We start from the raw sequence: 455,999 nt of genomic DNA, 5'->3' as shown, positions 1-455,999 counted from the left end.
CCGAGGCCACCGAAGCGGGGGACGCGGGCACCTTGGACGCTGCGGCTGCGGGGGCTGGTGGCAAGGGCAGCGACAACAAGGTGGGCATGGGCGCGGTGCTGCACGCCCCCAGGCCCAGAGCCCACAAGATCAAACCCTGGGAGACGACAAGGCGGCGCAAAGTGGTCATGGTGATTTCTTCCCGAACAAAATGGTGTTGGGCTGGCGTTCCAGCTGGTCGGCAAATGAGCGCAGGCTGCGCGCTGCCAGCGACAAGTCCCGCACGGCCAGTTCGGCATCCGACCGCAAGGGCGAGCCCACGGCGCTCAGCTCCGCAAAATTGCCCATGGCCTGCTGTGCGGCCTGGGCCGCATCACGCGCGGCTTGCAAGGTTTGCTGGATTTCAGGCTGGGTTTGCAGCACCACATTGCGGGATGACTCGGACAGCTGCTCAACCGACACCAAGGTGGCCTTGGCCTGCACTTGCACATCCTGCAAAGCCTTGGCCCCCACCACCAGCGTCTGCTTGGCTTGCGTCGCGGCCGCACTGATTTCCTTGCCCGACAAGGCCACTGCTTGCTGGGTCACCTTCAAGGTCTGGTCCAACTGGTTGATGGTCCTGCGCACGTCCTGCACCAGGTCGGCCAGAGGCAGTTCGGAAACCTGGTCCAGCAAGGCATCGAGCTTGTCGCGCATGGCGGGGATCTCGGGCGCGCCGGCCGATCCATCGCCCAGCAGTACCACCGGGGTGTCGGGCTTGAAGTCCAGGTCGATGCCGGTCTGGCCTGTCACCACGCTCTGGATGATGAGCTTGGCGCGCAGGCCACGTTGAACCAGCTCAGGCAGGTTGCGAAAGCTGCCGGTTTTCTCGTCGCCCATCTTCAAGGTGTCGCTGCCCAAGGTCAGCCCCACCGGGATGCGCGTCACCAGGGATTTGGGATCCACCTCAATGCCGATGTTCAGCACCTCGCCAATCTTCACGCCTCGAAAGCTCACCGGCGCGCCGACGTACAGGCCCCGCACACTGCCTTGAAAGTAGACGATGGCCTTTTGCCGCTTGGAAAACAGGTCAGCGCCGCCCAGGGTCACGAGCCCGGCGACCATCAGGATCAAAGCCGCGACGACGAAACTGCCGACGAGCAAGGCATTGCGTTTCATAACTTCTCCCGGTGCAGGAACGCGTGCACGGTTGGATGGGTGGCCGTGTCCAGCAATTCGCTGGGCTTGCCATGGGCGATGGGTTTCTTGCTGTCGGCATCCAGGAAGATGCTGTCATCAGCGATGGCGAAGAGGCTGGGCAACTCGTGCGAGACCACCAGCACGGCCGCACCAGTGCGGTCCCGGATCTCCAGGATGAGGTCGTCCAGGCGCTTGGAGCTGATCGGGTCCAGGCCGGCGGAAGGCTCGTCCAGGAACAGCAGCCGAGGTTGCGCCGCGATGGCCCGCGCCAGGCCCGCGCGCTTTTTCATGCCGCCGCTGAGGTCGGCCGGGCTGTAATCGGCGAAGTCGGCCATCTCGACCCAGGACAGGGCCTCGCGGGCCCGCTCGATGCGTTCATCCTCGGCCAGGTCGGTGTGTTGTTCCAGGGGCATCAGCACGTTCTCCAGCACCGTCATGGACGACCACAAGGCCGCGCTTTGGAAAAGCACGCCAAAGCCGGAGCGCAGGGTGGTGCGTTCATCGTCCTGGCTTTTCCAATAGTCCTTGCCGTCGTACAGCACCTGCCCGTGGGCTGGTTCCAGCAAGCCGATCAGGTGCTTGAGCAAGGTGCTTTTGCCGCAGCCGCTGCCACCCATGATGGCGAAGATGGTACCGGGCTCGACCTCGAAAGACACCTCCTCCTGGATCAGCTTGTCGCCAAAGCGCATGGTCAGGTCTTGAACGCTGAGCAGGGCCATGTCAGATCCCCAAGGCGTTGGCGCAGACCGAGAACACGGCATCCAGCGCGATCACGCCCACGATGCCCGCCACCACCGCGCGGGTCGTGGCCTGGCCCACGCCGGCCGCATTGCGCTCGGCATGCAGGCCGTGGTAGCAACCCGCGATTGCCACCAGGATGCCAAAGGCAATGGCTTTGGAGAAACCCAGGCCCAGGTGCTGAAAACTCAGGGCGTCCAGGCTGCGGTCCAGGTAAGCGGCCGGGGCCAGGCTCAGCATGCTGGCCCCCACGCTGAAGCCCCCCACCAGGCCGGCCACGCAACCAAACACATACAGCAAGGGCATCACCAGCAGCAAGGCCAGGACACGCGGCACCACCAGGTGCTCCGTGGCATTCAGACCCAATACCTCCAGCGCGTCGATCTCTTCATTGGCCTGCATGGTGGCCAGCTCGGCCGCGAAGGCAGCGCCGGTGCGCCCCGCCATCACCACGGCTGTGATCACGGCGGCCATTTCGCGTGACACGGCAATGGCCACCAGGTCGGCCACGAAGATGCCCGCGCCAAACTTCACCAGTTGGACTGCGCCGACGAAAGCCAGGATGGCACCCACCAGCACATTGACCACCAGCACGATCAGCAAGGCACGGGCGCTGCAATCGGCCAGCACACGCGCCATGTCCTGGGACCGGAAACGCCAATGGTTGGGCATCCCCCGGGAGATCGCCAGGATCACCGATCCCAAAAAAGTGATGCCGCGAAAGATGCCTTGCAGCGGTGCGGTCCGAGGCCAACGAATCGTCATGTCTGCCGTTCTAACACGAGGCTGAGGCCCAACAGGGCAAGAACAGTGCCTGTCGGCTTTGCCCGACGCCAAGTCGCGCCAATGTCTGACAAGCCAAGGAGACAGTGCCTACGGCCCACGCCAGACCTCCTCTCCTAAAGTTTCATCCACCAACCAACCCTTCACACATCAGGAGAACCTCCATGCGCCATCGTTTGCTGAACTCCCGCCAATTGCGCACCGCTTCAACGTGGGCCGCAGTCGTCTTGGCCACCGCCAGTGCGCCTGCCATGGCGCTCGAGAACAGCATGCCCGTGATCGACCGGGTCGGGGTGTGGGTGGGCGGCTACAACGTGGACGCCGAAGGTGACCTGAGCCTGTCCTCTCTGGATGGCACCCAGACCACCGGCCAACAGCGCGTGATCGATGGCTCGGACGTGGTCAAGCGGGCCCGCGTGGACTGGCTGTTGTTTGACCGCCAGGGCTTCTCGGTGGACCTGTACCACTACAGCCAGAACAAGTCCCTGGGGGTGAGCGAGCCCTTCACCTACAACGGCCAGAGCTACTCCGCCTCGGCCCAGCTCAACACCAAGACCTCGTTCGACATCGGCAATTTCTCTTACCGCTGGTGGTTTGGTGGCGAGGACACCGTGGCCGGCGTGGGTGTGGGCGCGGCCTACTACAAGGTCAAATTGAACTACACCGCGTCAGCCACCGTGGGCGGACTGTCGCAGACCATCTCGGACGGCGAGAAGAAAGACGCCTGGGCCCCCTTGTTGACCCTGGGCCTGCGCCACCGGATCAGCGATCAGTTCAGGCTTTACGCCGACGTGTCGGGCTCCAAGAAGAACGGAGGCGAAACCTATGGTGACATCGTCAACGCTGGCGTGGGTCTGGAGTGGTTTCCCTGGCGCAATATCGGTCTGGGCGCTGAATACAATCACACCCGCATTCGCGTGAACTACAAGAATGACGATGCTTTGGCCAAACTTGATCTGAAGCTGAATGGCCCCGCCTTGTATCTGCGGATGCGTTTCTAACCATCAACAGGAGCTGAGCATGAACTTCCATTCCTTGACCATCAAGCGCTCGCTGCTGGCCGGCTTGTTCGCCGCCAGCCTGGCCCTGGTCCCGTCCATGTCCAACGCGGCCACCTTTACATCCAAGCTGTCCGGCGAGGCTGAGACGCCGCCTGTGACCACCATGGGCACCGGGACCCTGGAGGCCACGTACACGCCCGCCACCAAGGTCCTGAAATGGAAGGTCGTGTACTCCGGCTTGAGCGGCGCCGTGACGGCTGCACACTTCCATGGTCCGGCCATCCCTGGCCAGAGCGCGGGCGTGGCCCTGGGATTCAAGGGCAAGCTGGACAGCCCCATTGAAGGTGAAGCCACCCTCACCGAAGTACAGGCCGCCCAAGTGACGGCCGGCGAGTGGTACGTGAACCTGCACACCGCCGCCAACCCCAAGGGTGAGATCCGCGGCCAGTTGTTGGTCAAACCATGATGGGGTGGCTGGCATCAGCGATCGGACGGGCCGCCCTGCGGCCGTTCGCCCAGGCCCTGCCACCTTTGGGTGACACCGAACGCGCCGCTTTGGAAGCGGGCACGGTGGGCTTTGAAGGCCAGCTGTTCGCCGGCCGGCCTGACTTCAGCGCCTTGCTGGAAGTCAGGCCCCAACCCTTCACCAACGCCGAAAAGCGCTTCCTCGACCACGAGGTGCGCGAGTTGTGCGGCATGCTGGACGACCACGCCATCGACCAGGCCGGCGACATGCCGCCCGAGGTGTGGCGCTTCCTGCGCGAGAAGCGCTTTTTCGGCATGGTCATCCCGCCCGAATATGGCGGCCTGGGCTTTGGCCACCAGGCCCATGCCACCGTGGTCGCGCGAATTGCCACCGTCAACGTCGCCGCCGCAGTGACCGTGATGGTGCCCAACTCCCTGGGCCCGGGCGAATTGCTGTTGCGCTACGGCACGCTGGCCCAAAAGCAGCACTACCTGCCCCGGCTTGCAGATGGCCGCGACCTGCCCTGCTTTGGCTTGACCGCGCCTTCGGCTGGCTCTGATGCGGCCTCGATCCCTGACCGCGGCACGCTGGTCGAGCGCGAGATCAATGGACAGCGCGTGCGCGGCTTCCTGGTCAACTTCGACAAGCGCTACATCACCCTGGCACCCGTGGCCACTGTGGTCGGCCTGGCCTTCCATGCCTTTGACGACAAGCGGCCTGAAGGCCAGCGTGACCTGGGCATCACCTGCGCCTTGCTACCCGTGCCCACCGAAGGCATGGAGATCGGCCGGCGCCACCTGCCCATGGGCAGTGCCTTCATGAACGGCCCCATCCATGGCCACGAGGTGTTCGTGCCCATGGACAACATCATCGGGGGCGAGAAGCAGGTGGGCCAAGGCTGGCGCATGCTGATGGAGTGCCTGGCGGCCGGGCGCGCGATTTCGCTGCCGGCCCTGGGCAGCGCGATGCAGCAAGGTGCCCTGTTCGTGGCCAATGGCTATGGCCAGATCCGTGAGCAGTTCGGCCTGCCCATCGCGCGGTTTCATGCCGTTGCCGGCGTCATCGCCGAGATGTCGGCCGAACTGTATGCCACCGATGCCGCGCGCCACTACACCGCCGCCGCGCTCGACGAAGGCCAGCAACCCAGCGTGGCCAGCGCCATCCTCAAGGTCCATCTGACCGAAGCCGGCCGGCGTGCCGTCAACCATGGCATGGACATCCTGGGCGGCAAAGGCATCATCGCCGGGCCCTCCAACCTGCTGGGCATCGGCTACCGCCACGCACCCATCGCCATCACCGTGGAAGGCGCCAACCTCTTGACGCGGGCCCTGATCATCTTTGGCCAGGGCGCGGTGCGCTGCCACCCCCATGTGCTGGATGAGATGAAAGCCATCGAATCCCGTGACGAGCAGGCTTTGGGCCAAGCCCTGTGGGCGCACGTGCGCCACGTGGTCCGCAACCTGCGGCGCAGCTTGTTCGGCGCCTCGCTCACCGGCAAGCCGCCGGCCGACCTGAACACCGAAGCACAGATGATCACCCGACTCAGCGTGCAATACAGCTTCACGGCCGACTTGGCCATGGGGCTGCTGGGCGGTCAACTCAAGCGCATGGAGCTGCTGTCGGCGCGGCTGGGCGATGTGCTGGCCCACCTGTACATCGCCAGCGCCTGCTTGTGGCGCTACCAGGTGGATGGCCAGCCCGATTTGCTGCCCTTCGCCCAGGCCGGCATCCGCCAGCAGTTGAACCGCGCCGCCACCATCCTGCAAGACCTGCATGCCAACCTGCCATCGGCACCGGCCCGTTGGCTGGCCGGCTTGAGCTTGCGGGCCACCGGCCGGCTGCACCCCCTGCGCGATGAGCAACTGCTGGCCTTGGCCGAACTGCTGCGTACCCGCCGCGATCTCGTCAGCCGGTTGTGTCCGGACCTGAGCCTGCCCAAACAGGGTGGGCAGTTCGACCTGGTCGAGGCCCTGTCCTTGAGCGCCCAACTGGGTGAAGACACCGGCGCCTTGAACAAGGTGCTGCGCCGCACCCAATCGATGGAAACAGCCTCGCAAAGCGCCCGCAATCCCTCCTTGGCATTGCGTTACCTGCAAGCCGCCGACCGTGTGATCAGGGTCGACGATGTCGCGCACGACCACGAAACGGCCTGAACCCAGGGCATACCCGAAGCCCCCAAATGGGTGAACCTTGCTGAAGTCACGCCCAAGCCATCAAATGGCGGGCGGCCATGGTGCAAGATCGGCCCATGACCGCCCCCGCCTCCGCCTTGCCATCACCGCCCCACCGCCATGGCGCTGATCTGGCCACCACCCGCCGGATCGCCAGCCGCTTGCGCCTGATGATTCGTGGCAATCCGGAGCCCACGCCAACGCAATGGGCCCGGCTGGGGGCGGCACTGTGGCGCGGTGACCCGCTGGCCGACGACGTGGCCCACTGGCTGCAACAAGTGGGCATGGCCGTCGGCCGCCCCATGCTGGAACGCGCGATCGAGCATGGCCTGGACGCCGCGCCCGATGCCCCCCCGGCGCTGTGCCGCTTCATCCAGGCCGTCGAGCAAACCCCCGACTGGGTCGACCCCGCCCAATTGGCCCGCGGCGCGCGCTTCATCCAAAGCACCGGCCAACACGGCATGCTGGTCCTGCGCGACGCAGGCCTGATGGCTGGCTACCAGGCCTCGGCCATCAACAAGACCTTGGTGATGACCGGCTCGCTCCAGCGCGGCGCGCAACGCCGCCTGGCCGAGACCTCGTCGTGGTGGATGGACTGCACCACCGATGGCGGCATGGGCCGCCACAGCGCCGGCTTCAAGACCACCTTGCGGGTGCGCGCCATGCACGCCCTGGTGCGCCAGAACCTGCTGCGCCGGCCTGACTGGGATTCGGCCGCGCACGGCCTGCCCATCAACCAGGTCGACATGCAGGCCACTTACCTGGGCTTCAGCGCCGTCCACCTGATCGCCTTGCGGATCACCGGCGTGGTCGTCAGCCGGGCCGATGGCCTGGCCATGATGCACCTGTGGCGCTACATCGGCTGGCTGATGGGCGTCGAAGAAGACCTGTTGTCCGAGACCGAGATGCAGGGCCGCATTTCGCTGTACCAGAACGTCATCAGCCAGGCCCCCCCGGACGAAAGCAGCGCTGCCCTGGGCCGCGCCCTGATGGACGAGCCCTTGAACCGCCACTACCCCTGGGGTGGTGCCTTGCGCGGCCGGTTCAACCGCGCCCGGCACCTCAGCATGCTGCGCCTGTTCGTGGGGCGAGAAGGCATGCAGCACCTGGGCCTGCCCCCCGCCCTGCCCTGGCACCCGGTGCTGACCACTTTGCCGCGCTTGCTCTGGACGGGTCTGCACCACCTGGTGCCCGGCGGCCAGGCTCGCCTGGTGCGCGAGGGCCGTGCCAACCAGGTGCGCTACATGCCCATCGTGTTCGGCAAACACCCCCCCGTGGTGGCCCAACACGTGGCACCGTAGAAGCGGGCACAATTGCGCCCTCTGACCCTTTTGATCTCGATCGCCCCAGTTTCCATGTCCTCGACGCCCACCTCTCCTTCGCCGACCCCAGATGCCATGACGCCGGCCGCCTGCGCCACGCAACTTCGGCAGCTGTTCCCGGCCCTGTTTGACGGCGCGCCCAAGCCTTTGAAACTGCGCATCCAGGCCGACATCCAGGAGCGCGCCCCCGGCGTGTTCACCAAGCAGGTGCTGTCGGCCTTCCTGCGCCGCCACACCGGCAACCACGCCTACCTGGTCGCCCTCAGCAAAGCCACCCACCGCTTCGACCTGGACGGCCAACCCGGCGACGAGATCAGCGAAGAGCACCGCAAGGCCGCGCTCGAAGAACTGGGCCGCCGGCGCGCCAACCACGAAGCCAAGATCGAGCTCGAACACCAGCAGCGCCGCAACCGCGCCACGCTGCTGCGCGACTTCCAGACCACCACCCTGACGCCGGCCAATTTCTGCGCCTTGAAAGGCGTGCCGGTTGAAGAGCTTGACCACCTGCTGGAGCTGGCCCGCAAGGAAGCCCAGGAAGCGCCACCCCAAGACCGCCGCCCTCGCCCGCCGCAACGCCGCCGCTGAGACATCTTGCCCACTGCCATTTCGATTGAAACCGCAGTAGATTCAGGGATGCGTTCCCACTTGCTTGTTGGACTAATCATGGCGGCTGGCCTGGCCAGCTCGCTGCACGCCGCTCCCAAGGTTGAGGACAGCATCGCACAGCGGGTGCAAGCATGCACCGTGTGTCATGGCCCCCAAGGCCGCGCGGCCAGCGATGGCTATTACCCGCGCATTGCGGGCAAGCCCGCCGGCTACCTGTACAACCAGCTGCGCAACTTCCGCGAAGGCCGGCGCCAATACGCGCTGATGACCCATCTGCTGGACCCGCTGTCCGACGAGTACCTGCACGAGATTGCGAACTACTTTGCCACGCTCGACTTGCCCTATCCCGCGCAGCGGCCCGCCGCGCCCAACGCGGGTGCGCAACTGCAGCGCGGCCAAGAGCTGGTGATGCGGGGCGATGCCCAGCGCAAGATCCCCGCCTGCATTCAATGCCATGGCGCCGCCCTGACCGGCGTTCAACCCGCCATCCCCGGCTTGCTGGGCGTGCCACGCGACTACATCAATGCCCAATTGGGCTCCTGGCAAAACGGCAACCGCCAGGCCAAGTCACCCGATTGCATGGCCACCATCGCGCAACGCCTGCAGCCAGAAGACATCGCCGCCGTGGCCCAATGGATCTCGGCGCAACCCGTGCCTGAACATGCCAAGCCCGTGGCCACCTTGCCCGGTCGTTTGCCCCTGCCCTGCGGCGGCGTGACGCCATGAAGCGCGCCCTCGCCGCCTTGCTGTGCCTTGGCTTGGCCCTGGCCGCCGCCATCTACGCCTTGAACGTGCGTGGCGAAGACCCGATCTCGGCCGGCCCGCCAGGCCCCGCCAGCGCGCAACTCATCGCCAGTGGCGCCTACCTGGCCCGCACCGGCAACTGCATGGCCTGCCACACCGCACGCGGTGGCGCCCCCTACGCTGGCGGCCTGGGCATCCAGACGCCGTTCGGCACCGTCTTCACCTCCAACCTCACGCCCGATGCGCAAACCGGCATCGGCGCGTGGTCGTCGTCGGAGTTCTGGCGTGCCATGCACAACGGCCGCTCGCGCGATGGCCGTCTGCTGTACCCCGCTTTTCCCTACCCCAACTACACCCACGTCACCCGGGCTGATTCGGACGCGATCTTTGCCTATTTGCAAAGCCTGCCCGCCGTGGCCCAGGCCAACCGGCCCCACGAGCTGCGCTTTCCCTACAACTCCACGCTGGCCCTGGCCGCGTGGCGCGCCTTGTTCTTCAAGCCCGGCCAGTTCGAACCCGACACCCGGCAGTCGGCCGACTGGAACCGCGGCGCCTACCTGGTTCAGGGCCTGGGCCATTGCAACGCCTGCCATGCCAGCCGCAATGCGCTGGGGGCCACGAGCGGCACCCTGGACCTGAGCGGCGGCCTGATCCCGGTGCAGAACTGGTACGCCCCTTCGTTGACCTCGCGGCACGAAGCAGGGGTGGCCGAATGGCGTCTGGCCGACATCATCGAACTGCTCAAGAGCGGCGTGTCGGCGCAAGGCACCGTGGTGGGGCCCATGGCCGAGGTGGTGCTCAACAGCACGCAACACTGGACCGACGCCGACCTGCTCGCCATGGCCACCTACCTGAAGGCCCTGCCCCCCAGCCAGGATGTGCGCGAGCCCCCCAACATCCCGCCGCCGCTGCCCGACAGCCGAGGCGCCAAGCTCTACAAGGTGCATTGCGCGCAGTGCCACGGTGAGCAAGGCGAGGGTGTGCCCAAGGCCTACCCGGCACTGGCCGGCAACCGAACGGTGACCATGGCCTCTTCTGCCAACCTGGTGCGCATGGTGCTGGCTGGCGGCTTCGCCCCGTCAACCGCGGGCAACCCGCGCCCTTACGGCATGCCACCCTTCGCCACCGTGTTCAGCAACGACGACACGGCGGCCGTGGTGTCCTACATCCGCAGCGCCTGGGGCAACCAAGCCCAGGCGGTCTCCACCCTGGACGTGATCCAGTTGCGCAACGGCCTGCAGTACTGAGTCAACTTGAACGGCCTCACCGAGGCGGCGCGGCCGACAGCACCACGTCGATGACGGTGTCCAGGGCCCGCCGCAATTGCTTTTTCCTGATGATGAGCGGCGGTGCCAGCCGGATGACCACCTCGTGGGTGTCCTTGGTCAGCACACCCCGCTCTTTCAAGGCGTCAACCAGGCCACGCGCGCCCACCTCGGGCGCCACTTCGATGCCCATCATCAGGCCTTGCCCCCGGATGTCTCGCACGATGGGGCTCTGACCCAAGGCATCCTTCAGGTGGGCCAAGGCCCAATCACCCAGCCGGGCCACCCGGTCGATGAACTCGGGCTCGCTCAACAGCGTCAAGGCCGTCCTGCTGACGGCCGCCGCGATGGCATTGCCGCCGAAAGTCGAACCATGGTCACCGGGGCGCAGCACCCCCAGCACCTCGGCGCTGCCCACCACGGCCGACACCGGGTACACACCACCCCCCAGGGCCTTGCCCAGGATCAGCAGGTCCGGGTCCAGGTCATTGTGCTGAAAACAGAACAGGCGCCCGGTGCGCGACAGGCCGCACTGGATCTCATCCACGACGAACAGCACGCGGTGCTGCCGGCACAACTCGCGGGCACGCTTGAGGTAGCCCGGCGGTGGCAGCCGGATGCCCGCCTCGCCCTGGATGGGTTCGACAATGAAAGCCGCCGTGCGCGGTGTGATGGCCTGGGCCAGGGCGTCGATGTCGCCAAAGGCCACCGTTTTGAAGCCAGGCAGGTAGGGGCCGAAGTTCTCGCGGTATTGCGCCTCTGTGGACAAGCTCACCAGCGCCAGCGTGCGCCCGTGGAAGTTGCCCTCGCACCCAATGATCTCCACGCGATCACGCGGGATGCCCTTGACCGTCTCACCCCATTTGCGCGCCAGTTTCAAGGCCGTTTCCACAGCCTCGGCGCCGGTGTTCATGGGCAGGGCCTTGTCCATGCCGGCCAGGGCGGTGAGCTGGTCCAGCCACGGGGGCAACTGGTCGTTGTAGAAGGCCCGGCTGGTCACGTCCAGCTGCCTGGCCTGGCGGGCCAGGGCCTTGAGCACTTTGGGGTGGCTGTGCCCCAGCGAGGCGGTTGAATAGGCGCTCATCATGTCGGTGTAGCGGCGCCCCGCCACATCCCACAGGTGGATGCCTTTGGCGCGGTGCAGCACCACATCGATGGGGCGGTAGTTGTGCGCCCCGCGCGCCAGGTCCAGGTCAATCAGTTGCTGGCTTTTCGTGCTCACGGTTCGACTCCTGTCGTTGCAGGTTTTGTGCCCAGTGTGGCCCCTTTGGCCCGGAAATAGGCTCGGATCAGCACCCGAATGCGCCCTTTGTGTGCACTCTTGATCCGTAAACTGAATCGATGAGCTTCCTGCGCCGCCTTGCCTTGCCTGCTGTCATCGCCTTGCTGGTGACAGTGCCCGCCTCCCTGGCCCTGGCGGCCGACGATGGCGCCCGCGTGATTGTGAAATTCAAGGCCGGCTCCACGCTCATGCGCGCGCAGGCCCAGTCCGCCACGCCGCAGCGGGCGGAGCATGCCGCCTCCTTGGGCCAGCGCATTGGCCGCAGCCTGCGCGATGGCCCTGGTTTGAGCAGCCGAACCCAGGTCGTGCTCGCCGATGGCCTCAGTTCGGCGCAATTGGCTGCCCGGCTCGCGCAAGAGTCCGATGTTGAATATGCCGTGGTTGACCACAAGCGATTTCGGCTGACCGCGCCCAATGACCCCCTGTATGGCGACAGCTTGTCGGGCTTCACGCCCACGGCCGGCCAGTGGTACCTGCGCGCACCCACTGGCACCCTGCAGTCACCGATCAACGTGGAGCCTGCCTGGGCCATCACGCCTGGCAACAGCAGCGTGGTGGTGGCCGTGCTGGACACCGGCATCCGCTACGACCACCCCGACCTGACTGCCAACCTGCTGCCGGGCTACGACATGGTCACCAACGTGGGCATGGCCAACGACGGCAATGGCCGCGATGCCGATGCCTCTGACCCGGGCGACTGGATCACCTATGCAGAAACAACGGGCAGTGGCCAATTTGCCGGCTGCGGCCGCGATGGCAGCAACAACCTGGCGGCCGAGAACAGCACCTGGCACGGCACGCAGACAGCCGGCCTCATCGGGGCGCTCACCAACAATGCCACCGGCATGGCCAGCGTGGGCCGCAATGTGCGCGTCTTGCCCGTGCGGGTGCTGGGCAAGTGCGGTGGTTACGACTCCGACATCATGGCCGGCATGCTCTGGGCCGCCGGCATCGGTGTGTCGGGCGCGCCCGCCAACCCCAACCCGGCCAAGGTCATCAACCTGAGCTTGGGCGGTGGCGGTGCCTGTACCCAGGCTTACCTCGACACGCTCGGCCAATTGGCCAACCTGGGCGTGACGGTGGTGGCCTCGGCGGGCAACAGCGGCCTGGGCGTCACGGTGCCGGCCAACTGCCCTGGTGTCATCGGTGTGGCCGGACTGCGGCACGCGGGAACCAAAGTCGGCTACTCCGACCTGGGGCCCGAGATCACCATCAGCGCACCGGCCGGCAACTGCGTCAACACCTTGTCGAACCAGCCCTGCCTGTACCCGATCCTGACGACCAGCAACGCAGGCACGACCACCCCGATCACGGCCAGCGCCATCTACACCAACAGTTACTACACCTCACTGGGCACCAGTTTCTCCGCGCCCTTGGTGTCGGGCACGATTGGCCTGATGCTGTCGGCCAACCCCGCGCTCACGCCAACGGCCATCCGCGCCATCCTGATGGGTTCGGCCCGCGCGTTTCCCACCACGGGCGGTGACAACGGTGATGGCGGCAGCAGCACGGTGCCGCGTTGCGCCGCACCCTCGTCTACCGAGCAGGCCCAGTGCTATTGCACCACCGCCACCTGTGGCGCGGGCATGCTGGACGCGGGCGCCGCCTTGGCCGCGATCAACGCCGGCCTGCAAGCTCAGATCGATTTTTCCAAAACAGGTGCGGCGCCCGCCCAGCCCTTGACGCTCAGCGCCACCAACTCCTGGGTGGCCAGCGGCCGCAGCATCGCGTCCTACCAATGGACCTTGGTGGATGGCGGCGGCATCGTCACGCCACTCACGTCGTCCACGGGCAGCAGCATCTCGGTCACACCCAGCGCACTGGGCCGCTTCACGGTGAGCCTCACCATCACCGACGACCTGAACGCCACATCCACCACATCGCAGACCATCGACGTGGTCACGCCCACGGCCACCGCCGCCTTGTCCACCGGCAGCGGGGGTGGGGGTGGTGGCGGCGCCCTGGATGACGACACCTTGCTCGGTCTGTTGGCGGCACTCATCGCCGCATTGGCTCTGACCACACGAGCCGGCCCTCGGGCCCCGCGGCAAGACTAAGCCGGCCAAGTCCGGCGGGCCACGCCCTCGTAGCAAACATCGGCGCACGAAGTCGGGAACAAGGTGCCAGGCGGTTTTTCAACCGCCTCGACATAGCAAGGCTGCATGCCCGCCAGGAACACTGGAAAGTACAGCAGGTTGTAGTCCCGGGGCGAAAAGCCAAAGTCCGCGCCAAAGGCCGACACCAGCGCGCCAAAATTCATGCTCAGCGGCTTGCCCGCCGAGGCCAGGTAGCGCTCCACCTCAAAGGCCAAAGTGACATGCGGTCCATCGCCCACGCCCAGCTTGCGGGCCAGGGCCATGGTCGGCTCGATGCGCTCATCACGCGAGGCCAGGGGGCGGCCATAACCGGCCAGTTTGCCCTGGTGCTGCAAGTGCCGGTCGATGCACTCACCCAAGGTCGAACCCGCCTGCATTTCATCGTGCGTGCGCTTGAAAAAAGCCAAGGCCTTGAACTCATTGCGCCGCCCGTAGATGGTGGCCTCGGACACCGCTTGCGCGGCGCTCATGGCCAGGACCGGCGTGGTGCGGGTCGTGCCGCCCAGCCCGGCCACGCGGTTGTTCCAGATCCGCGCGTCGGGGTAGCTGGTCCAGACCCAGATGGCCTCCAGCACCTGCAACTGCTCGGGCCGCAGGCGCCGCCCATTGATGCCGAAAGCGCACAGGTCAAACCAACCCATGTTCTCTTCAAAGCCGGTGTGCAGGTCGTGGCCACGGAACACCGCTCGCTGGCCGGGGAAGGCCGCGCCCACCTTGGTGGTCAACTTGCCCGCGGCTTGTCGCAAACGTTCAGGCCCGTTCATGCGGCCTCCTGGCTGGTGGGGTGCGCCGGGTCGTCCTGCAGCTCCACGGGGTAAAAGGGAAACCGCTTGAAACCATAACGCCATTGCTCCAGGGCATGCACCGCCGAACCCGGCAGGCGCAACAGCAGGTGGAGCATCTCGCCCTCTTCGGGGCCAAAGCCCAGGTCCACCAAAGCGGCCGCGGCCACACCGGTCATGCTCAAAGGCAAGCCAGCCGCCGCCTCCAGCTCGGCCAGGTGCTGGCTCAACCAGGGCAGGCAAGCGCCCGTGCTCAAAGAGGCCAGCGCCGCCAAGGTCTGCATCACCACCGTGGGTGTGCGCAAGCCATTGGGGTCGAAGCCCGCAGGATGCTCTTGCACCGGCCACACGTCATCAGGCAGCACAGGCGGCTGGGCGATGCGCCGCTGCCAGGCGCTCAAGGCGGTGCCGCAATCGGCCCAGTCGCGCATGGCCAGGAACACCTCGCGCGCGCCCCCGCTCTGTCCCGCACCCACGGCCAGGGCCGCGATCAGGCTGGCCGCGGCAGTCGATCCACCCACACCGCCACACATGGCCGCGTGCACCGCCGGATCACGCGGCCCCGGATTGGCCAGAGCCACCGCCAGCGCATCGAACAACTGGGCTTGCCGGGCCGATGGTGCCTCGCCACGGAACAGCAGGTAGACCATGTCGGCCCAGCGCGCCCGGCCCAGCATCTGGCCATACACGTCGTAGCCGTGGCAATGGGCCGCGCGGGTCGCGAAGGGGTTGTCGGCCTCGGGCTCTTCCAGCCAAATCCGAGTGTGGATGGGCGAGACGCTCATGGGGCGGTGTCCAGTGTCTGCATGCGCAAGCCCATGGGTGGCACCTCTTCGGGATCGATGCGCACGTCCAGCAAGGTGGGGCCCTTGCGGTTCAGGATCTGCCCCATGTCCAGGTCATTGAAGTCTTGGGGCGATCGGATCACATGGCCCACGATGCCCATGGATTGCGCCATCAAGCTGAAATCGACCTGTGGCAATTCAAAGGCGATCTGCTCGGCGCCCGCCAGGCGCTGCCCGTGCTTGACCATGCCCAGCGCCGCATCGTTGAGCACCACGAAGATCACGGTCAGCTGCTCCTGCGCCGCCACCGTGATCTCCTGGCCGTTCATCAGGTAGCTGCCATCGCCGGTGATGCACACCACCGGGTAATCGGGGTTGCCCCGCGCGATGCCCACGGCCGCCCCAATGGCCCAGCCCATCGGGGCAAAGTCCATCAACACACGCAACCAGCCAGCGTGGTCCATCCGGCGCTCACCACGGCGCGAGGGCGAGTGCATGGTGGGCGAGTTGGCCGCGGGCATCGTCATGCCGGGGACGAGGCCCATGCGGCGGTTGCGCAGCTCCAGGTAGTGGATGGACCAGGCCGTGCTGTTGCCCGCATCGGCGATGAATCGGGTGGTGGGTGGAAAGCGATTCGACAGCTCGGTCATCAAACGCTGCGGCTTGATGGGCGAGCTCATGTCTTCGCGCTTGTCAGGCGCCCGCACCACAACCTCGGCCAGGTCGGTGTGGGCGCGCGAGGGCTTCCAGGGCAGGCCCAATGCGGCCTGCTCGATGTGCATCACGTCCAGCAAGCGCTCGAACACCGAGCGAATTCGGCCACGCACATGCTGCTGCGCCATCGGCGAGCGCATCAAGTGCTCATCGTTCGAGTCGATGTGAACCAGGTGGTGGTTCAACACGCTGGTGCTCCAGGCGCCGCTGGTCCACTCACCCAGGCTGGTGCCCACGGCCAAGGTCAGGCTGACCCCGTCGCTCAAAGCCTGGTGCGCCGACTGGTGCCCGGCAAAACCGAACACGCCCCGGTACAGGTAATGGTGCGGGTTGATCAAGCCCTTGGCATCGGGCGTGGTCACGAAGCATGAATCGGTCAACTCGGCGAAATGCATGATCGCGTCGATGGCCTCGCCGCAACCGCCGCCCACGATCAGCACCGTCTTGCGGCTGCGTTGAACCGCCTCGAACAAGGTGTGGATCGCGTCCTCATCGATCAAGGACGGCTTGACCAACAAACGCTTGAGGTGCTCGGGCGACAGGCGCTGCTCGACCTGGCTGCGCAGCAAGTCCACAGGGATCGACAAATGCACCGGCCCATGCGGGGGCTGAGAGGCGCGGATCAAGGCGCTCACCAGCTTGTTCTCCAACTGGTCCACGTGCGAAATCAAGGTGTTGTAGCGGGTGCAGTGCTGAAGCATGCCCACGGTGTTGACCCCAGTGCAAGACGACTCCTGCAGCGCGCGCTTGCCAAACAAGGGCAGCGACGGTTGGCCCGTGATCGCCAGCAAAGGCACACTGTTGTCAAAAGCACACGCGATGCCGGTCAACAGGTTGGTCGCGCCGGGACCCGATGTCGCGCAACACACCCCCAGGCGCCCGGTTTCGCGGGCGTAGCCATCGGCCATGAACGCCGCACCGGCTTCATGCCGGGCCAGCACCGGCCTGGGCCCACCGCGCCGGCTACTGACGGCCAGCGCGTTGTACAAAGGTTCGATGGCGCCACCTGGGACGCCAAATACATACTCTACGCCCAGGGCCTCCAGGTAAGAGACGATGAGGCTGGCCGCCTCGACAGACGTGGACGGATCCGCACTGGATACAACTGCTGATAAGGTCACGGTGTTAGTCCAAACCACGCCAACCCGGAGTCCAAACACTGAAAGCGGCGGCGTGTAACAAAATGATACTTAGCCTGTTGTGTGGCGTCATCCCCCTCGTCACGGGTCACTCCCCGAGATAAGTGGCCGCGAAATCCCGATAACACTGACACGGACCACGCCGACCGTGAAACACTGGGTAAGCTATCGCATTCGGTCCAAGCCCCGGATGGAGGACATCAGTTTTGTTTGCATGCCGTGCATTTTGGGTGGCCGTGCGTTGGATGACTGTGGCAGTCATGTTGTGGCAGTGGCCCTTGGCGCACGCCGCATCGGATGACGCCGCGCGTGCCATCGCCGTGATCTACCCAGACATCGGCGAGCCTTACCGCAGCGTGTTCTCCACCATCATCGGTGGCATCGAAGACCAGACCAAAAGCCGCGTGGCCAGCTTTCCGGTGGGGGCCAGCCCCAACACCCAGGACCTGTCCAACGAGCTGAAACGCCGAGACATCCGCGCCGTGATCGCCCTGGGCCGCAACGGCCTCAAAGTGGCCACGGGCCTGGACCGCACGCTGGGGATCGTCGCTGGCGGCGTGCTGTCGGTGCCCGAATCCGAAGCGCAAAACTTGTCGGTGCACAGCCTGGCCCCCGACCCTGCCTTGCTGTTCGCCAAGTTGAAAACACTGATGCCCTCGGCCCGGCGCGTCATCGTGGTCTACGATCCGCGCCAGAACTCCTGGCTGATCAAGCTGGCACGCGAGGCCGCCAAGGCGCAAGGCCTGGAGCTGCAGGCCTTTGAAGCCGATGACCTCAAGACCGCGACCCGCCAGTACCAGGACAGTCTGAGCTCGGCCGACCCCAAGCGCGATGTGTTCTGGTTGCCACAAGATTCCACCACGGTGGACGAGACCGCCGTGCTGCCCCTGGTCCTGCAAGAGGCCTGGAACCGCAATCTGGCCGTCTTTTCCAGCAGCGCCGCCCACGTCAAGCGCGGCGCCCTGTTTTCGCTTTACCCCAACAACGTCGAACTCGGCAAAGCACTGGCCGGCTGGGCGATGGGGTATGTCTCTTCCGGCACCGCCATTCGCGGTGTGCGGCCCTTGAAGGAAGTGCTGGTGGCGGTGAACACACGAACCGCCAATCACCTGGGCATCAACCTGAATGCCCTGCAACAGCGCTTTGACATGGTCTTCCCGGAGCCCTGACATGAACAGTCACACTCAACCGTTGTTCATTGAGCGCAGACTTTCAGGCTTTCTGCGCCAGATGACTTTCCAGCGCCAGCTCAGCATTGCCGTCATCATCGGTGTGATCTGCATGGCCCTGTTCTCGTCCATGGCCAGCGCCTGGCAAGGCGGCCGCCAGATTCGCGACACGCTGATGCGGCAAAGCATGAGCATCGCCACCAGCCTGGCCACGCAAAGCACATTGGCGCTGCTCTACGCCTCGGCCGACAACGCCCACGACGCAGTGAACGCCACCTTGGCCTACCCCGATGTGCTGCGCGTCGAGATCCGCACCAGCGATGGCGGCGTGCTGCTCTCCAAGGGCAAGGCAGGCACCGAATCGCCCACCAAGGCGCTGCCATCGCCGCCCCCCCGCGAGGCCTACCTTGAGGCCGAAACCGAAGACACCTGGCAATTCGTCGCACCCGTGTGGACCAAACCGGCCGCATCACCCTTTGACGTCGAGCCGCCCGCCACCGAATTCCTGGGGCAGGTGCGCCTGGTGCACAGCAAGGCCACGCTGACGCGCATGATGGCCAACATCTTCTTCGTGAACCTGGCCAGCTCCTTCTTCTTCGCGGCCCTGTTCCTGATCGGGATCCGTTTCCTGGCCACCCGCATCACGCGGCCTTTGAACAGCCTGTCCAAGGCCATGGCACGCACCGAACGGGGTGAAGCCGATGTGCGTGCCGAGGTTGACGGCCCGCAAGACATCCAGGCCATGGCCCAGGCCTTCAACCGCATGAGTTCGGTGCTGCAAGAGCGCGGCGAAGAAGTGCAACGCCACCGAGAGCACCTGGAGGATCTGGTGCGCGACCGCACCACCGAGCTGCGCATGGCCAAGGAGCGCGCCGAAATCGCCAACGACGCCAAGAGCGCCTTCCTGGCCCGCATGAGCCACGAACTGCGCACGCCGCTCAACGCCATCATGGGCTACGCCCAGATCCTCAAGATGGACAAGTCGCTCACCGAGCGCCAGGTCATGGGTCTGAACACCATCCACAACAGTGGCGAGCACTTGCTGCTGCTCATCATCGACATCCTGGACCTGTCGCGCATCGAGGCCGGCAAGACCGAGCTGTATCCCGCCGCGGTACACCCCCAATCCTTCCTCAGCGGTCTGGTGGACATCATCCGCATCAAGGCCGAGGAAAAGACGCTGCGCTTTGATTTCGAATGCGCGCCAGACCTGCCTGCCGCCGTCGAAGTCGACGAGAAGCGTTTGCGGCAAGTCCTGCTCAATCTTTTGAGCAACGCCGTCAAGTTCACCGAAAAGGGCCAGGTGCGCCTGGGTGTCACCGTGGTCAACCGAGACGCCCGGGCCCGAGAGATCGACCTGCGATTTGAAGTCCAGGACACGGGTACCGGCATCCGCGGCAGTGAGCTGCAACGCATTTTTGAGCCGTTCGAGCAAGCCGGTGATGCCCGCAGCCGGTCCGGCGGCACGGGCCTGGGCCTGGCCATCAGCCGCCAGCTGGTGCGCCTGATGGGTGGCGAAGTGCATGTCGACAGCCAGGATGGCATCGGCAGCCTGTTCTGGTTCGAGCTGAAGCTGCCTTGGGTGAACCCCGCCCCCAGCAATGGCTCGGCCGCGGCCGCCCAGCCGGCTGTCACGGGCTACCTCGGCCCACGGCGCAAGGTGCTGATTGCCGACGACGTGCCCGCCAACCGCACCATGCTGATCGACCTGCTCAGGCCGCTGGGTTTTGACACGGTGGAGGCCAACAATGGCCAGGCCGCCCTGGACCAGGTGCAGGCCGCCGCCCCGGATGTGATCCTGATGGACCTGTCCATGCCGGTGATGGATGGATTGGAGGCGATCCGGCAATTGCGGAAGTCGCCCGCCACCCAATCATTGCCGATCATCGCGCTGTCAGCCAACGCGTCCAACGCGGACCGCACTGAAGCCATGCAGGCCGGGGCCAATGGCTTCATGACCAAGCCCTTTGAACGGGCCATCCTGCTGGCCCAGTTGAGCGCCCACCTGAACCTGAGCTGGACCACCGACGCACCCGCCAGCGACCAGCACTGAGCAGCGCTAGAACTGGTAGCTGGCCTGCAGGTAGATCGAGCGACCCGGCAAGGGAAAATCGTAGGGCAGGGAAATGAAGGGCTGGCCCCGGTCGTAGGGCGTCGGTTCGCGCGCGTCCACGTCAAACAGATTGCGCACCGACATGGCCACGTCCCAGCCACGTCCGGACCGGTCGGTGCGCAGGGTCAGGTCCACCGTGGCATAGCCCTTCAGGTCGGCGCGGGAATCGCCAGACTCGCGCGGGCGATCGCTCACCCAATTGACTTGCGGGTCCACCGACCAGCCGGGTGTGAAGCGCCAGTTGGTCCGCAGGTAGACATGGTGCCGTGGCGCATTGGCCGCAGGCTGCCCGGTGTCCTCGTCCACCGACCGTTGGTAACTGTAGTTGCCCGTCAGGCGCAGGTCTTTCATCGCGTCCCAGGTGGCCTCGAACTCCAGGCCATTGCCTGTTTGCTGGCCATTGTTCTGGTACACCGAACTGATCAAGCGGATGATGTCCTTCATCTCGTAGTGGAAGAAGTTCATGCCCAGTTGCAGCTTGGTCAGGGGCTGCCATGACACGGCCGCCTCCACCGTCCGGATTTTTTCAGGCCGCAGGTTCGGGTTGCCCGTGACCACCGGGTTGTTGATGGCATACAACTCCGACATCGAAGGGGCCCGGAACGCCGTGCCGTACAGCAGCTTGGTGGTGACGTTGTAGGCCGCGTCCCAGACCAGGGCCAGGCGCGGATTGGTGGTGCTGCCAAAGTCCGAGTAGTGGTCGTTGCGCACGCCGGCGGTCAAGGTCCAGTCCTTGCCCAGGTTCCATTCGTCCTGCGCATACAAATAGCGTTTGGTGCGCCCTTGGGGCCGCATGAAAGGCTCCGTGGCCGACACATCAATGACGTCGGCCCGCGACCCGGTGCCAATGATCGAGAAATTGGCATGGAAATTCTTGGTCTCGCGCGTTTTGTAGACCTCTTCCCGCTCGGCGCCCAGCCCCAAGCGAATGCGGTGCATTTTGAAGCCCGTGTAGGTGGCCGAGCCGCCCACGCGACCATGCCGCTCCCATTTGGCCGGGTTGCCGATCACGCCATCGACAAAGACGTCCGTACCGGCGAATGTGGTACCGGCCGGGTACAAAGTCAGGTCGGTCAGCTCCGTGTAGTGCATCGCACTGATCTGCATGTTCGCCGCCCAGTCCTCGGCGATGTTGCGGTTCTCATAGGTCAGGTCAGAGGTGATCGTCTGGCTGTAGATTTGCCCCTCTGGGTCCAGGGCCGAGGCCACGCCCGTGCCGGTGCCAATGTCGTCGCGTTCTTTGTAAGACACGCGAAAACGCCATTTGTCCAAACTCAGGTCCAGCGCCCCGTCGACCGAATCACGGCCATTGTTGATGGCCCCTGGCGCACGAGACGCCTGCGTGCCCGAAAGCGCATCCAGCCCAGTTTGCGCATCGGCCTGAACAATCCGCCGGTCTCCATCCGTGCGGCCCACGCGCAGGTAGCCCGACACGTCCACCGCGCCCCACTTGCCGCCATGCAGCATCCAGGCATCGCCCGTCTTGAACGAACCGCCGCGCAGGCCCAGCTCCGTGCCGTTGATGTCGGCCGAAGTCTTGGTGATCACGTTGATGACGCCCGCGAAAGCATCGGCGCCGTACAAGGCTGAACCCGGACCGCGGATCACTTCCACCCGGGCGATGTTCTCGACCGGCATGCCGCCCCAGCCTCCACCCCGGTTGCCGGTGTACACCGTGGTCATGGGGATACCGTTGATCAGCATCAGCACTTGCGGGTTGAAGCCCAGGTTGATACCGCGGATCACGTAGACCGGCGCGAAGCCCTGTGTCTCGCGCGCCACATGCAAGCCGGGCACGGTCTCCAGCACCTCGTCCAGGTCGGTGGCGCCCATGGAGGCGATGTCTTGGGCCGTGATCACGGTGGCCACCGCGGGGGCGCGGCTGACTGGCACGCGAGAACCCGTGGCAATGCTGACAAACGACTTGTCGCCATAGGCCAGGGCCAGCTCGTCTTCCTCGCTCACGGCCTGAGCCAAGGCCTGGCCGCTCAATCCGATGACAGCGCAGGCCGTGGCCACGCAGCGCACGGCCAGGACCACCGCCGAGGGGCTGAAGCGAAGATCCGCGAAGTGCCGATGTAGGGTCATGATGTGCTGGCTTTCATGATGATGGCCGAGTTCAATTCCACAAACCTTGGCGCGTTGCACTGACACATTCCGCGTTCCCCTCGCATCGATCAAATGGCCAGCACGATGACCATGGGGAAACGGGACACCGCAATATATACCAGTGGCAGGAACCGCCATCGATGATGCAATGCCGTCGCCTAAAATGACTGCGGGACTACCCAGGCTTGCAATGTTGGCGCAGCCATGACACGAGAAAACGCGATGATTCGGGGACCTGAAGACGACGACGATCGAACCATCATCTCCACCTCCTTTGGTGACAGTGATCTGCCCCATTTCGTCTCCAGCTCGTCTTTGTTCAACCACACCTTGCCCGATGGCACGCGGCTGGGCGAATTCGAGATCAAGGGCCTGATTGGCGAAGGCGGCTTTGGCATCGTCTACCTGGCTTACGACGAATCCCTGCAACGGCAGGTGGCGCTCAAGGAGTACATGCCCTCCTCGCTGGCCGCTCGCTCCAACACCACCGCCACGGTCTCGGTCAAATCCGACCGCCACCGCGAGACCTTCCAGGCCGGCCTGAAAAGCTTCGTCAACGAGGCCCGCCTGCTGGCCCAGTTCGACCACCCCTCCCTGGTCAAGGTCTACCGCTTCTGGGAAGGCCATGGCACCGCCTACATGGTGATGCCTTATTACGAAGGCCCGACCCTCAAACGCGCCTTGGCCGACTTGGGCCGCCCGCCCACCGAGGCCGAACTGAAAGCCTGGTTGCGGCCCTTGATGGACGCCCTTGAAGTGATGCACGCCGCGCACTGCTTTCACCGCGACATTGCGCCCGACAACATCCTTTTGACCGCCACCGGCCCGCTATTGCTGGACTTTGGCGCGGCCCGGCGCGTGATTGGCGACATGACCCATGCCTTGACCGTGGTGCTCAAGCCAGGCTATGCACCCATCGAGCAATATGGCGAGGAGTCGTCATCGATGCCGCAGGGCGCCTGGACCGATCTGTACGCCCTGGCCTGCGTGGTCTATTACGCGGTCACGGGCAAGGCGCCCATGTCCTCGGTCGACCGTCTGATGGCCGACAAGTTGAAGCCCCTGAGCGAGGTGGCCGCGGGCCGGTACAGCGAGCACTTCCTGAAGGCCATCGATGCGTGCCTGGCAGTCAGGCCCCACGAGCGGCCGCAAAGCGTGCCGCAACTGCGCAGCCTGATCGACACGGTGCCTGAGCCGGCCCCCGCCGCTCCTGCCGCGCCCATGGCCCCATCGATCGCCCCTTTGGACAGCCCTCTCCCGATGACGCCAGGGGCTGTCGCTGCGCCACCACCGGCCGTGGGCCGCCCTTCCGCCCAACGCAGCTCCAAAGCCCCCGGGCGGCTGCTGCTGGTCGCCCTTGTGCTGACCACCATGGTTGGTCTGGCCTGGTGGATGGCCACGAGAAACTCGGCGCCGGCTCCACGTGTCGATCCCGCACCGTCGCCAGCGGCCTCGGTGCCTGTGCCCACGGCGGCGGCGCCCATCGCGACGCCATCGGCCCCCGAGCCCAAGCCTGTGGCCAGCTCGTCCACTCCGGCGCCCGCAGCCCCTGCGCCCAAGCGCGTGGTCGAGCCCACGGCCACCAAGGCTAAAGCGCCCAAAGCCCCGCCAGAAATCCCCCAAAAGATGCAGCCCCCGCCTCGGCAAGACCCGGCTTTGCGGGCGCGCTGCGGTGATATTCTTCAAAAAGCCTCCCTGGAAACCCTCAACCCGGAGGAAACCGCTTTTCTGAAGAAGGAGTGCCGATGAAGTCCCCCGCCCACGTTCTGCCCAGAGGCTTGCTGGCCTGCCTGGCCGCCCTGGTCACCCTTTGCCTGGTGGCGTGCGCCACGCCACAAGCCACTTCCGTCAGCAACGAATTGCCCTTCGAGCAGGCCGTGGCCAAGGCCACCGACGGCCTCGTCTCGCAAACCCAGACCCTGCCCGCCTTCCTGGCCAAGGTGGAGTCCAAATTGGCCAAGCGCGGCGTGGTGGTGGATCCTTTCCTGGACAGCAGCACCGGCCAGCAAACCGGCGCCACCAAGCTGTTCGAAAAGCGTGTCACCGATCGGCTCACCTCCAGCTACGATGCCTTCGACCTGCTGCCATTCCAGTCGGCCAACCTCAGCAAGGCCCAGTACCTGCTGACCGGCACCATGACCCGCGCCACGGGCGAGCATGCCCGCAACACCTTCAAGCTGAACCTGGCCCTGACCGAGTTGCGCAGCGGCAAGGTGGTAGCCCAGGCCTCGGCTCAAGCGCAAGGCGCCGGGCTGGACAACAACCCCTTGCCCTATTACCGCGACAGCCCCGTGCTGGTGAAAGACCAGGTGCTGGAGGGCTACATCCGGTCCACCGCCACAGCCCCTGGCCAAAAGGCTGATGCCTTCTACCTGGACCGCATCGCCGCCGCCACCTTGATCAACGAGGCCACCACCCTGTACAACTCCGAGCGCTACCAGGAGGCCTTGGGCCAGTACCGCAGTGCCCTGGCCACGCCGGCCGGCGAACAACTGCGCGTGCTCAACGGCATCTACCTGGCCAACGTCAAGCTGGGGCGCACCGCCGAAGCAGAGACCGCCTTCGGCAAGGTCGTGGCCATGGGCATCGCCTACAACGAACTGGGCGTGAAATTCCTGTTCAACCCTGGCAGCACCGAGTTCTGGTCCGACACCCGCATCAGCGGCGCCTATGGCATGTGGTTGCGCCAGATCGCCCGCGAAAGCACAGCCGCCAAGGTGTGCATGAACATCATCGGCCACACCAGCCGCACGGGCTCAGAGCAATCCAACGATTCGCTGTCCTTGCAGCGGGCGGCTTACGTCAAGCAACGCCTGACGGCCGAAGCCCCCAACCTGGGGCCACGCACCAAGGCCACGGGCATGGGCTTCAGGCAGAACATCGTGGGCAGCGGCTCCGACAACGCCGTCGATGCCCTCGACCGGCGCGTTGAGTTCAAGATCGTCGGCTGCAACTGAGCCGGCACGGCCCAACACGCTTTACTTCGCCGGCTTGGGCATCGGGGGCGCGTTCAAGGTCTTGGTGTTCACTGGTTTGAGATCGCCGCAGTTCGCACCCAGCCAGGTCGATGTGTTCGTCATGTTCATGGTCTTGGTTTCGCCATTCATGGCCATGATCGTGGCCACCTTCATGGTGTAGCTCTCGGGGCTGTTGAACACGGCCTCGCCATCGGTCTCTGACTTGGGGTCGATGCAGCTTGAATGCCAGGTCCAGCGACTGCTGCTGCGCGACTTGATCTCGGTCTTGCAGTTCTTCTCGCTGTTCTTCTGGGCCAGCCACTGGTTCTGGTCCAGCGACTCTTTGCTCAGGCAGAGCTTGATGTCGCCAGTGCCACCGCTCATGTCCACGCCCTTTTGCTTCATCATGGCCTCCATCTTTTGGCGCACTTCGGGGGGCAGGTTGTTCATCTGGGCGGCCATGGGCGGGGCTTTGATGCCATCCACCGCGCGCTCGCTGCGAACTTGCCAAAGGCCCGGTTTGATGGGTGGGGCATCAGCGGCGTGAGACGCCACACAAAGGGTTGTTGCGGCGCAAAGCAAGGCCAGGTTGCGGGGGGGAATCGAGCGCATGTTGTTCTCCGATGGGTGTGGTGCCAAGGACAGGTTTCACGACCTGAACATGATGGCATGGCTGGCGCACGCCGAGCCAAGGCGGCGTCAACCCGCCATCAAGGCCCGCGTGATGTCCGCGGCAGAGGCTTCCCGGCACGCACTGGCGTTCTGGCCTGACCACAGGGGCGAGAACTCGCCACTGCCCAGGCTCTCGGCCTTGGCGCGCAAGGGCGCGATGGCCGCCGTGGCCAAAGGAAACTCGGGGGCCTGAGAACTCAAAGGCCCGACGGTGCTGACCAGGCGGTTGACGATACCCCTGGCTGGCCGGCCCGTGAACACATTGGTCAAGGCCGTGTGGCAAGCGGCATGGCTTTGAAGGGCCGCTCGGTGCACCTTCGACGTGGTGGCCTCCGGGGCCAGCAGGTAAGCCGTGCCCACTTGCACGCCCACCGCGCCCAAGGCCAGAGCGGCCGCCACGCCCTTCGCATCGGCAATGCCGCCCGCGGCGACCACAGGCACTTTGAGCGCTTTGACCAACTGTGGCACCAAGGCAAAGGTGCCCATCTGCAGCGTCAGATCGTGAGACAGGAAATGACCCCGGTGGCCACCGGCCTCGAGGCCTTGGGCAATGACGATGTCCACGCCATGGGCTTGCAGCCAAAGTCCCTCGTCAACCGTGGTGGCCGACGACAACACCGTGGCACCCCAGCGCTTGACGCGCGCCAGCAAGTCTGCCGAAGGCAAACCAAAATGAAAGCTGATCACCGGTGGCTTGAACTCTTCGAGCACATCGGCGGCCTCGGCGGTGAAAGGCGCGCGGCCAGGACCTGCGCCAATGGCGCCCTGGTCCAAGGCCAACTCCTGGTAATAAGGCACCAAGGCCAGCCGCCAGGCGGCATCGCGCTGCGCATCAAATGCGGGCGCATCGTGGCAAAAAAAATTGACGTTGTAGGGCCGGTCGGTGGCCGAGCTGATGCGTGACAACTCGGCGCGCAGATCGCTCAAGCTCAACATGGCGGCTGGCAAGGAGCCCAGGCCGCCAGCATTGCACACCGCAATGGCCATGTCGCTGCCCTGCACTCCGGCCATGGGAGCCTGGATCACGGGCAAATCAATGCCCAGAAGGGTGGAAAGCTGCAACGCCAATCAGTGCGAAGCGACTGGCTGCTGCCACTGCGCGATGGCGAACTTCAGGGCATCGTCGCGAGACATGAACAACTTGGTGAACATGCACTTGGCCGGGCGATCGCCACGGGCTTGCCCTTCACTGATGGCCAAGCCGGCCTTCCATTGCCCATCGCCCAGAGACTCGGCAATGGGAATGGCGAGGTACTCGCCCACCGAAAATGCAGGTGCTGTGTGCATGGTCGACTCCTTAGACGTGCGAATGGCTGGAGGGCGCGCTGAAACGCGATTGCCCCGCCAAGGCCAGTTCAGTTTCCACAATCTCATCAGCGATGCGGTCGATCTTGCTGCTATCCCATACGTTGGCCGCATAAGCTTCTTCAAGATCGTCCCGCAGTTGCTGATACTTGCTGTTCAGGTCTGCGTATCCCATCGGAAAACTCCTGTGTTGAGTTCTGCTGTGGTCATGTTCTCAAAATACCAAGGGTTTCTGTGTAGGACAACACCCCAAATGAGGGTCGGACCGCACAAAACGAGCTGGCGTTCACTTGCCCGCGATGCTGAGCAACTCGACCTCGAACAGCAAGGTGGCATTGGGCGGAACCGCATCACCGGCACCGCGTTCACCGTAGGCGATGGCGGGGGGGCAGGTCAGCTTGGCCTTGCCGCCGACCTTCATGCGCTGCACGCCTTCGGTCCAGCAGGGGATCACGCGGTTAAGGGGAAACTCGGCCGGCGCGTTGCGCTTGTAGGAACTGTCGAACTCCTTGCCGTCGGTCAGGGTGCCGCGGTAGTGCACCTTGACGGTGTCGGTGGACGAGGGGCTGGGGCCCGTGCCTTCCTTCAATGACAGGTAGACCAGGCCACTGGGCGTGGTCACGGCGCCTTTTTCCTTGGCGGCCTTGGCGATGGCGGCGTCGGGTGCCGCGATGGCGGATGACACGGACGACAGGGCCAGCACGGCCGTCAGCAGAGAAGATGTCAGGGCAGCGATTCGCACAGCGGGTCTCCGGTGTTGATGAGGTGAGACGGCATCATCGCTCATCCTGGTGTAGTGTTCCGTGCCTTGACAATTGGTTTCACATCGCGAGGAGACGCACGTGTTCAACGCCCTGGTGCTCGACAAGAACCCCGATTTCAGCGTCGCCGTGAAGGCGGTCGATGACCATTTTTTACCTGCCGTGCCTGAAGGACTTGGGGTGACGGTGGCCATCGACTACTCCACGTTGAACTACAAGGACGCGCTGGCCATCACCAACACGTCGCCCGTGGTGCGAAGCTGGCCCATGGTGGCCGGCGTGGACGGGGCGGGCACGGTCATCGACAGCGAGCACCCGCATTGGAAGCCGGGCGACAAGGTGGTGCTGAACGGCTTTGGCGTGGGCGAAACGCACAAGGGCTGCCTGGCCGAGAAAGCCCGCCTGAACGGCGACTGGCTGGTGCCCCTGCCCGACGCCTTCAGCACCCGGCAGGCGATGGCCATTGGCACGGCGGGCTACACCGCCATGCTGTGCGTGATGGCGCTGGAGCGGCACGGCGCCTTGCATGGTGGCGGTGAGGTGCTGGTGACCGGCGCCACGGGTGGCGTGGGCTCGATCGCGGTGGCCTTGTTGGCCAGGCTGGGCCATGTGGTGGTGGCCGCCACCGGCAAGGTCGGTGAAACCGACTACCTGCTCGGCCTGGGGGCCAACCGCGTGATTGACCGCGCAGAGCTGTCATCGCCCGGCAAGCCTTTGCAGAAAGAACGCTGGGTGGCGGTGGTGGATTCCGTGGGCAGCCACACGCTCGTCAACGCCTGCGCCCAGACCAGCTACGGCGGCGCGGTGGCGGCCTGCGGGCTGGCGCAGGGCTTTGACTTGCCCGGCACGGTCATGCCCTTCATCTTGCGGGGCGTGGCCTTGCTGGGCGTGGACAGCGTGATGGCTTCGCTGGCGCTGCGCCAACAAGCATGGCAGCGGCTGGCGCAAGACCTGGACCTGGCCTTGCTGGACCAGATCACCACCGAGGTGTCGCTGGCCGAATCCATCGATGCCGCTGCGCGCCTGAGGGCCGGCCAGGTCAGAGGCCGCCTGGTGGTGCGCACCCGGCCTTGATCGGGCACGGCTTCAATCAATACAGGCCGGTCAGCAGATACACCCCGATCACCACGAAGACCGCCAGCGTCTTGAGGCAGGTCACCGCGAAGATGTCGCGGTAGGACTCGCGGTGCGTCAGGCCCGTGACGGCCAGCAAGGTGATGACCGCGCCGTTGTGCGGCAAGGTGTCCATGCCGCCGCTGGCCATCGACGCGACACGGTGCAGCACCTCCATCGGGATGCCCGCCGCCTGCGCGTTCTGGATGAAGGTGTCGGCCATGGCCGCCAAGGCGATGCTCATGCCGCCCGAGGCCGAGCCCGTGATGCCCGCCAAGGTGGTCACGGTGATGGCCTCGTTGACCAGGGGATTGGGGATGGCCTTCAACGCCGCCGTGACCGAGATGAAGCCCGGCAAGGCCGCGATGACGGCCCCGAAGCCATACTCCGAGGCCGTGTTCATGGCCGCCAACAGCGAGCCCGACACCGCCGCTTTACTGCCCTCGGCAAAGCGGCTGACGACAGGCTTGAAAGCGAACAACAAGACGGTGGCGATGCCCACCAGCAAGGCCGCCTCGACCGCCCAGATGGCCACCACCGCCGACACCTCGCCCGTCACCGGGTGCTTCAGGCCAGGCAGGTCGACCATGTAGGTCTTGCCATACACCGAAGGGATCACCGTGGTGAAGACCTTGTTCAGCGCCGCCACCAGCACCAACGGCAACATGGCGATCCAGGGACTGGGCAGCGGGCCAGCCACCATCTTCTCGGGCTCGTTGAGCGTGTGCTGGCCATAGCCTTCGCCTTGCGCCAAGGCACTGCGTCGGCGCGACTCCAGGTACAGCATGCCTGTCACCAGGATGAAGACCGAGCCGATGACGCCCAGCCAGGGCGCCGCCCAGGTGTTGGTGTGGAAGAAGGTGGTGGGGATGATGTTCTGGATCTGCGGTGTGCCAGGCAACGAGTCCATGGTGAAGCTGAAGGCGCCCAGCGCGATGGTGCCGGGGATGAGCCGCTTGGGGATTTGCAGTTGCCGGAACAACTCGGCCGCGAAAGGGTAGACCGCGAACACCACCACGAAGAGCGAGACGCCGCCATACGTGAGGATGGCGCACACCAGCACGATCGACAACATGGCCCGGCTGCCCCCCACCAGCTTGATGACCGAGGACACGATGGAGGTGGAGAAACCGGACAGCTCGATCACTTTGCCAAACACCGCCCCCAGCATGAAGACCGGGAAATACTGCCTGATGAACTGCACCATCTTGTCCATGAACAGGCCGATGTAGACAGGCGCCACCAGCGTGGGCTCGGTGAGCAGCACGGCCAGCAAGGCCGCCACGGGTGCGAAGAGGATGACGCTGTGCCCCTTGTAGGCCACGTAGATCAGCAAGCCCAAGGCGAGAAGGATGATCAGCAAGTCCATGGCGCCCTCTCCATCTTTTTGAATCGGGCCAGTAGACACCGGTTGAGACAGGCACGCCCCGCCTGGCCGGAATGACCGGACGCTGCGCAGGGATGGCCTTGCTGATAGGCTTGAACAAGCTCATGCCAACTGGATCGCCCATGATGTTGAACAAGCCTGTCAGCAGTGTTGCCACCCCGCCATCGGACAACGGCCTGCCCTACGATGTGGTCGCCTTGGTGCTGCAAGGGGGTGGGGCCTTGGGCTCTTACCAGGCGGGCGTGGTCGAGGGCCTGCACGAGGCGGGCATCCATCCCAATTGGGTGGCGGGCATCTCGATTGGCGCGCTGAACTGCGCCATCATCGCGGGCAACCCGCCCGAGCTGCGCATCCCGCGGCTGAAGGAATTCTGGGACACCATCTGCCAACCTGCCTACTTCCAGCCCACAGCCGAGGCGCTGCAAACCTGGGTGGAGCAATTGGGTGGCAGTGCGCGCAAGGCCTTCAATGGCTTCTCGGCCTGGCGCGCCATGGTGGAAGGGCAGAAAGGCTTCTTCGTGCCACGCGCGGCGCCCACCTGGCAGTCCTTGAGCACCACGCCCGATCTGGCCAGCTTCTACGACACCTCGCAACTGAAGTCGACACTGGAGCGCCTGACCGATTTCGACCGCATCAACGCAGGTGAGATCCGCGTGTCGGTGGGCGCGGTCAATGTGCGCACGGGCAACTTCGAGTTCTTCGAGAACACGAGCGGGCCGACCCAAGGTCGGATGCGGGCGGAGCACTTCATGGCCTCGGGCGCGCTGCCGCCCAGCTTTCCGGCGGTCGAGATCGAGGGCGAGTTCTATTGGGATGGCGGCCTGGTGTCCAACACCCCATTGGCGCAGATCTTGTCGGCCACACCGCGGCGCAACACCATCGCGTTTCAAGTGGACCTGTGGAGTTCGATCGGTGTCTTGCCCACCAACATCTTTGATGTGCAGGAGCGCATCAAGGACATCCAGTATTCAAGCCGCACGCGGGCGATCACCGACATGATGGAACGCGAACAGAAGTACCGGCGCTTGCTGCGCGACCTGCTGGAGAAGGTGCCGCACGATGCCATCCAGGCCGATGCGCAACATTGCCAGACGGCCCAGGAGCTGGCCTGCAGCCACCAGTACAACGTGATCCACCTGATCTACCGCGACAAGGAGTGGGATGGCTTGTCGAAGGATTACGAGTTCGGCCCCATCACCATGCGCGACCACTGGACCACCGGTCTGGACGACATCCGCCACACCCTGACGCACAAGGATTGGCTGGAACTCCCGCCCGAAGACAAGGAGTTCGTCACGCACGACTTCAGGCGTTCAGAACGGCCTGCAGCGGCTGGCCGCTGACGGTTTCCTGGTCGAGCAACAAGTCGGTCAGGGCTTCCAGCCGAGGGCGGTGCTGGGTGAGCACGGCCTGGCATTCGACCTGGGCTTGTTCCAGCAACAGGCGGGCCTCGTCCAGCAGGTTCTTCTGGATGTCGGGGCCGATGAGCTCCTTGGGCACACCCGCCATGCTGAGCAGGCCGAAGGTCTTGCCAAAACCGAAGCTGCCGATCATGGACGTGGCCAGCTCGGAGGCGCGCTTGAGGTCGTCTGCCGCGCCCGACGAGGTGTTGCCGAACACCATCATCTCGGCCTCGCGACCGGCCAGCAGCATGGCCAACCGAGACTTGAGTTCGCGCTCGCCATACAAGGGTTCTTCGGTGTGGCGGGCCACGTAGGTCACGCCCAGGGCGCCGCCCCTGGGTTCAATGCTGACGCGCTCGACGCTGCCAGCGTCCAGCACGTGGGCCACCAGGCCATGGCCGCCTTCGTGCACCGCCAAGCGGCGCAAAGTCTCGGGGCACAAAGTGCCCTTGGCGGACGACACCTCACCACCCAGCTGGAAGGTTTCGATCGAGCGGTACAGCAACTCGGCGGTGACCTCGGGCTGGCCGCCTTCGGCCGCATAGGAGGCCGCGCGGTTCACGCAGTTGGCGATGTCGGCGGGCGACATGCCCGTGGCGGTGCGGGCCAGCGAGGTCAGATCGATTTTTTCAGCGGCCTTGACCTTTTCCAGGTAGAGGCCGAACAGGGCTTCGCGCTCGGCGGCCGTGGGCAACTCGGTGCGCACGATCATGTCGAAGCGGCCGGGTCGGCGCATGGCCTTGTCGATGTTGTCGACGTGGTTGGTGGCACCGACCACGACCACGTTCTCCAGCGGCGAAAAGCCATCGAGTTCGACGAGGATGCGGTTGATGATGCGGTTCTGCTCCTGGTCGCCGGCACCGCTGGTATCGCCGCCGCTTGAGCGCCTGCCCACGCCGTCCAGCTCGTCGATGAAGATGATGCAGGGCGCGTTCTTGCGTGCACGCTCGAACAGCTCCTTGACCTTGCCGATGCCAGCGCCAAAGAACATGGAGCTGAAGTGCGAGCCATCCACGCTGATGAAGTTGGCGCCGCATTCCTTGGCCAAGGCGCGGGCCAGCAAGGTCTTACCGGTGCCGGGCGGGCCGTCAATCAGCACGCCACGCGGCGCATGCGCGCCCACACGAACATATTCAGCCGGGTCGGTCATGAAGGCGACCACGCGGCGCAAGGCTTTCTTGGCCTCGTCGGCGCCAATCACGTCCTTGAACTCGGTGTCGGGCCGCTCGGCCAGCTTGGTGCCGCCAAAGGGCAAGGAGCCGCCACGCATCTGGTAGAACATCAGGCCGGCGATCAGGAAGACCGGCAGCAGGGCCAGGCTGAGGCGCCCCAGGCCCTCCAGGGTTTCGTTGAACTTCTGGCTGGGTGTGCGGGGGTCGATGTCGGTGCGGGTCAGCACAAAGCCTTTTTGCAGGCTCAACTCGCCCAGGCGACCCAGCAGGTTGGTGCTGCAACCCGGGCCGCAATCGACCAGGCGGGTGCTGTGGTGCTTGCCAGCCTTGTCGGTGTAAAGCACCAGCGAGCCACTCGTGGCCACCGACACCACCTGCCCGCTGGACACCGCCTTTTCAAAAGCCGAGGCTTCCGTCGGGCTGTTCAACCAGGCATCCGGGTTCTTCTCGAAAGCCAGCGCGGTCACGTCCTTGCGGGCCTGGGCCTCGCGCACAGCCGTGTCTTGCAGCACCGAGACGCCAGTCCAGGCCAGTGCCAGCAACAACACCAATCCCACACCCGCGAGCTTGCGGCGCTGGGACGACGAGAGAACGATCTTGAACTTGGGCATGGCAGAACTTGCAAAGACGGACAAAGGGGGGCAACGCTCAGTGTCGGCCAAGTGCCGAAAAGCGAAGGCCCGAGTTGCGCCCACAAATCCCCTTTGATGCGCCTGAAAATCATGCGCACACCGTTTGCTACCCTTCAGCTGAGCACTATTACCGCCTGCAACACCAAACCCTAAACCGGATGGCCGATTCCAACAATGATCTGGTGGTGGCCCGACCCCAAGGCCTGTATTGCCCACCGGGGGATTTCTACATCGACCCGTGGAAGCCGGTGTCCCATGCCCTGATCACCCACGCCCACGGCGACCACGCCCGCGTGGGGCATGGGCACTACCTGGCGCCCGAGGAAGGGCGCTTGGTGCTGCAGGCGCGTTTGGGCGCGGACATCCCCTTGCAGACCCTGCCCTACGGCCAGACCATCACGCACCGCGGTGTGCGTGTGTCGTTTCACCCCGCCGGCCATGTTTTGGGCTCGGCCCAGGTCCGCCTGGAACACGAAGGCCGCGTGTGGGTGGCTTCGGGCGATTACAAGACCGGGCCGGACGCCACTTGCGCGCCGTTCGAGCCCGTTCGCTGCGATGTCTTCATCACCGAATCCACCTTTGGCCTGCCAGTGTTCCGCTGGCAAGCGCAGCAGCAGGTGTTCGACGACATCAACGCCTGGTGGCGGGGCAATGCGCAGGCGGGCCGGCCTTCGGTGCTGTATGCGTATTCATTTGGCAAGGCGCAGCGCGTGCTGGCGGGCATCGACCCGTCGATCGGGCCCATCGTGGCCCACGGCGCGATGACGCTGATGAACGACGCCTACCGCGCCAGCGGCGTGCCCTTGCCCGCCACGCAGTCGGTGCTGGACACCACGCCGGCCGACCTGAAGACATCGCTGGTCCTGGCCCCACCCTCCGCGCAAGGCAGCGGCTGGACCAAACGCTTTGGCGAGCACAGCGACGCCTTCGCTTCCGGCTGGATGCAGTTGCGCGGCACGCGCCGGCGCCGGGGCCTGGACCGGGGCTTCGTGCTGTCCGACCACGCCGATTGGCCAGGCCTGCTGGAGGCCGTGCAGGCCACCCAGGCTCCCCGCGTGATCGTGACGCATGGCTATGTGGAGCCGTTGGTGCGTTACTTTGGCGAGCAAGGCTTGCAGGCCGGGGCCTTCAAGACCGAGTACGGCGACGAAGCGGAAGAAAATGCAGAAGCCGCACCCGTGGCGGAGACGCCGCCATGAAGCGCTTCGCCCAGTTGTTCGAAGCACTGGACAGCAGCACCTCCACCACGGCCAAGACCCAGGCTTTGGTGGCGTATTTTCAAAGCGCTCCCGCGGCCGATGCCGCCTGGGCCTTGTACTTCCTGGCCGGCGGCAAGCCTCGGCAAACCGTGCCCACCGGCGTGATCCGCGCTGCGGCGCGCGAGCACGCCCGCATTCCCGAATGGCTGTTCGACGAAAGCTACGACGTGGTCGGCGACTTGGCCGAGACCATCGCCCACATCCTGCCGCCCGCCGAGCAAGTGACCGACGTGGCCCTGCACCGCTGGATGGAGGAGCGCCTGCTGTCTCTGCGCGGCCGAGAGCCCGCATCGACCATGGCCGCCCTGCAAGGCTATTGGGACGAGCTGGACACGCCAGGCCGCTTCCTGCTCACCAAGCTCATCGGCGGGGGCTTTCGCGTGGGCGTGGCGCGCAACCTGGTGCTGCGCGCGCTGGCCCAGGTGACGGGACTGGACGCCAAACACCTGGCGCAGCGCCTGATGGGCTACACCGACAAGCAGCACGTGCCCACGGCCGCGCGCTATGAAGCTTTGTCCGACCCCGAATCGCCATCGCAGGCCTCGGGCCAGCCTTACCCCTTCTTCCTGGCGCACCCGCTCCAAGCCCCGGTCGACAGCCTGGGCCCGATCGAGGACTGGCTGGTCGAATGGAAATGGGACGGCATCCGCGCGCAGTTCATCAAGCGGGGCGCCGAATCGTGGTTGTGGTCGCGCGGCGAGGACCTGCTCAATGGCCGCTTCCCGGAGCTGGACGCGATGGCTTTGGTCTTGCCCGACAACACCGTGGTCGATGGCGAAATCGTGGTCTGGAAAGAGGGCCATGTGCAACCGTTCGCGGCCCTGCAAAAACGCATCGGCCGCAAAACCCTGGGCAAAGCCATCCTGGCCGAATGCCCCGTGGCCTTCCTGGCCTACGACCTGCTGGAGCACCAGGGCGAAGACTGCCGGGCCTGGCCGCAGTGGCGGCGACGCGAGCAATTGGATGCCCTGATCACCGCGCCCACCCTGCCGCAAACCGACCTGCCGCTGGAGGCCCCCATCGAGCCGCACATCCTGCCCGCGCCGTTGGCGCCGTTGCAACTCTCGCCCCTGGTCACGGCCCCCGATTGGGCCACCCTGGCCGAGTGGCGCGAAGAGTCGCGCAGCCGTGGTGTGGAAGGCTTCATGCTCAAGCGCCGCGACAGCTTGTATGGCACCGGCCGCACCAAGGACGTCGGCCTGTGGTGGAAATGGAAGGTCGACCCCTTCACCATCGATGCCGTGCTGATCTACGCGCAAAGCGGCCACGGCCGGCGCGCCAACCTCTACACCGACTACACCTTCGCCGTGTGGGACGACGACCGCCTGGTGCCTTTCGCCAAGGCCTACTCGGGCCTGACCGACGAAGAGATGCGGCAGGTGGACCAGCGCATCCGCCAAACCACCATCGAGAAGTTCGGCCCGGTGCGCAGCGTCACACCCACGCTGGTGGTGGAGCTTGGCTTTGAAGGCATCCAGGCCTCCAGCCGCCACAAATGCGGCCTGGCCGTGCGCTTTCCGCGCATGCTGCGGCTGCGCTGGGACAAGCCCGTGAAAGAGGCCGACACCTTGGCCAACTTGCGCGCCCTGATCCCCACCCCGGACGCCAAGGCCGCATGAGCGAGCGACTTGCCGGGTCATGGCTGGCAGGCAAAGGCTGGGCGCCGTTCGCATTCCAGACCGAAGTTTGGCAAGCCATGGCCCAAGGCGACAGCGGTTTGCTGCACGCCACCACGGGCGCGGGCAAGACCTACGCGGTGTGGTTGGGCGCCCTTCAAGCCTTGGCACCGGCCACCGCGAACACCCGAGGCGCGCCGCCCCTCACCGCCCTGTGGATCACCCCGATGCGCGCCCTGGCCTCGGACACTTTGGCGGCCTTGCAGGCACCGCTGCCCGAGCTGGCGCCCCGATGGACACTGGAGATGCGCACCGGCGACACCTCCAGCGCGGCCCGGGCGCGGCAAGCCAAGCGCCTGCCCACCGCCCTGGTCACCACGCCCGAAAGCCTGAGCCTGCTGCTCACCCAGACCGAGGCCGCCCAGCAATTGGGCAGCGTGCAACTGGTCGTGGTCGACGAGTGGCACGAACTCATCGCCAACAAGCGCGGCGTGCAGGTGCAACTGGCCCTGGCCCGCTTGCGACAATGGAATCCCCAACTGATGGTGTGGGGCCTGTCGGCCACCTTGGGCAACCTGCCTGAGGCCCGCGACACCTTGACGGGCCCCACAGGCCGCATCGTGCAAGGGCAACTGCCCAAGGCCCTGACGATCGACACGCTCTTGCCCGACGAAGTGCAGCGCTTTCCCTGGGCCGGCCACCTGGGCCTGCGCATGGTGCCCGCCGTGGCCCGTGAGATCGAGGCCAGTCGCAACAGCCTGGTCTTCACCAACACGCGATCACAGGCGGAGCTTTGGTACCAGGCCCTGCTGGAGGCGCGGCCCGACTGGTCTGGCCTGATCGCCCTGCACCATGGATCATTGGACAGGGGCGTGCGCGAATGGGTCGAGGCGGGGCTCAAGGCTGGCACCTTGAAGGCCGTGGTGGCAACTTCCAGCCTGGACCTGGGCGTGGACTTCTCGCCTGTGGAGCGCGTGCTGCAGATTGGATCGGCCAAGGGCGTGGCCCGCTTGCTGCAACGCGCCGGCCGATCAGGCCACGCGCCGGGGCAGCCTTCGCGCATCACGCTGGTCCCCACGCACAGCATCGAACTGCTGGAAGCCGCCGCCGCGCGCCGCGCTGTTCAGCAAGGCCACATCGAGGCACGCACCAGCCCCGACAAGCCCTTTGACGTGCTGGTCCAGCACGTGGTCACCGTGGCCCTGGGCGGCGGATTCGACAGCCAGGCGCTGTTTGACGAAGTGCTCACCACGCACGCTTACCAACACCTCACCCCAGAGGAGTGGGCCTGGGTGCTGGACTTTGCCGGGCGCGGTGGCGACTCGCTGCAGGCCTACCCGGATTACCGGCGCATCGAGGCCGACGAGCACGGCCGCTACCACCTCGTCAACGCACAACTGGCGCGCCGCCACCGCATGTCGGTGGGCACCATCGTGAGCGATGCCAACCTCAAGGTGTCCTACCTGCGCGGCCCCGTGCTGGGCACCGTGGAAGAAAGCTTCATCGCGCGTCTGCGCCCACGCGACTGCTTTCTCTTCGCGGGCCGTTTGCTGGAGCTGGTCAAGGTGCACGACATGACGGCCTACGTGCGACTGGCCAAGGGGCAGCGGCCCGCCGTGCCGCGCTGGAACGGCGGCAAGATGCCGATGTCGTCCGAGCTGGCACACGCGATGCTGGAAGCGTTGGCCGACTTCGCGTCCCAACCCGAAGACGGCCCCTACCCGCCCGAGATCCAGGCCCTGCGGCCCTTGCTGGCCGTGCAGCAACGCTGGTCCTCCCTGCCCACGCCCGACACCGTGCTGGTTGAAAGCCTGAAGTCGCGCGAAGGCCACCACCTGTACATCTACCCCTTCGCTGGCCGGCAGGTGAACCTGGCGCTGGCCACGCTGTGGGCCTACCGCTTTGGCCAGATCGCACCGCGCAGCTTCTCGATCTCCTTCAACGACTACGGCATCGAGCTGCTGAGCACCGAACCGGTGGATGCGGACCTGTTGCCGTCCCTGCTCAGCACCGAGAACCTGCTGCACGATGTGCTGGGCAGCCTGAACGCGGCCGAATTGTCGCAGCGGCGCTTTCGCGAGATCGCCCGGGTCTCGGGCCTCGTCTTTCCCGGCTTTCCAGGCGCGCCCAAAAGCAACAAGCAGATCCAGGCCTCCAGCAGCCTGTTCTTTGAAGTGTTTCGCAAGTACGACCCCAGCAACCTGTTGTTGACCCAGGCCGAGCGCGAGGTGCTCAAGCAGGAGTACGAGCTGGACCGGCTGGAAGACGTGCTGCAATCCTTGCAAGCCAAACGCTGGGAGGTGAAGGCCTTGAAACGGTGGACACCGTTCTCCTTTCCGCTGCTGGTGGAGCGCTTGCGCGAACGCCTGAGCACGCACAAGCTGCAGGACCGCATCCAGCAACTGCTGGCCGAATTGAATAACCAGGCCGGCCAGACTTGAGCCCATGCACGCGCACCTCGACCACACGTTGAACTGGCCACCAGGCTTGCCCCCACGGCTCAGCCTGCGGTTGATGCCCGAGCGCGCGGCCTTTGACCCCGCGACCCGCACCCTCTTCATCGCCGACGTGCACCTGGGCAAGGCCGCCGTGTTCCGCGCGCGCGGCTTACCGGTGCCACAGGGCACCACCACAGGCACCCTGGCCCGACTGTCACAGGCGCTGGACCGCAGCCAGGCCACCCACCTGGTCGTGCTGGGCGATTTTTTGCACGCGCGTGAAAGCCAGGCCAGCGGCACCTTGGGGGCTTTGAGCGCGTGGCGGCAGCGCCATTCGCATGTGCAGTGCCTGGTGATCGAAGGGAACCACGATTGGCACGCCGGGCGAGTCCAGTCCTCGTTCGACATCCTGTCAAGCACCGAGCCCTATGTTCACGGCTGCCTGCATGGCGTGCACCACCCGCCCGATCAAGGCCTGCCGGGCGTGCTGACCCTGGCCGGCCACGTGCACCCGGTGCTGCATTTGCGAAGCCGCTTCGACAAGCTGCGCCTGCCCGCCTTCTGGCTGAACCACGGTGTGCTGACCTTGCCCGCCTTTGGCGAGTTCACGGGCGGTTTCGCGTTGAACCCTGCGGCCCATCCCGGCAGCGAGGTTTTCTTGGTGGGAGAGCAAGTGCTGCCCTTGACCCCCAAACCGGAACACTAGGGATTGCCCGATTCGCGTTATATGACTTTAAGGAAATTCCCCCTCCTTACTTGAGGGGGTTGGGGTGATCCTGGGCCCACAACCCCGCGCTTCCCGCCCTTACGTGCGCCTTGGCAGCTGCCTAAAGTCAAAGCACCTCATGGCTGCTTTGCCGTACAAGCTCTAGGATTTTCCATGCCCACCTTCCTTCGCCGCACGCTGCGCAAGACCTTTCTGTTCGCGGCCCTGTCGACCGCGCTGCTGTGGTCTGGCGCCCAGGCCGCATCGCCCTCCTTCCTGGCCTTTGAGAGCGGCCACGTGCGCCCTTTGGCCCAGTCTCCCGATGGCACACGCCTGTTCGCCGTCAACACGCCCAACAACACGCTCGATGTCTTCAACATCACCAGCACCGGTCTTCAATTGTTCGCGCGCGTTCCCGTCGGGCTGGAGCCGGTGGCCGTGGCCGCGCGCAGCAACAACGAAGTGTGGGTGGTCAACCACCTGTCGGACAGCGTCAGCATCGTCAAGCTGGACGGCGCACCGCGCGTCTCGCAAACCCTGCTGGTGGGCGACGAACCGCGTGACATCGTCTTCGCCGGCTCGCCCGCCAAAGCCTTCATCACCACGGCGCACCGAGGCCAGCAGCGCTTGGACCCTTCACTGAGCAACGTGCCTGGCGCGGGCGACCCCAAGCTGACCACCGCCGGCATCGGCCGCGCCGATGTGTGGGTGTTCAACCCGGCCAGCGTGGGCAGCTACGCGGTGGGGGGCGTGCCCCTGCGCATCATGAGTTTCTTCGCCGACACGCCGCGTGCCCTGGCCGTCAGCCCTGACCGCAACACGGTCTACGTGGCCGCCTTCAAGTCCGGCAACGAGACGTCGTCGCTCAACGAAGAGGTGATCTGCAACAGCTTCGATTTGAAGATGCCCTGCTTTGTCAAAGGCAAGCTCATGCCCGGCGGCCGACTGGGCCCGCAAACCAATGCCGAAGGCAAGCCCGCCCCCAAGACCGGGATGCTGGTCAAGTACAACAACGCCACCAAGCGCTGGGAAGACGAGGTGGGCCGCAACTGGAACAACGCCGTCGAGTTCACCCTGCCCGACAAGGACGTGTTCGCCGTTGATGCCAATGCGCTGACCGAGAAGGTGGCCTTTCCCCACGTGGGCACGGTGCTGTTCAACATGGTGGCCAACCCCGTCACGGGCGCGCTCTATGTCAGCAACACCGACTCCAACAACATGACCCGGTTCGAGGGCTCGGGCAAGTTTGGCGGCAGCACCGTGCAGGGCAAGCTGGCCTTGGCACGCGTGACGGTGATCTCGGGATCGACCGTGTTGCCCCGCCACCTGAACAAGCACATCGACTACAGCAAGCTCGTCACCAACCCTGGCTTTGATCCGACCACCAAGAACCACAGCCTGGCCACCCCGCTGGAAATGGCCGTGACCAAGGATGGCCGCACCTTGTACGTCGCCGCCTATGGCTCCAGCCGCATCGGCGTGTTCGACACGGCCGAGCTGGAAGCCAACACCTTCAATCCGCGCACGGCCAGCGCCAACTACATCAACGTGAGTGGTGGTGGCCCCAGCGGCGTGGAGCTCGACGAAGCACGCGGCCGCATGTACGTGATGACCCGTTTCGACAACGCCGTGAAGGTGGTGAACCTGGCCACACGCACCGAGGTGGCCCAAGCCCCCCTGGTCAATCCCGAACCCGCGAACATCATCGCCGGGCGCCCCTTTTTGTACGACGCCCAACGCTCGTCGGCCAATGGCGAAGCATCGTGCGCCAGCTGCCACACCTTTGGCGACACCGACGACCTGGCCTGGGACCTGGGCGACCCGGATGGCGTGGTCACGAAGAGCCCGATCCCTGGCAGGTTCACCTCGGACCTCGCCTTCCCGATCGCCAAGATCATCTTCGGTGTGAAGAACAAGATCAACGGCAGCGACGACCCCAAGGATTTCCACCCCATCAAGGGCCCCATGACCACGCAAACCCTGCGCGGCATGGTCAACGCAGGCGCCATGCACTGGCGTGGCGACCGCGCCACGGGTGCCTTCGGCACCTCGGCCACGGACACGAACCTGTCGTTCAAGAACTTCTCGGTAGCGTTTGAGGGCCTGCTGGGCAACCCGGCCCCGATGAGCGAGGCCGAGATGCAGACCTTCGCGGACTTCCAGCTCGCGGTGCAACTGCCGCCCAACCCGATCCGCAACCTGGACAACTCACTGACCCCGGCCCAGAAGCGCGGCTTTGACTTCTACTTCGGTGACCGCCCTTCGGACGGCTTCAAGATCCTGCGGGCCGATGGCACCTCCATCACGCCCAGCAACAACTGCAATGGCTGCCACACCGTGGATCCGGCCAAGGGCCTGTATGGCACGGGTGGCGACCAGAGCTTCGAGGGCAACTCGCAGATCTTCAAGATCCCGCACCTGCGCAACATGTACACCAAGGTGGGCCGTTTCGGCACACCTGCGGTGCCCTTCTCCAGCGCGCCGGGTTCGGGCTTCATGGGCCCGCAAGTGCGAGGCTACGGCTTCATCAACGATGGCACGGTGGATTTGCTGGCGCACTTCTTCACGGTGCGCGTGTTCCAACCCACCTTGAACTCGGGCTTTCCCCTGATCAACCCGGATGCCACGCGCCGCGATGTGTCGGAGTACATGCACGCGTTCGACAGTGACCTGGCCCCCATCGTGGGCCAGCAAGTCACGCTGGCTTCGTACAACAACGTGGCGGTGAACCCGCGCATCGACCTGCTCATCCAGCGCGCCCGGACACCCTTCGTGTCCAAGGAGTTGGGCGGCAACGTGACCGAGTGCGACCTGGTGGCCCAGGTGATCGAGTCTGGCGCCAAACGCGGCTACCTGTACGACGTGGCAGGCTCGGCCTTCGTGGCGGCCGACGGCGGGCGCCGCAGCGATGCGGCCTTGCGTTCGCTGGCCTCGGTCCCGGGCCAGGAAGTGACCTACACCTGCACGCCGCCTGGGTCGGGCAAACGCATCGCGTTCAGCAGCTGAAATGCACAAGAAATGCACAAGCCACGCGTTCAGCCTAACGCTCATTTGACGCATGATGCGGGGACGCAATACGAGAACGGTCCAATAGATGAAGAGCTTCAAGGGCAAGGTCGCCGCCATCACAGGTGCGGCGTCCGGCATGGGGCGTACCCTGGCTTTGGAACTGGCCCGACGTGGCTGCCACCTGGCGCTGAGCGATGTGAACGAAACCGGCTTGCTGGAGACGGCCAACATGGCGCGCCCTCTTGGCGCGAAGGTCACCACCACCCGGCTGGACGTGACCAGCCGAGAAGCGGTGTTCAGCTGGGCTGATCAGGTCGTGGCTGACCATGGCAAAGTCAACTTCATCTTCAACAACGCGGGCGTGGCCATTGGCGCATTTGTTGAAACGATTTCGCCTGAAGACTTCCACTGGATCATGGACATCAACTTCTGGGGCGTCGTGTGGGGGACGCAGGCTTTCCTGCCACACCTCAAAAGGACAGGCGACGGGCATGTGATCAATCTGTCCAGCCTGGCGGGGCTGATGGCTGCGCCGAGCCAGGCGCCCTACAACGCCAGCAAGTTCGCGGTGCGAGGTTTCACCGAGGCCTTGCGGCAAGAGCTGGACCTGGAAGCTTGCGGCGTGAGCGCCACCTGCGTGCACCCGGGCGGCATTCGCACGAACATTGCGCACACGGCCCGCATTGACGAGAGCGTGACGTCTCGCTGCGGAGGTGATGTCGAGGAGGCGCGCGCGCGCTTCAACAAGGCATTGACAGGAACTTCCGCCGAAAGCGCTGCTTTGCAGATCTTGCGCGCGGTCGAGCGCGACGAGCGCCGGGCACTGATCGGCGCCGATGCGAAGTTCATGGATTTGATGGTGCGCATCGCAGGCTCGTGGTACCAGCCAGTGACGGTTTTCCTGGCGCGCAGGATGTTGGCCAATTGATGGGTTTTGGCCAACCAGGGCTCAGCCAAGCCGCCACCAGGAGGGCAGCAGGCCGCGCACCTCGGGCCGGCCAAAGCGGTCGTCCATGAGGTGCACCACGCCCCGGTCGGTCTGGGTGCGGATCACGCGGCCCGCCGCCTGCACCACCTTTTGCAGCCCGGGGTACAGGTAGGTGTAGGCATAACCATCGCCAAACAGATCGGCCATCCGCATGCGGATCTGTTCGTTCACCACATTGACCTGGGGCAAGCCCAGTGTGGCGATGAAGGCGCCGATGAGGCGCTGCCCCGCCAGGTCGATCCCCTCGGCGAACGAGCCGCCCAGCACCGCGAAGCCCATGCCCTGCCCGTCTTCGGTGAAGCGGGCCAGGAACTGCGCCTGATCACCTTCGCTCATGCGGCGCGACTGCTTCCAGGTGGTGACCTGCGGCATGCGCGCGGCCCACAGCCTGGCCACCTCGTCCAGGTAATCAAAGCTGCTGAAGAAGGCCAGGTAGTTGCCGGGCTGTTGCTCGTATTGGCGGGCCATCACCTCCACCACCCGGGGCAGCGAAGCTTGCCGGTGCTGGTAGCGGGTAGAGATGTGCCTGGACACCTGCACGCTCAGTTGCTCGTGGCTGAAGGGCGAGTCCACATCGATCCAGGCGGTGTTGTCGGGCAAGCCCAGCAAATCGCCGTAGAACTGCTGCGGGCGCAAGGTGGCCGAGAACAAGGTGACCGAGTGCGCATTGGCAAAACGTGGCTTCAGGAAGCTGGCCGGCACCACATTGCGCAGGCACAAGGTGGACTGCTTGCCCGCCTTGGTGATGTCGAACAGCGAATGCTCGCCGAAGGATTCGCTCAGGCGGGTGAAGTGAAGGGCCTCGAAGTAAAAGCCCTGCAAAGCCTCGTCGACCAGGGTGGGGTGCTCTGTGAGGTGCTCGGTGATGGCGTGCGTGGCCTGCTGCAGGCTGAACATGAAGGCCTCGGGCACCTCCGCATGCACCTGGTAATCCTCGGACTGCGCCTTGTGGGTGGCGTTCCAGCTTTTGTGCAGGCGGTCGAGGGCCTTCTTGAGCGGCGGCGGTGCCGACCGGCGGGCCGCGCCCAGGCTGGCCTGGTCAAGCTCGGCCGTGTACATCTTGCGGGCCCGCTCGACCAGGTTGTGCGCCTCGTCCACCAGCACGCTCACGCGCCAGGGCTGGCCCACCGCCAGGCCATGCAGCATGGCGTTCAGGTCGAAGTAGTGGTTGTAGTCGCCCACCACCGCGTCGCTCCACTTCACCATCTCCTGGCCCAGGTAATAGGGGCAGACCTGGTGGGCCAGGGCCACGGTGCGCAAGGTAGCTTTGTCCAGGGTGCCTGCAGCGGCCGCCGCCGTGCGGGCCTGGGGCAGCCGATCGTAAAAGCCCTGCGCCAAAGGGCATGAGGCGCCATGGCAGGCCTTGTCGGGGTGTTCGCAGGCCTTCTCCTTGGCCACCAGTTCAATGACTCGCAGAGGCAAGGCGGGCGCGCTGTGCTTGACCAGGTCCAGTGCCTTCATGGCCACACCACGGCCCGAGGTCTTGGCCGTCAGGAAAAACACCTTGTCCAGCTTTTGCGCCGGGCAGGCCTTGAGCAGCGGAAAGACCGTGCCGATGGTTTTGCCGATGCCGGTGGGCGCCTGCACCATCAGGCACCGGCCCGTGCTGTTGGCCTTGTAGACGGCCTCGGCCAAAGCGCGCTGGCCCGTGCGGAACGCGGCATGGGGGAAGGGCAAGGCGGTGAGCGCCCAGTCGCGCGCGGCCCGGTGCGCCAGCTCCTGATCGGCCCAATCCAGGAAGCGCTCGCACTGTGTTTCAAAGTGCTGCTGCAATGCCGTGGCGCTGCAATGCTGGCGCAGCACGGTCTCGTCCTGCGAGCCGATGTCGAAGTACACCAAGGCCAGTTCCACTTCGCTCAGGCCACGCGCCTGGCACAGCAGCCAGCCGTAGACCATGAGCTGCGCCCAATGCAGATGACGGTGGTTGTCGGGCTGGCGCTCCAGGCGGCCGCGGAACGTTTTGACTTCTTCCAGGCGGTTCAGTTGGGGATCGTAACCATCGGCCCGACCTCGGACCAGCAGGTGCTGGTGCTCGCCACTCAAGCTGATCTCGGACTCGTAGCCCTCGCCCCGCCGCGAGGCCACCAACTGGTGGCCAGCGATGCCCTCTTGCGCGGTGGGCGACGGAGTGAAACGCAAGTCCAGATCGCCCTGCTTGGCGGTGAACTCGCACAAGGCCCGGACAGCGACCGTGTACTTCAATCGCCAACCTCGCCCAGGCTGGCTTGCGCTGGCTCATCGCCCTCCTGCCGCAGCGGCGTGGCCTTGGCCAGCGCCAGCCACACCGCGAATGGCAAATCGCACGCCACATGCCGTGCCGGCCGGGCAAGCTCGAACCGCCCGCCATCGGTGTCACCGTGCCACAACCACACGCCAAACTCGCCGGGAATTTCCGCAGGCTCGGCGATGCCAGCCGGGAACACGTAATAGCACTCGCAGCACAGCCACTGGTAAGACTGGCGCTTGGCCTCGTGGCGCAGGTCGGACAGCAGGTCGGCGCGGCTGGCCTTGACCTCGTGAACCACCGGTTGCAAGTAGGCCTGCACCGAGGTGTTTCGCACCGAGAACACATCCGGGCGCGCCATGCGCCACGAGGCCTTGCGTTCGATGGCGGCTTCGTCTTCAGGCCAAAGCGCCACTGGCGCCAGTTCCTGGGCGCAAGGTGCTTGGGTCAGATTGGCATCGCCATCAACGCGGGCGCGCAGGGACAGCTCGCGCCACACCACCCGCCCGGCGTCCATCAACTGCCAGGCCACTTTCTCGGCCAGGCGATCGTGGGCACTCAAGGCTCGGCGGTTTTGCTGGCGGGCCAGTGCCAGCCATTGGATGCCGGCCTCGGTCAGGTGCAGGGTTTCACGGCCCTCGGGCGTGGCCCGCAAGGAGGCCAGACCCGCGGCCAGCAGGTCGATCTCGATGGCGTCGCGGCAGGGCCAACCGGCCGAGCGCCAGATCTGCATCAAGCGGGTTCGGTGGACGCGGCCCAGGGGCGCAGGGGTGGATTCCGGCAACATACCGCAACTGTATACGCATACAGCCAATCACAAAAACAGGGCCTAATTTTGGTCGTCAAAAATCATGCCTGCTGCCACGCCGCCCACGTCCATTCTGGGCACAATGTTCCCGCCATTTCCAAATTCACGAGGTTGTATGAAAGTGCTGGCCACCCCCACCCTGCCTGAATTTTCCGCGGAACAGGAACTCGCCACGCTGCTGACAGCACTGACGGCCTTGAGGCGGGGCGATGCCTCGGTCAGGCTGCCCAGGCACTGGGAAGGCCTGGCGGGCAAGGTGGCCGATGTCTTCAACGACGTGGTCGAGCAGAACGAGGCCATGGCCCTGGAGCTGGCCCGCCTGCGCCAGGTGGTGGGCAAGGAAGGCAAGCTCAAGCAGCGCGCCTCGATGCGCGATGCCAAAGGCTTCTGGGCTGAGTCGGTCGATTGCATCAACTCCCTGATCGACGACCTGGTGCACCCCACCTCCGAAGTGGCCCGCGTGATCGGCGCCGTGGCCCAGGGTGACCTGTCCAAGAGCATGGCGCTGGAAGTGGACAGCCGGCCGCTGGAAGGCGAGTTTTTGCGAACCGCCAAGACCATCAACAAGATGGTGGACCAATTGGGCAACTTCTCGGCCGAAGTGACGCGGGTGGCGCGCGAAGTGGGCACCGAAGGCAAGCTGGGCGGCCAGGCCCGCGTGAAGGGCGTGGCCGGCACCTGGAAGGATCTGACCGACTCGGTGAACTCCATGGCCGGCAACCTCACCGACCAGGTGCGCAACATCGCCGACGTGACCACCGCCGTGGCCAAGGGCGACCTGTCCAAGAAGATCGAAGTGGACGTGAAGGGCGAGTTCCTGACCCTGAAGAACACCATCAACACCATGGTGGACCAGTTGCGAAGCTTCGCCTCCGAAGTGACCCGCGTGGCGCGTGAAGTGGGCACCGAAGGGATCCTGGGCGGCCAGGCCCGTGTGGAAGGCGTGTCTGGCACCTGGAAGGATTTGACCGACTCGGTGAACTCGATGGCCGGCAACTTGACCAGCCAAGTGCGCAACATCGCCGACGTGACCAAGGCCGTGGCCGCCGGTGACTTGTCCAAGAAAATCACCGTGGACGGCAAGGGCGAGATCCTGGAGCTGAAAAGCACCGTCAACACCCTGGTGGACCAGTTGCGAAGCTTTGCGGCCGAAGTGACCCGCGTGGCCCGTGAAGTGGGCACCGAAGGGATCCTCGGCGGACAGGCCGATGTGCAGGGCGTGGCCGGCACCTGGAAGGACTTGACCGAGTCGGTGAACTTCATGGCCGGCAACCTCACATCGCAGGTGCGCAACATCGCCGAAGTGACCACTGCCGTGGCCGCGGGTGACCTGTCCAAGAAGATCACCGTGGACGTGAAGGGCGAGATCCTGGAGTTGAAGGACACCATCAACACCATGGTGGACCAGTTGCGATCGTTCGCGGCCGAAGTGACCCGCGTGGCCCGCGAGGTGGGCACCGAAGGCAAGCTGGGCGGCCAGGCCGATGTGCAGGGCGTGGCCGGCACCTGGAAGGACCTGACAGACTCGGTGAACTCCATGGCCTCCAACTTGACATCTCAGGTGCGCAACATCGCCGACGTGACCAAGGCCGTGGCCGCGGGCGATCTGTCCAAGAAGATCACCGTGGACGTGAAGGGCGAAATCCTGGAGTTGAAGAACACCGTGAACACCATGGTGGACCAGTTGTCATCGTTTGCCGCCGAAGTGACCCGCGTGGCACGTGAGGTGGGCACCGAAGGCCGCCTGGGCGGCCAGGCCGAAGTGCGTGACGTGTCGGGCACCTGGAAGGACTTGACCGAGTCGGTGAACTTCATGGCCGGCAACCTGACCAGTCAGGTGCGCAACATCGCCGACGTGACCAAGGCCGTGGCCGCCGGTGACTTGTCCAAGAAGATCACCGTGGACGTGAAAGGCGAGATCCTGGAACTCAAGGCCACCATCAACACCATGGTGGACCAGCTGCGATCATTCGCTGCCGAAGTGACCCGCGTGGCCCGTGAAGTGGGCACCGAAGGCAAGCTGGGCGGCCAGGCCGATGTGCAAGGCGTGGCCGGCACCTGGAAGGACCTGACCGAGTCGGTCAACTTCATGGCCGGCAACCTGACCAGTCAGGTGCGCAACATCGCCGACGTGACCAAGGCCGTGGCCGCCGGTGACTTGTCCAAGAAGATCACCGTGGACGTGAAGGGCGAGATCCTGGAGCTGAAGAACACCGTGAACACCATGGTGGACCAACTGCGAAGTTTTGCCGCCGAGGTGACCCGCGTGGCGCGCGAAGTGGGCACCGAAGGCAAGCTGGGCGGTCAAGCCGATGTGCAGGGCGTGGCCGGCACCTGGAAGGATTTGACCGACTCGGTGAACTCCATGGGCTCGAACCTGACCAGCCAGGTGCGCAACATCGCCGACGTGACCAAGGCCGTGGCCGCCGGTGACTTGTCCAAGAAAATCACCGTGGACGTGAAGGGCGAAATCCTGGAGCTGAAGGCCACCATCAACACCATGGTGGACCAGTTGTCATCGTTCGCGGCCGAAGTGACTCGGGTGGCGCGTGAAGTGGGCACTGAAGGCCGGCTGGGCGGCCAAGCCCAGGTGCAGGGTGTCTCGGGCACCTGGAAGGACCTGACCGACAACGTGAACTTCATGGCCGGCAACTTGACCAGCCAGGTGCGCGGCATCGCCAAGGTGGTGACCGCCGTGGCCAACGGCGACCTGAAGCAAAAGCTGACCGTGGAAGCCAAGGGCGAGATCGCGGCGCTGGCCGACACCATCAACTCCATGACCGACACCCTGGCCATCTTCGCCGACCAGGTCACCACCGTGGCGCGTGAGGTGGGCGTGGAAGGCAAGCTGGGCGGCCAGGCCAAGGTGCCGGGCGCCTCGGGCACCTGGAAGGGCCTGACCGAGAACGTGAATGAGCTGGCGGCCAACCTGACCACGCAGGTGCGCGCAATTGCCGAGGTGGCCACCGCCGTGACGCAAGGCGACTTGACCCGCTCCATCACCGTGGAGACGCAAGGCGAAGTCGCGGCCCTGAAGGACACCATCAACGAGATGATCCGCAACCTCAAGGACACCACGCAGAAGAACACCGAGCAGGACTGGCTCAAGACCAACCTGGCCAAGTTCAGCCGCATGCTGCAAGGCCAGAAGGACTTGGTCACCGTGGGCCAGCTGATCCTGTCCGAACTGGCACCCGTGGTGGGCGCGCAGCAGGCCGAGTTCTACGTGCTCAACAGCTCGCCCGATGGCGCCTCGCTCAAGCTGTTCGCCAGCTACGCGTCGGGCGGCCAGTACACGCACGGCAAAGAGGTCGGCCTGGGCGAAGGCCTGGTCGGCCAATGCGCCATTGACAAGCAGAAGATCCTGCTGACCAATGTGCCCACCGCCGCTTTCCGCATCGCTTCGGGCCTGAGCGAAAACGCCGCGATGGACGTGCTGGTGCTGCCCGTGGTCTTCGAAGGCGAGGTGCGCGGCGTGCTGGAACTCGCCTCGCTGGACCGATTCAACCCGGCCCACCAGGCCTTCCTTGATCAATTGACCGAATCCATCGGCATCGTGATCAACACGCTGGAGGCCAATACCCGCACCGAGACCCTGCTGACCCAATCACAATCGCTGGCGCAGGAACTGCAAAGCCGCCAGCAAGAGCTTCAGCAAACCAACCAGGAGCTGCAAGAGAAAGCCCGCCTGCTGGCCCACCAGAACCAGGAGGTCGAGCGCAAGAACCAGGAAGTGGAGCAAGCCCGCCAGGCCCTGGAAGAAAAGGCCGAGCAGCTGGCCCTCACCTCCAAGTACAAGTCCGAGTTCCTGGCCAACATGTCGCACGAGTTGCGCACGCCGCTCAACAGTCTGCTGATCCTGTCTGACCAGTTGTGCAAGAACCCCGAGGGCAACCTCACCGGCAAGCAGGTCGAGTTCTCCAAGACCATCCACTCCTCAGGCAACGACCTGCTCATGCTGATCAACGACATCCTGGACTTGTCCAAGATCGAGTCGGGCACGGTGGTGGTCGATGTCAGCGAGCTGCGCCTGGACGACCTGCAGCGCTCGGTGGAGCGCAGCTTCCGCCACTTCGCCGAATCCAAGCACGTCGATTTCGTGGTCAACCTCAGCCCGCCCCTGCCCAAGAGCCTGGTCACCGATGTCAAGCGCCTGCAGCAGATCATCAAGAACCTGCTGTCCAACGCCTTCAAGTTCACCCACCAAGGGCAGGTGGTGTTCTCCATCGCCACGGCGGACAGCGGCTGGTCGACCGAGAACGAAGAGCTCAAGCGCGCCAGTCAGGTCATCGCTTTCTCGGTGTCGGACACCGGCATCGGCATCTCGGCCGACAAGCAGCAGATCATCTTCGAGGCCTTCCAGCAGGCCGACGGCTCGACCTCGCGCAAGTACGGTGGCACGGGCCTGGGTCTGGCCATCAGCCGCGAGTTGTCACGTCTGCTGGGCGGAGAAATCCGGCTGGTGAGCGCACCGGGCAAGGGCAGCACCTTCACGCTGTACTTGCCTCAGAACTACAGCCCGGCCCGCGTGGCCCGGCATGCGCGCCCGCAGGGTGCCGACACCCTGGCCGCGCAAGACGAGGGCCATGGCAGCAACAAGCCCGTGCTGGCCCTGGAAGCCCGTCACCCCGCCCCACGCTTCGTGCCCTCCGTGGTCAAAGTCGACGAGGCCGTGTCCGAGAGCGTGGCCTTCGCCAATGTGGCCAACGACGACCGCGATGCCATCTCGCCCGGCGACCGCGTGCTGCTGATCGTCGAGAACGACGTGGCTTTCGCCAAGGTGCTGCTGGAAGCCGCACGCCAGAATGGCTACAAGGGCCTGGTCAGCACCACCGGCGCGGGCGCCCTGTCGATGACCCGCGACTTCCACCCCTCGCTGATCACCCTGGACATCCACCTGCCCGACATGCAAGGCTGGCGCATCCTGGACCGGCTCAAGACCGACCAGGAAACCTCGCACATCCCCATCTGCGTGGTCTCCACCGACGACTCGCGTGAACGCGCCTTGCAGGCCGGTGCCGTGGGTTTCCTGACCAAGCCGCTGCAATCCAAGGACGTGGTCGATGAGGCCTTGGCGCAGCTCTACCAGTTCGGCGAGCGCCGCGTGAAGACCTTGCTGGTGGTGATGCAGCCCTCGCCTTTGCGCACGGATTTCGTCAATGCCCTGGACCAGGAGGTCGATGTGATCGTGGCGGACCAGGCTGATCGGGCGCGCCAAGCCTTGAAGAACGCCGACTGCGTGGTCATCGACCCAAGCCTGGGCGCCTTGCACCCTGAAGACGTGCTGGACACCATGGAACAGCGCCCCGGTGCCACGCAACTGCCCGTCGTGCTGCATGCCAGCGACGCCGACGACACGGTGTGGCGCCGCCAGCATGGCGGCTTCGGCCTGCGCGAGGCCCGCTCACTCGATGCCTTGCTGGCCCACGCGGCCTTCTTCCTGCACCGCAGCCCCGCCTCGCTGTCGGATGCCGAGCGCCAGGCCATCAGCACGATGAATGGCGGCAAGGGCGTGCTGGCGGGCAAGAAAGCCCTGATCGTGGATGACGACATGCGCAACATCTTCGCGCTGGCCACCGTGCTGGACAACGAAGGCATGCACATCGTCTCCGCCGACAACGGCCGCGAGGCGATCCGGCTGGTGCAGAGCGACCCCAGCATCGACATCGTGCTGATGGACATCATGATGCCGGAGATGGACGGCATCGCCACCATGCAGGAGATCCGCAAGCTGCCACATGGCAAGGACCTGCCCATGGTCGCCGTCACGGCCAAGGCCATGAAGGGTGATCGCCAGAAATGCATCGAAGCCGGGGCCTGGGATTACCTGTCCAAGCCGGTGGACCCGATGCACCTGCTGGCCGTCCTGAGGGGCTGGTTATGTTTGTGAACGACCCGGCCAACATCCTCATCGTTGACGACCTGCCCGAGAAGCTGCTGGTCTTTCGGACCGTGCTGGAGGACCTGGGCCAGAACCTGGTCTTCGTTCGATCAGGCAGCGAGGCGCTGAAGGAAGTCTTGAAGACCGAGTTCGCCGTCATCCTGCTGGACGTCAACATGCCTGACATCGACGGGCTGGAGACCGCGCAGTTGATCCGCAAGTACAAGCGCTCGGCCCACACGCCCATCATCTTCATCACGGCCTACGCCGACGAGATGCAGACCTCGCGCGGCTACTCGCTGGGCGCGGTCGACTACATCCTGTCACCGGTGATCCCCGAGGTGCTGCGCAGCAAGGTCAAGGTCTTCGTCGAACTGCACAACATGCAGCGCCGGGCCCGCCGCCAGGCCGAAGAGCGCGTGGCCCTGGCCGCCGCCGAGGCCGCCCGCAAGGTGGCCGAGGACAACACGCAACGCTCCAACTTCCTGTCGCAGGCCAGCCGCGTGCTGAGCGAATCGCTGGACGTGGGCGTGGGCATGCACCAATTGCTCGAACTGCTGGTGCCCAGCTTGACCACGGCCGCCTCGCTCACGGTGCTGGACCAGGCCATGAGCTGCACCTTTGACCTGGTGACGCAAGGCCGCACTTTCCAGAACCATGCCCAGGGCGAACTGCCCGAGGCCATTCAACAAGCGGTGGACCAGGCCACATCGCAGCTCAGGCGCGTGGCCATCACCGCGCCCTGGCCCGGCATGGCCGTGCCGCTGGTCATTGGTTCACGTGTGCTTGGCGTGCTGATGGTGGCCACCGACCATGATCAGGAGGGGGCCATGTTGCAGGAGTTGTCCAGCCGCGCGGCCATGGCTTTCGAGAACGCGCGCTTGTACAAGACGCTGGAGGCCGAGATCGTCGAGCGACGCCAGGCCGAAACCCTGCTGCAGCAATCCAGCCAACGCAAGGACGAGTTCCTGGCCATGCTGTCGCACGAATTGCGCAACCCGCTGGCCCCGATCCGCAATGCCATCGAAGTGATCCGCCGCGTGGCGCCGCCCGATGCCACCTTGCAATGGGCCAATGACGTGATGGACCGGCAGATCAACCACCTGACCCGTTTGGTGGAAGAGCTGCTGGACGTGGCGCGCATCAACCAGGGCAGCATCGTGCTGCAGTCTGAACCCGTGGATCTGCGCGTTGTCATCGCGCAGAGCGTGGAGACCATCCGCCCGCTCATCACCGCCAAGGGCCATGCGCTGAGCCTGGACATCTCCGCCACCCCGGTGTGGATGCGCGGCGACTTCGCCCGCCTGCTGCAGATCGTGTCCAACCTGCTGAACAACGCCGCCAAGTACACCGAGGACGGCGGCACCATCCATGTGTCGCTGACGGCGCAGCACGGCCAAGCCATCATTTCGGTGAAGGACAACGGCATTGGCATCGAGGCTGATCTGTTGCCCAATGTGTTTGACCTGTTCAAGCAAGGCAAGCGCTCGCTGGCGCGCAGCCAGGGCGGCCTGGGCGTGGGCCTGACCTTGGTACAAAGGCTGGTGCAGCTGCACCATGGGCAGATCCAGGCCCTGAGCCGCGGCCCGGGCCTGGGCGCCGAGTTCCGCGTCACCATGGCCTGCCTGGTGGACATCACCGCCCAGTCTTCAATGAGCTCACCACCCGCTGAAGCCAGCAAGGCGGCGTCAGGTTGCCGCGTGCTGGTGGTGGACGACAACGTGGATGCCGCCGAGTCGATCGCCATGTTCCTGGCCCTGGTCGGCCACGATGTGAAAACCGCCGGCGACGGCCCGCAAGCCCTCAGCTGCGCTCCGGCCTTTCAACCGGATGTGGTCGTGCTGGACATTGGCTTGCCCGGTCTGGACGGCTATGAAGTGGCCCGCCGGCTACGGCAGCTGCCGCAGACCCAGCAGGCCCTGATCATTGCCTTGACTGGCTACGGCCAGCAAAGCGACCAGGCCCAGGCCAGGGAGGCAGGCTTTGACGAGCACCTGGTCAAGCCCGCCGACCCGGAGGCGTTGATCAAGGTGATTGCCAAGCGGCAGCAGGCCCTGGCGCTGCGCCAGTCCAACACGGCCTGAAGCCGCCGGGCCTGCCGGAAGGTTTTTCGGAAAAACTTACGCGCCCTCAGGCCACATCTCGGTCGCGTCCCAGGCGAGCGCGGGAATGGCAGTTGCCCCCATCAAAGGCAGCAGTCCCCCGTCAACCTGAGGAAACCAACATGACCATCAACCTGGAACAATCCATCGAAGTGGCCGCCCCCGTAGAAGATGTCTACAACGTGTGGTCGCAGTTCTCCAACTTTCCTGATTTCATGGGCAACAGCCATGACACCGAGATCACCGATCAGGAAGAAAACAAGTTCATCTCCTGGCAAACGGTGAAAGGCGTGCGAAGCAACGCCACGGCGCGTTTTACACCGATTGACGATGGCCACACCACGGTCACCGTCAGCGTGCACTACCCCAACGGCGTGGGCACCGAGACCACCGTGCAAGAGGTGACGCAGGAAATCGAGGCCGACCTGAAGCGCTTTGTCAACTTGCTGCAAGGCCAGCCCGAAGCCGGTTTGGACAGCAGCGGTGACCAACGCCAGGGCGCCAAGGCCAATGTCGGCGCCGACTTGCTGGGCCCGGCCTACGCCATGAGCAAGCCCGACGCGGAATCCCCCTTGGCCATCAACCGCGAATTCGCCCAGGCACTGGAGAAAAACCTGGACCGCGCGGCCAGCGTCTGGATCAACTCCATGCTGCGGGCATTCGTGACGCCCCTGAAGGAGATGCGCCGACTGACCGAGCAGTTCGATGCCGGCTTTGGCAGTTTCATGTGGGGCGGGCTGGAAAGGCGGCGCATGCTGGTCCCCCAGCCACATGGTGATTGGAGCCCGGACATCGACGTCTCTCGCGAGGGACAGTCTGTGCAGGTCACGGCCATGCTGCCCGGTGCCACCGAGAACGACATTCAGGTCGAGATCCGCGATGGCCAGTTGCTGATCTCAGGTGAATGCAACTTCTCGGAAGACGGCCAGTCCTCCAGCCACTTCCACGAGTCGATCGATTTGCTCAACAAGGTCGATTCGCGCAGCGTCGAGGCTCGCATCGATGAGCACGGCCTGCTGGTCATCACGCTGAAACTGCACGAGGAAGAAGCCGACGCCCTGGCCTGACGCCGGCGGCTACTGGCAGGAAAACCGGCCCCGCCCTTCACAGGGCGGGGCCGGTTCATTTCCCAGTCCTGGTTGTTAGATCGCGCCCACGCTGCCCGTGATGGGCAAGACGATGCCGGTGATGTAGCCCGAGCACACGGGCGAAGCCAGGAACACATAAGCGGGCGAGATTTCCTCGGGCTGCGCCGCCCGCTTCATCTGCGTTTTCTTGCCAAAGTCCTCGACCTGGTCCGCCGGCAAATCGGCGGGGTTCAGCGGCGTCCACACCGGGCCGGGCGCCACCGCGTTCACGCGGATGCCCTTCTCCAGCAGGTTCTGCGCCAGTGATTTGGTGAAGGCGTGGATGGCCCCCTTGGTGGTGGAATAGTCCAGCAGATCGGCGCTGCCATTGAGTCCTGTCACCGAGCCGGTGTTGATGATCGAGGACCCTTCTTGCAGGTAGGGCACGGCGGCCTTGGCCATGTGGAAGTAGCCGTACACATTGGTGCGCAAGGTCTCGTCAAAGCGCTCCTCGCTCAGCAGCTCGATCGAATGCGTGTGCTGCTGAAAAGCGGCGTTGTTGACCAGCACGTCCAGCTTGCCGAAGGTGTCCACCGTGTCTTCCACGGCCCGCACGCAAAAGTCGGGGTCTTTCACGTCGCCAGCGATCAGCAGGCTGGGCTGCCCTTCGCGCTCGATCAGGCGTGCGGTTTCCTTGGCATCCTCGTGCTCGTTCAGGTAGATGATGGCCACGCTGGCACCTTCGCGCGCGAACAGCACCGCCACCGCGCGCCCGATGCCCGAGTCGCCCCCGGTGATCAGGGCCGTCTTGCCGGCCAATTTGTTGCTGCCCTCATAGCCTGGGGCCAGGAATTGCGGCTTCAACTGCAATTGGGCTTCCAGGCCAGGCTGGTCTTCCAGGTGCTGCGCAGGCATGGTCTCGGGTTGCAGGCGATCGCCCGCCTGAACAGCGTCGTCGTCCTTCAGGGCTTCGGAAGTATCGGTGGGCATGGTGTTGCTCCTTGTTGCCAATGGTGGCGCCCAGTCGGACGCGGTCTCCATGAGCGGCAATCCGCATTCCTTGCGTCGGCAAACAAAGATTTCCGGGCAAAAACGGTGCAGGCACGTCAATTGCTGATCAGGGCCATCTGAACACTCCATGCCCTGGGAGGCCAGCATGCACCACGACCTGATACCCGTCCTGACCGAGGACATCGCCGTCTTGAAAGACCTGGTGGCCAAGGTACAAACTACGCCGGATTTCCGCAAGAAGCAACAGTTGACCAACGACCTTTACTTGTCCGTGAATGGACACATGGCCATCGTTGAAAAAACCGTGCTGCCCATGCTGCGCACCTTCACGGGCGGGACATTGCCAGACACTTTTGCCGCCCACTACGAGCAGATCCGGGCCTTGCTGTCCGACCTCATGGCGCACCGGATGGACGCAGCGGGCCTGGATGTCGCCCTGGCGGTGCTGTGCGCCACCCTGCACCTGCAAAACGAGCGCGAACGGCTGTTTTTGCTGCCCGCCATCGAACGCGCCCTCGACACCGACGAGCGCGCCTACCTGGCCCTGACCTCGTGCCATCAGTTGACACGGGAGATGCGCAATGGCATGGGCAACCTGCCTGCGGCCGTGATGCCGACCATGGCTTGAAAGAGCAGCACGTGACCAAGAAAGAAACACAAGAAGCTGGCCTCCTCAAGGCACCTTCGGGCATTCAAGGCCTGGATGAAATCACCCATGGCGGCCTGCCCCGCGGGCGGCCCACCCTGGTCTGCGGCGGGGCCGGATGCGGCAAGACGATGCTGGCGGCCGAGTTCCTGGTGCGCGGTGCGACGCAATACAACGAACCCGGCGTGTTCATGATGTTCGAAGAGAACGCCGATGAACTCACCACCAACATGCGGTCCCTGGGTTTTGACCTGGACAAGCTGCGGCGCCAGAAGAAAATCGCGCTCGATTTCGTGCACATCGAACGCAGCGAAATCGAAGAGACCGGCGAATACGACCTGGAAGGCCTGTTCATCCGCCTGGCCCACGCCGTCGAGACCGTGGGCGCCAAGCGCGTCGTGCTCGACACCATCGAGGCACTGTTCGCAGGCTTGCCCAACCACGCCATCCTGCGTGCCGAACTGCGCCGTCTGTTCCGCTGGTTGAAAGACCGGGGCATGACCGCCATCATCACCGGCGAACGGGGCGAAAACTCGCTGACCCGGTATGGCCTGGAAGAATATGTGGCCGACTGCGTGATCTTGCTCGACCACCGCATCATCGACCAGGTCTCGACCCGGCGCCTGCGCGTGGTGAAGTACCGCGGTTCGGCACACGGCACCAACGAATACCCCTTCCTGATCGGGGAGACCGGCTTGACGGTGTTGCCCATCACCTCCATGCGACTGGACCACCGCGCCAGCGCGGAGCGTGTGCCCACGGGCATCCGCAAGCTCGATGTCATGCTCGGTGGCCAGGGTGTTTACCGCGGCAGCAGCGTGCTGGTGTCCGGCTCGCCCGGCACGGGCAAGAGCAGCATTGGCGCCAGCTTTGTGAATGCGGCCTGCGCCCGGGGCGAGCGTGCCTTGCTCTTCGCTTACGAAGAATCGCCCAGCCAGTTGATGCGCAACATGCGGTCCATCGGCATTGACCTGGCCCCCTGGGTTAAAAAAGGCCTGCTGGAAGTCCACGCCTCCCGGCCCACGCTGCAAGGCCTGGAACAGCACCTGGCGCTGATGCACGCTGTCGTGCGGCGCGCCAAGCCCGATGTGGTCGTGGTCGACCCCATCAGCAACCTCACCATGAACACCGAGGACGTGTCGCTCAAACCCACGCTCATGCGCCTGATCGACCTCCTGAAACAGCAGGGCGTCACCGCCGTCTTCACCACACTGACGGGCGACGGTTCCTCGGCACGGGCCGAAACTCAGATCGGCGTTTCATCCCTGATGGACACTTGGTTGATGCTGTCCAACCTGGAGTTCAATGGCGAGCGCACGCGCACCATCCAGGTTCTCAAGTCCCGGGGCATGGCGCACTCCAACCAGGTGCGCGAATTCATCCTCAGCGAGCAAGGTGTTGACCTGGTGGACGTCTACTTGCAAGCCGACCGCGTGCTGACCGGTTCAGCCCGCCTGGTTCACGAGCAGCAAGAGCAAGCCAGCTCTGAGCTGCGCAAACGCGACCACCAAAGGCGGCTCGGTGAGCTGGCCAGCCGGCGCAAGGCCATTGATGCCCAAATCGCGGCGCTGCAGGCCGAGGCGCAAGAGCGCGCCGGCGAAGTCCATTCCGCCATCGAACGCGAAAACCTCGAGGCCGAAAGCAACCTGCAGCGTTCGCGGGCCATTGCCCAGCGACGCGAGGGCACGCCCCCGGCCAGGAAGGCCACCGCCAGGAAACCAAAGGTCTCGACATGAACGCCGCCACCAACCCAAAAGCCGAATGGCAGCTGCGTCTGTACGTGGCCGGCCAGACCGCCAAGTCCGCCACCGCGCTTGAAAACCTCAAGCGCCTGTGCGAGACCCACCTGGCTGGCCGCTACCAGATCGAGGTGATTGACTTGCTGGTCAACCCCAAGCTGGCTGCAGGCGACCAGATCCTGGCGGTGCCCACGCTGGTGCGCAAGTTCCCGGAACCCATCCGCAAGATCATTGGCGATCTGTCCAATGAAGAACGTGTGCTGGTGGGCCTGGACGTGCAGCCCCTGCGCCAAGGCTGACGATGCAACACGATGAGCCACCTGCCCCCCTGCCCCCCTATGTGCTCAGCCTGTACATCTCGGGAACCACCCCCCATTCAGCAAAAGCCTTGGTGAGCATCCGCGATATCTGCGAAGCCCACCTGCCAGGACGGTACCAATTGGAAATCATCGACATCCTTTTGCACCCTGACAAGGTGGCCCAAGACCAGATCATCGCCACGCCGACCTTGGTCAAGCGGTCTCCTTTGCCGGTCAGGCGCTTCATCGGTGACATGTCTCAGAAAGAACGCATCTTGAGAGGATTGGGCCTGTCCACCGCAAACACCGGCGGTGAGCAGTGAAGAGGACTTGTTGTGACCGACTCGACACAAAAACTGCTCGCTGAAAACGCCGAACTCCGGCTGCGCCTGGAAGAGGCCGAGGAAACGCTGGACGCCATCCGCAGCGGCAGCGTCGATGCACTGGTGGTGGGTGAGGACATCTACACCCTGGACCGCGCGCACGCCTCTTCCAACAAACTGCGCAGCGACGTGCTGGCCCAGATGGAAGACGCGGTGGTGGGCCTGGACCGCGACGAGCGCATCATCTACCTGAACCCCGCCGCCGAGCGCCAGTACGGCCTGACAGCATCGCAAGCGCTGGGCAACGAGCGCGGCCTGCTGTACCAGGAGATCTGGCTGAGCCAGGCCGACCAGGTGCAGGCGATGGACAGCCTGCAGCAGGCAGGTGCCTACCGGGCACGCACCATCCAGCTCAAGCACAACGGCCAGGAGGTGCACGTGGAATCGGCGGTGAGCGTGCTGCGCGACAACGAAGGGCAGATCACGGGCCGCCTGGAAGTCATCCGCGACGTGAGCGACCGGCACCGTGCCGAAGCCGAAATCCGCAGCGCCCAACTCAAGCTCGCCCAGCGCGAGCGGCAGTTCTCTACCCTGGTGGAAAACTCGCCCGACATCTTCGCCCGCCTGGACCGCCAGTTCCGTCACCTGTATGTCAGCCCGGTGATCGAGCGGTATGCGGGCGTGCCGGCCTCGCATTACCTGGGCAAAACCCACCTTGAACTGGGCCTGCCGCTCGAGCTGAGCGCCAGCTTGAACGCCGCGTTGGAAGCGGTCTTCACCACCGGGCAGGGCAGCAGTTTCAGCTTCAAGTTCACCACCCCTGCCAACGATGTTCGCTTCCTCGAATCACGGTTGATCCCCGAGTTCGCCGAGGATGGCAGCGTTGAATCGGTGCTGTCCATCGCCACCGACCGGACCGAACGGGAACGCATGGACTCGGCCTTGCGCGAAAGCCAGGCCCGCCTGCAGTTGACCATCGAGGCGGCCAAGATTGGCGACTGGGACCTGGACCTCAAAACCGGCGAGGCCCGCCACTCGGCCCGCCACGACCAGTGCTTTGGCTATCCGCAGCCGCGCGCAGACTGGAGCTACGACGTCTTCATGTCCCACGTGCACCCGGATGACCGGGAGCTCGTGGAGCGCCTGTTCAAGGAAGCCGTGGCCACCAACGGCGAATGGCACTTCGAATGCCGCGTGATCTGGCCCGATGGCAGCCTGCACTGGATCGAAGCGCACGGCAGCACCTACAAGGAAGGCGGCTTGGCCACCCGCATGCTCGGCATCGTCGCCGACGCCACAGACCGCAAGCTGGCCGAGCGCGCCCTGCTCGACGCCGATCAGCGCAAGGACGAGTTCCTGGCCACCCTGGCCCACGAACTGCGCAACCCCCTGGCCCCGATCCGCAACGCGCTGGAGATCATGCGCCTGTCCAAGGAGGCGCAGGCGCAGGAGAAGGCGCGCAACATGATCGAGCGCCAGCTCTGGCAGATGGTGCATCTGGTGGACGACCTGATGGACGTCAGCCGCATCACGCAAGGCAAGCTGGAGTTGCGCCGTGAACGGCTGGACATTGCCATGGCGGTTCAAAATGCCATCGACACCAGCCGGCCCCTGATCGAGGCTCGCCGCCATGCGCTGGACGTGCGGCTGCCGCCATCGCAAACCGTCTTTGTCTATGCCGACGTGACGCGGTTGATCCAGATCGTGGCCAACCTGCTCAACAACGCGGCCAAGTACACCCCCGAAGGGGGCCGCATCACCCTGACCGCCATCGAGCAAGACCGCCAGGCGGTGATCACCATCCAGGACACGGGCACCGGTATCCCCGGTGAGATGCTGCCGCGCGTGTTCGACATGTTCACCCAGGTGGACCGGGCGCTGGAGCGCTCGCAAGGCGGCCTGGGCATTGGCCTGGCGCTGGTCAAGAAGCTGGTCGAGATGCATGGCGGCTCGGTGCTGGCAAGCAGCCCGGGGCTGGGCGGTGGTTCGAGCTTTGAAGTGCGCCTGCCCGCCCTGGCCTCCTCGCCGCTGCCCGATGCGCGGCTGGCCACGGAAGTGAGCCCTGCACCCCCACCCAGAACCGGACCCCACGTGCTGGTCGTCGATGACAACCTTGACAGCGCCGAAAGCCTGGCCACCATGCTGGGCTTGATGGGCTGCCAGACTCACACCGCGCACGACGGCATCGAGGCCGTGAAGGCCGCGCAAGCCCTCCAGCCTGATGTCGTGTTGCTGGACATCGGTCTGCCTTTGCTGACGGGCCATGAGGTGGCCCGCCGCATTCGGGCCCAACCGTGGGGCCAGATGATGACCCTGATCGCCCTGACTGGCTGGGGCCAGGAAGAAGACCGCCGCAAATCGCGCGACGCCGGCTTCAACCACCACATGGTCAAACCGGTGGACCTGAACACGCTGGAAGAGTTGCTGGCCGCTCGTAAGCTACATTGAGCCGTCATGGAAGAATCCTTGCCCTCCGCCGTGGTTCAAAGCGTGCCGCCAAAGCCGCGCGGCCACTGGTTTTCGGCCTTCATCGGCCCGGGCCTGATCACGGGGGCCTCGGACGACGACCCCAGTGGCATCGGCACCTACTCGCAAGTGGGGGCGCAGTTTGGCTTCAGCGCCTTGTGGCTGATGTGGGTGTCCTACCCCTTGATGGTGGCGGCGCAACTGATCAGCGCACAGATCGGCCGGGTCACGGGCCAAGGACTGGGCGCCAACATACGCCAGCACTACCCCGCCTGGTTCTACCTGCCCATCGTGGGCCTGCTCGCGGTGGCCAATGCCATCAACATCGGCGCCGACCTGGGTGCCATGGGCGAGGCCACGCAATTGTTGTTCGGCGGCCCCGTCATGCTTTACACCGCGGGCCTGGGCCTGGTGTCGCTGTTGCTGCAGATCTTCGTGCCTTATGCGCGTTACGTGTCCATCTTGAAATGGCTGACCATCGCGGTGTTCGCCTACGTGGGCACGGCGATGGTGGCGCAGGTGAACTGGCCCCAGGTGCTGCACAGCCTGGTGGTGCCACACATCCAATGGAGCCACGAGTACGTCACCGCCATCGTGGCCGTGCTGGGCACCACCATCAGCCCCTACCTGTTCTTCTGGCAGGCCTCGGAAGAGGTCGAGGAGCAAAGCAGCACGCCTGGTGAGCGGCCCCTGAAAGACGCGCCCGAACAGGCCGCCGCGCAAATGGGCGCCGTGCGTTCGGCCACCTGGTTTGGCATGGCGGTGTCCAACGTCATCGCCTTCTTCATCATGGTCACGGCGGCAGCCATCTTGCACGCGCACGGCGTGACCGACATCGACAGCGCGGCCCAGGCGGCAAAGGCCTTGGAGCCCATCGCTGGCCGCTTCGCCGAGGTTTTGTTCGCCGCGGGCATGGTCGGCACCGGCCTGTTGGCGGTGCCAGTGTTGGCCGGCAGCTCCGCCTACGCGGTGGGCGAGATCATGAAGTGGAACGTCGGGCTGGGCAACCGGCCCTTGCAGGCCAAAGGCTTCTACGCGGTCATCGCGGTCTCGACCTGGCTGGGCATTGGCATGAACCTGCTGCACCTCAACGCCATGAAAGCGCTGTACTGGACCGCCGTGATCAATGGCGTGATCGCCGCGCCCATCCTGGTGGCCGTGATGCTGGTGGCGGCACGCCGAAGCGTCATGGGCGGCCTGCCCATCTCCCGCAGCCTGAAGTTCTGGGGCTGGCTGACCACGGCGGTGATGACGGCCTGCGCGGTGGCCGTGCTGGCGTTTTGAGCGCCATGAGGGACGATGGCAGAATCCACCGCACAAGCGGCGCATCAAGCCGCACCGGAGACGCCATGCGCCATTGCCGAGCAAGCCAGTTGCTCGCCTGCCTGTGGGCTGGGGTGGCCACGGCCGCCTGGCCCGCCGATCCCAACCCATCCCACGAGCACCGCGCAGCCTGCGTCGCGGCGCTGACGACGCAGGCCGAGCCCCTGGCAGCCCGGCTCAAAGGAGGCGATCACAGCGTGGAGCCAGAGTTGCTGAAGCTCACGCAAAGTGGCTTCGCCATCATTGGCACGGCCTACCAGGATGGCCTGCGCAAGCCCGAAGCCGATCAGTTGCTGGACGCGGCCAAACAGGCCCAGAAGTCCATGCCCGCCTCGGAGTTGCTGCAATTGCAGGCCCGCTGTCGGACCGAGGGTGCGCAAGTGCTGGCCGATGCCAACGCCCTGGAACGCTTCCTGGTGACCGGTGCGGCCGAACGCCGGGTCAAGCGCATCGCCGAGGGCGGCAAGAGGCGCTGACACTGGCCGCTCAGGCCATGGCGGCCAACTGGCGCGACCCCAGGAACGCCAATTGCCGACGAATGGTCATTTTTGACGTTGCTCCAGGAGGAGAAAATCATGCTCAGAACCATCGCTTGCCTGACCACCGCCTTTCTGTTGACCGCCGTCGTGTCCACGGGTGCTGCCCGCGCCCAGCAGACCTCATCCGCCTCGTCGGCGTCCGCCGTGCTGACCAGCCAGCCCAGCGCAAAACTGGCCCGAGCCGACAGTGCCTTCCTCAAGCAAGCCGCCCAGGATGGCCACGCTGAAGTCGAAGGCAGCAAGCTGGCGCTCAGCAAGGCGGTCAGCCCCGAAGTCAAGGCCTTCGCCCAGAAGATGGTGGACGAGCACACCAAAGCTGGCGAGGAACTCAGCGTCCTGGCCGCCGCCAAGGGCGTCCAGTTGCCCGATGGCCCTTCGATCATGCAAAAGGCCAAGTTGAAGCTGCTGTCAGCGCGTGAGGGCGCCAGCTTTGACAAGCACTACGCCGATTCGATCGGGTTGAAGGCGCACCAGGACACCGTCAAGCTGTTCCAGAAGGCGGCCGACGAGGCCAAGGACCCGCAGGTGAAGGCCTTCGCCACCCAGACCTTGCCCACCTTGCAGCACCACCTCGACATGTCACGCGACTTGTACGCCTTGGTGCACAAGGACGAGCCGAAAAAGCCTTGACGTTCTTCAGTAGTGCGGAGGCAGTTCGTCGCGCAGGCTGCGAAAGCCCCCTGCCCCGCTGTCGGGCTCCTGGCGCCGCAGGTGGCTGACCTCCGCCATCAACAGGTCGATTTGCTGCTGCTGCCGAACCACGATCTGGTTCAGGCTGTCCAGCAAGTCTTCTGTGAAACTGGCCTTGATTTCCAGGTCGGTCAGGCGCTGCTCGGTGTTGTTCGGGTGTTCCATGCCCGCATTGGACACGAAGTCGGTGGATGATCTCGGGTCATCGCAACACAGGGACCCAAAATGACCGAACACAACCACTATGCGCCGCCCCGCACCGAAGTGCGCGACATCCCGGTGGGCACGCCGCTGGACGGCGAGCCGTTCAACCCCGAAGGCCGCACTTGCCCGGCCGCCGCTGGCTGGAACTGGTATGGCGTGGCCTGGCGCCTTTTCAAGGCCCAGCCCTTGGCCTGGTGGGGCGCTTTGCTGCTGACCTTCGTGCTGCTGGTGGTCGTGTCCATGGTTCCCTTGCTGAACCTGCTGACCTCGGTGGTATTCCCGATCGCCATGGCGGGCCTGGGTTCCTGCGCCCACAGCCTCATGCGCGACGGTCGCTTCGAGGTCAGCCAGGTGTTCGATGGCTTCAAGCGCCGCCCTGGGGCCCTGCTGCTGGCCGGCTTGCTGTACCTGCTCATCATGATGTTGAGCATGGGCGTGGTCTTCCTGTTCAGTTCCGCCAGCGTGATGGCGATGTTCCTGGGCAGCATGACCGAGCGGCAAATGGCCATGCACCAGGTGTTCTCTGCAGGCGGCCTGATGGTGCTGGGTTATTTCGCGGCCATGGCCTTGGCCATGAGCACCATCATCTTCTCGCCTTACCTGATCCACGAGCAGAACGTGCCCGTGCCGCAAGCCTTGATGATGAGCCTCAAGGCCAGCTTCAAGAACGTGCCGGCCTCCTTCGTGTGGTTCCTGAGCTACCTGCTCTGGGCCGTGGTGGCCACCATCCCCCTGGGGTTGGGTTGGCTGGTGCTGTTGCCCGTCATCGTCATCACTGGCTATGTGGGCTACCGCGACATCTTCCACGGCACTGCGCCAAGCAAGGGCATTTGAAAAAGATCACAATCGCGCCATGACTTGCAAAGCCCTCAACTTCAACTGCCTGCGTGATCTCACGATCATCGCGGCACCCGCTTAGCCTTTCGAATCCTCATTCATTCGGAAGGCGCCTGCCTTCCGGCTTCAACCCCGGTCGGCCAACGCCTCCGGGGTTTTTTCATGCGCACCTACGACAAGCTGATCGCCACGATTCACACCGCCAAGGCATGCGGCTGCTTGCGCTCGTGCCTTGGTGACGCTGTTTCCCGGCAAGTCCAGGGCTAGCCTGTCGCGCGGATCTTTCGTTTCCGCTTGAAGGCTGGCACCAGTCTTCACGCACCGAATGAATGAAAGATCCACATGAACAAGCTCAACAGCACCCTGCGCAACATCGGCATCATCGCGCACGTCGACGCAGGCAAGACCACCACCACCGAACGCATCCTGTTCTACACGGGCGAAAACCACCGCGTGGGTGAAGTGCACAACGGCACCACCACCATGGACTTCGACCCACAAGAGCGCCAACGCGGCATCACCATCAACAGCGCGGCCACCACCGTGTTCTGGAAGGGTGCGCAGATCAACCTCATCGACACACCCGGGCACATCGACTTCAACATCGAGGTCAACCGTTCCCTGCGTGTGCTCGATGGTGCCGTGGTCGTTTTCGACGGCGTGGCTGGCGTGGAACCGCAGACCGAGACCAACTGGCGGCTGGCCGACCGCTACCAGGTGCCTCGGCTGGCCTTCGTCAACAAGCTCGACCGCATCGGGGCCGACTTCGACCGCGTCGTGGGCATGATCGAAGAACGCCTGGGCGTCAAGACCGCCGTTCTGCACCTGCCCATCGGCACCGAGCACGAGTTCAAAGGCGTGGTCGACGTGCTCAACATGCGCGCGCTGCTCTGGCTGGGCGAGCACGCGGGTGATCCGGTGCAGATCACCGGGGTCCCCCAGGACCTGCTGGTGCCTGCACTGGCGGCCCGCGCTCGCCTGATCGAAACCGTGGTGGAGCAAGACGACCAGGCCTTGGCCGCGTATGTACGGGGCGAAGACATCCCTGTGGAAGTACTGCAGGCTTGCCTGCGCCGGGGCACGCTGAGCGGCGCCTTCGTGCCCGTGCTCGCTGGCTCGGCCTTCAAGAACAAGGGCATCGAGCCTTTGCTGGACGCGGTCGTGGGCTGCCTGCCCTCGCCTTCTGAGCGGCAGGGCGACAGCGCGGGCGAGCACCTGTCGGCCCTGGCCTTCAAGCTGGTGGAAGGCGAACATGGCGCGATGGTGTTCGTGCGCGTGTACGCAGGGCGTCTGCGCGCAGGCGACACGGTGTTCAACGCCAACACGGGTAAGAAGGAAAGGGTGGCCCGGTTGTACGAAGTGCATGCCGACAAGCGCATCGAGCGACAAGAGATTGGCGCGGGCGACATCGCCGCGATCGTGGGCCTGAAGGACACGCTCACCGGCCACACGCTGTGTGATCCAGCCCACCCCCTGGTGCTGGAGAACATCGCCGTGCCCGAGCCTGTCATCGACATCGCGGTCGAGCCCCGCTCGCAGGCCGACCAGCAAAGCCTGAGCAAGGCGCTGCAGTCGCTGACGCGCGAAGACCCGAGCCTGCGGGTGCGGCAAGACGCCGAGTCGGGCCAGGTCATCCTGTCCGGCATGGGTGAGTTGCAGTTGGAAGTCACGCTGGAGAACCTGCGCAGCCGCCACGGCGTGAACGTCATCACAGGGCGCCCGCAAGTGGCTTACCGCGAGACCATCACGAAGGAGTTTGAAGTGAGCCATGTGCACAAGAAGCAAAGCGGCGGCCCCGGCCAGTTCGCCGAGGTCAAGCTGAGGCTGGCGCCCTTGCCTCGCGGCGAAGGCATCCAGTTCGAAAACCTGGTGACGGGCGGTGCCATTCCGCGCGAGTTCATCCCGGCGGTGGAAGCCGGGGTGCGGCGTGCCGCGCTCTCGGGCGTGGTGGCTGGCCACGCCTGCGTGGACTTCAAAGCCACGTTGCTGGACGGCAGCTTCCACGAGAAGGACTCGTCATCGCTGGCCTTCGAGCTGGCGGCGGCGGCCGCCTTCCGTGAAGCGGCGGCCAAGGCCGGCCCCATCGTCCTGGAGCCCGTGATGTCGGTCGAGGTGCTGACCCCGGCCGACCACCTGGGCGATGTGATCGGCGATCTGTCGCGCCGGCGAGGCCACGTTCGTTCGCAAGACGCGCGCGGCAATGCCTCGGTGATCGAAGCGGATGTGCCGCTGAGCGAGATGTTCGGCTACATCGGGCAACTGCGCGCCTTGTCATCGGGCCGGGCGCAGTACTCGATGCACTTCGATCACTACGAGGCGGCGCCCACGCTTGCCCCTTTCGGGAAAGGTTAAGATCCGCTCCATGTTTTTGGTGGGTCGAGGTGACGAAGATGGGTAGGCGCGTGCTGGTTGTGGATGATCATTCGGACACCGTCGATGCGCTCGTCGACTTGCTGGAACTGGAAGGCCACGAGGTGCGTTCCGCCGTCACGGCGGAACATGCCCTGGCACTGGCCGAGCAGTTCGAGCCCCATGTGGTGGTGCTCGACATCGGCCTGCCCAACATGGATGGCTATGAACTGGCCGCCCACCTGCGCTTCAAGGTTGAACCCAGCTGTGTGTTCATTGCGGCCACCGGCAGCGGGGCGCACGCTGACATCCTGCGCAGCAAGAAGGCGGGCTTCGCCGCGCACCTCACCAAGCCCATCAACATCCCCGAGCTGTTGGCCCTGCTGGCCCCCGATGACCTGGTGATCGGCCAGTAGCCGATAGCGATAACACGGTCACTCAGGCCTCGGGCGTGGGCAAGTGACCCAGGCCCACGTTGGAACGCAGCTTGGCAAAATGCCGCCCGATGGCGGTCTCCAGAGCGCGCGCCATCTTGCCGGAAGCCCCATGGGTGGCCTGGGCCACGCTGGCCGCATGGCCTGTCACGGCAATGGGCTGCTGGCCGACCAGGCGAGCCTCGATCGTGCAGCGGATGTCGTCTTCGCCGCCCTTGCTGCCGTTCTCGTCGTCCAGGTGCACTTCGATGGTGGTCACATGGTCGGAAAAACGGTTCAAGGTGTGCTCAACCATGTCGGCCACCTCGGCCTTCAAGGATTCCTGGCTGGTGATCTGGTGGGTGGTGTTGACTTCGATGTGCATGGTGTCTCCTGCTGAACATGGGTAAGTCCCCAAACTCGGCAATCACCATGCCTATGCGGCATCGTGCAGCATCTGGTTACCAGAGCCACAGGCCCACCCGGTCAGGCGTCGAGCACCAATTGGCGTGAGGCGGGGTAGGCTGTGCACAGGTACACCGCCTTGCCCAGCGAATTGCCACTGACCTGCCCTTCATGCACCGTCAATTTGCAGGTGCCGCACATGCCTTGGCAGCAGCCTGATTCGAGCAGCACGCCGTGGTCCAGCCCCAGTTGCAGCAGCGTCTTGCCCTGGTCCTCTTCGGTCAGGGTGATGCGGGTGTTCAGGTGCTGGAAGAAAACTTCGGCACCGGCAATTTCAAACTCGGCTCCCGGAGAGGCCGAAGGCGGCTCGGCCACCACGAAACGCTCGGTGTGCACGCGGCCCAGGTCCACGTTCAAGGCACGCAGGTGCTCGATCATCTGCGTCATGAAACCGATGGGGCCGCACAGGTAAATGTCGCGGTCCAGCAGATCGGGGCAATGCTTTTGCAGTTGCACGGCGTCCAGCCTTGGCGCCAGGCCGGGCAGGCAGACCTGCTCGGCGCTCAGGCCGCTCAGCGCCGTGGTTACGTTCAGGCCGTCTTGCGCCCATTGCTGCAGGGTCTCCCAGAAGATCACCTCTGAAGCCTGGCGGAACTGGGCCATCACCTGGATGTCAGGGCGCTCGGCCTCAGGTTGTGCCAGCAAGGCGCTCACCATCGAGTGGCAGGGCGTGATGCCTGAGCCCGCGCACAAGAACAACACCTTGGCCTGGCCCTGGTGGCAAAAGCGGCCTTGGGGGTGGCCGATTTTCAGCGGCATGCCGGCACGCAGGTGCTGGTGCATCCACCGGGAAGCCTGGCCACCTTCCGTTTGCTTGACGGTGATGCTGAAGCGATCATTCGGCAGGCCCGACAGGCTGTAGTAGCGGCGAACCGTGTCACCGCCGATGGGCAGGAAGACCTCGACGTGCTGGCCGGGCTGGAAGCCGCGCCAGTGCTGGTTGGGACGCAGCACAAAGGTCTTCACGCCAGGAGCTTCGTCGATCACCTGCTCCACCAAGGCCTTGAGCTCGTAGGTCCACAGGAAACCGTTGAACCAGCGGTTGAAGTCGGTCATCGTGTTGCTGACGACGTAGTCCACCCACTCAGGGGCCACGGCGTCCAGCGCCCAGCCATTGACCCGGGCCAAGGCGCGGTCAAGCATGGCGCGCGCCTTCCACCGGCTCGCCGTTCACATCGGCCTTGGGCGGGAAGGAGAACTTCCACATCACGGCCATGTAGTTGCGGATGGCGTGGAACCACGTCGGGTTGCACTTGTAGGGCAGGCCGTGGCGCTTGCACACCTCCTGCACTTCCAGGGCGATGTCCGGGTAATGGCGCGAGGGGATGTCGGGGAAGAGATGGTGCTCGATCTGGTAGTTCAGGTGGCCCCACAGGATGCTCATGGTGCGGCTGCCCTTGAAGTTCACGCTCGAATCGAGTTGCGTGAGGTACCAGTGGCCCTTGTGCTTCAGCGCATCTTCGGGCTGCAGGGGCTCGGTCAGGTGCGTGGCCTGGATGGTCAGGCTGATCCAGTAGTTGTTGATGCCATCGACCAGCATGTTACCCAGCATCACCTTCCAGAAGGAATAGCCGGTGGCCAGCGCCAGCAACGGGAACAGCAGGTATTCCTTGAACATCACGCGGCTGATCGACAGCCAATGGCGGCGCTTGAGTTGCGCATCGGTCACGCCCGGGTGGTGCACGGGCGCGTAGCCTTCGTTGCCCAGCGGGAATTTTTCTTCGCGATAGGCCTGACGAAAGCCCAGGTTCTGCGCGTTGAAGCCGTACAGCACGATCGGGTAGGCAATGAACAGGTACATCGGCACCTGCCAGCGGTGCATGCTGTTCCACGGCTGCTTGTCGTTCATGCGCAGGATGCCGTGGTTCAGGTCCGGGTCCATCTCGTACACATTGGTGTGCACGTGGTGCAGGCCATTGTGTTCACGGCGCCAGCCTTCTTCGTCAACCGGGGCCTTCCACTTGAAGTTGTGCGAGTGGAACTGCGGGATCTCGGCAAAGCTGTCGTATTGCCCGTGCAGCACGTTGTGCCCGATCTCGATCGATTCGAGGTTGCGGTGCAGCAGGGTGAAGGCCACGCCCAGGCTGAAGGTGACGGGTTCGGGGCTGATCCAGATCAGGCCACGGCCCACCAATTCCGCCAGGCGGGATTTCAGGCGCAGGCCTTTGATGTACTTCACATCGGCAGGGCCCAACTTGGCGCGGTAACGCTGCTTGATGGCTTCAAATTCGGCTTCGATCTGGTCGTATAACGCGGTGCGTTCGGCGCAAGAGGGGTTCATGAATGACAGGTAATGCTGAGCTTGCGGGATGGTAACGATTTGCGTTCATCGATCGATGGGCACTTTCCCCACAAAAAAGGCTGTAAAGCCCCTCATGGGCACACAAATTGCCAACAATTTCTGATTTGACCCCTGTTGGCCAACCAATCCCAGGGAGCCGCGATTTTGAGCCTCAATCCGCCGCCCTCGCCGAAGAGCGCCGCGATTTCTTTCTCTTTCTGGGCGAAGGCGAGCTGGCCCGCTTGATGCGGAGGCGGTCAGCTCGAGTGCGAGTGGCCGGAGCTTTCCTGCTCCTGCAGGTATTCGGCGATGTCGTGGGCATGGTCTCCCACTTCGTCAATGGCATTTTTCAGCAGTTCGCGCGAGATGCCGAACTTGCGCGTCCAGTGGCTGACCTCGTAGTCCTCGTTGAAGTTGATGCGCAAGCGGTCGCTGCCGCTGCGGCTGTGGGTGTTGTCGATCATGGTGGTTCTCCGTTGGATCACCTTTTCCGGCAAACACCGTTCCCGCATCACATGGACCGCAAGTGCCGGGCGGCCACCAAGGCCAGGACGATCAAGGCGCCCGCGAATGCCACCACCGCGGGCCAGCCGCCTTCGGCCCAGAACCAGCCCCCCACCGAGCCCATCACGCTGGAGCCCAGGTAGTAGGCCCACAGGTACAGCGAGGCCGCGTGGCCTTTGTGGCCCTGCGCCAGGCGCCCCACCCAGCCGCTGGCCACCGCATGGGCGATGAAAAAACCAATCGTGAGGGCCACGATCCCGGCGATCACGCCCCACAGCGAGTGCGACAAGGTGAGCGCCAGGCCCAAGGCCGAGATCGCGATGCCCGCGCTCATGACCAGGCTGCGCCCCAAGCGGTCGGCCAACGCGCCGCCCGCAGACGAGGCCGCGATGCCAAACAAGTAGGCCATGAAGACCAGGCTGATGGCCGTCTGGCCCAAACCAAACGGGGCTGCCATCAACCGAAATCCCACGTAGTTGTAGACCGTGACGAAGGCACCCATCATGAGGAAGCCCACGCTGAACAGCAGCGGCAGGCCAGGATGGCCCAGGTGCTTGGCCCAGGCCCTGATGTGGTAGCCCGGGTCAAAACCAGGACGACGCACGAAGTGGCTGGAGGGCGGCAGCAGCGCGATGAAGCCCATCGCTGCCAGCAGACCGACCACGCCCACGGTGCCCATGGCCATGCGCCACGAGGTCCACTCGGTGAGCACGCCGATGCCCACGCGGCCGATCATGCCGCCAAAGGCGGTGCCGCTGACGTACAAGCCCATCGCCAGACCCAGGCCCCTGGGGTGCATCTCTTCGGCCAGGTAGGCCATGGCCACCGCAGGCACGCCACCCAGCAGCAACCCTTCCAAGGCGCGGGCCACCAACAAGGCGTGCCAATCGGGCACCAGCGCGGCCGCGATGTTCAGGCAGGCGGCCGCGCAGATGGAAGCGAACATGAGCCCGCGTCGACCCAGCACTTCCGACACCGCGCCAGCGAACAAAATGGCCACCGCCAGAAAACCCGTGGACAGCGACAGGGCCAATGAGCTCTCAGCCGGGCTGACGCTGAAGTCGTGGGCAAAGGCCGGCAGCAAAGGCTGCACGCAATAAAGCAGCGAGAAGCTGGCAAAACCGGCCAGGAAAAGCGCCAGGCTGATCTTGCGGTAGGCGGGCGACCCGCGCTGGGCGCGCGTGTCCACGTCCAGCAGCATGGTGGGTTCAGAGTGAATCGGCACGTGGGCATCATGCCCTGAGCCGCTCACCCCTGCCGGGGCAAGGCCAGGCGGGCCTGCAAGCCACCCCGGGGCCGGTTGTGCAAACTCAACGTGGCACCCAATGCGCCGCTCAGCCGGTGCGCGATGGCCAGGCCCAGGCCGCTGCCCCCGGTGTCGCGGTTGCGCGAGGCCTCCACGCGGTAAAAGGGCTGCAAAACGGCCAGCAACTGGTTGTCCGGCATGCCGGGGCCCTGGTCCAGGACATCGATGAACAAAGCCGAATCGGACTGGCTCACCACCACCTGCGCCTCCCCTGCGAACTTCAGGGCGTTGTCCACCAGGTTCATGACGATGCGCTTGAGAGCTTGGGGCCGCGTGCTCAGGGTGATGTTGCTGGGGCCGAGCAGCTCAACCTGGCGGGCCGCATCGCGGTAGTCGCACACCAGGCCATCCAGCAAAGCCTGCAGATCGACGGATTGCATCTGTTCCAGGGCAGCGTGTGCGGTGCGGGCGTAGGCCAAGCCCTCCTCGACCAGGTGCTGCATGTCGAGCAGGTCGGCTTGCAGCTTGTCGCGCAGGGCTTCGTCGGGCATCAGGTCGGTGCGCACGCGCATGCGGGTGATGGGCGTTTGCAGATCGTGCGAGACGGCGGCGAGGATCTGCAGGCGCTCGGCCAAGTGCGCGGCAATGCGCCGTTGCATGGTGTTGAACGCGGCAATGGCCCGGCGCACTTCGGCGGGCCCCTGCTCGGGCAACTCGGCCGCCTGCGGGTCGTCGCCCAGGCGGGTGGCGGCGCTGGCCAGATCACTCAGGGGCCGCGTGGCCAAGCGCACGCCCCACCACACACAGCCGCCCACCATGGCCAGTTGCAGCGCCAGCAGCAGGGCCGTGGTGGTGCTGACCATCTTGCGGGGCGTCATCAGATGCAGGGTCAAGGGTGTGCCATCGGCCAGGCGCAGGCTGAACACGGTGCGCGAGGGGTCTTCCACGCCCACGCCCAGCACGCGGCCGGGGCCCAGTTCAGCGTTCAAATTGGCGGCCAGCGTTTGCGCGATACCGACGGCATCGGCCCGCTGGCGCGAGGGTGTCTCATCCAGCGTGAAGCGGTAATTGGGCCGTTGGAGCTTGCGCAACCACGCCACCCGCTCAGCCGCAGGCAAGCGGTCCAGCATGGCCACCGACGAGACGACATCGCGGCCCACGTAGGCCAGCATCATCGACTCGGCCAGGTCGGCACGTTCGCGCATCACGGACCAGAACGACAAGGCATAAGCCGCCGTCAAACCGGCCAGCAGGATGGCGGCCACCCGGCCGAACAAGGAGCGTGGCCACAGGCTCATGGGCTGCCTTTCACATGCTCTCGCACTTCGGCGCAGAACACATAGCCTTCGCTGCGCACGGTCTTGATGTAGCGGGGCTCGCGCGAACCATCGCGCAGCCGTTGCCGCAAGCGGCTGATGAGCAGGTCGATGGAGCGGTCAAACGGATCGGCGTCGCGGCCTTGGGTCAGGTTCAGCAGTTGGTCGCGGCTGAGCACGCACTGGGCATGCTCCATCAGCACGCGCAACAGGCGGTACTCGCCCCCGGTGAGCAAGACCAGCGTGCCTTGGCCATCCACCAGGTGGCGGGCGGTGGTGTCCAGCAGCCAATCACCGAACGCCAGCCACCGGGCCTGCTGCACGGGCCGCAAATTGGGCGGCAACATGCGCGTGCGGCGCAACACCGAGCGGATGCGCGCCAGCAACTCGCGCGTGGCAAAGGGCTTGGTGAGGTAGTCGTCCGCGCCCATCTCCAGGCCGAGCACGCGGTCGGCCTCTTCGCTGCGCGCAGTCAACATCAACACGGGGATCTGCACGGCGTCGCGGGCCCGCAGGTCGCGGCACAGGGCCAGGCCATCCTCGCCGGGCAGCATCACGTCCAGCACGATCAGGTCGACGCGGGCGGTGGCCAGCACCTGGCGCATCTCGCGCGCATCGCACGCGGTGCTGACGCGGTAGCCGCTGGCCTGCAGGTACTCGCTCAGCAGCATCAGCAACTGGCGGTCGTCGTCCACCAGCAGCAAGTGATCTTGTTCTTCCATGGGCAACACCATAAGGTCAATTCAGGCCGCTTTGCCCGCGCTCCCGCCCAGAGTTTTGTATCGCAGTTTGTCTGCGGGGGCTGGGGACAACTCGGCTTGCAAATCAAGCGGGCCCAGACATGCCCTGGCACGCCAGCCCACCTGTAATGGCGATGTCGTTCACACCATCACAGGAGCTCATCCCATGCATACATTCACCTTGATCGCCGCCGCCATGCTGTGCCTGAGCAGCGGGTCCGTCCACGCCGCCACGGCTGAGCCGCAGGGCCGCTGGATCACGGCCAGCGGTAACCTGGAGGTGGAGGTGGCGCCCTGCGGCCAGGCCCTGTGCGGCATCGCCACCCGTGTGCTGGCCAACCGGTCAATGAGTCCTGGGGGTGAGACCATGGACCCGGTCGACCGGCGGCCCGCGCTGGGCATGACGATCCTGAGCGACTTCCGGCCCGATGACGATGAGCCCTCGCAATGGCAAGGCCAGATCTACAACCGCGAAAACGGCAAGACCTACCGGTGCCAGATGTCCATGGGGCCACAAGGCGAGTTGGTGCTGCGGCCGTACATCGGCTTGCCGCTGTTCGGCAAGACGCAGGTCTGGCACCGGGTGCAACCATGATGGCCGCCTCGTCTTGGCCGCTGGCCTTCGCAGGACTGGCTGGCGTGGCCACCGTCGCCAGCCCGTGCGTGCTGCCCGTGCTGCCCGTGTTGCTGGGTGTGTCCGCCAGCGGGGCAGACCGCGCTCGCCCGATCTTCATCATCATCGGCTTCGTGCTGAGCTTTGCCGCGGTGGCCTTGCTCTTTGGCGCCTCCACCCGGGTGCTGGGCCTCACGCCCGAATCGGTGCGGGTGGTCGCCGCGTGCGGCATGCTGCTGGCCGGCGTGCTGATGGTCTGGCCAGCGCTGGGCGAGCGTGTCATGGCACCGCTGGGCCGTGTGGCCAACGTGGCGCAAGGCTGGGGCGGGCAGTCCACGCACCCCCCCCTGGGTGGCCTGTTGCTGGGCGCCACACTGGGGGTATTGTGGACGCCGTGCGCGGGCCCGGTGCTGGCGTCGGTCCTGGCGTTGGTGGCCAGCCAGGCCTCCACTCAGCAGACGGCGCCCTTGCTGCTGTCGTATGCCGCCGGGGCCGGCCTGCCGATGCTGGCCATTGCCTATGGCGGGCAGGCGATGACGCACAAGGTGCGCTTCTTCAGCCGCCACGCGGCCCGATTCAGGCAAGGCTGCGGCGTGCTCGTGGTGTTCTCGGCCCTCGCCATGGCCGGGCAACTGGATGCACAGGCCAGCGCCTGGTTGAGCCAGGCCTGGTCAAGCCAGGTTGAGCCCACACCAGCCACCCATCAAGCCGCCAGCAATGCGCCCGAATTCACCGGCATCCACCAGTGGCTCAACAGCCCACCGCTCAGCATGAAGGGGCTGCGCGGCAAAGTGGTGATGGTTGATTTCTGGACCCACGCCTGCGTCAACTGCGTGCGCACGCTGCCGCATGTTCAGCGCTGGCATGAGCGCTATGCCGCACAAGGCTTGGTGGTGGTGGGGGTTCACACGCCCGAGTTCGCGTTCGAGCGGTCAACCGACAGCGTGCAGCAGGCCATCCGGCGCCATGGGCTGACCTACCCCGTGGCCCAGGACAACCGCTACCAGACCTGGAACGCCTATGGCAACCGGTACTGGCCCGCCATCTACCTGGTCGACCGGCAAGGCCGCATCGTGTTCACCCATTTTGGCGAAGGCGATGAAGCAGCGATTGAACAACGCATCCAGAAGCTGCTGGCCGCCCCCTAAGCCCGCCTAAGGCGTGGTGGACTGGCGGTGGTGGATGCCCACGGTGTCGTTGGCAATGACCTGCTCTTCATCGGTGGGCACCACCAGCACTGTCACGCTGCTGCCGGGTGCGCTGATCACCGCATCGTGCTGGTCGTTGGCCTGCGGATCAAGCCGCAACCCCAGCCAGGCCAGGTGCTCGGCCACCGCCGACCTCACCTGGGGCTGGTGCTCGCCAATGCCGGCCGTGAACACCAGCGCATCCAGTCCATTCAAGGAGGTGGCCAGGCGGGCCACTTCGCCGGCGATGCGCAAGGCGAACAGGGCCAGCGCCTCACGCGCTTCGGGCTGCTCACTGGCCTGCAACTGGCGGGCATCGGCACTGAAGCCCGACACACCCAGCAGGCCCGACCGGTGGTAGAGCAGGTCTTCCACCTCGTCCAGGCTCAGGCCGCCCGGCCCCATCAGGTGCAGCAGTACACCGGGGTCGAGCGCCCCGCAACGGGTGGCCATGGGCACGCCATCGAGCGTGGAGAACCCCATGCTGGTGTCCTGGCTGATCCCATCATGCAGGGCGCACAAGCTGGCCCCGCTGCCCAGGTGCGCCACCACGACCTTGCCCCGCTTCAAGGCCGGAAAGCGGCGGGCCAATTCGCCTGCGACGTATTGGTACGACAGGCCATGGAAACCATAACGCTTGACCCCTTGATCAAAGAAAACGCGGGGGATGGCGAAGCGGCGCACCAGGTCGGTTTGCGATCGGTGGAACGCGGTGTCGAACGAGGCCGCCTGCAGCAAGCCGGGCCGCAGGTGCCGGATGGCCTGGATCAAGCGCACCCCCTGGGGTTGATGCAGGGGCGCCAAAGGCACCAGCTCGGCCATGGCCGCCAGCGTGGCATCGTCGATGGCCACGGGCCCGTCGAAGCGATCCCCCCCGTGCACGATGCGGTGGCCCACCGACACCAGGTCATCCAGCTTGAAATGCGATGCGAACCAGCCCAGGGTTTCATCGAGCACCTCGTGCAGGTCTTCGGTGGGCCGGGCGTTCAGCACGATGTCTTGTGATTGGCCGGTTCCGGACACCTGCAGCCGCAAAGGCTGCGCGCGCAAATCGATCACGCCCTTGCCGACCTGGGTGGCTTGCCCATCGAGCACGCTGAACAAACCCATCTTGATGGACGACGAGCCGGCGTTGAAGGTGAGCACCAAGGGTTGGCGGCCCATGTTCAAACCACCTTGACCTGTTTGCGCTCGGACACCAGCTTGGCCAGCGCGGCCGAGGCCAGGCGCACACGCAAGCTGTCCGAGCGGCTGGTCAGGATGATGGGCAGCCGGGCGCCCAGCACCAGACCCGCCGCGTCGGCCCCGGCAAAGTACATCAACTGTTTGGCCAGCATGTTGCCCGCCTCCAGATCGGGCACCAGCAGGATGTCGGCCTGGCCCGCCACCGGCGAGCTGATGCCCTTGGTGCGGGCCGCCGCCAGGCTGATGGCGTTGTCGAAGGCCAGCGGCCCATCCACCAAGGCGCCCGTGATCTGCCCACGCGAAGCCATCACGGTCAGGGCCGCGGCGTCCAGTGTGGTGGGCATCTTGGGGTTCACGGTTTCCACGGCCGCCAGCACGGCCACACGGGGTTGCTCGATGCCCAGCAGGTGCAAGAGGTCGATGGCGTTCTGGCAGATGTCGCGCTTTTGCTCCAGGGTGGGCGCGATGTTGATGGCCGCGTCCGTCACGATCAGGGGTTTGTCATAGGCGGGCACGTCCATGGCGTAGACGTGGCTGATGCGCCGGTCGGTGCGCAGGTTCGAATTGGCCCCCACCACGGCGCCCAGCAACTCGTCGGTGTGCAGGCTGCCTTTCATCAGGGCCGCCACCTTGCCGGCCGCGCCCCACTCCGCCGCCAGGGCCGCGGCGGCATGGCTGTGCTCCACCGACTGGATCTCGATGCCCGCCAGGCTGACCTGGGCCGCCTCGGCCGCCGCGCGGATCTTGGCCTCGGGGCCGAACAGCACTGGGTCCAGCAGGCCCTCATCGCGAGCCTCGATCGCCGCCTTGATCGCATCGGGCGAACACGGGTGCACGATGGCCGTGCGCAGGGCCGGGAACTCCTGGGCCTGCTTGATGAAAGCCTCGTAGCGGTCATGTCTCCGCACCGAGACCTCGGGCGGGGTCTGGGCCGGCCAGATGACGGGCGCGGCCGGTGCGATCACAGTCGCGGTGCCCTGCAAGACGACCTCACCGTTCTGGTTGAGGCAACGGGTGTCCAGCAGCACGACACGCTTGTCCGGGTGCTTCTCCTTGACAGTGACCGAGGCCGTGATGGTGTCGCCCGGGATGACCGGGTGCCGGAACTGCAGCTCCTGTCCCAGGTAAATGGTGCCGGGCCCCGGCAGGCGGGTGCCCAGCAAGGCCGAGATCAGTGAGCCGGTCCACATGCCATGGACGACCACGTGGCCGAACAGGTCGCTGGAGGCAAATACCGTGTCCATGTGCGCGGGGTTGACATCGCCCGACATCGCCGCGAACAGGTCGATGTCATGCTGACCGGCGATGCGCACCAGCGACGCGGTCTCGCCGATGGCGATTTCTTCAAAGGTCCGGTTGCGCAATACAACGCCATCGTTCATGGGTCCGCCTCGTGCTTGAAACAAGGTTCAGTGTAAGCAAAGGCGCACAAGCCGGCATGGCCTTTGCACGTGGTCTCACCCTGTGACCCGATCTGGGGCGCAATCATCAAGGGGTGCAACCGTGATCAGCAAACAGGTGATGACCAGCGAAGACGCGCTCAAGGCCTTGCAAGCGGCGCAAGAAGAAGCCCGCGCGCACCAGTGGGCCGTGTCGATCGCGGTGTGCGACGACGGGGGACACTTGCTCGGTTTCGTGCGCATGCCCGGGGCGAACATCGCTTCGGCCACCATCTCGCAGTCCAAAGCCGCCACCGCGGCCCACATGAAGCGCGAAACCAAGGGCATCGAGGAAATGATCAACGCTGGTCGTTTCGCGTTCCTGTCTGCCCCAAAGCTGGAAGGTTTGCTGGAAGGCGGGATCCCGGTCATGATGAACGGGCAATGCGTGGGCGCCGTGGGCGTGAGCGGCGTCAAGCCCGGCGAGGACGCCCAGATTGCGAAGGCCGCGGTGGAGGCGGTCGTCACCAGCTAGCTGGCTTGAAGAGGCAGGCACGCCGATTGCCCTTCATGGTGAGTTCACCAGGATTTCAGGAGCATCGCGATGACCAAACCTCTTCACACCAGCTGGGCTGCCGGACTGACAGCATGGGTCTTGCTGCTCTCGACCGCCCAGGCCTGCGGAGGGCAACTCGACGCCTTGCCAGCCGAGAAAACCAGCATGGGCGTCACTTACGTGAGTGGCGGGATTGGTCTGGACGAGTCAGGGGCCTTGAAGGTGGCGAGAAAAGATTACTCGCTCGACATTGAAACTTTTCAATTGGCCAATGGCAAAAACGAGTACATCGCCGCCGTGCCCGTGACCATCACGCGCCCCAACGGCCAGTTGGTGTTCCAGGCGCCCACCGACGGGCCGTTCACCCTGTTGCGCTTGCCACCCGGCACCTACCTGGTCAAGGCCAGCCACCAAGGCCAGACCCAGCAACGCCAGGTCCAGGTGGGCACGGGGTTGGGCGCCAAGGCCTCGTTCGTCTTCAAACCCAGTTAAGCCGGATCAATGACCGCCTTCACGAAGGATTCAATGAAATTCCACTTGATGCCCCTGGCCCTGTCACTGGCCATTGCCCTGGGTGCCGCCTCGACATCGGCCACCGAGCTGGCGCCGCTTCAATCGGTGGAGTCGGTCAATCTGAACCGCTACCTCGGTCGCTGGTATCAAATTGCCCACTACCCCAACAAGTTCCAGGCCCAGTGCGTGAGCGACACCACCGCCGACTATCGCCTTCTGCCAACGGGGCGCATTGAAGTGGTCAATCAGTGCAAAACCGCCACGGGCATGACCGACAAGGCCGTGGGCGAGGCACGCCTGGCCCAGCCCCGCATCCTGGGCATCCCCGTGGGCAAGGTGGTGAGCACCTCCAAGCTGCAGGTGCGTTTCGCGCCCGCTGTGCTGGGTTGGGTGCCTGGCGTCTGGGCACCTTATTGGGTGGTTCAGCTGGCACCCGACTACCGCTACGCGGTGGTGAGCGAGCCGGACCGCGACTACTTGTGGATCCTCTCCCGCACGCCCACCCTGGCCGCACAGGACAGGGCGGCCATTGACGCCCAGTTGCAGCAACAAGGCTTCGACCTGGCACGCCTTCAGGAAGACCCACACACCGCCCAACCCTGAGCGGGATCGGCTCAGGGCCTGAGCAACTTGCTCGTCATGGGCCCCAGGTTGCCGGGGTAATGCTCGCCGTCGTAGTGCAAGGTGGTCACCGTCCTTTTGCGGATGGGGGCTTGGCCTTTGTCCCGCGGACCGGGCCCATGCGACTGAATGCGGGCCGTCACGTTCAGATCGCGCCAACCGCGACTGGTGCCGGTCCCCAGCGTCAGGATCAGGTCGGCCTCGTTGATGGTGTCGACAGAGCAGGCATCGATGTTGTCGGCCAGGTTCCACTTGGCCACGCTCCACACGCGCAAAGGCTGTCTGTTCAACACCGGACGCAGGCCCTTGCCGTCTGGCACCAGCAGTGTGAGGAAACGGCTGCTGCCCCCATCGGCACATTTGGGGCTGTGGCCAATGTCCATGCGCACCCCGAACGCACGCACCTCGGGGGCCAGCTCGTACCGCCCCGTGTCGATCGACAAGCTCGTGTCGGTGAGGCGGATGCCGGGGTTCAACTCCACCTTTTCCTGGTGCAGGTGCTTGACGTTGGCCCGACGGGCATCCACCACGGCCACCGCGAAGCCTTTTTGGTCGGATACCGGCTGGCCCGCGTCGTCATGCAGGTCATGGAACAACGCGACGATGGTCCAGGCGCTGTTCTCTGGGTGCGCCTTGCACACCAGGTCGATCACATCACCGCTTTGGCCGCCCTGAGGAAAGGCGATGCCCAGGGGCTTTTGCAATGCACGGGCCACCGCAGGCACATCGCAGCTCTGCGGTTCGCGGGCCATGGCGGGCGAGGTGGTCCACCACCCCAAAGCCAGCATGAGGACGGTCAAATGAGTTCTCATCGCGCAGATCGTAGCGCCAACCACGCACATGGCGCCCAGGCACCCGATTTTGTTCAGACTGCCGGCAGGTTCACGCGCTTGCTCAAGGCCTCGGCCGACTCCCGCCGCTCGCTGTACCGGTCAAGCAGGTGGCCGGAAACATCGCGCGTCAGCAAAGTGAACTTGACCAGCTCCTCCATCACGTCCACCACCCGCTCGTAGTAGGCCGATGGCTTCATGCGCCCCACCTCGTCGAACTCCAGGAAAGCCTTGGCCACCGACGATTGATTCGGGATGGTGATCATGCGCATCCAGCGCCCCAGAATGCGCATCTGGTTGACGGCGTTGAACGACTGCGATCCCCCCGACACCTCCATCACCGCCAAGGTCTTGCCCTGCGTCGGTCTGATGGACCCCACACTCAAGGGAATCCAGTCGATCTGCGATTTCAGGATCCCGGTCATGGCGCCATGCCGTTCAGGCGAACACCACACCATGCCCTCCGACCACTGCGCCAACTCGCGCAGCTCCTGCACCTTGGGATGGCTGTCCGGCGCCGAGTCGGGCAAAGGCAGGCCCGTGGGATCGAACACCCGCACGTCGCCGCCCATGGCCTCCAGCAGACGTGCCGCCTCCAGCGTCAACAGCTTGCTGTAGGAACGCTCGCGCAAGGAACCGTACAGCAGCAGAAAGCGCGGCGCGTGCGTTGACCTGGCCGCGTCCTGCAGGGTCTGCTGGCCCGGCACCTTGAACAGCGCAGGATCGATGTTGGGCAGATCAGGATGGGCGGTGGACACGGCGACCCTCCGCATCGATCACCACTTCGCCATCTTCCTTGGTGAACGCGCCCTGTTGAGGCGCGGGCAGGATGTCCAGTACCAGCTCGGACGGGCGGCACAGCTTGGCCCCCAGGGGCGTCACCACCACGGGCCGGTTCAACAAGATCGGATGCGCCACCACGAAGTCCAGCAATTGCTCGTCGGTCCAGTGGGGGGCATCCAGTCCCAGCTCGTCGTAGGGTGTGCCTTTGCGGCGCAGCAGCTCGCGCACCGGGATGGCCAAGGCGGCCAGCAGCGCTTGCAACTCTTCGCGGCTGGGGGGCGTCTTCAGGTACTCGATCACCTCGGGCTCGGCCCCGCTGTTGCGAATCAAAGCCAAAGTATTGCGGGAGGTGCCGCAGGCCGGGTTGTGGTAAATCTTGATCATCGTGCTCATGCGCCTCGCGCTCCTTGTTCATACCAGCCCTTGCTCCGGTTGACCACGTGGACCACCAGCAACATCACGGGCACCTCGATCAGCACGCCCACCACGGTGGCCAGGGCCGCACCCGAGTCGAACCCAAACAGGCTGATGGCCGCGGCCACCGCCAGCTCAAAGAAATTGCTCGCGCCGATCAGGGCGGAGGGGCAGGCCACGTCATGCGATTCACCCACCCGGCGGTTGAGCCAGTAAGCCAGGGCCGAATTGAAGATCACCTGGATCAGGATGGGGACCGCCAACAGCGCAATGACCACCGGCTTTTGAAGGATGGCCTGGCCCTGGAAGGCGAACAGCAGCACCAGGGTGGCCAGCAAGGCGGCGATCGACCAAGGGCCGATCCTGGCCAAGGCGGCCTCCAGCGCAGCAGGGCCGCGCGCCAGCAAGGCGTGGCGCAACAGCTGCGCCACGATCACCGGGATCACGATGTACAGCACCACCGAGGTGATCAAGGTGTCCCAAGGCACGATGATCGCCGACATGCCCAGCAACAGGGCCACGATGGGCGCGAATGCGAACACCATGATCGCGTCGTTCAGTGCCACTTGCGACAAGGTGAACAAGGGGTGGCCTCCTGTGAGCCGGCTCCACACGAACACCATGGCCGTGCAAGGCGCCGCGGCCAGCAGGATCAGGCCGGCGATGTAGCTGTCCAGTTGGTCGGCCGGCAGGTAAGGCGCGAACAGGTGCCGAACGAACACCCAGCCCAGCAAGGCCATCGAGAACGGTTTGACCGCCCAGTTCACGAACAGGGTGATCCCCATGCCTTTCCAGTGCTGGCGCACTTGCGACAGGCTGGCGAAATCCACCCTCAGCAGCATCGGGATGACCATCACCCAGATCAGCAAACCCACCGGCAGGTTGACCTGGGCGACTTCCAGGTGGCCAATGGCCTGGAACACCTCGGGCATGGCCTGCCCCAACGCGATGCCGACCAGGATGCACAGGAACACCCACACAGAGAGGTAGCGCTCGAACCGGCTCATGACTTGGCCTTGCGTTGCACGACACAAGGTTGCCCCTGACAACAGTTGTCGTTCAGGTAGGACAGCAAACCGTTCATGTGCTCGAAGGCGGCGCGGTAGATCAGATGGCGGCCGTCGCGCTCCTGGCTGACCAGTTCGGCATGCAGCAGTTCCTTGAGGTGGAAGGACAAGGCCGAGCCCGGCACTCCCAGCGATTCGCTCAAGTCGGAGGGTGTCAAACCCGCCGGCCCCGCCACCACCAGGGCGCGGAACACCCGCAGCCGAACCACTTGGGCCAAGGCGGCCAGGGATTTCACAACGTCTTGTTCTTTCATTATTCAATTATTAATGAATAATCATTAAATTACAAGCCTATGTGCCCTCATCGGGTACGAGCACGGTGAGCTTCAGATCGGGGTGCTGCGCCACGCGCAAGGTGAACTGCTCATACTCGCGCCGGCCTGAACGGGCATGTTCGAAAGCGCGCAATCCACCTTCGCGGCTCAGCACTTTTTGAGATTGCCAGGCCGCGTCAAAGGTGCGGCTGGCAGAGCGCAGCTCATCAACCAGAGCCTGGCGCACCGGGTCATCGCGCCAGGCCGCCGTGTCCGAGCGGTACTCGGCCACCAGCCGCTGCGCCCGCTCAGGCCAGTTGACGATGAAGCTGGGCGCCCGTGGGTTGAGAAACACGTAGCGCAGCAGATTGCGCGCCCCGGTCCCCTTGAGCCAATCGTCGAACAACAAAGCGGCCGGCCTGTTCCAGGCGATGGCATCCCAATGCCGGTCCAGGATGTAGGCTGGCGTGCGGATCACCTTGACCAGGTCAGCCAGTTGGTGCGGGGCCGAACCCGCCACGGCCGGGTGCTCGGGGTCGGCGCGCGCGGCCAGCTCGAACAGGTAGGCGCGCTCAGCATGCGACAAGTGCAGTCCGGTGGCGATGGCGCCCAAGGTCTCGGTGGACACGGCCTGCGTGCGACCTTGCTCGATCCAGGTGTACCAGGTGGGGCTGATGTGGCACAGCGTGGCCACCTCTTCGCGGCGCAGCCCTGGCGCGCGCCGCCTGAAGCCCGGCGGCAAGCCCACGTCTTGCGGGCGCAATTGATCGCGTTTGGCGCGCAAGAACTCGCCCAGTTGGTTCTGAGGCGCGGCGGCAATGACCGGTGCCGAAGGTGGACGCTTTCGCATGAGGTGGGCCTCAGCCTGTTGATTCTTGTAATAGGATAAACGCTGATCTTGTACCAGGATCATGGCACGACTAAGGTCTGGGCTTCAACCACCGAAAACGGAGTCCACGATGCGAACCCACCTTCAGACCAACCTTGAGCAATACGGCACCCAGGCCCAGGCCTACCTGGACAGCCCCGTCCATGCGCAAGGCCCGGACCTGGCCAAGGCGCAGGCCCTGGTTGCGCAGTCCGTCGCAGCAGGCGGCCAGGCGCTGGACGTGGGCTGTGGCGCCGGCCACCTCAGTTTCGCGCTGGCACCGCACGTGGCCCGCATCGTGGCGCTCGATCCATCGGGCCCCATGCTGGACACCGTCCGGCAGGCGGCCACCGCCAAAGGCTTTCACCACATCGAAACCGCGCAGTCCACCGCTGAAAACCTGCCTTTCGCGGATGCCAGCTTCGACCTGGTGTGCTCGCGCTACAGCGCCCACCACTGGACGAGGTTGGCAGCGGCCTTGAAGGCCATGCGGCGGGTGCTCAAACCCGGGGGACACCTTCTCCTCATCGATGTGCAAGGCGAGGAAGACGCGCTGGTCGACAGCCATCTGCAAGCCATCGAATTGCTCCGAGACCGCTCGCATGTGCGCAACCGCGCGGTGTCGCAATGGCACGCCTTGCTGGCTGACGCAGGCTTTGCCGACGCGGCCCATGAGAGCTGGCCGGTGCGTATTGATTTCTCGTCATGGGTGACCCGGATGCGAACGCCCAGCACGCGTGTGGCCATGATCCGCGAAGTGCAGATTGAGGCGCCGAAGGAGGTGCAAGAAGCGCTGGCCATCGAGACCGACGGTTCGTTCACGTTCACGACCGGTCTGTTCTGGGCGCAGGCAGGCGTTTGAGGCAACTCGCAGCCGGCTTGTCACAACTCGCCCGGCTGCCACGTCTTGTCTCACCACTGCACTATCCTTGCCTGAAGCACCATGAGTACCGACACGCCCGCCTCCGACCCCTTCACCGCCTTGCGGCCAAGGCTGTTCGCCATCGCATACCGCATGCTGGGCACACGGGCCGATGCCGAGGACGTGCTGCAAGATGCCTGGCTCCGTTGGCATCAGGTCGAGCAAGCGACGCTGCAGTCCGCGGAGGCCTGGCTGGTGACCGTGGTGACCCGCCTGGCCATTGACCGGCTGCGCTTGGCCAAAACCGAGCGCGAGGCTTATGTGGGCTGGTGGCTGCCCGAGCCGCTGGTGCAGTTGGCGGACCACCGCACCCCCGAGGCCGCGGCCGAGTTGGCGGGCGAGTTGTCCGTCGCCTTGATGTGGGTGCTCGAGCGCCTGTCGCCTGAAGAACGCGCAGCCTTCCTTTTGCGCCAGGTGTTCGACCACGATTACGCAGAAGTGGCCACACTGCTGGGCAAAAGCGAGGCCGCCTGCCGCCAGATCGTGCACCGCGCTTCTCAGCGCGTGCAAGAGGATCGGCCACGTTTCGAGGTGCCCAAGGATGCCCACCGCCGCGTGCTCGAAAAGTTCATGCTGGCGGCACGCAGCGGCGAACGCGAGGCCATGAAAGCCATGCTGGCCAGTGATGTCCAACTGATCAGCGATGGGGGCGGCAAGGTGCCCTCGTTTGGCCAGGTCCTTCGCGGCGGCGACCGCGTCACCAACCTGTACTGGGCCTTGTCCAAGCGCCTGTTGCCCGAGCAGATCGACTACCGCCCGGCCATGTTGAATGGCGAGCCCGGACTGCTGCGCTACATCGACGGGCAGTTGGAGTCGGCACAGGCCTTCGTCACCGATGGCGAGCAGATCGTGGCGATCTATGCCGTGCGCAATCCAGACAAGCTGGCGGGCATCTCAAGAAATATTTGAGCGCGGCTGTCACAAGCGCCCAGGCTGGGGCGTCTTGATGGGCATGGAAGGCCGCAAAGGGCGGCTTTCCGCATCCCAACCACAAGGATCCCGCCATGAGCACCCACACCGTGCGCCTGCCCTACATGAAGCTGGCCCCCAAGGCCTTCAAGGCCTTGTACGAACTCTCTACCGCCGTGCAGAAGGGCTCACTGGGCACCCGCCTGGTTGACCTGGTCTTCCTGCGTGTGTCGCAGATCAATGGCTGCGCTTATTGCATGGACATGCACTGGGCAGACCTGGTCAAGCAGGACGTGGACCCTCGCCACCTCAACTCAGTGGCGGGCTGGCGTGAAGCGCCGTTTTTCAATGAACGCGAGCGCGCCGCCCTGCGCTGGGCAGAGCTCATCACTGCCACGCCGCACAGCGATGCCAATGACGACGAATTTGCCCTGCTGAAGGCCCAGTTCTCGGATGGGGAGATTGCCGAACTGGGCTTTGCCATTGCCGCGATCAACGCCTGGAATCTGCTCAATGTCAGCTTTCGCAATCCTGTGCCAGACATGGCGTGAGCAACGATGCCCAACGCAGGGCTACACTGGGCCAAACAAGCTGAGGAAAGAAGGCACCCATGCAAGTCCTGCTGAACACCGATACCCACGTTGATGGCCGCCACGGCATGGCCGAGTTCCTCGAATCCGAGGTGAAAGAGGCCCTGAGCCGCTTCGGCGACCACGTGACCCGCGTTGAGGCCCATGTGGCCGACGCGGTCAGCCACGCCAAGGCCCACCCGGACGACATCCACTGCACCCTGGAAGCGCGCCTGATCGGGCTGGAGCCCGTGATCGTGAAGGACCATGCGGCCTCAGCCCACCAGGCCATTCAAGGCGCGGTGGGCAAGCTCAAGCGCGCCGTGGGCACGGCCGTTGAAAAGCACGCGCCACGGCGTGGCCCCGGCTTGTCAGACATCGCCACGTCCGACACGGCGGGCACCGACCCGGACTGAAGCCACGCGTCAAACGGCCAGGCGCCCCGCCTTGAAGTCTTCCACCGCCTGGAAGATTTCTTCGTTGCGGTTCATCACGAAGGGCCCGTACTGCGCGATAGGCTCCCTGAGCGGCTGGCCCGCGATCAGCAGGGCACGTGTGGCGGTCTTCGCCGTCACCACCACGCCATCGCGATCGGCCTCGTTTTTCAGGATGGCCATGCGTTGCGTCGGCACAGGCGTGTCGCCCACCTGCAACTCACCCCGGTACACGTAGATGAAGGCGTTGTGCGTGGCCGGCAAAGGCTGCGCGAAGCTGGCGCCTTCGGGCAGGTGCAGATCCAGGTACAGCGGCTGCGTGGCTTCGCGCTGCACGGCCCCGGCCACGCCATGGCTGGCACCCGCGATCACGCGCACTGTCACGCCTTCACCCGTGGTGAGTTGCGGGATGTCCTCGCTTTGAATGTCGCGGTACCAGGGCGCGCTCATCTTGTCCTTGGCGGGCAGGTTCAGCCACAGCTGGAAGCCTTCCATGCGGCCTTCGTCCTGCTCGGGCAACTCGGAGTGGATCACGCCGCGGCCAGCCGTCATCCACTGCACGCCACCGTTTTGCAGCAACCCTTCATGGCCCGCGCTGTCACGGTGGCGCATGCGGCCCGCAATCATGTAGGTGACCGTTTCAAAGCCGCGGTGCGGGTGATCTGGGAAGCCACCGATGTAGTCGTCGGGGTTGTCGGTGCCAAAGGCATCGAGCATCAAAAAGGGATCAAGCCGCCGCTGCAAGGGCTGCGTGAGCACGCGTGTCAGCTTGACGCCATCGCCATCGGACGTGGCCTGGCCGGCGATCAGGCGCTCCACATCGCGCGGATGTGAAACAGTGGACACGGTGTGGGTCAAAGTGGTGCTCATGCGATGCTCCTTGCTGGCGGTTGAACCATCTGTTGAATCATCCCTCAAGCAGGGATGACTTCCTCGATCTGGGCCTGGGCCGAGGCCAAAGCCTCTTGCTCGGCCTGCGGGCCCATGGCGATGCCTTCGGCGTACACGAACTGCACATCGGTCATGCCCAGGAAGGCCAACACGGTCTTCAGGTAAGGCACTTGGGTGTCAGCCGGCGTGTTGCGGTACAGGCCGCCACGGGTCAAGGCCACATAGACCTTCTTGCCGGTCAGCAGACCGACAGGGCCCTTCTCGGTGTAGGTGAAAGTGACCTTGGCCCGGGCGATGGCGTCGATCCAGTTCTTGAGCTGGGCGGGCACGCCAAAGTTGTACATGGGCACGCCCAGCACCAGCACGTCGGCGGCCTGGATCTCGGCGATCACGGCATCGTCGATGGCCACGCGGGCGGCTTGCTCAGGCGAGCGTTGCTCGGCGGGGGTGAACAGGGCCTGCAGGGCGGACTCGTCCAACTCGCCAAGGGGTGTGCGGCCCAGGTCCCGCACGGTGACCGAGGCGTCAAGCTGGCTGGCGCGGATGCGCTCGACGATGGTGGCAGCCAAGCGGCTGGAGTGCGAAGCGTCAGGGCGCGAACTGGAATTGATTTGCAGGATGTTCATGGTGAGTCCTTTGGGAAAAAGTTCGTTGAAGCGATGGACTCACTGTAATTATCCCCACAGCATTGCGGAAGATCTCGAATTGGATAACATTGTTCCACTAGTAGAACAATGGTGGCGCCGATGAACGTGGAACCGAACGACCTTTTGCTCTTCGCCCGGGTGGTGGACGAGCACAGCTTCAGCCGTGCGGCCGAGCGCCTGGGCCTGCCCAAATCCACCGTGTCGCGCCGCGTGTCAGCACTGGAAGCGCAGTTGGGCGAGCGCCTGCTGCTGCGCACCACCCGCCAACTCACGCTCACCGACTTTGGCCACAGCGTGCTGGAGCACGCCCACCAGATCGCCTCGGAGGCGGACGCCGCCGCCCTGTTGGCCCAGCACCGCCAGGTCCAGCCCAGCGGGCGGCTGCGCGTGTCGATGCCGGCGGATTTCGCCAGCAATGTGCTGGCCCCGATGCTGGCCACCTTTGTGCAGAAGTACCCCGCCATCTCGCTGGAGTTGGACCTCACGCCGCGCCGGGTCGACCTGATCGGCGAGAACTTCGACGTGGCCATCCGCATGGGCGACCTCACTGACGACAGCACACTCGCGGCCCGGCGCCTGGCCACCTTCACGGCGGGGCTGTATGCCTCGCCCAGCTACCTGGCGCGGCGCGGCCAGCCCTCGGAGCCGGAAGCCTTGATGGAGCACGATGGCCTGCGCCTGCTGGGCCGCAGCGGTGATGCGGTGCCCTGGGTGCTGCTGCGCGATCCAGCGCGCTGGGAGGGCATCCCGCCCGGCCGCGCCACCGCCAACTCGCCCGATGTGCTGATGCGCATGGCCCTGGCGGGCGCGGGCATCACGCTGGTCAGCGATTACTTCGCCGAGCCCCATGTGCGTGCCGGCACCTTGCTGCCAGTGCTGCCCGATTGGCGCCCACCATCGACCGACGCGTGGGCCGTTTTCCCTGGTCGGCGCCTGATGCCGGCCCGCACGCGCGTGCTCCTGGATGAAGTGCAATCCGTCTTGTCTGGACCTCAGTGCCAGGCTGAAGAACACCGGATCGAAGAAACCCTGCGTCTTGCGAAGCAGGGTGTGAGTCCTCCCTGAACCCCCCGGTGCCTCACTGCACCGGGTAGTTGGCCCTCACGAAAGGAATGACCTGGTTGGCGATGGTCTGGGCTGCCTTGGTCGTGGGGTGCAACAAGTCCCAGAACAGGTAGGTGTCGGCATTGGTGCAGCCTGGGCGAATGCCTTGCGTCTGCGCGTAGTTCATCGAGTTGTCGTCATTGATGTCCAGACACGACTGCGTGGTGTTGGTCACGCCATAAGCCGCCGGGTTGTTGAGCATGTCATCGACCAAGATGCGAATGTCGAACAAGCGGATGTTCACCGTCGGGTTCTGCGCCTTCAGCGTGGCCACCAAAGCGGCCACATCGGTGTTGAGCTGGTTCACGTTGGAGAACAACGCATCGCGCTCAGCCTGCGTCTTGAAGCCCATGGCGGCCGACATCTTGGGTGATTTGGACAGGTCCGGCACGTTCAGCACCAGGATGTGCTTGGCGCCAGAACTGATCAGGCTTTGCAAGGCCGATTGCTCATTCGCCACGATCGACTCGACCGTGCGGCCGTAGTTGATCAGGTCATTGGCGCCAATCAGCATGGTGAACAGCGTGTTCGCTGGCATGTAATTACGCGCCTCCACCATGTAATCGCGGTAAGACTGAACTTGTGAGACCACACCGGGGATCACGTAGTAGTCATCAGCGGCTGCGCCACCCACGGCCCAGTTGTAGTTGGGCACGCCCAGGTTGTCGGTGAGGTACTCGTTCCAGACCTTGCCATTGGTGAAGCGGCCAGACACATAGCTGTGCGGGCTGGGCACTTCCCAGTGGGTGGCGTTGTAGACGTTCTGGTTGTCCGAGACGCTGTCGCCAAACACCACCACCTTGCTGATCTTGGCCGGCTGCGTGACTGGGTCATGTGTCCAGATGGTGTAGTTCAGGCCCAAGGGTGTGTCGGCCGCGGCAATCATCAGCAAGGGCTGGCTCACGCCCATCAGCGTGAAGGTGTTCTGGCACACCGACTTCAGCGTGGCTTGCGAGGTGCTTGTGTAGAACATGTTCTTGATGCTCGTCACCCCATCCTTGAACCAGTTGCCGCTGATCTTGTAGACCGACAGGATCGACCCATTGCGGGCCCACACGTAGTTGGACTCGGGATCGGTGGTGGTGGGATTGGCCTTGTAGAAGCACTTCATCTGGGTCGTGGTGTTCACGCCCAGGGCCATGGCCTGGCCGGCGGCCAGCAGGGCCAGTGCGCCCAGCACTGGGCGCAGCGTTGATGTGTTCATGGGGTCGTCCTTGGTTGAATGGGGTTGGTGACGGCATTGTTCTGGGCCGCCCCCAAATCAACCACCCCGCGTTCAAGGCTGCCCGCTCGGGTTAGGCGCACTAACCCGAGCGGGTAGTGGCCAGGTGCAGCGCCTGCAGCAATTGCGCCTGGTCCAGTGGCTTGTGCAGCGCGCGGATGCCCTGTTCGGCGGCTCGGGCCTGGATCTGCGGATCGAGGTCGCCGGTCACCAGGATGGCGGGCAACTCGTCGCCCAGTTCATGGCGCAACTCGGCGATGGCATCGAAACCGTTGTACGAATGGCTCAGGCGGTAGTCGCAGATGACGGCACAGGGCCAAAGCTCCTGCTCGGCGGCTTGTCGCACCAGCGCCATCGCGCTCTCGCCACCGAGGGTGCGGTAGCCGCTGTGCTGGAGCACCGTCACCACGGCATCCAGCACAGTGGCCTGGTCTTCGATGACGAGCACGCAGTCATGCGCACCCAACGTCATGGCGACATCGCGGGGCAAGGCGGCGCCCAGGGGCAAGGATGGCTGGGTTTGCCCTGGCTCGAACGCGATGTCAAAGCAGGAGCCTTGGCCCAGCCTGGAGTGCAGCGCGACGCGGGTGCCTGTCAAGGTCACGAGCCTGCGCACCACGCCCAGACCCAGGCCCAGGCCATCCTGGGCACGCCGCGCGGTGTTCTGCACCTGGAAGTAATCGTTGAACACCTTGGACTGATCGGCCCGCGAGATGCCCATGCCTGTGTCCCACACCTGGCAATGGACCAGGCCCCCGCGGCGGCGGGCCCGCAAGCGCACCTCGCCATGCTGGGTGTAGCGCACCGCGTTCTCCAGCAGATTGCGCAACATGCGTTGGGCCAGCACAGCGTCGGTCCAGAGCCAGTCGTCGGTGGGGCGCACTGACCAGCGCAAGCCCTTTTCGCTGCAGGCCAGGGCGAACTCCTGGTCCAGCGAGTTGAACAGGTCGCGCACCGACACGTGCTGCGGCTGGCAGGCAACTTTCTGCGCTTCGATGCGGGCCACGTCGAACATGCGCTCGAACAAGTTCCGCATGGAAGTCAACGCACCACCGAGCTTGTCGGCCACCTCGATCTGGTAGATCGAGGTGAGCTGCTTGCGCAGATGATCGCTCAGCAATTGCAGGCTGTACAAAGGTTGGCGCAGGTCGTGGCTGGCGGCGGCAAAGAACTCGCTCTTTTCGCGGTTGGCCTGGTCGGCCTGGGCCTTGGCGCGTGTCACCTCGTCCACTTCTCTGGCCAAATCCTCGACCAACACGGCGTTGCGCTGGCGCGTTCGCGCGGCCTCGAACAAACGGCGCGAAATGGCACGGCCCGCCAACCAGCCGTTGATGCAAGCGGCCACCAGCAGGACCGCGATGTAGTGATCGGCCGCGCTGCCGTGCCACATCAAGGCCACCAGCAAACAAAGCACGACAGGCGCGGTGCCCACCATGGCCAAGCCGAAGTCTTCAATCGCATAGAACGTCAGACCATACGTGAACACCACCACGGTGATCAGCAAGGGCAGTTGCCACTCGGGCGTCAAGCCGCCGTACAGCAGTGCGCACAGCACGCCGCCGGACACCCCATGCACTGCGCGCCAGCCCAGCAGCAAGCTGCGCCAGCGTTGATAGTTGTCGGCATGCAGTTGAACCCGCCTGAAACGAAAGGCCAGCAGAGTCACCGCCGCGCACACCAGGATCATGCAAGCCCATGGCAAGAGCCACTGCGCTGTGAGCAGGTTCGACTTGCTGATCAACAGGCCCATCAGCAGCAGGCCCACGATCTGCATGGGCAGGGCCTTGGGGTGGTTGCGCCAGCCGTTGCCCACGATGTCGATCCAGATCGCGGCCTCTTGCTCGGGCAAGCCCCGCAGCGACAGGCACAGCAGCCTGCCGTCCTGGCGCAAAGGCTTAAGCGGCATGAGGACTTGGGTTCGCGCAGGCCAGGATCAAATGCACCCGGCTTCTGACCTTGTGGGCCCGCAACAAGGCGCTGACATGCAGCTTGACCGTCTCCGAGCTGATGCCCAGTTCGTGGGAAATGACCTGGTTGGAAAAGCCCTTGAGCAACAGGCGCAGCACTTCGCTTTGGCGCGGCGTCAAGCGCACCGAGGTGGCCGTGGCCACGGCCGGCTGGTCAACCACCGACAAGCGGCCCGTGACCTGCCAAAGCAACTCACGCGGGAAATAGATGCCTCCACTGGCCATGGCCGAGATGCCCTGCACGAACTGGTCGAGGTCACCGTGTTTGGGCACGAAAGCGGCGGCGCCGTGCTGCAGGCATTGCATGGCCAGGTTGTCGTCATCAGTGCCGGAGACCACGCCCACCACCACATTGGGCGCCACGGCTTTGACCCTTTGCAGCGTCTCCAGGCCACGGCTGTCGGGCAGGTGCAGATCCAGCAGCACTGTGTCGATGGAAGGCCCATGCTCGCCTTGCAAGGCCTGGATCGCCTGCTGCAGATTGCAGGCCTCGAACAGGCGGGCTTTGGGGCGCGTGTCATTGAACACCCGCACGATGCCCTCGCGGATCAGGGCGTGGTCATCGACGATGAGGTAGGCGTCGCCTCGGACGGTGGGGGTCTGCGTGCTCATGATGTCCCAATTTCCATGGGGCGAGTGTACGGTTCGCTGGCATGATGCGCGGCGAATCCATTGCTCATCCGCACCCCTCATTCGAGTAGACCCAGCCCAGGGAGGCCCCATGAATCATCGCTTCGGCACGCTCGCCATCGTCTCAGCCATCGCCTTGTTGAGCGGCTGCACCCGCATCGAAACCGGCGAGGTCGGCTTGCGCATCAACTTCGACAAGACCACCGACCCGGTCGAACGCCTGCCGGGCTCGTTCAACCAGACCTTGATCGGCAGCATCCTCACCTTCAAGATCCAGGACGTGGCCGTGGGCGTGGACAATCTGACGCCGCTGGCGTCCGACAACTCCACCGTCAAGGACTTCGACATGACCGTGGTCTACAACGTCAACCCCTCGGCGGTTTCCGAGCTGTGGACCACCAAGAACCGCACCTTCCACGGCCTGTCGGAACATGGCGACGACATCCTGCTGATGCAGAACTATGTCGCACTGACCGCCCGCAACGCGGCCTACAAGGTGGCGCGCGGCTACGAGTCGCTGAAGATGTCGGACAACCGGCCGCTGATCGAGCAGCAGATCCGCGAGAACATCATCAAGACATTGGCCGAAGAGAAGCTGGCCGACAAGATCACGGTCTCGCAAGTGCAGGTGCGCGCCATCCTGCCGGCCGATGTCATCGTCAACAGCGCCAATGAATTGGTCCGCGCGCAGAACGAGCTCAAGACCAAGGAAGTGGAAGTGCAGACGGCCAAGAAAGAAGCCGAGCGCATTGCGGCCCTGAACGCCAACGCTGGCGCGATCGGCTACATGAACGCGATGGCCAACCTGAAAATCGCCGAAGGCGTGGCCTCCGGCAAGGTTCAGACCATTGTGGTGCCCTACGACTTCAAGGGCATCGTCAACGCGAAGTGACCTGACGCGTCAATAACCCAGCGAGGCCAGAATGGGGTTGAAGCGGCCACGCCCTCGCTGTTGATCGAGCCACGGTGCACATAGGCCAGGGGCTTGCTTGGGTCAGCATCGGAATACACGGCCGTGGCATTGCCGGTGTGGACATCGCCCGTGCAGTAAGGCACGAACACGATGTTCCAGCCATGCGTGCGGTAAGGGGTGCCATTGCCGCACGAAGCGCCCGAGGCCACTGGCAGCTCGACGGTCTGCCAGGAAAAATAGCTGACCGCGGGTTTTTGCGGAAGGCAAGCCCGCTAAGCGGCCATGGGGAAAAGCGCCGACCCACTTTTGGCGTCAGAATGTCCCATGCGCCTATCAGAATTCATCACCAGCAACTTGGATCTGATCCTGGTGGACTGGGTGGCCTTTGCCCGCAATCAGGTGCCTGCAGCGGCTGACATGGATGAAACTGCCCTGCTGGATCATGGAAAACTGATCCTTCAAAAAATTGTCACGGACATGCGTCGGCCGGAAGGTGAAGATGAACGCCAAGCGAAATCCGAGGGCAACAGTCCCAACGCGTCCACTTCCAGCAGTGTTCCCTCACGCAGCCATGCTCGCCAGCGTGAGCGCCAGGGTTTCGATGTTGAGGAACTGGTCTCCGAGTACCGGGCGCTCCGCGCGACCGTCCTGCGTCTTTGGGGCGCAGCGTCCAACGATGTGCAAATCGATGACCTGGCCGATGTGATCCGTTTCAATGAGGCGGTGGATCAAGCTGTGGCCGAGTCCTTGACGGCTTTCGTGGCAGAAGTGACCAAAACGCGGGACCTCTTTTTGGGCGTGCTCGGGCACGATCTGCGCGGGCCTCTCAGCACCATAGGAAACTGCGCGAAAGTGGTGCAACGCACCCATCCGGACGATGCACGCTCAGCAGCGATGATTCTGCGCAGCGTCGCGCAGATGAAGGCCTTGTTGGATGACCTTGGGGAGTACGCACGGCACCGCCTGGGCGGCGAGCTTCCCATCGAGCGTGCGCCGCTCCGCCTTGATCAGTTTATCCAGGACACCTTGGACGAAATCAACGCGATCAACAAAGCCAGTGCGCTGGAGCTGGAGACACGGGGCAACATGCAGGGCGCATGGGACGCGCGCCGCCTGCACCAGGCCTTGTCAAACCTGGTCTTCAACGCGCTCAAGTATGGGCGTCCAGGAGCGCCGATCCAGATCGCCCTGAATGGTGAGCATCCCGATGAAGTGGTGCTCACCGTTAAAAACTCTGGCAGGCCCATTTCCCCTGATTTGCTGGCCAATATTTTTAACCCACTGGTGCGTGCTTCGAGCGACGGCGGCAATGAGCTGTCTCAGGTGGCCGGTGCCAACCTCGGGCTGGGCCTGTATGTGGTGCGGCAGATTGCCGTTGCGCACGGTGGCGCCATTGCGGTCACGTCCGACGACACAGCCACCTGTTTCGAACTTCGTTTGCCACGGACCGGGCACCCTTGATGAGATGCCCGCTTCTAACGGCGCTTGCGCTTTGAAGGCTTGGCAAGCGGCTTGGTTGGCAACCCCATGGCCGCGCGGGCCAAGGCATCAGCTTCCAAATTGCGGTGCCGGGGTACCCACAGCAGTTGGGCTTGCTCGAACGACGACAACAGCGCACGGGCCTCGTCAAACAGTGCAGCCAGCCGCGTGATGGGCTTGCTGCGGGCATCGGTGAGTTGCACCACCAGCACACTGTTGTCGCTGTAGGCGCAGAGCTTGTTCACCCCGCGCAGCTTCAACGCCTCCAGCGCCGCCATCAAGGCCCGCAGTTCCGCCTCGTTGTTGCAACCAATGGCGTGGGTCGCTTGCGAAAGGGTGTGATGCTGGCCACCAGGGTCTGTCATCACCACGCCCAGGCCCATGCGGCCGGGATTGGGCACCGCGCTACCATCGAAGTACACGGTCCAGTGATCAGGCGCGGGCAAAGCAAGGTCGGTCATGCCGGCACGCTATCAGAAAAGGGGATGACCGCTAGGATGTCGTCATGAATCCCGCTGCCGCTTCGCGCCTGATCCGTTTCAACAAGCCCTATGGCGTCCTCAGCCAGTTCACCGACGAGGGGCGCTGGCGCGGCCTGAAAGACTTCATCGATGTGCCCGGCGTGTACGTGGCTGGGCGGCTGGACGCCGACAGCGAAGGACTGCTCTTGCTCACCAATGACGGTCAGTTGCAGTCGCGCATCGCCGACCCTCGCTTCAAGATGGAGAAGACCTACTGGGTGCAGGTTGAAGGCGTGCCCGACGAGGCGGCCCTGGCGGCCCTTCGGCGAGGCGTGACCTTGAACGACGGCATCACCTTGCCCGCACGGGCCCGCCTGCTCGAAGAGCCGCTGGCCATCTGGGAGCGAGACCCGCCCATCCGCGTGCGGCAGGCCATCCCCACAACCTGGTTGGAACTGGTGATCCGAGAGGGCCGCAACCGCCAGGTGCGGCGCATGACGGCCGCCGTGGGCTTCCCCACGCTGCGCTTGATTCGCGCGGCCATCGGCCCTTACACACTGGAGGGGTTGCTGCCCGGAACCTGGCTGGACACCAACCCCATCAACTGATCAAACAGAAATCAAGGAGAGTTCCCCATGCCCAAGCTTGCTGCTGCCCTGGAAAACCTGGCCGACATGAACCTCGCCGAAGTTGCCCGCATCCACCATCGCTGGCAACCCGCAGCCCGACTCGTCGAACAAGGCGGCTTGCTGTGCCACCAGGGCACGGTGCCCATCCCCGCGCCTTTTCAGAACTGCATGATGCGCACGGACAAAGCCTTGCCCGCCGGCGAAGCGATGGACCGCGCCGACGCTTTCTTTGGTGGCTCCAGCAACCCCTATGCCGTGCACACCTTTGGCCGCCGCGATGCGGACCTGGAACAGGTCTTGTCCGAGCGAGGCTTCATCCGCCAGACCGACCTGCCCGCCATGCTGGTCGACCAGCCGGTGTCCATGCCCACCATTGATGCGTCCTGGCGCCTGACGCTGGCCCGATCAGAAGACGACATCACCGCCTTCATCCATGTCAGTGCGCAAGCCTATGAATCGCTGGGGCTGCCCAGCTTTCTCACGCCGTCTTACTTCGTCAAACGAGACGGACTGATGGATCCACAGGTGTCCATCGTGATCGCGCGTGGTCAGGATGGCACGCCCACCGCCGCCGCCATGGCCCTGCACACGGGCGAGATGGGTGGGCTGTACTGGGTGGGCACGCTGCCCCAAGGACGCGGCGCCGGCCTGGCCGCCGCTTGCACGGCCATGGCCACCAACCTGGCCTTTGATCGCGGCGCGCGTGCCGTGACCTTGCAGGCCTCGCACATGGGCGAAGCCATCTACCGGCGCTTGGGCTACCGCGAATACGGGCGCACCGCCCGGTGGAGCCGCTGATGGCGTCCACCCGCTCGGACGCCGCCGAAGACCCACGCGCCGGGCCGCTCCGGCGCATGCAGGCCCTGGCGCTGGGTTTGCTGTTGCTGGCCATCGCCGGCCTGGCGCTCAGCCAATGGATGGGCGGGCAGGGTCCGTGGGCCTGGAGCAAGGCCTTCTGCGAGGCCGCAGCCGTGGGTGCCCTGGCCGACTGGTTCGCGGTGGTCGCCCTGTTCAGGCGGCCCCTGGGCTTGCCCATCCCCCACACGGCCATCATTCCTACCAGCAAGGGCCGCATCGCCGACAGCCTGGCCGCGTTCGTGCGCGACCATTTCCTGGACCCGGCAACGCTGCTCTCCAAGCTGTCGGTGCTCGACCCCGCCGCTCGCCTGGGACAGTGGATCAGCCAGCCAGACAATGCCCGCCAGCTCAGCGGATCGGCCCGCGCCATCGCGCTGGAGGCACTCGACCTGCTGGACGAAAGTGCGGTGCGACACGCGATCCACCAGTTTGTGGTGGCCAAGGTGCGCAGCTGGAATGCGGCCTCTTTGGGCGGGGATGTGCTGGGCCTGCTCACCAAGGATGGCCGCCACCACGAACTGCTGGACGCCGCCCTGCTGAACCTGGGCAACTACCTGGACAACCCGGAAACGCGGCAAAAGCTCTCGGGGCTGATGGTCAAGCATGCCCGCAGCGAATGGCCCAAGATCATCAAGGCCGTCAACATCATCAAGTCGGTCGATGACCTGGGTGACAACCTGGCCGACCGGCTCGCCGTGGCCATCATCAGCGAGATGCGCGAAGTGATGTCCGATGCCCGACACCCGGTTCGCCTTCAGTACGAAGACTGGCTGCAAGGCTTCATCGAACGCCTGCGAAGCGACCCGGCGCTGGTCGACCGCGTCAACGACATCAAGATGAAAATCATCGACCACCCAGCGGTGCAAGACTACGTCAACGGCCTGTGGGCCGAGATCCACGCGGCGCTCAAGCGGGACCTGTCCCAAGAGACCTCGGCCATCGCACGCCACCTTGAACGAGGCCTGCTGCGCATCGGCCAGAAATTGGCCGAGGACCGCGATTTGCGCGAAGCCATCAACACCCACGTGCTCTCGGCCGCCGATAAACTGGCCGGCACCTTGCGCACCACCCTGACCGCCCACATCGCCACCACCGTCAAGGGCTGGGACGAGCGCCAGCTGGTCGAGCAGGTCGAGCTGAGCGTGGGCCACGACCTGCAGTTCATCCGCATCAATGGCACCGTGGTCGGCGGCCTGGTGGGGCTGGCCCTGCACGCGCTGATGACGCTCTTGCTGCCCATCACATGAGGAACTGACCTATGCTGGACCAACTCTCAACCCACGCCCACCAGGCCGCGCCAGCGGGTATCGACCACTGGGCCGTGCGGGGCGTGAGCGAACGCAGCCAGCGCCTGCTGGTCAGGCAGGACATCGCCCAGTCGCCCGCCGTGGCGCGCGACGAAGGCGCCATGGTGACCGTGATCGCAGGCCGTGGGCTCGGCTACGCGGGCACCAGCGACACCTCGGTGGCCGGACTGAAAGCGGCCTTTGCCCGCGCGCGCGACCTGGCCCAGGCCACCACGGGCCACACGGTGTTCGACCCGAGCCAGTTGCGCATGCCCCGGCCGCAAGGCCGCTACGACAGCGTGGTGGCGCAAGACAGCGGGCAGATGAGCCTGGCCGACAAGATCGACCTGCTGCGCGCCGCCAGCGCCGCCACCCGCGTGGACGAGCGCATCGTCGACTGGCAAGCCAGCTTGTGGACGGTGCAGGTGGACCAGTTGCACCTCACCAGCGATGGCGCCCACGCCGAACAGCATTGGCAGATGCTGACCCCATCCATCCAGGCCACGGCGCAGTTCCAGGGCGTGACGCAAACGCGGTCCTCGGCGGGGCAATACAACGGCTTTTGCCAGCAAGGCGGCCTGGAAGTGATCGACCGGTCGGGCTTTCGCACCGACGGCCCGCGCGTGGCGCAACAGGCCATCGAACTGACACTGGCCCCCACCTGCCCCAGCGGCCCCATGGACCTGGTCCTCATGCCCGATCAGATGATGTTGCAGATCCACGAGTCCATCGGCCACCCGCTGGAGCTGGACCGCATCCTGGGTGACGAGCGCAACTTCGCGGGCACCAGCTTCGTCACGCTCGACATGTTCGGTCACTACCGCTATGGCAGCGACTTGCTCAATGTGTCGCACGACCCGCACCAGGCGCACGAGTTCGCTGGCTTCGCCTTTGACGATGATGGCACCGGCGCGCAACGCCAGCGCATCATCGAGCGCGGCATCCTCAAGCAACCCCTGGGCGGCACCATCTCGCAATCGCGGGCACGAGCGCTGGGTTTTGAGCTGGGCGGCCTGGCCACCACCCGCGCTTCCTCGTGGAACCGCGCGCCCATTGACCGCATGAGCAACCTCAACGTCGAGCCCGGTGACGCCAGCCTGGCCCAGATCATCGCCTCGGTAGACCAGGGCGTGCTGATGCACACCAACTGCTCCTGGAGCATCGACGACTCGCGCAACAAGTTCCAGTTCGGCTGCGAGTACGGCCAAATGATCCGCCATGGTCAACTGGCCGAAGTGGTGCGCAACCCCAACTACCGCGGCGTGTCGGCCACGTTCTGGCGCTCGCTGGCCATGGTGGGCGATGCCAGCACCTTCCAGGTCATGGGCACGCCGTTCTGCGGCAAGGGCGAGCCCTCCCAGATCATCCGCGTGGGCCACGCTGCCCCCGTGTGCAAGTTCACCAACGTCGCGGTTTTCGGCGGCGCCTGATGAGAACATTCCCATGAACCTGACCGATCGCCACTACATCAACGCGCTGGCCGATGCCGTGCTCGCCGCCACGCCCGCAGGCCTTGAAAGCACCCTGCACGTGGCCGCCGAGGACAGCACCTTCCTCCGCTTCAACCATGCCAAGGTGCGGCAAGCCACCCAGGTCAGCCAAGCCTATGCCACCTTGACCCTGAGCCACAACGCGCGCTGCGCCGAGAGCACCGTGAGCCTGACGGGTGACGTGAAAGGTGACACGGCCCGCTTGCTGGCCACCCAGACCGAGTTGCAGCAAGACCTGCCCTCTCTGCCGCAAGACCCTCACCTGCTGCGGCCCGACAAGGTGGTCGACACCTGCCGTGATGAACCCGGCACGCTGCCCAGCGCCAGTGAGGTGATCGAGGCCGTGACCACGAGCGCGCAGGGCCTGGACCTGGTGGGCCTTCTGGCCAGCGGCCCGTTGGTGCGCGCTTATGCCGACAGCCGTGGGCAACGCAATTGGCACCGCGTGGACACCTTCAGCTTCGACTGGTGCCTCTACCATTCCACCGACAAGGCCGTCAAAGCGGTGCACGCGGGCCAGCACTGGTCTCGTGATGCCTGGGCAAGCCAACTTGCGCAAGGCGCGGCGCAAGTGCCGCTGCTGGGCCTGCCGGCCAAGACTTTGCCACCGGGCCGCTACCGCGCCTACTTCGCCCCCTCGGCCGTGTCGGACCTGCTGGGCACCTTGGCCTGGGGCGGCTTCAGCCAAAAGGAACAAGCCGTGGGCACCTCACCGCTCATGCGCCTGCTGCGTGGCGAGGCCGCCTTGCAGGTCAGCGTGCAGCTGGCAGAAGACACCGGCCGCAGCATCGCGCCCGCCTTCACGCCCGAGGGCTTCACCGGGCCCGCGGCCGTGCCACTGATCGTGAACGGCCACCATGCCCACAGCCTGTGTTCACCTCGCTCGGCCCGCGAGTTTGGCCTGCCCACCAACGGCGCGCTGGCCAGCGAGAACCCGCAGGCCCTGAGCCTGGCCGCCGGCACCCTGCCCGAAGCCGAAGTGCTCAAGGCCCTGGGCACCGGCCTGTACATCAGCAACCTGCATTACCTGAACTACAGCGACCGCCCACACTGCCGTGTCACCGGCATGACCCGTTTCGCCTGCTTCTGGGTGGAGCAGGGTGAGCTCGTGGCCCCGCTGCAGGTGATGCGCTTTGACGACGACCTGCTGGACCTGCTCGGCCCAAGGCTGATCGCGCTGACCGAGCGGGCCGAACTGCACCAGGACACCAGCACCTATGGCCAGCGGCAGTTGGGATCGATCACCACGCCGGGCATCCTGGTCGATGGTTTTGAATTGACCTTGTGAAGAACAAGGCGGCTAAGACGAGGCCCCGAGCGGAAGCTTCACCTGATCGCTGTTGGTGGAAGCGCGGCTGCCTTTCAAATACAACTCGACATCTTCGGGGTGGTCACCCACAGCGGCCACGGCGTCGCGGATTTGTTGCGACGTGACATTCAATTTTTCTGCCCAGGTTGTCAATGCCTGGTCACTGTTCACATCGATGCGTTCAAGGGTTTGGTTGGACATGGGTTGCTCCCGCCGGTTGAGGTCAGTCCGACCGGCAAATGGCATGCCCGCGTCTCGCTCACCAGCAACTGCAAGCTGCTCTTCATCGCACGCTCGTACAACTCATCGGCCGCGCGTGGAGACGGCCGAGGCTCCACCGTCTGAGCGCCAAAGCGCTCACCGAATCGTTGGCGCAAGGTGCTCACCGGGAGCATCTGGTCGGCGCCTTGGCCCATGGCCAGTCCCACCAAACGCCCGCCCTGGTCATACACCGGCCCGCCGCGCGGACCCGCGCCGGGCAGCTCGACCCCAAGGCGCCGCAGACCCTCCACCGCGCCAGACACCGGCGTCCCCAGAAAACCCGCCCGCATCACGGGCCAGGCAGGCAAACCGCTTGGATTGGTGGGGTAGTCGAGAGCAAAGGCGGGCGAACCCGGGAAGGCGTCTCGCGGCGGTACCTGCTCACCGCCTGCCACTGGCAATGCTTGCGACAAACTCAGCAACACCAGCCCCAAGGACTCATCCTGCTGGTCCACCACCGCCGCCACCGTGCGGCCCAAACCATTGCGCACCCAGATCGACCCCACTGGCGGCAACGCAGCGCGCGGTGCCAACGCATGCCGCCCATCCGCCAGCAGCAAGGCGGTGCCAGCGGCGCGCGCACCGGGGCTCACGGCCACACCCGTGGTGAAAGGGGCCAGGCGGGCGGGTAGCGACAGCAAGGCGCCGTCCGCCACCAGCGCACCGGTCCGAAAACGCTGCCGCACGGCCTTCACCATGGGGTGGTCAAGCGCGCTGGCCTCGGCCTGCTGGAGCGTCTGCTCGGCCACGGCGACCTGGCCCCCCAGGTTCAGCAGCCAAGCGTAAAACACCCGGCCCTCCACCTCGTCCGCATGCACGCCCGCTGTGTGCGCCGCGAAGGCCAGCGCGGGCCGGTATTCTCCGGCTTGCAGGTGCGTGCGCAAGAGGCCCAACTCGATGTGCGCGTCGTGAACCTGCAGCGCGGCTTGCTCAAAACCCTGCCGCGCGGCCTCCACGTCACCCGCTTGGAGGCCGCGCTCGGCCTCGGCCAGCAGTTGCTGCCGTTCGGCCAGCGACTGGGGGGTGCTGCCCGCCTCATGGTGATCATGGGCCGCAGGACCTGCCAACGCCGCACAGGCCGCCACACTCAAGGCCAACCCCCACGCCAGGGGACAGCACCGGGGCGTGGTCACTGCCGGGTGATCCGGGGCTTGGCCAGCACGGCGCTCAAGGGGTTGTAAGCCGGGCCCGGGCTCTTGAAGGCGGTCAGGTAAGCCGTCAAGGCATCAATGTCCTGGGCGCCGCCCAACTGCGCCGTGCCGCCCTGGAACACGCTGTAGCCATCACCCCCGGTGGCCATGAAGTTGTTCACGGTCACGCGGTAAGTCTTGGTGGGGCTGTGCACCACACCGCCCTGCACCAAGACCTCGGTGGGCCCGGTGACCACGGGCGGGGCCACGGTCACATCGGTGGGCGTGAGCGTGACCTCGGTGATGCGGGTGCCGCAGGTGCCGGCCGAGTTCCAGGTGTACTTCAGGCCGTTGGAGACCTGCATGATGCGAGTGGCCGTCTGCCCGTTGCAACCGCTGAACTGCTGTTCCAGCACATCCTTGATCTGCTGCGCCGTCAGCGTCAACGTCACCAGGCTGTTGCCAAAAGGTTGGGCGGTGAAGGCATCGCCGTAGGTGAGGTTGTAGGGATAGGTCCCGGCCACATTGATGAAGCCAGGGTTGCGAACGCCACCCGCGTTCATGAAGGCCATCACCGCGCCGCCCAGGCTGGCGGGCTGCGTTGCGGCGAGTTGGGCATCGGCGATCAGGTCACCGGCTTCCATCTCACCGGCAGCATTCGCGCCGTTGGTCATGGGGGCGGTGATGGTCGCGATGACGGCATTGGCCAGGGGTGACGCGGCGGCCTTGTAGGCATTCACCACGTCCTTGACCTCAGGCTTGGCCGCGATGGCATTGACAATCGCGGCATCGGTGCGGTCCACCAGCACATTGCGGGGGCTCACGGCAACGATGTCGCGCGTGGCCGGGTTGAGGGTCACGTCCACTTCGGTCAAGACCCGGCCAAAGGCGCTGGAGCTGGTCACGGGCACCAGGCGGCCCACCTTGTTCGGCAAGCCGGCCGTGCGGGCGGTGGTGACGGCATTGCTCAGCGAAGTGCCGCGCACATCCACCGTGTTGGCGGAGCAGTTGTAGGCCGCGTGCGTGTGGCCGCTGATCACCAGGTCCACCGCGTTGTCCAGGCGCTTGACGATGGCGCGCAGATCGGAGTCGCTGCCATCGCTGTTCTTCAGATCGCCGGTGCAACCGTTGATGTCGCTGGTGATGGCTTGGTTGGGCACACCGGTGATCTGGTTCTGGAAGCCGCCCTGGTGCAACAGCACCACGATGGCTTCGATGCCCTGGGCGCGCAAGCGAGGGACCAGGGCGTTGACGGTGTCGGCCTCGTCCTGAAAGCTCAAGCCGGCCACGCCGGTGGGCGTGACGATGCCGGGCGTGCCCTTGAGCGTCATGCCGATGAAGGCGACTTTCACGCCGTTGAACGTCTTCACACCATAGGCAGGCAGCAGGGGCTTGCCCGTAGTGGTGTCCACCACGTTGGCCGACAGCCACTTGAACTTGGCGCCATCGAAGCTGCCGGGGGCGGCCGAACCGAAGCCCTTGCAGCTGTTGGCCTCTTGCACCGTGCCATTGAACTTGCAGCCCCCGTTTTGCAGCCGCTTGAGTTCATCCTTGCCCTTGTCGAACTCGTGGTTACCCACCGCGTTGAACTCCACGCCGATCTTGTTGAGCGTTTCCACGGCAGGCTCGTCAAAGAACAAGGCCGAGATCAGAGGCGTGGCGCCAATGTAGTCACCCGCGCCCACGACGACGTTCAAGGGGTTGGCGGCTTTCATGCGCGCCACGTAGGCCGCCAGGAACTCGGCCCCACCAACGGCCGGACGGCTGGCCGCGGGCACCAAGGTGTTGGCGCCAAAGGTGCCAGGCGTTTCCAGGTTGCCATGGTAATCATTGAAGCCAATGATCTTGACGGCGAAGGGCGACTTGGGGGCGGTGGTCTGGGCGATGCCACAGGCCGAGAATGCCAGCGCCAGGCTGGCGCACAAGGTGCGAACGAACATGTGAACTCCCGATTGGATGTGGATCAGCGCGAACGGATCAGCGCAAGAAGCCGCGGCGCGACAAGACCAGCCAGGCCAGGCCCAGCACGGCGAGCACCAGGGTCGAGGGCTCGGGAACGGCGCTCACGCTCAGCTTGAGGGCGCCCGAGGTGGCATTGATCGGGCTCAAGCCACCTTCGCCATCGTCGATCATCAGGGACTGCGCCAGCGCACCGCTGATGCTGTAATGGCCTGCCCCCAGGGTGAACACGCCCCGGCTGAAAGCGCTGTTCAGCAAGGCGGCATCATGGTCATCGCCGAGGTCGGGCGCGCTGCCGTAAAGCTGAATCGGCACGCTGCTGGTGGCACCCAGCAGGCTGCCATGGTTGAACACATGGAAGACATCGCCCGCCAGCGCGGCATCGATCACCGTCAACTGCCCAACGAAGCCCGCGTCGATGGTGAAGGTGAAGTCCAGCGCCGTGCCGTAGCCCGGTGTGTTGGTGTCAGCGTTGTCGATCCATTCGTTGCCACCAGACAGGGCTGAGAAGCTGTCGACACCGAATGCCTGCCATTGGCCATCGGCGGCCAAGGGCATCGAGGTGGCATGCGCGGCCATGGTCAAGGTGGCCAGCGCAGCCAGCAAGGCTGATTTGAGGAATGACATGACAGGCTCCTGGTTGAAAGGCTTGACCCGCATCAGAACAAGCCGGCATGACGTGTTGATGGATCGAGCATGGTCCGATCGACCTCGCCACACTTGCGCTTGCGGTAGCCACAGCCCACCACCGCCAAGCCCGCCAGGCACAACAAGGTGGTCCCGGGCTCTGGCACGGCCGAACGCGCAGCCACGCCCGTCGCCGTGTAATCGGTGAACACGCCGTCAACGCCCAGCTTCAGGTAGGCAGCGATCTCCTGGGCAGGGTCCGTGAAACCGTACTTGCCGGCGTCATCCCGGAAGGTGTAGGCATGCACCAGCAAGCCCGCCTCGTGGGCCGCTTCGATCACGCCGGTGCTGCCATCGACACGCCGGTCAGCTGCGGTGATCACGCCATCGCCATCGCGGTCCACGCCATCGTCAACCGTCTTCAGCAAATAGGGCTTCCAAGGGCCAATGCCGTCCGCGTAGGTGGCGATCTCGGCCAACCCCGCCTTCGTGAGCAGGTCAGCGAAGGTACGGGGGTCACCGTCCAGCACGAAGTCGTAGGGCTGCGCGTAAGGCGGCACCAGGCTCAGTGAGCCATCCGGCTTGACGTCATCGGCATCGATCAGCTGCACCAGGCGGATGTCGGTGCGGCCATTGAGGTACTTCAGGTTGCTGACCTCGAACGACTGGATGAACACAGGTGCCGCGGCACTGTTGCCATAGGCCGCATGCAGGGCGCTGACCAGCTTGTCTTCAATCACCTTGGCACCAAAGATGGAGGCATGGAAGGCGGAATGCTTGATTTCGGGGTAGATGCCGATGGAACGCCCCGTCTGCACGGACTGGGCCTTGGCCAGGTTCACCACTTCCTGCAGGGTGGGAATCTCGTACAGGCCATTGAAGCTCTGATCGCGCGAAGCACGGGGCTGGATGGTGCGCAGCGTTTTGATCTCGGCCAGGGTGAAGTCGCTGGCGAAGTAGGCCTTGGTCGACACGCCATCCAGCACGCGGGTGGATTGGCGGTCCGCGCCAAACTTGCTGGCCACGTCCGTGGTGCCATCCAGGATGGGCTCGTGGCGGGCGATCATGACGCCGTCCTTGGTCAGCACCACATCCGGCTCGATGTAATCGGCGCCTTGCTCGATGGCCTTGGTGTAGGCGGCCAAGGTGTGCTCGGGCAGCAGGCCACTGGCACCCCGGTGCGCGATGATGATGGGGGCTGCACCGGTCAAGGTGCTCCAGGTGGTTTGCGCCTGAGCAGGGCCGATGCCTGCCGCCATGGCCAGTGCGGCCACCAGTGTTGGCTTGAAGAAAATATTCATCCTGCTGACTCCATCAAAGCAAGCGCCGGGTGGCGGATTGGGCTTTTATAGAGAGGCCAGATGTCAAACCTTTGACAGTGGCCGCAGCAGGGTCAAGCGTTGCCTCAACGCAGTCAGTACTTCTCGGGCACTTCCCGCAAACGCATCAATCCTTCTTGCGCCACTGTGGCGACCAGTGCGCCAGCCTGGGTGAAGATGCGCCCGAAGTTCATGCCCCGCGAGGCCGACGCGTTGGGCGCGTCCATGTCGTAGAGCAGCCACTCGTCCACCCGGAAATCACGGTGGAACCACATCGCGTGATCCAGGCTGGCCGACTGCATGTTCGATTGAACATACGACACGCCGTGGGGCAGCATGGCGGTGCTCATCAACACGAAATCCGAAGCAAAGGCCAGGATGCACATGTGCAGCAAAGGGTCGTCGGGCAGCTTGCTCTGCGCCTTCATCCAGTGGCGGCGTTGCGGCTCTTTCTTGACGGGCGCGAAAGGGTTGACCGGATCGATGGGGCGGATCTCGATGGGCCGCTCGCGCTCGAACACGGCGCGGATCTTCTCGGGGATCATGGGCGCGATCATCTTGCGCAACTCGTGCTCGCTGGGGATGCCCTCCGGCCCCTCGACCTGGGGCATGGGCATCTGGTGCTCCAGCCCATCCTCGTGCACCGCGAACGATGCGGACATGAGGAAGATGTTCTCGCCGTGCTGGATGCCCTTCACGTTGCGCGTGCAAAAGCTCTTGCCATCGCGGATGTTCTCCACTTGGTAGACGATGGGCGCCGTGACATCGCCCGCGCGCAGAAAGTAGCCGTGCATGGAATGGGGCAGCCTGCCTTCCACGGTGCGCCCGGCGGCCATCAGGGCTTGCCCCAGCACCTGGCCACCAAACACATTCTTGCCAAAGAAGTTGCGGCTGGTGCCGCGGTAAATGCCCTGCTCGATGGTTTCCAGATCCAGCAGGTCCAGCACTTCTTGCATCACGTTGCTCATGTCGCGTCCTCTTGTGAAGTCGGCCTGATTATCGTATCGGCCAAGGGAAACCCCCAAGCACCCTGCAGACCGGGGACAGGGTTTCCCTGATCGATCAAGCCAACACTTGGCCGCGCCGGCTATTGAGCCCTCGGCCGCCTTGACCAAGAATCGGCCAACACATGGACCTTTAGGATTGAGATGAACAGATTGAATCGGCGGAAATTCCTGGGCGGCGCGGCGGCCGCGGTGGCTGGCGCTTCACTGCCGGCCTCGGCCAATGCCAGCATCCCGGTGACGACGTCGCAAGAACGCGTGGTGGTGATCGGCTCCGGTTTCGGCGGTGGCGTTTCGGCGCTGCGCCTGGCCCAGGCGGGCATCAAGGTGCTGGTGCTGGAGCGTGGCCGTTGGTGGAAAACGGGCCCCAATGCAGAAACCTTTCCCCATGCCACCACGCTGGACAAGCGCGACCTTTTCTACACCGCCTGGCCGGAAGTGAATGGCAAGCGCATCGGCTGGAATCCTTATGCAGGCTTGCTGGAGCCCTTCGTGGGCCAGGGCATCATCGCGGTCACCCCGGCGGGCGTTGGCGGCGGCTCGCTGATGTACCAGGGCATGACGCTGCAACCCTCGGAAAGCCTGTTCAAGGCCTGCTTTCCATCGATCGACTACGCGGAGATGGCGTCCGTCTTCTACCCACGCGTGGCCCAGATGCTGCAACTGCAGACCGCGCCCGATGCGCTGATCAACAGCCCTAACTACCAGGCTGCACGCCTGTTCGCCGCCAAGACCCAGGCCGCAGGTTATGACCTGCAGAAGATCCCGATGCCGATCGACTGGAACTACGCGCTGGCCGAGTTGCGCGGTGAGATGAAGCCCTCGTACAGCAATGGGGACGGCGCACTTGGCGTCAACAACGGCGGCAAGCATTCGGTGGACGTGACCTACATCGAGCAGGCCATCGCCACCGGCAACGTCACCGTCTCGGCATTGCACAACGTCACCAGCATTGCCCGCGCGCGCAATGGCGCCTGGACCATTTATGCCGACCGCACCGACGAGTCGGGCACAGTGCTGGAGCGCAAGGTCATTACCGCCAAGAGCCTGATCCTGTCCGCCGGCACCATCAACACCTCGAAACTGCTGGTGCGTGCCAAGGCCCGCGGTGACATCACCGGCTTGCCAGACGGCGTTGGGCAAGGCTACGGCACCAACGCCGATCAGATCTACGTCTGGTCGAACGACAACGAAGACTTCGGCACCGTGCAGGGTGGCCCGGTCGTTTACGGCAGCAAGGAGTGGAATGACACCAGCCAGCCCGCCAACACGGTGATCCAGGCATCTTTGCCCCCGCCCAGCCAGAGCAGCACGTCCAGTTCGATGCCGCTCGCGATGCTGCCTTCGGCCAACGCGGTGTCAAGCGCCACCTCGGAAACAACGCACTCGACCATGCTCGTGGGTTACGGCATGAGCAACGGGCGTGGCAAGTTCGTCTACAACTGGCTGACCGACAAGGTGGAATTGAAATGGCCTTCGGGCGGTGACGCCGCGACCAACAAGCGCATCAAGGAACGGATCACCGCCATCGCTGGCCCGGGCGCCAAGTTGATCAACACCAATGATTTGATCAACACCACCTGGCACTCGCTGGGCGGCGCGTGCATCGGTGTGGTCTGCGACCAGGAAGGGCGGGTCAAGGGCCAGCGCGGACTGTATGTGCTGGACGGCGCCCTGATGCCGGGAGCCACCTGCGCCTGCAACCCCTCGATGACGATCGCGGCCGTGGTGGAGCGGGCGCTTGACCGGATCGTGCGCAACGACATCGGCACGATCATCTGACAGGGTTCAGCCTGGCGGGATGAAAAAAGGGGCCCGAGGGCCCCTTTCTCATCACTTCGTTTGGCAACGCTGCTTGAAGTCCGCGTCCCGCAACAGCTTGCCGGCCAGCTCGGGATAGAGCGCCGTGTATTGGTTGAAGGCGGCCGGCACGGCCACTGCGGCCATGAAGGACGACTCCCACTGAGCCGTGGCCGTCAGCTCCTTGTCCAAACAAACAGCCCCGGTTTTGGTCACCACGAAACGGGCACCCAAGGTGGCGGTTCCGGTGGACATCCCCGCATCCAAGTCGCTCTTCGTGAGTTCACCGGTGATGCTGATGGCCGAGGCCTCGTCCAGCTTGTTGCCGGCGCGCAGTTCCGTGATCAGCACGTCGCGCAGATAACCAGAGAAGCTTTGACCACTGGGCGCGCTCAGGGTGTTGGAACCACGGACAGAGATGCCCTGGTCAACGCTGGGGCTCAGGCCTGCCGCGAGCTTGAAGCTGCCCACCTTGACGGACTCAGGCAGTTGCTTGGCGGTATTCACATTGGCCACGGTGGGCTGCGGAGCAGGCACAGTGATGTTGGCGCAACCAACTGCCGACAAGGCGGCCGCGGTGATGAAGGTGATCTTGATGAATTTCATGGGGTGGCTTGGAATTGTGGGTTATTGGAAAGCTTCACGAGGAGCGTCTTGATGCCTTGGCGAACCATGGTCGTGACGGCTTCGTTGATGCCTGACATCTTGGTCGCAGCCGCTTCGGGCCCATTGCTGGCACCAATCGACGTGTAGATGGCGTGATTCGCTTTGGCTTGGATCTTGGGGCTGTTGTCCGAGCGTGTGTATTGCAGGTCGCAAACGTAGCCGTCGCCAACCGTGCTGCCTGCCAGGCCCAGCGTCAGGCCGGTCATGATGCCCTTGCTGACCGCGTCGTCACTCAAGGGAACGTTGTTGATCGTGAGTTGCAGGACACCGGCATCGGGGGCGGCCGTCTCCCTGATTTCACTGAAAAGCCCGCTTTGCTTGACCAGGTCGGTCACCTGGCCTTTCAGCTGCTGCGTGGCTTGCGCATTGGCAGTTCCCTTGGTCTGGAAGCTGAAAAACAATTGCACGGGTTTGGGTGACGCAGGCTGGGTGATTTGGGCGGTGTCTGCCGCCCTCAAGCCATTGTCGACGTAGAAGTTGGCGCAGCCTGCAAACAGGGTACTGGCTGCGGCCAGCACGGACAAGGCCGCCCATCGCAGCGGCCGATGATTGATTCGAATCACGAAATCCTCCCAAACTACTCGAAGTGCGCGCATGCATTGATCATGCGCACGCGGATGCGCCGGCCAAGCCAGCGCAGGCAGGATTATCACTCAGGCCTTGGCACATGGCGCGCCCAAGAACGCCTCACCAGGGCAGCGTTTTTCCCAGGTGCGTGAACGTGCCGCTAGGCCCGTCATCGTTCAGCAGCGCCATCTGCACACTGCTCTTGGCGCCGTCGCTGGCCGGCAACTCGCCCGCCCCGCCGTTCATGTCGGTCTGCACATAGCCAGGGTGGATCGCGTTGACTTTGACGGGCGTTCCGCCAAGCTCGTGGGCCAGGTGGACGGTCCATGAGTTGACGACGCTTTTCGAGGCATCGTAGGCCGGGATCTTGAAGCCGTAGATGGGCGATTGGGGATCGGTGTGCAAACCGAAAGAACCCAGCTGGCTGGACACGTTGACGATGCGGGCAGCCGGCGCGGCGCGGAGCAAGGGCAACAGCGCCTGCGTGACTTCGACCACCGCGAACACATTCGTGTCGAATGTCTCCCGCCAGCAGGCCAGCGTTTGCTGCGATGGCTTGAGCGCCACATCGTCCAGCAACACGCCAGCGTTGTTGACCAGGATGTCCAGGCGTCCAAAGCGGCTTTGGATGTCGGCGGCCAATTGGGCGATGTGGGCAGCATTGGTGACGTCCAGCGTCACCGGCTCCACCGACAGGCCTTGCGATTTGAGCTGCTCGGCCGCCTTTGTGGCACTGGCCAGGCTGCGCCCTGCCAGCAACACCAGTACCCCGGCCTGGGCAAGCTGGCGGCAGGTTTCAAAACCGATGCCGCGGGTGGCACCGGTCACCAAAGCGATTTTTTGCGGTGTGTTCATGGCGCCATTGAACGCCGTTTCCATAGCCCTGGGGTTTTCTGTGGGCATCCACAACATGTATGATTCATATACGTTTCATACAAAGGCTATCCATGGGCATCGTCAAGATTTCAGACCTCATGCACGAGAACCTGCGCGTGGCAGGCAACGCCCTCAGCCGGTCGATCAATGCCCAGGCCGAGCACTGGATGCGGGTCGGCATGCTGACCGAGATGCACCCCGAGCTGGACCACCGCGACATCTGCCAGTTGCTGATACGGGCTGAACTCAACGGGGGCCTGGACATCACCGCGGCGGCCACGGCACCGGCCAACAAGCGCCACGCCACCGCATCCTCCACCCGGAAGCAGTGATGGCCCGCGGCGTTCCCATCAGGTCCCCGCAAGAGATCGACATGGCGCGCCAGGCCGGCCGGCTGGCCGCCGAGGTGCTGGACATGATCGCGCACCATGTGGTGCCCGGCGTGAGCACGGAAGCGCTTGACCAGATCTGCCATGACCACATCGTGAAGGTCCAGGGCACCATCCCGGCCAATGTGGGTTACCTGGGCTACCCCAAGACCATCCTCACCTCGGTCAACGAGGTGGTGTGCCATGGCATCCCCTCACCCGGCAAGATCTTGAAGAAGGGTGACATCGTCAACATCGATGTCGCCGTCATCAAGGATGGCTGGTTTGGCGACACCAGCCGCATGTACTTCGTCGGCGCCCCCAGTGCGCTGGCCCGGCGCCTGGTCGAGACCACCCGCGAGGCCTTGCTGGCCGGCATGGCGCAGGTCAAGCCGGGCGCCACTTTGGGTGATGTGGGCCATGCCATCCAGTCGGTGGCCCAACGCGAGCATTTCAGCGTGGTGCGCGAGTACTGCGGGCATGGCATCGGGCAGGTGTACCACGATGAGCCGCAAGTGCTGCACTATGGGCGGCGCGGCGAAGGGCTCAAGCTCGAGGTAGGCATGGTGTTCACGATCGAGCCGATGCTCAACGCCGGCCGACGCGAGACCCGGCAATTGGCCGATGGGTGGACCGTGGTCACAAAAGACCGGTCGCTCTCTGCCCAATGGGAGCACATGGTGGCCGTCACGCCCCAGGGCCACGAGGTGCTGACCGCCTGGCCCGTGGCCAACTGGACCAATTGAGGCTCAGCCGCGCAAGGCAGCTTCAATCTTGGCGATGTCGATCTTGCCCATCTCCATCATGGCGTTGAACGCGCGCTGCGCGGCCGCCTGGTCGGGGTTGGTGACCGCGTCCAACAACACACGGGGCGTGATCTGCCATGACAAGCCCCATTTGTCCTTGCACCAACCACAGGCGCTTTCCTGACCGCCATTGCCCACGATGGCGTTCCACAGCCGGTCGGTTTCGGCCTGGTCCTCGGTCGTGACCTGGAACGAAAAAGCCTCATCGTGCTTGAACTGCGGCCCGCCGTTCAGCCCCACGCAGGGGATGCCCATCACCGTGAATTCAACCGTCAGGACATTGCCCCTCTTGCCATCGGGATAGTCACCCGGCGCGTGGTGCACGGCGGTCACGGCGGTGTCGGGAAAGGTCTCGGCATAAAAGGTCGCGGCGTCCAGAGCGGTGCCGTCGTACCAGAGGCAAACTGTGTTCTTGCTGGCCATGGTCTTCTCCTGGTTTGGATAGGGTTTGGCAAGCATATGAGAATCTGCAGCCGCGGTCATCTCTCGGTCATCTCTGACTCAACCTGTAGCTGCTGGGCACCTCGCCCGTCCATGCCTTGAAAGCCCGGGCAAAGTTGGCTGCGTGCCGATAACCCAATCGTTCGGCAATGTGCTGCACCTCCAGGTGGGGCTGCATCAGCAGCGCCTTGGCATCCCTGGCGCGGGCCAGGTTCAACAGTTCAAGATAGCTGACCCTCTCATCACTCAGGCGCCGCCGCAAGGTGCGCGAGGACAGGCCCAACGCCTGCGCCACGCTGTCCAGGCTGGGGTAACCGCCATCGCCCAGGGCCAGCAGTTGCTGCACCAAGTTGGCCATCCCCGCGCTGGCCTGCAACTGCCGCGCCATCTCCTCCTCGCATTGCGCGATGGCCTGGCGCAAGCTCACCGGGTTGGCCATGGGCAAGGGCTGGTCCAGCCGTGAGGCATCGATGCGCAGTTGCGTGGCCGGCATGCCATAGCGCACATCGCCCAGCCGGCGCCGGGCCTGCTGCGCATAAGGCGGAGGCGCAAAATCAAACCACACTTCGCAGGGCAGGGCCGTCACGCCAATCAATGCCATGGTGCTTCGGTACAGGCTGGTGACCACCGTCTCCAGCACCATGGGCCGAACCGCAGCCGGCACCAGCACAGGCAAGGTGTTGAACTCCAGCACGCGCAGGCCGGGCTCCACGCGCACCGCGAAGGTGATGCCAATGCCGTAGATGGGCCAGTACTTCTCGGCCAGTGCCAGCGCATCACGCACGGTGGCCGATGACAGGATGGCCGTGCCCAGCGCGCCAAAGGCCGTGGGCGGTAATCGCCAACCCATCTCGATGCCGATCCCGATGTCGCCCACGGTGTCCCGCACGGCCAGCAACAAACGTTCGTACTGCGCCGTGCTGATGCCACCCGCCGCGTTCACCTCGCGCGACGTGAGCCCGGCTTTGCGCAGCACATCGAGAACCGAGAAGCCCAGCTCGGACACCAGCTCCAGGTAGGTTTGCGGAAGCACGCGGGGCAACGATGGTGGGAGATGGTCCATGCAGGAAGCATAGCCGGGCCTTGGCCAAAGATGATTGGTGACTTGCCCGGGAAGGATGCGTGGCCACGACGCAGCCGCCCCACAATCACCGCACCCTTTAGCCGGAGACGCCCCCTTGAACTCCCCTGCCCTGTGCGATCTCAGCGCCAGCCAAGCCCTGGCGCAGCTGCGCGCCCAAGAGATCAGCTCGCGCGAACTGCTGGAAGCCTGCATGGCCCGTGTTGATGCCCTCAACCCCCAGCTGAACGCGGTGATCGCCCACCACCGCGAGGCCGCCCGCGCCCTTGCCGATCAGGCTGACCAGGCCATGCGCCGGGGGGAAAACTGGGGCCCGCTGCATGGCCTGCCCATGACCTTGAAAGACGCCTGGGAAGTGCCCGGCATGCCCTGCGTTGGCGGCGCACCGGAATACCGGGATCACCGGCCGCAGCAAGCCGGGCCCACCATCCAACGCGTGCTGGATGCCGGCGCCATCGCCTTCGGCAAAACCAATGTGCCCTACAAGTCGCTGGATGTGCAGACCTACAACCCGGTCTTCGGCACCACCCACAACCCGTGGGATGTGCGCAAGACCTGCGGCGGCTCATCGGGCGGCGCTGCCGTGGCCTTGGCCACTGGCATGACGCCATTGGAGATCGGCAGTGACATCGGCGGCTCCATCCGCATCCCAGCGCACTTCTGCGGCGTGTATGGCCACAAGTCCACCCACGGCACCCTGTCAATGCGCGGCCACATCCCCGGCGATCCAGGCAGCCTGAGCGAGCCTCCCTTGGGGGTGGCTGGCCCCATGGCCCGCACGGCCGAAGACTTGCAATTGCTGTTCGACCTGCTCGTGGGCTCGACGCCCACGATGCCCTCCGGCTGGACCGCCCACCTGCCGCAGCCCCGCCACGAGCGCATCGATCAATACCGCGTGCTGATGTGGGTGGACGACCCGGATTGCCCGATTGATGCGGGCATGGCTGACCTGTACCGGCAGCTGGGCCAATCCCTGAAGGCCGCTGGCGTGCACGTGGACGTGGGCAGCCCACTGGGCCTGGGCCTCAAGGACATCTACCCTTTGTACTTCCAACAAATGGGCAGCGTGATGGGTGCATGGCTGAGGCCGGACGAACGCCGCGCCAAGGGCATGGTGGCGCCTCTGGGTGCGGCCACGGCGCCCTTCATGCGGGCCTTGGGCAAGCTGGTGAGCCTGCCCCACAGCGTGGGTGAGTTCGTCAAGGGCATGACCGGGGGACTGGGCGACTGGTTCAACGTGGTGGAAGAAAGCAACCGCCTGCGCGAAACCTTCATCACCGTGTTCAATCGCTACGACGTGCTCCTGATGCCCCCCACCTACACGCCGGCCTTCACACACGACCATGGCTTCATGGCCACCCGGCAGATCAAGGTGAACGGCGCACGCCGTCACTACTCCGATCTGTTCATGTGGATCGCGCCGGCCACTTTGATGGGCTTGCCCGCCACCAGCGCCCCCTTGGGACAGACAGCGGCGGGCTTGCCAGTGAACGTGCAGATCATGGGGGCACCCTACGAAGATCGCGTGACGTTGCACTTTGCCAAGTTGCTGGCCAAGGTGATGGGCGGGTTTGTGAAGCCTGAGGCCTAGGCAAGCCCATCGCGGCTCCTCGTCAAAACGCGCTCTTGATCAGCCCCCCATCCACGCGAAGGGCCGCGCCGGTGGTCGCCGAGGCAAGCGGGCTGGCCACATAGGCCACGAGCGAGGCCACTTCCTGCGGCGACGCGAAGCGCTTGATCAGCGAGGTGGGGCGCACGTGCTCGAAGAACTCGGCCTCGACCTGCTCGAAGCTCTTGTCGCTGGCCCGTGCCATGTCTTTGACAAAGTCGCCCACGCCACGCGACTTGGTGGGGCCCGGCAATACGCTGTTGACGGTGATGCCTGTGCCGGCGACCGATTCCGCCAGGCCGCGTGACACGGCGAGCTGCGCGGTCTTAGTCATGCCGTAATGAATCATCTCGGTCGGGATCTGCACCGCGCTTTCGCTGGAGATGAAGATGATCCGCCCCCAGTCCGCGCGCTTCATGTCGGGCAGCACCAGGCGCGCCAGGCGCACGCCGCTGAGGACATTGACGTCAAAAAAACGTTGCCAATCTTCGTCGGGGATGTCCTCGAAAGCCTTGGGTTCGAAGATGCCCAGGTTGTTGACGAGGATGTTGATGCCTGGAAAGCGCCGCACGGTTTCCTCCGCGGCTTCAGCCTTGCTCAGGTCGGCCGCATGGCCGTGCACGGTGCCCTGCGTTTCGGCGCGAATGCGCTCCACCGCCTCGTCAACAGCCGCCTGTGTGCGACCGTTGACGATGACGGCGGCGCCCTCCTGGGCCAAGGTCCGCGCAATCGCGTAGCCGATGCCGGCTGTGCTGCCGCTGACCAAAGCCAGCTTGCCATTGAGTTGAAGGTCCATGTCGATGCTCCTCGTGTTCAGGCTGCAAAGCCGCCGTCGATCAGCAAATCAGCGCCCGTGACGAACGCCGCCTCCGGGCCAGCCAGATAAGCCACCATACCAGCGATCTCATCGGCCTTGCCGTGGCGTGGGATGGCCATCAGGCCGTGCATCGTGGCGGCAAAGTCGCCAGTTTCAGGGTTCATGTCGGTGTCGACCGGGCCAGGCGCCACGTTGTTGACGGTGATGCCACGCGGCCCGAGGTCACGGGCCAGGCCCTTGACCAGACCCACGAGGGCGGACTTGCTCATCGCATAGGGGGCGCCGCCGGCAAATGGCATGCGCTGCGCATTGGTGCTGCCGATGTTGATGATGCGGCCGCCTTCCTTCATGTGCCTGGCAGCGGCTTGCGAGGCCACGAACACGGACCGGATGTTGACGGCCACGGTGCGGTCGAAGTCTTCCAAGGTGAACTGATCCAGCGGGGCCAGGGCCAGCACGCCGGCGCTGTTGACGAGAATGTCCAGGCGGCCGAAGCGGGCAGCGACGCCATCAATGGCGCTGGTCAGCGCGGCAGCATCGAAGGCATCGGCCTTGACGGCGATGGCGTTGCCGCCATTGGCCTTGATTTCTTCGACGAGCGCTTCGGCCGCGATGGCCGAGGTGGCATAGCCAATGGCGACACTGGCGCCGTCGCGGGCCAGGCGGCGCGCAGAGGCGGCGCCGATGCCGCGCGAGCCGCCATGGATGAAGGCGACCTTGCCGGCGAGGGGCTTGGCGGCAGTGGCGGAGGTGGTGTTGATGGTGGTGGTGCTCATGGCGTTTCCTTTTGAAGTGGGGGAGTTGATGAGCAGCAGTTTGGCTTTTGTCACCTGCTTCCGGTAGCCATTGAATTGATCATTCAGTTTCAACCATTGGTATAAGATAAAACCCATGATCACCGAGCTGCGCAGCTACCTGGACGCCTTCATCGCCTCGGCCGATGAGGGCAGTTTTTCCGCCGCCGCGCGCCTCCTGGGCGTCACACCGGCGGCAGTCAGCAAAAGCGTGGCGCAGTTGGAAGCGCGCTTGGGCGTGCGGCTTTTCCAGCGCAGCACCCGCAGCCTCGCGCTCACCACCGATGGCGATCGGCTCTACAGCCAGGTGCGATTACCCTGGAGCGAGATCAGCGATGCGCTGACCGACCTGCGCCAGGGCGCGGGCAAGCCAGCGGGCACCTTGAAAGTGGCACTTGCACACACGGTGGGGCGCGAGTATGTGTTGCCGCTGCTGGGCGAGTTCGTTCGCCGCTACCCCGACGTGGTGCCCGACCTGCATTTCGACAACCGCCAGGTCGATCTCGTGGCGCAGGGCTTCGACGTGGCCATTGGTGGCGGCATCGAGCTGACCGATGCGCTGATCGCGCGCGAACTCTCGCGGGTGCGCATCGTGCTGGTGGCCTCACCCGCCTACCTGAAGGCCCACCGCACGCCCAAGCACCCTCAGGATCTGGCGCGCCACAGCGGACTGCTGCGCCGCTCGCTGGCCACCGGGCGCCTGGTGCCCTGGACCTTGAAGAACAACGAGGGCGCGGAACTCGTCGCCCACGTGCGCCCGGTGATGGTGCTGGACGACCCCGAAGCCATGGCACGCGCGGCGGCCACCGGCATGGGCATCGCCATGCTGCCCATGCCGCATGCGCTGCCGCTGCTGGAGAGCGGTGCGCTGGTGCGCGTGCTGCGCGATTGGCACGCCGAGACGCGGCCGCTGTCCATCTACTACACCAGCCGCAAGCTCGTGCCGGCCAAGGTCCGCGTGTTCGTGGACTACATCCTGCAGGAATTCCCGGCCAGCGGGCAGGCGGCGCGGTTCGGGCAGAAGTAGCGACCCGTCGCACCCAAGATCACGTTTGAACAACGAAGGTCGGAGGGCGGACGCATGCGATCCAAGGCCTGCGCGACCTGCGCATCCGAGAGCTCGGACCAAGTGCCCTTCAAGTCATGTCATCGGTCTTTTCGTGGAGACAGGCGGTTCAGTTGAAAACGTTTGCTGAGGATGCTGTCGAGCAGCGCGGTTGGCAGCATCTGCTTGAGCAAGGGCATCAGGGTGCTTTTCTTGCCAAGCCTGATGACGGCTGGCGGACGGGGTTGCTTCAACTGATGCACAAGCGCATCGGCAAAGGCAGCTGCGGGCATCGCCTGTTCCTGGCTTTCATTGGCCCGCGACAGCACACCCTGCCGCACCGCCTGGTAAGGCGAATCCCGGGCCAGATTGACCTGGTCAGCCGCACGATCACCGAATGATGACTGAATGCCGCCGGGTTGGACCGTGACGACATCAATCCCCAGCGGCCGCAATTCCATGCGCAAGGCGTCCGAGGCTGCATTCAGTGCCGCCTTGCTGGCGCAATAGGCGCCCGCAAAAGGCGTGGGCATGACGCCAGACACACTGCTGATGTTCACGACGGTGCCACGACCGCGATCGATCATGCCCGGCAGCACCGCACGTGTCAGGGCCATGGGCGCAAACACATTGACATCGAACTGCCGCTGCCATTCTTTGGAGGGCACATTCAGCAGCGGCCCCATGGCGCCATAGCCGGCGTTGTTGACCAAGGCGCCGACCTGTTGTCCTGCCAACTTCAAGGTGCTCAGCACGCGCTTAATGTCCTCATCCTGAGTGACATCCAGGGCCAAGGTTTGAATGCCATCTCGCTCCAGGTCACTCATGGCGTCCACTCGCCGGGCTGTGGCGCAAACGGTGAACCCCTGCCCGTGAAAGGCCCGCGCCAGCGCTTTGCCGATGCCCGACCCGCAGCCAGTGATCAACACCACTTCGTTGGCTTGAATTTTCATGGTTTCACTCGCTGTCAGTTGGTTGCTGCAGGGCTTGCAGCAACGCGATTTGTTGCTGGTCCCGAATGGACGCCAGCTCGGCGATGGACATGGCGCCGTAGCTCTGCGTTACCTGGTCAATCAAAGCTTGCTGCGCGCGCCCCGTCAGCAAGACCGGGCGCAGGCGCATGTGGAGCCACAGCAACTGCAAGCCCGTGGCGAACTGCTTGAAAAACGCCTGAATGCCGCCCGTGCCGCCCCCCAGGTGGGCAGACTTGAAAGGTCCGCCTGCAGCCCACCTCAAGCCCAGTGAGGCCTGAACGGCGATGTCCAGGTCCTCGACCGACACCACCCCCTGTCTGACGAGCGACACGCTTTCGCGGATCACCGCCGCCTGGATGCGATTGGCCACAAAGCCAGGAATTTCCTTGCGCAGCACCACCGGCCGCTTGCCCAGTCCGGCATAGAAGTCACGGGCGCGCCGAACGGCGTCTTCACTGGTGCGCTTTCCAGGCACCACCTCGACCAGCGGGACCAGGTGCGGGGGATTGAAGGGATGCCCCACCAGCATCCGCTGCGGAGAGCTCATCTTGCGGGCCTGCATGCTTGCGGTGATCCCAGAGCTGGAGGACAGCAACAATGCATCAGGCCTGCAGTGCGCTTCAACCTTGACCCACAGCGCTTGCTTGAAATTCAGCCGCTCTGGGCCGCACTCCTGCACCACATCGGCTTGACGCACGGCTTGGGCCAGATCGGCCTCGAACGACAAGTCGGGCCCATCCGGATCCAGGGGGTGCCCCAACTGCGCCAGGAAGGGCTGAATGCGCATGAGTTCCATGCGCACGCTCGAAGCCACGTCTGGCGCCACGTCATGGATGCACACGCGGTGGCCATGCGCCAGAAAAAGCGCAGCCCAGGACGCGCCGATGAGCCCGCCGCCAATCACGGTCACGTTCATGTTATTTCTCGCTGGTTAGCTCGTGCCGGCGGCATGAGCCAGGCCACGATGCCACAAGCCACAGGCTTTCATGAATGCCTGACTCACGGCCGGTGCCACGCTGTACATGCGCATGGCCCATCGCAACTGCCACGGAAATACCACCTCGCGCTTGTTCTGCAGGATGGCGGCCACCACTTCCTTGGCCACACGTTCGGGCGTCAGCACCGGAAACACCGTCGAGATCGGCGGGTACCAACGCATGTCCGCGTCATTGTTCAAGAAATAGCCAGTGTCTACTTGCGAAGGGCACACCAGCGAAACATGGACACCGGTGCCGTCCAACTCACCTGCCAGCCCTCGGCTCAAAGCGACCATGGCGTGGCGGGCAGCCGTGTAAGGCGCCATGTAGGGCATGGGCATCAATCCCGCCGGGCTGGTGAGATTGACGATGTGGCCCCGCCTCTTGGCGAGCATGCCTGGCAAGACAGCCTGACTGGCGACCACCGCAGGCACGAGGGGCAGCGCCAGTGCCATGTCGCATTCAAGCTCGGAGGTCAGGTGCAGGGGCTTGAAAGTGCCCGCTCCCACGTTGTTGACCAGCACATCAATCGGGCCATGCCTGGCCACGGCCTCCATCATGGCCAAGCGAACCGCTTGCGGGGCGCACAAATCCGCGACCACGTAGCTGGCCTTGCCCCCTTCCCGGGTGATCTCGTCCACCACCGAAGCAAGCTTCGCCTCCGAGCGCGCCATCACCACAACCTGGGCACCTTGGCGAGCGATCTCCAGGCCGATGGCTTTGCCGATGCCTTCCGAGGCGCCTGTCACAACGGCCACCGTGCCAGCGAACTGAGTCAAAACTTCACCTGTCAAACACATTTAAGATTACAATAATGTAACCATAAATACCAGATGACCAAGGCAGATTGCCCCATGAGCAACACATCAAGCCTGTCGACCCGTTCCATCGGGCAACTCAAGCAGGCCTTCAGCGCAAGCCGATCGGTGGGCGTCAATGAGTTGTCAGGCTTTTACCGTGGCGAGCCCGCGGGGCCTTGGTGGTTTCGACTCAACAGTGGCCCCACGCTGGCCGTGACTGGATTTGGAGGATGGCTGGGCAAGCAGTTTCTTGGCGAGGGCCGTGCGGTCAACCTGTTCGAACGTGAAGGGGCCACGCAGCAACACTTCCCCATGACATTGGCGCGAAGGCCTTCGCTGATCGATGGCAAAGACACGCTGGCGCTTCTGTATCCGGCCACAGCCCGGGCACCATGGTGCTGGGTCACCGACGAATTGCGGTGGGCCAGCGATGGCAGGATTTTGGGCATGACGTTTGTCGATCGGCCGCTGATGAAGCAGCTGGTTTTCCCGTTCATGCTGAGGCCTGGCCAGGGCTGATCTGCGGGCCCCAAAGCCAGCCTGATCATGGCCCGCCTGGTTCGCTGCCACAACTCATCGGACGAAGCCCATGATTCATGCACTGAACCGACTTGACGTCCAATTTCCATCGGGGGCGCGCAGTGCAGCACCGTCGGGATCGATTGTCTGCACCGCACCGTTCCGCCCTCACCCTGAGCGGGCTTGAGGGCACCGCTGCCCACGGTAAGTCGTCTTGGCATCAGCCCAGGCGTCAATGCTCACCTCAGCCGATGATGTGCTGGCTTGAACGATGTCGCCATCCGCCAGTAAGTGAAGCTGAAGCCAGGAAACATGGCAATGACATGGCCACTCTTGCTCTGGTACCAACTGTGGCAGCCACCTGACTTCCAAACGGTCTTCTCCATTTCAGCGTGGATCATGGTGGTGTAGTTGTTTTCTGCCTCTGGCAGTACCTCAATGCTTTGTTTGCCTTGCTTCAACACGCGCTGGATGCAGCGTGCGACATATTCCATTTGCGACTCGATGACAAAGATGGCTGAGGTGTGGCCGATGCCCGTGTTGGGTCCGGTCATGACAAACAGATTGGGGAAGCCAGGCAGCGTGGTGCCCAGGTAGGCACGAGGAAATTCCCGCCAGAGGTCACCCACCGTGCGTCCGCCCTTGCCGATGATGGGGTAGGACACGACCCCGTCAGTGGCGTCATAGCCCGTGCCGTAGACGATGAGGTCCAGATCGACCTGCTTGCCCCGCTTGGTGCGGATGCCCGTCGGGGTGATCTCGGCGATGCCATCGGCCTGAGGATGCAGCGTGCTGTGGGCGCGCGTCAGCGCCGGGTAAAAGGTGTCGGACAGGATGATGCGTTTGCAGCCGATGTCGAAATCCGGCGTGAGCTGCTGGCGCATGGCCGGGTCTGGCACCTGCTTATGCAAGTGCGCCAAGGCCTTGCGGCGGGCCACCAGGTTCAGCAGTACCTTGGAGTACTTGAAGCCGATCACGCGCGTCTCCAACTTCCAGTACACCGCGGCGCGCACCACTTTGTAGATCCAAGGGAAGCCCATCAGCCAACGCTCAAACGACGAATAGGTCTTGTCATGGCGAGGCATGACCCAATGCGGCGTGCGCTGGAAGACATGCAATTGTTTGACCTGGTCGACGATGGCTGGAATCACCTGCGCGGCGCTGGCGCCACTGCCAATCACGGCCACACGTTTATTGCGAAGGTCGTAGCTGTGGTCCCATCCGTTGGTGTGGAAGGCCTTGCCCTTGAAGGTGTCCCGACCGGGAAAGTCGGGGATCTTGGCGTGGCTCAAGGGGCCCGATGCGTTGATCAGGAAGCTCGCACGGAAGCTTCCGCATTCTTCGGTGTCCACCTGCCAGCATTGATCTTGCTCCTGCCACTGCACCTTGGACACCGTCGCTCCCAGTTGGGTCTTGGCGTGCAGGTGGTGCTTGGTCATCACCTGTTCCGTGTAGACGTGCAATTCCGATTGGTCGGCCAGTTTCTGTTTCCAGGGGAAGTGCTCCGTGGACAAGGAGTACAAGGTGGAGGGCACGTCGACAGCCGCGCCTGGGTAGGTGTTCTGGCACCAGGTGCCCCCAGCGAAGGGGCGTCGCTCCAGGATCAGGAAGTCATCGATGCCCAGCCGTTTAAGCTTGAGGGCGGCGGTCATGCCGCCAAAGCCGCTGCCGATGATGATGGCCGTGTAGGTCTGCACTGTTTTGAGTCCTTTTGGTGTGCCCGGATTTGCAATCCAAATTCGTGGTACAAAAATGTACCGATCACAACACCACATGGCTTTGACATGGCTCAAGTTCAACCGAGCGCCTGTTCTGGCCCCAAGCAGTTCCATGAAGATTCAAGCAACGCGCATTTCCGTCCCTGTGGACGACGCCACGCTGTGCCTGCACCGGTTCAGGCGAGCTGATGGGCGCGGCCCGGCGGTGTTGATGCTGCACGGCATGATGTCCAACGGACGGGTTTTCTACAGCCGTTCGGGCAAGGGCCTGGCGCCATGGCTAGCCGAGCGTGGCTACGATGTGTTCGTGGCGGACCTGCGCGGCAAGGGCAACAGCCTGCCGCGCATCGACCGGCATGCGCGGCATGGCCAGAGCGAGATGATTGGCGTCGACCTGCCGGCCCTGCACGCCGCCGTCCTGCACCACGCGCAGGCCAGCCAGGTGCACTGGGTGTCTCACTCCTGGGGCGGTGTGGTGATGAACAGTTGCCTGCTGCGCTATCCCGACCTCATTGCCCAGGTGGCCAGCGTGGTGCACTTCGCCGCCAAACGCAGTGTGAAGGTTCGCAACATGCAGCGCCGGATAGAAATCGACCTGATGTGGAACGGGGTGCTGAAGCGCGTGACGCGGTGGGTGGGTTATTTGCCCGCCAGGCAATTGCGCATCGGCTCAGACAACGAGACCCGCAAGACGCGTCGCCAGATCCAGGCATGGGTCCAGGCGGACCGCTGGGTGGACGATGAGGACGGCTTTGACTATGGCCGCGCTGCGCAGCACCTCAAGCTGCCGCCCACCCTTTATCTGGCGGCCATCGACGATCCTTGTCGAGGCAACCCGGAGGACGTGAAGCGCTTTCGTGCGGAATCCGGCCCACACTTCTCCCGGGTCCACGTGCTGTCCAAGCGGAGTGGCGCGATGCATGACTATGACCACGTCAGCATCGTGACCCACCCAGACGCTGGCCGTGACCAATTCAAGCTGGCGGAAGCCTGGATGCAAGGCCGGCACGACGCCGTGTCAGAGAAGGGCTGACATCACCGGGGTAGCCCACCTGCGGCCACCTTGAGCATGCCGAACGCCGGCGCCACCAAACTGTGGACATACAAGGTGCCCTTCACTTCGGTGATGCCCGTCACTTCAGGGTAGCGACCACTGGGGTCTTGCAGGTCTGCAAGGACCTGGCCCTGCTCGTTGAACGCCAGCGCATGGCCATAGGGCTTGGGCACCGGCAACAAGACATGGGGCAAGCGGAATGACGCCGCGCGCAGGAAGGGCCAGGGTGCCAGGGCATCGGCCAGCACGCTGCGGGCTTTGGGCAAGCCCACCCAATAGCGGCCCGATTCGCCCTTGGTCAGGTTGTCGGGAAAGGCTGGCAGGTTGTCCAGGACCACGCTTGCCGTGCTGCCCGGCAAGCGGACATCCAGCTGCCGGGCCGACATGGGGATGCGCCAGATGCGGTAGCGTCCGGTTTCCGCCACCAGGAGCGATTGGCCATCATCGGCCAGCACGATGCCGTTGGCAAACACCAGCCCCGTGGCGATGACCTCGGTGGTGTGCGTGGCGGGGTCATGCACCAGCACCCGGCCATTGCCCCGCTGCTCCAGGATCTCGGCCAGGCTCACCGCCATCGGGTCACCCCAGGGGCCAGGTTGAAAGCGGTGGCTGGCCTCGGTGAAATAAATGCGGCCATCCGGTGCGACAGCCACGGCGTCGGCGAAGACGATGGCATCGGTGTCCGACACCCGGTCGGTGATCAGGCTGACCTGGCCCGTGGGCGTCACGCGAAGCAGGCCCTTGTAGGCATCGGCGGCGATGAGGTTGCCATCGCGGTCGAAGTCGAATCCCAGCACGCGACCGCCGGTGTCGGCCACTTGCTCCAGGTGCTTGCCATCGCGCTGCAGGCGCACGATGTGGCCATTGCTCAGGGCGGTGTACATCAAACCATCGGGGCCCTGGGCCACATGTTCGGGGCCGACGCCTGAGGCCAGGGGCAACAGGCGCAAGTCGGCCAGGCGCGCATTGCGGGCGTAGGGGCCGCTGTAGCCCGGTGAAGGTTGAGGCTGCCAGGCCACCGGCTGGACGCCCGTGGGCCAGAAAAGCAGGTAGCCGACGATGGCGGCCACGGCCAGTGCGGCCGCTGTCAGGAAGGGCTTGTTGATCATGGGCTCTCAGAGATGAGATCGGAGAATCAGGTGGTTGCAACGCGTCGAACAATGCGCGTGACCAAACTGGGGGCCAAGCGTTGGAGGCGCACCAGCCAGCCCTCCTTGCCCGCGATCAACAGTCTGGGCTGGCGTTGGGCGAGGCCGTCAACAATCGCCTGGGCCACGCGCTGCGGCGGCATCGCCTTGGACTGTCCGGGGTCCTGCTTGCCATGGGTGCCGCCTTGTGCCGTGAGGGCATGCACCGAGATGTCCGTGTTCACAAAGCCAGGGTAGGCCAGCATCACGTGCAGGCCTTGGTCCATCGTTTCGGTGCGCAGGGCTTCGAAAAAGCCGTGCATGGCATGCTTGGCGGCGATGTAGGCCGACCGGTGCGGCGTGGCGATCAGGCCCAGCACACTGGCCACCGCCACGATGCTGCCGCGCCCACGGCGGATCATGTCCGGCGCGACGAGCTTGGTCATCTGCAGCGGCCCAAAGTAGTTCACCGCCATGATCTTGCGATCGACATCAATACTCGTTTCAAGGGCCATGGAGCGGTGCGTGATGCCTGCGTTATGCACCAGGATGTCCACGTCCCATCCGCTTGACTTGATGCGGTCATAGGCCTGCTCAACCTCATCGCTGGAAGTGAGGTCGAAGGTCTCGATGTGGTATCGGCCGTTGACGTTCCGGCTTTGGCACAGGGCCAGCGTCTTGTCCAGACCGAGGCGCTCGGACTCAGGGGCAGACAGGATGAGTTGAGCGCCTTGCGCCGCAAAGGCTTTGGCCAACTCGGCCCCGATGCCGCGAGAGGCCCCGGTGATCCAGACGATCTGATTCTCAAAAGGGGTGTGGGACATGTCAATCCTCATTGCGCTTGGCGGTCAAGGCGTGGCCCATGCTGCTGGCGCCAAAAGAGCGGCCCATTGCCACGACTTCGGCCTCGATCTTGGGCACGGCCACGCGGGCCTTGCGTTTGACGAAGAACTCCCACAGAGGGCTCATGAACAACTGGCGTATCGCACCAATGGGGGCCAACGCCGCGGGCACATAGGTCTTGCGTTGCCTGCGGTTCACGGCGTTGACCATGGACTTCGAGCAATCCTCCACCGAGGTGACCACATTGAATGGCCAGGGCAGTTGCTGGAGGGCATCGTTGAACGAGGCCAGCTCGCGTCGCTGGTCACGCACCAGGTCGGTGTCGATCCACGCGGGGTAGACGACCCCGACATCCACCCCCTTGTGGGCCACTTCCAGGCGCAAGGCGTTGGCGAAGTGGTCCACCCCGCTCTTGGAGGCGGCATAGGCCGAGGTGCCCGGCATGGACTTGAGTGCCGCGGCCGACGAGACCAGCAAGACATAGCCTTGGCTGCTGGTGATGGCGGGCAAGGTGGCGCTCACCGTTCGGATGACGCCAATGAGATTGACCTCCACTGTTTTGACGAGGGCTTCGACAGGGCTGACAGCCACCGTGCCATTGCTGGCAATGCCGGCGTTGGCGATCACCACGTCGAGTCCGCCCAGATGCGCCAGGGCCGATGTCACGGCGCGCTGCACCGAGGCCTGATCGGTCACATCGCATTCAGCCCAGCAATGGCGGGGGCCGAGTTCTTTCGCGAGGGCGGCGAGCCGATCGGCCTCCAGGCCCACCAGGGCCAAGGTGGCCCCCTGCGCGGCGAGTTGGCGCGCGGTCTCCGCGCCAATGCCCCGGGCGGCGCCCGTGATCAGCACGCGCTGTCCTTGTGGCTTCATGGTCAATTCCTTGGTGATGTCAATGCCAGAGCGCGCCATTCGCGGGCGATTTGCGCCACCGCTGCGCGCGATTCCCGGTGAACGCTGGCCAGGTTGATGAAGGCATGGCCCAGGCGGGGAAAGTGCAGGCGCTGAACGGGGATGTGCGCACGCATGAGGTGCTGCGCATAGGCCTGCCCCTCGTCCGTCAGCATGTCGTGGCCGCCGGTGACGATCAGCGCGGGCGCCATGCCCCGCGGCACATTGGAGAGCATGGGGGACACCCGCCAGTCCGTGGCATGCGCCCGGACATCTCCCAGGTAGGCGCCGTAAAACGTGTCTCTTTCGGTGCGGTCCAGGAAGTAGCCATCGCCGTATTGGGCGTGCGATGGCCATGATCGCGACAGATCGGTTCCGGGGTAAAGCAGCAGCTGTGCGACGACAGGCTGCCCCTCCTGGGCGAGGCGCGCCGCCGTCACGGCGGCCAGGTTGGCACCTGCGCTGTCTCCACCCAATGCCAGGCCCGTCACGCCGAGGGCATCGCGCTGCTTGAGCGCCCAATGTGCGCTGGCCAGCGCGTCATCCACCGCAGCGGGAAATGGCGCCTCTGGTGCCAGCCGGTAGGCCACCGCGAGCACAGGCATGCCGCTGCCCTCGCACAACAGACGACACGCATCGTCGTGGGTGTCCAGGTCGCCCATGACGAACCCCCCGCCATGGAAGAACACGGTCAGCGGCGCCTGGCGGGTGGGCGAGCGGGGGCGATAAAGCCGGGCCGCCAGCGTGCCGTGATCGGTGGGGATGGACAGGTCTTGCGAGTCTCCGATCTCAAAGCCCACTCGAAAGTCAGCCATGTCGGCATGAAAGCGCTGGCGTATGGCCACGGCAGAGGGGCTCTTGGGCCCCAAGCGCCGAAGCCTGCGCAGCACTTGGAGCAAGGGCGAGAGTTGATCGACGGCGTGGGCATCTGGCGTGGCCGGGTGGGCACCGGTGTGCAGCAATCGATCCAACGCGCGCAGGAACCCGCCCCTGATTCTGGACGCCCTCATGTGGACGCCTTGGCGCTGCTGTAGGCAGGCGTTGTGGACGCAAGGCGCCGCCATGCATAGTCTTTCTCTGCGACCTTGTTCGCGGCCTGCGCATAGCTGAAGGTGAAGCCGGGCCAGATGCTGGAATTGCGACCTGTCTCGTCCAGATACCAACTTTCGCAGCCGCCCGCCACCCACACGGTGCCACGCATCATTTTCTCGATCCGGGCCAGGAAGCGCTGCTGTGCTGAGGCCGTGGGCTCCACCGCGTCGCAGCCTTTGGCCTGGGCCAATTTGATGACTCCCACGATGTGCCTGGCCTGCGCTTCCAGCATGTACACCACGGAGGTGTGGCCCAGCCCGATGTTGGGACCGTGCAGCAAGTACAGGTTGGGAAAGCCGTGAACCGTGGTGCCCATGTAGGCTTGAGGACTGCCCTGCCAGGACGATGCCAGCGTGCGGCCCTTTCCATCGTGGATCAGGTGGGCGAAAGGCAGATCCTTGGTCTGGAAACCGGTGCCGTAGATGATCGTGTCCACCGGCCTGAAGACACCGTCCTGCCCCACGACACCCTCCGGCAAGACCTGCTCGACGCCATCGGTGATGACCTCGACATTGGCTTGCGCCAGCGCTGGGTAGTAGGTGTTCGAGATCAAGATCCGCTTGCACCCCAAGGTGTAGTCAGGCGTCAGCTTTTTGCGTAAGGTGGCATCTTTCACCGCCGCATGAATGTGCCTGAGCGCCTTGCCTTGTGTGCGCGCCATGAGCCAGGGGTGCAGGAAGCCCAGGGCCAAGGCTTCGCGATGTACATACACTTGCGCGCGCGCCAGCTTCTGGAGCCAGGGCAGCTTGCGAAACATTGACCGAGCGAACGGCGAAATCGGCCCATCGTGGCGAGGCAAGACCCACGGTGGCGTGCGTTGGAAAACGTGCATCTGCGCCACGTCCGGCTGGATGGCCGGGATGAACTGCAAGGCAGACGCGCCCGTGCCCATCACAGCGACGCGTCTGCCCTTGGGGTTGAAGCTTTTTGGCCAGTGGGCCGAATGGAAGACCTCGCCCTTGAACGCCTCCAGGCCAGGAAGCTTCGGCATCAGTGGGTCGCTCAGTGAGCCGAAAGCGCCCACGAGGTGCTGGGCGCGCACCTCCCCCTGGCTGGTCTGAATGCACCAGGTGGCGCTGGTCTCGTCCCACGTGGCTTGATGAACGTCGTGGTTCAGTCGCACGTGGGGAATCAGCCCCAGCTCCTGCACACAGCGCTTCAGGTAGCTCAGGATTTCGCCTTGAGGTGAAAACGACCGACTCCAGTCCGGGTTGGGGGCGAAGGAAAACGAATACAGATGGGACTGCACATCGCAGGCGCACCCTGGATAGCTGTTGTCGCGCCACACGCCACCAACGTCGCTTGCACGCTCAAGGATGAGGAAGTCTTCGATCCCCGCCTGCTTCAAGTAATGGGCCGAGGCCAATCCGCCGAAGCCTGAACCGACGATGGCGACCTGGGTGGAAACGCGAGCATTTGAAGGGGGAAAACCGTTTTGCAAAGCCATGGAGTAACGACTCGGGAAAGGTGGTACAAAAGTGTACCGCAATAATCCAGAGACCGCTCCAGCGCTTCCCCAACCCATTCATGGCCTTGACGAAAGATGGCATTTCACCGCGCAGTCGCCTGATCGCTGGCATGGCCAAGGTGTTGGAGCAACACGCGCTGTCCGAGCTCTACGCCGACGATGTGGTGAAAGAGGCGGGGGTGTCCAAACGGACCTTCTACCAACACTTTGCCAACAAGGAAGACTGCTTCCTGGCGCTCTATCGTGAGAACAGTGCTCGGGTGCTGGGCGTCCTCAAGGAAGCGTCCGGTACCCCCGGCCTCTCAGCGCTGGAGCGCATTCAGCTGGGGGCCAAGGCTTACCTGTCGTTCATGCAGGGGCAGTCTGCGCTGATGAAGCGGCTGTACATCGACATCTTGTACCTGGGTACGGAGGGCATGAAGGCCAAGCGCGAAGTCCTGCAGCAGTTTGCAGATGTCCTGCTGGCTTCCTACGAAGCGGAACGCACGCTGGCGCCATCGCTACCGCCCCTGGACCCCGAACTGGTGCTGGCGATCGTGGCCGGCATCAACGAAATGATCCTGTTCAAGATTGAAGACGGGCATGCGGACCGCTTGAGCGATCTGGAGAACGTCAGCCAACGGCTGATCTTGGGCCAGCTTCTCTTGAGCCAAACCGGCTGAAACCTATGGAGGCTAATGCGGATCCAGTCAATCTCGCTAGACCAGTACACGAAGCTGATATTCGGCTAAAGCTCATACCGAAGGTTTGATGCGCAGCCACTTGCCGTCACCGGAAGCGGCTGCGCTCGAACAAGGTGCAGCTTGGTCGTTCTGGCCCTTTTTACGACTTTATTCGCAGCAAAGAACAATAGTCACGCAAGTCATTCCACCGTCACCGATTTCGCCAAATTCCGGGGCTTGTCCACATCCGTCCCCTTCGCACAAGCCGTGTGATACGCCAGCAACTGCAACGGCACCGTGTGCAAGATGGGCGACAAGGCGCCGTAATGCTCCGGCAAGCGAATCACATGCAACCCAGGCTCCGCCTGAATGTGCGTGTCCGCATCCGCGCACACATACAGCTCACCGCCACGCGCCCTCACCTCCTGCATATTGCTCTTCAGCTTCTCCAGCAAGGTGTCGTGCGGCGCCACCACCACCACGGGCATCTCTGAAGTCACCAGCGCCAAAGGCCCGTGCTTCAACTCGCCCGCCGGGTAAGCCTCGGCGTGGATGTAGCTGATCTCTTTCAGCTTCAAGGCGCCTTCCAGCGCGATCGGGTAATGCAGCCCACGCCCCAGGAACAAGGCGTTGTCCTTGCGCGCAAACAGCTCGGCCCACGCGATGATCTGCGGCTCCAGCGCCAGCACCGATTGCAAGGCCACGGGCAGGTGGCGCATGTCGGTCAGGTGCTCGGCTTCTTGCTCGGGGCTCAAATGGCCGCGCAGCTTGGCCAGCGTCAAGGTCAGCAAGAACAAGCCGGCCAGTTGCGTGGTGAAGGCCTTGGTCGAGGCCACGCCAATCTCCACACCGGCGCGCGTCACGTAGGCCAGTTCGCATTCGCGCACCATGGCGCTGGTGGCCACGTTGCAGATGGTCAGCGTGTGCTTCATGCCCAGGCTTTGCGCGTGCTTCAGCGCGGCCAGGGTGTCGGCCGTTTCGCCCGACTGGGTGATGGTGACGACCAGGGTGCGCGCATCGGGCACGCTGTCGCGGTAGCGGTATTCGCTGGCCACTTCCACCTGCGTGGGGATCTTGGCGATCGACTCCAGCCAGTACTTGGCGGCCGAGCCCGAGTAATAGCTGGTGCCGCAGGCCAAAATCAACACGCGGTCGATCTGGCCGAACACCTCCAGCGCCTTGTCGCCAAACAAATCGGGCGTGATGGCGAGCACGCCCTCCAGCGTGTCGGCGATGGCGCGCGGCTGCTCGAAGATTTCCTTCTGCATGTAGTGGCGGTAGGGGCCCAGCTCGACGGCACCGCTGTGCACGGTCACCGTGCGCACGGGGCGATCGGCGGCGTCCACGCGCTGGTGTTCGGTGGCACCTTGTGCGCGGTTCTCGATCCAGTGACGGCCGGGCTGCAGGTCGACCACGTCACCCTCTTCCAGGTACACGATCTGGTCGGTCACGCCGGCCAGGGCCATGGCGTCACTCGCCAAGAACCGTTCGCTGGCATCGACGCCACCCACGCCCAAAATCAGGGGCGAGCCTTGGCGGGCGCCGACCACGCGCTGGGGCTCGTCGCTGCAGAACACGGCGATGGCGTAGGCGCCGGTCAGGCGCAGCGTGGCGGCCTTGACGGCAGCAAACAGGTCGCCGTCATAAAGATGGTCCACCAGGTGGCTGATGACTTCGGTGTCGGTCTGGCTGAGGAACTCGTAGCCCTTGGCTTGCAGCTCGGCGCGCAGGGCTTCGTGGTTCTCGATGATGCCGTTGTGCACCAGGGCGATGTGGCCGGGCTTGGCTTTGGCGGCATCTTTGCCGGTGCCGTGCGAGAAGTGCGGGTGGGCGTTGTGCACGGCGGGGGCGCCGTGCGTGGCCCAGCGGGTGTGGGCAATGCCCAGGGTGCTGTTGATGCCGTCGGCCTTGGTCAGGGCATCGAGTTCTGACACGCGCTCTGTGCTGCGCGAGCGGCGCAGTTGGGCGTCTTGCAGCACGGCCACGCCGCACGAGTCATAGCCCCGGTATTCAAGCCGCTTCAGGCCCTCGACCAAAACGGGGGTGATGTTGCGTGACCCCACAGCGCCGACGATTCCACACATGCTGATGCTCCCTGAGGCCACACACCGGGCCAATCCAACAGAAGGATCGATGCTAGAAGCTATGCAATGAAATGTTGTTTTGTTTTAAATGACTTTTTGATCTTTTATTCCAAACAATGCCAACCAAAAAATCATTGAACAAATACAGCCAATGATTTGCAATAATCTTTCATGACCAAGCCTCTGACGCCCTCGCCGATTGACGCCACCGACCTGCAATTGCTCGCCTTGTTGCAGAAAGACGCCACCCTGTCCAACCAGGCCCTGGCCGATTTGGTGAAAGTGTCGCCCGCCACCTGCCACCGGCGGGTCAAGCGCCTGTGGGATGCCGGCCTGATAGAAAAGCAGGTGGCCTTGCTGTCGCCCGAGCGCCTGGCCGAGGCACTGGGCTGGGGCCTGTCGGTGTTGGTCGAGGTCACGCTTGACCAGCAAACGCAGCAAGCGCTGGACGCTTTCGAGGCCAAGGCCGTGGCCGATGACCGGGTGCAGCAGTGCTGGCGTGTATCCCCGGGCCCCGACTTTGTGCTGGTGATCCAGGTGGCCGACATGCCCAGTTACCAGGATCTGGCCCGGCAACTGTTCACCGAAGACAGCCAGGTGCGCAATGTGCGGGCGTTTTTCGCGGTCAAACGGGCCAAGTTCGGCACTGCCTTGCCTTTGCCGCCCAGCGCCTGAAGCGCCCGCCATCACCCGTCAATGCTTGTGAAGGGAATCCATCGCCAAGGGGTCGACCAGTTGGCGCTCTTGCCGCAGGTTCAGCGGCTTGCCATCGAGCGGGTGGTGTTGCGATGAGCTGGCCACCTGGCGCGAGAACGAGCCCTTGGCGGGCTGCAACTCGCCCAGGCTGGGCAAGATGGCCATCAATTGCTCGTCGGACAACTTGGACAGCTCGGTCACGGTGGGCTGGCGGTCAAAGCTGGGCGGTGGCCGCGGCGCACTGCTGGCGAGCGCATCTTGCTCGGCGGCTTGCAGGTCGTCAGGCGTCTCTGCCCCTTTGGAGGCACCGGCCGATTCCGGGCGTGCGGGCGCCAAAGTGGGCGCGGTGGTGGCATTGGCCCCCAGGCCCAGTGGATCCTCATTGGCACCGCGCTCTGGCGGCAAGGCGGCGTATTGGTCAGACAGGGCCTTGTCCATCTGGTGCTGCACCACCACGCTCCACGCCACCCAGATGAAGGACAGCAGCAGCACCGCCCCCAGGATCATGGCCGCGTATTTGCGGTTGGCCGTCAAGGGCCACAGCGGTGCGGGGCCTGCGGTTTTGGGCGTGGCCCAATCAATGTCGACCCGGGTTTCTGAAAAACCCGTGTTGTTGCCCTCGGCCACATCGGTGTTGAAGCGCAGGTTGGTGTCCACCGGGCGGGCTTGGGCCGCCAGCATGGCGTCGTATTCAGCGCGCAACTCGGGGCTGACCAGCACTTCGTAGGCCGCATTGATGGCCACCATCTGGTCGTGCATCTCGTCATCGCGGCCCATGGTGCCGCCCTGGCGATCAGGATGGCGCTTGCCTGCGAGTGCCCGATAGGCTGCCCGGATGACCTCGGTGGGTGCATCCGAGGTGACTTTCAAGCAGTCGTAATGGTTCACGGCCGGGCAGTCCTGCAAAGGAGAGATGTAATGCCGTCATGTTAACGACAGCACTGCGCCCTTGTCTGGCGTGAAGGGGCGAGTTTGCGATTTTTTTCAGCGTTTGATCTTTTCCGGGCGCTGCCAACCGGCCAATGAGACCTGTTTGGCGCGCGCCACGGTGAGCTGGCCCGCTGGCGCGTCCTTGCCCAAGGTGCTGCCGCCGCCAATGGTGGCGCCATCGCCCACCGTGATGGGCGCCACCAGCACGCAGTTGGAGCCGACCTGCACATCGTTGCCGATCACGGTGCGGTGCTTGTTGGCACCGTCGTAGTTGGCGGTGATGCTGCCCGCACCGTAGTTGACACGTTCACCCACGGTGGCGTCGCCCAGGTAGGCCAGGTGGTTGGCCTTGGCACCGCGGCCCAGCGTTGAATTCTTGACCTCGACAAAGTTGCCGATGTGGACCTCGGGGCCCAGTTGCGCACCAGGGCGCAAGCGCGCGAAGGGGCCGATGATCGAGCCCTCGCCCACCGTGGCACCCAGGGTGTCACCATCGATGTGCGTGAAAGGCTGGATGACCACGCCCGCGCCAATGGTGGCGTTGCGGATCACGCAATTGGCACCAATCTGAACGCGGTCGCCCACGGTCACGGTGCCTTCAAACACGCAGTTGACGTCGATGTCCACATCCTGGCCGCATTGCAGCGTGCCACGCACGTCAAAGCGGGCCGGGTCGGCCAGGCGCACGCCTTGTTCCATCAGGCGCGCGGCCTGTGCGCGCTGGTGGCGGCGCTCCAGCTCGGCCAGTTGCAGCGGGCTGTTCACGCCCAGCACCTCGACCTCGTCGCGCGGCTGGGCGGCCACCACGGCCACGCCATCGGCCTGGGCCAGCGAGACGACATCGGTGAGGTAGTACTCGCCCTGCGCGTTCTGGTTGGTCAGCTTGGACAGCCAGTGCTTGAGCTGCGCCGTGGGCGCGGCCATCACGCCGGTGTAGACCTCGGTGATGGCGCGCTGGGCTTCGGTGGCGTCCTTGTGCTCGACGATGGCCAGCACCTTCTGGCCCGAGGCATCGCGCACGATGCGGCCGTAGCCGGTGGGGTCGGGCAGGTGGATGGTCAGCAAAGCCAGCTTGTCGCCGCCGCTGGCCTCCACCAAGGCGCGCGCGGTGGCGGCTTCGATCAAAGGGGTGTCGCCGTTCAGGATCAGGGTGGTGCCTTCATTCGGCAGCACGGGCACGGCCTGTTGCACGGCGTGGCCGGTGCCCAGTTGGGGCTCCTGCCGCACGAAGCTCAAGGGCAGGCTGCTGAAGGCCTGGCGCATCGTGGTCTCGACCTGTTCGGCCCCGTGCCCGGTGATCACGATCTGCTGCTGGGCCGACAAGCCCGCCGTGGTGCTGATGACGTGAGACAACATGGGGCGACCGGCGATTTTGTGCAGCACCTTGGGGTGGGCCGACTTCATGCGGGTGCCCTTGCCGGCAGCCATGATGACAATGGAAAGCGACATGGGATCCTACTGGTGACTGAGAATAATTATGGTTGATTATCCAGTGGGACGGACACGATGCGCGGGCTGATGGCCGGAAGCGGGAAATCCTTGAGCGCGGCGGCAAACATGGGCGCCATCATGCGCTCGTCCCAACCGCCGTTTTGCTGGCGCACGGCGTGGGTTTCGTACAAGACCTTGGTGGTTTTCTTGTCACGGATCAGCAGGTCGACCTGCATCTCGCTCAAAGGCGGCTCGAGCGACATGCCCAGGCCAAAGCCAAAGCGGCTGCCCCCGCCGTACCAACTGCCAAAGCCCACGCGGCCATACGGCCCATAAGGGCCCCAACGGTCGCGCCAAGGGCGCTGGTACAGGCGAGATTGCATGGCCACTTGCACCATCACATCGGCCGCCTCGGGTTTGGCGGCGGGCTTGAAGCCGGCGGCGGCCAGGGCCGGGGCCGCGGCGGCCTCCACGTTGGCCTGCAAGGGCGCGTCCACCTGTTGCGACGGCAGGCGCTCGAAGGCATAGGTGGTGGCCGAAGGCTGGCGGTCCGCCGGCCAATTGCCAAAGCTGGAGACCTCGCTGGTCACTGAATGCAAAGCCGCGCAACCGCTGAGGGCGGCGGCACCCACCACCAACAGCGCGGCGGCGGCTCTTCTCATCCAGCGGTGCGAAGTGTGGTCAGGCATCTTGGGATCGGATGTTCACGATGGAGATTTTGGACTCGCCCACTGGGCCGCAGTTCTCTTCTTCGTCAAAGGCGATGTCGCCGCCCGCCACGGGCTGGCCAGAGGCCTTGATGGTGGTGAAGGGGTAGAGGCTACGGTCCATCAGGTGCGAGGGCACGATGTTGGACAAGGCCGTGAACATGTTGTCCACCCGCCCCGGGAATTTGCGATCCCACTCGTTGATCATTTCGCGCATTTGCTGGCGTTGCAGGCCGTCCTGGCTGCCACACAGGTTGCAGGGAATGATGGGGAACTGACGGTGTTCAGCATAGGTGGCCAAGTCCTTCTCGGCACAGTAGGCCATGGGACGAATGACCACGTGGTCACCGTTGTCAGTGACCAGCTTGGGCGGCATGCCCTTGAGCTTGGAGCCGAAGAACATGTTCATGAACAGCGTTTGCAGCATATCGTCGCGGTGGTGGCCCAGCGCGATCTTGGTGCAGCCCAACTCGGAGGCCACGCGGTACAGGATGCCCCGGCGCAGGCGTGAGCACAGGCTGCACGTGGTTTTGCCTTCGGGGATGACGCGCTTGACCACGCTGTAGGTGTCTTGCTCTTCGATGCGGAAGGGCACGCCCACCTTGGTCAGGTATTCGGGCAGCACGTGCTCCGGAAAACCTGGCTGCTTCTGGTCCAGGTTGACGGCCACCAGCTCAAAAGCCACAGGCGCGCGCTTTTGCAGGTTCATCAGCACATCGAGCATGGCGTAGCTGTCCTTGCCGCCAGACATGCAGACCATGACCTTGTCGCCACCTTCGATCATGTTGAAGTCGGTGATGGCCTGGCCGACCTGGCGGTGCAAGCGCTTGGAGAGTTTTTGCGCCTCGAAAGCCTGCTTCTTGGCTTTGGCGTCTTCGGCCTTGGCTTCGTCAGTGCGGGAGATGAAATCGGGCGGGTTTGGGGAGAGTACGGCGGCGTTCATCCCCGGATTTTCGCCGATCTGGCGCGATCTGGCCAATCCGGACGAAAAGTCGATGGGGAATACCTTGTCAATGTCATTTAACGCACAGGGTTACATTGCACCCACGAGCACACACCACAGGGAAGTTTTCAATGTCCTTTCACTGCCCCACCGCCATGGCCACCTTGCTGGCCGCCGCCCTGACCGCAGGCTTCAGCACCGCCGCCCTGGCCCAGTCGGCTTACACCATGACCGTGCTGGGCAAACCCACGGGCGCCTACTCCTTCGTGCCAATCACGCTGGACGACCAAGGTGTGGTGCGTGGCGCCATGTATTACAGATCAGGGGTGAAACTCGTCCGTTTCACGTTCCTCCCGGCTTATTTGTACCAGGCCGTGTCCTGGAACGGCACCACGGCCACGGCGCCAGCCACCCTGGGCGGCAAGTACCTCTTCCCCAAGCTCGCCAACAACAGCGGCTGGCAGGTCGGCCCCTTCAACAAAACATCGGAGCTGGGCAGCTCGGTGTCGCCTGAGGTTTTCCCCAGCGCGACCACCATCTATGGCAGCTCTTTCCGAGGCGCCAATGTTTTTGCACCCGGCTCAGTGGGTTCAACCACCATGTTGCGCAAGGGCACCGTTGACACTGACCTGTCGGCGCTGCTGGCCAAGAGCCTGGGCAACTCCAACACCAGCAGCTTCAAAAGCATGTTTTCCGCGAAGGGCATGAACAATGCCGGAGCGATCGTCGGCGTCTTCAACCGCCCCGTGAGCGCAAGCGGCGAGGTCAATTTCGTGAGCACACCACTGGTGTTCAGCAACGGCACCTACACCACACTGGAGATCGGCCCCTACCAGAGCCTGTCTCCAATCGACATCAACGATGCGGGCACGGTGGTGGGGACCGTCCTTCGCAACGACCCCAGCGCGGGCTACCAAAGCTTGCCTGCGCTGTGGGTCAACCAACGCCTGACCACCGTGGGTGATGTCAGCCTGTCGCGCCACAAGCCTTTGAGCATCAACAACGCTGGGCAGGTCTTGCTGGTCGGCGACAACGGCATGTCTTTGACCGTCAGCCCTTTGGATTTTGAGCGGCAACTGCGATCCAGCAGCATGGTCTGGGCGAACAACAGCGTGACCCCCTTGGTCAGCCCCAACAATGATGGGGTTCAAGCGACTGCCATGAATGACCAAGGCACCGTGGTGGGCTGCATCTTGAGCGCCTCTGGCCCCCAAACGGTGGACGCCCGGCCATTCATCTGGAAAAACGGCGCGCTGCTGGATTTGACCCAGGAGTGGGCCAGCAAAGGCGTGAGCCTGCCCGCAGGCACCCGATGGGGCTGCCCCCTGGCCATCAACAACAGCGGCTCGGTCCTCATTTACCACTACACAAGCACTTTGCCCACGACCTTCACGTGGGCGCGCGTCAACGCCAAACCTTGACAAGGCGGGGCACCGGTCAGATCACCACTGCCCGGTTTCCATGCTGATGGCCACTTCACAGTCGTCAAAGATCTCCAGCTTGGCGATCTTGACGCGCACACCCAGCACGCCGGGCAGGTCCATCAGGCGCAGGCACAGCTTGCCGATCATGGATTCGAGCAGGTTGACGTGCGTGGCGGTGCACTCTTCGATGATGATGCTGCGCACGCGGCGATAGTCCAGCACGTGGGTGATGTCGTCGTCACGCGGCATCAAAGGCTGGCTGCCCATGTTCAGCTCGGCATCGACCAGGATGGGCTGCGTGTCGGTCAGCTCGTGGGCCAGCAGGCCCAGCTTGGCGTCAAAGCGCAAGCCGCGCAGGTTCAGGATCTGGTTGCCTCGGGTCAGCGACATGGCGCGTCCTCACATTTTTGAAAAATCGCGGTCGAACCGCTGAAGGTGTTGGCCGCCATCGACCAGCAGAGTGGTCCCGGTGATGGAGCGGTTGGACAGCGCGAAGGCCACGGTGGCCGCCACGTCTTGCGCGGTGGATGAGCGACCCAGGGGCGACAGCTTGTGCAATTGCTCAAATCTCTCGCCCTGCAGGGATTCGCTGGTCAAGGTCAGGCCGGGGGCCACGCCCACCACGCGCACACGCGGCGCCAGGCTCAGGGCCAGCAAGGTGGTGGCGGACTCGAGTGCGGCTTTCGACAAGGTGTAGCTCAGGAAATCCGGGTTGGGGTTCCACAGCTTCTGGTCCAGCATGTTGACCACGGCGGCATTGGTACCAGGCCGAGTGGCCATGTGGTCGGCCAGGGCCTGCGCCAGCACGATGGCGGGCGCGGTGTTGGCACGCAGGTGGCGCTCGAGCATGGCGTAGGTGAAGGTGGCGCTGTCGTCAAAATCAAAGGTGGAGGCACTGTTGACCACGGCATCAAGCGAGCCCAGGGCTTGCACGGCCTGCGGCACCAGCAGACGGCAGGCGGCCTCGATCGACAGGTCGGCCTGCAGCACCACGGCGCGCCGGCCCAGGGCCTGGATGTCCGATGCGGTGGCCTGGGCATCGGCCACCGAACTGCGGCAATGCACGGCCACATCCCAGCCTTGCAAGGCCAGGGTCAAGGCGATGTCACGGCCCAGGCGCTTGCCAGCCCCGGTGACCAGGGCGGCGCGCGGCGTTGACGGTGAGGGGAATGCGGTGGAATCGGGCATGGACTTTCTACAATGGCGCATGAACCGCCAAGATCCGACTGAGCACAGTGTAGTGTCCGCCCCCTTGAACGCCCACCCGGTGGCCCGATTGATCCGTGACGAGATCCGCCAGCGCGGCGGCTGGATGCGCTTTGAGCGCTTCATGGAACTGGCGCTGTACACCCCCGGCCTGGGCTATTACAGCAGCGGCCGGCGCGTGCTGGGCCACATGCCGCAAGATGGCAGCGACTTCGTGACCGCCCCCGAGTTGACGCCCCTCTTTGGCCGGACCCTGGCCACCCAGGTGACCGAAGCGCTGGAAGCCACCGGCACCGATGAGGTCTGGGAATTTGGCGCGGGCAGTGGCGCCTTGGCCATCCAGTTGCTGGGCGACCTGGGTGACCGCATCCAGCGTTACACCATCGTCGACCTGTCGGGCACCTTGCGTGACCGGCAGCACCACACCCTGGTCAAAGCGCTGCCCGAGATGGCCCACAAGGTGGTCTGGGCCGACAGCCTGCCCGAGCAATTGCAAGGCGTGGTCGTGGGCAACGAGGTGCTGGACGCCATGCCCGTGCACCTGTTGACCTGGACGGGCGAGCAATGGCTGGAGCGTGGCGTGGGCCTGGCTGGCCCAGAGGATGAGGCCGCTTTTGTGTGGGCCGATCAGCCCGCGCCCGCAGGTGCCCGTGCACCCACCGAACGCCCCGACAGCGAGTTCATGCCTGGCACCGTGGTCGAAACCCATGGCCAGGCCGAGGCCTTCATCGCCACCCTGGCGCAACGCATGACGCGGGGGGCCGCCTTCTTCATCGACTACGGCTTTCCCGAGAGCGAGTACTACCACCCGCAGCGCACCGGGGGCACGCTGATGTGCCACCAGGGCCACCGCAGCGACCCCGACCCCTTGACTGATGTGGGCGACAAGGACATCACCACGCACGTGAACTTCACCGGCATTGCCTTGTCAGGCCAGGAAAACGGCTGGGAGGTGCTGGGCTACACCACGCAAGGGCGCTTCTTGAGCAACTGCGGCCTGCTCGCCCAATTGGGCGACGGCGGTGGCACCTCGGCGGCCGACTTCAAGACCCGTGCCGCCGCGCAAATGCTGATCGCCGAGCACGAGATGGGCGAGCTGTTCAAGGTGATCGGCTTTGTCAAAGGCCCGTGGTTTGACGCCGTGGGCTTCAGCCAGGGCGACCGCACCCACACACTGTGAGTGGGCGCAGAGCCGCTTGGGCTTCGTCCGAGACGCTTCTTTTGAGTTCGCGTTTGGCCAAGGTGCGGCCGCGGTGGTTGGCCTTGATCAGGCCAATGGGCTTTTCAGCCAGGGGCAGGCCCAGCAGGTAATGCCCACCTTCGGCGCGCACGCCATGGAACTTCTTCCAGAAATCGGCATAGCTGTCGCTGGTGTTCAAGGCCAACAGGCTTTGGTAGGACAGGCTGTTTTCAACGCCCACGCCGGCCACCATGCTGATCCCCAAAGCACTGGCAAGGCCCGCCATGCCGGCCATCAGCAAATCGGCGGGCGCCACATCGCGGCAAGTGCGCGTGGCTTGTCGGATCTGCTCAAAGCGATCGGGGTAGCCCTGCACCTGACCCACGTACAGAACATGGCTGGAGGTTCTGGCATTCAACGCCAAAAGAGGCGCCTTGACCACCGAGAAGGCCATGCGGTAAAGCGGGCAGCCGTCCATCTTGAAAACCAGCGTCAGGTCACCCTCGCGGTGCGGGCAGGGGCCGCCGACCGAAATGGAGAACACGCTGCCATCGATCTCGCACTTCCACAGCGTCATGGCATCGCTGAGCACGCGCTGGAAAAAACTGGCGTGCAGCGCCTGGTTGAGGAAGTCGTAATGCCCCACCAGCATTTGCTGGCGCACCTGCCGGTCAAACTTCATCGACAGGTAGGGCAAGGTGTAGCGGTACACCGCGCGGGAATAGGTTTTCAACAGATCACGGGTGTGCACGCCGGAAATGGCCTTCACCACCTCGCGGTGCTGCCGCACTTTCAACGCCACCTCCAGCAACCTCAGGACCGTGCCGATCACGCCCACGCCCAGGGCTCCACGGGGTGAGTTGGATGTGTTGGGAAGAGTGAGGATGGTGGGCATAGCACCCATATTTACATTTGTTAACAAAAGGTGCCATTCGGAAAGACGCTTGGTTCACGTGCCACCGCAGGGCGAATATCCCGATCGAGCGTGCTTTTCGCACTGCGCCGATAATCACGCCCATGCTGCAACAACGCACCCTCAAATCCCTGACACGCGCCGTGGGCGTGGGGCTGCACAGCGGCCAGCGGGTCGAATTGACACTGCGGCCGGCCCCCGTGGACACCGGCATCGTGTTCCGAAGGGTGGACCTGGCCCACCCGGTGGACATCCCCGTCAACGCGATGGCGGTGTGCGACACGCGCATGGCTTCCACCATCTCACCCGGGGGCGATCCGGGCCTGGCCAAGGTCAACACGATCGAACACCTGATGTCGGCCTGCGCCGGACTGGGCTTGGACAACCTGATCGTGGACATCACGGCCGAAGAAGTCCCCATCCTGGATGGCTCCTCGGCCGCTTTTGTGTACCTGCTGCAAAGCGCGGGCATCGAACTGCAAAAAGCGCCCAAGCGCTTCATCAAGGTGAACAAGCCGGTGGAAGTGCGCGAAGGCGAAGGCCGCACCCTGAAATGGGCCCGCCTGGACCCGTACCACGGCTACAAGCTGGCTTTCGAGATCGACTTTGACCACCCTGCCGTTGACCAGACCGGGCAACGGGTCGAGTTCGATTTTGGCAGCGGCCAGTACAAGCGCGACATTGCGCGCGCCCGCACCTTTGGTTTCGCCAAGGACTTCGAGGTGATGCGCTCGCGCGGGCTGGGCCTGGGCGGCAGCATGGACAACGCCATCGTGATCGATGACCACCGCGTGCTCAACAGCGACGGCTTGCGCTACGACGACGAGTTCGTCAAGCACAAGATCCTGGATGCGATTGGCGACTTGTACGTGGTGGGCCGCCCGCTGTTGGCCGCCTACAGCGCCTACAAGTCAGGCCACGCCATGAACAATGTGTTGTTGCGCGCCTTGTTGGCCGACCCATCGGCCTACGAGATCGTCACCTTTGACGACGAGGCCGAAGCCCCCAAGGGCATGGCCGAACTGGCCCCTGCCTGGTGACTCACCGATGATCTTGTTCCGCTGGATGGTTTTGCTGATGGCCTTGGCCATGGTGCTGTGCCTGGCCGCCTACACGGTGACGGGCCAGGTCATCTGGCGCCAGCGGGCTGTGCTGATGCTCAAATGGATGGTGGTGCTGGGCCTGGGCTTTTTTGGCCTGTTGATCCTGCGCCGCGCCGCCGTGTTCATCTGAGCACCTGACGCCTCAGGCACGTGCGTGCCGGGCCCTGGCCAGGCCAATGCCCACCAGGCCCAAGGCGGTCAAGGCCAGGGTGGCGCCTTCAGGCACGGGGGACACCGACGCCGAGATGGTCATCTGATCCAGGTTCATGACGATGAGGCCAGTGACTGCGGGATCGCCATTGAGGGGTTGCCCATTGATGGCCAAACCGCTCCAGGCCAACGCCGGGAAGTTGCCCTGCGCCAGATCTGCGGCGCTGCTGGTGAAGGTGATATCGAAAGGATGGTCGCCCGGCGTATCCACCCTCGAGTCAGGATACTGGCCCATGCCGGACAGCGTGACATTCGCTGCGCCGGCGAGGGTGAACACGCCCTGGAAACGCACCGAGACGCTGTTGAGCACATACCCAGGCGCGGCCACTGCGGTCAGGTTGGAGACAGTGTGCATGCCATAGACGCTTTCAGTACGCCCGCTGTAGCCCGTGCTGGAGTAATAGGCCGGATCAAAGGTGATGGCTTGCCCATCGGCCGTTTGAACCACATCGGCCAGCGGCAGGTTCAAACTGCCATGGCCATACTCCCCGTCAAACACCGCCGCGTTGGGCGAAGAACTGACGCCTTGCGCATTGAACACGACGTTGCCCAGGCTCAGACTGCAGTCGGCATACCCGGAGACGGTGGGGCTGCAAACCGTTTGGCTGTTGGCGGCACTGGCACTGCCAGCCGCGACCAATAAAACAGCGTGGATCGCCCAAGCGGTGGCGTGGCGAATGGTGTGCTTGCTCATGTTGTTCACGTGCGCTCCCTGATTTGTATGAATGAGGGTCTACCTTAACGCGCCGATTTTGAAGGCACTGAGCGGGCAAACCCTGAATCGCGGGGGTGCCCGCCGAGCCCGCCTCGGGCTTGCGCAGCGATAATCAAAGCCCATGTCGCAGAGCATCGGACATGTTCAGGGAGAAAACACATGCAATTTTTGAAAACCGCCATGGTGGTGGCATCGGTGGTGAGCTTGTGCAGCCTGGCTGCTTGCGGTGGTGGCAATGACCCCGATTCGTCAACACCCAATCGTTTCGGTCAAGGTGTGGCCGCGCCCGCCAACACGGTGGAGGTCGTCACCAGCACCAGCGCGGCACCAGCCACAGGCAGTTATCCCCTCGATACCGGCTACACCAATGCCTCGGGCCTGGTGAACATCACTGGACATGTGATCGAGTGGGTCTCTCCCGAGAGCACCCCCTTCGACAGCGTCATCTTCTTTTCCCAGAACGATCCACGCAAATTTGCCGTCGGCTTGTTCAACTCGTTCCCCGAGAGAGCCTATCGGTGTGTCAGTGCCGTGTGGAGCAGCGACGAGTTGCTGGAGCTCGCTGAAGTGTTCGGCATCGCCAACATTGCCAGCGTTCAGAAATGCCCCAGCAACATCACCATCGACGCGGCCGGGCACCACGTCAGCTTCAGCAATTGGACATTGTTGAGCGACGACCTGGCCGAATCGATGAAGGTCAGCCTCAATGTCAGCTGGTCGCTCCAGAACGGCACCTTGAACCCGCCGGGTGGCAGCGGCAGTGGCTCCACAAGCTCGGGCTCCGTGATCAGCACGGGCGGCTCAATCAGCCTCCCGCCAGGCTCGCTTGGCATCTCGATTCGCGAGCAGACCGACCTGTCGTCACTCGAACGCAACCTGGAACTCAGCAACTCACGCTGATGCTCCACGCCACCGCGGCGGCCCTCACACCGCCGTCTGGTGGATCACATCCCGCACGCGCGGGTAGATTTCGTTCTGCCAGCGCCGGCCGCTGAACACGCCGTAGTGGCCCACGCCAGTCTGCACGTGCTGCGTGCGCCAATAGGGGCGCACCGAGGTGCACAGGTCTTGCGCGGCCACGGTCTGGCCCACGGCGCAGATGTCGTCACGTTCGCCTTCCACGGTGAACAGGGCCGTGCGGCGGATGGCTTGGGGCTCGACCTTGACGCCGCGGTACATCAGCTCGCCACGCGGCAAGTCGTAGTCCTGGAAGACGACGCGCACGGTCTCGAGGTAGAACTCGGCGGGCAAGTCACTGACCGCGAAATACTCTTCGTAGAAGGCCTTGGTGTGGGCGGCCTTTTCGTGCTCACCCAGAGCGATGAACTGGTACATGTCCTGGAAGGCCTTGATGTGGCGCTCCATGTTCATGCTCAGGAAAGCCGACAGCTGCACGAAGCCCGGGTACACCTTGCGGAAGGCGCCCTTCTGCCCCAGCGGCACGGTGTGGATCATCTTGGATTCGAACCAGCTCATGGGCTTGCTGATGGCCAGCTCATTCACCGCCGTCGGGTTGACGCGGCAATCGATGGGGCCGGCCATCAGCGTCAGGCTGCGCGGCTGGGCGGGGTGGGCGTCTTGCGCCATCAGTGATGCGGCGGCCAGCGAGGCCACGCAGGGCTGGCAGATGGCCATCAAGTGCGATCCGGGGCCCATGCGGTCCAGGAACTTGATCAGATGCTCGGTGTATTCGTCCAGGCCGAAACGGCCATGGCGGATCGGCACGTCGCGGGCGTTGTGCCAATCGGTGATGTAGACGTCGTGGTCTTGCAGCAAGGTCTTGACCGTGTCGCGCAGCAAGGTGGCGAAATGGCCTGACATGGGGGCCACCAGCAGCACACGGGGTTGATCCAGGTCCCGGTCTTTCTTGAAATGCAGCAGTGTGGCAAAAGGCGTGACCATGGCGGCCTCTTCGGTGATGCCGCACTCCAGGCCTTGGGACACCACGGTGGGCAGATCAAAAGAAGGCCGGGCATGGGTCAGGCGCAAGCGCGCCACCACTTCGCTGGCCGCGGCCAGGCTGCGGGTCAGCAAGCCCCCGGCGGCCAGCTCCGACACCGAGCTTTGGCTGGCACCCTCGGGCAGCACATGGTGCATCCAGTCGGACATGCCCTGGGCCATCACGCGCCATGGCTCAAGCACGTTGTGCTGAGTCTGATAAGTGGTGTACAGCATGAGCGGATCCTGGGTTGGCAACGTTGCCCAGTGACCTGCAAGTTGCGCGCCACATGCAACATGGCACGTCCCTTGCAGGTTGTGTGCCCCATCGGCTTCGCCACTCGTTTCAACCCACACACCATGGCCACCACCGCCTCTGCCCCCGCGCGCACCCGCGCTGCCCCCAAGGTCGCCACCAAGTCGGCGGCCAAGGTGCCAACCACCACCACGACGCTGACCATCACGAGCAAGAACTACTCGTCATGGTCATTGCGGGGTTGGTTGGTCACGCGCTTTTCGGGCCTGGATTTCGTGGAGAACGTGCTGCCGCCGGATGATCCGTCCACGCGGGCCGAGATTCTTCTGCTGTCATCCTCCATCCTGGTGCCTTGCCTCACGCACGACGGCATCAAGGTGTGGGACACGCTGGCCATCGCCGAATACCTCAACGAGGTGTGCCCCAAGGCCGGCCTGCTGCCAGCCGATGCCAAGGCGCGGGCGCACTGCCGCGCCATCTGCGGCGAGATGCATTCGGGCTTCAGCGCGCTGCGCTCATCCTTGCCCATGAACCTGCGCGGGCACTTTCCCAAGTTCAAGATCTGGTCGCGCGCGCAAGCCGACATCGACCACATTTGCAACATCTGGCGCGATTGCCTGGACACCTACGGCGGCCCCTACCTGTTCGGCAAGAAGCGCACCGTGGCCGACGCGATGTACGCGCCCGTCTGTACACGCTTCGCCACGTACGACGTGAAGCTCGACGCTGCCTGCGCCGACTACTGCAATCTGATGCTGCAGGAGCCGGAGATGAAGGAGTGGTTCAGCGCCGCCAAGGCCGAGAAGATCGACAACATCGACGAACTCGACGTGGAGTTCTGAGTCGCATTCACTTCCAGGGCGTGGGGGCCGGTATGTCGCACACCGGCTCCACGTCGATGGATTTGAAATCCGCCGGGCTGACGATTTCCAGGTATTCCATGTCGGGTGAGTAATCGAACAGGTAGTGGCGAACGCCCGGGCGCTGGTGCACGCAATCACCGGCCTTGACCAGCGTTTCCTGGTCCTCATACATGAAGCGGGCCCAGCCCTTGGTCATGATCACGATCTGGAACTCGGCCTCGTGGCGGTGCCATCCGGTGCCCGTTTCGGGCGCGTGGTTGGCCTTCACCAGGTGCGCGATCACCTTGCCGTTGGTGGCATCGGCGATCCCCAAGTCCTTGTAAAGGAAGAAATCCCTCAATCCGTCAGACCGCCAATCCGTGTCTTCAGGGTGGACGTGGGAAAATTTGGTCGACGTGGTGTCAAGCATGGTGCATCCTTTCTGAGCCGTGACAGCGACTCCACAGACAACGCATAAAGCATTCCCGGCACAATCCCCTCTTTGGACACCCGTCCGCCCGACCTTTCGCCCCCACCATGACCACGCCTTCCACCCAACCCACCAACAAGCCCAATTCGGCCCCTCCCTTGAGCGATGCCGACATCAACGAGCTGGACGACCTGCTCGCCGCCGTGCCCGCGCCGCTCGAGGCGGTCGATGCCGTGATGCTGGACGGCTACCTGTGCGGCATCTTGGTGCAACCGGTGCTGTTGACGCCCGAACAATGGCTGCCGCCCATCTTTGGTGAGAGCGGCCAGGTACCGGCCCCCGCCGAAGGCTGGACCGCAGCACAAAACACGCGCCTGCTGGCGCTGATCGAGCGCCGCCGCGAAGAGATCCTGCGCGGCATCCTGGAAAACAGCTGGTTCGACCCCATCGTGCCGCAACTGGAAGACGACGATGGCAATTTGCTGACCGGCAAGGACGCCATGGAAGGCCTGGGCTACTGGGTGGCCGGCTTCGAATGGGCGCTGGCCAACTTCCCGCAGCTGGAAGACTTGGGCAAGCCCGGTGTGCCCGACCTGCTCGATTCACTGTGGCGCCACTTGCCCGAGCAGGACGAAACCCAGGCCGAGATGACCAAGGCCCTGGACCAGGAACACCCCTTGCGCAACCTGGACGAAGGCATCCAGCAACTGGTGTTCGACGTGGTGGACCTGGCCGAAGTGGGCGTGGCCGAGCGCATCAAGGTGACCACCGTGAAGCATGAGACCCCCAAGCTGGGTCGCAACGACCCCTGCCATTGCGGCAGTGGCAAGAAGTTCAAGCAGTGCCACGGCGCGACCTGAGCTGACTGACCCGCCACGCGCACAGCTCTTGCTTGTCCGAATGACCGGAACATTCAGGAGCGTGTCGTGGCTGATTTCAAGGTTTTCCTGCGCTCAGGACACTGGCCCACCCTGCTGGCCGCCTTCCTGTACTTCGACTTCACGTTCGCGATCTGGGTCTTGAATGGGGCGATGGCCCCCTTCATCAGCGAGACTTTCGACCTGGACGCCGCCCAGAAGGGCTTCATGGTGTCCGTGCCCATCATTGCCGGGGCGCTCATGCGCTTTCCGCTGGGCGTGCTCTCGCAGTACATCGGCCGCAAGAACGCGGCGATGGTCGAGATGAGCCTGATCGTTGTGGCCCTTTTGTATGGCTACCTCTTCGTCAACACGCACGGTGAGGTCCTGGCCATGGGCGTGCTGCTGGGCATCGCCGGGGGCAGTTTTGGGGTGGCGCTGTCATTGGGATCGGGCTGGTTCCCCCCCAAATACAAGGGTCTGGCCATGGGCATTGCCGGCGCGGGCAACTCGGGCACGGTACTGGCCGTGCTGTTCGCACCACCGCTGGCCGTTGCGTATGGCTGGACCACGGTCTATGGCCTGGCCGCTGGCACCATGCTGATGCCCATGATCGTGATGTGGTTCTGCGCCAAGGAGCCGCCCGATGTCGAAGAACACCAGACCTTGCGCGAGCACACTGCCTGCCTGTTCGAGAAAGACGGCTGGTCCTTCAGCCTGATCTACGTCATCACCTTTGGCGGCTTCATCGGCCTGGCCAGCTTCCTGCCCACCTACTTCTACGACCAGTTCAAGGTCACCAAGGTTGAAGCGGGACAACTCACCATGCTGGCCACCTTGATGGGCTCGGCGGTGCGGGTGGTGGGCGGCTATGTGTCCGACCGCATTGGCGGCATCAACACCCTGAGCGGCGTGCTGGTGCTGGTGTGCATCACGTTGGTGTTGTGCGGCATGGCGGGCTCATCCGTCACCGCGACCACCTTGCTCTTCATGCTGTGCTTCGCGGCCCTGGGAGCGGGCAACGGGGCCTTGTTCCAGCTGGTGCCTTTGCGCTGGCCTTTGACCACCGCGGTGGCCGGCTCGATGATCGGCGAGATCGGCGCCCTGGGGGGTGGCTTCATCCCCAATGCCATGGGGCAGTCCAAACAGCTCACCGGCAATTATCTGTGGGGCTTCATCGCCTTCGCCGTGCTGGCCGCCTTGATGCTGCTGATGCTGCGCACGGTGCAGGTCCGGTGGACGCGCACCTGGGCCGAGAAGGGCGGCCGGGCGCGGCCCACGGCGGCCCTTGGCAACAGGGGGAAAAGCAGCCTCGTATAGACTGCGGCGCGATGCGCCTACAGTTGATGTCCGACCTCCACCTGGAGCGATACCCCGATTTCCAGCCCAAGGCCGCGCCCGGTGCGGACGTGCTCGTGCTGGCCGGCGACATCGGCTCCTACCAGAGCGGCTCGCGTTTGGCAGACGACGATTTCGGCTTGGCCCGCTTTTCAACGCTGGCGCCCAACGCCCCCTGGAAGCACGTGCTCTTCGTGCCTGGCAACCACGAGTTTGATGGCCTGGAGTTCGACGAGACTTATGCGCGCCTGCAGGCCACCTGCCAACGCCACGGCATCACCTGGCTGGATCGCGAGGTGGTCAAGCTGGGCTCGGTGCGCTTCGTGGGCACCACGCTGTGGAGCGACTTCGACGCGCTGGTGGACCCGCAAGCCCCGCTGACCAAGCAGCTGCAGGTGCGCGACAAGGCCTTCAGGGCCGCGAATTTCTACCTGCGCAAGAACACCACGCTCAAGCAAGGCGAGCCTGTGCTGGCCGAAGCCATCCGCGAGATGTCACTGCAATGCCAGGCCTGGTTGCGCCAGGCGCTGTCGGTGCCTTTCGAGGGCAGCACCGTGGTGGTCACGCATTTCGCGCCCACCTTGCAAAGCGCCGATCCCCGCTATGGCCTGATGCCCGGAACGGCCGGCTTTTGCAATTCGCACGACGACCTGCTGCCACTGGCCCAGGTGTGGGCCCACGGCCACCTGCATTGCGCCCACGACTACCAGCACCGGGGATGCCGTGTGGTGGCCAACCCCCGGGGCTATGCCAGCAAGGGCGAGCAGGCTGCCTTCCGCGACGACTTGGTCATCCAGCTGGCCTGAAACTATCATGCTGGTGATGAGCACCGACACCCACTCTTTCCCGCGCGCCCGGCTCCTGCCCTGGCTGCTGACCGCCACCCTGCTCGCCAGCTGTGCCACCGTCACCAACCCCGTGACGGGCCTGTCCGAGCGCACGGTGATGGACGAGAAAAGCGAGATCGCCGAAGGCGAAAAAGGCCACCAGCAGGTCTTGAAGGAATACGGCGTTTACGACAACCCCAAGGTCCAGGCCTACGTCAACGCTTTGGGCCAGCGCCTGGCCCAACAGTCGCACCGCAACACCATCACCTGGCACTTCACCGTGCTGGACAGCCCCGAGATCAACGCCTTCGCCCTGCCCGGCGGCTACGTGTACGTCACGCGCGGCATCATGGCCTACATGGACAGCGAGGCCCACCTGGCCGGCGTGATCGGCCATGAGATCGGCCACGTCACCGCCCGCCATGGCGCGCAGCGCGCCACCCGGCAGCAAACCGCCGGCTTTGGCGTGCTGGCCGCCAGCCTGCTGGGCGCCGTGCTCGAAAGCCAGGGCATGGGCGGGGCCGGACAACTGGCCAGCCAGTTGTCACAGAACGTGGCCGCGGGCTACATCGCCTCGTACAGCCGCGACCAGGAAACCCAGGCCGACCAGCTGGGCGCCGAGTACCTGGCGCGCAACCACTACAACCCGCAGAACATGGTCGATGTGATCAAGGTGCTGAAGGACCAGGAGCGCTTTGCCGACGACACAGCCCGGGCCGAGGGCCGCACCCCGGGCGCCCACGGCAACTGGCTGTCATCGCACCCCAGCAATGACAAGCGCCTGCAGGACATCACCCAGATCGCGGCCAACTACCCCAGCAGCAACTACAGCGACGATGGCCGCAGCCGTTACCTGGACACCATCAAGGGCATGACCTTTGGCGAAAGCCGCGAGCAGGGGCTGACACGAGGCCGAAATTTCTACCACGAGCCCCTGGGCATCGCAGTGACCGCCCCTGAAGGCTGGAAGATCCAGAACACCTCGCAATCCATCGCCTTGCTCAATGCCGCCGCCGATGCCGGGCTGGTCATCAAATCCATCCCGGCCGAGGCGGGCAGCACGCATGAAGACATCATCCGCAACGTGCTCAAGCCCGAGCAAGGCCGCACGGAGCCCCGAACCTTGAGTGGTGGTCTGCCGGCCACCCACTTTGTCGGGGCGCGGCGCAACCAGCAAGGGCAGGCGCAAAGGCTGGAGGCCACGGTGGTGACCGGTCCGGCCAACCACCACTACCTGCTGGGCTATGCCGCCAAAGATGCGGCTGCCCTGCAGCGCGCGGCCGCACCATTGCGCGAAGCCGAAAACTCCTTCCGGGCCCTGACCGCCGCCGACCGCGCCGCAGCGCGCCCCTGGGCGATCAAGCTGGTGGCCTACCCCAAGGGCGGCTTCCAGCAACTGGCCAAACAATCACCCGGCCTGGCCATGGCCGAGCAGCAACTGCGCCTGATCAACGGCGTGTATGCCGAGGGTGAGCCCAAGGCGGGGCAAACGGTCAAGGTCATCGACTGATCAAGCTTTGCAAAGCTGCTGGCTGGCAGCCCCTTGAGGGACCACATTGGGCAACTCGACTTTTTTCTTCCACAAGGCCGACACCAGCACGCCACCCACCACCAGGGCGGCCCCCAGCCATTGCGCGCCCCCGACATGCTGGCCGCGCAGCACACCGATCAGCGTAGCGAACAAGGGCACGAAGTTCATGAAGATGGCGGCCTGTGTCGGGCCGACCACCTTGATGCCGTCGTTCCACCACAGGTAAGCCAGCACCGAACCGAAGATGCCCATGAAGCCGATGGCCGCCAACATGGGCCACGACGGCCATTGCACCAGGTCGGTCGTGGCCACGGAAGCAAAGGCCACCATCAGCACCGCGCCGCCCGTGACCGTGCTGGCCGCGACCTGCACCGACGACAAGCCCTTGACGAAACGCTGCGGCAAGACCGTGTAGATGGCCCAGCACAGCGCGCCCAGCAAGACCAGCGCATCGCCCGAGGCCACGTGCAGTGAGGCCAGCATGGCCCACGAGCCATGGCTGACGACCACCACCACCCCGATCAAGCCCAGCACCAGCCCCACCACCTGCGCGGCGCTGGGCAAGCGCCGGTTGATGAAGGCGGCCAGCACCGCCGTGAGGGCCGGGTTCACGCCCACGATCAAGGCGCCGTTCACGGCCGAGGTGGCCTGCAGCCCATAAAACAAGCCCATGTTGAAGCCGAACACGCCGACCACCGCCATCACGGTGAGCACCAGGGCGTTGCGCCGCAGGCCATCGAAGGACCAGCCCTCGCGCCAGGCCACCAGCGGCAGGAAGATCAGCGCGGCCAGGCCAAAGCGCCAGGCGGCGGCCGACAGGGGCGACATGTGGGCCACCGCGTATTGGCCAACGTGGAACATGCCCGCCCACATCAGGGCGGTCAGGACAAGGCGCAGGTAAACGAAGTTCATGGTGGACGACTATCATCCCTGGCCAGCCTTCATGCAAGCCAGTCCATGCAAAAGCGTTTTCCACAAATGCAAAGCCTTAGCACCCCCGACGCCGACAGCGCGTCCGGCTTTGACTGGAACGACCTGAAGTACTTCCTGGCCGTGGCCCGGCATGGCGGTCTCTCTCGTGCGGCGCTGCAGTTGGGCACCAGTGCCTCCACGGTGTCGCGCCACATCGGCGCCCTCGAGAAGCGCCTGAACATGCGCCTGTTCGTGCGCCTGTCCACCGGCTATCTGCTGACCGACGCGGGCAGCGAACTGTTCGACCGCGTGGCCGAAGTCGAGCGCAGCACCCAGGCGGTCGAGCGCCGCAGCAGCGTGGCCGGCGAGGCCGACAAAGTCACGGGCCTGGTGCGCCTGGCCGCTTCCGACAGCATGGGCGTGCACCTGCTCACCGCCAAGCTGCCTCAACTGCAAACGCGCCACCCCGGCCTGCGGGTTGAGCTGGTGCTGGGCCACACACAGGCTGACCTGACCCGCCGCGAGGCCGACCTGGCCCTGCGCATGATGGACCCCGCGATGCCCGGCGGCCAAGGCGACCACGTCATGCACCGGGTGGCCAGCGTGCCCTTCAGCCTTTACGCCGCGCCCAGCCTGCTTCAAGGCCTGGACACCGCCACGCTGGACTGGACGCAACTGCCCCACGTCAGCTGGGACAGCACCTGGCGCCACCTGCCCATCGCCCAATGGATGGCGCGCGCTTATGCCGACCAGCGCCCACCCGTCTTCACCAGCAACAGCGCCATGGCGCAGATGGTGGCCGTGGTGCAGGGCATGGGCGTGGGCGCGTTGCCCGACTACCTGGCGCGCAGCCATGCCGCGCTGGTCAAATTGCCGGTGGACACCAGTGCGCTGGCGCGCGATCTCTGGTTGATCTACCACCGCGACCTGCGCAGCAGCCGCCGCGTTCAGGCCATGCGGCAATTCATCGAAGAAGTGCTGCCCGCGGCGCTGGCACCGGCTTGAGCCGGGCCCGGTCCACGAAGGGCCGCGACTGCAGGATCACGACCTGGCCCTGGCCATTGATGGCCCATTCAATGTCTTGATCGGCTCCGCCCAGCGTGCGCTTGACCAGCTCGCCCGCCTGGGCCAGCCGCGCCACCAGTTCGTCGCTCAGCACTGCGCGGGCCTGGGGCTCGATGGGCACCTCCTTGACGCCGCCTTGCGCATCCAGCCGCAAAGCCGTGTCCTCGGCCGACCGCGTGAGCACCTGCACGGCCTTGTCGCGCCGGTTGTAGAGCACCTGCTCGGCCACCAGCTTGCCTTCCACCACCCGGCCACCCAGGCCACGCTTGGCCGTGATCATCGTGGTGTCGCGGTGGGTGGCGTCGAAAGGGTCGCGGGTGAGCATCACACCAGCGCTGTGGGCATCGACCGCGCGCTGCACCAGCACGGCCATCACGACGCGGTCGTGTGGGATGCGGGCATGGCGCCGGGCCTCGTAGGCCTCGGGGCTGAACACCGAGGCCCACACCGACTGCACGGCCCGCGTCAGGCCATCGGCATCCTTCACATTGGGCACGGTGGCGTAAAGGCCAGCGCCACTGAAGCGAGGCAGGTCTTCAGAGTTGGACGAGCTGCGCACGAACACGCCCGCTTGGCCCAGGGCGCCTTGCCAATGGGCCTGCCACTGCGCTTTCCAGGCCGCGGCGTGCGGCGTGTCGAAAGGCAGTTGCGCCAGGTCATGGCGCAGTGCCTCCAGCACGGGCCGGCGCACTGACACGTCGGTGTCGAAGCCCGGCGTCTGCTCGGCCTGTGCAATGCGCTGGGCAACGGCGTGGGACCGGATGAACTCCGCGTAGTGCGCAAAGGGGATGCAAAAGCCATCGGGCACGGGCGCGATGCCCTTGGGCTGGCGGGCATCGAAGGCCGCGGCCAATTCACCCAGCCTGGCCGCCTTCGCGCCGCAATGCACCTTGTCCCTCACCCGCAGTTGCCGCAGCGGCGTCAAGCCCAGCCGTGTCAGCGTGGGCACGGGCACGAACGGCGCCTCCACCCTTGGTGCCTGCGTCGGCCTGTCGACCACGCGCACCGCGTAGTCCGATCGCGTGACGCGCAACTCCACCCATTGGCCGTTCAGCGTGGCCAGTTGTCCAAAGGCATCGCGCACAAAAGCATTGGGAATGCCCCAGCCCTTGGCCAGCAGGTTGACGTGGGACAGCACGGTCGAGGCGCGCACGGTGAGCACACCCGCCACGGGCGGCAAACTCAGGGGCACCTCGCGCAGCACCACGATGTCGTCGGGCTCGATGTCGGGTGTGGCGTCCACCGAGTCGATCAGGCGCAAGCGGCCACGCGCCACGCCCACGTTCAAGGGCAAGAAGGGCTGATCCTGGAGGATCTGCTCTTGGGTCACGGCCTTGATGCCGGCTTCCTGCGCCGCGGCCAGGTGCTGGTTGGCATTGGTCTTGAACACCAGGGGCGCGAAGAAGGTGGCCTGCAAACGCGACTGCGCGGTGCTCAGCAAGCCGGCCGTCAGTTGGTCGCCCTCCCAGAACTCGAAGGTCCAGCGGTCCAGGCGGGGCTGCCAGCTCAAGGTGCCGAACAGGAAACGCCGATCGGGCTGGCGGTAATTGGCGGCCAGCGCCGCCCGCGAGGTGTCGTTGGTCAGCCGCAGCCCATTGATGAACTGCTCATGCAAGTCATACCGGCGCGTGTTGACGTAGTAAACCTGGTCATGGTGGTGCCGGTCGATGACGAAGATCAGGTGTGGCAGCTCGAAGGCCGAGCCCGCGTCATGGACCCGCGCCATGCGGTCGAACGCGGCCCGGCTGTCGATGCGGGCCAGGAAGGGCGTCGGGTCCGCCGGCTTTTGCCCTTGGCTGGAGGCCAGTGGTGACTGTTGGCGGGCCCGGTAAAACGAGGGCTTTTGCGCCGTCTGGGCCTGGGCCATGCCCATCAGCAAGGCCGCGCCCACCCAGCCCAGCGCCAGGGCATGTCGCAGTTGACTCATCTTGCCTTTCAAATCAATCAGCCATGTGGCGGCAAGGCGGTGATGATGCTGCGGCGCAGCCGGTCAAACACCAGCCGCAGCGGCTGGCCCTGGTAGACCAGTTGCCAGTGGTCCACGCGCCGGTTCTGGTGCGCGATCAGCGTGCCCTGCCCATGGGCGATCGCCTTGGCCATCTGGAAGATGTCGTCGCTGCTGACATGCAGGCCATAGCGCTCGGCCAGGCGGCGCTTGGTGTGCGAACGTTCGGCATGCGTCATGCCGCAGGCACCAACGCTGCCGAATAAGTCTGCGTGAACTCGGCGGGCATGCGCCTGACGCGCCCCTGCGCGATGTCCACGCACACGTAATGCGTGCGCGCCCGGAACACGGTTTGGCCATCACCCACGCGAACGAACTGGAACTGTCGGTAAAGCGACAGTTTGTCGATCTGCGTGATCCAGGTGCCCAGCAAGAGCTCATCGCCCAGGCGCGTGGCGGCCAGGTAGTTCAACTCGTGCTGGCGCACCACCAAGCCATGTCCGCAGGCCTGGTAATGCGATGGCGTGAGCCCCAGTTTTTCGGAATGATCCCAGGCCACGTTCTCCAACCACTGCAGGTAGTTGACGTTGTTGGTGTGCTGCATCAGGTCGATGTGCTGCTCCTGCACGCGCACCCGAAGAATGTGCGGGCCGGCGTGGTCCCAGGCATCTGTCGTGTTCATGCCCCTATTTTGCAGGCCGGGCGTTACTTTTGGTCTCAAGTGAGCGATGCTGCAGCCGAAATGCAATGGATCGGGCTTTGTCGACAGGCCCGCCTGGGACACCATCAATGAACATCAGAGACATTCGAATCGGACAAAGACTCACGCTGGGCTTCGGCCTGGTGATTGCGTTGCTGATCATGTTGGCCGCACTGGCGTTGGTGCGGATTTCTGGCCTGAGCCATGAAATTGGCGACCTGGTGGGCGAGAACTACCCGCGCACCGTGACCGCCAACAAGATGAAAAGCGATCTGAATGAAATCTCGCGCAGCATGCTGAGTACGCTGGTGATGAGCGACGACGGCCAGATCAAGGCTGAACTGGCCAACATCGACAAGGTGATGAGACGCACCGACGAGAACATCGCGCGCCTGCAAAAAAGCATCAAGGACGAAGAGGGCGTCAAGCTGCTGGCCACCATCGTCACGTTGCGCGAGAAGTCCATCAAGGCCCAGACCGCTTTCGTCGGCATGGTGAACGAGAACCTGAAAGACGACGCGATGGTGAAGTACCTGTTCTCGGTGCGCCCGGTGCAGACCAAGTACTTCGCCGCGCTCGACAAGCTGATCGAACAGCAGAACCAGGAAATGGAAGCGGCGGGAGCCAGCTCCACGCAACTGGCCAAGCAGACGGGCCTGTTCATCCTGGTGCTGGCCTCGGCTGCCAGCGTGATCAGCATCCTGGTGGGCTGGCTGGCCACCCGCAGCATCACCGTGCCCCTGAACCGCGCCGTGGCCATTGCCAAGCGCGTGGCGCAAGGCGATCTGACCAGTACCATCATCACCAAGAGCCAGGACGAGACCGGCCAGTTGATGCAGGCGCTTCAGCACATGAACACCAGCTTGCAGCGCATCGTCGGCGATGTGCGCCAGGGCACGGAAGCGATTGCTTCGGCCTCCACGCAGATCGCCAGTGGCAACCTGGACCTGTCCAACCGCACCGAGCAACAGGCCGCTTCCCTGCAGCAAACTTCGGGCTCGATGGCCGAACTCACGCAGATCGTCAAACAGAACGCCGACAACGCTCGCCAAGCCAACCAGCTGGCGGCCTCGGCCTCCGATGTGGCGGTTGAAGGCGGTGCGGTGGTGTCCAAAGTGGTGGCCACCATGGGTTCGATCGACGCCTCCTCGCGCAAGATCGTGGACATCATCGGTGTGATCGACGGCATCGCCTTCCAGACCAACATCCTGGCGCTGAACGCCGCGGTGGAAGCCGCCCGTGCTGGCGAACAAGGGCGCGGCTTTGCCGTGGTGGCGGGCGAAGTGCGCAGCCTGGCGCAGCGCTCGGCCACGGCCGCCAAAGAGATCAAGAGCCTGATCGGCGAGTCCGTCGAGCAGGTGGCCCTGGGCAGCAAACTGGTGAGCCAGGCGGGCACCACCATGGATGGCGTGGTCGCCAGCGTCAAGCGCGTGACCGACATCATGGGCGAGATCACCGCCGCCAGCCAATCGCAAAGCCATGGCATTGAATCGGTCAATCAATCCATCCACCAGATGGACGGTGTGACCCAGCAGAATGCGGCCTTGGTCGAACAAGCTGCGGCCGCCGCGGAATCCATGCAAAACCAGGCCAGCCATCTGGCCAAGGTGGTCAGTGTTTTCAAGCTTGAAGACGTGGCCGCTTAACCTCAACGGAGACGACACCCATGAAACGATTCACTTCATCCCTCATCGCAGCCGCCATCCTGGGCCTGGCTGCCATGGCACCTGTTCATGCCGAGGAAATTGCCGGTGTGAAACTGGAAGACACCGCCAAGGTGGGCGGCAAGGACCTGGTCCTCAGCAACGCTGGCGTGCGCATCAAGGTGCTGTTCAAGGTCTACGTTCTGGGCATTTACCTGAATGAAAAGAAGAGCACCGTGGCCGAGATCCTGGACGCGCCTGGCCCGCGTCGCTTCAAGCTGGTGATGATGCGCGACGTGAGCGGTGAGGAGTTCGGCTCCAGCTTCATGGGCTCGATCAACAAGAACCTGGAAAAGGACGAGAAGACCAAGTTCGTCAACCAACTGCTGAAGTTTGGCGAGATGTTCGAGACCGTCGGCAACCTGAAAAAGGGCGACGTGATCACGGGTGACTGGGTGCCCGGCACTGGCACGGTCCTGCACCTGAACGGCAAGGCCCTGGTCGAGCCCCTGGCCGACAGCCAGTTCTACAACGCGCTGCTGAAAATCTGGCTGGGCGACAAGCCGGTGGACAGCTCGCTGAAGCCTGAACTGCTGACGGGCAAGCACAGCTGAGCAGCACGCCAGCGGCTTCCCAAAGAAATCGGGCGCCTTGAAGGCGCCCGTTTTTCATGCGTGACCAAGGGAATCAACCGCCCTTTTTTGCACGCTTGCCGGGGTTCTTCTTGCTGCGGGTGGCAGTGCCACGTTCCAGGCTGCGCTTTTGGCCCTTGCCCGTGGTGGGGGTCACGCCAGGGATGGCGGCGGGACGGGGGGTGGCCTTGCGGTCGGCTTCGGTGACGATTTTGTTGCCCATGGATGGCTCCGGTGATGACTGATTAACCCTCTATTAGGCCACAAAGCTCGGCACCCATAATCACACCATGTGGAACATGCGCACGTTTTGGGTCACCCTGTTGGCCACTTTCCTGACTTTGCCCTGCTGGGCGGCCCTTTCGTCTCAAAACGATTGGAAGCTGCACAAAGACACCGAAGGCATCCAGCTTTACACCCTGGAGGTGCCCGGCCAGATGCTCAAAAGCTTTCGGGGCGTGATGCAAATCAAGGCCCCCTTGCGGCAGGTGGCCGCCATGCTGGCCGACGTGCCGGCCATGCCCCAATGGTTCTTCCTGATGGAAGAGGCGCGCTTCATCAAGGGCGAGCACGTGGAAGACTCCTACGTGTACCTGGCCATGAAAGGCATCTGGCCCGTCCACCCGCGCGATGCCGTGGCCCATATCCTGGTCAGGCAAGACCCGATCACCCTGAGCATCCACGTGAACGTGGTCAACGAGGAAGGCATCATGCCCAGGAGGGATGGCTATGTGCGTGTCCCCACCTTCCAGGCCTCGTGGCGCCTGACCCCCGTGACCCCCACCCACACCGAGGTCGAGATCATGGGCAGTGCCGATCCGGGCGGCATGATACCCATCGCCCTGGCCAATTTTTTGGTCACCACCTTGCCCGAGCGAACGCTCAAGAAAATGCGCGAGCACATCGCCAAACCTGAGTATCAAGACCTCAACACCATTTACAACAAGAACCCCAAGCTGCGAGAATTGGCGGACAAAATGCAGTTCCCCCAATAGCTTGTCAAAGCTGCTGGCCGCATGTCCGTTTATATTGGCCAACAGCCCTCAGGAAGACCAGTGAAATTTTTGACGGCGTTGATGTCCGTGATCGCCACGCCTCTGTCCGCCTTCAATCGGGAGTCGTTATTCCTCGACCACGTGAGGCGGGCCTCGGATACTGCACGTCAAATAACTCGGATGCCGTTCATCTCCATAGATTTGATGGTGTCCGATACTGTTGGCAACCATCCTTTCTACCGGCATGTAACTCGTCGGTTTCACCAAGATGCCACCCGCCGCCATGGCAAGTTTCCACTGATCCGCCAGCTTGAATATGGGGTCGCTGTGTCGCACCTCAGGAGCGTTCCGCAGGCTTATTCAGAAAGGGTAGGTTCCACTGCCCGCAGAAACCTGAAAAAGGCGGCACGCCTGGGTTACCGCTTCGAGCGCATTGACTACAACCAGCACCTGGACGACATCACGGCCATCCACCGGTCCAGCAAGGTCAGGCAAGGCCGGGCCATGCCCTCGCATTTTTTCACTGAGCGTGCACCGGCCATCAGCGATCCGCCATCGACCAAACCCACGCACGACTACCCTTATTTCGGCATCTTCGAGGGCGGCACCCTGGTGGCTTATGCCTCGTGCCTGATTGCAGGCGAGTTGTGCGCCATAGAGACCATTTACGGGCACGACGATCACCAGGCAGACGGCGTGATCCCCCTGTTGCTGGTGTCCATCGCCGACCACCTGATCGCCCACCATCCGCACGTTCTTTATTACGTGTACGACACCTACTTTGGCGCGTCCGACACGATGCGGCGCTTCAAGCGCAAGTTCCTGTTCCACCCCCATCGGGTGACGTGGCGTTGTGTCGACTGACCGCAGCTACATCTCGTAACGATTAAGGCCTCAATCTTGAGGCGGGGCGGCCGAACTAATGGCGAAGACCATCGTCAGGAGATCCGCCATGAACACCCCCGCCCGCGTCGCCAGCTTTTCGACCGCCAATCCACACGCCCTGGCCACCATCCTGGAAGCCAGTGAGACGAAAAGCATCATCGCCTCCCACGACATCTTCGACATGACGGGGATCAAGCTGTGGGCGCGCAACCAGCCGGTGTCGCAAGAACTGCAGCGCAAATTGCTGGACCGCCAGCTGCGCCAGCCCCTGGAAAGCTGCCTGATGGTGGAAGACGGCGTGACACCGCACTCGCTGGTGCAGTCTCTCAAGAGCCTGATGCTGCACGACACCCCGTTGACCACCCTGCTGCTGCGCCACTCTGAAAAGCTGGTGCGCGAAGCGGCCCACATCCCCCTGCACTCGGTGGCCCAATTGTTGTTGACGGCAGCGCAAGAATCGCGCCCCGCCACTTATGAACACGCGGTGCAGGCCATGGCCCTGAATGGCGCCCTGATGATCGAGCACGGCGGCAGTGTCCACGACCTGCGCCTGGCCATGCTGTGCGGCCTGCTGCACGACCTGGGCGAGATGTACATCGCCCCGCAGTTCAACGAAGCCGATGCCGACCGCACGCTGGATTTCCAGAGCTACCTGCAACTGGTGGTGCACCCGCACATTGGCTACCTGCTGATCACGCAGTTGACCAACTACCCGCCCATCGTGGCCCGCGCCGTGGCCGAGCACCACGAGCATTTGGATGGCTCGGGCTACCCGCACGCCTTGCAACGCGGCCAGATCTCGCCACAAGGCATGTTGCTGGCCGTGACCGAGCATGCGCTGAACGTGTTGCGCGGCCAGCAACCGCACCTGGCCCGCGCCAGCGTAGCGCTGCGCGTGGTGCCTGGCGAGTTCGACCTGCAATGGGTGGGCCTGATCTCCAAGGCGGCGCAAACCCAGCAGGCCCTGCCCAGCCAGCTCAGCGATGAACAGATTCGCCTGAACCTGGCCAAGCTGGACCAGGCCATGCTGACCGCGCAAGACCATGCCAGTGCCTTGCTGACCATCGCCGAATCACCTGCCCTGAAAGATGCCCTGGGCCTGGCGCAGCATCTGATGAGCCGCCTGCGCCTGGGCTGGAACGCCAGCGGCCTGTGGAGCAAGGAAGCCGTGGACCACCAGGACGCCGGTGAGCTGGAAGCGATCGAACACGAGCTGCAGTTCCGCTTGCGCTCCATCCAGCGCGCCATCATGCTGCGCGCCGGCAACCTGCCCGACAGCGACATGCACCGCCTGCGCCTGCTGTGCGAGAACCTGATCGACTGAGCCGGCCGGCTTTTCCGCCGGTGAAATCACAGGGACATTGATCCGTCCCTAGAATGCTTGCGCCACTGCCTCGGCAGCCCTCCTTAGCGCAAGGTTCTCTCCATGTCGTCATTGATCCGCATCCGCGGTGCCCGCCAGCACAACCTCAAGAACCTGGACCTGGACATCCGCACGGGTGAGCTGACGGTCGTCACGGGCCCCAGCGGCTCGGGCAAATCCTCCCTGGTGTTCGACACGCTGTACGCCGAGGGCCAGCGCCGCTACGTCGAGACTTTCAGCGCCTACGCGCGCCAGTTTCTGGACCGCATGGACCGACCGGCCGTGGACCGCGTGGACGGCGTGCCGCCCGCCATCGCCATCGACCAGAGCAACCCGGTGCGCACCTCGCGCTCCACCGTGGGCACAATGACGGAGTTGAACGACCACCTGAAATTGTTGTTCGCCCGCGCTGCGCAACTGTTTGATCAGGACACGGGCCAACTCGTGTCCGAGGATTCGCCGCAGTCGGTTTTTGAAGCCCTTTTGGCGCGCTGCGCCTTGACGCCCGGTGGCCGCCGTGTGGTCATCACCTTCGCGGCCGAGCTGCCCGCCAACACCAGCACCGAGCAAATGCAGGAGTGGCTGTCTTCCAGTGGCTTCACGCGCATCCAGGCGCAGCGCGTGGTGAAGACCGCCGCGGCTTCGCCCAGCGCCAGCGACACCAAACCCTCCAAAAAAACCAAGACCGCCAAGGCCGCCGCTTTGGAAGCGCAGACCAGCGAGCGCCTGGTGCTCGACGTGGTCGCCGACCGCTTCCGCATCGGTGCCGACCCCAGCGGTGCCGACCTGGACCTGCCCCGGGTCATGGAGTCGCTTGAAGTGGCGTTCAAACGCGGTGGCGGCCATGTCACCGTTTACGCTTTGCCTGAAGCTTCCGAGGACAGTGCCGAGCCAGAGCTGTGGCGTTTTTCCAGCGGCCTGCATTGCCCTGACAGCAACCGCCGCTACAGCACGCCCACGCCCGGCACCTTCTCCTTCAACTCGGCGGCGGGCGCCTGCCCCACCTGCCGTGGCTTTGGCCGCGTCATCGGCGTGGACTGGGGCCTGGTCATCCCCGACAAGCACAAGACCCTGCGCTCGGGCGCCATCAAGGTCATCCAGACCCCCGCCTGGCAAGAGAACCAGGACGACCTGCTGAAATACGCCGGTGAGCTTGGCATTCCGCGCGACACACCCTGGTCACAGCTCAGCCATGATCACCAGCAATGGGTGATCAACGGCGACCCGGCCTGGTCTGGCCGCTGGACCAAGCAGTGGTACGGCATGAAGCGCTTCTTCGAGTACCTGGAGAGCAAGGCCTACAAGATGCACATCCGCGTGCTCTTGTCCAAGTACCGCAGCTACACCACTTGTCCCACCTGCGATGGCGCGCGCCTGCAGCTGGAATCGATGCTGTGGCGCCTGGGCAGCGCGGAAGATGCCAACGCCGTGTTGCCACCGGCCAAGCGCTTTTCGCCCGCTGGTGCTGCCCTGCCCCGCGCCACGTTGGAAGCCCTGCCCGGCCTGAACCTGCAAGACGTGATGTTGCTGCCCATCCAGCAACTGCAGCGCTTCTTCTCCTTCGTGACCCTGCCCACGCGCGGCCATGGCGAGGCCTTGCAACTGCTGCTCGACGAAGTGCGCAACCGCCTGAAGTACCTGGTCGATGTCGGCCTGGGTTACCTCACGCTGGACCGGCAAAGCCGCACCCTGTCGGGCGGCGAAGTGCAGCGCATCAACCTCACCACGGCCCTGGGCACCTCGCTGGTCAACACCTTGTTCGTGCTGGACGAGCCCAGCATCGGCCTGCACCCGCGCGACATGAACCGCATCAACGAGGCCATGCAGCGCCTGGTCGATGCGGGCAACACGCTGGTGGTCGTTGAGCACGACCCCGCCGTGATGCTGGCTGCCGACCGCGTCATCGACATGGGCCCGGGCCCTGGCCACCAAGGTGGCCGCATCGTCTTCGACGGCACGCCCGATCAATTGAAAGATGCCGACACCTTGACCGGCGCCTACCTGGGCGGACGGCGAGGCATCAGCCTGGGCGTGCGGCGCCCTGTGGCCGCCAACACGCCCAAGCTGATCCTGCAAGGTGCGCGCGAGCACAACCTGAAGAACCTGACGGTGGAGTTCCCGCTGCAACGCCTGGTGGGCGTGACGGGCGTGTCAGGCTCGGGCAAGTCCACCTTGATCCAGGACATCCTGCACCCCGCCTTGCTGCGCCACTTTGGCCAAGCCACCGAGAGCCCCGGTGAGCACGACGAACTGCTGGGCGCTGATTGGCTCAGCGCCGTCAGCTTTGTCGACCAATCGCCCATCGGCAAAACGGCCCGATCCAACCCCGCCAGCTATGTGGGTGCCTTCGACGCGGTGCGCACCATCTTCGCCGTGACCGAACTGGCGCGCGAACGCAAGTACACCGCTGGCACCTTCAGCTTCAACGCGGGCACGGGGCGCTGCCCCACCTGTGGCGGCTCGGGCTTCGAGCACGTCGAGATGCAGTTTTTGTCTGACGTTTACCTGCGTTGCCCCGATTGCGATGGCACGCGCTTTCGCGCCGAGGTGCGCGAAGTCAAGATCGAGCGTTTGGGCAAAGCCCTCAGCATCTCCGATGTGCTGGAGCTGACCGTGCTGGAAGCCGCCCGCCTGTTCGCGCAAGACGTGGACGTGGTGCGTTCGCTGCAACCCCTGGTCGATGTGGGCCTGGACTACGTGAAGCTGGGCCAGCCCGTGCCGACCTTGTCGGGCGGCGAGGCCCAGCGCCTGAAGCTGGCCGGCCACCTGGTCGAGGCCGCCAAGCAGGCGTCCAGCAGCGGCCAGCGCATGGCGCGCAAAGGCACGCTGTTCATGTTCGACGAGCCCACCACGGGCCTGCACTTCGACGACATCGCCAAGCTGATGCGGGCCTTTGCCAAGCTGCTGGACGCGGGCAATTCCATCATCCTGATCGAGCACAACCTGGACGTGATCCGGGCCTGCGATTGGTTGATCGAACTGGGCCCGGAAGGTGGCGAGGCCGGTGGTCAACTGGTGGTCACCGGTGCGCCCGATGATTTGAAGCAGCACCCCACTTCGCACACCGCCCTGGCCTTGCGTGAATATGAAGACGCGATGGGCATGAGCGGCGCCGCCCTGATCGCGGCCGAACGCCTCGCGGGCTACCACGTGGACCTGCCTGCCAACGCCTCATCAGACACCGAAGGCGCCTCGCTGCAATCGCTCATCAAGGCCCGGCGTGACAAGCGCCGCGAAGACCGCCGTGAGCGCGCCTTGCATGCGCCGGGTGCCACCAGCATCGAAGTCGTCAACGCGCACGAGAACAACCTCAAAGGCCTGAGCGTGCACATCCCGCGCGGCCAGTTCAACGTGGTCACGGGCGTGTCGGGTTCGGGCAAATCCACGCTGGCATTCGACATCCTCTTCAACGAAGGCCAACGGCGCTATCTGGAATCGCTGAACGCCTACGCGCGATCGCTGGTGCAGCCCGCTGGCCGGCCCGAGGTCGACGCGGTCTACGGCATCCCGCCCACCGTGGCCATCGAGCAGCGCTTGTCGCGCGGTGGCCGCAAGAGCACCGTGGGCACCACCACCGAAGTCCACCACTTCCTGCGCCTGTTGTACGTGAAGCTGGGCGTGCAGCACTGCACCAACCCCCATTGCGTGGACGACCACGGGCACGCCATCCCCGTGCTGCCGCAAACGCCCGAGGCCATTGCCGCGCAATGGCTGCGCGACTACAAAGGCCAGCACATCGGCCTGCTGGCGCCGCTGGTGGTCAACCGCAAAGGCATCTACACCGAGCTGGCCAAGTGGGCGACCGCGCGTGGCTTCACGCACTTGCGCGTTGATGGCGAATTCGTGCCCACCGCAGGCTGGGGTCGCACCGAGGCTTCCAAGCTGGATCGTTACCGCGAACACACCATCGAGCTGCCCGTGGGCGACATCGTGGTGTCACCGGCCAATGAAGCGCAGTTGCGCGAGTTGCTGGCCAGGGCGCTGGAGCATGGCAAGGGCGTGGTCCATTTGCTGACCCCTTTGACAGGATTGTCGGAAGCCTTGACCGGTGGCCACTCCACGGTGCACATCGGCCGCGTCAAGGTGTTCTCGACCGAGCGCGCCTGCCCATCGTGCGGCACCAGCTACCCCGAGCTGGACCCGCGCCTGTTCTCGTACAACAGCAAGCACGGCTGGTGCCCTGACTGCGTGGGCACCGGCCTGGAGCTGACCCGCGAGCAACGCACCGTGCTTGACGACTCGCCGCAAGACGAGAACAAAGGCCGCGAGCAAACCTTTGCCGAGCCCGACATCGAAGACGTGGAAGACGCCGCCTGCAGCACCTGCCACGGCGCGCGCCTGAACCCCATCGCACGGGCCGTGCAGCTTCGTGGTCAATCCATCGCCGAGCTGTCGGCCCTGTCGGTGAAAGATGCGCGTGGCTGGGGCGAAAAGCTCAAGCTTGATGGCCGCGAAGCCACCATCGCCCGCGACATCGTCAGCGAGATCAAATCGCGCCTGAGCTTCATGGAACAGGTGGGCCTGGGCTACTTGAGCCTGGACCGCGCCGCGCCCACCTTGTCAGGCGGCGAGGCCCAGCGCATCCGCCTGGCCGCACAACTGGGCTCCAACCTGCAAGGCGTCTGCTATGTGCTGGACGAGCCCACCATCGGCCTGCACCCGCGCGACAACCAGTTGCTGCTGGATGCCCTGCACACCTTGGGCCAGGAGGGCAACACCCTGGTCGTGGTCGAGCACGACGAAGACACCATCCGCCGCGCCGACCACATCATCGACATCGGCCCTGGCGCTGGCCAACGTGGCGGCACCGTGGTCGCGCAAGGCACAGTGCAAAACATCATGGACGCGCCGGATTCGGTCACCGGCCGCTGCCTGCGCGCGCCCATGCAACACCCCTTGGGCAAGCGCCGCCCTGTGGACAAAGACACGCCCTTGTTGACCGTCAAGCGCGCCCGTCTGCACAACCTGCAGGACCTGACTGCCTCGGTGCCCTTGACGCGCCTGGTCGCCATCACCGGCGTCAGCGGCTCGGGCAAATCGACCTTCGCGCGCGATGTGCTGCTGGCCAATGTGCAGGCCGCCGTCGCCATCAACCCACGCGACCGCGCCACCGTGGCCCCCTTGTGGACAGGCTGCTCCGGCGTGGATGGCTGGGGCGCGGTTGACCGCGTGCTGGAAGTGGACCAAACCCCCATCGGCAAAACCCCGCGCTCTTGCCCCGCCACCTACATCGGCTTCTGGGACACTATCCGCAAACTTTTCGCCGACACGCTGGAAGCGCGCGCCCGTGGCTGGCCCGCCGCCCGCTTCAGCTTCAACACCGGCGATGGCCGCTGCCCCGAGTGCGAAGGCCAGGGCGTGCGCACCATTGAGATGGCCTTTCTGCCCGACGTGAAGGTACACTGCGACGCCTGCAACGGCATGCGCTTCAACGCCGAAACGCTCACCGCCACCTGGCGCGGCAAGCACATCGGCGACATCCTCAAGATGGAGGTCGACGAGGCCGTCGAGTTCTTCGGCACCATGCCCTCCATCTCCCACCCGCTCAAGCTGTTGCAAGACGTCGGCCTGGGTTACCTGACGCTGGGTCAGCCCTCACCCACCTTGTCGGGCGGCGAAGCGCAACGCCTCAAGCTGGTGACCGAACTCACCAAGGTGCGCGACGACATCACCCGCCGTGGCCAGAAGGCCCCCCACACCCTCTATGTGCTGGACGAGCCCACCGTGGGCCTGCACCTGGCCGACGTGGCCAAGCTGATCCACGTGCTGCACCGCCTGGTGGAGGGCGGCCACAGCGTCATCGTGATCGAACACGACCTGGACGTGATCGCCGAAGCCGACTGGGTGCTGGACCTGGGGCCGGAAGGCGGCACGGGTGGCGGACACGTGGTAGCCGAAGGGCCGCCAGAAGCACTCGTGAAAGCGGGCACGCACACCGGCGTGGCCTTGAAAGGGGTTCTGACACGGCCCAAGGCCAAGGCGGCCTAAAGTTTGGCCAGGAAAGGGCCGATATCCGAGGACGATGTCGATCCCTTCTGTCACCACGCCTGTCAAGCCCGGATCCCGCGACACATCGCGCTCCTTTTGGAAGCTGATGTACCAAGTCAGCCTGGTGTCCGGCCTCACACACCTGGTGTTCGCTGGCATGTTCTATTGGCTCGGCGCCCACACCATGGCGTGGGTCAACCTGGGCAGCGTGACATTGTTCACTGTCAGCTATGGCTGCCTGAAGTTGCGCCGCAACATCATGGCGGCGATCCTCATCGTGTCCGAGGTCCTGATCCACGCCGCACTGGCCGTGTGGTCCATTGGCTGGGACAGCGGCTTCCACTACTACCTGCTGGTGATGGTGCCGGTCGTGGTCATCAGCAGCATGCGGCGGCGCTCATTCAAGTACCTGTTGTCAGGTTTGGTCTTCGTGCTGTACGTGGCCCTGGACTTCACGATGCACCAGGTGCGGCCACTGCACGAACTCAGCGCCGAGGTGTTGTCTACCTTGCGCGCCTTCAACCTCGCGGCCACCTTCGCGCTGTTGTTCTACCTGTCCAACCTGTACATGAGGCTGGTCAGCAAGGCCGAAAAGCAATTGCGCATCCTGGCCACCACCGACCCGCTCACGCAATTGCTCAACCGCCGCAGCTTCCTGGAAGTGGCCGACTACGAGCTGATCCAACGCAAACGCCATCTGGCCCCGCTGGCCTTCGTGCTGGCCGACATCGACCACTTCAAATCCATCAACGACCAGCATGGCCACGCCGTGGGCGACGCAGTGCTCAAGGCCGTCAGCCAGGTGCTGAGCCAGGCCGTGCGCGAGCAAGACAGCGTGGCCCGCTGGGGTGGCGAGGAGTTTTTGATCCTGATGCCCAATGCCACGCTGGAGGCGGCGAGCATGGTGGCCGAGCGCCTGCGCGAAAAGGTGTCAGCCGTTGAAGTCACCGTGGGCTCGCAGACCATCAAGGTCAGCATGACCTTTGGGGTGAGCAGCCATCGGCTGGAAGAACCGGTGGACGGGCCGGTGAACCGGGCTGACAACGCGCTGTACCAGGGCAAGGCGCGGGGGCGCAATCAGGTGGTGGCTGAGGCCCACTGAGCCAGCTTTGCGGTGTCGGCTTCAAAGCTGAGCGCGGCGGTGCTCAGTGGCCTGCACCGTGATCGCCTCGCGCGTGGGTTGGTCCAGCCGCGCCAAATTGGCCATGTAGGCGGGTCGAATGCTCAGGCTCGCACACCCATATGTGGAACGCGAAGCGCTTGACAAAGTTTTAGCTCTCACCAAACCGGAGCGCATTTGTTCCTTCCAGTATTCTACCAGACCTCGGGATGTTCACATTAAAAATACGAGCACATGCTTGAATTACATACATCCAAATTTAAGCAGCGAATCTGAGAATGATTTCTTGACGCCATTGATTTTTAGAGAATCTATTGCAAACCTAGTCAACTGCTCGTCATTTTGACAAGCCTTCATATCCAATTCGCCTAACTTATACAAATGAAACGCAATCGTCAATTCGCCGCGAGGATCTTCGACCCCATACTCATAAACGGCATATGTCCCATCTTGCTCAAAATAGATCGGCTCTCTCAGAACACCGCAACTGGGCAAGGTGCCACCTGGCTCTGGTGAAACCATATCGATGTACTTGCCAGTATGCAGCAAACCACAGGACGGAACGAAGTCACCTTCTTTTACATAACGCACAACAATGGGAGACAACAATACTTTATTGATTTTCCGCGAAGGGATCACCTCAATAATTCTTTTGGCATTCAGTGTCTCATCAATACTCTTTTGCACCGCACCGGCATTGGCAGAAGACCCAGTCGCCATCAAAATCAATAGAATCGTGAGGAGCGTAACTCTCTTACACTCTCTTCGGCATGAAATCATGGAGTTAAATACATGCATATTCACACATTCTAAAGCGGCAGCGTGGCAAACTTGCCTGAGCCCAGGCTAAGGCAAAAATTTCTTTTTTAGGCCCTGCTCACCCGAAATGTCGTCGTAATCACCCACTAGCTCGCCGTTCTCAACAGAAATGGCATCCAACATATGTGCGGCATCAAGTGCAATGCTCACAGAATCAAGGCAACTTTCAAGCACATATCTTGAAAGTTTTTTAACCCTTGACTTCGAAGCCTTGAAAAAAACTAAATCAACCTCTCTCCCCGCTCCACACTGACCAGTTGAATCAACCTTACTTTTTCTCGCCAACGTTAAAGCAATTATTCCATTTTTGAGGTACGGCTGCTTTTCAAGCGGGAGTAATCTAACCCACATGGCAGAATCAACCAGAAGAGGGCTCTTATTGATGGGCACATCATCTACTAGCTGATGCCCACCTTTGAAAAACAAGGTTGTTTGCGCATTTTTTTTATTAAATCTTAAAATATAAAGATTTCCATCAAAATTAATTTTTGATTCCTGATAATTTCGCCGCTCAATGGGTGCGGACAAGTCTTGGTTTTCTGCACAAGTATACGCAAACCCGTTCATGTGCCCGAAAAGCAATATTGTAAATAATTTACTTAGATGCATTTTGCACATGTTCCGCATAGCAGCGCCCAGTGTAAACAGCAGCGGACCCTTTATGCCCCTGAAGATCTGCAAGGGAAAGTCCTTTGTTCTTTTTATCAACGACATTCCAACCTTTGTTGGATTGCGTGGGATCGCAAACAACATTAACGTTCACTACCCAACTCTTGGAAGACTCTGACCACACGTAATAATGATGGTTCGCTCCATTATAGAAAACCAAAGTTTCTGCATCAATCTGATCTTCAGTTCCGCCCGGGTGTGACGAAAAATATCGATCTGATTTCTTTCGAAGATCTTTTACAAACGATGTAACCACATGCTTGACGTGCGCCTTCCAATTCCAAACTTGTTCATATGACGGTTCAGGTTGGTAATTTGACCCAAACCGATCCATTGTCAAATGACACCAAGGGCATGTCATCACTGTAAAACTGCCGAAAATGGCTTTCTTGTCGAAGATTTTTTTGAAATTGCAACTTCTTTCTTGAAGTTTTGAAGATAACTATCCATTTCTAACCGAACTTGCTCTTCCCCAGGATTTTTCCCAAGATAAGCACTCTTCGCAAAAACGTCACGTCCCCGACCTTCACTTTGACGTCAGCACCCCGCCAATCACTTCACCCAAATTGGCCTCCCACCTTTTCTCGCTTGAGGTAAACGCACCTTCCTTTTTCTATAGTTTGCTATTTTTCGCTTTAAATCTTTTTTTGAATGGCTTCCAACCTGCCTCCAAAATGGCCGCGATAATCTTATAGGTCTGCAATCTGGCTTCATCATGAGCTATCAACTCAGGCTCGGTGATCCCCGTGTTGATGGAGAACTCGTACAAGCCTTCTGGCGCGAGTTGACCCAGTTCCTGAGCGGCCTGCAAGCTAAAATCAGTGGTCAACCATGACCCGACAAACTCAATCAATCAATCCTCTACCTTACGCATGAACACCTTCATGCGACCAGAACTGACATCGATCTGAACATTCTTTCTAGCCGAACCTGCGTCGCTTGAAATCGATTGCTCCAAAGTCAACCGCCCGTTCTGCTCCTCAATACCAATAGCGGCCAACAGTTCGTCAAACTGGTCAATGTCCATGCTGATTGAATTCAAGCAACTCTGCGCGAGAAATTGACCAACCACCTTGCCGGTAGATTTAGCTACCTCCACTAGCAGGAGGCGATCTTCATAGCCCGCTCCGCAAAAGCTGGCGCTGCCTCTGGCTTTAGAGGGCTCTCTGACCAGCAACCACCGCCACGACTTAGCCGGACTACCGTTAAATTCCAACGGTAGAAAAGCGGCGGCTTCGGCACGACGCAGCATCAACGTCAAAGAACGATCAATGCGAAGCTGTCTACCGTCAACTGCGATAGCGGCAACTTTCCCTGCCGAAACCTGCCACTCATGCCCGGCGTTTGCGCCTGCAGCATGGCAAATAATGAGTGATAAGACGAAGCCTCCCAGAGCCCGAATTAGCTTATTCATTGGCAATGTGGTCCGCATAGCAAACGCCCGTGTAGGTCCAAGGATGCTCTTTGGATTGACCAGCCTTACCTTGTCCATAAGTAGCAATATCTCTCTTGCGCAGCTCATCAGCAGACTTTCCAGAATTCTCACTTGAGGTCAAATCCCAACCGATATTGCCTGTGGCGTCATCGCACAATAGGCTAGGATTCCGAATCCAAGCCTTATTCTTTGCATCCCACTTATGATAAATGCCCCCGTTATAGCGACTAAAGGTCTCTAGTTGCAACTGATCATCAGTGAAGCTATTCTTGCCATGGCTGCTGAGATAACTCCTCGCTTCATTTCGTTTGGTGTGATAAAGCTTCAATCCACCCTTAACATTCTCTTTCCAGTTCCATGCCTGGACGTACGTAGGTGCAGGTGTAGTCAGTTGCGCAAGGCCATAACCTTTGTCGAATGCGACAACAGGTTCCCCGTCAGCATTGATGAATTGCTTACCTTTGGCTTCGTGATGAAGGATCTTCTCGTAACCCGTCGCCTCATCCAACGTTGCTACAAACCCGTCCAGCTTTGCTCGCGATGGGTTCGTTCCTTTGATGTAGACGGCACGAAGAAAATGCTCATCTCCTGCAATCATTTCTACAGTGAGCGTCCCCCCAAGCACTAGGCCGTTAAAAGCACATTGCCATTTAGGGTCAGATGTTTCGAATGATCCATTCGCAGCAAAAGACCCAACCTTGGCTCCTCTGCGCCCCGACTCGGATAAGCCACTTACTTTGGCATCCCAAGTGACCTTCCATTTCCATTTAAAAGGCCCCTTGAAATCAGTCTCAGCCTGAAAAATAATTGATGGCATTTTCGCGTCTTCATCGATTCGATGTGTGGATTGCTTTTCTGGACTGATCCATTTGCCCTTGTCATCGGGGACAACCACTTTGATGAGTGACTTCTTGGTGGCGTTCGATTTCGCACCTTGAGCCTTGGCCTTGACTTTTCCACCACTCATTCCACAACCCTCCGCTCGTTTTGGCTCAATACCTCAATGGTGAAGTCAACGCCTTCTGACGCTTCAAATCGCGGTGTCAGCCCGTCTACATCAGTCAATCCAACCCACACCTGACCATTACTGCCCGTAACGCGATATGGCGTATGGGCCATGGGATCACCGTGCACATCGACCAGATGAAACTGCTCATCAAAGACCTTCTGTTCTGATAACAACTCGTCTGGCAGTTCTGGCAAATCCGCCGACCCACTTCCCCCACCACTCCACTCATGCCCCGCCCCCTTCACCGTGAACTTCCCCGGCATCGTGAAGGTGATGTCCCCACCCTTGATCACGATCTGGCTTTGTCCCGCCGTCAAGGTGATGCTGTCCTTGGCCTGAATGCGCACTTCATCGTTCGTGCTTTGCACGGTGATGTCCTGATCCGCCCACACCTGCTGGCCGTCGGTGTGCGCCCGCAAGCTCACCGCACCATTGGCCGCGATGGCCTTGATGCCGCCACTGTGCGTGTACAAGCTGCTGGTCTGCCCGCTCACGCTGCTCACCGTGTGGGCGCTGGTGATCTGCAGATCGCCTTGCAATGACACGCTGGTGTCCTCCCCGCTGAACAGGCTGATGCTGGCCGGCGTCACGAAGCTGGCTGTCACCGGCGTGTCCAGGTGAATGATGGGCGTGCTGAACCGCTCCACCGCCTCACCCAAGACGCGCCCATTGGCCTTTTGCGCCGCTTGGCCGCCCACAGCCTGCGTGTACTTGCCCTGGGCTTGCGGGTCCATGGTGTCCGCGTGGCCTTGCACGGCCTGGCCCGCATCGTGGCTGCTCAAACCCTGGGCGCCCTGCTGGCGGGCGCTCTGGCTCAAGGTCTCGCCCAGCTGACGTGCCGCTTTCAGCTGGCCCACGGCCTCGGCCGCGTCCATCTGCGTGCTGTTGACGCTGGCGCCGCGTTGAGCCCGGGCTGTCGTGCTCATCAACAGGCCACCGCCCGCACGCACCACGCCCCAACCGTCGGTGTGGCCGTAAAAACCTTCACCCAGCCAATTGCCACGCTGCGCATGGCCCGAGCCGCCCTGCCCGCTTTGGCGGATGATCCGGCCCAAGGTCAACTCGCTCCAGCCGGTGGCGCCGCTGTGGCTGGCCAGGCGCATGCGCAGCTGGCCGGTGGCATCGTCCACCAACCACTGGTTGGCGCCTTGTTGGTCCAGGTGCTGGTGGTGCCAGCCAGAGACCGTGCCGGGGTGGTTGCTGCCCGCGTCCACGCCCGCCGGCCAGGGCAGGTCGTGTTGCCCGTTGTGCAACTGCCCCACCACGATGGGCCGGTCGATGTCGCCATCGATGAAATCAACCAGCACTTCGGTGCCCACGCGTGGCGTGAACACCGCCCCCCAATTGGCCCCAGCGGCGCTTTTGGCCACACGCACCCAGGTGCCGCTGCCATCATGGCCGGGCGCATGGCCGGTCTTGGAGCCCTGCGCCGTGGATGGCCCAGACAAGCCGCCCGTCAAGGGCGACTCTCCGCGCTGCCAGCCAAACTGCACCTTCACGCGCCCGTCCCGGTCGGTGGTCAAAGGCTCATTTGGTGCCGCCATGACGATGGCTGTTTGTAAGCCCGGCGCCGTGGGTTTGTGCCAGGGCAACGGTACCAGGCGCGCGGCCTCAGGCGCCGCGGTGAAGCGGTTGCGGTAACTGCCTTGCTCAAGGTCTGTGGACTGGAGGATCTGTGCGGCCTCGGCGCCCAGGTTGTTGGCGGCCTCGTGAACAATGCTCAGCGCGCAGAAGTGGTTGTCAGCGCCACCAATGCCACCATACAAGCTGTGCTCGGTGATCTGAAAATTGGCGCCCGGCTGCAGGGCCCGCACCGCGCTGTGCCCCTCCATGGCATGGTGACCCAACTCGTGCGCGGCCATCAAGGCGGCGGCACGGGCATCCGCAACTGCGCTGCTGGCGGGCTGGGCCGTGCTCACTTGGCCGTCGGCATGCCGGCGCTCCCCATGGCCCCGGTACACCTCCAACGAGGGCACGGCCGCAGGCCGTCCAGGGGCCATGGCTTGCGCCGAGACGCCGGCCAGTTGGCGTTCGTCCCAGGCGGCCAAGGTCACTGCATTGACCCCGACACGTTGCCCCACGCTCCAGGCGGTGATGGTGTCTTCCACCAGCCCGGCACCGAAGCCCATGAAACCATTGCCGCGGATGTCAGGTCGGCTGAAGCTCACGGTGCCCAATTGGGGTCGCGAGGCCTGCTGGTCAAACACCACCAGGGTGTGGTGATCGGCCGCATGTTCAAGGCGCCAGCTCCAACCTTCCTCCGCCATCAAGCGGCATGCAAAGGCCCAATCAGTCTCGCGGTACTGCGTGGTCAAGGCCCGCATCGGGCCGGGCGTGGCCAGCTCGAACCGCACCTTGGCTGCAGGATAGGCCTTGAAGACCTCATCGGTGATGTCTTGCGCGGTTTGGTCCTGGAAGATGCGCGTGTCGCGCCGTTGACTCAACCAATGCGTCCAGGCGGCCAGGGTGAGGCGGTAGCGGGCCAGGCCGCCGTCGGCGCCCAGTTGCGCAGCCCGCACTGCGTGCGCGTGCCAGGTGCGCCACGTGCCGTCGGCCTGTTGCAGACGCAGGGTCACGGCCTCGCCCGTCAAGGCTTTGAGCTCCAGGTAGGCCGAGGTGCTCAGGCAATCGACTTCGGCCCACAGGGGTTCATGGGCATGCACAGCCTCGGTGATCCGCATGCGCTCGACCACCAAGGTGGTGGCGGGCAAAGCAGTGTCGATCTGGACCAGGCGCGTGTGCTGGCCGAGGATCAAGGCCGCCCGCAGCCGAGAGACGAGTTCGCCGCCCAATGCTGACAGCGACGACGTCAAAGCTCCGCCGCTGATCGGAGGCAAGATCATGGTTTCCCCTGGATTTTTTAATGGAATGACAACAGCCCGCCATCATCCAATAAAAGCCAGTCTTGATCTGACCCGCTCTTGGGGGGAATTAGAAATGAATTGTTTCAAATGCCCTGTGGAGGACGCTGGCCCACAGGGTCAGGCTCAGCAAAGCGCAAGCGGTGGTCCACAGGATGATCCGGGCCACCAGGGCAGTGTTCGCGCCCTCTCGCTCGGCGAGCATCGAGACATTGCTGGCCGATGGCAAAGCGGCCGCCAGGATGACGGTCAACCAGCCTGAAGGGGGCAAAGCCACGCCAGCCTGCACCAGCGCCCAACCCGCGCCGCACACCAGCAGGGGGTGGATCACCAGCTTGAGCAGCAGCGGCACACTGATCGGCACAGCGGCCGCAGCAACAAGGGCAGGCTGCATCTGCGCACGCGCCAGGATCGCACCCAAAGTGAACAGGGCCGTGGGGGTGGCGGCCAGGCCCAGGAGCCGGATGGTTTCGTCCACCGCATGCGGCAAGGTCCAGCCCAACCAGGACACCAGCATGCCCAAGGCCATGGACCACAACAGCGGATTGCGCAAAGCCCCTTTGAGCGAGGCTTGCGCCGCATGCCAGGCCTCGGCCGGATCGTCGCCTGGGGCTTCACGCGCGGCGCGCGAATGAGCCCAGGCCAGGCACAGTGAGCTCAACAACAGCACGTCGATCAGCAAGGTGGCCGCGATGGGGCCCGCCGCTTGTGGCCCCAGCAGGCCTGTGAGCAAGGGCAAGCCCAGAAAACCCGTGTTGGGGAACGCCGTGGCCAATGCCACCAGGCCGCTGTCGCGCCGGATCAAGCCTTGGCGGATGCCCCACACCAAGGCCAGCACCGTGACCACGCCCCCCGCCACGCCATAAACCAGCAACAGGCCCAGCAGACCGCTCTGGTGCAAAGCGCCACTGGCCCCCAGCCGGAACAGCATGGCCGTCAGGCCGAAGAACAACACAAAGCTGTTCATGGCGGGGATGCCTTCCAGCGGCAGCAAGCGCCCACGGGCCGCGCCCCAACCCAGCAGGACCAGGGCAAAAAACGGCACGAACAACAACAGCAGATCGGTCATCGAACCCGCAGCATCCCCATCACGCCGCCCTGGCGCACCACGCGCCAGCCCAACAGCACGGCCAGGATGGCGGCATACACCCACACCTCGTTGAGGTCGTTCTTGGCGGATTTTTTCCAATAAAAATGGAGCAAGCCCAGCAAGGCCACCGCGTAGACCAGCTTGTGCAGCGCCTGCCAGCGCTTGGCGCCCATGGCCTTGATGGCACGGTTGAACGAGGTCAGGGCCAGCGGCGTCATCAGCACCAAAGCCACCATGCCCACCAGGATGAAGTTGCGCTTGATGACGTCACGCACGATGTCATCCACCACAAAGCCCTTGTCCAGCCAAGCGTAGCTCAGGAAATGCAGCAAGGCGTAGACGAAAGTGGTCACGCCCAGCGCACGGCGGTAGCGCAGCAGGCCGGCCAGTGAGGTCACCTCGCGCAACGGCGTGATCGCCAAGGTCAGCCATAGCCAACGCAAGGTCCATTCACCCGTCTCGCGGATGAGCTTTTCAGCGGGATTGGCGCCCAGGTTGTCGGTCGCCGCGGCCACCAGCAAGGCCACGGCCGGCACGGCACAAACCACCCATACCAGGGGCTTGATCCAGGGCTTCAGCAGCCACTGGTTGATCAGCAAACGGTTCATCTCAATAATTCTTTTTCAAATCCATGCCGGCGTACAGCTGGCCCACTTGCGCTTCATAGCCGTTGAACATCAGGGTGGGCTTGCGTGGGGTGAACAGGCCACCGTCGCCAATGCGGCGCTCGGACGCTTGGCTCCAGCGAGGGTGGTCGACCTTGGGGTTCACGTTGGAGTAAAAGCCGTATTCAGACGCGTTGGCCTTTTCCCAGGATGACTTGGGCTGCTTTTCCACCAGGCGGATCTTGACGATGGATTTGGCGCTCTTGAAGCCGTATTTCCAGGGCACCACCAGGCGCAGCGGCGCGCCGTTCTGGTTGGGCAAGACCTCGCCGTACAGGCCAAAGGCCATCAGGGTCAAAGGGTGCATGGCTTCGTCGATGCGCAGGCCTTCGACATAAGGCCAGTCCAGCACGCTGGAGCGCACGCCGGGCATCTGCTTGGGGTCGGCCAGCGAAACAAACTCAACGTATTTGGCACGGCTGTTGGGCTCGGCGCGCTTGATGATGCTGGAGAGCGAATAGCCCACCCAGGGGATCACCATGGACCAGCCTTCAACACAGCGCAGGCGGTAGATGCGCTCTTCCATGGGCGCCAGCTTGAGCAGATCTTCCAGCCCCAGCTTTTGCGGCTTGCCCACCTCGCCCTCGATGACGAGCGACCAGGGGCTGGGCTTGAGCGTGTGCGCGGCCTGGGAAGGGTCGGACTTGTCGGTGCCGAACTCGTAGAAATTGTTGTAGCTGCTCACGTCCTCGTAAGGGGTGAGCTTGTCGGCCACCTGGGCGCCAGACACCGTGCTGCGGGTGCCCGCCAAAGCGGCCAACTTGCCGGGGCGTTTGACCACATTGGCGCTTTGGGCCAACGCCTCCTGGCCCGTCCAGGCCGTCAGGCCCAGGCCTGCGGCACCCGCCGCCATCTGTCGCAGCACATCGCGGCGTTGCTGATAAACCTGCTGCGGCGTGATTTCGCTGGTCGCGGGTTGTGAAGGCTGGGGAATTCGGATCAGGGGCATGGCGAAACTCCGGTGAAGATGGTGCGACAACACCTCAGTCGCCGAACCAGCCCCGAACCTTACACCCGCCCCAGTCCAAACGCTGGCCGGGAGTCAGGCCGCCTTCTTGGCCGCGGCCTTTTTGGCAGCCGGCACGCGGGGTGCACGGGGCTCGAACTCGAAGCTCACCTTGCCCGCCTTGGCATCCCAGCTCAAAAACGCCTTGAACTTGCGCCGGGTTTTGTTCGACACGAAGTTTTCCAACAGATCGGTCTTGCCAGTGGCCAGCAGTTTGGTCATCTGCTCGGGTGGCACGGGCTGCTGCAGGATGATCTTGCCGCTCTTGAAATCGCAGGTGGCCACGCCCACGGCGTTCTCGCAGATGTAGTTGCTGCCATGGTCGTAGACGTTGCCCTTGCATTTGGGGCAGGTGCCCAGCGATTGATGCCCGCTGAAATCAACGGCCTCGCCGGCCTCTTCTTCCTTCCTGGCGGCATCGCCAAAGTCGAACTCCATCTTCCAGTTGTTCAGCTCTTCATCGCGCACCAGCTTGAGCTCGGCCGTGAAAGGCCAGCCCGCCTTGGAGCGGAAGCCTTCCAGCGGCCCCACCTTGTGGTCTTGCAGCAAACGCTCGATCTCGGGCAGCTCGAAGCTGCGCCCGGCCGGGCTCTTGCTGATCGAGAAACCGCAGCCCGTGCCTTCCGTGCCATCGGCCGACACGCCACCCTTGCCGATGCAGGTGAAGCGCCGGTAGTTCTCTTTCACCGTGCCACCGCAATTGGGGCAAGGCGTGGCCATGGTGGCGTAATCACCGGGGATGGTGTCGCGGTCGTACTCCTTGGCCTTTTGCACGATGCGCTGGGTCATCTGCGCGATCTCGGCCATGAAGGCTTCGCGGCTGAGCTGGCCCTTTTCCATCTCGGACAGCTTGAACTCCCAGTTGCCAGTGAGTTCGGGCTTGGTCAGGTCTTCCACACCCAGGCCGCGTAGCAGCGTGGTCAGCTGGAAAGCCTTGGCCGTGGGGATCAGCTCACGGCCCTCGCGGATCATGTACTTTTCCATGATCAAACCTTCGATGATGGACGAGCGCGTGGCTGGCGTGCCCAGGCCCTTTTCCTGCATCGCGGCCTTGAACTCTTCGTCGTCGATCAGCTTGCCGGCACCTTCCATGGCGCTCAGCAGCGTGGCTTCCGAGTAGCGTGCGGGCGGCTTGGTCTTGAGCGCGTTGACGACCACGTCTTCATTCAGCACCGACTCGCCAGGCTGCACGGCCACCAGCGTGGCGTCGTCGTCCTGGGCTTCCTTGCCATAGACGGCCAGCCAACCTGGCTTGACCAGCACCTTGCCGTTGGTCTGGAAGTGGTGCTCTTTGCCCGCCGCCGGGATCTTGGTGATGCGCGTGGTGACCATGAACTCGGCCGACGGGTAGAACACCGCCAGGAAGCGCTTGACGACCATGTCGTACAGCTTGGCCTCGATCTCGGTCAGGCTCTTGGGCGCCTGCAGCGTGGGGATGATGGCAAAGTGATCCGACACCTTGGCGTTGTCGAACACGCGCTTGACAGGCTTCACATAGCCTTCCTTCAAGGCTTTGCTGGCATGCTGGGCCAGCTCGCGCAAAGGGCCGGGCATGTCTTCGCTGGCAATCATCTGCATGGTCTGCTTGACCACGTCCACGTAATCCTCGGGCAGCGCGCGCGAGTCGGTCCGTGGGTAAGTCAGCACCTTGTGCTTTTCGTACAAGGCCTGGGCCAGCGACAGCGTGGTCTTGGCGCTGAAGCCGAAGCGCGAGTTGGCCTCGCGTTGCAAGGTGGTCAGGTCGTACAGCAGCGGGCTGGCCTGGGTCGAAGGCTTGGCCTCTTCGGTGACCGAGCCAGCCTTGCCACGGACCGCATCGGCGATGGCCTGGGCCTCGTTGGCGCTCCAGACGCGGTCGGCCTTCAGTTCGGCCTCGGCCGAGCCATCTGCTGCGGCCTTGTCCTTCTTGAAGGTGGGATCAAACCACTTGCCGTCGTAGCTGCCTGCGGATGCACCAAAGCTGCCGCGGATTTCCCAGTAGTCGCGGAACACGTGCTTGCGGATCTTTTCTTCGCGCTCGACCACGATCGACAGGGTCGGCGTCTGCACGCGGCCCACGGTGGTCAAAAAGAAACCACCATCGCGCGAATTGAAGGCCGTCATCGCCCGCGTGCCGTTGATGCCCACCAGCCAGTCGGCCTCGGAGCGGCAACGCGCGGCATCGGCCAGCGGCATCATCTGGTCATCGGTGCGCAGCTTCTCGAAACCATCGCGGATGGCCTGCGGCGTCATGCTCTGCAGCCACAAACGGCGCACGCCCTTGCCCAGGCCCTTGGCCTTGGTGGTGGCGGTGCTGTCCTGCGCGTATTGCATGATCAAGCGGAAGATCAGCTCGCCCTCGCGCCCGGCGTCACAGGCGTTGATCAGGTCGGTGACGTCCTTGCGCTTGATCAGCTTGACCAGGGCATTGAGACGTCCCTTGCTCTTGTCGATCGGGTTCAGGTCGAAATAGGGCGGGATGACCGGCAGGTTGGCGAAGCTCCACTTGCCGCGTTTGACGTCGAACTCCTCCGGGGCCTTGATCTCGACCAGGTGACCGACGGCCGAGCTGACCACGTAGTGCTCACTCTCGAAGTAATCGTCGTGCTTGTCGAACTTGCCATCGACGGGCGTCAAAGCCCGCACGATGTCCTGTGCGACAGAAGGTTTCTCAGCGATGACCAGGGCTTTGCTCATGGTTTGAATTTTTTATCCAACTAAAATCTGCTCTTACGCGTGCGCACGCACACGCGCGCCCACTCATTTCAATGTACCCAAAGTTGTCGATGACGCAAGCACTTCCCAAAATATCCGCGTCAGGCCGGCGCATTCAGGTCCGCCGCTCCGGCATCCACGGCCGTGGGGTTTTCGCCACCCAGCCCATCGAGGCCGGCAGCACCGTCATCGAGTACAAGGGCGAGATCATCACCTGGGAAGAGGCCCTTGACCGCCATCCCCACGATCCCGAGCAGCCCAACCACACCTTCTACTTCCACCTGGACGACGGCCACGTCATCGACGGGAAGTATCAGGGCAACTCGGCCCGCTGGATCAACCATTCCTGCAATCCCAACGTGGAAGCCGAGCAAGATGGCAACCGCGTTTTCCTCAAAGCGCTGCGCGACATCGCCCCTGGCGAAGAGTTGTTCTTCGACTACGGCCTGGTGATCGACGCCCGGCTGACCGCCGCCCTGAAGCGCGAATACGCCTGCTGGTGCGGTGCCAAGCAGTGCCGGGGCACCATGCTGGCCACAAAAAGCCGCAAACGCTGATCAGCCCATGATCGACCTGAACACCGCCGCCGAGCAGATCTGGCTGGAGACCCAGGCCGATTGCCCGAACATCAGCATCGAAGTCCTGCCCGAAACCGACTCCACCAACACCCAGCTGCTGGCGCGTGGCCGTGCCGGCGACACCGCCCCCATGCTGCTGGCGGCCCACCGGCAAACCGCCGGGCGTGGTCGACACGGGCGGCATTGGGTGGCCCAGGCTGGCGACAGCCTCACCTTTTCCTTGGGGCTGGCACTTGACCTGGACCTTGTGCCCGGCGGTGGCAGCGCCCTCTCGCTGGCCGTGGGCCTGGCCATCGCCGAAGCGCTGGATGACGGTCTGGCGGGCTTGCAAGGCCCCACCCCGGCCCCCACCATCACGCTCAAATGGCCCAATGACCTGTGGTGGCAACAGCGCAAGCTGGGCGGCATCCTGATCGAGGCCACACCCGCGCCTGGCGTGTTGCCGGGTCAGCGGTGGGTGGTGATCGGGGTGGGCATCAACCTTCGCCCCCAGGGAGATCAGGCCACCGGCCTGGCACACGCCTGCCTGCAAGACCTGAGCGCCACCCCCTTGACCGCAGGGCAAGTGTGGGCCTGGACAGCGCCCAAGCTGCTGCGCGCCGTGCACCGCTTTGCGCTTGCAGGCTTCGCCCCTTTGCAAGCCGCCTATGCCCGGCGAGACGCCTTGGCCGGTCAGGATGTGGCCCTTTGGCAAGGCGCTGGCGGCCAAGGCAACGCACTGTTGCGTGGCGCCCCCACCGACACCGGCCGGGCCGATGGCGTGGACCAGCAAGGCGCCCTGCTCGTGCATACTGGCACCGGCTTGCAACGCTGGACCACTGGCGACGTGAGCGTGCGCCTGGCCGCTTCTTCCGCGCCATCCCCGACACTCCCCCCCGCCTGACTATCCATGCTGCGTTCCCTGGTCCTTGTGCTGTTGTTGGCCAACGCTGGTTTTTACGCCTGGAGCCATGGGTGGTTGAACAACGTCATCGGCATCCAGCCTGACGCGCAACGCGAACCACAGCGCCTGAAGCAGCAAGTGAACGCCGCCCAGTTGACCGTGGTGCCGGCCTCGTCCGCCGCACCGGCCAGCCAGGCCAGCAGTGCAGCGTCGACGCCCAGCACCGAAGCCTCCGCGGGCCGCACGATCTGCGTGGAGGCCGGGCCCTTCACCGCGGCCGAGCAACCGCAAGTTGAAGCCACCCTCAAGCCCATGCTGGAGCCCAACAGCTGGACCACCGACAACGTGGTCGTGCCTGGCGTGTGGCTGACCTACATGGGGCCCTACACCGATGCCGACATGCTCGCGCGCAAGCTCACCGAGCTGCGCCGCATCCGTGGGCTGAACTTCGAAGAAATCAAGGCGCCAGCCAATCTGGCCCCTGGCCTGTCACTGGGCCGCTACAACCGCCTGGAAGACGCCAATGCCGCGCTCAACACCTTGAAGCTGCGGGGCATCCGCACCGCCCGCGTCGTCGCCTTGCGCCCCGCCATGGAGGTGCAGGTGGTCCGCGTGGCCCAGGCCGACATCAACACCCAAGTGGCCTTGTCGGCGCTGAAGCTGCCTCAGGGCAAAAGCTTCGCGGCTTGCCGGCCTTGAGCGGGCGGGCGGCGCATGAAGACCGCCGCCAAGGCGGTCAAGCTGGCCAAGCCAAAGAGCTCGCTCCAATCCAGTGAACCGCCACCACCGCCTCCACCCGAAGACTGGGTGGCCGAAACGCGGCTGGGCGTGAAGTAGGAAACCGAGGCAATTGGCGCAGCCGCGGCCACCAAAGGCGCGTTGGCCGCCCAGACGACGGCATCATAGGCATTCAAGATGCCGTTGCCGCAGGTCGCCGTGGTGCAATTGCAATTGCCCTGCGCGTTGTTGCCAGCCACACACGCGGCCAGCCCTGTGGATGGGAAGGGGCGCGCATTTAATTTGATGCCCGCGATCAATTGCTGGACCGTCAAATTGGGGTTCACCGCCAGCATCATGGCCGCCACGCCAACCGCTTGGGGTGCCGCGAAGCTGGTGCCCGCCTTTGCAGCCATGATGTAGCCAGACGAAGTGAGATCAGGCGACGTCAAGCCACTGTTCGACAAGGTGTAGATGCCAGCGTCACCATCATTGAGGTAAGTCGCGTCATCGACATCACCCGATGCCACGGCCACGCCATCGCTGATCATGTTGGCATAGTTGGCCTTGTAGCCCTTTTGATTCAAACCCGTCACCGCCAGCACATCGGCGCAATTGGCAGGCATCGAGGGCACCGCCTCACCCCGGTTATTCAGGCCATTGCCTGCCGCGGCCACCACCAGCACCCCATTGTTCTTCAGGGTCGCGATCGTGGGGATGTAGATGGACGCTGCACCGCCCGCACCGGCTGTGCAAGCCTGGTCACTCGCGCCGAAACTCAGGTTGATCACTTTGGCGGGATGCGCTGGCAGCGGCGGCGCACCTTGGTATGACACGCCAGCCGCCCACAGCATCCCCTCGATGATGCTGCTGACCTCCGCCCCGCACTTGCCCCCGACCCGCACCGGCAAGAGCATCTCGGGCCCACCATTGGGGCCGCTGAGTTGAGCCAGCATGCCGGCCCCGTAGATGCCATTGTTGGTCTTGGCCACGAGCATCCCCGAAATGGCCAGGCCATGCCAGGTGCTGTCCTCCAGGGCGCAAGGCGATGCCGGTATGTCGAAAACCTCAGGGTGCTGGGTTTTATCGGTCTGGTTCACCCAATCACCGGTGTCCGTGGGGTCGCCGTCCACCCCGCCGCCATCGGTCGATGTCAGCACGCGATCAACAAAGTCGTAGCCCGGCAGAAGGCGGCTGCTGCCAGAGCTGATCAGGTCGGGGTGCGGCAAGATGCCCGTGTCCAACACCGCCACCACCACCGGCGCCAAGGTGCGGCCTTGCAAGTAAGTCCAAGCGGCGGGAAAGTCAGCCACCCCTTGCGTGGACGAGGTCGGTGATTTCAGCCAGACCTGCCCCGGCCCGCTGACCGGGGCGGCCTGGTTGCCCATCAAATAGGCCAGGCTGGTGTTGCCCGTGGCGTCTCCAGCCACATACCCAGGATCAGTGACGGTCAGCGAGTGCTTCCTGACAATCTCATTGACCACCACCCATTCGACGTCGGGGTCCGCGCGCAAGCGCTGCGCCTGCGCATTGGCATCATCCCAAGAAGTGGCATGCCCGGCGTGGATGACGTTCGCGGCAAAAGCCGTGGGGCGCTGAACCAGGTAGGACACTCGCTTGCGCCGCGCCGCATCGGCGATGCGTTGGCGCTGACGGGGTGCGCCGTCACTGGGCACAGCCGAGGCCTTCAAGCGGACCACCGATTGGGGCTTGGTGTCCTTGAGCTTGACGATCAAGCCCAGGGCCATGCGCGGCGGCGGCACCGGTGACACCTCTGCGGCCACCGCCATGTCACTGCCGCCCAGAACCAGCATCGCCATCAAGGCCCAGGAAGAAAGATGCCCGCGGGCGTGGCCTTGCCAATTCACTACGCACTACTCCAAGAAAGCAAAGAGCGCTGATTATGAAATAGCGGGCCTCCACGATGTGCAAGCAATACCCGCCCCGACACATTTGGGCACACAAAGAAATGGCGCGACCATGAAAAAAGCCCCCGAAGGGGCTTTGCAGACAGATCGAGGACCAAGCTTACTTGGCGATGACGCGGGCCATCTCGATGACCTTGTTCGAATAGCCCCATTCATTGTCATACCAAGACACGACCTTCACGAAGGTCTTGTCCAGGGCGATGCCGGCTTCAGCGTCGAACACCGAGGTGCAAGGCTCGCCACGGAAGTCGGTGGCCACCACCTTGTCTTCGGTGTAGCCCAACACGCCCTTCAGAGCGCCTTGCGACTGGGCCTTCATTTCGGCGCAGATCTCTTCGTACGTGGCGTCCTTGTTCAGCTCGACGGTCAGGTCGACCACCGACACGTCGGACGTGGGCACGCGGAAGGCCATGCCGGTCAGCTTCTTGTTCAGCTCGGGGATCACCACGCCCACGGCCTTGGCGGCGCCAGTGCTGGAGGGAATGATGTTTTCCAGGATGCCGCGGCCGCCGCGCCAGTCCTTGTTCGAGGGGCCGTCCACGGTCTTTTGCGTGGCGGTGGCGGCGTGCACGGTGGTCATCAGGCCACGCTTGATGCCCCACTTGTCGTTCAGCACCTTGGCGATCGGGGCCAGGCAGTTGGTGGTGCACGAGGCGTTCGAGATGATGGCTTCGCCCTTGTAGCTCAGGTGGTTCACACCGTAGACGAACATCGGGGTGTCGTCCTTCGATGGGGCCGACAGGATGACCTTCTTGGCGCCGGCCTTCAGGTGGGCTTCGGCGGTTTCCTTGGTCAGGAACAGGCCGGTGGATTCGACGACGATGTCGGCGCCGACTTCGTCCCACTTCAGTTCGGCCGGGTTCTTCACCGCAGTCAGGCGGATGGGCTTGCCGTTGACGACCAAGGTGTTGCCATCGACCGAGACTTCGCCCTTGAAGCGGCCATGCACCGAGTCGTACTTGAGCATGTAAGCCAGGTAGTCGGGCTCCAGCAGGTCATTGATGCCGACGATTTCAACGTCGTTGAAGTTCTGAACGGCGGCACGGAACACCATGCGTCCGATGCGGCCGAAGCCGTTGATGCCAATCTTGATAGCCATGATGGTGAGTCCTCAGAGAGATTTAAACAAAGACTGAAAATCGATCAATAAGTTCAGTTCAACGACGGCGGCCCAAGGCCACCTTCACGGTGTCGACCACGTTTTGCGTGGTGAAACCAAAATGCTTGAACAGCACGCCTGCAGGAGCCGATTCACCGAAGGTGTCCAAGCCCACCACGGCCGCGCAGCCGTATTTCCACCAGCCATCGGTCACACCAGCTTCGACCGCGATGCGCGGCAGGTGGGCGGGCAGCACGCTCTGCTTGTAAGCCAGGCTTTGACGGTCAAACACCGTGGTCGAGGGCATGGACACGACGCGCACCGCGATGCCTTCGATGGCCAGCTGCGTTTGCGCGTGCAGGGCAAGTTGCACTTCCGAACCGGTGGCGATGATCACGGCTTGCGGCTTTTTCTTCAACCCCACTTCTGAGGGTTCTGCCAAAACATAGCCGCCTTGCGTGATGACATCCGCATCCGTCTTGGGGGCATATGGCAGGTTTTGGCGCGACAGCAGCAGCGCCGAGGGGCGGTGTTTGTTGGCCAGGGCCATGGTCCAGGCCACGGCCGTTTCAGTCGTGTCGGCCGGGCGCCAAACGTCCAGGCCGGGGATCAAACGCAGGCTGGCAGCGTGCTCCACCGATTGGTGGGTCGGGCCGTCTTCGCCCAGGCCGATCGAATCGTGCGTGAACACGTGCACCACGCGCAGCTTCATCAGCGCGGCCATGCGGATGGCGTTGCGGCTGTAGTCGCTGAAGGTCAGGAAGGTGCCACCGTAGGGAATGTAGCCGCCGTGCAGGGCCACGCCATTCATGATGGCGGCCATGCCGAACTCTCGCACACCGTAGTTGATGTGGCGGCCGATCTGGCCGGTTTCGGTGGTGACCACCTTGCCATCGGCATCGACGCGGAAGGCGGGCGTGCTCTTGGTGTTGGTCAGGTTCGAGCCGGTCAGGTCGGCGCTGCCGCCCAGCATTTCAGGCAAGGCCGCGGTGAAGAACTCCAGCGCGATCTGGCTGGCCTTGCGGCTGGCCACGGTCTCGGCCTTGTCGTGCGCGGCGGCCACGGACTCGACCGCGATTTCGGCGAAGTTCTCGGGCAGGTCGCCGGCCATGCGGCGGGTGAACTCGGCGGCCAACTCGGGGAAAGCGGACTGGTAGGCGGCGAAGCGCTCGTCCCACTCGGCGACCAGCTTCTCGCCTTCGGCTTTGGCATCCCAATCGGCGTAGGCGGTGGTGGGCACCACGAAAGGCTCGTGCAGCCAGCCGATGGTGTCGCGGGTGAGCTTGATCTCGTCGGCGCCTAAGGGTTCGCCATGGGCCTTGGACGTGTTCGCGCGGTTGGGCGAGCCCTTGCCGATGTGCGTCTTGCACACGACCAGGGTGGGCTTGTCCTGGCTCAGCTTGGCTTTGACAATGGCTTCGTCGACCGCGTCCACGTCGTGGCCATCCACCGGGCCGATCACATTCCAGCCACAGGCCTCGAAACGCTTGGGCGTGTTGTCGATGAACCAGGGCGCCACCTGGCCGTCGATCGAGATGCCGTTGTCGTCGTACAGGGCGATCAGCTTGTTCAGCTTCCATGCGCCGGCCAGGGCCACGGCCTCGTGGCTGATGCCTTCCATCAGGCAACCGTCGCCCAGGAAGGCATAGGTGTGGTGGTCCACGATGGTGTGGCCGCCTTGGTTGAACTCGGTGGCCAGCAGCTTCTCGGCCAGGGCCATGCCCACGGCGTTGGTGATGCCCTGGCCCAGGGGGCCGGTGGTGGTTTCAATGCCAGGCGTGACGCCGACTTCCGGGTGCCCCGGGGTCTTGCTGTGCATCTGGCGGAAGTTTTTCAGCTCGTCCAGCGGCAGGTCGTAGCCGGTGAGGTGCAACAGCGCGTAAATCAGCATCGACGCGTGGCCGTTGGACAACACGAAGCGGTCGCGGTCGGCCCATTGGGGTTGCGTGGGGTTGTGGCGCAGGTGACGGCCCCACAAGGCCACCGCCATGTCGGCCATGCCCATCGGGGCGCCAGGGTGGCCGGAGTTGGCTTGCTGGACGGCGTCCATCGCAAGGGCACGGATGGCGTTGGCCATGGCGGTGGGGGACTTGGGGGTGATGGACATGGGTGGGCAAGGTTGGTGGGGATGGGTACGGAGAGTGAGATTTTAGCTGGGTCGCACGAGTTGGCCACTCAGCTCACTGCCGCATAGAGTTCGATGTATTCCGCAACGCAGCGGTCCCATGACCACTGCAGGGACAAGTTCTTCGCAGAGGATCGCCCTTGGACAAGCCTCTGCGGATTGCCTACCAACGCCTCAACTGCAAAGCGAAGCGCCACCTCCGGGCAGGTTTGGTGGCGAAGCTCCACCTGGAATACACATGTCGGATCAGTGGTGGGGAAAGCCGCCGCCACCTCGGCGCTGACCAGGACTGGCGTGCCGCAAGCCATGGCCTCCTGGATGACCAACGGAAACCCTTCTCCGGTGCTAGGCAATACTAATAAATCGGCTTGCTGAAAGTATGGCACCAACAAATCAGATCGGAGATTTTCGAGTACCGTAACATGCGCCGGAAGGCCTCCTGGCCAAGCAAGAGGTGATAAAGGCCCCCACCCGATGAAAATCCACTCAGTGCGGGGCACTGTAATGCAATATTTTATTAAATCGATACCTTTTTTCTCAACAAATCGGCCCACATATAAGATCTTGATCTTCCGATCGACCAAAATCGGCTCACGCTCAATATTGAAATAAATATGGTGGTTCACGCCGTTCGACACAAGACATGGCGGACGTCGAAATTTAACAAAAGTTTTAAAATACTCCAACACAGGCCTCCCCACAAAGACCACCTGATCAGCATAGATTAAAGCCATTTTTCCAATTGTTTTATTGAGACCACCAATCAAGAAACTGGCCAAGGGGGACTTGAAATTTATTGCCCCAATGTGCTGCGTCAACACCAACGGCTTCCCCTGCATAGCGGCAAATACCATCGCCATCAAAGAAGGCATATAGAGAAAATCATGCACATGCACCAAGTCCGCACGACGCATGCGTTTCCATAGGCGCCAGACGCTGCCCGCGCTCCAGATGGGCAGTGGCATGCCCAATCGCTTTTCCAAGAAATCGATAGAGGCAGCTTGGTCGACCTCGACCCCTTCCGCAAAATCACCAGGAAATTCGGCGGGGTAACCTCCTGCCATCCATTGGATAGTCAGGCCTGATTGACTCAAGCCATCCACAAGCTTTCCAGCCACTACCTCTATGCCTCCCCCATGTGCCGGGAAAAAGGCGCTGACCATCAAGACGGAGCGCACAGGCCTTCGGGCCGTCGTCGAATGAGTGAATGTCAAATTGGCGTGGCCTGAGAAATTCATGACTGCAAGAACGGCGGAAACAGCCAAACTCGCCCACAAATAGTTCAGCTTGAAAATATCAACCAAAATCCACATGGACGTCAAATTAATCAGCAGACTAAACGCCATGACGAAATAATATCTAAACAACTCCCGACCTTGGAAGTCTGCCTCCAGCCTGAATGCAAACACCTTATTTATTCTATAGCTGAAAAAATTTAACAAGACAAAAGCGATCACACAAGACTGGAGGTATGGAATACTCCAATAATCCACCAAAATCTTCAAAGTCACCAAATTCAACGCCACAAAGACAATGCCCACACAAGCAAAACGCCAGAACCGGGCATCGGTCAAACGGGCCAACAAAGCTTTCATGCTTGAGCGGGAGAATCGCGGCCCGGATCAATGGCCTCAATGATCGCTAATTGCATTTTTAAAACTGCCAATGCGTCCTCTCCGGATACATCTTTAGCTTCATGCCCGTTGTCAATGGCGGCTGCGAACCGTTGAAAAATGGTTTGGTTACCGTACAGCAAGCGGCCAGCGAAGTGCAACGGCCCGTTTATAAAATGTTGAAACCAGTGCATGGCTGTGGCACGCCAGGATGTGCGCAAAACTGTGGATGCCAAATGCAAACCGTCATTGGGCAATTTCAGATAAATATCGCGAAACACATCAACCATACCCACCGCTTTGTCGCCCAGCACAGCCACATGCCATTCACTCAATGGGGCCTCAAACCGGCAACTCACGGTCACCGGGATTTCTTTTCCATTGACTTCGGTTCGGAAGGATGCGTCAACGCTCGCGGGTGTATTTTTCCCGGATGTACTGGGACAGCTGTCAACATTGACCAAGCGCAAGGGACCGGGAGCTAGGCGTCTAACGAGGTAGAGTAAATGGGGGCTTTCATCAAAAAACAAACCTCCGGGCAAATCCTCGTACCACACAGGCAATCGCCTGAGTGGATTGCCCCACTGGAAAGCCACTACCGAACGCACGGTGCCGATTTCATCATTTTCCAAATCACGAATCAAACGCTGGGTAGAAGATGCAAATTGAAAATTATGCACGATGGCCAAGCGCTTGCCAGCCAATTTAGCCAACTCAACCAATTCCTCCCCCTCCAGAGCCGTCATGGTAAAGGGCTTCTCGGTGATCACATGTTTGCCCGCAAGCAAGGCATCCTTGATCAATGCATAATGCGCCATGGGAGCGGTGACCACGTCAATGGCATCTGCTTTCGAAAGCCAATCAATCTCTGCAATGGACGAAGCGCCACAATGCTGGCGAATGCCCAATTTGCGCGCCCAACGAGCCGCCAATGCGGCATCTCGATCTGCCAGACCTATGATTTCGAAACGTGGATTTCGAAGCAAAGCAGGTATGTGGCGATGGGTACTGACCCACCCAAGACCTACCAGACCGATTCTGATTTTTTGCATTTTAATAACTTGTAATTCATTGCGCCCCGGCAGCACAAAAGGCTTCGACCCGATGATCACCGACAGCAAGCGACATTGAATACCGCCCAATGAATCGATTATAACGCCATACCCACAGCGCCTGATCCTGACGCCGCCAAATTACCACCATGTCGCTGTTGATGTAAGATTTCCTATACCCTATAGAAACCACCTCAAGAACCGAGCGCTCTCCCAATAAATTACGTCTGCACATACGCTCTATATTTTCATACTCAAGGCCTACCTGCTTTTGTTCGCGCACCTCAATCGCCTCAGGCTGCTCAAGGTAACTCACGGCACAGGTCAGCAAACCTTGATCATGTAATTCAGTGTGATCGCTGTCCAGCAGCTCTGCGACCCCTTTTTCCAATACCTCGCCAACACCGCTTGAAGCATCCTTAATCGACAGCACCTGACAGTCTTCCCCGGTAACGGTCAAACCATAGCTTGACAATAGCCTAGCCTGCTTAAGCACCGCTTGCCCCATGGATGCCGGACCTAGGCCCGAAGAATGCAGCACCAAAGGGGAAAGCGTTCGGACCTGAGGCATGCGTCTTTTCACCATGACATCAACTTTCGAACGAGTTGGGCCCTCATGAGGTATTGTTTTTTGCCCCACCAAGTTGATGAACCCACTGCCCTTCGGAAAATAATCGATCAAGGAAGCGAATGTCTGATTGCTCAATGACAAATACAAGGCAGGCTCTTTGGGCCATTGGCTGCCAGGTTGCGGCTGCACGTCGATCCACTTCGCGCGCCAAGGACCAGGGTTCCAGCGCAAATCAGCGCTAACGACGTCCATGGTGATTTGCACCCCAAAAATTAAGAGCAGGGCATAGGCTTTCCATCTACGATGGCTGCTGATGTTTACAACTAACACGACGACAGCGACACCAATCAGCAAAAGCATTGGCACGGCGTATCGTCCATTGGCGCTGGAGCGCAGCCATAACCCGTAAGAGCCCAGCACCACCAGACACAGGAAGCCCTCCAAAGACCCCAGTAAGCCCCGCAACGCAGCGCAAGGAAAGGCCAGCGTCACGCGAATTTTTTTTCCGATTAAAATCAGCCCCAGCAAGAAAAAAGCCATTATTCTGACATCAGGCTCCCGCACTTCGGCATAAGCCATGATATCACCGCGAACAATACTAAACGGAAATACCAGATATTCAATAAATCCTTCCGGCTTGAATCTGAAGTTCATTAAAATTTGAAATGAGAACCATGGTGAGTGGAAAATATTGTTAAATAACGGAAAATAAGGATTACCAAAATTTCGCCATAAAGCAAGGCCCCACCAACCATAAGTCAAGATGAAGCCGCCGAATAAGCACCCGCCAAATATCAGGCCGGCCAGCGCACCTTGGCGAACTCCTTTCAAGGTCCAAAAGGCAAGGACCAAGCCGAGGCCCACAGGGGCAGCCATGTAAAGGGCGGTTAATTTAAGCCCAATGCCCGCACCCAATGCAGCACCTGCGACAGCCGCTGACTTCAGTCTCTTGTGCTCAATCGACGCCAGTCCCGCAAGAACGCCGATGAGGCACGGAATGGATACCACCACATCCACAAAACTGGTGCCAACCTCTGATAAAAATATGGGGGCCAGTGCAGCCAATAAGACGGCAAGTTCTCTCAAAGCTCCTCTTTCTCGCCCAGTATTGCGCAAAAGCTTCTCAGCTATTTTTTGCAGAACCGAAAGGTTCAAGGCATTCATCCCTGTGAGTGCTGCGTTAATCGCGATGCTGTGCCATCCAGAATGCACCATGAGATAGAAGGGTACATGCAGCAGAGGATTCAAATGACTTTGAACGCTGGCTGCCAGAAAATCCTGATCGAATCGGTCGTCAAAAAAAGATCGCCCCACGTAGAGGTGATAATTCAACAAATCCCAGCTCAGGTCCTTTCCCAAGGACAGAGAAATCAGAAATAACCCGATCCAATAAATCAAAAACCATTGAATCGATTTTGGCCAATTCAAACGACCATACAACTCACTAGCGTGGCCCGCATGCATCTCCGATTATTTCTTCTTGGTTGAGATGATAAAAGCAACGGCCATGGAGAACATCATGGTCTGAAGCCCCCCCAAACCCACCATGACGGCTGGAACGGCCATGCGCATTGCGACGGATGGATTAATTGCAGCGTAGTGGCTGGCATGCCAATATGAAAGCGACTTGCTCGCCAGCAGCAATGCCACAATAACGCCCCCTGCACCGACCATCAGGCCCCACTCCAAGCGGAATTTTGCTTCAATGAATGATGTTAATTTTCCAGGGGGCCACAGATCAAATTTCACCCCCGCCAACTGCATGAGTAGACCGACAAAGATCAATTGGATGCCAGCCACAGCAGCAGCAGCCGAGAAAAGCAATGAATGAATATCAAAAACGACCGACCCAAAGGCTTGGGGCCCAGTTGACAGCGTGATTGAAGCAAGCAAACTTACACCAAATAACATTGAGCCTGGCATCACAAAGAGGATCTGAGGTGAATGCAGAAGCATGTATATGAGGTGTCGCCAACCATCCGTCCAGGTTTTTAAATGAGGTGGGCGATCACGCCCATCCCGTCGGAGCACCGTGGGCACCTCGGTTACTTTCAAATTTGATAAAACCGCGCGGATGATGATTTCGCTGGCGAACTCCATTCCGGTTGTTTTTAAATTCAAATCCAAGATGCTTTTCTTGTCAAAACCGCGCAACCCACAATGAAAATCACCAATGGACGCATTGAACAAACGCCGACCAATGAACGACAAAACGGGATTGCCCAAATACCGGTGCAAAAAAGGCATGGCACCTTTTTCTATGCCTCCCTTGAATCGGTTACCGACCACCAGCGAAGCCCCCGACCTGAGTTCTGCTAGGAAAGTCTCCAAGCGAGAAAAATCATAACTCTCGTCGGAGTCACCAAAGATCACATACTTGCCCCGAGCAGAAGCAATGCCAGATTTGAGCGCAGCGCCATAACCCCTCTCAGAAACGTGCACGACCCTGGCACCCAGATCCTCTGCCATCTGGACGGAGCCGTCGGTCGAGCCATTGTCAGCAATGAGAACCTCACCTGCCAAAGCATGCGTTTCTAAAAAAATCTGAGCTTCGCTGATGCAACGGGGCAATGTGCGCGCTTCGTTCAAGCACGGCATCAATATGGTCAACTCCATGGCTTCTCCTTAAGCAAAAGGGGCCTCACGGCCCCTTTTGCTGCATCCATGAATGGATTAATAGCCAGTCTTGGCCTTAGTGCAGTTTGTGCCTGACGTCACATAATTCCAATTGATATTGGTGGACGTCACAGTGCCGGTTGCGGTCACCGTGCACGAGCCAAGCTTGGCACTGCCGACAACCGTGAAGACTGCAGTACCGCCCACACCGCCTGTGCCAGCCGTGAATGTGCCGCGACCCAGCGTGATTTCGCCAGCCGCGGCAGACGTTGGCATCGTGAAGGCGCTGCCCAATTCCGCATTGCTGTCGCACTGAGTTGGATCACCGCTGGAGTTCTGAATGCACAAGGCAGTTTCGGTCTTGGTCGATTCCAGTGAGGTCACGCCATCCTGGTATTTTGCGCGGGTAATGTAGTCTTGGTATTGGGGAATGGCAATGGCTGCCAAAATACCAATAATTGCCACCACAATCATCAATTCAATCAGGGTGAAACCCTTTTGAACATTCATTTGCACTCGTTGAATCGTCTTCATGGTCAATCTCCTTGGGCTCAGCCCGCTGCGAAAATTTAGTCACTGCTGGCCCAGCTTGCCTGGGCGTGAGTTCTATTACGCAGTTGCCATGCCAATCGAGATCCATGGAAATGCTGTGACTTTTACCGCGTTTACCCCTAATCACAGTCTTTGCAGCAACTTATTTAGTCACATTACCGCCAGTAGCAAAGCCCTGTTTGGTCACCTAGCCAGAACCAGTGACAAAAATGGTCACCCTTCGACTGGGGCATTGAAACGCTGCCCTTCACGCAAAGGCTCAATCCGATGCCTGCTCTCCAACGCCCTGATCTGGGCCAGCACCGCCGGCACCTCACCCGGTTTGGGATGAGTGATATACACACTCACCTCGCCATCCAGCTGAGTCAACTCATGCGCCAAGCTCTGCGGCGACAAATGCCCACTGATGCTCGCCAAATGCGCTTCCTCGTTGCCAAAGGCGGTCTCAATCACCAATTGGGCGATGCGACGTCCCTCCAACGCTTTCCAAAGTGCCGGATTAGGCCCCGTGTCGCCACTGAAAACCCACCAGCCTTGAGGCGTCTCCAATCCAAATCCCACCCCGGGTACCGTGTGCGCAGCAGGCAGCACGTGAACACGTCGATCAGCCCCCAGGCCGCCTTTGGCAGGAAATGTCAGCTGCTCACCCACCGCAAAGGGATGAAACACCAGGATGGGATAGGCCGCGCTGGGCAGACGGGTGAAATCAGGCCAGATCACACCATTGAAAATGTGCGTCCGAAGGGCTTCCAAAGTCTCCGGCAAAGCGTGAACATGGATAGGCCGAAGCTCACTCAATCCACCCGGCCCCTGCCGCAAGCGAATCACACTGTCCGCCAGCAATGGGATGCTCAGCACATGATCCAGATGACTGTGGCTGATCAGAATGTGGTCAATGCGGGCCAACTCATCCAGCCGCATTTCACCCACACCACTGCCGGCATCGATCAGGATGTCGTCATCCAGCAAGAAAGCCGTGGTGTGGCAGCGCGCCGCGATGGACCCTGAACAACCCAGGACGCGGATCATCGGGGCGCCCCGGCCTCAGCCTTGCACGAATTGCATCTGGGTGCCCGCCAACTCGATCACGTCGCCGCTCTTGAGGTGAACCGGCTCGCCACCCACGGGTGCGCCATTGACGGTCGGACGGGCCGAGCCTTCGACGTGGGCGAACACATAACCGCCAGGCCGCTTGGTGAGCGAGGCCACCTGCACGCCGGGCTTGCCCACGGTCGTCACCACTTTGCTCAGGGCCACTTCACGGCCCGCGGCTGCGCCATTGAGCACCTTGATCAAGGCGGGCGCTTGAGGGGGCAAACCACCGAAACTGGTGTTGGAAAGCGGAGAAGTGCCAGAAGAGGTGAACAAGCCGCCGGGCGCCGTCAATGGCCCCTGCGCTGCACGCTCGGCTACGGTCGTGGGCGACAGGGTCGATGCCGCGGGCGCCGAGTTGCCCATGTTGCTGAACCCGCCACTACCGGGTCGCATGATCATGGTCTTTTCGTAGTCGTTGCCCTCTTCGGCCAGGAACTTGATCTTGTACTTGCCGATTTCAACGGTGTCGTTGTGCTGCAGCAGTTGCTTCTTGACCGCCTTGCCGTTGATGTAGGTGCCGTTGGTGCTGTTGAGGTCTTCGATGAACACATCGGTGCCCACCAGTTGCATCACCGCATGCTCGCCGCTCACCGCCAGGTTGTCGATGACGATGTCGTTGTACGGGCGGCGGCCCAGGGAGGTCTTGTCCTTGGTGATCTGGACCTCCTTGATGACCACGCCGTCTAGCGAGACGACCAGTTTTCCCATGCGGAACCTCTCGGATTGGATCTACTAATTAGTGTTCAAGATGCGCCCCCCAGGCGCTTGAAGGGCCACCAGGACTTGGGCTGAGGTTCGGCCACACCTTGTGCCCGAACCAGGACAACAGCGATATTATCCCGGCCACCCACATCGTTGGCGGCAGAAATAAGGGCCGAACCCATGTCTGGCAAATTAGTTTGACTGTTCATGACCTGTGCAATGTGCGCATCGGTCAGCATGTCAGACAAACCGTCCGAACACATCAGGAAAATATCCCCGGATTGGACTTCGTGCAGGTGGGTTTCCATCAAAACGAGGTCTTCCACGCCCAAAGCGCGCGTGACCAGGTTCTTGTTGGAAGAAAAAGCCGCTTGCTCGGGCGTGATGATGCCGGCATCAATCTGCTCTTGCAGCAGGGAATGGTCTTTGGTGATTTGCTGCAGCACGCCGTTGCGCAAGCGGTAGGCACGCGAATCCCCGATGTGCCCGACCAAAGCGCGTCCTGACCGGAAAACCGAGACAACCAAAGTGGTGCCCATGCCGGCATAAGTCGGGTTGGAGTTGGCGGCGTTGAAGATGGCGCGGTTGGCGTTGTCGACGCAAATGTCCATGGCGCGCTTGACGTCGCCGTCGCTCGCACCGGGCGCGGCTTCGGTCAGCCAGCGCCCCAGTTCGGCCTTGATGAAATCGCAGGCCATGCCGCTGGCGACTTCGCCCGCGTTGTAGCCGCCCATGCCGTCGGCCAGCACGGCCACGGTGCAGGACTCGTCGATGGCGATCGAATCTTCATTGTTCGTTCGCACACGGCCGGTGTCGGTCTGACTGAAAAACTCAAACTCCATGGTGCAATTGTCGCTTGATTTGTTACTCAGCCCAGTTCGATGTCAACGTTGGATGTGGACCACACGGCTTGCGCCACGGCCCTCAGATCCTCGGCCATTTGTTGGCCATTGGCATAGCGGGTGTTTGGATGCTTTTGTAGCGCCAACGCGACGATGTCGCCCAAGGGACGGGGCAAATCATCACGCAGATCACAGACATTGGGCACTTCTTCCTGGGCAATCGCTCGCATCAACTGGGCCATGGAGTCGTTGCGGTAAGGCAGGTAGCCGGTTAACAGCTGGAAGAGGCTGACACCCAGTGAGTACAGGTCGGTGCGGCCATCCAGCGTTTGGCCAGACAACTGCTCGGGCGACATGAACGTGGGCGTGCCCAGCACAACGCCCGTGCGTGTCCGCGCTGCGTCGGCCACGCGTGCCACGCCGAAGTCCATCACTTTGACACTGCCCGAGGCCAGGTCCACCATGATGTTGGCGGGCTTGATGTCGCGGTGGGTGACGCCGCGCGTGTGGGCGTAGGCCAGGGCGTCGGCCACGCGGGCCATGATGGGCAGCAGTTGTGCCAACGGCAGCAATTTGGTGGGATGTGCGTATTGGCTCAGGTCCACGCCTTCAACCAGTTCCATGGCGATGAAGGCCAAGCCATCGGTTTCACCCGCGCCAATGATGCTGACGATGTCGGGATGGTCCAGGCGGCCGGCCATTTCAGCTTCGCGCAGGAACCGAGCGCGGGCATCGGCCAGCTCGTCGCCCTGGAATTCACGCGCCAGGGCCATGGTTTTCAGGGCGACTTTGTGGTCCTTGACCGGGTCGTAGCCCAGGTAGACCGCGCCCATGGCGCCCCGACCGATCTCTTTTTCGACCACGTATTTGCCGAGTTGGCGCTTGCTTTCCTCGGGCATGGGCCGCGACGGCACGGTGCCCCAGGTGTTGCTGGCCGCCGCCTGGGCCAGGCCCCGGGCTCGCATCAAACGCAATTTGACCTGACGCCACTCAGGGTCGATGTCGGCCATGTGCTCGTAGACGTCCCGGGCACTGTGGTAACGCTGGTCGCGCTCAAAAGCCAGCGCGATGCCTTCCAGGGTTTCAAGACAGGCCTCGCGCTGCCCAGGTTCCGGGCGAAACGCCTTGAGCGAGTTCCAGGCCTGGTCGGCCGGGCCTTCTTTCAAGGCATTGAGCGCGTGCGCGACGCGCTGCATGCCTTCGGCGGGCTCCGGCGCGTTTGCCGCATTCTGGCGAACCGCAGGCGGTGGCTTGGCCAGCGTGTCCGCCGCACTGCGCTGCCAGGTCTGCGGGCGGGTGGTTTGTGAAAAATCCGGCGTACCCATCTGAGACGGCAAGGCGGAATCAAAGTCAGAGGGCGGCAGACTGTCTTCGGCCGAATGGAGGTAAGACAGCACTGTTTCTGGGCCCGCGTCCGCCCCAGCCTTCAAGCGGATGCGGGCAATGGCCTTTTCGCGCTCGGCTTCGGTGAGCATGGACGAGCGGCGGCGCGGCCGTGTGTTCGCGCCCGATCGGCTGTGCCTTCCACCTTGCTGGGTGCTGGGCCCGAAGGTGGAGCGAGCAGAGGAGTTACGGCGGTTCTGGCGCAACAGCCAAACCACCAGTGCCGCAGCCACCACCAGCAAAATCAGGATCAACAAAGGCGCGATCAGGTTGATGTCAGGTGTCATGCTGGGCTTGGACCTCGGGCTGGGTCAGCTTTTTTTTCTGGACAACAAGGTGCCCAACCCCAGCACCAGCAGGGCACCCGCCACGCCCGCGGCATAGCGGTTCATGTCGGTGTCGAGCGCGTAGGCCTTGAGGGCGGGATCGCCAATGGCCAGGGTGCCGGCAATCCAGCCCAACAGCATGCCGCCCACGGTGATGATGAGGGGAAACCGGTCCATGAGTTTGAGCACCAAGGTACTGCCCCACACAATGATGGGAATGCTGACCAGCAAGCCAAAAATCACCAGCGGCATCTGATGCCCTTCGTGGCCCGCGCCCTGGGCTGCACCCGCGATGCCGATGACGTTGTCGACGCTCATGACAAAGTCTGCCACGATGATCGTTTTGATGGCCCCCAACAATTTGTCACTGGCCTGAATGTTGTCATGACCGTCATCATCGGGCATGAGTAGTTTCACGCCAATCCACAGCAACAGGGCCGCCCCGACCAGTTTGAGGTAGGGCAAGGCCAGCAGGGACATTGCGAAAAAGATCAGGATCACGCGCAGGACGATGGCACCAGCGGTGCCCCACAAGATGCCTTTGCGGCGCAATTCCGTGGGAAGGTTGCGGCAAGCCAGGGCAATGACCACGGCGTTGTCCCCCCCCAGCAAAATGTCGATCATCACGATCTGGCCCACGGCAAGCCAGAATTCGGGCGTCAGGAATGCTTCCATGTCTTTCTACCAATGAAATCAGCCCCGAGTGTAGGGGCTGATGCTGGGTGAGAAAGCACGAACAACCGGCGCTGGATCACAACAGGTTCTTGAGCAGCTTGGCCATTTCAGATGGGTTGCGGGTGACGGTGAAGCCGCACTCTTCCATGATGGCCAGCTTGGCATCGGCCGTGTCCGCGCCACCACTGATGAGCGCGCCCGCATGCCCCATGCGCTTGCCAGCCGGCGCGGTCACGCCAGCAATGAAGCCCACAATGGGCTTTTTCATGTTGGCTTTGCACCAGCGCGCGGCCTCGGCCTCGTCAGGCCCCCCGATTTCGCCAATCATGATGACGGCGTCGGTGTCCGGGTCGTCGTTGAACAGGCGCATGACGTCGATGTGCTTGAGACCGTTGATGGGGTCGCCCCCAATGCCCACCGCGCTGGATTGGCCGAGGCCCAGCTCGGTCAACTGTGCAACCGCTTCATAGGTGAGCGTGCCAGAGCGGCTGACCACGCCGATGCGGCCTTTGCGGTGGATGTGGCCGGGCATGATGCCGATCTTGATTTCTTCAGGCGTGATCAAACCGGGGCAGTTGGGGCCCAGCAGCAATGTCTTCTTGCCACCGGCGGCTTCCTTGGCCTTCATCTTGTTCCGCACTTCCAGCATGTCCCGCACAGGGATGCCTTCGGTGATGCAGATGGCCAGGTCCAGGTCGGCTTCGACCGCTTCCCAGATGGCAGCGGCGGCGCCAGGTGGCGGCACGTAGATGACCGAGACGGTGGCGCCGGTGGCGGCCTTGGCGTCTTTCACCGTGGCGTGGATGGGGATGCCTTCGAAATCTTCGCCGGCCTTCTTGGGGTTGACGCCCGCCACGAAGCAATTCTTGCCATTGGCGTAGTCACGGCAACCACGGGTGTGGAACTGGCCGGTCTTGCCGGTGATGCCTTGCGTGATGACTTTGGTGTCTTTGTTGATCAAGATGCTCATGTCGGGATCCTTGTCGTCATCAATGGCGTGTCATTTGGCAACGGCGGCCACGGCAGCCTGGGCGGCATCGGCCATGGTATCGACACTGATGATGGGCAAACCGGAGTCGGCCAGCATCTTCTTGCCCAGGTCTTCGTTGGTGCCCTTCATGCGGACGACCAACGGCACTTTCAGGTTCACGGCCTTGCAGGCGGCGATCACACCATCGGCGATGGTGTCGCACTTCATGATGCCGCCGAAGATGTTGACCAGGATGCCCTTGACCTCGGGGTTCTTGAGCATGATCTTGAAGGCCTCGGTGACCTTCTCTGCGGTGGCGCCACCGCCGACGTCGAGGAAGTTGGCCGGCTCGCCGCCGAACAGCTTGATCGTGTCCATGGTGGCCATGGCCAGACCGGCGCCGTTGACCAGGCAGCCGATGTTGCCATCGAGCTGAATGTAGGCCAGATCGAACTTGGAGGCTTCGATTTCGGCGGGGTCTTCTTCATCCAGGTCGCGGTAGGCCACGATTTCAGGGTGGCGAAAGAGCGCGTTGCTGTCGAAGTTGAACTTGGCATCAAGGGCAATGATGTTGCCCTTGCTGTCCCGGTTCAGCGGGTTGATCTCGACCAAGGAGGCGTCGGTCTCCATGTAGCACCGGTACAGCTTCTTGAACACATCGACAGCCTGGGCGGTGGAATCGGCTGGCAAGCCGATGCGGTCGGCAATGGCCTTGGCCTGCTCATCGCCCAAGCCCGTGAGCGGGTCGATGAGCTCGGTGATGATCTTGTCGGGGGTGTCGTGGGCCACTTGCTCGATGTCCATGCCACCTTCGCTGGAGGCGATGAAGGCGACCTTCTGGCTGCCGCGGTCGGTCACCAGCGAGACGTAGTATTCCTTTTGGATGTCAGCGCCATCTTCGATGTAGAGGCGGTTGACCTTCTGGCCATTGGGACCGGTTTGGTGCGTCTTGAGCTGCATGCCCAGGATGTCGCCAGCCAGACGCCGGACATCGTCGATGGACTTGGCCACCTTCACGCCGCCGCCCTTGCCACGGCCGCCCGCGTGGATCTGGGCCTTGACGACCCAGACGGGGCCGCCCAGCTTTTCAGCGGCGGCCACCGCTTCGTCCACCGAGAAAGCCGGAATGCCTTTGGGCACCGGCACGCCAAAGCGGCTCAGGATCTCTTTGCCTTGGTACTCATGAATCTTCATGGACTGACTCGCAGGATGGTTGCGTGGGGCGCAGCAGACCTACAAACAAAGCGTACTGCGGCGCAGCATTCAGAATAGCACCACCTTTTGCCCGACGCTCAAGCTTCGTTCGCGTCTTCCGTGTCAGAAGACCCACGCACGACCCGGCGGATGACATCCCCCGAGAAGCCTCGCCCCGCCAAAAAACGCATTTGCTTGGCACGCTCTTGTGGCGTCTCGGCCACCTGACCGTAGCGGCGCTGCCACAACGCCTGCGCCCGCTGCAATTCCGTGTCTTTCAAAGCGGACAGGGCCGAACGCACGGCATCGTCGGGCAATTGATGCCCGACCAATTCACCCCGGATACGGGCGGTGCCATAGCGTGCAGCCTTGCGGTGAACCACCGATTCGACGAAACGCTCAGCTGACAGCCAACCTCGAGCCTCCAGGTCGTCCAGCACACGGTTGATCTCGGTGGGATCTTCGGCATGGGGTGCCAATTTGCGCACCAGTTCGACGCGCGAATGCTCACGCGCCGACAGGTATTTCAGTGCCCTGCCCTTGAGGGACAGGGTGGATCCGCGCGTGGCCACCGTGGACCTTGGCCAGCAAGCCTGGCTTATTCAGCGGCTGCGGCCGGTGCCTGCAAGGCCACACCCAGCGATTCACGGATCTTGTTTTCGATCTCGTGCGCCAAGGCGGGGTTCTCGCGCAGGAATTCGCGGGAGTTGTCCTTGCCTTGGCCAATCTTCTCGCCTTGGTAGGCGTACCAGGCGCCGGATTTGTCGACGATCTTGGCGACCACGCCCAAATCAATGACCTCGCCTTCGCGGCTGATGCCTTCGCCATACAGGATGTCGAATTCAGCGGTTTTGAACGGGGGCGCTACCTTGTTCTTCACGACCTTGACCCGGGTTTCGCTGCCGATGATCTCTTCGCCCTTCTTGATGGAACCGATGCGGCGGATGTCGAGGCGCACCGAGGCGTAGAACTTCAGGGCATTGCCGCCCGTGGTGGTTTCAGGGCTGCCGAACATCACGCCGATCTTCATGCGGATCTGGTTGATGAAGATAACCATGCAGTTGGTCTTCTTGATGGTGGCGGTGAGCTTGCGCAGGGCCTGGCTCATCAAGCGGGCCTGCAGGCCGGGCAGGGAATCGCCCATTTCGCCCTCCAACTCGGCCTTGGGTGTGAGCGCGGCCACCGAGTCGACGATGATCAGGTCAACCGAGCCGGACCTCACCAAGGCGTCGACGATTTCAAGGGCCTGCTCGCCGGTGTCGGGCTGCGAGATCAACAAATCTTGCAGATTGACGCCCAGCTTTTGCGCGTATTGGGCATCCAGGGCGTGTTCAGCGTCGATGAAGGCGCAGACGCCGCCCTGCTTTTGCATTTCAGCGGCAACCTGCAGGGTCAGCGTGGTCTTGCCCGAGGATTCCGGGCCATAGATCTCGACCACGCGGCCACGGGGCAGGCCGCCGACGCCCAGGGCGATGTCCAGGCCCAGCGAACCGGTGGAGACGACCTGGATGTCGTCGATCACTTCGCCTTCGCCCAGGCGCATGATCGAGCCTTTGCCGAACTGCTTTTCAATTTGAGCGAGCGCCACTTGCAGGGCTTTGGCTTTTTCGGTGCTCAGGGCGGACTTCGCGGTGGCTTCCATTCAGGTGTCTCCGATGGCTGGAATTGATGAATTGCCGCCATTATGACAAAAGCTGGATGGATGTACAGTATTTCAACCAGGTATTTGTCACCCACTGAAGAGGGAGCTTCAAAATCAATGCTGCACTGCAGCATTACAAGCTAGACTGGGTCATGACCATTCCCAGCAAAAAACGCAAAGCCCTTTCCTCCGCCGCCCTGAATCCGTCGCCCAGGCCGCGCGTGGACCTGGCGCTGCAAGGCGGCGGCTCGCATGGCGCCTTCACCTGGGGGGTGCTCGACCGGCTGCTGGACGAGGATGGTCTGGACTTTTCAGGCATATCCGGCACCAGCGCGGGGGCGCTCAATGGCGCGGTGATGCTCACAGGGTATGTAGAAGGCCACGCCAAAGGCGGCGTGGCTGCGGCCCGCCCCCAGGCGCAAAAGGCCTTGGCCGCTTTCTGGGCCGATGTGAGCCAGCATGGGCCCATCTTTTCGCCCATGACGCTGCAGTCCAACGGCTCACTCAAACCCGCCTTCAACCTGGACCAGATCCCCGGCTACCAGTGGATGAACATGTTCATGCAGACCTTCAGTCCGTATGAGATCAACCCCCTGAACCTGAACCCTCTGCGCGACGTGGTGCAACGCCACGTGACCATCGAATCGGTGCACGAAGGCTGCCAGCATGGCACCCAGTTGTTCGTGACCGCCACCTCGGTGCGCACCGGCCAGGCGCGCGTCTTCACCGAAGAAGAATTGACGCTGGACGCCTTGATGGCTTCGGCCTGCCTGCCGGTGGTGTTCCAGGCAGTCGAGATCGATGGCGAGCCCTATTGGGATGGCGGCTATACCGGCAACCCTGCGCTCTACCCGCTGATCTACAACACTGACACCTCGGACATTTTGCTGATCAAAATCAATCCGCTGGAACGCCTGGATAAGCCCACGCGCAGCATGGACATCCTCGATAGGCTGAGTGAGATCACCTTCAACGCCAGCCTGATCGGTGAGATGCGGGCCATTGCCTTCGTGAAAAAGCTGCTCAGGGAAGACAAGATCGACCCAGGGCGCTACAAGGACCTGCACATGCACATGGTGGCCGACGACGAGAACCTGGCACCGTTCAACGCGTCCAGCAAGTCCAACACCGACCGCGTTTTCCTGCAGACGCTGCATGACATGGGCCATGCTGCCGCTGACCGCTGGCTGGCCGCCCACCGCGATGACATCGGGCACAGAAGCTCGCTGGACATCGAAAAAACCTTCCTGGGCCTGGGTTGATTTACCGCAAGACGCCTGAAGCAGGCACCCTCGAAAATCATTTGCCCAGCAGCGCTGCTGAGTTCAACCAAGAAGGAGCACGAATGATTCAAGAACACCATCCGCTGGTCAAGGATTTCCCGGAGTGCCGGGACAAGATCCACGCGCTGAAGACGTCCAGCGCCCACTTTGCGCGGCTGGAGCGTGAATACGAGGACCTGGACAAGGCCATCGTCCGGCTGGAAACCGGCATCGAGCATGGCTCGTCTGCCGAACTGGAACAAAAGAAAGTGCTGCGCGTGACCCTCAAGGATGAGTTGTACGCCTTGTTGAAAGCGTGACATCTGCGCCGCCTCGTAAAATGGCGGCCATGACTCAGCCTGCATTCCCCACCCACTCATCGCCTGCGGGCGCCCTGCCGCCCTCCGCTCCCGTGGCGCCGATGCGCCTGTCAGGGCTGGAACCCGTGCTGATCGGGCCAGGCTCGCTGTTCGTCAACGTGGGCGAACGCACGAACGTGACCGGTTCCAAGGCTTTTGCCCGGATGATCCTGAACGGCCAGTTTGAAGAAGCCCTGGCGGTCGCGCGCCAGCAGGTGGAAAACGGCGCCCAGGTCATCGACATCAACATGGACGAGGCCATGCTGGACAGCAAGACGGCCATGGTCCGCTTCCTGAACCTGATCGCCTCCGAGCCCGAGATCTCGCGCGTGCCCATCATGGTCGACTCGTCCAAGTGGGATGTGATCGAGGCCGGCTTGAAGTGCATCCAGGGCAAGGGCATCGTCAACTCGATCTCGATGAAGGAAGGGGAGGCCGAGTTCCGCCGCCAGGCCGGGTTGGTCAAGCGCTATGGCGCGGCCGCCGTGGTGATGGCGTTCGATGAGAAAGGCCAGGCCGACACCTTCGCGCGCAAGATCGAGATCTGCGAACGCGCTTACCGCATCCTGGTGGACGAGGTGGGCTTCCCGCCGGAAGACATCGTCTTCGACCCGAACATCTTCGCGATCGCCACCGGCATTGAAGAGCACGACAACTACGCGGTCGATTTCATCAACGCCACGCGTTGGATCAAAGAGAACCTGCCGGGCGCCAAGATCAGCGGCGGCGTGTCGAATGTGAGCTTCAGCTTCCGCGGCAACGACCCGATGCGCGAGGCGATCCACACCGTGTTCCTGTACCACGCGATCCAGGCGGGCATGGACATGGGCATCGTCAACGCCGGCATGGTGGGCGTGTACGACGCGCTCGACCCCGTGCTGCGCGAGCGCGTGGAAGACGTGGTGCTGAACCGCCAGCCGGTCTACAAGGACGGCGAGCCGCACCTGACGCCCAGCGAGCGCTTGATCGAGATCGCCGACAGCGCCAAGGGCGCCGCCAAGGACGACAGCGCCAAGCTGGCCTGGCGCGGCACGCCCGAGCAGCCGGTGTCCGTTGAAACGCGCCTGAGCCACGCTTTGGTCAACGGCATCACCGACTTCATCACGCAAGACACCGAAGAGTGCTGGCAGAAGATCCGCGCCACCGGCGGGCGCCCGCTGCACGTGATCGAAGGCCCGCTGATGGCCGGCATGAACACGGTCGGTGACCTGTTCGGCGCGGGCAAGATGTTCCTGCCGCAGGTGGTGAAATCCGCCCGCGTGATGAAGCAGGCCGTGGCCCACTTGCTGCCCTACATCGAAGAAGAGAAAAAGCTGCTGATCGAAGGCGGCGGTGATGCCAAGGCCAAAGGCAAGATCGTGATCGCCACCGTGAAGGGCGACGTGCACGACATCGGCAAGAACATCGTGACCGTGGTCTTGCAGTGCAACAACTTCGAAGTGGTCAACATGGGCGTGATGGTGCCTTGCGTTGATATTTTGAAGATGGCCAAGGAGACCGGCGCCGACATCATCGGCCTGTCAGGCCTGATCACGCCCAGCCTGGAAGAGATGCAATACGTGGCCGGCGAGATGGAGCGTGACGAGTATTTCCGCTCGCGCCAGACGCCGCTGCTGATCGGCGGCGCCACCTGCTCGCGCGTGCACACCGCCGTGAAGATCGCGCCTAATTTCAGTGGGCCGGTGGTGTACGTGCCCGATGCTTCGCGCGCCGTGGGCGTGTGCTCTGAACTGCTGAGCGACGAGCGCCAGGCCGATTACATCGCCGAGCTGAACGCCGACTATGAGCGTGTTCGCGTGCAGCACGCCAACAAGAAGACCACGCCGATGGTGACGCTGGCTCAAGCCCGCGCCAACAAGACGCCGATGGACTGGACCACGTACACGCCCGCCGTGCCCAAGATCACGGGCCGCCGCTTGTTCAAGAACCAGGACCTGGCCGAGCTGGTGCCGTACATCGACTGGGGCCCCTTCTTCCAGACCTGGGATCTGGCCGGCCCCTATCCCGCCATCCTGGATGACGCGGTCGTGGGCGTAGAAGCCCGCAAGGTGCTCGCTGACGCGCAAGCCCTGCTCAAGAAGATCGTGGAAGGCCGTTGGCTGACCGCCCATGGCGTGATCGCCCTGTACCCCGCCAACACGGTAGACGACGACACCATCGAAATCTACCGCGACGAGTCGCGCACCGAGGTGTTGATGACCTGGTCGCCGCTGCGCATGCAGTCCGAGCGCCCGGTGGTCGATGGCGTGAAGCGCGCTAATCGCAGCCTGGCCGACTTCGTGGCACCCAAAGGCACCAAGCCCGATTACATCGGCCTGTTCGCCGTGACGGCCGGCCTGGGCATCGAGAAGAAAGACGCCGAGTTCCTGGCCAAGCACGACGACTACTCGTCGATCATGCTGAAGGCTTTGGCCGACCGCCTGGCCGAAGCCTTCGCCGAGCGGATGCACGAACGTGTGCGCAAGGAGTTCTGGGGCTACGCGGCCGACGAACAACTCAGCAACGCCGATCTGATCGGCGAGAAGTACAAGGGCATCCGCCCCGCGCCCGGTTACCCCGCTTGCCCTGACCACACCGTCAAGGGCGAGATGTTCCGCGTGCTGCAGGCCGACGAGGTCAACATGGCCTTGACCGAAAGCCTGGCCATGACCCCAGCGGCCAGCGTGAGCGGTTTCTATTTGGCGCATCCCGAGTCCACTTACTTCAACGTGGGCAAGATTGGCCACGACCAACTGGAGAAATGGGCCGAGAAAACCGGCCTTTCCCAACGCGACGCCGAGCGGGCTTTGTCACCCAACTTGTGAGCTATTGACGCTTTCGGGCTTTGAACAAGCCTGGCGTATCGCCCCCTTACAACTGAGGCATCTTGCATCCCCTGCGGTGAAGGCTGCATGGCACCTTGCGAACTCGTTTCAGAGATTGTCGATCGCCCTACACGCCTCAAGCTGGCGTTTCAGATGCCGACATCCCTGAGTCAAGGTTCTCAGTGCGAGTGCGTTCATGTGGTGGTCTAAGTCCGAAGGTGTCCTGTGCAAATCAGGATGGGTGATGCTGGTCAGCGCGGCCCTGCTGGGGGGCTGCGGCGGCGGTGGTGAAAGCGCCTCCAGCACTCCAGGTGGTGCGGGCTCCAGCAATCTGCAATCAGTGAGCGCCACGCCGGGCAATGACGCGGAAGCGAACCGTTTCCTGACACAAGCCACGTTCGGACCCACTGCGGCGGAGGTCGCCCGCGTGAAGGCCATTGGCTACGAACGCTGGATCGACGAACAACTGGCAGCGCCGCTGCAGAACAGCCACCTGGCCACCGTTGAGGCGTCATCAGCCTCGCTGGGCACGGACCAGCCCCGGATCGATGACGTGGTCTACAGCTGGTGGACGCACGCAGTCGCCGACCCGGCCCAGTTGCGCCAACGCGTGGCCTTCGCCTTGTCCGAGATCTACGTGGTGTCGGCCACCAATGCCGAGCTGGAAATCGATGGCCGCATGGTGGCCAGCTACATGGACATGTTGACCCAGAAGATCGACGGCAACTACCGCGATCTTCTGGAAGGCGTGGCTTTGCATCCGGCCATGGGTGCGTTCTTGTCGCACCGAAGCAGCCGCCGGGAAGACCCCGGCACTGGCCGCATCGCCGACGAAAATTTCGCACGCGAGGTGATGCAGCTTTTCTCGATCGGCTTGTACGAGCTGAACGACGATGGCACGCAAAAGCTGCTCAACGGACTCCCCCAGGAGACTTACAACGGTGATGACGTCAAGGGCTTGGCCAAGGTGTTCACAGGCTGGGGCTGGTACCTCCCACCTGCCAAGGCCTCGGTGATCTGGTGGCACTGCTTCTACCGCTATGAGCTCTGCCAGGACAGCAGCCAGAGCATCACCGCCATGTCGCCCTACACCCAGGAGCACTCGTACAGTGAGAAGCGCTTTCTGGGCGTGACGGTGCCCTTCCAGTCCACGCCCAACCCTCAAGCCAGCCTGAAGGCCGCGCTGGACCGCCTGGCCAGCCACCCCAACACCGCGCCCTTCTTTGCCAAGCAACTGATCCAACGGATGGTGACCAGCAACCCCAGCCCCAGCTATGTGCAGCGCGTGAGCGCGGCCTTCCGCGCCTCCAACGGCAACATCCGGGCCACCGTGAAAGCAGTCTTGCTGGACACCGAAGCCCGCGACATGGCGCTGCGCGAGAGCGCAGGCTTTGGGAAACTGCGTGAGCCGCTGGTGCGCATCACACACCTGCTCCGAGCCCTGCCGCACACCTCTGACACCTACAGCGCCGCACGGACAGGCAACCGGGTGCCTTTCTACCTGGCCAGCAGCACCGACGACACCGTGTTGGGCCTGGGCCAGACGCCCATGCGCGCGCCCTCGGTGTTCAACTTCTTCCGGCCTGGCTACAAGCCGCCCCAGACCGACCTGGCCGACCAGGGGCTCGTGGCTCCGGAAATGCAGATCACAAGCGAGACCTCGGTGCTGGGCTACGCCAACTATGTGGCCCAGATGCTGGAGGACGGTTTGGGCCAATACAACTACAACACCCAGCGCAGCGACATCCGATTTGACTTGAGCAGCTTTGACGCGCTGGTCGACAAGCCCACCGCCGACGCGCCTCAGCAACTGATCACCGCTGTAGCGCAAAAGATCCTGGGCGGGCCACCGGCCAGCGAACTCAATGCCTTGATGTTGACTGGCGTGGGCAAGATGCCCAACACCACCCTGGCGGACAAGCGGCGCCGCATCAAAGCCGCGATCCTGATGGTGGCGGTGTCGCCGCAGTTCATCGTTCAACAGTGAAGAAATGACGATCCCCATGAGCTCCACCAGCCGCCGCAGCTTCTTGCGCCACGCCGCCGCTTTCTCGACCCTGGGGGCGGCAGGCCCCTTGGGGTTGACCTTGGCCACCATGGGCCAGGCCTCTGCCCAATCCACGGGTGGCGGCTACCAAGCCCTGGTCTGCGTCTTCCTCAATGGCGGCAACGACTCGTACAACACGGTGCTCGCCACCGACACGGACTCGTGGGGACACTATCTGGCCCACCGCGACCCCTCTTCGCGGGACCCCAGCGACGGCAGCACCTCGATCGCCTTGATGCGCCCGGGAACGCCCGCCAATGCCACGGCGGCCGCGGGCACACCAGCCAGGTTAGGGGGCGTCTTGCCCATCGCCCATTCAGGCCGCGCAGTCCATGCCGGGCGGCAGTTCGCCCTGCACCCCGCCCTCGTGCGCACGCAGCAACTGTACGGGGCCAACCGCCTGGCGGTGATGGCCAATGTGGGGCCCTTGGTTCGGCCGACCACCAAGAACGCGTATTACCAGGACGGCTTCCCCAAGCCGGAAAAGCTGTTCTCTCACAATGACCAGCAGTCCACCTGGATGTCGTTCTCGCCCGAAGGCGCCAGCGAAGGCTGGGGGGGGCGCATCGGCGATCTGTTGATGAGCCGCAATGGCAGCGGCTCGAATGCCGACGTCGTCAAGCGGTCTTTCACGTGCATCACACCGGGCAACACCAGCACCTGGCTGAGCGGGCGGGCGGTTCGGCAGTACCCCGTGGGCCTGGCCAGCATTCCTGGCCTGGGCGCGAACCAGCGCATGCTGGGCAGCACCGATCTGCATGCCGCCGTGAAGTCCGTGATGAGTTCGTCCACCAGCAACAACCTGTTCACCCAGGCCCACCAACAGGTGGTGGCTCGGGGCATTCAGGCCACCGATTTGATGTCGGGCGCCCTGCCCTCCAACGCCCAAGCACCATGGGGAACCCCAGGCCAATCGGTGTGGACCGATCCTTTGCTGAGCTACACCAACATGGCGGGCGCGCTCGTGACCAATCGCCTGGCCTTGCAGTTCCAGATGGTCGCTCGCATCATCAACGCGAACCGTCAAGGCAACTTCGGCATCCAGAGGCAGGTGTTCATGGTGAACCTGGGCGGCTTTGACCACCACGGCGGGCAGAACCAGGAGCACAACGACCGCCTGCGCCAGCTGGACCACGGCCTGGCCTACTTTGACCAGGTGCTGCGCAGCATGCCCGGCGGCGACATGAGCTCGCAAGTCACCACCTTCACCGCTTCTGACTTTGGCCGCAGCTTCACCAGCAACGGCGATGGCACCGACCACGGTTGGGGCGCCCACCACCTGATCATGGGTGGCGCGGTTCAAGGTGGCGAGGTCTATGGCACCTTCCCGCAGTACAGCACTGCCAACGGCAACGGCGTGTTCTCCAGCCCGGACCAGATCCACAACGGCATCTTGCTGCCCACCACCTCGGTGGACCAATACGCCTACACCCTGGGCAAATGGATGGGCGTGAGCAACACCGACCTGGCCAGCATCTTGCCCAACCTGCACAACTTCGACAGCTCGGCCCACGACGTGGGATTCATGGGCTGACTTCGTCCAACAGTGCCTTGAGGTAGTGGCCCGTGTGGCTGCCGGCATGCGCGGCGACCGTCTCGGGCGTGCCGGCCACCACCAGCGTGCCGCCGCCCGAGCCGCCTTCGGGACCCATGTCAATCAGCCAATCGGCCGTCTTGATGACGTCCAGGTTGTGCTCGATCACGACGATGGTGTTGCCCGCGTCGCGCAACTGGTGCAGCACTTTGAGCAGCAAGGCGATGTCGTGGAAGTGCAGGCCGGTGGTCGGCTCATCCAGGATGTAGAGCGTGCGGCCGGTGTCGCGCTTGGACAGCTCCAGCGCCAGCTTCACGCGTTGCGCTTCGCCACCTGACAGCGTCGTGGCGCTTTGCCCCAGGCGGATGTAGCCCAGGCCCACATCCATCAGCGTTTGCAGCTTGCGGGCCAGTGTGGGCACGGCGCTGAAGAACTCCAGCGCAGCCTCGACCGTCAGGTCCAGCACCTGGTGGATGTTCTTGCCTTTGTACAAAATCTCGAGCGTTTCGCGGTTGTAGCGCTTGCCCTGGCACACGTCGCAGGGCACATAGACATCGGGCAAAAAGTGCATCTCGACCTTGAGCACGCCGTCGCCCTGGCAGGCCTCGCAGCGGCCACCAGCCACGTTGAAGGAGAAACGGCCCGCGCCATAACCCCGCTCGCGCGCTGAAGGCACATCGGCCATCAACTCGCGGATGGGCGTGAACAAGCCGGTGTAGGTGGCCGGGTTGCTGCGCGGCGTGCGGCCAATTGGCGACTGGTCCACATTGATGACCTTGTCGAACAGCTCCAGGCCTTCGATCTCGTCGTGCGCGGCGGGCTCCAGGTGGCTGTGGTACAGCTTGCGGGCCACGGAGGCATAAAGCGTCTCATTGACCAAGGTGCTCTTGCCCGAACCGGACACACCGGTCACACAGGTGAACAAGCCCACAGGGATCTCGGCCGTCACCCCTTTGAGGTTGTGGCCACGCGCGTTGACCACGCGCAGGCGCGGCGTGTCATCGGTGAAGGGCAGACGCTTGGGCGGCACGGCGATGCGCAACACGCGGCCCAGGTATTGACCAGTGAGGCTGTCGGGGTGGTCGGTGACTTCCTTGGCCGTGCCCTGCGCGATGACGTGGCCGCCATGCACACCCGCGCCCGGGCCCATGTCGATGACGTAATCGGCGGCACGGATCATGTCCTCGTCGTGCTCGACCACGATCACGCTGTTGCCCAGGTTGCGCAAGTGCTGCAGGGTGCCGATCAGGCGGTCGTTGTCGCGCTGGTGCAGGCCAATGCTGGGCTCGTCCAGCACGTACATCACGCCGGTCAGGCCCGAGCCAATTTGCGATGCCAGGCGGATGCGCTGAGCCTCACCGCCACTGAGTGTGTCGGCGCTGCGGTCCAGGCTCAGGTAGGTCAAGCCCACGTCGTTCAGGAAGCGCAGGCGCGAGCGGATCTCGCTGACGACCTTGTCGGCGATCTCGGCCTTGGAGCCGATCAGGTTCAGGCCTTCGAAATAGCGTTGGGCTTCGGCCAGTGTGGCGTGGGCGACTTGGTAGATGGCGCGCTTGTCGCCGCTCTTGGCATCGTGCAGGAAAACGTGGCGGGCTTCGCGGCGCAAGCGCGTGCCCTGACAATCGGGGCAGGCCTTGGGCTGCTGGTAGCGCGACAACTCTTCGCGCACGGCCGATGAATCGGTCTCTTTGAAGCGCCGCTCGAAATTGCGCAAGATGCCTTCGAAGGGATGGCTGCGCTTGACGCGGCGCTTCTTGCCCGCGGTGCCATCGGCTTCGTAGACGAACTCGATCTCTTCATCGCCCGAGCCGTAGAGCAGCACCTGCTGCACGTTGGCGGGCAACTCTTCAAAGGGCTGGTCGATGTCGACCTTGTAGTGCTTGCCCAGCGCCTCGATCATCGAGTAGGTATAGGGGTTGCGACGATCCCAGCCCTTGATGGCACCACTGCCCAGGCTCAGGCTGGGGAAGGCGACCACGCGCACGGGATCGAAGGCAATGACGTGACCCAGGCCATCGCAGGTGGGGCAGGCGCCCACCGGCGAGTTGAACGAGAACAGGCGCGGCTCCAGTTCAGCCAGCGAATAGCTGCACACCGGGCAGGCGAACTTGGACGAGTAGACGTGCTCGGTGCCCGTGTCCATTTCATGCGCGATGGCGCGGCCATCGGCCAGGCGCATCGCGGCTTCGAAGCTTTCGGCCAGGCGTTGCGTCATGTCCGAACGCACCTTCAGGCGGTCGACCACCACGTCCACATCGTGCTTCTCGTTCTTCTTCAACTCGGGCAGGTCGGCGGCTTCGATCACTTTGCCATCGATGCGAAAGCGCACAAAGCCTTCAGCCTGCATCTGCGCGAACAGGTCGGTGTGCTCGCCCTTGCGGTCGCGCATGACCGGGGCCAGGATCATCAGCTTGGTGTCTTCGGGCATGGCCAGCACGGCATCCACCATCTGGCTGACGCTTTGCGCGCGCAGTGGCAGGTCGTGGTCCGGGCAGAAAGGCGTGCCGGCGCGCGCGTAAAGCAGGCGCAGGTAATCGTGGATCTCGGTCACCGTACCCACGGTGGAGCGCGGATTGTGGCTGGTGGCTTTTTGCTCGATGCTGATGGCGGGCGACAGGCCCTCGATCACGTCCACATCGGGCTTGTCCATCAGTTGCAAAAACTGCCGGGCGTAGGCGCTCAGGCTTTCCACATAGCGGCGCTGGCCTTCGGCGTACAGGGTGTCAAACGCCAGGCTGGATTTGCCCGAGCCCGACAGCCCGGTGATCACCACCAACTGGTGCCGGGGAATGTCCAGGTCGATGTTCTTGAGGTTGTGGGTGCGCGCCCCCCGCACCTGGATCAGCGGAACATTGGGGCGGACGGGCAAATCAGAACGGGAGGACATCGGACGCGGTGCAAGGCTGGGCAACCGAACATCATACGGCGCCTCGGCCCGCGGGTGTTACTTGCCCAGGTTCTTCAAGAAGAACGCCGTCTGCCGGCTGACCACCTGCTCGAACAGGGGCGGGGTGTAAGGCGAAAAGTGGTCCGCGCCTTTCAGCTCCAGGTATTCACCATGCGGCAATTCCTTGACCATGTCGCGCACGCCCTTGACGGGGATCAGGCCGTCGTTCTCGGCCGCTACCACCAGAACCGGCGCAGAAATGTGCGCGGCGCTGGACGCGGGCTTGTAAAAGGGCAGGGTCATCAAAATGCGCGCAGCCACTTTGTTCTCGCTGGCCATCTGGTCCGCGGGCACCAGCGACTGGTAGCCCTTGACGCACTCGGGGCAAACCAGTGCCGCAAAGCCATCCTGGGCCACGATGGGGATGTAGATGGGCTCCGACTTGTCGCCACGCAACAAGTCGCGCAAGCCATCCCACGCAGCCCGAGGCTGGTATTTCATCGGGTAGGTCAAAGCACTTTGCAAGCCATTGACGAAAGGCACTTGGGAGCTGACTGCCTTGACCACGCCACGGCTTTGCGACGCCGCCACCAACACGTGCCCGCCACTGAAGGAAGAGCCCCACAGGCCCAGCCGGCTGCCATCGACATCGCCCCGCACGCGCACCGACTCGATCGCGGACAACCAGTCCTTGACGTGCTCCGGGCCATCGACCACCCGGCGCGGCTGGCCGCCGCTCTTGCCAAAGCCGCGGTAATCGAAACGCACCACCGCGAAGCCGGCCTTCACGAAACGCTCGGCATAGGGCTGCAAGCCCCAATCCTTCAACCCGCCAAAGCCATGGGCCATCACGATGACGGGCGGTTTGTTCATGCCCTTGGGCAGCCACAGTTCCGCATCGCAAGTGGCCGTCTGGCAGGCGAAGCTGGCGTTGACCACGGTGTAAGGCGCGGGCGCAGCGGCCTGGGCGGGGTGCCCGAACGCCAGGACGGCGGCGGCGACCAGCAAAGGTTGGTGCCAACGCTTGAAGATGGACTGCATGGTGGGGTCTCCTCGGTACAAACCGATTGAATCATCGTTATGAAAACTGTTTTCAAGAATTGGTACTAGCTGGTACCAATCAGCCGCGAACCTTAACAAACGCTCAGCGGTACTGTCAAGTACCATTGACGACAATGCACCCCTCATCCTCGCCCGAACCGGTTGACCACCGTGCGCGTCTCATCGACGCCCTGGCCGCCACACTGGCCCACCAGTCCTATGCCGACACGACGATCGCGGACGTGGTGGCGCGGGCGCATGTCTCCAAGCGGACCTTCTACGAGCAGTTCAGCAGCAAGGACGCGTGCCTGGTCGCGCTGTGCGAAACCTTGAGCCAGCGCACCTTGGGCCTCATCGCCGAGGGCTTCGATCCAAGCGCCGATTGGGTCGAGCAACTGGGCCACGTCACCCGAGCCTACCTGGCCAGCCTGCAGGCACAGCCCGCGCTGATCCGCACGCTGTTCATCGAACTGCTGGGCATCGGGCCCGCCGGCTTGGCCACGCGACGCCAGATCCAGCAGCGCTTTGCCGCCTTCCTGCAGATGCAGGTGGAACTTTCGCGGGCGAAGGAGCCAGGCAAGCGCGCCTTGTCGCCCGAGCTGGCCATGGCCGTGGTCGGCGGCATCAACGAATTGATCCTGAATGCGATCGAGCAGGATCAGGTGCACCAGCTCACCGAGCTGGCGCCCACCGTCATTGCTTTTGTGCAAGCGGTGCTCACGTCCCTCAACCCCCAGCCAGACTGAGCCAAGCACCTCACATCGGATCAGCGGTGCACAAGGCCTCGATGGCGCCCAACTGGTCGATCTCGATGCGGACGTGGTCGCCTGGGCGCAAAAAAGTGGGCGGCGTCATGCCCGCGCCCACGCCGCTGCACGTGCCGGTGTAGATCACATCGCCGGGCTCCAGCGTCATGGCCTGGCTCAGCACCGAGATCTGGTCCCAGATCTTGAAGATCATCAGGCTGGTGTTGCTGCGCTGGCGCTCTTCGCCATTGACCAAGCCACGCAGGCCCAAGGTGTGCGGATCAGGCACCTCGTCCGCCGTGGTGATCCAGGGGCCAAAGGGCGCGTGCGTGTCAAAGCCCTTGCCCAAGGTCCACTGCGACGTGCGCTTTTGCCAGTCGCGCACCGACACATCGTTGCCCACGCAGTAGCCGAACACAAAGGCCGGAGCCTCCTCCGGCGTGACACGCTTGCAGCGCCGCCCGATGACCACGACCAACTCGGCCTCGTAATCGGTCATGGTGGACACCGACTCGGGCGGCAGCACGATGGGGTCAAAGGGCCCGTTGACGGCCGTGGTGGCCTTGCTGAACCACACTTGGTGCTCGGGCGCCGTGCGCACCTCGCCAATGATCTTCTCGTTGATGTGGTCCAGGTAGTTCAGGCCGATGCCCAGCACCTTGCCGGGTCGCGGCACTGGCGCCAGCAGGCGCACATGCTCGCGGCGCAGTTTCTCGGTGCCAGCAGGGTTGTTCAGCAAACCTTGCAAGGCCGGCTTGACGCTGTCCCAGCGCGCGATGAGGTCCAGCATCGGGTCGTGCGGGCGCAACAGATCGGGCAGCGCGCGCTGCACCGGCAGGATCCATTCTTCGTGGACCAGGCCCACCTCCGCCTCACTGTCGGTCTTGAACGTACAAACTTGCATCTTGATTTCCTTTTGAACCCGCGCAGGCCGTCGTCAAGCCTCGCGCAAGCAATCCACGATCTTCAGCCGCGCCGCCCGCCATGCCGGGATGAACCCGCCCAACAAGCCCATGGCCAAGGCGAACAACAAGCTGTGCACAGCGATCATCGGCGTCAGTCTGAACTGAAACGCCAGCTCTGAAAAGGTCTTGAAGTTGACGGTCGAGATGCTCACCGCCTGCATGAGCGAAGCCGCGCCCAGTCCCATCACGCCGCCCACCAGCGACAGCAGCAAGGACTCCGCCAGGAAACTCAGCAGCACCGCGTTGCGCCTGAAACCCAAGGCCCGCAAGGTGCCGATCTCGCCCACGCGCGAGGCCACGGTGGCGAACATGGTGATCATCGCGCCCACAATCGCCCCGATCGAAAAGATGATCGACAAGGACAGCCCCAGCAAGCGGATGAACGTGGACAGCATCTCCGATTGCTCGGCGTAGAACTGAACCTCCGGCTTGGCCTCCAGGGTCAGGCGCGGGTCGTCTTCCAGGGTGGCACGAGCCTTCTCGAAGGTGCCCGGGTCATTGAGCCTGAAGATCACGCTGGAAAAGTTGGATCGGCGAAACGCCTGCATCATCTGCTCGGTGTCGCCCCAGATCTCGGAATCAAAACCGCTTCGGTTGGCGTCAAAAATGCCGACCACCAACCACTCGCGCCCGGCGAACTTCAAGGTCTCGCCCAAGCCCGCGCCCACGAAGCCTTTGGCCACCGATTGCCCGGCCACGATCTCGCTGGTGCCAGGCCGGAACATGCGCCCCTTGATGAAACGCACCTGCGGGCGCAGGGCCAGCCCCGTGGCCGACGTGCCACGCACCGTGATGTTGCTGGGCTTGCCCGTGCCGCGCTTGGGCAAGGTGTTCAGCACCACCGGCTCTTTGGACACCAGCTTGCCGCCCTGCCCATGGGTGGCCACGCCCGCCAGCGATTCGATGATGGCGGCCTGCCCGCGCGAAATGCTGGAATTGATCTCGGCCCCGGCGCCCTTGCGCAACACCATGACGTTGTCCGGCTGCCCCGTGGCCACCAAGGTGGCCCGGATGCCCTCGCCCATCATCAGCACCGTCGCGAACACATAGACCACGAGGGCCATGCCGCCGGCGGTCAGCATCGTCGTCACCCGCCGCACCCACAGGTTGCGCGCGATGTAGGACAGCGGCAGCAACTCAGGCCACATGGTTCAGACCCTGCACGATGTCGATGTGGGACATCTTCCAGGCGGGCCAGGCGGCGGCCACGCCCCCCACCACCCCACACGATAAAAGCTGCAAAACGATGGTCGTGCCGGACACGTGGAACACCGGGAAGAAACTGCCCACCGCGCCACCAAAGGCCTTGGCCAGCGGAAAGGTCAACGCCATGCCGATGCCACCACCGATCAGGGCGATCAGCAGGCTTTCGCCCAGCAGCAGCTTGCTGATGAAGCCCGGCGTGAAGCCCAGCGCCTTCAAGGTGGCGTACTCGGCCAGGCGTTCGCGCGCGGTCATGGTCATGGTGTTGGCCATCACCGCCATGATGATCACGATGATGATGAAGCTGACGGCCTGCACCGCCACCAGGATGGCTTCGCTCATCGACACGAAGCTGAGCTGGAAGGCTTTCTCGGTCTCGCTCAGGGTCTCGGCCAAAGAATTCTTGAACAGCGCGTCGATGTTCTGCGCCACCACTGGCGCCTGGTCTGCCTCGCTCAGGCCCACGATGTACACGCCCACGAAGTCGGCGTTGCGGCCTGCCCGCGCCCGGATGCTTTCGGCCAGGCGCTTCCAGTGGAAAAGCATCTGGTTTTCATCCGTCGTGGCATCGATCCCGTCGTAGATGCCTCGGATGGTGAAGCGCCAGTTGCCCGGATAAATGGTACCGCGCAGGGCGATAGTGTCACCCAGCTTCCAGCCATATTTGCGCGCCAGCTTGCGGCCCACGATGCAGCCTTGGCGGTCACGGAAAAACGCCTGTCGGTCGTCCTCGCTCAGCACGAACTCGGGGTACAGCGCCAGGTAGGTGGGCGGGTCCACCGCGAACTGCGGAAAGAAATTGCGTTCTGCGATGTACACGCCGCCAAACCAGTTGGCCCACGACACCCCCTTCACACCGTCCACCGCCTTGATGCGGTCGGCGTAGTTCAAGGGCAGCGGAAAGGTCAGCGAGATTGAACTGCGCGTGACCAGGCGCGCGCTGGAAGATGCATCCACACCCGCGTACCAGGCATCGACGATGGTGCGCAGCAGGCCGAAGGCGCCAATGGCCACCACCAGGCCCACCATCGTCAGGGCTGTGCGCAAGCGGTGCCTGAAGGCATTCTTGAGCAGCAGCCTGAAGATGAACATCAGCGTGCGGCGTTCAGCGCTTGCCTGGTGTCTTGTGCGACCCGCCGCGCCGCGCTGGCGAAGTCGTCCCCCGCGCTGGCATACAGCACCGCCCTTGAACTGTTGACGATGATGGCCCCCGTCACCGTGCCATCGGCCGCCATGCGCCGCCCAGCCTTCACCGTGGCCGCAGCATCACCGCCTTGCGCGCCCACGCCGGGGATCAGCAAGGGCAAGGTCGGTGCCAATTCGCGCACGCGGGCAATCTCTTCAGGAAAGGTCGCGCCCACCACCAAGCCAACCTGGCCATTGGTGTTCCAGGGCCCTTGCGCCAAGGCGGCCAGATGCTCGTACAAACGAGGCTGCCCCGGCACATCGGCCAGGCGCTGGTTCTGCAGGTCGGAGCCGCCGGGGTTTGAGGTGCGGCACAGCAGGATCACGCCCTTGCCCGGATAACGCAGGTAAGGCTCGACCGAATCGAAGCCCATGAAAGGTGACAACGTGACTGCATCGGCCTGGTAGCGCTCGAAGGCTTCGCGGGCGTACTGCTCGGCCGTGCTGCCGATGTCGCCCCGCTTGGCATCCAGGATGATGGGCACATGCGGTGCCACGCGCTTGATGTGCGCCATCAGGCGCTCAAGCTGGCTTTCAGCGCCATGGCCCGCGAAATACGCGATCTGGGGCTTGAAGGCGCAGACCAGGTCTTTGGTCGCATCAACCATGGCCGCACAGAAATCGAAGATGCGGTCAGGCTGGCCTTTCCAGGCCCCCGGAAACCGCGAGGGCTCCGGGTCCAGCCCCACGCAGAGCATGGAGTCATTGCGGCGCTGGGCCTGCTGGAGTTGGTCGGTGAAGTTCATGACGAGCCGATCAAACCCGCTTGGCCAACTCGATCGCCTTGCCGATGTAGTTGCCCGGCGTCATGTCCAGCAAACGCTGCTTGTCGGCCTCGGGGATCTCCAAAGTCTGCACGAACTGCTGGATAGCTTCGCGCGTGATGGTCTTGCCGCGCGTCAGCTCCTTCAGGCGCTCATACGGGTTGGGCAAGGCATAGCGGCGCATCACGGTCTGGATGGGCTCGGCCAGCACTTCCCAGGCGCTGTCCAGGTCATCGGCCAGCGCTTGCGGGTTCACTTCCAGCTTGCCCAGGCCACGCGCCAGGCTGTCATAGGCCAGCACGGCGTAGCCCAGGGCCACGCCCATGTTGCGCAGCACGGTGCTGTCGGTCAGGTCGCGCTGCCAGCGGCTGATGGGCAGCTTCTGGCTCAGGTGCGTCAGCACCGCATTGGCCAGGCCCAGGTTGCCTTCGGCGTTCTCAAAATCAATCGGGTTGACCTTGTGCGGCATGGTCGACGAGCCGATCTCGCCTTCCTTGGTCTTTTGCTTGAAGTAACCCAGGCTGATGTAGCCCCACACATCGCGCGACCAGTCGATCAGGATCGTGTTGGTGCGCGTGACCGCGTCGAACAGCTCGGCCATGTAGTCGTGCGGCTCGATCTGGATCGTGTAGGGGTTGAAGCTCAGGCCCAGTTGGTCTTCGATGACCTTGCGGCTGAAGCCTTCCCAATCGATCTCGGGGTAGGCCGACAGGTGGGCGTTGTAGTTGCCCACGGCACCGTTCATCTTGGCCAGCAGTTTGACGCTGGCGATGCGCTCACGGGCGTTCACCAGTCGGGCCACCACATTGGCCACTTCCTTGCCGACGGTGGTGGGCGACGCGGTCTGGCCGTGCGTGCGGCTCAGCATGGGCGTGGCGGCCAGGCTCACCGACAGCTTGCGCAGTGTGTCGATCAAGCCATCGATGGTGGGCAGCAGCACTTGCTCACGCGCGGCCTTCAGCATCAGGCCGTGGCTGGTGTTGTTGATGTCTTCGCTGGTGCAAGCAAAGTGCACGAACTCGCTGGCGCGTTCCAGTTCGGGGTGGCCGGCAAAGCGCGACTTGATCCAGTACTCCACCGCTTTCACATCGTGGTTGGTGGTTTTTTCAATGTCCTTGATGGCCTGGGCATCGGACTCGGAAAAACGCACCGCCAGGCCACGCAGGTAGCCACGCGCCGCTTCGGTCATGGGCTTGAGTTCGGGCAGGCCGGCATCCGACAGGGCGATGAACCATTCGATCTCGACCTGCACGCGGCGGTGCATCAAACCAAATTCGGACAGCAGGGGGCGCAAGGCGACCACTTTGGGGGCATAGCGGCCGTCCAGGGGCGACAGGGCTGTGAGGGCGGAAAGGTTCATGGATTTCTTTGCAATTAGGCACCGGCAGAACCCGTGATTTTAGGCGCTCGCACGGCGTTTGGGCGCTGTGCCGACCCGGGCTTCGGCAAACGGCACCCAATGCGCCTTCAGCACCTCGGTGTCCACGCGGGCCCACACGGTCAAGGCCTCGGTGCGCATGCGCCTGGACGCCACCACGGCCCAGGGCCAATATAAGCCCAAGGTCAGCACCAGCAGCAAGGCATGCCGCACCTGCAGCAGCACGTAGCCCTGCACCGACAAACGGCTGCGAAAGCGCAATGACCGGTTGCCCGTCTTGCTCCAGACCAGGTTCTGCAAACGGGCTTGCACATAGGGTGTCACGGCCGCCAGCACCGCCGCCAACGACAAGGCCATGATGCCCAGCCACCAGGCCCCATGCGCTGGCCCTTGCCACCACAACAGCGCGGCCAGCAAAACCGCAGACAAGCCCAGCACCAGGCCACAGACCAGCACCGACCAGGCTGCCGTGCGAGCCCACAGCACGACCATGGCCACCGGCGAGGCCTGCCACCACAAGCGCAAGGGCCCCATCTCCAGTCGCCCTTGCCGGTAATGAAAGTAGGCCCACAAGAACAGCGGCACCCCCAGCAGCCACAAGGCGGCCACAAAGCCCAAGGCCACCCACCACAGAGGGTGGTGAAAAGTGGCCCCCGCCAACGTCAGCCAAGCCGCGACCAACACACCCATCAAAGGCATCAACAGCGCACTGTAGACCGCGGTGAACTGTCCCTTGAAGCTCAAGCGCCGCCCGGCCCAACTGGTGTGGGCCATGCGTTGGGTGAGGCTGGTGTGCACGGCCAAAGGGGCCACCGCCAAGGCCATGGAGAACGCGAGCAGCCCCGCCAACGGCGATCCCAGGCAGGCGCCCACCACACCGGCCGCCAAGGCGAGTACCAGGCCGTAGCGGGGCAAATGGCTGGCGGGTGGCGCGTGGTAATCCAGCCCATGGCCCGCCACCACGGTGCGCCTTAAAAAGTAGCGTTGGGACCTGACCCGGGCCCACGGCAGATACAGCCCCAGGGTCAGCAAAGTCAGCACCAGATTGACGATCCAGATCCGGGCGTAGTCCGCAGCGCGGGCGTTCAACACCACGGGCAACTTGACCACCTTGCCGCGCGGCAAGCGGGGCACCTCAACGGGGGGCACGGCGGCAGCCTTGGGCGTCGAGGCCATGGCCCCCACATAAGCGGCGCGCATCTCGGACATGAGGTCCTCGGCCGCGTCGGACCCGATGGGAGGTGGCCAAGCTTGGCTGGCCGGTGCACCGCTGGACGGAGACGGCGCTGCCTGTGACGCAGGCGCCACATGCAAGGGCTCAAGGTCGGCCAAGCGGACCATGCGCACAGATGAACGTACAGCGGAGTTGTTCATTTCCGCCGCAAATGTAACAGTCTTATACAAAATTACCCCCGGGAGTTCCCTCTGATGGGGTGATGCCCTCAAACGAGAAGCACTGAAAGCGCCTGCCGCTCAAGGCTTCGCTAAAATCATCACGCATCCACACATCACGACACAGAATGAAACTGATCGGTTCACTGACTAGCCCGTTTGTCCGCAAGGTGCGCATCGTGCTGGCCGAGAAAAAACTCGACTACAAATTCGACGTGGAGGATGTCTGGGCAGAAGACACCAGCATTTCTGAGTCCAACCCCTTGGGCAAGGTGCCCTGCCTGGTCATGGAAGGTGGCGAGGCGGTGTTCGACTCGCGCGTCATCGTCGAGTACGTGGACACCCTGTCGCCCGTGGGCAAGCTGATTCCGCTGAGTGGGCGTGAGCGCGTGGAAGTGCGCACCTGGGAAGCCCTGGCCGATGGCGTGATGGACGCCGCCATCCTGGCTCGGCTTGAAGCCACTTGGCCCGGCCGCACCGAAGCCCAACGCTCACAAGCCTGGATCGACCGCCAGATGGCCAAGGTGCACGCTGGCCTCAAGGCCATGAGCCAAGGCCTGGGTGACCGCCCCTGGTGCAACGGCAACCACCACAGCCTGGCCGACATCTCGGCGGGCTGCGCCCTGGGCTATGTGGATTTCCGCTTTCCGCAGATCGACTGGCGCGACGGCTATCCCAACCTGGGCAAGCTGTTCGACAAGCTCTCGCAGCGCCAGAGCTTCATCGACACTGCGCCGCCCAAAGCCTGATCAGGCCCCAGCAGCCTTGTTGAACGAATCGGCCCGGGCCTGGCGCCAGTAGTCTTCAAACACAGGCTGCGGCCAGGGCGCTTCGCCGCGCTCTGCGGCCAACAGTTCGCCAGGTTTGGCAAAGGCCAGCAGGTTCGACAGGCGGCGCACTTCCGAGCTCGACACCCGGCGCACGATGTGGTCGGCGGTGATGTCGTTGGGGTGCTGCAAGCCAGCAGCCTGCACCAGCTCTTTCAGCGCGTACAAGGTGTTCATGTGCAGGTAATACACCCGCTCTGCCTTGTCGGCCACCACCAGCGCGCGCTGGCGCAAGGGGTCTTGCGTGGTCACGCCCGTGGGGCACTCGCCGGTGTGGCAGCTTTGCGCTTGAATGCAACCCAGCGCGAACATGAAGCCTCGCGCCGAATTGCACCAGTCGGCCCCCAACGCCATCATGCGGGCGATGTCGAACGCGCTGATGACCTTGCCCGCGCAACCAATCTTGACGCGGTGCCGCTCACCCATGCCCACCAGGGTGTTGTGGACCAGCAGCAGGCCCTCCTGCAAAGGCGCACCCACGTGGTCGGTGAACTCCAGAGGCGCGGCCCCGGTGCCCCCTTCCGCACCATCCACCACGATGAAATCAGGCCAAAGGCCGGTTTCGCGCATGGCCTTGGCCAGGGCAAACCACTCCCAGGGATGCCCGATGCAGAATTTGAAACCCACCGGCTTGCCGCCCGACAACTGCCGCAGCCGCTCGATGAAATGCATCATCTCGATAGGGGTGGAAAACTCGCTGTGGCTGGCCGGTGAAACGCAGTCCACCCCGATCGTTACCCCCCGTGCCGCCGCGATCTCACGCGTGACTTTGGGACCAGGCAAAACGCCGCCGTGCCCAGGTTTCGCGCCCTGGCTCAGCTTCAATTCGATCAACTTGACCTGGGGATCGCGTGCGTTGGCAGCGAACTTGTCGGCGTCAAAGCGGCCTTCGTCGTTGCGGCACCCAAAATAGCCCGACCCGATCTCCCAGATCAGGTCGCCGCCTGCCTGGCGGTGGTACTCGCTGATCGAGCCCTCGCCCGTGTCGTGCGCAAAATTGCCTTTGCGCGCGCCCGCATTGAGGGCCAGGATGGCGTTGGCGCTGAGGGCACCAAAGCTCATCGCCGAAATGTTGAAGACACTGGCGCTGTAAGGCTGCTTGCACGAAGAGCCTCCTTGCCCGATCGAGATCCGGAAATCCTGCGAGGCAATGTGGCTGGGGGCGAGCGAGTGGCTCAACCACTCATAGCCCGCCGCGCCAACATCCTTTTGCGTGCCGAAGGGCCGCTTGTCCGGCTCACCCTTGGCGCGCTGGTACACCAGCGACCGCTGCTGCCGCGAAAACGGCGCGGCCTCGCTGTCGCTCTCGATGAAGTATTGCCGGATCTCCGGGCGGATGAACTCCAGCAGGTAGCGCATGTGGCCCATGACCGGGTAGTTGCGCAACACCGAGCGCTTGTTCTGACGCACATCCCTGAAGCCGAGCAGCACCAACGCCATCCCCAGCACCACCATCCAGGCCCCCTGTCGGCTCTCCAACCACCACAGGCCGCCAGCCAAGGCCAGCAAGGCCGACATCACCCAAACGCCGTAGCGGATGGGCACATGCTTGTTCAAACGGATCAACCACACGGGCATTGCAAGCTCCTTGTCCAGGCGGACTTTTCACCATGGTAAAGACAGAGCCGTCCGCCAGTTGCATCATCAACACCATGATCAGCCGGCTGATCAGCCCATTTGCAGGCCCTTCCACCCTGGCCGTTTGGCGCTACACTGTGCGTCAAAGCGCCGATTTGTCCGGCTTGCGGGCGCTCAAGAAATACCGCTAAAGAGGGCGCTGGAACCCGGCCCCTGCTTCAATGCGCGGCCGGTTTTTTATTGAACGATTCACGTAGCGCCATGTCTTCCATCGGGGTTGTGACCCCTGTCTCCATGCACTTTGAAGCCCCCCTGCCCTTGCGCAGCGGTGCCACCTTGCGCGACTACACGCTCATGGTCGAGACCTACGGCCAGCTCAACGCCGACCGCAGCAACGCCGTTCTGGTGTGCCACGCGCTCAACGCCTCGCACCACGTGGCCGGCTTGCAGGCCGATGAGCACGGCAAGCCCATCCCCAAAAGCCAGGGCTGGTGGGACAACATGATCGGGCCCGGCAAACCGCTGGACACCCACAAGTTCTTCGTCATCTGCGTCAACAACCCCGGCTCGTGTTTCGGCTCGACCGGCCCAACGCACATCAACCCCGACACTGGCCGCGTCTACGGCGCCGACTTCCCGGTGGTGACGGTGGAAGACTGGGTCGACGCGCAAGCCCGCGTGCTTGACCGCCTTGGCATTGAGCAATTGGCCGCCGTGCTGGGCGGCAGCCTGGGCGGCATGCAGGCCATCAGCTGGACGCTGCAATACCCGCAACGCGTGCGCCACTGCATCGCCGTGGCCACCGCGCCCAACCTGTCGGCGCAAAACATCGCCTTCAACGAGGTGGCCCGCCGCGCCATCATCACCGACCCTGATTTCCATGGTGGCCACTTCTACGAGCATGGTGTCGTGCCCCGGCGCGGCCTGCGCGTGGCCCGCATGATCGGCCACATCACCTATTTGTCCGACGACGTGATGGACGAAAAGTTTGGCCGCAGCCTGGTGGGCCGCGAGCTTGGCGAAGAACCCCGCTACAGCACGCAAGAGATCGAGTTCCAGGTCGAGAGCTACCTGCGCTACCAAGGCGACAAGTTCAGCGACTACTTTGACGCCAACACCTACTTGCTGATCACCCGCGCCCTGGATTACTTTGACCCGGCCCGCGCCTTTGGCGGCGACCTGGCCGCCGCCCTGTCCCAGGCCGTGGCCAAGTTTTTGGTCATCAGCTTCACCACCGACTGGCGCTTCGCCCCGGCCCGCTCGCGCGAGATCGTCAAGGCCCTGGTCGACAACCGCCACGACGTGAGCTACGCCGAGATTGACGCCCCCCATGGCCACGACGCCTTCCTGCTGGACGACGCCCGGTACCACAACGTGGTCTGGGCCTACTTCGACCGCATCCACCGCGAGATCAGCAGCCCAACAGCTGCCATCACGACGGCCGCTGGCCAACCCTTGAAAATCGCGGTGTGAGGCCGGCCATGAGCGATCGAAGCATCCACGACGTTGTTGCGCAATTGGTGCCCCCCGGCTCCCGTGTGCTAGACCTGGGCTGCGGCAATGGCGCCCTGCTGGCGCACCTGCGCGACAGCCGCCAATGCACCGGCTACGGCATTGAACTGGATGACACCAAGGTGCACGAATGCGTGCAGCGTGGCGTCAACGTCATCCAGCGCAACCTGGAAGAAGGCCTGAGCCTGTTCGACGACAACAGCTTTGACGTGGTCCTGCAACTCGACACACTGCAAAACCTGCGCAACACCGAAGCCATGCTGAGCGAGACCGCGCGCGTCGGGCGGCAAGGCATCGTCGCCTTCCCCAACTTCGCGCACTGGCCGCACCGCCTGAGCGTGCTGCGCGGGCGCATGCCGGTGACCAAGTCCCTGCCCTACCAGTGGTACGACACCCCGAACATCCGGGTGGCCACCTTTGCCGACTTCGAAGTGCTGGCCCGCAAGAGTGGCCTGCGCATCATCGAGTCCTTCGGGCTGACCGACGGCAAGGTGGTCAAGAGCTGGCCCAACCTGCGGGCCAGCACGGCGGTCTTCAAGTTCGACCGCGCTTGACGTTGGGCTGAACCTGCTCAGAAGCGGTGGCGGATGCCCACGGCAAAGGTGTTGCCCTTCTTCCAGCCAGCCTGGTCTTCGTCGTCCAGCATGTAGGCGGCATAAACGTCGGTGCGCTTTGAGAGGAAGTGGTCGTATGCCAGCGTGAAGATGCTGTGGTCCACATCGGGCGTGGTGCCCCCCTCCACCGCCGACTCCTTGCTTTGGCCGTAAGACACCAATACCTTGCCCGCGCTGGTGACGGGCACCGAGGCGCCCACCTGGTACAGCTTGGTGTCGATCTTGTCGGCATTGAGCGTGAAGCCCTTGTTCTTGAACTGGCCGTATTGGCCGAACAGTTTGACCACGCCGAAGTCATAGCTGGCGCCCAACAAGGCCAAAGTCTGCTTTTGGTCCGACGCCAGATTGCCTTTGGGCAATTCAGCCGATTTGACCACTTGGTAGCCTGCGCCGATGGAAAACCCACCCAGTACATAGGTTCCACTCAAACCAGCGCTGTTGCTTTCGCCGGTCGTGGCGGAGGTTTCGCCCGCCTGCCATTGCACGGCGCCAGTGAAACCACCCATGGTTGGGGTGGTGTAAGACACCGCATTGCTCCAACCCGAATCACCCTTGTCGTTACCCCAGGGAGCGCCATAGGTGAGCCTGATCGTCGGCGAGAAGCCGAAAGCCCCCCCAAGTGGGTTAAACGTCAGGGCCTGGAGGAACAACAGGTTGTCCATCCGGCCCAGCGCCACTTTGCCAAAGCCACCAGCCAGTGCAACGTTGGCATTGCGCGCCCAGAACACGTCCGAGCCAGTGCGGCCAGAAGCGCCAATGTCGCCGCGAAAAAAGCTTTCCAGCGTAAACAGCGCCTTCAGGCCATCGCCCAAGTCTTCAGTTCCCTTGAAACCGAAGTAGCTGGTCGTCATGGGATTGGACGCCACTTGCGTCGTGCGCGGATTGGCGGTGCTGCCGTTGTACGAATTCTGGAAAGAGCCGAACGAGATGTCGAACAAGCCGTACATCGTCACGCTGCTTTGCGCTTGTGCGCCAACACAGGCCCCCAGGGACATGAAGATCGCGGGGATGATTTTTTGTGCAAAGGCCATGAATACTCCGAAAGAATGGACCTGAATAAGTGCCGCGTCGAACGCGCGGCACCATTGATTGCGCAGGTTCCATGCCCGAAATAACCAGTCTATCTATTGCAAAAATCGCCAGAAAACCATTTTTAGCATCAGATGAGTGCAATTGAGCACCAAAACGGCCCAATAAAAAAGCGCTCCGAGGAGCGCTTTAGCTTCAAACCGAATGAACGATCAGAAAGCGTGCTTGATGCCAACTGCGAAAGTTTGGCCAGACTTCAAATCAGTGTGCTGGTTATTGGAGAACACCGCATACACGTCCGTGCGCTTGGACAGGAAGTAGTCGTAGCCAACCGACACCACGGTATCGCTTTCCTTGGCGCCGCCAGCCTCGAGCTTGTTCATTTCCTTGCCGTAAGAAGCCAGGATCGAACCCTTTTCCGTCACTGGAACTGACACACCCACTTGATAGATGCGATCTTTGTTAGCAACGTTGGGAGTCACAGTGTCAGCCGTTTGCTTGATTTGAGTGTATTGAGCAAATGCCTTCAACACGCCAAAGTCGTAGCTGGTGCCCAGACCGATGACCTTTTCATCGCCGTCATAAGCCACCGCAATGCCGGAATCAACGTAGGTCAACGATGCAGCGAAAGGACCGGCGGCATAAGTCGCCGACACAGCGTAGCTGTTGCCACGACCAGCAAGAGCGGAAGTTGTTTCCTTAGGCGAGAACTGAGCCGTGGCGCTGAAGCCACCGAGGTTAGGCGTTTCATACGTGATCGAATTCACGAAACCCGTGTCAAAGCTGGTGCCGCCCGTGGCTTGACCAATGTTGCCTTGGTTGTAGTAAAAGTGACGCATCGTGGGCGAGAAGGCCATCGAGCTGCCAAAGGGGTTATACGTGTAGCCCGAAGTGAACAGGGGGTTGTCGTATTGGCCCAGCGCGATCTTACCGAAGCCACCTGTCAAAGCCACGAAGGAACCACGGCTCCAGAAACCGCCAGCCTTATTGGCCACTGTTGCGGTCGAACCGGTGTCAGTAGCGAGGGGGCGAATTCAGCCTTCAAGCCGCCGCCCAGATCTTCAGAACCAGAAAAACCGATGAAGCTGGTCATCATGTTGCCGCTCGACACTTCGGTCGTGCGCTCAGAGGCACCTGCAGCATGAGCCGCCTCAAACGAACCAAACGACGCTTCAACCGAGCCATAAACCTTCACGTCAGCTTGAGCAGCGCCGACCAAAGCCATCAGGGCAGCAGCGGCCACCAAGTTCTTCTTTGCAAACATCAATTTCTCCTAGCAATGTGTGAAAAAGGGACCATTTGGGAACCCATCTGGCGGGTAAACCCATGCGTTGCATTGTGGGACTGAAAGTCATCCGCCGACACTGCAAGCAAGAACCGTGACAGGTTCAGTCATGTCAAAAGAGGGATTTTCGTTGCTACACGACAACAAATTCCCACTTTAAACCAACTTAATCGGACACTTGAGGCGCAAAAAAGCGCCCCGAAGGGCGCTTGAAACTCTGGTGTAACTTTGTCGCGGATTAGAACGCGTGACGGACGCCAACAGCGAAGTTGTTGATGGTGCCCTTGGCTTCTGGAACAACAAATGCGTTCTTTTGACGCTCATTGATCACAGCTGCGTACACGTTGGTGCGCTTGGACAGGTTATGGGTGTAACCAACGCTGATGTCACGAGTCTTGAACGAGCCACTGGTCGTGGGATCGGTTGTCTTGCTGTCGCCATAAGAAGCCAGCACGGCACCGTCAGCGGACACGGGCACGGAAACGCCCACTTGGAAGCCCTTGGTCTTGCCGGTGTCATCACCAGTGAGCTTTTCCTTGAACTTTGCTTGCCCGTACTGACCGAACAGCTTCACAGCGCCGAAGTCATAGCTGGCGCCCAACAGCCAAGGACGCGACTTTTCAGTAGGGCCGGTAGCAGCAGCGGCAGATGCGGGGTCAGCCGAACGGAAGTCAGCGATGACTGCAGACAGCGCCAGAGGGCCAGCCACGTAGTTGGCCGACACAGCCACGGCGCCACCGGAGTAGTTTGCTGCAGTGGACTTGGCTGCTTCCTTGGCGCTGTATTGAGCCGACAGGGTCAGGCCGCCGAGGTTGGGAGACACGTAGCTGATGCCGTTTGCCCAGCTGGCGTCAGACACGCCCATAGCGTTGAACGTTGGCGAGAAGGTGTCCGAAGAACCGAAAGGATTGAAAGCAGCGCCTTCGAGCTTGAACAGGTTTTCGAAGCGACCCAGATTGACGGTACCGAAGTCACCAGCCAAACCAACTGTGGCATTGCGGTTCCAGAAGGTGTCGCCAGCAGCAGCACCCGTGTCAACGGCCAAGCTGCTTTCCAGCTTGAAGATGGCCTTCAAACCACCGCCCAGGTCTTCTTGGCCCTTGAAGCCAATGAAGCTGTCGTACATATCGCTGGAGTCAACAGCGCCCGTGCCCGATTTGATGGCCTTGCCGTTTGTGTCGAAACCAGTGATGGTTTCCTTGCGACCAACGGACACGTCCAAGTTGCCATACACGGTCACTTGAGCTTGGGCAGCAACAGCCACCAGGGTCAGGGCAGCAGCGGCCACGACATTTTTCTTAGCAAACATGAAATCTCCTAACATTGATGGAATCTTGCCTCAATGCACCATAAGTGTGCAATGAGTTCGCGACTTTGAGCGTCGTCAACACTGATTCTTACGTGTCGTTTCGCGTATTCCCGTATGAACGCACCAATTTCACCCATCGGGGGGATGAAAACGGCCAAATTCGTTTCCAAAACGCAACGAAATGGTGCGGACGCGCGTTCAATGCGCGTCGAATAGGACAGTCCAATCCCAACGATATGAGGTCAAACCCATGCAAGCTTCTCTTTTCAGAGCCCTGGTGATCCTCATCGCCACCGTGTTCACCCTGGCATTTGCCTTGGTGGTGGTGCCGCCACTGATTGAGAGCCGTGATGTGCTGGGCGCCTTGCTGGCAGGCTTCGTGAACCCCTACGCGGCTGGCTATGCCATGGACACCATTTCCTGCTGGTGCGTGCTCACCGTGTGGGTAGTTCACGAGGCCCGCGCCAAAGGCGTGCGCCATGGCTGGATCGCCGTGCTGCTGGGGCTGGTGCCCGGCGTGGCCACCGGTTTCGCGGTCTACCTGCTGCTGCGCACGAATCAGGAAGCTCAGGCCGCCAAAACGGACAGGATCTCGGCGCCGTAGGCTTCCAGCTTTTTGGCACCCACACCGCTGATGCCGCTCAACTCGCCCAGGGTTTGCGGCGCGATGCAGGCCATTTCGGCCAAGGTGGCGTCGTTGAAGACGATGTAGGCGGGCAGGTTGTGTTCGCGCGCTACCTCGCTGCGCCAGGCCTTGAGCGACTGGAAGCGGACCAAGGCCTCGCCCACCAGGTCTTTGGGGGCCCCGGCAGCCGCCTTGCCACTGGATGAGGTGCGCGCGGTTTTGGCACGCTTTGGCGCATCAGCGGCTTCCCGCAGGATAAGTTGCACCTCGCCCTTCAACACCGCGCGGGCGCTGTCGGCCAGGACCAGGGTGTTGAACTCGCCCTCGGCCACAACATGGCCCAGGGCCACCAACTGGCGCAGCACGGCCCGCCATTGGTTTTCGCTCAGGTCGGCGCCAATGCCAAAGGTGGTCAGGGTGTGGTGACCATGTTGTTCGACCTTGTCGGTGCGCTTGCCGCGCAACACGTCGATCAGGTGGCCTGCACCAAAGCGCTGCTGGCCGTGCTGCCAGAAGCGGTAGATGCCGCTGAGCATCTTGCGGCAGGCCTCGGTGGCGTCCCAGGTGATGGGCGGCTTGAGGCAGTTGTCGCAGTTGCCGCAGGGTTGGCTGTCTTCGCCAAAGTAGGACAGCAGGCGCACGCGGCGGCAGTCGTGGGCTTCGGCCAGGGCCAGCAGGGCATCGAGCTTGCCACGCTGGATGCGCTTGAAATCGTCGCCGGCCGGGCTTTCATCGATCATGCGGCGCTGGTTGACGACATCGGCCAGGCCGTAGGTCAGCCAGGCGTCGGCCTCCAGGCCATCGCGGCCCGCACGGCCGGTCTCCTGGTAATAGCCTTCGATGTTCTTGGGCAGGTCCAGGTGGGCCACGAAGCGCACATCGGGCTTGTCGATGCCCATGCCGAAAGCGATGGTGGCCACCATGACGATGCCGTCTTCGCGCAAAAAACGGTCCTGGTTCTTGCGGCGCAGGCCGGAATCAAGACCCGCGTGGTAAGGCAAAGCGTTGATGCCCTGCCCTGCCAGCCAATCGGCGGTCTCTTCGACTTTCTTGCGCGACTGGCAATAGACCACGCCCGCGTCGCCATCGTGCTCATCGCGGATGAAGCGCAGCAACTGGTCGCGCGGGTTGGTCTTCTCGACCAGGGTGTAGCGGATGTTGGGCCGGTCGAAGCTGCTGATGAAGACGCGGGCGTCCTGCAACTTCAGGCGCTCGATCATGTCGGCGCGGGTGTGGTCGTCGGCGGTGGCGGTCAGGGCCAGGCGTGGCACATCCGGGAAGCGCTCGTGCAGCATGCTGAGCTGCAGGTAGTCTTCGCGGAAATCGTGGCCCCACTGGCTCACGCAATGCGCTTCGTCAATGGCGAACAAGCTGAGCAGTCCGCGTTCGTGCAGGCTGGCCAGTTGCGCTTGAAAGCGCAGGTTGGTGATGCGCTCGGGCGCAGCGTAGAGCATGACCAGGCGGCCAGACATCATCTCGCGCTCGATGCGCTGGGCGTCTTCCTGGCTGTGGCTGCTGTTCAGGAACGCCGCGTGCACGCCGGCTTCTTCCAGTGCGCCGACCTGGTCGTGCATCAAGGCAATGAGGGGCGAGACGACGATGGTGACGCCCTTGCCTTCACGGTGCCGCGCAATGGCCGGCACCTGGTAGCACAGGCTTTTGCCGCCGCCCGTGGGCATGAGCACCAAGGCATCGCCGCCGCCCAGGGTGTGGTCCACGATGGCTTTTTGCTGGCCACGGAAAGCGCCGTAGCCGAACACTTCTTGCAGGATGGCCTCGGCCGAGGTGGCGGGGGTCTGTGGATTCAGGGCGGTGGCAGACACGGACGGGGCGAACAGAAGGGCAAAAAATGGGATCGACCCGCATTGTGGGCCATCATTGAGACATCGACACCAATTCGGAGAACCTCGTGCCTTCTCATGACAGCAGCGCGGCCAGGGTGGGCCATTTCATCCATGGGCAGATCGTGCCGGTGCTGGATGGCACCCGCCTGAGCCCGGTGTTCAACCCGGCCACCGGTGCCGTGGCCGCCCAGGTGGCGCTGGCCGACAGCGCTGACGTGGCCCTGGCGGTGGCGGCTGCGCAAGCCGCTTTCCCGGCATGGGCCGACACGCCGCCGATTCAGCGCGCACGGATCCTCTTCAAGTTCTGGGGCTTGCTGAACCAGCACAAGGACGAGCTGGCCCGGCTGATCACGCAAGAGCACGGCAAGGTCTTCAGCGATGCGCAGGGCGAGGTCACACGCGGCATCGACATCGTCGAGTTCGCCTGCGGCATCCCGCAATTGCTGAAAGGCGATTACAGCGAGCAGGCCTCTACGGGCATCGACAACTGGACCATGCGCCAGCCCCTGGGCGTGGTAGCCGGCATCACGCCGTTCAACTTCCCGGTGATGGTGCCGTGCTGGATGTTCCCAGTGGCGATCGCCTGCGGCAACACCTTCGTGCTCAAGCCCAGCCCGACCGACCCCTCGCCTTCACTGCTGATGGCCGAACTGCTCAAGCAAGCCGGCTTGCCCGATGGTGTCTTCAATGTGGTGCAGGGCGACAAGGTGGCGGTGGATGCGCTGATCGAGCACCCCGACGTGAAGGCCCTGAGCTTTGTGGGGTCCACACCCGTGGCGCAATCCATCCACGAGCGAGGCAGCCATTTCGGCAAGCGTGTGCAGGCCTTGGGTGGGGCCAAGAACCACATGGTGATCATGCCGGACGCCGACCTGGACAAGGCGGTGGATGCCTTGGTGGGCGCGGCCTACGGCTCGGCCGGCGAGCGCTGCATGGCGATCTCGGTGGCGGTGCTGGTGGGAGATGTGGGCGACAAAATCATGCCCAAGCTGATCGAGCGCACGCGCACCTTGAAGGTGAACAACGGCTCGCTGGACGAGGCCGAGATGGGCCCCATCGTGACGCGCGCGGCGCTGGAGCGCATCAGCGGTTGCATCGCGGATGGCGTCCGGCAAGGCGCGCAGTTGCTGGTGGATGGGCGGGGCTTGTCCGTGCCCGGTTTGGAGGGCGGATTCTGGCTGGGCGGGACCTTGTTCGACCACGTCAGCCCCGAGTCGCGCCTGTACAAGGAAGAGGTCTTTGGGCCGGTGCTGGCCTGCGTGCGCGTGCCCGACCTGGCCCAGGCCATCGCGCTGGTCAACGGCCATGAATTTGGCAATGGTGTGGCGTGCTTCACCAGCGATGGCCACACGGCGCGCGAGTTCACGAGGCGTGTGCTGGTGGGCATGGTGGGCATCAATGTGCCGATCCCGGTGCCCATGGCCTGGCATGGCTTTGGCGGCTGGAAGCGTAGCCTGTTTGGCGACATGCACGCCTATGGCGAAGAGGGTGTGCGCTTCTACACCCGGCAAAAATCCATCATGCAGCGCTGGCCCGAGAGCATCGCCAAGGGCAACGACTTCATCATGCCGACGGCCCGCTGACCTGGCCGGCCACGAAGGCCTTGAGCTCGCCGGGCTGAAAGCGCGTCCAGATTTCATCGGACGTGAGCGGCTCGGTGGCGATGACGGCCACGCGGTCGTCCTGGTCGGTCAGATCCTCGAAGTTCAGGCTCATGTCCTGGTCTTGCAGGTGAGCCGTGCCGAACGGGGCCTGGCGCACCAGGTAATGCAGGTTGGTGGAGCAATGCGCCCACAAGGCATCACCCTGGCTGAGCATGAAATTGAAGGTGCCGTGCTGGGCGATGGCGGGCACCAGTTCGCGCAGGGTTTCGGTCAGGGCCTCGATGGTGGGCAGGCGGGCGTGGTGCTTGGCCAGCTCTTGCAGCAGCCAGCAAAAGGCTTGTTCGCTGTCGGTGTCGCCCACGGGCTTGAAGGCGGCGTGCAGCTTGGGCGCAAAGCCTTTCAGGTCGCCGTTGTGGGCGAACACCCAGTAGCGGCCCCAAAGCTCGCGCACAAAGGGGTGGCAGTTCTCCAGCGCGACCCGGCCTTGCGTGGCCTTGCGGATGTGCGCGATCACGTTCTGGCTTTTGATCGGGTACTGCTTGACCAGCTCGGCCACCGGCGAATCGCTGGCGGCGGCGTGGTCCACGAACAGGCGCACACCCCGGCCCTCGAAAAATGCGATGCCGAAACCATCGCAGTGTTCGTGCGCGCGGGTGGCAAATCCGGTAAAACTGAAAACAATGTCAGTGGGGGTGTTGCAGTTCATGCCCAGCAGTTGGCACATATCGTCTCCTTGTGGGCGAATGCTACGCCACACCCTCTTACTGGCGAACCCAAAATGGGGACTGGGCGTGCGCAGGCCCCTTGGGCATAATCGCTGAAGTTATTTTCGAATTGAATTCACCGAGTCAGGAATCAGGCCATGGCCTCCATCAACAAAGTCATCATCATCGGCAACCTGGGTCGCGACCCGGAAGTACGCTACGCCCCGAGTGGCGCGGCCATGTGCAATGTGTCGGTTGCCACCACGCGCAACTGGAAAGACAAGACCAGCGGCGACAAGGTTGAAGAAACCGAATGGCACCGCGTGGTGTTCTACGACCGTCTGGCCGAAATCGCGGGTGAATACCTGAAAAAAGGCAGTCCCGTGTACGTGGAAGGCCGCCTGAAGACCCGCAAGTGGCAAGACAAAGACGGCAAGGACACCTACACGACCGAAATCGTGGCCGACCAGATGCAATTGCTGGGTGGGCGCGACGGTGGTGGTGGCCGCAGTGGCGGCGGTTATGGCGGTGGCCAAGCCGGTGGCGGCCAGCAAGGTGGGGGCGATGACTTCAGCCAGGATGCGCCTTCGGCCGCGCCTAGCCGTCCTGCGGCACGTCCGGCGCCTGCTTCGCGCCCTGCGCCACAAAAGTCGTCGACTGGGTTTGATGACATGGATGACGATATTCCGTTCTAGGATTTACCTTTGCCTGAACGGTAAACAAGTAGCCCTAAGTGATTGTCACTTGGGGCTTTTTTCTTGTTGACGTTGTTCTTTGAGGTTGGCGTGTTCTCCGGGCTACAAGCTACTTTTCAAGACTTGTAAACAAGCCTCACTGTGCAGCACCAATTCGACAACCACCTACTGGGATCAATCAGCCTGCAGGCATGAATGGATATCCGCTTCAGGCTGGTTGCTGTCGCATGAGATTTGACACCCGAACATCGGCGCTAACCTAAAGCCGGAAAGCGAACGCTCAACGACCTATGTGCGGAAAGCAACGTCGGCGTAGCTAAAGCCTGAGAATAGCGCGGTGCGTTTGTCGTAGGTGAAGCTTGCAGTCACGTACACGCGGCCAGAAGATTTCAGCGTCACAACTTGGTTGTCGACATCTGTCTCCCAGAATTTCGATACCTCTTCAAGGGTTTGACGGTTAGCTTCGAAGAACGCACGCGAGATCATGAACGTCACAATCACGATTCTTAGATCGTAGCGGCATGCCAAATACACAATGTCGTCGTCAAGGGCCTCGATTGCGTCGAACTCCAGATCTTCCACGCCCTCCATAATTTCAGTTCCACAGCCTCGAAGGTCGTCGGGCCACCGCACGCCAGGTGCAAGGTTCCGCCAGAGCAATTTCTGCGGCTCGCCTCCCAGAAGCATCTCGCTGGTTTGGTCCTCGAGAAAGCTTTCAATCTGTGGTCGCAACATCACGCGGTCGATACCGTGGAGGTCTTTGTCCACGTGCCGGTCCACAAAAGCGGCCAACGACTTGAAGGGCGCAACGTTCGCTCCCGCCATATCTTCGCGCAGGTCCGGGTGAAATTCAGCGTCTTCAGATTGAGAGAAGAAGTCGTTCTTGTTCGTTGTGATGAACGCCACCTCTTCAGGGCGGGTCTGCTTCCTCAGGAACGCAAGGAGCGACATCCAGATCAGCGTGTCGCGATAGCCCTTTTCCCCCTCTCGGAAAGGACGCTGCGCCTTCAGCGCACGCCGAAAGATCTCGTCGTGCGGCAGAGTGTTGTACTCCAAGACTACGACGCTCTCAATCGACTCCTTCAACAGCGAAAGCAGCTCGTATTCCTTGGCTGCTGGAAGGGTGCTTGCTGCCTTTGTGTCGTCGCCATTTAGTCGGTGAAGAGCCGCAATTGCTTTCCCCGCAACTGCTGCCTCCTCCGAGAATTTTCGAGCCCGTACGTTCGCGACTTCGTCGAGAACCACACGTGGAACAAGCAACGTGTGGCCCTCGTTGTTCAGGAAGTGGCAGAGGTAGCGGAACGGTGCGCCCCTCAAAAACCAGTCGCCGCAATAGATATTGGAGTCGAGGAGAACAAACACTTGATATTTGGCGAGTTTGTTTGAATCCTACCGCAGCGTTGCTCGGCTGCCCGCCCCTTTTTCCATGCCACTGACTCGGAGGCAGGCCGGAATCCGCTGTAGTCGCTAACCGGTGCAACGAATCAGCCTCTCGTAGACTTCCGCTTCTGGCCGAAACCCGACACGCGCTGAAAGGCACCAATGCTAGAGTCCCTCGCTTCTCCAGCAATTGAGATCACATCGACAGTGAGATATCGGCCGGGTAGTCGCGTCTTGCGATTAATAGGAGGGCATGACGATGGTGCAATCACAAGGTCCGAAGCGGAATGCTGCTGTCTTTCAGCATTTCCGAGTGGAATTCGAGAAAAAAAAAGAGCTCGATAAAAGGCGTCAAGAAGAGTGGGTCGCTGACGGCGAGCAAGGGGAGAGCTATGCCGAGGCTTGGTTAGTTTCTCGTGAGATTGAGCATCTACGTGTTGACCAGTCCGCGCGGCAATTCAACGAGGAACTACAAACGCGCGGAGGCAAGCGGCCGGACTTCATTGCCAAATGGATTCACGGAGGACAAGAGATCGTTCTACTGTTTGATGCAAAGCACCGTGATATCTCGGATGATCGTGCCTTCTGCATAACCGACGCAGAGATAAAGAAGTATTGCGTTACAGAAAAGTGGATGACGGAAAATAACGCTGACGCAACTCGCGTTCTGGTCATTTTCATTGTGATCCCGAAGTCGAGTCAGGGTCGGGACATCTACATCGTCGGCCTGGACGAGGTCTTGAAAGAAGGCGCTCCTTGCTCTATCGCTGGCAAATCAGGCAAGAAGATCCATCTGCATGGACGACAGGCTGAGTGGTAGCGAAGCGGTGCCTCGAAATGACGAGCACCCCAGTTAGTCAAGGCGCCTTCGGCCCCGCCTCTTGAGAGTGATCGGAGCCGACCCGGACGGACTTCGCGAGCAACCGGTCATCTTGTTAGACACATGCGGCTTTGTCTCAGTCAATTTCCGCTTGCACCACTCATTTGCGCTACCGCGACGGACTTCGGCGGATGGCCGCAAAAGGACCGGTACCGTGCATACCCGGCCTATCCCCCCATGGGCAGCAACCGCTGCACACCTGCCGGTCTCCAATGCGTCTCGGCTCCGGGCTGATGTGAGCCATTCGAATCGGAGGCCGCCGGATGGTTGCAATCCACAAGACTCGGCATTTAAGGATGTCTGCAGCCCTTGTCGGCGACCACCCCGATCCGGGCCCTTTACGACGATTCGCCGACCTCCAGGCAAAATACAGATGATAGGGGCGAGCTTGGCGTCAGGCCTGCCGGGAAGCCCACCTTGAAGAATGGAGCAGCATCAATGGCACTGACGAAGAAAGGGGAGTTCTGGTACGGGACGACGTCTGGCGACACCCAAGCCGAGCTGCGCAGCTACAGCGCTGCGAATCGCCATGAAGCCGTCCGGTTTGCCGCGTCCAAATGCGATTGCGGGTGCCGGACCTTCGCGCTGCAAACCGATGAAGAAGCCGGCGTGGCAATCCGCACCTGCACCGACTGCGGGCAGGAACACCTGATGGGCGACAGCGCTGACTACGTCGAAGAAGCCGTTCCCGAGGCGCACGAGTGCGTGTGCGAGAACGAGGTGTTCGAGCTGATGTCCGGCGTCTCCGTGTACGAGGGCACACATGACGTGCGCTGGTACTACATCGCTTGCCACTGCGTGGAATGCAATCTCGTCGGGGTCTTCGCAGACTGGAAGTGTGAAGCGGGTGATGCGGCGGCCTTCCTCGCCAAGGTATGAGCGGCGGAACCCCGGCGGACTTCACCATCAGGCTGGTTGCGGTCACTCAAGGTTCCTTCGTCGAGGGACCAGCCTAGTCGATAGCGGACTATCGAGCCGCCTGGACTGCATGTTGACGCGCAGGCCCCAGGTATGGAGCTTCACGACGGGCGACGAAATCCTCCCTCGGCGCGCAAAGCCGTTCAGGCCGACGGCGTGAATGGTGGGAATGCCAAATGCGGGTAGGAACAGCTCGACTTGGAGATGGCAGTGTCGGAGGGCACTAGCCCGCGAGCTCTTGCCTGAACGCTAAGATATCGGGCATCTCTCCGGTCCGCTCGTGTTGCGCCGCAGCACACTATAGGTAGCGCCTGGGCTTGACCGGCACCACAGATATAGTGTGTAGCCACGCTAGAATGCGTGCAGCCGCGAACTCACTTCACACTCATGCACCCACTTCTAGGTCTCGGACTCTTCGCGGCGGCCTTGGCCTGGCTCTTTGACAACAGGGACAAGAAGATGCCTGCAGTGCAAAAGCAGTTCGAGGACTTTCACAAGGCCATCTGCTTCGATGACGACGACGAGAAGGCCACGCTTCGCGAGAAGCGCGAAACCATCATCAAGGCGCTGAGGGCCAATCTCGGCGACGACGTACCGGCCTTCACCAACTTCAACCAGGGCAGTTACTCGATGCACACGGGCGTGGTGCCCCTGGACGGCAACTTCGACATCGACGTCGGCCTCATCTTCGACTGCAACCAAGACAAGTACCCCGACCCGGTCGTGCTCAAGAAGAAGGTACGCGATGCGGTAGACACGAACTTCCGCACGGTCGAGATTCGCCGGCCGTGCGTGACTGTCAACTACATCAGCGGTGGCAAGACGGCTTATCACGTCGACCTGGCCATCTACAGCCAGGACGCCAGCGGGACTCTCTACCTCGCCAAGGGTAAGGAGAACTCCGCCCCGGAGCACCGCATCTGGGAAGCGTCCGAACCGAAGGGTCTGACCAAGCTGGTGTGCAGCGCGTTCGACGACTCGGAAGAACTCGCGCAGTACCGCCGTTGCATTCGCTACCTGAAGCGCTGGCGCCATTGGCAGTTCTCGGGCTCAGGCGCGCCGCTCAGCATCGCGCTGACGGTGGCGGCGTTGAAGTGGTTCAAGCCGAACTTCAGCACGTCCGGCAAACCCGTCGACCTGCTGGCGATGCTCGACTGGGTCCAGGCGATGCTCGACAACTTCACCAGCGAGTACCGCGACGAGGGTGGGTGGCACGAGCGTCTGCAGGTGCCGCTGCCGGTCCAGCCGTACACCGACTTGATGGCGAAGCGCACCGCTGCGCAGATGAAGGACTTCAAGGAGCGGCTCGAGTCACTGCGCGACGCCCTGCAGGAGGCCTACGACGAAGACCTGCCTGAGGACGCGTGCAAAGTGCTGAAGAAGCAGTTCGGCGACGACTTCAAGGTGCCTGAGAAGGCTGAGATGGCCAAGATGGTCGCGCCCGCCGTCATCAGCACCGGCAACTCCGCTTGACGGACAAGGTCGCCGCCGAGGTTGGCGGGCCCGTGAAGGTCGATGCCGCGTTCGACGCGGTGAAGTCCGCCTGCTCCCTGCGCGGCATTGAAGTCGTGCGGATGGAGGAACCGAGGCCAACCATCCTGACCGTTGAGCTCACGGGCGCGACGCGCAAGTGGCCCCTCTACATCGACTGCGAGGAGGCGCGCCTGCGCCTCCCGTGGGTCGCGACGCAGTCTCCGACCTCACCGCTCGCGCACGTCAGCTATTCAGGGACCGTGTGTATCGACGATGGCCAAGGGCTGTCGCTGGACCCGAGCCGCCCTGCGGAAATCGTGGCTCACGCCGCTCTGAAGGCCTACGACTTGCTCGAAAAGTCTGCTGCCGATGCAGCCACCGGTTATGCGGAGTTCTTCAATGAACTCGAGGGATACTGGCTGCACCTGCCCGGTTCGCTACGCTCGCGCGCCTACCTCGAGGTTGACGGGAAGTCGCGGATGGTCAAGGGGTTCGTCAATTCCAGGCTGAAGCCGCCGAACTGGTACTTCGTCGAACCCGAAGCCGACCAGCCCTGGGATGTACGACAGGAGAAGCTTGCCGCACAACGGGCGCTGTACGTGCACCTGGATGCGCTGGAGTTGCCCCCTGCGAAGCCCGACAAGCTGACTCCGGCCTTCATCGAGGCGGTTCACCATCGGCTAACGCCTGAGCAGTTGGAGCTCTGGGATCAGCTCCTCGGTCCGTCGAAGAATTCGCCCAAGCAGCTGGCACTCCTGGTCTCGGTGCCGCGCCAACCCGGCGGCCTTTCGCTTGTCGCCGCAGTGTTTGGCGCCCGCGCCGGCGGCATTGACAAGAGTGCGCCAGTCACACCGCTGACCATGCGCCGGCATGCGCCCCATTACATGCGCGAGCGCGGCGGCGCCTCGCTGGAGCTGTTCGGTAAGCACGTGGCCGTGCTCGGAGCAGGGGCCGTCGGCAGCGTTGTCGTCGATACGTTAGCCGCGGCAGGCGTTGGACAGCTCACGGTGGTCGACTACGACGAGTACTCGGCGGACAACGTCTTCCGCCACCTGCTCGAGCCGCTCTACATCGATACCCCGAAGCCCTTCGGACTCCAGTTCGCGCTGGAACGTCGATACCCCGGCCTGAGCATTACCCCGGTCAATTCGACCGCGCAGGAGTGGTGGAAGACTGCCGACCTTCGCCGCTACGACGGAGTCGTATTCGCGTTCGGCGCCCCCTCGGTAGAGCGTTCGTTCTCGCGAGTGCTCAAGGGCCGGCGGCACAACATCCCGGTGGTCTTCACGTGGCTGGAGACCATGGACCTCGGAGGTCACTCTGTGCTGATGTGGACCAAGGGTGAGGGCTGCCTCGACTGCGCCTATCGGGATGACGAGGGCCTTCCCTCGCAAGCATCTCGCACTTCGTTTCTCGAGCCGAACCAGCCGGTTACTCGCAATCTAACGGGGTGCGCCGGGGCGTTCGTGCCGTTCGGGCCCATCCAAGCGCGAAAGACTGGCCTCTTGGCTGCCGAGCATCTGCTTTCAGCGTTGACCTCGGTGCCCGCTGGAGACGAGGTGCATAGTCCCTCTTACCGATTCTGGGTCGGTGAGGGAGCGGCTGCCGCCAAGCAGGGCTTGCGGACGACGCCGTGGTTCCAGGCGGCACGGACGACGCCGTTCGAGGAAGCCACTCACATGGTGTTCGGCCGCCGGTGCCGCCACTGTCGCACACCGGAGGAGCCGTCGCCGTGAACCTGGTCTATCGCGTGACGCCCAAGCAGCGCCTCATCATCGTAGAGCACGCCCTCAAGCAGATGCAGGCGTTCGCGCAGCACCGGTGGTGGGATAGGGAGGCTGGCGGCGTGATGATGGGACGGCACCTGCTCGACTCGCACGACGTCGTCGTCGACGAGGTCTCAACGCCCCAAGACACTGACCGCCGCAGCCGGTTCAATTTCTTCCGGTCGCGCATGCACGAGCAGGTGGCTCGCCAGCGGTGGCTGAAGGAGCACAGCACCTCCGCCTACCTTGGCCTTTGGCATACGCATCCCGAGCATGACCCCACGCCGTCTTGTGTTGACCGGAACGACTGGCAGCATGCCGTCGCAGGCGACACCTACGAGGGGGACCGCCTGTTCTTCCCAATCGTCGGTACGCACTGCATTCGTGTCTGGACGCTGAGTCGTCGTGGCGCGCTGCGAGAGTTGAAGCTGGAGAAAAAAAATGCCCGCAAGGAAAGCACCTAGCAGTGGCGGCGCTAAGTCGAAGGCCCCGGCCAGGACAGTTGAGCGCGCCTACATCCCGACGTCGATTCGCCGTGACCTGTGGATTGCTGCGGCCGGTCGATGCGAGTTCAGGGGCTGCTGCAAGCCGGTGGACCGGGATTTCCTGACCAAGGCCAAATGCACGGTGGGCGAGTACGCCCACATCATTGCCGACAGCCCCGCAGGTGCTCGCGGCGTCCCTGGCGAGTCTGAGAGGCTCGCCGCTGACCCGAGCAACCTGATGCTCGCGTGCTTTGACTGCCATGCCCGCATCGACCGCGATGGCCGGAGCAACGAGTTCACGGCCGAACAGCTGCGTGCAATGAAGCGCGAGCATGAAGTGCGCATCGAACACATCTACTCCGCCACCGGTGTAGTCGAAAGCACGCCGCTCATCATGTCGTTTCCCGTTGGCGCCCACGTGCCCGTAGTCGAGGTTCGGGACATCCACTACGCGATGCTTACGAACAGCAACTTCAAGCTGTTTCCGACATCGACCGCTGTCCACATCGACCAGAGCAACTTCCACCTCCAGGACAACGACCCGGACTTCTGGAGGAACGCCCAGCGTGCGCTCACGCAGCAGTACGAGCAGCGAGTGCTTCCCGCGCTAACCACCCGCGGCGGCGCCGGGCATCTGACCATCGCCGGATTCGCCCCTATTCCAATGCTGATGAAGCTCGGCGCGCTCGTCGGCGACAAGACGCTGGCAGCCGTCCTGGACCTGCCGGGCGAAAGGTGGCTTTGGGATGCTCGTGACGACTGCCCGGAGCCTTCGTACATCTTCGACGTTCCGAAGACGCTTCCAAGGGAAGTTTCCGCAGTGGTGAGCCTCTCAGGCAGAGCACAGCACCCCGTTGGACGCGCTGTGGTCGAGTTCGCGGCAGTAACCCCTGGACGCGGCATCATCCGTAAAGAGGCGCACCTGCAGCAGTTCCGCACGAGCTTCAACGCATTCCTGCAGCATCTCTTCGCTGCCGGCGCCCGTGTCGTGCACATTCATCCGGCCACACCGCTGTCGGCGAGCATCGAGATTGGCCGTCTGCTTCTCCCGAAGACGTTTGAGGAGGTGCACGTGTGGGAGTGGCAGGCGCCGGAGTGGAGGCCGGCGTTGCGGCTGAAGTAGCCGAGCCGACCAAACCCTTGGTTCTTCGGCGCCCGCCCGGACGAAATAGGTCTGAGCCGCTGCTCTGCCAGCTTCGCTCAACGCCTTGCCAATCTGGCCGTGATCGCTGTATGGGCAGAGTAGTCCTGTGGCGTCACGATATGGTGGTGCCCCGGGGCGGACTGTCTGATCGTCCCTCGTGCAACTGATCTCAGGGCGTCCCGAGGTCGCGAAGCCTAACGACCGCTTGGTGACACTGAGCGTAAGCTAGGCGCAATGGCGCGACTGACCGCAACCGCTGCCAAGTTGCCACTCACTGCGTTTCTCATAAGTTAAACCAAAGAAGTTTGACGTGTCAAACGCACCCTCCTGACCGCGACATGGCTCCTGCCGACGTTAGCTCCAGAGATTGCCCGCGACAAGATTCACTGCCAGTAGGCAAGCACCACAGCATTAAGCAAAAGGCCAACTGAATCGCTCCGGGCTCTCAACTTCACGTCCTTGACGGTCGCCGTCCGCTGCCCACGACCCGCAACTCGCTTTTTGTCTGGCCCCTATCCACTCTCGGCAGCGGCCTCTTAAGGTCGGCTAGGCTGACAGCCTTGATCTGCGCGTTGTACAGCCAGACAACGAATTGCTCCATCAGCCGCTGGTTCTCCGCCTTCAGCCGCTCAACCTCTGCATCTCGTCTGGCAAGGCGCTCCATCAGGACGCGCATCTCCGGCGACACGTGCTTTTCTCCCGGCTTGCGAGGCGCGCGGGCCAGACGTTCCTTGCAAAGCTTGAACGCGTCTTGAATGCGCTGATGGGCATGCAGGGCTTGGCGGGTGTAGCGAAAGAACAGCCGCCGTTCCACATTGTCGATCAGCCATTTCCAGGTCAGGGCTCCACCCCATCCGTCAAGCAGGCTCACGATCAACTCGACATCTTCAGGAGTCAAGTTCCTGCTGCGCTGCCTGATCATGCTCGCCTCCTACGATTCGCCTTTGCAGAGCCAGTTGTGGGCGTAAGCTCAATCAGTTTCTGCCGCTCCTGAACGGCTTGTGCCAGGCGTGACGGCATCACCGGCGTACTGATACTGATCACCGCACCAGCAGGCACTGCAGGGTCATCCATGATCCTCTGAAGCTCCTCGGCTCTTGCCAAGGTTTGCTTCTGATGATCAACCCACCGAGGCACACCAGCCAGCTGGAGGCTTTGGTCCTCTTCTGCCTTGGCCAGAAGGTGCTTGGTCTCTCCTATGAGAAGCTTGAGCCTCTCCTCTTTTTCAGGCTCGCCTTTCACGCAAATGTGCTCATCGCAGTTCAAGCAATCTTGATGCGCCTGACAAGGCAGCATCGAATAATCATGGATGCAGTACCCCAAATCTGTAGTGTGTGCAGTTGGGACCTTAAGCCGGGCGAACTCACTCCGCTTTAATATCTTGATCCCGTGAAGCCGTGCCAGTGGTCCTTTGGTCTGGTTCGGTTCACCCACAGCAGCTCTGAGCATCGCCAGTACGTCACGGTTGGAGACGTGGTCGTAGACGTTGTTCTCTGACACCCTGGCTCTACCCGACCAAAGCGCGATATCCAGCTGGCTTAGCCCCCCTCGCTGAGCCAGGGTGTTCAGGTAATGGCGAATCTGGTGAGTGGTCGCACGGATGGATGTGCCATCTGGCTCCCTGAAGCCATATTTCTCGAAGATGGACTGGGACTTATGGGAAGCAGCAGACAGACGATTGTTGATGTCGTCTGTGCAAGGTCGCATGAACATGCATCGATAGGTGGCCCTGGATTTGTGTAGCTCATTCCGGCGAACGAGGAAGAGCAACTGCGAGTACTGCAAACCATGATCAACGTCTGAAATTGGAAATCCAGTTGGCAGAAAGCCCAGAACCACGCGCTCGATCTCCTCAAAGCGAACACGACGGCTCTGCCCCTTGCCCGTGCCATGAACCTTGTTGTCATGGCACCAAAGATCAACAACTCTGCGCTCAACACTGCCGGCGAACAAAACCTCCGCCAGTTCCCCCATCGTCAACCACTGATGGCTCCGCAGATGCTCCAGATCCGCGGACAAAAAGATCTTTGTGGGATTCGCTTGATACCAAGCAGCGAGCTCCCTGGCTGACGCACCGATTTTGAACATTTTGCGAAACGCAAGTTTTGCGACATCCGTCATGGACTTCACTGTCCACTTGATTTGCGGCTTCGCGCCCTTTGATGGATACCATCTGAGACCGTAGATCGCTTCCCCTGTAGTGGGATCTTGATGCGTCACCTCTGAATCGACAGTCAACCGCAGCACCTCATTAATTCTTTCTGGGGCGGAACAAAGAATCGCCATCACGGAAGTGACCATGACGTCTGACGGCTCGGTCGCAGTAGTGAAAATCGAGGCGAGCGCCGACAGGGCTGCAGCGCTGGGTAAGCGCTCCAACCGGCGTCTATCAAATTCGGGACCAACTTTGCCTAGTCGTTCAACACGCTTGACAGAGGATCTCCAGCTCATCGGAGCAGCTAGAAGCCCAGAGTCCACCATCATTTTATTGATGACTTCGAGTTGTCCGCAGTACTGGTACGCGCTCGTCTCAGCCACGCGCTCTTTGATGAGATCCACGGCTCGATTGAAGTGAAACGGTATCAGCCGAGTCGGATCTGCCACGCAACCGTCCTCCATCAGAGCTTGATGAAGTGCCCGGAGTCCTACCAACCGGGTAGCCAAGCTCCTTGAAGGCCGGAGTCCTTGAAGATATCGAATCGCTGATTTGGCAAAGGACTTGAATGGCTCCTGCATCGGAGCGGATTTGCGGCGACCAATGGGTGGCAACTCCGTGAACAAGAGCGACACTGGCCCTCGATGGCTTTTCCGATTGACATGACTGGTGATATCCCAACGGTCCTTTTCAAAGTCCAAACCCGCACCGAACACTGAAAGTTCTGAACGACAAACTTGGAGGAACTGGCGTAGATTCTCCTGAGCGGACCAGCCATGCACTGGAGAAAAGTAGAGCACATCACCCATGGCTGATCTCCCCTCGCGCTGAAGCGCAGATTTGGATGACCTCGGCCACAGCCACCAAGGTCCGGTCATTGACTGAAGCCATCCGCAAACCATTGCGACTCAACTGCTGATCGCGCCGGGCGATCAGGTCGTCAAGTACTGACTGGTGCGGACCATCCAGCCAAGGCCTAAAGCTTCTGCATGTGTAGCAGCTGACTGGGGCCAGAAAAGTACATGAACCAGTACCTTTGCACTGCCCCATCGACTGACCGCTTTGATCAACACGTAGATCCAGAATGAGACTCGATGAGTCGTGCTTCTCCGAGTCATAGCGTTTGGGGGACATACCTTGAAACGCACGGGCCAAGGGCGCCATGCTGTGCGCCATCGCGGCATCAATACGGGCGACTATCGAAGGCACGGCTTGAACGTAGTACCTGGCACTGGCCACGTTGGTGTGATCGAGGATCTCTGCGACAACCAGTTCGCCATGCCCCTCCTCGGCTGCACGTGTGCCCACTGTCCGCCGAAGCCGAGAGGGCGTAACGTGCAAGGGGCGTCCCGTTCGTTCTGAATGGGCTTTGATCTTTCGGCTTGCAGCCTTGATAAGGATGCCCATTTGTCTGGCGGTCATATGTCCCGAAAACGGGCCGTCTGTCAGCGCATCGTTGCGGTCTGGAAACATGGGGGCTTGAGAGGCGTCGCCAAGTCGCCCTTCCAAGATCCGCTGAACCCGCCGTGCGTAGGCATGCAGTGGGGCACCCAGCTGCTGAATCAAGGGGCGAACCTTCAAACTACTTCGCGGATGGATCGCATCCCTCTGCTTGGCTCGGGGAACCTTCAGGAGGTATTCGTGGCTTCCGTCAGGGCGAGCTTCAACGACCAGATCACAGACCTTCAAAGCCGCCGTCTGGCATGGTCGCTGACCTAAGGCCCTCGTGATCCAACAAGCAAAGAACGCCACCTCACTCAACTCGCCTCGTGCGAATGCCGTGTTCAGCCCGTCCTGAAACGCCTCATCCTCCAACTGCGTGAGAGGCCCCTGCTTCGGACACATCGTCAACACTGGCACACCAACGTCAGGCTTCTTCATACGTAGGCCTTTCAAGAAGCCGACGGCATCATCGCTGACCCCACGTAAGCCCAAGCTGTGCCACTTCTTCAACAACACCGCCAGCATCAGCAGGCGGTTGCCTTGTTGTTTGGTCAGCATCGATCGGTAGCTGATCAAGTCAAACTGAGTAATCTCCCTGATCGGCTGATCTTTGGTTCGGCCGGTCGAAACAAGAAAGTGCTTGAAGCACGAGTAAGCATTGAGCGCCGTTGCTACGGCCCTGTTCTGTAGCAACCACGTCAATGCAGCTTTAAGGCCCTGCATTGGCGCCGGCATCACCCTGTCTCTCAATACAAGGAAGTCAAAATGCCCGGGGGTGACTGCATCTTGGAAGGACCAGACCTCATCAGCCGGGCAGAACTTGACGCCGCTCCTGGTGAAGGCAACGGAAGGCAGATCATGAAGTGCAAGCGCGTTCACGGGTTACCTCCGTCTATGTGCAGCCGACCTTGCATGAGCTTCATCGCTCCGCTGGCCCGCTCGCGAACGTATCGCCTGGTGTAGGTTGCGGCGGTCTCCGAGGTTGGCGACCACCCCATCAGCACAGAGCGCATCTTCTGTTCGTGCTCGGGGCTCACACCTGCTCGCTTCATTTCCTTGCTGAATCGGTCGTTCCAACTATGGCGCAGGATGTGCGCCGTCAGGTCATCCGGCAGATTGAGGCCTGCCTCCCGCAGCGCGATAAACAGCTTGTTTGCTCCAGCCAGAGACAAAGGCTTGCCTGTCCCGCCAGAAACAAACAGGTACTCATGGCGCCGAGACAAGCCCTGATTTGCACGACACCACATCACGTAGTTGTGAGTCAGGTCGGCAAGCTCATCGCTCAGCGGGAGCACTCGCTCATGCGTCTTTGCGAGCGGCTGCTTTGCGCGAGGATCTTCCTTTGCATCGGCTTGGCGAGCAATAAATACTTCAAGCCTTTGAAAATTGATGTCGCATAGACGGACCCCCAGCAACTCCCCTCGTCGAATTCCCAGCTCAAGAAGCCACCTCAGCATCAGTTGGTTCCGAGCTTGCGCATGCTCGTTTTTCCAAACCTGTTGGACACCGTCCACCACCGTTTGCAAAACTGCAAGAGATTTATCGCTCAGCCCTTGTCTCTGGTCGCTCTGGCTACGGATGCTGAGACATGGCGAGCGCGCCTTCAAGGCATTGCAGGCTTTCTCAACGCGGTCGCGCAGGGCCAGATAGCCATTTTCATGGGCATCCAACTGCATCAGATATCCAAAGGCCTGCCAGCGCAGGTACTGAAGGATGTAGTGAAGCCGATTGGCGGCAGATGCTCGACTGAGCTGCTTTGCCGGCTCACGTTCAAACGCTCGAATCGGTTGGTTCGCAGTACGTGCGATTAGGTCAACCTCATGGATTTGCAGATACTTGCCACCACGCATCCGCGCATCCAGGTCGATCTGCTGTTGATCCAGCGCCATCTGCAGGACCATGATGGCCTCGAGCGAATGGCGAATGGTTGCACTCGAACGCCCTTGGGCACGAAGCTCTGTGAGGACGTACACCATGGGTCCAATCAGTGGTTGCCCATCAGATGTGCAGAGCACGGGCAACCGCTCACCGCTGCTCATCACGAGCAGGCGAACTTGATATTTCATTGTTTCTTTCCGACCGCGCACAAAACCGCGCGTAAGTAGATGGACGAGCGGCCCCATCACGCCCGCCAAATAATTGGCGACGCGATGCCAAGTCGGATGACTTGCCACAATGGGAAAGGCTGCGCCCCGGTTGACGGGTCGCTCGATCAGAAAGACAATAGAAGCGTCAACAGTCTCTGTCTTTGACCGAGCGGATGCGGCGGGCCTCAACAGCCCGCCGTTTTCTTTTATGTCATGTGAGGTCCTCCGCGCGTTGATTGTTCGAGGTCAGGCTATTCACCAAGCGTGCGCTCTGGCCAACCTGGCGGCAATAGTCGATCAGTCCAGCCTGCTGATCACCGTGGAGCCCGTGTAGAGCTGACAGGATGACCGAGATGCCAAGCAACTCAATGTCAGTGAAGCCATGACGCCGCAGCGCCCCAATGGCACGGTCATGATGAGCAGCCCAGTTCAGGTCTTTCGCCTCATCTGGCGCGAGCTTCAAGAGCGCTGCAAGTTTCCCCAAGATCTGAGCATCAAGTGGGCCTCGCGCACCTTTCTCTGCCGAACACAGCATGGTGGGGTCGACGTTCAGTCTTTGGGCGACGGTCTTTTGCATCAACCCGCGCTTGCTTCTGGCCTGCCTCAAAGCGGCGGGAAATTGCAACAGATCGGCCATGACGTTCAGTGGTTCGCTTGGGATTTTTGAATCAACTAATCTTGATCGCCCATGCTAATAACCGCCCGCTCATACGTCCACGCGGTCGACAACGGAAATCTGTCCACATTTGTCTTGCCCCCTGGCGAATAAATCTGACCCAACGCCCCTATGGACCTTGCAGTTGCTGACGAACCAATGGCCTGGCGCACCTTTCGCGTGACGCTTCCAGCAGACTTTCGCAAGCTGCGGATGTGCGTCTTTTTTGATGAATTGCTGTTCCTCTCAGGAGAGGCGACCCTAAAGGGACTGATCGTAGAGATGAGCATGGCGACACGAGGAGACATCCAGCTTGGTGCTTGGCAGGCACGCTTGCGAGGCGAATACCTTCCTCGACAAAATCTGATCGATTTACTTCGGAAGAAGTTTCCAGGGATGAGCTTCGGCCTGCATCATCCAGCGTGGGACTTGCTCGCTCACCCCCGCATGAGCCCTCGGAACCTTCGGAGACTGCTGGAGCAGATGCCGGACCAATGGCATCGGACGAGGTCCCATTTACGCGATCTCCCGACTGCGGAGGTTGGTGTGCGTCCGTCGCTGCCAGATGCACTTCAGCTTCACAAGCTGGACTTTCTCGATGCACTGCTGCTGTTCTGGTGCGAACGCGAGGTGGCAATTGCAGAGAAGCTCAAGGAGCGCCGTGCAGCCTTGGATCAGATCCTTTGGCTGCTACCTGTCCTGCACCCCCTCGACCCACTGTGGGCACGAGCTCAGCTCTACCAAGAGCGCCACAGGTACATGCTCCACGCCATTGACTGTGGCCTCGGCCTGACTGGCGAGATGAACCCCGGCAAGCACTGGGATTGGTGCGCTAGAGAAGTGATGATCTTCGATCAACAGTGGCACCTTCAAGAACGCATGAGGCAGTGCCCCCAGGGACTGCGAACAGTCAGAGATCGCATGCAGTACCTGGCCAGGGTTTGGTGCTGGCGACCCCAAAAGCAGCCGAGCGAACAACTGCCCACCTAATCACTGCACCCACTCATCACCAATCGTTTCGGCCTGCTCCAGTACCAACTCCACCGCAGCATCAGCCAAATCGGGCGGGTACTTGTACTTGCGCAAAATCCGCTTGACCATCAGCCTCAGCTTGGCCCGCACGCTCTCTCGCTGCGCCCAGTCCACGCTGATGTTTTGCCGCAGGCTTTCGGTCAGTTCGTGAGCGATCTTCTTCAGCGTCTCGTCGCTCAGCTCTCGCACCGCTGATTCGTTGATGATCAGCGCATCGTAGAACTTCACCTCGTCGTCGCTCAAGCCTAGGCTCTCGCCGCGTGAGGCGGCCTCGCGGAACTTCTTGGCCATCTCCACCAGCTCTTCCATCACTTGCGCGGTTTCGATGGACCGGTTCTGGTAGCGTTTGATGACGTTGCCCAGCAGCTCAGAGAACTTGCGCTCCTGCACCACGTTGGTAGCAAAGCGGCTCTTGATCTCGCCTTCCAGCAGACGCTCCAGCAGCTCCACGGCCAGGTTGCGCTCGGGCAGGTTCTTCACCTGCGCCAGGAACTCGTCGTCCAGCAGGCCGATGTTGGGCTTGTCCAGGCCCACGGCATCGAAAATGTCCACCACGCTATCAGACACCACAGCCGAGCTGATGATCTGGCGGATGGCCAGCTCGCGTTGCTCGTCGGTCTTCTTCTGCTGGGTGATGTCCTTCTTGGTCAGGATCACCTTCACGGCCTGCATGAAGGCCACTTCTTCGCGCACGGCCTTGGCTTCGTCCAGCGTGCAGCACAGCGTGAAGGCCTTGCTCATGGCTAAGGCCGTGTCGGCAAAGCGCTTCTTGCCGTCGCGCTGGCCTTCGCTTTTCAAACCAAGAACATGGTTGGCCGCCCCGGCCAGCACCTTGTGTCCGCCCGTGAGGAAGCCGCTGTAGTCAAAGCCGTGCAGCATGGCGTGCAGCACATCGAGCTTTTCTTCCAGCACGGCGTAGGCCTCGTGGGCGTCCACCGTGGGCTTGCCACGGCCTTTGCTGGCCGTGTACTCCTTCATCGCGGCCTTCAGCTCGTTGCCGATGCCGATGTAATCGACCACCAGGCCACCCTGCTTGTCCTTGAACACGCGGTTCACGCGGGCGATGGCCTGCATAAGGTTGTGGCCCTTCATGGGCTTGTCCACGTACAGGGTGTGAACGCAAGGTGCGTCGAAGCCGGTCAGCCACATGTCGCGCACGATGACCAGTCGCAGCGGGTCGGTTGGGTCTTTGAAGCGCTTCTCCAGCCTCTTCTTGATCTGGCCGCTGTAGATGTGCGGACGCAGCAGGGCCTTGTCACTGGCCGAGCCCGTCATCACGATCTTGACGGCACCCTTCTCTGGGTCAGCGTCATGCCAATCGGGGCGCAGCTTGATGATTTCGTCGTACAGATGCACGCAGATGTCGCGGCTCATGGCCACGACCATGGCCTTGCCGTTTTGCGCTTTGTTGCGCTCTTCGAAGTGCTTGACCAGATCAAACGCCACGGCGGCCACGCGAGGCTCGGCGCCCACCACCTTTTCAAGTGCGGCCCAGCGGCTCTTGAGCTTGGCTTGGGTGCTTTCCTCTTCGTCTTCGGCCAGCTCGTCCACCTCTTCGTCGAGGTGGGGCAGCTCTTCTTCTTTCAGGCTGAGCTTGGCCAGGCGGCTCTCGTAGTAGATGGCCACGGTGGCGCCATCTTCCTTGGCCTGCTGCATGTCATAGACATGGATGTAGTCACCGAACACGGCACGCGTGTCGCGGTCTTCGCTGGATACGGGCGTGCCGGTGAAGGCCACGAAGGTGGCGTTGGGCAAGGCGTCACGCAAGTGCTGGGCGTAGCCGGCCTGGTACTTGTGTTCCACCTCATATGCAGACGGGACGAAGTTGGCAGGCACTGCTGAGCTAGCCTCATCACCCGTCGTCAACACAGACGCTGCCCCATCGGCCTTGCCAGCCTTGCGCTTGATCGTCTTGAGCTTGGCTTCGAAGCCATATTGCGTGCGGTGCGCTTCGTCGGCAATCACCACGATGTTGCTGCGGTCTGAGAGCACCGGGAAGGTGTCTTCGTCTTCCCCCGGCATGAACTTCTGGATGGTGGCGAACACAATGCCGCCCGAGGGGCGGTTGGCCAGCTTGGCGCGCAGGTCTTGCCGCGTCTCGACCTGCACGGGCTGCTCACGCAACAGATCTTGCGCCAGGCTGAACACGCCGAAGAGTTGGCCATCCAAGTCGTTGCGGTCGGTGATGACCACGATGGTGGGGTTCTGCATGGCGGGCTCTTGCATCACCCGTGCGGCAAAGCAGGTCATGGTGATGCTCTTGCCGCTGCCCTGGGTGTGCCACACCACCCCGCCCTTGTGGGAGCCGCCAGGGCGGGATGCAGCCACCACATGCTCGATGGCCGCGCGCACCGCGTGGAACTGGTGGTAGCCAGCGACCTTCTTGATCAGGCCGCCGTCGTCCTCGAACAGCACGAAGTAGCGCAAGTAGTCCAGCAGGTAAGCCGGGGCCAGCGCGCCACGCACCAGGGTTTCCAGCTCGTTGAACTGGCCCAGCGGCTCGAGCGTGACGCCATCGATGGTGCGCCAGGCCATGAAGCGCTCAGCGTTGCTCGACAACGAACCCATCAGGGCCTCAGAGCCGTCCGACACCACCAGCACCTCGTTGTACTGGAACACGTCAGGGATCTGCGCCTTGTAGGTCTGGATTTGGTCGTACGCCTTCCAGATGTTGGCGTTTTCATCGGCCGGGTTCTTCAGCTCCAGCAACACCACAGGCAGGCCGTTGAGGAACAGGATGATGTCAGGGCGGCGGGTGTGATGCGGGCCCTTGAGCGAAAACTGGTTGATGGCCAGCCATTCGTTGGCAGCGGCGTTGCCCCAATCCACCAGGCGCACGAAGTCACCACGGGTTTCACCATCCTTTTGATACTGCACCGGCACACCGCCCACCAGCCGCCGGTGGAAGTGCCGATTGGCTGAAAGTAGCACCGGGGTGCCCAGGTCTTGCACCTGCTTGAAGGCGTCTTCGCGGGCCGCCAGAGGAATGTGCGGGTTCAAGCGGGCGATGGCGTCGCGCAGGCGTTGGGGCAGCAGCACCTGGCGAAAGTTGTCTCGCTCGGGAACAGGGCCATCGGGGGCGATGTCGTAGCCACTCAGGTGGGTATAGCCGACCTCAATGAGCCAACTCAGTGATTCCTGTTCGAGTTGATCCTCTGTCATGGACATCCGAGCTGCTCCCATTTTTTGATGCGCGACTTCCCGTATTTGACCAAAGTTTTAACTCGCTGCATTTGCCGTGACCGCAGCTGGTTCGGGGGTGAGAATGTAGGCGTCAGTTCAGGGAGGATACGACACCGCGATCATCGCGCCCTGGCCAGAGGACGGCGCACATGAAACGCAAAAAGCATCAGAAAAGCAGCAAGCGGACAGAGGGAGATCGACGCGGTCCGTTTTTGACCCCGCACCCGCTGAGTGGGTTGCCCATTTCTGACCGAAAAGCCTATGCTGTGGAGCTAGGGAAGAAGTCCAGAGAGCGCAAAGCCACCATCCTTGAAGAAGTCCGCGAACTTTGTGCGCGCATCGAACCCTTCATCACATTAGCTGTCCTACAAACATATGCTTTGATGAACGGTGTGCAGTCTTCAAAGGCACCGCGTGAAACAAGGCTCCAGCAAGGCCACATCGAATTTGTACAGGCATTGCTGCTTGCCTCCCCGCCACGCCAAGGTATAGCCCCACCACAACCCGACGAAATACAGCGCCTCTTCGACTTACTTCCTGAGCTGTTTGAGGCGCACCAAACAGCCAGACTGCCAACGGCATTCGAGGCCCCATCAGCAGCGAATGAAAAGCAGTCAGCAATGACCGCGCTTCAGGAGTACCTCCGCGCTCATACCGCCGTGGTACGAAACTGGGGCTTCTACGGGACAGTCAAGCGTGTGAGCCACGACCAGTTCCGCGCAGTCGATGGCGACTTCCAGGAGAGATTCGGGCTCGGGCTCACTGATGTCGCGCGGTTGTTTGATCACTTGATCAGACGCATGGAGGACCAAGTCAATGAGCACCGCTCACAACTCCGATCCGTGTTTGCGGCCAGGACCGTGGATGAACTGGTCGAATCGTTCCTCGTTGCCTTTCCTTTCAAGGGTGAACTGCAGGCGTGGTCCGAGTCTTTCAAACGGGAGGCACCCCATCTGGAAGGGGCGAAGAATGGTCTGCTTCCACTTGCAGATCGCTTCTTGACGATGCGCTTCTTTGTCAACTCTGCCGTCGTGGCTGAAGCCCTTCAAATCGACGCAGAAGCGACAGACTCCTTGATGACCAAGCTCAGCCAGTCGCTGGGCGCTACACAAGATTGCGATGTCGAAAGCTTCTTCTGGAACAACCCTGTTTGGACGAAGCCTCTGATCAAGCTCAGCGGCCACGAGTACTTCTGTGCGCTTCCGCAAACCGGCATGAGCTTCATCTACCAAATTGCCGATGCGTTACTGCAAGAGGCTCCAAAGCTGACGGAAAAGTTCAGCAAGGTCAGGTCTGAGTATCTCGAACGTGAAGTTCACCGCTTGCTTGCAGCCGCATTTCCAAATGCACAGTTCGCTACGGCCTACAAGTGGCGACACGAGGGCCAACAGTTTGAGACGGACCTGATCCTTCGGTACGACACAACATTGCTGTTGGTCGAAGCCAAGTCAGGGAAAGTCACATGGCCCGCACTGCGCGGGGCCACCGACCGGGTCGTGGAGCACGTCAAGCGTCTCATCGTGGAACCATCCGAGCAATCAGGGAGGTTGTCGAAGGTCATCCAACAAGAGATCGAAGTACGGAAGAGCGAAGCCAACCAAACTTTGGACTTCCCGATCAGCCTGGACGGCATCACCAGCGTCTTGAGGTTGTCTGTGACCCTGCACGACTTCGCAACGGTGCAGAGCGTTCCCACGCTCTTGCAAGATGCGGGGCTGCTGAGCAATCAGTACCCGCTCTCTCCGTGCATCTCGCTTGCTGATCTCGAAGTCATGCTTGACCTGCTAGAGCATCCTCACGAGCGGTTGCACTACATACGGCAAAGAGCCCAGTCGCTCTTGACTCATCATCTCGTAGGAGACGAGCTTGACATCATGGGGTTCTACCTGGATACAGGCCTGAACCTCAATGGCTTTGAACCAGGCAAACACAGACTGATCACAGCCGGATACTCTGCTGCGATCGACAAGTACTACTCAATGAGGGATGAAGGACGGCAAATGCCCAAGCCTTCCAGAGCCCTCAGTCCTTGGTTCAAATCGCTGCTCTCACAGGTAGCGAACAGACCCACACAAGGATGGTCGGAGTTGACCTCAGCGCTTCTGTCGGTCACGCGAGATGATCAAGATGAACTGGAGCGAAGAGTCCGCGCGATCGCAGCTTGCATCAACGCCGGGCGCACGCCACCACACGAACAGGACGCCATCATCCTTTCTGGTCCGGCTTGGACGAACAGCGCATTGGTGATCCACGTTAAGCCACGACTAATTGGCTACCGAGCGAATGACAAGGCAGAGAACCTTGCGTCAGTGACTTTCGAGCAGGAACACATCGAAAGATGCCACCTGGTCGTCGTCGATGCGCTGGACCCCGGACTGCCCTACACAGGTGGATCGGTTTGGTACCGGACAGACCGCCCCGTACCCGCAACCATCTTCATGTGAATTGATTGGCCTTCCCGACGAGCATTCAAGGAGCGCTAAAGAAAGCCTTGTTGACCACAGGCCATGTTAACCAGCGCCGGAGCACGAAGCGCGCAGTGCACCAACGCTGGCCATGTAAATGGAGCTATGGCCGGTGTTGGCGTGCGCTTTGAAACCGCTGCTAGACAGCATTGGGTTCGGCCTTGAGAGGAGAGTAGCCGTGTTTCTCATCGAACTCGAGTCCGTTTGAAACTTCAAAGCTCCCGTGAAGATAGTGATTTTGATCCTCACCGAGCACCAACCAGCATCCCAAGCGCTCAACCAGCGGGCTGATCCCGCCGTGCTCTTCAAGCCACTCGTGATAGCCTGCGATAGATGGGCCTGCGACATTGACGACGAACTCAATTCCATAGAAAAGAAAGCCAAAGAGCGTTTCCTGTCGCTTGTTCATAAAGAGCCCGCAACCAAATCCAGCTTGCACCCATTCATTTGTGCTTGGATGACGCATTAACGTGTCGTGTGGAAAAACACGTCGATGCGAAAAAGGCCACTCCTGAAAATTGCTGCCATACCGAGCGTACTCACGCACGTTGTCGAAGAAAGGCTCGCTGCCCAAATGATATGGGCCTTGCGGGCTTGAGCAAAACAACTCGGCGACGGCTTCATAAGCCATCTTGCAGAGAAATCTGGACATCTCTCGATGGGGCAGGTCGTCTTCAATCGTGAAGATCAATGGCTGCTCGAAACCGTTGGCGATGACGGCGTCAAGGCCGGCCTTATCGTTGCCTTTCTCTGGGCTGAGTTGCAGCTTTCCGTTTTGCGTGCGCCGCATGTTTACTGCGACATCAGTGCCCGCGATATGCCCAACCAATGACGGATATGTTCCCTTCTTGTTGGGGATCTGCTGCCATGCTCGAACGTTTCTCATCCACGAGTGCGAAAGGATTGGTTGTTCGACTTTGCGAGCGAAGTAGTTGTTGCACTTGTCGCAGACAACGCCTGCCGGAAGCACACGTCTCTTGCTTCCAATTGATTCCGGCATGATGTGCTCGACACTACGTGATTGACTGGAATCACTTTTACAGAAGATGCATCGCATGGACCGTGATCAATTGATGGGTTTATGAATCGACCGGATCCTATGGGTGAATCCAGCAACCAGGACTTTCCGCGTCGAAGAACAACACCTCTCCCACTCCTGCGGCTTTCAGGGCATCTTCCATCTTTTGGGCGCTCGCTTGATCGCCACCATAAACCGATGCGGCCACTCTCCGCAGTCGAGTGCCCGACCTGCGCAACTGAGCCAAGACATGCTCGTCTTGATCAGACGCGGCCCAACCGTAAACGACCAATGATTCGCCGGAACTTGGCAAGACTTCCCGAAAAACACGGCTCAGGTAGCTAGAGCTGGCGATGGACTTCCTTTTGTGCTCTGTGGTGCCCTCGCTTACAAACAACGGCACGGCATTGCCGACTTCCCACAACGCCAGAATCCGCTCCAACAGGTTTTCGTAGCCCCCACCGCGCAGACTGAGCTTGCCCTCCGTGTAATCATCACGGCGAGCCGTGATGAGACTCCCATGCGGGTAGAAGACAAGCGTGGATCCATCTGCACGAAATGGCTCGCGGAGCGTTTCCCAGTCTTCACGAAACAATCCCCCCGCCTGGAAGCAGTCCTTGAACCAGACCCCCAACTGAGGCTGGCTGGCCATCATCGCCCAGTAAACGAGCAGGTCATAGTTCAGGCACAAGACCGTGTCGAAGTCCTTCATGAACTGGAACATTGGCTCGAAATGCTGGCTTGCATCCTCGTAGCTGATGTGCACCTGTCGCACCGTCGCGATCAAGGCCTGCCTCACCTGTTGGTAGGCCTCCTCAACTCTGCCAGGCTCTACACCGAGAGCCTTGTTGACCAGCGTGGCCTCCCAAAGACGCCTGAGCACCAACTCAAAGTCGCTCGTGGCAAACGACTCAAAGATCGATGCGATCTCAGGGTTTAGATGACCAAGTTCTTCTGCCGCAAGTCGTAGTGACGCATAGCCGAACTCTTTATGAACGGCCATACTTGCGCCGTTCCCAAGGAGAAGTGCGCCGCCAACGAACGGCTCTTTAATGTCCGACCACTTCTGAATCTCAGGCAACTTTGGCCTCCATCATTTCAGGCAGGCGGAGTTGGCCGGAGATGAGGCGGGGGAGCAAGGTATCTCGGAGTGCAATGAGGACTCGGAGTTGCTCCTCATTTTCGACAATCCGTTGATCAATGGGGTGCGAAATGTCTTCGAAAGACTCAAGCACCTTGGCCCCGGGATCAACGACAGGCAACGTCTGAAAATCCTTCTTGTTAATTGATCCGAAGACTGTCCCCTCTGAATCAAAGGTTTTGAATCGACCACCGAGGCCTCGAAGGGCATAAAAGGTAAAGCCACGGTGACCATCAGGGTGTCTTACCGAGGCAACTCCTCTGCCTATGCAGCATTTTTCAATAGCCATATTTACGTCACCGACTGGTGCTCGAACACTAACCAACGTGTCGCCAATTTCTGCAATGCGGGTCGGCGCGTTGCAGAAAACTCGCTGTGTCGGAAAACGGAAGCCGAAGTCTGTTCGCCCTTGATAAAAGGGGAGTCCATCATTTGTGCCGTTATAAGTGTCGCCAGGAGGTGACTGCCCCATGGTCAACACGAACGATTCGCCTACGTTCGATAGGCGCCACCCCTTCGGAACCACCCCCAACTCCGTCTCCTCCAACGCATCAGGGAACAGCGCGGCCGTGGCCTCGTCTATGCCTTCGGGGGCGCGGCCTGCCATCTTGGCGCGCACGGGGTCGAAATCGACGAACCACGATTTGAACAGCGCCTGGGCGATGGCTTCGAGGGTGGCGTTGGTTTCGCGCAGGAGGGTGATGCGGTCGTCGAGGGCACCAATAAACGCTGAAATCACTTGCCGCTCGAGGGCCGGAGGCAGCGGGATAGGTAGAGCCCGAAGATCCTTAAGATTGATCGTCGTTTGTACGGTCGTGTTGGCCCTGCTGCCAAGCAAGTGCTGCGACAGCGGAGAACGCAAACAAAGCGCAATCCAATCCGGGCTGACGTGAGGCAACGGGTCAATCACGGCCACTGCTCGCGCAACATTGAACCCAGCAATGTTTGCTGGCGCAACAGCCACTTGTCCGACTGAGCCCACGATGGTCAGCAAGACTTCGCCACCCTTCAGCCTGGTACGCCCATACTTCGCCTCAATCGCCGGCGCCACACGCATAACGTCGCGAAGGTCTAAGCGCATGTCACCAAAGTTGTTGACGCGAACAATTGGCACACCTTCGCTGACCGGGCTACCCGGTTGCACGATGCCGTAAGTTATTGACCCGTTCTGACAGCAAGTGTCCAACGCAGCATATTTCCAACCAGCTGGCAGGCTGGGTAAGTCAAAACTCATACCCCAGCCCCCCCAACTTCTGCCGAATCAGCGCATCTAGCTCGGCGCCCTTGGCCATCTGCTCGCCCAGCTTCTCGGTGAGCTTTTGCATCTTCTCGGCAAAGGCCTCGTCGTCGTCTTCCACCTCTTCGGCGCCCACATAGCGGCCCGGGGTCAGCACATGGCCGTGCTGCGCAATCTCGGCCAGCGGCACGCTGCGGCAAAAGCCTGGCACGTCTTCATAGCTGGTGATGCTGGCGCCAGCCTCCACCTCGCCACGCCACGCAGCCACGGTCTCAGCAATGCGAGCAATGGCGGCGTCGTCCAGCTCGGCCTGCACGCGTGAAATCATCCTGCCCAGCTTGCGGGCGTCGATGAACAGCACCTCGCCCCTGCGTTGCTTCTGCTTGGCCAAGAACCACAAGCAGGCCGGGATCTGGGTGTTGAAGAACAACTGCCCCGGCAGGGCCACCATCACCTCCACCACGTCGGCGTCCACCATCGCTGCGCGGATCACGCCTTCGTTGTTCTGGCTGGAGCTCATGGAGCCATTGGCCAGCACGATGCCGGCACGGCCCGTGGGCTTGAGGTGGTGCAGCATGTGCTGCAACCAAGCGTAGTTGGCGTTGCCTTGCGGTGGATCGCCGTAGTGCCAGCGGGCATCGCCTTCCAAGCTGCCGTGCCACCAGTCGCTGATGTTGAACGGCGGGTTGGCCAGGATGAAGTCAGCCCGCAAGTCGGCGTGCTGGTTGCGGGTGAAGGCGTCGCCAGGCTCGCGACCCAGGTTGAAGTCGATGCCGCGAATGGCCAGGTTCATGGCGGCCAGGCGCCAGGTGGTAGGGTTGGCCTCTTGCCCGTAGATGGACACGTCGCCAATCTTGCCGCCGTGGGCTTCGATGAACTTCTCGCTCTGCACGAACATGCCGCCCGAGCCGCAGCACGGGTCGTACACCTTGCCTTGGTGCGGGGCCAGCACGGCCACCAAGGTCTTGACGATGCTGGCCGGCGTGTAAAACTGCCCACCCCTCTTGCCTTCGGCGCTGGCGAACATGCCCAGGAAGTATTCGTACACCTGGCCGAGCACGTCGCGGGCCACGGCGGGGTCTGTGCCAAAACCGATGGTAGAAACCAAGTCAACCAGTTCACCGAGCTTGCCATCAGGCAATTGTGCTCGGGCGTAGCGCTTGTCGAGGATGCCCTTGAGCTTGGGGTTCTCGACTTCGATCAGGCCCAGGGCATCGTCGATGTGCTTGCCGATGGTGGTTTGCTTGGCCGCTGCGCGGATGGCTTCCCAGCGGGCTGATTCTGGCACCCAGAACACATTGACCTCTTTGTAGTAATCGCGGTCTTCGAGTTCAGCGTCGATGTCTTCCGGCGCGGCATCGCCGTAAAAGTATTCGTCATTGGGGTCGGTCAGGCGCTGGCGCAGCTCGGCCTGGCGGGCGGCAAAGGTGTCGGAGATGTACTTGACGAAGATGAGGCCGAGCACCAAATGCTTGTATTCGGCGGCGTCCATGTTGGCGCGCAGCTTGTCGGCGGTTGCCCATAGGGTCTTCTTGATATCGTCGAGCATGTGTCCCGGGCGCTGAATTGTTGTTGACTGCAAGGTGGCGAAGGTTTTTGCCAGACCCGTGGATCTTAATTTGCAGCTCAGGGCGGAAACGGTCTCGGGAGGGAATTTGCTCCAGTTAAACGAGGGGCGAGTCAGCCGCCGTTAGCAGGTGGCTGTTGGCCATCTGCAGCCAGATCTGCAAGCGTGAATCGCACCAGATTTCGGACACCAAGCAGCGCAAGATCAGGTTTGGGCGCCAGCCATGACAGCGAGGGAAACGCGGTGCATGTGGCCACGAACTCTTGGTCCTCGGCTGACCAGCGGACCGCGTATGTATAGAGATCTTCGGCCTGAGGCTGGGGCAAACAGCCATCTGCTTCATGCTCGGCCTCGTCAGTAAGCCGCTTGGGCTGCAAGATGCCCACCAGAAGCGAAGGCACATAGAGGTCGGCGTCCAAGGCAGGGAAATGGAGGCCCACCCCTGACGGAGAAACCTCAATCTGCTGAAGGTCGCTTAGTTGCGAGTGCTCCAAGCCCGCAGCAAGGCCGGGTTTGAAGGAAATCTGCATTCCCGTGCTCAAACGGGTCACGACGTCACCGCTGGCTGCGTCGTACCGTGCTGATATGGCCCGCACTTTTTGGAGGGCCTTCAGCAGGTCTCTATTCGTCCTGGAGGGTTCAGTCATCTTCATGCTTTGGTTTCGGTAGCCATCCAATCCCCGTTTCGCAGCAACCGCGCTGATCAGATCTAGGGCCTGGCCATACTTTCTGCGAGGGAGCCCCCGAGGTAGTTTCGCGGGCGAAAAACCTGCGGTTCATTGGTGTTGCAGCCCGGCAGAGAGCGCAGCTAAGCGAGCCTGAGTCACCAACTCGTCGTCTTTGTGAATCCCAACCAACTCGTAGGCGCCTGACTCCGTTTGGTAGCCCACGCCCAAATTCAGGGATACCTCACGGGCAACCACATAAGCCGCGGTTGCGGCGACCTCGCATCCGTATTCGTGCCCTCTGAACACCTTGGCCAGCATGCCCAAGGCGCGAATATCGTCATCGGTCTGCTCGCGCAAGAACTGAATGAACAGTTGCTGCTGGTCGGCCACATCTGCCGGCAGCCCACCCGGGCGCGCATCAGGGGCTTCGATGCCGAATACGTAGGCAGTGTCGTTTGACTCCATGAACAGAACGTTCGCGAACACCTTGCTGAACTGTCCCTGACGGACCGCCTTGACTTGCGCTGACCAGAGGTAGCCCCGCCCTTGCGGCAAAGTTGCAACACGTTGAGGGGCCTTGACCCCAAACGCAATGGGCGCCAGCCCAGGTGGGCTTTCAAGTCGATCCAGCATGGCAATCCCTCTCGGGGCGACTGCTACTGGGCCCTCCCGGCAGCGCGTCAGTGAAACGCCCCAAGGACATGATTCTAGGCCAAGTGCTACGTATAGTCTGTAGACCTATAGTCATCAAAATTGGATTCTCGCGGGCAATGTCAATAGCCCGCAAGTCCGCCGAAACAGCGCGCATGCGCTTCGCCAGGCTGCTCAAAACAGAGCGGCTGGCCAGAGGTATCAGCCAGGAAGCCTTGGCTGAGCTGGCAGGACTGCATCGGACCTACGTGGGGTCCGTCGAGCGCGGGGAGCGCAACATCGCCGTTGACAACATGGAGGCGTTGGCGAATGCGATGGGGTTGGATGTAAGTGAACTGATCACGCCACTTCCTTGCCGCCCGACGCGCCAAACCTGACCATCACGCTCACGGCTCACTTCAGTTCATGAAAGCCACCTTGATGCGTTTCGTGAACTAAGATAGAAGTACCGTGAACTGATTAAAATCGGGCTATGTCATTGATTTTTAAGTGTTTTCTGACATTGTCCATCTTCCAGTTGCAGCACCTAATTCTAGATAGAGTCGGCGACAGCCAATAAATTTCGGTCTCATCGGCTTTAGCGCTGTGGAAAGGATCGAAGCGATGGACAAGGAAATGGTGCAGTTCTGTTTGAATTGGGTGAGCACGAATGCCCATGCACTCGTGCAGTTGCTTAGCGCGCTTGCTCCGGTAGTGGCTCTGGCGGTCGTGGGATACGCGCTTCATGTCACTGACAAGAATCGGGGATCGAAATGATCAGGAAAACAAAATGGCATCGGCTCCCAACCGAGTTGCTCTTGGAAGCTTTGCCCGCGCTTAGCTGGAGCAAGAGCGAGGGGCAGAAGCCAGCAGCAGAGACCGCCGCACTTATGCTGTACGTTGCCCTCAACTTCATGGTCACCACCTCAGTGGACGAGTCTGGTCAATTCCATGCTGTGGCGGATGGAACGTATGTCGCGCTTGGTGAAGCTACGGGCCTGTCGAGAGCTTTGATCGCAGATGGGTTGCAGCGGCTTCAAGGACTCGGCCTGATCCACCCCGAAGGCTCAAATCAGAAGAGGCGATACCGGATCGCTTGGCCACAGGAGCACCGCTTCTTCAAGCTGCCATGTCAGGCGATCGTCAAAGATGGTTCTATTACTGCCTTCAAGGCATTTAACTTGCGCTCGAAGCACGAGTTGCATGCCTTGAAGCTGTTCATTTACCTGGCGGCCATCAGGAACAACAACCTGACCTACTCGATGGCTTCATACGAAAAGATCTTTGAGCGCACCCGCATCCCAGAACGAGACATCCGAAGGGCTATCGGTTTACTGATCGGGACAGGCTTGCTCGAAGGCGTCGATCGAGAGCACTCACACACAAGAAACGTGAACGAGCCCAACAAGTACTACCTGAAGGGCTGCACTGCCCTAGTCAACACGGCTCCGACCTCAACCTCGGCCGCCGCGAGTAATCCAGCAGCGAGCAGGCAAGTGTCAACCAGCGCTGACCTCTTCTGACAAGCAATCAGTCCAAATTTTCGCCTCGTGCCTCCCAAATTTGTTGACACAGGCGAGGGTTTGCAGGGTCAAAATCACGATCGCAGCTGCCTCCACGGCCTGTTTACACTTAGAAGGTCAACACAAGCCTGCTAAGGAACAACTTGCCGCATTGGCAAGGCCAAAGCCCGTCGCTTCCGAGTGACGGGCTTTTTTCATGACGGCTGTTCTGGCCCTTCACCCCTAGGATGAAGTGCGCACAACGCAGACTAGGGATGGCCGCAAAAATTGGCCCGGGCAGGATGAAGTCCTCACTCATCAACTGTCATTGGAGACCCCATGAACAAGTACTTCCGCTCCATCAAGCTTCAAGCCGTGGTCCTCATCACCGGCGCCTTGCTGTCCACCAGCGCCTTCTCCATGGGGCGTCATGACGCGCCTTGCGATGGCTTCATGGACTGCATCTACACCGCCTACTGGTACGCCTTCCTGCGCTGAGTCAAGCGGCTGGCTCCAGTTCCGGGAGCGTTGAATGATGGAGGGTCCAGCGCAGGCCCTCCGCACCGTCGAGCACCCCGAAAGAGACTTCGAAGTCCAACAGGCTTGAAGCCTGCGAGGGGTGTCTGGCCAACACCTCGCTCAAGGTATCGCCTGGCACGGTGCCGGCCGGCCAGGCCATCGTGCGGGGCCGAACTTTCATGATGTAGCGGCCTGCGGTCAGGAGCCTGGTGACCCGCGCAGGGTCTTGCCCGTCGGCCCGCTCGCGGAACGTGCAGAGGCCGGTGGATCCGGGCAAGCGCTCCCAGACCTCGCGGTACACGCCATGCACGCCAGTTTCGATGACACGGTCATCGGATTCGAAGACCATCCAGCCAGCATCGGGCGACACGCCTGGCGGCTGGTAGTCCAGGTGGCGGTGCCAAGTGCAAATATCGTCCGCTTGCAGTGAGCGCCGTTCAACTTGCGTGATGCCGCAAAAGCCGCTTTGCAAAGCCAGGGCTTGACGTTGCGCCGCGCTCAAAGCGGCCAACGGCGCCTTGCTGCGGCCAACACGCGCGGCCTGCGGGATGCGCAGATCGGCATGCCACAACTCGGTCTGCATCCACAGCACCAGGCTGGTGTTGTCATGGTGCGTGGGTGTCTCCAGCAAGGTGCGTGACCAGACGCCACGGTATCGCTCGGGCACGGGTTGGTGGCTCATTCGCAGGCCCCGGGAAAGGCGGGCAAGGTGCGGTAGAAGGGCAGGTCGTGGTTGGGCCAGATCCAGGCACCGGTGTCGCGGGCTACGGCCTTGAGCTTGCGGATGCTGTCGATGGCCTGCTGCTCGCGCCCCAGCCACAAGGTGCCAGGGGCCACTTCATCGTCCAGGTTTTCTTGCAGATCGGCCGCGTCACCGGCCAGCAAGATGGGTGGGCCTTTCGGCAACTCGATCAACATCGACATGTGGCCTACGGTGTGGCCCGGCGTGGCCACGGCGCGCACGCCGGGCACCAGGGTGTACTCACCTTGCCGGGTGGTGAAAGGGATAGGGGTGCCCGCAGCGTCCAGCAGGTCGTCGGCAAAGACCACGCCATCGGCCCCGCTGCGCGCCACCTCCAGCTCATCGTGTTGCACATGGATCTCGGCGCCGCACCCGCAGCGGCGCAGGTCTTTAAGTCCACCGGCGTGGTCGAAGTGAAGGTGGCCAATGAAGATCAGGTCGACATCGGCGGGGCCCAGGCCCAACCGAGCCAGGTGGTGCGGGATGCGCTGTTCGTCGCGCATGTCCGGCGCGCCGAACTCGAAGACCTCGGGGTTGTAGTAACGCGCCCGTGCCACCGGGTCGTGGATCTTGGCGTGGTCACAGCCCACGTCGTAGAGGATGCGTCCATTGCTCGTTTCAATCAGGTAGGCCAAGATCGGCGCGTCGATCATCTGCCCCATCCCGCGGTTGAAGGTCGAGATGGATTTGTCGTAGCGGTGCGTGGCCGTGAGCAAGGGCCACAGCTTTCTGACGTGGCTCATGCGGCGGATTCCTTCGGTGCCGGCGTCAAGGCCACGACCACGGCGTCAGTGTCCAACACCTGGCCAAAGAGGCCGCCTTCCACATTGATCATGGCCAGGGCGGGGGCTTGCAGCGCAGGGTCGCTGGCGGCACAGGCGTCACCCACGGTGGTGCAGGCCAGGCCGCGGTCCACGGCCTCGCGCAAGGTGGAGTGCACGCAGACTTCGGTGGTGACGCCGCAGACGATGAGGTGCGTGGTGCCCCGGTTGGCCAACACCTGGGCCAGGTCGGTCTGGTGGAAGGCGCCATAGCCGGGCTTGTCGATCACGACCTCGCCGGGCCAGGGTGCCAGCTCGTCGATGAAGTCGTGGCCACGCTCGCCCCGGATCAACAGGCGGCCCATGGGACCTTCGGAGCCAATCGCAGCGCCTGCGCGGATGCTGCGCTGCAGCTTCTCGGGCGGGCAGTCGGACAAGTCAGGGCGGTGGCCTTCGCGGGTATGGATCACCAGCAGCCTGGCGGCGCGGGCTGCCTTCAACAAGGCCTGGATGTGCGCGATGGGCTGGGCCAGGCGCGCGGTGTCCAGCCCGGCTTGCGCGGCGTAGCCGCCGGGTGCGCAGAAGTCGCGCTGCATGTCGATGACGATCAGCGCGGTCGCCTCAAGTGGGTAGCACGGCATCATGGCTCTCCTTGAAGCCGGTGGCCATGGCCTGGGCGATGCGCTGGGCCACTTCTTGCGCCATGAGCTTGCCCTTGTCGGCATCGGCACCCTTGGCCGATGACAACACGCCCGACGCCGGCACCCAGTCGGTGCGCGTGGGGTAGAGGTCGTAAGGCGGGAAGTCCACCGGGGGCTCGTCGGGGATCAGATCAAGCCGGACCAAGGCGGGGTGGTAGTGCAGCATCATCGAGGTCTCGATGACGGCCGCGTGCTCCAGCGCAAAGCCCGGAAAGCCCTCTGGGAAAACATGGGCCAGGGTCTGCGGCGTCATGAAATCCCAGTACTCCAGGCGCATCACTTCCAACTGGGCTTGGGGCCCCAGGTCACGCAGGCCCAGGTCAATGCCTTCGATCAAGAACCACTGGTTTTCGTAATGGCCATTGAGGATAACCAGGCGTTTGACGCCATGGCGTGCGAACTCTCGCACGGCGTCGCGTACCGAGCCGATCAGGGTGGCGGCGTCCACGCTGGTCGTGCCGCAGAAGTGCTGCCCACCGCCGCATTTGGGCTGCGACTTGTAGCCATAGGACAAGGTGGGTGCCACCAGCGCATTGCTCAGGCGGGCGGCATCGGCCGCGACGGCGCTGGACAGCAGGCCATCTGTGCCCAAAGGCAGGTGCGGACCATGCTGCTCCAGCGCCCCCACTGGCAGCAGAATGGCGGGTTGCTTGGTCTGGACCAAAGCCTGGTAGTCCAGCCATGACAGCTCGTTCATGAAGACGGTACGCATCAAGAAACTCCTGTTCAAGGCATCACCGAACCGCCGTTGGGACCCAGCACTTGGCCACAATAAAAGCGCGACAAGTCAGAGGCCAGGAACAGCGCCGTGTCGGCGATCTCTTCCGGCTGCGCAAAGCGGTGCTGGGGGATGTCCAGTTCCTTGGCCAGCCATTCAGGGCTCATGTGGGCCGAAGACAGCATGGCCGTTTCCACCGGCCCCGGGGCAATCGCGTTGACGCGGATGTGAGGCGCGAACTCGCGGGCCAATGAGCGCGTCAGGCCGATCACACCAGCCTTGGCAGCGCAGTAAGGGGCGAAGCTGTCGCGGCCCAGCAGGCCCAGGTCGGACGCGATGTTGATGACCACGCCGCTGCCCTGCGCCACCATGCCGGGCAACACCGCCCGGCAGACCAGGAAGACCGAGCTCAGGTCGGTCGCGATCATGCGGTCCCAATCGGCCAGGGTGGTGTCCAGGAAGGGCTTTTGCTGGATGATGCCCGCGCAGTTGACCAGGATGTCGATGGGGCCGAGCGAGGACACCACCGACCGGATCATGGAGTCGACCGGGTAGGGCCGGGTCACGTCTGCCTCGATCACCATGGCGGAGGCGCCCAGGGCGCCGGCCTCGTCGCGCACGGCAGTGGCCTCGGCATCGCGGCCCCAATGGTTGATGGCCACCGCCGCACCAGCCTTGGCGAAGCCCAACGCGATGGCCCGGCCAATGCCGCTGGCCGCCCCGGTGACCAGGGCGGTGCGGCCTTGCAAGGACAAGGTGATGGGCTCCATGTCAGACCGCCGTCAAAAAGGAAACGCCCACGGCGCCCAGAAAGCCATCGGCACGGCCCGCATGCTCGGGGCCCAGCACTTGGCCGTAGTCCACCGCCAAAACGCGCTTGACGCGGTTGATGTGGAAGCTGCGCAGCAGCTGGCGCACCGTCACCACCTGGGCATGCGTGTCGCCATAGAGCTCGCGGTGCAACTGGGGCAGGCGGTGCCAGGGCTGGGTGGGCTTCTCGTGGTGCGCGTTGTGAAAACCGAAGTTCAGCCAAAGCATGTTCAGCACCGGTTTGTCCACCCCGACCACATTGCTGTAGGTGTTGGCCTGCTCGTAGACGCGATCACGCACCTTGTCGGCCGGGATGGGCTGGTCATCCATGATCGGGTAGGCATCGTAGGTGTGCTGGAAGCAATCGGCAAACCGCAGCACGGTGACGAAGAGCAGGTAGGCCAGGAAGTACAGCAACAGTGCCTTCAGTGAAACCCAGGCCAGCAATGCAAAGGCCACTGTGCGCACCAGGGCGATGCCGATGATGCGGCCCCGCAAGGCTTTCTTGCGCTCATCGCGGAATGGCAGCAACACGACGAAGCCACGCATCAAAAACTCCACCGCCGGGAAGTAGGCCCACTCCAGGGCCAACACGGTGTTTCTCACCCAGGCGGGCGATTTGAGCAAGAAGCCGCGCGCATCGAAGGTGATCACATCGGCACGCTCCACGTGGTGGCGCATGTGCTTGCGGCGCATGTCGGCAAAGGCCGCGTAGCAGCTGCCATTGAGCCAGCTCATCAAAGTGCCCCAGCGCTCGTTGGCCTCGGGCGTCTTGAAGATGGCCTGGTGAGCGAACTCGTGGATGTAGTAGGCCGACCAGACCAGGGTCAAGGTCACCAAGGTCACACCCAGCACGTTGACGGCCCAGTGGGGCGCCGCCAGCATGGCCACGCCGAGCGGGTAGCCCAGCAAGGTGAACGCGAGGGCCGCCACATTGGGGCCCACGCCATCGGCATAGCGAAAGCTCTTGAACATGGTGGCCCCGCGGTGTTACTTCTTGGTCAGCGCATTGACGAACTGCGCGTCGAAGGTGGACTCGGTGGGCGGGACCGTGGTGATCTGGCCCTTGGCCTTCAGCAGCGTGCCGATGATGTCGCCGCTGGCGAAGTAGGACGTGGTTTCCTTGCCTTTGGCAAAGGCCTTGGGCATCTCGCTGAGCGCGATGTTGTGCACGCCGCCGAGTTGCTCTTTCACCTCCTTGGCCGACACGCCCATGGCTTTGCCGATGATGGCGGCGGCTTCAGCGGGCTTGGCTTTCATGTAGGCCATGCCGTCCAGGTAGCCCTTGATGACGCCCGAGATCTCGGTGGGCATGGATGCGATCTTTTTCTCGTCGAAGACCAGCACGTCGGCGATCAGGCCGGGCGCGTCTTTCGACGAGAACACCACGTGGAATTTCTTGCCGCCGCCCTGGCTCAGGATCTGCGACAGGCTGGGCTCGTAGGTCACGCCGATGGGCAACTGGCCTGACGCCATGCCCGCGGGCACGGTCTCGGGCGTCATGCTGACGGCGGTGATGTCCTTGTCGGTCAGCTTGTTGACCTTCAAGGCATAGGACAGCAAAAAGTCAGATGGCGACAGTGGGTTGAAACCGATCTTCTTGCCCTTGAACTCGCTCACCTTGGTGATGGCCTTGGTGGCCACGATGGCGTCACCGCCGTTGGAGTAATCGATGGGCATCACGACCTTCTGCATGCGCCCTGCCGCGACCTGGCCGATGACCTGGTCGTAGGTGAGCATGCCGCCATCGACCGCACCACTGCTGATGGCCGAGGGGATCAGGGCCGGGTCGCTGAAGATCTGCAGCGAGACCTTGAGGTTGTATTTCTTGAAGAGGTCCAAGGCCTCGGCCACGTAAAACGGGCCGTAGCCGATCCACACGACGGTGCCGATTTTCAGGGACGTGGCGGCCATGGACGCACAGGTCGCCAGGGACAAGGCCAGCGCGGTGGCGACTTGAAGGATGCGGGAACGGGGTGATGCCATGAAAGCTCCTGTTGGGGGGACAAGCGCAGGGGCGAGACGATGTGGATCGTCGCTCTCCCGGGCTTTTGTCCCTCCGTGGAGCCCCTTGCGAGGCCGGGGCACTCTTGGACCAGACAAAGATGGCTTGGCAGTCAACCATCGATCGGAACCCTAGTGCCCCTCAGTAGATGATCCGCGCACTTTTTCAGAGATGCACCAAAATCGCTCCACCTGCCAAGGTGTTAATGCAATAGGTATGCCAGGCCTGTCCCGATCAAGCGGCGAGCCAGCGGTACAGGCCGCACAGCCGGGTTGGCAAGGTCATGGCGTTGTCCACGATGTGGTGGTGGCGCCAGCCAAAAATGCGGCGTACGTACGTGTCGGCCTGCCGGTCCACGACCAGGCCGTGCACCGGCACCCCAGCCGCGCGCGCTTGGTGGATGGCGTGGCGCGCGTCTTCTATCAGATGGTGCGGCGTGTGGACATCGATGTCGGAGGGTGCGCCATCGGTCAGCACCAGGATGGCTTTCAGATCGTTGGCTTCTTCCAGCAGGCTGGCGGTGGCATGTCGCAAAGCCGCGCCCAGCCGCGTTGAGTGGCGCGCCGGGGCCGACGACAGCACGGCGTGCGCGGCGCCATCCAGGGGCGCACCAAAATCGACCAGGCGGTAGTAGCTGACCTCGGCCCGCGTGTTGGACGAGAAGCCATGCACCGCAATGCGGCCGCCGGTTGCGTGCACCGCCTTGGCCAGCATGCGGGCGGCCTCCTTCTCCAGATCGAGGAAGGTTTGAGTGCCCTCGGGCAATCGGGCATTGGTGGACTCGGACAGGTCCAGCAAGACCAGGATGCTGACCGATGACTCAGCGGCCGCGCGGCGGCTGAAACATCTTGATTCGGCAAAGTGCTGAGAGCGGTGCGCCACCATGAACTCCACCACCGCGTTGAGGTCGAGCTCGTCGCCTTCGGACTGACGCCGGACGCGGCGCCCGCCATTCACGTGCGGCGGCCGCTTCAAGGCCGTGGGCACGGCAGACACGGGCAGTGCCGGCTTGGGCGCGAGCCGCCAAGGCGGCAGCTTGTCGATCACCGTGCACCAATCCTGGCGCAGCAGCGACAAGCGGTGGTCCCATTCGGGGTAAAGGTGCTGGCTCAGGGCCACTTCCTTGGTCGCCACTTCCTGCACCTCGTCCTGGCTGCTTTCACCTCCGGACCGGGCTTGCAGTGGGCGTTGCTGCGGCACCTGCAGCTCCAGCTCAGGCGGTGGATCCGCCGACGAGATCTCGTGCTGCCACAAGAAGGTGTTGTCATCCCGATAGGGGGCCGAGACCTGGTACTGGCCGGGCCGGAAGGCGACGCGCGTTTGGCCCAGGTCGTGCACGAGGTTCAAGGCGATCTGGTGGAAGAGCTCGCGATCATCAAGATGGGCGGCGTGGTCCTCGAACAGGGTACGGGCCTTGTGGACCCAAGGGTGATCGTCGCGGTAAGCCGGGTCCACCAGGGCCAGATCCAGGCGCGACATCAAGGCGGCAAAGCCGATGCCTTCGGGCTGAACAGCCAGATGCAGCGGTTTGAGAAACCAGTCGCGCATGCCAGGATGGTCACGCAGCAACAGGCGCTCAACGCGCGCATCTTCGAAGGCCGAGATCAACGCCACCGTCATCGGCTTAAGGCCTTTGGAAGGCCGTGCCGGCGCTGAGAATATCAAGTGCGCCACGGCATGCGCGATGGCTGCGCGAAGCAGGCAGTGCTGGTCAAGGCCCTCCGGCACGGCCAGGTCATCTGGCAGCAACAGGTGGGTGAGCGTCAACACCGGGCGCGAAGGCAAGCCCTCGGCCGCGGAAGAGCCGCCCTGCTGCAAGGCCAGGTCGCGCCCTAACAAGCCCTGCGCCAACCAACGCAGCGATGGCAAGGCACTCATGCCACGGACGCCTGCCCAAACTGGGCGGCCACCAGATCGCGCAAGGCCCGCGCCATGTCCGGGTCATCGGTCAAGGCGTGGGTCAGGGCCATGTCGCAGCTTTCACGCGCGTCCAGGCCCGAGCCGATCAGGAGTCCCGCGTAGATCAGCATGCGGGTGGACATGCCCTCGTCCAGCCCCCGCCCTTTCAGCGCGCGCGAATGGTGGGCGATGCGCACCAGCCGCGTGGCCACTTCCAGCGTCACGCCGGTTTCATGCGCCACGATGCCGGCCTCTACGTCCATCGGCGGGTAGTCGAAGTCGAGCGCCGCGAAACGCTGCCGGGTCGAGGTCTTCATGTCCTTGGAGCGGCTCTGGTAACCCGGGTTGTAGGACACGATGAGCTGGAAATCAGGGTGGGCCTGGACGACCTCGCCCTTCTTGTCCAGCGGCAGCATGCGGCGTGCGTCGGTCAGCGGGTGGATCACCACGGTGGTGTCCTGCCGCGCTTCGACCACCTCGTCGAGGTAGCAGATGCCGCCATGGCGAACGGCCAGGGTCAACGGGCCGTCGTGCCAGCGGGTGCCGTCGGCGTCCAGCAGATAGCGGCCCACCAGGTCGGACGCGGTCATGTCTTCGTTGCACGCGAGGGTGACCAGCGGCCGGCCCAGCTTCCAGGCCATGTGCTCGACGAAACGCGTCTTGCCACAACCCGTGGGGCCCTTGAGCAGCAAGGGCATGCGGTGGCGGTGCGCATGCTCGAACAAGGCGACCTCGTTGCCCGTCGCCTGGTAGAAGGGTTGCTCCCGGATGCGGTAGCTCTCCAGCGCCATCAGCGGTGCTGGGCCGGTTCGTTGGGGATGCCTTCGATCGGGCACTCGGGCGTGCCGGCGGTCGAGCGGGTGATGGCCTCGACCATCTCGCGCGTGCCTTCCGGGTCGTTCACCCACTTGCCGTAGAACTCGAAGGGGCAGGCCGCCACGCCCCTGGCGTCTTCGCCCGAGTTGATCTTGCCGGTGTAGCCACGGTGCACCAGCTTGTAGAGGTGGTTGTTGGACTGCTGGTTCTTGCGTGCATCGCGGATGGCGCTGACCGACATCTCGGCATACTGGATGCCCATCTCTTCGGTGCCACACTCGCCCAGGCTGCGGCCATCGAAGCCCACCAGCGCCGAGTGCCCGAAGTAGCTGTAGACGCCATCGAAGCCAGTGGCGTTGGCCACGGCCACGTACACGTTGTTCATCCAGGCCATGCACTTGGCCACCATGATCTGCTGCTCCTTGGCCGGGTACATGTAGCCCTGGCAGCGGACGATCAGCTCGGCGCCGCGCATCGCGCAGTCGCGCCAGATCTCGGGGTAGTTGCCGTCGTCGCAGATGATGAGGCTGACCTTCATGCCCTTGGGGCCGTCGGACACGTAGGTGCAGTTGCCCGGGTACCAGCCCTCGATGGGCGTCCACGGCATGATCTTGCGGTACTTCTGGACGATCTCACCCTGGTTGTTCATCAGGATGAGCGTGTTGTAGGGCGCCTTGTTGGGGTGCTCCTCATGGCGCTCGCCAGTGAGCGAGAACACGCCCCACACATTGGCCTTGCGGCAAGCGGCAGCGAAGATCTCGGTCTCTTCGCCCGGCACGGTCGAGGCCGTGTCGTACATCTCCTTGGCGTCGTACATGATGCCGTGGGTGGAGTATTCGGGGAAGACGACCAGGTCCATGCCGGGCAGGCCCTGCTTCATGCCAACCAGCATCTCGCCGATCTTGCGCGCGTTGGCCAGCACCTCGGCCTTGGTGTGCAGGCGGGGCATCTTGTAGTTGACGACGGCCACGCCGACGGTGTCGTTGCTGCTGCCAATGTCTCCGTGTCTCATGGGGAACTCCTTTGAAAAGGTGGGGGTTGATCAGCCACGGATCGGCTCATGCAAGAATCGGGCAAACAAAAGCCCAAATCGGATTGAGCCGATTTGGGCTTGGCCTCTGACGGTGTCAGAGTGTCAGCTGCGGGCGGAGAATTCAGCCCACGGCCTGCGCAGGCTCGGTGGCACCCTTGGTTTGGGTGATCGGAAGCCAGACAAGGAAGGTCGTTCCGGCGCCGACTTGCGTGTCGACGTCAATGCGACCGCCATGCCGGCTCACGATGCTGTAGGAGACCGACAGGCCCAGCCCCGTCCCTGACCCCACGGGCTTGGTGGTGAAAAAGGGATCGAAGATCCGTTTGACCACATCTGGTGGAATGCCAGAACCGGTGTCGGACACCGCAACCACGACCCAGTCCTGCTCAACGGCCGTTCGAATGGTGATCTGACCGCGATCCTTGATCGCTTGCGCGGCATTGACCAGAAGGTTCAGGAAAACCTGGTTCAGCTGAGACGGCATGCACTCCACGAGGGGCAGATCGCCGTAGTTCTTGATCACGTCCGCTTTGTACTTGACCTCGTTCTGAACGATGCTGAGGGTGCTGTTCAGGCAATCGTGCAGGTTGGCACTTTGCCATTCCACCTGGTCAACCCGCGAAAAATCTTTCAAGTCCTGAACGATGCGCTTGACACGGTCAAGCCCATCACGGCTCTCCCTGAAGAGTTGAGGCAAATCTTCTCGCAGGAAATCGATCTCGATATCCTGCTTGACCGCCTTGACACGTGCCAGGGCCTGCGGATATTGCTCAAGCAAGGTCTCCAGCCCTTCGTATTCGCTCAGCAAACGCATGAGGTCGGAGATGTAGCTTTCAAGGCTTCCAAAATTGCCATTCACGAAACCGATGGGGTTGTTGATCTCGTGCGCCACGCCTGCCGCGAGTTGGCCGATCGATGCCATCTTCTCCGCTTGCAGGAGTTGGCCTTGCGCTTCCGCGAGTTGCGCGATCAGTTTTCTTTGCTCGCCCTTTTCCACCTCGAGCGCAGCAATGGTGGCGGTCAGCTGCTTTTGAAACAGCGCCGTGTCGGTGTAGTCAAACAGGGCCACGCAGACGTGGTCCACCACATCGCCGCGTTTGACCGGCAGGAATGTGCAGTTCTGGCGCATGGATTCCATGCCCCCGGTCACTGAACGGTTGTGGGGAAACTTGAAAAGATGCGGCCGCTGCTCCCAGGAAGTGAAGGCATAGTTTTTCAGCAGGAAAACGTTCTGGATCTTCTTTTCCAGCCATTTGGAGGGCAGCTCAGGGAAACATTCAAACAGATTGCGGCCCTTCACCTCGTCAAAGGTCTTGCCGCTGTGCATCGCCATGAAGCCATTCCAAAGCGTGATGCGAAACTCCGGATCAATGGCGAAGAGGCCCACTTCCACGTGGTCAACGATGAAGCTCAGCATCTCAAATTGATCGTCTGGCGGCATGCTCAAAATCTTTCGATGAATGCATCGATGGCACGTTCGACCATGGCGATCTGTGCATCTGACATCAGGATGATCAGGTGGCAGGAAAAGCTGTGCCGCTCGAGTTTGAAGTTGACCTCGACGAACAGCACCTGCTTGGTCTCGATCTGCTCGACGCGGAGCAGGTCCGTGACCGCGCCATGCTCGCCCATCAGGGCTGGTGCCGAGAAACCGATGTCGATCCGGAACTGCTCGGCCATCCCCCCCAGGCACGCGCCCACCAGGGCGTTGGTGACATCCAGCAGAAGTTCGCTTTCGGAGCCGGAGACCGATTCAGGTTCGTAGCCAAACAACTCCGCCAATTGATTGCAATGCTGATGGTTGTAGATCACCAGGGCTTCGCCACGCAGCTGTCCATGAAATGCCTGCCGCACACCAGAGACGTCCTTGCACCCCACCATCTCGGCCACCTTGTCGGCCAGTTGCAAGCCTTCCACGGTCAGGATGCGGGGCACCGACAACTCGACGAACTCGTTGAAGATGCGGGCGATCGAGTCGCCTGCCCTGCCCATGCCGATGTTGGTGATCTCCTGCAGCGCATCGCGCCGGTCTTCGTTGAGCAGCGGTGCGTTCATAGCGCCAATCCGTATTCTTTGAGCACCGCATGCACGGCGTCTGCATTGATGGGTTTGCGCATGAAGGCAATGGCCCCCAATTGCTTCACACGTTGCTGGGACTCTGGCTGGATGTCGGCCGACACCACGATGACCAGGCAGTTCATGTCTTCCTTGCGGAGGTGCTCCAGGACCTGGAAGCCATCCATGACGGGCATGGTCAGGTCGAGGAACATCACGTCGATCCCCCCCTCCCGGTAGGCCTCAAGGGCCTGCTGGCCATTGGAGGCCTGGCGAATGGACACGTCCCAGGACGGCGGCAGCGCTGCAATCAGCATCTTGCGCGCCATGGCTGAATCATCAACAACCAGAACCGATATGCTCATGTCTGAGACCTTGCGAATGGACTGCGGTTGCGCCCCGATCTCCGGGGAAAACTGGGTGTAATGCGCGAAACCACCGCGCATCGTGGAAATGGTACGCCTTGAGTCGGCAATTGAGAAGGCGGTCAGTCAGGCGGCTTGGCGGGCTGCCGGACCGGCAGCACCATCCGAAAGACGGTACCAACGCCATGCCGACTTTCCACGGTGATCTGGCCACCGTGCTTCTTGACGATGCCATAAGACAAGGACAAGCCCAAGCCCGTTCCCTTGCCAATGGCCTTGGTGGTGAAGAAGGGGTCGAAGATCCGCTTGAGGTTCTCGGGTGCAATGCCATGTCCTTCATCCGCGATCTCAACGAAGACGGCCTCCGGCAGCGCCGTGCCCACAGTCACCGTGATCTTGCCGCGCCGCTCATGCATGGCGTGTGCGGCATTGACCAGCAAATTCATGAAGACCTGGTTCAGTTGAGATGGCATGCATTCCACATCGGGAATGTCTCCGTAGTTCTTGACCACCTCGGCCACATATTTGATTTCATTTTGCACAATGTTCAACGTGCTATCCAGTCCACAGCGAAGGTCGGCCCATTGCCACTGCGCCTCATCCACGTGCGAGAAGTCCTTCAGGTCCTGAACGATCTTGCGAACACGTTCGATGCCGTCAATGGACTCACGCACCAGGTTCGGGATGTCCTGTCGCAGGTAGCTCAGGTCGATCTGAGCGCGCAAACTCGCCATGTGCTGCCGAATCGATGCCGCCATGTCAGGCTCATGCGATTCATACGCCGCGATGAGTTCAAGCAGGCTTTGAACATACTCGCGCAGGGTCCCCATGTTGGAGCCCACAAAGCCGATGGGATTGTTGATCTCGTGGGCCACGCCCGCGGCCAATTGCCCGATCGAGGCCATTTTTTCAGCCTGCAGAAGCTGGTGGTGGGCTTCTTCGAGCTTCTTGATCAAATCCTGCTGTTCGGACTTTTCCTGGAGCAGCGCTTGTTCGATCGCATGGCGCTCTTGCAACTCGAACTGCAACTGGACATTGCGCTCGGTCAATTCCGCCGACATCAACTCCAGTGAACGCTCAATGGCGCTCCGGTCGGCATCCGCGTCGCGGTAGGCCTCATCGACGGCCGCCAGCAGCCGAGCCAATTCATCGGATTGCGCACCTTCTTGAAGGTGGCGGCGAATCTGACGCTCAAGCAGTTTGTGGTAGTTCACATTACTGCTCGGAGAACGTGGTGACCGTCATGGTCTGGTTGTGCAGTTCGCACTTGGTGAGACTGACATGCGGGCAGATCTCTCCATAGGAGTAGAAACCTGCCAAAGTTGCCTGAGGGCCCAACACCTCTCGGACACTTTCGATTTCTTCCTCGACACGCTGCTTGAGGACCAGCTTGCGTCCAACACAGCTGATCAGGATGGCCAACTCGGGCTCGAAACTGTCCAGCCGATGAAGCCCCGCCCGCGCCGCACCCGCTGCACCGTCGATCAAGCGGTCGAAGTTGGCTTTCATCAGGCGTGCATGGGTGCCTTGCGGCACATCACCAGCGAAGGTCATGCTGCCCTGGGCCTCGTCCACCGCCAGGATGGTGCGGACCACGCTGCCGTCAATGGACTCGCCACGCAGGGCCAAGGGAAACAGCAAGGCGCTGGCTGGAAGCTGCTGGGCGTGTTCACCCAGGTAACGCTTGTACAGATCAAGTGCCGGCTGGCCATCCAGCTCGAACAGCACATTGCCGCTCGAACGTGTCACCAGCCGTTCTGGCCCGAAGCTGTCCCAGCCCCCCATCGAGCCATATCCCACCTTCAGGCGGTCGCCATAGAAGCCGATGGCCGCCACGCATTTTTCCGAGATTTTGTCGTCAACGCAGACCAGGGTGCGTTGGAAACGATCGCCATCCCCTGCCAGACCTCCAGTCACCGCCACCGCGGCGGGCAGGTGTTCGCGCAGGCCATCGGCCAAGGCCGTTCCATTGACATGGAGACCATCAGACAGAACCATCACATGGACCAGCCCTGGCGTGTTGAGTTCAGCGGCCAGTGCCGCGCCTGTCTGGCGGCTGTCCAGGGCGTCGCCCACCATGGCGCTGGCCATCCGCAGCTGGGTGTGCGCGAAATGCAGCGCCGTGGCCACCAACGTGTTGTCTTGAACGCTCATGCCGCAGATCTCGCCTGCGGTGGAACAGCCCACGATGTGCGCCCGTGGGTACCACATGCGGAGTTGCGCCAAGGCTTCCACATTTTGAAGCGCCTCAGGAGAGCCGAAGGCCAGCACACACTGCGCAGGGCTTTCCATGGCTGGTTTGCCCTGACACCAGCCTGCTTGGGCATTCCACGTCAACTGCTCTGTCTGCATAAGCGATTCTCAAAGGCGATGGGAACGGCCCCAGGCCAAGACTTCGGCAATTCGGCCAAACGATTGAGCGCCATCGAAACAGGCATCACATCCCAAACGTGAACTTGTGGGCGGATGCTGGTCTTTTACGCCAGTCAGTGTCGGCAGGACCGAACAGACACACCAGCAACATGGGAAAGCCCCTGGTTTCTGCCTGAATAGCGCACATTCCAAGAAGCGACTTCGGCCATTCCCGGCGAGATCACACAGATGCGGCCTCCTGCGGGACGACCGACCATCATGTTTCAGGAGCATCAACCGATAGAAGACGAGAGATCCGCGTGGCCACAACGCGGGAGCCAGTGTCACCAAGGAGGCACTTTGAACGACCAGTCCACGCCAAACCTATTGCATGAATCGGAACCTGCACTCCGCATGAGTCGATTCATGATGGACCACTCGCCTGTGCCAGTGCTGGTCGTGGCTGAGGACGGACGGCTGCATTACGTCAACGAGGCCGCTGAAGAACTGCTGGGATACGGCGGAGGATGCATGACGGAGATGAGCATCTTCGACATCGCCCCGCATCGGCGGCCAGACATGTGGCGCAACACCTTGGACACGCTCAAGCTCACAGGCAGCCGCACGCTGTCCAGCGACTGGCGAGCTGCCGATGGCCACACGATCCCGGTCGAGTTGCATGCATCCTCCCTGGAATACGAAGCCAAGAGCTATGTCGTGCTTTATGCACATGACACATCGGGGCGGCAGGAGGCCCAGGAACAGTCCTTGCGGCTTGCCCGGTTTGACACCGTGACCGGCCTGCCAGACCGCCAGATGCTGCACGACCGCCTCCAGGCCGAAGCAAGGCTGGCCCTTCCTCAAGGACGGCGGATCGCCTTGGTGGCGGTCGAGGTCAATGAAATCCAGAAGATCAACGAGTCGCTGGGCTATGCGCTGGGGGATCAACTGCTGTTGTTGCTGACCCGCAGAATGGCCGCTGGCTTGCGCAAGTCGGACACATGGGCCCACATGGGCTCGGGCGAGTTCATGTTCCTGCTGACCGACGACGGCCAACTGGATGACGACCTGGCATTGCAGTTCAGCCGCCAGCTGGTGGAGACCCTGTCGGGCCCGGTCAAACTGGACGGCGCCGTGGTCGAGGTTTCGTGCGGCATCGGGATCGTGGTGTTCCCCCAGGACGGGGACGAGGAGCCACGCCATGCCTTGAGGCAAGCCGAGGCAGCGATGCGCATGGCGCAAGCCATGGGCCCCAATCAGATCTGTTTTTTCACCGCCGAAGCCAATGCCAAGCTGGGGGACAAGCTCGCCCGGGCGGCGGCGTTGCGGGAAGCCCTGGGCCGGCAGGAGCTCTACCTTCAATACCAGCCGCAGATCGACCTGGTCACAGGACAGGTGATCGGCGTGGAAGCGCTCGTGCGCTGGCGCCACGAACTGTTCGGCGACCTCGCGCCCGATGACTTCATCCCGATCGCGGAGGAAACGGAACTCATTCTGGACATCAGCAGTTGGGTGCTGAAGACGGCCTGCGAGAGTGCCATGCGGTGGCAACAATCAGGGCTGCCGGCTTTGCGAATGGCAGTGAACATGTCGGCAAGGCAACTGAATCAGCCCGACATCGCCGGCTCCGTGGAAGCCATCTTGCGGCAGACCGGCCTTGATCCGCACTGCCTGACCATCGAAGTCACGGAAAGCATGTTGATGAATGATCTGGCGCATGTGGCCGACGCGCTGAGCGCGCTCAAGTCCATCGGCGTGCACATCGCGCTGGACGACTTTGGCACCGGCTACTCCAGCCTGGTCAACTTGCGCCGCTTGCCGATCGACATGATCAAGATTGGAAGATCGCTGGTGCCCGACGTCACGGCGGCCACACAGGATGTGTCCATCACACGGGCCATCATCAACCTGGCGCACAGCCTTCAGATGAAGGTGGTGGCCGTGGGTGTTGAAAGCGACGGCGAAGTCGCCCTGCTGGTGGCCAACCAGTGCGACCAGATGCAGGGCTTCTATTTCAGTGAACCCTTGCACGAGCAGGACATGCTCGCGCTGCTGCGTGACAAGAAATGCCTGCCCCAGGACATGATTGGACGCAAAGGCCGCAAGCGCACGCTGTTGCTGGTCGATGACGAGGAGAGCATCGTGTCATCGCTCAAGCGCTTGCTGCGTCGTGATGGTTATGACATCGTCACCGCCAACAGCGGACTTCAAGGCTTGCAGCGCCTGGCCGAGTACGAGGTGGACGTGATCTTGTCCGACCAGAGAATGCCAGGCATGACGGGGGTGGAGTTCTTGCGCAGGGCCAAGGAGCTTTACCCCAAGACGGTGCGCATGGTGCTGTCGGGCTACACCGAACTCCAATCGATCACCGACGCCATCAACGAGGGCGCCATCTACAAGTTCCTGACCAAGCCATGGAATGACGAGCTGGTTCGGGGACACATCAAGGAAGCCTTTCAGCAAAAGGAAATGGCCGACGAGAACTTGCGGCTTGACCGCGAGGTCCAGGACGCCAACCTCGAATTGGCCGAAGTCAACAAGCGGCTCCAGCACCTTTTGGCCTACCAGCAAGAGCAGATCAACCGCGAAGAAAGCAGCCTGACCATGGCCAGAGACGTGCTGGAGAACATCCCGGCACCACTGATGGGGTTTGACCCGGATGGCATGGTCGCTTTCATGAACACCGACGCGGAAAAGCTGTTCAGCGACGCCGGCAGCCTGCTGGGCATGCACGTCAATGACCTCGAGCTGGAGCCCTTGTCGATGCTTTGGAATGCCTGTGATGGCTGTCACCATGACATCACCCTCAAAGGCTCGGCGTTTCGGGCGGTGTGCCGTCCCATGACTGGGGCCGCGAAGTCAAGGGGCGCGCTCTTGGTCCTCATGCCCCAGTCAAACGAGGCCCTCCGGCCTGATGGAAGCCCGACATGACACCCGACCAGATACCCAAGGCCGACGCAGACCTCATTCCACCGGCCTCGACCGAGGCGCAACGCGAGGAGACGAGGCGGCAGATCGAGCACCGGTTCCGGCACATCCTCGACTCCGGTCAGGTCAGCCCTCTTTTCCACCTGGTGATGAGGTACAAACTGGGAACCTTGTCATGAGCAACCTCGTCATCACGCCAGACCAATTCAAGGCGCGTGTCAGAGAACTGCCCTCCCTCCCTGCGGTCGTGATGGAGCTCATTGCCTGCCTGGGCAACGAATCCTTGTCATCGGAAGACCTCGCGGCCAAGCTGTCGCGAGACCCCGCTTTGAGCGCCAAGACCTTGCGCATGGCCAATTCGGCCTTCTATGGCATGACCCGGCAAATTGGTTCCATTCCCGAAGCACTGACGATCTTGGGCATGCGGACCGTTCGAACGGTGGTCGTGGCCGCAGGGGTCACCGGCAGCTTCAAGCCCCCTCAGGTCCCGGGCTTCGACTTCAGAGGCTTCTGGCGGCATGCGGTCGGCACGGCGCTGTGCGGGCAGGCGCTCGCGCGTGAACTTCGCATGGACAGCGACATTGGCTTTGCGGCAGGGCTGCTGCATGACATCGGGCGCATTGCCCTGGCCTGCTCCTACACCGATGTCTACGCCAAGGTCCTGGCACATCAGCGCCAGCATGACCTGCTGCTGGTGGACGCCGAACGGTCCCTGATGGGCATCGACCATGCCGTCGCCGGGGCCCGGATCGCGGAGCACTGGCGGTTCTCACCCGTGATTGTCGAAGCCATCGAGTTTCACCATGCACCGTCCATGCACCATGGTCCGGGGCTGGTGGGGCTGGCGCACCTCGCCGATGCGTTCTCACACGCCTTGGGCTTCTCGGGCGATGCCCATGAGACGGTTCCGCCTACCCCGCCTGACATCTGGGCGGCCATGTTCCCCGGCGAGGAAGCCTGCATGGCGGCATTCGCGCAAGTGCAAAACCAGTTTGAAGATGTGTGTCAGGCCTTGCAGGTCTGATGCCAGGAGCCCCATGGACACGCCCCAAGCCATTTCCCGGACCGTTCTCTGCGTTGACGACGAGCCAAGCATCCTTTCCGCCATGAAGCGCCTGTTTCGTTCGTCAGGACATCGGATCCTGACCGCGGAAAGCGGCGCGGCAGCCTTGGCGCTGCTCGAAACCGAACCCATTGATCTGATCATCTCGGACATGCGCATGCCGATGATGACCGGTGCCGAGCTGCTCTCGCAGGTGCGCACACGCTGGCCCGAGGTCACAAGGCTTTTGCTGACAGGGTATGCCGACATCGATTCCACCATCTCCGCGATCAACGAGGGGCAGATTCACCGCTACATCGCCAAGCCCTGGAAAGACAGCGAGATCCTGGGCACCGTCGCCGAGGCCTTTGAACGCAAGGCACTTATCGCCGAGAAGAATCGCCTTGAAGCCCTGAGCATTCGGCAAAACGAGGAACTCAAGGCGCTCAATGCCACGCTGGAGCAGAAGGTCGACGAGCGCACAGCCGAGCTGGCGCAACTCAATGACCGACTGAAGAAGAACTACTTCAACTCGATCAAGTCGTTCTCCAATCTGATCGAACTGCGTGGTGGGCAGTTGGTGGGCCATTCACGCAAAGTGGCGGACCTGGCAAGGCGCACGGCCAAGACCTTGAATCTGGACGACACGCAGGCCCACGAGGTTTTCATCGCGGCTTTGATGCACGACATCGGCAAGATCGGCCTGTCGGACACGACCTTGTCGAAGCCTGTCTCGAAGATGACGCCGGAAGAGTCCGCCCGCTACAGGCTTCATCCCATTTTTGGGGAGCAGGCCCTGATGGGCCTGGATGACATGCAACCCGTGGCAGCCTTGATCCGGTCTCACCATGAGCGCCACGATGGCCGCGGATTCCCGGACGGCCTCAAGGAAGAGGCCATCCCCGTGGGGGCTCGCATCCTGGCCGTGGTCGATGCCTATGAAGACATGCAGGCCGGCCACCTCATCACCGAGTGCCTTTCGCCGCACGAGGCCCGCACGATGATCGGCCGTGGCAGAGGCACGCAATTCGATCCAGCGGTCATCGATGCCTTTCTGAGCCTGTTTGCCAAACCGCCGCCCCCACCCACCCATCGTCCGCTCAAGTTGAGAACGGACGAGCTGAAACCCGGCATGGTGCTCGCCGTTGACTTCCTGTCCGCCGAAGGTGTCTTGCTTCTGGCGGCAGACCATGTGCTGACCGATGAACTGATTGCCCGCATCAAGACCTTCGAACGGCGCGGGGGCCAACCCATCTTGCTGGCCATCAGGCAGCCACAGGAGCGACCATGAGCCGCATACTGCTCCTTGACGATGAGCCCAACGTGGTCTTCGCCCTGCAGCGCTTGCTCCGCAGATCGCTGCCGGCATCCACCAAGGTGGAAGGCTTCGACAATCCGCTGCAGGCGCTCGCACGCACCGCCGTGGTGTCGTTCGATGTCATCGTCAGCGACTTTCGCATGCCCCGGATGAATGGCGTCGAGTTCCTGGGAAAGGTGCGCGACAAGCAGCCTCAGGCCATTCGGATGATCTTGAGCGCCACCACGGAGGTCGAGACCATCATGACGGCGATCAACGACGTGGAGGTGTTTCGTTACCTGACCAAGCCATGGCGGGAAGACGAACTGGTGTCATGCGTCCAGCTGGCGCTGGAGCGTGCCCACAAAAATCGCCTGGAGCGCAAAGCCGTCGACGAGATGAGGGTGCGCCAGAATGACTTGAGTGCCCAGGAAGCCGAGAGAAGGCGCCTGGAAGAACAGGAGCCTGGCATCACCCATGTGGAATGGGGGCCGAATGGTGAGGTTCTGATGCCCGACCTGGACGAGGATCCGGACAACTGAATCCATTCGGCGCGCAGTGACCGATCAAGCCGAGATGCCCACCGTCAAGGTGGCCGTGTAGCCGCTGACCACATCGCCGCTGATGCTGGCCACCTGCAGGCTCACGCCATCACTGAAGACGTTGTCGGTGGCGAAGCTCATCTGGCTCAGGTTGCTGATGCTGGCGCTGTACCCGGTGGCCCCGTTGTAGATGGTCTGGCACACGTCCACCGGAAACGTCAGTTGCGAAGTCTTGAGCTTGTTGCTGTACTGCGTGGCCACGCTGGCCGATCGGTAAATTTCAAAATGCATGTGCGGCATGCGGCCCGAGTAGCAACCCGGGAAGATGGTGGTGAAGCTCGCCACCCCACCACTGTCGGTGGACTGCACGCCGCGCAGGTAGTTCTCGTCGGTGATGCCTGACGAGTACATGGAGTACTTGCCATCGCGATCGCAATGCCACAGGTAGATGGCGTAGCCCGACAGGTCAGCGCAACTGGCACCCGTGTTGACCAGCCGGATTTCGATGCTCAGGGGCACGCCGGCCGCGACGCCCGTTGACCCGGCAATGCTGCTACGGATGTCGCTCCGCACGATGCCACTCAGTGCCAGGGCATTGGCGATTGACCCATTGCTGGTGTTGGAGCCATCACCGGGATAGGGGCCGGCGGTCTCCTCGGGGATGACCGAGCACGAGGTGGTGGCTCCGGTGCCCGTGGTCGTGTTGGTGGCGGTGGTTGACGTGGTGCTGGTGGATGAGTCGTCGGTGTCATCACTGCCCCCGCCACAGCCCACCAAGGCCACGGTGCCGGCGCCCAGCAGCCAGCGCAGTGCTTGCCGACGCCGGGTGGCGGCGTGGATGAACGTTTGCAGGTCGTGGGCCAGGCCGTGATCATGGTCGTGCAGCTCTTGCATGGGGTGCCTTGTCGTTGATGCCCGGGCACGTCTTGCCCGTCAACGCATTACAGCGAGCGTGTTTGTCGCGTGTTTAGCGCCTTTGTGTCGCCCTGGACACAAGCGGCGTCGCCGTCAAGGAAGTGCCTTGCCGCGTGGCAAGATCACCTCGGCACGCAGGCCGCCTTCAGGACGGTTCGCCAAGGTCAGCGTGCCGCCCTGCCGCGTGATCAGATCACGGGCAATGTACAAGCCCAGGCCCGTGCCGCCAGTGTCGCGGTTGCGAGAGCTTTCAACCCGGTAAAAGGGCTGGAACACCGTCTCCAACTGGTCGGCCGGGATGCCGGGCCCGATGTCGTCCACCACAATGCGCACCTGGTGCTCGTGCGCCTGCACCGACACATCGGCACGCTGACCATAGCGCAGCGCATTGCTGACCAGGTTGGACACCACCCGGCGCAGCAACACTGGCTGGGCCCGCACCACCGCAGCCGTGCCCTGGAAGCTCACGGGCAGGCCCTGCTCCACCAGGTCATCGGTCAGCGACTGCACCACCGAGCACAGCTCGGTGTTCTGAAACGGTTCGGTGGATCCCGCGTCGCGGAACATCTGCAAGGCCGAGTCGATCAACTCGTTCATTTCGTGGATGTCGTTCACGCAGCGTTCGACCAGCGGATCCTCCGGCAAGCTGACCATGCGCAGGCGCATGCGCGTCAAGGGTGTGCGCAGGTCGTGCGACAAGGCCGCCACCATCAGGCCGCGCGCCTTGAACTGCTCGTTCAGGCGCTTGGCCATGTCGTTGAAGACGCGGGCTGTTTCCCGCACCTCGGTCGTGCCCTGGGTGTCGTCCAATCTGGGGATGCCCGGATCCTGACCCAGCGAAGCCGTCAAGGCACGCGATGCTGTGGCCAGGGTCTGCATGGGCCGGGACAACCAGCGGGCACCCAACCAGGCCGCCAGACCGATGATCAGCAGTCTGATGCCGTAGTCAAGCACCAGCAGGCCCGTGGGCAGGGAGTCGATGGGCGGCTCGCCGAATGGCCCGCCATCGTCCATGTCTGGGTGCCCAGGATCATGTGGGCCACCAGGGCCGTGCTCAAAGCCGGGGGTGGGGGGCAGGGACGGGAAGGTGGGCAAGGCCGGCCCACCAGCCTGCGGCCCATGTGGCGGCGATTCGCTGTGCAGCAGTGTCACCACGGAGTAGGCCACCACGTGGCTGCCCACCAGCGCCACCCACATCAGGATGAACAGGCGCCTGAACAGGGTGTCGCCCAGCCAGCGTTTCAGATTCATGCCTGCACTTTCACGTCGAACAAATAGCCTTCGCCACGCATGGTCTTGATCAGGAGAGGTTCGCGGGATGAGTCGCCCAGCTTCTGGCGCAAACGCGACACCGCCAGATCGATGCTGCGGTCATTGACCTCCACCCCCGGCGCGCGCGTGAGGTCGATCAACTGGTCGCGGCTGAGCACCCGGCCGGGGCGTTCGACGAAGGCCGCCAGCAAGCGGTACTCGGCACTGGACAGGGCCACGACCACGTCTTGCGGCGACACCAGTTGGCGCAGCAGCCGGTCGAACTTCCAGCCTTTGAACTGGACCACGCGCTGAGCGTCTTCCTTGCCACGTTCGCCTTTCTGGGCACGGCGCAGGACGGCGTTGATGCGGGCCACCAGTTCGCGCGGCTCGAAGGGCTTGGCCAGGTAGTCGTCCGCGCCCACTTCCAGCCCCAGCACCCGGCTGGCCGGGTCGCCCTGCGCGGTCAGCATGATCACGGGGGTGCCGGCGGTGTCCTGCACCCAGCGGCACAGCGCCAGGCCATTGTCATCGGGCAGCATCAGGTCCAGCACGATGACATCGAAGGTGCCCGACTGCACCAGGCGGCGCATCTCCGCACCGCACGAGGCGGTGGTCACCGCCATGCCGAAACGCTGCAAGTAATCGCGCACCGAGTCGCGGATCTCGCCGTCATCGTCAACCACCAGACATCGATTCATGGAACTCATTCTAGGCAGTCTGCCCGGCCATGGTGTCGGCGCGGTAGGCGCTGTGTGTCGAGGCGGACATGAAGTGCGCACAAAGCCGACAAATGGCGTGGTCAAGCTGGCGATCCCAAGCAAGCAGACATTGGAGCAACCAACATGACCCACCGATCCCTCACCACCCGGCTGAAGGCCATATGCGTGGCCAGCGCCCTGTGCGCCCTCGCTTTGGCCACGCCCTTCACCGCCCAGGCCACCACGCTGTCCGACAACACGGCGCAGGCCTCCAGCGACACCTTGGCCGCCACCGCCACCAGCTGGCTGGCCGCCAGCTTCATGGCCGATGCCGACTACAGCCTGGCCACGCTGGAGGCGGTCTTGTCCGGCACGGCCGACAGCGGAGCCAGCACCCTGGCGCTGTACAGCAGCGATGCCAGCGGCCTGATTCCCGGCAGCCTGCTGGCCAACTTCACGGCGGGCACCTCTTCAAGCGGCTCACTGGGCTTCACGCTGAACGACGTTGACCTGCTCGCGGGCAGCAGCTACTGGCTGGTGCTGAGCAACGCGACGGGCAGCACGAACTGGTCGTGGACCGAGTCCAGCGAAGGATCGGGCACCGGTTTCAACGGCCTGTGGGCCAACAGCGATGACGCCGGCGATGTGTGGTTCACCAACAGCAACCTGTACCCCTTGCAGGTGGCCGTGACGGTGGTGAGCGCCGTGCCCGAACCCACGTCGATGCTGCTGTGGCTGGGCGCCTTGCCCATGCTGGCCTGGGCCCGCACCAAATCCAAGGAGGTGAATGCATGAGCACCCACCTGATCAACACGCCCCGTCGCCTGCTGCTCAAGCAAGCCGCCGCCAGCACCGCGCTCGTCGTGGCCGCGCCCTTGACGCGCGCCGCCTTGGGCAACCGCTCCACTGTGGACGTGACCGAAGGCCCGTACTTTGTCGACGAGTTGCTGAACCGGCCAGACATCCGCGTTGACCCGAGCGACGGCAGCACACAAGAAGGCCTGCTGCTCTTGCTGTCGGTGACGGTCTCCACCTTGGACACCACCACGGGCGCGACCAAGCCTCTGCCTGGGGCCTTCGTTGATCTGTGGCATTGCAACGCCCAGGGCCTGTACTCCGACGTGAGCAGCAATGGCACGGTGGGCAAGAAGTTCTTGCGCGGCTATCAGGTCAGCGACAAGCAAGGCAAGGTGCAATTTCGCAGCATCTACCCGGGGTGGTACTCGGGGCGCTCACCGCACATCCATTGCAAGGTCCGGCAATACAGCAACGGGGCCAAGAGTTCGGAGCTGACCACGCAGTTCTTCTTCGATGAGCAGTTGACGCAACTGGTCTACACCGACACCATGCTGCCGTACTACACGCATGGCCTGCCCGACCAACCGCACAGCACCGACCAGGTCTACAACGGCAACAACAGTTGCATCCCTGGGGCCGTGGCGGGCGATTCGCTCAAGCTCACCCTGGCCCGCACCGCCAAGTACGTGACGGCCAAGTTCGACATCCTGATCGATGCGAGCAACCGGTGCGCCAGCGCGGAAACCAACAGCGGCGGGGGCGGCGGCGGAGGCACACCGCCCACGGGCGGCATGCCCCCAGGCATGACGCCGCCCACCACCTGAGGAGGCCGCTCAAGCCTGCATCGCGGGCTTGTCCTCGTACATCTCGTCGACCAGGTGCTGGTAGCGTGCGATCACGGCCTTGCGTTTGACCTTCAAGGTGGGTGTCAGGTCACCCGCCTCGATCGACAAGGCGCCAGGCAGAACACTGAACTTGCGGATGTGTGCCACCCGAGCCTGCCGGGCATTGACCTCGTCGATGCCGCGCTGCAACTCTTCCAGCACCAAGGGGTGTTGGTGCAGGTCAGGCCCGCTGATCAGGCTGGCGGCGACCAGAGCGGCGAGGACCTCCTGATTGACCGTGACCAAAGCGCTCAGGTAGTGGCGCCCATCGCCACACACCACGGCATGTTCCACCAGCGGCAGGGTCATCAGGTCGGCCTCGATGTTGGCGGGCGAGATGTTCTTGCCACCCGAGGTGATCAGCAGGTCCTTCTTGCGCCCGGTGATGTACAGGTAGCCATCGGCATCGATGTGTCCCAGGTCGCCGCTGAACAGCCAGCCATCCTGCATGGCCTCGGCCGTGGCCTGGGGGCTGCCGGCATAACCCTGGAAGATGTGCGGCCCGCGCACCATGACCTCGCCATCATCGGCAATGCGCATGTCCACGCCCTTCAAGGGCCGCCCCACCGAGCCAATGCGCGTGGCGCCTTCGGTGCTCAGGCTGGTGGCGCCGCAGGTTTCGGATTGCCCATAGACCTCGCGGATGACCAGGTCCAGCCCGCTCATGAAGCGGAGCTTCTCGGCCGCGATGGGCGCCGCCCCGGATGACAGCATGTGCGCCTGGTCCAGGCCGATGGCCGCCTTCACTTTCTGGTGGACCAGTTGGCCGGCCCATTTCTTCTGCCAGTTCAGCCACGCACCAGGCTGGCGCCCATCCAGAATCGCGCCGTGCCATTGCTGGCCCACGCGCAAGGCCCAGGCGGCCAGGTGTTTTTTCACCCCGGTGGCCGCCGCCAGCTTGGCCTGGATGCCGGCGTGCATCTTTTCCCACACGCGCGGCACGCCAAAGAAAATGGTCGGGCGGACCTCCTTGAGATGCTCGCCCAACTCGTCCAGGCTGCGTGCAAAGTAGATTGGAAAACCCACCATGGCGGGCGTGTGGATGCTGACCATCTGCTCGGCCACATGGGCCAGCGGCAAGTAAGAGATGACGCGCTCTTTCGCCGTGGCGGTGAGCGACTGGCCCAAGGCCGTGGCGCTCCAGGCCAGGTTGGCATGCGACAGCATCACCGCCTTCGCCGGCCCCGTGGTGCCCGAGGTGTAGATGCAGGTGCCCGAGTCGCCAGGCTGCAACTCGTGCAGGCGACGCTCTACCAGGGTCTGCAGGCGCGCCTCGCCCAGCGCCATGAAGGCCTCCCACGACAAGGCATCGCCCAGGCTGGTGGCCCCCTTCATCCGGACGATTTGCCGCAGATGGGGCAACCGGCCTCGCAAAGCCGCCACCTGCTGGTGCCGCTCATCGCTGTCCACCAGCAGCACCGGGCTGCGCGAGTGGTTGAGCACGTATTCGACCTCGTTGGGCGGGCTGGTCCAGTAGATGCCGGCCGGCACGGCGCCAATCATCATCGCCGCCATGTCCATGATCACCCACTCAGGCCGGTTGAAGCCCAGCACGCACACCACGTCACCGCGTTGGACGCCCAAGGCCAGCAGCGCGCGCGCGGCCGCGTCGACCTGATCGGCGTAGTCGTTCCAGGAGGTCGACTTCCAACCCCCGGCCTCGCGCACGAAATAGCCGGGTTGATCGGCGTGCCGCAAGGCCGTCTGCACGAAGCGGGCAGGCGTGGAAACGAAGTTTTGCATGGGCCCATGCTAGGCTCGTGTGACGTTAACGTCAATCAACTACCTATTGGGTAAAACGCTTATAGGTCTCGTCAGCGCTGATGGCTACAGTGCGGCGAGCTGCAGGAGCGTTCCCCATGTCCGTTGCGATGTCCGAGAGCGATCCCGCTCTGATGCAAGAAGTTTTCGACGCACAGGGCTCCACCGCCTTGCGCTGGCGCAACTCAACGGGCGCCGAGCGCGTGGCACGGCTCGTCAAGCTGCGTGAGGTCATCCTGGCCCACCGTGAAGCGCTTTACCAGGCCTTCCAGCAAGATTTCCGCAAGCCCGAAACCGAGGTCGAGGGCTCGGAGATCATCCCGATCCTGGACGAGCTTCGCCATGCCATTGGGCACCTCAAAGCCTGGATGAAGCCGACACGGGTCAGACCCACCCTGCTCACCCTCGGAAACCGGGCCTGGGTACAACACCAGCCACGCGGCCGCTGCCTGATCATCGCGCCCTGGAACTACCCGCTCAACCTCTCAATCTGCCCGCTGATCTCGGCCATCGCGGCAGGCAACACGGTCATATTGAAGCCTTCTGAGATGGCACCGCACGTCAGCGCCGTGCTGGCGCGAATCATCGCCACCGTGTTCAAGCTGGACGAGGTGGCACTGTTCGAGGGCAGCCTGCCCACCGCGCAGGCTTTGCTTGACAAGCCTTTTGACCACATCTTCTTCACAGGTTCCCCCGCCGTGGGCAAACTGGTGATGGCCGCGGCCGCCAAGCACCTGGGCAGCATCACCCTGGAGCTGGGCGGCAAATCACCCACCATCGTGGATGAGACCGCCAATGTGGAGCAGGCGGCCGAAACCATCCTGTGGGGCAAGCTGATCAACGCCGGGCAGACCTGCCTGGCCCCCGACCACCTGTATGTGCACGAGTTCGTCAAAGCCCGCTTCCTGGCCGCGTGTCAAAACGTGCTGCACACCCGCTATGGCACCAGTGCTCTGGAACAGCAACGCAGCCCCGACCTGGCCCGCATCGTCAACCCCCGGCACACACAGCGCCTGCAGGCCATGCTGGACCAAGCCGTGCAGCGGGGCGCCAAGGTGTTGGCGGGCGGCGAGGTGGACGTGGCGCAATGCTATGTCGCCCCCACCCTGATCGAAGGCGTGCCGCTGGATGCCGCCTTGCTGCAGGAAGAGATCTTCGGGCCGATCTTCCCGGTGATCAGCTACACCGACCTGGACCAGGTGATCGGGCAGATCAACCGCCAGCCCAAACCGCTGGCGCTGTACCTGTGGACGCAAGACCAGGCCCGTGCGCACCACGTGCTGGCGAACACCAGCTCGGGCGGTGCATGTGTGAACCATTGCATCGTCCATGTAGCGCACACGGGTCTGCCGTTTGGTGGTGTCAACAACTCGGGCGTGGGCAGTTGCCATGGCCATCACGGTTTCAAAGCCTTCTCACATGAACGTTCTGTGCTGCAAGGTGGCTGGCTGAACTCGATCCGGTTTTTCTTCCCGCCTTACACGGCCTCGCGACACCGCCTGATCCGCTTTGTCTCGGACCGCCTGGCTTGACCGGAACAGCTCACCATTGCACCTTGCCCGTCAAGACTTGGTACAGCATCACCCAATCGCCCATGAAGCTGTAGACGGGGTGGCTGAACGTGGCCGGCTTGTTCTTCTCGAACACAAAATGGCCCACCCAGGCAAAGGTATAGCCGATGAAGGGCACGCCCAGCAGAAAGACCCACTGCCCTGACACCACCACCGCCACCAGAGCCACCAGCACCAGCAGTGAACCCAGCACGTGCAAGCGGCGGCAGGTCAGGTCGGCGTGCTGCGACAGGTAAAAGGGATAGAACTCCTTGAACGAGTGGAAGCGTGTCATGCGGGTCTCCAGCTTGTTGTGTTTCACGGTGGCAGGCGCGCCAGCACGGCCCTGACCACCGCCAGAGAATAGCGGCTGGCCACCTCTTGTACAAAGCGCTGGAAATCAATGTGCGCTGCGTCATCCGCGCGGTCCGAGATCGTGCGGATCACGGCAAAGGGCACGCCAAAGTCGTGGCACACCTGGGCCAGCGCAGCCCCTTCCATTTCCACCGCCAAGGCCTCGGGCACGGCCAGGCGCAAAGCCTCGCTCTCGCTGGTGGTATCAACAAAGAGATCGCCACTGATCACCAACCCCAGGTGCACACGCGGCGCGGATGGCACCAACCCATGCAGGTGGGCTTCGTCGAGCACTTCGGTGGCGGCCTGCGCCACCAAGCTCGCCAGATCTGCATCGGCCTGCAGGCGGTCCACCCCCAGGCCGGGCAATTCAAACCGCGGGAACAGGGGTGAGGCATCCATGTCGTGCTGCAGCAAGGCATCGGCCACCACCACGTCGCCCACCCTCACGCCATGGCCCAGGCCACCGGCCACGCCAGTGAACAGCACGCGGTCTACCCCGAACTCGGTGAGCAGCAAGGTGGTGGTGGTGGCCGCCGCGACCTTGCCAATGCGCGACAGCACGGCCACCACCTCGTGACCACACCACTGGCTCAACCAGAACGTGCGGCCGGCGCGCTGCACCTGACTGCCCGGCGGCATGGCCTGCAACAAGGCGCTCAACTCTTCGGGCATGGCCGACACGATGGCCACACGCCGCACCACTTCACTCATCATGACCACCCCCGTCGCTCAAACCACCCGAACAAACCCATGCCCAAGGCCACCAGGCCCGGCCCGGGGCAAAAGCCGGCAATGCCCCAACCCACGCCAAACAGCAAGCCCGCCACAGCAAGCCGCCTAAGATACCGCCGACTGCCCGCCCAGCCGCGTTGTGCAAGAGGATTGGATCAATGGTCGTGGTTTTGGTCATGCAGGGAATGATTCACTCGGCTTGACATCAATATATTGTTTAACCAGGAGTTGACGCATGAATGCTCAGGCCACCGTCCAAGCCTTTTTTGACCCCAAAACCTGGACCGTGTCCTACGTGGTGTCCGACCCTGCCACCCGGCGTGCCGCCGTCATTGATCCGGTGCTCGATTACGACTTCAAGTCGGGCCACACCACCACCGATTCGGCTGACCAGGTGCTGGCCTACCTGCGCGTCCACGAACTGAGCGTGGACTGGATCTTGGAAACCCACGCGCACGCCGATCATTTGTCCGGCGCCCGCCATGTGCAACAACACGCGGGCGGGCGCATTGCCATTGGCGAGCACATCCGCGAAGTCCAGGCCACCTTCAAGAAGATCTACAACCTGGAGCGCACATTCCTGCCCGATGGCAGCCAGTTCGACCACCTTTTCCGGGAGGGCGAGACGTTCCAGATCGGGAACATCACCGCCACCGCGATGCTGGTGCCCGGCCACACCCCGGCCGACATGGCCTACCTGGTCGGTGGCGCCGTGTTCGTGGGCGACACCCTGTTCATGCCCGACGTGGGCAGCGCGCGCGCCGACTTTCCCGGCGGCAATGCCCACACCCTGTACCGGTCAATGCGGCGACTCCTTGAGCTCCCGCCGGCCACTCAGGTTTTCGTCTGCCACGACTACCCGCCCAACGGACGAGCGCCCCAATGGCAGACGACCGTGGCGGAACAACGCGCCCACAACATCCATGCGCACGACGGCATCAGCGAAGCGGAGTTCGTGGCCATGCGCCAAGCGCGCGACGCCACTCTGGAGATGCCCACGCTGATCCTGCCTTCGATCCAGGTCAATGTGCGTGGCGGCCAATTTCCACCGGCCGACGACAATGGCATCACCTACCTTCGCATTCCCTTGAACGCCTTGCCGTTGCACAGGTGACAATGGACGCCCACGAAAAAAAGGCCACCTTCGAAAAGGTGGCCTTCAAAGCCTTTGGCATCCGGCGGCCATGTTCAAACCAGAACAGTGGCCATGCCGACCAGCCCCTAAGGGCCAGTGGTGTTGTGATGAATTCCCTGAGCGGGCGCCCCATGCGGTCATATTTGAGCGCTTTCATGATTGTATCGCCTGACACCCCTTTACAAGATGCAAAAATGATTCAAATGAATCAGATCTGCGCATAAACGACCCATGGCCGCCCTGGAACCCCACGCCACACCATTGCCCAGCGACGAGGCGCGCGACCCGTCCTCCACGATGGCCGCCGAATGCCTCAGTGCCCTGATGGAGCGCCACGGCATTCCCGCGCGGCAACAGGCGGCGGCCGTGGCGCAAATCACCGGCATCTCCATCAGCCAGGCTCGGCGCAAATTGCGCGGGGCGGTCTGGTTGTTTGGCGAGGTGATGGCCATCACGCAGCACCATGGCGAATCGCTCGACCAGGTGTTTGCCCCTCAAGCTGCGCCACCCGGACCTGTCTCGCCCGCCCTGGCCAGCCACTCGCCCAACGCCACCCAAGCGGCCCAGTTCCTGATCGAAGGCCAAGCCCTTCCTTGCGAGGTCCGCCTGGGCGCGCAGATCGTCGGCAGTGCACTGCCAGGCGTGGTGCTGGCCGCCGCGCACGATGCCCAAGGCTGGTGGGTGGCCAGCCCGGCTGCGCTGCAAGCGCAGGGGATTCAAGGGCCGCATTACCAGGTCGCCCAAGTCACCATGACCCAGAACAGCCAGGCCAGGCCTGCGCGCATCGCCGTGGTCGACGACGATCTCGCCTCGGCCGAGGCACTGGGCGACTGGTTCAACGAGACCGGCTACCGCGCCGATTCATTCACCAGCGCCGCCCAGTTGCTCGGCACGCCCCTGGCCGATTACGACGCCTTCGTGGTCGACCTGATCCTGGGCGTGGGTCAGACCTCGCACGCCTTGGTCGAACAGATCCGCGCCGCCCGCCCCCAAGCCCCCATCGTGCTGCTGACCGGCCAGTTGCGCGGCGGCGCCGCCACCGAGGCCGACCTGACCACGCTGCTGCGCACCCAGGGCGTGGCCTTCTTTGAAAAGCCCGTGCGCCCGGCCGTGCTGACGGCCACCATCCAGAGCAAACTGGACCGCCTGGCCAACAGCACACCTGCATGACCCGCACGCCGCCCCGGCCTGTCGATGCCCGGCATGCCCGCCTGATGACCGGCGTGGCCATGCTCGCCGCCATCGGCACCCTGCTCATCTGGCTCACTGACCGCCAGGAAGGCCTGCTCACCCCCTGGGATCAATGGACCATCCCAGCACTGTCGGCCTTGTACTTCGGAGTGGGTGTGCTGCACATGGTCCAACCCCGCTGCATGTCCTTGGCCGCGCCGCCCACGCTCATCGCCACCAGCGTGTACCTGCTGGTGGCCCTCCACCTGGGCGTGGACGGGCAGTCCCTGCCCCAGCTGTACGCCGTGACTTCGCTGGTGCAATTGATCCCGGTGTTCTACGTCATCGCCTTCGTGGCCTGGCAACGCGGCGGCGTCTGGATCAGCGGCCTCACCTACGCTGGCGTGCTGGCCCAATACCTGTTCAGCCTGCAAACGCCCGCGCCGGCCGGCGGCTGGACCGACGCACACCTGCTCACCCAGAAAACGCTGCTGGCCTCGGTGCTCATTCACCCCGCTTGCATCCTCGCACTCAGCTTCATCGTTCATTTGCGCGTCCAGCTCGGCACTTCGCAGCAAGAAGCCTTCAAGGGCAAAGAGCGCTTCCTGGCCATGCTCTCGCACGAGATCCGCACCCCTTTGCAAGCCATGCTCGGCAGCATCGATCTGCTGGCCCTCAAGCTGCGCGGCAGCGCCGAAACGCGCGCGCTTGACCGCCTGCGCAACAGCGCCACCCAACTGGACACCCACCTGCGCGACGTCACCGAGTTCACCCGCCTGGAAGACCCCGCCTTGCGCATCCAGGCGGACACCTTCGACTTGCCCCAATTGCTCAACGAGCTGCGCGACGACTGGATCGGGCAGGCCCAGGCCAAGGGCCTGAGCTTGCGCATCGAGCTTGCCCCCGGCGATCAAGCCGCCCTGCAAGCGGTCAAGAGCGATGCCACGCGGGTCAGGCAGATCGTGTGCAACCTGATCAGCAACGCCCTCAAGTACACCCTGGTGGGCGGCGTCACCGTGCACGCCAGCCCGTCACGCCCACACGGCGCGCGCGGCATGACGATCGTGGTCGAAGACTCCGGCATCGGCATCGCCCCCCAGCACTTGCAGACCATCTTCCAACCCTATGTGCGGCTGGAAGATGCGCGTGCGCTGCGCGTCGACGGCACAGGCCTGGGCCTGGCCGTGGTCCAGCGCCTGGTGGGCAGGCTGGGCGGGCGCTTGCATGTGGACAGCCACCCTGACCGCGGCAGCCGCTTCACCGTCGAGTTGCCCATGGCGGACAATGGCTGACCGCCACGCCGTACTTTCAGCCGCCAGCCCGCCATGAGCACACCCACCAGAAGCACCCCAGGCCACACCCTTTCCCTTGGCACACCCTTGTCGCCAGCCGCCACGCGCGTCATGCTGCTGGGCTCGGGCGAGCTGGGCAAGGAAGTGCTGATCGCCCTTCAGCGCCTGGGCGTGGAGACCATCGCGGTGGACCGCTACCAGAACGCCCCAGGGCAGCAAGTGGCCCACCACAGCCGCACGATCACCATGAGCGACGCCGACCAGTTGCGCACACTGATCCTGGCCGAACGCCCTCACCTGGTCGTGCCCGAGATCGAAGCCATTGCCACCTCGGTGCTGGAAGAGCTGGAAGCACAAGGCGTGGTCCGCGTCATCCCCACGGCCCGCGCCGCCCGCCTCACCATGGACCGCGAAGGCATCCGCCGCCTGGCCGCCGAGACGCTGTCGCTGCCCACCAGCCCCTACGTGTTCGCCGATTCATTGCAAGAGCTGCAAGCCGCCATCGACGGCAAGATCGGCTACCCCTGCATCGTCAAGCCGGTGATGAGCTCGTCGGGCAAAGGCCAGAGCAAGATCGATGGGCCCGCCGATGTTCAAAAAGCGTGGGATTACGCGATGGCCGGTGGGCGCGTGAGCCATGGCCGCGTCATCGTCGAAGGCTTCATCGATTTCGACTACGAGATCACCTTGCTGACCGTGCGCGCCGTGGACGAGCAAGGCCAGATCACCACCCAGTTTTGCGAACCCATCGGCCACCTGCAGGTCAGCGGTGACTACGTGGAAAGCTGGCAGCCGCATCCCATGCACCCCCAGGCCTTGACCCAGGCGCAGGCCATTGCCAAAGCCGTGACCGACGACCTGGGCGGCCAGGGGCTGTTCGGCGTGGAGTTGTTCGTCAAGGGCGCGCAAGTGTGGTTCAGCGAGGTCAGCCCCCGCCCGCACGACACCGGCCTGGTCACCCTGGCCACCCAGGTGCAAAGCGAGTTCGAACTGCACGCCCGCGCCATCCTCGGCCTGCCGGTGAACACCGCGCTGCGCACGCCCGGCGCCTCGGCCGTCATCTACGGCGGTGTCGATGCCCAGGCCATGGTGTTCGACGGCGTGGCCGAGGCCCTGCGCGTGCCCAACACCGACCTGCGCCTGTTTGGCAAGCCCGAGAGTTTTGTCAAACGCCGCATGGGCGTGGCCCTGGCGTTTGACGAGCAATTGGACGTGGCCCGCGCGCGCGCCAAGGAAGCGGCTGGCAAGGTCAAACCCCGCCCGGTTTGAAGCTCGTCAAGGGCCGCCCTCCTCCAGCCCACTCCACAAAGCCGCGTCGAAGTGGCCCGCCATGGTGGCCAGCGCCTTGGCATCCAGGATTTCAATCTCCGCGTAATGCACCGCGATGACGCGATCAGCCGCCAGGGACTTCAAGGCCTTGTTGATCGTTTGCCGTGACACGCCCAGCATGCGTGCCAGGTATTCCTGGGGCAGGCGCAAGCGCTTGCGCAAGGTGGGTTGCACGGCGTGCCCGTAGCTGGTGGCCGCGAACACCAGGCGGCGCGCCAACTGCTGTTCAATGGCCATCGATGCACTGTCCTCGGCCGCCATCAACATCAGCCTCAACTTGCCACACGCCAGCCGGGCGATGTCGCGCCAGTATGGGGGGTTGGCGTCCAGCCAGGGCTCCAACAGGGACTGCGGTATCACCAACACGGTGGAATCGGTGTCCGCCACGGCGTCCTGGCTGCGCGGTTTGCGGTCGATCAGCGCGATTTCTCCCAGCCACTGGTAGGGCTCCAGGTAAAGGGACAGCCGGTGCGTGCCATCTCGCGGATTGATGGACCCCACCTTGAGCGCCCCGGCCACCACACAGCACAGGCCACCATGGTCTTCACCTTGTGAAAACAAGGTCTCGCCCGGTTTGAGGGACCACAGCCGGCCTCGCGCCAGCAAGCCCTCCTGCAAAGCCTCGGGGCAACTGGCAAACCAGATGTGCGATCGCAACGCGGGCATCAAGCTGGGCGGAACTGGATCAGTACGGCGGTTCATGAACGTCGGGCGTGTCAATTCTGTGGCAGACTCAAGCGCATCCCCCGAATGGGTTAGATGGATTGCATGCAAACTGTACCGATATTGACAGTCGCCGCGCCCGCCAGCCCCTAGGATGCACCTCAGTATCTTTCAAAAAGCCGACCATCATGAGCAACTCTGAAGCCGTACACCCTGGCGCCATCCTGCGCAGTCAATTCATGGCACGCCACGGTTTGTCAGCCAGCGGGCTGGCCATTCGGCTGCACGTGCCAGCACCCCGCGTGAACGACATCGTGCGCGAGCGCCGCGGCATCAGCCCAGATTCGGCGCTGCGTCTGGCCCGATTCTTCGGCACGCCTGCCCAGTATTGGATGGACCTGCAAACCGCTTACGACCTGAAAGTGGCTGCTCAATTGGCTGGCGAGCAGATTCGCCGCGAAGTGCTGCCGGTGGCCGACTCGGTCCACTCGATGGACACCGTCGCCGCCTGAAAAAGGCTGCAGGAAGGGTTCCGCTTGCGGTAACCCGGCCCGGTTAAGCACTCGCCTAACCCGGGCCCGCCGATTCGGTCACTGAAACGCGACCTCGGCAAAGCTGCGCAGCTTGCGGCTGTGCAACTGCCCCGCGCGGTTGCCCCGCAGGCGCTCGATGGCCCGCAGGCCAATGCGCAAGTGCTGGTCCACCCGCTCGCGGTAAAACTGGTTGGCCATGCCCGGCAGCTTGAGCTCACCATGCAGGGGCTTGTCGCTCACACAAAGCAAGGTGCCGTAGGGCACGCGGAACCTGAAGCCGTTGGCCGCGATGGTGGCGCTTTCCATGTCCAGGGCCACGGCGCGGCTTTGGCTGAACCGCCGCTCCGGCCCCCGGTGAGGCAACAACTCCCAATTGCGGTTGTCGGTCGATGCCACGGTGCCCGTGCGCATGATGCGCTTGAGCTCGTAGCCATTGAGCTGCGTCACGTCGGCCACCGCGCCTTCCAGGGCGAGCTGGATTTCGGCCAAGGGCGGGATCGGCACCCACAAGGGCAAATCTTCGTCCAGCACATGGTCTTCGCGCACATAGCCGTGGGCCAGCACGTAGTCGCCCAGTTGCTGCGAATTGCGCAGGCCGGCGCAATGGCCCAGCATGATCCAGGCGTGCGGGCGCAGCACCGCGATGTGGTCGGTGATGGTTTTAGCATTGGCCGGGCCCACGCCGATGTTGACCATGGTGATGCCACTGCGGTCGGCCCGCATCAGGTGGTAGGCCGGCATCTGCGGCAGGCGTGGTGGCACGGCGCCCTTCAGGTCGCCCGCCTCGGCGGGCACGCCCACGCGGCGCGTCACCACATTGCCAGGCTCGACAAAGGCGATGCAGTCGTCATCGTCACGGGGGTTGGCCGGATCTGGCGCCCGCTGCATCAGCTCGTGGCCCATGCGCACGAATTCGTCGATGTAGAACTGGTAGTTGGTGAACAACACGAAGTTCTGGAAATGCTCGGGCGAGGTGCCGGTGTAATGGCGCAGGCGGTGCAGCGAGTAGTCCACGCGCGGCGCGGTGAACAGGGCCAGGGCACGTGGCCCACCGTGGCTGGTCTCGTAGGTGCCGTTGGCAATGCCATCGTCCATCGACGCCAGGTCGGGCAAGTCGAACTGGTCGCGCAACAGCAGGCGGCGGTCAGCCGGCAAGGTGCCTTCGAGGTGGTCGTTCTCGGCCAGCGAGAAATGCACCGGGATGGGCTCATTGCTCAAGCCCACTTCCAGCGACACGCTGTGGTTCTTGAGCAGCAGGTCCAGTTGCTCGCGGTAGTAGTCGGCGTACAGGTCCGGCCGGGTCAGCGTGGTCTCGTAGATGCCGGGGCCGGCCACGAATCCGTAGGACAAGCGGGAGTCGGCACGCGCCACCGTGTCGGTCTGGATGCGCACGAAAGGGTATTTGGCACGCACATGTTCTTTGAAAGTCTCGCCGCCAACGAAACGCTGCAATGCGTCACGCAGGTAATTGATCTGCGAATCGTAGAGCTCGTTGATTCGGGCCAAGGCGGCTGGGGCGTTGTCGTAACTCTGAGTCTGGAACTTCGGGGCGTCCATACCACTCCTGGGCAGCAGTCAATACAGCCCCATTGTGCGCCAGCGCACGCACCGGCATTGTCGTCAGTGCCCGACACCTTCAGGGGCACCCGCCTTGGCCTCGGTGACAAAGGCGATGCGGCTGAGGCCCGCTTGTTGCAGCAGGCCGATCAGCTCGGCCACGCGGCCGTAGGACACGGCTTCGTCGGCCCGCAACTGCACTTCGGTGTCGGCGCTTTGGCGGGCCGCTTCCTTGGCCTGGGCAACCAGGCCCGGTGCGGTTACCACGCTGTCATTCAAATAAGTTTGGCCATCGGCCGACAGCGAAATCATCAGGCTGTGCGGCGTGGCATCCGACTGCTTGGCATCGGCCTTGGGCAGATTCAGCTTGAGGCTGGAGGTCATCAAGGGCGCAGTCAGCATGAAGATCACCAACAGCACCAGCATGACATCGATCAGCGGCGTCATGTTGATCTCGCTCATGGGCTGGGCGCCCTGGCGTCGTTCAAGTCGGCCGAATGCCATGGTGTGCTCCGAAGGGCTCAGGCGTCCGAGCCGGCGCCACGCGCGGGGTGGCCCAGCACGGCTTCGCGCAGGTCGTGGGCAAAACCTTCGAGGTCGGCTTCGCAGGCCGACACGATCTTGCCGAAGATGTTGTAAGCCAGGACGGCCGGGATGGCCACGGCCAGGCCGGCAGCCGTCATGATCAGCGCCTCGCCCACGGGGCCAGCCACCTTGTCCAGGCTGACCGAGCCATCGTTGCTGATGCCCATCATGGCGTGGTAGATGCCCCAGACCGTGCCCAGCAGGCCTACGAAAGGCGAGACCGCACCCACCGAGGCCAGCAGCACCTGACCGGCTTGCAAACGGGCCAGCACCTCGTGCAGGCTGTCGCGCAAACGGCGGGTCAGTTGCGCCTCGGGCTGCACCTGGGCTTCCAGGCTGCCTGGCTGCGAAACCACCTGGGCGGCGTCGACCAGCGGCAAGAGCACGGCCTCGCGGTCCAGCGGCTGCAGCGTCTGGCGGGCCGAGGCCAGGTCAGTGGCACGCCAGAAGGCCGGCACGCCGCGGGTCAGGTCATGGCGGGCTCGGGCCAGCATCCAGCCCTTCCAGAAGATGACCACCCAGGCGCCCACGGACATCAGCAACAACAGGGCCGCCACCGCCTTGGAAATGATGTCCCCCTGTGCCCACAGATGAGACAAACCCGTCATGGCGCCAGTTCCAGCACGTCGTTCATGCCAAACAGGCCATGTGGCTGGTTGGCCAAAAAGCGCACGGCGCGCAAGCTGCCCTGGGCGTAGGTGGAGCGGCTGGACGATTTGTGCGTGATCTCGATGCGCTCGCCAATGCCGGCGAACAGCACGGTGTGGTCGCCCACGATGTCGCCGCCGCGCACGGTGGCAAAACCGATGGTGCTGGGATCACGCTCGCCCGTCACGCCTTCGCGGCCATAGATTGCGCAGGATTGGAGGTCGCGCCCGATGGCCTCGGCCACCACTTCGCCCATCTTGAGCGCCGTGCCGCTGGGGGCATCGACCTTGTGGCGGTGGTGGGCCTCGATGATCTCAATGTCGTAGCCCTCTTTGAGGGCCTTGGCGGCCTGGGCCAGCAACTTGAGCACCACGTTGACACCCACGCTCATGTTGGGCGCCATCACGATGGCGATGTCGCGCGCGATGTCACGGATTTCAGCGAGCTGGTCGGGGGTGAAGCCGGTGGTGCCAATGACCGCCTTGACGCCCAGTTCACGGCACACCTTGAGGTGGGCCAGCGTGCCTTCAGGGCGCGTGAAATCGATCAGGAAGCGCGCGCCCTTCAGGCCGGCACGCAGATCGGCGGTGATGTCGATGCCACTGCGTTGCCCGGAAAACGCCAGGGCGTCGATGCCGATGGCCGGGCTGCTGGCGATGTCCAGGGCGCCGCCCAGGGCGCAGTCGTCGGCGGCTTGCACGGCCTCGATCAGCATGCGGCCCATGCGGCCCGAGGCGCCTGCGATGGCAATCTTGTGAATGGCTTGGTCTGTGTTCATGTTTTTGGTGGGCTGGTTTTTCAACGGCCTGTTTCCAGCGGAGGGTATTCGCGCACCGCGCCTTGGGGGGCCTTGCGGACCTCGTCTGTCTTGGGGGGCACGGGCAAGGCGGCCACTTCGGCCTCGGTCAGGTTGGCCGGTGGTTTCTTGAGTTCGGTGGGCTTGTCGATCGAGGCCACGAACTCGTGTTCACTGGGCAAGGTATCGGCGTCAAAGCGCTCTACCGCGTCGCCCTTGAAAAACACCGTGACGCGGCGCTGCTGGTCGGGCACGCCTTGGCGGTGGATCGTGAAAACGTAGTCCCAGCGATCAGCATGGAAGGGGTCGGCCAGCAGGGGCGAGCCCAGGATTTCGCGGACCTGGCTGCGGCCCAGTCCGGGCTGGATTTGCGCCATCACCTCTTGGGTGACCACATTGCCCTGGACCACGTCGATGTGGTAGGGCTGGATCACGCCAAACAAGGTTTCGGGCGAGCTCCAGCGGGTGCCGCAAGCTGACAGCGCCAACAAGGACAGCACGGCCACAGGTGCCAACACGGATCGGTAAGTCACGGAAATCAACATGGCATCAACGCCCTTGGAAAGGAGCCAGACAGTGTGCATCACAAATGCTCGATCCGCCCCGCCAGCGCGGCAAGGCACCGTCCGCATTGGCCCCACATTGGCTTGGTCCGGATTGAATCGATATCATTAGCGATTCTAGCGGGGGCCAAAAGCGCCCTCGCCGATTGCCGGAGCCCGCCCCATGCCCACCCACGCCGAAGAACTCAAAAGCAGCGGACTCAAAGCCACGTTGCCCCGCATCAAGATCCTGGAAGTGTTCCAGCAGTCGCCCCAGCGCCACCTGGCCGCGGAAGACGTGTTCAAGGTGCTGCTCAACGAAGGCTCGGACATTGGCCTGGCCACGGTTTACCGTGTGCTGATGCAGTTCGAACAAGCCGGCATCCTGTCGCGCAACCATTTCGAGACCGGCAAGGCCGTGTTCGAGCTGAACGAAGGCAAACACCACGACCACCTGGTCTGTGTGGTGTGCGGTCGCGTGGAAGAGTTTTTTGACGCCGAGATCGAGCAGCGGCAGCAGGAAATCGCCAAGGAACGCGGCTATGTGCTACAGGACCACGCCTTGTCGCTGTACGTGGTGTGCAACCGCGAGGGTTGCGCCGGCAACAAGGTGACCTTGCCCCGAGGCGGCCACCACCACGCCTGATCCGACCGGCCAGCGGGTCAGCCCTGGCCGTTGTTGCTGCTGCTTCGGTCCAGCGCGCGCTGGTGGCGCTCGATGAATTCCTTGTAGGTGTCGATGCCCCGCAGTTGCAGCACGGTGTTGCGCACGGCGGCTTCGACCAGCACGGCCAGATTTCGGCCAGCGTCCACCGCGATCACCGCCTTGCGGATGGGGACGGCCATGATCTCTTCGAACAAAGGCTCGTAGGGCAGGCGTTCGAACTCGCGCTCCATCGTCTCTTTGCGAACCAGGTGGACGATGAGCTTGAGGCGCATCTTGCGGCGCACCGCGGTCTCGCCAAAAATGGATTTGATGTCCAGCAGGCCAATGCCACGCACTTCGAGCAGGTTTTGCAGCAGTTCGGGGCACCGCCCTTCGATGGCGGTGCGGGAGACGCGGTAGAGGTCAACCGCATCGTCGGCCACGAGGCCATGCCCGCGAGAGATCAATTCCAGGCCCAGTTCGCTCTTGCCCAGGCCTGATTCGCCCGTCAGCAACACACCCAGGCCCAGGATGTCCATGAACACGCCGTGGCGCGTGAGGCGTTCGGCGAAATGCTGGGTGAGGTAGGAGCGCAGCACGTCGATCACGTGGCCGGCGGGCTCGGAGGTGACAAACAGCGGGATGCCGGCACGGCCACACATGGCCACCAGGCGGTCGGACGGCGCTTGGGCGTCGGCCACCACCACCACGGGGGGCTCGAGGGTCACGATGCGCTGGATGCGGCGCTCCTGGTCTTCAGGGGTGGAGCTGTTGAAATAAGCCGCCTCGCGCCTGCCCACGATCTGCACCCGGTAGGGATGGATGTAGTTCAGGTAGCCCACCAGGTCGGCGGCGGACTGCGCGGCCTTGACGGCTTCTTCGTCAAATCGGCGCTCGGGGTGAGCGTGGCCGGCGATCCATTCCCAGTGCAAGGCGGTTCGGTTGGCTTCAAACAGCGCTTCCGCGCTGATCACGGCAAGGTCTTTGGCACTCATCCGGGGCTCAGGCCACCGATTTGAGCGGTTGCCAACGCTCGATCAATTCGTGCACCTTGGCGGCGTCGCCTTCTGTCTTGAGCCGTTCGCGCAGTTCGCGGTCGGACAGCAACTCGGCGATCTCGGAGAGGATTTCGAGGTGGCGCTGAGTAGCGGCCTCAGGCACCAGCAAGAAGATCAACAGGTTGACGGATTCGTCGTCCGGGGAGTCAAAGGGGATGGACTGCTTGAGCCGGATCACGGCCGCCAGGGGGTTTTTCAAGCCCTTGATGCGCCCGTGGGGGATGGCCACGCCATGCCCCAAACCGGTGGAACCCAGGCGCTCGCGCGCAAACAGGTTGTCCGTCACGGTGGCCCGCGCGATGGCGTGATGATTCTCGAACAACAGGCCGGCGTGCTCGAACACACGCTTCTTGCTGCTGGCGTCCAGATCCACGACCACTTGGCTGGCAGGAAGGATGGCGGAAAGTCGATTCATCTTGATACAAGCGGGGGCGACGGTTGGAACCTTGACCCCCACCCCCGGGACGGATGAGGGGCGGATTATAGGAACCGAAGACTACTGACCGGGTGTCGCGACACCCACTGATTCAGGGGATTCTGCACCGATTGCTGCAGCGCAGCAAGCACCAAAGTCAACAATTTGACTCTACGTCTGCACCATTTTGCACATCGCATGAAAAACGGCCCCGAAGGGCCGTTAACTTGGTGCTCGCCTGCACGGGCGTCCCACCATCAGGTGGCACCAAGCTGGATGCTGGAGTTGGGCAGGCAGGTCATTGAACAGCGGCGTCCCAGTTGGTGGCGCCTTCATGACGCTTGAATGAGGTGTGGTGGTGGTCTTGCACGCGGTCCTTGTGGCGGCAGACCTGGCGATCAAGCTTGTCCATCAGTTGATCAATGGCAGCGTAGAGATCTTCGTGGGCGGTCTCGACAAAGATGTCCTTTCCTTTGACATGCAAATTGACTTCGGCCTTTTGTCTGCGATCCTTTTCCTTTTGCTTCTCGACACTGAGTAGAACGGTAACGTCCACCACTTGGTCAAAATGTCGGGTTACCCGCTCTAACTTGGTGAGAACGTACTCACGCAAAGCGGCGGTAACTTCCAGGTGGTGCCCACTGATCGTCAAATTCATACTGCATCCTTTCGAGCGCAGAAGGGTTGAGGACATCCGGCTGGCTGCAGCCCTGAAGGCTTGTCAAAAACGGCCAACCAGAAGCTCAGTTTGCGCCCGCCACAGCAAGATGACAAGCCCATGACAGGAGTGTTTACATTGAGAAACCAAGCTCTGTGAACAAACCCCGCAAAGCAGTTGAATCGCGCTGAATAGCGTCTGATTCGCACTCAAATGACAGGGGTTTGTACCGCCTTGTGCAGACGCAATTTACCCACCCACCAGACCATGACCAGGGTAGAAGCCAAGGCCAGCCAGCCGGTGCGGCCGTAACCTTGAACCAGGCCGTCTGGCGTTCGGGAAATGAGCGCCCCACCCAGCCAGGCCGACAAGCCCATCGCACCCGACTGCAAAGCCCCGTTGACGCTCATGAAGGCGCCCCGCATGGCGGGAGGGGGTGCTGCTGTCAACAAAGCCATGCCGGGCACAAGGCGGCCCGAAACGAAAATGAAGAACGCCGTGGTGACCACCACCAGCACAGCCACCGGTACTGCCGGCATGTGCGTCAGGATCATCATGGGCACGACCGCCACCAGGCTGATCACACGGAACACCAACACCTTGCCATGGCGGTCGGCCAACTGGCCCCACAGGCGGGCGGTGAAGAGCGTGGCCACGCCCCCGGCCAGGTAGATCAGCGGCACCTGCTCCTGGCTGAGCCCCAGGTTGGTGGTGGTGTAGATGGTGATGTAGGGGATGATGCTGAAGCTGCCCAGCACCATCAGCGCCGACAGGCCGAAGGCGCGCCAGTGGTTGGCATCGGCCAACACCCGCACCAATTGGTTCAATGAGGAACCGGCCGCCGCGCCCGCCAGGTGCCCCCCCAGGGAGGGCACCACTTTCAGTGCCACCAGCCACACCGGCACGCACACCAGGGCGATGGCGATGAAGGGGCCATGCCAGCCGACCTGGGCGGCCAACCACAGCGAGGCCGGAACCCCGGCCACCGTGGCCATCGAAAACGCCGCCATGACCACGCCCATGGCACGGCCGCGCCGCTCGAATGCGATGGCGTCGCCCACGATGGTTTGAACCAGCGCCCCCAGCACCCCACCGAAAACACCGGCGGCAATGCGGGCGCCCATCAAGCTGCCATAGGTGGGCGCCAAGCCACAGGCCAAGGTGGCCACGGCAAAGCCCGCGTACAACACCAGCAAGGCGCGCTTGCGCTCGAAGCGGTCGATCACCAAAGAGGCCAGCAGGCCCGACACCCCGGCCGCCAGCGAATAGGCCGACACCAGCAAACCAAACTGCGCATCGCTCAGGGCAAACAAGCGGGTGAGCTGGGGCCCCAAGGGCATCATGACCATGAAGTCGACGATGTGGGTGAACTGGACGGCGGCCAGACTCAACAACAGCCAGCGTTCTTTTTGGAGGGTGACGGGTGGTGGTGGCAAAGGCGACATAGCTTGCCAGTCTGCCTGCATTTGCATGACTGGGCCGGGCAGAGGCTTTGCACGCGACACAATACGCGGATGACTTTCAATTTCAAGCATCCACCGGCGCGTGTCTGGCTGCCCCTGGCCTTGCTGGCCATCGTGGGCCCCACTTTGGTGGCCGCTCACGAGCCGCCGTCCGTCACGTTTTACAACCAGGTGCTGGCCCTGTTTGGCTGGGGTTTGTGGACGGCTGCGCTGGCCGGTCCGGTATTGCGGGACCAGGGTCTCATGCCCGCCCGCGGTGGGGCAATGTGGGCCTTGTCCATCATGTTGCTGCTGAACGCTGGCCTGGCCCTGGCGGCACCCTTCGTGAGCGGCCTGCCCTTGGGTTTGGCGATGATGGGCGGGGGCATGGCTTTGTCGGCGCTGCTGGTATTCGTGGTGGCGTGGCGCGTGGGCCTGAGTGACCGGGGTCACGAGGTGTTCGATGTGTTTTGCGAGGCGCTGGCGTGGGCGGGCGTGGCGGGCATGGTGTTGGCGCTGGTCCAGGTGTTTCACCCCGCCTGGGCCGACGGCAGCTGGATCGCCGAGCCCACCATGCCCGGACGCGCAGTGGGCAACTTGCGCCAGCCCAATCATTTCAGCACCTTGCTGGTGTGGTCGTGTTGTGCCACGGCATGGTTGGGTGCCCGGGGCCGCTGGCCGCAAGTCCTGGCCGCCGCGGCCATCGTGCTGATGATCGGGGGCGTGGTGTTCACCGCCTCGCGCACGGGCACGATCGCGATGTTCCTGCTGGCCGTTTGGGGCTGGCGTGACCGTGACCTGCCCAAGCGCTTGCGCCTGGTGCTGATGCTGGCGCCGATCATCTATGGCGCCTGGTGGGCCGGCATGTGGCAGTGGTCGCACATGGGCACGGGCGTGGCCTTTGCTGCCGAAGCACGCCTGCACGATCACAGCGACATCTCCAGTTCACGCTTCAAGATCTGGGCCAATGTGCTGGACCTGATCGCAATGCATCCGTGGACTGGCGTGGGCTATGGCGAGTTCAACCTGGCCTGGACCTTCACGCCGTTCCCGACCCGACCCGTCGCGTTTTTTGACCACACCCACAACCTGTTGCTGCAATGGGCGGTGGAGTTTGGCGTGCCGGTGGCGGTGCTGATGACGGTGTTGAGCCTTTGGGGGCTGTGGGGCTTGGTCGGTCCGGGCTTGAAAAGCACCGAGCCCCAACCCGGCCAGACCTTCGCGGGCACACCGGCCGGGGCCACGGCCGTGATCGTGATGCTGGTGGGCCTGCACAGCCTCCTGGAGTACCCGCTTTGGTACAGCTATTTCCTGTTGCCTGCGGCTTTTGCCTGGGGCATGGGCTTGGCCGCGCGGGCTCGCCAAGCCGCGCCACGGGCGCAGACCCGTCAGGTGGCCGACCCGGGCACCAACTCGGTGTTGCTGACTGGTGCGCTGGCGGTGGCCCTGCTCACGGCCTGGTGCACCTGGGATTTTCAGGCGGCGGCCAACATCTATGCGCCGCGGGAAGGCGCGGGCCCTTTGAGTGAGCGCATCAAGTTTGGCCAACACACCACGTGGTTCGCCTACCAGGCCGACTACGCGGACGTGACGGGCGTGGAAGAGGACGAGCCATCCAAACCCCCGTTGGCCTTCAACCGGACGCTGCACAACCTGGTGGATGCGCGATTGATGATGGCGTATGCACGCTCACTGGCCGAGCACGGCCAGCTCGACAAGGGACGCTATGTGGTGGACCGGCTCCGGGAGTTCCGCAACGCCACCAGCCAGGCTTTCCTGGACGAATGCAAGGACGAGACTGACCTGGCGCAAGCGCCGTTCCAATGCACGCCAGCGGAGCGGGTGTATGACTGGCGCGAGTTGTTGCCGGGCCGGCCCTAGGCTGGTTGACTTGACTTGTTTGTTTGCTTAACGGGGAGCGCGGGGCGCGGGCTGGGGCGGTCTCCGTCAGGGCTTCAGCCTGGTGGTCCCGCTGTTAGCGGGACTGCCTTGCGATGCTCGGGCCGAGGTGGGGCCGTGGAACTCACTGCGCGGCCTTTGGCCGCTGCGTTCAAACAACCACGGCGGTCAGTTGTTGATGCGCGCTGCGCGCGCCCACCTCGGCCCTGCGCTTCTCAGCACCAAGCAGGCGCCCCGCCAGAGACCGCCCCAGCCCTGTTTCGCCCCGCGGAGGACATGCCACGGCCGCATTCGTGCTGCGCCACCAGCGGGGTGGATCAGGGATTCGGCGGAGGCGGGCGGGGCGACTTCGGGGGCGTCGAGGCGCGCAGGCCATGGCGGGTTGCCCCTCGCACAGCGAGGGGTCGGCGAGGACTGTTTGAGCGCGCAGCGCGAGTTCCGCAGCCGCCCGCCGTGGCCGAGCACCGAGAGCAGTCCGCCGCTACGCGGTGGACCGCCACCATAGGAGCCCCGCCCGCCTCCGCCGAATCCCCCACCCCGCGCTGCCAAACAAGACGCTCACCGCTGCCAATGCCCGCTACGCCCCCCCAATTTCTCAACCAGCGCCACATCCGTCATGACCATGCCCCGGTCGGCCGCTTTGCACATGTCATAAATGGTGAGCAGGCCCACTTGCACCGCGGTCAGGGCCTCCATCTCGACCCCCGTGGGCCCCACGGTTTGGGCCGTCACACGGCACAGCACGGCAGGCACATCGGGCTCCAGTTCGAACTCCACCGCCACCTTGGACAAAGGCAAGGGGTGGCACAAAGGGATGAGGTCGGAGGTGCGTTTGGCCCCTTGAATGGCGGCAATGCGCGCCACGCCCAGCACATCGCCTTTGCCGGCGCGGCCTTCGGTGATCAGGGCCAGGGTCTCGGCCTGCATGCGGATGCGGCCCTCGGCCACGGCGCGGCGCATGGTGGCGGGCTTGTCGGACACGTCCACCATGTGGGCTTGGCCCTCGGCGTCAAAATGGGTCAGTTCAGTCATGATGTCTGGGATGTAAAGATCACCCTGCACGCCGAACCAGCATGGCGGCCCGGCACTCAAAGTGGTGACAGACACAGCATACTGCCCTGCGTGGCAAACCTCTCGCGCCCTCATGCCTTTGAAAAAAACGACTTCAGCTGATCGCCCTGCAAAGCACTCGCCCGCCCGCACGCAGGTCTGGTACGCCGCCGCCATCGCTCTGCTGGCCTGGCCGCTGGGCCTGAGCGCCGCTTCAAGTTCAAGCGGCGACATGGGCCTGCCACCGGGCAGCTCGTCGTCGTCCCTGCCCTCCCTGGGTGATGCGGCCGCGCAAACCTTGTCGCCCATGGCCGAACGCCGGCTGGGCGACCGCATCATGCGCTCCATCCTGCCCGACCCGGATGTGATCGACGACCCGCTGATCCTCGAATACGTGAACCAGTCGTGGCAGGCTTTGCTGACCAGCGCACGGCAGCGTGGTGACCTGAACGCCGACATCGATTCGACCCATGCCTGGCGGCCTTTCCTGGTACGCGAGCGCAGCGTCAACGCCTTCGCACTGCCCGGTGGCTACATCGGCGTTCACTTGGGGCTGCTGGCCATGACCACAACGCCGGACGAGCTGGCCTCGGTCTTGGCGCACGAGTTGTCGCACGTCACGCAGCGCCACATCGCCCGCATGATCAGCGAACAAAGTCGCCAGTCTTGGATCAGCATTGCCTCGATGATCCTGGGCGCACTGGCGGTCAGCCGCGCGCCAGCGGCGGCACAGGCCCTGATGACCGGCGGACAGGCCATCGCCATCCAGGGACAGCTGAACTTTTCGCGCGACATGGAGCGCGAGGCCGACCGCGTGGGCTTTGGCGTGTTGAACGACGCGGGCTTCGCGCCCATCGGCATGGCGCAGATGTTCGAGCACCTGCAGCAGGCCTCGCGCCTGACCGATGACAACAGCTACCCCTATCTGCGCACCCACCCCTTGACGAGCGAGCGCATCGGCGAGGCACGTTCGCGCATGGGCACCAATGGCTTTTTGCCCACGGCCGTTGACCACAGCGATGCCCGTGAAATGCTGGTGGCCCAACACGCCTTGATGTCGGCCCGCAGCCGTGTGCTGATGGACCCACGCAGTGTCAGCTTGATGCCCTTGCTCAACACCAGTGTGCCCAAAGGGGCATCCGCCCTGGAGGCCGTGGCCTTGCACTACACCTCGGCCGTGGCAGCGCAACGCCTGAACGACCGAGGCCAGGTGGCCACTTCCCTGAAGCTGGCCCGGTCCGCGGCCACGGGCCTGCCCAAAGCGCAGCAAGCAGAGGTGGAGCGCATCCTCGCGCTGGAAGAGGCCGACACCCTGGTCGATGCCCGCCAGGCCGTGCAAGCCGCTGCCGTTTTGGGCAACGCCGTGACGAGGGGCCAGGGCGCGGTGCGGCTCGACGCCCGGCCCGAGTTGCTGCTGAACGCCCGCATTGCCCTGAACCTGCCCGACGCGCGTGACAACCGCGAGGCCTGGCAAGACGCCGCCACGCGCCTGCAAACGCAGGTCAGTGTCCACCCGGAGGACGCCACCTCCTGGGGCTTGCTGGCCGCCTTGTGGCGCAACTTGGGCCAGCCCTTGCGCGCCGTGCGGGCCGAAGCCGAAGCCACTGCCGCCCTGGGTGATTTGCCAGGTGCCATCGACCGGATAGAAGGCGGCAGCAAGAACGTGCGCCATGCCTCGCCGGCCGACGCCATCGAGCTGTCGGTCATGCAATCGCGCCTGCGCGTCTGGCGCCGCCAGCAACGCGACGACCTGCTGGAAGAAAGCGCACGCTGACTGGCGCGCCCTCTGCGCCAGCGAACAACCCGACGGGGTTTATGGTCATCCTATTGAGAATGAGAACCATTCTCAATAGAATGACCATACTCGATCACGACCCCCTGGTCTGACGCCCTCTCGGAGTTGTTCACTTGAATTCGCCCACCGCCTTGGCCCTGCCTCCCCTTCAGACCAAATTGCTGGACCTGCTGGACGAGGTGCTGGCGCACGACGGTTTCGGGTCGGTTCGCGTGGATGTGCGTCTGCTCAAGCGTGGCCAGAAGGAAGTGATCGTGGACTGCGGCAAGCAGTACCGGTTCGTCGTGGACATCCCTGTCCAGACACCGCGCTGACCCAGCCCAGAGCCCGACGGCGCGAGGCCGTGGGCAATGTCGATTGCCATTTTCAACGCTGTCATCCCAAAACGTGTGTCGCCTTCGTGGGGAAGGGACTACCAGTCCCATTTTTTTCTACCAACGAGGTTTCACATGCACCACGCTTTCGTTTTCAAACGCATCTTGTCCGCCGCCTTGCTGGCCGCGCCTTTGCTGGCTTCCGCCGCTGGCGGCCAATGGGATTCGACCCTGCCCTCGGGCACGGCGACCCTGGCCGAGTGGAACATCATCAACAGCTACCCCGCCGACAGCACGCCTGACGTGGCCGGCGCCGGCACGCTGACCGAGACCACAGGCACCGCCTTCCTCACCAGTGGCGGCAACATCTACAGCTTCTCGGCCCCCACGGCCTTCACGGTGAACACCGCCGCCCTGGGCGCCGGCAGCTGGGATGTCTACCTGCGCATCGGCGGCCTGGGCACGTCGGTCAAGGACCTGGCCTCGCTGAATGGCGTGGACGCCACCCGCACCCTCGTCTTCACCGAGAACCTGGGCGGCACCTTTGGCGGCGCTGAAGAAGAAAGCCTGTGGAAGTGGACCGTGACCGGTGGCAGCGCCCTGAACTTTGCCTTTGGCGCCACTGGCAGCAGCCTGAGTCTGGACCAGGTCGGCGTGTACGCGGTGGCCACCGCCACCACGGCCGTGCCCGAACCCGGCACCTGGGCCCTGATGGCCGCCGGCCTGGGCATGGTCGGCTTCGTGAGCCGCCGCCGGCAACGCCTGAACGCCGCCTGAGCCAAGCAGCTTGCTTGACGACTCCCCGGGCCCTTGACTGAAGAAAAGTAAGGGCCCGGGGCCCGCGTGCCCCCGAGTGCTTGCCATGCCCTTGCTGTTGTTGTTGCGTTTCCCGAGCTTGCGCTTTTCCAGAGGGGCTCTGTGGTGGCCGGTCGCCGCGCCATGGATGGCCCTCGCCCAGACCGCGCCCGCCGATCCCACCCCGACCAGCGACACCCCGCTGCCCACCATCACCGTGCAAGGCACTGCCCCGATGACACGTTCGCGAGAAAGCCAGCCAGACCCGACGCGCCCCATCACCACCGTGGGCCCGCAGACGCTCGATCGGCGCCAGCCCGACAACGTCTTCCAGCTGCTGGACGAGGTGCCCGGCGTGAGCGTGAATGGCGGCCCGCGCGCCAGCGGCATGAGCTTCAACATCCGTGGCTACACCGACAGCGAAGACGTGACCGTCAAGGTGGATGGCATCGCCAAAGGCTTTGAAAAATACCGCTTTGGCGGCACCTTCATTGAACCCGATCTGATCAAGACCATCGAAGTGCGACGCGGCGCCAGCATCGAAAATGCCAGCGCCTTGGGTGGCACCGTGTCGGCCACCACCAAGGATGGATCAGACCTGCTGCGCCCCGGCCAGCGCGTGGGCGGACGCGTGCGCGCCAGTTGGGCCAGCAACAACGACGAACGCCACAGCTTCACCGCCTTGTACGGCCTGGCTGGCGACAACGCGGATTGGCTCGCCGCGCACTCGCAACGCGCAGGCCGCGACCTGATGCTGCCCAGTGGCCAACGTCTGGACCTGTCGGCCACCGATGCCGACAGCAGCCTGATCAAGGCCCGCTGGTTTCCCAACGATGAATGGCAGGTCACGGCCTCCTACATGCGCTTTGCAGACCAAGGCTTGCAGGCCTATGACGCGACCGCAGGCGTGCCTGGCAGCTTCGGCCAGGTGGTGCGCCGCATCAACGACGACACCGTGTCTTTGCGCGCCCAGTGGCAGGACGCCGCACGCGTCAACCGCTGGAGCCTGACCATGGGCCAATCGCACACCGAGGTGCACGACCACATGGCCAAGGGCCAGTCCATCTTCTCGATGGCCTATGCCGTGGACGATGCCTTCCGCTACCAGAACAACACCGTCGACACCCAGGGCAGCTGGCGCCTGCTGACAGGCCCCGCCAGCCAGATGGACCTGCACCTGGGCCTGCAATGGGGGCAACAGCAGCGCACCGTTCGCCGCCTGATCGACAGCCCCAACACAGACACCCTCTACCCGGGTGGCTTCAATGGCGCGCAACCCCCAGGCCGCAAAGACACCCTGGGCGTGTACCTGCAGCCAGACTGGCGCTGGGGCCGGCTGCAAGTGCTGCCCGGCCTGCGCTGGGACCAGGTCGAAGTGCAAGCCCAAGGCAAGACCGTGTCCGAGCTGACTGAGGCTGGGCAAGCCTCGAACGTGACCTACCAGCGCACCACGCCCAGCCTGCACCTGGCGTTCGAGCTGGTGCCCCAACGCTGGACCGCCTTCACACAATGGGGCCAGGCCTTCAGGCCACCGCTGATTGACGAAGCATTCACACAAGGGGGCTTTGGCCGCTGCGTGGATTCCTTGTTGCGCGGCTCCGGCAGCAACTTGGTGCCTGGCTACACCGATGCGAGCGTGGTCGGCCCCTCGTCCCGCATCTGTGGCGATCTTTACCAACCCGAGACTTCGCGCAGCGTGGAGTGGGGCTTGAGCACGCGCCAGCCTCAATTCCTGGGCGACGGCTTCAAACTCAAGCACAGCCTGAGCGCCAAGCTGACCTTCTTCCGCAACCGCACCGACCACTTGCTGGAATCGATCCTGGCGCAAGCGGGCGGCAGCGGCCTCATCGTGCAAGACGGCTGGGAGCGACGCCATGGCACCGAGCTGGAAGCCGTGCTGGACATCGGCCCGGCCTTCTCCAGCCTGGCCGCCAGCCGCATCCGGGGCGATGCCTTCGATGGCCGCCGGCCCCAGCCATTGACCACCGCCCCGGCCGACAGCCTGCACTGGAGCCTGGGCTGGCGCTGGAGCGCCGTCGAAGCCATGGTGCGTTGGCAGCACGTGCGCAGCCGCCTGACCATCATCGACAACAGCAACACCGTGGGCACCCAAGCCGGCTACCACCTGCTGGGCATGAGCCTGCGTTGGAACGTGAGCCCGCACCTGATCCTGAACCTCAGTGGCGACAACCTGCGCAATGCCAGCTACCACTTGAGCAATGGCTTTGGCGGCGGCCTGGGCACCGAAGCCCCGGGCCGCAATGTGCGCGTGGCCGTCACCGCCATCTACTGATTGATTGATTTCTTCCTCACCACCCCTTGATGGAGCCTGACCATGATCACCGACACCTCCCATCTGACCTTGCTGCGCGAGCAGTTCGCCGCCTTGCGTGCCCAAGGCCTGCGCGCCCGCGATGCCGCGCGCAAGCTGGACCTGAGCGAGGGTGACGTGATGGCCGCACACGCTGCCAGCCAGATGCACCCCGACGTGGCCGAGCACAGCCTGTACACCACCATGCCGCTCGACTCGGATTGGGTCAACCTGCTGCAGGGCCTGGAAAACTGCGGACCCGTGATGGCGCTGACGCGCAACGAAAGCGTGGTGCATGAGAAGGTCGGTGTGTACCGCAACGTCAGCGCCACCGGCCTGATGGGCATGGCTCTGGGCCCGGAGATCGACCTGAGGCTGTTCCTGTCCAAGTGGCACGCGGGCTTCCATGTGATCGAGCACAGCGCCAAGGGCGAACAACACAGCCTGCAGTTCTTCGATGTGCATGGCCGCGCCGTGCACAAGGTTCACGCTCGGCCGCAGACCGACATCACCGCGCTGGAAGCCCTGGTGCAACGCCACGCCCGGCCAGAAGCCCGGCCCGTGTTCATGCCGGGCGCCCCTTTGCGCGCGCCCATCCGCCCCGACGATGCGATCGATGCATTGGGCCTGGGCGATGCCTGGTCGGCGATGACCGACACGCACCAGTTCTTCTCGCTGCTGCGCAAGTTCGAGGTGGACCGCGCCCAAAGCTTCAGGCTCATGGAAGGCATCCACACGCGCCGCACACCTTTGGTCAGCGTGCAGTGGTTGCTGGAAGCCGCGGCCAGCAGCGGCGTGCCGATCATGGTGTTCGCCGGCAATGAAGGTTGCCTGCAGATCCACACCGGCGCGGTGCACCGCATCGAACTCATGGGCCCTTGGTTGAACGTGCTGGACGAAGGCTTCAACCTGCACCTGCGCCATGACCATGTCGCCGAAAGCTGGCTGGTCACCAAGCCCACCGAAGACGGCCCGGTGACCTCGGTGGAGCTGTTCGACGAGCAAGGCCAGGTGATCGCCATGTTCTTTGGCGAACGCAAGCCCGGCAAGGCTGAATTGCCGGCTTGGCGTGCCCTGGCCCACCAAATGGTGCACGGGCCAGTTGTGCAGACGGAGGCCGCATGAACGACCATCAAGGGCATCAGAAGACCCGCCGCGACTGCTTGCGCTGGACCTCGGCCTCGGTGGCCGCTCTGGCCATGTCACCATCTGCTTGGGCACAAGCCAAGCCAGCCAGCCCACCGCGCCTGATCAGCCTGACCGGCGGCATGACCGAAGTGATCTACCGCCTGAAAGCCGAACGCTGGCTGGTGGCCACCGACACCACCAGCGTCTTCCCCGAAGCCGCCTTGCACACGCCCAAGATCGGCTACATGCGCGCGCTGTCGGCCGAAGGCGTGCTGTCGCTCAAACCCACGGCCGTGCTGGGCACGCACGAGGTCGGCCCGCCTGCCGTGCTGGATCAACTGCGTGATGCCGGCGTGGCCTTGCAACTGGTGCGCGCTGATCACACCTTTGAAGAGCTGGTGGCCAAGGTCAAGGTCGCGGCCCAGGCCAGCCAGCAAGTGGCGCTAGGCCAGGCGCTGATCACAGAGTTGACGCAGCAATGGCAGGCTCTGCAGCAACGGGTGGAAAGAACACCGCATGCGCCGCGCGTGCTGTTCGTGATGGCCCATGGCGGCAAGGCCCAGGTGGCGGGCCAGGCCACGGCCGCGCACGCCATGCTGACGTTCGCTGGCGCCCGCAACCCGCTGTTCGAGTCCACCGGCTACAAGAGCCTGACACCCGAAGCCGCCGCCACCGCCGCCCCCGACGTGGTGCTGACCACGGCCGACTCCATCCAGGCCAGCGGCGGCCTTGAACAGTTCTGGGCGCAGCCCGGCCTGGCCTTCACGCCCGCCGGCCGCGCCAAACGGCTGGTGGTCATGGACGCGCAATACCTGCTCGGCTTTGGCACGCGTCTGCCGCAAGCGGTCGACTCCCTGGCCAGGCAACTCGGCACGATCCCGGCATGAGCACAGCCACCGCGGCTTGGTCAGGCACGGGCCCGCAGCCGCAACGCCTGTCAGCGCCATCGCTGGCACTGATCGGCCTGACCACGCTGGTGCTGGCCTTGGCTTGGGGGGCCACGCAAGGCGCTTACGCCATCTCCGTCCGCAGCTTGTGGGCGCTCATGACCTCGCCAGCTCAATGGGCCACGCACCCCGATGCCCAGGTCTTCTTCCACATCCGCGCACCACGCTTGTTGATGGCCTTGCTGTCGGGCGCGGGGCTGGGCCTGACCGGCGCCCTGGTCCAAGGCCTGTACCGCAACCCCTTGGCCGACCCCAGCCTGATCGGCGTCACCAGTGGCGCCGCTTTGGGCGCGGGGCTGGCCATCGTGCTGGGCACAACCATGCCCGTGGTCTGGTGGCAATTCCTCGGTTCATCACTGCCTTTGCTCACGGCCTTCCTGGGCGGCCTGGCGGTGACGGCGCTGGTCTGGCGCTGGTCCAGCATCCAGGGCCAGGTGCGCCTGCCCTTGCTATTGTTGATGGGCGTGGCCGTCAACGCACTGGCCGCCTCGGGCCTGGGCTGGCTCAGCTTCATGGCCAACGACACGCAACTGCGCTCGCTGACCTTCTGGCTGCTGGGCAGCCTCAGCGGCACGCGCTGGACCAGCGTGGCGTGGGCTGCGCCACCCGTGCTGCTGGCGCTGTGGCTCACCTGGCGGCTGGCGCCGCAGTTCAATGCACTGGCCCTGGGCGAGGCCCAAGCCCGCTTGATGGGCGTGGCCGTTGATCGGCTTAAACAGCACGGCGTGTGGTGGTCGGCCTTGGTGGTGGGCGTGCTCACCGCGCACATCGGCATGGTCGGTTTCGTCGGCCTGATTGCACCCCATGGCGTGCGCCTGCTGGCCGGGGCCGACCACCGCGTGGTGCTGCCCGGCTCGGCCTTGCTGGGCGCCATCTTGCTGATCCTGGCCGACACCGCCGCCCGCACCGTCGTGGCCCCCATCGAGTTGCCCTTGGGGGTGCTCACCGGCCTGTTGGGTGCGCCCTTGTTCTTGTGGATGCTGCGACAGCGGCACGCCTCTGTCTGAAAGGAAACGGATCATGAGCCTGACTGCCGAAGACCTGCGCCTGGTCAAAAGCCAGCGCACCCTGCTCGACATCCCCCACCTGAGCTTGGCCGCGGGCCGCCTGCACGCCCTGCTCGGCCCCAATGGCGCGGGCAAATCCACCTTGCTGGGCGCCCTGGCCGGCCTGGAGCACAGCGTGCTGCGCCAAGTGCGGCTGCTGGGCCAACCCCTGTCGCACTGGGACACGCTGGACCTGGCCCGTGCCCGCGCCCTGCTGCCGCAGGACAACCCCGTGCCGTTTGACTTCAATGTGCGCGACATCGTGCACATGGGCCGCTACCCCCACCGCGACCAGCCCCATCCCCGTGAAGCGCAACTGGTGGACGATGCCCTCCAGATGGCTGGGGCCCTGCACCTGGTTCACCAGCGCTACGAACTGCTGTCTGGCGGCGAGAAAGCGCGCGTGCACCTGGCGCGCGTGCTGGCGCAAGTGTGGGCGCACCCCGACCACCCCAGGGAACGCTGGCTGCTGCTGGACGAACCCACGGCCGCGCTGGATCTGGCCCACCAGCACACTGTGATGCGACTGCTGCGCGAGCTCACGCGGCAAGGGGTGGGCGTGATCGCGGTGCTGCACGACATCAATCTGGCGGGGGCTTATGCGGACCAGGTGCTGGTGATGAGCCAGGGGCGCATCGACACCATGGGCGATTGCGAACAGGTCTTGCAGCCTTCGTTGGTGGAAAGGGTGTGGGGCGTGGTGTGCGAAAGCTTGCCCAGGCGGGATCAGGCGGGACGGGGCTGGCTGGCGTTCTCGTGAGGCGATGAGGGCACAAAGAGGACGTTGTTGATGCGCAACAGCTTCTGGGCACCCCCGGTTTCAGGGATCAGCGGGGAAACGAAACGTATTGCGAATTGTTATCATTTGCAAGGTTATCCCGTTTTGGGTTTGCCTTTCATTTCGGAGCAGTTGTCATGTCCCGCCCTCGCACCAATTCCGCCCTGCCCCTGGGTGCCCTCGCTGCCGGCTTCGGCTTGAGCTTGATGGGCTTACCCGTCCTGGCGCAGACAACAGACGGCGCCCCTAAGCAAGCCGACACGGCCTTGCCCGAAGTGACAGTGAAAGGGACAGTCGATCGCACTCCGCCTTCTAAAAACTCTTACCAAGCCACCACGACCACCATCGGCAAAGGCAAGCAGGAGCTGCGAGACATTCCTCAATCGGTAACCGTGGTCACTCAAAAGCTGATGCAAGACCGCAGCCTCACCGACATCAAGGACGTGCTGCACACCACGGCTGGCGTCACCTTTCAAGCAGGCGAAACTGGCGAGGAAGACGTGCGCCTGCGCGGCTTCTCGCTGAGCCAGTCGGGCGACATCTACATTGATGGGCTGCGCGACCCCTCACTGTACGAGCGCGACACCTTCAATAACGACCGGATCGAAGTCCTGCGTGGCTCAGCCTCGATGTTGTTTGGCCGAGGCTCCACGGGCGGCGTGGTCAACCAAGTCAACAAGCAACCCTACTTGATGACGCAGCACGAGGTTGAAACCACCGTGGGCACCGGCAAGATGTTCCGCCTGACTGGCGACTTCAACATCCAGACCAGCGACACCTCGGCGTTGCGCATCAACGCCTTGGTGCACGAGGCCGACAACAAGGGCGCCAGCGTATCCAAACGTGGCATCGCGCCCACTTACCGCTGGGGCATTGGCACCGCTGATGAGTTCACCGCCAGCCTTTATCACTTGCAGTACGACAACAACCCCACCTATAACCACCCCTGGTTCCTGGTGAACGGAAAAATCGTTCCCTCATTGCAAGCCGATCATTTCTACGGGCTGGACAGCGACCACAACAAAGGCAATGTCACCTACGGCACCTTGAGCCACCTGCACAAGTTTTCCAGCGGCGGCGAACTCAAAACCACGCTGCGCCAAGGCTATTACAAACGCGATCTGTTGGCCTCCACGATCCGCTTCGTCCCTGCCAGCAACACAGTGCCGGCTACTACGCCGGACAACCTCAACGACAGCACAGTTCTGCAACGAAACGGGTCCAAAGGCAGGATGGCGGCCACGCGCGGCACATTGCTGCAAAGTGACTACAACCAGACCTTCAAGCTCGGCTCCATGACCGACACCCTGATCACGGGGGCGGACTTGTCATGGGACAAAGCGGCACGGGCCAACAATTTTGCCAACACCGCCACTCGGCCAGACACCACGGTGGGCACACCTGACAACGGCGCCTGGGTCCCTGATCTGCGCGGAGCGGTTCCCTACAATCACTACACGGCACGCAACTTGGGCCTGTACGTTCAGAACACGCTGGCCATCACCCCGGCATTCAAGCTGATCGCCGGACTGCGCAACGACCAGTTCAGTGCGTCTTACCACACCACCACGGGTGCCAGCTTTGCCCGGGATGACAGCCTGTGGAGTGAGCGCCTGGGCGTGCTGTTCCAACCCAGCGAATCGACCTCTTTCCACGCCTCTTACGGCACGTCCTTCAACGTGTCAGGCGACACCTACCAATTCGCCGTGCAGGGCCCTGCTTCCAAGGATGCCAACACCGCACCCGAGAAAAGCCGCAACTTTGAAATTGGCTCCAAGCTCAACCTGCTGGATCAGCGCCTGTCGCTCAACACCTCGCTGTTCTATTCCGAGAAGTACAACGAACGCAATACCGATCCAGACAGTGCATCGGCTCAGCAACTGCTGTCAGGGAAACGGCACGCCGCCGGCCTGGACCTGGACATCGCAGGAAAGATCACCAAGGATTGGGAGGCCTACCTGTCCTACACCTGGATCCCAGAAGCCAAGATCGACAAAAGCAACGTTCCTGCCACCACCTGCAATGCCAACACCGGCGTCTGCAGCGCCAACAATGCTCAACAGCAAGGCGACCGCCCCGGCTTGACCCCCAAGCACAGCGCCAGCCTGTGGAGCACCTACCAGTTGAATCCGCAATGGCGCTTCGGCGCTGGCCTGAACCACCGCGGCTCGCAGAATCCAGAAGGCAACCGCGCAGCTAAGGCCGCCGACTTCACCACGGCAGATCTGATGGTCGAATACACCATCGACTGGCGTATGTCCTTGCGCTTGAACATCAACAACGTGACCGACGAGTTGTATGCCGATGGCCTGTATCGCGGCTTCTACACACCTGGCGCAGCTCGCTCCGCTCAGTTGACGTTGAAAACGACGTTCTAAACTGCGTGTCGTCTGTTACCCGACTTTGCCGCCATGCTGCTTCACATCCCGGATGTCCTGACCCCTGACGAGTTGCGTGCCTTGCACGCCACCTTGGGTGAAGCAGCATGGCGCGACGGTCGGGCTACGGCTGGCACGCAAGCGGTGCATGCCAAAAACAATGAGCAGGTGATTCCTGGCAGCGAGCAGGCCAAGGCCGCGCAAACTCTGGTCCTGCAAGCCCTTAACCGCCATGCCCTGTTTTTCTCGGCCACCCTGCCCAAGAAGACATTCCCGCCGCAGTTCAACCGCTACGGCAATGACACCAACCGCTACGACGATCACGTCGATGGTGCTGTCATGCACTCCGCCACGACTGGCGAAAGAGTTCGCACTGACGTCAGCTGCACCTTATTCTTGTCCGAGCCAAGTGACTACGATGGCGGCGAACTGGTCATCAACGATACCTTCGGTGTCCAGACCGTCAAGCTGCCGGCCGGCCACATGGTGATCTACCCATCCAGCAGCGTGCACCGGGTCGAGCCCGTGACACGTGGTCAGCGCGTGGCCAGTTTTTTCTGGGTTGAAAGCATGGTGCGCCGAGACGATCAGCGCCGACTGCTCTTCGACATGGACATGGACCTTCTGCGCCTGCGCACCCAGCACGGCGAAGACCCCTCCGTGGTCGGATTGACCGGCCTGTACCATAATCTTTTGCGGATGTGGGCCGACACCTGAGGCCTCAACATCAAGCGCACAGACAGAAAGAAAGCATTCCCATGAAAGCATCCGTAGTCCTCTCCCTGGCGCTGTTTGCCGCCGTGCCAACGCTGGTCCACGCTCACGGTGATTTCAAATGCAATGAGCCCGCCGCGGAATGGAAAAAACGTGACGAGCTGGTCAGCAAGCTTGAAAAAGAAGGTTGGCAGATCCGCAAGATCAAGGTGGACAACGGCTGCTACGAGGTCTATGGCTTTGACAAGCAAGGCAACAAGAAGGAGTCCTACTTCAATCCCAAGACCCTTGAGTTGATCGGCAACGTGGTGCAGTGATTCAAGTCTGGGATCGACTCGTCCGCCTTCTGCACTGGGCACTGGTGGCCTCCATTGCCACGGCATGGCTGAGCACCCTGGACTTGGGCATTGGATGGGCACATGAACGTTCCGGCTACGTGGCCGCAGCGGCAGTATCGATCCGCTTGATGTGGGGCTGGGCAGGTCGACGATACGCTCGCTTTGCCCAGTTCGTGCACCGCCCTTCCGTTGTCATGGACTACAGCCGGCAGTTGTGGCGTCACGTGGAGCCGCGGCACATCGGGCACAACCCCCTCGGCGGCTGGATGGTGGTAGCCTTACTGACCTGTGTGGGCGGTACCGCCTTCACAGGATGGCTGCAAACCACCGATCGCTACTGGGGTTCCGAGCCCTTGGAGATCATCCACACTTGGATGGCTTGGGGTTTGCTGGGCCTCATCGCCCTTCACCTGGTCGGCGTCGTGTTCACCAGCTTGCGTCACCGGGAAAACCTGGCTCTGGCCATGATCACCGGGCGAAAAGCGGCTCCCCATGGCGATGACGTCGCCTGAGCACCCGACCATGAGCTCCATCCCCGAACTCGGTGCGATCCCGCCTGGCACGGTCAATCTGACCGACTACACCACCCACGCACGCGAACGGCTTGACGACAACGCCTGGGCCTATTTCAGTGGCGGTGCCGCCGACGAGCTCACCCTGCAAGCCAACCGCACCGCGTGGGATCAACTTCAGCTGCACCCTCGCGTGCTGCGTGCCCTGACCGGTGGCCACACGCGCCAAACCTTGTTGGGCCGCACGCTGGACCACCCCATCCTGCTGGCGCCCGTGGCCTTTCAGCGCATGGCCCACCCCGATGGCGAACTGGGCACCGCCTATGCTGCTGCGGCCCAAGGTGCTGGCCTCGTGTTGAGCACACAAGCCAGCACCTCGCTGGAGCATATCTCCCAAGCGATCCTGGCCGACCCAGGCCGTGGCCCCCTGTGGTTCCAGCTCTACCTGCAGCACGACCGGGCCTTCACGCAGGCGTTGGTGCAACGCGCCGAAGCCGCCGGTTACGAAGCCCTGGTCATCACCGTCGATGCCCCCGCCAGCGGCGCCCGCGACCGCGAACGACGCGCCGGCTTCAAACTGCCGCCGGGCATCTCGGCCGTCAATCTGGCGGGCCTGCCAGATGCACCGCCCATGTCCTTGTCCGTCGGGCAAAGCGCCATGTTCGACGGCCTGCTGAGTGCGGCCCCCACCTGGTCCGACATCGCCTGGCTGCAAAGCGTCACCCGCCTGCCCATCCTGCTCAAAGGCATCCTGCATGAAGACGATGCGCGGCAAGCGGCCCAGATGGGCGTGGCCGGCCTGATCGTGTCCAACCACGGCGGCCGCACCCTGGACACGGCCATCCCCACCGCCTGGGCCTTGCCGCGCATCGCGCAAGCCGTCGGCCCCGACATGCCCTTGCTGGTGGACGGTGGCATCCGGCGCGGCACCGATGTGCTCAAGGCCATCGCACTGGGCGCCCGTGCAGTGCTGATCGGCCGCCCTTATGTGCATGCGCTGGCCACCGCGGGCGCCTTGGGCGTGGCCCATGTCATCCGCCTGCTGCGCGATGAGCTGGAGATCGCCATGGCGCTCACCGGTTGCGCCACCTTGCACGACATCACTCCCGCCGTCTTGTTTCAAAGGGCTTGACCCATACACGGGTGAGCGAGCGCGTCGTCACACTAACTTTTCAAAACTTAATAATAATCGTTATCATTACGGTTATTGTTAAGGAGTCATTCGAGTGTGCCACCCCCTTCCCCGAACCGCCACCTCACTGGCCGCATTGGCCAGCCTGATAGGGGCGGCTGTCGCCACCACCCCCGCCTTGGCGCAGAACGCCAACAGCGACACAACGGCTGAATCTTCATTGCCAAGCATCACAGTCCAGGGCGCGCGCGCACGGTCGGGCAGCTTGCGAAGCCAGACTCAGACAGGCAGCAAGACCGACACCCCCCTCCGCGACCTGCCCGCTTCTGTCGTCGTGGTGCCCAAAGAGGTGCTGCACGACCAAGGCACCTTGACGATGAACCAGGCGGTTGAAAACGTGAGTGGTGTGCAACCGGTCATGGGTGGCGGCTACGGCTTTGCCAACAACTACGTGATTCGAGGCCAGGCCATGCGTTTTCTGCGCGATGGCTACTTCGATGGCACCACTCAAAACGGTTATTGGCGCACCTTCGCTGATGTGGAGCGGGTCGAAGTGCTGAAAGGACCAGGGTCGGCCTTGTACGGTGCAGGTCAACCCGGCGGTAGCTTGAACGTGGTGACCAAACAGCCTCAGCGTCGATTTGGCGCGGAGCTGTCCACCACCCTGGGCAGCTTTGGCACCGTTCAGGGCAGCGCGGACATCACCGGCCCCTTGTCGAACAATGTTGCCGCACGGCTGATCGTCAACACCGAGAAAACCGACGGTTGGCGCAGCCTGTCTCGCGAGATCAACGAGGTTCTGCCTTCGCTGACATGGTGGGTCAATGACAACAGCACCTTCACCATTGACTACGACCACCGCGAACTGAAGGTCAAGCCCGACAACTATGGCCTGCCCTTCAACATCAACCGCCAGATCGTGCCGGTGCACCTTGAGGCCAAGTACTACAGCCCCTTCAATTACAGCGACCAAACCATTGACCGTTTGACACTGGGCCACGAATGGCAGTTCTCCAGCGATCTGTTATTGCGAACGGCATTGATCCAGGACTGGCGCTCGCTGGACATGTTGCGCAATGCCGGAGGCAACCCGGGCGACATCAACAACGCCATGACCGGCCGCAATGTTCGAACCCAGAACGACGATGCCCGCTACCTCAGCCTGCAGAACGAAATCGTCTGGAAATTTGGCGAACCCACCGCGCGGCACACCGTTTTGGCCGGCATCGAGTTCAACCACACCCGGGCTGACACCGTCCGCATCGGCTACAACCTGCCAAGCATCACCAACATCAACCAGCCCGTGGTACCAGAGACCTCGTTGGCTGGCTTGTCGCCAGTGCCCTCTCAGGGCTTCAACCGCCACATCAGTTCACAGGCATGGGGCCTGTACGCCCAGGATCAGATTGCGTTCGGCGAGCAATTCAAGCTGCGAGCCGGCCTGCGCACAGACAGCGCCAAGGTCACCGACCAGGGACTGCAAGGAGCCTCCGTTGTGCCGCGCACCGTGAAGGACACGGTCACCTGGACCACAGGCTCTTTGGGCGGCGTGTGGCAACCCTCCAGCCAGACCTCGTTCTACGCGGGTTGGTCCAACGGCAAATTCGTCAACCTGGCCACCGAGGCTGGCCGCGTCAGTGCATCGGCCGACGGGCGCACCGTGATTCCGGAAAGCTCATCGCAGTTGGAAGTCGGCGCCAAACTGTCCTTGCTGAACAACAAGCTTGACCTGACCACCGCCTTGTTTGAAACCCGGCGCCAGGACTACTACATCACGCTGCCAGGCAACCTGGACCCGACGCCCGATGGCAAAGACAGGACGCGAGGCTTTGAGCTTGACTTGTCAGGCAGCCCGATGACTGGCTTGACCACCACGGCCAACCTGGTTTGGCAAGATGCCAAAACGACCTCCAATGCCAGCGCCACGAACACGCAGTTAGGTGTCACCGCCAGCATCAATGGCAAGCGGCCCGCCGCCGTGGCCAAGACAGGCGCCCGCCTCTGGGCCGCCTACCGCTTGCAGGCCGAGTCGCTGCGCGGCTGGGGTGTGGGCGGTGGGTTCACCTACCGTGGCGATACCTACGCCGACAGCCTGAACCTGTACCGGGTGCCTTCTTACACGGTGCTGGATGCCAGCGTCTTCTACGAGACAAAATCGTGGGACATCGGCTTGAACCTGCGCAACCTGACCGACCGCCGTTATTTCACCAACGCCACCTTCAGCGGCGCCTTGCCTGGCGAAGAGCGCTCCGCCTTCCTGACAGCACGCTTGCGTTTCAACTGATGAGCCATCGGAAACCCACCATGAAACCACATCACTTCAAAGCCTGCGTGGCCTCGGCATTGGCCTTCTTGTCGATGAGCACCGCACGTGCCCACTACCTTTGGATCGAGCATGAAGGCCCCCAGGCCACCGTGTTCTTCGGCGAGTACGAAGAGTCAGCCCGTGAGCGCTCACCAGGGCGGCTTGATGAAATCCCCGGGCCGCAAGCCCGTTGGTTGAATGCCCCCGACGCCGTGGCCAAGCCCGTCAAGTTGAGCAAACGCGCCGAAGGTTTTGCCCTGGCATCACCGGTTCCTGCTCCAGCAACAATCCTGGTAGAAGAGTTGGCCGTGGGTGTGAAAGACTGGAGCATGTCGGGCATCGGCATCGTCAAACCATTTTTCTACGCTCGCCATCAAGGCACGCTCCCCACCTCGGCGGCCCAGCCCGGCTTGACGCTGGACATCGTGCCATCGCCTGAAGCGGGCAACTTCAAGGTGTACTTCCGCGGCAAACCTCTGCCCAAGGCCGATGTGAAGATCGTGGCCCAGAACACTTGGGCCCAGGAAGCACGAACGGACAAGGAGGGCGCTGTGCGCCTGCCCATGCCCTGGAAGGGGCAATACATTTTGCAAGTGATCCACCTGGAGCAAGGCGCTGGCGAGTTTGAAGGCAAGCCTTACCAAGCCCAGCGGCACCGGGCCACCTTGACTTTGACGACGGGGCAAGGCGAGCCCACCTTCTCGCCTTCACGCTCAAGTCAACCATGAGCGCCGTGCTGCCAGGCCAAGCGGCTGCCCCGGTCAGCCGTCCTGGCGGCCCTTTGTTCCTGCCAGTGGGCTGGCGCCGAGCTGCCGTTCTGAAATGGCTGAAGCGCACCCACGCCTGGTGTGGATTGTGGGGCGGCGTGTTTGGCTTGCTGTTCGGAGCCACGGGCATCCTGCTCAATCATCGCGCGGTGATGAAGCTGCCTTTGGTGGAGACGACCCCCAGCAACTTCACCATCCCGGTTGAGCCCAACCAACGCGCTGACCCTCAGGCCATGGCGCAATGGTTGGCCGCCTCCTTGCATGTGCGACCTGAGCAGTTGCGTTTGCAGCGTGAGCCGGCCAGGCCGGTCAGCTGGGGCAACCAATCATTACAACAACCCGAGCGTTGGGAGTTCAGCCACTCCGGCCCCAAAGGCAGCGTGGTGGCGGAGTACTGGCGCGGCAACCAACTCGTCACGGTCAAGCGCAAGGAAGGCAACGGCTTTTACCTGTTGACGCGCTTGCACATGGCGCAGAGCGTGCATCCATTGTGGATATTGGCCGCTGACTCGATCGCCGGGTGCCTGGTGGTGCTGTCCATCACTGGCGTGCTGATGTGGTCTCGCCTGCATGGCCGGCGCCTGGTGGCGCTGACCTTGTTCAGCATTCCACTGACCGCATTGGTCACTGGCGCCTTGCTGTCGCTGTAAGCAACTCAGCAGCACCGAGTCATCAGCTCGCCCGCAACTTCGTGGGCGAGCGCTTCTTCTGGCCCACCCCCAGCTGGTGGGCAATGAACTTGGCAAACACCCACAAGGCCGATTCAGTCGGCTTGGGTGGCTCGCCTTTGCCAATGCGCTTGAGCTGGCCGGTGTACCAGGTCACCTCCAGCAGGCCCATTTTGTCGATGAACTTGATGCCCGTCTTGATCGGCTTGATCACGTGCGTCGGTTCCTGCCCGTTCAACAAGCGCTGAGGCAGCGCAGGCTCCACCGCCAGTGCCCGCGCCAGGCCCACCATGTCCACCGCGCCCGAGCTGATGGCCTCGGCCATGCCCTGCGACGAGCGGAAGCCCCCCGTCACCACCAAAGGCGTTTTGACGGCCTGGCGCGCCTTCTCGGCAAAGGCCATGAAGTAAGCCTCGCGCTGGCGCGTGCTGTCCTTCACCGGGGCCTTGTCGGCCTTGATGCCCGTCATGGCAGGCGCTTCGTACGTGCCGCCCGACACCTCGATCAGGTCGATGCCGGCCTCGGCCAACGCACGGATGGTGTCCAGCGATTCTTCTTCGGTGAAGCCACCGCGCTGAAAATCGGCCGAGTTCAGTTTGATACCCACCGGGAAATCAGGTCCCACGTGTTCACGCATGGAGCGGTAAACGGCCAACACGAAGCGGCGGCGCTTCTCGGCCGTGCCGCCCCAGTCGTCGGTGCGGCGGTTGTGGTGCGGCGACAAGAACTGGCTGACCAGGTAGCCATGCGCACCATGGATCTGCACGCCCGAAAAACCCGCCTGCTTGACGATGCCCGCGGCACGTCCATAACGCTCGACCAAGGCATGGATCTCGGCATCGGTCAACTCGCGCGGCGTGGCGAAGAAGGCCTTCATGTCATCACGAAACGGCACGGCCGATGGCGCCACGGTTTCCTTGTTCAGGCCCTTGGGCGATTGCTTGCCCGGGTGGTTGAGTTGCACCCAGCACCGCGTGCCGCCACGCGTGGCGGCCTGTGCCCAGGCTTTCAGCTCGGCCAAGTGGCGATCGTCTTCGATGACCACATTGCCGGGCTCGCCCAAAGCACGTCGGTCGATCATCACGTTACCGGTGACACACAAACCCACACCGCCGTCGGCCCAGGCCTGGTACAGGCGCACCAGCTCAGGCGTCGGTGCGCGTTCACGATTGCCCAGGGCTTCGGACATCGCCGATTTGAACAGGCGGTTCTTGATCACTACGCCATTGGGCAGCGTGAACGGTTGGGCCAAAACGGCTTGGGGCGTCATCCAACGTACTCCTGAAAACACCAACAAAGACGCGATTGAACACTGAAACTCGAATGTCTGCAGCGCCTGAGGGCCCGCACGGCCGGCTCCAATGCACATTTCATTGACGTTGAGGGGCCACAAACATTCATAAACACTGTTTTTCAGAGGGAAGTGGCATTACCATCGCAGGCGCAATACCCTTGAGGAACACATGCGAACTCAGCATGTGCCCGAGGCAAGGCATCAGATCTGACCCTAGATTGGAGTGAATTCACATGGCAACTGCGAAGAAAGTCCCGGCCAAGAAGGCTGCGGCACCTGCGAAAGTCCCGGCAAAGAAGGCTGCACCTGCAGCCAAGAAGGTCGCTGTCAAGCGCACCCCGAATGCCGCCTTCATGAAGGCTCTCACACCGAGCCCGGCTCTGGCCGCAGTCATTGGCGCTGAGCCACTGCCGCGTACGGAAGTCACCAAGAAGGTTTGGGAATACATCAAGAAGCACAATCTGCAAGATGCCGCCAATCGGCGCAACATCAATGCAGACGACAAGCTGAAGGTGATCTTCAAGAAGGCTCAAGTCTCGATGTTCGAGATGACCAAGCTGATCAGCGATCAACTGAAGTGATTGAGCCTGGCGGGCTGACGAGCCCGCCTTGCAACTTGATTGAAAAGCCCGGTGTTCTTTTGAACGGCCGGGCTTTTTTCATTCAGGGCGTTGACTCTTCCGGGATCAGCGGCTTGAAGAGTTCGTCGAAGTCTTGCGCGTTGAGCGCGGCATCGCTGGCCACGCCCGACAGCAGCAGGTCGGCCAAGCCGGCCTTGCGGGCCTGCAGCTCCACCATCTTGTCTTCCACCGTGCCGCTGGCCAGCAGCTTGTAGACGAACACCGGCTTGTCCTGCCCGATGCGGTAGGCCCGGTCGATGGCCTGCTGTTCGACCGCCGGGTTCCACCAGGGGTCGTACAGGATCACCGTGTCGGCGGCCGTGAGGTTCAGGCCCACACCACCGGCCTTCAGGCTGATCAGGAACAGGGGCACATTGCCCTTCTGGAACTTGTCGACCAGGCCCGCGCGGTCACTTGTCTCGCCCGTCAGCTTGAGGTAGTCGATCTTCAGGCGCACCAGTTCGGCCTCGATCAGCGAGAGCATCTCCGTGAACTGCGAGAACAGCAGGATGCGGCGGCCGTCTTCCACCAGGGTGGGCAGCAGGTCGAGCAGCAAAGCCATCTTGGCCGAAGGCGCGGCCTTGCCGGCGGCGGGGACGCCGTCCGGGCCCATCTTGAGCAAACGCGGATCGCAGCACACCTGGCGCAATTTGAGCAAGGCGTCGAGCACCATGATCTGGCTGCGGGCCAGGCCTTGCTTTTCAATGGCCTCGCGCAGCTTCTTGTCCATGGTGGCGCGCACAGTTTCGTACAGATCACGCTGCGTGCCACTGAGATCCACGCGCAGGTGCGTTTCGGTTTTCTCGGGCAGTTCGCGCGCCACCTGCAGCTTGGTGCGGCGCAAGATGAAGGGTCTAACCCGGCGGGCCAGATGCTCGGCCTGCAAGGTGTCCTTGCGTTTCTCAATGGGGTTGCGGTAGTGCTCGCGGAACTGCGCCTCGCTGCCCAGCAGGCCGGGGCACACAAAGTCCATCAGGCTCCACAACTCGCCCAGGTGGTTCTCAAGTGGCGTGCCGCTCAAGCACAGGCGGTGGCGCGCGCGCAGGCCTTTGAGTGACAAGGTGGCCTGGCTGCGGCTGTTCTTGATGCGCTGGGCTTCGTCCAGCAGCAGGTAATGCCACTCGTGCGAAGCCAGGGTGTCGATGTCGCGCACGGCCAGCGGGTAACTGGTGATGACCAGGTGGGCGTGCTCGATGCGCTTGAAGTACTGCATGCGCTGCGGCCCGTGCAGCACCACCAGCTTCAGGCCAGGCGTGAAGCGCTGTGCCTCGGTCTGCCAATTGGCGATCAGACTGGTAGGCACCACCACCAGGCTGGGCCGGTCCAGGCGGCCCGCGTCCAGCTCGGCTTGCAGCAAAGCCAGGGTCTGCAGGGTCTTGCCCAGGCCCATGTCGTCGGCCAGCACGCCGCCCAGCCGGGCGCGGCGCAGAAAGTCCATCCAAGCCAGGCCATCGAGTTGGTAATGGCGCAAGGTGGCCTGCACGTTGGGCGAAGGCTGCACGGCCGGCAAGCTGCGGCCACTGCCCAACAAGCGCACCTGCTCGATCAGGTCGGTGAAACTGGGCGGAGCCACCACGGTGGTCTGCGCCGTGACGGCCTCCAGCGTGCCCAGGTCGAAGCGTGACAGGCGCAAGGGCCCGCTGTCCTTGCCATTGGCGGCGAAGACCGAGCGCATCCATTCCATCAGGGGCGCCACGCGTTGCACGGGGATGCGCAGCAGGCGTTGGCGGGGCAAGGCGCCAGGCTCGGGCACGGCGTCATCGGGCCAGGGCACCAGCACTTCGCCGCGCGATTTGCCGTCCCGCAAATCGGAGTTCAACTTCAGCCAACCGGTTTGCACCAGGCCCACCAGCAGCGGCAGCAGGTCAATGCGCTGGCCTTCCACGGTGACCTTCAAGCCCACGCTGAACCAATCCCCACCGGCTTCCTCGTCGACATCGACGGTCCACTCTTCGGCGGTGTGCAGTTCGTAGGGGAAATCATGCTTCACCTCGACCACCCAGCCTCGCGACTTGAGCAAGGGCAGTTGCGTGGTCAGGATGTGGGGCCACTGCTCGCGGCGTTGCGGCACCAGCACCAGGGGCTCGCCCTCCAAGGCCGATCCGGCACCATTCGAACCACCACCTGCGTTCAGCCGTGTCAGGCGGTTGATGGCCAGGCCGGCCGACAGGCTCCACGATCTGAACTCCAGCGTGTTGCACAGGTCCAGCAAGGCCGTGGCCTCTTGCTTGCTTTGGCGTTCAAAGCGCACCATCTGGCGCTGGCCGGGCTGATCGGGATCTTCGCGTTCGCTGAAACCCATGGCGCCATGGGCGGCAGGGAAGTGGAAGTCCACCGGCTCGCTGCCTTCGGGCTGGTAGCGCAGGATCAATTGCGCCGCTGCCTGGCGCACCTTGGTGTTGATGGAGGATTGAGAGCCGTAGCGGTGGTGCAGCATGGCCTCGGAGACCACGTCCACACAGGTGGTGAGCCTCAGCACCGGGATCAGGGTCAGGGCGCCCAGGTTCAAGGTGGGCAGTTCGGGCGCCGGATCCACCACACGGGCGGCTGTCGGCGGTGTCGCCTTGATCACTGGCAGTTCATCGGGCACGGCGCCGCCACGCTGCTTGCGCACCTGCTGCGCCTCAAACGCCATCAGGGCCGCGGCCACGTGTTTGCAGTTCAAGCCGACCGGGCAAGTGCAGTGGCCCATCACGCGCAGGCCCAGACGCCGGTCATTGACCAGCTCGGTGCGCTGTGCGTAGGCCTGCGCGCCACTGCCGTGCAGGCGTGTCGACAAGACCGGTCCGATCACCTGCATGGACTGGATGGCCTGCTCGGGCTTGAGGTCCACGGCGCGCGCCAGGGTGCGGCCATCAAAGTATTCCCCGAGATCAAAGTCTTCGGGCAGCGCGAAATCACTCAAGAGCTCATTCCCACCATGGGTAGAAAGAAGGCATCTCGGAGGTCTTGCCCTCGAATTGCGCGGGGCGCTTCTCCAGGAAGGCCTTCACACCCTCCTTGCCATCGCCGATGCTGGTGTAGAACATGGCCAGCGAATCGACCTGGTGGGCCGCCAGTGGATGCGGCTGGGCCGAGTTGCGGTACATCATCTGGCGCGTCAGCGCGATGCCCACGGGCGAGCGTTCGGTGGCGATGCGGCGGGCGATCTTGAGCGCCTCGTCCAGCAGTTGGTCATGCGGCACCACGGCCTTGACCAGGCGGCCGCGCAAGGCCTCTTGCGCGTCGAACACATCGGCCAGGTAGGTCCATTCCAAGGCTTGTGAGATGCCGACCACGCGCGGCAGGAACCAGCTGGAACAGGCCTCGGGCACGATGCCGATGCGGCCAAAGACAAAGCCGATGCGGGCCTTGTCGGAGGCCAGGCGGATGTCCATGGGCAAGGTCATGGTGGCGCCAATGCCCACGGCCGCGCCGTTGATGGCGCCAATCACAGGCTTCTTGCAATCGTAGATGGCCAGCACCACGCGGCCACCGGTGTCGCGCACGCCGTTGAAGATGTCTGGATCGTTCAGGCGCTGGCGCATGTCGTCCATGGTGGGCCACTGGCGTTCGTCCAGGCCGAACACATTGCCTTCGGCCGTCAAATCCATGCCCGCGCAAAAGGCCTTGCCCGCGCCGGTGACCACAATGGCGCGCACGGCGTCGTCATTGCTGGCGCGCGTGAAAGCGTCGACCAGTTCGTTGGCCATCTCGACGGTGAAGGAGTTGAGCTGTTCAGGGCGGTTGAGCTTGAGCAGCAACACGCCGTCGTCATCGACCGCGTAGTCCAGGGTCTTGTAGGTCATGGGATGTCTCCTCCAGCGGGGGGCCTGTGGATTTTTGGGGCGACCCCCATTATCCGCTGTGCGTGACACCTTCGTGACCGCGTTCGGCGGCCAGCCACAACAACACCGGGACGGTGCCGGGGAGGACGGGCACCACCTCGACCGGCAAGGTCTGCCAGGCCATTTGCTGGCCCTCGCGCATCTCCAGCACACCGCGCCAGTCGTAGACCTTGCAAAAGTTCAGGCGCACCTTGGCGTGGGGGTAGTCCATCACCTCGGTCTGCCAAGGGTGGGCTTGGCCGATGGTGATGCCCAGCTCTTCGACCAGCTCGCGGCGCAGGGCCTGCTCGATGGTCTCGCCCTGCTCCACTTTGCCGCCCGGAAACTCCCAGTGGCCTTCGTAGACCTTGCCCGGGGGGCGCGAGGTCATCAAAAAACGGGTTTCGCGCCCCGCAGCATCACGCTCGATCAGCACGCCCACCGCCACCTCGACGGGCACGCGGTCCGTCTCTGCCATCACGTGGTAGGACTTGGGCTCAGCCATGCTCGCGCCCCGAGTAGTCGCGGGCGAACTGGTAGGCCACCCGGCCCGAGCGTGAACCGCGTTCGATCGCCCACACCAGGGCCTGCGGCCGGGCCGCTTCAATGGCCTGGGCAGGCACGTGGTAGTGGCTCAACCATTGCGCCACGATGGCCAGGTACTCGTCTTGTGTGAAGGGGTAGAAGCTGATCCACAGGCCGAAGCGTTCGGACAGCGAGATCTTTTCCTCGACGACCTCGCCGGGGTGCAGTTCGCCATCATCACTGCGGTGGTAGCTCTTGTTGTCGGCGTGGTACTCGGGCAGCAGGTGGCGCCGGTTGGAGGTGGCCACGATGAGCACGTTGTCGCCCGCGGCTGACACCGAGCCATCGAGCACCGACTTGAGCGCCTTGTAGCCGGGCTCGCCTTCGTCGAACGAGAGGTCATCGCTGAACACGATGAAGCGCTCAGGCCGGCCATCGACCAGGTCCACCAGGTCGGCCAGGTCCACCAGATCGGCCTTGTCGACCTCGATCAGGCGCAGGCCTTGGTCCGCGAACTCGTTCAGCCCCGCCTTCACCAGCGAGGACTTGCCTGTGCCGCGCGCGCCGGTCAACAACACATTGTTGGCCGTGCGGCCGGCCACGAACTGAGCCAGGTTGCGGGTGAAGCGCTCTTTTTGCGTGTCCACCTCCTGCAGATCGGACAGCTGGATGCGGCCGATGTGGCGGATAGGCTCCAGCGTGGCGCCGCCACTGCCGCGCTTGCGGTAGCGCCAGGCCACCGAGACCGCCCACTCGGGTTCATTCAAGGGATGCGGAAGGACGTTTTCGAGCCGGGCCATCAGGTGTTCGGCGCGGCTGATCAGGGAGGTCAGGTCGGGCGTGCTCATGGTGCTCAGTGTAGAGGGTGGCAGGCCTGCGCCCCCTAACTTGAAGCCCCCAAGCGCTTGTCGCATGGCGCAAGGCCGAACAAAATCATCCCGTCCATGCTGTCCTCGGGCGAATCCCTCAACCTGAAGTTCCAACCGGAGAAAACACCATGCCACCTTTCAAGCAATCCGCCGCGACCCTGACCACCGGCCTGCTCGCCCTGACCTTGATGTCATCCAACGCTTCGGCCGCCGTCATCACCTTCGACGGCTTGACTGGCGCCACCGCCGATCCACTGAGCGCCTACACCGAAGATGGCTTTACCGTCACACCCACGCTGGGCGAGTGGAAGGAAGCCCATGTCTTTGGCAACCCGCTGCCCAGCATCTATGTCTCAGACCTGGGCCCGGACACGCCGTTCGGCAACCTGCAGATCACCGCGGGCGGGGGCTTGTTCGTGTTCAATGCGCTCGACCTGCAGGCCTTCAATTCAGGCGTGGGCTATGAGATCCGAGGCTCGCTCGGCGGCACCGTGCTGTTCAGCCTGCCCAACAGCCAGGCCCCCAGCCCGGGGTTCCAAACCTTGACCGGCGGCGGCTCGATGGTCATCGACACCCTGACCTTCGACATCTCAAGCGGCGGGCCGGGCTCCTTCAACGTCGACAACATCAATCTGACCGCGGTGCCGGAACCCAGCGCTTACCTCATGCTGCTGGCGGGCCTGGGCTTGCTGCCTCTGCTTCGCCGCAAAGGGTCAGGCCAATAACTGCCGCAAGGTGGCGTCGAGGTGCTCGGTGGGCAGGCGTTTGAAGCCCGTGCGCGTGAAGCGGTGTAAGCGGCCCAGCACCACACTGATGGCCAGCGAGGCGCCGGTTTGCCCGTCCACCGTGGGCGTGGCCGAACCGCGCGCCTCGGCGCGCACCTTGTAGCTCTGGCGCAGCAGGGACTCCAACCGCTCAAAGGCCTGGTTCATGCGCACCGCCAGGCGGTCGTGCTCAAACACCAGGGCATCGCCCACCATCACGCGGGCCATGCCGGGATTCTTTTCAGCGAATTGCAGCACCAGGCCCAGGATGCGCGTGATCTGCACGGCGGGATCGGCTTCGCGCTCCATGATCTGGTTGGCCAGCGTGAACAGGCTTTGCTCGATGAAGTCGATCAGGCCTTCGAACATCTGCGCTTTGCTGGCGAAGTGCCGGTACAAGGCCGCTTCGCTGACCTCCAGCCGCGCGGCCAACGCCGCGGTGGTGATGCGGTCGGCGCCGGGTTGTTCCAGCATGGTGGCCAGGGCCTGCAGGATTTGCACGCGGCGCTCGCCCGGCTTGGGACGTTTGCGGGGCGCAGGCTCAACGGCGGCAGGGATGAGTTCGTCGTTCATCGCGTCATGGCGTGCAGCATCAAGGGCTGGGGATGAATGCGGCGTGAAGCGCACGCAGCCGACGGATTCTGGCACACACCCACGCCGGCCGGCGATGCAAGTGTGCACCTGCTTCGGGGCCGTGCGGATTGTGCTTGAGGTAGCTCTGCATCCACACCGTGCGCAAGTGCGCCGCGCGCGCGGTTTTCAAGTTCGCCAAGGTGTCTTCGACCAGCACACAGCGGTGGGCCGGCAAGCGGTGGCGAGCCAGCACCACGCGAAGCATGCGGGCATCTGGTTTGGGGCGCAGGTCACCGAACACGCGCATGCCTTCGATCGAGATGATCCCTTCGAAGCAACTGGCCAGGTCCAGCGCGGTGACCACGCGTTTGGCGTATTCGGCCGGGGCGTTGGTGAGGATGAACTTGCGGCCGGGCAATCGTTTGAGCGCCGCCCGGTCGCTGGCGGGCATGCGCAGGTCGCGCTCCAAGCCAGGCAACTGGTGGGTCTGGGCCAGGAAATGCGCGGCGCGGATGCCATGGTGCTTTTCCAGGCCCAGCAAGGTGGCGCCATGGCGCCGCCAATACTGCACGCGCAACTGATTGGCTTCGTCGCGAGGCAGGCCCAGGTGCTCCTGGATGTAGTCGGTCATCGAGTTGTTGAGCCGCCAGAACACCGCGCCAGAGGCATCGTGCAAGGTGTTGTCCAGGTCAAACAACCAGATGGGCGACTGTTTTGAGTGCGGTAGGTTCACGGCCCCAGTGTAGTGGGGGCGCCCGCCAAAAGCGGCCCCTCCCACCTGTACATTGCAGGCATGAAACACATCGGCAAACCCGGCCAACTGGCCCTGATCGCCATGGCCTGCACCGCCCTGCCCGCGCTCGCACAAGCGCAGACTGCGGTGCTGCGCTGCCAGGTGCGCTACGCCAGCGACACCATTCACATCGAAGCGCGGCCCACGGCCGATCCTTACACCGTGGCCGCGCAAGACATCGGTGGGCGTTTTCAGTTCAAGGCGGTGGTGGTGGGCCAGGACCAGCGCGTTGACCACATCGCCCTGTACGCCTATGACATGGAGATGCCCGGCGCGCCGCTGCTCATCCACGAAGTGGTGCACTTGCCGCCGTTTTCCAGCAACCAGACCGTGCCCGGCCTGACCGGCTGGAACCATGTCTATTCAGCGCAACTGGGCCGCGAAATGGTCTACGGCTGCGCCCTGAACACCGAGGCCACACCATGATGACAATGATGCGCCGCTGGTTGACCGCCCTGCTGCTGAGTGCAAGCGCCCTGTGCGCTGCGGCGGCCGAGGCCGATCCGACCGTGTCCATCGTGTTCATGGGCGACGTGATGCTGGCCGACCACCCGGGCCAACGGATCCAGCAAGGCCACGATCCCTTCACGCCCTTTGCCAGCATCCTGGACAGCGCGGACGTGCGCGTGGCCAACCTGGAATGCGTGATTGCGCGCGGCGGCAAAGCCGAGGACAAGCCCTACACCTTCCGGGCCCACCCGCGCGTCTTGAAGCTGCTCAAGCGCCATGTGGACGCGGTGTCGGTGGCCAACAACCACTCGGGCGATTTTGGCCGATCAGCCTTTGCCGAGATGCTGGGACGGCTTGACGGCGTCAGGCTGCCCTACTTTGGTGGCGGCCGTGATCTGAACCAGGCACACACCCCGCTGCTGATCGAACGCAAAGGCCTGCGCATCGCCTTGCTGGGCTACGACGAGTTCTTTCCCCGCAGTTTTGAAGCCGGCCACCAGCACCCCGGCGTGGCGTGGAGCGAGGACGAGCAGGTAGTGCTGGACATCCGGCGCGCCCGCAGCGTGCACCGTGCCGACATCGTCATCCCCTTCATGCACTGGGGCGAGGAACACCAGCCCCGCGCCAATGACCGCCAGCGCGAACTGGCCCGCCTGATGATCGACGCGGGCGCCGATGCCGTGGTGGGCACGCACCCACATGTGGTGCAGGACACCGAGCTGTACCAGGGCAAGCCCATCGTCTACAGCCTGGGCAATTTCATCTTTGATGGCTTTGACGATGCCGACAACAACACCGCCTGGGTGCTGCGCCTGCAAGTGGACCGCAACGGCGTGCGCGAAGCCCACATCCAGGTCGGGCGCATTGACCGGCACGGCACGCCGCACCCCACCGGGCAGCCCACGCCAATTAAGCTGAAGCCCTGATCAGTGCGAACGGATCATCGTGCCGAAAGCCTGTTCGGTCAGGATTTCCAGCAACAAGGCATGGGGCACGCGGCCATCGATGATGTGCACGGCATGCACGCCACTCTTGGCCGCGTCCAGCGCCGATGAGATCTTGGGCAGCATGCCACCAGAGATGGTGCCATCGGCGAACAGCTCATCGATCTCGCGGGCCGACAGGTCGGTCAGCAACTCACCTTGCTTGTTCAGCACGCCGGGTGTGTTGGTCAGCAGCACCAGCTTCTCTGCCTTGAGGACCTCGGCCAGCTTGCCCGCCACAACGTCGGCGTTGATGTTGTAGCTTTCGTTCTCATCGCCAAAGCCGATGGGGCTGATGACGGGGATGAACTGGTCGTCTTGCAAGGCCTTGACCACGCTGGGGTCGATGCCGACGATGTCGCCCACATGGCCCACATCGTGTTCCTTGCTGGGGTCTTCGCGGTCTTTCAGGCGCAGCTTGCGGGCGCGGATCAAACCGCCATCCCGGCCGGTCAGGCCCACGGCCTTGCCACCGGCGTGGTTGATCAAACCCACGATGTCCTGCTGCACTTCACCAGCCAGCACCCACTCGACCACTTCCATGGTTTCTTCGTCGGTGACGCGCATGCCCTGCACGAACTGGCCCTTCTTGCCGATCTTGTTGAGCGCATCGTCGATCTGCGGGCCACCGCCGTGCACCACCACCGGGTTCAGGCCCACCAGCTTGAGCAGCACCACGTCTTCGGCGAAGTCGGCCTGCAGGGCCGGGTCGGTCATGGCATTGCCGCCGTACTTGATGACGATGGTCTTGCCATGGAACTTGCGGATGTAGGGCAGGGCCTGCGCGAGGATTTCGGCCTTGTCACGGGGCGAAATATTGGCAAAGCTGTCGGACGTTTCGGTGGGCAAGGCGGTCATGGCGGCGCGCAGTTCTTGTAACAAGCAAAGCGCTCATTTTAGGGACACTGAGCGGCCAGTTGATGAAAAACTTGTCAACCCCCGCACCTTCCCGCGCGTCTAGATAGGGTGAGGATCGCGCACTGGCGCGCCTCGCGTCATACTGGATGCCATTGCATCCTTCAAGGAGCCCTCAGTGAAGAAGTCATTGTTCGCCACCACCGCAGCCCTGATCGTGGGCCTGAGCCTGTCGGCCTCGGCCCTGGCCGTGGATGGCGAAGTCAAAAAGATCGACACCGACGCCGGCAAGATCACGCTCAAGCACGGCGAGATCAAGAGCCTGGACCTGCCTGCCATGCAAATGGCCTTCCGGGTGGCCAACCCCGCCTGGCTCAAATCAGTGCAGGTGGGCGACAAGGTCAACTTCACGGCCGACAAGGTGGGAGGCCAGTTCACCATCACCACGCTCGAAGTCAAGAAATGACATAAAAAAGCCCCGGAGGTTTGCACCCCCGGGGCTTGTCATCCATCAGTCCTCCCCGGACTTTTTTTTGATGACAGCGTTGGATCGTCGCGATTGGTATGAAGCTGTTTTTTGCTCGCGATTGGGTCGATCTTAGTGTCGCAAGTCACGGATTAATCCAGCCACGGAAACAAATTCGTTACAAAATGCATCCCATGAACATGGGATAGCGCATGGTGAAATTCAAACCACCCACAGCATGAAAGCGGTGGTGGTGATGTAGCGGGCACACTTGCCTGCGGCCATCCAGGCCACGCAGGGCCAAAACGGCAAGTTGAGCCAACCGGCCACCGCGCACAGCGGGTCACCCACGATGGGCAACCACGACAGCAAGCAAGCCTTCGGGCCAAAGCGCTGAAGCCAGCGCAAGGCTCGGCCATCGGTGTTGGCGGGGTGGTGGGTGACTTTTTCAGTGCCGCGGCGGGCCAGCCAGCCCAACCACCAGGTCACGACGCCGCCCAAGGTGTTGCCCAATGTGGCCACCAGCAACGCCGGCCCGAGCATCTCGGGGTGAAGCTTGATGAAGGCGAAGAGGGCCGGCTCGGACCCCAAAGGCAGCAGCGTGGCCGACACGAAAGCGACCACGAACACCGCGCCCAGCCCGACCTGGGGCAATGCCAACCACGCTAAAAACGAAGAAACCCCCGCGACCATCCAAGCTTCCATGCCTGGATTGTCGGGGGGTTCCCACCCGGCGCTGGATCAGCGACGGCGACGCACCCAGGTCATCACGGCCAGGCCCGCGCCCAGCAAGGCGAACGATTCAGGCTCGGGCACCGAGGTGATCGATTGGGGCGTGTAGGCCAGGCCTTTGGAGGCCAGCTCCGCATCGGTGAATGCAAAGATGTAGAAGCGGCTGCTGCCGGCCACACCTGGCACGAAGTCGTTGTCGTTGGCGATGTACAAGGTGTGCTTGGTCACGCCGTTTTCAACGATGTCCTGGCCAAAGGCCATGCCTTCGAGCTTGGCGGGGATGGCGGTGTCGGCCACCCCAAAAGCTTTGAGGGCGCCGGCAATGTCCAGGAACAAGGTCTTGGTCGGCGCCTTGGCCAGCAGGGCGGCCTCACCCGACAAGCTGCTCACGTCCTGCGCGCCGCTGATGTCCACGGCCCACACTTGCTTGACCTTGGCGGACGATCCATCGCCCTGGCCTTTGCCATCGCGCTCCAGGATGAGGAACTGGTGGTCGTTCAGCGCCAGGATCTCGCTGCTGTTGTAAGCCTTGCCGTTGATGACGTTGTCGTACGCGTACTCATGGGTGGCGCCGGTGGCCACGTCGATGCTGACGATGCGGTTGGCACGGCCACCGTCGCCGCCATCTTGCGCCAGCGGGCTTTGCATGAAGCCCACCAGCGTCTTGCCATCGGGGCTGATGGCCAGGCCTTCCATGCCTTTGTTGGCCACGCGTCCCGTGCTGTTGCCGCTGATCTCGGCCGCCCCCAGCGCGTTCTGGTTCGGTGCGGCGAAGTGGTCCGGCAAGGTGAAGGTCTTGATGCGCTCGCCGGTGGCGCGGTTGAACTGGTAGACGTAAGGGCCGTATTCGTCGGACACGAACACGCTCTTGCCATCGCGGGACACGCGCAGTGCTTCAGGGTCGAGGCGGGCATTGCTGGGCATTAGCGAATTGCCGGTCGAGAACCCATCTGACCGGCCGGTGAAGAAGTACTGGCCCGCTTTGTTCTGGCTGGGCGTGCCGCTGGGCAGGCCGGCCGTGGAGCCGTATGACAGCGGCGTGGGGCTGTACAACAAGGTCGTGGCCTTGAGGGTCGGGGTCAGGGTGTAGGGCAAGCCACCCGACGCCGAGGCCGTCAGGTCCAGGGTCACGGTGTGAAAGCGTGGGATGAAGGCGGTGGTGTTGTCCACGGCCGCGCCACCCAGGTAGCTGGTGGCGTTGGGGCCGCGATCGGGCAGCACCAGGAAGGTGTCGCCGCCCGCCCAGGCCAGGCCTGATCCGATGCCGCCCAGGACGTCGGCGCGCAAACCGCTTTCCAGCACACCCGACAAGCCCGACAGGTCTGCGGTGCCGCCCAAGGAGCCCACGGCGATCAGGTCAACGCTGGCGTGGGATGGCACGGTGGCCACCAGGAAGGCCGCAACAGCAGCGGCATGGGCAAGTCGGTGCAAACGCATTTCGGGTACTCCTGAGGTGAGAAGCGCCGAAGGATGGTCCGCTTTGATGACAGGCGTTTGACAAACAAAAAAGCGATGCACCCCGCCCAGGCGGTGCATCGCCAATGGCGTCACGCCGGCATCACGCCAGCGTGGGCCAGTGTCAGCCTTGGCGGCGGCGCGAGGCCACGAAGCCGACGGCGCCCAGGCCGGCCAGCATCAGGGCCACTGACCCTGGCTCGGGCACGGCCGCCACGTTCACGGTGCCACCCACGTAAGTCACGTTGACGGCGTTGGAGAACTCATCGCCAAAGGGGAAGGAGGGCGATTCGCTCAGGGTGATCGCCGAGCTGCCCGAGCCAATGGCCGTGAACTTCAGGGTCGAGGTCAGGAAGTCACCTTTGATGGGGGCCGAGAAGGTGTTGAAGAACACATCGCTCACGGTGCCGCCCACCTGGGTGCCCTTGTCCACCAGGAACTCCCAGTTGGCCGGGAAGCTGATGTCGTCCAGCTGGAGCATGCTGGCGTCGAAGGCGATGTTGTAGCCGCCACCAAAGATCTTGTCGGGGAAGCCTGTGGCCATGAGGTCCACGGTGAAGCTGTCGCCGATGTTGACGTTGGTCACCGGGGCGATGACGGACACCGTTTGCGCTTGCGTGGCGAAGGCAGCGAGGGTCACGGCGGCGGCGATGAGGGTTTGATGCAGTTTCATGAGAATTCCTTGAGGTTCAGATCACAAAGGGTTGAGAAAAAAGAAAGATCACTTGGCGGTGGCCACGGGCAGGTGCAGGGCAGAAGGGCCAGGGGCCTTGCCGAACAGCTTGCTGAAGCGGCTGACGTCCAGCGAATTGACCAGGCCATCGCCGTTCAGGTCACCCGCCACGCCGCGCTTGCCGAACTGGGCACGCAGGGTCGACAGGTCCAGGGCATTGACGAAGCCGTCGTTGTTCAGGTCGGCATCGCAAGCGTTGCCGTAGCCGTCACCGTCGGTGTCCTGCTGCTCCTTGTTGGGCACGGCCACGCAGTTGTCACGGCTGTCCGGCACGCCATCGCCATCGGCGTCGGTCTCCTTGATGGCCGCTTGTGTGCTGCTGCCATCGGGCGAGGCCACGCGCACCAGCACGTTGTCGCCCGTGAAGCTGTCGCCCAGGTCGATCTCGCCCACGCCATCGACGTTGAGCAGGGTGCGGCCCAGTTCACGGCCCGTCTTGGGCTCGAACGCCACCACGGTGACCCACTCGGGCTGCTCCAGCTCGGGCGGGCAGGTCAGGCAACCAGGTTGCACGGGCACCTTGATCTTCACCAGCGTCTTCTCGAGGGTGAAGATGGGCAGGCTGAACTTCCAGGGTGGGCTGGTGCGCAGCTTCACGGTCGGATCACCCAACAGGTTGTAGATGTTGAGTTCCTGACGCAGGTTTCCGACGGCCGGGCGGGTGCCGCCGCTGTTGAACGGGTGGATGTTGGCCTGTGCGCCGGTACTCACATCGGAGATGTAGGTCTTGGCGTGGTTCAACAGGTCACCCAGGCGCTGGATCTTGACGTTGGAACCGAAACTCGGGACCAGGCCAGGGAAAACCGCATCGAACAAACCAAAGGTCAGGTGGTTGTTGTCGACGGTGCTGCTCTGGCGCGAATCGCCAATCACCGCCAATGCGCCATCGGCCTTGCGCAGGAAGGACTCGGCCCAGTAGGTGGAGCCCGATGCGATGGGCGTGCCGCTGCCCGGTGTCTTGTAACCGGCACCGACCTTGTTGCCGGCCAGGTCCACGGTCTCGTTGTCGAACACACCGCTGGCGCAGTTGATGCTGAACACAACCGGGAACTCGTTGTTGGTCACCGAGATCAGGCCCAGGTTGCCCGTGCCGAAGGACGGATCACCCCAACCGTTCCACCAGCCATGGTCACGGTGGTACAGGATGGCCGTGCCCTGGTTGACAGCGGCGGCCACGTCGTTGACATCCGAATCCCAAGCAAAGCCGGGCTTCTTCAGGGATGCGGGAATCGACGCGCCGCTGTTGTAGAACAGGGGATTGGCCGCGGCGTCCGCCGTGTACAGCCGAGCCACGCTGTAGCCCTTGCCCACGGCATGGTCACGCACCTTCTCAGAGGTTTCCACGAACCAGCGCTTGTCCTTGGTGGTGGTGGTGTTGCCGTTCTCGGTGATCTGGAAGAAGGACGCGAACGTGAGTCGGCTGTAGAAGTCCTGCCCAAAGATCGGGTTGGCCGGTGGCGAGTTCTCGAACGCCATCACCTTGGAGACGATGGTGTTGGCCTGCGCCAGCGTGTCCACCGGGAAACGGCCGATGCCGAAAGGCGGGATGGTGGTGGCGGTGGCGCCCGGCAGGAATTGGCCGTACCACATGTCGCCGGCGTTCTTGGCCGAGTCCCAGATGTTGGGCTGGTCGTAGTGGGTGGGCACGAACTCGGCGTCACCCACAAACAGAACCCACTTCGGGCGAATCAGGTGCGTGTTGTAGTAGTTGGCGATCCAGGCGCGGATCTGGGCCTCGGTCGCGTTGGGGCCCGCGCCGGTGATCTCCGCGGTGGTGACCACGCGGGTGGTGATGCCCAAGGCCTGCTTGTGCACCTTGAGGGTGTCGGCCGCAGCTTTGAAATTGGGGTGCGTGACGATCAGGAAACGCGCGCCCAGGATGGCGGGATTGATGGTGATGGGCGGGGCGCAACGCAGCTTGGTGAGCAGGTCCTTGTTCAAGGTGAACTGCGTGGCCGGCAGGGGCAGTTTTTCGATGCGCTGGTCGATGCCGTCAAAGCCAAGCTTCTGCGATCCGACCACGCCTTTGAGCAGGAGGCGATCGTAGACAAAGCAATTGCCAGGGTGCTTGATGGTGATCAGGTAGCTGGAGTAGTAGGTGATGAGTTGCTCTGCCGGGTTGTAGCCGTAGGGCGAGATCCGGTAGCCGTTCACATTGGCATCGCCTTTGAACACGGGCAAGGTGCCTTGGTCCTGGCCAGGCGCCTTCACGCCCTTGGACCAGCGGTCGGCATCGAACTCGAACTTGGGCGCACTGCGATCGCCAGCGACGGCGCTGTCAGGCGGCTGCACTGGGTAAAGACGGGCCTGCAAGCGCTTGATCGAACCTTCGGGGATCACTTCCACCGAAGGGTCGCCTTTGCCATCGACAGGCAAGGCCAGCGAGAAGCCGCTCAAGGGCACTTCAGGCAGGCCGATTTCGCGGACGTCATTGATGGCACTGCCGCCGTTGGCCAGCGAGAAGCGCTGGAACACGCCACTGGGCGTCTCAACACTGTCCAGCTTGGGCACGGGCACGACCACGCGCAGCACGGTGGCATCGGGAGATGAAGACACGGTTTCAACGTGCAAGGTCGGGGCGGTCTGGGCCCAGGCCATCGAGGTCATGGCCAGCATGGCCGCAGCGGCTTGCGCGGTGGTGGACAGCGCGCGCCGCCGGTTGGAAATTGAGTGAATCAGCATGGTCGTCTCCAAAAAACTCCGAAGGGGATAAACAGGCACCGGGCCTGGATGGCGTGGTGTGGAGCGGAGACTAGGGATGCCGGACAAGCGCCACAAGGGTGCCAAGGCCCCAAGCCCCTAGGGTTGGGGACGGTCAAGCTAGGGGGGAACCTAGAACTAGGGCCCAAGGCTTAGGGGGTTTTGGGACCCCTGTGACGCCTCAATGCAACAATCACGGCATGAGCAATACCTTGACCCTCACCCGACCCGACGACTGGCACCTGCATGTGCGCGATGGCGCCGCCATGGCCAGCGTGGTGCCCGCGACCGCGCGGCAATTCGCACGCGCCATCGTCATGCCCAACCTGCGCCCGCCCGTGACCACGGCCGAGCAAGCCATGGGCTACCGCGACCGCATCCGCGCCGCCGTGCCAGCTGGCGTGAAGTTCGAGCCCTTGATGGTGCTGTACCTGACCGACAACACGCCCGCAGAAGAAGTGGCGCGTGCCAAGGCCATGGGCGCTGTCGCGTTCAAGCTTTACCCGGCCGGCGCCACCACCAACAGCGACGCGGGCGTGACCGATCTGCGCAAAACCTACCCGGTGCTGGAGGCCATGCAGCGCGAAGGCCTGGTGTTCTGCGTGCATGGCGAAGTGACCGACAACGAGGTCGATGTGTTTGACCGCGAGAAGGCGTTCATCGATGAGAAGCTGATCCCGCTGCGCCGCGACTTCCCCGAGTTGAAGATCGTGTTCGAGCACATCACCACCAAGGAAGCCGCGCAGTACGTGAGCGAAGCCGACCACTTCGTGGGCGCCACCATCACGCCGCAGCACCTGCTCTACAACCGCAACGCCATCTTCATGGGCGGCATCCGGCCGCACTACTACTGCCTGCCCATCCTCAAGCGCGAAGAGCACCGCGTGGCCCTGGTGCAAGTGGCCACCAGCGGCTCGCCCAAGTTCTTCCTGGGCACCGACAGCGCACCGCACGCGGCCAACCTGAAGGAGCACGCCAGCGGTTGCGCGGGCTGCTATTCAGCGCCCTGCGCATTGGAGCTGTACGCAGAGGCTTTTGAAAACGCGGGCGCTTTGGACAAGCTGGAAGCCTTTGCCAGCTTCCACGGGCCCGACTTCTACAAGCTACCCCGCAATGTGGACAAGGTCATCTTGAAGCGCGAGCCCTGGGTCGTGCCCGAGTCCCTGCCCTTTGGCGATCAGGCCAGCATCAAGCCCCTGCGCGGCGGCGAGACTTTGGCTTGGCGTCTTCTTCCACTGGCGAAGTGACCAGCAGCGCGGTTTCGCGCACGTAGAAATCGTGCAGGCTGCCGAACACCAGGGTCAGGTGCTTGGCGACTTCAGGCACCGGCTGCTGGAAGTCGCCCCACATCCAGGACTTGGCCGCCTGCACACAGGCGCCCGTGAGGATGGACGACATCAACGCGGTGTCGTAGCCCAGCTTGTCCACCTTGGGGTGCAGCATGTCGACGAAGGCGCGGATGATGCCCGCGAAATCCTGGATCGCGGCCTTCGCATTGCGCTGACTTGAATCGTTGACGGTGACTGCGTCGACCAGCAGGATGCGGGCGCGGCGCACATCTTCCTTGAGGAAGCTTAGCCACGCGACCACGGCCGCCTCGGCCAGCTTCATGGGGTCGGCCTGCAAGGCATCCGCCCCCAGGAAAGCGCCCATCACGCGGCGCTGCAACTCGGCGTGCAACTCGGCGTACACGGCCTCGAACAGCAGGCCCATGCCCTTGAACGATTCGTAGAAATAGCGCTCGCTCAGGCCCGACTGGGCGCAGATGTCGCGCACGGTCGACAGGTGGTAGCCCCGCGTCCCGATCACTTCCAACCCCGCCGCGATCAGTCGTGTGCGGCGCTCCTGCTTGCGCGTCTCGGCGTGTACACCGCCGTAGGGACGGGTCACATTGTTCGATCGACGGCGTTTGACGGGCGGGGAACTGGCGGTACTCATGGCGCCATTGTCCATGCAGGCCCACCCATTAGATGAGGGGCCCCTGGCTCGGGTTGTCACCGATGCCGCTCATTGAATGATGAGCGTAATCTTTAAATTGGACAACACATCATTTCCAATTTAATGAACCAGCGCTGTTGCGCAAGGAGCCCCCATGAGCCATCCACGTTTCTGGCTGTCCGCCATCACCACCGCCTGCCTGCTGGGCACCCAGCTGTCCGCCCAGGCCGCTGGCGTCGACCCCACCAACATCCCGCTGAACAGCCAGATCGGCAGCCTGCGCATCCCGCTGTCGTGCACCTTCCCGATCATTGGCAAGCAGACCCTGAACATCAAGCTGACGGGTTCGATGGCCACCACGGTGACGCCGGGGCAGCAGTTCTACATGACCGATGGCAGCGGCATCCTGGAGCTGCCCCAAGGCTTGGTGGACCTGTCCTACAACCTGCTGGGCGCCCGCTTCGGTAACGGCACCATCAGCGAACTGAATTTCGCGATCGCCAATGGCACACCGGCCATCATCAATGGCCTGACCGCCCCCATCGTGGTCGAGAACCTGCCCATCGTGGCTGGGCAGCCCGTGCGCATGGCCCTGCCGCCCACGGGCTTCATCCAGATCGGCCCACTGACCGCCACCAACACCGTGCCCAGCCAGGTGCTGGTGAAGATGAGCTCGGCCAAGGGCGTGTTGCGCTTGCTGACCAAGTCTGGCAAAACCATTTTGTGGGACCTGGGCGTGGCCTGCGCCGCCCCCTCCCCTGAAATCATCGTGCTGGGCATGACGGTCGCTGGCACGCACTCCGATGAAGTGTCGGCCCCGCACACCAACATTCGCACCGAAGATCTGGACGCGCCTTTCATGACGCAAGCTGGCAGCCTGCGCTTCCCGCTGTCGTGCAACATCTCGGGCCTGGGCCGCCGTGAAGTGGATGGCACCTTCACCGGCATCGCCCCGGCTTTGTACGCCCCGGGTGAAGTGTTTGACTCGGCCACCAGTGGCTACGGCAACATCGTGCTGTCGGGTGACACCATCAGCGAACTGGTCGGTCAAGTGCCAGCGGCCAAGTCGGCCAGTTTCGCTGTGACCCGCCTGGAATTCAACTCCACCAACACCGCGCCTGCGCAAATCGACATGGCCGCCTCCAGCCCCATCGTCGGTGCAGACATCCCCCTGGTGGCCGGCCAACGTGCGGCATCGCGCATCCCCGCTTCGGGCTTCCTGACCATCGGCAAGTGGAAGGCCTTGACCACGGGCACCGACACGGCCATGTACGTGGGCCGCACCAACGCCACCGTGGACCTGAAGAACGCCTCGGGTCAAGTCATCGACACCCGCGCGGTGGCTTGTGACGAACCCACCCCCCGCACCACCTTGGTCTCGGTCACGATCGGTGGCAAGGCCGTCGTGCCGGCCACGGTCAGCGGCGTGTTGCCCAGCAGTGGCTCGCCCGCCGGCGGCAAAACGGTCTACATCACGGGCAGCAATTTCACCAGCGCCCGCAATGTGTACTTCGGCAGTCTGCCCGCCACCAGCTTCAGCGTGGTGAGCAGCACGCTGATTTCAGCCGTGACACCCGCGTCGCCGACCGGCGTGGTCGATGTCAAGGTGCAAGGTGTGGGTGGTTCGTCCACGACCAAGGCCTACACCTTCAAGTGAGCTGAGCTCAAACCGGCAGGAAACCTTCCACCGACAGGTAGCGCTCGCCCGTGTCGTAGCAGAAGCCCAGCACCTTGGCGCCGGCAGGCAACTCGGGCAGCTTTTGCGCGATGGCCGCCAAGGTGGCACCTGACGAGATGCCGACCAGGAGCCCTTCTTCGCGTGCGGCGCGGCGGCCCATCTCGCGGGCCGCCTCGGCCTCGACCTGGATCACGCCGTCCAGCACGCTGGTGTCGAGGTTGGCTGGGATGAAGCCCGCGCCAATGCCCTGGATGGGGTGCGGCGCGGGGCTGCCACCCGAGATGACCGGCGAGGCCGTGGGCTCCACCGCGTAGACCTTGAGTTGTGGCCAGGCTTTCTTGAGCACGCGGGCGCAGCCGGTCAAATGGCCGCCCGTGCCCACGCCGGTGATCAGCGCATCCAGGCCATCAGGAAAGTCGGCCAGGATCTCCTGGGCCGTGGTGCGCACATGCGCCTCGATGTTGGCGGGGTTCTCGAACTGTTGGGGGATCCATGCGCCTTCGATGCCCGCCGCCAACTCTTGCGCACGGGCGATGGCGCCCTTCATGCCCTTCTCGCGCGGCGTCAGATCAAAGGTGGCGCCATAGGCCGACATCAAACGACGGCGCTCGATCGACATGCTGTCGGGCATGACCAGGACCAGCTTGTAGCCTTTGACGGCGGCCACCATGGCCAGGCCGATGCCCGTGTTGCCCGAAGTGGGCTCGATGATGGTGCCGCCGGGCTTGAGTGCCCCCGAGCGTTCGGCGTCTTCCACCATGGACAGTGCGATGCGGTCCTTGATGGAGCCCCCAGGATTGCTGCGCTCGGATTTGATCCAGACTTCATGCCCCGGGCCGAACAAACGCTGGGCGCGGATGTGAGGGGTATTTCCGATCGTGTCGAGAATGGTGGCGGCTTTCATGCGAGTCTCCAGGACAATGGTCAAGACAAGGTAACAAGGATGATGATGTTCGTCTGGCGAATGGTATTTCGAATCTTGCTGGCTGGTGTGGCCGGCTGGCTGCTGGCCACACCTTGCCAGGCCGCTGAATTTCTGCCGGTCGACCAGGCATTCACTCTGCAGGCCAGCACCACGCCCAAGGGCCAGGTGCAGGTCGAGTTCAGCCTGGCGCCCAAGACGTATCTGTACCGTGATCGCTTCCGCATCGAATCCAGAACGCCCTCGGTCACGCTCACGCCGATCAACTTGCCACCCGGCCAGCGCAAGTTCGACGAGACCTTTGGCAAAGAGGTGGAGGTGTACCACGGCCTGGTGGCCCTGCAGTTTGGCGTGGTGCCCACCACGCCCGCCGGCACCTCGGTCTCGGTGGATGTGGGCTACCAAGGCTGCGCCGATGCCGGCCTGTGCTACCCACCGCAAACCAGGCACTTCAAGTTGACCGTGGGCCAGGCTGGCCAGGTCACGGCCATTGACAACGCCGATGGCAGCGCGTCCAAGCCCCGTAACAACAGCACGCCCGTCACGTCGGTGAACGGCGGCAGTCGCATCGAAACTGCCTTGGCCTCCGGCAACCTGCCCACCATCGTTGGCGTGTTCCTGGTGGCCGGCCTGCTCTTGTCTTTCACGCCCTGCGTGTTGCCCATGATGCCGATCCTGTCGGCGGTGATCATTGGCCAGGGCAAGGTCGGGCGCTTGCGCGGCTTCATCCTGGCACTGAGCTATTCGCAAGGCATGGCGCTGGTCTACACGCTGCTGGGCGTGGCCGCCGGCTTGCTGGGCGAAGGCCTGGCCGCCTCGCTGCAGAACCCTTGGGTGCTGGGCAGCTTCAGCGCGCTGATGGTGCTGCTGTCCTTGTCGATGTTCGGTGTCTATGAACTGCAAATGCCCGGCTTCATCCAAAGCCACCTCAGCAAGACTTCGGGCAAGCTGCAGGGGGGCAGCTTGTTGGGCGTGTTCCTCATGGGCGTGGTCTCGGCCCTGATCGTGGGGCCCTGCGTGAGCGCCCCTTTGGCCGGCGCATTGGTGTACCTGAGCCAGACCAAAGACGTGGTGCTGGGCGGCCTGGCCTTGTACGCGCTGGCCTGCGGCATGAGCCTGCCGCTGCTGTTGCTGGGCCTGTCGGCAGGCAGCCTGCTACCACGCGCGGGCCGCTGGATGGAATCGGTCCGGACCTTGTTTGGCGTGATGCTGCTGGGCGTGGCGTGGTGGCTGGTCTACCCGGTGCTGCCACCCCTGGCCGCCACCTTGTCGCTCGGCGCTTTGCTGGCCCTGGCAGCGGCCTTCACCGGGGGCTTCGACACCCTGACCACGCACGTCAGCCTGAAGCACCGCTCTGCGCTGGCCTTGGGCCTGGTGCTGGCCTTGTTGTCGGCGGTGCAGATCATAGGCGGGCTGGCGGGCGCGCAAAGTCCCTGGGATCCACTGCGTCCCTTCGTGGCCCGGGCTGGCGTCGCCCAGGCGGGTGAAGCAGCCACCCAGGCCTTGCCATTCAAGCCCGTGTCCAGCGTGCAGGAGCTGGACGACGCCGTGGCCGCCGCCGCCCAGGCCGGCCAATCGGTGATGCTGGATTTCTACGCCGACTGGTGCGTGTCGTGCAAGGAGATGGAGCACTTCACCTTCTCGGACGCGCGCGTTCAGGATCGGCTCAAGAACACCGTGCTGCTGCAGGCCGACGTCACCGCGAACAATGCCGACCACAAGGCTTTGCTCAAGCGCTTTGGCCTGTTCGGCCCACCCGGCATTCTGTTCTTCGATGCGCAAGGCCAGCTCCTCAGCCAGGCCCGCGTGATCGGCTTCCAGAACGCCGAGCAGTTCCTCAAGAGCCTGCAAAACGCCGGTCTTTGACATGAACCCCGACGCCCAAAGCCTTTGGCGCGCCCCTGCCTGGATGCTGGCCGTGCTGCTGGCGTGCCTGGGCATGCTGGGCCCCTTCGCGATCGACACCTACCTGCCTGCTTTTGCGGGCATCGCCACCTCGCTGGACGCCACGCCGCTGCAGATCCAGCAAACGCTGTCGGCCTACCTGTTCTCGTTCGCGTTGATGAGCCTGTTCCATGGCGCGCTCTCCGACAGCTTCGGGCGCCGCCCCGTGGTGCTGGCGGGCGTGGCGATGTTCACCGTGGCCTCGGCCGGCTGTGCGCTGTCCAGCACCATCGGGCAACTCATTTTCTTTCGCGCGCTGCAGGGCCTGTCGACGGGTGCCGGCATCGTGGTGTCGCGCGCGGTGATCCGCGACATGTACCCGCCCGACCAGGCGCAACGTGTGATGGCTCAGGTCACCTTGTTCTTTGGCGCGGCACCGGCAATCGCGCCCATCGTGGGTGGCCTGCTGTTCACCCACGCGGGCTGGCACGCGGTGTTCTGGTTCCTGACCGGTGTGGGCGTGTTGCTGTGGCTGGCCAACTGGTGGCTGCTGCCCGAAACCCTGCACACCTCGCAGCGCCAGCCCTTCGCCGTCAAGGGCCTGATGCAAGGCTACCTGGAGCTGGGCCTGAACCCGCGCTTCCTGCTGCTGGCCCTGGCCAGCGGCGTGCCCTTCAACGGCATGTTTTTGTACGTGCTGTCGGCCCCCGCCTTCCTGGGCGATTTGCTGCACCTGCAGCCCACGCAGTTCTTCTGGTTCTTCCTGTGCACCATCGGCGGCATCATGGGCGGCGCCTGGACCAGCGGCCGCCTGGCAGGCCGCATCGACCGCGCACGGCAGATCAAGTTGGGCTTCACCGTGATGCTGGTGGTGTCGGTGCTCAACCTGGTCGCCAACCTGCTGTTCCCGGCCCACGTGTCCTGGGCGCTGATCCCCATCAGCCTGTACGCTTTTGGCTGGGCCATGATGACCCCGGTGGTCACTTTGATGGTGCTCGATTTGTTCCCGCACCGGCGCGGCATGGCCGCATCGCTGCAGGCTTTCGTGAGCGCGGCGGCCAATGGCGTGGTGGCCGGCGTCATCTCGCCACTGGTCATGCACAGCACGCAGTACCTGGCCGCGGCCTCGCTGGCGCTGATGTCGGTGGGATTGTTGGCGTGGGCCTGGTTACAGAGGCGATAATGCGCGGGTGAAGTCGGCCAGACCGCCGCTGGTGCAATCATCGAAAGGTGGCACTGGAGGAAGGTCCGGACTGCACAGGGCAGCGTAGGAGGTAACACCTCTCCACCGCGAGGTGAGGATCAGAGCAACAGAGACGAGTCGGTGTTTTCTTCGGAAGGCACCGGGTGAAACGGGCAATCTCTACGCGCAGCAACACCAAATAGGCACACGTTGACCTGGCCCGGGGAGTGTGCGGGTAGGTGGCACCGAGCCGTTCTGGCGACAGGCGGCCCAGAGGAATGGCGGTCACGGTCTGGTATCGCAAGGTGGCAGGCTGCACAGAATCCGGCCTATCGGCTGACTTCACACTTTTTTCGTTTTTTCGCGCCTTGAAAGCGGCGCGAAGCTCAAGTTGGAGGGCCTGGCGGTCGAAATGCTTCCTGAAATCTCAGGAAAACCGCCATGTCGCCCACGCCCTCCCATTCCGCCTCGCGCCTTTTGATCCTCATCACCGCCGGATTCGGCCTGGCGCTGGGAGCCCAAGCTGCCAGCCATGACGACGAACACGCCAGCGGTGCCCATGGCGCTGCCTCGTCGCAAGAGGAGCCCAAGGTCATCGCCAAGGATTCGCTCAAGCAGAAGATGGCGGCGGGCAAGGCGGCAGCCAAAGCCGAGAAATCGGACCCGAAGGCCGAGCCCACCTCGGTCTCCATGGCGGAACTGCGCGATCTGATCGACCAGAAGATTGCCGAGGTGCGTGCCAAGCAGGCCGCGGCCCCTGCCGTCAAGGTCGTCAACAAGTCACCCAAACCCCGTGCGGTGGCCATGAGTGGCCAAGTCAAACAGTCCATGGCCGCCTATGGCGCCGCCGCCGTGCCAGGCCTGCCCGCGGGCCACGACCTGCACTGGGAATACACCGGCACTGCTGGCCCGCAAAGCTGGGGTCAGCTCAAGCCCGAGTTCAAAACCTGCAGCAGCGGCACGCGCCAAAGTCCCATCGACATCCGCGACGGCATCAAGGTGCAACTGGAGCCTATCCAGTTCGACTACCGCCCCACCCCCTTCCGCGTGATCGACAACGGCCACACGGTGCAGGTGAACCTGGACCCGGGCAACAACATCACCGTGTCAGGGCGCCGGTATGAGCTGGTGCAGTTCCACTTTCACCGCCCCAGCGAAGAACGCATCAATGGCCGCCAGTACGACATGGTGGCGCACCTGGTGCACAAAGACGCGCAAGGCCGACTGGCCGTGGTGGCCGTGCTGCTGGACCAGGGCAAGGAGCACCCGATGGTGCAACTGGTGTGGAACAGCCTGCCACTGGAAAAGGAGATCGAACAGGCCTCGCCCGTGATGCTGGACATGAACCTGATGCTGCCCGAGCAACGCCAGTACTACACCTACATGGGATCGCTGACCACGCCCCCGTGCACGGAAGGCGTGCTGTGGCTGGTGCTCAAGCAGCCGGCCACCTTGTCGCCTTACCAGTTGTCGGTATTCAGCCGCCTTTATGCCAACAACGCCAGGCCGGTTCAGTCGGCCTCGGGTCGCATGATCAAAGAAGGTCAGTAAACCCGACCGCCCTTGAGTTGCGCGTGGGTGCGGCGGGTCAGGCCTGTGGCGCGCGCCATCGCGGCCATCGAATGCCCGGCGTGCGCGTGGCAAATGGCCAGGCCCAGGGCATCGGCCGCGTCCTTGTTGGGCTCTGACGGCAACTGCAGCAAGCGCATCACCATGTGCTGAACCTGCTCCTTGCGCGCATGGCCGTGGCCCACCACGGCCTTTTTCATTTGCAGCGCCGTGTACTCGGAGACGGCCATCTCGCCCCCGCTGACCAAGGCGGCCAGGGCGGCACCGCGGGCCTGCCCCAGCAGCAAAGTGGACTGCGGGTTGACGTTGACGAACACGATTTCGACCGAGGACTGCTGCGGCTCATAGCGCGCCATGACCTCGCGCACACCATCAAAGATCAGCTTCAGGCGGCCGGGCAAATCGCCCAGCGCAGCCTCCTTGGTGCGGATCGTGCCACTGGCCACATACGACAGCCGAGGCCCATCGACATCGATCACGCCAAAGCCGGTCGTCTGCAAGCCAGGGTCGATGCCCAGAATTCTCATGGATGATTTTCCAAACTAGGGATAGTGCATTCGACGCCGCGCAACCATCATTCTGATGGCATTCGCGAACCACGGTGTTCAACACCGATTTTGACAGCGGTCTGGCCGCGCCCTTGTCGCCCGGCACCGCCACGCTGCCAATGCCTTGCCTTCGCAGATCCAAAGCCATGTGCCGCCTGCCAATGGCTTGAGCGGCGAGACCAAAGCCTGCCAAATGTGCACATTTGAAGCAAACCCCCATGAATTGGGACTAGGCCAGGCCAGCGATCCTCGTTAGGATCATCGCTGGCCTGGAGCTTCGCACCCCACCGTGCGATCAATGCAATACCAGCGCCACATCTGGAAGGTGTTTCGCGAAGTATGTGCGGCATTGCTGGGATTTTGAGAAGCCACGGCCAAGTCGCGCGCGCCCCGCTGGAGGACATGATCCGCCGCCTGCACCACCGCGGGCCCGACGGCCAGGGCTTCCACACCGATGGCCCCCTGGGCCTGGCCCATGCTCGCTTGAGCATCATCGACCTGGCGGGTGGCGACCAACCCATCCACAACGAAGACCGCAGCGTGTGGGTCGTCTTCAACGGCGAAATCTTCAACCACATCGAACTGCGCCAGACCCTGGAGCAGGCCGGGCACCGCTTCTACACGCTCTCCGACACGGAAGTCATCGTGCACCTGTACGAGCAGCACGGCGATCGCTTTGTCGATCACCTGAACGGCCAGTTCGCCATCGCCCTGTGGGATGCCCGACAGCAGCGCCTGATCCTGGCCCGAGACCGCACCGGCATCCGCCCCCTGTTCTACCACTGGTCAAGCCAGCGGCTGGCCTTTGCCTCCGAGGTCAAAGCGCTGATGGCGCTGCCCGACACCCCTCGCCAGTTGAACCTGCCAGCGCTGGGCGAAACCTTCACCTACTGGGCGCCCCTGCCTGGCCACACCGTGTTCGAAGGTATCCAGGCCTTGCCGCCCGGGCATCTGATGGTGATCGACGAACGCGGCCAATCCGGCGCGCGCACCGAGCGCTACTGGGACTGGGCTTTCCCGGCAGTTGGCATGGAAACCCGGCGCAGCGCCGATGACCTGGCCGATGAACTGCGCGAGCTGCTGATCGACGCCGTGCGCCTGCAACTGCGCGCCGATGTGCCTGTGGGCGCCTACCTGAGCGGTGGGCTGGATTCGTCCATCATCACCAGCCTGATCAAGCATTTCACCGACACACCGCTGCGCACCTTCTCGCTGGCGTTTGAAGACGAAGAGTTCGACGAAAGCGCCTATCAGCAAGACATGGCCCGTTACCTGGGCACCGAGCACACCGCCCTGCGCTGCAAACGGTCTGACATCGCCGCCGCGTTTCCACGCGCGGTCTGGCACGCCGAGAGCCCCCTCGTGCGCACCGCGCCGGCGCCCATGATGATGCTGGCCGGCAGCGTGCGTGAGGCCGGCTTCAAGGTGGTGCTGACCGGCGAAGGCGCCGACGAAGTCTTTGGCGGCTACGACCTCTTCAAGGAAGCCAGCGTGCGCCGCTTCATGGCGCGCCAGCCCACCTCCAAAATGCGGCCCGCCCTGATGGAGCGCCTCTACCCCTATCTGCGCCACTCGCCAGCCGCCAACCGCGTGATGGCGCAGCGCTTCTTCAGCGAAGGCTCGGAGCACCTGGGCCAGCCGCACTTCGCCCACGGCCCACGCTGGGCCACCACGCGCCGCATGTGGCAGTTCTTCACGCCCGAAGTCCGGCAAAGCCTGGCGGGCGTGGACCACCTGGCCGCCATCGCCCCGCACTTGCCGCCGGACATCGGCCAGTGGGCCGCACTCAGCCAGGACCAGTACATCGAAGCGCACACCCTGATGTCGGGCTACCTGCTCAGCTCGCAAGGTGACCGGCCCGCCATGGCCCATTCCATCGAAGGGCGCTTCCCTTTCCTGGACCACCGCGTGATCGAGTTCGCCAACCGCTTGCCACCCCGCTACAAGCTGATGGGCCTGACCGAGAAGTACCTGCTCAAGCGGTCCATGACCGGCCTGCTGCCCGAGGGCATCCGCACCCGCACCAAGCAGCCTTACCGCGCGCCCGACAGCGCCAGCTTTTTTGAGGGCGGCCAACCGGTGGACTACGTGGCCGACCTGCTCAGCCCAGCGCGCGTCGCCGATGCCGGTTACTTCGATCCCAAGGCCGTCAGCAAGCTGTTCGAGAAATGCCGTGCAGGCCGGGCCATCGGTTTTGGCGACAACATGGCTTTCGTCGGCATCCTGTCGACCATGCTGCTGCACGAGCAGTTCATCCAAGGCCAAGCATTTCAATGAGCATGCTGCTGCACCACTTTTTTGACCAGACCGCAGCGCGCCTGCCCGACAAAACCGCGCTGGTCTGCGGTGAGCAACGCCACAGCTACGCGCAGTTGCGCGATCAGGTCGAGCAACTGGCCTTGGCCTTGCAACGCCGTGGCATCCAGCGTGGCGACCGCGTGGCGCTGTTCATGGACAACACGGTCGAGATGGTGGTGGGCATCTTCGCGGCCCTGAAGGCGGGCGCGGTGTTCATGCCCATCAACCCCTTGACCAAGCAAGACAAGCTGGCCTACCTGTTGAACGATGCGCGGGCCAGCGCCTTGATCACGCAGACCTCGCTGGCATCCTGCTACCAGGCGGCCCTGGCGCTCAATGAGAGCGTGCACACGGTGCTGGTCATTGGCCCAAGCGAGGCCCTGGATGAACGCACCCGCCCCTTCACTGGCCTGCCTGGTGGTGCCCCGTGGCAAGAGCCTGCACTCATTGACCAGGACCTGGCCAGCATCATCTACACCTCGGGCTCCACCGGCGACCCCAAGGGCGTGATGCTCAGCCACCTCAACATGGTCTCGGCCATGCGCTCGGTCAGCACCTACCTGGGCCTGGTCGAGAACGACATCATCTTGTGCGCCTTGCCCTTGGCCTTTGACTACGGCCTGTACCAGGTGCTGATGGCCTTCGCGGTGGGCGCCACGGTGGTGCTGGAGCGCTCCTTCACCTTCCCCGTCAAGGTGCTTGAAGTGATGGCGCGCGAACGCGTCACCGTCTTCCCCGGCGTGCCCACCATGTTCTCCATGCTGATGGGCCTGAAGACCCTGGCCACGCACGAATTGGCCAGCCTGCGCATGATCACCAACACGGCCGCCGCCCTGCCTGAGGAACGCATCCGCCAGTTGCGCGAGCTGTTCCCGCAAGCCTTGCTGTTCTCGATGTACGGGCTGACCGAGTGCAAGCGCGTCACCTACCTGCCACCGGATCAACTCGACATCCGCCCCACCAGCGTGGGCCGGGGCATGCCCAATGAAGAAGTCTGGCTGGTCGATGAAGATGGCCAGCGTCTGCCCCACGGCAGCGCGGGCGAGCTGGTGATCCGCGGCAGCAACGTCATGCGCGGCTATTGGGAAAAGCCGCTGGAAACCGCCAAGCGCCTCAAGCCCGGCCCGCTGCCGGGCGAAATGGTGCTGTACTCCGGCGACCTGTTCCGCACCGACGCCGAGGGCTACCTCTACTTTGTGTCACGCAAGGACGACATCATCAAGAGCCGCGGCGAGAAGGTCAGCCCACGCGAAGTCGAGAACGCCCTGTACGCGCATGAAGGCGTCTACGAAGCCGCCGTGGTGGGCGTGCCCGACGAGCTGCTGGGCCAGGCCGTCAAGGCCTTCGTGGTGCTGAAAGCCGGCATCACCTTGAGCGAGCGCGACGTGATCAAGCACTGCTTGAGCCGCCTGGAAAGTTTCATGGCACCCAAGCACGTCGAGTTCGTCGAATCACTGCCCACCACCGACACCGGCAAGATCAAGAAGACCGGGCTGAACTGAGCCCACCCACCGACACCATCATTCAAGCGAAGCAACATGTCCAGCATCAAAGACCAGGTCCGCCAGTACATCGTCGACAACTTCATCATGGGGTCCGACGAACAACCTTTCAGCGACGCCGACTCGCTGCTGGAACTGCACATCGTCGACTCCACCGGCTTCCTCGAACTCATCGTCTTCATCGAAGACACCTTCGGCATCCAGGTGGCCGACGAAGACATGGTGCCCGAGAACCTGGACGGCCTGAACGCCATCGAGGCCTACGTCAACCGCAAGAAGGCCGCCTGAGTTCATGAGCACGCCCCCCCTCACCCCCGATGTGCTGGCGCTGGACTGCACGGCCGAGGTCGATCGCATCGGCCGCCACATGGTCGATTCGCTGCGTGGCTTTCACAAACGCGGCGTGGTGCTGGGCCTGTCGGGCGGCGTGGACAGCTCGGTGTGCGCCGCCCTGGCCGTGCGCGCCCTGGGGCCCAAGAAGGTCTTCGGTCTCTTGATGCCCGAGCGCGACTCCAGCGCCGGCAGCGCCGATCAGGGCCAACTGGTGGCCGAGCAGCTGGGCATCACCTACCTGCTTGAGAACATCGGCCCCACGGTCGAGGCCATCGGCTGCTACCGCTGGCGCGATGAGGCCATGCGCGCCGTCTTCCCCGATTACAACGATGCGTGGAAGAGCAAGATCGCCATCGCGGGCGGCGTGGAGGGCCGCATCAACTTCTTCAAACTCATCGTGCAATCGCCTGATGGCCTGCAGCACGAAGCCCGCCTGCCCTTGCGCGAGTACCTGCAGATCGTGGCCGCCACGAACCACAAGCAGCGCATCCGCAAGACCGTGGAGTACTTCCACGCCGACCGTCTGAACTACGCCGTGATCGGCACGCCCAACCGGCTTGAATACGACCAGGGCTTCTTCGTGAAGAACGGCGATGGCGCCGCCGACATCAAGCCCATCGCCCACCTGTACAAGACGCAGGTGTACGCGCTGGCCCGGCACCTGGGCCTGCCCGAGGTGGTGTGCTCAGCCATGCCCACCACCGACACCTACAGCCTGCAACAAGGCCAGGACGAGTTCTACTTCGCCCTGCCCTACCCGCAGATGGACCTGGCCTTGTGGGCCCACAACCACCAGCGCCCTGCCGCCGAACTGGCGCAAGCCTTGAACCTGAGTGAAGCGCAGGCCACCCACCTCTACACCGACATCGAGGCCAAGCGCCGCGCCACGCACTACCTGCACGCTCGCCCCGCCCTGGTCGATCCCATCCCCCAGGTGTCTGACTGAACCCGACATGGACACGAACCATCCCTTGTTCACCGACCGCCTGGCCCGCCTGGACGAGGCCCTGCGCACCCTGCCCGACAAGCCGGAAGAGACCAGCGCCTCGGCCTTGCAAACGCTGTGGCACCTGGCCGCCGGACAAGCTTTGTCCATCGAGGCCGCCACGCGGCAACCCTTGCCCGGATTGACCGCCCCGCAGTTCCTCAAGCTGGACGAGCTGACCGCCCAACGCCTGGGCGGCACGCCCCTGGCACACCTGACCGGACGCCAGCACTTCATGGGCCTGGAACTGCTGGCCGGTCCACAAGCCCTGATCCCCCGCAGCGAGACGGAACTGCTGGCCAACGCCGCGCTGAACAAGCTGCGTCTCCTGGCTGCCGAACGCGGCAACGACCCCGTGATGGTCATCGATGTCTGCACCGGCTCAGGCAACCTGGCACTGGCCTTGGCCCATGGCGTGCCACGTGCGCAAGTCTTCGCGGCCGACCTGTCAGAAGACGCCGTCAGCCTGGCCCAGCGCAACGCCAACCACCTGGACCTGCAAGACCGCGTGCAACTGCGCAGCGGCGATTTGCTGGCCCCTTTTGACGAGCCCAACTTCCATGGGCAGGTGGACCTGCTGGTGTGCAACCCGCCCTACATCTCGTCCGGCAAGCTGGAAACCATGCCCACCGAAATCGTCGGCTTCGAGCCCCGGCTGGCCTTTGACGGCGGCCCCTTCGGCATCCGCATCCTGCAGCGCCTGATGCGCGAAGCACCACGCTTCCTGCGCCCGGGCGGTTGGCTGGCCTTTGAAGTGGGCTTGGGCCAAGGCCCCGCGGTGCTGCAGTGGCTGAACAAAACCGGTCATTACGACACCATCGACAGCGTGCTGGATGCCGAAGGCCAGCCCCGCGCTTTCCTGGCCCGCCACAAGGACACCGCATGAGTTTTTCGCACCTGCATGGCTTCAAGGTGGCTGGGGTCAGCACCTGCGTGCCACCGAACCGCGTCGACAACCTGGAAGCTGGCAAAGACTTTGGCGCGGTTGAAGTGCGCAAGGTGGTCTCCATGGCCGGTGTGCGCCACCGCCACGTCGTGACGCCTGACGTCACCGCCGTCGATCTGTGCACCGACGCCGCACGGCGCCTGCTGAACACATTGGGCTGGGCCCCCGAATCGGTCACCGGCCTGATCATGGTCACCCAATCGCCCGACTACTTCCTGCCCTCGTCCAGTTGCGTGGTCCATGCGCGCCTGGGCCTCGGCGACCAGTGCGCGGCCTTCGACGTGGGGCTGGGCTGCTCGGGCTACCCCTATGGCTTGTACTTGGCGGCCACCATGTTGCGCGGCGGTGGTCACCAGCGCATCCTGGTGCTGCACGGCGAAACGCCCAGCCTATTCATCGACCCGCAAGACCAGGCCACCAGTTTGCTGTTTGGCGATGCCGGCTCGGCCACGGCGTTGGAACACACCGGCGATGCGCAAGACGAAGCCTGGTTCAGCCTGTTCACCGATGGCAGCGGCGCCGACAGCCTGATCATCAAAGGCGGCGCTTTCCGCGACCCACGGCCCGCCGACCCGCGCGATCTGCGCCTGCGCATGGATGGCGCCAGCGTCTTCAACTTCACCATCAAGCGCGTGCCCGCCCTGATCAACGACACCCTGGCCTATGCTGGCCTGCAGGTGGCCGACATCGATTCATACATCTTCCACCAATCCAACCGCTTCATCATGAAGCACCTGATCAAGAAGTGCGAACTGCCTGAAGACCGGGTGCCATTCATCCTGGAGGACATGGGCAATTGCGGCGGCCCCTCGGTGCCTTTGACGCTGACCCGCTCACTGGCCCAGCGCGGCGACCAGCCCATGCGCCTGATGCTGCTGGGCTACGGCGTGGGCCTGTCTTGGGGCGCCACGATCATGACCCTGCACCCTGACACCCCCTTGCTTCACCACACCTACCAGGCGCCAGGCGCGCCCTCCCCAAGGAGTCCCCTTTGAACCCCATCTCCACCACCGAGGCATTGGCCATGTTCTCGGAATGCTTCATGGAGCCCGTTGACAAGCTGAGCCCGGACGTCCTGCGCGAAAGCATCCCCGGTTGGGACTCGATGGGCGCGCTGATGCTGATCGCCGAGATCGATGAGCGTTTTCAGCTGGAGTTGAGCGCTGAAGAATCCCGCGGCATGCAAAGCATTGGCGACGCCCTGGTTTTTCTGAAGCGGCATGGCGCGCTGAGCGACTGAAGTCGTCGTGAGCAACAGCAGTACCCGCCCACGACCCCGCCCCTCACTGGCCCAAACCACCCGCCTGGTGTCGCGGGCCTTGGGCATGAGCGCCGAAGAGTTGACGGCCAGCGTTCGCCACGCGGTCTGGTCAGACCTGCCCGCCATTCTGGCCTTGCGCACCCGCGTGATCGGCACCGACATCGACTGGGATGACCAGGCCTACATGGCCTGGCGCTATCGACTTGGCCGCCCCCAAGCCGGGGGTGGCGAATGCTGGGTGCTGGTGCGCGATGGTGCGTTGCTGGGCATGGTAGGCACGCAAGACCTGGTGCTGCAGTGCGGCGGCCAGTCCTGCCCGGCTCTGTCCCTGATGGACATCCTGATCCAACCCGAGCTGGAAAGCGTGGGCTTGGGCGTCTGGCTCAACCTGTTCATTCAAGCGCAAACCACAGCCACCTTGGCCATCGGCGCGAACGCCAACTCCATCGGCATGGTCAGCCGCCTGTTCGACACCCTGCCCAATCGGCGCAGCTTTGTGCACCCCGTGAAGCTGGGCCACTTTCTGCGCAAGCGGTTGCCGGTGCCAGGCTTGCCGCAACTCATGGCGATGGGCCTGGAAACCATGATGCGGCTGGGCCGCGCGCTGCTGTTGGCGCCCTGGTTGCCATCGTCCATCCAGATCAAGCCATGGGCTCGCCTGGACGATGCTTTGAATGCGCTGAATGCCCAGCTGGAGACCAACGAGGTGGTGCATGCCGAACGCACACCGGCGCAGTTGAACTGGCGCCTGCTCGACAACCCACGTGGCGCATCGCAGGTGTGGGGTGCTTGGTCAAAAGGCCGCTTGGTCGGCTACATGGCCACGCAACTGACGCCACTGGACGACGGGCGCCAGGCACTGACCATCGTGGACCTGGTGGTGCCATTGCCCATCGGCCGGCCCGCCTTGCGAGCTTTGTTGTGGACCGCGCTGGAAGAAGCCTGGCGCCACCAGGTCGAGTACGTGACCATGACCTCGTACCGGCAGGATGTGGAGCGTGAGTTGCGTAGAGCTGGTTTTCGCCAGCAAGCCCACCAGTTCGAGACGCTGGGCTGGACTTGCGGGGATGACGGTTTCAAGGCTTTGGTTGAAGCCCGGGCGGACTGGACATTGAGCGAGGTTCACACTGACCGGGTTTGACGGGTAGCTGGGCGTTGGATGTCCAGCAGTACCAAGGTACCGGCGAACTGTCCATGGATTCAATTGCAGGCTCATTGCCATGAACCATCTATTTGTTCCAATGTTCTCGGGCCTGCGCGCTGGGTTGCTCATAACGACCCGTTGAGATCATTCAGCGCACCAGCCCCAATGACGGCTTCGCAGCGATCTCGGACGGTCAGCGCCGCGCGTCGTGCACTAGGTGACGGGTAACCGTGTCTTTCGAGAAAAGACACATCTTGCTGTCGAACCTTGCCGCCGAGCATCCCGCTGGTGTTTCAATTGCACATCTGTGGATGGAGCCCTTCTGCGCAGCAGCCCATCTGGGGGTTTCTCCAGCCAGGTGACAGACGGCCTGGAAGGCGACCCGGCCGACACGCTGGTAAAGGTCGCGGGATGGCCAGACGATGTGCGCGTGAGACTTCCCGCATGCGGGGCAGGCCTTTATCCTATGGCGCGTCGGACGTCTGGCAGGCTACCGGCTTCTGCGTCGAGCGCCTGCTCGCGCATGTCGGCGCGGTGGCGGACGCCGCGCGTTGAAGCGCCCTGGGGGCAGCGGCCGGCATCATGCCCGGCCGCCGATCCCGCCGTGGGGCCTGCTGTTGCTCAGCAGGTCTGGGTGACGTTCCGGCGCTGCCGGCGGCGGGACATGAGGGCCGTCACGCCCAGGCCCGCCAGGGCCATGCCATAGGCCGAGGGCTCGGGAATGGGCGAGAGCAGGAAGGCGCTGCGCTTGAGGTCGCCGTTGATCGATTGCTCGGCCATGCCGACGATCCAGCCCTGGTCGTTGACGCCAGTGGCAGTGGTCAACACCCAACCCTGGAGCGCCAGTGCAGGATCCAGGTAGGTGTTGAGATCGACGATGTCCGTACCGACCCACAGGGTGGCGTGTTGGCCCCCCGTGCCGGGGTCACGCGAGTTGCCGACGACCAGACCGTGGTTGTTGATGTCCCAGGCGTGGCTGTCGCCGTAGGACAAAGAACTCAGCCGGGTGGCCACAGTGCCGTTCCAGACCGTGGCGAAGTTGGTCCAGTTGCTGTCCGAACTGGTGCCCACCACCAGACCGGATTCGTTGATGCCGCGTGCCAAGCTGCCCTGGCCGGGAATGCCCAGGTCGATGGCCTGCGTGCCCGTCCACACGGTGGCGTGCATGTAACCGCCCACGTTCTGCCAGCCGGCCACCTGCCCGCTGTCGTTGATGGCGTAGGCTTCGCTTTCGATGCCGCTCAGGTCGGTGCGCTGGCCGGTCGAGGCGTCCCACACCGTGGCGATCGGGATGACGGTGTAAAACGCCCAGCCGGCCACCTTGCCGGAGGCATTGATGTCGCGGGCTTCGCTCTTGTAGGCGCCGAAGGTGTGCAGATCCTTGGCGGTGCCGTTGGACCACACCATGGCGTGCGTCTCGTTATAACGCCAATAGGTCAGGCCGACGGACTGCCCTGCGTCATTGACGCCGAGGGCGCGCGAGGCGTTGCCGCCCACGACGTTGAAGGCGCCGCCTTGCCATGCCGTGGCGCGGAAGGCGATGCCCCAGTCCTGGGCCGCCGCGCCGACGATGGCACCGCTGTTGGCAATGGCGTTGGCCTCGCTGAAACGCGCGCCCGCGCTGTCGAGGAGGGTCAGTTGCAGAGCCGGCGTGGGGGCCGCCTGGGTCAGGCCGGCATAGGCCATTGCGGAGACCGCCGCGGCGGCCATGGCCACAGCCCGGATGTATTTCTTGGTCATGTCGATGCGATGGAAATGCTGTTTGAATGAAAAAGGGAGGACGGTCGCCAAGTCCGCAGGGGGACGCGGTGGAGCGTTCATTCGCATTTCCTTTCCCCCTGCCTGTGCTTGGTCTGTTTGTGGGCACAGTCTAACCGCGCAGGCGGGCCGAAGGCGCGTGGGGTGCCTGGCACCCCCTTAGTTGCAGGGATCCGGGCATGACCTTTCGCGGGGGGTGTTCAGATGGTTTTCAAGGACGCGGTCATGCAGACGGTACCTGCTTTGCGACCGCCTCCAGCCTTGACCAGACACCCACGATAGGGCTCTGGCATGCCCCCTGGCCGAGCCCGCTCACGCATCAACGCTGCTGACCAACACATCCACCGGCCACAACACCTGGTGCGAAGCCCGAACCCGAAACCCATCAACGTACCAATGCTCTTCAAGCCATGCTCTAAGCGCTACCCCAACAGCGGCGACCGACCGATCTTCTCGGCCTTTCGCCCCTTGATGGGAAGCGGGTCAGAAAACTTGGCCGCAGCGATGGGCGCGTCCAAGCTGGGCAGACTCCACGTCTTTTGAAGGCGCAGGCTGTTCATCCCGTCGTTCCAGGCATGCAGCATCCGCTTGCCCGTCTCCACGAACGACGGGTGTTGCCGCGTTGCTTCAACAACCTGTGGCGTGACCTGCACGATGGCCTCGCAAATTCGTTCAACGCGCTCAAGCGTCTGAGCTGGCGCCAGGTTGCATCGCGTCTGCAGAAAGCGCTCCAGCGCTTTACCTGGCGTCCAGGTGGCCCGCCCCTCAACGGCCATGCCCGGAGGGTTCTTCGCATAGTCGTCGTAGACCGTGATGGAGACGCCCCGACATGCGGGCCGAGTTGCTACTGAAGGATCGACAGCAGGAAACCTTCGCGCAGGTTCATCCGAAACAAGGGATGGAGTTCTGGGTAGACATAGGACTCCGTGCGCACGGGCATCAGCAGGGAGACAAACTGCTCGGCCGAGACGTCCGGGTGATAGGTCATCACATGCCGAAAGCCATCGATCCGACTCCAAAGTGGCGACGGGCTTGTCGTGAACATAGACGTGCAGCTTCACAGATCTCTGCTCCACTTTGGTTCCTTGCCCACAGCAGCTTCGAGCCGCAGCCGCTCGGCCAAAGCATCGTCAAGGGTGAAGCTGGCGCTCTTGGGTTTGAACGCCAGCTCATGCCCCAGAATCTCGAGAAGGCGAAGCAATTTGCGAGCGCCAAACTCAGCGACGCTGCCGGTCTCAAACCGGGCAATGGTGGACTGAGCCAGGCCACTGAGCTCGCCAAGCTGCTTCTGAGTGAGGCCGCGATCCCGACTCAACTCAGCGACTGCTTGCCCTAACGATTGAAGGCTGTCCCTATGCTGTATTTGTCATTCACATTGAGCATCTCAAAACCACAGCATCATCCAAATCCTCACGTCATCCGCGCAAAGCCCCCGCCATCACCGGCCACAGCACCTGGTGCGAAGTCCGAAACCAATCAATGTGCCCAATGCTCTTCAAGCCATGCTGTGCAGGCTTGATGCTCAGCGCCTGCTTGTGCGCCGCCGGGAAGGTGCGCAGCAAGTCGGCCACGGTGGCGGGTGTGGCGATGTCATCGTCGGCCGCGTGCAGCACCGTCATGGGCGTGCGCACCTGGGCGTGGAAGTCGCGCTCGGGCTGTCGGCGGATGGCGTTGGTGGCATAACCGCCCGCCGCACACCATTGCCCCCATTGGCGGGCAACCCCCGCAGGCAGGTTCTCGCCAAGTCCAAGCACCGATGACACGCCATAGCCCTTGAACAGGATGCTCAAAGGCATGGCCACGCGCAGGCCGAAACGGGCCTTGAGCCGAAAGCCCAGGCGCATGCCGCTGAACCAACCGGTGGAGGCCGACACGCCCACCAGCCGCGCCACCTTGCCGTGGTTGGGCAACAAGCCGATCATCTGGCCGCCCGCGCTGTGGCCCAGCATCAGCACCTGCTCGCAGGCCGTGCGGTGCAGCAGCCAATCGAGCGCGGCCACCTGGTCCAGCTGACCCCAGTCCTGCAGCCTGGCCTTGCTGGCGCGCAAAGGGCCGTGCAAGGACAGGCCAATGCCCCGGTAGTCAAACACCAGCACGTCGTGCCCCTGCTGCGCCAGCCAGGTGGCAAAGCGCAAATAGAAGTGCTGGCGCACGCCGGTGGCCGGACACAAGAGCACCGGCAGGCCCGGCGTGCCACCACTGGCGGGCAGGAAGTGACCCTGCAGGCGCGCGCCATCGGCGCAGGTGATCTGGACGCGCTCCGCAGCGCCCTCCGTCGGGCTGGAAGCGGTGGTCTGTTCAGTCATGGTGGGGTCCCGAGTCAAGGTGCTGCACATGCGTCAACCAGCGCGCCACGGTCTGCAGCTCGGTCTCGGTGAAGCCCTTGGTGAGCCGAGCATTGATGCGGGCCATGGCCTCGCGTAATGGCTGTTGCTGGGCCAGCCCGGCGGGGCGCAGCCACACGCGCTGGGTGCGGCCGTCCTGCGGGCAGGGGTGGCGGGCCACCCAATCCAAAGCTTCCATGCGCTGGATCAGGCCCGAGACGGCCGACGGGGCCAGGTCCAGGGTCTCAGCCAATTGCCCCATGGTGGCGCCGTCTTCACGGGCCAGGCAGAACAGCACGCCACCCTGGGCAGGCGTGGGCGCCGTGATGCCATCACGCGAGGCCTCGGCCTGTTGCAGGCCGATCCACTGTTGCAGGCGGCGCTGCGCACTGTTGAGCAAGAAGACGAGGCGAGGACGTTGAGCCATGATGGGTGCATGCGCATTTATTTCGCATGCGAAGTATATCGCGCACCCCAAAAGAAAAAACCGGCACAAAGGCCGGTTTGCTCATCGCATCGGTCCTCAGACCGATTCCCCCATCACCATCAATGGCGGAAGTGGCGCGTGCCCGTGAACACCATCGCAATGCCACGCTCGTTGGCCGCCGCGATCACTTCGTCATCGCGCATGCTGCCACCAGGGTGGATCACGCAGGTCGCGCCCGCGTCCACCACCACGTCCAGGCCATCTCGGAAGGGGAAGAACGCATCCGAGGCCACGGCAGAGCCTTGCAGGGTCAAGCCAGCGTGACCGGCCTTGATCGAGGCGATGCGGGCCGAGTCCAAACGGCTCATCTGGCCGGCACCCACGCCCATGGTCATGCCATCCTTGCAGAACACGATGGCATTGCTCTTGACGAAGCGGGCCACGGTCCAGGCAAAGCGCATGTCCTTCATCTGCTGCTCGGTGGGCTTGACTTCGCTCACCACCTTGACGTCACCGACCAGGTCGATGTTGTCGGCCGATTGCAGCAGCATGCCGCCGCCCACGCGCTTGAAGTCCAGCGCATTGCTCAGCTTGCTGATGGGCACTTCCAGCAAACGCACGTTCTGCTTGCCGGCATAGGCCGCGCGGGCCGCGGGCGTGATGGCCGGGGCGATGGCCACTTCCACGAACTGCTTGTTGGCGTTGATGGCCTCGACCACGTCGGCGTCGATGGGGCGGTTGAAGGCCATGATGCCGCCGAAGGCGCTGGTGGGGTCGGTCTTCAGGGCCTTTTGGTAAGCCTCCAAAGGCGTGGCGCCCACGGCCACGCCGCAGGGGTTGGCGTGCTTGACGATGACGCAGGCGCATTCTTCAAAGGCCTTCACGCATTCCCAGGCCGCATCGGCATCGGCGATGTTGTTGAAGCTCAGTTCCTTGCCCTGGATCTGCGTCCATTGCGACAGCGTGCCTTCAACCGGCTGGGCTTCGCGGTAGAACGCGGCCGACTGGTGTGGGTTCTCGCCGTAGCGCATGCCCTGCACCTTCTGCAATTGCAGGTTGTAGACGGCAGGGTAAGCCTCGCGCACCGGAACGGCTTCGGTCTTCAACTCGCTGCCGGCTTCCAGGGCGGTCAGGTAGTTGGTGATCATGCCGTCGTAAGCGGCGGTGTGCGCGAACACCTTCTTGGCCAGCATGAACTTGGTGGAACGGGTCAGGCCTTGGCCCTTCAGTTCGGACAGCACTTGCGTGTAGTCGACCGGGTCGATGATCACGGCCACGTCCTGCCAGTTCTTGGCGGCGGCGCGCAGCATGGTGGGGCCGCCAATGTCGATGTTCTCGATGGCGTTTTCCAGCGTGCAATCGGCCTTGGCCGTGGCTTGTGCGAAGGGATACAGGTTGACCACCAGGATGTCGATGGTGTTGATGCCGTGTTCCTTCAACGCCGCCATGTGCTCGGGCAAATCGCGGCGGGCCAGCAGGCCACCGTGCACGCGCGGGTGCAGGGTCTTGACGCGGCCGTCGAGCATCTCGGGGAAGCCGGTCACCTCAGACACCTCCGTCACCGGCAGGCCCTTGTCGGCCAGCAGCTTGGCGGTGCCGCCGGTGGACAACAGCTTGACGCCTTGGGCGTGCAGCGCTTGCGCGAATTCAACAATGCCGGTCTTGTCGGACACGGACAACAGCGCGGTGAGGTTTTGGCTCATGGGGTGGTTCAGGTCAAAAGATCAAAAGGGAAAAATGGGAACGAGTTCACTTGATGAGCTTGTGCTCGATCAACTTGCGGCGCAGGGTGTTGCGGTTGATGCCCAGCCATTCGGCGGCGCGCGACTGGTTGCCCTCGGCGCGTTGCATCACCACTTCGAGCATGGGCCGCTCCACCGCGTTGACGACCATGTCGTACACGGCGAAGGGCTCGGCGCCCCGCAGGTCATGGAAGTAGCCTTCCAGGTTGTCTTTGATGCAGTCTTGGATGTTCTTCTTGCTCATGGTGCTTCAGTTCGCCATGCACAGCGCCGGTTGTTCGGCCGGCAGCGTGGCGTCGTCATCGTCTTCGCCGAGCGCGGTGGCCAAGGTCGGCAAGCGACGGTGGCTCAGGCTCAGCTGGTCAAAAAAATCCGTCACGGCCTGCACTTGGGCCGAACAGACGTCCAGGGTGTTCATGTGGTCGCGGAAGGCCTCGCCACCGGGCAAGGCGCGCACAGCCCAGCCGATGTGCTTGCGCGCGGTGCGCACGCCGATGAATTCGCCATACAGGCCGTAGTGGTCGTCCAGGTGCTCCAGCAGCCATTGTTTGACCTGTTCGGTCAAGGGCTGGGCACGGTGCTCACCGGTGGCCAGAAAGTGTGCAATGTCACCGAAGATCCAGGGGCGGCCTTGCGCGGCGCGGCCCACCATGATGGCGTCGGCGCCGGTGTAGCGCAGCACTTCCAGCGCTTTTTCGGGGCTGGTGATGTCGCCGTTGGCCACCACCGGCACGGCCACCGCAGCCTTGACGGCGGCGATGGTGTCGTACTCGGCCAGGCCTTTGTAGCCTTGCTCGCGGGTGCGGCCGTGCACGGTCAGCATGGCGATGCCCGCGCTTTCGGCGGCACGGGCAATGCGCTCGGCGTTCTTGTTCTGGGCCGACCAGCCGGTGCGCATTTTCAGGGTCACGGGCACGCCATGTGGCGCGCTGGCGGCCACCACGGCTTCCACGATCTGCAACGCCAGGGCTTCGTCCTGCATCAAGGCCGAGCCCGCCCATTTGTTGCACACCTTCTTGGCCGGGCAACCCATGTTGATGTCGATGATCTGGGCGCCACGGTCGATGTTGTAAGCGGCGGCCTCGGCCATCATGCCCGGCTCGGTGCCGGCGATCTGCACGGCGATGGGTGCAGTCTCGCCCTCGTGGTTGGCGCGGCGCGAGGTCTTGAGCGTGTTCCACAATTCCTTGCGGCTGGTCACCATTTCGCTCACGGCGTAACCCGCGCCCAGCCGCTTGCACAGCTGGCGGAACGGCCGGTCCGTGACCCCTGCCATGGGGGCCACGAAGAGGCGATTCGGCAGGGAAATGGGACCAATGTGCATTGAAGTGGCGTGGAACCGCAGGGCCAGACAAGACGACGCAGCCCCGGCGCTTGCGACGTTGCAGTGGCGGCCAGGGCTGCTTAAAAAGGAGGCAGAGTATAGCGTCGGGGTGGCAATTTCAGCAAGCCTTTTGCAGGCGGTTTCACCCCCCTAGATCGGCATGCTGCTCGCTTTGCTGCAAGCGCCACATTTGCGCGTATCGCCCGTTGGCCGCTGATAAATGCGCGTGTGTGCCGCGCTCGATGATGCGCCCGGCTTCCATCACCAGGATCTCGTGGGCATGCACGATGGTGGACAAACGGTGCGCGATGATCAGCACCGTTTTGCCTTGCGCCACGGCCGCGAGTTCGGCCTGGATGGCACGCTCATTGGCCGAATCAAGTGCCGACGTGGCCTCATCGAACACCAGGATGGGCGGATCTTTCAACAGCGTGCGGGCAATGGCCACGCGCTGCTTTTCGCCACCCGATAATTTCAAACCACGTTCCCCCACGATGGTTTCGTAACCCTTGGGCACATTGGCGATGAAGTCGTGGATGCGCGCCGAACGCGCGGCGGCTTCGACCTCTTCGCGCGTGGCTTCGGGCCGGCCATAAGCGATGTTGTAGGCGACCGTGTCGTTGAAGAGCACGGTGTCTTGCGGCACGATGCCGATGCTGCGGCGCAAGCTGTCTTGCGTCAGGCCACGCACATCGTGGCCATTGACCGAGATGCGGCCCTGGCCCGGCTGGATGTCATAGAAGCGGTAGAGCAGACGCGCCAAGGTGGACTTGCCCGAGCCCGAGGGCCCCACCACCGCCACCGTCTGCCCCGCGGGGATCTCGAAGCTCAGGTCGTGCAGGATGGGCCGGTTGGCATCGTAGGCAAAGTTGACGTGGTCGAACCGCACCGAAGGCGGCCCTTTGAGCAGCAGCGGCTTGGCATCGGGCGCATCGGCCACTTCGCGCTCGCGCTCCATCAGGTTGAACATCTTGTCCAGGTCGGTGAGCGATTGCTTGATCTCGCGGTAGATCACACCCAGGAAATTGAGCGGGATGTAGAGCTGGATCATGAAGGCGTTGACCATCACCAGGTCGCCCACCGTCATGCGCCCTGCAACCACCCCTTCGGTGGCGCGCCACAGCATCACGATCAGGCCGGTCGCGATGATGGTTTGCTGTCCCGCATTCAAGAACGACAAGCTGCGCTGCGCCTTCACGGCCACGCTGCGCAAGCGGTCCAGGCTTTCGTCGTAGCGGCGTGTCTCGAACGCCTCGTTGTTGAAGTATTTCACGGTCTCGAAGTTCAGCAGCGAGTCGATGGCGCGCGTGTGCGCTTTCGAGTCCAGCTCGTTCATCTCGCGCCTGAAACGCGTGCGCCAGTGCGTCACCGTCACAGTGAAGGTCACGTAGATCACCAGCGCCACCAAGGTGATCCAGGCAAAGGCCACGTCGAACTTGGTGGCCAGCAAGGTGAGCACCAACACCACCTCGATCAACGTGGGGATGATGCTGTACAACGAGTAGGAGATCAGCGAATGCACGGCGCGGGTGCCGCGCTCGATGTCGCGGGTCATGCCGCCGGTTTGGCGCTCCAGGTGGAAGCGCAAGCTCAAGGCATGCAGGTGCGCGAAGACCTGCAGCGAGATGCGCCGCGCCGCGCCTTCAGTGGCCTTGGCGAACACCAGTTCACGCAACTCGGTGAAGAGTGAGGTGGACAAGCGCAACAAGCCATAAGCCAGCAGCAAGCCCAGCGGCACCACCATCATGGCCTGCGCACTGCCCGCGCTGGGGGCCAGCCGGTCAATCAGGGTTTTGAGCAGCAGCGGCACGCCCACGTTGGCCAGCTTGGCGCCCACCATGAAGCCCAGCGCCAGCACCACGCGGCCCTTGTAAGCCCACAAATAGGGCCACAGGCGCGACAGCGTGGCCCAATCGGAACGCTTGATTTCTGTGCCGGAAGGTGGATTTTCAGGGGCCGTGGCGGTCGGGGTGCGTCGCATTCTGGAACAATGGTTTCTACTTATGTGCTGTGACGTCGATTGTCGACCGGATTCCCCATGACTGCTGCCTCCCCCCGCAATACCCTCCTGACCCCACCCGACCTCTCGCCCGACATGGAACTGGTCATGCGCGTGATGCCCATGCCCCGCGATGCCAACGGCAACGGCGACATCTTTGGCGGTTGGATCATGTCGCAGGTGGACTTGGCGGGTTGCCTGCTGCCGGCGCGCATCGCCAAAGGCCGCATCGCCACGGTGGCGGTGAACGAATTCGTGTTCCGCTCGGCCGTGTCGGTGGGCGACCTGCTGTCCTTCTATGCCCGCGTCGACCGCATTGGCACGACCTCGGTCAGCGTGCACGTCGAGGTCTGGGCCGAGCGCCGGCCATCCGATCCGCACCTGGTCAAGGTGACCGAGGCCAAGGTCACCTACGTGGCCACGGACAGCGAAGGCCGGCCGCGCCCCATCCCCAAGGACTGATGGGTGCCAACCCTGTTCAAGCGCGCTTGGCCAGTGAGGTCTAAACTGCCCTTTCACCTGAGGAGACCAGCATGAACACTGTCCTGAAAACCAAAACCTTGCCCGACCAGCGCCGCGTGGCCCGTACCCTCGGCTGGCTGGTGGGCGCCGCCCTGCTCGTGGGCGGATTGGGCATCGGCCTGCGCGCGCACGCGGCCACCTCCAATGCCGTGCAATGCACGCCCGCCACCTGCGGTGAAGTCACATCGGTCACGGCTCGCCAGGTCAAGGGCGAAGGCTCGGGCGTGGGCGCCGTGGGTGGCGCGGTGCTGGGCGGCCTGGTCGGCAACCAACTGGGCAAAGGCAATGGCAACACCATCTTGACCGTGGGCGGCGCCGTGGCCGGTGGCTTTGCCGGGCACGAGGTCGAGAAGAACGTGAAGAAGCACACCGTCTACGTCACCAAGGTGCGCATGGGCAATGGCACGGTTCATGAATACACCTTGAACACCCAACACGCGGTGGGCGCCAAGGTGTCGGTCGTCAATGGCCGTGTGAGGGCGCGCAACTAACCTTCCTGAAAGCATGCCCCGGTCATGAGCGACCAGAAGATCGACGTCTACCCCTACCCCGCGGGCGGTTGGGGTGCCTTGCGCAGCGTGGCGCACCAACTGAAAGAGCAAGGCATCCCGGCCAAGGGAGCGCGCACCTTGCTGCATGCCAACCAGCCGGATGGTTTCGATTGCCCCGGCTGCGCCTGGCCCGACCGCAACCACGGATCATCGTTCGAGTTCTGCGAGAACGGCGCCAAGGCCGTGGCGGCCGAGGCCACCGCGCGCCGGTGCACACCTGAGAGGCTGGCCCAGTACACCGTGCGCGAACTGGCCGCGCAGTCCGACTATTTCCTGGAAGGCCTGGGCCGGTTGACGCACCCCATGGCCTACGACCCGGCCAGTGACCGCTACCTGCCCATCGAATGGGATGCCGCGTTCGAGCAGATCGCGCGGCATCTGAAGGCCCTGCCCGACCCCAACCAGGCGGTGTTCTACACCTCGGGCCGCACCAGCAACGAGGCCGCGTTCTTGTACCAGTGGTTCGTGCGCGAATACGGCACCAACAACTTCCCGGATTGCTCCAACATGTGCCACGAGCCCAGCGGCGTGGGCTTGAAAGGCAGCATCGGCGTGGGCAAGGGCACGGTCACGCTGGACGACTTCACGCTGGCCGACACCATCCTCATCTTCGGCCAGAACCCGGGCACCAACCACCCACGCATGCTGGCCGAGTTGCGCGCAGCGTCCAAGCGCGGTGCTCGCATCGTCAGCTTCAACCCCTTGCGCGAGCGGGGCCTTGAGCGCTTCGCCGATCCGCAAAGCGCGATCGAGATGACGACCGGCGGCTCCACGCGCATCAGTTCGCAGTACTACCAGCCGCGCATCGGGGGCGACCTGGCCGTGGTCAAGGGCCTGCTCAAGCAGTTGCTGACCTGGGATGACGAAGCGCGCCTGTACGGCACACCGCCGGTGCTGGACCATGCCTTCATCGCCGAGCACACCACCGGCTTTGGCACCTTGGTCACCGACCTGCGGGCCGAGGACTGGGCCTTGATCGAACGCGAATCCGGCTTGAGCCGCGGCCAGCTGCTTGAGGCGGCAAACGTGGTGCGCCGTGCCAAAAGCCTCATCGTGTGTTGGGGCATGGGCATCACCCAGCACCCTCACGCCGTGGGCACCATCCAGATGCTGAGCAACCTCTTGCTGGTGGGCGGGCACATCGGCAAGCCGGGCGCGGGGGCCTGCCCGGTGCGTGGCCACAGCAATGTGCAGGGTGACCGCACCATGGGCATTTATGAAAAACCCAGCGCGGCTTTCCTCGACCGCATGGAGCAGGTGCTGGGCTTCAAGCCACCGCGCGCGCAGGGCTTTGACACGGTCGAAACCATCGCGGCCATGGCCGATGGCCGCGCCAAGGTCTTCTTTGGCATGGGCGGCAACTTCGCGGCCGCCACGCCCGACACGCCGCGCACCTGGGCCGCGCTGCGCCGCTGCGAGCTGACCGTGCAGGTGTCCACCAAACTGAACCGCAGCCACGTGGTGCATGGCCGCGCCGCGCTGATCCTGCCCTGCCTGGGCCGCACCGAGGCCGACGAGCAAACCGGTGGGCCGCAAAGCGTGACGGTGGAAGACTCGATGAGCATGGTTCACCTGTCGCATGGCACCAATGCCCCGGCCAGCGAGCACCTGCTGTCCGAGCCGGCCATCGTGGCCCGCCTGGCCGAGGCCACGTTGGGCAGCCGGCAACGCTGGCAATGGATGGTGGAAGACTACGACCGCATCCGCGAACGCATCGAGGCCACGCTGGATGAGTTTGCGGGCTTCAACCAACGCGTGCGCACACCCGGCGGTTTCCGTTTGCGCAACACCGCCAGTGAACGCGTGTGGGCCACGGCATCGGGCAAGGCCCAGTTCCATGCCCACCCCATTTCACAAGACACCGTGGTGCACCGTTCCCGCCGGCAAAACCCGATGGCCACGGTGTTCACGCTGGCCACCATGCGCTCGCACGACCAGTACAACACCACGCTGTATGGCCTGGACGACCGCTACCGGGGCGTGTGGGGGCAACGCCGCGTGGTCTTCATCCATGCCGATGACCTCCAGGCCCTGGGCTTCAAGGCGGGTGACTGGGTTGATCTGCACACCATCAGCGACGATGGCATTGACCGCAGCGCGCCGCAGTTCAAGCTGGTGGCCTATGACATCCCCCGCGGCTGCCTGGCCGCCTACTACCCCGAGACCAACCCGCTGGTACCACTGCACAGCGTGGCCGAAGGCGCGGGCACGCCCACCTCCAAGTACATCCCGGTGCGGCTCACGGCCAGCCAGGCCCCAGTGGGCGAACCCGCCGACCACTGCGGCCTGCCTGAAAGCCCGGCACAGCCAGGCCCGCGCGCATGAGCTTGAGCAAGTCCGGCTGGTGTGAGCGGCCAGTGCTGCGGTTCGGCCCGGATGCGGCCACCACGGCAGGCGACGAAGCCGTGGCCGTGGAGGCCCCCGTGGCCTTGCTGTTCAATGGTGTGTCGCACGTGGTGATGATGGCCACGCCTTTGAACCTGGCCGAGCTGGGCCTGGGCTTTGCGCTGAGCGAAGGCCTGTTGGACGAGGTGGCTCAGTGCTATGGCATTGACGTGGTGCACACCTCGCTGGGTTGGGAAGTGCGGCTTGAAGTGGCCACGCGCAGTTTTGCAAAGCTTCAAGAGCGCCGCCGCCAGATGTCGGGGCGCACGGGTTGCGGTGTGTGCGGCATGGAGAGCTTGCAGCAATGGGCACAGGCACCCGCCCGGCCGGCCAACTGGTCCGTCCCGGACTGGCTCACGGAGTGGCGCACCAACGATGTCCAAGCCCAGTGTGCCGTGCACGCAGCCTTGCTTGAACTGCCCGGCCGGCAAGTCCTCAACGCCTTGACCGGCGCTCTGCACGCGGCCGCCTGGGTCTCACCACAAGGACAGTTGCGGCAAGTGTTCGAAGACGTCGGCCGGCACAACGCGCTCGACAAACTGCTGGGCCACCTGGCGCGGTCTGGCGCAGCCATCGACGAAGGCTGGGTGCTGATGACCAGCCGCGCGAGCCACGAGTTGGTGCACAAATGCATCCGCGCGGGCGTGCCCTTGCTGGCCACCGTGTCGGCGCCCACCTCGCTGGCCATTGATGCAGCGCAAGCAGGCCAGTTGCGCCTGTGGGCCTGGTGCCGCGACGAGCGCTTCAGCGCCTTTGCCTGAGCTGAGCCCCTCGCAAACATGCGACCATTGGCGCATGAACGCCGTCAAGCCCACCTCTCCTGCGGAACTGCCCGCCCAATTGCAAAGCCAAGGCTGGGCCTTGCTGAGCCCCGCCGACCTGCTGCCCGCCTTGAACGTGAGCGAGCCCGAGCTGGAGCCCTTGCGCGCCACCTGGAACCAGCTGCCTGCCGACACCCACTTGCGCGATGGCGGCCACTACCGCTTTCGCCGCCACAGCTGCTATGTGCTGGACAACATTGACGGCACGCTGACCCAGGCTCCTCACCGCGCCCACTGGCAACCCGTGACCTATAACGCGCTGCACGGCGGCTTTGAACGCTGGTTCGAACCCGTCGACGCCGAGCTCAGCCAACATCCCGCCTGGCGCCATTTGTTGACCTTGCTGGGCCAGCAGTTCAATGCCACCAAGCCGGTCGCCCGGTGGTTCATTGAGGCGCACCAGTTCCGCGTGGACACCGCTGGCGGCATCGGCCGCCCCACCCCTGAGGGCGCCCACCGCGATGGCGTGGATTTCGTGGCGGTCGTGATGGTCGGGCGCCACCAGGTCAAGGGGGGTGAAACACGTGTCTTCGAAGCCGATGGCCCGCACGGCGTGCGTTTCACCTTGAACGAGCCGTGGAGCGTGCTGCTGCTGGACGACGCCCGCGTGATCCACGAATCCACCCCCATCCAGCCCTTGGGCGAACACGGCTGGCGGGACACCCTGGTGCTGACCTACCGCGCCGACGGCTTCCAGGGCCCCAGCACGTACACTTGAGGCCCATGGTCTTCTCACGCCTTCACCGCCGCTGGACTGCCTGGATCGCTCTTTGCGCGATCCTGCTGGGCGCGCTCGCGCCCACGGTGTCCCATGGCGTGCGGGCCTGGTCGCATGCGCCCATCACCTGGGTCGAGGTGTGTTCCAGCACGGGCAACAAGCTGATCGCCATGACCACCTCTGACCGGGCCGATGCCAATGGCAGCCTGCCCAGTGGCGAGCATGCTGGTGAGCACTGCCCTTTCTGCCTGGTGCAGGGGCACGATGCCGCCATGCTGCCAGCACCGCCGCCGGTGATGGCCATGGCCACGCCGCTCACCGACGAGCTGCCCTTCCTTTTCCTGCACGCCCCACGCAGCCTGTTCGCGTGGGCACCACCGCAAGCACGCGCACCGCCCACTTCAGTCTGATCCGCCCCTGAGCACCGCCCGGCTTTGGCTGGGCGACCCGATCCGACCTGGAGTTTCAAACATGTTTCCGTTCCACGTGCGATTGCACGCTTTGGCGCTGGCCTGCGCCGCCACCTGCCTGCCCCTCGCCCACGCCCAAGGCGTGGCCACCGATAACGAACTGGCCCCTGTGGTCGTCACTGGATCGAAAGGCACCGCCCGCAGCGGCCTGCCCGCCGGTTTGCCGGGATCCACCGCCACTAAAACCTTCGATCAACTGCGCGACCAGAATCTGGTCAATCCGGAAGACGCGCTGCAATACCAGCCCAACACCACCGTGCGCAAGCGCTACATCGGCGACCGCAATGCCCTGGTGGCCGGCCGCAGCTTCGGCACCCTGCAGCCTTCGCGCGCGCTGGTCTACCTGGATGGCTACCTGATCTCGAACTTCCTGGGCCGCTTTGACGCGCCGCGCTGGAACATGATCTCGCCCGAAGCGATCGAACGCGTGGACATGCTCTACGGGCCCTATTCGGCATTGCTGCCGGGCAACTCGATGGGCACCACCGTGGCTGTGAGCCAGCGCGCGCCCAAGGGCCTGGAGGTTTCGGGGCGGGTGATCGCGGCCCGCCAAAGCTTTGACCAGTATGGGCACAAGGACCACTACGACGCCCAGCAGATGTCACTGCATTTGGGACAAAGGCTGGACACGGGCCTGTGGTTCAGCGGTGATGTGAACCACCAGGATTCGACCTCGCAGCCGATGCAGTATGGCACTGGGTTGGCCAACGCCAGCGGCGTGTTCGTCCCACCCACCAATCCTTCGCCAACCGCCGTGACCCCCGTGACCGGCGTGGTCTACGACACCGACCCCAAAGGCCTGAAACGCGCCATCTTCGGCGCCAATGCCGGGGCCATCGATCAAACGGTACAAGACACGGTGAACCTGCGGGCGGGCTATCGCTTCACGCCCACGGTGGAAGGCAGCGTGATGGCCTCTTGGTGGGGCAACCAATCAAAGACCCGCAACGTCACGTTTTTGCGCGATGCCAACGGCGACCCCGTCTGGAAGGGCGACGTCAGCCACAACGGCAACATCTTCAGGATCGTCGATTCTTCATTCGCCCCCTCCACCCGTGACGAATCCCACCAGCAACTCGGTGCCACGGTGAAGACGCGCAATGCCAGCGGCTGGAACGGCTCGATGGTGATCTCCGACTACCGCATCCTGAACGATGAAGCGCGCCAGGCCAGCCAGCCAGACCCAGTGGCACTCAGCAGCGGTGGCAGCTCTGGCACCCTGACCCGCCGCGATGGCACCGGCTGGAACACCTTCGAGGTGCAAGGCACCTGGACGCCCAGCGCCGGTGACTGGACCGATGGGCGCCACGCCCTGGCCTTCGGCCTGCACCGCAATGCTTACAAGCTGGACAACACGGTGGCAGACACCACCAACTGGCGACAGGGCGAAGGCACCTTGAGCCAGTACTACCGGGGCAAGACCGAAGTGATCGCCTTGTATGCCCAAGACGCCTGGCGCCTGCAAGACGACCTGAAGCTGACCCTCGGCTGGCGCGAAGAGCAGTTCCGCGCCTTGGATGGCCGCCAGTTCGCCCTCAACCAAGCCGAGGTCTACCCCCGACGCACCTTGCGCGGCCACTCGCCCAAGGCCGCCCTGGCCTGGAGCGTGCGCGACGACCTGATCCTCAAGCTCAGCGCCGGACGCGGCGTGCGCTTCCCCAATGTTGAAGAGCTGTACAACGGCACGGTCACATCCACGGCGCGCACTTTTTCCGACCCCGACCTCCGAGCCGAAACATCGGACGCGGTCGAATTGAGCGCCGAAAAAACCTGGGATGCGCAACGCCTGCGCGTGTCGCTGTTCCACGAGGACGTGAAAGACGCCATCTTGCGGCAGAGCACCACCGACGCCACAGTGTGCAAGACCAACACCGTGGCCTTGAACTACACCTGCGTTCAAAACGTGGACCGCGTCAAGACCTCGGGCATCGAGTTCGCGTGGCAAGCGCAAGACCTGTTCATCCGTGGCCTGTCACTGGACACCACCCTGGCCTTCACCCATGCCAAGGTCGCGGCCAATGCCAAGGACCCGACGTCGGTCGGCAAGTGGTGGTTGCGCGTGCCCAAAGAGCGGGCCACTGTGCAGGCTGGCTACCAGCTCAACGCCGATTGGCGCTTCAGCGCCGGCTACCGCCACGAAGGCCGCGCCTACAACGATGTCTACAACCTCGACATCAACCCCCATGTGTACGGCGGCGTTTCCAGCGTCAACCAGCTGGACCTGCGCGGCAGCCACCAGATGACACGGCAATTGGAGCTGGCCCTGGGCGTGAACAATGCGCTGGATGCCCGAGCCTACCAATCGCACCCCTACCCCGGGCGCACGCTGTTCGCCGAACTTCGCTTCAAGCTTTGAGCACGCATAGACCATGAACCACACACTCCGCCGCCTGTTCTGGCGCATCCACTTCTGGGCCGGCTTGATCAGCGCACCCATCGTCGTCTTTGCCGCGCTGACCGGCCTGCTCTACGCGCTGTCACCTCAGATCGAGGCCCGGCTGTACGCCGACCTGGACCAGGTCACCGTGCCTGCCAATGGGACGGCGCCCAAGCCCCTGGACCAGCAAGTGGCCGCCGCCACGGCCGATCACCCGCACGAGGCCTTGCGTTACGTGGTGCCAGCCCACACCGCCACCGACAGCACACAGGTCTACCTTCAAGCAGCCCATGCCCACCACCAGACCAAAGGTGAGCACGACCACGGCCTGCCCACCGGCAGCATCGTCTACGTCAACCCCTACACCGCACAGGTGCTGGGCCAATTGCCCGAGTTGCAACGCTTCAAGACCTGGTCCAAGAAACTGCATTCCAGCGCGCTGCAAGGCGACGGCTGGCGTTGGCTGATCGAGCTGGGCGCCAGCTGGATGCTGGTGCTGTTCGCCACCGGCCTGGCCTTGTGGTGGCCCAAGCCGCAAGCGCAGGGCGGCCCTGGCTGGCGTGCCTTCTGGCCACGCCGGGGCGTGTCCAAGCGCCTCACCTGGCGTGACCTGCATGCCAGCATCGCCATCGCCTTGGGGCTGGTGACTTTCACCGTGCTGGTCACCGGCCTGACCTGGGCACAGCACAGCGGCGACAACTTCCGCGCCGCCCAACAGGCGCTGGGCCAAGGCACGCCCAAGGCACCCCAGGGCCTTCGATCGCAGCCTTTGGCCGGCAGCTCGCCCTTGAGCTGGCAAGAAATTCACGACAGGGTGCGCGCCCAGTCGCCCGACATCGCCCTTCAGTTGACCCCGCCCAACGGCGTCGACGGCCTGTGGCGCGCGGAGAACTTCGACCGATCGCAGCCCGGCAAAAGGTTCGCGAGTCTGGTGGACGCCTACTCGGGCCAGACCTTGTTCCGCAGTGGCTGGGATCAATTGCCTGCCCTGTCCAAAGCCACTGCCGTGGGCATCCCGTTTCACCGGGGAGAATTCGGCTGGTGGAACCAGGTGCTGCTCATCCTGACCGCGCTGGCCGCCGTGTTCTCGGTGGTGTCGGGCCTGATGATGTGGTGGCACCGTCGCCCGCGTGGTGGCTTGGCCGCACCCCAGGTCAACCGGCAAACCTTGCGCCAATTGCCGCCCCGAACCTGGTGGTGGTTGCTGCCGCTGGCCGGGGCTTTGAGCCTGGCCTTGCCGGTGTTTGGATGGAGCCTGGCCCTGTTCACGGGAATCGAAGGGCTGCGCCTGTGGCGTGCCTCATGAGCCGCGGCACCTTTGATGCCATCAGGCCGGCACGAGGCGCAGGTGCGTGATCTCGGACGGCGCACCAAAACGCTTGGGCGGCCCCCAATAACCGGTGCCCCGGCTGGTGTAGACCCACAACTCCTGCCAGCGGTGCAGGCCGGCGGTGAAGGGCTGCTGCAATGGCACGAACAGGTTCCACGGCCAGAACTGGCCGCCATGGGTGTGCCCGGACAACTGCAGGTCAAAGCCCGCCTTGGCCGCCGCTTCGGCCGAGCGCGGTTGGTGGGCCAGCAGGATCTTGACCACCGCAGATGCAGGCGCCCCCGCCAAGGCGGCGTGCGGATCACTGCGGTGGGTCGGGTCGAAGTGGTGGGCACCATGATCAGCCACGCCAGCCAGCACCAACTCGGCCTGCAGCGCCAAGGGCCCGTGGCGCAAGACCACGTGTTCGTTCATCAACACCGTGATCCCCAGGCGCCGCAACTCCGCCACCCAGGCGTGCGCGCCCGAGTAGTACTCGTGGTTGCCGGTGACAAAGTAGGTGCCGTGCCTGGAAGCCAACTTGGCGAGCGGCGCCACGTGCGGCGCCAGATCACGCACCGAGCCATCGACCAGGTCACCGGTCACCGCCACCAGGTCAGCCTGCAGGCCATTGACCGCGTGAACAATGGCCTGCAGATACGGCCCTTTGATCGTGGGCCCGACGTGGACATCGCTGATCTGCGCGATGGTGAAACCATGCAGTGACACGGGCAAGCCAACGATGGGCACGTCCACCCTCACCACCGCCGCGCGGCGCCGTGCGTTGAACAGACCCCACAGCGTGACAAGGCCAGCCACCACCGGCACCACCACGGCAGACTGGCTTCGCAAAGCCGCCATGCGCACCCCAGCGGGCCACAGCATTTGCACGCCGGCCGCCAACAGCAAGGCCACATCGCGCAACACCGTCAGCACCAGCAGCGACGAAAACAGACCCATGAACAGCAGGCCAGCCCAAGCCAGTGCATCGGACCAGGTCGGGTGCCTGACCCTGCGCGCCATCATCCCCCACGGCAAGACCAGTGCCGAGACCGCCAACACCGCCCCCAACAGGGCCGGTACCCACGCGGGGCCGGGCATGGCAGGCACCAGACGCCAAGCCACGTAGGCGTGAACCAGAAGGGACAGCAAGGACAAGGGCATGGGTGTCAAGTGGGGGCGCTGCCCGGGATTGCAAGCCGGCTGACGTCAGACCGTCGCAGGGGTTGTCACAGGCGCTGGCATTGGCGGCGAGGCCATGGGCAACCTGAGCGTGAAGCGGGAACCTTGTCCGCTTTCGCTGTGCACCTGGATGCTGCCCTCCATGCGCTCGACCAGCTGCTTGACGATGTACAGGCCCAGGCCTGTGCCCTCGATGCTTTCCGCCATTGGTGCCAGGCGCTTGAAAGGCTGGAACAACTGCGCCACGTCTTCGGGTGACATGCCGATGCCATCGTCCGACAACTCCAGCACCACGTTGGATTCCTCGGCCCAGCCCTCGACCACGACGTGACCACCCGGGTGGTTGTATTTGCACGCATTGGTCAGCAAATTGATGAACACCTGCGCCAGGCGCTGAGGATCGGCGCTGGCCCACAGGGCTTGCGCTGGCAGGCGGTCGATGAAGGTCACGCCATGGCGCTCACGCACACCTTCGATCATCGTTGCGGTAGAGCGCCACAGCGGTGCCAGTTCCACCGGCTGCAAGGCGATGGCGATCTCACCCGCCTCAACCTTGGTCAAGTCGAGCACATCCTCGACCATGCCCAGCAATTGCTGGCCCGCCTCCAGCATCATGTTGACGCGCTGGGCCTGCGCCGGGTTCAGGGCATTGGCGCGGTCCAGCAAGAGCAGTTGCGCGAAGCCCAGGATGGCGTTCAAAGGTGTGCGCAGCTCATGGCTCAAGCGCGACAGGAAATCGCGCTGCGACTGGGCCACGTGCTCGGCCGCATCACGCTGCATGGCCCGCTCGGCCCGCATCCGCTCATCGGTGACGTCGCGCATCACGCCCACCAGGCGCCGTTGGCTGCGCGTCTTTCCTTCGATCTGCTGGCCGGTCGACTCAAAGTAGCGCACCACGCCATCGGGCCGGCGAAGCCGGTAGGTGGTCTTGAAAGGCACGCCGGAGCGCGTGGCGGCAGCGATGTCCGCCTGCATGGCAGGCATGTCGTCGGGCAAGACCAGGTCTCGCAGTACCGCGAGCGGCATCGACATCGCAGTCGACCCCACGCCATACAAGGCGGCGGCTTTGGCATCCAGGGTGATCTGGTCCGAATCAACGACCATCTCGAACATGCCCAGTTCGGCCGCGAAGGCCGCCAGCACCCACGGCTCATTGGCCGACACCAAGGCATGCCGGTGCGCAGCCTGGCGCCGCAAGGCGTGCCGCACCAGCAGCAGGCTGCCCAATGCCAGCACCACGGCGGCCGCCAAGGTGCTGCCGATCAAGATTTTCTCGGTCAGGCGCGAGACCTCGGCCAGGCTGGCGCTGAAGCGCTTTTCAGCCTGCAGCAATTCACTGTTGAGCTCGCGCACCTCTTCGAGCGAGGCCAGCACCATCACCCCGTCGGTGGGTGGATGCAGGTGGTGGCGCAGCCGCTGGCCCTCCACCCGCAGTTTGGCCAACAAGGCATCGCCCTGGGTCCAGGCGGCCAGCGCATCCTGCAGGGCAGGCTGATCACCAAAGCGGCGAAACAGCGTGATCATGCCTTCGACGTCGTCCGGGTGGTTGCCGCCCGCGATCAGGCCCTGGCGCACCACGGCCAGATCGGGGTCGTCGCGCAGCATTTCCTCACGCGCCGTCTGGTCGCCCTTGGGCAGCTCCAGCGCCTGCTCGAAAGCCGCGAAATCGGCCGGGTTGCGCTTGACCGCGAAATCACGCAAGTGCTGAACCGCGTCGCTGCGGGCCTTGGACCACAGGCTTTCGCCGCCCACATAGGCGCGCAAGGCGCCCAACACATTGACGCTGGTCACCGCCAGCGTGGCCAACAGGCTGATCACCACCAGTGACAGCGCCACGAACGCGACATAGGGCTGCCAGGACTCGCGCCGATGGGGCGTCAGAAACTGGCGTTGGCGGTTGGCAAGCCCCTCAACATTCGACTCGGAGACCTTCATCTGGTCGGTCCTCATCCGTTCGTTTTTGTGGGGCTATCGTAGGTGACATTGCGCCGGAGAAGCGCGACTTTTTACCGCAGCAAGGTCTCTTCACGCGCCGGGGCCGCAGTCCAGGCAGCGGGCCACCGGGCGAGGCCCCATGCGCAGGTGCCGATTCAGTTCGCGCAAGGCGGTGCGCACGCCTTCCTCGACCACCGGGTGGTAGAACGGGCTGTCCAGCATCTGCTGCACCGTCAACTGGTGCTGTGCAGCCCACGACAGCAGGTGCCCGATGTGCTCGGCGGCAGGGCCCATCATCTCGGCGCCCAGGAAGCGGCCCGTGTGCCGCTCGCCATACACCCGCAGCAAGCCCCTGTTTTGTCCCATCACGCGGCTGCGGCCCTGGTCGTCAAAGTTGACGGCGCCCACTTCGAACTCCTGGCCCGAGGCCTTCAAGGCCTTGAAGCTGGCACCCGCGAGCATCATTTGCGGATCGGTGAACACCACCCCGAGGGCGGCGCGGCGCGGGTGCACCCGCACGTCCGGAAATCGCCCGGCGTTGTCACCCGCGATCTTGCCGTCGTCAGCGGCCTCGTGCAGCAAGGGGTGGGCATTGTGGGCGTCACCGGCGATGAACACGTGGCTGTCGCCGATCTGGCCGGTCTCCAAATCAAAGGCCGGCATCCCCCGGTCGTTGACTGCGATGCCCGCCGCGGCCAGGTCCAGGCTGGCCAGGTTGGGCTGCCGGCCCGCCGCCACCAGGACCTGCTCGAACACTTCGGTGTGCTCGGCCCCGTCCACGCGGTAAGTGAGCTGGGCCTGGTCGCCCTGGCGGCTGACGGTGAGCACCTCGGCGGGCGCGACCACGGCCATCTCGGCCGACAGGATGGTGAAGGCCTGGGCGCTGACCTCGGGGTCGGTCAGGGGCCCCAGCTTGGTGCCCTTGCTGAACAGCTTGACGCGCACGCCCAGCCGCGACAGGGCCTGCGCCAATTCCAGGCCGATCACGCCAGCGCCCACCACGGCCAGGGACTGGGGCAAGGTGGTCCACTCGAACACATCATCGTTGGTGACGAGCCTGTCGCCCAGGGCCTCGCGCCAGCCCGGCGGAACCGTCGGCGACGAGCCGGTGGCGATGACCAAGCGCTGCGCGGTGACAAGGGTGTGGTCGTCCACCATCAATTCGTGGGGCGAGGTGAAACGGGCGTGGCCCAGCACACGCTGCTCGGCGGGCCAATCGTTGACGGTGTCCAGCACGAAGCCCACGAAGCGGTCGCGCTCCGAGCGCACCCGCTGCATCACCGCGGCGCCATCCACCTTCACGGGGCCCGAGTGCACGCCGAACAGGGGCGCCTGCGCAATGGCATGGGCGCTGTCCGCCGCCGCGATCAGCAGTTTGCTGGGCATGCAGCCCACGCGCGCGCAGGTGGTGCCAAAGGGGCCGGCCTGGATGACGACGACGCGGTCGGTGTGGTCACGGGCCGCGCGGTACGCCCCCATGCCCGCCGTGCCAAAGCCAATGATCGCGACGTCTGCCTGGAGGTTTTTCATGGTGGAGGGCGCTTGGCCAAAGGTCAGTAGTTGACGCCGTAACGGTAGCCTTTGTATTTCAGCACCGCCGATTTGAGCCTGATCTCTTGCAGCACCAGGTCCGGGGTGAGTTTGTCACCTTCGTGGAAGACCTGGCTGTTGATGATGAGCATGCGGTTGGCCGGGGTCTCCGAGTACATCGCGCCCCCGATCACCAGCTTGGGCAGATCGCGCTGGATGTTGGCGGGCAGCTCGCTGAAGGCGTAGAGGCGGTTGTCGGCCTCGGACGTGGCGGTGGGCGCAGGCACCGGGGCGGCGGTGATGGCACGCGCGGCGGGGACGGGTCGCGGAGGCACGGACAGGATGGGCGCGGCGGCCTGGGTTTGCGCTTGAACCTGGGGTGGTGGCGACACCGGCGCCGTCACCTGCGGCCGGGGTGTCACCGGCACGGGAGATGGCGTGGGCGCGGCCTGCACGGGTGGTGGTTCAGGCTGCGGTGCGGGTTGCGGCCCTGGCTGTGGCTCGGGCGACTGCGCCACCACAGCGGCAGGCTCGCTCACGGCCACCGGGGCCGGCGCTTTGCCACTCATCAGGTGCCAGGCCAGCAGACCCGCCAGGGCCAGCAGCAAGACCACGATGACGGCCACCAGCACCTGCGACTGGCCACCACGCCGTGGCTTGGGATCATCAACCACCGGGGGCACCGGCGGTGAATGGATGCTCGGCACGGTGCCGCGTTCGCGCTCCGAATCGGCACGCCTGAGTGCATCAAGTATGTAAGACATCGCTTATCCCCCCGCCCGCAGGCGTGGCTCATCCACACCCGTGACGCGATTGAGCTGCATGAAAGTGGTGGGCCCCGCCACACCGTCTGGCCTCAAACCCTGGGCCTGCTGGAAAGCGGCCACCTTGGCTTTGAGGGCCGCGTCGTAGGTGCGTTTTTCGGCGGTCACGGGCTCACCTTGCGCAATGGCCAGCCGGGTGGCCAGGCCGTCGACCAGCGGGCCCACATTGCCATCCACGATGGATTGCAGGTAGCCCGGAGGCGCCCGCCAGAAGGTCGCGAAATCACCTCGCCACACCTTCAGCAAAGCACTGACCGGCACGGTCTTGGACACGCCGGCCATGCTCAAGGTCGCGCTGTCGTTGTTCAAGGCGGTCAGCAAGGCATAGGTGGCGCGGCCGCTTTCGTCGTTCAGCGTGAGGATGCCAGGGCGGTCCAGCTGGCGGATCAGCCCCAGGCCGCGGCTGCTGCGAAAGCAATGCACATGGGCTTGCTGGGCCTGGGTGCACGGGTCGCCCTCGGCCAGGGGCAGCTTCCACAATGGCGCCAGCTCCAGCCAGGCTTTGCGCTCGTTGAACTGTTTGGTGCTGAACAGCGAGGCGATCTCCGCGCTGGCCTTCAGCACCGGCGCTGCCACCACGATGGGCGCAGAAGGCGCCGCCGTGGGAGATGCCTGGCTCGCGGTGGCCACCGTGGTGACCGGGCGAGACGCCGCCAAGGGCACCGATGCGGCCTTGGCCACCACCGGTTCGGGGCCGGGATGGGCGCGGTGCTGCCACCAGGCCACGCCGCCCATGCCCGCCAAGCCCAGCACCGTCGTGCTGGCCACCAGGCCCCAGCCCCAGGCCGGCATGCGCCCTGCCGCGGCATGGGCGGGCGCCAGCACCCGGGTGATGTCGAACACTTCGCTGGCGGCCTTGTCCACGATCTCGCGGTCGACGCGGCTTTTGCCTTCGGCATAAGCGCCCAGCAAGGCCCGATCGCACAGCAGGTTGATGCGGCGTGGAATGCCGCGCGACAACTGGTGCACGCGCTCCACGGCCTGGCTGTCGAACAACTTGCCCCGGGCCAGGCCGGCCACCGCCAGGCGGTGCCGGATGTACTGCGCCGTCTCGGCCTCGGACAAGGCATCCAGGTGGAAGCGCGCGATCACGCGCTGCGCCAGTTGCTCCAGCTCGGGCTGGGCCAGCATGGTGCGCAACTCGGGTTGGCCGATCAGGATGATCTGCAGCAGCTTGCGCTCGCTGGTCTCCAGGTTGGTCAGCAGGCGCAATTGCTCCAGCACGTCGGGCGACAGGTTCTGCGCCTCGTCGATGATGAGCACGTTGTTCTGGCCGACCGCGTGGGTCTTGAGCAGGAACTCGTTGAGCGGGTCGAGGTAGTCCTTGACCGTCTCCACCCCCGGGCCCTGGTGCTGGTAGGGGATGCGGAACTCGTCGCACACCGACTTGAGCAGCTCCTGCACCGTCAACTTGGGGTTGAAGATGTAGGCCACGTTGCAGCGCCGAGGGATCTGCTCCAGGAAGCAGCGGCATACCGTGGTCTTGCCGGCGCCGATTTCACCCGTCAGCAGCACGAAACCGCCCCCACCGCCCACGCCATACAGCAGGTGGGCCAGCGCCTCGCGGTGCCGGTCGCTCATGAACAGGTAGCGCGGGTCAGGGGCGATCGAGAAGGGCTCGTGCTTCAGTCCGAAGAATTTGGCGTACATGCCCTAGAGAATACCTGCTGCGCGCAGGCCCCGGCCCGCGCCGGAAACCCGGGCTCACGCGGCGCTGCGCAACAGCCCATCGATGGTGTTGAGCAGCAGGTCTTCCGAGTAGGGTTTGGTCAGGAAGGCATTGACCCCCGCGTCATTGGCCAACTGCCGATGCTTGTCGGTGAAGCGCGAGGTGATCATCACCACCGGGGTGGCCTTGGTGGCACTGCGGTTGCGCAGGGCGTTGGTCAGCTCCAAGCCATTCATGCGGGGCATTTCCAGGTCGACCAGCACGATGTCGGGGGCCCGCAACTGCACGGCGCCCAGGGCATCGACCCCATCGCGCGCGGTGACCACTTCGTAGCCCGAGTCCTGCATCAGTTGCTCCATGGTGCGGCGCACGCTGACCGAATCGTCCACCACCAGGCACAGCGGCAGTTTGTGGCGTGAAGTCACCACCGCGTCGTCCACCCCGGGCATCTGGCCGGCGGTGAAATCTCGCAGCAAATCGGGCAGGTCAATCACCGTGGCCACCGAGCCATCGCCCAGCACCGTGGCGCCGTCGATGCCCAGGGCATGCGGCATCATGGGGTTGAAGGGCTTGACGACCACGGTGCGCGCGTCGCTCAGCTCCGGCACGATGATGGCCAGGCGTTGGCGGAACTCGTCGCGCACGATCATGGCCACTTCCATCACCCCGGCTTGCTTGAGCGCCTCGTGCGGCAGGCCCATCAGTTTTTCAAGGCGGATGGCATTCAGTTGTTCGCCTTGCAGTGCATAGCTCAGGCCGCCTTGCGCATCGATGCCGACTTCTTCGCGGGCAGGCAGGATCTGCTCGACACCGCGCACCGAGATGCCCAACAGGTGGTGTTCAGAGCGGCTGAGCATGACCTGGATGGTGCTCATGCGCACCGGGAAGTGCAGGTCGAAGCGCGAGCCCTGGCCGGATTGCGAATCCATGTCCAGCGTGCCGCGCAGGTCCACCACGGCGCGCTGCACCACGTCCATGCCAATGCCCCGGCCCGACAGCTGCGTGGTCTGCTCGCGGGTCGAGAAGCCGGGCAGCACGATCAGGCGCATCACCTGGGCATCGGACAGCGCGGCGTCTGGCGCGATCAGGCCGCGCGACAAGGCACGGTGGCGAATGGCACCCAGGTCCAGGCCACAGCCGTCGTCCTCGCAACGCACGGCCACATTGTTGCCTTCGGTGCTGAAGCTCAAGGTGATGGTGCCGGTGGCGGGCTTGCCCAGGGTCTCGCGCACGTCGGGCGATTCGATGCCATGGTCCACGGCGTTGCGCAGCAGGTGCATCAGGGGGTCGATGATGCGGTCGAGCAACTGGGTGTCGACCATGGTGGCCTCGCCCTGGATGCGCAGGTCCACCGAGCGGTTGAGCACGCGGGCGGCCTGGCGCACGGTGCGTTGCAGGCGGGGCGAGATTGAAGCCACCTCGACCATGCGGGTGCGCTGGATGCTGCGCTGAATCTCCAGCTGCAGGCGTTCCTTCTCGGCCATCAGGTCACGCATGCTGGCCAGTTCGCGTTCGAACGATCGTGAGAACTCGCGGCTGTCGGCGCCCGACTCCACGATGCGCCGTGACAGCATGTGCAGCTCGTTGTACTGGTCCATCTCCAGCGCGTCCAGCTCGCCGGTGTGGCCGCCCAGCATGGCCAGGCCGCGCACGTCCACCAGTTGTTCCAGCTCGGCCGAGAGCTGGCCAAACTGGCGCGAACCGGTGCGAAGCGCGTTGATGTTGTCGCTCAGGCGCGTGACGCGGTCCTGGATCTGCGAGGTGACGATGCTGTTCTCGCCCGCCAGCTTGAGCAATGAGTCGATGAGGGAGGCGGGCACGCGCAGGTAGGTTTCGGCTTGGGCGTCTTCTTCTGCAGCGGGGGCGTTGCTGGCAAGAGGGATGTCTTCTTGGGCCGGTGTCGGCGTGGTGGGCGCCATGGGGACGCTGGTCACCGGCTCGACGCTGTCGATGAGCTCAGCCTGGTCCGCAGGCAGGCCATCGCGGTCGATGCGGTTCGCCCAGTCCAGCACCTTCTGGTGCACGGCCAGGCTTTCAGGCGGTGTGCCAGCATTGGCCACCAACGCTTCGCTCATGGCCTCCAGGCAGTCGGATGCCTCCAGCAGCATGTCCACCAGTTCACAGGTGGGCAAACGCTCTTCGCGGCCAAAGGCCACCAGGATGTCTTCGAGCGCATGGGTGAGGTTGGCCACGCCCTTGATGCCCACGGTATTGGCCGCACCCTTGAGGGTGTGGGCCACGCGGCGGGCCTGGTCCATGTCATCCAGCGTGCCACCTTGCGACAGGCGTTGCACCAAGGCGGAGAACTCTTGCGCATGCGGTGGCAACTCCACCAGCAGGCTGTCCAATACCTTGCGGTCGATGTCGGCCGGCACGCTCAGGTCCATGTGCTCGGGCAAGGCCTTCACGGGGCGGTCTTGCGAGGGACGCGCGCGCACCACGCTCACCGCGGTCATCGCGCTGATCCACTCGGGCAAGCTGTCGGTGTCGGCCGGGTAAGGCCATTCGGCGCCAGCCACGCACTCGGCCAGGGCTTGCGCGGGCGCGGGCTCGCCGGGGGCTTGCAAATGCGCCATGGCCAGGGTGGGCCAGGCTTGCAAGGCCGTGCAGAGCTGGTCGCTCAGGGCCTCGGGTTCGGCTTGCATGGCCGCGGTGTTGATCAGGATCACTTCCAGCACTTGCTGGAAACCGGCCAAGCCCAGCAGGTTGGCGGCGTTGACCAGGTTGTGCAGTTGCTCGAGGTGGTTCTCGAACAGGCCGTCGCGCTCGGCCGGGGCCAGGCCTGGCGCGACCAGGGTGGCCAGGTCGGCTTGCAGGGCGACCAGGGCATCGCTGAGCATGGCCAGCTCTTCCGCCGTCACGGCCGGGGCGGCTGCGGCTTGTGCTTCACCAATGCCGATGTCGAAGATCGTGTCGGAGTCCATCTCTGGCCCAAACTCATCGCCATCCTCCAGCTCGACTTCGTCGACCATGAGCATGTCGGGATCGGTGTCTTGCGCAGCCTCGGGCTCGGCTTCGGACTGGGGCTCAGGCTCGGCCACCAGTTCCGCCGCGATGTGCACAGGCTCTTCCTCGGCTTGCGCCAGCTTGCCCGCATCCTCGGCCAGGCGCCGCTCAATCAAGGCCACATTGGCCGCCGAGATCGCGGGGAACCAGGGCTGGCTGCGCAAGGCATGCAGCACGGCCCACGGCGCGGCCTCGTCCATCGCCGGGCTCATCAGCTCACCCAGCACCAAGGCCGGCCACGCGGCCAATGCGTCGCACTCTTCGGGCGCCACCAGACGGTCCAAGGTGATCAGCTTGGTCAGGCCGCTTTCCACCAGCATGCCCACATAGCTCAGGCCCAACAACTGGTGCTGCTTGGCCGCCAGCTGCAAGGCCGTCACCCGTTGCAGGTAAGCCCGCAGGCAAGGCACATTGCCTTCGTCCTGCAGTTGGGCCGCCTGATCGAACAGCTCGAACAAGAGCGGCTCCAGGGCTTCACGCAAGTGGGTGGCGGTCATCAAGGGGTGCTCCGGCGAAGGGACTGGGGGCGGCGTGGATCAGGACTGCTCGGCGGCCACCAGGCGGCGCGGCAGCTTGAACACCGCCACCTCGCGCACCAGGGCCTGGGCGTAACCCACCAGCTTGTTGGTCACCTCGTTTTGCTGCGTGAGCTGCTTGGTCGTGTCGCGGCTGGTCTGCTGGATGGTCAGCGCGCGCGCCTGCAGCGTCTGACCAGAGCGTGCCTGCTCGATCGACGCGGCGGCAATGCCGCGCACACTGAAGGCCAGCGCATCGGTGGCCTGCTGCGTGCCCTTCATCTCCGAGCCGGCCTGGTCGGCCAGGCGGGACACGTCCACCACCCGGGTGATGGCGTTGTTCATGGCCAGCACCGTCTCCGACGTTTCCGATTGGATGGACAGCACCAGCGTCGAGATCTCACGCGTAGCTTCACGCGCGTTTTCCGACATGCGCTTCACCTCATCGGCCACGATGGCGAAGCCGCGTCCTGCATCCCCGGCGGCCGTGGCCTGCATGGAGGCGTTCAGCGCCAGGATGCCGGTGCGCTCGGCGATGGAGTTGATCAGGCCCACGACCTGAGTGATCTCTTGCGAGCGCTCACCCAGGCGCTTGATGCGTTTCTCCGTTTCGCGGATCAAATCGCGCGATTCGTTGATGCCCAGCACGGTCTTGTCCACCGTGGCCAGGGCCTGGCGCGTGGTGCGCACGGCGGCTTCGGCCGACTCGTTGGCCTTGGTAGCCATCTGGGCCATGTCGGTCAGCGTCAAGGCGGCTTGCGACAATTCGCGGGCGGCCGATTCGACCTCGCTCTGGCCTTGCGCGGCCGAGGCCATCGCGGTGTCCGTGCTTTGCTTGACGGCCATGGTGGCGCGCGACACGTGGTGCGACACGTCGCTCACGTTGTTCAGCACCTTGGCGGTTTCGCTGGTCAGCATGTTCATGGCATCGCCAATGGCGCCGGTCACGTCCTCGGTCACGGGCACCTGGATCGACAGGTCCTTGGTGGTGGCGACCTGGCCCATGGCCTGCATGATCTCCACCACGGAGTTGCTGATCTGCTCGCTCTCCTTGGCCTGTTGGCTCAGGCCTTCCAGGCGTTCGTCCAGCAAGCGGTCCAGGGCGGAACCCAGTCGGCCCAGTTCGTCCTTGCTCTTCAGATCAGCGCGTGCGGTGTAGTCGCCAGCGGTGAGCTTGGCCAGCGCGCCCAGCAGCTTGTTGATCGGCAGCATCAGCGAGCGCACCACGAAGAAGGCGGCGAACAAGCCCACCAGCGCGGCGGCACCGGCGATGCCCGCCATCCACTGCTTGGCCACGGCGATTTCCTGGAACTGCATCTCGCGCTTGATCGCGTCGTTCTTCACCGTGGTTTCCAACAACTTGCCAAAGGCCTTGATGGTGGCCGCGCCCGTGGGCGTGGTGTATTTCTTGCGCCAGGCGGCGGCTTCTTCAAACTGGTTGTTCACGACCAGCTTGAACCACTCGGTGCGGTGCACCTTGTAGGCGGGGAAACTGCCCACCAGGGCCTTGTGCTGCGCGCGCTCTTCGCCAGACAGGCCCTGGCTTTCGCCATAGCTCTTGAGGTTGTCCTCCACCACCTTCCACAGCCCGGGCTGCTCGTCGATGATCTTCTGGCGCGCGGCCTGGTCTTCCAGAGCCAGGTACTGCGGCAGGCTGTAACGCAAACTCCAAAGCGCCGAATTGGCACGGCCTAACAGCGCTTCCTTGCCCTGCGTCATCCGGATCGTCTGTTCCAGCTGGTTGAGCTGCACGATGGCATAGCCACCCACCGCGAACAGGGCGGACAGCAGCAGCGCAAAGCCGAGCAACAGCTTTTGACGGATGTTGAGTTTCATGAAAGTACCTCTTCTTGGATGGATGCGGGTTGGGCGCCGCGCGCCAGGGATTCAAAAGCGGCCCGGTGGTTGAACTCCCACCAGATCTGGCCGGGCTGGTCGGCTTGCGCCCAGGCCCGAACCAGGTAGGCGCCGAGCTTGCTGGCAGGGCGCTGGAGTTCTTCAGGGGCAGGCACCAGGCTCAGCAGTTCGGGGGCGGCGTCCAGCAACAGGCCCACACGTTGCTCTTCACGGTCGAACACCAGCACGCGGTGTTGAAAGGGCCGGATGTCAGGGCTGCCCCGTCGAACCTCGCGGCGGTCCAGCAAGGGCACGATGGTGCCGCGCAGATTGGTCACGCCCGCCAGCGCCGAGGCCGATTTGGGCACCGGGAAGATCTTCGCTTCGGCGATCATCTCGGTCAGCACGCGCGCGGCCGGCACCAATTGCAAGCCCGCGACCCGAAAGCCGTAACGCAACTCGCCCGCGGCAGGGGCCACACCACGCGCCAGAGCAGCGATGTCCATGGGGCGGTTCCGCTCAGGCCGCGAACTTCAGCGCGTCGACGATCTGGTCGGCGCTGAAGGGTTTGCCAATCAACATCTTGCCGCCCTGGGCCTTGGCCCACACCTGGTCGGCGCGCGTGTTCTTGGTCGACACGAAGACCACCGGGATGCCTTTGGTGGCGGGGTCGTCGGCCAGCGCGCGGCTGGTGCCGTAGCCGTCCAGCTGCGGCATCACGATGTCCAGGAAGATGATGCTCGGGCGGTCGTTCTTGGCGCGCTCCAGGGCCTGCATGCCATTGCTGGCGGTGTTCACCAACCAGCCCGCGTCCTGCAGGATGGTTTTCAAATTCGACAGGTCGGTGGACGAGTCATCAACGACAAGGGCTTTGTTGGCGGTCATGCCAGATCTCCGGATTGAATGATGGGATGGCTCAGGCGTGTGCCCGGGCCTTGGCCTGCGTCGGATCGGTGATCCAGCCGCTCAGGTCGTCCACGGCCATGGACTTGCGCAGGGCCTTGGTGGTGGCGGCATAAAACTGCTTGAGGCCCACCGGCTTGGTGAGGAAGATGTCGCAACCGGCCAGCGCGCCACGTGCCCGGTCGAAGGGCGAGGACTGGCTGGTCAGGATGATCACGGGCGCCTTGTTGCTGCGGTCGCGCTTGATCTCGCGGGTCAGCGTGTAGCCATCCATGTCGGGCATCATCACGTCGACGTAGATCAGGTCGTATTGCCGGTTGGCCAGTTGGGCCAGCGCGGCCTTGGCGCCATCGGCGATGTCACAGGCCATGCCGATGTTGGACATGACGTTGGCCAGCTGCGTGCGAACCGTCTGGCTGTCGTCCACCACCAGGGCCCGCAGGCGGTTGCGCGTGGGGGGCAGCGTCGTCACCGTGCTGGTGGACGAAGCGGCTGGCGCGGCAGGCGGCTGGTTGGCCAGGCTGAGCAGCAAACGCTCCAGGGTAGGCAGCAGCTGCATCATCAATTGGCTGGACAAGAGTTCGCACTGGGCACCGGCCTGGCCCACCTCGGCCACCAGGTGCACCACCGGCAGCCCCGGTTTGCTCGCCAGCACCATTGCCAGGCGCTTGCGCATCTCGGGGTCGCTGTCATCCACCAGGGCCACATCCACCACGGCCGAGGGCGTGCGGTCGGCCACGCTGAAGGTGTATTTGGCGCTTTTGAGGTGGGTGAGCACGATGCCGATCACCCGCATGTCTCGCTGCTGTGAGGTGAACACCGCCACTTTCAGTTCCTGCTTTTTCATAATCCCCTTCGGCGACGGTAACTGGCACAAATGGCCCTGCATCCGAGTTTGCGCTATTCAAATCAGGCGTGGTCAAGCGCCGGTGGCATGAAATCACGCAGCTCACCGGTGTTGCACAAACCAACATTCAGTTACATGAGTAATAAACTCGCGCACCTTTTTGGACGTGGCTAGACTGTTTTCAACCAAGGAGTTGTTGTGAAAGCAGTATTGAATCATCTGTGCAAAATCACCGCTTTGACGGTGGTATTCGCGAGTTACGGCCAAATCGCCAAGGCGGCCGACATACCCACACCATTGCACATTGAAAAAACCGTTGAAAAACTCACGAATCAGCTGAAACAACTTTGCCCTTTGGCGGATCCCTCCAGCCAAAGTGCGTTTGACCAGTGCCGCCAAGCCCTGTTCACCGACTCGTTGCTCAAGCAAGCCATGGTCAAACCAGTGGTTTTGTGGGGGCGCCAGAAAGACGCCGAGTTACCCCTGAAAGAAACCCACCTGACCGAATTTGACCCGAGCATATTGACCGGCCTTTATATACCGTTGTTCATGTTCGACGGCAAATACAAGATCACTTATGTAGAACGCGAGAAATTGTTTCTGGCCACCTTGGGGGTGGGTTTCAGAAACCGTTTGCAACCCGGGCAATTTCCTTATCCATTCTGGCACGATGCCAATAAGTGGGATATGTATGAAAACGCCCGCTCTTTGTATTTATGGATGGACCCTCGAACCGGTTTTATTCGTTTCGCCCAGTTTTCAAACCGGGGTAACCCGGCCGAAGGCCACGTGGTGGACAAAGCCACCCTGCCGGCTTTCGATGGGAAATGGCTGTGGACCGATGCCCAGGGTAAAACGCAGCCCGCCGTCACCTTGTTCGATGGCCTGTACCGCGAAGACAACCCCTACAAGGCGCAACTGGACAAGTCCTACCGCGAGTTCGCGACCTCGCTGCGCGATTCGCAATGCCTGAACTGCCACGTGCCCAACAACCCGGAGAAGATGAAGCGCCTGGTGCTGCTGCAATCTCCGGCCCACGCCTCGGGCGAAATCCACCGCGTTTTGAAATCAGTGCGCGAACGCAAGATGCCGCTGGACGAGCAAGGCATCGAAAAAACGCTCGACCCGGCCATGGAAAAAACCTTGCTGGAGAAAGGCGGGGCCTTTGAAAAATTCGTCGATGCCGCTGTCGAATGGGAGCGCACGCAAGCGCCCCGCACCCTCAAGTAAGCGAGGACTTTGAACATGCGCTGCGCCTCTTTGCTGATGACCGTGCTGCTGGCCCTGCCTTTGTCCGCCCAAGCCCAGTTCGCGCGCCTGAACGACGCGGTGAAGTACCGCCAGGCCGGCTTCCATGTGCTGAGCACGCATGTGCAGCGCGCGGGTGCCATGGCCAAGGGCGAAGTGGCTTTCGACAGGGCCGCCGCCGAGGCCAATGCCGTCCTCATCGAGCTGCTGTCCCGGCAACTGGCTGGCGCTTTCCCGCCGGGGTCGGACATGGCCCCCTCCAAGGCCAAGCCCGAGGTCTGGCAGGACGCCGCCCAGTTCAAGACCCACAGCGACCAGTGGCAAGGCACGGCGGCCAAGCTGTCGGGCGCCGCGCGCTCTGGCGATGCCAACGCGTTCAAGACCGCCTTCAACGCCCTGGCGCAAACCTGCAAGGCCTGCCACGACGGCTACCGCAACCGCTGAGGAAACCGCCATGAAAACGATCAGGGTGTGGGACCTGCCCACGCGAGTCTTCCACTGGGCCTTGGTGGTGATCATCGCAGGCGCCTTCATCACCCAGTACCTGGGCGGCTCGGCCATGGACTGGCACTTCCGCTTCGGCTACGCGGCCCTGGCGCTGGTGCTGTTCCGGGTGCTGTGGGGCCTGATCGGGCCGCGGTATGCACGCTTTGCCAGCTTCCTGCGCTCGCCCGCCACCATCGTGGCCTACCTGCGTGGTCGCGCGGGTTCGCACCACAGTTCAGGCCACAACCCCTTGGGGGGCCTGTCGGTGCTGGCCATGCTGGCGGTGATCCTGCTGCAGGCCGGCTCGGGCCTCTTCACCAACGACGACATCGCCAGCGAAGGCCCGCTCGCTCATTTCATCGACAAGGACCTGTCAGACCAGATCAGCTGGCTGCACGCCCAGGTCACCAGCAAGCTCATCTATGGCCTGGTCGGACTGCATCTGGTGGCCATCGCCCTCCACCGCGTGCTCAAGAAGCGCGACCTGGTCACACCCATGATCACGGGCGACCAGGCTGTGGAGGGCGACGCCCTGCCCGCCAATGATAGCGCGCCGGTGCGCACCGCCGCCCTGGTGTTGATGAGCGTGTGTGCCATGGGCGTCTACGGCGTGGTTCACTGGTGAGTGAGCGGACGGGCATGAGCCCATGAGCCCTGCAAATTAGGGATGGCAGCCCCCATCCAGACTCCTATGCTGAAGCCGATCGTTTTGCCCCCTTTCGTCTTCAGCTCAGGAGTCCATCATGCCCGCACCCAAATGCTGCTTTGACCACATCCTTCCCCGTGACCTGCTGCGCCCCCGCCTGATGATGGCCGGCGCTGGCGGGCGCATGCGTGCCATCAACCCCAAGGGTAAAAGCTGGGTGAACGGCTCCACGCTGCAGGTTCGGTTCATGGGCGGCACCAGCTCGCAACAGGCCAAGGCGCGCGAGCAGGCCGCGTGGTGGTCCGACGTGTGCAACCTCAAGTTCGACTTCAACAATGCGCCCCAGGCCGAGTTGCGCATCACCTTCGACGACAACGATGGCGCCTGGTCCAACGTGGGCACCGATGCGCGTAGCGTGCCCTTCAACCAGGCCACCATGAACCTCGGCTTTCTGGACGGTGGCACCGCCGCGCACGAGTTCGGCCACGCCATCGGCCTGGCGCACGAGCACTCCAGCCCGGCCGGCGGCATCCAGTGGAACGAAGCCGCCGTGCTGAAAGCCCTGGCCGGCCCACCCAACTTCTGGGACGCCGAGACCACGCGCCACAACGTGTTCTTCAAGTACTCGGTCGATCAGATCAACGGCACCGCGTTCGACCCCGATTCGATCATGCTGTACGCCTTCCCGGCCGAGTGGACGACCAATGGCGTGGCCACGCACGCCAACGACGTGCTGTCATCACTGGACAGGGAGTTCGTGGCCGGGGCCAAGATGTACCCCAAGTCCAACCCAGGTCTGCCCGGCGCCACGGCCTTGACCGTGGGCGCACCCCGCGTCCAGGCCCGCATTGGCCAGCCCGGCGAGGAAGACCTCTTCCGCTTCCACGCCGACACCGAGGGCGTCTACGTGATCGAGACGCGCGGCCAGACCGATGTCTACCTCAAGCTGTTCGGGCCCCACAGCGCCACGGCCCTGATCGACGAGGACGATGACAGCGGCTACGGCCTGAACCCACGCATCTCGACGCCCCTGATGGCCGGCGACTACTTCGTGCAGGTGCGGCACTACGACCGAAGCTCAGGCACCGGCCAGTACAGCGTGGGTGTGGTCAAGCGCTGACACTGCATCAGTGCATCAACCTGTAATACCTCTTAAGGTTTGATAGGGTCTTTGATAGGGTTCGCTGCTCTCCCATCTGCTCTTCAAAGCAGCAGGTTCGGAGGGTCATCAAAAACTCAGACTGGAACCCTATCATGTTGAAAAAACACCATCTCAAAGTCACAACACTGTATGCGGCGCTGAGCGCGCTTTGCGTGTTCAGCTCAACCACTGCACAGGCTGCTGAAGCATTCCGCCTCGGCATCAACGCCCACGCTACGCACGCTGGCAACGCCTTGTATTTCAACTCGCCCCAGACCTACAAGAGTCTGCTGCTGGGCTTGGGATTCAACAGCTACCGCGACGGCTATGACTGGAACTGGGTCCAGTACAACACCGGCGCCTGGCAAGTATTTCCTGGCGGCCCCGACCTGGGCCTCAATGCACTCGGCCAAATTTTCGCTGACACGGACATACGTGGCCGCATGGACCGACTACAAGTGCTTGCCTACAACCATCCCGTGCGCTCAGGCTTCGACCCGGCCAGCACCAACTTGGCAACCCGAGATCTCACCAACCCCACCACCATGAACGGCCTCACCACCTCGTTCAACGGCTACGTGGATTTTGTACTGAGCCATGACGTGCCGGTTGAAGCAGGCAAGACCAAATGGCTTGAAATCTGGAATGAGTGGAACCTGGGCGCACGGGTCTGCAAGGACCACCTGTCTTACCCCACCGCCGCCTCCAGCCCGGGCGAGATCGACGACTGGAACCAATGCGCCAAGAACCGCTCAGGCACAAGCTATGCGGCCTTCTTGCGTAAAGTCAGCCAGCACATCAAGGTCGACAAAGCCCGCACGGACATCAAGCTGATTTCACAAGGCATGGGCGATCGCCCAGCTTGGTGGGTGCAGGGCTATCCTGACCAGCTCGACCGGACCTGGCTACAGGAATTCATGGCTGCTGGGGGCATGAACGACATTGATGGTTTGGGCATCCACCTTTACGACTGGAAGGTGCAAAACAGCGAGCGACAGTTCGTGCTGCTCAACAATGCCTATGCACAAGTCAAAACCTACCCAGGCTATGTGGAGCGCCCCTGGTTCATCACGGAAACCGGCCTGCCGACCAACGCGGGCCGTACCGAACTGGACCAACTGCTGTTCAGCACACGCTTTACTTTGCTGGCGCGTACCCTGCCGTTCATCCGTGGCTTGTGGCTGTATGACCTGGGCGATGACGGCACCAGTGCAGACAATATCCAGCACCACTTCGGCCTGGTGACCGTGGCGCCAAACAACCTGCCCAAGATGGCTTACAAAGCGATGGCGTGCTTGGCCGCACCAGTGACCGATGCCACACAGGCCACATTCACCTTGGTAGCAGGTAGCAATACCGTTCTGCAAAGCGGCCTGTATGCCGTGCAGTACATCGACAGGGTCAACAACCACCGCGTGACCGCACTGTGGAGTTCCTCGGGCACGGCACTGAACGTCAAGGTTCGCTCGCCGAGCATGGGCCAGGGCTATGCGGTGGCCGATGTGCGCAATAGCCCCTGTGTGACCGACCCCAGCAATGCGGCATGGTTCAGTGCCACGAACCCGTACACTGTAGTAGTTGGCGCCCAGCCTGTTTACCTGTGGCAGTCGCTCAATGTGCCCGTCGTGCCGAGCATTGCCCTAAGCACGAACTGAATAAGCAACAAGAACGGGAGGGCGCCCTGTTTGGCCCCTCCTCCCCCTCGCTCGTCACAGCTTCGAGAAGTCGGGCCGGCGCTTTTCCATCACCGCGCTGATGGCCTCCTTGGCGGCCGGCCCGCGCAGCAACTCGCCAAAGTGCTTGAACTCCTGCTGCATCACCGAGGGCAAGCTGGGGTGCGCCTGCTTCATCAGCGCCTTGGTGATGCGCAGTGATTCAGTCGGCTTGGCCGCCAGCTTCAAGGCCTGGGCTTGGGCGTAACCCGCCACTTCGTGGGGCGGCAGGATGCGGTTGACCAGGCCCATGTCCACGGCTTCTTCGGCATAAAAGGCTTCACCGAGTAACAGCTTTTCAGCGGCGCGCGGGTAGCCCACCAGGGCCGGCAGCAGCAGGCTGGCACCGGCTTCAGGGCACAGGCCCAGGTTCACGAAGGGCAGGCTGAAGGCCGCGTTGTCACCCGCATAGACCAGGTCGCAGTGCAGCAGCAGGGTCGTGCCAATGCCCACCGCGGGGCCGCAGACGGCCGCCACCACGGGCTTGGGAAAGGTGCGCAGAGCTTCCAGGAAGCGGAACACCGGCACGGGCTTGTCCGCGTCGGTCGATGGCGGGTTGTTCCTGAAGTCGGCCAGGTCGTTGCCTGCAGTGAAGATCTGCTCGTGGCCTTGGATCACCACGACGCGCACGGCACTGTCGGTAGAGGCCTCGACCAGGGCATCGGCCAAGGAGGTGTACATGGCAGTGGTGATGGCGTTCTTCTTGTCCAGGCGGTTGAAGGTCAGCGTCAGCACGCCAGCTTCGACATGGGCCAGGATGGCTTGGGCTTCGGTCATGAGGGGTCTCCTAGTGTGAGAGAGGGGCAAGGGTCAGTCGGCGATCCACGTCAGGGCCAAAGGCCACAGCGCGGTCGCCGCCTGGGGTTTGAACAAGCCGAAATGGCCCAGGCGCTTGAGGCCATGGGCATGCGGCTGCAAGGATTCAAAGCGCGTTGGCGCGTTGGGGTACAAGCGGTAGAGGCGGCGAACGCCCTCGGGGCTGATCAGCTCGTCGTCCTCCATCAAGGCGGCGGTGATGGGCGTGCGCACCTGCGCATAACGGGCACGCAATTCGTTGCCCTCGGCCGCGATGTAATCAGGATGCAGGCACCAGCGGCGCCACTGCCACATCGCCTGTTTGGGGATGGTGCCCAGCACACCGATGCGCTCGCCCGGAAAGTGACCGAACAAGGTCACGGCCACGGGCGCCAGGAACCACCACAGCAGGTGCACCGAATAGCGCAACTGCGGGGCGTTGTAGCGCCAGTAGCCACTGCCGCTGGCCACGGTCACCATGCGGTCGAAATGTTCATGGCCGTCCAGCCAGCCAAAGATCTGGCCGCCCAGGCTGTGGCCCAGGTAGGTGCGCGGCACACCGGGCCAGCGCAGCAGCACCTCGGCCAGCGCGGCAGGGTGATCCTGCTTGACCCAGTCGGTGATGCTGGCCACATAGCCTCGCCAAGACGCGGGCGCGGACTCACCCATGCCCCGGCAATCAAAGGTCAGGACCGCGATGCCCTGCTGGGCCAGCCAGGTGGCAAACGGCCGGTAGAAAACCTGCGGCACGCCCATGGCCGATGACAGGAGCACGGCGCGCCGCACCGGGCCTTCGGGTTGGTAGGCCCGCGCCACCAGAGTGCGGCCATCCTGGGTGACCAGGCGCAGTGTTTCTTCGGCCATCAATGGGCTCCCGCCCGCGCGTCGGCCAGGCCCAGCCATTCACGGCTCAAGGCCCAGACCTTGGCGCCCGTGCGGGCATGGAAGAAATTGAAATGCCCGATGGCGCGCACACCATGGTCCTTCGGCTTGACCAGTACATGCGTGACCGGCGCGTTGCGGTAATGCGCATGCTGCGCCCGCACGCCTTCGTGGCTGGCGAACACATCGTCGTCGATCATCACGGCCGTGATGGGCTGCGTCACGCGCGCATAAGCCTGGCGCGCATGCTCGCCATCGCTCAGCACAAAATCAGGGTGCTGGCTCCAGCGCTTCCACTGCGCCACCACGCCGCGCGGCACATCGCCCACGGCCTTCATGCGGCGGCCCGCGAAGTAGCCATGGCGCGCCACGCTCAGCGGCACCATCACGTGCCAGAAAACGCTGATGACGTAACGCAGCGGCCGCGCCAGGTGCGCGCCGTAACCACTGCCACTGGCCAGGGTCGTCACGTGGTCGATGCGCGGGTGCTGCGGCATCAAGCCATACAGGATGCCGCCCATGCTGTGGCCGAACCAGCTGATCGGTAGATCGGGATGGCGTTGCGCCACGGTGTTCATCACGGCAGGCGCATCGTGCAGGGCCCAGTCGCTCAGCTTGGCGCGGTAACCGCGCAGGCTGGCCGGCGCCGACTGGTACATGCCACGCCAATCAAAGGTGTAGACCACGCAACCTTGCTGCACCAGCCACAGCGCGTAGCGTTGGTAAAACGATTGAGGCACCCCCAGCGCCGTCGCGATGATCACGGCACGGCGCGCCAGCACGCCCTGCGGCCGGAAGTGCTGCGCGGCCAGGGTCTGGCCATCATCGGTGGTGATGCTCAAGGATTCCAAAACATCCATCTCCAAGAAAAAGCCCGCACGGTGGCGGGCTTTTTCAACAGCGTCAAACGACGGTGAACCAGGCAAGGATCACAGGCGTTCGATGATGCCGGCAGCACCTTGGCCGGTGCCGATGCACATCGTCACCATGCCGTACTTGCCGCCCGTGCGTTGCAGGCCGTGAACCACGGTCGCAGCGCGGATGGCACCGGTGGCGCCCAACGGGTGGCCCAGGGCGATCGCGCCGCCCATGGGGTTGACCTTGGCGCGGTCGAGCACGTGGCCCTTGGCGTCCAGGTCCTTCAGCACGGCCAGCGATTGCGCAGCAAAGGCTTCGTTCAGCTCGATCCAGTCCAGATCGGAAGCCTTCAGGCCTGCGTACTTCAGGGCCAGCGGGATCGCTTCGATCGGGCCGATGCCCATGATCTCGGGCGGCACGCCCTTGACCGCGAAGCTCACGAAACGGGCCAGGGGCTTCAGACCATACTTCTCGCAGGCTTCTTTCGAAGCCAGGATCAGGCAGCCAGCGCCGTCAGACGTTTGCGAGCTGTTGCCGGCCGTGACGCTGCCCTTGGCGGCGAACACGGGGCGCAGCTTGGCCAGGCCTTCCAGACTGGTGTCGGGGCGCGCACCTTCGTCTTGCGAGATCGTCTTCTTGGTGATCGTCACTTCGCCCGTTTCCAGGTTGGGTGTGCGCACTTCGATTTCGATTGGGGTGGTCTCGGCCTTGAAGAAGCCGGCTTGCTGAGCGGCCACGGCACGGCGGTGAGATTCGACCGCGAAAGCGTCCTGCTCTTCGCGGGTCACCTTCCACTGCTCGGCCACCTTCTCGGCGGTCATGCCCATGCCGTAGGCGATGCCCACGTTCTCGTCGTTGTTGACGATCTCGGGGTTGAAGGACGGCTTGTTGCCGCCCATCGGCACCATCGACATCGACTCGACACCACCAGCGATCATGACCTCGGCCTCACCCACGCGGATGCGGTCGGCGGCCATGGAGATGGCGGTGATGCCAGCGGCGCAGAAACGGTTGACGGTGGCACCGGCCACGGTCTTGGGCAAGCCCGACAGCAGCACGGCGATCTTGGCCACGTTCATGCCTTGCTCGGCCTCGGGCATCGCGCAGCCAATGATGGCGTCTTCGATGGCAGCGGGGTCGAGCGAGGGCACTTGCGACAGCGCGCTCTTGATCACGGCCACCAGCAGGTCGTCCGGACGGGTGTTCTTGAACACGCCACGACCAGACTTGCCGATCGGGGTGCGGGTGGCGGCGACGATGTAGGCGTCACGAAGTTGAGTCATTTGGATGCTCCGATCGATCAGTTGCGGACGGGCTTGCCGGTGGACAGCATGCCCATGATGCGCTCTTGCGTCTTGGGGTTGTCCAGCAGCGAGCAGAAGTGCTTGCGCTCCAGGGCGTGCAGGTATTCCTCGGTCACTTGCGTGCCGTAGTCGACGTCACCGCCGGTCAGCACGTCGGCGATGGCCGAGCTGATCAGGTAGTCGTGGGCGCTGATGAAGCCGCCGTCACGCATGTTGATCAGCGAGGATTGCAGCGTGGCCTTGACGTTGCGGCCGGCGACCGGGAAGGTACGCTTGGCCGGGGCACGGTAGCCCGACTCGTACATGGCCTTGACCTGGGCGATCGCCACGTAGAGCAGCTCGTCCTTGTTGGGGACGATCACGTCGCCGTCGATCAGGTAGCCGTACTTCTTGGCTTCGATGGCCGAGGTGGCCACCTTGGCCATCGCGGCCGCCTGGAAGGCTTCCTTGATGAAACCGATCAGGTCGCCACCGATCTGGCCGGACACGCCCTTGGACGGCTCCAGCAGCTCGGCCGCGCGGCGGGCCAGGTAAGCCAGGCCACCGCCGCCAGGGATCAAACCCACGCCGACTTCGACCAGACCCACATAGCTTTCCATGGCAGCGACGCGCTTGGACGCGTGCACAGCCAGTTCGCAACCGCCACCCAGGGCCAGGCCGTGAACGGCCGCCACGGAAGGCACGTTGCTGTAGCGCAGGCTCAGCATGAAGTCCTGCAGTTGCTTCTCGAAGGGGGCAATGGCCTTGCCGCCACCCGACATGAAGGCGGGCATCATCGATTGCAGGTCGGCGCCGGCCGAGAACGGGCCGTCTTGCGACCAGATCACCAGGCCCTTGTAGCTTTCTTCGGCCAGTTGCAGGCCCTTGGCCAGACCACCGGTGACTTCGGCGGAGATGGTGTGCATCTTCGACTTGATCGAGGCGATGACCACTTCGTCGTCCAACGTCCACAGGCGGATGGCGGCGTCTTCATGCAGCGTCTTGCCAGCCGTGTCGGCCGACTTGGTGCCCGAACCCAGCACGTCTTCGCGGAAGAACTGGCGGTCGTACACGGGCAGCTTGCGTTGCGGCACGTAGGTCTTCTTGGCGGGGCTCCACGAGCCTTCGGGCGTGTGCACGCCGTCACGGCCGTCGAACACCCAGGCGGGCAGCGGCGTCTTGGTGATGGCCTTGCCAGCGTCGATGTCGGCCTTGACCCACTCGGCCACTTGCTTCCAGCCGGCTTCCTGCCAGATCTCGAAAGGGCCTTGCTTCATGCCGTAGCCCCAGCGCAGGGCCAGGTCCACGTCGCGGCAGGTGTCGGCGATGCTTTCACCGGTCACGGCGGCGTAGTGGAAGCCGTTGCGCAGCATCGCCCAGATGAACTGGGCTTGCGGGTTGCTCGACTCGCGCAGGGCCTTCAAGCGCTCGGCGGCGGGCTTGCGCAGGATGTCGGTGACTTCCTTGTCGGCCTTGTTGCCAGCAGGCACGTACTCGCCGGTCTTCACGTCGAATTGCGTGATGACCTTGCCATCCTTCTTGAAGAAGCCGGCCTTGGTCTTCTGGCCAAAGTTGCCCTTGTCCAGCAGCGCTTGCACATCGGCAGGCGTGGCGAAGGCGGCGGCGAAAGGATCGCTGGCGCAGCCGTTTTGCAGCGTCTTGATCACGTGGGCCATCGTGTCGATGCCGACCACGTCACAGGTGCGGTAGGTGCCCGAAGAAGCACGGCCCATGCGCTTGCCGGTCAGGTCGTCGACGATGTCGTAGCCCAGGCCGAAGTTCTTCACTTCGATCATGGTGAACAACAGGCCGGCCACGCCCACGCGGTTGGCGATGAAGTTGGGGCTGTCTTCGCAGCGCACGACGCCCTTGCCCACCGCAGTGGTCACGAAGGCTTCGAGCTGGTCAACCACCACGGCATTGGTGTACGAGGTCGGGATCAGCTCGACCAGGTACATGTAGCGCGGAGGGTTGAAGAAGTGGATGCCCAGGAAGCGCGAACGCAGCTGTTCTGGCAACACGTTGGCCATGGCCGTGATCGACAGACCCGACGTGTTGGTGGCCAGGATCGCGTGGTCATTGACGAAAGGCGCGATCTTCTTGTACAGATCTTCCTTCCAGTCCAGGCGCTCGGCGATGGCTTCGATGATCAGGTCGCAACCGCGCAGCTCTTCGAGGTGCTCTTCGTAGTTGGCTTGCTGGATCAGGACGGCATCGTCGGTCACGCCCAGGGGCGAGGGCTTCAGCTTCTTCAGGCCTTCGACGGCCTTGGTGACGATCCCGTTCTTGGGACCTTCCTTGGCGGGCAGGTCGAACAGCACGACCGGCACCTTGCAATTGACCAGATGGGCGGCGATCTGCGCGCCCATCACGCCGGCGCCGAGCACGGCGACCTTGCGGACATTGAATCGACTCATTGTTCTCTCCTAGCGGAACACTCTGTGGATGTGGAGATGGTGAAAGAGGAAGCGGCTTGAAAACACCGCTTCCCCGCAAAGCCTGTTGATTAGAACAGGGCTTCGTCCATTTCCGTCAGGGGCTTCAGACCGGCCTTGGCCGTGATCATCAGGGTTTCGACTTCAGGCATCAGCTTGGCGAAGTAGAAGCGGGCGGTGGCCAGCTTGGCGATGTAGAACTTGTCGCCCGAGCCTTGCTTTTCCAGCGCGATCTTGGCCATGCGGGCGAAGAAGTACGAATACACCAGGTGGCCGACCACGCGCAGGTAATCCACCGCGGCAGCGCCCACTTCATCGGGGTTCTGCATGCCCTTCATGCCGATTTCCATCGTGAAGGCTTGCACCTTCTTGCCCAGCTCGCCCAGCGGGCCAGTGAACTCTTGCATGGCTTCGTTGTCGGCGTTTTCCTTCACGAAGGAAGACACCAGCTTGCCGAACTTGGTCAGCTTGGCGCCAGCGTCGCCCAGCACCTTGCGGCCCAGCAAGTCCAGCGATTGCACGGTGTTCGTGCCTTCGTAGATCATGTTGATGCGGGCGTCGCGCACGAACTGCTCCATGCCCCACTCGTGGATGAAACCGTGGCCGCCATACACCTGTTGGCAATGCACCGTTGCTTCAAAAGCGTTGTCGGTGATGAAGGCTTTGACGATTGGGGTCAGCAAGGCCACGATGTCGTCCGATTCCTTGCGGACGGCTTCATCGGGGTGGTTGTGCGACTTGTCGAGTTCGATGGCGGTGTAGTACACCAGGGCGCGGGCGCCTTCGGCGTAAGCACGCGCGGTCAACAGCATTTTGCGCACATCGGGGTGCACGATGATGGGATCGGCGGCCAGATCAGGGCGCTTGGGGCCCGACAGGGCACGCATCTGCACGCGGTCCTTGGCGTAGGCCACGGCGTTCTCATAAGCGACTTGCGTCAGGCCCAGGGACTGGTTGCCCACGCCAAGGCGCGCGCCGTTCATCATCACGAACATGGCGGGCAGGCCGCGGTGGGGCTTGCCCACCAGGGTGCCGACGGCGTTTTCCAGCACGATCTGGGCCGTGGCGTTGCCATGGATGCCCATCTTGTGCTCCAGGCCGGCGCAGAAGATGCCATTGCGCGAACCGATCGAGCCATCGGCGTTCACGTTGAACTTGGGCACCACGAACAGCGAGATGCCCTTCGAGCCTTCGGGCGCATCAGGCAGGCGGGCCAGCACCAGGTGGACGATGTTGTCGGCCATGTCGTGTTCACCAGCCGAGATGAAGATCTTGGCGCCGGTGATCTTGTAGGTGCCGTCGGCCTGGGGCTCGGCCTTGGTGCGCAACAGGCCCAGGTCGGTGCCGCAATGGGGTTCGGTCAGGCACATCGTGCCGGTCCACTCGCCGCTGGTCAGCTTGGGCAGGTAGATCTTCTTTTGCTCGTCAGTGCCATGGGCTTCCAGGGCAGCGTGCGCGCCGTGGCTCAGGCCGGGGTACATGGTCCAGGCCTGGTTGGCCGAGTTCATCATTTCGTACACGGCCTGGTTCACCAACTGAGGCATGCCTTGGCCGCCCCACTCGGGATCAGCGCTCAGGCCGGACCAACCATTTTCGGTGTAGGTCTTGTAGGCTTCCTTGAAGCCGTCGGCGGTCTTGACTTCGTGCGTGGCCTTGTCCAGCACGCAGCCTTGCACGTCGCCCACCAGGTTCAGCGGGGCCAGCACCTTGGAGGCGAACTTGCCGCCTTCTTCGAGCACGGCATTGACCGTGTCGGCGTCCAGATCGGCGTAAGCGGGGATCTTCTTCAATTCATCAACCGCGCCCAGCAGCTCATGAATCACGAACTGCATGTCGCGCAGTGGGGGGTTGTAAGTAGGCATCGTGGAGCTCCTCGGTCACAAAAACACGGTTAATGAGAAAGACCTGATCACACTTTTAAATGGGTGATTTCAGGGTGGGACGGGGTCAAACGGCTGCCAGGGGTGCCGAAGCAAACCCGGCTTTGGCAGCGTCAGACGCCACCATTCCAGACGGTGTCGATGGCGCGCCCAGTGCATAGAACTGGACGACGCGCTCGAACGCCGCGCGGGCCCGGTCCTCTGCCCCCTTCGAGCGCAAAAAACGCGCATCGTGGTGGAGCGACAGGATCAGGCCATGGATCTCGAACAACATTTGCATCGGGTCGGTGTCTTCGCGCAGGTGGCCCATGTCCATGGCCATGCGGATCGCCTTGTCGAGCGCGCCGTGCCAGGTCAGCACCATGCCGGCCAGGGCGTCGCGCACCGGACCAGGGCGGTCGTCAAATTCAACCGCACCGCTGATGTAGATGCAACCTGAATCGATTTCAGTGGCGACCATGGCCACCCAGCCCTCGAACATGGCGCGCAAGCGGGGCAGGCCGCGCTCTTCGCGGATGGCGGGCAGGAAGACCTCGGCGGAAAAACGCTCGTGGTATTCGCGGATGACGGAGATCTGGAGTTCTTCGCGCGAGCCGAAGTGGGCGAACACGCCCGACTTGCTCATCCCGGTGACTTCGGCCAGCGCGCCGATCGACAGGCCCTCGATGCCCATCTGCGAGGCCAGGTTCAGTGCGGCCTCCAGGATGGTGGCGCGCGTTTGCTGGCCCTTGGCCACACCTTGACTGCCGCGCCCACGCTCGCGCGCCGCGTCGGCGGTCTGCTTGGCGTCGAGGTGCAGGGATTCAGACAAGGAGGCTCCCGGGAATAAAACGAACGATCGTGCTATTTTGCAGAAAACAAAGCGGTATGTGTGCGTTCCGTTCAACTTTTTTTGAGGATTTTTAGACAATCGCGTTGTGCAGATTGGGTCGACCCTTGGTTTTCAGGCGCTTTGGGCCCGGTTCTGTCGCCAAAGTGTCGCGATCTTTGCGCTATCCTGTAGGTAGCAATCCCCCTTTGGAGACTTTGTGGAGAGGCTGTATGGACGTGCTGCAACTTGACGTGTCAGGCCGCCCGCAGGCTTGGCTGTCGGCCAAGGAAGCGGCGGTTTTGTATGCCAGTGACGGTGTCGCCTGGACACTGGGCGAGCCTTGCATGGTGTTGCGCGGCGGCGTGCAGCGGCGCACCGGCCTGCAATCGCGCCTCGAACTGCACCCGATCATCGCGGTGCATGGCAGCGTCCCCAGCCGGGCCTGGCGCCAGGAGCCGGCCTTGTCCAACCCCAAGCTCTTCGCCCGCGACCGCCAGGTCTGCGCTTACTGCGGCCACCGCTTCCAGCTCGACGACCTCACCCGCGAGCACATCGTGCCCACCTCGCGCGGTGGCATCGATTCCTGGAAGAACTGCATCACCGCTTGCCGCAACTGCAATGGCCGCAAGGGCAACCGCACACTCAATGAACTGGGCTGGCAACTCTATTACCTGCCCTATGTGCCCAGCCTGCACGAAGACATGATCTTGCGCGGCCGTCGCATCCTGGCCGACCAGATGGAATTTTTGCTGGCCAGCGTGCCGGCGCACAGCCGGTTGCGGGCCTGATCTAAACCAGGGGCCGCTGCGGTGGCCGCCCGTCTCCGTACAAATCGGCCAAGCGCGCCAAGGCTTTCACGTCACGCATGTACAGCCGCCCATCGGCAATGCGGTGCAGGCCGCGGCGCTCCAGCTTGCGCAAGGTTTTGTTGGTGTGCACCAGCGACAGGCCCAGGCCGTCGGCAATGTGCTGCTGCGTCAAGGGAAAGCGCACACCCTCGGCGCCCGCATCGGCCTGAAGGGCGGCCGCCCGCTTGAAGAGCAGGATCAACAGCATCGCGATGCGCTCTTCGGCGCTGCGCCGGCCGACCGACAGCAAGGTGTCGTCGACCAGGGATTCTTCGTGGGCCGTCAACCAGGTGATGTTGAAACCCATGGTGGGCGAGCGGCGGTGCAGCTCCCACAGTGCGTCGCGCTGAAAGACACAGAAGACGGCATCGGTCAGGGTGTCGACGCCATGGGCCGCGGCATCACCCATCTTCTGCTGCACCCCGATGAAATCGCCGGGCAACAAAAAAGTGAGTATCTGGCGCCGGCCATCGCTCAAGGTCTTGTAGCGAAAGGCCCAGCCTTGCAGCAAGGTGAAGAGTGGCGCATCGACCTGACCCTCATGGATCAGCGTTTCGTCCGCCTTCAAAACCAGCTCGCGTTTTTTGAGGGACTGCACCAGGGCATGCTCCTCGGGCGTCTGCTGGATGAACAGCGGCAAAGGTTTCAGCGGGCAACTCGCGCATGGCACTTCAAGCATGTGATTTCATCCAGTTTTGATGTGTCAAATGACACATGGACCAAGCTGCACTCTGCCTACATTGTCGCGAATGTTTCACTGGATTTATTCCCGGAGCGGGCCCCGATGATCCCAATTTTGCCCGAGACCTTGTTGAATGCCCACGCTGACCGCGTCGAGGCGGACGATTGGGACATCCTGTTTCGCGCCGTCCAGGCCAGGCTGAAGAAAACCATCGACAGCCTGGCCGACCGGCTGCCGCTTCAAGACAACCTGCTCGAATGCCTGGAGGCCTTCGAGCAACTGCGCGCTACAGCCTTGCGCGAATGGTATCGGCCAGACCAAGCGATCAGCCCGCCCAGCCCTGAACGCCAGGCCCGCCGCGCGGCGTTGCATGACGGGCTGACCTCGCTGCCCAACCGCAGTTTCTTCCGCAATCTGTTGGACCAGGCTTTGCTGCACGCCCAGGCCGAGCGCAGCACGCTGGCGGTGCTGCACCTGGATCTGGATGGCTTCAAGGCGATCAACGATGCTCACGGATTGGGCACTGGCGACGAAGTGCTCCGGCTGGTGGGCGCGCGCCTGAGCCGAACAGTGCGCGCCGGTGACATGGTGAGCCGCCTGGGCGACGACGACTTTGCTTGCCTGCCCGCCAGCCCGATGGACGCTGCTCAGTTGGGCCGACTGGCCCGCAAGCTGCTGGACGTGGTCTCGGTGCCGTTCAGGATCGGCACGCAGGAGATCAGCGTGCGGCCCAGCATCGGCATCGCCATCAGCCCGGCCCATGGCACCACCACCCAGGTGATGCTGGAGCGTGCGGAAGACGCGATGTACCGGGCCAAGGAAAGCAAATCCGGGTTCGCTTTTTTTGATTGACCCGTTGGCCAATTACGCGCCAAACAAGGCCTCTCTGGCCGATTGGGTGATGGCCACCACGCAAGGATGCGTGATCCGCCTCTCCACCGAGATGGCGTAGAACTCCTCCACCAGCTCGGACGTGCGGCCCAGCACCTGCACCCCATGCTGCGCACAGGTTTCGTCCTCCAGCACGGTAGGGGCCATGAACACGCCGCGCCCTTCGCCCCCAAACGCTTTCATCAACGCCGCATCATCAAACTCGCCGATGGCACGGGGATGCAGCTGGTTTTCGGCCAGCCACACGTCCAGACGCTGCCGCATGGCGGACGCCGCGCCCTGCAGCAGCATCGGGGCACCGTCCAGACACTGCGGAAAAGCGCGCCCGCCCAGCTCCAGTTTTGCCTTCAACACCGGGGTGGCGAAAAAACTCATGGCCGTCGTGCCCAGCGCGTGGCTGAAGGCTTTGACGCTGACCTGCTTGTCCATGGGTTCGTCGGCGATCACCAGGTCCAAGCGGTGCACCGCGATCTGCCCCAGCAGGTTGTGGAAATCGCCCTCGTGACAGATCAGGCGCACCGGCTCGGCCAAACCCAAGGCAGGCTCCAGCAAGCGGTAGGCGATGGCTTTGGGCACCGAATCGGCAATGCCCACCCGAAAATCCAGCACCGTCTGGCCGCTGCGGGCCCGGCCCACGGCCGCTTCCAGTTCGGCGCCAAGGGCAAAGATCTGCTCGGCGTAGCCCAGTGCCACGCGCCCCTCGGTGGTCAACTCCAGCCGGCGCCCCACCTTGTGGAACAAGGCGCACCCCAACTGCGCTTCCAGCAACTTGATCTGACCGGACAAGGTTTGGGGCGTGGTATGCAACTGCTCGCCCGCCTTCATGACACCGCCGGATTTGGCCGTGGCCCAGAAGTAGTAAAGGTGCTTGAAATTCATATCCTGCGATTTTTTCGAAGTAATGCTTCAGAAAATTCGACTTTACGCGAAGTATCAACACCGCTAGATTCAAGGCTCGCTCAACTTTCACCCAATCGTGGAATTCCTTCTCGACCCCAACCTCTGGATCGCTTTTGCGATGCTCACCGCCCTGGAGATCGTCCTGGGCGTGGACAACATCATCTTCATTTCGATCCTGGTGGGGCGCCTGCCGCCCGAGCAGCGCGACCAGGCCCGGCGCCTGGGCCTGGGTTTCGCGATGGTCTCGCGCCTGGCCTTGCTGTTCTCGCTGAGTTGGGTGATGGGCCTGACCGCCGAGTTGTTCAACGTGGCGGGCAACAGCATCAGCGGGCGCGACATCGTGCTGCTGCTGGGTGGTTTGTTCCTGCTGTACAAGGCCTCGCACGAGATCTTCGTCGAGGTCGAGGCCCGTGAACAAGACGGCCCGCCGGCCACCGATGCAGTGGCACTGGCCGCGGCAGGTAAAAAGATGATGTGGTCCATCATCGGACAAATCGCTGTGATCGACATCGTGTTCTCGCTGGACTCGGTCATCACGGCAGTCGGTATGGTCGACGAGATCGGTGTGATGGTGGCGGCTGTGATCTGCGCTGTCGGCGTGATGATGATCGCGGCCAAGCCCATCGGCGATTTCGTTGACCGCCACCCATCGGTCAAGGTGCTGGCCCTGGCTTTCCTCGTGATGGTGGGCATGGCCCTCACCGCCGAAGCCTTCGATGTCCATGTGCCCAAGGGTTACCTGTATGCCGCGATGGCCTTCTCGCTCGGGGTTGAAGCCCTGAACATCCGTGCCCGCAACAAGCGCCAGCTGGCCAAGCCGGCCGCCTGATCCCTGCCAACCTTTTATTTTTCCACCGGAGGATTCACCATGAATCAATCTTTGCAAACCAACCAGGACGGCTTCAGTGCATTTGGCACCACTGCCGCCCAGCGCAACCGCGTGTTGCGCAACACCTATGCCCTGCTGGCGTTGTCGATGATCCCAACCGTGTTGGGCGCTTGGCTGGGCGTGGCCTCGGGCATCGCCAGCATGATGACCCCGGGCGTGGGCGCCATCGTGTTCCTGGCCGGTGCTTTCGGCTTCATGTTCGCGATCGAGAAAACGAAGAATTCCTCGGCCGGCGTGCCCGTGCTGCTGGCCTTCACTTTCTTCATGGGCCTGATGCTGGCTCGCCTGATCGGCACCGTGCTGGGGCTGGCCAATGGCGCCAGCCTGGTGATGACGGCTTTTGCGGGTACCGGCGCAATCTTCCTGGGCATGGCGTCGCTGTCCACCATCATCAAGCGTGACCTGAGCTCGATGGGCAAGTTCCTGTTCATCGGCATGATCATGTTGCTGGTGGCCGGCATCGCCAACATCTTCATCCAGTCGAGCGCCCTGATGATCACGCTGTCGGTGATCTCGATCGGCATCTTTTCGGCCTTCATCCTGCACGACCTCAAGCGCGTGCAAGATGGGTATGAAACCAACTACATCACCGCCACCCTGGGTGTCTACCTGAGCATCTACAACGTGTTCCAGTCGCTGCTGGCACTGTTGGGCATCTTTGGTGGCCGCGACGAATAACTTGAACGTCTTCAGGCGTTGAAGCACAAGCCGGGGCCTGCCCCGGCTTTTTTCATGGGCGCCTGGCCAGCCCCGAAAAGCAGCTCTCGATCAACCACGCGATGATCTGATCGTGCGCATGGCCACCGGCTTTGAGCACGCCCAGCACGGGGTCGCAGGCGCGGGCAAACAGCGTGTACAGGATCACCTCGGGTGGCAGGTTCTGGCTGAGCTGGCCATCGGCCTGCCCTTGCACGATCCATTCACCCAGCTTTTCGCTCACGGCCATCAACAGGTTCATGTAGTCGGCATCGGCCATCAGCTCGGCGCGCAAGGTGGAGTTCTGCGCGGGCAAGGAGGGCATCTCGCCCGCCAGTTGCACTTCCATGGTCCAGCGCGCCACCGCCTTCAAGCGCTCGACCGGATCGGTGGGGCCTGGCTGCTGTTCAAGCTCGGTCAGGTAGTCCATCGACCGGCGCAGGATGCGGTTCATGGCCGCTGCGGCCAGGGCTTCTTTCGAGGCGAAGTGTTTGTACAGGCTGGCCTTGGCGATGCCCACATCCGCGGCCACCTCGTCCATGGTCATCAGGTCAAAGCCCTTGTCGGCCAGCAAGCGGTTGACCGAAACCACGATGGCTTCTTCGCGCGCCTTGAGCACCTGCTGCTTGAACGAGACTTTGGGGTTGGCCATGCCGCAGATTGTAGGCAGGCTCAGACTTTGCGTGGCCCGGGCACACCCCGGTCAATCACATAGCGGGCCTGCGTGTGCAGGCGCGAATCGGCACGCACGGGGTGGGGGGTGGCCAGGAACTCGCACGCCACCTGCCGCGGCGTCACGTCCAGCAGCACAAAGCCGCGCTCATCGCTGCGCAGGTGCAGCAGGTCGGGGTTGACGGCTTTCATCCACTGCGAGATGAGTTCGCTCAAGCCCGGGCTGGTGATCGACGAGGTGACGATTTCACTGGCGACGATGGGCGATTGCAGGTCGGACGGCTGCAGGCGCAGGTTGGCAGCCACGTGGCGGTGCACATCGCCGCTCAGGCAGATCACATCGGGCACGCGGGGCTGGGCGATGGCGGCCATGAGGCGCTCGCGCGCGGCCGGGAAGGCATCCCAACCATCGCCATACAGGAGCTTGCCAAAGCGCCCGGTCAAACCGGAGGGACTGATCTGGGTGCTCTGAACGATGAACTTCCAGGCGCGCGTGCTGGTGGCCAGGCCATCGGCCAACCAAAGTTCCTGGTCCTGGCCCAGCATGCTGCGCTCGGGCTTCAACGCGGCCGGGCAACGCCACAGCATGCGGCCATTGCGCGGCCCTCGCCAGGTGCTGCACACGTGCTCGCTGCGGAACTGGCGCGTGTCCAAGGTCCACAACTCGGCCAGTTGGCCCCACTCGTAGCGGTCGTGCATGCGCATGCTGGCATCCACCGGCGCACGCTTGGGCGAGATGGGCATGTGCTCGAAATACGCTTGGTAGGCGGCCGTGCGCAGTTTGACGAACTGCGCTTGTTTCAAGTCATCGTCGGGCTCGGTCAGGCCGGCGTAGTCGTTGAGCACATCGTGGTCGTCCCACACCATCAGCCAGGGGTGGGCGGCGTGGCAGGCACGCAGGTCGGCCTCTTGCCGGTAGGCGGCATGGTGCTGGCGGTAGTGCGCCAAGGTGAACTTGGCCTTGTCGCGCGGGAACTGGTGCGTGTGCTGGCGCACGCGCAGGTAGCCGGGCAACTGGTTCTCGTAGAAGTAGTCGCCCACGAACAGCACCAGGTCCACATCACTGGCGGCGATGTCGCGGTGCACACCGAAATACCCCGCCTCGAAGTGTTGGCACGATGCCAGCGCGATGCGCAAGCGCGGGGTCGCTTCGTTGGGGTCGGGGGCGGTGCGTGTGCGGCCAATCGTGCTGACCTGGCCCGCCACCTGGAAGCGGTAGAAGTATTCGCGGCCAGGCAGCAAACCCGACACCTCGACATGGACGCTGTGCGCGCGGGTGGCTTCGGCCAGCTCAGCGCCCTGGCGAACGACCTGGTCAAAGCGCGAGTCGCTGGCCACCTGCCATTGCACCGCCACGCTTTGCGGGGGCATGCCGCCATCGGCCCGTTCGGGCTTGGGGGCCAGGCGGGTCCACAGCACCACCGAGTTAGGCCGGGGCTCGCCACTGGCCACGCCCAGGGTGAAGACCTCGGCGCTTTCACGCCAGTTGTCGAGCGTGGGAGCCTGCGCCATCGCCAACGGCGAGAACATCTGCTGCCACGCCAGTGCAGCGGCGGTTCGACTGAGGTGGCGTAGGAGTTCTCGGCGTTGCATGAAGCTGGTGATTATGCGGTGGCTTGGGGGCACAATGGACTGCCGATCGCTTCAGGAGCCCTGCCCATGCCTACCCGCCCGACCAGTCCCGATCCCAGCAACGCGTCCGGTGGCGATGCCGCGTCGGCTTTTGGCGGGCTGGGGGCCGGCATGTCGTTCTTCCAGGACTGGATGAAAGCCGCCGGCAGCGCGCTGCCCAATCTGCAAGCCGCCCAGGGCATGGGTGGCAAAAGCGCCACACCCTGGAGCCTGCCCACCCTCGATCCCGAGGAGCTGGACAAGCGCATCCAGGATTTGAAAACCGTGCAATTCTGGCTGGAGCAGAACTCCCGCCTGATCGGCATGACGATCCAGGGCCTTGAAGTGCAGCGCATGACCTTGTCCACGCTGCGTGGCATGAACGTGTCGATGGACGCGGTGCGCGAGTCCCTCAAGGCACGTACCACCGCCACGCCCACCGAAGCGCCTGCCGCGCAACCAGAAGCCGCCGCCTCTTCAGCAGCCGACACCGCCGACGAGGCGGCTGAGCAGCCCGCCGTGAACCCGCTGCGTTGGTGGGACACCCTGACCCAGCAGTTCAGCAACCTCGCCAGTCAGGCCGTGCAAGTGGCCCAGGCCAGCGCTCAGGGCATGGAAGCGGCGGCGAGCGCGCCCACGGTTGCCGCCAAGGAACCTGCCTCGCCGCCCCCGGTCAGCAAGTCCACGCGCACCGCCAAGGTGGCGGTCAAAACCACATCACGGCCGACCCGCAAGACCTCGGCCGCCAGTGTTCGCCCACGGTCCACCGACAGTGGCTCGTCGGATTGATCGGCCCCCATGCCTGCTGCTTCCACCTTGACCATGGCGCCGCGCTTCTTGCACGCGCACGCCACGCACCCGCAGGCGGACCTGGCCCTGTCGCTGGTGTGGGCGCAGCTGGAGTCGCAGGGTGCCGCCACCATGGGCGCCACCTTGGGCTGGTGTTACCTGACCGAGGCGCTGGCACCCCACGCCGAAATCATCCTGCACGGCCTGCGTGAGCGCTTGCCCGGCGTGGCCTGGGTGGGCGGCGTGGGCCTGGGTGTGCTGGCCAGCGGCGTGGAATACATCGACGAGCCCGCCCTGGCGGTGATGGTGTCCACCTTGCCCAGCGAAGACTTCCGGGTGTACTCGGGCCAGCAACCTTTGCCCTCCCTGCCCCGCGTGGGCTTGACGGCCTTGTCGATGTCCTCCGGCGTGGGCTTCGTGCCGCATGTGGCGCAGGTGCATGCCGATGCCCACACCCCGGACCTGCAAGAGCTGATCACGGAGTTGGCGGCCAGAACCCGCACGGGCTACCTGTTCGGTGGCCTGAGCACCGGGCGCACACGCAGTCTGCACCTGGCGCTGGACCCCTTGGCCGAGCACGGCGAGCAAGCCCAGGGCGTGTGGTCGGGCGGTGTATCGGGCGTGGCGTTTTCAGACCGCGTGCACCTGGTCTCGCGCGTGACCCAGGGCTGCCAGCCCATTGGCCAGGCCCGCCAGATCACCGCCGCCGAGCGCAACGTGGTCTATGCGCTGGACGGCGAACCCGCCTTGAACTGCCTGTTGCGCGACCTGAACCTGACCGCCTCGGTGACGGCCAACGGCCTGCCGCGCGAGGCCCTGCCCAAGGTGCGTGCCACGCTGGCGGGCCTGACCGACACGGCCAGCGACCTGTTGGAACACAGGCACACCTTTGGCGCCGACACGCGCGTTCGCCATCTGGTGGGCCTGGACCCACAGCGCCAGGGCGTGGCGGTGAGCGACCTGGTCGAGGTTGGCATGCAGTTGGCGTTTTGCCAGCGCAATGTCACCGCCGCCCGGCGCGATCTGGTGCGCGCCTGCGCCGAAATCCGCGAAGAGTTCGACCCGCAAGACGGCCCCAGCCGCACGCCTGCCGGCGCCATCTACATCAGTTGCGCTGGCCGGGGCGGCCCGCATTTTGGCGGCCCGAATGCCGAGATGCAGATCATCCAGCACGCGCTGGGCGACATCCCCCTGGTCGGCATGTTCGCGGGCGGCGAGATCGCGCGCCACCACCTGTATGGCTACACGGGCGTCCTGACCGTCTGGGCCTGAGCAGACACCCCCTTTTGGGTTCCCCACCCAAGGGGATAGGCACCGCAAGACCATCCGAGCACACTGCCGCCTGTCGGCCGCGTTGGGCCATTCACTCCAAAGGATGTCGCCATGATTGCTCGCGTTTACACCAAGACCCAACCCATCCCCTTCAACACCAAGTCCCTGTCGGACGACGCCGAGCCAGAACAGCGTGCGGCCGTGCCATTGTCGACGGTGTCATGGGCCCGCCCTGCCCTGGGCACGCACAAGATCACCACCACCGTGCGGCGCACGGCCCTGAGCAGCGGCCACGCCGCCGAGCCGGCAGCGCGCGCCACCACCTGCCACTCCACGGCCGGCCACAGCGCACCAGCGCCCACCGCGCGCCGCACCACGCAACTCAGCGCCAAGTACCTGGGCGGCGGCAACTTGAGCGTGCGTTCTTCGGTCACCGGCCGCCACTACCGCTTTGAAGGCCACGGCGCCACCTTGGCCATCGACAGCCGCGACCAACTCATGTTGGGGCGCATCCCGGAGCTGCTGATCGCCTGAGTGCCTTACAGTGGGGGCGATGGACACCACCCAACGCACCCAACGCCAGCGCGACGTGGTCGCCGCTTTGCACCGCGTGCTGCCCGCGCGCAGCGTGCTCTGGCACGACGAAGCCGTCGCCCCTTTTGAATGCGATGGTCTGAGCGCCTACCGACAACGCCCCCTGGCCGTGGCCATGCCCGAGACCCACGAAGAAGTGGGTGCGGTGTTGAAAGCCTGCCATGCCCTGAAAGTGCCCGTGGTGGCACGCGGCGCTGGCACCGGCCTGTCGGGTGGCGCCTTGCCCGACGACCTGGGCGTGACGCTGTCGCTGGCACGCCTGACCAGCATCGTTCATGTCGACCCCCTGGCCCGCACCGCCATCGTCCAATGCGGCGTGCGCAACCTGGCGATCAGCGAAGCGGCCGCACCGCACGGCCTGTATTACGCGCCCGACCCCAGCAGCCAGATCGCCTGCACCATTGGCGGCAACGTGGCCGAGAACGCTGGCGGCGTGCACTGCCTGAAATACGGCCTGACGGTGCACAACGTGCTGCGCGTGCGCGGCTTCACGGTGGAAGGCGAGTTGCTTGAACTGGGCAGCGAAGCCCTGGATTGCGCAGGCCTGGACCTGCTGGCCGCTTTCATCGGCAGCGAAGGCTTGCTGGGCGTGGCCACCGAAGTGACCGTGCGCCTGCTGCCCAAACCACAAGTGGCCTGCTGCCTGTTGGCCAGCTTCGACGAGGTCGGCAAGGCCGGTGACGCCGTGGCCGCCATCATCGGCGCCGGCCTGATCCCCGCTGGACTGGAGATGATGGACGGCCCCATGACGGTGGCCGTGGAAGACTTCGTGCGCGCGGGCTACGACCTGAACGCCGCCGCCATCCTGCTGGTTGAAAGCGATGGCACCCAGGAAGAAGTGGACGAAGAGATCGCGCGCCTGACCGCCGTGCTGCAGTACGCGGGCGCCACGCGCATCGATTGCAGCCAGAACGAAGCGCAGCGATTGCGCTTCTGGAGCGGCCGCAAGAACGCCTTTCCGGCCACGGGCCGCATCAGCCCCGACTACCTGTGCATGGATGCCTCCATCCCGCGCCGCTGCCTGGCCGAGATGCTGCACGCCATCAGCGCGATGGCCGTCACCCACGGGCTGCGCTGCGTCAACGTCTTCCACGCAGGCGATGGCAACCTGCACCCCTTGATCCTGTTCGATGCCAATGACCCGGACCAGCTGAAACGCGCCGAGGCCTTTGGCAACGACATCCTGTGCACGGCCGTGGCGCTGGGCGGCACCATCACGGGTGAACACGGCGTGGGCGTTGAAAAGCTGGGCGCCATGTGCGTGCAGTTCAGCGATGCGGAACGCGCGCAGATGCTGGCCTTCAAGGCCGCATTCGATCCGCAAGGCCTGCTCAACCCGGGCAAGGCGATCCCCATGCTGGCGCGCTGCGGCGAGTTGCGCGGCGTGGTCAAGTCCAGCGCCCTGACCACCGCCTTGCGCGACCTGCCTCGCTTGTAAGCTCAGCTGCGGCGGGCCTGGTAGAGCATGTCCAGCGTGATGTGCCGCACCTCCAGCTTGCTTTGCTCGATGTGGGCGCGCAGCAGGCGCTGGGCTTCGTCACTGCGCCTTTGCGTGATGGCGCGGATGATGCGCGCGTGCTCTTGGTAGGTGGCCTCCACCCGGGCTGGTTTTGTGAAATCCAGGCGCCGGATGATGCGGATGCGCTCGGTGATGTCGTCGTGCACACGTGCCATCTCGGCATTGCCGGTGGCGTGCACCAGCGATGAGTGAAAAGCCTCGTCCAGCATGTCGACCATGCTGGTGACCGGGTGGCGTTCATCTGCCTTGACCAACCAGGCATCGGCCAAAGTCTTGAGGATGGGGCGGTCTTCGGCCTCGCACAGCTTGGCCACGGCATGGGTTTCCATCAGCACGCGGAAATCATAAAGCTGGTCGAACACCTCGAAGTTGAGCGGCTCGACCTGCCAGCCGCTTTTGGGAAACACCTGCAGGAAGCCTTCGCTTTGCAAGCGTTGCAAAGCCTGGCGCAAAGGTGTGCGGCTGACCTGCACGCGGCCGGCCATGTCGCTTTCCGAGAAGCGGTCACCCGGCAGCAGCACGAAGTCGAAGATGAGTTGCTTGATCTGCGCGTAGGCCCGCTCGGCCAGTGTGGCTGGCGACGAGGTGTTGAAGGGCGGCGCGATCAAGCTCACAGTTTCATCCAGGCGTGAAAGGGATCATGCTGACGTGGGCCGAGACGATCTTCCAACCATCCGAGAACCGCACCCAGGTCTGCGTCTGAAAGCCGCGCAAGGTGGTGTCACTGCGCGTGAACTCGGTCATGGCCACGGCCATGTCGGGTCCAAAGGCCGTGATGCGGACTTCGTGAAGCTGGCGAGTGTAATCGGGCGGCGGCACGGTCTGGCGGTAGGCCACCAACGCCTCGTGGCCCAGTTGCTTGTCGCCAATGCCATAGCGGGTCACGCAGGGGCTGGCCCAGAAGTACGCGTTGAGCGCCTCCACGTCGTTGGCCACCAGGGCATCCTCATAACGCAAGAAGATGGCGGTGACTTCTTGCAGCACCTCGGGGTGGTTGAGGTGGCTGGTCGACAGGGTCATGCGGTTTTCCTGTTCATGTAGGCGCGCCAGCCGCCGTGCTGGCTGATGTCTTCGGCGCCAAGCAGGCCACAGGGCTCACAGATGAAGCCCTTGACCCAACTGCCATCTTCCAGCTCGACCGATCCCAGGCCCAGTGGTGGTGGGATCAAGGCCAGAAAAGAACCGACGCTGGATTGCGGCATCGCGTAAACCTCGACCGCGATGGCGTGACCTTCAGCGGGTGGTGCATCGGCCGAGACGCGGACCAGGCCGGGCTTGGGCGGCACGGTGCCCGGCAAGGCGAACAAGCGGTAGTGCGGGGCCGTGCGGGTGCTGGACACCAACCTGGCCTGGCGCTCGGTGAGTTGATTGTGCAGGGGCATGCCGCTCAGGTGCGCGCCCACGACAGACACCATCAGCGTGGGCGCAGCCAGGGCTTGCACGCCGCAAGGCCACGTCAGCTCGGCATCGGTGGGTGCGTTCAGGGCGTGGCCCAAAGGGGTGGTGGTGCTGCAGGCCAGGGCCTGTTGCCACAGGGCGCCCAGATCGAGCAGGGCCGCGTCGCTGCCGCCGGGTGCGATCAGGGTGATGCCGAAAGGCAGGCCTCTGGCCGTGAAGCCGCTGGGCAAGGCCAGCGCCGCCAGGCCCAGCAGGTTGACAAAGTTGGTGTAGGTGCCCAGCTGGCTGTTGCGGACCACCGGGTCGGCCTGCACGCTGGCCAGCGTGGGCATGGTGGGGGCCGTGGGCACCATCAGCACATCGATGTGTTGCCAAGTGGGCAAGGTGGCCTGGGCCAGCTCGCGCAAGCGGTACTGGCCCTTGAAGGCCGACACCGCATCGTGCTGGCGGGCGCCCTCGATGATGCCGCGCACCACGGGATTGATGTCATCGGCGTGCGATGCGATGAAATCGCTGATGGCCGCGTAACGCTCTGCTACCCACGGGCCTTCGTACAACAGGCGCGCCACGGCCATGAAGGGGCTCAGGTCCACAGGCACCAGCTCAACAGGCCAAGGTTGACCATCGACATCGCGCAAGCCGGCCCATTGCGCCTGGGCCCGGTCAAAGGCGCCTGCGTACTCGGCATCGCCAAAGAACTCGGGCGCCATGGGCACGCCCACGCGCAGCTTGGCGGGCAGGCGCGGTGCCTGCAAGTTCACCTGGTTGAAGACAGGTTCGCCCGCTTGCGGCCCTTCCACCACGGCCAACACGCGTGCGCCATCGGACGCGGTGAGCGCGAAGATCGACACGCAATCCAGCGACTTGCACGCCGGCACGACCCCGCCCGTGGGCACCAGGCCCGGCGTGGGTTTGATGCCCACCAGGTTGTTGAAGCCCGCGGGCACGCGCCCCGAGCCTGCCGTGTCGGTGCCCAAGGCAAAGGCCACTTCACCACGCGCCACCACCACCGCCGAGCCTGAGCTGGAACCGCCGCTGACGTGTTCATCACTGAAGGTGGAGGTGGGCACGCCATAGGGCGAGCGGGCGCCGACCAGGCCGGTGGCGAACTGGTCGAGGTTGGTCTTGCCGACCACGATGGCGCCTGCCGCCATCAAGCGCTGCACCACGGTGGCCGATTGCTTCGGCATGTAGGCAAAGGCCGGGCAGGCGGCGGTGGTGGGCAGGCCGGCGACGTCGATGTTGTCCTTGACGCCAAAGGGGATGCCGAACAAAGGCAGGGTCGCGGGGCTTTGGCCGGCCAGGGCGTCCAGTTGCGCCTGGATGAAGTCGGCCGGTGCGCGGTGAATCCAGGCGGGATCCTCCGGCGTGGCGGGTGGCGCGGTGAGGAAGCGGGCGAACACCTGCGCGGGCGTCAGGGCGCCTTCGCGGTAGGCAGTCAACAAGCCCGAGATGGTGTGGGGAATGGACATGGCAACAAGATCGATCAGGTGGGCAAGACCGCCAACAGGGATGCGCTGGGCGCCGTCCAGCCCACGATGGCGCCTTGCGCGCGGATCATGGCCAAGGCGGCTTCCTTGAACGCGGGGAAATAACTTTCGGTGCCGTCTTCGACCAGCAGGCAGTCGTAACCGCGGTCGTTCGCTTCGCGCATGGTGGTCTGCACGCAGACTTCGGTGGTCACGCCCATCACGATGAGGTGGGTGATGCCGCGTGCTTCAAGCACCTCGCCCAGGCCGGTGCCGTAGAAGGCACCCTTGCCGGGCTTGTCGATCACGACTTCGCCATCGATCGGGGCCAGCTCGGGGATGATGGCGTGGCCGGGCTCACCCTGGATCAGGATGCGGCCCATCGGGCCCTCGTCGCCAATGCGCAGCTTGGGCGCGCCACGCAGGCGTTTGGCGGGCGGGCAGTCGGACAGGTCAGGCAGGTGCCCTTCGCGGGTGTGGATGACGCAGCCGCCGCTGGCGCGCCATGCTTCCAACACACGCTTGACGGTGGGCACGATCGCGGCCAGCAGCGACACGTCATTGCCCAGCGTTTCACCAAAGCCGCCCGGCTCGATGAAGTCGCGCTGCATGTCGATGATGAGCAAGGCCGTGTGCGCCATGCTGAAGCTGTACTCGAAAGGCTGCGCGGGCACTTTCAGCAAAACGGGTTCGGCGCTCATGCGGCTTGCTCCAAAGGGGTGGATGCTTCGTGGTGGCCACCGCCCATGAAGGCGCCCAGCACGCGGCGGTCGGCATCCTGGGCCTGGCATTCGTGAACGATGCGGCCTTCGCTCATCACCACGATGCGGTCGGCCAGTTTCAGCAACTCATCGAGATCTTCGCTGACCAGCAGCACGGCGCCGCCTTGGTTGCGCACGCCCATGATGCGCGAGTGGATCTCGGCCACGGCAGCGAAGTCCAGACCGAACACCGGGTTGGACACCAGCAGCACATCGACCTGGCCATCGAGCTCGCGGGCCAGCACGGCGCGCTGCACATTGCCGCCCGACAGCGATTTGATCGGCGCGTTTTCGCCTTGGGTCTTGACGCGGTACTCGGCAATCAACTGGCGCGCCTGATCGCGCAAGACACCGCCACGGATCCAGCCACCGCGGGCCGCCGGGGCCTGGTCAAATCGGCGCAGGCCAATGTTCAAGGCCACGCTCAAGTCGCCCACACAGGCATTGCGCAAGGGTTCTTCGGGCAGGCTGCGCACATTGAGGCGCTGGTTTTGTTCGCGACGCGCTTCGTACAATTCATTGGCGATCTTCACCTGGCCGGATTCGCGGTCGCGCTGGCCCACCAGGGATTCCATCAACTCGCGCTGGCCATTGCCTGAGACACCAGCGATGCCCAGGATCTCGCCAGCGCGCACCTTCAAGCTGAGTTGGTGCACGGCACGCTCACCCCGATCACCTTGCACGTCGAGCTGGTCAACCTCCAGGCGCAGGGGCGCGGTGGGGTTGAGCAGCACGCGGTGCAGCGGCGCGGTGGAGACCACCTCGTCCAGCACAGCTTCGGGGACCATGTCGATCACATCATCGGCAGCCTTGCTGGGGGCTTTGCGGACATGGCTTTCACCGACCATCTCGGCGCCCAGCAACGCGGGGTTGGTGTCGGCCACGCGGTGGCTGCCGACCAGGCGGCCCCGGTGCAGCACGCTCACGTCGTCGGCAATCTCCATCACCTCGCGGAACTTGTGGGTGATCATGATGATAGAGACCTCGCCTGCATGCGCACGATCACGCAAGAGGCCCAGCACCTCGTCGGCCTCTTGCGGCGTGAGCACCGAGGTGGGCTCGTCCAGGATTAGCAGGCGTGGCTTGAGGTAGAGCTGCTTGAGGATCTCCAGCTTTTGCTTCTCGCCCGCCGACAGGTCCATGGGCCGCGCGTCCAGGTCGAGCTTGAAGGGCGTGGTGTCCAAGAAGGCCTTGAGTTCCTGGCGCACCTTGTGCCAGGGGATGATGGAGGGCAGCGTGCCGCGCGCCAGCAGCAGGTTCTCGGCCACCGTCATGCCGGGCACCACGGTGAAGTGCTGGTAGACCATGCCGATGCCCAGGTCGCGGGCCACCACTGGGGAGGTGATGGCGTGCTCGCGGCCATCGATCAGCACCGAGCCTTCTTCAGGCTGGTGGTAGCCAACCACGGCCTTGACCAGGGTGCTCTTGCCCGCGCCGTTCTCGCCCAGCAGTGCATGCACGGTGCCGGGCCGCACGTCGATGGACACCCCGTCCATCGCGGTGAAGCTGCCAAAGCGCTTGGTCAGCTTGTAGGTGGACAGCGCCAATGCGCCGGTCTTGGGAGGGACGGGGTCGAGGGGGGCGGTCATGTCAGGCTTTCATCTCACGCCGGAAGACTTCCAGCGTATGGGCCTTGACGCGCACGAACTCGGGGTCGGAGACCGACTCTGGGTGGCGAGGCCGCGGCAGTCTGAACGGCACGATCTCGGCGATGCTGGTGGGCCGGCGTGTGAGCAGCAGGATCTCGTCGGCCAGGAAGACGGCGTCTTCCAGATCGTGCGAGACGATGATCATACTGACGCCCGTGGCCAGGTGAGCTTCTTGCAGCTTCTCGCGGATGAACAGGGTCATCTCGAAGTCGAGCGCCGAGAAAGGCTCGTCCAGGAACATGACCTCGGGGTTGGGGGCCAGGGCGCGCATGATGCACACCGTCTGCATCTGGCCACCTGACAGCTCATACGGGTAGCGTGCCAGGTCGAAGCGGATCTCGAACAGCTTGACCAGTTCGTCCACACGTGCCTGCACCTCGGCTTCTTTCATGCCGTGGCGGCGCAGGGGGTAGGCGATGTTGTCGCGCGCTGTGATCCAGGGGAACAGCGCATCGCGGTAGTTCTGGAACACGTAGCCGATTTTGGTTTCTTTCAGCGTCTTGCCATCGAACAGGATCTCGCCTTTGTCCAACGGGATTAGGCCAGCGATCATGTTCATCAAGGTGGACTTGCCGCAGCCATTGGGGCCGAAGATCGACACGATCTTGTTGCGGGGCAAGTCGAGGTTGAAGTCGGTGTACAGCGGCTTGCCCGCAAAGGACTTGCTCAAGCCACGCACTGTGACATGAGGGCGGGAGGTGGTGGGCATGGCCACGGGCTCATCGGATTGGAGAACGGCGCTCATGGGGTGATCCTCTTTGATGGCCTGGGGTGCTGGTGGGAGGTTGTTGCGTGGTGGGGGAGAGTGCGGTGAAACCGAAGTGGGCAGTGGGGCGCACGGCTGCGCTCATGTCCCCCGGCCGGGCTTCGCCCGACCTCCTCCTTTACTTCGCTTCGCCGTGCACCCCACTGCCCGCTTCTTTCACCACGTTGGTGGAGAGAGGGGGATGGGCGGCGGCATTCGCCGTCGCCCATCCCCAGGCCTTCGCGAAGCGAAGGCTTTGCCAGAGCGCCGCCAGACAGAGCGAGGCGGGTGGACAGCGGAGCGAAGTAAAGGAGGAGACCAGGCGCAGCCTGGGCGGGGGACATGAGCGCAGCTGTCCACCCGCCTCGCTCTGTCCCAACCCCAAGCGACGGCAACACCAAGCCTTTCATGCCTTGCCACTCCAATGCACAACCTTCGTCTCAATCAACAAAAACATCAGATTCAGCAGATAGCCCAACGCCCCCGTGATCAAGATGGACGTGTACATGTCCTTCACATTGAACACCTGCTGCGCATCAATGATCCGATGCCCCAAGCCCGTCTCCGAGCCAATGAACATCTCCGCCACGATCACGATGACCAGCGACATCGACACCCCCGTGCGCAAGCCCACGAAGGTCTGCGCCAGGCTCTCCATCAGCATCACATCCTTGAACACATGCCAGCGCGACACGCCCATGATTTGCGCCGCCATCACCCGCGTCTTCTTCGCGTTCATCACCCCATACGCGCTGTTGAACAACACCAGCAACACCGCCGCAAAAGCCGCGATGGCAATCTTGTTCGCATCGGTGATGCCAAAGATCAGCAGGAACAATGGGATCAGGGCCGACGAAGGCGTGGAGCGGAAGAAGTCGATCAGGAACTCGACACTGCGGTAAGCGTTGACCGAACTGCCCAGCATCACCCCCAGTGGCACCCCAATGGCCACCGCGATGCCGAAGGCCGCCAAAGTGCGCCACAAGGTGGCCAGGAAATCGGCCTTGATGGCACCACTCCAAACACTGTCCCACAGGTGCAGCAAGGTCTCACCCGGTGGTGGCAGCAACACCGGCTTGACCCACTGCGCGGCAATCACCAGTTGCCACAGCGCGAACAGCAGCAGCGGCCCGATCAGGGGCAATAGGCGCGCATCGAACAAGCGGTCGAGCTGTTTTGGGATCATCGCGTTCAACCTGTGTAGATGAGGGGCTTGACCGGCACAGCGCGCGAGAAGATCTTGCGCTCGGTGAACACGTCGAAGAACTTCTGGAAGTAGCCCAGGTCCGAGGCCGTGAATTCGTTGTAGAGCGTGAAGCCGGCCAGCGGCACCTCGTTGACCAGCGAGGGGTCGATCGAGGTAAAGCCATCCAGGTGCTTGCGCACCTCAAGCGGGTTCTTGCGCACGAAGTCGACCGCCCGCACATAGGCGGCGATGTACTTTTTGGCCGCGTCCGGGCGGTCCTTCAAAAGGCTGGTGGTGACGCTGGCCGAGCCACCAAACCAGGGCGCATCGGCCGCGCCCAGCACATACTTGGAGATCACACCGTTTTCCAGCACGCGGGTCAGGCCCTTGAGGCGGCCCGCGGTGCCTGTGGGCTCCAGCGTGTAGACGGCATCAAGCTGGTCAGCTGCCAACGCGGGCACATGCTGGCCGATCGGCAACTCGATCACCTTGGGGTCCACGATGCCATTCTTCTCCAGGATGATCTTGGCCAGGGTGACGTTCTGGATGCCCGGCCCCGAGGCCACGCGCTTGCCCTTGAGCTCGGCGATCGATTTGATCGGGCTGTCCTTGGGCACCACGAACTGGTCAAGGATCAACTTGTGGTTGGAGGGGTTGGAACAAATGATCTTGTACAAGCCCGGCGAGACGATCTCGGCCAGGCCCAGCGCGGCCGAGGCCGTGCCGTTGGCCGAACCATGCGTGCGGCCCGCGATCATGGCCTCGGCCACCTGTTGGGCACTGGCGAACTTCACCCCCTCCACGTTCAGCCCGGCCTCCTTGAAGAAGCCGCGTTCCAGCGCGGTGTACAGCGGCAAGCCCGAGGCGATGGGCCAGTAGCCGATGAGGATCTTGTCGTCGCTGGCGATGGTAGGCGCTGACATCAGGCCCGCCCCCACGGCGACGGACGCCGCACCAGCTTGCAGAAACTGCCGGCGACCGGGCTTATTCGACAAAGATGAACTCACGGCGTCTCCAATGCTTTGATGAGGGACGAAGATGATGGGTGGTGGTTGGGCGCGAACGGACAGGGCAAGCGGGGTGCACGGCTGCGCTCGTGTCCCCCGGAATGGGCTTGGCCCATTCCTCCTCCTTTACCTCGCTTCGCCGCACACCCCGCCCGCCCCATCCTCAGAGCGCTTGCGTGAGGGTGGGGTTGATCGCGAGCGATCAACCCCACATGGCGGCACGCCACCACCATCGCCGCCAGCGAAGTGGGGTGGGTGGCCAACGTAGCGAGGTAAAGGAGGAGGTCGGGCGCAGCCCGGCCGGGGGACACGAGCGCAGTTGGCCACCCACCCCACGCAGCCACCCCAAGGCGATCGGCACGCAAAGAATGCGCCATCACAAAGTCTCCAACGCCTTGATCACCGCACCAGAATCTGACACCGTGCCAAACACCCCGCCCTGCATCAACACCATGTTGAAGGCGGCCGCGTGGTTGGCGGGATCGGTGGCACCGGTGCAGTCGGTCAGGATCACGCACTCGAAGCCACGGTCATTGGCCTCGCGCATGGTGGTGTGCACGCACACGTCGGTGGTGATGCCGGTCAGGATGATGTTCTTGATGCCCTGGGTGTGCAGCAGCATCTCCAGGTCGGTGGCGCAGAAGCAGCCCTTGCCCGGCTTGTCGATGATGGGCTCGCCCGCGATGGGGTAGAGCTCGGGGATGATGTCCCAGCCGGGCTCGCCGCGCACCAGGATGCGGCCGCACGGGCCCACGTCGCCAATGCCCACGCCATTGGTGCCAATCTGGCGCGAGCGCCAGCGCTTGTTGGCCGGCAGGTCGGTCAAGTCGGGGCGGTGGCCTTCACGCGTGTGGATCACCAGGATGCCGGCCTTGCGCGAGGCATCGAGCAGCTTCTTGATCGGCTCGATGGGCGCGCGCGTCATCGACAGGTCGTAGCCCATCTTGTCCACATAGCCACCCACGCCGCAGAAATCGGTCTGCATATCAATGATGATGAGCGCGGTGTTCGAGGCCTGCAGATCGCCATCAAAGGGCCAGGCGTAGGGTTTGGATTCGATGGTCAAGCTCATGCGGCCTCCTTGAACAAAGACGCTGGCGTGCTGGTGTCCAGCAGGTTGGGCTCGTTGCCCTGGAACTCACGCGTGGGCTCGGGAATGCCACACGAGGTGCCGTCGGTGACCACGACCTCGCCGTCCCACGGCAACGCGTATTGGCCCGACACCATGTCCTGCATGAAGGTGTAGGGGCAGTCTTGCGCCCCGCCCTTCACGGCCGCATAACCACGGCGGTAAAGCTGGTAGATGTTGTTCTCGACACCCCAGTTCAGGCGGGCCTCGCGGATCAGGTCGGGGCGGATCTCGGCGCAGACGATCTCGTCGGGCCGGCCACCGCCTTGCACGGCCACCGTGCCATCGAAATGGCAGACCATGGCCTCGCCCATGGAATCAAACGTGCCGTCGCTGCCGCACAGGCACACGCTGGCCGTCATCATCAGGTTCTGGAAGGCATTGGCCTGGTTGGTGATGCGCCACGCGTGGCGCACCGGTGCGGTGTAGCCCGCTGTGCGGATCATCAGCTCGGCACCCTTGTAGGCACACTCGCGCGCCATCTCGGGGAACATGCCGTCGTGGCAGATGATCAACGACAGCTTGAGGCCCTTGGGCCCATCGATGACGGGGATGCCCATGTTGCCGGGCTCCCAGGGCTCCACCGGCACCCAGGGGTGGAACTTGCGGTAATACAGCTTGAGCGCGCCCTGGTCGTCAAAGATCAGGCCTGTGTTGTAGGGCATGCCGTGCGGGTTGTGTTCCATGATCGAGAAGCAGCCCCAGATCTTGTGTGCAATGCAGGCCGCGCGCAGGGCCGCCACCTCGGGGCCATCCAGCGTCACCATCAACTCGGGCGCCGTGCTCATCGACAGGCCATGCAGCGAGTACTCGGGGAACACCACCAGGTCCATGCCCGGGTAGCTGCGCCGCGCCTTGCCCACCATGTCGACCACGCGCTGTGTTTGTGAGGCCAGTTGCGCCGGGGTCTCGACCACCGGCAACTGCAATTGCACCAGGCCCACGACCACGCCGTTGGGCGATTTGTTGAGTCCACTGAGTCCGCTCATGCTGTGCTCCTTCTCGTCAACGTGACACGTTCAATTCCATCGGGGCGCCTTGCAGTGATCGCTTGGGCGAGCAGGTCCAGATCAGGATCAGCAAGGTCAAGGCATAAGGCATGGCGTTGAACAGGTGGTAGCCCGCGCTGATGCCCACCGATTGCAAGGCCGGCCCCAAGGCGCCCGCGCCACCGAACAGCAAGGCGGCCCACAAGCACTTGATGGGTTGCCAGCCCGCGTAGATCACCAGGGCCACCGCGATCAGGCCCTGCCCGCTGGACAGGCCTTCGTTCCAACTGCCCGGGTAATACAAGGACAGTGAAGCACCCCCCAAGCCCGCGATGAAGCCGCCCGCCATAGTGGCCAACACGCGCACCGTATTGACCGAGTAGCCCAGTGCCCGCGATGCATCGCTGCTGTCACCCGCCATGCGCACGATCAAGCCCCAGCGTGTGTTCGCCATGGCCCAGGCCATCAAGCCCGCCAAGGCCACACCAACGGGGAACAAGGCATTGATGCGCAAGGCGGCCTGCACCTGCTGCGAATCGCTCCAACCGCCCAGATCAATCGAAGGGATCTGCGCGGCTTGCGGCTGGATCAAGCCCTTGCCCAGGTAGAAGGCCAGGCCCGCGCCCAGCAACATCAAAGCGATGCCGGTGGCGATGTCGTTCACGCCTTTGAGCGAGCACAGCAAGCCGTGCAACAAGGCCAGCAAGGCGCCCGCACAACCCGCGGCCAACACACCCAACCAAGGCGAGCCCGTGAGGTAGCTTCCCCCGAAGCCGGCCATGGCCGACAGCACCAGCACGCCTTCGAGGCCCAGGTTGATGCGGCCTGATTTTTCGGTCAGGCACTCGCCCAGACTCACGAACAAGAAGGGCGTGCCCACGCGGATCGCGCCACCCAGCACCGCGATGATCACGTCGAACCAGATGGAGGATTCACTCATGCGGGCACCTGCGACAGGTTGTTGGCCGAGATGCCAGGGCGGCGGGCCAGCAGCTCACCCAGGCGACCGCGCAAGGCCTCGCTGGCCAGGATCATGACGAAGGCAAAGCCCTGCAGCACCAGCACCGAGGCATCGGGCAAATCCAGGCGGCGTTGCAGCAAGCTGCCCGCCGAGCCAAAGCCGCCAAACAAGATGGCCACAGGGATCACGGCCCAGGGGTTGTGCCGCGCCACGAAAGACACCAGGATGCCCGTGTAGCCCAGGCCGGCAATCAACGAGGCATTGGCATTGGTGTGCACCGCCGCCACCTCGATGGCGCCCGCCAGGCCCGCACAAGCGCCACCCAAGGCACAGGCCGTGATCACCAGGCGGTGGCTGGGCAAGCCCACCAGGCGCGCGGCCCGGGCATTGCCGCCCACCACCCGCGTGGCAAAACCGTGCGTCGATCCATACAGCCAGAAGCCCGCAATCACGCAACAGCCCACCCCCCAGGCCAAGCCCCAATGCACCTCATAACCGGGGATGGAGCCCAGCAGGATGGCCGGGTCCAGCGGCAAAGTCGAAGGCTTGTTCAAGCTGCTCGGGTCGCGCATGGGCCCTTCCACGAAGTGCTTGAACAGTGCCACCGCCAGGTAACCCATCAACAAGGAGCTGATGGTTTCATTGACACCGCGGTATTGCCGCAAAGCGCCCACGATGCCGATCCAGACAGCCCCCGCCACCGCGCCCGCCAGCAACACCATCACGGTGCCCACGGCAGAAGCCGGCGGCGCAATCAGGTAAGGCAAGCCGGCACAGGCCAGCCCACCCAGCACCAAGGCGCCCTCACCACCAATCACCATCAACCCCGCGCGCTGCGGAATCGTCACGCACAAGGCGGTCAACATCAAGGGCGCCGAGCGCTGTAAGGTGTTCTGCCAAGAGAAGGCATCGCCAAACGCGCCCTTGAACAGCAGCACCCAGGTCTCGGTGGGCGAGGTGCCGCCCAGCCACACAAAGCCGCCAAACAGCAGCACCGCACCCGCCAGCGCCAGGATGGGCAAGGCAATGCTTTCCAAAGCCGACGCCGTTGATGAGGAACCGCTCATGTGAACTCCCGGTCAGACCTTGCCGATGACGCCTTCGACCAGGTAGTTCATGCCTTCCAGCACCGGGTCGATCTGCTTGATGGTCGTGCCCTTGGGCACCACGACCTTGCCAGTGTTGTCCTTGATCTCGCCCTTGAAGATCTCGAACTCGTCCTTCAGCATCAGGGCCTTGATGGCGTCGGCGTTCTTGCGCGCGCCTTCGCTCACAGCAGGGCCGTAAGGCGAGGTCTTCACAAAGGCTTCCTTCAAACCACCGCGCAGGAAGTTGGGATGCGGCTTGCCGGTGCGCGCGGCATCGACGATCTGCTTGTAAGGCGTGACCCAGTTCCACTCGGCGCCCGTCAAGTAGGCCTGTGGCGCCAGCTTGGCTTGCGAGGCGTGGTAACCGCACACGAACTTGCCGCGCTTGGCGGCCGTTTCGACGATGACTTTGGGGCCATCGACGTGCATGGTGAACACGTCCACGCCCTGGTCGGCCAGGCTGTTGGTGGCCTCGGCCTCTTTCACCGGCATGGACCAGTCACCCGTGAAGATGACCGAGCAGGTGATATCGGGGTGCACCGAGCGCGCGCCCAGCGTGAAGGCGTTGATGTTGCGCAGCACTTGGGGGATGGGCTTGGCCGCCACGAAACCGATCTTCTTGGACTTGGTGGCGTGGCCGGCGATCACGCCGTTCAGGTATTGGGCTTCGTCGATGTAGCCGAAGAAGCTGCCCACGTTCTTGGGGTGCTTGGCCGCGTCCCACATGCCGCCGCAGTGGGCGAAGCGCACGTCGGGGTTCTTCTTGGCGACGTCGAGGATGTGGGGGTTGAAGTAACCGAAGGAGGTGGGGAAGAGCAGCGTGGCGCCGTCTTGCGAGATCATGCCCTGCATGGTCTTTTGCACGGCCTGGGTCTCGGGCACATTCTCTTCGCCCACGATCTTGATGCCAGGCATCTTCTTGATCTCGGAGGCCGCTTCGTAGTGCGACTGGTTGTAGCCAAAGTCGTCCTTGGGGCCCACATAGATCATGCCGATGGTGATGGGCTTTTGCGCCAGCACCAGGTCAGACCAGCCCGCCATGGCCACTCCAGCTCCGGTGGCACCCACCGTCTTGAGCCAGGAACGACGATTCCAATGATCCAGCGACATGCGTTTTCTCCTTGCACCGGCTTGATGCACCGTTGATGTACCAGCTTGTATACCAGCAACATGTGTGCCACCCCAAGGGAGTGCGGAGCGCCGATCAAGGCTGGGGAAAATGCAGCGTCTGCGTGGGAAAGGCGATCTCGGCACCGTGCTGCGCCACGATCTTCCCGATCTTCAACAGCACGTCTTGCTTGACTTCCTGGTAAGCCACCCAGACCACGGTTTTGGTGAAGGCATAAACCATCACATCCAGCGAAGACGGCCCGAACTGGGTGAAATTGACGATCAGGGTCTGCGTGGCGTCGATGTCCGGGTGCGCAGCCAGCATGGCCCGGATGTCGGCCACGATGGGCGCCACGAGGTTGATGTCGTCATAGCGCAGGCCGATGGTCTCCTTGATGCGCCGGTGGCTCATGCGCGAGGGGTTTTCCACCACGATGTTGGTGAACAACGAGTTGGGCACGTAGATCGGGTTCTTGTTGAAAGCACGCACGCGGGTGTGGCGCCAGCTGATGTACTCCACCGTGCCTTCGATGCTCTTGTCGGGCGAGCGGATCCAGTCGCCCACGCTGAAGGGGCGGTCCAGGTAGATGGTCAGGCCACCGAAGAAGTTGGCCAGGATGTCCTTGGCCGCAAAGCCCACCGCGATGCCACCCACGCCACCCAGGGCCAAGAGCCCGGTGATGTGGAAGCCCAGCGTTTGCGCCATCATGAGCACGGCCACCACCAGGGTGATCAGGCGCGCCAGCTTGCCCAGAGCGTCAATCGTGGTGCCATCCACCTCTTCACCACGCGCCAGGCGGGCGGCAATGACATGGCGACTGGCTTTGCCAATGAAGCGCAACAGGAACCACACCCCACAGGCGATCAGCGCCACATCGCGCAGTGTCTGCACCTCGGCCAGGAAAGGCTCTTCAACATGACGCTGCAGCACGCGCGCCATGAAGCTCAAGCCCACCACCCACATGGCCACCAGGATGGGCCGGCGGGCGGTACTGACCACGGCTTCATCCCAGGTGGTGGCTGTGTTTGCCGTCCACCGCGCGGCCTGGCGCAGCAGCACTTGTGCCAGCTGATTCAGCACCAGGGTGAGAATGGCGATGGCGATCAAGGAGGCCACCCAGGCATCGATGCCCACGTGGCGGCTCAACCAATCACTGATGGTGTTCATGCCGCCACTGTAACGGCCCGCGCGTCTTCCACATCGACACCAGCACGCCACCGGCGATCAGCCCGAAGGTGACCGCCAAAGAGATGGCGGGCGGGAACTTGCCGATGAAGCCCACCAGGAAGATCTTCGTGCCGATGAACACGAGCACGAGCGCCAGCGCGTACTTGAGGTACTTGAAGCGGTGGATCATCGCCGCCAGTGCGAAGTACAAAGCCCGCAGGCCCAGGATCGCGAAGATGTTGCTGGTGTAGACGATGAACGGGTCGGTCGTGATCGCGAAGATGGCCGGCACGGAATCGACCGCGAATACCAGGTCGACCAACTCGATCATGACCAGGGCCAGGAGCAGCGGCGTCGCGGTGCGCGCCAGCTGGCCTGTCGCGGGATCCGGTTGCCGCACCCAGAATGCATTGCCATGCAGCTGCTCGGTCACGCGCATGTGCTTCTTGAGGAACTTCAGCACCGGGTTGTTGGCGATGTCGGGCACGTGGTCGGCCATCAGCCACATCTTGATGCCCGTGAACACCAGGAAGGCGCCGAACAGGTACAGCACCCAGCTGAACTCGCTGACCAGCGTGGCGCCCAGCCCGATCATCAGCGCGCGCAACACGATCACGCCCAGGATGCCCCAGAACAGCACCCGATGCTGGTACTGCCGCGGGATCCCGAAGAACGTGAAGATGAGCGCGATGACGAAGACGTTGTCCATCGACAGCGACTTCTCGATCATGAAGCCCGTGTAGTAATCCATGCCGCTCTGGGCGCCCAGGTACCACCAGACCCAGGCCCCGAACGTGAGCGCGACGCTGATGTAGCCCGCAGAGAGGAACAGGCTCTCGCGCACGCCGATCGCGTGGTCGTCCTTGTGCAGCACGCCCAGGTCGAAAGCCAGCAATGTGGCGACAACGCCAAAGAAGACCAGCCAGACCCATGCCGGCTTGTCCAGAATGTCGACCGCGAGGAGTTGAAAGAGGGTGTCCATGGGCTTAGGCGTGCTGAAAGATGGCTGATGTTCCGTGGTCTCTCGGCTCGAAGGAATCAGCGCTAGAGTGAGTCCTGGTTCGGTTTTTTCGAAGTGAGCCCTCCATGTTGAATTTCCGCCACCTGTACTACTTCTGGGTCGTCACCAAAGAAGGCGGTTTCGCCCGGGCGGCGGAACGGCTCGACATGGCCGTGCAGACCATCAGCGCCCAGGTGCGCGAACTGGAGAAGAACCTGGGACACCAACTGCTCAAGCCCGCCGGGCGGGGCGTGGCGCTCACCGAGGCGGGTCAAGCGGCTTTCGCGCGGGCCGAAGAGGCCTTCCAGATCGCGCAGGCGATCCCGAATGAAGTGCGCGAGGCGGCCAGCGGCAAGCTGGCACGCCTGGCGGTGGGCTTCTCGGACGGGATCTCCAAGCTGGCCGCGCACGCCTTGCTCGAACCGATCCTGGCCACGCCCTCGCTGCGCTTGCTGTGCCACGAGGGGGAGTTCGAGCAATTGCTGGCCGAACTGGCCTTGCACCAACTGGACGTGGTGCTGGCCGGACAGGCCGCGCCCAACAACCCGAACCTGCGGCTCAGCAGTGAGCGCGTGGTCCAGTCACCGATCGAGTGGTATGGCCCCACGGCGATCGTGCGCACGGCCGCGGTCGCAGGGTTCCCTCAATCGCTGGACCGGCTGCCCATGCTCTTGCCCACCGGCCACTCGGCGCTGCGGTTCAGACTTGATCGTTGGTTCGAAACCCAGGGCCTGCGTCCGCGGATCGTGGGTGAGTTTGAAGACAGCGCCATGCTGGCGGTGTTTGCGGCGCGTGGGCTCGGCGTATTTCCGGTGAGCCGGTTTGGCGCCTCGGGCATGGCGATGATGCGCGGATTGCGGCTGCTCGGCCGCTGCGAAGACGTGTCGGACGAGGTCCACGCCATCTGGTCGCGCCGAGGGCAGCACCACCCCTTGGTGACGCAGATGCTGGCCGCCGTGCGGACTTGATGACTTTGAATGCATCGGATTTTCCGATGTTGGCCTCACTGATTTGCTGCTTTTTCAAAGCGGCTTCGCGCCCTACCTTCGGTCTGTCCCTTCACCGATGGAGAGTTTCTGATGCAGGTCTTGTTCAAGTCGCGCGATCCCCAAGCCCACGAACTTCGGGACTTGGTCCAACGCCGCATGCGCTTCGTGTTTCGCCGCATCGAGTGGCTGATACCGAAAGCCACCGTGCAACTGTCCGATGTCAATGGCCCGCGCGGCGGCATCGACAAGCGCTGCCAGATCGAGATCAAGAGCGACATCGCCGGCAACATCGTGGTCTCGTCGGTGGACCGCGACTGGCGGACGGCCTTGGACAAGGCCTTATCGCGCGCCGCGCGGTTTTTGACGCGCCAGTGGCGGCGCGGGACTGACAACAAGCGGCCCCGCCAACGCGCCATCGCACTGAGCGCTGGCGAAGAGCAGGCCGGATGAATGACGGTGTCAAGGAGAAAGCCATGAAGTGCCCAACTTGCCCCGAAACCGCATTGGTGATGACCGATCGCCAAGGTGTCGAGATCGACTATTGCCCCGCGTGCCGGGGGGTTTGGCTCGATCGAGGTGAACTCGACAAGCTGATCGAGCGCTCTGCCACAGCGGCGCCAGCCAGACTCGACCGATCCAGCAAGGGGCGCGAGCCCGGCTTCGTCGACTCGGACTGGGCGGACCGACCTCGGAACACCAGCCGCAGGAGGTCGTGGCTGAGTGACATCTTCGATTGACGTCACCCCCCCATCCTGGAGAAGACCACATGCGCACCTATCCCTGCAACAGCCCCCAGGCCGCCGCGCGCATCGTCGCGCTGACCGTCCTGGCAGACCGAGAGATCGGCCAGGACGAGCTCGACCTGCTGGACCGCCTAGCCGTTCACGAACAACTGGGGCTTGACCGCCAGAGCTTCCAGGCCGTCCTTGACAGCCTTTGCGAAGACCTCTTGTCGAGCGAACAATTGCGCTGGGCCGACAAGTGTCCGGTGGATGACGCCACGCTCGCCGGGTTCATGGGCGAGATCGAGGATCCAGCCCTGCGGCGCAGGTTGCTGCGCCTGTGCATCGACGTCGCCGAGGCCGACGGGCAAGTGGACGATGGCGAATCGATCGTGTTGACCGCCGCGGTGGAGCAATGGGGCCTGCACCGCGAGATGTTTCGATCGCCCGGCTGAATGAAGGATAGGAAACCGCTGATGAAACGCATTGCATTGTTCTTGCTGACCAACCTGGGTGTGATGCTCGTCCTCGGGCTGGCGGTGAACCTGCTCGGCCTCAACCAGTTCCTGACGGCCAACGGGCTCAGCCTGACCAGCCTGCTGGGCTTTGCGTTGGTGATGGGTTTTGGCGGTGCATTCATCTCGCTGTTGATCAGCAAGCCCATGGCCAAGTGGACCACCAGGCTGCAAGTGATCAACGGATCGCCCGACCCAACGCATGCCTGGTTGGTGAGCACCGTCGAACGCTTCGCGAACCAGGCGGGCGTGAAGATGCCCGAGGTCGGCATCTACGAAGGGCCGCCCAACGCATTCGCCACCGGTGCCTTCAAGAACTCGGCCCTGGTGGCCGTGTCGACCGGGCTGCTGACGTCGCTGACGCGAGACGAGGTTGAAGCCGTCATCGGCCATGAGGTGGCCCACGTGGCCAATGGCGACATGGTCACGATGGCGTTGATCCAGGGCGTGATGAACACCTTCGTGGTCTTCTTGTCGCGCGTGATCGGCTACTTCGTGGACAAGGTTGTGCTGCGCAACCAAAACGACGGGCCGGGCATGGGCTATTACGTCACCACCATCGTGATGGATGTCTTGCTGGGCGTGGTGGCCGCGCTGATCGTGGCCTGGTTTTCGCGGCAGCGGGAGTTCCGCGCCGACGCAGGCGCGGCACGGCTCATGGGCCGCAAGCAGCCGATGATGGACGCGCTCGCCCGCTTGGGCGGGCTGGACCCGGGCGAGATGCCCAAGGCCATGCAGTCCATGGGCATCAGCGCCCGTACCGGAGGGGTGATGGCGCTGTTCTCGACCCACCCGCCCATGGCGCAGCGCATTGAGCGGTTGAAGCAAGCCACTTGATTATGAAGGGCTCCGCCAGCGGAAGCGACGGACCAATCAGGCTCCTTGCAAATCAGCGATGCTCAGCCGTCACGAACATCGCCGACGTCCACACCCGCGATTGATCGCGTTGGCGGGCCGTGATGAACAAGGGATGCTCCAAGTCGGGCGCCAGCCCCAAGCCGACGAGGTTCACTTCGCCTGCCAATTCGCGCGGCAACGGTTGTTCGGTGATGGGTTCGATGTGCAGGATCAGTTCAGTTCCCGATAACTCTTCCTGAAATTTGCCACCAGCCAGCAGCTCCGCGCCACTGATGCTGACCTCAACTTCGGGCGCGTGCACGAATGGCTGGCGCTTGAGCGGGCTGCCCACCTTGACGTAGCCATCAATGCGCGCCTTCACCTTGATGCGCGCGTCCCGCAGGGCTCCCAGGGTGAGTTCGATGCTGTCGGTGTCGCCATGGGTGGCGGTTTTGAAGCGCATCGTCGTGGTGTTCTCGCGCCAGGTGGTCTGCTCGGGATGGTCGAATCCATGCGTGTCCACGGCGCGGATGGTGGTCCCCAGCACCTCGATGCTGCCATCCCAATAGGCGCCGCGATAGCGGTCTTTGATTCGTGCGCCACCCACACGGATGCGCACGCGGGTGTCGGACCAACCCAGCTCTTGATGCAGGTCACGCTCCCAGATGCATTGGTCGCCGCGGAAGAGGCGCACCGATTCCCATCCCGCTTCGCCCAGCAAATGGTAGGACAGCGGCGTGGCGCCATCCGCCTCGCACACTTCCCCCATCCAATGCTTGCCCAGGCGAAGTGACGCGAAGCTGCGCTCTCCGGTGGTCGCAAAGGTTCGACGAGCCCTCAGCGCCTGCCCGACGCCTTGGCGATCAAACCGGGCGGCCAGCACGCCTGTGAGTCCACCACGCGACCCAAACACGGCCGTGGCCGGAACGCCGCCACCGCAACGCCCCTGGTGCTCATCGCTGTTGGCCACAGCACCCACGCGGTAGCCGCGTGCCAATGCCTCGGCATAGACCCAATGGAACTGCCCCCACGCGGACCCCACCTCCACCAGTCGTTCAAGCTGAGGGTGATGCCAGTCAAGATTGCAACGCCTGCCGCCCACGTGGGGAATCATCAGGTGACTCTCGGGGGCGTCCGCGTAGGCGGCGTACAAATCATCCACAGGCCAGGTGCCGGGACGGATGGTGCCTTGCGTGAACTCGTTCCACTCGAAGCTGCGCATCAGGCGCCCCTGCTCATCGAACGGGAAACGCGGTTTGCCCTCCCCCAGAAACACGATGTTGCGGTCGCCGCCTGCCGCCGAGTTGCCACACCATTCGGTACCGGGGTAGCAGACGAAGCGGCCAGGCTCGTTGAGTGAATGGATCAACTCCACCGCCTTGTTCCAGCGCGCCTCGGTGATGTTGAAATCGTTGGCCGTGTAGCCCAATACATCCAGGCCGGCCACATCACGGCCGTAGCTGAGGTTGTAGAGCGTGTCGTTGGTGCCGATGGTGTCATCGGAGTGGACATGCAGGTCCGCGTACAGGGGGCGCAGCGCCGACAGCTCGGACGCATTGACATGGGCCTCGGCCTTGAGGCTCAACAGCGGATGTGGCACCTCACACGCCAGACGCCATTCGCCTGGCGTGGGCAAGCGGTACCCCGGCACGCGTGCCACGGCCCAGCCTTGACTTGACAGGGCAAACGGCTGCGTCTGTGGCGGCTCTTCTGGCCCGTGGAGCATCAGTGTTCCTGCGAGGGGCGTGTCCTGGCAGGTGTTGCCCCAAGCATCGTCCAATCGCACGATGGCGTCGAATGATTCATTCAGACCTACCAAGCGCGGCGCGATCACTTTGAGCGTGGCTGGCGGGCCGGGGACGATGTCCAGCAGACAATCGCCCGGCACCTCCGCGAACTTGGAGCTGCCCAAGGGGTCGATGAACATGCGGAAGCGGAAATCTTTCTCGACGAAGCTCTGCACGCGGGTGCCAGCACCGCCATGACGGCGATCACCCAGGCGGATGGTGATGCGGTCTCCGGGGTTGAGGTAGCCATCCACGATGTCGATCAGCACGGCCTTCTGGAAGGGGCGCTCGTGCCCCTTTTGGTCGAACCGCACCTTGAGGTGTTGCACCGTGGCAGGGCTCTGGCCGGGCACCAGCGGGCCTGCCTGGTATTCAGCCGACACGAAGTTGGCGGCAGAGGGTTCTGAGGTTTGGAACAAGGCCCAGTCTGAGTAGAACTTGAAGGCCAGCTTGAGCCAGGCCCCGTCGGCCAAGCCTGAGGCGCCCACTTCGTACACCAGGGTCAGTTCGGTCCACTCACCGGCGACCAATTGCCGTCGCTCGCAGGTGAATCGACCCAGGAAGGGATTGCCCTTGTTCTGCTCATAGAGTCCTTGAGGCGCGGTGTAGTCGCCAGCCTCGCTGCGGGGATCGAATGCGTTGTTCATGGGTTTTTGAAGCAAAGGTTCACTGGCCGCGCCAGTAGCTGTAGCGAGATTCCAAGCGCCTGAAGATCAGGCTTTCTGTCAGCCAGGCGATCATTCCGATCAAAGAGATGCCCAGCAGCACCTGGCTGCTGTTGCCGATCTGCCCACCGGTGGACACCATCCACCCGATGCCCTTGGAGGCACCGATCATCTCGGCAGCCACCAGCGCACGCCAGGCCTGGCTGAAGCCAATGCGCAGGGCCGCGGTGATGAAAGGCAAGCAGGCGGGCAGGTAGACGTGGCGCAAGAGCTGCTGACGCGAGGCGCCCAGCGTGCGTGCCGCGCGCACCTCGCCGCCCTGGATGGATTGCACGCCCTCCTGGATGGTGATGGCCATGGGAAACACCGCGGCCATCACGATCACGGCCAGCATGGAGGCATCGCCGAGCCCCAGAAAGAGGATGATCAGCGGCGTCCATGCAATGGGCGGGATCGACATGAACAGGCTGTTGACGGGGCCCATGAACACCCGAAGCCCAGCCGACAAACCCATGGCGGTGCCCAAGGCCAATGCCATCACCGCCGCCAGGCCGAAGCCCGCCAGTTCACGCAGCAAGCTGGCGCCGAGGTTCTTTGGAAGGCTGCCGTCCTGCCACCAACGAACACCTTCGCGAAGCACCTCCCAGGGCTGCGGCAGCACGTAGGAGGGCATCCTGGTCGCCAACAGCATCCAGACCAGGAGGATCAAGGGCAGTGAGGCCCACGCCAAGACCCTGCGTGGTGTGGCGGGCTTGGTGAACGCCAACACGCTCATCTCGCCAGCCCGGCATTGGCCTTCACCCAATAACTTTGATCCACCACTTGCTCAACCTTCAATGGCTGCGAGATGAAGCCCAGCGTCAGCGAGTAGTCCATCAGGCGCTGAATGAAACGCAGATCCGAGGCTTCCAACTGGTCGGACCAGCCCAGGCGCTTGCGCGCCTCTTGCACGACCGATTCCGGCGCAATCGTCTTGCCGTCAGGCGCTTGCACCGCTTCAAGCTTGAAGGCCTGAGCGATGATCTGATTGCTTTCGGCGGGCTGCTGCTTGAGGAAGGCGATCGCTTTATGGTGCGCGCGAAGCAGCTTGACCACGTCGCCGCCACGCTCCTTGAGGGTGGCCGTGGGCGCCATCACGACGTACCAGGGGTACTGCGGCAGCGCCTGGTTCAGGTCCATCACCAGGCGGCTGTTGCCCCGCAAAAGGGCTTGCGACACGAAGGGCTCCCACAAAAAGGCAGCGTCGGCCACATTCCGATCCAGGGCCGCGTTCATGTTGGCTGGCGGCATGGGCAGGATGCTGAGGTCCTTGTCGGGATCCAGCTTCGCCTGTTCCTTGAGCACGAAGCCGCGCAGCAACACGTCCATGCCGCTGCCCTTGGCCACTGAAGCCAGGCGCTTGCCCCGCAGGTCAGCGACTGCCTTGATGGGGCCCGCCGAAGAACTGATGACCGCTGCCTGGCCAAAGTTCACCTTGGCCAGGATGCGCGCATCCAGGCCTCGCGAGAACCATTGGTAGACGGGCGGCGCGCCCACGTAGGCCACGTCCAGCTCGCCAGCAGCCAGGGCCTGCTGGAGCACGGGCCCATCGCCGAACGATTTGAGCTCCACGCTCAAGCCCTCTTCCGCGAAGAAGCGCTTTTGCTCGGCGATGACCGCCGGCGCATTGGCCATGGCAAACACCCAGCCGACGCGCAAGGGCTTGACCTGGGCCAGCGCGGGCACTGCCTGGAACATGGAGACCCCGGCGAGCGCGAGGGTCAAAAGGGTTTGGCGACGGTATGTCATGCGTGGCTCTTGGTGACGTGGTCAATGCGATCAAGCAACTGATCGCGGTACTCTAGAAAGCGGGGGAGACGGCTGGTCTGCAGCACACGCCTGGGGCGTGGCAAATCGATGCAAACCTCGCTGTCAATGCCATGGGGCGCGCGGCCCAGGACGACGACACGGTCGGCCAGGAAAACCGCCTCGTCGATGTCGTGGGTGACGAACACCACGGTCTGCCCCAGTTCAGAACACAGACGCAGCAGTTCTTCGTTCATGTGGCGGCGACTCATGGCATCCAGTGCGGCGAAAGGCTCGTCAGCCAGCAGCAATGCGGGCTCTGGGGCCAGGGCCCGTGCCAGCGAGACCCGTTGGCGCATGCCACCGGACAACTGATGCGGCCACTTGTGTGCGGCGTCTTTCAGACCGACCAGTTGGAGGTAATGCAAGGCCTTGGTGATCTGGTCCTGCGGAGACAGCGTGCCTGCCATCTTCAATCCGAAGCGCACGTTGTCGAGCGCATTCAGCCAGGGGAACAGTTGGGGAGACTGAAACACATAGCCCAACTCAGGCATCTCTGGATAGACAGCGTGCGCATTGACGCGGACGGAACCTTGGTCGGGCGACAAGAAGCCCGATAGCAGGTTGAGCAGCGTCGACTTGCCGCATCCCGAAGGCCCCAGCAGCGCCACGAATTCACCGGGTGTGGCCGCCAAGTTCAAGCCACGGAACACAGGCTGCCCATCAGCATGAGAGAAATCGATGTCCGACAGGCTCAGCGAGGCCGGCGGGCGCACGCTCGGTGCGTGATGATGTGGAGCGTTTCGCGGTGGCTGGGATAGTGTGTGCAACATGGTGAAGTTCAGGCGCCGGGATCTAACATCGGGCGTCCTGATGCATAAAATAATACGTTCTAATACAAGTTGGCGCTATACCAATTCCGAATGAACATATGAGCAAATCTGCTGCCCCACGGCCTCGCACACCGCTTTCGCGAGAGAACGCCACATCGCTGTACGAACAAATTGCCACCCGCCTGATGGAAGAGATGGAGGCGGGCCTGTATGAGCCCACGGGTCGTCTTCCCTCTGAAGCGGAGATCGGCGATCGCTTTGGTGTGAGTCGCGTGACCGTGCGCCTTGCGCTGGACAAGCTGGTTCAGGAGGGCGCGGTGGTTCGCAAGCAGGGCAAGGGCAGCTATGCCGCAGGCCGTCAGGTGCGCCACGGCCTGGACACGCTGCGCAGCTTCCACGAGTCGCTCAAACTGCAAGGACTCCAAGCCACGATGCAATTGCTGGACAAGAGGGTCGTGGTGTTGCCGGAGGAGGTGCGGCAGCGCTTCGCGCCTGCGGTCAAAGGCTTGTTACTGCAGCGGCTGCACTTGGTGGATGGCGAACCCGTCGCGCTAGGAGAGAGCTACCTGCCGTACAAGCTTCACACCTATGATTGGAGCGAGGTGGAACGGCGCCCTGCCTACAGCTTGCTGCAAGACAAGATGGGGGAAGGACCCACTCGCGCCGACATCGCCATTCGCGCCCAGGCCGCCGATGAACGGATGGCCACGGCGCTGAAGATTCCGGTCGGCGAGGCTTTGCTGGTGATGCGCCGCACCTCTTACTTCGGCTCTGGCGCATGTTGCGACCATTCGCACTTTTATGTGCGGCCGGAGCGTTATGAGTTCGTGTTGAGTAGCACCTTCAGGTGAGGTGAGAATGGTCCTGCGGACCGGGCGAGTGCCTGCTCTGCAGCGTAAGCAGCCGTCGACCTCCGCCGTCCGAATGTACGGTCAGCACTACCAAGCTGACCTTGGGCTCAGTAGCGCCCCCATTTCGAAGGTCATCGGTACGGGGTGCTGCTGCAGATGGCGTGTACGTCGGGCACAGTCATCTTGACGCGGCAAGGCCGGAGCTCAGATGGCAGGCCTCCAGCGGTACGGCAGCAGATCGCGCAGCGCCGATGCTGGGGCCAGCTGCGGATGGCGGCATGATTATGCGGGACGCAACATGTTAGTAGCTGCCACTTATCGGCGTAAGCTCACGTTGTGTTCTCAATGTCTCGCGAAACAACCTTAAACACTCATTTGTGACTCTTGAAATATGCAGGTATTGACATATAGGAATGGAGGAGCATGGCGTGAAGTTAAGGCCCCTCAAGAGGATGGCAGCGGACGGACCATCCCTGACCCCGCACTCGCAGAAATCAACCGCAACTTGTCCGACTGCTTCAGGTGCACCAACCTTGTCGTTCTCACAGGGCTCGGTACATCGCTGCATGTGAACGTGCAGTCGAAAGCTTCCGGGGAGTTTGGTCCACGCGCAGCACAGCCTAGCAAGCGCATCGCACCCACGATGGCTGACTTGTGGAACGCGTGCAAGGCAAACCGCGAAGAGCTCTTCGAGAAGGTCATTGCGCTCACGCACTTCCCAGCCGCGAAGGGTGAGAACATCGAGGCGCTGCTCTCGCACTGCAAGATTGCAGAAGAGTTCCTTGGAGACGGGGGCGACAAAGCGCTGGTAACGGAATTCATCGCCACTGCCGAGCAAACGGTTCGCGATTGCGTGCGCTTCCTGGATGTTGAAGACGAGGTCGGCCTCCATGCCGACTTTCTTCGCCGGCTTGTCCGCCGGTCCACGCGAAAGCTGCGCACAAAAGTCTTTACAACCAACTATGACTTGTGCTTTGAGTACGCCGCGCGCAAGGGGCGCTATGTAATTGTTGACGGCTTTTCACATACAACGCCGCAAGTCTTCGACTCGCTCTACTTCTCGTACGACATTGTGAAACGGGAAAGCAGCCCAGACAGTCACGATTTCATTCCGAACGTCTTTCATCTCTACAAACTTCACGGCTCTGTAGATTGGACGAAGAACAAAAAATCCGGGGAGATTGAAAAAGACGCCACGTCCGAATCGCCGCTGCTTATCTATCCGCGAAATACAAAGTACGAGTTGTCATTCGAGCAGCCGTATCTCGAGATGATGTCGGCATTCCAAACTGCATTGCGGCAGCCGGATACCGGCCTTCTCATTTTGGGATTTGGGTTCAATGACAACCATTTGGCTGAGCCAATACTGTCGGCAATCAATTCCAACCTGCACCTAAAGGTCGTGGTCTGTGACCCCGGCCTCGGTCCATGGGAACACAAGGAACAGGGTGTCCAAGATGGCAACGATGCGAAGAATTCGTACCTGTCAAAGCTCAGGTACTTGATTGAGCACGGCGATGCTCGCCTGGCGCTCATTTCCGCCACCTTTGAGCAAGCCGTTCCGTTGATGCCGGACATCGCGGCTGAAACCGACCTCGAACAGCACTACGAGCGCATCAGACTGATGCGGGAGGCAGGATGACAGGCAGGCTCGCAACAAGTCCGTTTGACCCCAGCCGCTACATTGGTGCGGTCACCTTCGTTGGGCCGGACAGTGCTCGCATCAATCTGCCGAAGGCTGCGGGTGTTGCCCCCCATCAATATTCGGGCTATGCAGTGCTCGGCGGCCAGGTCGGGGAGTTCATCTTCATTGAGGGCGAAGGTGTTGCAGTGCTGGGGCGCATCACCGAGGTGAAGCTGCCCGACAACGAACGGCTCAAGGCCGAACCCTCCCTGGGCGCTCCCCCAGACGCCAACCCCATCGGTTTTGTCCAGCTCCTGACGACTCTCGAGCTTGCGACCGCCAAGGTCATCTCCGGAATTCCGTTTCATCCCCGCATCGGGCAGCACGTCTTTTCTGCGCACCCGCTTCTCGTGAAGCACATCGTCGAGGGGCACTCTGTCTCCAGCGCGGGTGCAGTCGAGCTCGCCACGATTCCGCATGACCCGAGCACCATGGTCAACGTGAGCCCGGCCCACTTGTTTGGCCGTCACTGCGCGGTCCTGGGAGCGACCGGGGGAGGCAAGAGCTGGACCGTCGCTCGAATCATTCAGGAAGCCGCCAGACTCGGAGGCAAGGTTCTCCTTGTGGACCCCAGTGGCGAGTTCCACACGTTCACCAAAGGCGTTCGCTCTGTGCACCTCGGCGGCGCACCTAAGGGTGCGGAAGACACTCGCAAGTTTGTTGCCTTCCCGTATTGGGACCTCACCGAAACGGACCTATTCGCAATTTTCCAGCCGTCACCTGGCGCCCAGGTCCCGAAACTGCGGGAAGCCCTGCGCAGCCTGAAACTGAACTACGTCCTGCACGGCGACCAAGAGCCTTATTTGTACGTGAAGGCGAACACGGAGAAAAAGGACTTCAACTATGCGGTGAACAAGCACGAGGCCAAGGTCGAGACACATGGTGCAAGGTATGTCATCAAGCACTTGGCAAGGCAGGTGTACGAAGAGTGTGTGCATGAAAGCGCCGGGACTTCATCGAATCCGAACTACGCCAAATGGGGTAACTCTGATGACCGGACTCGAGGCTACTGCGACACGTTGGTGTCCAAGATACACAGCATCACCCGATCGACTGCGCTTCGATGCCTCTTCGCGCCTGAGCAGTTCGCTGCGTTGACGGAAGAGATTCAATCCTTCTTCGTGTCTGACGATGCCGTGCTAAGGATCAGCTTGGCCGACTTGCCGTTTGAACACCACGCGCGTGAGCTGCTCATCAACGCCATCGGGCGGCATCTTCTTGGCCTGGCACGGAATGGGACGTTCCAACAGATGCCCACGGTGGTGGTTCTCGATGAAGCCCATCAGTTCTTGAGCAAGGCCATCGGTGACGAGAACAACCGCGTGTCGCTCGACGCCTTCGGCCTGATAGCGAAAGAGGGTCGAAAGTACGGTCTGACGACTCTGCTTGCGACTCAGCGCCCACGTGACATCCCTGAAGATGTGTTGAGCCAGATGGGCATGTTCATCGTGCATCGCCTGATAAACGAACGTGACCGCGACATTGTCGAGAAGGCCTGCGGCAATCTGGACGGTAGCGCTGCAGCCTTCCTGCCAACGCTTGGTCAAGGGGAGGCAATCTTGGTCGGTGTTGATTTCCCAATGCCCACGCCAATCAAGGTAACTGAGCCCGAGTACCCGCCCAAGTCGGAAGGCCCCTCTTATGCAAAGTTCTGGAAAAAGAAGGTCCAACCTCTGAACGAACATGGCAGCGCCACGGATTCCCAGCCGGGAACTTAGGTCGTTGAGAGGCAGCTTAGGGCAGCTTAGCTGCCACCAAATCTGTTCCTCTCAACGTCTCAGACCAGCCTTGACCAGCTGTTCCCCGTGACGCCTTGAACCTCCGCCCTCGACCAAACCACCAGCCCCCAGTCATCCCTTTTTCGGCGCCACCTTGCGCCCAACACGTTGGCGATCCAAAGCCCCTGAAGCCGCGGCCTTGAGCAACCCTTGAAAGGTGGGGCATTCCGCATGGCTGAGCGCGGGGCATGCGGCTGCGTGCCGCAGCCCACGGCTCACGGCTCTGAGTTGCCTGATCGTGGCATCGATGTCGTCGGCCTTGGCCGCCAGAAGTTGCCGGTCAACATCCACCTTGCCCGCTGGCGACAGCATCGAATGGATCTCTTCCAGAGACAGGCTCGCCGCCTGCCCCAGCGCAATCAAGGCCAACTGGTCCAGCACGGTTGCTGCGAATTGCCGCCGCGTCCCTTGTGGCGCGGTAGACCTGAT

415 protein-coding genes, 1 other RNA gene, 2 pseudogenes and 2 riboswitches (2 of these 420 only partly in view) are annotated in these 455,999 nt (G+C 63.4%); of the genes and pseudogenes, 183 read left to right on the top strand and 235 right to left on the bottom strand.

Annotated features, from left to right (window positions below; translation table 11 throughout):
• The 4 genes in view from LQ232_RS02605 to LQ232_RS02590 are tightly spaced (at most 1 nt apart) and all read right to left on the bottom strand, a layout consistent with a single transcriptional unit that may run on beyond the window.
• On the bottom strand, positions 1-169 hold the 5' portion of the coding sequence (locus LQ232_RS02605; RefSeq protein WP_230178648.1) for a membrane integrity-associated transporter subunit PqiC. Its footprint begins 452 nt before the window's first position; the window shows 169 of its 621 coding nt (coding positions 1-169); the start codon lies at positions 167-169; its stop codon lies beyond the left edge, outside the window.
• The gene (locus tag LQ232_RS02600) at positions 166-1,137 is read right to left on the bottom strand and encodes an MlaD family protein (protein WP_230178646.1); all 972 of its coding nucleotides are present in this window, start codon (positions 1,135-1,137) and stop codon (positions 166-168) included. Before LQ232_RS02600 ends, LQ232_RS02605 begins: the two co-directional genes overlap by 4 nt.
• Complete coding sequence (locus LQ232_RS02595; protein WP_230178644.1) at positions 1,134-1,877, bottom strand: ABC transporter ATP-binding protein; 744 nt, start codon at positions 1,875-1,877, stop codon at positions 1,134-1,136. The genes LQ232_RS02600 and LQ232_RS02595 overlap by 4 nt, the downstream gene beginning before the upstream one ends.
• A gap of 1 nt (position 1,878) precedes the next feature.
• Entirely contained in the window at positions 1,879-2,661 is a 783-nt protein-coding gene (locus LQ232_RS02590; protein WP_230178642.1) for an ABC transporter permease, read from the bottom strand.
• Positions 2,662-2,843: 182 nt separating this feature from the next.
• Here LQ232_RS02590 and LQ232_RS02585 point away from each other — a divergent pair, with 182 nt between their 5' ends.
• From LQ232_RS02585 to LQ232_RS02555, 7 genes are all read left to right on the top strand, one after another.
• Entirely contained in the window at positions 2,844-3,680 is an 837-nt protein-coding gene (locus LQ232_RS02585; RefSeq protein WP_230178640.1) for a porin family protein, read from the top strand.
• 19 nt (positions 3,681-3,699) lie between these two features.
• On the top strand, positions 3,700-4,146 hold the full coding sequence (locus LQ232_RS02580; protein WP_230178638.1) for a CHRD domain-containing protein: 447 nt from the start codon (positions 3,700-3,702) through the stop codon (positions 4,144-4,146).
• Positions 4,143-6,299, top strand: coding sequence for an acyl-CoA dehydrogenase (locus tag LQ232_RS02575; RefSeq protein WP_371820066.1), 2,157 nt, complete (start codon positions 4,143-4,145; stop codon positions 6,297-6,299). Before LQ232_RS02580 ends, LQ232_RS02575 begins: the two co-directional genes overlap by 4 nt.
• Positions 6,300-6,394: 95 nt before the next feature.
• Positions 6,395-7,618: an oxygenase MpaB family protein gene (locus LQ232_RS02570; protein WP_230178636.1), complete on the top strand. Its 1,224-nt coding sequence runs from the start codon at positions 6,395-6,397 to the stop codon at positions 7,616-7,618.
• A gap of 54 nt (positions 7,619-7,672) precedes the next feature.
• Positions 7,673-8,224, top strand: a complete 552-nt coding sequence (locus tag LQ232_RS02565; RefSeq protein ID WP_230178633.1) for a ProQ/FINO family protein — start codon at positions 7,673-7,675, stop codon at positions 8,222-8,224.
• 78 nt (positions 8,225-8,302) lie between these two features.
• Positions 8,303-8,971, top strand: a complete 669-nt coding sequence (locus LQ232_RS02560; RefSeq protein ID WP_230178631.1) for a c-type cytochrome — start codon at positions 8,303-8,305, stop codon at positions 8,969-8,971.
• The gene (locus tag LQ232_RS02555; RefSeq protein ID WP_230178629.1) at positions 8,968-10,236 is read left to right on the top strand and encodes a cytochrome c; all 1,269 of its coding nucleotides are present in this window, start codon (positions 8,968-8,970) and stop codon (positions 10,234-10,236) included. Before LQ232_RS02560 ends, LQ232_RS02555 begins: the two co-directional genes overlap by 4 nt.
• 16 nt (positions 10,237-10,252) lie before the next feature.
• Here the strand turns inward: LQ232_RS02555 and rocD are convergent, their stop codons facing one another.
• Complete coding sequence (gene rocD, locus LQ232_RS02550) at positions 10,253-11,476, bottom strand: ornithine--oxo-acid transaminase (RefSeq protein WP_230178628.1); 1,224 nt, start codon at positions 11,474-11,476, stop codon at positions 10,253-10,255.
• 119 nt (positions 11,477-11,595) lie between these two features.
• On the opposite strand from rocD, the gene LQ232_RS02545 reads away from it, so the two are divergent.
• Positions 11,596-13,593 (top strand): S8 family serine peptidase, encoded by a 1,998-nt coding sequence (locus LQ232_RS02545; protein WP_230178625.1) that lies wholly within the window; start codon positions 11,596-11,598, stop codon positions 13,591-13,593.
• Here the strand turns inward: LQ232_RS02545 and LQ232_RS02540 are convergent.
• The 3 genes from LQ232_RS02540 to LQ232_RS02530 are packed head-to-tail and all read right to left on the bottom strand — an operon-like array spanning position 13,590 to position 17,034.
• Positions 13,590-14,396: a hypothetical protein gene (locus LQ232_RS02540; protein WP_230178624.1), complete on the bottom strand. Its 807-nt coding sequence runs from the start codon at positions 14,394-14,396 to the stop codon at positions 13,590-13,592. The two genes, LQ232_RS02545 and LQ232_RS02540, sit on opposite strands and share 4 nt — an antisense overlap.
• Positions 14,393-15,199 carry a citryl-CoA lyase gene (locus LQ232_RS02535; protein ID WP_230178622.1) on the bottom strand — a complete coding sequence of 269 codons (807 nt, stop codon included), beginning with the start codon at positions 15,197-15,199 and terminating at the stop codon, positions 14,393-14,395. Before LQ232_RS02535 ends, LQ232_RS02540 begins: the two co-directional genes overlap by 4 nt.
• Positions 15,196-17,034, bottom strand: coding sequence for a thiamine pyrophosphate-binding protein (locus tag LQ232_RS02530; protein ID WP_230178620.1), 1,839 nt, complete (start codon positions 17,032-17,034; stop codon positions 15,196-15,198). The genes LQ232_RS02535 and LQ232_RS02530 overlap by 4 nt, the downstream gene beginning before the upstream one ends.
• 278 nt (positions 17,035-17,312) lie before the next feature.
• Here LQ232_RS02530 and LQ232_RS02525 point away from each other — a divergent pair, with 278 nt between their 5' ends.
• Together LQ232_RS02525 and LQ232_RS02520 are read left to right on the top strand one after the other, a co-directional pair.
• Positions 17,313-18,221, top strand: coding sequence for an ABC transporter substrate-binding protein (locus LQ232_RS02525; protein ID WP_230178618.1), 909 nt, complete (start codon positions 17,313-17,315; stop codon positions 18,219-18,221).
• 1 nt (position 18,222) lies between these two features.
• Complete coding sequence (locus LQ232_RS02520) at positions 18,223-20,274, top strand: response regulator (RefSeq protein WP_230178616.1); 2,052 nt, start codon at positions 18,223-18,225, stop codon at positions 20,272-20,274.
• A 6-nt stretch (positions 20,275-20,280) separates the two neighbouring features.
• On the opposite strand, the gene LQ232_RS02515 is transcribed toward LQ232_RS02520, so the two are convergent.
• On the bottom strand, positions 20,281-22,422 hold the full coding sequence (locus LQ232_RS02515) for a TonB-dependent siderophore receptor (RefSeq protein ID WP_230178614.1): 2,142 nt from the start codon (positions 22,420-22,422) through the stop codon (positions 20,281-20,283).
• Between the two features lie 243 nt (positions 22,423-22,665).
• Here LQ232_RS02515 and LQ232_RS02510 point away from each other — a divergent pair, with 243 nt between their 5' ends.
• A complete protein-coding gene (locus tag LQ232_RS02510) occupies positions 22,666-24,192 on the top strand; it encodes a protein kinase (protein ID WP_230178612.1) in 1,527 nt (508 codons plus the stop codon).
• Entirely contained in the window at positions 24,189-25,400 is a 1,212-nt protein-coding gene (locus LQ232_RS02505) for an OmpA family protein (RefSeq protein WP_230178610.1), read from the top strand. Before LQ232_RS02510 ends, LQ232_RS02505 begins: the two co-directional genes overlap by 4 nt.
• A gap of 21 nt (positions 25,401-25,421) precedes the next feature.
• Here the strand turns inward: LQ232_RS02505 and LQ232_RS02500 are convergent, their stop codons facing one another.
• The 5 genes from LQ232_RS02500 to LQ232_RS02480 form a co-directional block, all read right to left on the bottom strand.
• Entirely contained in the window at positions 25,422-26,012 is a 591-nt protein-coding gene (locus LQ232_RS02500; RefSeq protein WP_230178608.1) for a DUF3617 domain-containing protein, read from the bottom strand.
• Positions 26,013-26,099: 87 nt separating this feature from the next.
• Positions 26,100-27,140, bottom strand: a complete 1,041-nt coding sequence (locus tag LQ232_RS02495; protein ID WP_371820064.1) for an NAD(P)H-dependent flavin oxidoreductase — start codon at positions 27,138-27,140, stop codon at positions 26,100-26,102.
• A complete protein-coding gene (locus LQ232_RS02490; protein WP_230178606.1) occupies positions 27,141-27,359 on the bottom strand; it encodes a hypothetical protein in 219 nt (72 codons plus the stop codon).
• A 10-nt stretch (positions 27,360-27,369) separates the two neighbouring features.
• Positions 27,370-27,552, bottom strand: a complete 183-nt coding sequence (locus LQ232_RS02485) for a hypothetical protein (RefSeq protein WP_230178604.1) — start codon at positions 27,550-27,552, stop codon at positions 27,370-27,372.
• A 111-nt stretch (positions 27,553-27,663) separates the two neighbouring features.
• Positions 27,664-28,062, bottom strand: coding sequence for an FKBP-type peptidyl-prolyl cis-trans isomerase (locus tag LQ232_RS02480; RefSeq protein ID WP_371820132.1), 399 nt, complete (start codon positions 28,060-28,062; stop codon positions 27,664-27,666).
• 157 nt (positions 28,063-28,219) lie between these two features.
• On the opposite strand from LQ232_RS02480, the gene LQ232_RS02475 reads away from it, so the two are divergent.
• Positions 28,220-29,212 (top strand): MDR family oxidoreductase, encoded by a 993-nt coding sequence (locus LQ232_RS02475; RefSeq protein WP_230178600.1) that lies wholly within the window; start codon positions 28,220-28,222, stop codon positions 29,210-29,212.
• A gap of 16 nt (positions 29,213-29,228) precedes the next feature.
• Here the strand turns inward: LQ232_RS02475 and LQ232_RS02470 are convergent, their stop codons facing one another.
• Positions 29,229-30,620, bottom strand: a complete 1,392-nt coding sequence (locus LQ232_RS02470) for a GntP family permease (RefSeq protein WP_230178598.1) — start codon at positions 30,618-30,620, stop codon at positions 29,229-29,231.
• A 140-nt stretch (positions 30,621-30,760) separates the two neighbouring features.
• Between LQ232_RS02470 and LQ232_RS02465 the strand changes: the two genes are divergently transcribed.
• Positions 30,761-31,981, top strand: coding sequence for a patatin-like phospholipase family protein (locus LQ232_RS02465; protein ID WP_230178596.1), 1,221 nt, complete (start codon positions 30,761-30,763; stop codon positions 31,979-31,981).
• On the opposite strand, the gene LQ232_RS02460 is transcribed toward LQ232_RS02465, so the two are convergent.
• A complete protein-coding gene (locus LQ232_RS02460; RefSeq protein WP_230178594.1) occupies positions 31,944-33,824 on the bottom strand; it encodes an AAA family ATPase in 1,881 nt (626 codons plus the stop codon). The genes LQ232_RS02465 and LQ232_RS02460 overlap by 38 nt on opposite strands.
• Before the next feature lie 179 nt (positions 33,825-34,003).
• Between LQ232_RS02460 and LQ232_RS02455 the strand changes: the two genes are divergently transcribed.
• The 6 genes from LQ232_RS02455 (at position 34,004) to LQ232_RS02430 (ending at position 43,801) form a co-directional block, all read left to right on the top strand.
• Positions 34,004-35,044, top strand: a complete 1,041-nt coding sequence (locus LQ232_RS02455; protein ID WP_230178592.1) for a ligase-associated DNA damage response exonuclease — start codon at positions 34,004-34,006, stop codon at positions 35,042-35,044.
• A complete protein-coding gene (locus LQ232_RS02450) occupies positions 35,041-36,723 on the top strand; it encodes an ATP-dependent DNA ligase (RefSeq protein ID WP_230178590.1) in 1,683 nt (560 codons plus the stop codon). Before LQ232_RS02455 ends, LQ232_RS02450 begins: the two co-directional genes overlap by 4 nt.
• Positions 36,720-39,161 carry a ligase-associated DNA damage response DEXH box helicase gene (locus tag LQ232_RS02445; protein ID WP_230178588.1) on the top strand — a complete coding sequence of 814 codons (2,442 nt, stop codon included), beginning with the start codon at positions 36,720-36,722 and terminating at the stop codon, positions 39,159-39,161. The genes LQ232_RS02450 and LQ232_RS02445 overlap by 4 nt, the downstream gene beginning before the upstream one ends.
• A gap of 4 nt (positions 39,162-39,165) precedes the next feature.
• A complete protein-coding gene (gene pdeM, locus LQ232_RS02440; protein WP_230178586.1) occupies positions 39,166-39,864 on the top strand; it encodes a ligase-associated DNA damage response endonuclease PdeM in 699 nt (232 codons plus the stop codon).
• A gap of 174 nt (positions 39,865-40,038) precedes the next feature.
• Positions 40,039-42,870 carry a YncE family protein gene (locus LQ232_RS02435; protein WP_230178577.1) on the top strand — a complete coding sequence of 944 codons (2,832 nt, stop codon included), beginning with the start codon at positions 40,039-40,041 and terminating at the stop codon, positions 42,868-42,870.
• A gap of 88 nt (positions 42,871-42,958) precedes the next feature.
• A complete protein-coding gene (locus LQ232_RS02430) occupies positions 42,959-43,801 on the top strand; it encodes an SDR family oxidoreductase (RefSeq protein WP_230178575.1) in 843 nt (280 codons plus the stop codon).
• 21 nt (positions 43,802-43,822) lie between these two features.
• Here the strand turns inward: LQ232_RS02430 and LQ232_RS02425 are convergent, their stop codons facing one another.
• Both LQ232_RS02425 and LQ232_RS02420 read right to left on the bottom strand, forming a co-directional pair.
• Positions 43,823-46,063 (bottom strand): ATP-dependent DNA helicase, encoded by a 2,241-nt coding sequence (locus tag LQ232_RS02425; RefSeq protein ID WP_230178573.1) that lies wholly within the window; start codon positions 46,061-46,063, stop codon positions 43,823-43,825.
• Positions 46,060-46,872, bottom strand: coding sequence for a hypothetical protein (locus LQ232_RS02420; protein ID WP_230178571.1), 813 nt, complete (start codon positions 46,870-46,872; stop codon positions 46,060-46,062). The genes LQ232_RS02425 and LQ232_RS02420 overlap by 4 nt, the downstream gene beginning before the upstream one ends.
• Positions 46,873-47,008: 136 nt before the next feature.
• Here LQ232_RS02420 and LQ232_RS02415 point away from each other — a divergent pair, with 136 nt between their 5' ends.
• The 3 genes from LQ232_RS02415 (at position 47,009) to LQ232_RS02405 (ending at position 55,943) form a co-directional block, all read left to right on the top strand.
• The gene (locus tag LQ232_RS02415; protein ID WP_230178569.1) at positions 47,009-52,783 is read left to right on the top strand and encodes a HAMP domain-containing protein; all 5,775 of its coding nucleotides are present in this window, start codon (positions 47,009-47,011) and stop codon (positions 52,781-52,783) included.
• A complete protein-coding gene (locus tag LQ232_RS02410) occupies positions 52,774-54,858 on the top strand; it encodes a response regulator (protein WP_230178567.1) in 2,085 nt (694 codons plus the stop codon). Before LQ232_RS02415 ends, LQ232_RS02410 begins: the two co-directional genes overlap by 10 nt.
• A gap of 140 nt (positions 54,859-54,998) precedes the next feature.
• Entirely contained in the window at positions 54,999-55,943 is a 945-nt protein-coding gene (locus tag LQ232_RS02405) for an Hsp20 family protein (RefSeq protein ID WP_230178565.1), read from the top strand.
• Between the two features lie 75 nt (positions 55,944-56,018).
• On the opposite strand, the gene LQ232_RS02400 is transcribed toward LQ232_RS02405, so the two are convergent.
• A complete protein-coding gene (locus LQ232_RS02400) occupies positions 56,019-56,933 on the bottom strand; it encodes an SDR family oxidoreductase (protein WP_371820062.1) in 915 nt (304 codons plus the stop codon).
• A gap of 166 nt (positions 56,934-57,099) precedes the next feature.
• On the opposite strand from LQ232_RS02400, the gene LQ232_RS02395 reads away from it, so the two are divergent.
• From LQ232_RS02395 to LQ232_RS02360, 8 genes are all read left to right on the top strand, one after another.
• Positions 57,100-57,582 carry a hypothetical protein gene (locus tag LQ232_RS02395; protein ID WP_230178563.1) on the top strand — a complete coding sequence of 161 codons (483 nt, stop codon included), beginning with the start codon at positions 57,100-57,102 and terminating at the stop codon, positions 57,580-57,582.
• 11 nt (positions 57,583-57,593) lie between these two features.
• Positions 57,594-59,336, top strand: coding sequence for a circadian clock protein KaiC (gene kaiC / locus LQ232_RS02390; RefSeq protein ID WP_230178561.1), 1,743 nt, complete (start codon positions 57,594-57,596; stop codon positions 59,334-59,336).
• Entirely contained in the window at positions 59,333-59,638 is a 306-nt protein-coding gene (locus tag LQ232_RS02385) for a circadian clock KaiB family protein (RefSeq protein ID WP_230178559.1), read from the top strand. Before kaiC ends, LQ232_RS02385 begins: the two co-directional genes overlap by 4 nt.
• Positions 59,639-59,640: 2 nt before the next feature.
• Positions 59,641-59,961: a circadian clock KaiB family protein gene (locus tag LQ232_RS02380; protein WP_230178557.1), complete on the top strand. Its 321-nt coding sequence runs from the start codon at positions 59,641-59,643 to the stop codon at positions 59,959-59,961.
• Positions 59,962-59,973: 12 nt separating this feature from the next.
• Complete coding sequence (locus LQ232_RS02375; RefSeq protein ID WP_230178555.1) at positions 59,974-62,409, top strand: PAS domain S-box protein; 2,436 nt, start codon at positions 59,974-59,976, stop codon at positions 62,407-62,409.
• 6 nt (positions 62,410-62,415) lie between these two features.
• On the top strand, positions 62,416-63,711 hold the full coding sequence (locus LQ232_RS02370) for an NRAMP family divalent metal transporter (RefSeq protein ID WP_230178553.1): 1,296 nt from the start codon (positions 62,416-62,418) through the stop codon (positions 63,709-63,711).
• 65 nt (positions 63,712-63,776) lie between these two features.
• A complete protein-coding gene (locus LQ232_RS02365; protein WP_230178551.1) occupies positions 63,777-64,226 on the top strand; it encodes a hypothetical protein in 450 nt (149 codons plus the stop codon).
• Positions 64,227-64,325: 99 nt separating this feature from the next.
• Positions 64,326-64,919: a DUF4142 domain-containing protein gene (locus tag LQ232_RS02360; protein WP_230178549.1), complete on the top strand. Its 594-nt coding sequence runs from the start codon at positions 64,326-64,328 to the stop codon at positions 64,917-64,919.
• A 6-nt stretch (positions 64,920-64,925) separates the two neighbouring features.
• Here the strand turns inward: LQ232_RS02360 and LQ232_RS02355 are convergent, their stop codons facing one another.
• Positions 64,926-65,144, bottom strand: coding sequence for a SlyX family protein (locus tag LQ232_RS02355; RefSeq protein ID WP_230178547.1), 219 nt, complete (start codon positions 65,142-65,144; stop codon positions 64,926-64,928).
• Positions 65,145-65,204: 60 nt separating this feature from the next.
• Between LQ232_RS02355 and LQ232_RS02350 the strand changes: the two genes are divergently transcribed.
• The 3 genes from LQ232_RS02350 (at position 65,205) to LQ232_RS02340 (ending at position 68,785) form a co-directional block, all read left to right on the top strand.
• Positions 65,205-66,017, top strand: a complete 813-nt coding sequence (locus tag LQ232_RS02350; RefSeq protein WP_230178545.1) for a BPSS1780 family membrane protein — start codon at positions 65,205-65,207, stop codon at positions 66,015-66,017.
• Between the two features lie 345 nt (positions 66,018-66,362).
• The gene (gene fusA, locus LQ232_RS02345) at positions 66,363-68,372 is read left to right on the top strand and encodes an elongation factor G (RefSeq protein ID WP_230178542.1); all 2,010 of its coding nucleotides are present in this window, start codon (positions 66,363-66,365) and stop codon (positions 68,370-68,372) included.
• 59 nt (positions 68,373-68,431) lie between these two features.
• Positions 68,432-68,785, top strand: coding sequence for a response regulator (locus LQ232_RS02340; protein WP_230178532.1), 354 nt, complete (start codon positions 68,432-68,434; stop codon positions 68,783-68,785).
• Positions 68,786-68,807: 22 nt separating this feature from the next.
• Here LQ232_RS02340 and LQ232_RS02335 read toward each other — a convergent pair whose 3' ends face one another.
• The 7 genes from LQ232_RS02335 to LQ232_RS02305 all read right to left on the bottom strand — a co-directional run bounded on the left by LQ232_RS02335 (position 68,808) and on the right by LQ232_RS02305 (position 75,316).
• Positions 68,808-69,167: an HPF/RaiA family ribosome-associated protein gene (locus tag LQ232_RS02335; RefSeq protein WP_230178530.1), complete on the bottom strand. Its 360-nt coding sequence runs from the start codon at positions 69,165-69,167 to the stop codon at positions 68,808-68,810.
• Between the two features lie 101 nt (positions 69,168-69,268).
• Entirely contained in the window at positions 69,269-70,390 is a 1,122-nt protein-coding gene (locus tag LQ232_RS02330) for an iron-sulfur cluster-binding domain-containing protein (protein WP_230178528.1), read from the bottom strand.
• A complete protein-coding gene (locus LQ232_RS02325) occupies positions 70,383-71,528 on the bottom strand; it encodes an acyl-CoA desaturase (RefSeq protein WP_230178526.1) in 1,146 nt (381 codons plus the stop codon). Before LQ232_RS02325 ends, LQ232_RS02330 begins: the two co-directional genes overlap by 8 nt.
• Before the next feature lie 257 nt (positions 71,529-71,785).
• A complete protein-coding gene (locus LQ232_RS02320; protein WP_230178524.1) occupies positions 71,786-71,992 on the bottom strand; it encodes a DUF3606 domain-containing protein in 207 nt (68 codons plus the stop codon).
• 47 nt (positions 71,993-72,039) lie between these two features.
• Positions 72,040-73,233, bottom strand: coding sequence for an MFS transporter (locus tag LQ232_RS02315; protein ID WP_230179700.1), 1,194 nt, complete (start codon positions 73,231-73,233; stop codon positions 72,040-72,042).
• A 47-nt stretch (positions 73,234-73,280) separates the two neighbouring features.
• Positions 73,281-74,576, bottom strand: a complete 1,296-nt coding sequence (locus LQ232_RS02310; RefSeq protein WP_230178522.1) for an ATP-binding protein — start codon at positions 74,574-74,576, stop codon at positions 73,281-73,283.
• Complete coding sequence (locus tag LQ232_RS02305) at positions 74,573-75,316, bottom strand: response regulator (RefSeq protein WP_230178520.1); 744 nt, start codon at positions 75,314-75,316, stop codon at positions 74,573-74,575. The genes LQ232_RS02310 and LQ232_RS02305 overlap by 4 nt, the downstream gene beginning before the upstream one ends.
• A gap of 184 nt (positions 75,317-75,500) precedes the next feature.
• Between LQ232_RS02305 and LQ232_RS02300 the strand changes: the two genes are divergently transcribed.
• Together LQ232_RS02300 and LQ232_RS02295 are read left to right on the top strand one after the other, a co-directional pair.
• Positions 75,501-75,929: a DUF2147 domain-containing protein gene (locus tag LQ232_RS02300; RefSeq protein ID WP_230178512.1), complete on the top strand. Its 429-nt coding sequence runs from the start codon at positions 75,501-75,503 to the stop codon at positions 75,927-75,929.
• Entirely contained in the window at positions 75,926-77,095 is a 1,170-nt protein-coding gene (locus tag LQ232_RS02295) for a cytochrome c biogenesis protein DipZ (RefSeq protein ID WP_230178510.1), read from the top strand. The genes LQ232_RS02300 and LQ232_RS02295 overlap by 4 nt, the downstream gene beginning before the upstream one ends.
• A 6-nt stretch (positions 77,096-77,101) precedes the next feature.
• On the opposite strand, the gene LQ232_RS02290 is transcribed toward LQ232_RS02295, so the two are convergent.
• Together LQ232_RS02290 and LQ232_RS02285 are read right to left on the bottom strand one after the other, a co-directional pair.
• Complete coding sequence (locus tag LQ232_RS02290) at positions 77,102-78,298, bottom strand: acetate/propionate family kinase (RefSeq protein ID WP_230178507.1); 1,197 nt, start codon at positions 78,296-78,298, stop codon at positions 77,102-77,104.
• 2 nt (positions 78,299-78,300) lie between these two features.
• Complete coding sequence (locus LQ232_RS02285; protein ID WP_230178505.1) at positions 78,301-79,701, bottom strand: bifunctional enoyl-CoA hydratase/phosphate acetyltransferase; 1,401 nt, start codon at positions 79,699-79,701, stop codon at positions 78,301-78,303.
• A 139-nt stretch (positions 79,702-79,840) separates the two neighbouring features.
• Here LQ232_RS02285 and LQ232_RS02280 point away from each other — a divergent pair, with 139 nt between their 5' ends.
• The 3 genes from LQ232_RS02280 (at position 79,841) to LQ232_RS02270 (ending at position 81,370) form a co-directional block, all read left to right on the top strand.
• Positions 79,841-80,233, top strand: a complete 393-nt coding sequence (locus LQ232_RS02280; RefSeq protein WP_371820131.1) for a heme-binding protein — start codon at positions 79,841-79,843, stop codon at positions 80,231-80,233.
• A 69-nt stretch (positions 80,234-80,302) separates the two neighbouring features.
• A complete protein-coding gene (locus LQ232_RS02275) occupies positions 80,303-80,746 on the top strand; it encodes a carboxypeptidase-like regulatory domain-containing protein (RefSeq protein WP_230178501.1) in 444 nt (147 codons plus the stop codon).
• A gap of 33 nt (positions 80,747-80,779) precedes the next feature.
• Entirely contained in the window at positions 80,780-81,370 is a 591-nt protein-coding gene (locus tag LQ232_RS02270) for a lipocalin family protein (RefSeq protein WP_230178499.1), read from the top strand.
• 11 nt (positions 81,371-81,381) lie between these two features.
• On the opposite strand, the gene LQ232_RS02265 is transcribed toward LQ232_RS02270, so the two are convergent.
• The 6 genes from LQ232_RS02265 to LQ232_RS02240 are packed head-to-tail and all read right to left on the bottom strand — an operon-like array spanning position 81,382 to position 85,586.
• Positions 81,382-82,200, bottom strand: a complete 819-nt coding sequence (locus LQ232_RS02265; protein WP_230178496.1) for a hypothetical protein — start codon at positions 82,198-82,200, stop codon at positions 81,382-81,384.
• 53 nt (positions 82,201-82,253) lie between these two features.
• Positions 82,254-82,991 carry an arsenical resistance protein ArsH gene (gene arsH / locus LQ232_RS02260; protein ID WP_230178488.1) on the bottom strand — a complete coding sequence of 246 codons (738 nt, stop codon included), beginning with the start codon at positions 82,989-82,991 and terminating at the stop codon, positions 82,254-82,256.
• The gene (gene arsC, locus LQ232_RS02255) at positions 82,957-83,394 is read right to left on the bottom strand and encodes an arsenate reductase (glutaredoxin) (protein WP_230178486.1); all 438 of its coding nucleotides are present in this window, start codon (positions 83,392-83,394) and stop codon (positions 82,957-82,959) included. The genes arsH and arsC overlap by 35 nt, the downstream gene beginning before the upstream one ends.
• On the bottom strand, positions 83,391-84,422 hold the full coding sequence (gene arsB, locus LQ232_RS02250; RefSeq protein WP_230178484.1) for an ACR3 family arsenite efflux transporter: 1,032 nt from the start codon (positions 84,420-84,422) through the stop codon (positions 83,391-83,393). The genes arsC and arsB overlap by 4 nt, the downstream gene beginning before the upstream one ends.
• Complete coding sequence (locus LQ232_RS02245) at positions 84,419-84,736, bottom strand: helix-turn-helix transcriptional regulator (RefSeq protein ID WP_230178481.1); 318 nt, start codon at positions 84,734-84,736, stop codon at positions 84,419-84,421. Before LQ232_RS02245 ends, arsB begins: the two co-directional genes overlap by 4 nt.
• Before the next feature lie 37 nt (positions 84,737-84,773).
• Positions 84,774-85,586 (bottom strand): helix-turn-helix transcriptional regulator, encoded by an 813-nt coding sequence (locus tag LQ232_RS02240; protein ID WP_230178479.1) that lies wholly within the window; start codon positions 85,584-85,586, stop codon positions 84,774-84,776.
• 109 nt (positions 85,587-85,695) lie between these two features.
• Here LQ232_RS02240 and LQ232_RS02235 point away from each other — a divergent pair, with 109 nt between their 5' ends.
• From LQ232_RS02235 to LQ232_RS02220, 4 genes are all read left to right on the top strand, one after another.
• Positions 85,696-86,466: a class I SAM-dependent methyltransferase gene (locus LQ232_RS02235; protein ID WP_230178476.1), complete on the top strand. Its 771-nt coding sequence runs from the start codon at positions 85,696-85,698 to the stop codon at positions 86,464-86,466.
• Between the two features lie 81 nt (positions 86,467-86,547).
• Positions 86,548-87,435, top strand: coding sequence for an RNA polymerase sigma-70 factor (locus tag LQ232_RS02230; RefSeq protein ID WP_230178474.1), 888 nt, complete (start codon positions 86,548-86,550; stop codon positions 87,433-87,435).
• 95 nt (positions 87,436-87,530) lie between these two features.
• A complete protein-coding gene (locus LQ232_RS02225) occupies positions 87,531-87,986 on the top strand; it encodes a carboxymuconolactone decarboxylase family protein (RefSeq protein WP_230178472.1) in 456 nt (151 codons plus the stop codon).
• A gap of 59 nt (positions 87,987-88,045) precedes the next feature.
• Positions 88,046-88,420, top strand: coding sequence for an HPF/RaiA family ribosome-associated protein (locus LQ232_RS02220; RefSeq protein ID WP_230178464.1), 375 nt, complete (start codon positions 88,046-88,048; stop codon positions 88,418-88,420).
• Between the two features lie 9 nt (positions 88,421-88,429).
• On the opposite strand, the gene LQ232_RS02215 is transcribed toward LQ232_RS02220, so the two are convergent.
• Positions 88,430-89,308, bottom strand: a complete 879-nt coding sequence (locus tag LQ232_RS02215) for a pirin family protein (protein WP_230178462.1) — start codon at positions 89,306-89,308, stop codon at positions 88,430-88,432.
• 44 nt (positions 89,309-89,352) lie between these two features.
• Positions 89,353-89,955, bottom strand: coding sequence for an FMN-dependent NADH-azoreductase (locus LQ232_RS02210; RefSeq protein ID WP_230178454.1), 603 nt, complete (start codon positions 89,953-89,955; stop codon positions 89,353-89,355).
• Positions 89,956-90,075: 120 nt separating this feature from the next.
• Here LQ232_RS02210 and LQ232_RS02205 point away from each other — a divergent pair, with 120 nt between their 5' ends.
• A complete protein-coding gene (locus tag LQ232_RS02205) occupies positions 90,076-91,041 on the top strand; it encodes a LysR family transcriptional regulator (protein WP_230178441.1) in 966 nt (321 codons plus the stop codon).
• A 13-nt stretch (positions 91,042-91,054) separates the two neighbouring features.
• Here the strand turns inward: LQ232_RS02205 and LQ232_RS02200 are convergent, their stop codons facing one another.
• The 3 genes from LQ232_RS02200 to LQ232_RS02190 all read right to left on the bottom strand — a co-directional run bounded on the left by LQ232_RS02200 (position 91,055) and on the right by LQ232_RS02190 (position 94,881).
• A complete protein-coding gene (locus tag LQ232_RS02200) occupies positions 91,055-92,284 on the bottom strand; it encodes an SGNH/GDSL hydrolase family protein (protein WP_230178439.1) in 1,230 nt (409 codons plus the stop codon).
• A 100-nt stretch (positions 92,285-92,384) separates the two neighbouring features.
• Positions 92,385-94,208 (bottom strand): hybrid sensor histidine kinase/response regulator, encoded by a 1,824-nt coding sequence (locus LQ232_RS02195; RefSeq protein WP_230178437.1) that lies wholly within the window; start codon positions 94,206-94,208, stop codon positions 92,385-92,387.
• Complete coding sequence (locus tag LQ232_RS02190; protein WP_230178434.1) at positions 94,198-94,881, bottom strand: response regulator transcription factor; 684 nt, start codon at positions 94,879-94,881, stop codon at positions 94,198-94,200. Before LQ232_RS02190 ends, LQ232_RS02195 begins: the two co-directional genes overlap by 11 nt.
• Positions 94,882-94,990: 109 nt before the next feature.
• Between LQ232_RS02190 and LQ232_RS02185 the strand changes: the two genes are divergently transcribed.
• Positions 94,991-95,791, top strand: coding sequence for an SPFH domain-containing protein (locus tag LQ232_RS02185; protein WP_230178432.1), 801 nt, complete (start codon positions 94,991-94,993; stop codon positions 95,789-95,791).
• Here the strand turns inward: LQ232_RS02185 and LQ232_RS23565 are convergent.
• A complete protein-coding gene (locus LQ232_RS23565) occupies positions 95,758-96,021 on the bottom strand; it encodes a hypothetical protein (protein ID WP_305878357.1) in 264 nt (87 codons plus the stop codon). The genes LQ232_RS02185 and LQ232_RS23565 overlap by 34 nt on opposite strands.
• Positions 96,022-96,136: 115 nt before the next feature.
• Between LQ232_RS23565 and LQ232_RS02175 the strand changes: the two genes are divergently transcribed.
• A complete protein-coding gene (locus tag LQ232_RS02175; RefSeq protein ID WP_230178431.1) occupies positions 96,137-97,273 on the top strand; it encodes a sensor histidine kinase in 1,137 nt (378 codons plus the stop codon).
• A gap of 14 nt (positions 97,274-97,287) precedes the next feature.
• Here the strand turns inward: LQ232_RS02175 and LQ232_RS02170 are convergent, their stop codons facing one another.
• On the bottom strand, positions 97,288-97,752 hold the full coding sequence (locus tag LQ232_RS02170; protein ID WP_230178428.1) for a ribonuclease HI family protein: 465 nt from the start codon (positions 97,750-97,752) through the stop codon (positions 97,288-97,290).
• Positions 97,753-97,796: 44 nt separating this feature from the next.
• On the opposite strand from LQ232_RS02170, the gene LQ232_RS02165 reads away from it, so the two are divergent.
• From LQ232_RS02165 to LQ232_RS02145, 5 genes are read left to right on the top strand one after another with little or no spacing between them, the layout of a single operon-like run.
• Complete coding sequence (locus LQ232_RS02165) at positions 97,797-98,360, top strand: pseudouridine synthase (protein WP_230178415.1); 564 nt, start codon at positions 97,797-97,799, stop codon at positions 98,358-98,360.
• Between the two features lie 27 nt (positions 98,361-98,387).
• Complete coding sequence (locus LQ232_RS02160; RefSeq protein WP_230178413.1) at positions 98,388-99,179, top strand: GNAT family N-acetyltransferase; 792 nt, start codon at positions 98,388-98,390, stop codon at positions 99,177-99,179.
• Entirely contained in the window at positions 99,179-100,486 is a 1,308-nt protein-coding gene (locus tag LQ232_RS02155) for a DUF445 domain-containing protein (protein WP_230178410.1), read from the top strand. The genes LQ232_RS02160 and LQ232_RS02155 overlap by 1 nt, the downstream gene beginning before the upstream one ends.
• 11 nt (positions 100,487-100,497) lie before the next feature.
• A complete protein-coding gene (locus LQ232_RS02150) occupies positions 100,498-101,955 on the top strand; it encodes a TldD/PmbA family protein (protein WP_230178407.1) in 1,458 nt (485 codons plus the stop codon).
• 13 nt (positions 101,956-101,968) lie between these two features.
• Positions 101,969-103,303, top strand: coding sequence for a metallopeptidase TldD-related protein (locus LQ232_RS02145; RefSeq protein ID WP_230178405.1), 1,335 nt, complete (start codon positions 101,969-101,971; stop codon positions 103,301-103,303).
• Between the two features lie 12 nt (positions 103,304-103,315).
• Here LQ232_RS02145 and LQ232_RS02140 read toward each other — a convergent pair whose 3' ends face one another.
• From LQ232_RS02140 to tesB, 6 genes are all read right to left on the bottom strand, one after another.
• Positions 103,316-103,525, bottom strand: coding sequence for a DUF3606 domain-containing protein (locus tag LQ232_RS02140; protein ID WP_230178403.1), 210 nt, complete (start codon positions 103,523-103,525; stop codon positions 103,316-103,318).
• Positions 103,492-104,682: a M48 family metallopeptidase gene (locus tag LQ232_RS02135; protein WP_230178401.1), complete on the bottom strand. Its 1,191-nt coding sequence runs from the start codon at positions 104,680-104,682 to the stop codon at positions 103,492-103,494. Before LQ232_RS02135 ends, LQ232_RS02140 begins: the two co-directional genes overlap by 34 nt.
• A gap of 32 nt (positions 104,683-104,714) precedes the next feature.
• On the bottom strand, positions 104,715-106,655 hold the full coding sequence (locus LQ232_RS02130; RefSeq protein ID WP_230178399.1) for a bifunctional UDP-sugar hydrolase/5'-nucleotidase: 1,941 nt from the start codon (positions 106,653-106,655) through the stop codon (positions 104,715-104,717).
• Between the two features lie 37 nt (positions 106,656-106,692).
• On the bottom strand, positions 106,693-107,301 hold the full coding sequence (locus tag LQ232_RS02125) for a PEP-CTERM sorting domain-containing protein (RefSeq protein WP_230178397.1): 609 nt from the start codon (positions 107,299-107,301) through the stop codon (positions 106,693-106,695).
• 32 nt (positions 107,302-107,333) lie between these two features.
• The gene (locus LQ232_RS02120; protein WP_230178395.1) at positions 107,334-108,602 is read right to left on the bottom strand and encodes a glycerophosphodiester phosphodiesterase; all 1,269 of its coding nucleotides are present in this window, start codon (positions 108,600-108,602) and stop codon (positions 107,334-107,336) included.
• A 113-nt stretch (positions 108,603-108,715) separates the two neighbouring features.
• A complete protein-coding gene (tesB, locus tag LQ232_RS02115; protein WP_230178393.1) occupies positions 108,716-109,588 on the bottom strand; it encodes an acyl-CoA thioesterase II in 873 nt (290 codons plus the stop codon).
• A gap of 180 nt (positions 109,589-109,768) precedes the next feature.
• On the opposite strand from tesB, the gene LQ232_RS02110 reads away from it, so the two are divergent.
• A complete protein-coding gene (locus LQ232_RS02110) occupies positions 109,769-111,406 on the top strand; it encodes a GMC oxidoreductase (protein WP_230178391.1) in 1,638 nt (545 codons plus the stop codon).
• Positions 111,407-111,457: 51 nt separating this feature from the next.
• On the opposite strand, the gene LQ232_RS02105 is transcribed toward LQ232_RS02110, so the two are convergent.
• From LQ232_RS02105 to LQ232_RS02095, 3 genes are all read right to left on the bottom strand, one after another.
• The gene (locus LQ232_RS02105) at positions 111,458-112,030 is read right to left on the bottom strand and encodes a hypothetical protein (protein ID WP_230178389.1); all 573 of its coding nucleotides are present in this window, start codon (positions 112,028-112,030) and stop codon (positions 111,458-111,460) included.
• Positions 112,027-112,653, bottom strand: a complete 627-nt coding sequence (locus tag LQ232_RS02100; protein WP_230178387.1) for a hypothetical protein — start codon at positions 112,651-112,653, stop codon at positions 112,027-112,029. Before LQ232_RS02100 ends, LQ232_RS02105 begins: the two co-directional genes overlap by 4 nt.
• A gap of 124 nt (positions 112,654-112,777) precedes the next feature.
• Positions 112,778-113,512: an SDR family oxidoreductase gene (locus LQ232_RS02095; RefSeq protein WP_230178385.1), complete on the bottom strand. Its 735-nt coding sequence runs from the start codon at positions 113,510-113,512 to the stop codon at positions 112,778-112,780.
• A gap of 92 nt (positions 113,513-113,604) precedes the next feature.
• Between LQ232_RS02095 and LQ232_RS02090 the strand changes: the two genes are divergently transcribed.
• Both LQ232_RS02090 and map read left to right on the top strand, forming a co-directional pair.
• Positions 113,605-113,865, top strand: a complete 261-nt coding sequence (locus LQ232_RS02090) for a ParD-like family protein (RefSeq protein WP_230178384.1) — start codon at positions 113,605-113,607, stop codon at positions 113,863-113,865.
• Positions 113,865-114,647, top strand: coding sequence for a type I methionyl aminopeptidase (gene map, locus LQ232_RS02085; RefSeq protein WP_230178381.1), 783 nt, complete (start codon positions 113,865-113,867; stop codon positions 114,645-114,647). The genes LQ232_RS02090 and map overlap by 1 nt, the downstream gene beginning before the upstream one ends.
• A gap of 3 nt (positions 114,648-114,650) precedes the next feature.
• Here the strand turns inward: map and LQ232_RS02080 are convergent, their stop codons facing one another.
• The gene (locus LQ232_RS02080) at positions 114,651-115,130 is read right to left on the bottom strand and encodes a VOC family protein (RefSeq protein ID WP_230178379.1); all 480 of its coding nucleotides are present in this window, start codon (positions 115,128-115,130) and stop codon (positions 114,651-114,653) included.
• 67 nt (positions 115,131-115,197) lie between these two features.
• The gene (locus LQ232_RS02075) at positions 115,198-116,211 is read right to left on the bottom strand and encodes an AraC family transcriptional regulator (protein ID WP_230178377.1); all 1,014 of its coding nucleotides are present in this window, start codon (positions 116,209-116,211) and stop codon (positions 115,198-115,200) included.
• A gap of 115 nt (positions 116,212-116,326) precedes the next feature.
• On the opposite strand from LQ232_RS02075, the gene LQ232_RS02070 reads away from it, so the two are divergent.
• Positions 116,327-117,820, top strand: coding sequence for an amidase family protein (locus LQ232_RS02070; protein WP_230178375.1), 1,494 nt, complete (start codon positions 116,327-116,329; stop codon positions 117,818-117,820).
• A 22-nt stretch (positions 117,821-117,842) separates the two neighbouring features.
• Here the strand turns inward: LQ232_RS02070 and LQ232_RS02065 are convergent, their stop codons facing one another.
• Both LQ232_RS02065 and LQ232_RS02060 read right to left on the bottom strand, forming a co-directional pair.
• Positions 117,843-118,634, bottom strand: a complete 792-nt coding sequence (locus tag LQ232_RS02065; RefSeq protein ID WP_230178373.1) for an SDR family NAD(P)-dependent oxidoreductase — start codon at positions 118,632-118,634, stop codon at positions 117,843-117,845.
• A gap of 17 nt (positions 118,635-118,651) precedes the next feature.
• Positions 118,652-119,431, bottom strand: coding sequence for an SDR family oxidoreductase (locus tag LQ232_RS02060; RefSeq protein ID WP_230178371.1), 780 nt, complete (start codon positions 119,429-119,431; stop codon positions 118,652-118,654).
• A gap of 115 nt (positions 119,432-119,546) precedes the next feature.
• Between LQ232_RS02060 and LQ232_RS02055 the strand changes: the two genes are divergently transcribed.
• A complete protein-coding gene (locus LQ232_RS02055) occupies positions 119,547-120,476 on the top strand; it encodes a LysR family transcriptional regulator (RefSeq protein WP_230178369.1) in 930 nt (309 codons plus the stop codon).
• A gap of 119 nt (positions 120,477-120,595) precedes the next feature.
• On the opposite strand, the gene LQ232_RS02050 is transcribed toward LQ232_RS02055, so the two are convergent.
• The 3 genes from LQ232_RS02050 to LQ232_RS02040 are packed head-to-tail and all read right to left on the bottom strand — an operon-like array spanning position 120,596 to position 123,224.
• Positions 120,596-121,447, bottom strand: a complete 852-nt coding sequence (locus LQ232_RS02050; RefSeq protein ID WP_230178367.1) for an SDR family oxidoreductase — start codon at positions 121,445-121,447, stop codon at positions 120,596-120,598.
• Positions 121,448-121,451: 4 nt separating this feature from the next.
• Positions 121,452-122,384, bottom strand: a complete 933-nt coding sequence (locus LQ232_RS02045) for a 3-hydroxyacyl-CoA dehydrogenase NAD-binding domain-containing protein (RefSeq protein WP_230178365.1) — start codon at positions 122,382-122,384, stop codon at positions 121,452-121,454.
• A 15-nt stretch (positions 122,385-122,399) separates the two neighbouring features.
• The gene (locus LQ232_RS02040; RefSeq protein ID WP_230178362.1) at positions 122,400-123,224 is read right to left on the bottom strand and encodes an SDR family oxidoreductase; all 825 of its coding nucleotides are present in this window, start codon (positions 123,222-123,224) and stop codon (positions 122,400-122,402) included.
• A gap of 75 nt (positions 123,225-123,299) precedes the next feature.
• Between LQ232_RS02040 and LQ232_RS02035 the strand changes: the two genes are divergently transcribed.
• Complete coding sequence (locus tag LQ232_RS02035) at positions 123,300-123,764, top strand: hypothetical protein (protein WP_230178360.1); 465 nt, start codon at positions 123,300-123,302, stop codon at positions 123,762-123,764.
• A 239-nt stretch (positions 123,765-124,003) separates the two neighbouring features.
• Here LQ232_RS02035 and LQ232_RS02030 read toward each other — a convergent pair whose 3' ends face one another.
• On the bottom strand, positions 124,004-125,461 hold the full coding sequence (locus LQ232_RS02030) for an NAD(P)/FAD-dependent oxidoreductase (RefSeq protein WP_230178358.1): 1,458 nt from the start codon (positions 125,459-125,461) through the stop codon (positions 124,004-124,006).
• 133 nt (positions 125,462-125,594) lie between these two features.
• On the opposite strand from LQ232_RS02030, the gene LQ232_RS02025 reads away from it, so the two are divergent.
• Complete coding sequence (locus tag LQ232_RS02025; RefSeq protein ID WP_230178343.1) at positions 125,595-126,515, top strand: alpha/beta fold hydrolase; 921 nt, start codon at positions 125,595-125,597, stop codon at positions 126,513-126,515.
• A 2-nt stretch (positions 126,516-126,517) separates the two neighbouring features.
• Here LQ232_RS02025 and LQ232_RS02020 read toward each other — a convergent pair whose 3' ends face one another.
• Genes LQ232_RS02020 through LQ232_RS02000 form a run of 5 tightly spaced genes read right to left on the bottom strand, consistent with a single transcriptional unit; the run spans position 126,518 to position 131,936 of the window.
• Positions 126,518-127,645: an SMP-30/gluconolactonase/LRE family protein gene (locus LQ232_RS02020; RefSeq protein ID WP_230178339.1), complete on the bottom strand. Its 1,128-nt coding sequence runs from the start codon at positions 127,643-127,645 to the stop codon at positions 126,518-126,520.
• Positions 127,646-127,671: 26 nt separating this feature from the next.
• A complete protein-coding gene (locus LQ232_RS02015; protein WP_230178338.1) occupies positions 127,672-128,487 on the bottom strand; it encodes an SDR family oxidoreductase in 816 nt (271 codons plus the stop codon).
• Position 128,488: 1 nt separating this feature from the next.
• Positions 128,489-129,379, bottom strand: a complete 891-nt coding sequence (locus tag LQ232_RS02010; RefSeq protein ID WP_230178337.1) for an SDR family oxidoreductase — start codon at positions 129,377-129,379, stop codon at positions 128,489-128,491.
• 2 nt (positions 129,380-129,381) lie between these two features.
• Entirely contained in the window at positions 129,382-130,407 is a 1,026-nt protein-coding gene (locus tag LQ232_RS02005) for an alpha/beta hydrolase (RefSeq protein ID WP_230178336.1), read from the bottom strand.
• On the bottom strand, positions 130,404-131,936 hold the full coding sequence (locus tag LQ232_RS02000) for an NAD(P)/FAD-dependent oxidoreductase (RefSeq protein WP_230178333.1): 1,533 nt from the start codon (positions 131,934-131,936) through the stop codon (positions 130,404-130,406). Before LQ232_RS02000 ends, LQ232_RS02005 begins: the two co-directional genes overlap by 4 nt.
• An 80-nt stretch (positions 131,937-132,016) precedes the next feature.
• Between LQ232_RS02000 and LQ232_RS01995 the strand changes: the two genes are divergently transcribed.
• Positions 132,017-132,619 (top strand): TetR/AcrR family transcriptional regulator, encoded by a 603-nt coding sequence (locus tag LQ232_RS01995; protein ID WP_230178331.1) that lies wholly within the window; start codon positions 132,017-132,019, stop codon positions 132,617-132,619.
• A gap of 200 nt (positions 132,620-132,819) precedes the next feature.
• Here LQ232_RS01995 and glmS read toward each other — a convergent pair whose 3' ends face one another.
• A complete protein-coding gene (gene glmS / locus LQ232_RS01990; RefSeq protein ID WP_230178329.1) occupies positions 132,820-134,703 on the bottom strand; it encodes a glutamine--fructose-6-phosphate transaminase (isomerizing) in 1,884 nt (627 codons plus the stop codon).
• Between the two features lie 171 nt (positions 134,704-134,874).
• On the opposite strand from glmS, the gene LQ232_RS01985 reads away from it, so the two are divergent.
• Positions 134,875-135,378, top strand: coding sequence for an Lrp/AsnC family transcriptional regulator (locus tag LQ232_RS01985; RefSeq protein ID WP_230178327.1), 504 nt, complete (start codon positions 134,875-134,877; stop codon positions 135,376-135,378).
• 18 nt (positions 135,379-135,396) lie between these two features.
• Here the strand turns inward: LQ232_RS01985 and LQ232_RS01980 are convergent, their stop codons facing one another.
• The 4 genes from LQ232_RS01980 to ttcA form a co-directional block, all read right to left on the bottom strand.
• Positions 135,397-136,287 (bottom strand): J domain-containing protein, encoded by an 891-nt coding sequence (locus LQ232_RS01980; RefSeq protein ID WP_230178318.1) that lies wholly within the window; start codon positions 136,285-136,287, stop codon positions 135,397-135,399.
• A 96-nt stretch (positions 136,288-136,383) separates the two neighbouring features.
• Entirely contained in the window at positions 136,384-137,778 is a 1,395-nt protein-coding gene (gene glmU, locus LQ232_RS01975; protein ID WP_230178316.1) for a bifunctional UDP-N-acetylglucosamine diphosphorylase/glucosamine-1-phosphate N-acetyltransferase GlmU, read from the bottom strand.
• A 26-nt stretch (positions 137,779-137,804) separates the two neighbouring features.
• Complete coding sequence (locus LQ232_RS01970) at positions 137,805-138,422, bottom strand: DUF4136 domain-containing protein (RefSeq protein WP_230178314.1); 618 nt, start codon at positions 138,420-138,422, stop codon at positions 137,805-137,807.
• 19 nt (positions 138,423-138,441) lie between these two features.
• On the bottom strand, positions 138,442-139,410 hold the full coding sequence (gene ttcA / locus LQ232_RS01965) for a tRNA 2-thiocytidine(32) synthetase TtcA (protein WP_230178312.1): 969 nt from the start codon (positions 139,408-139,410) through the stop codon (positions 138,442-138,444).
• A gap of 131 nt (positions 139,411-139,541) precedes the next feature.
• Here ttcA and LQ232_RS01960 point away from each other — a divergent pair, with 131 nt between their 5' ends.
• Positions 139,542-140,831 carry a hypothetical protein gene (locus LQ232_RS01960; RefSeq protein WP_230178303.1) on the top strand — a complete coding sequence of 430 codons (1,290 nt, stop codon included), beginning with the start codon at positions 139,542-139,544 and terminating at the stop codon, positions 140,829-140,831.
• A 21-nt stretch (positions 140,832-140,852) separates the two neighbouring features.
• Here the strand turns inward: LQ232_RS01960 and LQ232_RS01955 are convergent, their stop codons facing one another.
• A complete protein-coding gene (locus LQ232_RS01955) occupies positions 140,853-141,224 on the bottom strand; it encodes a dihydroneopterin aldolase (protein WP_230178301.1) in 372 nt (123 codons plus the stop codon).
• Positions 141,225-141,233: 9 nt separating this feature from the next.
• Positions 141,234-142,022, bottom strand: coding sequence for an SDR family oxidoreductase (locus LQ232_RS01950; protein ID WP_230178292.1), 789 nt, complete (start codon positions 142,020-142,022; stop codon positions 141,234-141,236).
• Between LQ232_RS01950 and LQ232_RS01945 the strand changes: the two genes are divergently transcribed.
• Positions 142,021-143,220, top strand: a complete 1,200-nt coding sequence (locus LQ232_RS01945) for a class I SAM-dependent methyltransferase (protein ID WP_371820056.1) — start codon at positions 142,021-142,023, stop codon at positions 143,218-143,220. The genes LQ232_RS01950 and LQ232_RS01945 overlap by 2 nt on opposite strands.
• On the opposite strand, the gene LQ232_RS01940 is transcribed toward LQ232_RS01945, so the two are convergent.
• Positions 143,189-144,115: a DUF535 family protein gene (locus LQ232_RS01940; protein WP_230178291.1), complete on the bottom strand. Its 927-nt coding sequence runs from the start codon at positions 144,113-144,115 to the stop codon at positions 143,189-143,191. The two genes, LQ232_RS01945 and LQ232_RS01940, sit on opposite strands and share 32 nt — an antisense overlap.
• A 122-nt stretch (positions 144,116-144,237) precedes the next feature.
• Between LQ232_RS01940 and lpxC the strand changes: the two genes are divergently transcribed.
• Together lpxC and LQ232_RS01930 are read left to right on the top strand one after the other, a co-directional pair.
• Positions 144,238-145,173: a UDP-3-O-acyl-N-acetylglucosamine deacetylase gene (gene lpxC / locus LQ232_RS01935; protein ID WP_230178289.1), complete on the top strand. Its 936-nt coding sequence runs from the start codon at positions 144,238-144,240 to the stop codon at positions 145,171-145,173.
• Between the two features lie 7 nt (positions 145,174-145,180).
• Entirely contained in the window at positions 145,181-145,366 is a 186-nt protein-coding gene (locus tag LQ232_RS01930) for a hypothetical protein (RefSeq protein ID WP_230178287.1), read from the top strand.
• 12 nt (positions 145,367-145,378) lie between these two features.
• Here the strand turns inward: LQ232_RS01930 and LQ232_RS01925 are convergent, their stop codons facing one another.
• The gene (locus tag LQ232_RS01925) at positions 145,379-146,140 is read right to left on the bottom strand and encodes a hypothetical protein (RefSeq protein WP_230178285.1); all 762 of its coding nucleotides are present in this window, start codon (positions 146,138-146,140) and stop codon (positions 145,379-145,381) included.
• A gap of 180 nt (positions 146,141-146,320) precedes the next feature.
• Here LQ232_RS01925 and LQ232_RS01920 point away from each other — a divergent pair, with 180 nt between their 5' ends.
• Complete coding sequence (locus tag LQ232_RS01920) at positions 146,321-147,061, top strand: hypothetical protein (RefSeq protein WP_230178283.1); 741 nt, start codon at positions 146,321-146,323, stop codon at positions 147,059-147,061.
• 24 nt (positions 147,062-147,085) lie between these two features.
• On the opposite strand, the gene LQ232_RS01915 is transcribed toward LQ232_RS01920, so the two are convergent.
• Entirely contained in the window at positions 147,086-148,336 is a 1,251-nt protein-coding gene (locus LQ232_RS01915; protein ID WP_230178280.1) for a polyhydroxyalkanoate depolymerase, read from the bottom strand.
• A gap of 60 nt (positions 148,337-148,396) precedes the next feature.
• Here LQ232_RS01915 and LQ232_RS01910 point away from each other — a divergent pair, with 60 nt between their 5' ends.
• Positions 148,397-149,197 carry a glutathione S-transferase family protein gene (locus tag LQ232_RS01910; protein WP_230178270.1) on the top strand — a complete coding sequence of 267 codons (801 nt, stop codon included), beginning with the start codon at positions 148,397-148,399 and terminating at the stop codon, positions 149,195-149,197.
• 7 nt (positions 149,198-149,204) lie between these two features.
• Here LQ232_RS01910 and LQ232_RS01905 read toward each other — a convergent pair whose 3' ends face one another.
• Positions 149,205-149,627, bottom strand: a complete 423-nt coding sequence (locus tag LQ232_RS01905; protein ID WP_230178268.1) for a cupin domain-containing protein — start codon at positions 149,625-149,627, stop codon at positions 149,205-149,207.
• Positions 149,628-149,734: 107 nt separating this feature from the next.
• On the opposite strand from LQ232_RS01905, the gene LQ232_RS01900 reads away from it, so the two are divergent.
• The 4 genes from LQ232_RS01900 (at position 149,735) to LQ232_RS01885 (ending at position 154,159) form a co-directional block, all read left to right on the top strand.
• Positions 149,735-150,487 (top strand): UPF0149 family protein, encoded by a 753-nt coding sequence (locus LQ232_RS01900; RefSeq protein WP_230178266.1) that lies wholly within the window; start codon positions 149,735-149,737, stop codon positions 150,485-150,487.
• Between the two features lie 66 nt (positions 150,488-150,553).
• Positions 150,554-151,804 carry a nitrate/nitrite transporter gene (locus LQ232_RS01895; protein ID WP_230178264.1) on the top strand — a complete coding sequence of 417 codons (1,251 nt, stop codon included), beginning with the start codon at positions 150,554-150,556 and terminating at the stop codon, positions 151,802-151,804.
• Between the two features lie 11 nt (positions 151,805-151,815).
• Positions 151,816-152,628 carry a metallophosphoesterase gene (locus LQ232_RS01890; protein ID WP_230178261.1) on the top strand — a complete coding sequence of 271 codons (813 nt, stop codon included), beginning with the start codon at positions 151,816-151,818 and terminating at the stop codon, positions 152,626-152,628.
• 16 nt (positions 152,629-152,644) lie between these two features.
• Complete coding sequence (locus LQ232_RS01885; RefSeq protein ID WP_230178259.1) at positions 152,645-154,159, top strand: M48 family metalloprotease; 1,515 nt, start codon at positions 152,645-152,647, stop codon at positions 154,157-154,159.
• Here LQ232_RS01885 and LQ232_RS01880 read toward each other — a convergent pair whose 3' ends face one another.
• Positions 154,160-155,092 carry a DMT family transporter gene (locus tag LQ232_RS01880; RefSeq protein WP_230178256.1) on the bottom strand — a complete coding sequence of 311 codons (933 nt, stop codon included), beginning with the start codon at positions 155,090-155,092 and terminating at the stop codon, positions 154,160-154,162.
• 45 nt (positions 155,093-155,137) lie between these two features.
• Between LQ232_RS01880 and LQ232_RS01875 the strand changes: the two genes are divergently transcribed.
• Positions 155,138-156,097 carry a LysR family transcriptional regulator gene (locus LQ232_RS01875; RefSeq protein WP_230178254.1) on the top strand — a complete coding sequence of 320 codons (960 nt, stop codon included), beginning with the start codon at positions 155,138-155,140 and terminating at the stop codon, positions 156,095-156,097.
• Here the strand turns inward: LQ232_RS01875 and LQ232_RS01870 are convergent.
• From LQ232_RS01870 to LQ232_RS01860, 3 genes are read right to left on the bottom strand one after another with little or no spacing between them, the layout of a single operon-like run.
• Entirely contained in the window at positions 156,057-158,084 is a 2,028-nt protein-coding gene (locus LQ232_RS01870; protein ID WP_230178252.1) for a PEP/pyruvate-binding domain-containing protein, read from the bottom strand. The genes LQ232_RS01875 and LQ232_RS01870 overlap by 41 nt on opposite strands.
• A 17-nt stretch (positions 158,085-158,101) precedes the next feature.
• Positions 158,102-158,341 carry a hypothetical protein gene (locus LQ232_RS01865; RefSeq protein WP_230178250.1) on the bottom strand — a complete coding sequence of 80 codons (240 nt, stop codon included), beginning with the start codon at positions 158,339-158,341 and terminating at the stop codon, positions 158,102-158,104.
• Complete coding sequence (locus tag LQ232_RS01860) at positions 158,338-158,784, bottom strand: thioesterase family protein (protein ID WP_230178249.1); 447 nt, start codon at positions 158,782-158,784, stop codon at positions 158,338-158,340. Before LQ232_RS01860 ends, LQ232_RS01865 begins: the two co-directional genes overlap by 4 nt.
• Before the next feature lie 107 nt (positions 158,785-158,891).
• Between LQ232_RS01860 and LQ232_RS23560 the strand changes: the two genes are divergently transcribed.
• Together LQ232_RS23560 and LQ232_RS01845 are read left to right on the top strand one after the other, a co-directional pair.
• A complete protein-coding gene (locus LQ232_RS23560) occupies positions 158,892-160,448 on the top strand; it encodes a methyl-accepting chemotaxis protein (RefSeq protein ID WP_305878334.1) in 1,557 nt (518 codons plus the stop codon).
• A 20-nt stretch (positions 160,449-160,468) separates the two neighbouring features.
• Positions 160,469-161,059 carry a chalcone isomerase family protein gene (locus tag LQ232_RS01845; RefSeq protein ID WP_230178246.1) on the top strand — a complete coding sequence of 197 codons (591 nt, stop codon included), beginning with the start codon at positions 160,469-160,471 and terminating at the stop codon, positions 161,057-161,059.
• Positions 161,060-161,132: 73 nt separating this feature from the next.
• On the opposite strand, the gene LQ232_RS01840 is transcribed toward LQ232_RS01845, so the two are convergent.
• The gene (locus tag LQ232_RS01840; protein ID WP_230178244.1) at positions 161,133-161,300 is read right to left on the bottom strand and encodes a hypothetical protein; all 168 of its coding nucleotides are present in this window, start codon (positions 161,298-161,300) and stop codon (positions 161,133-161,135) included.
• Positions 161,301-161,376: 76 nt separating this feature from the next.
• Between LQ232_RS01840 and LQ232_RS01835 the strand changes: the two genes are divergently transcribed.
• The 5 genes from LQ232_RS01835 to LQ232_RS01815 all read left to right on the top strand — a co-directional run bounded on the left by LQ232_RS01835 (position 161,377) and on the right by LQ232_RS01815 (position 171,410).
• Positions 161,377-162,072, top strand: a complete 696-nt coding sequence (locus LQ232_RS01835; RefSeq protein WP_230178242.1) for an START domain-containing protein — start codon at positions 161,377-161,379, stop codon at positions 162,070-162,072.
• 327 nt (positions 162,073-162,399) lie between these two features.
• Complete coding sequence (locus LQ232_RS01830; RefSeq protein WP_230178240.1) at positions 162,400-162,936, top strand: hypothetical protein; 537 nt, start codon at positions 162,400-162,402, stop codon at positions 162,934-162,936.
• A gap of 88 nt (positions 162,937-163,024) precedes the next feature.
• On the top strand, positions 163,025-164,281 hold the full coding sequence (locus tag LQ232_RS01825) for an HD-GYP domain-containing protein (protein WP_230178238.1): 1,257 nt from the start codon (positions 163,025-163,027) through the stop codon (positions 164,279-164,281).
• Positions 164,282-164,383: 102 nt separating this feature from the next.
• Positions 164,384-170,308 (top strand): excinuclease ABC subunit UvrA, encoded by a 5,925-nt coding sequence (gene uvrA, locus LQ232_RS01820; RefSeq protein ID WP_230178236.1) that lies wholly within the window; start codon positions 164,384-164,386, stop codon positions 170,306-170,308.
• A gap of 34 nt (positions 170,309-170,342) precedes the next feature.
• A complete protein-coding gene (locus LQ232_RS01815; protein ID WP_230178230.1) occupies positions 170,343-171,410 on the top strand; it encodes a GGDEF domain-containing protein in 1,068 nt (355 codons plus the stop codon).
• Positions 171,411-171,671: 261 nt separating this feature from the next.
• Here LQ232_RS01815 and LQ232_RS01810 read toward each other — a convergent pair whose 3' ends face one another.
• From LQ232_RS01810 to LQ232_RS01765, 10 genes are all read right to left on the bottom strand, one after another.
• On the bottom strand, positions 171,672-172,148 hold the full coding sequence (locus LQ232_RS01810) for a hypothetical protein (RefSeq protein WP_230178221.1): 477 nt from the start codon (positions 172,146-172,148) through the stop codon (positions 171,672-171,674).
• Positions 172,149-172,274: 126 nt separating this feature from the next.
• On the bottom strand, positions 172,275-172,775 hold the full coding sequence (locus tag LQ232_RS01805; RefSeq protein WP_230178219.1) for a hypothetical protein: 501 nt from the start codon (positions 172,773-172,775) through the stop codon (positions 172,275-172,277).
• A 754-nt stretch (positions 172,776-173,529) separates the two neighbouring features.
• A complete protein-coding gene (locus tag LQ232_RS01800; protein WP_230178217.1) occupies positions 173,530-173,769 on the bottom strand; it encodes a hypothetical protein in 240 nt (79 codons plus the stop codon).
• Positions 173,770-174,330 (bottom strand): hypothetical protein, encoded by a 561-nt coding sequence (locus LQ232_RS01795; RefSeq protein WP_230178214.1) that lies wholly within the window; start codon positions 174,328-174,330, stop codon positions 173,770-173,772.
• Positions 174,323-175,318, bottom strand: coding sequence for a hypothetical protein (locus LQ232_RS01790; protein ID WP_230178212.1), 996 nt, complete (start codon positions 175,316-175,318; stop codon positions 174,323-174,325). The genes LQ232_RS01795 and LQ232_RS01790 overlap by 8 nt, the downstream gene beginning before the upstream one ends.
• The gene (locus tag LQ232_RS01785) at positions 175,315-178,203 is read right to left on the bottom strand and encodes a type VI secretion system Vgr family protein (RefSeq protein ID WP_230178204.1); all 2,889 of its coding nucleotides are present in this window, start codon (positions 178,201-178,203) and stop codon (positions 175,315-175,317) included. The genes LQ232_RS01790 and LQ232_RS01785 overlap by 4 nt, the downstream gene beginning before the upstream one ends.
• A gap of 88 nt (positions 178,204-178,291) precedes the next feature.
• Entirely contained in the window at positions 178,292-179,290 is a 999-nt protein-coding gene (locus tag LQ232_RS01780) for an AEC family transporter (protein WP_230178202.1), read from the bottom strand.
• Positions 179,287-179,919, bottom strand: a complete 633-nt coding sequence (locus LQ232_RS01775) for a sulfite oxidase heme-binding subunit YedZ (protein ID WP_230178200.1) — start codon at positions 179,917-179,919, stop codon at positions 179,287-179,289. Before LQ232_RS01775 ends, LQ232_RS01780 begins: the two co-directional genes overlap by 4 nt.
• A gap of 1 nt (position 179,920) precedes the next feature.
• On the bottom strand, positions 179,921-180,925 hold the full coding sequence (gene msrP / locus LQ232_RS01770) for a protein-methionine-sulfoxide reductase catalytic subunit MsrP (RefSeq protein ID WP_230178198.1): 1,005 nt from the start codon (positions 180,923-180,925) through the stop codon (positions 179,921-179,923).
• 93 nt (positions 180,926-181,018) lie between these two features.
• Positions 181,019-183,658: a DNA topoisomerase III gene (locus LQ232_RS01765; RefSeq protein WP_230178188.1), complete on the bottom strand. Its 2,640-nt coding sequence runs from the start codon at positions 183,656-183,658 to the stop codon at positions 181,019-181,021.
• Positions 183,659-183,729: 71 nt separating this feature from the next.
• Between LQ232_RS01765 and LQ232_RS01760 the strand changes: the two genes are divergently transcribed.
• The 3 genes from LQ232_RS01760 to LQ232_RS01750 are packed head-to-tail and all read left to right on the top strand — an operon-like array spanning position 183,730 to position 185,836.
• Positions 183,730-184,233: an SET domain-containing protein gene (locus LQ232_RS01760; protein WP_230178180.1), complete on the top strand. Its 504-nt coding sequence runs from the start codon at positions 183,730-183,732 to the stop codon at positions 184,231-184,233.
• A 7-nt stretch (positions 184,234-184,240) separates the two neighbouring features.
• Entirely contained in the window at positions 184,241-185,137 is an 897-nt protein-coding gene (locus LQ232_RS01755; RefSeq protein ID WP_230178178.1) for a biotin--[acetyl-CoA-carboxylase] ligase, read from the top strand.
• A gap of 6 nt (positions 185,138-185,143) precedes the next feature.
• Complete coding sequence (locus tag LQ232_RS01750) at positions 185,144-185,836, top strand: SPOR domain-containing protein (RefSeq protein ID WP_230178176.1); 693 nt, start codon at positions 185,144-185,146, stop codon at positions 185,834-185,836.
• Here the strand turns inward: LQ232_RS01750 and LQ232_RS01745 are convergent.
• The 17 genes from LQ232_RS01745 to recA all read right to left on the bottom strand — a co-directional run bounded on the left by LQ232_RS01745 (position 185,803) and on the right by recA (position 206,239).
• Complete coding sequence (locus tag LQ232_RS01745) at positions 185,803-187,674, bottom strand: S8 family serine peptidase (RefSeq protein WP_230178166.1); 1,872 nt, start codon at positions 187,672-187,674, stop codon at positions 185,803-185,805. The two genes, LQ232_RS01750 and LQ232_RS01745, sit on opposite strands and share 34 nt — an antisense overlap.
• Before the next feature lie 208 nt (positions 187,675-187,882).
• Positions 187,883-188,881, bottom strand: a complete 999-nt coding sequence (gap, locus tag LQ232_RS01740) for a type I glyceraldehyde-3-phosphate dehydrogenase (protein WP_230178164.1) — start codon at positions 188,879-188,881, stop codon at positions 187,883-187,885.
• Between the two features lie 58 nt (positions 188,882-188,939).
• Positions 188,940-190,988, bottom strand: a complete 2,049-nt coding sequence (tkt, locus tag LQ232_RS01735; RefSeq protein ID WP_230178147.1) for a transketolase — start codon at positions 190,986-190,988, stop codon at positions 188,940-188,942.
• A 68-nt stretch (positions 190,989-191,056) separates the two neighbouring features.
• Positions 191,057-192,601, bottom strand: a complete 1,545-nt coding sequence (locus tag LQ232_RS01730; RefSeq protein ID WP_230178145.1) for a glycosyltransferase — start codon at positions 192,599-192,601, stop codon at positions 191,057-191,059.
• Complete coding sequence (locus tag LQ232_RS01725; RefSeq protein ID WP_230179698.1) at positions 192,598-193,731, bottom strand: Gfo/Idh/MocA family protein; 1,134 nt, start codon at positions 193,729-193,731, stop codon at positions 192,598-192,600. Before LQ232_RS01725 ends, LQ232_RS01730 begins: the two co-directional genes overlap by 4 nt.
• Positions 193,688-195,706 carry a hypothetical protein gene (locus LQ232_RS01720; protein ID WP_230178143.1) on the bottom strand — a complete coding sequence of 673 codons (2,019 nt, stop codon included), beginning with the start codon at positions 195,704-195,706 and terminating at the stop codon, positions 193,688-193,690. The genes LQ232_RS01725 and LQ232_RS01720 overlap by 44 nt, the downstream gene beginning before the upstream one ends.
• A gap of 6 nt (positions 195,707-195,712) precedes the next feature.
• Positions 195,713-196,858 (bottom strand): glycosyltransferase family 2 protein, encoded by a 1,146-nt coding sequence (locus tag LQ232_RS01715; protein ID WP_230178140.1) that lies wholly within the window; start codon positions 196,856-196,858, stop codon positions 195,713-195,715.
• Positions 196,859-196,915: 57 nt separating this feature from the next.
• Positions 196,916-197,392 (bottom strand): prepilin-type N-terminal cleavage/methylation domain-containing protein, encoded by a 477-nt coding sequence (locus LQ232_RS23555; RefSeq protein ID WP_305878326.1) that lies wholly within the window; start codon positions 197,390-197,392, stop codon positions 196,916-196,918.
• A 231-nt stretch (positions 197,393-197,623) separates the two neighbouring features.
• Positions 197,624-198,439: a 3',5'-cyclic-nucleotide phosphodiesterase gene (locus tag LQ232_RS01705; RefSeq protein WP_230178138.1), complete on the bottom strand. Its 816-nt coding sequence runs from the start codon at positions 198,437-198,439 to the stop codon at positions 197,624-197,626.
• A 15-nt stretch (positions 198,440-198,454) separates the two neighbouring features.
• On the bottom strand, positions 198,455-199,213 hold the full coding sequence (locus LQ232_RS01700) for an FHA domain-containing protein (RefSeq protein ID WP_230178136.1): 759 nt from the start codon (positions 199,211-199,213) through the stop codon (positions 198,455-198,457).
• Between the two features lie 35 nt (positions 199,214-199,248).
• On the bottom strand, positions 199,249-200,049 hold the full coding sequence (locus tag LQ232_RS01695; protein ID WP_230178125.1) for a Stp1/IreP family PP2C-type Ser/Thr phosphatase: 801 nt from the start codon (positions 200,047-200,049) through the stop codon (positions 199,249-199,251).
• Positions 200,050-200,075: 26 nt separating this feature from the next.
• Entirely contained in the window at positions 200,076-201,719 is a 1,644-nt protein-coding gene (locus LQ232_RS01690) for a serine/threonine-protein kinase (protein WP_230178123.1), read from the bottom strand.
• Between the two features lie 24 nt (positions 201,720-201,743).
• Positions 201,744-202,433 carry a TerC family protein gene (locus LQ232_RS01685; RefSeq protein ID WP_230178121.1) on the bottom strand — a complete coding sequence of 230 codons (690 nt, stop codon included), beginning with the start codon at positions 202,431-202,433 and terminating at the stop codon, positions 201,744-201,746.
• Positions 202,434-202,509: 76 nt separating this feature from the next.
• Positions 202,510-203,403: a succinate--CoA ligase subunit alpha gene (gene sucD, locus LQ232_RS01680; protein ID WP_230178119.1), complete on the bottom strand. Its 894-nt coding sequence runs from the start codon at positions 203,401-203,403 to the stop codon at positions 202,510-202,512.
• 30 nt (positions 203,404-203,433) lie between these two features.
• Positions 203,434-204,597: an ADP-forming succinate--CoA ligase subunit beta gene (gene sucC, locus LQ232_RS01675; protein ID WP_230178117.1), complete on the bottom strand. Its 1,164-nt coding sequence runs from the start codon at positions 204,595-204,597 to the stop codon at positions 203,434-203,436.
• Positions 204,598-204,695: 98 nt separating this feature from the next.
• Positions 204,696-205,169, bottom strand: coding sequence for a recombination regulator RecX (gene recX / locus LQ232_RS01670; protein WP_230178115.1), 474 nt, complete (start codon positions 205,167-205,169; stop codon positions 204,696-204,698).
• Positions 205,170-205,195: 26 nt separating this feature from the next.
• A complete protein-coding gene (recA, locus tag LQ232_RS01665; RefSeq protein ID WP_230178104.1) occupies positions 205,196-206,239 on the bottom strand; it encodes a recombinase RecA in 1,044 nt (347 codons plus the stop codon).
• Between the two features lie 152 nt (positions 206,240-206,391).
• On the opposite strand from recA, the gene LQ232_RS01660 reads away from it, so the two are divergent.
• The 5 genes from LQ232_RS01660 to LQ232_RS01640 all read left to right on the top strand — a co-directional run bounded on the left by LQ232_RS01660 (position 206,392) and on the right by LQ232_RS01640 (position 214,245).
• Complete coding sequence (locus LQ232_RS01660) at positions 206,392-207,501, top strand: patatin-like phospholipase family protein (protein WP_230178102.1); 1,110 nt, start codon at positions 206,392-206,394, stop codon at positions 207,499-207,501.
• An 83-nt stretch (positions 207,502-207,584) separates the two neighbouring features.
• Positions 207,585-207,821, top strand: a complete 237-nt coding sequence (locus tag LQ232_RS01655; RefSeq protein ID WP_230178100.1) for a YdcH family protein — start codon at positions 207,585-207,587, stop codon at positions 207,819-207,821.
• A gap of 101 nt (positions 207,822-207,922) precedes the next feature.
• Complete coding sequence (gene metH, locus LQ232_RS01650) at positions 207,923-210,664, top strand: methionine synthase (RefSeq protein ID WP_230179697.1); 2,742 nt, start codon at positions 207,923-207,925, stop codon at positions 210,662-210,664.
• A gap of 196 nt (positions 210,665-210,860) precedes the next feature.
• Positions 210,861-212,651, top strand: coding sequence for a DUF1800 family protein (locus tag LQ232_RS01645; RefSeq protein ID WP_230178098.1), 1,791 nt, complete (start codon positions 210,861-210,863; stop codon positions 212,649-212,651).
• Between the two features lie 16 nt (positions 212,652-212,667).
• Complete coding sequence (locus LQ232_RS01640) at positions 212,668-214,245, top strand: DUF1501 domain-containing protein (RefSeq protein ID WP_230178097.1); 1,578 nt, start codon at positions 212,668-212,670, stop codon at positions 214,243-214,245.
• Here the strand turns inward: LQ232_RS01640 and uvrA (LQ232_RS01635) are convergent.
• Both uvrA (LQ232_RS01635) and LQ232_RS01630 read right to left on the bottom strand, forming a co-directional pair.
• Positions 214,235-217,132, bottom strand: coding sequence for an excinuclease ABC subunit UvrA (gene uvrA, locus LQ232_RS01635; RefSeq protein ID WP_230178094.1), 2,898 nt, complete (start codon positions 217,130-217,132; stop codon positions 214,235-214,237). The two genes, LQ232_RS01640 and uvrA (LQ232_RS01635), sit on opposite strands and share 11 nt — an antisense overlap.
• 57 nt (positions 217,133-217,189) lie before the next feature.
• Positions 217,190-218,173, bottom strand: coding sequence for an alpha/beta hydrolase (locus LQ232_RS01630; protein WP_230178083.1), 984 nt, complete (start codon positions 218,171-218,173; stop codon positions 217,190-217,192).
• A gap of 134 nt (positions 218,174-218,307) precedes the next feature.
• On the opposite strand from LQ232_RS01630, the gene LQ232_RS01625 reads away from it, so the two are divergent.
• Positions 218,308-218,919 carry a TetR/AcrR family transcriptional regulator gene (locus tag LQ232_RS01625; protein ID WP_230178081.1) on the top strand — a complete coding sequence of 204 codons (612 nt, stop codon included), beginning with the start codon at positions 218,308-218,310 and terminating at the stop codon, positions 218,917-218,919.
• A gap of 10 nt (positions 218,920-218,929) precedes the next feature.
• Here the strand turns inward: LQ232_RS01625 and LQ232_RS01620 are convergent, their stop codons facing one another.
• From LQ232_RS01620 to LQ232_RS01595, 6 genes are read right to left on the bottom strand one after another with little or no spacing between them, the layout of a single operon-like run.
• Entirely contained in the window at positions 218,930-219,823 is an 894-nt protein-coding gene (locus tag LQ232_RS01620) for a fumarylacetoacetate hydrolase family protein (protein ID WP_230178079.1), read from the bottom strand.
• A 33-nt stretch (positions 219,824-219,856) separates the two neighbouring features.
• The gene (locus tag LQ232_RS01615) at positions 219,857-221,032 is read right to left on the bottom strand and encodes an ABC transporter permease (RefSeq protein WP_230178077.1); all 1,176 of its coding nucleotides are present in this window, start codon (positions 221,030-221,032) and stop codon (positions 219,857-219,859) included.
• Positions 221,022-222,179 (bottom strand): ABC transporter permease, encoded by a 1,158-nt coding sequence (locus LQ232_RS01610; protein ID WP_230178075.1) that lies wholly within the window; start codon positions 222,177-222,179, stop codon positions 221,022-221,024. The genes LQ232_RS01615 and LQ232_RS01610 overlap by 11 nt, the downstream gene beginning before the upstream one ends.
• Entirely contained in the window at positions 222,179-223,018 is an 840-nt protein-coding gene (gene pyrF, locus LQ232_RS01605) for an orotidine-5'-phosphate decarboxylase (protein WP_230178073.1), read from the bottom strand. The genes LQ232_RS01610 and pyrF overlap by 1 nt, the downstream gene beginning before the upstream one ends.
• 10 nt (positions 223,019-223,028) lie before the next feature.
• Positions 223,029-224,396 carry an adenylosuccinate lyase gene (purB, locus tag LQ232_RS01600; protein ID WP_230178071.1) on the bottom strand — a complete coding sequence of 456 codons (1,368 nt, stop codon included), beginning with the start codon at positions 224,394-224,396 and terminating at the stop codon, positions 223,029-223,031.
• A 39-nt stretch (positions 224,397-224,435) separates the two neighbouring features.
• Positions 224,436-225,788: a DUF898 domain-containing protein gene (locus LQ232_RS01595; protein ID WP_230178069.1), complete on the bottom strand. Its 1,353-nt coding sequence runs from the start codon at positions 225,786-225,788 to the stop codon at positions 224,436-224,438.
• Positions 225,789-225,934: 146 nt separating this feature from the next.
• Between LQ232_RS01595 and LQ232_RS01590 the strand changes: the two genes are divergently transcribed.
• Positions 225,935-226,555, top strand: a complete 621-nt coding sequence (locus tag LQ232_RS01590) for a glutathione S-transferase N-terminal domain-containing protein (protein ID WP_230178067.1) — start codon at positions 225,935-225,937, stop codon at positions 226,553-226,555.
• Here the strand turns inward: LQ232_RS01590 and LQ232_RS01585 are convergent, their stop codons facing one another.
• Positions 226,556-228,211: an FMN-binding glutamate synthase family protein gene (locus tag LQ232_RS01585; protein WP_230178065.1), complete on the bottom strand. Its 1,656-nt coding sequence runs from the start codon at positions 228,209-228,211 to the stop codon at positions 226,556-226,558.
• A 137-nt stretch (positions 228,212-228,348) separates the two neighbouring features.
• Positions 228,349-228,423: riboswitch (SAM riboswitch) on the top strand.
• Between the two features lie 49 nt (positions 228,424-228,472).
• On the opposite strand from LQ232_RS01585, the gene LQ232_RS01580 reads away from it, so the two are divergent.
• Together LQ232_RS01580 and metW are read left to right on the top strand one after the other, a co-directional pair.
• A complete protein-coding gene (locus tag LQ232_RS01580) occupies positions 228,473-229,684 on the top strand; it encodes a homoserine O-acetyltransferase (RefSeq protein ID WP_230178057.1) in 1,212 nt (403 codons plus the stop codon).
• Between the two features lie 8 nt (positions 229,685-229,692).
• Complete coding sequence (gene metW / locus LQ232_RS01575; protein ID WP_230178048.1) at positions 229,693-230,277, top strand: methionine biosynthesis protein MetW; 585 nt, start codon at positions 229,693-229,695, stop codon at positions 230,275-230,277.
• 17 nt (positions 230,278-230,294) lie between these two features.
• On the opposite strand, the gene LQ232_RS01570 is transcribed toward metW, so the two are convergent.
• The 4 genes from LQ232_RS01570 to LQ232_RS01560 form a co-directional block, all read right to left on the bottom strand.
• Positions 230,295-231,368 carry a porin gene (locus tag LQ232_RS01570; protein WP_230178046.1) on the bottom strand — a complete coding sequence of 358 codons (1,074 nt, stop codon included), beginning with the start codon at positions 231,366-231,368 and terminating at the stop codon, positions 230,295-230,297.
• 210 nt (positions 231,369-231,578) lie between these two features.
• Positions 231,579-232,319, bottom strand: coding sequence for a porin (locus LQ232_RS01565; protein ID WP_253074357.1), 741 nt, complete (start codon positions 232,317-232,319; stop codon positions 231,579-231,581).
• On the bottom strand, positions 232,310-232,630 hold the full coding sequence (locus tag LQ232_RS23500) for a porin (RefSeq protein WP_253074356.1): 321 nt from the start codon (positions 232,628-232,630) through the stop codon (positions 232,310-232,312). Before LQ232_RS23500 ends, LQ232_RS01565 begins: the two co-directional genes overlap by 10 nt.
• A 259-nt stretch (positions 232,631-232,889) precedes the next feature.
• Entirely contained in the window at positions 232,890-233,960 is a 1,071-nt protein-coding gene (locus tag LQ232_RS01560) for a porin (RefSeq protein ID WP_230178044.1), read from the bottom strand.
• Positions 233,961-234,210: 250 nt separating this feature from the next.
• On the opposite strand from LQ232_RS01560, the gene LQ232_RS01555 reads away from it, so the two are divergent.
• Positions 234,211-234,564, top strand: coding sequence for a DUF2834 domain-containing protein (locus tag LQ232_RS01555; RefSeq protein ID WP_230178041.1), 354 nt, complete (start codon positions 234,211-234,213; stop codon positions 234,562-234,564).
• On the opposite strand, the gene recQ is transcribed toward LQ232_RS01555, so the two are convergent.
• Positions 234,528-236,408 carry a DNA helicase RecQ gene (gene recQ, locus LQ232_RS01550; protein ID WP_230178033.1) on the bottom strand — a complete coding sequence of 627 codons (1,881 nt, stop codon included), beginning with the start codon at positions 236,406-236,408 and terminating at the stop codon, positions 234,528-234,530. The two genes, LQ232_RS01555 and recQ, sit on opposite strands and share 37 nt — an antisense overlap.
• Before the next feature lie 86 nt (positions 236,409-236,494).
• Between recQ and LQ232_RS01545 the strand changes: the two genes are divergently transcribed.
• Positions 236,495-238,012: a CoA-acylating methylmalonate-semialdehyde dehydrogenase gene (locus tag LQ232_RS01545; RefSeq protein ID WP_230178031.1), complete on the top strand. Its 1,518-nt coding sequence runs from the start codon at positions 236,495-236,497 to the stop codon at positions 238,010-238,012.
• On the opposite strand, the gene LQ232_RS01540 is transcribed toward LQ232_RS01545, so the two are convergent.
• Positions 237,993-238,757, bottom strand: a complete 765-nt coding sequence (locus LQ232_RS01540; RefSeq protein ID WP_230178029.1) for a class II glutamine amidotransferase — start codon at positions 238,755-238,757, stop codon at positions 237,993-237,995. The genes LQ232_RS01545 and LQ232_RS01540 overlap by 20 nt on opposite strands.
• A 138-nt stretch (positions 238,758-238,895) precedes the next feature.
• On the opposite strand from LQ232_RS01540, the gene ssb reads away from it, so the two are divergent.
• A complete protein-coding gene (ssb, locus tag LQ232_RS01535; RefSeq protein WP_230178027.1) occupies positions 238,896-239,432 on the top strand; it encodes a single-stranded DNA-binding protein in 537 nt (178 codons plus the stop codon).
• 288 nt (positions 239,433-239,720) lie between these two features.
• Here ssb and LQ232_RS01530 read toward each other — a convergent pair whose 3' ends face one another.
• Positions 239,721-240,794 carry a PIN domain-containing protein gene (locus LQ232_RS01530; protein WP_230178025.1) on the bottom strand — a complete coding sequence of 358 codons (1,074 nt, stop codon included), beginning with the start codon at positions 240,792-240,794 and terminating at the stop codon, positions 239,721-239,723.
• Between the two features lie 271 nt (positions 240,795-241,065).
• Between LQ232_RS01530 and LQ232_RS01525 the strand changes: the two genes are divergently transcribed.
• The 6 genes from LQ232_RS01525 to LQ232_RS01500 all read left to right on the top strand — a co-directional run bounded on the left by LQ232_RS01525 (position 241,066) and on the right by LQ232_RS01500 (position 247,457).
• On the top strand, positions 241,066-241,632 hold the full coding sequence (locus tag LQ232_RS01525) for a hypothetical protein (RefSeq protein WP_230178023.1): 567 nt from the start codon (positions 241,066-241,068) through the stop codon (positions 241,630-241,632).
• A gap of 498 nt (positions 241,633-242,130) precedes the next feature.
• Complete coding sequence (locus LQ232_RS01520; protein ID WP_230178021.1) at positions 242,131-242,571, top strand: hypothetical protein; 441 nt, start codon at positions 242,131-242,133, stop codon at positions 242,569-242,571.
• Between the two features lie 498 nt (positions 242,572-243,069).
• Positions 243,070-244,083, top strand: a complete 1,014-nt coding sequence (locus LQ232_RS01515; protein WP_230178019.1) for a nucleotidyltransferase — start codon at positions 243,070-243,072, stop codon at positions 244,081-244,083.
• On the top strand, positions 244,080-245,819 hold the full coding sequence (locus LQ232_RS01510; protein WP_230178017.1) for a ThiF family adenylyltransferase: 1,740 nt from the start codon (positions 244,080-244,082) through the stop codon (positions 245,817-245,819). The genes LQ232_RS01515 and LQ232_RS01510 overlap by 4 nt, the downstream gene beginning before the upstream one ends.
• Positions 245,816-246,313 carry a Mov34/MPN/PAD-1 family protein gene (locus LQ232_RS01505; protein ID WP_230178015.1) on the top strand — a complete coding sequence of 166 codons (498 nt, stop codon included), beginning with the start codon at positions 245,816-245,818 and terminating at the stop codon, positions 246,311-246,313. Before LQ232_RS01510 ends, LQ232_RS01505 begins: the two co-directional genes overlap by 4 nt.
• Entirely contained in the window at positions 246,291-247,457 is a 1,167-nt protein-coding gene (locus LQ232_RS01500; RefSeq protein ID WP_230178012.1) for an SAVED domain-containing protein, read from the top strand. Before LQ232_RS01505 ends, LQ232_RS01500 begins: the two co-directional genes overlap by 23 nt.
• Before the next feature lie 472 nt (positions 247,458-247,929).
• On the opposite strand, the gene LQ232_RS01495 is transcribed toward LQ232_RS01500, so the two are convergent.
• The 5 genes from LQ232_RS01495 to LQ232_RS01475 form a co-directional block, all read right to left on the bottom strand.
• Entirely contained in the window at positions 247,930-248,400 is a 471-nt protein-coding gene (locus LQ232_RS01495; protein ID WP_230178010.1) for a hypothetical protein, read from the bottom strand.
• A complete protein-coding gene (locus LQ232_RS01490) occupies positions 248,397-250,442 on the bottom strand; it encodes an integrase (RefSeq protein ID WP_230178008.1) in 2,046 nt (681 codons plus the stop codon). The genes LQ232_RS01495 and LQ232_RS01490 overlap by 4 nt, the downstream gene beginning before the upstream one ends.
• Entirely contained in the window at positions 250,435-251,955 is a 1,521-nt protein-coding gene (locus LQ232_RS01485; RefSeq protein WP_230178006.1) for a site-specific integrase, read from the bottom strand. Before LQ232_RS01485 ends, LQ232_RS01490 begins: the two co-directional genes overlap by 8 nt.
• Positions 251,952-253,199 (bottom strand): site-specific integrase, encoded by a 1,248-nt coding sequence (locus LQ232_RS01480; RefSeq protein WP_230178004.1) that lies wholly within the window; start codon positions 253,197-253,199, stop codon positions 251,952-251,954. The genes LQ232_RS01485 and LQ232_RS01480 overlap by 4 nt, the downstream gene beginning before the upstream one ends.
• Positions 253,200-253,374: 175 nt before the next feature.
• Positions 253,375-253,800, bottom strand: a complete 426-nt coding sequence (locus tag LQ232_RS01475; protein ID WP_230178002.1) for a helix-turn-helix domain-containing protein — start codon at positions 253,798-253,800, stop codon at positions 253,375-253,377.
• Between the two features lie 177 nt (positions 253,801-253,977).
• Between LQ232_RS01475 and LQ232_RS01470 the strand changes: the two genes are divergently transcribed.
• Complete coding sequence (locus tag LQ232_RS01470; RefSeq protein WP_230178000.1) at positions 253,978-254,808, top strand: hypothetical protein; 831 nt, start codon at positions 253,978-253,980, stop codon at positions 254,806-254,808.
• Here the strand turns inward: LQ232_RS01470 and LQ232_RS01465 are convergent, their stop codons facing one another.
• Positions 254,809-258,012, bottom strand: a complete 3,204-nt coding sequence (locus tag LQ232_RS01465; RefSeq protein WP_230179696.1) for a type I restriction endonuclease subunit R — start codon at positions 258,010-258,012, stop codon at positions 254,809-254,811. It abuts the gene before it with no gap.
• Between the two features lie 170 nt (positions 258,013-258,182).
• On the opposite strand from LQ232_RS01465, the gene LQ232_RS01460 reads away from it, so the two are divergent.
• Positions 258,183-260,477, top strand: coding sequence for a hypothetical protein (locus LQ232_RS01460; RefSeq protein ID WP_230177998.1), 2,295 nt, complete (start codon positions 258,183-258,185; stop codon positions 260,475-260,477).
• A 160-nt stretch (positions 260,478-260,637) separates the two neighbouring features.
• Here LQ232_RS01460 and LQ232_RS01455 read toward each other — a convergent pair whose 3' ends face one another.
• The 6 genes from LQ232_RS01455 to LQ232_RS01430 all read right to left on the bottom strand — a co-directional run bounded on the left by LQ232_RS01455 (position 260,638) and on the right by LQ232_RS01430 (position 266,762).
• Positions 260,638-261,555, bottom strand: a complete 918-nt coding sequence (locus LQ232_RS01455) for an HNH endonuclease (RefSeq protein ID WP_256450019.1) — start codon at positions 261,553-261,555, stop codon at positions 260,638-260,640.
• 40 nt (positions 261,556-261,595) lie between these two features.
• Complete coding sequence (locus tag LQ232_RS01450; protein ID WP_230177994.1) at positions 261,596-262,597, bottom strand: DUF4917 family protein; 1,002 nt, start codon at positions 262,595-262,597, stop codon at positions 261,596-261,598.
• On the bottom strand, positions 262,590-263,891 hold the full coding sequence (locus tag LQ232_RS01445; protein ID WP_230177992.1) for a restriction endonuclease subunit S: 1,302 nt from the start codon (positions 263,889-263,891) through the stop codon (positions 262,590-262,592). The genes LQ232_RS01450 and LQ232_RS01445 overlap by 8 nt, the downstream gene beginning before the upstream one ends.
• Entirely contained in the window at positions 263,881-265,443 is a 1,563-nt protein-coding gene (locus tag LQ232_RS01440; RefSeq protein WP_230177990.1) for a class I SAM-dependent DNA methyltransferase, read from the bottom strand. Before LQ232_RS01440 ends, LQ232_RS01445 begins: the two co-directional genes overlap by 11 nt.
• Positions 265,444-265,574: 131 nt before the next feature.
• Positions 265,575-266,114: a DUF2442 domain-containing protein gene (locus tag LQ232_RS01435; protein WP_230177988.1), complete on the bottom strand. Its 540-nt coding sequence runs from the start codon at positions 266,112-266,114 to the stop codon at positions 265,575-265,577.
• Positions 266,115-266,237: 123 nt separating this feature from the next.
• The gene (locus LQ232_RS01430; RefSeq protein WP_230177986.1) at positions 266,238-266,762 is read right to left on the bottom strand and encodes a hypothetical protein; all 525 of its coding nucleotides are present in this window, start codon (positions 266,760-266,762) and stop codon (positions 266,238-266,240) included.
• Between the two features lie 173 nt (positions 266,763-266,935).
• Between LQ232_RS01430 and LQ232_RS01425 the strand changes: the two genes are divergently transcribed.
• From LQ232_RS01425 to LQ232_RS01415, 3 genes are all read left to right on the top strand, one after another.
• Entirely contained in the window at positions 266,936-267,157 is a 222-nt protein-coding gene (locus tag LQ232_RS01425) for a helix-turn-helix domain-containing protein (protein WP_230177984.1), read from the top strand.
• Between the two features lie 420 nt (positions 267,158-267,577).
• Entirely contained in the window at positions 267,578-268,282 is a 705-nt protein-coding gene (locus LQ232_RS01420) for a hypothetical protein (RefSeq protein WP_230177982.1), read from the top strand.
• A 318-nt stretch (positions 268,283-268,600) separates the two neighbouring features.
• Positions 268,601-268,759 carry a hypothetical protein gene (locus LQ232_RS01415; protein ID WP_230177979.1) on the top strand — a complete coding sequence of 53 codons (159 nt, stop codon included), beginning with the start codon at positions 268,601-268,603 and terminating at the stop codon, positions 268,757-268,759.
• A gap of 1 nt (position 268,760) precedes the next feature.
• Here the strand turns inward: LQ232_RS01415 and LQ232_RS01410 are convergent, their stop codons facing one another.
• From LQ232_RS01410 to LQ232_RS01340, 15 genes are all read right to left on the bottom strand, one after another.
• Complete coding sequence (locus LQ232_RS01410; protein ID WP_230177977.1) at positions 268,761-269,462, bottom strand: hypothetical protein; 702 nt, start codon at positions 269,460-269,462, stop codon at positions 268,761-268,763.
• Positions 269,459-270,265 (bottom strand): N-acyl homoserine lactonase family protein, encoded by an 807-nt coding sequence (locus tag LQ232_RS01405; protein ID WP_230177975.1) that lies wholly within the window; start codon positions 270,263-270,265, stop codon positions 269,459-269,461. The genes LQ232_RS01410 and LQ232_RS01405 overlap by 4 nt, the downstream gene beginning before the upstream one ends.
• Complete coding sequence (locus LQ232_RS01400) at positions 270,262-270,927, bottom strand: cysteine hydrolase family protein (RefSeq protein WP_230177973.1); 666 nt, start codon at positions 270,925-270,927, stop codon at positions 270,262-270,264. The genes LQ232_RS01405 and LQ232_RS01400 overlap by 4 nt, the downstream gene beginning before the upstream one ends.
• Positions 270,905-271,696 (bottom strand): creatininase, encoded by a 792-nt coding sequence (locus LQ232_RS01395; RefSeq protein WP_230177971.1) that lies wholly within the window; start codon positions 271,694-271,696, stop codon positions 270,905-270,907. The genes LQ232_RS01400 and LQ232_RS01395 overlap by 23 nt, the downstream gene beginning before the upstream one ends.
• A 14-nt stretch (positions 271,697-271,710) precedes the next feature.
• Positions 271,711-272,472: an SDR family NAD(P)-dependent oxidoreductase gene (locus LQ232_RS01390; RefSeq protein WP_230177940.1), complete on the bottom strand. Its 762-nt coding sequence runs from the start codon at positions 272,470-272,472 to the stop codon at positions 271,711-271,713.
• 1 nt (position 272,473) lies between these two features.
• Positions 272,474-273,487, bottom strand: a complete 1,014-nt coding sequence (locus LQ232_RS01385; RefSeq protein ID WP_230177938.1) for a fatty acid desaturase — start codon at positions 273,485-273,487, stop codon at positions 272,474-272,476.
• 15 nt (positions 273,488-273,502) lie between these two features.
• On the bottom strand, positions 273,503-274,498 hold the full coding sequence (locus tag LQ232_RS01380; RefSeq protein ID WP_230177936.1) for an ABC transporter substrate-binding protein: 996 nt from the start codon (positions 274,496-274,498) through the stop codon (positions 273,503-273,505).
• A gap of 52 nt (positions 274,499-274,550) precedes the next feature.
• A riboswitch (guanidine-I (ykkC/yxkD leader) is annotated at positions 274,551-274,663 on the bottom strand.
• Between the two features lie 88 nt (positions 274,664-274,751).
• Complete coding sequence (locus tag LQ232_RS01375) at positions 274,752-276,395, bottom strand: nitric oxide reductase activation protein NorD (protein WP_230177934.1); 1,644 nt, start codon at positions 276,393-276,395, stop codon at positions 274,752-274,754.
• Positions 276,392-277,207, bottom strand: a complete 816-nt coding sequence (locus LQ232_RS01370; protein ID WP_230177923.1) for a CbbQ/NirQ/NorQ/GpvN family protein — start codon at positions 277,205-277,207, stop codon at positions 276,392-276,394. The genes LQ232_RS01375 and LQ232_RS01370 overlap by 4 nt, the downstream gene beginning before the upstream one ends.
• Positions 277,207-278,244 (bottom strand): aliphatic amidase, encoded by a 1,038-nt coding sequence (locus LQ232_RS01365; protein WP_230177921.1) that lies wholly within the window; start codon positions 278,242-278,244, stop codon positions 277,207-277,209. The genes LQ232_RS01370 and LQ232_RS01365 overlap by 1 nt, the downstream gene beginning before the upstream one ends.
• Positions 278,245-278,386: 142 nt before the next feature.
• Positions 278,387-279,706: an ATP-binding protein gene (locus LQ232_RS01360; protein WP_230177919.1), complete on the bottom strand. Its 1,320-nt coding sequence runs from the start codon at positions 279,704-279,706 to the stop codon at positions 278,387-278,389.
• A 2-nt stretch (positions 279,707-279,708) separates the two neighbouring features.
• Complete coding sequence (locus tag LQ232_RS01355) at positions 279,709-280,320, bottom strand: chemotaxis protein CheC (protein ID WP_230177917.1); 612 nt, start codon at positions 280,318-280,320, stop codon at positions 279,709-279,711.
• On the bottom strand, positions 280,317-280,685 hold the full coding sequence (locus LQ232_RS01350) for a response regulator (protein WP_230177915.1): 369 nt from the start codon (positions 280,683-280,685) through the stop codon (positions 280,317-280,319). Before LQ232_RS01350 ends, LQ232_RS01355 begins: the two co-directional genes overlap by 4 nt.
• A gap of 122 nt (positions 280,686-280,807) precedes the next feature.
• Positions 280,808-281,899: an ATP-binding protein gene (locus tag LQ232_RS01345; RefSeq protein ID WP_230177906.1), complete on the bottom strand. Its 1,092-nt coding sequence runs from the start codon at positions 281,897-281,899 to the stop codon at positions 280,808-280,810.
• Position 281,900: 1 nt separating this feature from the next.
• Positions 281,901-282,977: an FIST signal transduction protein gene (locus LQ232_RS01340; protein WP_230177904.1), complete on the bottom strand. Its 1,077-nt coding sequence runs from the start codon at positions 282,975-282,977 to the stop codon at positions 281,901-281,903.
• A 474-nt stretch (positions 282,978-283,451) separates the two neighbouring features.
• Between LQ232_RS01340 and LQ232_RS01335 the strand changes: the two genes are divergently transcribed.
• From LQ232_RS01335 to LQ232_RS01315, 5 genes are read left to right on the top strand one after another with little or no spacing between them, the layout of a single operon-like run.
• The gene (locus LQ232_RS01335) at positions 283,452-285,968 is read left to right on the top strand and encodes an EAL domain-containing protein (protein WP_230177902.1); all 2,517 of its coding nucleotides are present in this window, start codon (positions 283,452-283,454) and stop codon (positions 285,966-285,968) included.
• A complete protein-coding gene (locus tag LQ232_RS01330) occupies positions 285,965-286,144 on the top strand; it encodes a hypothetical protein (RefSeq protein ID WP_230177900.1) in 180 nt (59 codons plus the stop codon). Before LQ232_RS01335 ends, LQ232_RS01330 begins: the two co-directional genes overlap by 4 nt.
• Positions 286,141-286,989 (top strand): HDOD domain-containing protein, encoded by an 849-nt coding sequence (locus LQ232_RS01325; RefSeq protein ID WP_230177898.1) that lies wholly within the window; start codon positions 286,141-286,143, stop codon positions 286,987-286,989. The genes LQ232_RS01330 and LQ232_RS01325 overlap by 4 nt, the downstream gene beginning before the upstream one ends.
• A gap of 13 nt (positions 286,990-287,002) precedes the next feature.
• The gene (locus LQ232_RS01320; RefSeq protein WP_230177896.1) at positions 287,003-288,298 is read left to right on the top strand and encodes an HD domain-containing phosphohydrolase; all 1,296 of its coding nucleotides are present in this window, start codon (positions 287,003-287,005) and stop codon (positions 288,296-288,298) included.
• Positions 288,295-288,846, top strand: a complete 552-nt coding sequence (locus LQ232_RS01315) for a response regulator (protein ID WP_230177888.1) — start codon at positions 288,295-288,297, stop codon at positions 288,844-288,846. Before LQ232_RS01320 ends, LQ232_RS01315 begins: the two co-directional genes overlap by 4 nt.
• A 24-nt stretch (positions 288,847-288,870) precedes the next feature.
• Here the strand turns inward: LQ232_RS01315 and LQ232_RS01310 are convergent, their stop codons facing one another.
• The 3 genes from LQ232_RS01310 to LQ232_RS01300 all read right to left on the bottom strand — a co-directional run bounded on the left by LQ232_RS01310 (position 288,871) and on the right by LQ232_RS01300 (position 291,713).
• A complete protein-coding gene (locus LQ232_RS01310; protein WP_230177879.1) occupies positions 288,871-289,740 on the bottom strand; it encodes an intradiol ring-cleavage dioxygenase in 870 nt (289 codons plus the stop codon).
• Between the two features lie 114 nt (positions 289,741-289,854).
• Positions 289,855-291,012, bottom strand: a complete 1,158-nt coding sequence (locus LQ232_RS01305) for an ATP-binding protein (protein WP_230177877.1) — start codon at positions 291,010-291,012, stop codon at positions 289,855-289,857.
• Positions 291,009-291,713 (bottom strand): response regulator transcription factor, encoded by a 705-nt coding sequence (locus tag LQ232_RS01300; RefSeq protein WP_305878296.1) that lies wholly within the window; start codon positions 291,711-291,713, stop codon positions 291,009-291,011. The genes LQ232_RS01305 and LQ232_RS01300 overlap by 4 nt, the downstream gene beginning before the upstream one ends.
• Positions 291,714-291,857: 144 nt before the next feature.
• Here LQ232_RS01300 and LQ232_RS01295 point away from each other — a divergent pair, with 144 nt between their 5' ends.
• Positions 291,858-292,508 carry a choice-of-anchor R domain-containing protein gene (locus tag LQ232_RS01295; RefSeq protein ID WP_230177873.1) on the top strand — a complete coding sequence of 217 codons (651 nt, stop codon included), beginning with the start codon at positions 291,858-291,860 and terminating at the stop codon, positions 292,506-292,508.
• A complete protein-coding gene (locus LQ232_RS01290; RefSeq protein ID WP_230177871.1) occupies positions 292,505-293,335 on the top strand; it encodes a hypothetical protein in 831 nt (276 codons plus the stop codon). The genes LQ232_RS01295 and LQ232_RS01290 overlap by 4 nt, the downstream gene beginning before the upstream one ends.
• A 9-nt stretch (positions 293,336-293,344) precedes the next feature.
• On the opposite strand, the gene LQ232_RS01285 is transcribed toward LQ232_RS01290, so the two are convergent.
• Positions 293,345-295,138 (bottom strand): long-chain fatty acid--CoA ligase, encoded by a 1,794-nt coding sequence (locus LQ232_RS01285; protein WP_230177869.1) that lies wholly within the window; start codon positions 295,136-295,138, stop codon positions 293,345-293,347.
• A gap of 116 nt (positions 295,139-295,254) precedes the next feature.
• Here LQ232_RS01285 and LQ232_RS01280 point away from each other — a divergent pair, with 116 nt between their 5' ends.
• The gene (locus tag LQ232_RS01280) at positions 295,255-296,688 is read left to right on the top strand and encodes an aldehyde dehydrogenase family protein (RefSeq protein WP_230177867.1); all 1,434 of its coding nucleotides are present in this window, start codon (positions 295,255-295,257) and stop codon (positions 296,686-296,688) included.
• Positions 296,689-296,698: 10 nt separating this feature from the next.
• Here LQ232_RS01280 and LQ232_RS01275 read toward each other — a convergent pair whose 3' ends face one another.
• The 3 genes and pseudogenes from LQ232_RS01275 to LQ232_RS01265 form a co-directional block, all read right to left on the bottom strand.
• Positions 296,699-297,001 (bottom strand): Mpo1-like protein, encoded by a 303-nt coding sequence (locus tag LQ232_RS01275; protein ID WP_230177864.1) that lies wholly within the window; start codon positions 296,999-297,001, stop codon positions 296,699-296,701.
• A gap of 23 nt (positions 297,002-297,024) precedes the next feature.
• The gene (locus tag LQ232_RS01270) at positions 297,025-297,774 is read right to left on the bottom strand and encodes a 5'-methylthioadenosine/adenosylhomocysteine nucleosidase (RefSeq protein WP_230179695.1); all 750 of its coding nucleotides are present in this window, start codon (positions 297,772-297,774) and stop codon (positions 297,025-297,027) included.
• Positions 297,775-297,809: 35 nt separating this feature from the next.
• Positions 297,810-297,917 (bottom strand): annotated as a pseudogene (locus tag LQ232_RS01265) (DUF6691 family protein); the annotation flags it as partial.
• A gap of 113 nt (positions 297,918-298,030) precedes the next feature.
• Here LQ232_RS01265 and LQ232_RS01260 point away from each other — a divergent pair.
• The 4 genes from LQ232_RS01260 to purT all read left to right on the top strand — a co-directional run bounded on the left by LQ232_RS01260 (position 298,031) and on the right by purT (position 302,661).
• Entirely contained in the window at positions 298,031-298,909 is an 879-nt protein-coding gene (locus LQ232_RS01260; RefSeq protein WP_230177862.1) for an MBL fold metallo-hydrolase, read from the top strand.
• 252 nt (positions 298,910-299,161) lie between these two features.
• The gene (locus tag LQ232_RS01255; protein ID WP_230177860.1) at positions 299,162-300,100 is read left to right on the top strand and encodes a helix-turn-helix domain-containing protein; all 939 of its coding nucleotides are present in this window, start codon (positions 299,162-299,164) and stop codon (positions 300,098-300,100) included.
• Positions 300,097-301,392: a HAMP domain-containing sensor histidine kinase gene (locus LQ232_RS01250; RefSeq protein ID WP_230177858.1), complete on the top strand. Its 1,296-nt coding sequence runs from the start codon at positions 300,097-300,099 to the stop codon at positions 301,390-301,392. The genes LQ232_RS01255 and LQ232_RS01250 overlap by 4 nt, the downstream gene beginning before the upstream one ends.
• Before the next feature lie 33 nt (positions 301,393-301,425).
• Positions 301,426-302,661, top strand: coding sequence for a formate-dependent phosphoribosylglycinamide formyltransferase (gene purT / locus LQ232_RS01245; RefSeq protein ID WP_230177855.1), 1,236 nt, complete (start codon positions 301,426-301,428; stop codon positions 302,659-302,661).
• Positions 302,662-302,667: 6 nt separating this feature from the next.
• Here the strand turns inward: purT and LQ232_RS01240 are convergent, their stop codons facing one another.
• Positions 302,668-303,423 (bottom strand): Crp/Fnr family transcriptional regulator, encoded by a 756-nt coding sequence (locus LQ232_RS01240; protein WP_230177853.1) that lies wholly within the window; start codon positions 303,421-303,423, stop codon positions 302,668-302,670.
• 149 nt (positions 303,424-303,572) lie between these two features.
• Here LQ232_RS01240 and LQ232_RS01235 point away from each other — a divergent pair, with 149 nt between their 5' ends.
• On the top strand, positions 303,573-303,896 hold the full coding sequence (locus LQ232_RS01235; RefSeq protein ID WP_230177851.1) for a HigA family addiction module antitoxin: 324 nt from the start codon (positions 303,573-303,575) through the stop codon (positions 303,894-303,896).
• A 78-nt stretch (positions 303,897-303,974) separates the two neighbouring features.
• On the opposite strand, the gene LQ232_RS01230 is transcribed toward LQ232_RS01235, so the two are convergent.
• The 5 genes from LQ232_RS01230 to LQ232_RS01210 form a co-directional block, all read right to left on the bottom strand.
• Positions 303,975-305,474: an AMP nucleosidase gene (locus LQ232_RS01230; RefSeq protein ID WP_230177849.1), complete on the bottom strand. Its 1,500-nt coding sequence runs from the start codon at positions 305,472-305,474 to the stop codon at positions 303,975-303,977.
• 63 nt (positions 305,475-305,537) lie between these two features.
• The gene (locus LQ232_RS01225) at positions 305,538-305,978 is read right to left on the bottom strand and encodes a biopolymer transporter ExbD (protein ID WP_230177847.1); all 441 of its coding nucleotides are present in this window, start codon (positions 305,976-305,978) and stop codon (positions 305,538-305,540) included.
• Between the two features lie 17 nt (positions 305,979-305,995).
• Positions 305,996-306,667, bottom strand: coding sequence for a MotA/TolQ/ExbB proton channel family protein (locus LQ232_RS01220; RefSeq protein WP_230177845.1), 672 nt, complete (start codon positions 306,665-306,667; stop codon positions 305,996-305,998).
• Positions 306,664-307,485, bottom strand: a complete 822-nt coding sequence (gene dapB, locus LQ232_RS01215; protein ID WP_230177843.1) for a 4-hydroxy-tetrahydrodipicolinate reductase — start codon at positions 307,483-307,485, stop codon at positions 306,664-306,666. Before dapB ends, LQ232_RS01220 begins: the two co-directional genes overlap by 4 nt.
• A 20-nt stretch (positions 307,486-307,505) precedes the next feature.
• On the bottom strand, positions 307,506-308,048 hold the full coding sequence (locus LQ232_RS01210; RefSeq protein WP_230177835.1) for an outer membrane protein assembly factor BamE: 543 nt from the start codon (positions 308,046-308,048) through the stop codon (positions 307,506-307,508).
• 181 nt (positions 308,049-308,229) lie between these two features.
• On the opposite strand from LQ232_RS01210, the gene fur reads away from it, so the two are divergent.
• A complete protein-coding gene (gene fur / locus LQ232_RS01205; protein WP_230177833.1) occupies positions 308,230-308,691 on the top strand; it encodes a ferric iron uptake transcriptional regulator in 462 nt (153 codons plus the stop codon).
• A gap of 17 nt (positions 308,692-308,708) precedes the next feature.
• Here the strand turns inward: fur and hprK are convergent, their stop codons facing one another.
• The 4 genes from hprK to LQ232_RS01185 all read right to left on the bottom strand — a co-directional run bounded on the left by hprK (position 308,709) and on the right by LQ232_RS01185 (position 312,294).
• A complete protein-coding gene (gene hprK / locus LQ232_RS01200) occupies positions 308,709-309,686 on the bottom strand; it encodes an HPr(Ser) kinase/phosphatase (RefSeq protein ID WP_230177825.1) in 978 nt (325 codons plus the stop codon).
• 7 nt (positions 309,687-309,693) lie between these two features.
• Entirely contained in the window at positions 309,694-310,164 is a 471-nt protein-coding gene (locus LQ232_RS01195; protein WP_230177823.1) for a PTS sugar transporter subunit IIA, read from the bottom strand.
• 298 nt (positions 310,165-310,462) lie between these two features.
• A complete protein-coding gene (hpf, locus tag LQ232_RS01190; protein WP_230177821.1) occupies positions 310,463-310,822 on the bottom strand; it encodes a ribosome hibernation-promoting factor, HPF/YfiA family in 360 nt (119 codons plus the stop codon).
• 209 nt (positions 310,823-311,031) lie between these two features.
• A complete protein-coding gene (locus tag LQ232_RS01185; RefSeq protein ID WP_230177819.1) occupies positions 311,032-312,294 on the bottom strand; it encodes an MFS transporter in 1,263 nt (420 codons plus the stop codon).
• A gap of 42 nt (positions 312,295-312,336) precedes the next feature.
• Here LQ232_RS01185 and LQ232_RS01180 point away from each other — a divergent pair, with 42 nt between their 5' ends.
• On the top strand, positions 312,337-314,145 hold the full coding sequence (locus LQ232_RS01180; RefSeq protein WP_230177818.1) for a PglL family O-oligosaccharyltransferase: 1,809 nt from the start codon (positions 312,337-312,339) through the stop codon (positions 314,143-314,145).
• Positions 314,146-314,721: 576 nt separating this feature from the next.
• Here LQ232_RS01180 and moaC read toward each other — a convergent pair.
• The gene (moaC, locus tag LQ232_RS01175; protein ID WP_230177815.1) at positions 314,722-315,195 is read right to left on the bottom strand and encodes a cyclic pyranopterin monophosphate synthase MoaC; all 474 of its coding nucleotides are present in this window, start codon (positions 315,193-315,195) and stop codon (positions 314,722-314,724) included.
• A gap of 112 nt (positions 315,196-315,307) precedes the next feature.
• On the opposite strand from moaC, the gene LQ232_RS01170 reads away from it, so the two are divergent.
• The 16 genes from LQ232_RS01170 to LQ232_RS01095 all read left to right on the top strand — a co-directional run bounded on the left by LQ232_RS01170 (position 315,308) and on the right by LQ232_RS01095 (position 333,123).
• Positions 315,308-316,987: a M48 family metalloprotease gene (locus tag LQ232_RS01170; RefSeq protein ID WP_230177813.1), complete on the top strand. Its 1,680-nt coding sequence runs from the start codon at positions 315,308-315,310 to the stop codon at positions 316,985-316,987.
• A gap of 134 nt (positions 316,988-317,121) precedes the next feature.
• On the top strand, positions 317,122-317,322 hold the full coding sequence (locus tag LQ232_RS01165; protein WP_230177802.1) for a hypothetical protein: 201 nt from the start codon (positions 317,122-317,124) through the stop codon (positions 317,320-317,322).
• Between the two features lie 135 nt (positions 317,323-317,457).
• On the top strand, positions 317,458-318,099 hold the full coding sequence (locus tag LQ232_RS01160; protein ID WP_230177800.1) for a PEPxxWA-CTERM sorting domain-containing protein: 642 nt from the start codon (positions 317,458-317,460) through the stop codon (positions 318,097-318,099).
• An 85-nt stretch (positions 318,100-318,184) separates the two neighbouring features.
• Positions 318,185-320,410, top strand: a complete 2,226-nt coding sequence (locus LQ232_RS01155) for a TonB-dependent receptor domain-containing protein (protein ID WP_230177798.1) — start codon at positions 318,185-318,187, stop codon at positions 320,408-320,410.
• Between the two features lie 42 nt (positions 320,411-320,452).
• Positions 320,453-321,553, top strand: coding sequence for a hemin-degrading factor (locus LQ232_RS01150; RefSeq protein ID WP_230177796.1), 1,101 nt, complete (start codon positions 320,453-320,455; stop codon positions 321,551-321,553).
• Positions 321,550-322,443 carry a hemin ABC transporter substrate-binding protein gene (locus LQ232_RS01145; RefSeq protein WP_230177794.1) on the top strand — a complete coding sequence of 298 codons (894 nt, stop codon included), beginning with the start codon at positions 321,550-321,552 and terminating at the stop codon, positions 322,441-322,443. Before LQ232_RS01150 ends, LQ232_RS01145 begins: the two co-directional genes overlap by 4 nt.
• Positions 322,440-323,510: an iron ABC transporter permease gene (locus tag LQ232_RS01140; RefSeq protein WP_230177792.1), complete on the top strand. Its 1,071-nt coding sequence runs from the start codon at positions 322,440-322,442 to the stop codon at positions 323,508-323,510. Before LQ232_RS01145 ends, LQ232_RS01140 begins: the two co-directional genes overlap by 4 nt.
• A 13-nt stretch (positions 323,511-323,523) precedes the next feature.
• Positions 323,524-324,309 (top strand): heme ABC transporter ATP-binding protein, encoded by a 786-nt coding sequence (locus LQ232_RS01135; RefSeq protein WP_230177785.1) that lies wholly within the window; start codon positions 323,524-323,526, stop codon positions 324,307-324,309.
• Between the two features lie 155 nt (positions 324,310-324,464).
• Positions 324,465-326,705, top strand: coding sequence for a TonB-dependent siderophore receptor (locus tag LQ232_RS01130; protein ID WP_230177782.1), 2,241 nt, complete (start codon positions 324,465-324,467; stop codon positions 326,703-326,705).
• A gap of 33 nt (positions 326,706-326,738) precedes the next feature.
• Positions 326,739-327,422 carry a Fe2+-dependent dioxygenase gene (locus tag LQ232_RS01125; RefSeq protein ID WP_230177779.1) on the top strand — a complete coding sequence of 228 codons (684 nt, stop codon included), beginning with the start codon at positions 326,739-326,741 and terminating at the stop codon, positions 327,420-327,422.
• A gap of 41 nt (positions 327,423-327,463) precedes the next feature.
• Positions 327,464-327,736, top strand: a complete 273-nt coding sequence (locus LQ232_RS01120; RefSeq protein ID WP_230177777.1) for a PepSY domain-containing protein — start codon at positions 327,464-327,466, stop codon at positions 327,734-327,736.
• Entirely contained in the window at positions 327,733-328,269 is a 537-nt protein-coding gene (locus LQ232_RS01115; RefSeq protein WP_230177770.1) for a cytochrome b/b6 domain-containing protein, read from the top strand. The genes LQ232_RS01120 and LQ232_RS01115 overlap by 4 nt, the downstream gene beginning before the upstream one ends.
• A 10-nt stretch (positions 328,270-328,279) precedes the next feature.
• Positions 328,280-329,401 (top strand): alpha-hydroxy acid oxidase, encoded by a 1,122-nt coding sequence (locus LQ232_RS01110; protein ID WP_230177768.1) that lies wholly within the window; start codon positions 328,280-328,282, stop codon positions 329,399-329,401.
• 94 nt (positions 329,402-329,495) lie between these two features.
• A complete protein-coding gene (locus tag LQ232_RS01105) occupies positions 329,496-331,685 on the top strand; it encodes a TonB-dependent siderophore receptor (protein ID WP_230177766.1) in 2,190 nt (729 codons plus the stop codon).
• Between the two features lie 20 nt (positions 331,686-331,705).
• A complete protein-coding gene (locus LQ232_RS01100; protein ID WP_230177764.1) occupies positions 331,706-332,434 on the top strand; it encodes a DUF4198 domain-containing protein in 729 nt (242 codons plus the stop codon).
• Positions 332,431-333,123 carry a PepSY-associated TM helix domain-containing protein gene (locus tag LQ232_RS01095; protein WP_230177762.1) on the top strand — a complete coding sequence of 231 codons (693 nt, stop codon included), beginning with the start codon at positions 332,431-332,433 and terminating at the stop codon, positions 333,121-333,123. Before LQ232_RS01100 ends, LQ232_RS01095 begins: the two co-directional genes overlap by 4 nt.
• A gap of 22 nt (positions 333,124-333,145) precedes the next feature.
• Here LQ232_RS01095 and LQ232_RS01090 read toward each other — a convergent pair whose 3' ends face one another.
• Positions 333,146-334,411 (bottom strand): NADH:flavin oxidoreductase/NADH oxidase family protein, encoded by a 1,266-nt coding sequence (locus LQ232_RS01090; protein ID WP_230177760.1) that lies wholly within the window; start codon positions 334,409-334,411, stop codon positions 333,146-333,148.
• A gap of 257 nt (positions 334,412-334,668) precedes the next feature.
• On the opposite strand from LQ232_RS01090, the gene LQ232_RS01085 reads away from it, so the two are divergent.
• Positions 334,669-335,016 (top strand): SWIB/MDM2 domain-containing protein, encoded by a 348-nt coding sequence (locus tag LQ232_RS01085; protein ID WP_230177758.1) that lies wholly within the window; start codon positions 334,669-334,671, stop codon positions 335,014-335,016.
• An 82-nt stretch (positions 335,017-335,098) separates the two neighbouring features.
• Here the strand turns inward: LQ232_RS01085 and LQ232_RS01080 are convergent, their stop codons facing one another.
• From LQ232_RS01080 to LQ232_RS01065, 4 genes are read right to left on the bottom strand one after another with little or no spacing between them, the layout of a single operon-like run.
• Positions 335,099-337,960 carry a DEAD/DEAH box helicase gene (locus LQ232_RS01080; RefSeq protein WP_230177756.1) on the bottom strand — a complete coding sequence of 954 codons (2,862 nt, stop codon included), beginning with the start codon at positions 337,958-337,960 and terminating at the stop codon, positions 335,099-335,101.
• A 4-nt stretch (positions 337,961-337,964) separates the two neighbouring features.
• On the bottom strand, positions 337,965-338,843 hold the full coding sequence (locus LQ232_RS01075; RefSeq protein WP_230177754.1) for a crotonase/enoyl-CoA hydratase family protein: 879 nt from the start codon (positions 338,841-338,843) through the stop codon (positions 337,965-337,967).
• Positions 338,844-338,892: 49 nt separating this feature from the next.
• Positions 338,893-339,366: an NUDIX domain-containing protein gene (locus LQ232_RS01070; RefSeq protein WP_230177752.1), complete on the bottom strand. Its 474-nt coding sequence runs from the start codon at positions 339,364-339,366 to the stop codon at positions 338,893-338,895.
• Positions 339,359-340,234, bottom strand: coding sequence for an ATP-binding protein (locus LQ232_RS01065; RefSeq protein ID WP_230177743.1), 876 nt, complete (start codon positions 340,232-340,234; stop codon positions 339,359-339,361). The genes LQ232_RS01070 and LQ232_RS01065 overlap by 8 nt, the downstream gene beginning before the upstream one ends.
• Before the next feature lie 149 nt (positions 340,235-340,383).
• Here LQ232_RS01065 and LQ232_RS01060 point away from each other — a divergent pair, with 149 nt between their 5' ends.
• The gene (locus LQ232_RS01060) at positions 340,384-340,980 is read left to right on the top strand and encodes a PEP-CTERM sorting domain-containing protein (RefSeq protein WP_230177741.1); all 597 of its coding nucleotides are present in this window, start codon (positions 340,384-340,386) and stop codon (positions 340,978-340,980) included.
• Here the strand turns inward: LQ232_RS01060 and slmA are convergent.
• Together slmA and LQ232_RS01050 are read right to left on the bottom strand one after the other, a co-directional pair.
• Positions 340,969-341,592, bottom strand: coding sequence for a nucleoid occlusion factor SlmA (slmA, locus tag LQ232_RS01055; protein ID WP_230177739.1), 624 nt, complete (start codon positions 341,590-341,592; stop codon positions 340,969-340,971). The two genes, LQ232_RS01060 and slmA, sit on opposite strands and share 12 nt — an antisense overlap.
• A gap of 19 nt (positions 341,593-341,611) precedes the next feature.
• Positions 341,612-342,325: a pyrimidine 5'-nucleotidase gene (locus LQ232_RS01050; RefSeq protein WP_230177737.1), complete on the bottom strand. Its 714-nt coding sequence runs from the start codon at positions 342,323-342,325 to the stop codon at positions 341,612-341,614.
• A 60-nt stretch (positions 342,326-342,385) separates the two neighbouring features.
• Between LQ232_RS01050 and LQ232_RS01045 the strand changes: the two genes are divergently transcribed.
• A complete protein-coding gene (locus tag LQ232_RS01045) occupies positions 342,386-342,811 on the top strand; it encodes a hypothetical protein (RefSeq protein ID WP_230177735.1) in 426 nt (141 codons plus the stop codon).
• On the top strand, positions 342,808-343,761 hold the full coding sequence (locus LQ232_RS01040; protein WP_371820050.1) for a CapA family protein: 954 nt from the start codon (positions 342,808-342,810) through the stop codon (positions 343,759-343,761). Before LQ232_RS01045 ends, LQ232_RS01040 begins: the two co-directional genes overlap by 4 nt.
• On the opposite strand, the gene argB is transcribed toward LQ232_RS01040, so the two are convergent.
• A complete protein-coding gene (gene argB, locus LQ232_RS01035; protein WP_230179693.1) occupies positions 343,762-344,676 on the bottom strand; it encodes an acetylglutamate kinase in 915 nt (304 codons plus the stop codon).
• Positions 344,677-344,851: 175 nt separating this feature from the next.
• On the opposite strand from argB, the gene LQ232_RS01030 reads away from it, so the two are divergent.
• Complete coding sequence (locus LQ232_RS01030; RefSeq protein WP_230177732.1) at positions 344,852-345,139, top strand: copper-binding protein; 288 nt, start codon at positions 344,852-344,854, stop codon at positions 345,137-345,139.
• 222 nt (positions 345,140-345,361) lie between these two features.
• Here LQ232_RS01030 and LQ232_RS01025 read toward each other — a convergent pair whose 3' ends face one another.
• The 4 genes and pseudogenes from LQ232_RS01025 to LQ232_RS01010 all read right to left on the bottom strand — a co-directional run bounded on the left by LQ232_RS01025 (position 345,362) and on the right by LQ232_RS01010 (position 350,741).
• A complete protein-coding gene (locus tag LQ232_RS01025) occupies positions 345,362-345,844 on the bottom strand; it encodes a YqaA family protein (RefSeq protein ID WP_230177730.1) in 483 nt (160 codons plus the stop codon).
• Positions 345,845-345,880: 36 nt separating this feature from the next.
• Positions 345,881-347,308 (bottom strand): esterase-like activity of phytase family protein, encoded by a 1,428-nt coding sequence (locus LQ232_RS01020; RefSeq protein WP_230177727.1) that lies wholly within the window; start codon positions 347,306-347,308, stop codon positions 345,881-345,883.
• A gap of 142 nt (positions 347,309-347,450) precedes the next feature.
• Positions 347,451-347,543, bottom strand: a pseudogene (locus LQ232_RS23635) (PEP-CTERM sorting domain-containing protein); the annotation flags it as partial.
• A 504-nt stretch (positions 347,544-348,047) separates the two neighbouring features.
• Positions 348,048-350,741, bottom strand: coding sequence for a C25 family cysteine peptidase (locus LQ232_RS01010; protein ID WP_230177723.1), 2,694 nt, complete (start codon positions 350,739-350,741; stop codon positions 348,048-348,050).
• A gap of 218 nt (positions 350,742-350,959) precedes the next feature.
• Between LQ232_RS01010 and pyrC the strand changes: the two genes are divergently transcribed.
• On the top strand, positions 350,960-352,006 hold the full coding sequence (pyrC, locus tag LQ232_RS01005; protein WP_230177720.1) for a dihydroorotase: 1,047 nt from the start codon (positions 350,960-350,962) through the stop codon (positions 352,004-352,006).
• Here pyrC and LQ232_RS01000 read toward each other — a convergent pair.
• Complete coding sequence (locus LQ232_RS01000) at positions 351,948-352,697, bottom strand: TetR/AcrR family transcriptional regulator (protein WP_230177718.1); 750 nt, start codon at positions 352,695-352,697, stop codon at positions 351,948-351,950. The two genes, pyrC and LQ232_RS01000, sit on opposite strands and share 59 nt — an antisense overlap.
• 154 nt (positions 352,698-352,851) lie before the next feature.
• On the opposite strand from LQ232_RS01000, the gene LQ232_RS00995 reads away from it, so the two are divergent.
• A complete protein-coding gene (locus LQ232_RS00995) occupies positions 352,852-354,354 on the top strand; it encodes an IPT/TIG domain-containing protein (RefSeq protein ID WP_230177711.1) in 1,503 nt (500 codons plus the stop codon).
• A 7-nt stretch (positions 354,355-354,361) separates the two neighbouring features.
• Here the strand turns inward: LQ232_RS00995 and cysK are convergent, their stop codons facing one another.
• Positions 354,362-355,279 carry a cysteine synthase A gene (cysK, locus tag LQ232_RS00990; RefSeq protein ID WP_230177709.1) on the bottom strand — a complete coding sequence of 306 codons (918 nt, stop codon included), beginning with the start codon at positions 355,277-355,279 and terminating at the stop codon, positions 354,362-354,364.
• A gap of 60 nt (positions 355,280-355,339) precedes the next feature.
• On the opposite strand from cysK, the gene dsbD reads away from it, so the two are divergent.
• From dsbD to LQ232_RS00970, 4 genes are all read left to right on the top strand, one after another.
• The gene (dsbD, locus tag LQ232_RS00985; protein WP_230177708.1) at positions 355,340-357,163 is read left to right on the top strand and encodes a protein-disulfide reductase DsbD; all 1,824 of its coding nucleotides are present in this window, start codon (positions 355,340-355,342) and stop codon (positions 357,161-357,163) included.
• Between the two features lies 1 nt (position 357,164).
• Positions 357,165-358,364 (top strand): multidrug effflux MFS transporter, encoded by a 1,200-nt coding sequence (locus tag LQ232_RS00980; protein ID WP_230177702.1) that lies wholly within the window; start codon positions 357,165-357,167, stop codon positions 358,362-358,364.
• Between the two features lie 9 nt (positions 358,365-358,373).
• An RNA gene (gene rnpB, locus LQ232_RS00975) (RNase P RNA component class A) lies at positions 358,374-358,712 on the top strand.
• A 93-nt stretch (positions 358,713-358,805) separates the two neighbouring features.
• Positions 358,806-359,915, top strand: coding sequence for a carbonic anhydrase (locus tag LQ232_RS00970; protein WP_230177700.1), 1,110 nt, complete (start codon positions 358,806-358,808; stop codon positions 359,913-359,915).
• Here the strand turns inward: LQ232_RS00970 and ruvC are convergent.
• Positions 359,909-360,460: a crossover junction endodeoxyribonuclease RuvC gene (ruvC, locus tag LQ232_RS00965; protein ID WP_230177698.1), complete on the bottom strand. Its 552-nt coding sequence runs from the start codon at positions 360,458-360,460 to the stop codon at positions 359,909-359,911. The genes LQ232_RS00970 and ruvC overlap by 7 nt on opposite strands.
• 360 nt (positions 360,461-360,820) lie before the next feature.
• Between ruvC and asnB the strand changes: the two genes are divergently transcribed.
• Genes asnB through LQ232_RS00925 form a run of 8 tightly spaced genes read left to right on the top strand, consistent with a single transcriptional unit; the run spans position 360,821 to position 368,947 of the window.
• A complete protein-coding gene (gene asnB / locus LQ232_RS00960; RefSeq protein ID WP_256450018.1) occupies positions 360,821-362,758 on the top strand; it encodes an asparagine synthase (glutamine-hydrolyzing) in 1,938 nt (645 codons plus the stop codon).
• Entirely contained in the window at positions 362,755-364,281 is a 1,527-nt protein-coding gene (locus LQ232_RS00955; RefSeq protein WP_230177694.1) for a class I adenylate-forming enzyme family protein, read from the top strand. The genes asnB and LQ232_RS00955 overlap by 4 nt, the downstream gene beginning before the upstream one ends.
• A 36-nt stretch (positions 364,282-364,317) precedes the next feature.
• Positions 364,318-364,569 (top strand): acyl carrier protein, encoded by a 252-nt coding sequence (locus LQ232_RS00950; RefSeq protein WP_230177685.1) that lies wholly within the window; start codon positions 364,318-364,320, stop codon positions 364,567-364,569.
• 4 nt (positions 364,570-364,573) lie between these two features.
• Positions 364,574-365,560, top strand: coding sequence for an NAD(+) synthase (gene nadE / locus LQ232_RS00945; protein ID WP_230177683.1), 987 nt, complete (start codon positions 364,574-364,576; stop codon positions 365,558-365,560).
• A gap of 7 nt (positions 365,561-365,567) precedes the next feature.
• Positions 365,568-366,485, top strand: a complete 918-nt coding sequence (gene prmC / locus LQ232_RS00940; protein WP_230177681.1) for a peptide chain release factor N(5)-glutamine methyltransferase — start codon at positions 365,568-365,570, stop codon at positions 366,483-366,485.
• Positions 366,482-367,540, top strand: a complete 1,059-nt coding sequence (locus LQ232_RS00935) for a 3-oxoacyl-ACP synthase III family protein (protein ID WP_230177672.1) — start codon at positions 366,482-366,484, stop codon at positions 367,538-367,540. Before prmC ends, LQ232_RS00935 begins: the two co-directional genes overlap by 4 nt.
• Entirely contained in the window at positions 367,537-367,785 is a 249-nt protein-coding gene (locus LQ232_RS00930) for an acyl carrier protein (protein ID WP_230177664.1), read from the top strand. Before LQ232_RS00935 ends, LQ232_RS00930 begins: the two co-directional genes overlap by 4 nt.
• 7 nt (positions 367,786-367,792) lie before the next feature.
• A complete protein-coding gene (locus LQ232_RS00925) occupies positions 367,793-368,947 on the top strand; it encodes a hypothetical protein (protein ID WP_230177662.1) in 1,155 nt (384 codons plus the stop codon).
• 624 nt (positions 368,948-369,571) lie between these two features.
• Here the strand turns inward: LQ232_RS00925 and LQ232_RS00920 are convergent.
• From LQ232_RS00920 to LQ232_RS00875, 10 genes are all read right to left on the bottom strand, one after another.
• Entirely contained in the window at positions 369,572-370,690 is a 1,119-nt protein-coding gene (locus LQ232_RS00920; RefSeq protein WP_230177660.1) for a PEP-CTERM sorting domain-containing protein, read from the bottom strand.
• Positions 370,691-371,130: 440 nt separating this feature from the next.
• Positions 371,131-371,484 carry a hypothetical protein gene (locus tag LQ232_RS00915; RefSeq protein ID WP_230177658.1) on the bottom strand — a complete coding sequence of 118 codons (354 nt, stop codon included), beginning with the start codon at positions 371,482-371,484 and terminating at the stop codon, positions 371,131-371,133.
• Between the two features lie 68 nt (positions 371,485-371,552).
• Positions 371,553-371,696: a hypothetical protein gene (locus LQ232_RS00910; protein ID WP_230177656.1), complete on the bottom strand. Its 144-nt coding sequence runs from the start codon at positions 371,694-371,696 to the stop codon at positions 371,553-371,555.
• Between the two features lie 69 nt (positions 371,697-371,765).
• A complete protein-coding gene (locus LQ232_RS23630) occupies positions 371,766-372,023 on the bottom strand; it encodes a helix-turn-helix domain-containing protein (RefSeq protein ID WP_371820048.1) in 258 nt (85 codons plus the stop codon).
• 100 nt (positions 372,024-372,123) lie between these two features.
• Positions 372,124-373,014 (bottom strand): alpha/beta fold hydrolase, encoded by an 891-nt coding sequence (locus tag LQ232_RS00900; RefSeq protein ID WP_230177653.1) that lies wholly within the window; start codon positions 373,012-373,014, stop codon positions 372,124-372,126.
• Positions 373,007-373,459 carry a MarR family winged helix-turn-helix transcriptional regulator gene (locus LQ232_RS00895; RefSeq protein ID WP_230177650.1) on the bottom strand — a complete coding sequence of 151 codons (453 nt, stop codon included), beginning with the start codon at positions 373,457-373,459 and terminating at the stop codon, positions 373,007-373,009. The genes LQ232_RS00900 and LQ232_RS00895 overlap by 8 nt, the downstream gene beginning before the upstream one ends.
• Positions 373,460-373,578: 119 nt before the next feature.
• Positions 373,579-375,162: a bifunctional phosphoribosylaminoimidazolecarboxamide formyltransferase/IMP cyclohydrolase gene (purH, locus tag LQ232_RS00890; protein ID WP_230177649.1), complete on the bottom strand. Its 1,584-nt coding sequence runs from the start codon at positions 375,160-375,162 to the stop codon at positions 373,579-373,581.
• 46 nt (positions 375,163-375,208) lie between these two features.
• Positions 375,209-375,445 (bottom strand): Fis family transcriptional regulator, encoded by a 237-nt coding sequence (locus LQ232_RS00885; RefSeq protein ID WP_230177647.1) that lies wholly within the window; start codon positions 375,443-375,445, stop codon positions 375,209-375,211.
• Between the two features lie 6 nt (positions 375,446-375,451).
• Positions 375,452-376,525, bottom strand: coding sequence for a tRNA dihydrouridine synthase DusB (gene dusB / locus LQ232_RS00880; protein ID WP_230177644.1), 1,074 nt, complete (start codon positions 376,523-376,525; stop codon positions 375,452-375,454).
• 142 nt (positions 376,526-376,667) lie between these two features.
• Entirely contained in the window at positions 376,668-378,506 is a 1,839-nt protein-coding gene (locus LQ232_RS00875; RefSeq protein WP_230177642.1) for an ABC transporter ATP-binding protein/permease, read from the bottom strand.
• Between the two features lie 57 nt (positions 378,507-378,563).
• On the opposite strand from LQ232_RS00875, the gene LQ232_RS00870 reads away from it, so the two are divergent.
• The 8 genes from LQ232_RS00870 to LQ232_RS00835 all read left to right on the top strand — a co-directional run bounded on the left by LQ232_RS00870 (position 378,564) and on the right by LQ232_RS00835 (position 387,674).
• Positions 378,564-378,986 (top strand): acyl-CoA thioesterase, encoded by a 423-nt coding sequence (locus LQ232_RS00870; protein WP_230177640.1) that lies wholly within the window; start codon positions 378,564-378,566, stop codon positions 378,984-378,986.
• A 71-nt stretch (positions 378,987-379,057) separates the two neighbouring features.
• Positions 379,058-379,537 (top strand): glycine zipper 2TM domain-containing protein, encoded by a 480-nt coding sequence (locus LQ232_RS00865; protein ID WP_230177638.1) that lies wholly within the window; start codon positions 379,058-379,060, stop codon positions 379,535-379,537.
• Positions 379,538-379,561: 24 nt separating this feature from the next.
• Positions 379,562-381,922: an FdhF/YdeP family oxidoreductase gene (locus LQ232_RS00860; protein WP_230177636.1), complete on the top strand. Its 2,361-nt coding sequence runs from the start codon at positions 379,562-379,564 to the stop codon at positions 381,920-381,922.
• Entirely contained in the window at positions 381,919-382,743 is an 825-nt protein-coding gene (gene fdhD, locus LQ232_RS00855; protein WP_230177619.1) for a formate dehydrogenase accessory sulfurtransferase FdhD, read from the top strand. Before LQ232_RS00860 ends, fdhD begins: the two co-directional genes overlap by 4 nt.
• Before the next feature lie 34 nt (positions 382,744-382,777).
• On the top strand, positions 382,778-383,521 hold the full coding sequence (locus LQ232_RS00850; RefSeq protein WP_230177616.1) for a 2OG-Fe dioxygenase family protein: 744 nt from the start codon (positions 382,778-382,780) through the stop codon (positions 383,519-383,521).
• Positions 383,522-383,526: 5 nt separating this feature from the next.
• Positions 383,527-383,931 carry a DUF2946 domain-containing protein gene (locus LQ232_RS00845; RefSeq protein ID WP_230177614.1) on the top strand — a complete coding sequence of 135 codons (405 nt, stop codon included), beginning with the start codon at positions 383,527-383,529 and terminating at the stop codon, positions 383,929-383,931.
• Positions 383,932-383,992: 61 nt separating this feature from the next.
• A complete protein-coding gene (locus LQ232_RS00840; protein ID WP_230177605.1) occupies positions 383,993-386,347 on the top strand; it encodes a TonB-dependent receptor in 2,355 nt (784 codons plus the stop codon).
• 13 nt (positions 386,348-386,360) lie between these two features.
• Complete coding sequence (locus LQ232_RS00835; RefSeq protein ID WP_230177597.1) at positions 386,361-387,674, top strand: PepSY domain-containing protein; 1,314 nt, start codon at positions 386,361-386,363, stop codon at positions 387,672-387,674.
• A 21-nt stretch (positions 387,675-387,695) separates the two neighbouring features.
• Here the strand turns inward: LQ232_RS00835 and LQ232_RS00830 are convergent, their stop codons facing one another.
• The 11 genes from LQ232_RS00830 to LQ232_RS00780 all read right to left on the bottom strand — a co-directional run bounded on the left by LQ232_RS00830 (position 387,696) and on the right by LQ232_RS00780 (position 402,353).
• Entirely contained in the window at positions 387,696-388,841 is a 1,146-nt protein-coding gene (locus LQ232_RS00830) for a metallophosphoesterase (protein ID WP_230177594.1), read from the bottom strand.
• Between the two features lie 45 nt (positions 388,842-388,886).
• Positions 388,887-390,809 carry a PAS domain-containing sensor histidine kinase gene (locus LQ232_RS00825; RefSeq protein WP_230177592.1) on the bottom strand — a complete coding sequence of 641 codons (1,923 nt, stop codon included), beginning with the start codon at positions 390,807-390,809 and terminating at the stop codon, positions 388,887-388,889.
• Between the two features lie 75 nt (positions 390,810-390,884).
• Positions 390,885-392,324 carry a dihydrolipoyl dehydrogenase gene (locus LQ232_RS00820; protein WP_230177590.1) on the bottom strand — a complete coding sequence of 480 codons (1,440 nt, stop codon included), beginning with the start codon at positions 392,322-392,324 and terminating at the stop codon, positions 390,885-390,887.
• A gap of 23 nt (positions 392,325-392,347) precedes the next feature.
• Positions 392,348-393,088, bottom strand: a complete 741-nt coding sequence (locus LQ232_RS00815; RefSeq protein ID WP_230177588.1) for a general secretion pathway protein GspB — start codon at positions 393,086-393,088, stop codon at positions 392,348-392,350.
• Positions 393,089-393,091: 3 nt separating this feature from the next.
• Positions 393,092-394,798 carry an ExeA family protein gene (locus LQ232_RS00810; protein ID WP_230177586.1) on the bottom strand — a complete coding sequence of 569 codons (1,707 nt, stop codon included), beginning with the start codon at positions 394,796-394,798 and terminating at the stop codon, positions 393,092-393,094.
• 54 nt (positions 394,799-394,852) lie between these two features.
• Positions 394,853-398,320, bottom strand: coding sequence for a response regulator (locus LQ232_RS00805; RefSeq protein WP_230177584.1), 3,468 nt, complete (start codon positions 398,318-398,320; stop codon positions 394,853-394,855).
• Positions 398,321-398,359: 39 nt separating this feature from the next.
• Entirely contained in the window at positions 398,360-400,174 is a 1,815-nt protein-coding gene (locus LQ232_RS00800; protein ID WP_230177576.1) for a methyl-accepting chemotaxis protein, read from the bottom strand.
• Positions 400,171-400,680, bottom strand: coding sequence for a chemotaxis protein CheW (locus tag LQ232_RS00795; RefSeq protein ID WP_230177574.1), 510 nt, complete (start codon positions 400,678-400,680; stop codon positions 400,171-400,173). Before LQ232_RS00795 ends, LQ232_RS00800 begins: the two co-directional genes overlap by 4 nt.
• A gap of 13 nt (positions 400,681-400,693) precedes the next feature.
• The gene (locus LQ232_RS00790) at positions 400,694-401,059 is read right to left on the bottom strand and encodes a response regulator (protein ID WP_230177572.1); all 366 of its coding nucleotides are present in this window, start codon (positions 401,057-401,059) and stop codon (positions 400,694-400,696) included.
• 31 nt (positions 401,060-401,090) lie between these two features.
• Positions 401,091-401,924, bottom strand: a complete 834-nt coding sequence (locus tag LQ232_RS00785) for a response regulator (protein WP_230177570.1) — start codon at positions 401,922-401,924, stop codon at positions 401,091-401,093.
• Positions 401,925-402,026: 102 nt separating this feature from the next.
• Positions 402,027-402,353, bottom strand: coding sequence for a hypothetical protein (locus tag LQ232_RS00780; RefSeq protein WP_230177568.1), 327 nt, complete (start codon positions 402,351-402,353; stop codon positions 402,027-402,029).
• A 3-nt stretch (positions 402,354-402,356) separates the two neighbouring features.
• Here LQ232_RS00780 and LQ232_RS00775 point away from each other — a divergent pair, with 3 nt between their 5' ends.
• The 5 genes from LQ232_RS00775 (at position 402,357) to LQ232_RS00755 (ending at position 407,100) form a co-directional block, all read left to right on the top strand.
• Positions 402,357-403,154: a hypothetical protein gene (locus LQ232_RS00775; protein WP_230177566.1), complete on the top strand. Its 798-nt coding sequence runs from the start codon at positions 402,357-402,359 to the stop codon at positions 403,152-403,154.
• 15 nt (positions 403,155-403,169) lie between these two features.
• The gene (locus tag LQ232_RS00770; protein ID WP_230177564.1) at positions 403,170-403,616 is read left to right on the top strand and encodes a cytochrome c; all 447 of its coding nucleotides are present in this window, start codon (positions 403,170-403,172) and stop codon (positions 403,614-403,616) included.
• A 10-nt stretch (positions 403,617-403,626) separates the two neighbouring features.
• Positions 403,627-404,283: a cytochrome b/b6 domain-containing protein gene (locus LQ232_RS00765; protein WP_230177561.1), complete on the top strand. Its 657-nt coding sequence runs from the start codon at positions 403,627-403,629 to the stop codon at positions 404,281-404,283.
• Between the two features lie 118 nt (positions 404,284-404,401).
• Positions 404,402-405,424: a M12 family metallopeptidase gene (locus LQ232_RS00760; RefSeq protein ID WP_230177559.1), complete on the top strand. Its 1,023-nt coding sequence runs from the start codon at positions 404,402-404,404 to the stop codon at positions 405,422-405,424.
• Positions 405,425-405,558: 134 nt separating this feature from the next.
• A complete protein-coding gene (locus tag LQ232_RS00755; protein WP_230177551.1) occupies positions 405,559-407,100 on the top strand; it encodes a hypothetical protein in 1,542 nt (513 codons plus the stop codon).
• A gap of 54 nt (positions 407,101-407,154) precedes the next feature.
• Here LQ232_RS00755 and LQ232_RS00750 read toward each other — a convergent pair whose 3' ends face one another.
• The 7 genes from LQ232_RS00750 to LQ232_RS00720 all read right to left on the bottom strand — a co-directional run bounded on the left by LQ232_RS00750 (position 407,155) and on the right by LQ232_RS00720 (position 416,026).
• Entirely contained in the window at positions 407,155-407,934 is a 780-nt protein-coding gene (locus tag LQ232_RS00750) for an enoyl-CoA hydratase (protein ID WP_230177544.1), read from the bottom strand.
• 33 nt (positions 407,935-407,967) lie between these two features.
• Positions 407,968-408,816, bottom strand: coding sequence for an alpha/beta fold hydrolase (locus LQ232_RS00745; protein WP_230177542.1), 849 nt, complete (start codon positions 408,814-408,816; stop codon positions 407,968-407,970).
• Entirely contained in the window at positions 408,816-409,676 is an 861-nt protein-coding gene (locus LQ232_RS00740) for an alpha/beta fold hydrolase (RefSeq protein ID WP_230177540.1), read from the bottom strand. Before LQ232_RS00740 ends, LQ232_RS00745 begins: the two co-directional genes overlap by 1 nt.
• Positions 409,677-409,763: 87 nt before the next feature.
• Positions 409,764-410,975: an acetyl-CoA C-acyltransferase gene (locus tag LQ232_RS00735; protein WP_230177533.1), complete on the bottom strand. Its 1,212-nt coding sequence runs from the start codon at positions 410,973-410,975 to the stop codon at positions 409,764-409,766.
• A gap of 17 nt (positions 410,976-410,992) precedes the next feature.
• Positions 410,993-413,392, bottom strand: coding sequence for a 3-hydroxyacyl-CoA dehydrogenase/enoyl-CoA hydratase family protein (locus LQ232_RS00730; RefSeq protein ID WP_230177531.1), 2,400 nt, complete (start codon positions 413,390-413,392; stop codon positions 410,993-410,995).
• Between the two features lie 89 nt (positions 413,393-413,481).
• Complete coding sequence (locus tag LQ232_RS00725; protein ID WP_230177529.1) at positions 413,482-415,272, bottom strand: acyl-CoA dehydrogenase C-terminal domain-containing protein; 1,791 nt, start codon at positions 415,270-415,272, stop codon at positions 413,482-413,484.
• Between the two features lie 85 nt (positions 415,273-415,357).
• Positions 415,358-416,026: a TetR/AcrR family transcriptional regulator gene (locus LQ232_RS00720; RefSeq protein ID WP_230179692.1), complete on the bottom strand. Its 669-nt coding sequence runs from the start codon at positions 416,024-416,026 to the stop codon at positions 415,358-415,360.
• A gap of 305 nt (positions 416,027-416,331) precedes the next feature.
• Between LQ232_RS00720 and LQ232_RS00715 the strand changes: the two genes are divergently transcribed.
• The gene (locus LQ232_RS00715) at positions 416,332-416,889 is read left to right on the top strand and encodes an HNH endonuclease (protein ID WP_230177527.1); all 558 of its coding nucleotides are present in this window, start codon (positions 416,332-416,334) and stop codon (positions 416,887-416,889) included.
• A gap of 1 nt (position 416,890) precedes the next feature.
• Here the strand turns inward: LQ232_RS00715 and LQ232_RS00710 are convergent, their stop codons facing one another.
• The gene (locus tag LQ232_RS00710; RefSeq protein WP_230177525.1) at positions 416,891-417,628 is read right to left on the bottom strand and encodes a Crp/Fnr family transcriptional regulator; all 738 of its coding nucleotides are present in this window, start codon (positions 417,626-417,628) and stop codon (positions 416,891-416,893) included.
• Positions 417,629-417,733: 105 nt separating this feature from the next.
• Between LQ232_RS00710 and LQ232_RS00705 the strand changes: the two genes are divergently transcribed.
• The gene (locus LQ232_RS00705; RefSeq protein ID WP_230177522.1) at positions 417,734-418,483 is read left to right on the top strand and encodes a GGDEF domain-containing protein; all 750 of its coding nucleotides are present in this window, start codon (positions 417,734-417,736) and stop codon (positions 418,481-418,483) included.
• Between the two features lie 12 nt (positions 418,484-418,495).
• On the opposite strand, the gene nhaR is transcribed toward LQ232_RS00705, so the two are convergent.
• Positions 418,496-419,401 carry a transcriptional activator NhaR gene (gene nhaR / locus LQ232_RS00700; protein ID WP_230177520.1) on the bottom strand — a complete coding sequence of 302 codons (906 nt, stop codon included), beginning with the start codon at positions 419,399-419,401 and terminating at the stop codon, positions 418,496-418,498.
• A 94-nt stretch (positions 419,402-419,495) separates the two neighbouring features.
• Here nhaR and LQ232_RS00695 point away from each other — a divergent pair, with 94 nt between their 5' ends.
• Entirely contained in the window at positions 419,496-420,251 is a 756-nt protein-coding gene (locus tag LQ232_RS00695; protein ID WP_230179691.1) for a TerC family protein, read from the top strand.
• Positions 420,252-420,290: 39 nt separating this feature from the next.
• Complete coding sequence (locus LQ232_RS00690; protein WP_230177518.1) at positions 420,291-420,989, top strand: Bax inhibitor-1/YccA family protein; 699 nt, start codon at positions 420,291-420,293, stop codon at positions 420,987-420,989.
• Between the two features lie 52 nt (positions 420,990-421,041).
• On the opposite strand, the gene LQ232_RS00685 is transcribed toward LQ232_RS00690, so the two are convergent.
• Together LQ232_RS00685 and LQ232_RS00680 are read right to left on the bottom strand one after the other, a co-directional pair.
• Positions 421,042-421,659: a TetR/AcrR family transcriptional regulator gene (locus LQ232_RS00685; protein WP_230177516.1), complete on the bottom strand. Its 618-nt coding sequence runs from the start codon at positions 421,657-421,659 to the stop codon at positions 421,042-421,044.
• 20 nt (positions 421,660-421,679) lie between these two features.
• Positions 421,680-423,272, bottom strand: coding sequence for an alkaline phosphatase (locus LQ232_RS00680; protein ID WP_230177514.1), 1,593 nt, complete (start codon positions 423,270-423,272; stop codon positions 421,680-421,682).
• Positions 423,273-423,338: 66 nt separating this feature from the next.
• Between LQ232_RS00680 and LQ232_RS00675 the strand changes: the two genes are divergently transcribed.
• The 4 genes from LQ232_RS00675 to LQ232_RS00660 all read left to right on the top strand — a co-directional run bounded on the left by LQ232_RS00675 (position 423,339) and on the right by LQ232_RS00660 (position 427,383).
• Complete coding sequence (locus tag LQ232_RS00675; protein WP_230177512.1) at positions 423,339-424,079, top strand: PhaM family polyhydroxyalkanoate granule multifunctional regulatory protein; 741 nt, start codon at positions 423,339-423,341, stop codon at positions 424,077-424,079.
• A gap of 9 nt (positions 424,080-424,088) precedes the next feature.
• Positions 424,089-425,351, top strand: coding sequence for an FIST N-terminal domain-containing protein (locus tag LQ232_RS00670; RefSeq protein ID WP_230177510.1), 1,263 nt, complete (start codon positions 424,089-424,091; stop codon positions 425,349-425,351).
• A 111-nt stretch (positions 425,352-425,462) separates the two neighbouring features.
• Positions 425,463-425,885 carry a hypothetical protein gene (locus LQ232_RS00665; protein ID WP_230177501.1) on the top strand — a complete coding sequence of 141 codons (423 nt, stop codon included), beginning with the start codon at positions 425,463-425,465 and terminating at the stop codon, positions 425,883-425,885.
• 19 nt (positions 425,886-425,904) lie between these two features.
• A complete protein-coding gene (locus tag LQ232_RS00660; RefSeq protein ID WP_230177498.1) occupies positions 425,905-427,383 on the top strand; it encodes an FAD-linked oxidase C-terminal domain-containing protein in 1,479 nt (492 codons plus the stop codon).
• Between the two features lie 2 nt (positions 427,384-427,385).
• Here LQ232_RS00660 and LQ232_RS00655 read toward each other — a convergent pair whose 3' ends face one another.
• From LQ232_RS00655 to LQ232_RS00585, 15 genes are all read right to left on the bottom strand, one after another.
• Positions 427,386-428,078 carry a GntR family transcriptional regulator gene (locus LQ232_RS00655; protein ID WP_230177496.1) on the bottom strand — a complete coding sequence of 231 codons (693 nt, stop codon included), beginning with the start codon at positions 428,076-428,078 and terminating at the stop codon, positions 427,386-427,388.
• A 4-nt stretch (positions 428,079-428,082) separates the two neighbouring features.
• Positions 428,083-428,484 (bottom strand): oxalurate catabolism protein HpxZ, encoded by a 402-nt coding sequence (gene hpxZ, locus LQ232_RS00650; protein WP_230177494.1) that lies wholly within the window; start codon positions 428,482-428,484, stop codon positions 428,083-428,085.
• Positions 428,481-430,334 carry an allophanate hydrolase gene (gene atzF / locus LQ232_RS00645; RefSeq protein ID WP_230177486.1) on the bottom strand — a complete coding sequence of 618 codons (1,854 nt, stop codon included), beginning with the start codon at positions 430,332-430,334 and terminating at the stop codon, positions 428,481-428,483. Before atzF ends, hpxZ begins: the two co-directional genes overlap by 4 nt.
• Before the next feature lie 14 nt (positions 430,335-430,348).
• The gene (locus LQ232_RS00640) at positions 430,349-431,032 is read right to left on the bottom strand and encodes a cysteine hydrolase family protein (RefSeq protein WP_230177484.1); all 684 of its coding nucleotides are present in this window, start codon (positions 431,030-431,032) and stop codon (positions 430,349-430,351) included.
• Entirely contained in the window at positions 431,029-432,681 is a 1,653-nt protein-coding gene (locus LQ232_RS00635; RefSeq protein ID WP_230177482.1) for an ABC transporter ATP-binding protein, read from the bottom strand. The genes LQ232_RS00640 and LQ232_RS00635 overlap by 4 nt, the downstream gene beginning before the upstream one ends.
• A 1-nt stretch (position 432,682) precedes the next feature.
• Positions 432,683-433,486, bottom strand: coding sequence for an ABC transporter ATP-binding protein (locus LQ232_RS00630; protein ID WP_230177480.1), 804 nt, complete (start codon positions 433,484-433,486; stop codon positions 432,683-432,685).
• Positions 433,487-433,892: 406 nt separating this feature from the next.
• On the bottom strand, positions 433,893-434,672 hold the full coding sequence (locus LQ232_RS00625; protein ID WP_230177478.1) for an ABC transporter permease: 780 nt from the start codon (positions 434,670-434,672) through the stop codon (positions 433,893-433,895).
• 5 nt (positions 434,673-434,677) lie between these two features.
• A complete protein-coding gene (locus tag LQ232_RS00620) occupies positions 434,678-435,679 on the bottom strand; it encodes an ABC transporter substrate-binding protein (protein ID WP_230177476.1) in 1,002 nt (333 codons plus the stop codon).
• A gap of 376 nt (positions 435,680-436,055) precedes the next feature.
• Positions 436,056-436,751 (bottom strand): cysteine hydrolase family protein, encoded by a 696-nt coding sequence (locus tag LQ232_RS00615; protein WP_230177474.1) that lies wholly within the window; start codon positions 436,749-436,751, stop codon positions 436,056-436,058.
• Entirely contained in the window at positions 436,748-437,797 is a 1,050-nt protein-coding gene (locus LQ232_RS00610; RefSeq protein WP_230177472.1) for a formamidase, read from the bottom strand. Before LQ232_RS00610 ends, LQ232_RS00615 begins: the two co-directional genes overlap by 4 nt.
• Before the next feature lie 16 nt (positions 437,798-437,813).
• Positions 437,814-438,737: an ABC transporter permease gene (locus LQ232_RS00605; protein WP_230177470.1), complete on the bottom strand. Its 924-nt coding sequence runs from the start codon at positions 438,735-438,737 to the stop codon at positions 437,814-437,816.
• A complete protein-coding gene (locus LQ232_RS00600; protein ID WP_230177468.1) occupies positions 438,734-439,825 on the bottom strand; it encodes an ABC transporter permease in 1,092 nt (363 codons plus the stop codon). Before LQ232_RS00600 ends, LQ232_RS00605 begins: the two co-directional genes overlap by 4 nt.
• Before the next feature lie 12 nt (positions 439,826-439,837).
• Positions 439,838-440,956 (bottom strand): BMP family ABC transporter substrate-binding protein, encoded by a 1,119-nt coding sequence (locus tag LQ232_RS00595; RefSeq protein ID WP_230177466.1) that lies wholly within the window; start codon positions 440,954-440,956, stop codon positions 439,838-439,840.
• Between the two features lie 94 nt (positions 440,957-441,050).
• Positions 441,051-442,124: a mechanosensitive ion channel family protein gene (locus LQ232_RS00590; RefSeq protein ID WP_230177465.1), complete on the bottom strand. Its 1,074-nt coding sequence runs from the start codon at positions 442,122-442,124 to the stop codon at positions 441,051-441,053.
• On the bottom strand, positions 442,108-443,106 hold the full coding sequence (locus tag LQ232_RS00585; RefSeq protein WP_230177462.1) for a TerC family protein: 999 nt from the start codon (positions 443,104-443,106) through the stop codon (positions 442,108-442,110). Before LQ232_RS00585 ends, LQ232_RS00590 begins: the two co-directional genes overlap by 17 nt.
• Before the next feature lie 104 nt (positions 443,107-443,210).
• Here LQ232_RS00585 and LQ232_RS00580 point away from each other — a divergent pair, with 104 nt between their 5' ends.
• From LQ232_RS00580 to htpX, 5 genes are all read left to right on the top strand, one after another.
• Complete coding sequence (locus LQ232_RS00580) at positions 443,211-444,092, top strand: LysR family transcriptional regulator (protein ID WP_230177459.1); 882 nt, start codon at positions 443,211-443,213, stop codon at positions 444,090-444,092.
• A gap of 111 nt (positions 444,093-444,203) precedes the next feature.
• Complete coding sequence (locus LQ232_RS00575) at positions 444,204-444,563, top strand: HPF/RaiA family ribosome-associated protein (RefSeq protein ID WP_230177457.1); 360 nt, start codon at positions 444,204-444,206, stop codon at positions 444,561-444,563.
• A 23-nt stretch (positions 444,564-444,586) separates the two neighbouring features.
• Positions 444,587-444,850: a zf-TFIIB domain-containing protein gene (locus LQ232_RS00570; RefSeq protein WP_230177450.1), complete on the top strand. Its 264-nt coding sequence runs from the start codon at positions 444,587-444,589 to the stop codon at positions 444,848-444,850.
• A 29-nt stretch (positions 444,851-444,879) separates the two neighbouring features.
• Positions 444,880-445,290 (top strand): TerB family tellurite resistance protein, encoded by a 411-nt coding sequence (locus LQ232_RS00565; protein ID WP_230177449.1) that lies wholly within the window; start codon positions 444,880-444,882, stop codon positions 445,288-445,290.
• A 21-nt stretch (positions 445,291-445,311) separates the two neighbouring features.
• Positions 445,312-446,187, top strand: coding sequence for a protease HtpX (gene htpX / locus LQ232_RS00560; RefSeq protein WP_230177448.1), 876 nt, complete (start codon positions 445,312-445,314; stop codon positions 446,185-446,187).
• A 52-nt stretch (positions 446,188-446,239) separates the two neighbouring features.
• Here the strand turns inward: htpX and LQ232_RS00555 are convergent, their stop codons facing one another.
• From LQ232_RS00555 to LQ232_RS00540, 4 genes are read right to left on the bottom strand one after another with little or no spacing between them, the layout of a single operon-like run.
• The gene (locus LQ232_RS00555; protein ID WP_230177447.1) at positions 446,240-448,621 is read right to left on the bottom strand and encodes a hypothetical protein; all 2,382 of its coding nucleotides are present in this window, start codon (positions 448,619-448,621) and stop codon (positions 446,240-446,242) included.
• A 19-nt stretch (positions 448,622-448,640) separates the two neighbouring features.
• The gene (locus LQ232_RS00550) at positions 448,641-449,414 is read right to left on the bottom strand and encodes an ABC transporter permease (protein ID WP_230177441.1); all 774 of its coding nucleotides are present in this window, start codon (positions 449,412-449,414) and stop codon (positions 448,641-448,643) included.
• Positions 449,411-450,427, bottom strand: a complete 1,017-nt coding sequence (locus tag LQ232_RS00545) for an ABC transporter substrate-binding protein (protein WP_230177433.1) — start codon at positions 450,425-450,427, stop codon at positions 449,411-449,413. The genes LQ232_RS00550 and LQ232_RS00545 overlap by 4 nt, the downstream gene beginning before the upstream one ends.
• Positions 450,424-451,200: an ABC transporter ATP-binding protein gene (locus LQ232_RS00540; RefSeq protein WP_230177430.1), complete on the bottom strand. Its 777-nt coding sequence runs from the start codon at positions 451,198-451,200 to the stop codon at positions 450,424-450,426. Before LQ232_RS00540 ends, LQ232_RS00545 begins: the two co-directional genes overlap by 4 nt.
• Before the next feature lie 155 nt (positions 451,201-451,355).
• On the opposite strand from LQ232_RS00540, the gene LQ232_RS00535 reads away from it, so the two are divergent.
• The 3 genes from LQ232_RS00535 to LQ232_RS00525 all read left to right on the top strand — a co-directional run bounded on the left by LQ232_RS00535 (position 451,356) and on the right by LQ232_RS00525 (position 455,510).
• Positions 451,356-452,108, top strand: a complete 753-nt coding sequence (locus tag LQ232_RS00535; protein ID WP_230177428.1) for a GntR family transcriptional regulator — start codon at positions 451,356-451,358, stop codon at positions 452,106-452,108.
• Between the two features lie 574 nt (positions 452,109-452,682).
• Positions 452,683-453,750 (top strand): SIR2 family protein, encoded by a 1,068-nt coding sequence (locus LQ232_RS00530; protein WP_230177426.1) that lies wholly within the window; start codon positions 452,683-452,685, stop codon positions 453,748-453,750.
• On the top strand, positions 453,747-455,510 hold the full coding sequence (locus LQ232_RS00525) for an ATP-binding protein (protein ID WP_230177418.1): 1,764 nt from the start codon (positions 453,747-453,749) through the stop codon (positions 455,508-455,510). Before LQ232_RS00530 ends, LQ232_RS00525 begins: the two co-directional genes overlap by 4 nt.
• A 132-nt stretch (positions 455,511-455,642) precedes the next feature.
• On the opposite strand, the gene LQ232_RS00520 is transcribed toward LQ232_RS00525, so the two are convergent.
• Positions 455,643-455,999, bottom strand: the 3' portion of a protein-coding gene (locus tag LQ232_RS00520; RefSeq protein ID WP_230177416.1) for a helix-turn-helix domain-containing protein. The gene runs 75 nt beyond the window's last position; only the last 357 of its 432 coding nucleotides appear in the window; its start codon lies off the right edge, out of view; its stop codon occupies positions 455,643-455,645.

The organism is Aquabacterium sp. CECT 9606, from assembly GCF_918741295.1.
GTDB lineage: Bacteria > Pseudomonadota > Gammaproteobacteria > Burkholderiales > Burkholderiaceae_C > Aquabacterium.
The sequence above is the reverse complement of the archived record's forward strand: the minus strand, read 5'-3'. Positions and strand labels throughout refer to the sequence as shown.

What these genes read in the sequence shown, in the direction of transcription:
- LQ232_RS01905 (WP_230178268.1), bottom strand. Translation starts at nt 149,627, where the DNA reads ATGCTTGACACCACGTCGACCAAATTTTCCCACGTCCACCCTGAAGAC.
- LQ232_RS02025 (WP_230178343.1), top strand. Translation starts at nt 125,595, where the DNA reads ATGAAGATTCAAGCAACGCGCATTTCCGTCCCTGTGGACGACGCCACG.
- LQ232_RS02065 (WP_230178373.1), bottom strand. Translation starts at nt 118,634, where the DNA reads ATGGACCTTCAACTCAATGGCAAGCTGGCTTTGGTCAGCGGCAGCACA.
- LQ232_RS01400 (WP_230177973.1), bottom strand. Translation starts at nt 270,927, where the DNA reads ATGATGCCGTGCTACCCACTTGAGGCGACCGCGCTGATCGTCATCGAC.
- LQ232_RS00750 (WP_230177544.1), bottom strand. Translation starts at nt 407,934, where the DNA reads ATGACCGAAGCCCAAGCCATCCTGGCCCATGTCGAAGCTGGCGTGCTG.
- pyrC (WP_230177720.1), top strand. Translation starts at nt 350,960, where the DNA reads ATGAGCAATACCTTGACCCTCACCCGACCCGACGACTGGCACCTGCAT.
- LQ232_RS01745 (WP_230178166.1), bottom strand. Translation starts at nt 187,674, where the DNA reads ATGGCGATGCTGGTTCTGGGCGGCAGTGACATGGCGGTGGCCGCAGAG.
- LQ232_RS02295 (WP_230178510.1), top strand. Translation starts at nt 75,926, where the DNA reads ATGATGGCCGCCTCGTCTTGGCCGCTGGCCTTCGCAGGACTGGCTGGC.
- LQ232_RS23555 (WP_305878326.1), bottom strand. Translation starts at nt 197,392, where the DNA reads ATGAAGACGATTCAACGAGTGCAAATGAATGTTCAAAAGGGTTTCACC.
- LQ232_RS02240 (WP_230178479.1), bottom strand. Translation starts at nt 85,586, where the DNA reads ATGCGAAAGCGTCCACCTTCGGCACCGGTCATTGCCGCCGCGCCTCAG.
- LQ232_RS00980 (WP_230177702.1), top strand. Translation starts at nt 357,165, where the DNA reads ATGAACCCCGACGCCCAAAGCCTTTGGCGCGCCCCTGCCTGGATGCTG.
- LQ232_RS01255 (WP_230177860.1), top strand. Translation starts at nt 299,162, where the DNA reads ATGGCCGCCCTGGAACCCCACGCCACACCATTGCCCAGCGACGAGGCG.
- LQ232_RS01785 (WP_230178204.1), bottom strand. Translation starts at nt 178,203, where the DNA reads ATGATCTTGCCTCCGATCAGCGGCGGAGCTTTGACGTCGTCGCTGTCA.
- LQ232_RS00955 (WP_230177694.1), top strand. Translation starts at nt 362,755, where the DNA reads ATGAGCATGCTGCTGCACCACTTTTTTGACCAGACCGCAGCGCGCCTG.
- LQ232_RS01060 (WP_230177741.1), top strand. Translation starts at nt 340,384, where the DNA reads ATGCCACCTTTCAAGCAATCCGCCGCGACCCTGACCACCGGCCTGCTC.
- LQ232_RS00690 (WP_230177518.1), top strand. Translation starts at nt 420,291, where the DNA reads ATGAATCAATCTTTGCAAACCAACCAGGACGGCTTCAGTGCATTTGGC.
- LQ232_RS01195 (WP_230177823.1), bottom strand. Translation starts at nt 310,164, where the DNA reads ATGAATCGACTTTCCGCCATCCTTCCTGCCAGCCAAGTGGTCGTGGAT.
- LQ232_RS01985 (WP_230178327.1), top strand. Translation starts at nt 134,875, where the DNA reads ATGACCAAGCCTCTGACGCCCTCGCCGATTGACGCCACCGACCTGCAA.
- LQ232_RS01835 (WP_230178242.1), top strand. Translation starts at nt 161,377, where the DNA reads ATGCGCACGTTTTGGGTCACCCTGTTGGCCACTTTCCTGACTTTGCCC.
- LQ232_RS02545 (WP_230178625.1), top strand. Translation starts at nt 11,596, where the DNA reads ATGAGCTTCCTGCGCCGCCTTGCCTTGCCTGCTGTCATCGCCTTGCTG.
- pdeM (WP_230178586.1), top strand. Translation starts at nt 39,166, where the DNA reads ATGCACGCGCACCTCGACCACACGTTGAACTGGCCACCAGGCTTGCCC.
- LQ232_RS02055 (WP_230178369.1), top strand. Translation starts at nt 119,547, where the DNA reads ATGATCACCGAGCTGCGCAGCTACCTGGACGCCTTCATCGCCTCGGCC.
- atzF (WP_230177486.1), bottom strand. Translation starts at nt 430,334, where the DNA reads ATGTCCATTCCCCACACCATCTCGGGCTTGTTGACTGCCTACCGCGAA.
- LQ232_RS01290 (WP_230177871.1), top strand. Translation starts at nt 292,505, where the DNA reads ATGAGCACCCACCTGATCAACACGCCCCGTCGCCTGCTGCTCAAGCAA.
- LQ232_RS01955 (WP_230178301.1), bottom strand. Translation starts at nt 141,224, where the DNA reads ATGTCGCTGACCCGAGGCAACCAGATCCTGAACCTGCGCGGCTTGCGC.
- LQ232_RS02010 (WP_230178337.1), bottom strand. Translation starts at nt 129,379, where the DNA reads ATGAAGCCACAAGGACAGCGCGTGCTGATCACGGGCGCCGCCCGGGGC.
- LQ232_RS01520 (WP_230178021.1), top strand. Translation starts at nt 242,131, where the DNA reads ATGGCACTGACGAAGAAAGGGGAGTTCTGGTACGGGACGACGTCTGGC.
- LQ232_RS01170 (WP_230177813.1), top strand. Translation starts at nt 315,308, where the DNA reads ATGCCTTTGAAAAAAACGACTTCAGCTGATCGCCCTGCAAAGCACTCG.
- LQ232_RS01340 (WP_230177904.1), bottom strand. Translation starts at nt 282,977, where the DNA reads ATGGAAAGCCCTGCGCAGTGTGTGCTGGCCTTCGGCTCTCCTGAGGCG.
- LQ232_RS01730 (WP_230178145.1), bottom strand. Translation starts at nt 192,601, where the DNA reads ATGAAAGCTTTGTTGGCCCGTTTGACCGATGCCCGGTTCTGGCGTTTT.
- LQ232_RS01040 (WP_371820050.1), top strand. Translation starts at nt 342,808, where the DNA reads ATGATGACAATGATGCGCCGCTGGTTGACCGCCCTGCTGCTGAGTGCA.
- LQ232_RS02515 (WP_230178614.1), bottom strand. Translation starts at nt 22,422, where the DNA reads ATGACCCTACATCGGCACTTCGCGGATCTTCGCTTCAGCCCCTCGGCG.
- sucC (WP_230178117.1), bottom strand. Translation starts at nt 204,597, where the DNA reads ATGAAGATTCATGAGTACCAAGGCAAAGAGATCCTGAGCCGCTTTGGC.
- LQ232_RS02335 (WP_230178530.1), bottom strand. Translation starts at nt 69,167, where the DNA reads ATGCACATCGAAGTCAACACCACCCACCAGATCACCAGCCAGGAATCC.
- LQ232_RS00665 (WP_230177501.1), top strand. Translation starts at nt 425,463, where the DNA reads ATGATTGCTCGCGTTTACACCAAGACCCAACCCATCCCCTTCAACACC.
- LQ232_RS00900 (WP_230177653.1), bottom strand. Translation starts at nt 373,014, where the DNA reads ATGACTGAACAGACCACCGCTTCCAGCCCGACGGAGGGCGCTGCGGAG.
- LQ232_RS02270 (WP_230178499.1), top strand. Translation starts at nt 80,780, where the DNA reads ATGAAATTCCACTTGATGCCCCTGGCCCTGTCACTGGCCATTGCCCTG.
- metW (WP_230178048.1), top strand. Translation starts at nt 229,693, where the DNA reads ATGAGCGATCGAAGCATCCACGACGTTGTTGCGCAATTGGTGCCCCCC.
- LQ232_RS01715 (WP_230178140.1), bottom strand. Translation starts at nt 196,858, where the DNA reads ATGGAGTTGACCATATTGATGCCGTGCTTGAACGAAGCGCGCACATTG.
- LQ232_RS01945 (WP_371820056.1), top strand. Translation starts at nt 142,021, where the DNA reads ATGGACTTTCTACAATGGCGCATGAACCGCCAAGATCCGACTGAGCAC.
- LQ232_RS01845 (WP_230178246.1), top strand. Translation starts at nt 160,469, where the DNA reads ATGAAACGATTCACTTCATCCCTCATCGCAGCCGCCATCCTGGGCCTG.
- LQ232_RS02410 (WP_230178567.1), top strand. Translation starts at nt 52,774, where the DNA reads ATGTTTGTGAACGACCCGGCCAACATCCTCATCGTTGACGACCTGCCC.
- LQ232_RS01790 (WP_230178212.1), bottom strand. Translation starts at nt 175,318, where the DNA reads ATGAGTGGTGGAAAAGTCAAGGCCAAGGCTCAAGGTGCGAAATCGAAC.
- LQ232_RS00600 (WP_230177468.1), bottom strand. Translation starts at nt 439,825, where the DNA reads ATGAGCGGTTCCTCATCAACGGCGTCGGCTTTGGAAAGCATTGCCTTG.
- LQ232_RS01100 (WP_230177764.1), top strand. Translation starts at nt 331,706, where the DNA reads ATGAAACCACATCACTTCAAAGCCTGCGTGGCCTCGGCATTGGCCTTC.
- LQ232_RS01135 (WP_230177785.1), top strand. Translation starts at nt 323,524, where the DNA reads ATGAGCCTGACTGCCGAAGACCTGCGCCTGGTCAAAAGCCAGCGCACC.
- LQ232_RS01045 (WP_230177735.1), top strand. Translation starts at nt 342,386, where the DNA reads ATGAAACACATCGGCAAACCCGGCCAACTGGCCCTGATCGCCATGGCC.
- LQ232_RS02520 (WP_230178616.1), top strand. Translation starts at nt 18,223, where the DNA reads ATGAACAGTCACACTCAACCGTTGTTCATTGAGCGCAGACTTTCAGGC.
- LQ232_RS01645 (WP_230178098.1), top strand. Translation starts at nt 210,861, where the DNA reads ATGTGGTGGTCTAAGTCCGAAGGTGTCCTGTGCAAATCAGGATGGGTG.
- LQ232_RS00545 (WP_230177433.1), bottom strand. Translation starts at nt 450,427, where the DNA reads ATGACATACCGTCGCCAAACCCTTTTGACCCTCGCGCTCGCCGGGGTC.
- LQ232_RS02200 (WP_230178439.1), bottom strand. Translation starts at nt 92,284, where the DNA reads ATGAACACATCAACGCTGCGCCCAGTGCTGGGCGCACTGGCCCTGCTG.
- LQ232_RS00580 (WP_230177459.1), top strand. Translation starts at nt 443,211, where the DNA reads ATGTTGAATTTCCGCCACCTGTACTACTTCTGGGTCGTCACCAAAGAA.
- LQ232_RS02245 (WP_230178481.1), bottom strand. Translation starts at nt 84,736, where the DNA reads ATGAAAGAACAAGACGTTGTGAAATCCCTGGCCGCCTTGGCCCAAGTG.
- LQ232_RS02570 (WP_230178636.1), top strand. Translation starts at nt 6,395, where the DNA reads ATGACCGCCCCCGCCTCCGCCTTGCCATCACCGCCCCACCGCCATGGC.
- LQ232_RS01070 (WP_230177752.1), bottom strand. Translation starts at nt 339,366, where the DNA reads ATGGCTGAGCCCAAGTCCTACCACGTGATGGCAGAGACGGACCGCGTG.
- LQ232_RS02430 (WP_230178575.1), top strand. Translation starts at nt 42,959, where the DNA reads ATGAAGAGCTTCAAGGGCAAGGTCGCCGCCATCACAGGTGCGGCGTCC.
- LQ232_RS01750 (WP_230178176.1), top strand. Translation starts at nt 185,144, where the DNA reads ATGCTGCGTTCCCTGGTCCTTGTGCTGTTGTTGGCCAACGCTGGTTTT.
- LQ232_RS01230 (WP_230177849.1), bottom strand. Translation starts at nt 305,474, where the DNA reads ATGGACGCCCCGAAGTTCCAGACTCAGAGTTACGACAACGCCCCAGCC.
- LQ232_RS01795 (WP_230178214.1), bottom strand. Translation starts at nt 174,330, where the DNA reads ATGAATAAGCTAATTCGGGCTCTGGGAGGCTTCGTCTTATCACTCATT.
- LQ232_RS01620 (WP_230178079.1), bottom strand. Translation starts at nt 219,823, where the DNA reads ATGCAAGTTTGTACGTTCAAGACCGACAGTGAGGCGGAGGTGGGCCTG.
- LQ232_RS01320 (WP_230177896.1), top strand. Translation starts at nt 287,003, where the DNA reads ATGGACACGCCCCAAGCCATTTCCCGGACCGTTCTCTGCGTTGACGAC.
- ruvC (WP_230177698.1), bottom strand. Translation starts at nt 360,460, where the DNA reads ATGAGAATTCTGGGCATCGACCCTGGCTTGCAGACGACCGGCTTTGGC.
- LQ232_RS01300 (WP_305878296.1), bottom strand. Translation starts at nt 291,713, where the DNA reads ATGAATCGATGTCTGGTGGTTGACGATGACGGCGAGATCCGCGACTCG.
- LQ232_RS01515 (WP_230178019.1), top strand. Translation starts at nt 243,070, where the DNA reads ATGCCTGCAGTGCAAAAGCAGTTCGAGGACTTTCACAAGGCCATCTGC.
- LQ232_RS02230 (WP_230178474.1), top strand. Translation starts at nt 86,548, where the DNA reads ATGAGTACCGACACGCCCGCCTCCGACCCCTTCACCGCCTTGCGGCCA.
- LQ232_RS01430 (WP_230177986.1), bottom strand. Translation starts at nt 266,762, where the DNA reads ATGCTGGATCGACTTGAAAGCCCACCTGGGCTGGCGCCCATTGCGTTT.
- LQ232_RS02600 (WP_230178646.1), bottom strand. Translation starts at nt 1,137, where the DNA reads ATGAAACGCAATGCCTTGCTCGTCGGCAGTTTCGTCGTCGCGGCTTTG.
- arsH (WP_230178488.1), bottom strand. Translation starts at nt 82,991, where the DNA reads ATGCGGAGGGTCGCCGTGTCCACCGCCCATCCTGATCTGCCCAACATC.
- LQ232_RS01410 (WP_230177977.1), bottom strand. Translation starts at nt 269,462, where the DNA reads ATGAGCCACCAACCCGTGCCCGAGCGATACCGTGGCGTCTGGTCACGC.
- LQ232_RS01220 (WP_230177845.1), bottom strand. Translation starts at nt 306,667, where the DNA reads ATGACGGGTTTGTCTCATCTGTGGGCACAGGGGGACATCATTTCCAAG.
- LQ232_RS02465 (WP_230178596.1), top strand. Translation starts at nt 30,761, where the DNA reads ATGATGTTGAACAAGCCTGTCAGCAGTGTTGCCACCCCGCCATCGGAC.
- LQ232_RS00715 (WP_230177527.1), top strand. Translation starts at nt 416,332, where the DNA reads ATGGACGTGCTGCAACTTGACGTGTCAGGCCGCCCGCAGGCTTGGCTG.
- LQ232_RS02470 (WP_230178598.1), bottom strand. Translation starts at nt 30,620, where the DNA reads ATGGACTTGCTGATCATCCTTCTCGCCTTGGGCTTGCTGATCTACGTG.
- LQ232_RS02105 (WP_230178389.1), bottom strand. Translation starts at nt 112,030, where the DNA reads ATGAAATTCATCAAGATCACCTTCATCACCGCGGCCGCCTTGTCGGCA.
- LQ232_RS01185 (WP_230177819.1), bottom strand. Translation starts at nt 312,294, where the DNA reads ATGCAAATGCAGGCAGACTGGCAAGCTATGTCGCCTTTGCCACCACCA.
- LQ232_RS01475 (WP_230178002.1), bottom strand. Translation starts at nt 253,800, where the DNA reads ATGGCCGATCTGTTGCAATTTCCCGCCGCTTTGAGGCAGGCCAGAAGC.
- LQ232_RS00755 (WP_230177551.1), top strand. Translation starts at nt 405,559, where the DNA reads ATGTTGAAAAAACACCATCTCAAAGTCACAACACTGTATGCGGCGCTG.
- LQ232_RS01825 (WP_230178238.1), top strand. Translation starts at nt 163,025, where the DNA reads ATGAACACCCCCGCCCGCGTCGCCAGCTTTTCGACCGCCAATCCACAC.
- LQ232_RS01910 (WP_230178270.1), top strand. Translation starts at nt 148,397, where the DNA reads ATGGCACGTCCCTTGCAGGTTGTGTGCCCCATCGGCTTCGCCACTCGT.
- LQ232_RS01440 (WP_230177990.1), bottom strand. Translation starts at nt 265,443, where the DNA reads ATGCTCGACGATATCAAGAAGACCCTATGGGCAACCGCCGACAAGCTG.
- LQ232_RS01760 (WP_230178180.1), top strand. Translation starts at nt 183,730, where the DNA reads ATGTACCCAAAGTTGTCGATGACGCAAGCACTTCCCAAAATATCCGCG.
- LQ232_RS02535 (WP_230178622.1), bottom strand. Translation starts at nt 15,199, where the DNA reads ATGAGCGTCTCGCCCATCCACACTCGGATTTGGCTGGAAGAGCCCGAG.
- LQ232_RS02275 (WP_230178501.1), top strand. Translation starts at nt 80,303, where the DNA reads ATGACCAAACCTCTTCACACCAGCTGGGCTGCCGGACTGACAGCATGG.
- msrP (WP_230178198.1), bottom strand. Translation starts at nt 180,925, where the DNA reads ATGCCCCTGATCCGAATTCCCCAGCCTTCACAACCCGCGACCAGCGAA.
- LQ232_RS00675 (WP_230177512.1), top strand. Translation starts at nt 423,339, where the DNA reads ATGCCTACCCGCCCGACCAGTCCCGATCCCAGCAACGCGTCCGGTGGC.
- LQ232_RS00825 (WP_230177592.1), bottom strand. Translation starts at nt 390,809, where the DNA reads ATGAGGACCGACCAGATGAAGGTCTCCGAGTCGAATGTTGAGGGGCTT.
- LQ232_RS02500 (WP_230178608.1), bottom strand. Translation starts at nt 26,012, where the DNA reads ATGCGCTCGATTCCCCCCCGCAACCTGGCCTTGCTTTGCGCCGCAACA.
- LQ232_RS00845 (WP_230177614.1), top strand. Translation starts at nt 383,527, where the DNA reads ATGGTCTTCTCACGCCTTCACCGCCGCTGGACTGCCTGGATCGCTCTT.
- LQ232_RS02175 (WP_230178431.1), top strand. Translation starts at nt 96,137, where the DNA reads ATGCGCCTATCAGAATTCATCACCAGCAACTTGGATCTGATCCTGGTG.
- nadE (WP_230177683.1), top strand. Translation starts at nt 364,574, where the DNA reads ATGAGCACGCCCCCCCTCACCCCCGATGTGCTGGCGCTGGACTGCACG.
- LQ232_RS02590 (WP_230178642.1), bottom strand. Translation starts at nt 2,661, where the DNA reads ATGACGATTCGTTGGCCTCGGACCGCACCGCTGCAAGGCATCTTTCGC.
- LQ232_RS01655 (WP_230178100.1), top strand. Translation starts at nt 207,585, where the DNA reads ATGATTCAAGAACACCATCCGCTGGTCAAGGATTTCCCGGAGTGCCGG.
- LQ232_RS01590 (WP_230178067.1), top strand. Translation starts at nt 225,935, where the DNA reads ATGAAACTGATCGGTTCACTGACTAGCCCGTTTGTCCGCAAGGTGCGC.
- LQ232_RS00805 (WP_230177584.1), bottom strand. Translation starts at nt 398,320, where the DNA reads ATGACCGCCACCCACTTGCGTGAAGCCCTGGAGCCGCTCTTGTTCGAG.
- LQ232_RS01085 (WP_230177758.1), top strand. Translation starts at nt 334,669, where the DNA reads ATGGCAACTGCGAAGAAAGTCCCGGCCAAGAAGGCTGCGGCACCTGCG.
- LQ232_RS01095 (WP_230177762.1), top strand. Translation starts at nt 332,431, where the DNA reads ATGAGCGCCGTGCTGCCAGGCCAAGCGGCTGCCCCGGTCAGCCGTCCT.
- LQ232_RS00590 (WP_230177465.1), bottom strand. Translation starts at nt 442,124, where the DNA reads ATGAACACCATCAGTGATTGGTTGAGCCGCCACGTGGGCATCGATGCC.
- LQ232_RS01130 (WP_230177782.1), top strand. Translation starts at nt 324,465, where the DNA reads ATGTCCCGCCCTCGCACCAATTCCGCCCTGCCCCTGGGTGCCCTCGCT.
- LQ232_RS01865 (WP_230178250.1), bottom strand. Translation starts at nt 158,341, where the DNA reads ATGACGCATGCCGAACGTTCGCACACCAAGCGCCGCCTGGCCGAGCGC.
- LQ232_RS00525 (WP_230177418.1), top strand. Translation starts at nt 453,747, where the DNA reads ATGACAGGCAGGCTCGCAACAAGTCCGTTTGACCCCAGCCGCTACATT.
- LQ232_RS02090 (WP_230178384.1), top strand. Translation starts at nt 113,605, where the DNA reads ATGGGCATCGTCAAGATTTCAGACCTCATGCACGAGAACCTGCGCGTG.
- LQ232_RS02130 (WP_230178399.1), bottom strand. Translation starts at nt 106,655, where the DNA reads ATGTTCGTTCGCACCTTGTGCGCCAGCCTGGCGCTGGCATTCTCGGCC.
- LQ232_RS01660 (WP_230178102.1), top strand. Translation starts at nt 206,392, where the DNA reads ATGACCATTCCCAGCAAAAAACGCAAAGCCCTTTCCTCCGCCGCCCTG.
- LQ232_RS02125 (WP_230178397.1), bottom strand. Translation starts at nt 107,301, where the DNA reads ATGTCATTCCTCAAATCAGCCTTGCTGGCTGCGCTGGCCACCTTGACC.
- LQ232_RS00685 (WP_230177516.1), bottom strand. Translation starts at nt 421,659, where the DNA reads ATGGCCAACCCCAAAGTCTCGTTCAAGCAGCAGGTGCTCAAGGCGCGC.
- LQ232_RS01870 (WP_230178252.1), bottom strand. Translation starts at nt 158,084, where the DNA reads ATGAGTCAACTGCGACATGCCCTGGCGCTGGGCTGGGTGGGCGCGGCC.
- LQ232_RS01210 (WP_230177835.1), bottom strand. Translation starts at nt 308,048, where the DNA reads ATGTTGATTTCCGTGACTTACCGATCCGTGTTGGCACCTGTGGCCGTG.
- fur (WP_230177833.1), top strand. Translation starts at nt 308,230, where the DNA reads ATGCCCACCCACGCCGAAGAACTCAAAAGCAGCGGACTCAAAGCCACG.
- LQ232_RS02310 (WP_230178522.1), bottom strand. Translation starts at nt 74,576, where the DNA reads ATGAGCCTGTGGCCACGCTCCTTGTTCGGCCGGGTGGCCGCCATCCTG.
- LQ232_RS01815 (WP_230178230.1), top strand. Translation starts at nt 170,343, where the DNA reads ATGTCGATCCCTTCTGTCACCACGCCTGTCAAGCCCGGATCCCGCGAC.
- LQ232_RS00795 (WP_230177574.1), bottom strand. Translation starts at nt 400,680, where the DNA reads ATGGACATCGCTGCTCTGGCGCGTGGTGTGGCCCCTGCCGCGGGCGAG.
- LQ232_RS00995 (WP_230177711.1), top strand. Translation starts at nt 352,852, where the DNA reads ATGAGCCATCCACGTTTCTGGCTGTCCGCCATCACCACCGCCTGCCTG.
- LQ232_RS01630 (WP_230178083.1), bottom strand. Translation starts at nt 218,173, where the DNA reads ATGCAGTCCATCTTCAAGCGTTGGCACCAACCTTTGCTGGTCGCCGCC.
- LQ232_RS02155 (WP_230178410.1), top strand. Translation starts at nt 99,179, where the DNA reads ATGGCGTCCACCCGCTCGGACGCCGCCGAAGACCCACGCGCCGGGCCG.
- LQ232_RS02120 (WP_230178395.1), bottom strand. Translation starts at nt 108,602, where the DNA reads ATGAATATTTTCTTCAAGCCAACACTGGTGGCCGCACTGGCCATGGCG.
- LQ232_RS01900 (WP_230178266.1), top strand. Translation starts at nt 149,735, where the DNA reads ATGACCACGCCTTCCACCCAACCCACCAACAAGCCCAATTCGGCCCCT.
- LQ232_RS01885 (WP_230178259.1), top strand. Translation starts at nt 152,645, where the DNA reads ATGAGCACCGACACCCACTCTTTCCCGCGCGCCCGGCTCCTGCCCTGG.
- LQ232_RS01280 (WP_230177867.1), top strand. Translation starts at nt 295,255, where the DNA reads ATGTCCGTTGCGATGTCCGAGAGCGATCCCGCTCTGATGCAAGAAGTT.
- LQ232_RS02300 (WP_230178512.1), top strand. Translation starts at nt 75,501, where the DNA reads ATGCATACATTCACCTTGATCGCCGCCGCCATGCTGTGCCTGAGCAGC.
- LQ232_RS01640 (WP_230178097.1), top strand. Translation starts at nt 212,668, where the DNA reads ATGAGCTCCACCAGCCGCCGCAGCTTCTTGCGCCACGCCGCCGCTTTC.
- map (WP_230178381.1), top strand. Translation starts at nt 113,865, where the DNA reads ATGGCCCGCGGCGTTCCCATCAGGTCCCCGCAAGAGATCGACATGGCG.
- LQ232_RS01365 (WP_230177921.1), bottom strand. Translation starts at nt 278,244, where the DNA reads ATGAGACACGGAGACATTGGCAGCAGCAACGACACCGTCGGCGTGGCC.
- LQ232_RS02560 (WP_230178631.1), top strand. Translation starts at nt 8,303, where the DNA reads ATGGCGGCTGGCCTGGCCAGCTCGCTGCACGCCGCTCCCAAGGTTGAG.
- uvrA (WP_230178236.1), top strand. Translation starts at nt 164,384, where the DNA reads ATGTCGTCATTGATCCGCATCCGCGGTGCCCGCCAGCACAACCTCAAG.
- LQ232_RS01305 (WP_230177877.1), bottom strand. Translation starts at nt 291,012, where the DNA reads ATGAATCTGAAACGCTGGCTGGGCGACACCCTGTTCAGGCGCCTGTTC.
- LQ232_RS01560 (WP_230178044.1), bottom strand. Translation starts at nt 233,960, where the DNA reads ATGTTTGCTAAGAAAAATGTCGTGGCCGCTGCTGCCCTGACCCTGGTG.
- hpf (WP_230177821.1), bottom strand. Translation starts at nt 310,822, where the DNA reads ATGAATTTGACGATCAGTGGGCACCACCTGGAAGTTACCGCCGCTTTG.
- LQ232_RS01075 (WP_230177754.1), bottom strand. Translation starts at nt 338,843, where the DNA reads ATGACCTACAAGACCCTGGACTACGCGGTCGATGACGACGGCGTGTTG.
- hpxZ (WP_230177494.1), bottom strand. Translation starts at nt 428,484, where the DNA reads ATGACCCTGTCGACCAGCCACCTCAACCACCCCGAGGTGCTGCAAGAA.
- LQ232_RS23560 (WP_305878334.1), top strand. Translation starts at nt 158,892, where the DNA reads ATGAACATCAGAGACATTCGAATCGGACAAAGACTCACGCTGGGCTTC.
- LQ232_RS00575 (WP_230177457.1), top strand. Translation starts at nt 444,204, where the DNA reads ATGCAGGTCTTGTTCAAGTCGCGCGATCCCCAAGCCCACGAACTTCGG.
- LQ232_RS01445 (WP_230177992.1), bottom strand. Translation starts at nt 263,891, where the DNA reads ATGAGTTTTGACTTACCCAGCCTGCCAGCTGGTTGGAAATATGCTGCG.
- LQ232_RS01415 (WP_230177979.1), top strand. Translation starts at nt 268,601, where the DNA reads ATGAACAAGTACTTCCGCTCCATCAAGCTTCAAGCCGTGGTCCTCATC.
- LQ232_RS02205 (WP_230178441.1), top strand. Translation starts at nt 90,076, where the DNA reads ATGAACGTGGAACCGAACGACCTTTTGCTCTTCGCCCGGGTGGTGGAC.
- LQ232_RS01335 (WP_230177902.1), top strand. Translation starts at nt 283,452, where the DNA reads ATGAGTCGATTCATGATGGACCACTCGCCTGTGCCAGTGCTGGTCGTG.
- LQ232_RS00865 (WP_230177638.1), top strand. Translation starts at nt 379,058, where the DNA reads ATGAACACTGTCCTGAAAACCAAAACCTTGCCCGACCAGCGCCGCGTG.
- argB (WP_230179693.1), bottom strand. Translation starts at nt 344,676, where the DNA reads ATGACCGCCTTGCCCACCGAAACGTCCGACAGCTTTGCCAATATTTCG.
- LQ232_RS01950 (WP_230178292.1), bottom strand. Translation starts at nt 142,022, where the DNA reads ATGCCCGATTCCACCGCATTCCCCTCACCGTCAACGCCGCGCGCCGCC.
- LQ232_RS00710 (WP_230177525.1), bottom strand. Translation starts at nt 417,628, where the DNA reads ATGCTTGAAGTGCCATGCGCGAGTTGCCCGCTGAAACCTTTGCCGCTG.
- arsC (WP_230178486.1), bottom strand. Translation starts at nt 83,394, where the DNA reads ATGAGCACGATGATCAAGATTTACCACAACCCGGCCTGCGGCACCTCC.
- LQ232_RS00570 (WP_230177450.1), top strand. Translation starts at nt 444,587, where the DNA reads ATGAAGTGCCCAACTTGCCCCGAAACCGCATTGGTGATGACCGATCGC.
- LQ232_RS00870 (WP_230177640.1), top strand. Translation starts at nt 378,564, where the DNA reads ATGACTGCTGCCTCCCCCCGCAATACCCTCCTGACCCCACCCGACCTC.
- LQ232_RS01480 (WP_230178004.1), bottom strand. Translation starts at nt 253,199, where the DNA reads ATGGGGCCGCTCGTCCATCTACTTACGCGCGGTTTTGTGCGCGGTCGG.
- LQ232_RS00910 (WP_230177656.1), bottom strand. Translation starts at nt 371,696, where the DNA reads ATGACCTATCACCCGGACGTCTCGGCCGAGCAGTTTGTCTCCCTGCTG.
- LQ232_RS01270 (WP_230179695.1), bottom strand. Translation starts at nt 297,774, where the DNA reads ATGAGTGAAGTGGTGCGGCGTGTGGCCATCGTGTCGGCCATGCCCGAA.
- moaC (WP_230177815.1), bottom strand. Translation starts at nt 315,195, where the DNA reads ATGACTGAACTGACCCATTTTGACGCCGAGGGCCAAGCCCACATGGTG.
- LQ232_RS02595 (WP_230178644.1), bottom strand. Translation starts at nt 1,877, where the DNA reads ATGGCCCTGCTCAGCGTTCAAGACCTGACCATGCGCTTTGGCGACAAG.
- LQ232_RS01595 (WP_230178069.1), bottom strand. Translation starts at nt 225,788, where the DNA reads ATGAACAACTCCGCTGTACGTTCATCTGTGCGCATGGTCCGCTTGGCC.
- LQ232_RS00640 (WP_230177484.1), bottom strand. Translation starts at nt 431,032, where the DNA reads ATGAGCGCCGAACCCGTTTTGCTGAAAGTGCCCGCGCAGCCTTTCGAG.
- LQ232_RS02320 (WP_230178524.1), bottom strand. Translation starts at nt 71,992, where the DNA reads ATGATCGACAACACCCACAGCCGCAGCGGCAGCGACCGCTTGCGCATC.
- LQ232_RS01890 (WP_230178261.1), top strand. Translation starts at nt 151,816, where the DNA reads ATGCGCCTACAGTTGATGTCCGACCTCCACCTGGAGCGATACCCCGAT.
- LQ232_RS02435 (WP_230178577.1), top strand. Translation starts at nt 40,039, where the DNA reads ATGCCCACCTTCCTTCGCCGCACGCTGCGCAAGACCTTTCTGTTCGCG.
- LQ232_RS01970 (WP_230178314.1), bottom strand. Translation starts at nt 138,422, where the DNA reads ATGAGAAGAGCCGCCGCCGCGCTGTTGGTGGTGGGTGCCGCCGCCCTC.
- slmA (WP_230177739.1), bottom strand. Translation starts at nt 341,592, where the DNA reads ATGAACGACGAACTCATCCCTGCCGCCGTTGAGCCTGCGCCCCGCAAA.
- LQ232_RS01225 (WP_230177847.1), bottom strand. Translation starts at nt 305,978, where the DNA reads ATGGCATTCGGCCGACTTGAACGACGCCAGGGCGCCCAGCCCATGAGC.
- LQ232_RS02370 (WP_230178553.1), top strand. Translation starts at nt 62,416, where the DNA reads ATGGAAGAATCCTTGCCCTCCGCCGTGGTTCAAAGCGTGCCGCCAAAG.
- arsB (WP_230178484.1), bottom strand. Translation starts at nt 84,422, where the DNA reads ATGAGCCGGTTCGAGCGCTACCTCTCTGTGTGGGTGTTCCTGTGCATC.
- LQ232_RS01390 (WP_230177940.1), bottom strand. Translation starts at nt 272,472, where the DNA reads ATGGAGCCCATCACCTTGTCCTTGCAAGGCCGCACCGCCCTGGTCACC.
- LQ232_RS00680 (WP_230177514.1), bottom strand. Translation starts at nt 423,272, where the DNA reads ATGCAACGCCGAGAACTCCTACGCCACCTCAGTCGAACCGCCGCTGCA.
- LQ232_RS01125 (WP_230177779.1), top strand. Translation starts at nt 326,739, where the DNA reads ATGCTGCTTCACATCCCGGATGTCCTGACCCCTGACGAGTTGCGTGCC.
- dapB (WP_230177843.1), bottom strand. Translation starts at nt 307,485, where the DNA reads ATGAACACAGACCAAGCCATTCACAAGATTGCCATCGCAGGCGCCTCG.
- LQ232_RS02385 (WP_230178559.1), top strand. Translation starts at nt 59,333, where the DNA reads ATGAACGCCGCCACCAACCCAAAAGCCGAATGGCAGCTGCGTCTGTAC.
- LQ232_RS02540 (WP_230178624.1), bottom strand. Translation starts at nt 14,396, where the DNA reads ATGAACGGGCCTGAACGTTTGCGACAAGCCGCGGGCAAGTTGACCACC.
- LQ232_RS00915 (WP_230177658.1), bottom strand. Translation starts at nt 371,484, where the DNA reads ATGGCCGTTGAGGGGCGGGCCACCTGGACGCCAGGTAAAGCGCTGGAG.
- LQ232_RS00550 (WP_230177441.1), bottom strand. Translation starts at nt 449,414, where the DNA reads ATGAGCGTGTTGGCGTTCACCAAGCCCGCCACACCACGCAGGGTCTTG.
- LQ232_RS02395 (WP_230178563.1), top strand. Translation starts at nt 57,100, where the DNA reads ATGCACCACGACCTGATACCCGTCCTGACCGAGGACATCGCCGTCTTG.
- LQ232_RS00775 (WP_230177566.1), top strand. Translation starts at nt 402,357, where the DNA reads ATGGTCAAACCAGTGGTTTTGTGGGGGCGCCAGAAAGACGCCGAGTTA.
- glmS (WP_230178329.1), bottom strand. Translation starts at nt 134,703, where the DNA reads ATGTGTGGAATCGTCGGCGCTGTGGGGTCACGCAACATCACCCCCGTT.
- LQ232_RS01840 (WP_230178244.1), bottom strand. Translation starts at nt 161,300, where the DNA reads ATGGGCAACAAAATCGTCACCGAAGCCGACCGCAAGGCCACCCCCCGT.
- LQ232_RS01380 (WP_230177936.1), bottom strand. Translation starts at nt 274,498, where the DNA reads ATGGCATCACCCCGTTCCCGCATCCTTCAAGTCGCCACCGCGCTGGCC.
- LQ232_RS00585 (WP_230177462.1), bottom strand. Translation starts at nt 443,106, where the DNA reads ATGGACACCCTCTTTCAACTCCTCGCGGTCGACATTCTGGACAAGCCG.
- LQ232_RS02455 (WP_230178592.1), top strand. Translation starts at nt 34,004, where the DNA reads ATGGCCGATTCCAACAATGATCTGGTGGTGGCCCGACCCCAAGGCCTG.
- LQ232_RS00735 (WP_230177533.1), bottom strand. Translation starts at nt 410,975, where the DNA reads ATGACTCAACTTCGTGACGCCTACATCGTCGCCGCCACCCGCACCCCG.
- LQ232_RS02400 (WP_371820062.1), bottom strand. Translation starts at nt 56,933, where the DNA reads ATGCCCACCGATACTTCCGAAGCCCTGAAGGACGACGACGCTGTTCAG.
- LQ232_RS02505 (WP_230178610.1), top strand. Translation starts at nt 24,189, where the DNA reads ATGAAGTCCCCCGCCCACGTTCTGCCCAGAGGCTTGCTGGCCTGCCTG.
- LQ232_RS00790 (WP_230177572.1), bottom strand. Translation starts at nt 401,059, where the DNA reads ATGACCGCCAACAAAGCCCTTGTCGTTGATGACTCGTCCACCGACCTG.
- LQ232_RS00725 (WP_230177529.1), bottom strand. Translation starts at nt 415,272, where the DNA reads ATGCCTACTTACAACCCCCCACTGCGCGACATGCAGTTCGTGATTCAT.
- LQ232_RS00950 (WP_230177685.1), top strand. Translation starts at nt 364,318, where the DNA reads ATGTCCAGCATCAAAGACCAGGTCCGCCAGTACATCGTCGACAACTTC.
- LQ232_RS01755 (WP_230178178.1), top strand. Translation starts at nt 184,241, where the DNA reads ATGATCGACCTGAACACCGCCGCCGAGCAGATCTGGCTGGAGACCCAG.
- LQ232_RS00705 (WP_230177522.1), top strand. Translation starts at nt 417,734, where the DNA reads ATGATCCCAATTTTGCCCGAGACCTTGTTGAATGCCCACGCTGACCGC.
- LQ232_RS01310 (WP_230177879.1), bottom strand. Translation starts at nt 289,740, where the DNA reads ATGCAAGAGCTGCACGACCATGATCACGGCCTGGCCCACGACCTGCAA.
- LQ232_RS00670 (WP_230177510.1), top strand. Translation starts at nt 424,089, where the DNA reads ATGCCTGCTGCTTCCACCTTGACCATGGCGCCGCGCTTCTTGCACGCG.
- LQ232_RS01325 (WP_230177898.1), top strand. Translation starts at nt 286,141, where the DNA reads ATGAGCAACCTCGTCATCACGCCAGACCAATTCAAGGCGCGTGTCAGA.
- LQ232_RS01435 (WP_230177988.1), bottom strand. Translation starts at nt 266,114, where the DNA reads ATGAAGATGACTGAACCCTCCAGGACGAATAGAGACCTGCTGAAGGCC.
- LQ232_RS01720 (WP_230178143.1), bottom strand. Translation starts at nt 195,706, where the DNA reads ATGCATGCGGGCCACGCTAGTGAGTTGTATGGTCGTTTGAATTGGCCA.
- LQ232_RS02460 (WP_230178594.1), bottom strand. Translation starts at nt 33,824, where the DNA reads ATGCCCAAGTTCAAGATCGTTCTCTCGTCGTCCCAGCGCCGCAAGCTC.
- LQ232_RS02000 (WP_230178333.1), bottom strand. Translation starts at nt 131,936, where the DNA reads ATGGCTTTGCAAAACGGTTTTCCCCCTTCAAATGCTCGCGTTTCCACC.
- LQ232_RS02215 (WP_230178462.1), bottom strand. Translation starts at nt 89,308, where the DNA reads ATGAGCACCACTTTGACCCACACCGTGTCCACTGTTTCACATCCGCGC.
- LQ232_RS02035 (WP_230178360.1), top strand. Translation starts at nt 123,300, where the DNA reads ATGAGCAACACATCAAGCCTGTCGACCCGTTCCATCGGGCAACTCAAG.
- LQ232_RS00770 (WP_230177564.1), top strand. Translation starts at nt 403,170, where the DNA reads ATGCGCTGCGCCTCTTTGCTGATGACCGTGCTGCTGGCCCTGCCTTTG.
- purT (WP_230177855.1), top strand. Translation starts at nt 301,426, where the DNA reads ATGAGCACACCCACCAGAAGCACCCCAGGCCACACCCTTTCCCTTGGC.
- LQ232_RS01495 (WP_230178010.1), bottom strand. Translation starts at nt 248,400, where the DNA reads ATGATCAGGCAGCGCAGCAGGAACTTGACTCCTGAAGATGTCGAGTTG.
- LQ232_RS00535 (WP_230177428.1), top strand. Translation starts at nt 451,356, where the DNA reads ATGAGCAAATCTGCTGCCCCACGGCCTCGCACACCGCTTTCGCGAGAG.
- LQ232_RS01705 (WP_230178138.1), bottom strand. Translation starts at nt 198,439, where the DNA reads ATGATCCGCGTCCTGGGTTGTTCAGGGTCCATCGCGGCGCGCTGCCAC.
- prmC (WP_230177681.1), top strand. Translation starts at nt 365,568, where the DNA reads ATGGACACGAACCATCCCTTGTTCACCGACCGCCTGGCCCGCCTGGAC.
- LQ232_RS02415 (WP_230178569.1), top strand. Translation starts at nt 47,009, where the DNA reads ATGAAAGTGCTGGCCACCCCCACCCTGCCTGAATTTTCCGCGGAACAG.
- LQ232_RS01925 (WP_230178285.1), bottom strand. Translation starts at nt 146,140, where the DNA reads ATGAGCAAGCACACCATTCGCCACGCCACCGCTTGGGCGATCCACGCT.
- LQ232_RS01570 (WP_230178046.1), bottom strand. Translation starts at nt 231,368, where the DNA reads ATGGCCTTTGCACAAAAAATCATCCCCGCGATCTTCATGTCCCTGGGG.
- LQ232_RS01090 (WP_230177760.1), bottom strand. Translation starts at nt 334,411, where the DNA reads ATGACGCCCCAAGCCGTTTTGGCCCAACCGTTCACGCTGCCCAATGGC.
- LQ232_RS02235 (WP_230178476.1), top strand. Translation starts at nt 85,696, where the DNA reads ATGCGAACCCACCTTCAGACCAACCTTGAGCAATACGGCACCCAGGCC.
- LQ232_RS00800 (WP_230177576.1), bottom strand. Translation starts at nt 400,174, where the DNA reads ATGAAACTCAACATCCGTCAAAAGCTGTTGCTCGGCTTTGCGCTGCTG.
- LQ232_RS01940 (WP_230178291.1), bottom strand. Translation starts at nt 144,115, where the DNA reads ATGCCCACCATCCTCACTCTTCCCAACACATCCAACTCACCCCGTGGA.
- LQ232_RS00970 (WP_230177700.1), top strand. Translation starts at nt 358,806, where the DNA reads ATGTCGCCCACGCCCTCCCATTCCGCCTCGCGCCTTTTGATCCTCATC.
- LQ232_RS01685 (WP_230178121.1), bottom strand. Translation starts at nt 202,433, where the DNA reads ATGGAAGCATTCCTGACGCCCGAATTCTGGCTTGCCGTGGGCCAGATC.
- LQ232_RS02575 (WP_371820066.1), top strand. Translation starts at nt 4,143, where the DNA reads ATGATGGGGTGGCTGGCATCAGCGATCGGACGGGCCGCCCTGCGGCCG.
- LQ232_RS02140 (WP_230178403.1), bottom strand. Translation starts at nt 103,525, where the DNA reads ATGTCCAACCAAACCCTTGAACGCATCGATGTGAACAGTGACCAGGCA.
- LQ232_RS01425 (WP_230177984.1), top strand. Translation starts at nt 266,936, where the DNA reads ATGCGCTTCGCCAGGCTGCTCAAAACAGAGCGGCTGGCCAGAGGTATC.
- LQ232_RS01260 (WP_230177862.1), top strand. Translation starts at nt 298,031, where the DNA reads ATGAATGCTCAGGCCACCGTCCAAGCCTTTTTTGACCCCAAAACCTGG.
- LQ232_RS02165 (WP_230178415.1), top strand. Translation starts at nt 97,797, where the DNA reads ATGAATCCCGCTGCCGCTTCGCGCCTGATCCGTTTCAACAAGCCCTAT.
- LQ232_RS00920 (WP_230177660.1), bottom strand. Translation starts at nt 370,690, where the DNA reads ATGACCAAGAAATACATCCGGGCTGTGGCCATGGCCGCCGCGGCGGTC.
- glmU (WP_230178316.1), bottom strand. Translation starts at nt 137,778, where the DNA reads ATGTCGCTTTCCATTGTCATCATGGCTGCCGGCAAGGGCACCCGCATG.
- LQ232_RS00565 (WP_230177449.1), top strand. Translation starts at nt 444,880, where the DNA reads ATGCGCACCTATCCCTGCAACAGCCCCCAGGCCGCCGCGCGCATCGTC.
- LQ232_RS01695 (WP_230178125.1), bottom strand. Translation starts at nt 200,049, where the DNA reads ATGGAGTTTGAGTTTTTCAGTCAGACCGACACCGGCCGTGTGCGAACG.
- LQ232_RS00935 (WP_230177672.1), top strand. Translation starts at nt 366,482, where the DNA reads ATGAGTTTTTCGCACCTGCATGGCTTCAAGGTGGCTGGGGTCAGCACC.
- LQ232_RS02160 (WP_230178413.1), top strand. Translation starts at nt 98,388, where the DNA reads ATGCCCAAGCTTGCTGCTGCCCTGGAAAACCTGGCCGACATGAACCTC.
- LQ232_RS01875 (WP_230178254.1), top strand. Translation starts at nt 155,138, where the DNA reads ATGCAAAAGCGTTTTCCACAAATGCAAAGCCTTAGCACCCCCGACGCC.
- LQ232_RS02110 (WP_230178391.1), top strand. Translation starts at nt 109,769, where the DNA reads ATGAACAGATTGAATCGGCGGAAATTCCTGGGCGGCGCGGCGGCCGCG.
- LQ232_RS02380 (WP_230178557.1), top strand. Translation starts at nt 59,641, where the DNA reads ATGCAACACGATGAGCCACCTGCCCCCCTGCCCCCCTATGTGCTCAGC.
- LQ232_RS01765 (WP_230178188.1), bottom strand. Translation starts at nt 183,658, where the DNA reads ATGAGCAAAGCCCTGGTCATCGCTGAGAAACCTTCTGTCGCACAGGAC.
- LQ232_RS00875 (WP_230177642.1), bottom strand. Translation starts at nt 378,506, where the DNA reads ATGCGACGCACCCCGACCGCCACGGCCCCTGAAAATCCACCTTCCGGC.
- LQ232_RS01960 (WP_230178303.1), top strand. Translation starts at nt 139,542, where the DNA reads ATGTCCTTTCACTGCCCCACCGCCATGGCCACCTTGCTGGCCGCCGCC.
- LQ232_RS01470 (WP_230178000.1), top strand. Translation starts at nt 253,978, where the DNA reads ATGGCCTGGCGCACCTTTCGCGTGACGCTTCCAGCAGACTTTCGCAAG.
- LQ232_RS02020 (WP_230178339.1), bottom strand. Translation starts at nt 127,645, where the DNA reads ATGATCAACAAGCCCTTCCTGACAGCGGCCGCACTGGCCGTGGCCGCC.
- LQ232_RS01155 (WP_230177798.1), top strand. Translation starts at nt 318,185, where the DNA reads ATGCCCTTGCTGTTGTTGTTGCGTTTCCCGAGCTTGCGCTTTTCCAGA.
- LQ232_RS01880 (WP_230178256.1), bottom strand. Translation starts at nt 155,092, where the DNA reads ATGAACTTCGTTTACCTGCGCCTTGTCCTGACCGCCCTGATGTGGGCG.
- recA (WP_230178104.1), bottom strand. Translation starts at nt 206,239, where the DNA reads ATGGAAGCCACCGCGAAGTCCGCCCTGAGCACCGAAAAAGCCAAAGCC.
- LQ232_RS01930 (WP_230178287.1), top strand. Translation starts at nt 145,181, where the DNA reads ATGATCTTGTTCCGCTGGATGGTTTTGCTGATGGCCTTGGCCATGGTG.
- LQ232_RS01350 (WP_230177915.1), bottom strand. Translation starts at nt 280,685, where the DNA reads ATGAGCATATCGGTTCTGGTTGTTGATGATTCAGCCATGGCGCGCAAG.
- LQ232_RS01240 (WP_230177853.1), bottom strand. Translation starts at nt 303,423, where the DNA reads ATGAACCGCCGTACTGATCCAGTTCCGCCCAGCTTGATGCCCGCGTTG.
- LQ232_RS02325 (WP_230178526.1), bottom strand. Translation starts at nt 71,528, where the DNA reads ATGAACCCCTCTTGCGCCGAACGCACCGCGTTATACGACCAGATCGAA.
- LQ232_RS02075 (WP_230178377.1), bottom strand. Translation starts at nt 116,211, where the DNA reads ATGGACCATCTCCCACCATCGTTGCCCCGCGTGCTTCCGCAAACCTAC.
- ttcA (WP_230178312.1), bottom strand. Translation starts at nt 139,410, where the DNA reads ATGAACGCCGCCGTACTCTCCCCAAACCCGCCCGATTTCATCTCCCGC.
- dsbD (WP_230177708.1), top strand. Translation starts at nt 355,340, where the DNA reads ATGGTATTTCGAATCTTGCTGGCTGGTGTGGCCGGCTGGCTGCTGGCC.
- LQ232_RS02285 (WP_230178505.1), bottom strand. Translation starts at nt 79,701, where the DNA reads ATGAACGATGGCGTTGTATTGCGCAACCGGACCTTTGAAGAAATCGCC.
- LQ232_RS01235 (WP_230177851.1), top strand. Translation starts at nt 303,573, where the DNA reads ATGAGCAACTCTGAAGCCGTACACCCTGGCGCCATCCTGCGCAGTCAA.
- LQ232_RS01355 (WP_230177917.1), bottom strand. Translation starts at nt 280,320, where the DNA reads ATGAACGCACCGCTGCTCAACGAAGACCGGCGCGATGCGCTGCAGGAG.
- purB (WP_230178071.1), bottom strand. Translation starts at nt 224,396, where the DNA reads ATGAACCTTTCCGCCCTCACAGCCCTGTCGCCCCTGGACGGCCGCTAT.
- LQ232_RS01915 (WP_230178280.1), bottom strand. Translation starts at nt 148,336, where the DNA reads ATGCTGTACACCACTTATCAGACTCAGCACAACGTGCTTGAGCCATGG.
- sucD (WP_230178119.1), bottom strand. Translation starts at nt 203,403, where the DNA reads ATGAGCATCTTGATCAACAAAGACACCAAAGTCATCACGCAAGGCATC.
- LQ232_RS01540 (WP_230178029.1), bottom strand. Translation starts at nt 238,757, where the DNA reads ATGTGCCAACTGCTGGGCATGAACTGCAACACCCCCACTGACATTGTT.
- LQ232_RS01690 (WP_230178123.1), bottom strand. Translation starts at nt 201,719, where the DNA reads ATGACACCTGACATCAACCTGATCGCGCCTTTGTTGATCCTGATTTTG.
- metH (WP_230179697.1), top strand. Translation starts at nt 207,923, where the DNA reads ATGCGCCTGTCAGGGCTGGAACCCGTGCTGATCGGGCCAGGCTCGCTG.
- LQ232_RS01285 (WP_230177869.1), bottom strand. Translation starts at nt 295,138, where the DNA reads ATGCAAAACTTCGTTTCCACGCCTGCCCGCTTCGTGCAGACGGCCTTG.
- LQ232_RS01145 (WP_230177794.1), top strand. Translation starts at nt 321,550, where the DNA reads ATGAACGACCATCAAGGGCATCAGAAGACCCGCCGCGACTGCTTGCGC.
- LQ232_RS00850 (WP_230177616.1), top strand. Translation starts at nt 382,778, where the DNA reads ATGAACGCCGTCAAGCCCACCTCTCCTGCGGAACTGCCCGCCCAATTG.
- LQ232_RS01780 (WP_230178202.1), bottom strand. Translation starts at nt 179,290, where the DNA reads ATGACCGATCTGCTGTTGTTGTTCGTGCCGTTTTTTGCCCTGGTCCTG.
- LQ232_RS01020 (WP_230177727.1), bottom strand. Translation starts at nt 347,308, where the DNA reads ATGCGTTTGCACCGACTTGCCCATGCCGCTGCTGTTGCGGCCTTCCTG.
- LQ232_RS01370 (WP_230177923.1), bottom strand. Translation starts at nt 277,207, where the DNA reads ATGGCGCTGGAGAGCTACCGCATCCGGGAGCAACCCTTCTACCAGGCG.
- tesB (WP_230178393.1), bottom strand. Translation starts at nt 109,588, where the DNA reads ATGAGCAACGTGATGCAAGAAGTGCTGGACCTGCTGGATCTGGAAACC.
- LQ232_RS00860 (WP_230177636.1), top strand. Translation starts at nt 379,562, where the DNA reads ATGAGCGACCAGAAGATCGACGTCTACCCCTACCCCGCGGGCGGTTGG.
- LQ232_RS02005 (WP_230178336.1), bottom strand. Translation starts at nt 130,407, where the DNA reads ATGAGGGCGTCCAGAATCAGGGGCGGGTTCCTGCGCGCGTTGGATCGA.
- LQ232_RS02060 (WP_230178371.1), bottom strand. Translation starts at nt 119,431, where the DNA reads ATGAGCACCACCACCATCAACACCACCTCCGCCACTGCCGCCAAGCCC.
- LQ232_RS01140 (WP_230177792.1), top strand. Translation starts at nt 322,440, where the DNA reads ATGAGCACAGCCACCGCGGCTTGGTCAGGCACGGGCCCGCAGCCGCAA.
- LQ232_RS01615 (WP_230178077.1), bottom strand. Translation starts at nt 221,032, where the DNA reads ATGTGGCCTGAGTTGCTGCCGCTGTCCTACATCGCGCGCAACCTGTGG.
- LQ232_RS02360 (WP_230178549.1), top strand. Translation starts at nt 64,326, where the DNA reads ATGCTCAGAACCATCGCTTGCCTGACCACCGCCTTTCTGTTGACCGCC.
- fusA (WP_230178542.1), top strand. Translation starts at nt 66,363, where the DNA reads ATGAACAAGCTCAACAGCACCCTGCGCAACATCGGCATCATCGCGCAC.
- purH (WP_230177649.1), bottom strand. Translation starts at nt 375,162, where the DNA reads ATGAGCCAAAACCTCACCGCGCTGTTGTCCGTGTCCGACAAGACCGGC.
- LQ232_RS01465 (WP_230179696.1), bottom strand. Translation starts at nt 258,012, where the DNA reads ATGACAGAGGATCAACTCGAACAGGAATCACTGAGTTGGCTCATTGAG.
- LQ232_RS01150 (WP_230177796.1), top strand. Translation starts at nt 320,453, where the DNA reads ATGATCACCGACACCTCCCATCTGACCTTGCTGCGCGAGCAGTTCGCC.
- LQ232_RS02190 (WP_230178434.1), bottom strand. Translation starts at nt 94,881, where the DNA reads ATGAGCACGCAGACCCCCACCGTCCGAGGCGACGCCTACCTCATCGTC.
- LQ232_RS02580 (WP_230178638.1), top strand. Translation starts at nt 3,700, where the DNA reads ATGAACTTCCATTCCTTGACCATCAAGCGCTCGCTGCTGGCCGGCTTG.
- LQ232_RS00635 (WP_230177482.1), bottom strand. Translation starts at nt 432,681, where the DNA reads ATGACCGCCCCCCTCGACCCCGTCCCTCCCAAGACCGGCGCATTGGCG.
- LQ232_RS02510 (WP_230178612.1), top strand. Translation starts at nt 22,666, where the DNA reads ATGATTCGGGGACCTGAAGACGACGACGATCGAACCATCATCTCCACC.
- LQ232_RS02355 (WP_230178547.1), bottom strand. Translation starts at nt 65,144, where the DNA reads ATGGAACACCCGAACAACACCGAGCAGCGCCTGACCGACCTGGAAATC.
- LQ232_RS00810 (WP_230177586.1), bottom strand. Translation starts at nt 394,798, where the DNA reads ATGTACGCCAAATTCTTCGGACTGAAGCACGAGCCCTTCTCGATCGCC.
- LQ232_RS01555 (WP_230178041.1), top strand. Translation starts at nt 234,211, where the DNA reads ATGCAAGCTTCTCTTTTCAGAGCCCTGGTGATCCTCATCGCCACCGTG.
- LQ232_RS00555 (WP_230177447.1), bottom strand. Translation starts at nt 448,621, where the DNA reads ATGAACAACGCATTCGATCCCCGCAGCGAGGCTGGCGACTACACCGCG.
- LQ232_RS01860 (WP_230178249.1), bottom strand. Translation starts at nt 158,784, where the DNA reads ATGAACACGACAGATGCCTGGGACCACGCCGGCCCGCACATTCTTCGG.
- LQ232_RS02420 (WP_230178571.1), bottom strand. Translation starts at nt 46,872, where the DNA reads ATGTTGCCGGAATCCACCCCTGCGCCCCTGGGCCGCGTCCACCGAACC.
- LQ232_RS00595 (WP_230177466.1), bottom strand. Translation starts at nt 440,956, where the DNA reads ATGTCGCTGGATCATTGGAATCGTCGTTCCTGGCTCAAGACGGTGGGT.
- LQ232_RS02050 (WP_230178367.1), bottom strand. Translation starts at nt 121,447, where the DNA reads ATGAAAATTCAAGCCAACGAAGTGGTGTTGATCACTGGCTGCGGGTCG.
- cysK (WP_230177709.1), bottom strand. Translation starts at nt 355,279, where the DNA reads ATGAAAGCCGCCACCATTCTCGACACGATCGGAAATACCCCTCACATC.
- LQ232_RS02210 (WP_230178454.1), bottom strand. Translation starts at nt 89,955, where the DNA reads ATGAACATCCTGCAAATCAATTCCAGTTCGCGCCCTGACGCTTCGCAC.
- fdhD (WP_230177619.1), top strand. Translation starts at nt 381,919, where the DNA reads ATGAGCTTGAGCAAGTCCGGCTGGTGTGAGCGGCCAGTGCTGCGGTTC.
- LQ232_RS01010 (WP_230177723.1), bottom strand. Translation starts at nt 350,741, where the DNA reads ATGCTGATTCACTCAATTTCCAACCGGCGGCGCGCGCTGTCCACCACC.
- LQ232_RS01360 (WP_230177919.1), bottom strand. Translation starts at nt 279,706, where the DNA reads ATGCCGCCAGACGATCAATTTGAGATGCTGAGCTTCATCGTTGACCAC.
- uvrA (WP_230178094.1), bottom strand. Translation starts at nt 217,132, where the DNA reads ATGTCCTCCCGTTCTGATTTGCCCGTCCGCCCCAATGTTCCGCTGATC.
- LQ232_RS01330 (WP_230177900.1), top strand. Translation starts at nt 285,965, where the DNA reads ATGACACCCGACCAGATACCCAAGGCCGACGCAGACCTCATTCCACCG.
- LQ232_RS02150 (WP_230178407.1), top strand. Translation starts at nt 100,498, where the DNA reads ATGCTGGACCAACTCTCAACCCACGCCCACCAGGCCGCGCCAGCGGGT.
- LQ232_RS01775 (WP_230178200.1), bottom strand. Translation starts at nt 179,919, where the DNA reads ATGAACCGTTTGCTGATCAACCAGTGGCTGCTGAAGCCCTGGATCAAG.
- LQ232_RS00760 (WP_230177559.1), top strand. Translation starts at nt 404,402, where the DNA reads ATGCCCGCACCCAAATGCTGCTTTGACCACATCCTTCCCCGTGACCTG.
- LQ232_RS02080 (WP_230178379.1), bottom strand. Translation starts at nt 115,130, where the DNA reads ATGGCCAGCAAGAACACAGTTTGCCTCTGGTACGACGGCACCGCTCTG.
- LQ232_RS00625 (WP_230177478.1), bottom strand. Translation starts at nt 434,672, where the DNA reads ATGATCCCAAAACAGCTCGACCGCTTGTTCGATGCGCGCCTATTGCCC.
- pyrF (WP_230178073.1), bottom strand. Translation starts at nt 223,018, where the DNA reads ATGAACTTCACCGACCAACTCCAGCAGGCCCAGCGCCGCAATGACTCC.
- LQ232_RS02330 (WP_230178528.1), bottom strand. Translation starts at nt 70,390, where the DNA reads ATGCTTGACCGCGCCTTGGCCCGGGTCAATGGCTGGGCGCTGGACGCC.
- LQ232_RS01500 (WP_230178012.1), top strand. Translation starts at nt 246,291, where the DNA reads ATGCCCGCAAGGAAAGCACCTAGCAGTGGCGGCGCTAAGTCGAAGGCC.
- LQ232_RS02405 (WP_230178565.1), top strand. Translation starts at nt 54,999, where the DNA reads ATGACCATCAACCTGGAACAATCCATCGAAGTGGCCGCCCCCGTAGAA.
- LQ232_RS00730 (WP_230177531.1), bottom strand. Translation starts at nt 413,392, where the DNA reads ATGAGTCGATTCAATGTCCGCAAGGTCGCCGTGCTCGGCGCCGGCGTG.
- LQ232_RS02565 (WP_230178633.1), top strand. Translation starts at nt 7,673, where the DNA reads ATGTCCTCGACGCCCACCTCTCCTTCGCCGACCCCAGATGCCATGACG.
- LQ232_RS02315 (WP_230179700.1), bottom strand. Translation starts at nt 73,233, where the DNA reads ATGCTGCTGGACGTGGACACGCGCGCCCAGCGCGGGTCGCCCGCCTAC.
- LQ232_RS01295 (WP_230177873.1), top strand. Translation starts at nt 291,858, where the DNA reads ATGACCCACCGATCCCTCACCACCCGGCTGAAGGCCATATGCGTGGCC.
- LQ232_RS01160 (WP_230177800.1), top strand. Translation starts at nt 317,458, where the DNA reads ATGCACCACGCTTTCGTTTTCAAACGCATCTTGTCCGCCGCCTTGCTG.
- LQ232_RS02350 (WP_230178545.1), top strand. Translation starts at nt 65,205, where the DNA reads ATGACCGAACACAACCACTATGCGCCGCCCCGCACCGAAGTGCGCGAC.
- LQ232_RS00605 (WP_230177470.1), bottom strand. Translation starts at nt 438,737, where the DNA reads ATGAGTGAATCCTCCATCTGGTTCGACGTGATCATCGCGGTGCTGGGT.
- LQ232_RS00830 (WP_230177594.1), bottom strand. Translation starts at nt 388,841, where the DNA reads ATGCCCTTGTCCTTGCTGTCCCTTCTGGTTCACGCCTACGTGGCTTGG.
- LQ232_RS02555 (WP_230178629.1), top strand. Translation starts at nt 8,968, where the DNA reads ATGAAGCGCGCCCTCGCCGCCTTGCTGTGCCTTGGCTTGGCCCTGGCC.
- LQ232_RS01375 (WP_230177934.1), bottom strand. Translation starts at nt 276,395, where the DNA reads ATGAGTGCCTTGCCATCGCTGCGTTGGTTGGCGCAGGGCTTGTTAGGG.
- LQ232_RS00745 (WP_230177542.1), bottom strand. Translation starts at nt 408,816, where the DNA reads ATGGCCGAAGAAACACTGCGCCTGGTCACCCAGGATGGCCGCACTCTG.
- dusB (WP_230177644.1), bottom strand. Translation starts at nt 376,525, where the DNA reads ATGCACATTGGTCCCATTTCCCTGCCGAATCGCCTCTTCGTGGCCCCC.
- LQ232_RS02195 (WP_230178437.1), bottom strand. Translation starts at nt 94,208, where the DNA reads ATGCCGCTTAAGCCTTTGCGCCAGGACGGCAGGCTGCTGTGCCTGTCG.
- LQ232_RS23500 (WP_253074356.1), bottom strand. Translation starts at nt 232,630, where the DNA reads ATGTTTGCAAAGAAGAACTTGGTGGCCGCTGCTGCCCTGATGGCTTTG.
- LQ232_RS02145 (WP_230178405.1), top strand. Translation starts at nt 101,969, where the DNA reads ATGAACCTGACCGATCGCCACTACATCAACGCGCTGGCCGATGCCGTG.
- nhaR (WP_230177520.1), bottom strand. Translation starts at nt 419,401, where the DNA reads ATGAATTTCAAGCACCTTTACTACTTCTGGGCCACGGCCAAATCCGGC.
- LQ232_RS01110 (WP_230177768.1), top strand. Translation starts at nt 328,280, where the DNA reads ATGAGCTCCATCCCCGAACTCGGTGCGATCCCGCCTGGCACGGTCAAT.
- asnB (WP_256450018.1), top strand. Translation starts at nt 360,821, where the DNA reads ATGTGCGGCATTGCTGGGATTTTGAGAAGCCACGGCCAAGTCGCGCGC.
- LQ232_RS00835 (WP_230177597.1), top strand. Translation starts at nt 386,361, where the DNA reads ATGAACCACACACTCCGCCGCCTGTTCTGGCGCATCCACTTCTGGGCC.
- LQ232_RS01120 (WP_230177777.1), top strand. Translation starts at nt 327,464, where the DNA reads ATGAAAGCATCCGTAGTCCTCTCCCTGGCGCTGTTTGCCGCCGTGCCA.
- LQ232_RS00660 (WP_230177498.1), top strand. Translation starts at nt 425,905, where the DNA reads ATGGACACCACCCAACGCACCCAACGCCAGCGCGACGTGGTCGCCGCT.
- LQ232_RS02280 (WP_371820131.1), top strand. Translation starts at nt 79,841, where the DNA reads ATGACCAGCGAAGACGCGCTCAAGGCCTTGCAAGCGGCGCAAGAAGAA.
- LQ232_RS01405 (WP_230177975.1), bottom strand. Translation starts at nt 270,265, where the DNA reads ATGAGCCACGTCAGAAAGCTGTGGCCCTTGCTCACGGCCACGCACCGC.
- LQ232_RS01315 (WP_230177888.1), top strand. Translation starts at nt 288,295, where the DNA reads ATGAGCCGCATACTGCTCCTTGACGATGAGCCCAACGTGGTCTTCGCC.
- LQ232_RS02485 (WP_230178604.1), bottom strand. Translation starts at nt 27,552, where the DNA reads ATGGGATACGCAGACCTGAACAGCAAGTATCAGCAACTGCGGGACGAT.
- LQ232_RS02185 (WP_230178432.1), top strand. Translation starts at nt 94,991, where the DNA reads ATGAATCATCGCTTCGGCACGCTCGCCATCGTCTCAGCCATCGCCTTG.
- hprK (WP_230177825.1), bottom strand. Translation starts at nt 309,686, where the DNA reads ATGAGTGCCAAAGACCTTGCCGTGATCAGCGCGGAAGCGCTGTTTGAA.
- LQ232_RS02265 (WP_230178496.1), bottom strand. Translation starts at nt 82,200, where the DNA reads ATGAGAACTCATTTGACCGTCCTCATGCTGGCTTTGGGGTGGTGGACC.
- LQ232_RS02015 (WP_230178338.1), bottom strand. Translation starts at nt 128,487, where the DNA reads ATGTCCCACACCCCTTTTGAGAATCAGATCGTCTGGATCACCGGGGCC.
- tkt (WP_230178147.1), bottom strand. Translation starts at nt 190,988, where the DNA reads ATGTCCATCACCCCCAAGTCCCCCACCGCCATGGCCAACGCCATCCGT.
- LQ232_RS01525 (WP_230178023.1), top strand. Translation starts at nt 241,066, where the DNA reads ATGACGATGGTGCAATCACAAGGTCCGAAGCGGAATGCTGCTGTCTTT.
- LQ232_RS01395 (WP_230177971.1), bottom strand. Translation starts at nt 271,696, where the DNA reads ATGCGTACCGTCTTCATGAACGAGCTGTCATGGCTGGACTACCAGGCT.
- LQ232_RS02045 (WP_230178365.1), bottom strand. Translation starts at nt 122,384, where the DNA reads ATGAACGTGACCGTGATTGGCGGCGGGCTCATCGGCGCGTCCTGGGCT.
- LQ232_RS01610 (WP_230178075.1), bottom strand. Translation starts at nt 222,179, where the DNA reads ATGTTCATCTTCAGGCTGCTGCTCAAGAATGCCTTCAGGCACCGCTTG.
- htpX (WP_230177448.1), top strand. Translation starts at nt 445,312, where the DNA reads ATGAAACGCATTGCATTGTTCTTGCTGACCAACCTGGGTGTGATGCTC.
- gap (WP_230178164.1), bottom strand. Translation starts at nt 188,881, where the DNA reads ATGGCTATCAAGATTGGCATCAACGGCTTCGGCCGCATCGGACGCATG.
- LQ232_RS02450 (WP_230178590.1), top strand. Translation starts at nt 35,041, where the DNA reads ATGAAGCGCTTCGCCCAGTTGTTCGAAGCACTGGACAGCAGCACCTCC.
- LQ232_RS02095 (WP_230178385.1), bottom strand. Translation starts at nt 113,512, where the DNA reads ATGAACACACCGCAAAAAATCGCTTTGGTGACCGGTGCCACCCGCGGC.
- LQ232_RS01995 (WP_230178331.1), top strand. Translation starts at nt 132,017, where the DNA reads ATGGCCTTGACGAAAGATGGCATTTCACCGCGCAGTCGCCTGATCGCT.
- LQ232_RS00785 (WP_230177570.1), bottom strand. Translation starts at nt 401,924, where the DNA reads ATGAAAAAGCAGGAACTGAAAGTGGCGGTGTTCACCTCACAGCAGCGA.
- LQ232_RS01385 (WP_230177938.1), bottom strand. Translation starts at nt 273,487, where the DNA reads ATGTTCAAGAGCTTTCGCTATGCCGATGGCGTGGGCCCCAATGTGGCG.
- LQ232_RS01490 (WP_230178008.1), bottom strand. Translation starts at nt 250,442, where the DNA reads ATGGGTGATGTGCTCTACTTTTCTCCAGTGCATGGCTGGTCCGCTCAG.
- lpxC (WP_230178289.1), top strand. Translation starts at nt 144,238, where the DNA reads ATGCTGCAACAACGCACCCTCAAATCCCTGACACGCGCCGTGGGCGTG.
- LQ232_RS00615 (WP_230177474.1), bottom strand. Translation starts at nt 436,751, where the DNA reads ATGAGCTTGACCATCGAATCCAAACCCTACGCCTGGCCCTTTGATGGC.
- LQ232_RS01180 (WP_230177818.1), top strand. Translation starts at nt 312,337, where the DNA reads ATGACTTTCAATTTCAAGCATCCACCGGCGCGTGTCTGGCTGCCCCTG.
- LQ232_RS01275 (WP_230177864.1), bottom strand. Translation starts at nt 297,001, where the DNA reads ATGACACGCTTCCACTCGTTCAAGGAGTTCTATCCCTTTTACCTGTCG.
- LQ232_RS02170 (WP_230178428.1), bottom strand. Translation starts at nt 97,752, where the DNA reads ATGACCGACCTTGCTTTGCCCGCGCCTGATCACTGGACCGTGTACTTC.
- LQ232_RS01810 (WP_230178221.1), bottom strand. Translation starts at nt 172,148, where the DNA reads ATGGCGACTGGGTCTTCTGCCAATGCCGGTGCGGTGCAAAAGAGTATT.
- LQ232_RS00630 (WP_230177480.1), bottom strand. Translation starts at nt 433,486, where the DNA reads ATGAGCGCCGTTCTCCAATCCGATGAGCCCGTGGCCATGCCCACCACC.
- LQ232_RS02305 (WP_230178520.1), bottom strand. Translation starts at nt 75,316, where the DNA reads ATGGAAGAACAAGATCACTTGCTGCTGGTGGACGACGACCGCCAGTTG.
- ssb (WP_230178027.1), top strand. Translation starts at nt 238,896, where the DNA reads ATGGCCTCCATCAACAAAGTCATCATCATCGGCAACCTGGGTCGCGAC.
- LQ232_RS00895 (WP_230177650.1), bottom strand. Translation starts at nt 373,459, where the DNA reads ATGGCTCAACGTCCTCGCCTCGTCTTCTTGCTCAACAGTGCGCAGCGC.
- LQ232_RS01460 (WP_230177998.1), top strand. Translation starts at nt 258,183, where the DNA reads ATGAAACGCAAAAAGCATCAGAAAAGCAGCAAGCGGACAGAGGGAGAT.
- LQ232_RS00610 (WP_230177472.1), bottom strand. Translation starts at nt 437,797, where the DNA reads ATGAGCGGACTCAGTGGACTCAACAAATCGCCCAACGGCGTGGTCGTG.
- LQ232_RS01065 (WP_230177743.1), bottom strand. Translation starts at nt 340,234, where the DNA reads ATGAGCACGCCCGACCTGACCTCCCTGATCAGCCGCGCCGAACACCTG.
- LQ232_RS01580 (WP_230178057.1), top strand. Translation starts at nt 228,473, where the DNA reads ATGTCTTCCATCGGGGTTGTGACCCCTGTCTCCATGCACTTTGAAGCC.
- LQ232_RS02365 (WP_230178551.1), top strand. Translation starts at nt 63,777, where the DNA reads ATGCGCCATTGCCGAGCAAGCCAGTTGCTCGCCTGCCTGTGGGCTGGG.
- LQ232_RS01700 (WP_230178136.1), bottom strand. Translation starts at nt 199,213, where the DNA reads ATGGGAAAACTGGTCGTCTCGCTAGACGGCGTGGTCATCAAGGAGGTC.
- LQ232_RS01000 (WP_230177718.1), bottom strand. Translation starts at nt 352,697, where the DNA reads ATGAGTACCGCCAGTTCCCCGCCCGTCAAACGCCGTCGATCGAACAAT.
- LQ232_RS00885 (WP_230177647.1), bottom strand. Translation starts at nt 375,445, where the DNA reads ATGAGCAAGAAGAACATCCAAGACTGCATCAAAGACAACCTGGAAGGC.
- LQ232_RS01920 (WP_230178283.1), top strand. Translation starts at nt 146,321, where the DNA reads ATGCAATTTTTGAAAACCGCCATGGTGGTGGCATCGGTGGTGAGCTTG.
- LQ232_RS01625 (WP_230178081.1), top strand. Translation starts at nt 218,308, where the DNA reads ATGCACCCCTCATCCTCGCCCGAACCGGTTGACCACCGTGCGCGTCTC.
- LQ232_RS02220 (WP_230178464.1), top strand. Translation starts at nt 88,046, where the DNA reads ATGCAAGTCCTGCTGAACACCGATACCCACGTTGATGGCCGCCACGGC.
- LQ232_RS00765 (WP_230177561.1), top strand. Translation starts at nt 403,627, where the DNA reads ATGAAAACGATCAGGGTGTGGGACCTGCCCACGCGAGTCTTCCACTGG.
- LQ232_RS02225 (WP_230178472.1), top strand. Translation starts at nt 87,531, where the DNA reads ATGAGCACCCACACCGTGCGCCTGCCCTACATGAAGCTGGCCCCCAAG.
- LQ232_RS02290 (WP_230178507.1), bottom strand. Translation starts at nt 78,298, where the DNA reads ATGGGCCGCCAACCCTTGGTGCTCACCTTCAACGCCGGCTCGTCGTCC.
- LQ232_RS01455 (WP_256450019.1), bottom strand. Translation starts at nt 261,555, where the DNA reads ATGCGATGCATCTTCTGTAAAAGTGATTCCAGTCAATCACGTAGTGTC.
- LQ232_RS00820 (WP_230177590.1), bottom strand. Translation starts at nt 392,324, where the DNA reads ATGAAAAACCTCCAGGCAGACGTCGCGATCATTGGCTTTGGCACGGCG.
- LQ232_RS02585 (WP_230178640.1), top strand. Translation starts at nt 2,844, where the DNA reads ATGCGCCATCGTTTGCTGAACTCCCGCCAATTGCGCACCGCTTCAACG.
- LQ232_RS02490 (WP_230178606.1), bottom strand. Translation starts at nt 27,359, where the DNA reads ATGCACACAGCACCTGCATTTTCGGTGGGCGAGTACCTCGCCATTCCC.
- LQ232_RS02445 (WP_230178588.1), top strand. Translation starts at nt 36,720, where the DNA reads ATGAGCGAGCGACTTGCCGGGTCATGGCTGGCAGGCAAAGGCTGGGCG.
- LQ232_RS01025 (WP_230177730.1), bottom strand. Translation starts at nt 345,844, where the DNA reads ATGGAAGCTTGGATGGTCGCGGGGGTTTCTTCGTTTTTAGCGTGGTTG.
- LQ232_RS00840 (WP_230177605.1), top strand. Translation starts at nt 383,993, where the DNA reads ATGTTTCCGTTCCACGTGCGATTGCACGCTTTGGCGCTGGCCTGCGCC.
- LQ232_RS02525 (WP_230178618.1), top strand. Translation starts at nt 17,313, where the DNA reads ATGTTGTGGCAGTGGCCCTTGGCGCACGCCGCATCGGATGACGCCGCG.
- LQ232_RS01585 (WP_230178065.1), bottom strand. Translation starts at nt 228,211, where the DNA reads ATGCCCGTGTGGTTGATCCGTTTGAACAAGCATGTGCCCATCCGCTAC.
- LQ232_RS00815 (WP_230177588.1), bottom strand. Translation starts at nt 393,088, where the DNA reads ATGTCTTACATACTTGATGCACTCAGGCGTGCCGATTCGGAGCGCGAA.
- LQ232_RS01250 (WP_230177858.1), top strand. Translation starts at nt 300,097, where the DNA reads ATGACCCGCACGCCGCCCCGGCCTGTCGATGCCCGGCATGCCCGCCTG.